Origin of the sequence: Serratia bockelmannii (genome assembly GCF_008011855.1) — a bacterium.
In the GTDB taxonomy this organism is placed as follows: Bacteria; Pseudomonadota; Gammaproteobacteria; order Enterobacterales; family Enterobacteriaceae; genus Serratia; species Serratia bockelmannii.
The window spans coordinates 1-461373 of sequence record NZ_VOUX01000002.1 but is presented as its reverse complement, the minus strand read 5'-3'; the positions used below and the strand labels follow the sequence as shown (position 1 = coordinate 461373).

Here is a 461373-nt window from a genome sequence, read left to right as displayed (position 1 = left end):
CAGGATCTGCCGCCGGCGGTGCTGACGCTGGACGGCAAAGGCAACGTTGAGCAGTTCAAGCTGGAGCGCCTGCGGCTGGCGGCGCTGCAGGGCAATACCGATCTCACTGCGCTGGTGGACTGGAGCAAGGCCATCAGCTGGAACTCGCAATTGACGCTGAGCGGCATCAATACCGCCAAGCAGTGGCCGGAATGGCCGGCGAAGCTGGATGGCAAGATCACCACGCGCGGCAGCCTGCACGGCGGCAGCTGGCAGCTGCAGGTGCCGGTGCTGCAGCTGGACGGCAACGTGAAGCAGAACAAGGTCACGGCGCGCGGTACGCTGAGCGGCAACGCCGCCGGGCAGTGGAAAATCCCCGGCATCGATCTGACGCTGGGGCGCAACCAGCTGAACGTCAAAGGGCAGCTGGATGAGAAAAGCTGGAACCTGGACGCCAACATCGACGCGCCGCGTCTGGACGGCGCGCTGCCGGGCCTGGGCGGCACCGCCAAAGGGCTGTTGAAACTGCGCGGCAATCTGCAGGCGCCGCAACTGCTGGCGGATTTGACCGCCTCCGGCTTGCAGTGGCAGGCGCTGCGTATCAACCGCGTGAAAATAGACGGCGACGTGCGCTCCACGGATCAGATCCAGGGGCAGTTGGCGGTACGCGTCGAGCAGCTGAAGCAGGACGCGCTGGAAGTCAGCCTGCTGACCCTCGACGCCAAAGGCAGCGAGAAGCAGCATCAGCTGCAGTTGAAGATCGACGGCAAACCGGTCTCCGGCCAGCTGGCGCTGCAGGGCAGCTTCGATCGTCAGCAGCAGCGCTGGCGCGGCAATTTGAACAATACCCGCTTCGATACGCCGGTAGGGGAGTGGCGCCTGACGCGCGCCATCGCGCTGGATTACCTGAACACCGCGCAGAAAATCAGCATCGGGCCGCACTGTTGGCAGAACCCGAACGCCGAGCTGTGCGTGCCGAAGACCATTGAAGCCGGCCAGAGCGGCCAGGCTAGCGTGGTGCTCAATCGGTTCGACCTGGCGATGATCAAGCCGTTTCTCGGCCCGGAAACCGCCCTGAGCGGCGTGTTCACCGGCCGGGCCGACGTCAGCTGGAAACCAGGCGGCGCGCTGCCGGAGGCGAAAGTCACGCTGGCCGGCAACGGCGTCAAGGTGGTACAGCAGGTGCAGGGCAACGCGCTGCCTATCGCTTTCGATACGCTGACCCTCAACGCCGGCCTGAACAACGGCCGCGCGCAGGCCGACTGGCGGATCAAACTGACCAACAACGGCCAGTTTGACGGCAATATCCAGGTGGTGGATCCGCAGGTGCGGCGCACCATCAGCGGCAACGTCAATATCACCAACATCTCGCTGGCGCTGATCAACCCGGCGCTGATGAAGGGCGAAAGTGCAGCGGGCATGCTGAATGCCAACCTGCGTCTGGGCGGCAGCGCGCAGAAGCCGCTGGTGTTCGGGCGTCTGGCGTTGGATCGGGCGAAGGTGCAGGGGCACTGGATGCCGTTCGATATGACCGACGCGCGGCTGGCGGTGAATTTCAACGGCATGACCTCGACGCTGGAGGGGCTGCTCAGCACCACCCGCGGCCAGCTGAATCTGGCGGGCGATGCAGACTGGCGTGACATCAACGCCTGGCGTGCGCGCATTGCCGCCAAGGGCGACAAGCTGCGGGTGACGGTGCCGCCGATGATCCGCATCGACGTGTCGCCGGATCTGGTGTTCGAAGCCACGCCGCAGCTGTTCTCGCTCAACGGCAAGGTCGATATCCCTTGGGCGCGCATTACGGTGCAGGAGCTGCCGGAAAGCGCGGTGGGCGTCTCTTCCGACGAGGTGATGCTGGACGATCAGCTGAAGCCGATTCAGCCGAAGACCGCTTCGATCCCGATCAACAGCAACCTGATGATCCACGTCGGCAATGACGTGCGGCTGGACGCCTTCGGCCTGAAAGCCCGCTTGAAGGGCGATTTGAAAGTGGTACAGGACAAGAAAGGGCTGGGCCTCAACGGCCAGATTGACATCCCTTCCGGTCGCTTCCATGCTTATGGTCAGGATTTGATCGTGCGTAAAGGGCAGCTGATGTTCTCCGGCCCGCCGGATCAGCCGCTGCTCAATATTGAAGCGATCCGCAACCCGGAATCCACCGAGGACGACGTGACTGCCGGCGTGCGCGTGACCGGCCTGGCGGATGCACCGAAGCTGGAAGTGTTCTCCGATCCGGCCAAATCGCAACAGGAAGCCTTGTCTTATCTGCTGCGCGGCCAGGGCTTGAGCAGCTCCGGCGCCGACGGCAACGCCATGACGTCGATGTTAATCGGCATGGGGGTTGCACAAAGTGGTCAACTTGTGGGTAAAATCGGCGAGGCATTCGGCGTGAGTAATTTGGCTCTGGACACTCAAGGGGTTGGCGACAATTCCCAGGTTGTCGTGAGCGGCTATGTCCTCCCAGGCTTACAAGTAAAATATGGGGTGGGCATTTTCGACTCGCTGGCCACGCTGACGTTGCGTTATCGCCTGATGCCTAAGTTGTATCTTGAAGCGGTGTCTGGTCTCGACCAGGCATTAGATTTGCTCTATCAGTTTGAGTTTTAGCGATGCGAATAATTGTCTACGGCAGTTTACGGCGCAAACAGGGAAACAGCCATTGGATGACCAACGCCCAATGGCTCGGCGAGCACGAGCTCGAAGGCTATCAGATTTATAATCTGGGCCATTACCCGGCGGCGATCCCTGGAGAGGGCACGATACATTGCGAGGTGTATCGTATTAACTCATCGATTCTGGCAGAGCTGGACGAACTGAAAAGCAACACCAAGGACTATAAGCGCGAGCTGATTCAGACGCCTTATGGGAGTGCGTGGATCTACCTGTACAAACACAGCGTGGACGGTTACCCGCGGATTACCAGCGGTGACTGGCTGAAGCGTCTCGAAGAACAGTAAGAAAAAAAACACCGCTCAATGAGCGGTGTTTTTTCATCGGACGGCGGCTGGAATTACTTCTTGGCAGCGCGTTCGAAGGAGGCGATGATTTCCGCTTTAGCCGCGGCAGCGTCTGCCCAGCCTTCCACTTTCACCCATTTGCCTTTTTCCAGATCTTTGTAGTGCTCGAAGAAGTGAGCGATCTGGGCTTTCAGCAGTTCCGGCAGGTCGTTCACGTCTTTCACGTGATCGTACTCTTTGGTCAGCTTGCTGTGTGGTACCGCAACCAGCTTGGCGTCTTCACCGGCTTCGTCGGTCATCTTCAGTACGCCAACCGGACGGCAGCGGATCACGGAGCCCGGCTGCAGCGGGTATGGGGTTGGGACCAGCACGTCAACCGGGTCACCGTCCAGAGACAGGGTGTGGTTGATGTAGCCGTAGTTGCACGGGTAGAACATCGCGGTGGACATGAAACGGTCAACGAACAGCGCGCCGGTTTCTTTGTCGATTTCGTATTTGATTGGATCGGCGTTGGCCGGGATTTCGATTACTACGTAGATGTCTTCCGGCAGGTCTTTGCCAGCAGGGACCAGATTCAAGCTCATGTCGGTTTCCTTTAATCATCAAACCAGAAATGGAGTGGCGGCTATTATAGCGGACTCTTTTGCGATTTCCTGCCCTTTTCATCGTCGAAAACCCAGTGTGCCGGCGCAGGGATAATTTCCAGATTAATCCCGCCGCGGCATGAAGTTTTGCCTTCGCCTGCCGATAACTTCAACAAACAATAATGAGCTAGCAAAGCTGGCTCCGCGTTTTGCCACCCCTACTACGTCTGATCTCACAATTTCTGAAGCCGGGAAGAACTCATGCTAAAAAAGATTACGGTGAAGGCTGGGCTGATCGCCCTGCTGAGCCTGATGACCATGTTGCTGATCATGGTCAGCGTTATTGGCGTCAACGCGATTAACGAAGGATCGCGATCGATCCATACCTTGAATCAGATCCTCGGTGAAGAGCTGGGCTCGCTGGCCAACAGCTCCAACCTGACGCTGCGCGCCCGAACCGCCGCTTCGTTGGCGGTGCGCCAACGGGAGATCGGCCAGATCGATGTGTCCGACGCCACCGTGGGCCGCATCTACGGTTACCTCGATCAGTCAAACAAGGAAATGGCGCGCTTTGTCGGCGTCGGCACCGTGACCGATCGCGGCCGCGAACTCTCCAATCGTCTGCAAAACAGCTATCGCGCCTACCTCGAGCAGGGCGTGAAGCCGATGGCTGCCGCCATCAAGGCCGGCAAAATCGATGAGTATTACCATATTCAGGAGACCCGCATCTCTGCGCTGAGCATCGCGTTTGAAAAGGATCTCAGCGATTTCCGCAGCTTTGCCATGAAGCTCGGCGAAAAGCAGGTGTATGACGCGGAAAACAACGCCAGCACCAAGATCTCGTTGATCGTGGTGGCGGGCCTGCTCAGCGTGCTGCTGGCGGTGCTGGCCTGGTTCGCGCTGCGCGTGATCATTTTGCGCCCGTTGGGCGAGTCCATCGCGCAGTTGGAACACATCGCCGGCGGCGATCTGACCCATGAGATCCGCGGTGAGGGTGATACCGAGATGGGCCGCTTGGTGCGGGCGATGCAGCGTATGCAGCAGGCGTTGGCCAGTTCGGTCAGCAAAGTGCGCGATGCCAGCAGCCAGATCGACACCGGTTCACGCGAACTGGCGGCCGGTAACCTGCATCTGGCGCAGCGTACCGAAGAGTCGGCCGCTTCGCTGGAAGAGACCGCCGCCAGCATGGAACAGCTGACTTCGACGGTGAAAATGAACGCCGAGAACTGCGAGCAGGCCAACCAACTGGCGCTGAGCGTGTCCGATATCGCCAACCAGGGCAGTGACGTGGTCAGCCAGGTGATGAGCAAGATGCAGGCGATCACCGACAGTTCGCGCCGCATCGCCGACATCATCAGCGTGATGGACGGCATCGCCTTCCAGACCAATATCCTGGCGCTGAACGCGGCGGTGGAAGCGGCGCGTGCCGGCGAGCAAGGCCGCGGTTTCGCGGTGGTGGCCGGTGAAGTGCGCAGTCTGGCGCAGCGTAGCGCCCAGTCGGCGAAAGAGATTAAAGGGCTGATTGAAGCGTCGCAGAACCGGGTGCAGGAAGGCGAACAGATGGTGGAGTCGGCCGCGCAGACCATGAGCGGCATCACCGGTGAAGTGGGCCGGGTGACGGCGTTGATGCGTGAGATCTCGGCGGCGACGCGCGAACAAAGCAGCGGTATCGAACAGGTAAACCTGGCGGTGGCGCAGATGGATCAGGTGGCGCAGCAGAATGCGGCGCTGGTGGAAGAGTCTGCGGCGGCAACGCGCTCGCTGGAAGATCAGGCTCAGCTGCTGGCGCAGAGCATGGCGGCGTTCAAGCTGTAAGGCGATAAGGGTTCGGCGCGGTGCCGAACCCTTGCCAGAAACGCGTTACTCGTCCGGGTTTTCGGCGATGAAGCGTTCTGCGTCTTCTACCATCGACTTGGTGCCGACGAAGAATGGCGCGCGCTGGTGCAGTTTCACCGGCGTGATGTCCAGAATGCGGTTTTTGCCGTCGCTGGCTTTACCGCCGGCCTGTTCGGCCAGAAACGCCATCGGGTTGCATTCGTACAGCAGGCGCAGCTTGCCTTGCGGATGGCTGGCGGTGCTTGGGTAGATGTAGATGCCGCCTTTCAGCAGGTTGCGGTGGAAGTCCGCCACCAGAGAACCGATGTAGCGCGAGGTGTAAGGGCGCTGCGTCGCTTCATCCTGCTCTTGGCAGTACTTGATGTATTTCTTCACGCCGAGAGGGAACTTGATGTAGTTGCCTTCGTTGATGGAATACATGTTGCCGCTCGCCGGGAAGCGTACTTTCTCGTGGGAGAGGCAGAACACGCCCAGAGACGGGTCGTAAGTAAAGGCGTGGACACCGTAACCAGTGGTGTACACCAGCATGGTGGACGAACCGTAAACCACGTAACCCGCTGCGACCTGGGCGCTGCCCGGCTGCAGGAAGTCTTCTTCGGTCACCGGTGTGCCGACCGGCGTGATGCGACGGTAGATAGAGAAAATCGTACCGACCGAGACGTTGACATCGATGTTGGACGAACCGTCCAACGGATCCATCAATACGACATACTTGGCATTTTCAGCACGCTCGCCGTCGAATATCACGATTTCATCTTCTTCTTCGGAAGCGATACCCGCAACTTCACCACGCGCTTTCAACGCCGCTTTCAGTTTTTCGTTCGCGTACAGGTCCAGTTTCATCTGAACTTCGCCCTGTACGTTGGACACCCCGCTGGTCCCCAGAATATCAACCAGGCCAGCCTTGTTGATGTCGCGGTGGATGATTTTGGCGCCCAGTTTAATGGCAGAAAGTAACGCGGTCAGCTCGCCGGTGGCGTGCGAGAAGTCGTGCTGTTTCTCGACGATAAATTCGCCTAACGTTTTCATGACACAATCCCTGAATCTACGGATGGATAGCGGCCTGTTAACAAACCGCCAACGTTTTCGCGAGCAGTGTAGCCCAAAGATGCGCGCCATTCATAGGCAAATCCATTTCTTCTGGACGATTCTGAGCGTTAGAATATGCCGACATTCGATGCACTCACATGAGAAACCTATGCGCATTCACATTCTTGGGATCTGTGGCACCTTTATGGGCGGGCTGGCGATGCTGGCGCGTTCACTGGGGCATGACGTCACCGGTTCGGACGCCAACGTCTATCCGCCGATGAGCACGCTGCTGGAGAACCAGGGGATCGATCTTATTCAGGGTTATGATCCAGCCCAGTTGGATCCGGCGCCGGATCTGGTGATCATCGGCAACGCCATGACGCGCGGCAACCCGTGCGTGGAGGCGGTGCTGGAGCGTGGCATCCCTTACGTTTCCGGCCCGCAGTGGCTGCACGACGCCGTGTTGCGCGATCGCTGGGTACTGGCGGTCGCCGGTACCCACGGCAAAACCACCACCGCCGGCATGGCGACCTGGATCCTCGAGGCCTGCGGTTACCAGCCCGGCTTCGTGATCGGCGGCGTGCCCGGCAACTTCGACGTATCGGCGCGCCTCGGCGGCAGCCCGTTCTTCGTGATTGAGGCCGACGAGTATGACTGCGCGTTCTTCGACAAGCGCTCCAAGTTCGTGCACTACAGCCCGCGCACGCTGATCATGAACAACCTGGAGTTCGACCACGCCGATATTTTCGACGATCTGAAAGCCATCCAGAAACAGTTCCACCACTTGGTGCGCCTGGTGCCGGGCAAAGGCAAGATCATCCTGCCGGACAACGACAGCCACCTGAAGCAGGTGATGGCGATGGGCTGCTGGAGCGAACAGGAGCTGGTGGGCGAAGAGGGGACCTGGCGTGCGCAGAAGCTGACGCCGGACGCCAGTCATTACGCGGTGTTCCTCGACGGCGAGCAGGTTGGCGAAGTGAACTGGGCGCTGGTGGGCGAGCACAACATGCATAACGGCCTGATGGCCATCGCCGCGACTCGCCACGTTGGCGTGCAGCCGGCGGACGCCTGCCGCGCGTTGGGCGATTTCATCAACGCCCGCCGCCGCCTGGAGCTGCGTGGCGAAGCCAACGGCGTCACGGTTTACGACGACTTCGCGCACCACCCGACCGCGATCCTGGCCACCCTGGCCGCGTTGCGCGGCAAGGTCGGCGGCACGGCGCGCATTCTGGCGGTGCTGGAACCGCGATCCAACACCATGAAAATGGGCATCAGCAAAAACGATCTGGCGCCTTCGCTCGGCCGCGCCGACGAAGTGTTCCTGTTCCAGCCGCATCACATTCCATGGCAGGTAGCGGAAGTGGCTGATGCCTGTGTGCAGCCGGCGCACTGGAGCGCGGATCTCGACACGCTGGTGGACATGGTGGTGAAAACCGCACAGCCGGGCGACCACATTCTGGTGATGAGCAACGGCGGTTTTGGCGGCATTCACGATCGCCTGCTGGACGCGCTGGCGAAAAAGCAGGAACCGAAGGTGACCTACTGATTGTTCAGTAGCATAAGCCACTCTAAGGGCCGCATTTGCGGCCTTTTTTACGCCCATAAAAAAGCCCTCGCGAGCGAGGGCAACGGGGTTCGTCGGATAGGACGACGAGAGGGTCTCTGGGAAATCGGCGTTTGCGTCAGAACTCGGCAGTGGCAGTGACGAGGGTAATCAGCTCTGCAAAGCCGTTCCCAGAGTTGTTATTTGTAAATCTCGGCGGTGGCGTGGTAGTTGCCTTCGTTACGCGCTTCGATCACGCGGTAGGCGGTCGCGCCTTTAGCGTCGGCTTTCTCCGACAGCGCCTGGCGAATGTCGGTCGGTGCGCCGTCGATACCGCTGACGGTAATGGTGCCGATAGATTGCAGATTGGCGGTCTGATCGTTAGTCACCAACTGGGCGGCAGATGCGCCGAAGGAGATGACGGACAGCAGACCGAGTGCAGCAAGAGTAGTTTTCATGTTCATGATAGCGATCCTTGGTCATAACAGCCTGGAAGGGCTTGGCAGCGATTTTTATTCTTGAAGGCCGTTATGACAGCGTTTGATTCCAGAGATGTATTGCCCGTTGCCGGGTAATGTCGTTACTTATTTGTAGATTTCAGCGGTCGCGTGGAAGTTGCCGTCGTTGCGCGCTTCGATCACGCGGTAAGCGGTCGCCCCTTTGGCGTCAGCTTTGTCAGACAGTGCCTGGCGAATGTCGGAAGGCGCAGCGGCGACGCCACTCACGGTGATCACACCGGCGGGTTGCAGTTGTGCGGCCTGGGTTGCATCAACAGATTGTGCTGCGAATGCACCAAATGAAAGCATGGACAGAACGCTCAGGGTTGCAACGGTAGCTTTAATTTTCATCATCTCACCTCATCGTATTCTTTTATCAGTTCCAACGAACTGTGATTCAGTTCACGAAAATGAGTATACAGCTAGTAACGCGAAAAATTAATAGTTCGCTAACAGTTGCTAGTGAAACTTTAACCTTATGATCCTTATTTTTTATAACTGCAAGGAATAAAAAACGCTCATAAAACGATCTTTTGATGTTAAATTTATGTAATTTCAATAAGGTAAGTGCTTTTAACCAAAAGTGCGGAAGATCACAGTGGGTACTGCTGGTTACATGGCGATGTCATGGAAATGTGTTGTTGCGGGATAAAAAAGCAGTGTTAAACGCGGTTAAAGGCCGGGGAGGTAACGCGAGGGTTAAAGAAGCGCTAACAAAATGCGGAAGGTAGCCGCACTTTGTTAGCGCCAGGTTTCACAGCTCTTGCTCAAACACGCCCAGGATCGCTTCATGCAGCTTCTGAGCGGTAAAGCCGCTGGACGGGGTGACGAAAATGGTATCGTCGCCGGCAATCGTGCCGAGGATGCCCTGGGATTTACCCAGTGAGTCGAGCAGGCGGGCGATCAGCTGCGCGGCGCCCGGGCTGGTATGGATCACCACGACGGCGTCGTTATGGTCGACGTCCAGCACCAGATTCTTCAACGGGCTGGTGGTGGTCGGCACGCCGAGTTCGGCAGGAAGGCAATACACCATTTCCATTTTGGCATTGCGCGTACGTACCGCGCCGAACTTGGTCAGCATGCGCGATACTTTGGATTGGTTAATGTTTTCGAAGCCTTCTTCTTGCAGCGCCAAAACGATCTCGCCTTGAGAACTGAATTTTTCTTCTTTCAATAACGCTTTGAACGTCTTGATCAGATCTTCCTGTTTTGCGGGATTACGCATTTTGCACCGTGGAATGTTGATAGTGGAAGTCATGATTATGCATATAGATGAATTTTTATGCAACAAAGGCCGCCCCAAAGAAAATAAAAAAGACCGGGCGGCGAGGAAAGGGCGGCATTTTAACAAAATCCGGCCGCGATGAATATGCCCTTTTGACGACGGAAAATCGGCCTACGGTGGTAAATAAAATGTTATTAAAATGATGTTGTTCTGATGTTGCGTAAGGGTGTAATGTAACGGCCGGTTAACTTGCTCGTGAATAACCTCGCACTATTTTTGATTAGTGTGCGCTATGCCCTTCATGCGCAAGCGATTTAATCTAAAATGGGCGCGACAGCGGCCGTTTTATTACACCTGCAGGCAAGAATTGGCTAATTTATTGTTTTAAAAGGTGTAATGACTCAAGGTCCGTAACCAACACATTCACGGCGCTTTATATATTTAAGATAATAAAGGAGTATAGGATGAAAGTTGCAGTTCTCGGTGCTGCTGGCGGTATCGGCCAGGCCCTCGCCCTTCTACTCAAAACCCAGCTTCCTTCAGGTTCTGAACTCTCTCTCTACGACATTGCCCCCGTTACCCCAGGCGTTGCCGTCGACTTAAGCCACATCCCAACCGCAGTTAAAATTAAAGGCTTCAGCGGCGAAGACGCGACCCCGGCTCTGCACGGTGCGGACGTGGTGCTGATTTCCGCCGGCGTGGCCCGTAAGCCAGGCATGGATCGCTCTGATCTGTTCAACGTTAACGCCGGCATCGTGCGTAACCTGATTGAGCAAGTGGCGAAAACCTGCCCGAAAGCCTGCATCGGCATCATCACCAACCCGGTTAACACCACGGTCGCCATCGCGGCGGAAGTGCTGAAAAAAGCCGGCGTTTACGACAAGAACAAACTGTTCGGCGTGACTTCGCTGGATATCATCCGTTCCAACACCTTCGTGGCCGAGCTGAAAGGCAAGCAGCCGGAAGAGCTGAACGTGCCGGTTATCGGCGGCCACTCTGGCGTGACCATTCTGCCTCTGCTGTCGCAGATCCCTGGTGTGAGCTTCACCGATCAGGAAGTGGCGGATCTGACCAAACGCATTCAGAACGCCGGTACCGAAGTGGTAGAAGCCAAAGCCGGCGGCGGGTCTGCAACGCTGTCCATGGGCCAGGCGGCCGCACGTTTCGGTCTGTCTCTGGTGCGTGCGCTGCAGGGCGAAAAAGGCGTTGTGGAATGCGCTTACGTTGAAGGCGACGGCAAATACGCTCGCTTCTTCGCGCAGCCGCTGGTGCTGGGCAAGAACGGCGTTGAAGAGCGTAAAGATATCGGCACCCTGAGCGCCTTCGAGCAGAAAGCGCTGAACGAGATGCTGGACGTGCTGCACAAAGATATCGAACTGGGCGAGAAGTTCATCAATAACTGATCGATACCGAGAGTCAGCCGATAAACGCCGCCGGACGCTGTTCCGGCGGTTTTTTTTTGTTCCGCGTTCACGACTTGATGCGTGCTTTGCGATCCAGCAGGCAATCGCTGTGCGGATCGTAATAACGGCTTGGCCAGATCTCCGATGGGTGAATGCCTATCGCTTCGGCGATCAGCCATTCCCCCTTCGGCCACGGGCGCGACAGCGCATTGGCCAGCGTCGATGAGCTCAATCCGGCCTTGCGCGATACCGCCGCCAGCGTGGTGCCCTGCTTGCGTAGCGCCGCGATGATATCTGCCGGGTGCCAATCTGGGTTCCTTGAATTCATGTTTACATTCCTTTTCTGATTAGCCAAAGTTGCGTTAGTGGTATAACTAACGAGTCAAAGTTAAGCGTTTGAACAACGTGAAACGTTTATTCGGAAACCAGAATACCATTAAATTTCCTAAAAAATACCCAGGTAATTTCCAAAAATGACGTTACCCACTATTGCCCAGAGATGATGGCCATGAAAAACGAGTGGTTTGCCGCCAAGGAACTGACAGGCATCGCAGGATTACCCTCCTCACCACAGGGAATCAATTTGATGGCCCGGCGCGAAGGCTGGATCAGCCGCAGGCGTAAAGGCGTGCAGGGAAAAGCGTTGGAATACCATATCGATAGCCTGCCTTCAGGTGTGCGTAACCTGCTGGTGCTGAAGGAAGACGGGGCGGCCTATGACGTAGAACGCCAGGATCCGTTGGCGGTCTGGATCGAGTATTACTACCATTTGACGGAGAGCGAGCGCGAGAAAATGGTGGCTTTCCTGATGCGGGAAGGGATTGGCGGCCTGCTGGCGCGTATCGACGAAGAGAGCAATACCTAAGCAGGCCCGCGTACGCGGGCCTGATGAGTGTATTGCGAAATCACGATTTCTTAAAAATCGCGTTGCACCGCTAAATGGGCCAGGCCTTCCAGCGCCGTGCGGTGCTCCGATGCCGGCAACACCTGCAGCGCGGCGATCGCCTTGTCGGCCTCTTCCTCGGCGCGTTGGCGGGTGTATTCCAGCGAACCGCATTGCTGCATCGCCTGCAGTACCGGCTCCAACAAATGACGGCCGTTGCCTTGCTCAATTGCGCCACGGATCATGTCACGCTGGGCGTCGTCGCCGTTGTGCATCGCGTGCAGCAGCGGCAGGGTCGGCTTCCCTTCGTTCAGATCGTCGCCGGTGTTTTTGCCCAGGGTGCTGCCGTCGGCGCTGTAGTCGAGCAGATCGTCGATCAGCTGGAAAGCGGTGCCGAGGTAGCGGCCATAATCTTGCAGCGCCTTCTCTTGTTCGGCGCTGGCGCCGGACAGGATCGCCGACGATTGCGCCGCCGCCTCAAACAGACGGGCGGTTTTGCTGTAGATCACCCGCATATAGCTTTCTTCGCTGATGTCGGGATCGTGCACATTCATCAACTGCAGCACTTCGCCTTCGGCGATGACGTTGACCGCCTCCGACATCAGCGCCAGCACGCGCAGGGATTCCAGGCTGGTCATCATCTGGAAGGCGCGGGTATAGATAAAGTCGCCGACCAGCACGCTGGCGGCGTTGCCGAACGCCGCGTTGGCGGTGGCTTTGCCGCGGCGCATGTCCGATTCGTCGACGACGTCGTCATGCAGCAGCGTGGCGGTATGAATGAATTCGATCAGGGCGGCGACGGTGACGTGCTTGTTGCCTTCATAGCCCAACGCCCGCGCCGCCAGGACGGCGATCATCGGCCGGATGCGCTTACCGCCACCGCTGATAATGTAATAGCCAAGCTGATTGATGAGCGTGACATCGGAATTCAGCTGTTCGAGAATTGTTGCGTTCACGGCCGCCATATCTTGCGCGGTTAACTCGGTAATTTGCTCTAGGTTCATTGTGTTTTTTTCAGCTGTGTTTCTCTTCACCGCGTTGAGATCGCTGCTCACATCGGTACATGGCGGTAACTGTCCCTATGATTGTACTTGAAAAACGGTTCAGATAAACGCCACGAAAGAAACTGCGCTTTTTTTCTTCTTTTTTCTTGTTCTGGTCTTATTCTGCTCTTGTCATACGCTGCTTTTTTGCGTAGAATTCGCGCCCTATTGTGAATATTTATAGCGCGCTCTGAACTAACACAGTCGGGCACGCGGAAAGCGGAGTTTTATATGTACGCGGTTTTCCAAAGTGGTGGTAAACAACACCGAGTAAGCGAAGGTCAGACCGTTCGCTTGGAAAAGCTGGACATCGCAACTGGTGAAGCGGTTGAGTTTGACCAGATTCTGATGATCGCTAATGGCGAAGATATCAAAATCGGCGTTCCTTTCGTCGATGGCGGCAAGATCAAAGCTGAAGTTGTTGCTCACGGTCGTGGCGAGAAAATTAAAATTGTTAAGTTTCGTCGTCGTAAACACCACCGTAAGCAGCAGGGCCACCGTCAGTGGTTCACTGACGTTAAAATCACCGGCATCAGCGCTTAAGTTAGGAGAGCGGATTAATGGCACACAAAAAGGCTGGCGGCTCGACTCGTAACGGTCGCGATTCAGAAGCTAAACGTCTGGGCGTAAAACGCTTTGGCGGCGAAGCAGTACTGGCAGGCAGCATCATCGTTCGTCAGCGCGGCACCAAATTCCACGCTGGTACCAACGTGGGTTGCGGCAAAGACCACACTCTGTTTGCTTTGAAAGACGGTAAAGTCAAATTCGAAGTTAAAGGCCCGAGCAATCGTAAATTCATCAGCATCGAAGCTGAATAATTTTTCGAGCCTTACGAAATAGATGTAAGCCCCGCAATTCGTTGCGGGGCTTTTTACATTTATGGGTTGCCTGAGGGCAGGCCCGTCAGCGTTGGCGAAGGTGATATGGATACGAAGCAGCAGGTCGGCGTTGGCATTTCTCTGGCGTTAACCACGGCGGTTTGCTGGGGCGCGTTGCCGATCGCGATGAAAGAAGTGTTGGTCGTGATGGAGCCGTTTACCGTTGTCTGGTATCGCTTTACCATGGCCGCCATCGGTTTGGGCGTGATCCTCGCGGTACGCGGCAAGCTGCCGCGGCTGACGATGTTCCGCCAGCCGCGTTGGCTGCTGCTGTTGGCGATCGCGACGGCGGGGCTGCTAGGCAACTTTGTGTTCTTCAGCTCCTCGCTGCAATACCTGAGCCCGACGGCGTCGCAGGTGATTGGCCAGCTGTCGCCGGTGGGCATGATGTTCGCCAGCGTGCTGATTTTAAAAGAACGTATGCGCATCACCCAGGTTATTGGCGCCCTGATGCTGATTTGCGGACTGATGCTGTTTTTCAACGTCAGTTTGATAGAGATCTTCACCCGGCTGACGGACTACACGCTGGGCGTTATGCTGGGCGTGTGCGCGGCGATGGTTTGGGTGAGCTACGGCGTGGCGCAGAAGGTGTTGCTGCGCCGACTGGCTTCGCCGCAGATCCTGGTTATGTTGTACACTTTATGTGCGATAGCGTTGTTCCCTCTGGCCAAACCCGAGGTGATTTTCCAGCTGAGCGGCTGGCAATTGGCGTGTCTGCTATTTTGCGGCGCCAACACGCTGATCGGTTACGGCGCGTTGGCGGAAGCGATGGCGCGCTGGCAGGCGGCGCAGGTGAGCGCGTTGGTGACGCTGACCCCGCTGTTTACCCTGCTGTTTTCAGATTTATTGGCGCTGGCCTGGCCCCAGGCATTCGCTGCGCCGACGCTGAACATCGTCGGCTATGTGGGTGCGTTTGTGGTTGTGGCGGGCGCCATGTTTTCCGCAATTGGTCACCGGTGGTGGCCGCGACGGGCAGAACCCCCCCTGGTTGCTCCTTTGAAGCAGCCCGGTGAATGATTTACGGAGACGGTAAATGAAGTTTGTAGATGAAGCAGCGATTCTGGTCGTTGCAGGCGACGGCGGCAACGGGTGCGTCAGCTTCCGCCGCGAAAAATATATCCCGAACGGTGGGCCTGACGGCGGTGACGGCGGTGACGGCGGCGACGTTTACCTGCTGGCGGATGAGAACCTCAACACCCTGATCGACTACCGCTTTGAGAAGTCTTTCCGCGCCGAGCGCGGCCAGAATGGCCAGAGCCGCGACTGTACCGGCAAACGCGGTAAAGACGTCATCATCAAGGTGCCGGTCGGCACGCGCGTGAAGGATCAGGGCACCGGCGAGATCCTCGGCGACATGACGCGTCACGAGCAGAAGCTGATGGTCGCCAAAGGCGGCTGGCACGGTCTGGGCAACACCCGTTTCAAATCTTCGGTCAACCGCGCGCCGCGTCAGAAGACGCTGGGTACCGCGGGCGAAGCGCGTGACCTGTTGCTGGAGCTGTTGCTGCTGGCCGATGTGGGCATGCTGGGGCTGCCGAACGCCGGTAAATCGACCTTCATCCGCGCGGTGTCTGCTGCCAAACCTAAGGTGGCCGATTATCCGTTCACCACGCTGGTACCGAGCCTGGGCGTGGTGCGTATGGACCACGAGCAGAGCTTTGTGGTTGCCGACATTCCGGGGTTGATCGAGGGGGCCTCCGAAGGGGCGGGCCTGGGTATTCGCTTCCTGAAACACCTGGAGCGTTGCCGCGTGCTGCTGCACCTGGTGGACATCGCGCCGATCGACGAAACCGATCCGGTGGAAAACGCCAAAGTGATCATCAACGAGTTGAACCAATACAGCGAAAATCTGGCGCAGAAGCCGCGGTGGCTGGTGTTCAACAAAATTGATGTGATTGGTGAGGAAGAAGCCGCCGAACGCGCCAAAGCGATTGTGGAAGGCATGGGTTGGGAAGGGAAGTACTACATGATCTCCGCCGCCAACCGCGAAGGCGTCAACGCGCTGTGCTGGGACGTGATGAACTTCATCAACACTCAGCCGAAAGCGATGGCGATTGAAGAAAGCGCGCCGGAAAAAGTCGAATTCATGTGGGATGACTACCACCGCGAGCAAATCGCGGAGGTGGAAGCCGAAGCGGAAGATGACTGGGATGACGACTGGGACGAAGACGACGACGAAGGCGTCGAAATCATTTACCAGAAGTAATTCGGTGATAAAGGGCTCAGCAACGCTGGGCCCTTGTTATTTGAGCGCCTTTTCCGGCAACCAGCACTGGGCGTTCAGGCCGCGCGCATCGCGGCGGTTTTCCAGCGTCAATCGCCCCTGGTGCAGTTGCGCGATGCGGATCACGATATTCAGGCCCAGTCCGCTGCCGCCGTAGCGTTGATCCATGCGGCGAAACGCCTGCGTCAGCTCCCCAACCATCTCTTCCTTGATACCCGGGCCATCGTCGATGACCTGCAGCAGATAGCCGCTGTCTTGCGGCGTTAATCGCACCTGCATCGCGCCGCCTTCCGGGCCGTAACGGTGGGCATTTTCGACCAGGTTGCGCAGCAGCAACCGCAGCAGCACCGGATCGCCGTTCACCGCGGCGACGGCCGGCAATTGCCAATCCAGCGTCTGTCCGCGTTGGGCGGTCATTTCGTCGAGTTCTTCGCGCAGCGGTTGGATCACATCGGCCACCCAATCGAAATGCTGATAATGGCCGCTGGCGAAGTCTTGCCCGGCGCGCGACAGCATCAGCAACTGCTCGACGGTGTGCATCAGTTGATCGATGCGGGCGATCAGCGCCTGGCTGCCCTTGACGCCCTGTTTTTCCATCAGTTCCAGGTGCAGGCGGATGCCGGCCAGCGGCGTGCGCAGCTCGTGGGCGGCGTCGGCAGTGAACAGGCGTTCCTGTTGAATGGTGTTATCCAGCCGTGAGAACAGCTGATTGAGTGCATTGGTGACCGCTACCATTTCCTGGCTGTCGCTGGTGATTGGCAGCGGCGTCAGGTTATCGGCAGAGCGCTTTTCCAGCCGCTGCTGCAATTGGTTTAGCGGGCGGATGATCCAGCTGATGGCCCAAAACGACGCCAGCAGCGTGACGACCATCATGATCAGCGAAGGCGCCAGCAGCGACGCGATGGCCTCGGCGATCTCGGTATCGACGCGCTCGGTACGCACTTTGGCGGACAGGGTTTCATCCACCAGGAAACTGATCTGCTCCTGGCTTTCGTGCCACAGCCAGAAGGCGCTGATGAGTTGTGTGACCAGCAGGATCAGCGCTAGCATCAGCAGCAGGCGGCGGCGCATGCTGATCATGACGAGGGTTCCAGGCGATAGCCGATGCCGCGCACGGTGCGGATGCGATCCTTGCCCAGTTTGCGGCGCAGGTTGTGGATGTGCACCTCCAGCGTGTTGGAACCCAGGTCGTCCTGCCAGGTGTAGAGATCCTGCTGCAGGAGTTCACGATTGACCGTCTGCCCGGCACGCATGATAAGACGCGCCAGAATGGCAAACTCTTTCGGCGTAACCTCCACCGGCTGTTGCTGCAGGTAGACCTGCTGGCTGGAGAGGTTCAACTGCAGGTCATCCACCTGCATCAGATTGTCGCTGTGGCCCTGGTAGCGCCGCAGAAGGGCCCGCACGCGCGCCTGCAGCTCAACCAGCGCGAAGGGTTTGACCAGGTAGTCATCGGCGCCGGCATCCAGCCCGTCGACGCGATCTTCCAGGGCATCACGGGCGGTCAGGATCAGCACCGGCAGATCGATCTGCTGGCGGCGCCACTGCCGCAGCAGTGCGGCGCCGTCCATGTCCGGCAGACCGAGATCCAGGATCACCATGCTGTATTGGCTGGTGATGAGCAGGCTGTTGGCCTCCGCCGCCGTGGCGGCGCAGTCGCAGACGTAACCTTCGCCGGTCAGCGCCAGTGCCAGCCCCTGTTGCAACAGTTCATCATCCTCAACGACCAGCAGCTTCATGACGATCCTCAGTTGTTTTGGTAAATGTCCCGATACAGGCGGCTTTCGAAGCGCACCAGCGGCGCGCGGCGCTGTTTCTGATCTTCTGGCGGCACGGCGTAGCCGGAGAGATACTGCACGAAGGCCATGCGCTGGCCGCTGGCGGTCGTGATGAAGCCCGCCAGGTTGTAGACGCCCTGCAGTGCACCGGTCTTGGCCGACACTTTGCCGTCGACGCCGGCTTCGTGCAGGCCGCCGCGGTAGCGCAGGGTGCCATCATAGCCGGACAGCGGCAGCATCGAGATGAAGTTCAGCTCGTTGTCGTGCTGAGCGATGTACTGCAGCGCCTGCATCATAGTCGCCGGCGCCAGCAGGTTGTGGCGCGACAGGCCGGAACCGTCGGCGATAATGGTATTGCCCAGATCGATGCCGGCCTTCTGGCGCAGCACCTGCCGCACTGCATCGGAGCCCGCTCGCCAGGTGCCCGGTACGCCGAAGCGCTCGTGGCCGATGGTGCGGAAGACGGTATCGGCGATCATGTTGTCCGATTTCTTCAGCATGATCTTCAACAGATCGTGCAGCGGCGCCGACTGAGTTTGCGCGATCACCGTGCCGGTGATGCCGGGACGCGTCTGGCGTTTCAAGTGCCCGTCGATCTGGATACCGGCCTGGGTCAGTTCGTCTTTCAGGATTGCGCCCGCATAGCTGGCGCCGTCCTGGATGGCGAAGGCCAGCGGCAGCGGTTCGCTGCGTTGCGTCAGGCAGCCGGTCAGGGTAAAGCGGTTCAGTTCGCCCGGCACCACGTCCAGCTCGCAGTACTGCGCGTCTGCTGAGCCGCGCGCCAGGGTGCGCACCTGGCTAAACATATTGACTGGATAATAGGAGGCGACGCGGATAAACGCCATGTCGCCCGGATTCGGCGCGCTGTACAGCGAGACCGAGAAACAGTTGCGATCGACGATGGCGGCGGCCGGCGGCGCGCTGAAGCACTGCGTCAGATCGTTCCACGGCCAGCCGGGCGCCTTGTCATGGCTGGCGAAGACCGAGGTATCGACCAGCACGTCGCCGCTGATTTGGCGCACGCCCTGTTTCTTCAGGACGGCCACCATATTGCGCAGGCTCTGGCGCTTGAAGGTCGGATCGCCGCTGAAGCGGGCGATCAGGTTGCCGCGCAGCACGCCATCGCGGATATCGCCCTGGCTCTCCAGCGTGGTGGTGAAACGGTAATCGGGCCCGAGTTGCAGCAAGGCCGCCAGCGCGGTCAGCACTTTTTGGGTACTGGCCGGCAGCGCCATCTGCTGAGAGTGATAATCGATCGTCGGCGCGCCGGCACCGATTTTCTGAACGACCAGGGCAAGGTTGGCCCCATCAGGCAGATATTGTGTGTACTCTTCAACCGGGGCCGCATTCGCATTCAGAACAAATGCGCAAGCCAATGCACTGACAATTCGTGAAAAACGCATAATCTCGGGATAACAGCTGGATAACGTGCCGTCATACTACGGTGCAATCAGGGAAAAAGTAAACGATGACCCTCAAGGAACTCTAGGCTAAAATGCGTATCAAAATGCAAAACCAATCTTGGCTTGGGCCTCGTTCCGAGTCAGGTTTCTTTTGTTTGTCGCCTGGAGGCGGGTGGCGGTATGCCAACCGTGTTTTCATACGAATACGTCAGGATGACGGTTATTTGAACAGGAAAGATTTAGAGGTATTTATACGATGAACCAAATTCCGATGACCTTGTTTGGCGCTGAAAAACTGCGCGAAGAGCTCGAATATCTGAAAAGCGTGCGCCGCCCGAAAATCATTGCGGATATCGCTGACGCCCGTGAGCACGGCGATTTGAAAGAGAATGCCGAGTACCATGCCGCCCGTGAACAGCAGGGTTTCTGCGAAGGCCGCATTCAGGAGATCGAAGCCAAGCTGTCCAATGCTCAGGTGATCGATATCACCAAGATGCCGAACACCGGCCGGGTGATCTTCGGCGCCACCGTATCGGTGATGAATCTGGACAGTGAAGAAGAAGTGACTTACCGCATCGTTGGCGACGATGAGGCCGATTTCAAGAAAAATCTGATTTCGGTAAACTCGCCGATGGCGCGCGGCCTGATCGGCAAAGAGCAAGACGACGTGGTGGTGATCAAAACCCCCGGCGGCGACGTGGAATACGAGATCCTGAAGGTCGAGTATCTCTGATCGAGGCCGTTGGTCATTAATGCGCCAACGTTTTGTAAAGATAGGAAAAAGGCCGCAAGCGGCCTTTTATCTTCGTCAGGCGCATGGCACCTTTTCGTTAACCTGATGGTTATTAACGCGGTAGACTGATCTTGCGCTCTTTCGACGGGCGGTAAAGAATAAGCGTACTGCCGATAACTTGCACATTGCAGGCGCCCGTTTCACGCACGATAGCGTCGGCGATCAGGGTTTTGGTTTCGCGATCTTCAGCGGCGATTTTTACCTTGATCAGCTCATGATGCTCCAGAGCCTGTTCAATTTCAGCCAGCACCCCTTCGGTAAGACCGTTATTGCCCAGCATTACCACCGGTTTTAACGGATGCGCCAGGCCTTTCAGGTGCTGTTTTTGTTTATTATTCAGATTCATTGTCTTTTTTGCTTAAGTTGGGATTGAAAACGGTACATTCTACCGCCATCTCATGTATATCACCAAATCGGTCTTCACCGGTGTGAGTCTACGTGAGCAGCGACCCTGACATAAGACTCTTTTTATGATAGTTGGAAAACGAGATGGCTAATAAAAAGCGTTCGGCTAGCTCCAGTCGCTGGTTACAAGAACACTTTAGCGATAAATATGTGCAGCAGGCGCAGAAAAAGGGACTGCGTTCCCGTGCCTGGTTTAAACTTGATGAAATACAGCAGAGCGACAAACTGTTCAAACCGGGAATGACCGTGGTTGATCTGGGCGCCGCACCGGGCGGCTGGTCGCAGTATGTGGTCACCCAAATCGGCGGTACCGGGCGCATCATCGCCTGTGATATTTTGCCAATGGATCCTATCGTTGGCGTCGATTTCCTTCAGGGCGATTTTCGTGATGAACTGGTGCTGAAGGCGCTGTTGGAACGAGTAGGCGAGAGTAAGGTTCAGGTGGTCATGTCCGATATGGCCCCGAATATGAGTGGCACCCCGGCGGTCGATATTCCAAGGTCGATGTATCTGGTGGAGTTGGCGCTGGATATGTGTCGTGATGTCCTCGCACCAGGCGGAAGTTTCCTGGTGAAGGTGTTCCAGGGAGATGGCTTTGACGAGTACCTACGGGAAATTCGCTCCCTGTTTACGAAGGTTAAGATTCGTAAGCCAGACGCTTCCCGCGCCCGTTCGCGCGAAGTGTACATTGTAGCGACAGGGCGCAAACTGTAGTACCCTAACGCTGTTTGTTAACACAGTTGTAAGATGAGGTTAATCCCTTGAGTGACATGGCGAAAAACCTAATTCTCTGGTTAGTCATCGCGGTAGTGTTGATGTCTGTATTCCAGAGCTTTGGGCCCAGCGAGTCGAATGGCCGTAGGGTGGATTACTCTACCTTCATGTCCGAACTGACCCAGGACCAGGTTCGCGAAGCGCGAATCAACGGACGTGAAATTAACGTTACCAAGAAAGACAGTAACAAATACACGACCTACATCCCTGTCAACGATCCTAAGTTGCTGGATACGTTGTTAACGAAGAATGTGAAAGTTGTCGGCGAGCCGCCTGAAGAGCCGAGCCTGCTGGCTTCTATCTTTATCTCTTGGTTCCCGATGCTGTTGCTGATCGGGGTCTGGATCTTCTTTATGCGGCAAATGCAGGGCGGCGGCGGCAAGGGCGCGATGTCCTTCGGCAAGAGCAAGGCCCGCATGCTGACGGAAGACCAGATCAAGACCACTTTCGCCGATGTCGCCGGTTGTGACGAAGCGAAAGAAGAGGTGAGCGAACTGGTGGAATACCTGCGCGAACCGAGCCGTTTCCAGAAGCTGGGCGGCAAGATCCCGAAAGGCGTGCTGATGGTTGGCCCGCCGGGGACCGGTAAAACGCTGTTGGCGAAAGCGATCGCCGGCGAAGCGAAGGTACCGTTCTTCACCATTTCCGGTTCCGACTTCGTCGAAATGTTCGTCGGCGTGGGTGCATCCCGCGTGCGCGACATGTTCGAACAAGCGAAGAAAGCCGCGCCGTGCATCATCTTCATCGATGAAATCGACGCCGTCGGTCGCCAGCGTGGCGCCGGCCTGGGTGGCGGTCACGATGAGCGCGAGCAGACCCTGAACCAGATGCTGGTTGAGATGGACGGTTTTGAAGGCAACGAGGGCATCATCGTCATCGCGGCCACCAACCGTCCGGACGTGCTTGACCCTGCGCTGCTGCGCCCGGGCCGCTTCGACCGTCAGGTCGTGGTCGGGCTGCCGGATGTGCGTGGCCGTGAGCAGATCCTGAAGGTGCACATGCGCCGCGTGCCGTTGGCTGCCGACATCGACGCCTCCGTCATTGCGCGCGGTACGCCGGGCTTCTCCGGTGCCGACCTGGCCAACCTGGTCAACGAAGCGGCGCTGTTCGCCGCCCGCGGCAACAAGCGCGTGGTGTCGATGGTGGAGTTTGAAAAAGCCAAAGACAAGATCATGATGGGTGCGGAACGTCGCTCCATGGTGATGACCGAAGCGCAGAAAGAGTCGACCGCGTATCACGAAGCGGGCCACGCCATCATTGGCCGCCTGGTTCCTGAACACGATCCGGTACACAAGGTCACCATCATTCCTCGTGGTCGGGCGCTCGGTGTGACCTTCTTCCTGCCGGAAGGGGATGCGATCAGCGCCAGCCGTCAGAAGCTGGAGAGCCAAATCTCCACCCTGTACGGCGGTCGTCTGGCGGAAGAGATCATCTACGGGCCGGAAAAAGTCTCTACCGGTGCGTCGAACGACATTAAAGTGGCGACCTCCATTGCCCGCAACATGGTGACCCAATGGGGCTTCTCCGAGAAGCTGGGGCCGCTGTTGTATGCGGAAGAAGAGGGTGAAGTGTTCCTGGGCCGTTCCGTGGCCAAGGCGAAGCACATGTCGGATGAAACCGCGCGTATCATCGACCAGGAAGTGAAGTCGCTGATCGAACGTAACTACACGCGTGCTCGTTCGCTGTTGATGGAAAATATGGACATCCTGCATTCGATGAAGGATGCGCTGATGAAGTATGAAACTATCGATGCGCCGCAGATCGACGATCTGATGAACCGCAAAGACGTGCGTCCGCCGGCGGGCTGGGACGATGCGAACAAAGGCAACAGCTCCGACAACGGTGGCACTCCGAAAGCCCCGACGCCGGTAGATGAGCCGCGCACCCCAACGCCGGGCAACACCATGTCCGAACAGCTCGACAAGTAACAGCGGCTGTGTAATAACATCAAACCCCGGTACGCCGGGGTTTTTTTTTGCCCGGCGGGCAGTGAACCAGGCAACAGTAAGGTGGACCAACCATGCAGTTAACCGTGCGCGACATGACGCTCAACCTCTCCTATCCGCAGGTGATGGGTATCCTCAATGTGACGCCAGATTCGTTTTCCGACGGCGGCCGTCACAACACCCTGAACCAGGCGCTGCTCCACGCGCATGCGCTGATTTCGGCCGGTGCCACGATGATCGATATCGGCGGCGAATCGACAAGGCCGGGGGCAGCTGAGGTGAGTGAAGAGGAAGAATTGGAACGGGTCGTGCCGGTGGTGGAAGCGCTGGCGCAGCGCTTCGAAGTCTTTATCTCGGTCGATACCTCGAAAGCGGGCGTGATCCGCGAATCGGCGCATGCAGGCGCACATCTGATTAACGACATTCGTTCGCTGCAGGAGCCGGGTGCCCTGGCGGCGGCGGCGGAAAGCGGTCTGCCGGTCTGTCTGATGCATATGCAAGGGCAGCCGCGCACCATGCAGCAGGCGCCGCATTACGATGACCTGATTACCGATGTTCAGGCGTTTTTCGAGCATCATATTCAGCGCTGTAACGAGGCGGGGATAACAAATCAGAAATTGCTGCTCGACCCAGGCTTCGGTTTCGGTAAAAATTTGGCGCACAACTATCAGCTTCTGGCACGGTTGTCGGAGTTTCATCGTTTCGGTTTGCCGCTATTGGTCGGCATGTCGCGTAAATCGATGATTGGGCAACTGCTGAACGTGCCGCCGGATCAACGGGTTATCGGCAGCGTGGCCTGCGCGGTGATCGCGGCGATGCAGGGTGCGCAGATTGTCAGAGTGCATGACGTTAAAGAAACCGTCGAGGCGATGCGTGTCGTCGAGGCAACACTTTCAGCTAAGGGACAGTAGAGACATGAGCGAGCGCAAATATTTTGGCACCGACGGCATCCGTGGCAAGGTCGGGGACAGCCCCATCACGCCGGACTTCGTGCTGAAGCTGGGCTGGGCGGCCGGTAAAGTGCTGGCGCGTCACGGTTCCCGCAAGATCATCATCGGTAAGGATACGCGCATCTCCGGCTATATGCTGGAGTCCGCTCTGGAAGCCGGTCTGGCGGCCGCTGGATTGTCCGCCTCCTTCACCGGGCCGATGCCCACGCCGGCGGTGGCCTACCTGACGCGTACCTTCCGTGCCGAAGCAGGCATTGTCATTTCCGCGTCGCATAACCCGTTCTATGACAACGGTATCAAGTTCTTCTCAATCGACGGCGCCAAACTGCCGGACAACGTCGAAGAGGCAATTGAAGCCGAGATGGAAAAACCGCTGACCTGCGTGGAGTCCGCCGAGCTGGGTAAAGCCAGCCGTATCATCGACGCCGCCGGCCGTTACATCGAATTCTGCAAAGGTACCTTCCCGAGCGAGCTGAGCCTGAAGGGGCTGAAAATCGTGGTCGACTGCGCCAACGGGGCGACTTACCACATTGCGCCGAGCGTGCTGCGCGAACTGGGCGCCACGGTGATCGCCATCGGTGTTGAGCCGGACGGTATGAATATCAACGAAAAATGCGGTGCTACCGACGTGCGTCAGCTGCAAGAGCGCGTGCTGCAGGAAAAAGCGCACGTTGGCCTGGCGTTTGACGGCGACGGCGACCGCGTGATGATGGTGGATCACCTCGGCAACAAGGTGGATGGCGATCAGATCCTGTACATCATCGCCCGCGAAGGCCTGCGTCAGGGGCAGCTGCGCGGCGGCGCGGTCGGTACCCTGATGAGTAATATGGGGCTGGAGCTGGCGCTGAAACAGCTGGGTATTCCGTTCGCTCGCGCCAAAGTGGGCGACCGTTACGTGCTGGAGAAACTGCAGGAACTGGGCTGGCGCATCGGTGCGGAAAACTCCGGCCATGTGATCCTGCTGGACAAAACCACCACCGGCGACGGCATCGTGGCCGGGCTGCAGGTGCTGACTGCCATGGTGCGCAACCACATGAGCCTGCATGACCTGTGCAGCGGCATGAAGCTGCTGCCGCAGATCCTGGTCAACGTCCGCTTCGCCGGCGAGCATAATCCGCTGGAGTCTGAAGCGGTGCGTAAGGTCACCGAGCAGGTGGAAACCGAGCTGGCCGGCCGTGGCCGGGTGCTGCTGCGTAAATCGGGCACCGAGCCGCTGATCCGCGTGATGGTGGAAGGCGAGGACGAGCAGCAGGTGACCGCGCTGGCGCATCGCATCGCCGATGCGGTGAAATCCGCAGGTTAAAACAGACAGTTAGCCATCGGGCTTGGCATCGCTGAGCCCGAATAGATGATTGTTGGCGTTTTTTTCCGCAAACGCGCCGGCGGCAGCAAATTGCCCTTGCGCGGGTTGGCGGCTTTGGTTAGTATTCACACCCGCTTCAGTAGGCAGTTTGTAAAAACGCCTGCTTGATGAGTGTGAAGCATTTGGCATGCGGTGAGGCCGCAAGGATACGGGTACTACTATGTACGAAGCTCTTCTAGTAATTTTCCTGCTGATCTCAATCGGGCTGGTTGCTCTGATTATGCTACAGCAAGGTAAAGGCGCTGATATGGGAGCCTCTTTCGGAGCAGGTGCATCAGGCACATTGTTCGGTTCGAGTGGTTCCGGTAACTTTATGACCCGCATGACTGCTGTGCTGGCGACGCTGTTCTTCGTCATCAGCCTGATTCTGGGCAACCTCAGCAGCAACCAAAGCAAGAAAGGCAGTGAGTGGGAAAACCTGGGTCAGCCAGTGAAAACTGAGCAGACGACCGCGCCGGCAGCACCAGCTAAGCCGAGCAGCGACATCCCGCAGTAAGCCGCAAAAAGTTTGTAAACGGTGGTTGTGAACTCGAAGGAACAACGGCCGTTAGCAGTAAGAATCAGTACCGAGGTGGTGGAATTGGTAGACACGCTACCTTGAGGTGGTAGTGCCCTAACGGGCTTGTGGGTTCGAGTCCCATCCTCGGTACCAAATCCCAGAGATAACTTGCAATTTTGCGATTATCGGCGTAGTATTTGCCACGTTTTCGGACGCGGGGTGGAGCAGCCTGGTAGCTCGTCGGGCTCATAACCCGAAGGTCGTCGGTTCAAATCCGGCCCCCGCAACCACTTTCCTTTAAGTGTTTATTTTCAAATACACTTTTCGATTGAAATCCGCTTTTCTCGATCAACATTTGAAAATGACACTTGCTCGAAAGTTGTACCGAGGCCGCCTAGCGGCAAACAGGGTCCAGTTGCATAAAGCCCCGATTTTTCGGGGTTTTTTGTTATTTGGCAACAGAATCACTGGGCTATTTAGCCCTTTTTTTATGTCTTGGGGGTGGGCTTGTCCACATTAGAGCAACAGTTAACAGAGATGCTTTCGGCACCCGTAGAAGCGTTGGGCTTTGAGCTTGTAGGCATCGAATTCATTCGTGCGCGCCAATCGACGCTCCGCATCTATATTGATAGTGATAACGGCATCAATGTTGATGATTGCGCTGATGTCAGCCACCAGGTCAGCGCTGTATTGGACGTCGAAGATCCAATCACGGTCGCTTACAACTTGGAAGTCTCCTCTCCTGGCCTTGATCGCCCGATGTTCACCGCAGAACACTATACGCGTTACCTCGGTGAAGAAGTCAGCCTGGTCCTGCGCATGGCGGTACAGAACCGTCGCAAGTGGCAGGGTATTATCAAGTCTGTCGAAGGCGAGATGATCACGGTTACTGTGGAAGGGAAAGATGAAGTGTTCGCGCTGAGCAACATCCAGAAAGCGAACCTGGTACCCCACTTTTAAAGTTTGGAAGAGGCAACTAGGATGAACAAAGAGATTCTGGCTGTTGTTGAAGCAGTTTCCAATGAAAAATCCCTTCCGCGCGAGAAGATTTTCGAAGCGCTGGAAACTGCATTAGCCACCGCAACCAAGAAAAAATACGAGCAGGAAATCGACGTGCGCGTCAGCATTGACCGTAGAACCGGCGATTTCGACACCTTCCGCCGTTGGGTCGCCGTAGACGAAGTGACTCAGCCGACGCGTGAAATCACGCTGGAAGCCGCTCAGTTTGAAGATCCGAGCATCGAGCTCGGCGGCTACGTCGAAGATCAGATCGAATCCGTGACCTTCGACCGCATCACCACCCAAACCGCCAAGCAGGTTATCGTGCAGAAAGTACGTGAAGCCGAGCGTGCGATGGTGGTCGACGCTTTCCGTGAACACGAAGGTGAGATCGTCACCGGCGTGGTGAAGAAAGTGAACCGTGACAGCATCGCGCTGGATCTGGGCAACAACGCCGAAGCGGTCATTGGCCGTGAAGACATGCTGCCGCGCGAAAACTTCCGTCCGGGCGACCGCATTCGCGGCGTATTGTATGCCGTACGTCCCGAAGCTCGCGGCGCGCAGCTGTTCGTCAGCCGTTCCAGCTCGGAAATGCTGAAAGAACTGTTCCGCATCGAAGTGCCGGAAATCGGCGAAGAAGTGATCGAAATTAAAGCGGCAGCCCGCGATCCAGGCTCTCGCGCGAAAATTGCAGTGAAAACCAACGACAAGCGCATCGACCCGGTCGGCGCCTGCGTAGGTATGCGCGGTGCGCGCGTTCAGGCCGTGTCGAGCGAGCTCGGCGGCGAACGCATCGACATCATCCTGTGGGATGATAACCCCGCGCAATTCGTCATCAACGCCATGGCGCCGGCCGACGTCGCGTCGATCGTGGTAGACGAAGATAACTGCACCATGGATATCGCCGTTGAAGCCAGCAACCTGGCACAGGCGATCGGCCGTAACGGCCAAAACGTGCGTTTGGCTTCCCAGCTGCTGAAACAACACCGCGGCGACGATCGTTGGGAACTGAACGTGATGACGGCGGACGATCTGCAGGCCAAGCACCAGGCCGAGGCTCATGCCGCTATTGATACCTTCACCAAGTATCTTGATATCGACGAAGATTTCGCCACCGTACTGGTTGAAGAAGGCTTCTCCACGCTGGAAGAGCTGGCCTACGTGCCGATCAAAGAGCTGTTGGAAATCGACGGTCTGGATGAAGATACGGTTGAAGCATTGCGCGAACGCGCCAAAGCTGCATTGACCACGCTGGCCCTGGCACAAGAAGAAAGCCTGGGCGACAACAAACCGGCCGACGATTTGCTCAACCTGCCGGGTCTTGAGCGCAGCATGGCCTTTAAACTGGCCGCGCGTGGGGTTTGTACGCTGGAAGATCTTGCCGAGCAGGGTGTTGACGATCTGGCTGATATTGAAGGGCTTAGCGATGAGCAAGCCGGTGAGCTGATCATGGCTGCACGCAATATCTGTTGGTTTGGCGACAACGCGTAATAACTGTAGCAGGAAGGAACAGCATGACGACAGATGTAACCGTAAAATCGCTGGCAGCAGAGATTCAGACTCCGGTTGATCGCCTGGTACAGCAGTTTGCTGATGCAGGGATCAACAAGTCCGAGTCGGACTCTGTTACCCAGCAAGAAAAAGAAACATTGCTGGCGCACCTGAACCGTGAACACGGCAGCGCGCCAGGTAAACTCACTTTGCAGCGCAAAACGCGCAGCACCTTGAATATCCCGAGCACCGGCGGTAAAAGTAAATCGGTGCAAATTGAGGTCCGCAAGAAACGCACTTATGTAAATCGCGATACGCAGGAAGCCCAGTTGGCTGAAGCGGCAGAGCAGGCACAGCGTGAAGCGGAAGAGCAGGCACGGCGCGAAGCGGAAGAGCTCGCAAAACGCGAAGCGGAAGCGAAGCGCGCAGCCGAAGAGCAAGCCAAACGTGAGGCCGCGGAGATTGCTAAGCGTAATTCAGCGGAAAAAGAAAAAGTGACCAATCAACATACCGACGAAATGACCAAGCCAGCTCAGGCGGAAAAAGCACGCCGTGAAGCCGAAGCCGCTGAACTGAAACGTAAAGCGGAAGAGGAAGTGCGCCGCAAGGTTGAAGAGGAAGCCAAGCGCGTGGCGGAAGAAGCCCGTCGCATGGCCGAAGAGAACGGCGAGAAGTGGGCCCAGGCCGACGCGGCAAGCGCTGCGGTTGAAAGTGCCGACTATCACGTGACCACCTCTCAGCATGCGCGTGCCGCAGAAGACGAAAACGACGCCAAAGTTGAAGGCGATCGTCGTAGCCGCACCCGCGGCGGCAAAGCGACCAAGCAGAAGAAAGGCAACAAGCTGTCCGAATCCAAAGCGGATCGCGAAGAAGCGCGTGCCGTTACCCGTGGCGGTAAAGGCAAACGCAAGCCTAGCGCTCTGCAGCAGGGCTTCAACAAGCCGGCGCAGGTGGTTAACCGTGACGTGGTGATCGGTGAAACCATCACCGTGGCCGAGCTGGCCAACAAGATGGCGGTAAAAGGTTCTCAGGTCATCAAAGTGATGATGAAGCTGGGCGCTATGGCCACCATCAACCAGGTTATCGACCAGGAAACCGCACAGCTGGTTGCCGAAGAGATGGGCCACAAAGTTATTCTGCGTCGTGAAAACGAGCTGGAAGAAGCGCTGATGAGCGACCGTGATACGGGCGCTGCGGCTGAGCCGCGCGCGCCGGTCGTGACCATCATGGGCCACGTTGACCACGGTAAAACCTCTCTGCTGGACTACATCCGCTCCACCAAAGTGGCGGCGGGCGAAGCCGGCGGCATTACCCAGCACATCGGTGCCTACCACGTAGAAACCGAGAACGGCATGATCACCTTCCTGGATACCCCGGGCCACGCCGCGTTTACCTCGATGCGTGCTCGTGGTGCTCAGGCGACTGACATCGTGGTTCTGGTGGTGGCGGCCGACGACGGCGTGATGCCACAGACCATCGAAGCTATCCAGCACGCGAAAGCGGCGCAGGTGCCGTTGGTGGTTGCGGTGAACAAAATCGACAAGCCGGAAGCCGATCCGGACCGCGTTAAGCAGGAACTGTCTCAGTACGGCGTTATGCCGGAAGAGTGGGGCGGCGAAGCGCAGTTCGTTCACGTGTCCGCGAAAGCCGGTACCGGTATCGACGAGCTGCTGCAGGCTATCCTGCTGCAGGCCGAAGTTCTGGAACTGAAAGCGGTACGCAGCGGCATGGCGAGCGGCGTAGTGATCGAGTCCTTCCTGGATAAAGGCCGTGGCCCAGTGGCTACCGTACTGGTTCAGGAAGGTACGCTGAACAAGGGCGACATCGTCCTGTGCGGCTTCGAATACGGCCGTGTGCGTGCGATGCGTGACGAGCTGGGCCGTGAAGTGACCTCTGCCGGTCCGTCTATCCCTGTGGAAATCCTGGGTCTGTCCAGCGTGCCTGCAGCGGGTGACGAAGCGACCGTGGTGCGCGACGAGAAGAAAGCGCGTGAAGTGGCGCTGTATCGTCAGGGCAAGTTCCGCGAAGTCAAACTGGCGCGTCAGCAGAAGTCCAAGCTGGAAAACATGTTCGCCAACATGACCGACGGCGAAGTGTCCGAGCTGAACATCGTACTGAAGTCCGATGTGCAGGGTTCTTGCGAAGCGATCAGCGACTCGCTGCTGAAACTCTCTACCGACGAAGTGAAGGTGAAGATTGTCGGCTCCGGCGTAGGTGGGATCACCGAAACCGACGCGACGCTGGCTGCGGCTTCCAACGCCATCATCCTGGGCTTCAACGTGCGTGCCGACGCTTCTGCGCGCCGCGTGATCGAAGCGGAAAGCCTGGATCTGCGTTACTACTCCGTGATCTATAACCTGATCGACGAAGTGAAGCAGGCGATGAGCGGTATGCTGGCGCCGGAATACAAGCAGCAGATCATCGGCCTGGCCGAAGTGCGCGACGTGTTCAAATCGCCTAAGTTCGGCGCTATCGCCGGCTGTATGGTTACCGAAGGGACCATCAAGCGTCACAACCCAATCCGCGTACTGCGCGACAACGTGGTTATCTATGAAGGCGAGCTGGAATCCCTGCGCCGCTTCAAAGATGACGTTAACGAAGTCCGTAACGGCATGGAATGTGGTATCGGCGTTAAGAACTATAACGACGTGCGCGTCGGCGACATGATCGAAGTGTTCGAAATCATTGAGATCCAACGCACCATCGCTTAACGATTGCACATCTGCTTATATCTGTTTACGGGGGGCCTTTGTGCCCCCCGATTTGTCTGGAGAATCCAAAATGGCAAAAGAATTCAGCCGCGGTCAACGCGTGGCGCAAGAGATGCAGAAAGAGATTGCGATCATTCTGCAGCGTGAAGTTAAAGATCCGCGCGTCGGCATGGCGACCGTTTCCGGCGTGGAAGTGTCCCGCGACCTGGCGTATGCCAAGGTTTACGTCACCTTCCTGAACGTATTGACCGAGAACCACGATCCGGATCTGGTCACCAACGGCATCAAAGCGTTGCAGGACGCTTCCGGCTATATCCGTACCCTGCTGGGCAAAGCGATGCGCCTGCGCGTGGTGCCGGAGCTGACATTCGCTTACGACAACTCCCTGGTGGAAGGCATGCGCATGTCCAACCTGGTGACCAACGTGGTGAAGAACGACGCCGAGCGCCGTTCCGCCTCAGGCGATGACAAGGAGGATTAATGAGTCGCCCTCGTCGCCGCGGCCGTGACATCCACGGCGTGCTGTTGCTGGACAAGCCGCAGGGGTTGTCGTCCAACGATGCGCTGCAAAAAGTAAAACGTCTGTACAACGCCAACCGAGCGGGCCATACCGGCGCGCTCGATCCGTTGGCGACCGGCATGCTGCCTATTTGCCTGGGCGAAGCGACCAAGTTTTCGCAATACCTGCTCGATTCCGACAAGCGCTATCGGGTGATCGCCAAGCTGGGGCAGCGTACCGATACCTCCGACGCCGACGGCCAGATCGTGCAGGAGCGCCCGGTGAATTTCACCCAGGCGCAGCTCGACGCGGCGCTGGACACCTTCCGCGGCGACATCCAGCAGGTGCCGTCGATGTATTCGGCGTTGAAATACCAGGGCAAGAAACTCTACGAGTATGCGCGCCAGGGGATTGAAGTGCCGCGCGAAGCGCGCAGCATCACGGTGTACGAGCTGCAGTTTATCCGCTGGGAAGGGGATGAGCTGGAGCTGGAGATCCACTGCTCGAAAGGCACCTACATCCGCACCATCACCGACGATCTCGGCGAGCTGCTGGGCTGCGGCGCGCACGTGATCTATCTGCGCCGCCTGCAGGTGGCGACTTATCCGATTGCGCGCATGGTGACGCTGGAACAGCTGAACGCCTTGCTGGCTCAGGCGCAGGAACAAGCGATCGCGCCCGGCGAGCTGCTCGATCCGCTGCTGATGCCGATGGACAGCCCGGTTGAGAACTATCCGGAAGTGAATTTGCTGCCGGTGGTCGCGGGTTACGTCAAGCAGGGGCAACCGGTGCAAGTGGCCGGCGCGCCGGCTTCCGGCCTGGTGCGTATCACCGAGGGTGAAGAGCGAAAATTCATCGGCGTTGGCGACATCGCCGAAGATGGTCGCGTGGCGCCGCGCCGCCTGGTGGTCGAGCATTTCGACTGACGGCGGGGCACTGCGTCGCCTTGCGATCGCACTGCGCTAAGAGTAGAATGGCGCAGCTTATGCATTGGGTTGCTGAATTAGAGATCGGCGCCTGTTTTTATTATCTATAATCTGGAGTATTACAATGTCTCTAAGTGTTGAAGCTAAAGCTCAAATCGTAGCTGATTTCGGTCGTGGTACTAACGACAGCGGTTCTACCGAAGTTCAGGTTGCCCTGCTGACTGCGCAGATCAACCATCTGCAAGGCCACTTCTCCGAGCACAAAAAAGATCACCACAGCCGTCGTGGTCTGCTGCGTATGGTTTCTCAGCGTCGTAAGCTGCTGGACTACCTGAAGCGTAAAGATGTAGCACGTTACACCAGCCTGATCGAGCGTCTGGGTCTGCGTCGCTAATCTAGCAAGTTTCAGTGGAAAGGGGCCTATTTTGGCCCCTTTCTTCTAGGAAGCATAAGCAAATCAGGTTAATGTATTACTGATGTTTCCAAACAGGTTCTTCCGTTACAGAGGTTCGCGCGGCTAATGAGAGGCTTTATCTCCTGCCTGAGATAAGGATTGTCATTAGTCGCGAGGATGTAGTGAGAAGGCAAATCGAGTCACAGGCGTGTCGAGTCGTCAATGCGATTGCGCGCCGCTAATCAAGGATATAATTTTGCTGACACCGATCATTCGCAAATTCCAGTATGGCCAGCATACCGTCACCATCGAAACCGGTATGATGGCTCGTCAGGCCACCGCCGCCGTTATGGTGAGCATGGATGACACCGCCGTATTCGTTACCGTCGTTGGCCAGAAAAAAGCCAAGCCGGGCCAGAGCTTCTTCCCGCTGACCGTTAACTACCAAGAGCGTACTTACGCCGCCGGCCGCATCCCGGGCAGCTTCTTCCGTCGCGAAGGCCGTCCGAGCGAAGGCGAGACCCTGACTTCCCGTCTGATCGACCGTCCGATCCGTCCACTGTTCCCGGACAGCTTCCTGAACGAAGTTCAGGTGATCGCGACCGTGGTTTCCGTTAACCCGCAGGTGAACCCGGACATCGTCGCGATGATCGGCGCCTCTGCCGCCCTGAGCCTGTCCGGTATTCCGTTCAACGGCCCAATCGGCGCAGCGCGCGTAGGTTACATCAACGATCAGTATGTGCTGAACCCGACAACTGACGAGCTGAAAGAAAGCCGTCTGGATCTGGTGGTTGCCGGTACTGCAGGCGCGGTGCTGATGGTTGAATCCGAAGCGGAAGTGCTGAGCGAAGATCAGATGCTGGGCGCCGTGGTGTTCGGCCACGACCAGCAGCAAGTGGTTATCGAAAACATCAACTCCCTGGTTGCCGAAGCCGGCAAGCCGAAGTGGGATTGGCAGGCCCCTGCGGTCAACGAAGCGCTGCACGCGCGCGTGGCTGAACTGGCCGAAGCTCGCCTGGGCGACGCTTACCACATCACCGAAAAACAAGAGCGTTACGCTCAGGTTGACGCGATCAAAGACAGCGTGGTTGAAACCCTGCTGGCGCAGGACGAAACGCTGGACGCCGGCGAAATCCAGGACATCCTGGGCAACGTCGAGAAGAACGTGGTGCGTAGCCGCGTACTGCGTGGCGAGCCGCGTATCGACGGCCGTGAAAAAGACATGATCCGTGGCCTGGACGTGCGCACCGGCGTACTGCCGCGCACCCACGGTTCCGCGCTGTTCACCCGTGGCGAAACTCAGGCGCTGGTTACCGCGACCCTGGGTACCGCGCGCGACGCACAGAACCTGGACGAGCTGATGGGCGAGAAGACCGACAGCTTCCTGTTCCACTACAACTTCCCTCCGTACTCCGTAGGCGAAACCGGCATGGTCGGTTCTCCTAAGCGTCGTGAAATCGGTCACGGTCGCCTGGCGAAACGCGGCGTATTGGCTATGATGCCTAAACCGGAAGATTTCCCGTACACGGTTCGCGTCGTGTCTGAAATCACCGAATCCAACGGTTCTTCTTCCATGGCTTCCGTGTGCGGCGCATCTCTGGCGCTGATGGACGCCGGTGTGCCAATCAAGGCTGCCGTTGCGGGTATCGCGATGGGCCTGGTGAAAGAAGCCGATAACTTTGTGGTTCTGTCCGACATTCTGGGTGACGAAGATCACCTGGGCGACATGGACTTCAAAGTGGCCGGTAGCCGCGACGGTATCACTGCGCTGCAGATGGACATCAAAATCGAAGGCATCACCCGCGAGATCATGCAGGTGGCTCTGAACCAGGCCAAGGGCGCGCGTCTGCACATCCTGGGCGTGATGGAACAGGCTATCAGCTCCCCACGCGGCGATATCTCCGAATTCGCACCGCGTATTCATACTATCCGCATCAACCCGGATAAAATCAAAGACGTGATCGGTAAGGGCGGTTCCGTTATCCGCGCACTGACCGAAGAGACTGGCACTACCATCGAAATTGAAGATGATGGTACAGTTAAAATCGCTGCGACCGACGGTGAGAAGGCGAAATTCGCTATCCGTCGTATCGAAGAGATCACGGCAGAGATCGAAGTGGGCCGTATCTACCAGGGTAAAGTGACCCGTATCGTTGATTTCGGCGCATTCGTCGCTATCGGCGGTGGTAAAGAAGGTCTGGTGCACATTTCTCAGATCGCCGACAAGCGCGTTGAGAAAGTGACCGACTATCTGCAGATGGGTCAGGAAGTGCCGGTTAAGGTACTGGAAGTTGACCGTCAGGGCCGCGTGCGTCTGAGCATCAAAGAAGCGATGGCGCCGGAAGCAGGTTCACCTGCGCCTGAAGCAGAATAACTGTATAGATAGTTTTACAGCTCCCCGCCATGGGGTTGGGAGCTGTTCGTATCGCGCGGGTAGGATACCCGCGTTTTAGCAAACGGAGGACAGGACGTTCATCCAATGTTTGTCTTCGGGAGTGGGAAATGAAGCCTTTCTTGCGCTGGTGTTACGTTGCGACAGCACTCATGCTGGCAGGATGCAGCAACCATGATTGGCGTAAAGACGAAGTTTTGGCAATCCCGTTGCAGCCTACGTTGCAGCAGGAAGTGATCCTGGCGCGCATGGAACAAATTCTTGCCAGCCGGGCACTGACGGATGACGAACGCGCACAGCTTTTATATGAGCGCGGTGTGCTGTATGATAGCCTCGGGTTACGTGCATTAGCGCGCAATGATTTCTCGCAGGCGCTGGCGATACGTCCCGACATGCCGGAAGTTTTCAACTACCTGGGCATTTACTTAACGCAGGCAGGCAATTTTGATGCTGCCTATGAAGCGTTTGATTCTGTACTAGAGCTTGATCCAACTTACAATTACGCGCGTTTAAACCGGGGCATCGCACTGTATTATGGCGGCCGCTTCCCGTTGGCGCAGGATGATCTGCAGGCGTTTTATCAAGACGACCCAAACGATCCCTTCCGTTCGTTATGGCTGTATCTGGTGGAGCGAGAAATCGATCCCAAGAAGGCCGAAGTAGCGCTTCAGCAGCGCTATGACAAATCGGACAGAGGGCAATGGGGATGGAATATTGTCGAATTCTACCTGGGCAAGATCAGCGAAAAAACGCTGATGGAACGCCTCAAGGCAGATGCAACGGATAACACTTCGCTCGCTGAGCATCTCAGTGAAACTGACTTCTATTTGGGTAAACACTACCTGAGTCTGGGGGACAAGGACACCGCTTCGGCGCTGTTCAAACTGACGGTGTCTAACAACGTTCACAACTTCGTTGAGCACCGCTATGCATTGTTGGAATTGGCGCTTTTGGGCCAAGAGCAAGACGACCTATCGGAATCGGACCAGCAATAGCTGACGAACACCTATCAGCCTGATGAACATTGGTTTTTAACCAAAGTTATCGCCTTAACGGGCGAGGGCTTTTTTGTTCGTTTTATAATCTAATTTGAGCCGGTTCACACTTTTCAATGAAAATGACTGAAAATTTTCTCGACGAGTTATGTAGACTGGCTGCCATTATTAATGAGGCACGTGTACATGACGACTGAGTTTGAAACCTCTTTTGCTGATCTGGGGCTGTCTGCTCCAATCATTTCCGCCCTGAACGATCTGGGCTATGAAAAACCATCTCCGATCCAGGCTGAGTGTATTCCTCACCTGTTGAACGGCCGCGACGTGCTGGGCATGGCACAGACCGGTAGTGGTAAAACTGCAGCGTTCTCGCTGCCGCTGCTGCACAACCTGCAGGCAGACCTGAAAGCACCTCAGATCCTGGTGCTGGCACCGACCCGCGAACTGGCGGTTCAGGTTGCCGAAGCGATGACCGATTTCTCCAAACACATGAACGGCGTCAACGTGGTAGCCCTGTACGGCGGCCAGCGTTACGACGTACAGCTGCGCGCTCTGCGCCAGGGCCCGCAAATCGTTGTGGGTACCCCAGGTCGTCTACTGGACCACCTGAAGCGCGGCACCCTGAACCTCTCTAACCTGAGCGGTCTGGTGCTGGATGAAGCCGACGAAATGCTGCGCATGGGCTTTATCGAAGACGTAGAAACCATCATGGCTGAGATCCCGGCTGAACATCAGACCGCGCTGTTCTCCGCCACCATGCCGGAAGCGATCCGTCGCATTACCCGCCGCTTCATGAAAGAGCCGCAGGAAGTGCGCATCCAGTCCAGCGTGACTACCCGTCCGGACATCAGCCAGAGCTACTGGTCGGTCTACGGCATGCGTAAAAACGAAGCGCTGGTACGTTTCCTGGAAGCCGAAGACTTTGACGCGGCGATCATCTTCGTTCGTACCAAGAACGCGACCCTGGAAGTGGCCGAAGCGCTGGAGCGCAGCGGTTACAGCAGCGCCGCGCTGAACGGCGACATGAACCAGGCGCTGCGTGAGCAGACCCTGGAGCGCCTGAAAGACGGTCGTCTGGATATCCTGATCGCGACCGACGTTGCGGCCCGCGGCCTGGACGTTGAGCGCATCAGCCTGGTTGTCAACTATGACATCCCGATGGACTCCGAGTCCTACGTTCACCGTATCGGCCGTACCGGCCGTGCGGGTCGCGCCGGCCGTGCGCTGCTGTTCGTGGAAAACCGCGAACGCCGCCTGCTGCGCAACATCGAACGCACCATGAAGCTGACCATCCCTGAAGTGGAGCTGCCAAACGCAGAACTGCTGGGCGAGCGTCGTCTGGCCAAGTTCGCCGCGAAAGTTCAGCAGCAGCTGGAAAGCAGCGATCTGGATCTGTACCGCGCACTGCTGACCAAACTGCAGCCGGAAGAAGAGCTGGATATGGAAACCCTGGCCGCAGCGCTGCTGAAAATGGCTCAGGGCGAACGTCCGCTGATCCTGCCGCCGGATCCGGTCTTCAAACCGCGCCAGCGCCGTGAGTTCAACGACCGTGACGATCGCCGCGGTGATCGTGGCGACCGTCGCGATAGCCGTGACGGCGACCGTCCGCGTCGTGAACGTCGTGACGTTGGCGAAATGCAGCTGTACCGCATCGAAGTGGGCCGTGACGATGGCGTTGAAGTCCGTCATATCGTTGGTGCTATCGCTAACGAAGGCGACATCAGCAGCCGTTACATCGGTAACATCAAGCTGTTCGCTTCCCACTCCACCATCGAGCTGCCAAAAGGCATGCCGGGCGAGATCCTGAATCACTTCACTCGCACTCGCATCCTGAACAAGCCGATGAACATGCAGCTGTTGGGTGATGCACAGCCGTTCGAACGTCGCGAGCGTCGTGACGGTGGCAACGGTGGCGAGCGTCGTGGCAACGGTAACGGCCGTCCGTTCAACGGCGAACGTCGCGAAGGCGGCCCACGTCGTTCCTTCGGTGAACGTCGCGAAGGCGGTAACGGCGGCGAGCGTCGTGGCGGTAACTACAACCGTGACGGCAAGCCGGCGCCACGCCGTGATGACAGCGCACCGGCAGCACCACGTCGTCGTTTCGGCGACGCGTAATCGCTGATTCACCGTTCGCGGTGAAGCACTCTGAAAAACCAGCCTGCGGGCTGGTTTTTTTATGCCTGAAAATTGCCGTCAAACGCCCCTGAATGGCGTATCATTCATAAGGTTTTTTCTTATGGATGATATGCACGGGAGATGCCATGAGTTGGCAGCAGTTCAAATCTCAATACCTGGTGCGCTTTTGGGCGCCGCTGCCGGCGGTGATCGCTGCCGGGATCCTTTCTACCTACTACTTCGGCATGACCGGCACCTTCTGGGCGGTGACCGGGGAATTCACCCGCTGGGGCGGCCATGTGCTGCAGTGGTTCGGCCTGCACCCCGAGCAGTGGGGCTATTTCAAGGTTATCGGCCTGCAGGGCACGCCGCTGGAACGCATCGACGGGCGCATGATCATCGGCATGTTCGCCGGCTGCATCGCCGCCGCGCTGTGGGCCAACAACATCAAGCTGCGCCAGCCGCAGCACCGCATTCGCATCGTGCAGGCGCTGCTGGGCGGCATCATCGCCGGTTTCGGCGCGCGCCTGGCGATGGGCTGTAACCTGGCAGCGTTTTTCACCGGCATCCCGCAGTTCTCGCTGCATGCCTGGTTCTTCGCGCTGGCGACCGCCGCCGGCTCCTACTTCGGCGCCAAATTCACGCTGTTGCCGATGTTCCGCATCCCGGTCAAATTGCAAAAGGTGAAGTCCGCCGCGCCGTTGACGCAGAAGCCTGAGCAGGCGCGCCGCCGCTTCCGGCTGGGCATGGCGGTCTTCGGCCTAGCGGTGGCCTGGTCGTTGTGGACGCTGTTCGATGCGCCGAAGCTCGGTATCGCCATGCTGTTCGGTATCGGCTTCGGTTTGCTGATCGAACGCGCGCAGATCTGCTTCACCTCGGCGTTCCGCGATCTGTGGATCACCGGCCGCACTCACATGGCGAAAGCCATCATCATCGGCATGGCGGTGAGCGCCATCGGCATCTTCAGCTACGTGCAGCTCGGCGTGGCGCCGAAGATCATGTGGGCCGGCCCGAATGCGGTGCTGGGCGGCTTGCTGTTCGGCTTCGGCATCGTGCTGGCTGGCGGTTGCGAAACCGGCTGGATGTACCGCGCGGTGGAAGGGCAGGTGCACTACTGGTGGGTGGGGCTGGGCAACATCATCGGCGCTACGCTGCTGGCCTATTACTGGGACGATCTGGCGCCGGCGCTGGCGACCGACTACGACAAGATCAACCTGCTCGACACCTTCGGCCCGATCGGCGGCCTGCTGGTGACTTACCTGCTGCTGGCGCTGGCCTTCGCCGCCATGCTGTGGTGGGAGAAACGCTTTTTCCGCGCCCGGCCTGAGGCGCAGGTGGTGAATTTGAGGAGCATGCCATGAAAGCGACGACGATAGTGCCGGACTACCGGCTGGACATGCTGGGCGAGCCTTGCCCGTACCCGGCGGTGGCGACGCTGGAGGCGATGCCGCAGTTGAAACCGGGGGAGATCCTGGAGGTGATCAGCGATTGCCCGCAGTCGATCAACAACATCCCGCTTGATGCGCGCAACCACGGCTACAAGGTGCTGGATATCCAGCAGGACGGGCCGACCATCCGCTACCTGATCCAGCGTTAACGCCGAGGCGGTGGGGTTCCCCACCGCCTTTTCGCTTTTTATCCCTTCACGATGTCGCCCTTCACGCCGGCAACAATCTTGAACGAACGCAGCCGCGCCTGGTGATCGAAAATCTGGCCGTTGACCATGATCTCGTCGGCATCGGTTTCACGCAGCAGCGTTTGCAGCCCGTGGCGCACCGTTTTTTCATCGCCGACGATCGACATCCGCAGCGCCTGTTCGACGCCGTATTGTTCACCGGCGGTCCACAGCGCGTGGATGTTATCCACTGGCGGCGGCAGCGGACCGGGCGAACCGCGGCGCAGATTGATGAATTGCTGCTGCATCGAGCTGAACAGGAAGCGCGCATCGCGGTCGCTGTCGGCGGCGATCACGTTGACGCACACCATGGCGTGCGGCTGCGCCAGCTGTTTGGACGGTTTGAAGTTCTCGCGGTACAGCTGCAGCGCCTGGAACAGCATATCCGGGGCGAAGTGCGAAGCGAAGGCGAACGGCAGGCCGAGCTGCGCCGCCAGCTGCGCGCTATAGAGGCTGGAACCGAGCAGCCAGAGCGGCACATGCAGCCCCTGGCCCGGCACCGCCTGCACCGGCTGGCCGGGCTGCGCGTCGCAGAAATAGTTTTGCAGTTCCTGCACGTCGCGCGGGAAGGTATCCACGTCGCCGGACAGGTGGCGGCGCAGCGCCATCATGGTGCGCTGGTCGGTGCCGGGCGCGCGGCCCAACCCCAGGTCGATGCGCCCCGGGTAGAGCGACTCCAGCGTGCCGAACTGCTCGGCGATCACCAGCGGCGCATGGTTCGGCAGCATCACGCCGCCGGAGCCGAGGCGAATGCTCTGGGTGCCGGCGGCCAGATAGCCCAGCAGCACCGAGGTGGCGGCGCTGCCGATGCCGGTCATGTTGTGGTGCTCGGCCAGCCAGTAGCGCTGGTAGCCCCAGCGTTCGGCGTGCTGCGCTAAGTCCAGCGAACAGTGGAAAGCGTCGCGCGCTTTGGCCCCTTGCGGGATTGGCGATAAATCCAGTACCGACAGCGGTACCGCAGTGTGTTCAGTCATGACATCGTCCATCAGAGAGTGGATCGCTTAAAGGGCGATTGCAGGAGTCTGCATACCAAAAAGCCGAAAAAAGATGCTTTTTAGTGTTAAAAGCATAATCCAATTTATAGTTATAAAAGAGGAGATATGTGCTTGTGATATCCTCATGAGAGCAATGGTGTTTTTTGGAGCAATTTGAGACATGGAAATGATGATCCCCGCCCGCCGCTTACCGTTCCGGGAGCTGACATAATGAAAAAAAAGACGCTGTTTACCCTGTTGCTGATGTTGGCGGCGATCGCATTGGCGATCCTGTTCCGCGCGCACAATCAGGATCTGTTGCTGCAGGGTGAAGTGGATGCCCCCGAAGTGATCGTCGCATCCAAGGCGAAAGGCCGGGTCGTTGAACGCCTGATCGAACGCGGCGACGACGTGAAAAGCGGCCAACTGATCATTCAACTCGATAGCCCCGAACTGATGGCGCAGCTGCGTTCCGCACAGGCGACGCGCGACGAGGCCAAGGCGCAGCTTGAGCTGTCGCTGCACGGCACCCGTGAAGAGAGCATCCGCAACCTGCGCGCCAACCTGGCGCAGGCCGAGGCGCAGTACCGCAATGCGCAAAACGACTACAACCGGAACCTGAGCGTGGCCGGCAAGGGCTATATCTCGAAGTCCGAGCTGGACGCTTCGCGCCGGTCGCGCGACACCGCCTTCCAACAGGTGCAGGCCGCCAAGGCCAATCTGGATGAAGGCATTAACGGCGACCGCGTCGAGCAGCGGCAGCAATATGCGGCGGCGCTGCGGGCGGCGGAAGAGAATCTGCTGCAGATCCAGGCGCAGAGCGACGATCTGCAGGTGAAAGCGCCGGTGGACGGCGAAGTGGGGCCGATCCCGGCCGAAGTGGGCGAATTGCTGAACGCCGGCAGCCCGCTGGTGACGTTGATCCGGGTGCCGGACGCCTACTTCGTGTTTAACCTGCGTGAAGACATCCTGGCCCACGTGCGCAAAGGCGACAAGGTCACGCTGCGGGTGCCGGCGCTGAAGGACAAAATGATCGACACCGAGGTGCGCTACATCGCGCCGCTGGGGGATTACGCCACCAAACGCGCCACCCGCGCCACTGGCGACTTCGACCTGAAAACCTTCGAAGTGCGCCTGTATCCGTCACAGCCGGTGGACGGCCTGCGTCCGGGGATGAGCACCTTATGGCAATGGAAAGAGTAAGGGCCGGCTGGCGCTGCTTCAGTCACGCGTTCGACAAAGAGTGTCGCGTCGCCTTTCGCAGCCCGGTGGTGCACTGGCTGAGCTGGATCTTTCCGCTGATCCTGTTTGTGCTGATCAGCAGCAACTTCTCCGAAGGCACGCTGCTCGATCTGCCGGTCTCGGTGGTGGACAGCGATCACAGCCCGCTGTCCAAATCGCTGACGCGGCGGCTGGACGCCGGCTCGCACGCCCACGTCGAGGCATATGGCGGCGGGCTGCCGGAGTCGCTGAGCCGCCTGCGCAGCGCGCAGGATTACGCGTTGCTGTATATCCCGCCGGACTTTGAGGCCAACGCGCTGTCGGGCAAACAGCCTAGCGTAGTGATGTACTACAATGCGTTGTTCTACGGTGCCGGGCTGTACTCCACCCAGGACTTTGGCGGCCTGATGAACGAAATCAACGCCAGCACCCGCAGCATCATCGCCACCGAGATGGGTAAAACGCTGCCGCCGTTGGCGGACGTGACGCTCTCCTACGGCAGCCTGTTCAACGCCAGCGGCAGCTATATCTATTACCAGCAGTTCGCCGCCACCATCCACCTGCTGCAGCTGTTCGCGGTGACCTGCATGATCTACGTGCTGGCGCGCAGCAAGTCGCTGCTGCAGGCCAAGCCGTTCAGCCTGGCGCTGCTCGGCAAGCTGGCACCGTACACGCTGTGTTTCACCACCCTGCTGATGGTGGAGATCGCGGCGCTGGTGGGTATCTTTGACGCCCGCGTCAGCGGCAATCCGCTGTTTATGCTGATGATCGGCCTGTTCTACGTGATGGCGGCGCAGAGCATCGGCCTGCTGCTGTACACCTTTACCGGCAGCACCATCACCGCCTACAGCCTGATTGGTATTTTGGTCAGTATCGCGATGACCTTCTCCGGCATGGCGGTGCCTGAGCTGTCGATGCCGCTGCCGGCGCGCATCATTTCCAACATCGAACCGCTGACCCACGCGCTGTACGCGATGTTCGACGTGTTCCTGCGGCAGGTGCACGCCAGCGCCATCTTCAGCGTGTGCGCGCTGCTGGCGGTCTATCCGCTGGTGGCCGCGCTGCTGGTGCGCAATCGCCTACCGGCGCGGCTGGCAAAAGAGGGGAACGCCGGATGAAGCTCTATTGGCAAACCTTCGTTAAGGTGTTGCTCGGCATGCTGGAGCGGCCGGTGTGGCTGATGCTGATCCTGTCGCTGTGCATCATGAGCCTGGTGTACGCCAACCGCACGGTGTGGGATCTGCCGGTGGGGGTGGTCGATCAGGACCACAGCACCGCCAGCCGCCAGCTGATCCGCCAACTGGACGCCACCTCCAAGATAGCGATTGAAACCTACGACAGCCTGGAACAGGCACAGCGCGATCTCAGCTGGCGCAAGCTGTTTGCGGTGATCATCATGCCGGTGGATCTGGAGAAGAAGATCCTCAGCGGGCAGAACATCGTGGTGCCGGTGTACGGCGACGCCACCAACCGTCTGGCCAACGGCCAGATCCAACAGGACGTGGTGGCGGCCTATCAGCAGCTGCTGACGGAGTACAACAACGGGCTGCTGCTGCGCAGCGGTTTCAGCGAACGGCAGGCGCAGATACTGCTGACGCCGATACTGGGGCAAACGCTGGACGTGTTTAACCCCGGCATCAGCTTCGCGGCGATCATCTTTCCCGGCCTGTTGGTGATGCTGTTGCAGCACTCGCTGCTGATCGCCTGTATCCGCGTCAATATCGCCATGAAGAGCATGCCCGGCGGCAAAGCGCCGCTGGCGGCGCACCTCGGCGGGCTGACGGCGCTGCTGCCGATCTGGCTGTTCCTGTCGATCGTGCTGTTCGTGCTGTGGCCGTGGGTCTTGGGCTATCGGCAGACGGCGAACATCGCCGAACTGCTGCTGCTGACCTTCCCGTTCCTGCTGGCGGTATTGGGGCTGGGCAAGCTGGTGACCGAGTGCCTGCGCAGCGTCGAGATGATCTACCTGACGCTGGCGTTCATCACGACGCCGGTCTTCTACCTGTCCGGCACTATCTGGCCGCTGCAGTCGATGCCGGCCTGGGTGCGCGCCATCTCGTACAGCATTCCCTCCACCTGGGGCACCAAGGCGATCGCCGGCGTCAACCAGATGGGGCTGTCGCTGAATGAAGTGTGGGGCGACGTGGTGATGATGCTGATACTCGGCGTGGTCTACACCCTGCTGGGCTTCGGCGTGGCCTTCTTGCGCAACAGCGTGGCGCTGCGCGGGATGTTCAGGAAACGGCGGGCGAGTTGATTGAAAACTCCCCTCGGTGAGGAGGGGAGCGAGGATCACCCCACCAACTCCAACCCCGCCACGCGGCGCCAGTAGCCGTTGCAGTCGACGTGGTTGGTCAAGGCCAGCGGCTGCTCGCCGCGCTCGTTGGCGCGGAAGGCGTCGATCTGTGCCAGCGTCTCGGCGCCCTGCGGCGACAGTCGCACGATGTCCACCAGCCCCTGCATGCTTGGCAGCTCGTTGCCGAGGTTGTAGCAGTAACCGCTCATGGTCTGGATGCCGTTGAGTACGAACACCTGCTGCTGTTCCTGGGAGCGCATCATGCGACCCTGCGGATACTTGATGCAGCAGGTTTCGCACTCGTCCTTGCCGCGGTTTTCCGAGCGGGCGGTGAAGCAGCGCGCCGAATAGGCCAGCGGCAGATGGCCGTAGCTCAGCACCTCCACCTCGAAGTCGTGGCGGAAGCCCAGCTCGTCGCACTGCGTCAGCAGATTGGCCAGCCAATCGCGTGACAGCTCGACCGGCATGCACCAGCGCATCATGCCCTGGCGGCGCAGCAGGCGCAGAGTATAGGCGTTGTAGCAGTTCAGCGCATGGCCGGCGACGAACGGCAGACCGCGTTCCGCCGCCATGTTCACTGCGCCCAGATCGTTAGCTTCAAACAGGAACTCGCCGTTCTCCACATAGCGTTTCAGCTCATTCAGTTCGGACGGCGCCTGCAGCAGCGCCAGCGTGGAGATCACCACCTGCTTGCCGCTGCGGGCGATGTCGCGCGCCAGCGCCAGCCAATCGCCGACCTTCATCTCGCGCCGCTTGGTGCAAACGCTCTCGCCGAGATAAATGATGTCGGCGTTACTCTCCGCCGCCTGCTGATAGAACGCCGCGATGTCGTTTTTCGGCCAGTAGTAGAGTACCGGCCCCAGTGCGTATTTCATGTTTCCTCCGGCTACTGCCATTTGCGGTGATAGGCGCCCAGCGTGGTCTGGGTGCCCTCGGACATCGCGCCCAGCGTCTCCATCCAGGCGGCGTCGGCGCGGTAGGCGGCCGGATCGGCCTGGCAACGGTCGATCGCCTGGCGCCAGACGCGCGCCACCTGGCTGACGTAAGCCGGGCTGCGCTGGCGGCCTTCGATCTTCACCGAGGCAATGTTGGCGGCCAGCAGCTCCGGCAGCAGCTCCAGCGTATTGAGGCTGGTGGGCTCTTCCAGCGCGTGGTAGCGCACGTCGTCCACCAGATAGCGGCCCTTGCACAGCGTCGGGTAACCGGCGTTTTCATGGTCCTGGTAGCGGTCGATCAGCACGTCGTTCAGGCGCGACTCCATGCCCTGCGGGGTTTGCTGCCAGCGCACGAAACGCGCCGGCGAACAGGCGCCGACGGTGTTCGGCGACTCGCCGGTCAGGTAGGAAGAGAGATAGCAGCGCCCCTCGGCCATGATGCACAGGCTGCCGAAGGCGAACACTTCCAGCGGCACCGGGCTGGTGCGTGCCAGCTGTTTCACCTGATGCATCGACAGCACGCGCGGCAGCACCACCCGGCCGACCTCGAAGTTGCGCTGGTAAAAACGGATCGCTTCCTCGTTGGTGGCGGAAGCCTGCACCGAAACGTGGCGTTCCAACTGCGGATAGCGTTGGGCGGCGTATTCCAGCATCGCCAGATCCGCCAGAATCAGGGCGTCGGCGCCCAGTTGGGCCGCCATATCCACCGCGCGCTGCCAGCGGGCATAGCCGTCGGGATGGGCGAAGGTGTTGATGGCGATATGCAGTTTGCGGCCGTGGCGATGCACATAATCGACCGCTTCCTGCAGCTTTTTCTCGGTGAAGTTAAGGCCGGCGAAGTGGCGCGCGTTGGTATCGTCTTTCAGACCGATGTAAACGGCATCGGCGCCGTTATCCACCGCGGCCTTCAGGGCCGGCAGGTTGCCGGCGGGACAAAGCAGCTCCATAGATTTATCCTGGCTTAGCCGTGCGCCCGGCCGGGCGCACGCTGTCTTTAAAGGTTGCCGGCGGCGGTGTTCCGCCGGCAAATGCGAATCGGGGAGGTCATTTTAGGCAATGGGGCACACACAGGTTTTGATTTGAGGCAGCTTATGGCGTATTGATAAACATGGCGGTGAAATGCACTATTTGTTGATATAGACCGCTGAAGCCGCGCGTCAGTGTGGCAAAATAGCGGTAGTCCGTATTGAAAGGAGTGGATGACCGTGTTGGAACAACTACGAGCACGCCTTGTGCGCCAGGGGCCGTCGCTGCTGCGCATCCCGCTGAAATTCACGCCGTTCGCTCTGCAGCGTCAGCTGCTGCAACAGGTGCTGAGCTGGCAGTTCCGCCAGGCATTGGCGGATGGGGATCTGGAGTTTCTCGAATCGCGTTGGCTGAAGATCGAAGTTCGCGATCTGGCGCTACAATGGTTTATGACGGTAGAAAACGACAAACTGGTGGTCAGCCAGCACGCCGAAGCGGACGTCAGCTTCAGCGGCGATGCCAACGATCTGATCCTGATCGCGGCGCGCAAGCAAGATCCGGATACGCTGTTCTTTCAGCGTCGGCTGCAGATTGAAGGGGATACCGAATTGGGCCTGTATGTGAAAAATTTGATGGACGCCATCGAGCTGGAAAGCATGCCTGCGCCGCTGCGCATGGGGCTGTTGCAGTTGGCTGATTTTGTCGAAAAAGGGTTGCAGGAGGGCACGGCGTCGGCTTCCCGTGTGGCGGTATCATGCTGATCCGCGTAGAGATCCCGGTAGACGCGGCGGGCATCGACACCTTGCTGCGCCGCGCCTTTGGCCGCGACGACGAAGCCGATCTGGTGCAGCAGCTGCGCGAAGACGGCCTGCTGACGCTGGGCGTGGTCGCCACTGACGACGAAGGCGGGGTAGTGGGTTACGCCGCGTTCAGCCCGGTAGACGTGGCCGGCGAAGACCGCCAATGGGTGGCGCTGGCGCCGCTGGCGGTAGACGAAAGCCTGCGCCGCCAGGGGCTGGCTGAAAAGCTGGTGTACGAAGGCCTGGATTCGCTGAACGAATTCAGCTACGCCGCGGTGGTGGTGCTGGGCGATCCGGCCTACTACGGCCGCTTCGGCTTTAAACCGGCCGCCACCTATGGCCTGAACTGCCGCTGGCCGGACACGGAAAGCGCGTTCCAGGTGTATCCGCTGGCGGAAGACGCCCTGAATGGCGTCAGCGGCGAAGTGGCTTTTTCGGCGCCGTTTAATCGCTTTTAACGACCGGCAATAGATACGCCAACGACAGCGGCGGGTGATTCACCAGCCGCTCTTTTTGTATTTTGCTCAGCTGTTTGACGCGGTATTCCAGCTTCAGCGCCGTTGAGCGATCCCCCACCTGGCAGTGAAACGCCAATGTCAGTTCCCCTTTACCGCGCAGCGCCTTGGCGCCTTTGCCGGCTTGGTGCTGTGCCAGGCGGCGCGCCACGTCGGTAGTGATGCCGGTATACAGCATGCCGCTCGGTAAACGCAGCATATAGAGGTGCCAGGGAGTGGGGGTAGTGTCGGTCATCGTACGCCGTTTCGGTGGCCAGGGTCGGCGTATGATGGCATGTTCGCCATCACAATCCCATCCCCGGCCGCCGGAGCCTTACCGCTTTACCCCTTTTTTCCCGCCAGCTCGAAGCGCGGCGAGACGATGCCGTACAGCGTCCAGCCGAGGAAGGTGGCGATGGCGCCCCACATCATCGCTTCTTCACCGGAGCTGTAGAGCGCATAGAAGCTGTACAGCGCGCCGATGCCGGCGATGATATTGGCGATGCGCGCCTTGTTGTCCGGCACCTTCGCCACTTTCTGAATAATGACCAGCGCCGCCATCGACAGGATGTAAGGGATGATGTTGGTCACCACCGCCAGGTTCACCAGCACGTTGAACTGCTTGTTCAGCGACGGGCTGATGGTCATCAGCGACAAACCGCTCTGGATGACGACGATGGTCAGCATGCCTTTAACCGGCGCGTCGGCCTTGCTCAGCTTGGAGAAAATTTTCGGGAAGAAGCCGCTGTCGGCGGAGGATTTGAACACCTGAGCGATGGTGAACTGCCAGCCGAGCAGCGAGCCGACGCAGGACATGACCATCAACGCCATGATGATCTTGCCGACCGTCGGGTTGAACATGTGGGAGAACGCCAGCCCGAACGGGGCGGTGGAGTTGGCCAGATCCATGTTCGGCACGATGCCGGCGATCACGTTGGTCGAAATGATATAGATCACCGCCGCGCTGAGGGTGCCGCCCAGTACGGCGATCGGCACGTTGCGCTCCGGGTTTTCCACCACGTCGGTGTTGGCGCAGGCGGATTCCAGCCCCAGGAACGCCCACAGGGTCATTGAGATCGAGGCGCCGATGGCTTCGAAGGTCGGCACCTGATGTGGGTTCCAGGCGGCGACGTAGGCGCTGCCGCTGAACCAGTACCAGCCGATGACCGAGATGCCCACCACCGGAATGATCACGCCCCAGACGGTGATGCCGCTAATTTTGCCGGTGATACGCGCGCCACCGAAGTTGGCGACGGTCGCCAGCCACAGCACGCCGATGGTGGCGATACAGATCCCGAGCGGGCTGAGCGTGGTGTCGAACAGCTCGGTGCCGTAGCCGACGGCGGAAATGGCGATGGCGATGTTGGCGATCAGCAGCGAAACGCCGTAGGTGTAGTTCGCCATGAAGTTGCCGGATTTACCGAAGGCGTATTCGGCGTAGCCGCCCATGCCGCCGGATTTACGGCTGAACATGCCGCATTTGGCGAAGGCGTAGGCCAGCGCCATCGAGCCGACAGCGGTCACCAGCCAGGAAACGATCGAAATCGTGCCCACTTCGGCCAGCTTGGTCGGCAGCATAATTATGCCGGAACCCATCATATTCACGGCGGTCAGGATCGTTAATTGCACGACCCCCATTTTATTATTGGACTTACTCATGATCATTTTCTCTTTTAGGATGCGATCCGGGCGGCGGGAATCATCGCCGCCCCGTAAGGTGATTAATTTTTCATGACGTAGCCGTAAGCACGGTTCCAGCCGTCCTCATCCTGTTGGATATAAACGCCCTGTAATTCCGGCGCGAATCCTGGCAATAAATTGATGCCTTCTTCCAGTGCCAGGAAATAACGCTGCGCGGCGCCGCCCCAAATTTCACCGGGCACCACGCACAGCACGCCTGGTGGGTAAGGCAGGGCGCCTTCGGCGGCGATGCGGCCCTCGGCCTTGGCCAGCGACACCAATTCCACATTGCCGCGCACGAACTCGGTATTGGCATCCTGCGGATTCATTACCACGCGCGGGAAATAACTTTTGCGGAACATCTCTTTTTGCAGTTCTTTAACGTCATAGCTGACGTAAAGATCGTGCATTTCCTGGCACAGCTGGCGGATGGTGTAGTTTTTGTAGCGCTGCTGGTGGTTTTTATAGACCGCAGGCAGCACCTCGCTGAGCAGGGAGTTTTGCTCGATGTGCTTCTCGAAGCGGGCGATCAGGGCCACCAGGTGCTGCATCTTGGCGATGTCTTCCGCCGGCGTCAGCAGGAACAGGATCGAGTTGAGATCGCATTTTTCCGGCACGATGCCGTTTTCGCGCAGGTAGTTGGCCAGAATGGTCGCCGGGATGCCGAACTCGCTGTAGCTGCCGGTGGCGGTATCGATACCCGGCGTGGTGAGCAGCAGCTTGCACGGATCGACGAAGTACTGCGACTCGGCATAGCCCTCAAAGGCGTGCCACTTCTCGCCGGGCACGAAGTTGAAGAAGCGCAGATCGTTGGCCATCGCCGCGGTGTCATAGGCCTGCCACGGCTTGCCGTCGATCTGATCCGGCACGAACGGTTTGATCATCGTGCAGGTGTCCAGCAGCATTTTGCGCGCTTCGATGCCCACGCGCACACATTCTTGCCACAGGCGCTGGCCGCTCTTGCCCTCGTGCATCTTGGCGTTGACGTCCAGCGCGGCGAACAGCGGATAGAACGGGCTGGTGGAGGCGTGCAGCATAAAGGCGTTGTTGAAGCGCTTGTGGTTGCAGTAGCGGCTCTGCCCCTTGATATGCTTGTCTTTTTTGTGGATCTGCGAGGTTTGCGAGAAGCCGGCCTGCTGTTTGTGCACCGACTGGGTGACGATGATGCCGGGATCGTTCTCGTTCAGCTCCAGCAGCAGCGGCGAGCAGTCTTTCATCATCGGAATGAACTGCTCATAGCCCACCCAGGCGGAGTCGAACAGGATGTAATCGCACAGGTGGCCAATCTTGTCGACCACCTGGCGGGCGTTGTAGATGGTGCCGTCGTAGGTGCCGAGCTGGATGATCGCCAGGCGGAACGGGCGGGCTTCGTTGGCGCGTTCCGGCGCCACTTCGCGGATCTGTTGGCGCAGGTAGCGTTCGTCGAAGCAGTGCGCGTCGATGCCGCCGATAAAGCCGAACGGGTTGCGGGCAGTTTCCAGATACACCGGCGTGGCGCCGGCCTGGATCAACGCGCCGTGGTGGTTGGATTTATGGTTGTTGCGGTCAAACAGCACCAGATCGCCGCGCGTCAGCAGGGCATTGGTCGCCACCTTGTTCGAGGCCGAGGTGCCGTTGAGCACGAAGTAGGTCTTGTCGGCGTTGAACACCTTGGCGGCGTGCTGCTGCGCCGCGCAAGGCGCGCCTTCGTGGATCAACAGATCGCCCAGTTTGACGTCGGCGTTGCACATGTCGGAGCGGAAAAGCGTTTCGCCGTAGAAGTCGAAGAACTGGCGGCCCGCCGGATGTTTGCGGAAGAACTCGCCGCCCTGGTGGCCGGGGCAGGCGAAGGTGGCGTTGCCCATTTCTACGTATTGCGTCAGCGTGTTGAAGAACGGCGGCAGCAGCTCGCTTTCATACTTGGCGGCGGCGGCCTCCAGCTGTTTGCCGTAGAACTGGGTATTCTTGCCGCACAGCTCAAACACACCGTGCAGCGCCGGCAAGACGGCGTTATCCAGCTCTTCTTCGCAGCAGACGGCGACGAACAGCGGAATGTTCAGGCCGTGTTCTTCGATGCGCGCCACCATGCCTTGCGTGACGTCGTCTACCGACAGCACAATGGCGGCGACGTCATTGAAATCGCTGTGGTGCACATCGACGATGTCGCGTTCGGTTTCAAAGCAGCCGAGGGTTTGGGTGTTGGCGGCAATTTTTAATTTTTTCATTTTTCTCATTCTTCAGGCAAAGGCATTCCGCCGGCAAATAATTCCATTTGCCGTTAACGCCTTCACGAAAATAAATGTGTGCGAGAACCCAGTGATGCCGAAAGGCATTAACTGTGTTCGCTGTTTTATTTAGCTTGGATGCGCTTGGCCGAAATTAAAAATGAATTGCGTGTCCTTCCCGGTTAGCGAGAAAGAGATATTATCACCGGCGTGCGGAGAATAAATAAAACGCAATGACACTCTTATCAACGGCGTAAGAGCGAGGGGGAGGGTTATCTGTAGTTGAAGAATGCGAAACTAAAGCAGCTGCGATGAGCCATCATCATAATATGGGTTGTGCGCCTGATGTGCGCCATTTTTCGGTTATTGTTTTCCATTTTCTAATCCACCTTGCTGAGTGAAAAGATGGCGCTATTTTAACGCAAGGTGGGCTAAAAATCGTGATTAAAGTCACATAAATGCCGGTGTTTATAAATAACTATTCACCTGTTATGCAATGAATTGCATAAGTATCATCCGGGTCCAGAGGTTGGCATGTAAATGAATTGCTAATGCTCGCGGCCCTTAAGCGCTTAATTTCAATGGCGCTCGGAAAGGAATAAAAAAAGCGGTCAAATAACCGGCTACATGACGATCAAATAAATCCGCCTTGTGTTTTTTATGTTATCAATCTGCTTTATGCAAAAATAAATAAAAATTCATTATTGTTGTGTTTATATTCATGTGTGATTTTTGATGATTATCGTTATTTGTGACTCGCCTCAACAACGCAGGGTAAGATGAAGTGAGTGAACCGGGAGGCGAGTAACCTTGAATACCTCAGAACAACGGCAACAGATTGCGGATTTCATCGGCAAGCAACATGTCTTAACGCTGTGCGCTGGCGACGGCCTCGACATGTGGTGCGCCAACTGTTTTTACGTGTTCGACGCCGCGACGATGGCGCTGTGGCTGATGACCGAACCGCACACCCGCCACGGCGGGCTGATGCTGAACAACGGCCGGGTGGTCGGCACCATCGCGCCGAAACCGAAAAGCATCGCGCTGATCCGCGGCGTGCAATACCGCGCCGAGGCGGTGCTGCTGAGCGGTGAAGAAGCCGAGGCGGCGCGCGCGCGTTACTGCAAGCGCTTCCCGATCGCCAGGGCGATGAAGGCCTCGGTATGGCGGCTGGATCTGCACGAGGTGAAGATGACCGACAACACCCTCGGCTTCGGCAAGAAGCTGCACTGGGCGCGGTCTATACTTTAAGTCGACCTATTGATTACAACGGGAGATTGCATGGCGCGAGCACTGTTAGTCGGCGCAACCGGGCTGGTGGGGCGCGAGTTGCTGCAGCTGTTGCAAAGCGATCCGCAGATAACGGCCATCGTGGCGCCGACGCGTGCGCCGCTGCCGCCGCACGGCAAGCTGACCAACCCGGTCGGCGATGCGCTGTTCGAGCTGCTGAGCGGCCTGCAGCAGCCGGTCGATCTGGTGTTCTGCTGCCTGGGCACCACCCGCCAGGCGGCGGGCAGCGCCGATGCCTTCCGCTACGTCGATTACCAACTGGTGGTGGAGAGCGCGCTGACCGGCCGCCGGTTGGGGGCACAGCACTGTCTGGTGGTGAGTGCGTTGGGCGCCAACGCGGATTCCACCTTCCTGTATAACCGCACCAAAGGCGAAATGGAGCAAGCGCTGCGCGAACAGCGCTGGCCGCGCCTGACGCTGGTGCGGCCTTCCATGCTGGTAGGGGAGCGCCCTGCGCCGCGCCTGATGGAGCGCCTCACGCTGCCGCTGTTCAGGCTGCTGCCCGGCAAATGGCGCGCCGTCTCCGCCAAAGACGTGGCGCAAACGCTGCTGCAGCAGGCGTTCACGCCGGGCGAAGGGGTCAGGGTGCTGGAGTCGGATCGGCTGCACTGCTACCGAGGCTGACGCTGAGGTGATCGAACGCCAGCTCCAGCCCGGCGGGCAGTTCGTTGTCCAGCAGCCACAGATCGAGATGATGGCTGATGTGCGTCAGCAGCGTGCGTTTGGGCTGCAGCAACCGCTGCGTCTCCTGCGCGCGGGTCAGATCGTTGTGGTTGCGCGGCGCCTGCGGCTGAGGCGGCAGGCTGCAATCGAGCACCAGCAGATCCAGCGCCACGTTTTGCAGATAGTCGGCGGTAGCCGGCGGCAGGCCGACGGTGTCGGTCAGGTAGGCCAGCGCAGCGCCCGCCGCCTGGATCAGATAACCGTGGGTCAGTTTGGAGTGTTGCAGCGGCAGCGGGGTGATGCGCATGCCGCCCAACTCGACGGTGGCAAAGGGCACCAGCGGCGGCTGAAACGCCAGAATGCCGGGGTGTTTGAACAGGTCGTCGCAGCCCTGTTCATCCGGCGGGCCATACACCGGAATGGAATTTCCGCACCCCCAACGCAAAGGAAATAACCCCTGAACGTGATCCATGTGGTAATGTGTCAGTAAAAAACGTTGAATTTGCCCCGCCGAAAATCGCCGCTCCAAAGCCGGCAATCCCGCATCCAATAAGGTCGTTTCTCCCTGATAGTTAAGCATGGCGCTGCACGCTCGCCGCCGAAATGCCGGCTCGCGCCGCGCCCGTTGGCAGATCGGGCAGTCGCAGCCGAACACCGGCACCTGCTGCGCGCCGCCGGTGCCGAGAAAGGTCAGTTGCATCGCTCCCCTCCGTTAAAGGTACTTCTGCGCAAAGCGGTTGATGTCGCGAAAATCCGCCAGCCGCGCCTGCAGCGTGGCGTGATCCCAGTGCCACCACTGGCTGCGTTCGATACGCTCGATCAGCGCATCGTCAAAGCGCATGCCGATCTTTTTGGCCGCCACGCCGGCGACGATGCTGTAGGGCTCCACGTCCTTGGTGACCACCGCCGCGCTGCCGATCACCGCGCCGTTGCCGACGCTGACGCCCGGCATCAGAATGGCGTTATGGCCGATCCACACATCGTGGCCGACGGTAACGTGGTGCTCGCGCCGCCAGTCGAAGAACGCCGCGTCGTCTTCCCCCAGCCCGTATTCGGAAGCGCGGTAGGTGAAGTGATGCTGCGCGATGCGCTGGTAGGTCGGGTGGTTGCCGGGATTGATGCGCGCATAGGAGGCGATGGAGACGAACTTGCCGATGGTGGCGTAAAAAATCTGGTTGTGCCCGGCGGTGTAGGAGTAGTCCCCCATATCCACCTCTTCCAGGATCGCATCGTCGGCCAGGTGTACATACTGGCCAAGCCGGGTGCGGTTAAGGGTCACGTTGTCGCCGATTTTCGGCTGGGCAAAGTCGTTCATGGCGTCGCATCCTGAGCTTGTCGGGTAGGGGGGGGGCAGCAGCGCCAGCAGCGCCGCGAGGGTGTCGTCGAGTGGGCCGTCGTTGTGCAGCACCCGGCAGCCGGCGGGCAGACTCTGCTGATATTCCGCCGCCCGCGCCAGCCGCTGCTCGATCTGTTCGGCGCTTTCTCGTCCGCGATCCTGCAGGCGCCGGCGCAGGATCGCGGCGTTGACCTGCAGGCACACCGGCAGCAGCTGTGCACCATAGCGCTGCTGCGCCTGCGGCAGGTGGGCACGTGAACCGTTGACCGCCACGTCGATCCCCTGCAGCAGCCAAAGATCCACTTCGATCCCGAACGCGTAGTGCTGTTGGTGGGCCTGCCAGTCGAGCGCGAACAGCCCCTTGGCGCGGCGGCGCAGAAATTCCGGTTCGCTCAGCGCGATATGATTCTCGCAGCCGGCGTCCGCCGGCCGGGTGATGTAACGGTGCGCCACCAGCGGCGCGTGGTCGGCGTCGGCCCGCAGCGCGGCCAGCAGGCTGTCCTTGCCTGCGCCGGAAGGCCCCATCAGGTAGATGAGCCGCGCCATCAGAACACCTGCCTGCCCTGGCGCCACACGTTCTGCACGTAAACGTGCTCGCCGTGCGGCCGCGCCAGCACCAGATCCGCCCGCAATCCTTCGGCGAGGGTGCCGCGATCCTGCAGATCCAGCGCCCGCGCCGGGTTGCGGGTGATCATGCGCACCGCCTGGGGCAGATCGTAGGCGTTGCGTTCGTCCGCCGCGAGGCGAAACGCCGCATCCAGCAGGCTGGCCGGGTAATAATCGGAAGAGAGAATGTCCAACACCCCCAGCGCCGCCAGGTGGTGCGCCGCCACGTTGCCGGAGTGGGAACCGCCGCGCACGATGTTCGGCGCGCCCATCAGCACCTGCAGGCCCTGCTGGTGCGAGGCGCGGGCGGCCGCCTCGGTGGTGGGGAACTCGGCAATGGCGCTGCCCAGCGCGCAGGATTCGGCCACGTGCGCGGCGGTGGCGTCGTCATGGCTGGCCAGCGAGATGCGGCGCGCGCGACAGTGGGCGGCGATCGCCTCGCGGTTCGGCGCGGCCCAGCGGGCGGACAGGGCGACCTGCTGCTCCTCGTACTCGCTCATCTGCTGGTCGTTGAGGTGGTATTTGCCCTGATAATATTCGCGGTATTTTTCGCGCGAGGCGAACTGGCGCTGGCCCGGCGAATGGTCCATCAGCGACACCAGCGACACGCCCGGCTTGTCCATCAGCTGTTCGAACAGCGGCAGGGTGCTCTCGTGCGGCAGCTCGCAGCGCAGATGCAGCCGGTGCTCGGCGCGGTTCACCCCGGCGCGCTGGCTGTGGATCACCGCGTCGATCATCTTCTGCAGGTTTTCCAGCCGGTGGCCGCCGTCGCGCACGTCGCCGATCGCCACCGCGTCCAGCACCGTGGTGATGCCGTTGGCCACCATCAGCGCATCGTGGCTGCTCATCGCCGAATGGGCCGGCCAGTCGACGTTCGGGCGCGGGGTGAAGAACTTGTCCAGGTTGTCGGTATGCAGCTCGATCAGCCCCGGCAGCAGCCAGCCGCCGTCGCCGTCCAGCGCCTGCGGCAGCCGGCTCGGGCCGTCGGCGAAGCTGCGGATCACGCCGTCCTGCATCTCCAGCGAGCCTTGCACCACCTGGTCATCCAGCACCAGCTTAACGTTATTGACGATCATCAGAGGGCCTCCAGCGCCTGCGGCGCCTGCATGTCATAAAGCCGGTCGGCGACCTGTTGGCGAACGCCTTCATCGTGGAAAATGCCGACGATCGCCGCGCCGCGCGCCTTGGCGCGTTCGATAAGCTGCACCACCGCCGCGCTGTTGCGGCTGTCGAGCGAGGCGGTCGGTTCGTCCAGCAACAGAATGGGGTAATCGACGATAAAGCCGCGCGCGATGTTCACCCGCTGCTGCTCGCCGCCGGAGAAGGTGGACGGCGCCAGCGGCCACAGGCGCTGCGGCACGTTGAGCGTTGCGAGCAGCGCTTCGGCGCGGTCGCGGCACTCGGCGCGCTCGACGCCCTGTTCCAGCAGCGGCTGCATCACCACCTCCAGCGCGCTGATGCGTGGGATCACCCGCAGGAACTGGCTGACCCAGCCCAGCGTATGGCGGCGCACCGCCAGAATCTGGCGCGCATCGGCGCTGACCATGTCCAGCCAGTCGCCCTGGTGGTGGATCCAGATATGGCCGCTGTCCGGCAGGTAGTTGGCGTACAGCGAGCGCAGCAGGGTGGATTTGCCGCTGCCGGAGTGGCCATGCAGCACCACGCATTCGCCGCCGTGGACCGTCAGGTTGGCGTCGTGCAGCACCGGTAGGCGGGTGCCGTACTGCTGATGCAGCACAAAGGTTTTACTGAGATGTTCAACTCGGATTTGCATAGTCATCTGTTATCGCCTTGGGTTACGACAGCACCGAAGAAACCAGCAGCTGGGTGTAAGGATGGTGCGGATCGTCGAGCACCCGATCGGTCAGGCCGCTCTCCACCACTTCGCCCTGTTTCATCACCAGCAGGCGGTGGGCCAGCAGCCGCGCCACGCCGAGATCGTGGGTGACGATCACCGCCGCCAGCTGCATTTCCACCACCAGATTGCGCAGCAGATCGAGCAGGCGCGCCTGCACCGATACGTCCAGCCCGCCGGTCGGCTCGTCCATAAACACCAGCTTGGGGTGGGTGACCAGATTGCGGGCGATCTGCAGCCGCTGCTGCATGCCGCCGGAGAAGGTGGTCGGCAGATCGTCGAGGCGCGACAGCGGGATTTCGACGTCTTCCAGCCATTGGCCAGCCTGGCGGCGAATGTCGCCATAGTGGCGCTGGCCGATGGCCATCAGCCGCTCGCCGATGTTGCCGCCGGCGGAGACCTGCGGCCGCAGCCCGTCGAGCGGGTGCTGGTGCACCACGCCCCAGTCGGTGCGCAGCAGGCGGCGGCGATCGCTCTCCGCCATGGCGTACAGATCCTGTTCCCGGTCCGCCTGCGGGCGGTAAAGGATCTGCCCGCGCTGCGGCGCCAGCCGCGCGGAGATCGACTTCAGCAGCGTGGTTTTGCCGGAGCCGGATTCGCCGACGATGCCCAGCACTTCACCGGGGTAGATGTCGAACGACACGTCGCTGAAGCCCTTGCCGGGGGCGTACAGGTGGGTGAGCCGGTTCACCGACAGCAGCGGGGTGGTGCTCAAAGGGGTGGAAGTCATCAGTGCTGCGCCTCTTGCGAAGATTGCGCCAGCTGCTGCCGGCAGTAGTCGGTGTCCGAACAGACGAACATGCGGTTGCCTTGATCGTCGAGCACCACCTCGTCCAGGTAGCTGTGGCGCGAGCCGCACAGCGCGCAGGGTTCGTCCCACTGCTGCACGCTGAACGGATGGTCGTCGAAGTCCAGGCTTTCCACCTTGGTGAACGGCGGCAGGGCGTAGATGCGTTTCTCGCGCCCGGCGCCGAACAGCTGCAGCGCCGGCATCATGTGCATTTTCGGGTTGTCGAATTTCGGGATCGGCGACGGATCCATCACGTAGCGATCGTTGACCTTCACCGGGTAGGCGTAGGTGGTGGCGATATGGCCGTAGCGCGCGATGTCTTCATACAGCTTCACCTGCATCACGCCGTACTCCTCCAGCGCGTGCATCTTGCGGGTCTCGGTTTCGCGCGGTTCGATAAAGCGCAGCGGCTCCGGGATCGGCACCTGATAGATCAGGATCTGGTCTTCGCGCAGCGCGGTTTCCGGAATGCGGTGACGGGTTTGGATCAGCGTGGCCTCCGGCGTGCGTTCGGTGGTTTCCACCCCGGCGACGCGCTGGAAGAAGCGGCGGATCGACACCGCGTTGGTGGTGTCGTCGGCGCCCTGGTCGATCACCTTCAGCACGTCGGCGCGGCCGATAACGCTGGCGGTGAGCTGGATGCCGCCGGTGCCCCAGCCGTAGGGCATCGGCATCTCGCGGCCGCCGAACGGCACCTGATAGCCGGGGATCGCCACCGCTTTGAGGATGGCGCGGCGGATCATGCGCTTGGTCTGTTCGTCCAGATAACCGAGGTTATAGCCGGTCAATACTTCACTCATCGCGGGCCTCCTGACGCTCGCTGTATTCCTGCCGCAGCCGCTTGAGCAGTTCCAATTCGGCCTGGAAGTCGACGTAGTGCGGCAGCTTGAGATGGGAGACGAAGCCGGCGGCCTCGACGTTGTCGGCGTGGGCCAGCACGAACTCTTCGTCCTGCGCCGGGCCGGCGACGCCTTCGCCGTAGTCGGGGCTTTGCAATGCGCGATCCACCAACGCCATTGCCATCGCCTTGCGTTCGGCGCGGCCGAACACCAGCCCGTAGCCGCGGGTGAAGTGCGGCGGATGGTCCTTTGGATCGACGAAGCCGTTGACCATTTCGCACTCGGTCAGCAGGATTTCGCCGATATCGATGGCGAAACCGAGCTCTTCAGGCACGATCTCCACCGAAACGTGGCCGGTGCGGATCTCGCCGGCGAACGGGTGGTTGCGGCCGTAGCCGCGCTGGGTGGCGTAGCCGAGCGCCAGCAGAAAACCTTCGTCGCCGCGCACCAGCTGCTGCAGGCGCGCCGAGCGCGAGCATGGGTAGACCGGCGGGTTGCGGGTGATGTCGTCCGGCGCGCTGCCGTCGTCCTGTTCCTCCCGCGCCAGCTGCTGGCGACACAATAGATCGAACACGTGGCTGCAGTTGTCCGGCAGCGGTTCGTCGGCCTGCGGCGCGCGCGGCGCCTCGCTTTCCGCCAGCAGCGCGAAGTCCAGCAGCCGGTGGGTGTAGTCGTAGGTCGGCCCCAGCACCTGCCCGCCGGGCAAGTCCTTGTAAACCGCCGAGATGCGCCGCTCCAGCCGCATGTTTTCGCTGGCCAGCGGCTCGCTGACCGCCAGGCGCGGCAGGGTGGTGCGGTAGGCGCGCAGCAGGAAGATCGCCTCCACCAAATCGCCGCTGGCCTGTTTGATGGCCAGCGCCGCCAGCTCGCGATCGTAGATGCCGCCTTCGGTCATCACCCGATCCACCGCCAGCCCCAGCTGCTGTTCGATGTGTTCCGCGCCGATCGCCGGCAGCGCGTCGTCGCCGCGCCGCAGCTGTTCCTGCAGCTGATGGGCGGCCTCAATGGCTTTTTCGCCCCCTTTTACCGCTACGTACATCAGCACACCTCCACGCGGGTGGTCCGCGGGATCGCCAGCAGGCGATCGCCGCAGGTCAGCAAAATATCCAGCCCCAGCGGGAAGCGCTGCGGGCGGTTGACCAGATAATCCAACAGCGCCGGCGGCAGACGCGGCGCAATCAGGCGTTGGCTCTCGATGCCTGGGCCGGTCAGGCGCAGCGCGGCGCCGTTCTCCAGCTCAGCAAGCTGCACCACCACCGTGGCGCCGCATTCCGGCGAGATTTCCGTGCCGTGCGGCAACGCCTGCAGATCGGCGGCCTGCAGCTGCTCATCGAACAGGGCAAAACAGACCTCCTGCGCCGTGGCGGCCAGCGGCGCACCGCTGTGAAAACGAATGTTTGTTAGCACTTGCTCACTTTTGAGCGCAGCGCACAGCTGCAGAGGCGTTTCCTGATCGGCCAACGTCAGCAGCGCGGCGGTGCTGGCGGCGTTCAGCGGCGCCCAGGCCGGGCTGGCCGGCAGCGTCACCCGGTGGCCCGGTTCACTCAAGGCTTTAAGAATCAAACGGAAAGCGTGCTGCGATTGGTCTATCGGTTGTTCAAAACCGGTCAATAAACTCATGGCTTAATCCCCTCGCACCAGCGTAAAGAAGTCCACCCGGCTGGCGGCGATCGCCCGGGCGCGCAGCTGGCGCTGCTCGTGCTGCAGCGCGGCCAGCGGTGCGATCAGCTGTTGTTGCAGGCGTTCGCCGTGTTCCGGCTGTTGCAGCAGCGCATCGGCCAGCGCGCACAGCTCGGCGTGCGCCTTGTCGCGTCCGGCGATATAGCTGTAGCCATAGCCGCCGTTGTCCAGCTGCACCACCGCGCGGGTGACCGTCATGTCCCCCAGCACGAAGCGGCGGCCGGTGGCGCCCATGCGCCCCTGCAGCTGGGCCAGGCCGATCTCCGGCGCGCGGATGCTGCGGTAACCCGGGCTGAGGTTCAGCGCCTGCCAGTGGCTGCGCAGCTGCTCGGGCCGGCTGTGCGCCAGCACCGACATCCAGCGTTGTCTCGACTCTAAGGCTTGCATTCAGTGCTCCATCGTCAGTTCAATCATGTCGGCACGGGCCAGGCTGACGGAGTATTCCGCCACGTCTTCGCCGCCGCTGCGGACGTTAAGGGTGCGCACGCACAGCAGCGGCGCGTGGGTGGCGATCTCCAGCAGCCGGCTCTCTTTGGCCTGCGCGCGGCGCGCGCTGATGCGCGTCTGGCGGCGGGTCAGCGGCTGCTGGAGGTGCTGTTCGATAAACTGGTGCAGCGAACCGCTGTGGAACTGCTGCAGCGCCGGCCACCAGTCCAGATCGGGCAGATAATGGTCGATCACGCTCATCGGCACGCCGTTGACCCGGCGCAGGGTGCGCAGATGGATCACCATTTCGCCTTCTTCACGCGAGAGTGCGCTGGCAACATGCCCATTGCACGGGCGCAAGACAGCGAGTAAGCGCTCACTGGTGGGATGGCTGCCCTGCTCGAACAGGTTCTGGCTGAAGCGGGTATTGGCGTGCAGCGGGTAGTCGTAAGGCCGCATCAGCACCAGAATGCCAACGCCGTGGCGACGCTGCAGCCAGCCGCGTTCCACCAGCTGATCCACCGCGCGGCGCAGGGTGTGGCGATTGACCTGATAACGCTCGGCCAGCTGCTGTTCCGAAGGCAGGTAGTCGCCGCAGCGGTATTGCGTGCGCAGCTCCTGTTCCAGCTGTGCGGCGATCTGCTGATAGCGCGTGGGGTAAGTGGTCGGATGTCTAGATAACTCCATCATAATAAAAACCTCGTCATACCGATGGCTGTGCGATGAAGGCGGAAGCGGTGCGTTTCATCGTGCGTCTACCCTGTGGTTTTCAAGTTGGCATCATGGTGCCGGGCGCAGATGACAATCGCGTTACGCGTCGGTGGCGAACAGATGAACTATTTAGGACAGCCCGGGCGTGCACGGGCGGCGACGGCGCGCTATGCTGGCGCCTCTGTTGACTGACTCTGGCCGCTACCATGCCGCAACCTCTGAACGCCCCTGAACCCGCCCCACGCGCCTGGCCGCTGTGGAAACCGATCCTGTTTCTGCTGGTGGTGGCCATCGGCCTCTACTACGTCAAATGGCAGCCTTACTACGGCAAGGCGTTCGTGGCGGCGGACAGCCACTCGATCGGCAAGTCGATCCTGGCCGACGGCGCCGCGAGCCCCTGGCTGGCGGCCTGGCAGTACGCGCTGGTCTACTTCACCGCAGTATGGAAGGCGGCGCTGCTCGGGGTGCTGCTAGGTTCGCTGGTGCAGGTGCTGATCCCGCGCGACTGGCTGGCGCGCACGCTCGGCCACCGGCGTTTTTCCGGCACCGTGCTGGGGGCGCTGATCGCGCTGCCGGGCATGATGTGCACCTGCTGCGCCGCGCCGGTTGCCGCCGGCATGCGCCGCCAGTCGGTGTCCAGCGGCGCCGCGCTGGCCTTTTGGCTCGCCAACCCGGTATTGAACCCGGCGACGCTGGTGTTCATGGGGTTTGTGCTCGGTTGGCCGTTCGCCGCCATCCGCCTGGTGGCGGGCGTGGTGATGGTGCTGGGCATCGCCTGGCTGGTGCAGCGCATGACCGCCAACGATCCGCTGCCCGCCGCGCCGCAGCCTTTGGTGCTGACGGCGCAGAGCGAGGAACAGCCGTTCCTCGCCCGCTGGGGCAAAGCGCTGTGGGCGCTGTTTTGGTCGACCATCCCGATCTACGTGCTGGCGGTGCTGGCGCTGGGCGCGGCGCGGGTCTGGCTGTTCCCGCACGCCGACGGCGCCGTCGACAATAGCCTGCTGTGGATCATCGGCCTGGCGATCGTCGGCTGCCTGTTCGTTATCCCCACCGCGGCGGAAATCCCGATCGTACAGACCATGATGCTGGCGGGCATGGGCGCAGGCCCGGCGCTGGCGCTGCTGATGACCCTACCGGCGGTCAGCCTGCCTTCGCTGTTGATGCTCAACAAGGCCTTCTCCGCCCGGGCTCTGTGCCTGACGGCGGCGCTGGTGGCGCTGTGCGGCGTACTGACCGGCGTGGTGGGGATGGGGTTGGTGTAACTTACCGTTGCTGATGAGTGGTTCGATGCTGTCTCAAGGGAGGAGATGGCGCCTTTGAACGTTTAAGCACCGGCACAGCGATTTATCTAAGCCATTCGGAGGCAGGAAAACGAATGGCTTTATTCAAAGCGAAGCTCCGGGGGCGCTATCGACGAGGGTGTTGAGCTGCGCTAGCTCACAGCTGGACTTACAGTGTCTAGGGGCGCTGTTGGTCGGCTTTGAGCGAGGAACGGAAGTTCGTTTTCAGGTAACATAATCCCTATGCAAGAGGATTTCTAAAAGAGAATGGGGCGTCTAAGCGGGATACTTACAACGATTCTTGCCGTATTCACAGTAAGGACTCTGTTTGGCGTATTTTTATTCAAATAGCAAACACCAATGAAAGGCATTTTCATGAACAATATTCCCTCTATGCCGCAGTTAGGGATTTATGTATCAAAAATAGATCCCACCCTTCGCATCACTGTAACCGACGTTGATATTGTTGATGACTCTCCTGATGATGAATTGTTTTATCTAGTCCGTTGGATCGAGGGAGAAGATGAAAGTGATATGTCTGCGATGGAATTTGAGCTAGACCCAGTAGAGTGGCAGGCTTTCGTTGAGTCTGAGCAATTAGTGTTTGAGCGCGATCCATACATGGATTCAGCCCCCGAAAATTCAAACGTTGCGAAAATTCGGGATTTACTCATGAAGACTAAACAGAATGATCGTTCGTAAGCACCCATTAGAAAAGTGGCTTAGCGAGTGTTACCTATTTAGGGCAAACGGCAAACGAATTTGCAAGCAATTTGCCACCATAGGTGAAGCACTTTCACATGAACGCTGTATAATGAATAGCGCGTCCGACCTGCAGTCTAATACCCTCCTTCTACGGAGTTTGTGCTTTATGAACCTCAATCTTAACTCAGGAGTAAGATAGTGGACACTTTGTCTATTAGATAGTTTCCTCATGAGTGATGAAGTTAATCCGCATTACTTTGAACCAGCCAAGATTGTGAATCTGATTAAAAGATTGTAGCTTCGTTCAAACCCCGCCCTTGCGGGGTATTTGCATCATGCGTCAATAACAGCTATTTGATCTGCGTCCCGTTGATCCGCGCAATATCCTATTAGATAATGCCGCTTTTGGCACGGAGCGGATACGCTTGTGACAGAGGGACTGCTCAGAGTGATCAACAGGTATTGCTAACTGCATTCTGTGTGGAACAACGAGAAGCAGGTCAGACCATTATCGACTACTAAGATCCAAGGAGAGCTTGTGCAATTCAGTGACATAATAAAAATGGTGCAAGACATTTGGTCATTTTCCTGGCCCCCTTTGGTAATTTGTGGCCTTGCATATTTTATGGCTCGTTTCTTTCACCCTGCCGGTACCACCAGTTCGTTACAGAAAATTTTATCAGGAATGAAAAAATACGGAGATAAGCTTGAAAGTACTCGCACGATCCTTGAACCATATGGCCTAACGAAGTTAGTGCCTACTATTTCAATTATTATGCTCGTTAGTGGCATGTTTCTTCTAAACGGGCCGATTACTAGCCTTGTCAGCAACATTCCTCCATATGTTTCTTATAACCCCGCTTTACTTGCCACTAAGGCAATGTCAGAAGCTCAGCAACTCGCGCTAATTCGAAAGTACCCAATGGCACAAAGTGTTGTCGAGGCATACTACCTCGCGCTCAGAAGTGCTGAATTGGAATCGAAAATAAAACCAGACTACGAAGGATTAAGTCTATGGAACCAAGCGCAAGACCTTCTCAAGTTCGCACTGGTTTTTGCCACTATCATGCTTATCGTTAGTCTCAAGGCGAAGCTTCCCCTTGGTAAACAAATTACAAAATATTTATTGGTTTTAGTTGTGCTTATGTTCCTATGGACAATTTCCTTAGCTGGTCTTCTCTTTCAACAAGAACGAGTCATTAATGAGGAATCAGATATGGTGGTTATTCCTTTAATAAAGGATGCAAGTCCCTTACTTACATTGCCTATTACAGAAAAAGAAATGGATGAATTAAACCAAGTATCTCATGAGATGAGCCAGAATTGGTGGCAGGTCTATGTTATAGATGAGTATCGCTGGGAGTGGGTGAAAAAGACATTCTATCCTAATAGTGAACCTAAATGGCATTGACCTGCTCCCCGCTGATCCACACAAATTTTATTAGCTACTTCCGCTTCTGGCACTAAGTGGCTAGGCATGAAGGTCTTCTATGAGCGAGGATGGAAGTTGCCTCTGATTATCAATAGCCAAGATCCAGAGTATTAAATTAACAAAATGGTCACAAAAACAACAACTACTTAGTTGCTGATTAAATCGGGTAGAGGTATAACATAACAAGTATGATCTCTAATAACTTTCTAAAATTTTTGGAGTGACATGAAAACAACCCTTCCCTTTTGGTCAGTTGATGCATTTTTGTACTGGGTCACGCCTCGCAGATATACAGCTGAATGGTCTTCAGAGCTCATGTCACGCGTTTCTGGTTTTTTAGATGCATACATAATGTTTGACACTGTCATTATTCCAGAAAGATATAAAGAGGAAGGTATATTAAAAAAACTTGATCCCAACCAATCTATATTTGAATATGTTAAATCAAATGATCTCATAAACTCCGATGATCTGTGCAATGGACTGACAATAGATTTATCACTTAATATTCCTGACATAAACTCTTTAAAAAAAGATGATTACTTATGGTTTTCTCAACATACTGGATATTGCAGTCCAGAAGATTTTGATGAAATGGTAAGTGAAAATTTCATGTCATTTTCATTGTTAAGGCTGTGGCAGTTGTCTTTAATTAATGAAATTACTGAACTTACAGAGTGTTGTGCGATCCTCCCATTGTCACTTCGTGACATAGATCTATTTCAAAGAAAAGAACTACCTTTTCACTTAAATAAAATTAACGAACTGAATGTCCATTATCAATCGATGATAAAAACTGTGTCAGTAGCTGTCGGTGAACAGTTTAATGATTACCTAGAAAATATTCCGCCATTTCTATCATTAGTCATCGATCAATCATTAAGCCAAGAACATTCAATCGAGGTCATTGCCAAAATTAGAGAGGATTATAAGGAATTACGATCTAGCGGATCGTTATACAGCTCAGAGATAATTCTCAGCAAGGGACTTAGGAATAAGAAGGAAATAATTGACGAGTGGAATGAATCATGGGATAAATTGCTTAAGAGTAGTTTTAAAAAACCTTCTTTGTTCAAACGAAAGCTTTCTTTAGGTGATATTTCAAAGGCTGTAGTCACGCCACAAAAAGCAGGACTTTCAAGTATAATCCAGCTTTTTCTAGAGCATATTGAAGAATACTCTTCCTATAAACGGTTTAGGATATACTGTGATTTATATACTGAACTGGATAGCATTACGTTTTCAAAAAATAAATTAGAAAAAACATTCTCTGTCAACCTAAAAAACAAGTTATCAATCTAATTTGTTAATCCTAGCGTTTTTGGAGAATCAGCTACGACTAACTTACAGCTAGTTATCAGCCGATAGCCCTTCAACTTTTAATATTGTTTAAAATAATTGTTTAATGTATCTATCGAAACTACTATCTAAGGACAATTATACCCCCTGCATATGGCACTTTAAATTTATTTAGGGCATATGGTTACTGATTGCAAATATCGAGCCCTAAGTTAATTTAAGGCAAAATCAGCTTGGATTTTTTCTAAAATTAAAGTTCATATAAAGCCTAAAAAAGCGGACTTTTATCATATAGAAAAACATCACCAATGTCCGCTCCTGGCACAAAGCCGCCTATCAGATCAGGTTTAGTTCTGTGCCGTAGCCGTAGCCGTAGCCGTAGCCGCAGCTGTGCCAGGCCTACTTTGGATTAACACGTGTCGAGACACGTATACCGCTAGCTCAGCGCAACCTATGCACCACCTGGTTGCTACTGCCGCGCCAAATCAGCGCCGGGTCTTTCAAATCCTGCACGAACTTGCCGTCGATCAGCACGTTGATTCTGTCTACTACCTGCATTTGCTGCGCGTCCAGCTCCGCCAGCCGGTAGCCGGTCCACAGCCAGATATCCTTGCCGGAGCACTCGGCGCGCACCCGTTTCACCAACTGCAGGATGCTCGGCACGTTGGCCGGGTGCAGCGGATCGCCGCCGGAGAGCGACAGCCCCTGGCGCGGCACGCGCGCATCGTTCAGATCGGCGATGATGCGGTCTTCCAACGCCGGGGTAAACGGCTGGCCGGAGTTGAGCCGCCAGGTGCTTTTGTTGTAGCAGCCGGGGCACTGGTGCACGCAGCCGGCGACAAACAGCGTGCAGCGGGTGCCGGGGCCGTTGACGACGTCGATTGGATAGTACTGGTGATAATTCATGTGAGGCCTGCCCATCAGGCTATTTTACTGGCCATTTTGCCTCCGGGCAGTGCTGCCAATCCTCACGTACTGCGTGTACGCTGCGGTTGGTGCGCGCTGGCCGAAGGCAAACCGGCTGCGACAATCACGCCTGATGAACAGGCTTCTGCCTAGGCTGCACGGCGCTTTTCAGCCGAGCTGCCCATTACCGAGGTGTTTCACCCGGCGTTTCACCTCCTCCTGCTTGCCGGCGTTGAACGGCCGGGCATCGGGGCTGCCGAGATAGCCGCACACCCGGCGGGTGACCGAGACCTTGGCCGAGTCGTGGTTGCCGCATTTCGGGCAGGTGAAGCCTTTGCTGGTGCAAGAGAATTCACCGGTGAAGCCGCATTCGTAGCACTCGTCGATCGGCGTGTTGGTGCCGTAGTAAGGCACCCGGCTGTAGCTGTAGTCCCACACGTCTTCCAGCGCCTTCAGGTTGTGCTGCAGGTTCGGATATTCGCCGTAGCAGATGAAGCCGCCGCTGGCCAACGGCGGGTAGGGCGCTTCGAAGTCCAGCTTGTCGTACGGATTGACCTTCTTCTCCACGTCGAGGTGGAAGCTGTTGGTGTAATAGCCCTTGTCGGTGACGCCCGGCACCACGCCGAAATCGGCGGTGTCCAGTCGGCAGAAGCGATCGCACAGGTTCTCGCTCGGCGTGCTGTAGAGGCTGAAGCCGTAGCCGGTCTCGTCTTTCCAGGCGTCGACGGCGGCGCGCAGCCGCGTGACGATCGCCACCGCTTTGGCGCGCAGCGCCTCGTCGTCATACACGTGGTTTTCGCCGCCGAACAGCGCGTTGATGGTCTCGTGCAGGCCGATGTAGCCCAGCGAGATTGAGGCGCGGCCATTCTTGAAGATATCGGCGATATTGTCGTCGGCCTTGAGCCGCACGCCGCAGGCGCCTTCCATGTACAAGATTGGTGCCACCCGCGCCTTGATGCCTTCCAGCCGGGCGATGCGCGTCATCAGGGCCTTTTTCGCCAGCTGCAGGCGCTGTTCCAGCAGCGCCCAGAAGCGCGACTCATCGCCCATCGCCTCCAGCGCGATGCGCGGCAGGTTGAGGCTGATGACGCCGATGTTGTTGCGGCCGTCGTGCACCAGTTCGCCGTCCTGCTCGTAGGTGCCGAGGAAGCTGCGGCAGCCCATCGGCGTTTTGAACGAGCCGGTGACCTTCACCACCTGATCGTAGTTGAGGATGTCCGGGTACATGCGCTTGCTGGCGCACTCCAGCGCCAGCTGCTTGATGTCGTAGTTCGGGTCACCGTACTGGTGGTTGAGGCCGTCGCGGATGGCGAACACCAGCTTGGGGAACACGGCGGTCTTGCGGTTCTTGCCCAGCCCGGCGATGCGGTTTTTCAATATCGAGCGCTGGATCAGGCGCGACTCCCAACTGGTGCCAAGGCCGAAGCCGAAGGTGACGAACGGCGTCTGGCCGTTGGCGGTGTGCAGGGTGTTGACCTCGTACTCCAGCGACTGGAAGGCGTCGTAACACTCTTTCTCGGTGCGCGCCATGGCATAGCCTTTGGCATCCGGGATCTGCCACGCTTCCGCCACCTGCAGGTGTTTGCGGAAGCTCTCGTCGACGAACGGCGCCAGAATTTCATCGATGCGGTTGATGGTGGTGCCGCCATAAATATGGCTGGCGACCTGGGCGATGATCTGCGCGGTCACGGCGGTGGCGGTGGAGATCGACTTCGGCGGCTCAATCTCGGCGTTGCCCATCTTGAAGCCGTTGGTCAGCATGCCTTTCAGATCGATCAGCATGCAGTTGAACATCGGGAAGAACGGCGAGTAGTCGAGATCGTGGTAGTGAATTTCGCCGCGTTCATGGGCCAGCACCACGTCGCGCGGCAGGATGTGCTGCTTGGCGTAGTGTTTGGCGACGATGCCCGCCAACAGGTCGCGCTGGGTGGGGATCACCTTGCTGTCCTTGTTGGCGTTCTCGTTCAGCAGCGCGCGGTTGCTCTGCTCGACCAGGCCGCGAATTTCCTGGTTCAGGCGGCCGCGCAGCTCGCGCGCCACGTCGCGATCGTGGCGGTATTCGATATAGGCGCGCGCCAGCTGTTTGTACTCGCCGGCCATCAGCTGGTTTTCCACCGCCTGCTGGATCTCGTGGATATCGACGCGCGGCTGCAGCTCCATGCGCTGAGCGACCACGCGGGCGACGGTAGCGCAGTAGTCGGCGTCGACCACGCCCACCGCCAGCGCGGCGCGCTCGATGGCCTGCGCGATGCGCGCTTCGTCAAAAGGTACCTGGCAACCGTCCCGCTTAATCACTACTGGTTTCACGTTGTACTCCTTGTTCCCCGAGGGAGCGTTCATACCCGCCTGGCATGGCGAGCAACCGTCAAATTTCGCTTATCCACAGGGCAAAGCCGCAGCGCGCAAGGGCTGTGGCGGCGTGTGGATGATTTTGTGGATAACTACTATATATAGGTGTTCGCAATTCTTAATGCACTATATATAGATATTGGCGCGATTCTTTTGATGTAGAACAAGGAAAACGGAAGAGCGTGTGCAAGCTGAACAGACGTCAATCGCCGGTTGGCCGATCGCGGAAATGTTCCAGCAGAAAATCGACCCAGACGCGCACCCGCGGCGGCAGATCCGCCGAAGCGTAATAGAGCCACAGCTGCACCGGGCGCGGCCAGCATTCCGCCAGCACCGGCCGCAGCGTGCCCTGCACGAAGTGTTTCTCGACGTACCAGTGCGCCAGGTTGACGATGCCCAGCCCGGCCAGCGCCGCATCCAGCAACATCTCCGGGCGGCTGACCACCAGCCGGCCGTTCAGATCCAGCGCCAGCGTTTCGCCCTGATGGCGCAGCTGCCATTTGACGTGGCGGCCGTTGGCCGGGTTGCGGTGCAGCAGGCAGTCGTGCCGCAGCAGATCGTGCGGCGTTTGCGGTTCACCGCGCCGCGCCAGATAGTCCGGCGATGCCGCCAGCACCATGTGCATCGGGTAGAGCGGGCGGGCCACCAGCCGGCTGTCGGGATCGACCCGGCTGCCGATGCCGACGTCGAAACCTTCGCCCACCAGATTCACTACCCGCGCATCAAGCGACAGATCGAGATCGATCTGCGGGTAGCGCGCCAGAAATTGCGGGATCAACGGCATCAGCATCTGGCGGCCGAAGCCGGGGATCATCGTGACGCGCACCACCCCGGCAGGCGTCTGCCGTTCGCCGCCGGCGCTTTCCAGCGTCGCCGCCAATGCCTGCCACAGCGGCGCCACCTGCGCCAGCAGCGCTTTGCCCTCGTCGGTCAGCAGCACGTTGTGGGTGTTGCGCTGAAACAGTCGCAGCGCCAGCTTCTCTTCCAGCGCGCGGATGTTTTTGCTGACCGCCGCCGGCGTCACGCCCAGCTGGCGGCCGGCGGCGGAGAAATTTTGCGCCTGCGCGGCGGCGAGGAAGGCCGGCAACAGGCGATGCACGTCAAAGGGTAGTGACATAGTGGTTGATACTTTCGGTTGAAATTGAAGTGACCTCTAACAGCCTACACCCGAAGCGGCGGAAATGGAAAAATGCCCCCATCTTCTTATGACCGAGGAATCGTTATGTCACGCATTTTAGTGTTAACCGCTCACCGCACCCCTGACGAGTCACGCATTAACCAGGCGCTGATCGAGGCCGTACGCACACTGCCTAACGTGACCGTACATGAGCTGATCCGCGCGTACCCGGATTACCGCATCGACGTGGCGCGCGAACAGGAGTTGCTGCAGAGCCATGATGCGGTAGTGATGCTGTTCCCGTTTTACTGGTATAGCTCGCCGGCGATCCTCAGCGAATGGCAGGATGCGGTATTAACCTACGGTTTCGCCTACGGCAGCGAAGGCACCCAACTGCACGGCAAGCCGCTGCAGCTGGTGGTGAGCACCGGCGGTAACGCGCAGGCTTATACGGCGGAAGGGTACAACCGTTATCCGGTGCAGGATCTGCTGCTGCCGTTCCACGCCATGGCCAACCTGACCGGCATGGATTATCTGCCGCCGCATCTGGTGCAGGGCGTGTTCGACATGAGCGATGAACGCCTGGCGCAAGAGGCCGCCGGGGTGGTGGCGCTGATGGGGACATTGTAGGGCGCAGCGCTCGCCGCGCCCTGCGGGGTTAGTCTTCGAGCAGCCACCACACCGCTTCGAACGGCCGCAGCGTCAGCGCCTGCGGCTGGTCTGCCGAATCGGCGTAGTTGCTCATCAGCGGGCGCCACTGCGCGGAGGCTTCCACGCCCTCCGCCGCCCAGGCCAGCGGTTCGCGGCTCAGGTTGGCCGTCACCAGCAGACGCTGGCCGTTCCAGCTGCGCTGATAGCACCACAGCGCCGGGTGTTCCGGCGCCAGATCCTGATAGTCACCGTGGGTCAGCAGCGGATACTGCTTGCGCAGGGTGATCAGCTGGCGGTAGGCATAAAACACCGAGTCGAGATCGGCCAGCGCCGCGTCGGCGTTGATCTGCGGGTAGTTCTCGGCGCAGCCGATCCATGGCGTGCCGGTGGTGAAACCGGCGTGCGGCGCGGCGCTCCACTGCATCGGCGTGCGGCCGTTGTCGCGCGATTTGTCCGCCAGGATCGCCAGCAGTTCGGCATCGCTGCGGCCCTGGGCGCTCAGTTCGGCGTACATGTTCAGGCTTTCCACGTCGCGATACTGCTCGATGGCGCGGAAGCCGGGGTTGGTCATGCCGATCTCTTCACCCTGGTAGATATAAGGCGTGCCCTGCATGCCGTGCAGCACCATCGCCAGCATTTTGGCAGCCGGTACCCGCAGTGCGCCTTCATCGCCGAAGCGCGACACAATGCGCGGCTGATCGTGGTTGCACCAGAACAGCGCGTTCCAGGCGCGGTTATGCATTCCTTGCTGCCAGTGGCGGAAGATCTGCTTCAGTTCCACGTAATCCGGCGTCGCCCGCGTCCATTTTTCGCCGCCGGCGTAGTCCACCTTCAGGTGGTGGAAGTTGAAGGTCATCGACAGCTCTTCGCCGCTCTGCGCCGCGTATTGCTGGCAATGCTCGAGCGTGGTGGAGGACATCTCGCCCACCGTCATCAGGCCGCGCGGCTGAAACACCTCGCGGCTCATCTCCTGCAGGAATTCGTGAATGCGCGGGCCGTCGGTGTAGAAGCGGCGGCCGTCGCCCTGGCTGTCGGACGGGAAGTCCTGCTGTTTGGACACCAGGTTGATCACGTCGAGGCGCAGGCCGTCGACGCCTTTATCCGCCCAGAACTGACACACTTTCTTCAGCTCTTCGCGCACCGGCGGGTGTTCCCAGTTGAGATCCGCCTGCTCGGCGGCGAACAGATGCAGGTAGTACTGGCCGCTGTCGGCGTGCCACTGCCAGGCGTTGCCGCCGAACTTGGAACGCCAGTTGTTCGGCGGCGTATCGCCTTCGCCGTCGCGCCAGACGTAGAATTGACGATACGGGCTGTGGCGATCCTGCGCGGCCTTGAACCACGGGTGCTCGGTCGAGGTGTGGTTGAACACCATGTCCATCACGATGCGGATGCCGCGCCGGTGGGCGGCGGCGACCAACTGCTCGAAGTCCGCCATCGTGCCGTAAGCCGGATCGATGGCGCAGTAGTCCGCCACGTCATAGCCGTTGTCCACCTGCGGCGATACGTAGACCGGCGTCAGCCAGATGGCGTCGACGCCCAGCTCCTGCAGATAGTCCAGTCGCCGCGTCACGCCGGCCAAATCGCCGTAGCCGTTGCCGGTGCTGTCCTGAAAACTCTTTGGATAAATTTGGTAGATGACGCCGTTCTGCCACCAGAGGGTTGGGTTGCTCATAGTTCAATACCTTTGAATCGTGACAACGGGCCCGCGTGAGCAGGCCCCTACATTCATCTTGCGTCAATCAAACCGGCAGCTCGCCGCGGGCGGCCTTGCGTTTGTAGACCATGATGGTCAGCACCAGCGGGATGACGATCGCCACCAGAATCGCCAGCGAGTAAATCAGCCAGAACTGCGGCTTGATAGACAGAATGCCCGGCAGGCCGCCGACGCCGATGCCGTTGGCCATCACGCCGTCCAGCCCGCAGATAAGGCCGGCGATCGCGGAGCCGATCATCGCGCACAGCATTGGGAAGCGGTATTTGAGGTTGATGCCGTACATCGCCGGTTCGGTCACGCCGAGGTAGGCGGAGATCGCCGCCGGCACCGAGATTTCACGCTCGTTGGCCTTGCGGCTGATGATGATGATGCCGAGCACCGCCGAGGCCTGCGCGATGTTGGACAGCGCAATCAGCGGCCACACCGGGGTGCCGCCCATGCTCTGGATCATCTGCATGTCGATAGCCAGCGTGGTCTGGTGCACGCCGGTGATCACCAGCGGCGCATACAGGAAGCCGAACAGCGCGGCGCCCACCGGCGCGAAGCTGCCGGTCATCACCGCTTTCACCGCCCAGGCGACGCCGTCGCCGATCATGCGGCCGAATGGCCCGATCAGCGCGTGTGCCAGGAACACCGCCAGCAGCAGCGAGACCACCGGCACCACCACCAGATAGAGATAGTCGGGAACGATCTTTTTCAGCCGGGTTTCGATCCAGCCCAGCGCCATGCCCGCCAGGATCGACGGGATCACCTGCGCCTGATAGCCCACTTTCTGGATCACGAACCAGCCGAAGTTCCACACTTCCGGCGTTTGCTGGCCGAGCAGGTAGGAGTTCATCAGCTGCGGAGACACCAGGGTGACGCCCAGCACGATGCCGAGCACCGGCGTGCCGCCCATCTTTTTCACCGTCGACCAGCAGATGGCCACCGGCAGGAACATGAAGATCGCTTCACCGAGCAGCCACAGGAAGTCGTAAACGGTTTTCCACGCCGGGTGCATCTGCGCCAGCGTTTGGCCGTCGGACATCGGGATGTCGCCGATCACGTTGCGGAAGCCGAGGATCAGACCGCCGCTGATCAGCGCCGGCAGCAGTGGGAAGAAGATCTCGGCGAAGTGGGAGATGGTGCGCTCAGTCCAGGTCATGTTCTGGCGCGCGGCCACCTTGGCCTGCTCCTTGTCGGCCTCGTTGACGCCGGTGCTGGCGATCAGCGCCTGATAGTAGTCGCCGACGTCGGTGCCGATCACCACCTGGAACTGCCCGGCGTTGGTGAAGCAACCCTTGACCATCGGTAGCGCTTCGATCTCTTTCGGTTTCGCCTTGTTGGGATCGTTGAGGACGAAACGCAGCCGGGTAATGCAATGGCTGACGGTGGCGATGTTCTCGCGGCCGCCGACCAAAACAATCAGGCGATCAATATCCTGCTGTTTTACTTTGCTCATTATGGGATACCTGCAGAGGTGTTGACTGAGTAATGATCAAAGCTTAGCCACTCGGCTTTTTGAATGAAATGGGAACGTTCCCGGATTGGGGCGAGGATCACAAAATGACAAAAAATGGTCAACTTCTAATCAGGTCGTCAGGAAAGTTTGCTGGGCACCACCAGGCGGCGGATCCCCTGTTCGCCACTGAGCTGTGCCAACAGCTGCTGCGCCGCCAGCAGGCCGGCGCTGCCGTAGCCGAACTCCACCGACAGGGTGTCGGGGAACAGGAAGCTGAGCAGCGGGGTGTTACCGATGGCGCATACCTGGATGGCGCGCGTCGGCTGCTGTTGCAGGTATTTGATCGCCCCCAGGGCGATGCTGTCGGAGGCGCAAACCAGCGCGCTGGTGTGCGCGTCAATCACTTCGGCGGCGTGCTGGAAACCGCTCTGGTAGCTCAGCTCGCCCAGCGTGGCGCGCGGCGTGAGCGTGAGGCGTTCACAGGCGTCGAGATAGGCCTGGTAGCGGCGCTGGCCGGTGGTGGCGTCGCTGAGCTGCACCCCCAGATAGCCGATATGCCGATGCCCTTGCCGATACAGGCGATCCATCAGCAGGTTCACCGCGCCGGCGTCGTCGTAGCAGACGGACGAGAAGCCGTCGTATTCGCGCACCATCACCACCATTTTTTCCTGCCACGGCTTGAGCATCGCCGCGGTCAGGCCGGTGAAGCCAAACAGGATCACGCCGTCGACGTTGCGCTGATGCAGCACGTGCAGATGCTCCTGCACCAGGCGAGTTTCGAACTGGCTCTCCATCACGATCGGATCGAAGCCCTGCTGGTACAGCAACGGCAGCATGGTGCGCACCGCCTGGTTTTCCGACGGCGAATCGAGACGGGAAACGATAATGCCCACCACTTTGTCGCTCTGGCCGCGCATGGCGCGTGCCGACTTGGAGGGGGTAAACCCTTGCTGACGGATCACCGCTTCCACCCGTTCACGGGTTTGCGGGCTCACGCTGCCTTCATTGTTCAACACGCGTGAGACGGTGGATTTACCTACGCCGCTCAGGCGTGCGATGTCCTTGATGGTCAGCCGGTTTTGCATGGTTTACTTTTCGTTGAAGTGGACAGGCGTAACATAACGGCCTGTAAAACAATGCCCGTCAGCATAGCTCATTTTCCGACGCGGATCTTGATGCAAAACGGGATTGTGACATTGCGATGAACGGCCGCTCCTGCCGCTCTGTTTTTCCCTTTACCGGAGGTTATTCCCCATATGGACCCCGACCCGACTGCTTTAGACACTCACTCGGTTCTCCGGTAAAACCTCTCCGCCTGGCGCTGCTGTTTTACCGGTGAAGTACATCACGGTAACCGGTAGCGCGCGCTTCGTCGTTCGCTCCTGCTGCTGAAAAAAAGAATAAGGATCTGCGTTGGCAGAGGCTTTTTGGCGCACCCGCCATCCGCCCGGCCGATGACGATCCCCGTTTACCCGCTGCCGTGAGGCACCGGGCGACGAGGTGCGAACCATGAAACTGAAAAAACTCCCCCGTCAGCTGCTGGGCCTGTTCGCCCGCGGCCTCCCGCGCCGTTTGGTGCGCCGCGACAGCCTGCTGGACAGCGTCGGCGGCGCTGCGCGCGACATGCCGGCCGGCCTGGCGCAGCAGCGGCTGGAATGCGCCGCCGCAGAAACGATGCAGCTGTTTGAGCGTTTCCACAGCCACCCGGAAGGCATCACCGCCCATGAGGCGGAACAGGTGCGCCAGCGCTGCGGCGAGAACGTCATCGACGATCAACAGAAAGAGGCCTGGTGGCAACACCTCTGGCACTGCTACCGCAACCCGTTCAACCTGCTGCTGACCGCGCTCGGCATGATCTCTTACGCTACCGAGGATCTCACCGGCGCGTTGGTGATCGCGCTGATGGTGCTGATCTCCACGCTGCTGAACTTCATCCAGGAGGCGCGCTCCAACCGGGCGGCCGACGCGCTGAAGGCGATGGTGAGCAACACCGCCACGGTGATCCGCAGCGATGCGCTCACCGGCAAGAGTGAGCATGTGGAGCTGCCGATCGCGCAGCTGGTGCCGGGCGACATCATCAAGCTGGCGGCCGGCGACATGATCCCGGCGGATCTGCGCGTGCTGTCGGCCAAGGATCTGTTCATCAGCCAGGCGGCGCTGACCGGTGAATCGCTGCCGGTGGAAAAATCCGCGGCGCCGCAGGCGTTGGCGGCCGATCCGCTCGACTGCCAGAACCTGTGCTTCATGGGCACCAACGTAGTCAGCGGCACCGCGCTGGCGATGGTGATTGGCACCGGCGGCGGCACCTATTTCGGCCAGTTGGCGCAGCGCGTCACCAGCCAGGATGAGCAGCCGAACGCCTTCCAGAGCGGTATCAGCAAGGTCAGCTGGCTGCTGATCCGCTTTATGCTGGTGATGACGCCGATCGTGCTGCTGATCAACGGCTACACCAAGGGCGACTGGTGGGAGGCGGCGCTGTTCGCGCTGTCGGTGGCGGTCGGGCTGACGCCGGAAATGCTGCCGATGATCGTCACGTCGACGCTGGCCAAAGGGGCGGTGAAGCTGTCGCGCCAGAAGGTGATCGTCAAACGCCTGGACGCCATCCAGAACTTCGGCGCGATGGACATTCTGTGCACCGACAAGACCGGCACCCTGACCCAGGACAAGATCGTACTGGAGCGCCACACCGATGTGTTCGGTGCCAGCAGCGAGCGGGTGCTGCGCTACGCCTGGTTGAACAGCTTCTACCAGACCGGGCTGAAAAACCTGCTCGACGTGGCGGTGCTGAGCTGCGCGGAGCAAAATCAGCAGCCGCAGGCGCTGCAAAACTACCGCAAGGTGGATGAGATCCCGTTCGATTTCGTGCGCCGCCGCATGTCGGTGGTGGTGGCCAAAGACAACGAGTATCACGAGCTGGTGTGCAAGGGCGCGCTGGAAGAGATGCTGGCGATTTGCAGCCACGTGCGCCACGAAGACGAGGTGATCCCGCTGAGCGAGGCGCTGCTGGCGAGGATCCGCCGCATCACCGACGATCTCAACCAGCAGGGGCTGCGGGTGGTGGCGGTGGCCAACAAGATCCTGCCGGCGCAAACCCATGAATACGGCGTGGCGGACGAGTCGGATCTGATCCTCGAAGGCTACGTCGCCTTCCTCGATCCGCCGAAGGAAAGCACCGCGCCGGCGCTGGCGGCGCTGAAACAGAACGGCGTCACGGTGAAGATCCTCACCGGCGACAACGAACTGGTGGCCGCCAAAGTGTGCCGTGACGTCGGGCTCGAGGCCGATCATCTGCTGCGCGGCGGCGAGATCGAGCAGATGGACGACGAGCAGCTGGCGCAGGCGGCGGCGCGCACCACGGTGTTCGCCAAGCTGACGCCGCTGCACAAGGAGCGCATCGTCAAACTGCTGCGCCGCCAGGGGCACGTGGTGGGCTTTATGGGCGACGGCATCAACGACGCGCCGGCGCTGCGCGCGGCAGATATCGGCATCTCCGTCGATTCGGCGGTGGATATCGCCAAGGAAGCGGCGGACATCATCCTGCTGGAAAAAAGCCTGATGGTGCTGGAGCAGGGGGTGATCGAAGGGCGCCGCACCTTCGCCAACATGCTGAAATACATCAAGATGACCGCCAGCTCCAACTTCGGCAACGTGTTCAGCGTGCTGATCGCCAGCGCCTTCCTGCCGTTCCTGCCGATGCTGCCGCTGCATCTGTTGATTCAGAACCTGATGTATGACATCTCGCAGATCGCCATCCCGTTCGATAACGTCGACGACGATCAGATCACCCAGCCGCAGCGCTGGAACTCCGCTGATTTGGGGCGGTTTATGGTGTTCTTTGGGCCGATCAGTTCGATCTTCGACGTGCTGACCTTCAGCCTGATGTGGTGGGTATTCAAGGCCAACACGCCGGAAATGCAGACGCTGTTCCAGTCCGGCTGGTTCGTGGAAGGGCTGCTGTCGCAAACGCTGATCGTGCACATGATCCGCACGCGCAAAATTCCGTTTATCCAGAGCCGCCCGTCCTGGCCGCTGTGCATCATGACGCTGGCGGTGATCGCCACCGGCATCGGCCTGGTATTCTCGCCGCTGGCCGGCTTCCTGCAGCTGCAGGCGCTGCCGCTCGGTTACTTCCCGTGGCTGGTGCTGATCCTCGCCGGTTACATGGTGCTGACCCAGTGTGTGAAAGGCTGGTTCGTGCGCCGCTACGGCTGGCAATAACCCGCTCGCCCCCTCCGGCCGGGAGGGGGCAACTGTGATCCCGTCCGCTTTTTCACCGCAACGGTTGGACATCTGTTCTGTGCTGAGTCTTTATCTACAGCGTTGGCTGTTTTTATTGATTTTTTTCCTCTGAGGAATTTCCGATGCACAGACCTTTCCGTTATACGCTACTGGCTTCATCGTTATGGTTTTCTTGCGGCGCACTGGCGCAGCCGGCGGGTGATTTGCCGCTGATGCCCTGGCCGCAGCAGGTGGAAGTGACGCAACCGGCGGGCAAGCTGGTGCTGGATCACCGCTTGTCCCTGACGCTGCAGGGTGACGACTTGGGCGACGCGCTGCCGCGCTGGCGCCAGCGCATCGAGTTGCAGACCGGCTGGACGCTGGCGCTGAGGGAAGAAGCAAACGGCGCGGCGATCAAGGTGGTGATCAAGGACCGGGTGGCGGCGCAGCCGCTGCCGGGCAGCGACGAGAGTTACCGGCTGGCGGTCACGCCGCAGGGTGCCACGCTGACCGCCAACACCCGCTTCGGCGCGCTGCGCGGCATGGAAACCCTGCTGCAGCTGCTGCAGACCGACGGGCAAAACACCTTCCTGCCGCTGGTGGATATCCGCGACGTGCCGCGTTTTCCGTGGCGCGGTGTGCTGCTGGATTCGGCGCGCCATTTTCTGCCGCTGCCGGACATTTTGCGCCAGCTCGACGGCATGGCGGCGGCCAAGCTCAACGTATTCCACTGGCACCTGACCGACGATCAGGGCTGGCGCTTTGCCTCCGAGCATTACCCCAAACTGCAACAGCAGGCCAGCGACGGCCTGTTTTACACCCGTGAGCAAATGCGGCAGGTGGTGGCTTACGCCACGGCGCGCGGCATTCGCGTGGTGCCGGAGATCGACATGCCGGGGCACGCCTCCAGCATCGCGGTGGCCTATCCCGATCTGATGAGTGCGCCGGGGCCGTATCGCATGGAGCGCGAGTGGGGCGTGCATAAGCCGACGCTCGATCCAACCCGCGACGAGGTGTATCAGTTTGTCGATGCGATCGTCGGCGAGCTGGCGGCGATCTTCCCCGATCCTTATCTGCACATCGGCGGCGACGAAGTGGACGCCAGCCAGTGGCGGGCGTCGCCGTCGATTCAGGCGTTTATGCAGCAGAACGGGCTGGCGGATACCCATGCGCTGCAGGCCTACTTCAACCAGAAGCTGGAAAAGATCCTCGAGAAGCATCAGCGGCAGATGGTCGGTTGGGACGAGATCTACCATCCGTCGCTGCCGCGCTCGATCGTCATTCAATCCTGGCAGGGGCAAGACTCGCTGGGCGCCAGCGCGCAGGACGGCTATCAGGGCATCCTCTCCACCGGTTTCTACCTCGATCAGCCGCAAAGCACCGCCTATCACTACCGCAATGAAATTCTGCCGCAGCCGCTGGGGGTTGAGACGGCGGTGCAACCCGGCGAGCAGGCGCAAAGCTGGCGTTTCAGCATGCCGCGTCTGAAGGGTAGCGCGGTGGAGGGCAGCTTCACGCTGATCGAGGGCAAGCAGGGCTGGCGCGGCTTTATCGATTTCAACGGCAAGTCGCGCCGCGCGGTGCACGACATCGTCTGGCGCACGCCGCAGCAGGTGACGTTCCGCGTCGATACCTGGATGGGCGACACGCGGCCGGTGGTCACGCTGCAACAGGACAAGCTCAGCGGCTATACGCTGGTCGGCAACGTGCGTTACCCCACCAGCGGCGACAAGCTGGCGGCGGCGCCGGCGGGCAAGATGCCGGTGGTGCCGGACGAGAAAGGGCAGGCCAATATTCTCGGCGGTGAAGCGGCGCTGTGGGCGGAAAACGTGCGCGCGCCGCTGATCGATCTCAAGCTGTGGCCGCGCGCCTTCGCGGTGGCGGAGCGGCTGTGGTCGGCGCAGGACGTTACCGACGAAAGCAACATGTACCGGCGGCTGGCGGCGATCGACGCCTGGTCGGTGGTGTCGGTCGGCCTGCAGCAGCATGCGGAAACGGCGCGCGAATTCACCCGGCTGAGCAACAGCGTGCAGATCGCGCCGCTGCAGATCCTGGCCGAGGCGGTGGAACCGGCGCAGTATTACACCCGGCAGCACCTGAAGTTCCAGGCCGGCAACTATCATCAGTTCGAACCGCTGAACCGCTTTGCCGATGCGCTGCCGCCGGAGAGCGGCGCGGTGCGTGACATGCATGCCCAGGTTGCGGCTTTGCTGAAGGATAAGCGCGATAAGGCGGCGGCGCAGGCGCTGCGCGAACGGTTGCAGCGCTGGCAGGCGAACGGCGCGGCGTTGCAGACGGCGATCGCGGGCAACCGCACGCTGCGGGAGCTGGCGCCGGTGGCGCAGGACGTCGATGCCCTGGCCGCATTGGGGTTAACGCTGCTGGAGCGGTATCAGCAGGACAAACCGCTGAGCCGAACCGAGGCAGAACAAGCGCAGCGCCGGCTGGATGCGGCGGCGCAGACGCGTGACGAAGTGGTGATTGCCGCGGTATACCCGCTGGAGGCGCTGCTGCGGGGGATGCAAATGGCGCCGTAAGGAGAGGTGGCGAAGAAACTGCGGGGCGTATTCCATATCTCGACATTGCGATGTGGTTGAAAGAGCAGAAACGACGGGCTGGTTGTAAAATCCAGCCCGATTTGTTCATTCAATACGGTTTACGCATTCAAGGGATTGATAATGCCGCATGTTTTTAATGTCCGATTGATTGGAGAAGGCGCACTGGCTGCAGCCAATGACCTCTTTGCTGAGGCCGGGTATGGCGTCCGGGTGCAAATGATGAATGCTGAAGATTTTGAGTGGTGCGTTGCGTTGGCTCGCCAACAACCCGAAGAGCGCCGTATTCCCTGGGCGTTGAATGGCGCCGCGTTGGGCGATCCTGACGGCTTTATGTTTAGCTTTAAGATACAGGGCATCGATGACCGGCCGGCAGGCGCCTGTCTCTGCCGGTTTTGTCCGGCTGCAGGCGAGCATCTGGCGATGTTAAATATTGAGATGCTGCAGAATTTTCGTATTAGAGACTCGAGCCTTGATGGAAATACGCTACGTTTTGCACTCTATGTCGCCGTGCTCTTTATGGTGGATACGGCATGCGCAGGTTTGCGCTTAATATCGCCGATTAATACGGAGTTGGCTGATTATTATATAAATCATCATCATTTTGTCGACCTCACCGGGGGGCTCAAACAGATACTTTATCGAGACGCTGAGGCGCTTTTCCTGTGGTTCCAGGAAGGTTTTTCGCCGCCGGCCTCATAATTGAAGGTGGGTGAAATTTGCGCAATAATGGCGAAATGCCGGTAGGGTCACAGGAGGTTCGCATGGTGATAAAGTCAACAAAACGTCAGGTAACAAAACCTGCCTCTTATGAGCTGAAGGTGTATAAATTCGGCATGGAAGGTGTAGATGCAGTGAACACCTATACATCTGAACAGATTGACCGCATAACGCCTCGCGGCAAACCGATTACGGCTTCGCGAGAAGAGGTTATCGCCGTTTTAAAACAGTCGGTTAAACAGGTTAACGCTTTATCCTCTCCGGCTGCTGAAACTCTGGGCTGTGTCCGTCGGCGCCCTGCATTCAAGTAATGTAAAAACGGCCAGTCTGCACTGGCCGTGATTCGCATGCGTGTCGATTAACGACGCACGGCGATGGCTTCGATTTCGATCTTCACGTCTTTCGGCAGACGCGCCACTTCCACGCAGGAGCGGGCCGGGAACGGCGCGCTGTGCTCGGTGAAGAAGGCTTCGTACGCGGCGTTGACGGTGGCGAAGTCGTTCAGGTCTTTCACGAATACGGTGGTTTTCACGATGTCGGCAACGATCAGGCCGGCGGCTTCGACGATCGCTTTAACGTTTTCCAGCGACTGGCGCGCTTGTGCGGCGACGTCGTCGGCGACGGCGCCGGTTTTCGGATCGACCGGGATCTGGCCGGAAGTGATGATCATGCTGCCCAGATCAACGCCCTGCACGTAAGGACCAATGGCTGCCGGGGCGAGTTCAGTGCTGATATTACGTGACATGTTTTCTCCTGATAGACCCGTTGTCTTTCACGCCGCCGCGCGGTCGGCCGCAGCGTAAAATTCGGTGGGTAGCAACGTGGGTAGAGTAATTTTCAGAGGACCCATTATAGGGCGTCACCGGGAGAATGACAGCGCCATCTCCCGGCGCCCATGCCGGGCTTAGTCCGCCTGCAGCACCACCTGATGCTCGAACTCTTTTTCGCAGTAGCGGCATTTCAGGTGCACTTCGCCGCCGCGCGATTTGACGCTGAAGCTCGACGCCACCGGCTCGCTGCGGCTGATGCAGTTGCCGTTCGGGCAGGTCAGCACGCCGTCGATGTGGTCCGGCAGGCTGAGGGTCAGCTTGCGTACCACTTCATAGTTGTCGATGCGGTTTACCGTGGCCTTCGGCGCGTACATCGCCAGCTGGTTGGCCTGCTGCTCGGTCAGGAAGGTGTTCTCGATCTTGATCAGATCCTTGCGGCCCAGCTCGTTGGAGGGCAGGTTCAGGCCGATGGTGATGCGCTGGTCGGTGGCGGTCAGCTTGAACAGCGTCAGCAGTTTGAAACCGATCTGCGCCGGAATGTGGTCGATCACCGTGCCGCATTTGATCGCTTCGACCTGCAGTTTGTTGTCGTGAGTCATGGCGGTTCCCCCTTAAAGATCCAAATCTGCGTTGAGCACCAGCGCCAGCAGCGCCTGGCGGGCGAAGATGCCGTTGCCCGCCTGCTGGAAGTAGTAAGCGTACGGCGTTTTATCCACGTCGGTGGCGATCTCGTCGATGCGCGGCAGCGGGTGCAGCACCTTGAGGTTGGCGCGCGCGCCGGCCAGATCCGCAGCGCGCAGGACGAACTGCGCCTTCACGTTGGCGTACTCGGACGGATCGAGGCGCTCTTTCTGCACCCGGGTCATGTAGAGAATATCCAGCTCCGGCACCACTTCTTCAATGCTGCTGTGCAGGCTGTACTCGATGCCTTTCTCTTCCAGCATTTTCAGGATGTAGGCCGGCATCGCCAGCGCGTCCGGGGCGATGAAGTAGAAGCGGTTGCCTTCGAACTTGGCCAGCGCCTGGGTGAGCGAGTGTACGGTGCGGCCGTACTTCAGGTCGCCGACCATGGCGATGCTGAGGTTGCTCAGGCGGCCCTGGGTTTCCTGGATGGTGAACAGATCCAGCAGGGTCTGGGTCGGGTGCTGGTTGGCGCCGTCGCCGGCGTTGAGCACCGGCACGTTACCGGAGAATTCCGAGGCCATGCGCGCTGCGCCTTCCTGCGGATGGCGCATCACGATGGCGTCCACATAGGTGCTGATCACCGAGATGGTGTCGGCCAGGGTTTCGCCTTTCTTGCCGAGCGAGGTGTTGCTGCCGTCGGCGAAACCGACCACCGAGGCGCCGAGGCGGTGCATCGAGGTTTCGAACGACAGGCGGGTACGGGTCGAGGCTTCAAAGAAGCAGCTGGCGATCACCTTGTGTTTCAACAGCTCCGGCTGCGGGTTGGCTTTCAGACCGGCGGCGGTGCGCAGCACCAGCTCCAGATCCTCGCGGCTGAGATCGTTAATAGAGATGATGTGTTTGTGATACAGCGGGTTGGCCATTTTTCACTCCTCCTCGACGCGTGCCCGTGGCGCGGGACTTTTTAAGGCAAAAAAAAGCCCCTCAATGAGGGGCTTGAAAAGATCGGTTTAGCAACAGGAGAAACAACGGCAGCTGGCCGCCGATAGGCAGTCGGTTTTGTCGATTGCGGCTAACAAAACAAACGTCGTTTTTCATGCTTTCTCCTGGCAAATTGTGGCGCATTATACTCGCGCTTTTCGCCACTGCAAGCGTTAAAACGCCGTTTTTTGCCGCCCCGCAATCGATTGGCCGGCGATGGCCGCCCGCCGGCTATTTGCTGACGCGATCGTAGTAGACCATGTCGGCGTTCAACCCCTGTTGATAGCCTTTGACGTTGTCGCGCAGCACCACTTCGGTTTTAGCCTGATCGATAAACACGTACGGCGAACTGCGCTGCAGCTCCTGCTGCATGGCGGTGTACAGCGCGCGGCGCTTGGCTGGATCGGCTTCGGCCAGCGCCGCCAGCGTCTGCTTATTCAACTGCGGGATCTGCCAGCCGTTCAGCCCGGCCACCGTGCTGCTGTTGCCGTCGTTGTAGGCGAAGGCGCTGGCGTTGGAGTGGGCGTCGAAGTAATCCGGGATCCACAGCCGGATCGCCGCCTGATGCTGCCTGGCGCGCACGCGTGAGTAAACCTGGCTGCCCGCGGCCGGCAGCAGTTCGATCTTCACACCGGCGGCGGCGAAGCTGCCCTGCAGCGCCTGCGCGATGGTGATGAACGGCGGTTTGTTCTCTACGTCCAGCGTAAAGGCGGCGTGGGTGATGCCCGCCTTGGCCAGGATGGCTTTCGCCTTAGCCGGATCGTAGCTGAATGGGTTGGTCTCCAGCGCGCCCGGCAGCCCGACCGGCAGGAAGCTCTGGTGCACGAAGTATTGGCCCTTCAGCAGATCCTTCGTGATGCCCTGATAATCCACCAGATAGCGCGCCGCTTCCCAGAAGGCCGGGTTGTTCAGCAGCGGATTGGCGCCGTTGCCGGTGTTGAACACCAGGTAGTTTTGCTCGGCGGACGGGATCTCCAGCACCTTGACGCCCGGCTGGTTCTTCAGCGTGTCGGTCTGATCGGCGCCGAGTTCGCGGGCGATATCAGCGTCGCCCTGCTGGATCAGCAGGCGGCGGGTGGCCGGATCCGGTACGTTTTTAATGATGATGTTTTTCAGCTGCGGCTTGTCGCCCGGCGAGGTGGGGTTGGCGTCCAGCACGATCGCCTGATGCGGCTGATAGACGCGCATCTTGAACGGGCCGCTGCCGGCGGAGTGCATTTTCAGCCAGGCGTTGCCGAAGTCGCCGTCTTTGACGTTGGCCAGCGCCGCCTTGCTGTCGACGATCGAGGCGATCGGCGTCGAGAGGATATTCAGCGCCACCGCCGGGCTGACGTCCGCCGTCCAGCGCATCTGCACGGTATGGTCGTCGATCTTCTTCAGCTGCGCGTCGATGTTGTCCGGCTGCCAGCCGAGCACGTTGAGGATGAACGCCGGCGACTTGTTCATTTTCACCGCGCGGCTGTAAGAGAAGATCACGTCGTCAGCGGTCAGCGGATTGCCGGAGGCAAACGCCGCCTGCGGCCGCAGTTTCACCGTCAGCGTTTTAGCTGCCGCATCGCCCTGCCAGCTTTCCGCCAGCACCGGCGCCACCTTAGCCGGATCGTCGCGATCCGCCTGCACCAGACGCTGATACAGGCTGGGCACTGTCTGGATGCTGGAGAGTTCGTTGGCTTCCGCCGGATCGAGGCTGACGATGTCATCCAGCGATTGCACCACCACCAGCGTATTCGGCGGCGTGGCGGCTAACGTGGCGGTGGGCAGGGCGGCGAGCAGGAACAGCGGCAAGAGTTTGGCTTTCATCGGTGTGTATCCCCTGAAGGCGCCGCAAGGCGGCGCTGAGAACGGTTTGTTATCGTTGGTTTTTACGGCGCGGGCGCCGTCGGCCTGTCACGGTAGAACCTTTGCCGGCGGCGGGCAAAGGTTAATCCGCTATTTGATATTCCAGGAATATATTAGCCTCCCTGGCCGGGGGTGCCAGGGCGGAGGGGGAACAATCAGAGGGTTTCGCTCAGCGTGGCGACCAGCACCGCCTTGATGGTATGCAGCCGGTTTTCCGCCTGATCGAACACCACGCTGTGCGCCGATTCGAACACCTCGTCGGTCACTTCCATGCCGCCGTGCAGGTCGTACTGCTGCGCCATCTGCTTGCCGAGCGTGGTTTGGTCGTCGTGGAAAGCCGGCAGGCAGTGCAGGAACTTCACGTTCGGGTTGCCGGTCAGCTTCAGCATCGCCATGTTGACCTGATACGGCCGCAGCAGCGCGATACGCTCTTGCCAGGTTTCTTTCGGTTCGCCCATCGACACCCAGACGTCAGTGTAGAGGAAGTCGGCGTCTTGTACCCCTTCGGCGATGTCTTCGCTCAGGGTGAGTTTCGCGCCGGTTTGCTGCGCCAGCGCCTGGCATTCGGCCACCAGTTCCGGCTGCGGCCAGCAGGCCTTCGGCGCCACCAGCCGCAGATCCATGCCCGCCAGCGCGGCGGCTTCCAGCAGCGTGTTGCCCATGTTGTTGCGTGCGTCGCCGACGTACGCCAGCTTCACCTCGCTCAGCGCCTTGCCCGGCAGGTGTTCCTGCACGGTGAGCAGATCCGCCAGCAATTGGGTAGGGTGGAACTCGTCGGTCAGGCCGTTCCACACCGGCACGCCGGCGTGCTGCGCCAGGGTTTCCACCAGCGCCTGGCCGTAGCCGCGATACTGAATACCGTCGTACAGGCGGCCCAGCACCCGGGCGGTGTCTTTCATCGACTCTTTATGGCCGATCTGGCTGCCGCTTGGGCCGAGATAGGTCACCTGCGCGCCCTGATCGAATGCGGCAACTTCGAAAGAGCATCGCGTGCGGGTCGAGTCTTTTTCGAAGATGAGCGCAATGTTTTTGCCCTGCAGCCGGCGCTGTTCCTGCCCCTGCTTCTTGGCCTGTTTCAGATCGGCCGAAAGCCGCAGCAGCGCCTGCAGCTCGGCGGGGGTGAAATCCATTAACCTCAGAAAGTGACGTTGGTAGAACGCATTGCCGGTGCTCATAGTCCGATTCCCTGATTGCTTAATTGAATTAAAATTCACTTTATATGTATGAATATTCAATTTCAACCCCGGCGAGGAAATCTTTCACGTTTATCGTGGAAGCAATGTCGGCGGTGTGTGAAAATAGAAGGAATGAAGGCCATTTGACTTGAGGATATAGGCATGGCAAACCGCGAATTGCTGGAAGAACAACGTGAAGAGACCCGCCTGATCATCGAAGAACTGCTGGAAGACGGCAGCGATCCGGACGCGCTCTACACCATCGAGCACCATCTGTCCGCCGAGAAATTTGAGGTTCTGGAGCAGGCCGCCGTTGAAGCCTTCAAGCTGGGCTACGAAGTGACCGACGCCGAAGAGCTGGAAGTGGAAGACGGTTCGATGGTGATGTGCTGCGACGTGATCAGCGAAGTCGGCCTGAACGCCGAGCTGATCGACGCCCAGGTCGAACAGCTGGTGGCGCTGGCGGAGCGCTGCGGCGTCAACTACGACGGCTGGGGCACCTACTTCGAAGATCCGAACGGTGAAGACGGTGAGGATGACGAAGACGGCGACTACATCGACGAAGACGACGACGGTAAACGCCACTGATTCCTTTCCGATTAATGCCTGTGGGCCGGCTCTCGCCGGCCCCTGATATCCCCGTCGTCTTTCAAGTTACAGCGTTGTTGGCTGCACTCTCTCACCCCAGTCACTTACCTGAGTAAGCTCTTGGGGATGAGTGAGCTGGCCGCCTAGCTGCAACTTGAAATACATAGGGCAATTAAGCCGATGACATACCAATCCCTGTTAGCCCCGATTTTAAGCTTCCTGCACTGTGAAACTCCCGACGCCTGGATAGACGCCGCGCGCCGTCCGGAAAACCTGCAGCTGTTGCTGACCGACCACCTGGTGTGCGAGCTGAAAGCCGCGCAGACCGGCATGTGGCTGATCCGCCGCTACGTGGCGGACAAAGAGAGCGGCGACGCGCTGTTGGCGCTGCTGCGGCCCTACGAGGCGTTTCTGCACGAGGCGCAGGGCGCGCCGGACACGCTGTTCCGCCAGGGCCAGTTCACCCGCAAGATCCTGCCGAAAAACGGCTCGGCCTACGGCCAGGATCTGGCGGATCGCATGGTGCTGTTGATCAAGGAAGAGTTGCACCACTTCTCGCAGGTGCTGGAGATCATGCAGGCACGCGGGATCCCGTATCGCAAGATCACCGCCAGCCGCTACGCCAAGGGGATGATCCGCGAGATCCGCACCCACGATCCGGCGACGCTGATCGACAAACTGATCTGCGGTGCCTACATCGAAGCGCGATCCTGTGAACGCTTCGCCAAACTGGCGCCGCACCTGGACGACGAGCTGAACCGCTTTTACGTCTCGCTGCTGCGATCCGAAGCGCGCCACTATCAGGACTACCTGACGCTGGCCGAGCAGATCGCCGGCGGCGACATCAGCGAACGGGTGGCGCATTTCGGCCGCCTCGAAGCTGAGCTGATCCTGTCGCCGGACAGCGAGCTGCGCTTCCACAGCGGCGTGCCCGCCGCCGCATGACGTTGAGGGGCGCCCCTACTGCGGCGCGCCCAGCAACAGATCCACCGCCTTTTCCGCCAGCATGATGGTCGGCGCATTGGTGTTGCCGCTGGTGAGCTGCGGCATCACCGAGCAGTCGATCACCCGCAGCTGTTCAAAACCGTGCACCCTCAGCTGTGGATCGGTCACTGCGTCCTGCGGCGACGGCCCCATGCGGCAGCTGCCCACCGGGTGATACACCGTCTTGCAGAAGTTGCGCACGAACTCTTCCAGCTGCGCCTCGTCGCGTGTCCACTCCGGCTGCGGCATCAGCAGATCTTTGATCAGAGGCTTCAGCGCCGCGGTTTGCAGGAAGCCCAGGCCGAACTTCACCGCGCGCACGCTGCCGGCCAGATCGTCCGGGTGGCCGAGGTAGTTGGCGTGCAGCTTGACCGGATCGCGCGGGTTGCTGCTGCGCAGCTGCACTTCGCCGCGCGCCTTCGGCTGCAGGTAGCCGACCTTGAGCGTGAAGCCGTGAATGTTCGGCAGCGGCTCGCCGGGCACGTCGTCCCAGCTGTCCAGCAGCGGCAGGAAGTGGATCTGCACGTCCGGCCGGCCGTCGCCCTGGCTGTCGGTGAAGGCGGCGCCTTCCAGCACGTTGGATGAGAGCACGCCGCTGCGAAACGCCAGCCACTGCGCGCCGTGGCTCAGCGCCTGCAGGCCGCGATCGGCGCCGAACAGGCTGATCGGCTCGCGGGTGCTGACGTTGATCGACATGTGCAGGTGGTCGTGGAAGTTTTTGCCCACCGGCAGATCCGCCCGCACCTCGATACCCAGCTGCTGCAGGTGGTCGCGCGGGCCGATGCCGGACAGCATCAGCAGCTTCGGCGAACCGACCGCGCCGGCGCTGACGATCACCTCTTTGGTGGCGCGCGCGGTGACTTCGGCGCCGCCGTTCTGACTGTAGACCACGCCGGTGGCGACGTTGCCCTCAAAGGTCAGCCTATGCGCCAGGGCGTTCAGTTTCACCACCAGCCGCCGTTCGTCGCGCACCGCCTTCAGGTAGGTGCGGGCGGTGCTGGCGCGTTCGCCGTTGTGGGTGGTGGTTTGGTAGAAACCGACGCCGTGCTGGCTGTCGCCGTTGAAGTCGTTGCGATAGGGCAGGTTCAGTTCCTGGCCGGCGCGGATAAACGCCATGCTGAGCGGGTGGCGATAGCGGTTTTCGCTGACCGGCAGCAGCCCGTCGGCGCCGTGGTAGTCGTCCGACAGGCTTTCGTTGGCCTCGGCGCGTTTGAAGTAGGGCAGCACCTCGCGGTAGCTCCAGCCGGTGCAGCCATAGCGTTCGGCCCAGTCGTCGTAGTCCTGCGGCTGGCCGCGCAGGTAGATCATGCCGTTGACCGAACTGCTGCCGCCCAGCACCTTGCCCTGCGCGATCTGCATGCGGCGGTTATTGGCGTGCGGTTCCGGTTCCGTCTCGTAGGGCCAGCTCTTTTTGGCGATGATCTTGGCCACACCGGCCGGCATCTTGATGAACAGGTTATTGTCGTCGCCGCCGGCTTCCAGCAGCAGCACCCGCGCCTGGGTGCGGCGGATCAGCTGCGCCGCCAGCACGCAGCCGGCGGAACCGGCGCCGACGATGATGTAATCAAAGGTATTTTCCGACATGACAGCTCTCCGTGCGCGATTGGGATACTGGCAGAGTAACGCGGGGGAAAAAGCGGTCAATTTGCGATCGTTAATTTATTAACGAACTTCACATTAAATTTACATCATGGTTTTTAACGTCAGTTTATCTGCTTGAAAAACGGCGTTATAGCGAGTTTTACTGATTGATTGCGATATTAATAAAAAGGCGCAGCAAGCTGCGCCATGATAGAGAGGCGGGGGACGATTACAGCGTTTTCAGCATGGTGACTTCGCAATCGACGTGGCCGGTGGCGCCCATCGCGTGGTCGATGTGTTCGAAGCCCAGGTGTTCGTACAGCGCAACGGCCTGCGTCAGGCTGGCGGTGGTCTCGAGGTAACAACAGCGGAAGCCGTGCTGGCGGGCGAAATCCAGCGCCTGCAGCGCCAGGCGTTTCGCCAATCCTTTGCCGCGCAACACCGGCAGGAAATACATCTTCTGCAATTCGCAAATATCGTCTGCGCCGCCCTGCAGCGGCGCGATGCCGCCGCCGCCGGCGACCTGGCCGTCCACCTCGATCACCCAGTAAGCGCTGCGCGGCAGGCTGTAGAGCTGATACAGGGCGTCCAGATTGGGATCGGAGACGGTATAGCCTTTATCCGCCGTCAGGCCGTGCTCGGCGGAGACTTCGCGAATGACGTGAGCAATGGCGGGATTGTCTTCCGCCGTGATGGGGCGCACCAGCAGGCGCGCCGGGGTTGCTGTTGTCATGTTTACACTCGCCATTGAAAGAGACCACGTTCGTTTTTCGTTTTTATCGCAGCACGAAACGCGCCGGGGATTATTTCCCGGCGGCGTCCCTGCAGCAGTAATATCTTGTAATAACATCTAACCCGGCCCGGATGCAACGGCGATAAAAAAACAGCGGGGAAGACCCCGCTGTTTTTCAGGCGTTGGCGTGAGCCGGTGGATTACAGTGCGGCGATGGTCGCCTGCTGTTCCTGCAGTTTCACTTTGCCTTCTTTGCAGGCCGCCAGACGATCGCGTTCTTTGGCGACCACCGCCTCCGGCGCGCGTGCCACGAAGCCTTCGTTCGCCAGCTTGCCTTCGATCGAAGCGATTTCCGCATCCAGCTTGCCCATCTCTTTGGCCAGACGCGCGATCTCGGCGTCCTTGTCGATGAAACCGGCCATCGGGATCAGCAGCTCGGCGCCGTCCACCAGCTTGGTGACGGAGACCGGGCCTTTCTCACCGGCCGGCAGCAGCGCGATGGATTCCAGGCGCGCCAGACGGGCGATAAAGCTTTGGTTCTCCTGCACGCGGCGCTGGGCGTCGGCGCTGCAGTTGCGCAGCAGCACGTCGAGCGCTTTGCTTGGCGCGATGTTCATCTCGGCGCGGATGTTGCGCACGGCGATGATGGTTTGCTTGATCCACTCCAGATCGTTCAGCGCCTGCTCGTCTTCCAGCGCGGCGTCGTAGGCCGGGAACGGCTGCAGCATGATGGTGTCTGCGGTCGTGCCGGTCAGCGGCTTCACGCGCTGCCAGATGGTTTCGGTGATGAACGGAATGATCGGGTGCGCCAGGCGCAGCAGCGCTTCCAGTACGGTGATCAGCGTGTGGCGGGTGCCGCGCTGTTCCGCTTCGCTGCCGTTGCTCACCACCGGCTTGGTCAGCTCCAGATACCAGTCGCAGAACTGGTTCCAGGTGAATTCGTACAGGATGTTGGCCGCCAGATCGAAGCGGTAGGTATCCAGCGCTTCGCGGTAGGCTTTCACCGTGCGGTTGAATTCGGCCAGGATCCAGCGATCCGCCAGCGACAGCACTTTCTCGCCGCCGTTGAAGCCGCAGTCGTGCGCTTCGGTGTTCATCAGCACGAAGCGGCTGGCGTTCCACAGCTTGTTACAGAAGTTGCGGTAGCCTTCCAGGCGCTTCATGTCCCAGTTGATGTCGCGGCCGGTCGAGGCCAGCGCCGCCAGGGTGAAGCGCAGGGCGTCGGTGCCGTGCGGCTCGATGCCGTTCGGGAACTGCTTCTCGGTGCGCTTGCGGATCTTCTCTGCCAGCTGCGGCTGCATCATGTTGCCAGTGCGTTTTTCCAGCAGATCTTCCAGCGAGATGCCGTCGACCATGTCCAGCGGATCGATCACGTTGCCTTTCGACTTGGACATCTTCTGGCCTTCGTCGTCGCGGATAAGGCCAGTCATGTAGACGGTCTTGAACGGCACCTGCGGCTTGCCGTTTTCATCCTTGATGAAGTGCATGGTCAGCATAATCATGCGCGCGATCCAGAAGAAGATGATGTCGAAGCCGCTGACCATCACGCTGGTCGGGTGGAAGGTTTTCAGCGCGTCGGTCTGCTCCGGCCAGCCCAGGGTAGAGAAGGTCCACAGGCCGGACGAGAACCAGGTGTCCAGCACGTCTTCGTCCTGGGTCAGCACCACGTCGGCGCCCAGGTTGTTCTCGCTGCGCACTTCTTCTTCGCTGCGGCCCACGTAGACTTTGCCGTTCACGTCATACCAGGCCGGGATGCGGTGGCCCCACCACAGCTGACGTGAGATGCACCAGTCCTGAATGTCGCGCATCCAGCTGAAGTACATGTTTTCATACTGCTTCGGCACGAACTCGATTTGGCCCTGTTCGACCGCTTCCACCGCCACTTTGGCCAGCGGCGCGGTGCGCACGTACCATTGGTCGGTCAGCATCGGCTCGATCACCACGCCGCCGCGGTCGCCGTAAGGCACCGTCAGGTCGTGCGGTTTAACCTCGTCCAGCAGGCCCAGATTTTCGAAGGCGGCAACCACCGCTTTACGCGCCGCGAAGCGCTCCAGGCCGCGGAACTCGGCCGGGATCTCGTTGCAGTAGTCGGTGCAGACTTCGCCCAGGGTGTTGAACACTTCCGCTTCCTGGCGGATGTCGCCGTCGAAGGTCAGAATGTTGATCATCGGCAGGCCGTGGCGTTTGCCGACTTCGTAGTCGTTGAAATCGTGCGCCGGGGTGATCTTCACGCAGCCGGTGCCTTTTTCCATATCGGCGTGTTCGTCGCCGACGATGCGGATGCGGCGGCCGACCAGCGGCAGAATGATCTCTTTGCCGATCAGGTCTTTATAGCGCGGATCTTCCGGGTTGACCGCCACGCCGGTATCGCCCAGCACGGTTTCCGGACGGGTGGTGGCGACCACCAGGTAGTCTTTGCCCTCGGCGGTTTTCGCGCCGTCGGCCAGCGGGTAGCGCAGGTGCCACATGGAGCCTTTGGATTCGCGGTTTTCCACTTCCAGATCGGAGATGGCGGTGCGCAGTTTCGGATCCCAGTTCACCAGGCGCTTGCCGCGGTAGATCAGGTCTTCTTTGTGCAGACGGACAAACACTTCGCGCACCGCGTTCGACAGGCCTTCGTCCATGGTGAAGCGCTCGCGCTCCCAGTCCACGGAGTTGCCCAGACGGCGCATCTGGCGGGTGATGGTGCCGCCGGATTCCGCCTTCCACTGCCAGATTTTGTCGATGAACGCGTCACGGCCGTAGTCGTGGCGGGTTTTGCCTTCTTCCGCGGCGATCTTGCGCTCCACCACCATCTGGGTGGCGATGCCGGCGTGGTCGGTGCCCGCCTGCCACAGGGTGTTTTTACCCTGCATGCGCTGATAGCGAATCATGGTGTCCATGATGGTCTGCTGGAACGCGTGGCCCATGTGCAGGCTGCCGGTGACGTTCGGCGGCGGGATCATGATGCAGAAGCTTTCCTGGCTGGTGTCGCCGTTCGGCTTGAAGTAACCCTGATTCTCCCAGTGATCGTACAGCTTCTGTTCGATCTGTTTTGGGTCGTATGCGGTGTCGAGCTGACTGTTTGTCTTTTCCATTCTTTATCGTATTCAGTGAGTTGGCGGCGTAGCCGTGGTCAAATGGAAGCCGACGCTGCGATAGGCCTTGTAACGGTCGCGCGCCAACTGTTTCAGAGTGTCTTCGTAAGGAACGAAGTCTACCACTTCATGGAAAGCGGTAGCAAAATCGGCAAACTGCGGCAGCAGGGCGATCAGCAGATCGCGCGGGGCATTGCCGCGCTTGCCGGGCCAGCACAGTTCCACCGGCGCGCCGTAGTGCGGCCCTTCGCCGGCCAGGTTGTGCGGCACAAATTCATGCGGCTCGCGCTGCCACAGCGCTTCGTCCAGCCGCTGGGCCTGCTCCTGGCTCTCGCAGGCGATCAGCACCCGTTTGCCGGAACGGAAACCGCTGGCGGCAACGGCGCAGGCCACGGCCTCATGGGCGCTGAGCGCACCAGACGGTTCCGCGTTGTCGAGCAAATAAAACGTCGCCTGTTTCATTAAGGATCCACCGCTGCCGATAAAAAAATGTAGGGGCACAGCATGCTGTGCCCCTTGGGATTATACCTGAATTACCGCTCAGATTTAATCGTCGCCGTTCAGGCCTGCACGGTTCAATAGGAACTGCGACAGCAGCGCCACCGGGCGGCCGGTCGCGCCCTTGGCTTTACCGGAGCGCCAGGCGGTGCCGGCGATATCCAGGTGCGCCCAGGTGTACTTGCGGGTGAAGCGCGACAGGAAGCAGGCGGCGGTGATGGCGCCACCAGGGCGGCCACCGATGTTCGCCATGTCGGCGAAGTTGGAGTCCAACTGCTCGTAGTACTCGTCGGCCATCGGCAGGCGCCAGGCGCGGTCGCCTGCCTGCTCGGAAGCGCCCAGCAGCTCGTGCGCCAGCGGGTTGTGGTTCGACATCAGGCCGGTGATGTGGTGGCCCAAGGCGATCACGCAGGCGCCGGTCAGGGTGGCGATGTCGATCACCAGCTCCGGTTCGAAGCGCTCGACGTAGGTCAGGGTGTCGCACAGCACCAGGCGGCCTTCGGCGTCGGTGTTGAGCACCTCGACGGTCTGGCCGGACATGGTGGTCAGCACGTCGCCCGGACGATACGCCCGGCCGCCCGGCATGTTTTCACAGCCGGCCAGCACGCCGATCACGTTCAGCGGCAGGTTCAGCTCCGCCACCACGCGCATCACGCCGTACACGGTCGCCGCGCCGCACATGTCGTATTTCATCTCGTCCATGCCGTCGGCCGGTTTGATCGAGATGCCGCCGGAGTCGAAGGTCAGCCCTTTGCCTACCAGCACGATCGGCTTAGCGTCCGGATTTGGGTTGCCCTTATATTCCATCACCGACATCAATGATTCGTTCTGCGAACCGGCGCCGACCGCCAGATAGGCGTTCATGCCCAGCTCTTTCATCTGCTGTTCGCCGATGACGCGGGTGGTGATGTTGGTGCTGAAGGCGTCCGCCAACTGACGGGCCTGCGAGGCCAGGTAGCCGGCGTTACAGATGTTCGGCGGCATGTTGCCGAGATCTTTGGCCGCCTTGATGCCGGAAGCCACCGCCAGGCCGTGCTGGATAGCGCGCTCGCCGCTGGTGAGCTCACGGCGGGTCGGCACGTTGAACACCATTTTGCGCAGCGGACGACGCGGCTCCACCTTGTTGCTTTTCAGCTGATCGAAGGTGTAGAGCGTCTCTTTGGCGGTTTCCACCGCCTGACGCACTTTCCAGTAGGTGTTGCGGCCTTTCACGTGCAGTTCGGTCAGGAAGCAGACCGCTTCCATCGAGCCGGTGTCGTTGAGGGTATTGATGGTTTTCTGGATCACCTGCTTGTATTGGCGCTCATCGAGCTCGCGCTCTTTGCCGCAGCCGATCAGCAGGATGCGCTCGGAGAGAATGTTGGGCACATGGTGCAGTAGCAGCGTCTGCCCGACCTTGCCTTCCAGTTCGCCACGGCGCAGCAATGCGCTGATATAACCATCACTGATTTTGTCGAGTTGTTCTGCGATAGGGGACAGGCGGCGCGGTTCGAAAACGCCGACTACAATACAGGCACTGCGCTGTTTTTCCGGGCTACCGCTTTTTACACTGAACTCCATGCACTCTCCTGAATCTTAAAGACAAAGGCGGACGCTACGGCTAGAATAACCGACTCCGTAACGATCTCCTGCCATTTGAGTTAACGGATTATGTTAACCTGAACGGCATAAATTGCTCTGTTTTGGCGACTATAAGCAAGTTCCTATAGGACACCCAAACGGCTTGATGTTGTAATACTATTTTAGCTGTGAAGGTTGCCATATGATGAGAATAAATGGCGGATTAACGATGAAATTATCGATTTTCCTGCAAAAAGACAAGTTTTCACAGGCGTAATAAGCGTGATCATCATAAGATATCTGGTACGGGAAACGCTCAAGAGCCAAATCGCCATCCTGTTCATCCTGCTTCTGATCTTCTTTTGTCAGAATTTGGTCAGGGTGTTGGGCGACGCGGTGGACGGCAATATCCCGACAAACTTAGTACTCTCTCTGCTCGCGTTGGGCGTGCCGAAAATGGCGCAGCTCATCCTGCCTTTGAGCCTGTTTCTCGGCTTGCTGATGACGCTTGGGCGGTTGTATACCGAGAGCGAAATCACCGTTATGCACGCCTGCGGGCTGGGTAAACGCACCCTGATTATCGCCGCCATGATCCTGGCGCTGCTCACCTCTGCGATCGCGGCGGTGAACGTGTTTTGGGCCGGCCCCTGGGCCTCGCGCTATCAGGACGTGGTGGTGAACGAAGCCAAGGCCAACCCGAGCATCGCCGGGCTGGCGGAAGGGCAGTTCAAACCCTCGCAGGACGGCAACGCAGTGCTGTTTATCGGCAACGTGAAGGGCAGCACCTTCAACGACGTGTTCCTGGCGCAGCTGCGACCAAACGGCAACCAACGCCCGTCGGTGGTGGTGGCCGAGCACGGCAACATCGTGCAGCAGAAAGACGGCTCGCAGGTGGTGACGCTCGACAAGGGTACCCGCTTTGAAGGCACCGCGCTGCTGCGCGACTTCCGCATTACCGACTTCACCGACTACAAGGCGGTGATTGGCCACCGCACCGTGGCGGCGGATAACACCGAATCCGAACAGATGTCGATGCAGACGCTGTGGGAGTCCGACGATCCGGACGCGCGCGCCGAGCTGCACTGGCGCCTGACGCTGGTGGTCTCGGTGGCGCTGATGGCGCTGCTGGTGGTGCCGCTCAGCGTGGTGAACCCGCGCCAGGGCCGCGTGCTGAGCATGCTACCGGCCATCCTGCTGTATCTGATCTTCTTCCTGCTGCAGACCTCGCTGCGCTCCAACGCCGGCAAGGGCAAGCTGGATCCGATGCTGTGGCTGTGGCTGGTTAACGGCGTTTACTTCGCGATCGCGCTGGCGCTGAACCTATGGGATACCGTGCCGATGCGTAAGCTGCGCGCACGCCTGAGAGGAGCGGCCTGATGTTTGGCGTATTAGACCGGTATATCGGTAAAACGATTTTCAACACCATCATCATGACGCTGTTCATGCTGGTGTCGCTGTCCGGCATCATCAAGTTCGTCGATCAGCTGCGCAAGGTCGGCCAGGGCGAGTACACCGCGCTGAGCGCCGGCATGTACACCCTGCTGAGCGTGCCGAAAGACATCGAGATCTTCTTCCCGATGGCGGCGCTGCTTGGCGCGCTGCTCGGCCTGGGCCAACTGGCGACGCGCAGCGAACTGGTGGTGATGCAGGCTTCCGGCTTTACCCGCCTGCAGATCGCCGGCTCGGTGATGAAAACCGCCATTCCGCTGGTGCTGCTGACCATGGCGATCGGCGAGTGGGTAGCGCCGCAGGGCGAGCAGATGGCGCGCAACTACCGCGCCCAGCAGATGTACGGCGGCTCGCTGCTCTCCACCAAGAGCGGGCTGTGGGCGAAGGACGGCAACGACTTCATCTACATCGAGCGCGTCTCCGGCGATAAAGAACTCTCCGGCGTGAACATCTACCACTTCAACGATCAGCGTCGCCTGGAAACGGTGCGCTATGCCGCTACCGCCAGCTTCGAGAACGGCCTGTGGCAGCTTTCGCAGGTGGACACCTCGGATCTGACCAACCCGAAACAGGTGACCGGCACCCAGACGCTGACCGGCGAATGGAAAACTAACCTAACCCCGGACAAGCTGGGCGTGGTGGCGCTGGATCCGGATTCGCTCTCCATCAGCGGGCTGCACAACTACGTGAAGTACCTGAAGCAGAGCGGCCAGGAATCCAACCGTTACCAGCTCAACATGTGGAGCAAAATCTTCTCGCCGCTGTCGGTGGCGGTAATGATGCTGATGGCGCTGTCGTTCATCTTCGGCCCACTGCGCAGCGTGCCGATGGGTATCCGCGTGGTGACCGGCATCAGCTTCGGCTTCCTGTTCTACGTGCTGGACCAGATCTTCGGCCCGCTGAGCATGGTCTACAGCATGCCGCCGGTGCTGGGCGCGCTGCTGCCGAGCATGCTATTCCTGCTGATCAGCGTATATATGCTGCTCAAACGCAAGTAGCGGGGCGATCGGTAGTGAAGAAAGGCGTGGCCGTGGGGCCGCGCCTTTTTTGTTGGGAGGATTAGCTAACGCTCAGCAGCGCGATGCCGGCATCCTGATAGGCCTGCGCGTCTTCCGGCAGGCGATCCAGCACCAGGGTATCGATCTGTGCAGGGGAGGCGAACTGCGCCAGCGAGGTGTTGCTCAGCTTGGAGTGATCGCACACTACGATCACTTGATTGGCATGCTCCACCATCGCGCGCTTGGTTTCGGCCAGCATGATGTCGGCCACACAGGCGCCCTGTTTCAGCGACAATGCGTTGGCGCCCATAAACGCCTTGTCGATGTTCAGCGTATCCAGCAGCGAACGGCCGTTGATGGCGACCGCGCAGTGATAACCCTTTTTGACGATGCCGCCCAGCAGGATGATCTGGATCGATTCGACGTCTTCCAGACTCTTGGCGATCATGAAATCGTTGGTGACCACGGTCAGGTTGCGGCGCTGGCGCAGATGGCGGGCGATCTGCAGGGTGGTGGTGCCAGTATCCAATACGATGATGTCGCCGTCTTCCACCAGGCCGGCGGCCAATTGACCGATTTGCTCCTTGGCGCTGAGGTTCACCTCTTCACGCTGATCGGAGCCGACCTCGAAGCTGGCACGGGTGCGCAGAATGGCGCCGCCGTGGGTGCGTGTCAGCATACCGGCGTCTTCAAGAATGCGCAGATCGGTGCGGATGGTGGCGCCGGAGACGTTAAAGCGCGAGCTCATTTCCCCCACGGAGAGCTTGCGCTTCTCCTTGAGAATGGCGAGGAGTTTTTCCTGGCGCTCTTCTGCGAACATGCTCACTCATTCACTCCTGACAGGCACAATGGACGTGCGGCTAATATACCCCGCGTATCGGCGGCAGGCAAAGCGCTTGCCGGCCGCCGCTGGCAATATTCCACCGGGCATTATCCGTGCGAGATGTGAAGGTTACGGCGCGTCGATCCTTTTTGGTATAGTCTACCCAGCAGCGTATTGGGTAGCGGGGCAGGCAGTTAATGGAATATGAAGAGAATATCAGTCACATTATCAGCAAGCATCTGGAAGCGGCATTAGGCGATTTCGGCGAGCTTATCTGGGCCTACGTGGTGTTATCCAAGAAAGATATGTCATGTATCTTTGGCGTCACCAATTATCCCGGTGAATGGGTAAAGCAATATAAAGAGCAAGGGCTACAATATACCGATCCGGTAGTCATTACGGCGCTCAATCGCCTGACGCCTTTTGCCTGGGATGAAAATCTGATGGCCGGTGCCGGCTTCCGCTTTTCTGAGTTGTTCGAGCAAGCACGCGAATTCGGCGTAGCCGACGGCTATACCTTCGTGTTGCATGATTTTAATAATAATCTGGTGACCCTTTCCTTTACCCTCGCTGCCGAGCGCAAGGCGGAAACCATGCAGATGCTGAATCAGCATAAAGGCGATATTTCGTTGCTGCTGGCATCGACCCATGAGATGTATTTGACGCTGACTTCACTGTCCGAAAAAAACACCGCGCGCCAGGAAAAAAACGCCCGTTTTACCGAGAGAGAAAACGAGATCCTCTATTGGGCCAGCGTAGGGAAAACCTACCAGGAAATGGGTATGATCCTAGGGATCAAAACCTGCACCATCAAGTTTCATATGGGGAACATTGTCAAAAAGCTGGGGGTGGCGAATGCCCGGCATGCAATCCGTTTAGGGATGGAACTTCAGCTGATTAAACCGGTGGGGTGATTAGAATGCAGGTTCGTCGCTCAACGGCCAGGCGTTTAGCATGTGCTCGTCTTGCGTATTCAACTTTTTGAATATTTTGTTTTTTAATGCCTCCTGGCTCTGACGATCAACGTGGCCCAACAGCAAATGAACGGGCTCGTTCTTTTCCGATATGCCTGTCTTCAGCAGCGTGACGTTCCAGCCGGAGCTTTTGATGATATGCAACATCGGATGGCTGGAGACGGCCAGTATGCCGTCATAGCCGTGTTGCCGCGCATAGTTGATCAGCGATAAGAACAGCGCCAGAGTCACAGGGAACCGGCGACCCAGCAGTGACTGGGTTCTTTCTTTATCGACGAAAAAGCGTGTGGATTCGATGAAATTCCCTTCTGGAATGACGATGTCATGAAAGAAAGAGGAAAATGCGCTGTTCAGCATATTCTTGTGTTTCATATCAATCATCCTGGTACCACAAACTATCATGTTGTCCTTTACGCCAAATATATAGTTTGTCTTATCATTATCAAACTCATCCAGCTCCTTGCCGTCTGAACAGTTCACGGCCCATTGCAGCCTGTCTTTAAAGACATTTTTCCTTAAAACATAAAGTTCTGCTGATTTTTCGGTGCTCATTGATGCGTAGTTGGTGCTGTAAATATTAAACATAATGTTACCTTTGAATAAATTAAGAGAAATAACTTTATCCAGTAACATCAGCGAAGTTTCACTACGAGCATGCCGGTGCGTGAGAATGATAAGGCTTTTTAAGCGATCGGCGCTAACCTTATTATGCCGTGCCGCGAGGCAGTTTCAGGGCAATGGCACAGTGAACACAGCAGGCCGGCGAAATTGAACGGCCTGGCCGATTAAAGACAGGAGAGGATTCCAGAATTGCTATCATGGGCTGCCCGGCTTGTCTGCCATGGCGAAATATTAACTGGTGATTTTATAATGAATGGTGTCTTAATTATTTTAATAGTGAATTGGTGATATTTTCCTACTGAAGATTTGCCTATAAGGCATGACTTCGTCGTCCCGCAGAGGAATAAGCGTGAAAATGGCGGCCAGTGTGATTTTTACAGTATGTCCTCGGACCTGTACTCCTGCGTGACCAAGTCCGCTCTTAAAAAATATCTGATAGAGATCACATTATTGTAATGACAGGAACGGTGCTATTTCGTGATGGTTCTGCGGGTATGTTGGGCTGCTGGGTGAAATGAGCAATGTGTGGTGGTCTTGATAGAACGCCGTGGCGGCTGAGATACAGAGCGAAAAATAGTGCTAGCACCCGATTTCCGCTATGTGAAATAATAACCCAACTGAACTGATGAAGGTCTAGTAGGGTACTATACTTTAGTCTAACTAGCTTCTAACTCCCTAAGGCGATACACTTTTCTAGTCAATTTTTGATGAAAAAAACATAAAAAAAACCTGACCTCGTAGGGTCAGGCTGCCAAGATCGGCCAACACCAGGGAAAATTTTCTTACACCATCTTAAAGCTATCAACTCAGCAGAGGCAAGTGTTCTCTGCTGGTTTTTAGCTTTGGGTTGCTGTTTTGTTACGTATGCACGCTATTTTCTGTTGGTTCTAGATAAAATCCCATATCAAGAAATAACATCTCTCCCCTGACAACCCCGTTCCCATTGACTTATTCCAGTTATGACTGCCGTAGATGAAAAAATAGTGTTGTCGAAATGTTGTGCAAACATATTTTTTATTGGCTGAATTATTGTGATGCAATTATTTTCAGCATTGTTATCCCGGTTCGGGATTATTTGGCATCGTTTACATAGATCGGGGGAGTAACAAGCATAACCCGACAAGCGGCGAGCCAAGGTTATAAAGACGCGTGAGCTGACAAAAAAGCGAATGAGGCCCGATGGCTTATAACAGCCATCGGGCCTTGTGCTATGTGGGAAGAAACATTACAACGGTTGGCTGAACTCCACCCGCTCACCGTCCGGCCCGGCGATCATCAGATAGCGCACGCCGTTGGCGCCGCTGGGCTGCAGCGTCGGCCCTTCAATCACCGGATAGCCCAGATCCGCCAGCCAGCGTTGCGTGGCCGCCAGATCGGTGACCCGCAAAGCGATGTGGTCGATACCATAGGCGCTGGCGGGGCGAGTCAGCCCTTCGGCGGGTAGCTGGTATAACTCCAGCGTTAACTCACCCAACTGCAAAAACTGTACGGTGACGGGGCCGCTGAGCGCCAGCGTTTGCCGGGGTTCGAAACCGAGTGAACGATAGAAGCCGGCGGCTCGTTCGATATCGGCGCAGCGCAAACCGACGTGCATCAGCCCGTTAATTCGGTGTGCCATATCAAATCCCCTTGCGCGCGCAGTAGAAGCCATAGAAGGCGACGTAGGCGAAGCAGATCAGCGGCACCGCGAAGGCGATCTGCATATCGCCGCCGTTGAGATCGGAGATGATGCCCATGATTAACGGCACCACCGCACCGCCGATGATCGACATCACTACGATCGAACCGGCCACCTGAGTTTCTTCGCCCAGCCCTTTGATCGTCAGGCCAAAGTTGGTTGGCCAGCACAGCGCCATGCAGAAGTTGACGCCCATGATCGCCACCACCGCCAGCAGGCTTTGGATGTTGACGGCCAACAGCAACAGCAGCACGCATACCGAGCAGAACACGCCGAGCAACCGCGCCGGGCTGAACTTTTTCATCAGCGCGGTGGTGACCACCTTGCCGGCCGAGTAACAGACCAGCGTGGCCAGCAGCCAGTAGGTGGCCGAATGCTCGGTTGCCCCCTGTTCAATCATCTGCACAAAACGAATGGTGAAACTCCACAGCCCTACCTGCGCGCCGACATACAGGAACTGCGACAGCACCCCCAACCGGAAGCGCGGCAGCGCCAGCAGGATCTTCAGCGATTGCATCAGCGGCTTGCCCGCTCCCTGGTGCGAGCGCTGGGTTTTGCAGGCGGGGAATTTCACCGCCACGAAGATCAGCGCCAGCACGATCAGCACGCTGCCGATGATCAGATAAGGTGTGACCACCTGTGACACCATCTGGGTGCGTGCCGCTTCGGCCGCCGCCGGTGGCATCTGCAGCAGCTCGGCGTGGCTGGGATCGTTTTTGCCGAACACCAGTTGCTGGCCGATCAATACGCCAAAAATGATCCCCTGCGAGTTGAAGATCTGCGAAAAGTTGATGCGCTGGGTGGAGGTTTCCAGCGGCCCCAGCAGGCTGGAGTAAGTATTGGCGGAGGTTTCCAGGAACGACAGCCCGGTGGCGATCACCCCCAGGCAGGCCAGGAAGGCGCCGTAGGTCATGATCTGCGCTGCCGGGATAAACAGGAAACAGCCGAGCGCGTACAGGCACAGGCCGATCACGATCGCCACCTTGTACGAGTAGCGTTTGATCACCGCTGCGGCGGGCAGCGCCATCACGAAGTAGCCGAGGAAGAAGATCGACTGCACCAGTGCGGTTTGGGTATCCGACAGATCGAAGCCTTTTTTGAACTGGGCGATCAGAATATCGTTCAGGTTGCCGGCCATGCCCCACAGGGCGAACAGGCAGCAGACCAGCATCAGCTGCAGCCAGGGCGTGGCGGGCAGATAGGCGCTGCGGTCGATGCTTTCGGCCGCGGCGTGTTGCGCCACGTCGCCCTTGTTAATCAGAGAGTCGCTCATTGCGGTGTTCCTTCATCCGGAGAAAAAGAGAACGAGCTAATAACGTCAAGCTGCTCGTAGAGGGGCTGCGCTTGGCGGTAGAGCTGTTCGAACAGCTCGAAGCAGCGCAGGTAGTGCTCGTGCTGGCGCGGATCGGGAGTAAATTCGCGCTCGATGCTGACAGTGCGGCTCACCCCTTGGGCGAAACTGCTGAATAGCCCGACGCCGACCCCGGCGACGATCGCGCAGCCGGTGGTGCCGTTCTCCTGATTGCGCGTCTGCAGCAGCGGCAGGTTATAGACCGAGGCTTTGATCTGCAGCCACAGCGGGCTGCGCGCGCCGCCGCCGGAGGCGATCATTGCCTCCGGCTCCTGTGCGTGGCGCCTGAGCTGCTGCAGATTACGCAGGGAGGCCAGCGCTACGCCTTCCAGCACCGCGCGGTAGAGATGCGGCTGCCCATGCTTGCGCTGCAGGCCGAAGAACTGCGCGCGCGAGTTGGTGTGTTCCGCCAGCCGCTCGCCGGTCAGGTAGGGCAGGAACAGCAGCCCCTCGGCACCCGGCGGCACCTCGGCCGCCATATCGAGCATCTGTTGGTGGCTGAGTTGGCCGGCGCTTAGCGCCGAACGCGCCCAGCGCATGGCGTCGCCACCGGCATCGAGCAGGGTAAAGCCGCCCCAGGCCGAGTTGGCCAGGTGCAGGTTGTTGACGCTGGCAGAGAGCAGCGGGTGTTCCGAGACCACGGTGAGCAGCGTGGAGGTGCCGGTGCTGTCGGAGGCGATGCCAGCCTGATAGACGCCGGAACCGAGCAGGGTAGCGGCCATATCCGCCGAGCCCGCTACTACCGGCACGCCCGGCGGCAGACCGGTAACGCTTGCCGCTGCGGGCGTAATGTGGCCAATCACCTCGCTGGAGAGGTGGATGGCGGGCAGCTGATCGGCGCGCAGCCCGAACTGCCGTAGCGCCTCTGGCGACCACTGCAGCGTGGCGCTGTCCATCAGGTAATAGCAGGAGGCTTCACTGTAGTCGGTGGCGCGTACGCCGCAGAGCCGGAAATTGACGTAATCCTTAGGCATCAACACCGTGGCGATGCGCTCCCACTGCGATGGGTGATGCTCACGCAGCCAGGCCAGCTTGAACGCCGGCCAGGCGGCGGTGGGGGGATTGTTCAACAGTTCCAGCCAGGGCTGCGGCTGTTGTTGGTGGCTAAAGCGCGCCACTTGCGGCTGTGCGCGTTTGTCGTTCCACAGCATGGCGCGATGGACGACCAGCTTGCCGTCGGCATCGAGCAAGACCGTGCCGTGCATTTGCCCGCAGGCGCCGACGGCGGCGATACGCGGCCAGTATTCGGCGTAGCGCGCGTACAGCTCCTGCGTACACTGGCAGACACTCTGCCACCACAGCGAAGGCGGTTGTTCCGACCAACCGGCCTGCGGCGTGATCTGCTCGTACTCGCGCTGCGCGAAGCCAAGGATTTCCCCGGTGTTGGTGACCAGCCCGGCGCGGGTGCTGCCGGTGCCAATATCAAGGGTAAGAAGTAAATCTTTCATTGTTATCACTCCCGTGGCGGATGGCGCGGGCCACCCGCAGAAGCGTGCGCTGGGATCGCGCAGGATTTAGTTATCGTTCAGTTCTGGGAACAGACCTGGATCCTGTTCGAGCTGCTCCAGCACGCGCTGGGTGGCCGCCGCGCTCATGCCAAAGCGGCGTACGCCCAGCCGATACAACGCGCGCACCGTGTCCAAATCGCGAATGCCGCCGGCCCCTTTGATCTGGATGCGGCCACGCAACTGATCGGCGATGATCGCCACTTTCTCTACCGTGGCGCCGGTCGGTGCCCAGCCGGTGGAGGTTTTCACCCAGACCATGCCGACTTCGACGGCGATATCGCACACCCGACGGATCTGCTGCTCGTTCAGATAGTGCGTCTCCAGAATGACTTTGGCCGGCACCGGTGCGGCGGCCTCGACTACTCGGCGCAGATCTTCACGCACGTAGCCGTAATCCCCCGACAGCACCTTACCTATGTTCACCACCATATCGACCTCGCGCGCGCCCTCGGCGATCAGCTGGCGCACCTCCTGCACCTTGAGATCGGTGGTCTGCCCACCGCCGGGAAAGCCGACCGGCCCGCCAATCATCACGTCCGCCTGGCCGTGCTCCGGCAGCAGGGTACTGAGGAAACGCGTCCAGCACGGCAGCACGTGCACCGAGATGATGCGATAGCGGCTGGCCAGCGCGGCGCAGTGGCGCACGTCTTCCTCGGTATTGGTGGCCTGCACCGCGCTCAGATCGATCAACCTGGCCATGCGTCTGGTTGTTTCATTCATTGCGTTTATCCTTCTTTTATTTTCATTTGATTTTATTTTTTCACCTTATTCTCTTTCATATGGCTTTAAAATCATCATTTGGTGAAATTGTGATCGGTTCTGCGATTTTGTTATGGGGGGCATGAAAGTGCGGGAGGAAGATGCGGCAAATGCCGCAATAAGAGGGTAAACGGGGATTGTGATGCTTTTTTCAACATTTAACTCATTGAATGCCTGATAACTCTTGCGCGCCGATCGCGGGAAGGTATAATGCACCCGTTTTCCGCATACTACTTCAGTGCCGAAGTGGCGAAATCGGTAGACGCAGTTGATTCAAAATCAACCGTAGAGATACGTGCCGGTTCGAGTCCGGCCTTCGGCACCATCGGAAAATTAATAGACGTCAACGGACGTCTTTTTTTGTGTCTGAAATCCAGTATCCGCAAGGCTTTCCTCGCTTTTTCACTCAACCTAAGTCAACCTGATTCAATCTACATCAACTTACTGATGCGGGTACAACTGCGGGTATATCCCGGTTCGATAATGTTTGTACCCACACAGAACCCTTGAAAGGATACTCATCATGGCTCTGAGTGATGTGAAGGTTCGTTCGGCTAAGCCTGAAGCAAAAGCCTATAAGCTGACTGACGGTGAAGGCATGGTTTTGCTGGTTCACCCTAACGGCTCCAAATATTGGCGGTTGCGTTATCGCTTTGGCGGTAAAGAGAAAATGCTAGCGCTGGGAAAATACCCTGAGGTTTCGCTGGCGGATGCTAGGGCACGACGTGATGAAGCCCGTAAGCTGTTAGCTAATGGCGTCGATCCCAGTGAAAACAAGAAAGCCGTTAAGGTAGAGCAGGAGCAAGAGGCGATAACGTTTGAAGTGGTTGCCAGAGACTGGCATGCCAGCAACCAGAAATGGTCGGCATCGCACAGTGCTCGTGTATTAAAAAGCCTGGAAGATAATCTCTTCGCTGCTATCGGTAAGCGGAACATTGCTGAGTTGAAGACACGGGATTTGCTTGTACCCATCAAAGCGGTGGAGTCATCCGGGCGTCTCGAAGTTGCGGCTCGTTTGCAACAGAGAACTACCGCGATTATGCGCTTTGCTGTGCAGAGTGGGTTAATCGACTACAATCCTGCGCAAGAGATTGCCGGTGCGGTTGCTACGGCGAAAAGACAGCATCGTGCGGCTTTGGAGCTTAATCGTATTCCTGAATTACTTCATCGCATTGATCACTATTCCGGAAGACCATTAACCCGACTTGCTGTCGAACTTACCTTGTTAGTCTTTATCCGCTCAAGCGAGCTGCGCTTTGCCCGCTGGTCAGAAGTGGATTTTGAAACGGCCATGTGGACGATTCCGGGAGAGCGTGAGCCGCTGGAAGGTGTTAAACATTCTCAGCGAGGTTCGAAGATGCGGACACCTCACCTTGTTCCTTTGTCGCAGCAGGCGTTAGTCATTTTGGAAAAGATCAAAAGTATGAGTGGAAACCGTGAGCTGATCTTCATTGGTGATCACGATCCGCGTAAACCCATGAGTGAGAACACGGTGAACAAGGCTCTGAGAGTGATGGGCTATGACACAAAAACGGAAGTCTGTGGGCATGGTTTCAGGACCATGGCTTGTAGTTCACTGATAGAATCGGGGTTGTGGTCGAGGGATGCAGTAGAGCGGCAAATGAGCCATCAGGAGCGTAACTCTGTTCGGGCTGCATATATCCATAAGGCGGAGCATCTTGGGGAGCGGAGGTTAATGCTGCAGTGGTGGGCGGATTATCTGGATGCGAATCGAGAGAAGGGGGTTAGTCCATTTGATTTTGGAAAACTAACGACTGGTTAAAATTGTCATAAATGAGCAGGCTGTAAGAGAGGCCTGCTTGTGAGCCCTGATTAGGCTAGGAAGGTGCGTTGAAGACCATGCTCAAGATTTAATGATAAATGGATAACTGCTTCAGTTCATTGCAATGGTGCACAGGGATAACCAGTCTGTAAGCGTGGCGATAATATTGCTGAATATGGATAAGGCATCTTTCTGAAGCGGCTGGTTAACCAGAAAACTTTCCACTCGTTCTATTTTTAGCCTGAGTTCCGCCGAACATGTAACGTCGGATGCTGGTTAGTTAAAGAGAAAGCCCCGTTCACTATCCCGGTAGTAGCATTCTGCAGTGCACTCGGTCGGTATTTATGAAATGCCATAAGAATATCGAAGAAAAATTTTTGGCATACTTGGTGGGCAGACACAGGGGGGCTCATGGAGTTGGTTGCACAACCAGTTGGTCACTAAAGTCTATGCCTGTCTTTTTCACCCCAATTTTGTGGGGATTTCTCAGGCTGTAACGGTTTATACGGTGTTAAAACCTATCGATTTAATTGCGATAGCGCCAAGTTATCTACCATCTCATTAGCTCTATGAGATGTGAACTTAATATTTTATATTACCTTAATGAAAATTTATATTGATGGTATGACATTCTGAAAACTTGCATCATAAAGCTAGCAGTTGCGTTAAAGTATCTCAGCGAAAATACTTTAATGTTTAACTTAATGCAGTGATCATATGGGGAATTGAAATGGTGAAGGAACATTGCGGCGTAAAATCACTTATCTGTGTAATAGATAAAGAAAACATCGATATGGATTATGTTGAGGGTGAAAGCTGTATTCGCCTTACCGGTTTTGTTAGAGAAGCGATTCATGAAGATACGGAAGATATTGAGACATTTACTGTCGATATTCAACGGGACATGTTCTTTAACTTAAAGTCCCGCAAAGGCAATTCCTACATACCCTATCATATCAAAAAGTTTTATCGTGGTGAATGCTATATACTTTTAAAATTCCATGAGGTTAGGCGCTCTCAGTCTTATTATTACCGTACTTATGTTTTACCAGAAGAAAACACTGCTATGGAACAGTCTCCGATTTATTTTGAGATAGATACTCTAGCATTTGTGCATCAATACAATAATATTATCCATAATAATCAGACTATCTTTAATTTTCTTTTTCGATGCCCATCTCTGCCCGCTGGTAATTATGAGTTCAGCTTGTTGGGTAATGTAACTTTGCATTCCTATCATGTAGGGCAGGGGATGTGTTCTCTGTTGCACAATGATAGCGAAGGTTTTTTACTCGACTGCGGTGCTGGTACGCCAATCAAGCGGCTGGGATATGCCTCCTTAACTTCCAATAAATTAATTGCTGACTTAAATGGATTAAAAAAGGTTTCAATGATTCTTTCGCATTTTGATAGCGACCATCATAGGTTGCTATCCTGGGACAGCAATATTTTGGCTAAAATTGATAATCTCTATGTCCCAGCAAATATGCCTGCGGAGCTTGTTAAAGATGTAAATATCTATCCTATCGTTAAACCCTGCATCTCAATTACCATTTATTTCAATAACGGTAAGCTGCAAGCCTATCGCACCGAACCGACGTGTACGGAAAAAACAAAAAATAATCATGCGCTGATTTCTGTTATTGATTCGAATAAAGAAACAGTATTGCTGCCCGCAGATTATGTCTATTCTAAAATAGTTACGGATAAAAATTTGGATATTGCAAGATTATATTGTAAATAATATAGTTATGTAATTGTGCCACATCATGGTGATGAAGCCAGTAGTATTGGTGTTTTTAAATCAAGAAATGTATTTGCCAAAGCATTTTTTTCTGCAGGGAATCACGCGACTTATCGTCATCCTCGGAAAGCTTCGCTGGATGCACATTCTGCCGCCAAATATGAAATCATCGCTGATAATGAATATGCACAAATTGATTATTCAGTTACGCTCAATTTGTAGCTAGTGAGCGATGTTTGAGAACATTGGGCGAAATATTCATATCCCGTAGCCGACAGAGGATATATTAAAGGTTTTCGCTTATTAAATGATGATTATAATTCTGTAAGCATAGTCAAGATGGCTGAGAGGTTCATCGGGCTGGAGTTAGTTAAAATTAGCGAGGAATGCAAAAAAATATTTTTTGCTAACGCCAGGTAAGATATCAGCCGAAGCAACATAATTCTTTTGGGCTGATATCGCAGATTTAGTCCTTTTTAAGCATGAGAATTTTCGTTTCTGATGGCACAAAGCTGCCTGGAATGAACATATCATTAACATTCGATTACACAATTTTAATTACAGACAGCTACAGTTTCATAGGGTAAGGTATCGGCAGACTCAACTTCCTACAAATAAACTTGACACCCCATTTGAGCTTCGCTCCTCTTTTAAGGAGGAGCGTGAAAGTTGAAGGACGTACAATCTTAACTGGATTGATAATTAGTTCAATTCATGCACAATTTCCTGCGACCAACTGTTTTCCATGAGCATGCGGAATGAAATACCACCAGATGCCGCTTCCAAAGTAAGTTCTCCCGTATCCACCGCCGTTTTGACGTGTTCGGTCAACAATTCAAATAAGCGACGTTTGTATTCAGTGTCATCATTCCCTTTCAAATGCTCGCCCTTAGTCTCCAGTACTGAGAAACGGTAATTGCCTGAACTAGGCTCTTCGACACACACCAATAAGTCAGGGTAAACTTTCTGCTTCTGCCAACCCTGAAGACTATATTCGCGTTGATTTACCGCGATACGATGCCACCAATACACTGATTCTTGTTTATCCAAATACCAGGCGGTTTCTCGCTCTAGGCTATTAAGTCCATTTTGGTACACTTTCTCAAACAAGCTTCTTTCTAGCTCTGAGCCGTCTTTGCGACGAAGCACTTGCTCATGCTCCGTGATATTTACTTCTAAGGTTTGCGCCAGTTCCCAATTCAGTTTGTCATTGTCGGATGCGAGTAATCGAAGAGAAATATCTCCCTTTTCCAACTTGGCCCTGAAGACTTGTTCCGACAATTGAACAACCTGTTGTTTAATATCACGCTTCATTTCCTTGAGCAATTCAAGGCGATTGGTGAACAACGACTCTTCACTGACGCCATTATCACGCAAGATGTCTAAAGTGTGCGTTAATATCCGCATTGCTTGCCACGGATTGGGGATGACATCAGTAAGCTGTCGAACCATATAGGAAATATCCAATCCCACACTGGCATCAAACACTATATTTTCTTGCACTGGGTCAGCTAAATCCAATTCACCTTGGTTATCTTTTGACATTTTGTAGTCGATGCGAGCAATGGTACGTTGTAACTTGTCATTGACTAACTGAAAATTATCGGCATTCAGGTATAACAAAGACTCCCAATCTATGTCACCTAAAACGTCTCTTTCGTAATCAAATAATCTGTAGCCGTCTTCACAACGATTATCTCGATGTAAAACTCTCGGCAAAAATACTTTAGGTAAAGAGCGAAAACGCTCTCTAAGCAATAAAGTTTCTTTGGTCACTGCTGTGGCAGGCTTATTAGCTTCAGAGGCTTTGACCTGATTTGCAACATCTCCCATACCTTCTTCTTCTAAACCTTCCTTAACACCGGCAACGGCATTCATTACGTCTTGATCAAAGGTATAGACATAACATTCATCTAAGCTTGGTTTTTGCGTTAAACGCGCATGCGGCTGGCGCAGTACCCGACCAATCATTTGCGTAATCGCAGTTCTCGCAGTCATCTTAGATAACACTGTCAACACATAAGCGAAGGGACAATCCCAGCCTTCACGCAATGCATCTTTCGTAATGATGTACTTCACAGGGCACATATCACTGAGCAAATCATCATCGCCTAGTTCGTCCTTGTCTGACGTTTTCAGGCGGATTTCATTTTCATTTACGCCCAACTTATCCATCAGATACTCACGCGCATCTTCAGCATGAACAAAAGCCGAATCACGCTGATCTTTACCTGTGCGCTCTACACGGATCAGCATGATAGGGCGAATATAACGACCTGTTTCGTTCTGAAACTGCTGAGCATCGCGATCAAGTTCACTCAGCTTAGAGTGTGCGAGCAATAAAGTGTGCTTCCACTCACTTTTATCTTCATTGATTAAGTTGATTGGCAACTTAATCATTTGCTCATCTTTCAGGGCTTGCCCCGATACGTTGACCAATACATTCGAATGGTGTTTGCCGTTTGCGTTAGGGGTAGCAGATAGTTCAAGAATAAACTTCGGATTAAAGCCGCAAAGTGTATCTCTAGCCGTGTCGCTGTATGCCTTATGACCTTCGTCAATGATAATTACTGGACGGACTAACCGTAATACATTGCCTAAACTCTGCTTCACCGATACAGATCCTGGCGCGATGCCTTCCTGCCAGCCATAATCAGAGAGGTCGTTACAGTCTAAATTGCGAATTTGAGTCAGTAATGCTTCATTAGCCGTCGTATCATCCTCAATAGGGAAAAAGGTGGTGAATCGACCGCTATCACGAAACATACGGAGTGTTTCTTTAGATTGGCGTGCACTGGATTGCAGCATTAACAGCATTACACAAAGATTTTCGTCAATGTCTCGCTTTGTAAACGCATCGTTCTTTTCGAGCATTTTGACTCGTCCACCAGAAGCACGTTCTAGCATTTGCCGATAAGGATGCTCACGATTGGCTAATTGCTTCCATGTTTGCTTGTATATGGCGTCCGACGGCACCACCCAAAGCACCATGCCCGTTTGCTGTGTAAATAAGTCAGTTTGCAGTCGTTCAATCGCCGCCACACCTAATAAAGTTTTACCACCACCAGTCGGTACTTTAAGGCATACATTAGGGATAGGCTGTTCTAAACCATCGAACCTTGATACATATGGCGCAGGCACAAAATGACCACTTTTATCTTTAAGTAAATCAATTCGGCGTTCCTGTACTAGCTGTTCCCAGGCGTCTTTGGCGTAGTCGTTTATGCGTGCGTCTTTACCCTTCATTTTTTGAAAGGCAACAAAATCTTCCGCTTCTTCTTTACTTTCTGACAGAGTTTTCAGGTAGTAATCAAGCTTGTCCAGAACACCATTTTGATAGTCTTTTAACTCCATGTTATGCCCCCATAATCCGATGGATGGCGTATGGTAACTGACAAAACTCTATACGTTTTTCAGTTAAGTCTTTTTGGCTCATAAACTTAGCGACAGCAAAAGCGATAGTGCGTTTTTTAGTCGTGTTATTTTTTTCGATAATCTCAACCTTGTCAGCGTTAAGTGCAGCTTCATTAGAGCGCAGCCATTCACTTTCAGGACGGTAGAATAAGTGAATACGGAAGAGATCTGTTTCACCGATAAAACCATCAGCAGAGGCTTTCGCAACAGTTTCTAAGGATTGTCCTGTGGCAGTATAAAATACATAACGTGCCAATGCGTCAAATGATGGCATTTTTTCGCCAGTCAATAGAGTTTCAATTTGAATGGGCTCGCCCAAGGTACAATAGGTAAAGCTTCCACCAATACCTGGGGCAAATTCATCGATTTTTCGCTCACCGGTAACAGTTAGAACGCCATCTTTCAGATCTTTTTTTATCTTATCGAATTCTTTATTATGCTTCGCTTCAACTTTAGCGATTTTTTCAAGTAACTCGGTATGTTTTTTCTCAAATATTGACCAAGTGATTTTTTCAGTAAGCAGTTCTTTTTTTTGCTTACCTTTAAAAGAATAACCTTTTATGACTCCGCGAACACGAGCTGCTGTAGTGCGATCACAATAATCCTCACACTCGATTAGAATAAACTTGCGATTTCCGCCATCAATTCTATTCATCTCTAGAACCGCATGAGCTGTAGTCCCTGAACCCGCAAAAGAATCTAAAATTACAGCTTCTTTATCTGTTGCTATTTCCAATACCCTCTGAATCAACTGATATGGCTTTGGTGTAAGAAAATCTGTTTCAACATCACCAAATATATCGAGCAAAGTTTTCTTCGCGTCTTGATTACCCTTCACATCTTTATATGTCCACCAGCTGCGAGCTATTACTCCCTTATCTTCATTTGGGTCGTAATAAGCCTTCTTCGTCGGCATTGCATCACCTTTTTTACCGAAATAAATTTCGCCAGCGTCCATCTGCCGTATAAATTCATGTTCAGGCAAAGCCCAATGCCTACCTTTAGCTGGTTTAACTACTCTCCCTGATGGTAATGTAACTTCATAGCGATATTTTTCTCGACGTTCGCTATCTTCCGTACGTACATCCAACGGATATGTTCTCCAGGGCCCATTAGGGTCATTATCTGGATTCTTATAGCGACCGATCTGCTCTTCATTTTTAGCAAGATAATTCCAACCATGATCGACAAACTGCGATGTTTTTGAATAAACTAAAACATAATCATGATCCGTACTGATAACCCTACCATTACTTTTAGGTGTATAGGTTTTTTCCCATGCACAACAAGCAACGAAGTTGTCTTCACCAAATATCTCATCAAAAAGCAAGCGGGCTCTGTGGATCTCATTATCATCCAGAGTCATCCAAATACTGCCTTCATCAGCCAACAACTCTTTCAAAAGAGCCAACCTAGGCCACATCATGCATAACCACTTGTCATGACGCTCTAGATCCTCTTTATCAACAGGATTTGCTGATTTTTTAAGCCACTCTTGCATGAGCGGTGAGCGTACATTGTCGTTATAGCACCAGCCTTCATTACCCGTGTTGTAAGGCGGATCGATAAAGATACAGTCCACCTTACCTGCATGGGTTGGCAGCAAAGCTTTAAGGGCTTCTAGATTATCACCGTGGATGATCAGGTTGTCATCGAGTGAAGGTGAGCTGCCTTCTAGTGGTAAAGATTTATCCGTTTCTACTTTTAACTCGCGAAAAGGTACGCTCAGATGATGGGAATAAACAAACTGCTTACCTTTAAAATCCAAAGTTGGCATACATATTCCTTAACTTACTAATTCTAATGATTAAATTCTGTTAGTTAGCTTGGTTGGTTTTGTTAGGTTACATCCTATCATAAAGGGATAGTCTTATCGGTAACTCTCCGACCAACTAACCTTATGGCTACAAAAGGAGGCGGATACCTTCAGTGGATCACACCTTTGGTGGTTCAAGAGAGATAAGCCACTGTGCCATATCCGTTAAAGACTCATCGCCACTATGTTTCAGGCCGAACAGTAAATCTTCCTGGCGCGGCTGGCCAAAGACAATACGGTAGAGTGCAAGTTCTCGCTTGAGCCGCTTAAACTTAATGCTTTCTTTGCTGTACGGCAGTATGGGAACCCTGCGTTCGACGCGAGAGGTCCCTTCTTCAAAAATCCAGTAGGGAATCAGATCCGACTGTCCAGCTTTGCGCTGGCTTGCCGCAAGCGCGAAGAGCTGTGCCCATGGATCTGCACTTTCTGCCAGTGAATACAGTGCACTCAAACCATAATGCTCGGCAATATTCTTCCTTACCGCATGGCCCTTATAACGGTGTACTCGTCCTTCACGCTGTTCTAGATCGACCGGGTTTGACGGTAGATTCCAGTGCATCACCGCATGACACCAGGTGTGAAAATCGAGCCCCTCTTGCCCGATTGAGGTGGAAGCCAATACAAAGGGGTGGAAGGGGGAGTTAAACGCATCTTTTACCGATTCAGCATGTGCGACGGCTTGATCCGTGTCGTCTCTCAACTGACCGTAGCGTAAAGCAAAGCGACAACGTGTATATAAATCGCTCCAGGTATAATTGCCCTTGTTCGTTTTGAACTCTTCAACATTCAATTGTGTGGTACGCAGTGAAACCACAGCTTGAATACGGGACGCAATAGCCGCCAGTTGCTCCCCGGCTGGCTCATGCTGTAACCCCATCGACTCCAGCAGCGTATGGACATACTCATCCAGCATGGCCTGAATGTTGCCATCAATGCCATAACGCAGTGTTAGCCGCCAGTAAGTATCATCCCCGGTGCCGCGCAGAAGCGAAATGCTCTCTGCCAGGTTGTAGAGCGAACGAAATCCAGAGGCTATCTTCGCTGCGGCAGACAACATCTCTGCCGAATCGATTCTCAGTCCTGTGCCGATACGGCTGAGCGCCCGGAGGGCACATGTGCCGGGGCTGGCAAGCGCGAAGTCACAGAGAACCTCTGTCAGATCGTCAGGGCGTGGGCCGAGAGGGATGTCACCATTTGCCATCCCGGCAAACTGATCGATATGTTCCTGGAAGTTCTCAGCCGGTTCATCCTGGGATGGCCCGGTGTACCAGTAATGTTCACCCTGCCACCAGTCTGGCGTTGCGGTACGGGCATCCAACAACGCTGGGGCTGCCCAGTACCAGCGTTCGTCCGCACGGGGCCCCGGCCCGCCATTGCCCAGTGTCTCAAGCAGCGCTTCACATTTCGCTGTTGCAATCGCTCTTACGGCCTTCACGCTCAGCGGCTCGCCGGCGTTTTGGCGGGCAATTTCAAGTGGATCGATATGACGTGCGAGCGTCGGTGACGGTAGCATCCAGGCAATAACGGGCATGCCGGTGAGGCGACCATCTTTTGATGATTTCGCAAAATTGAGCAGGGGTTTTACTTTTTTCTTGAACTGGCTGTGCAGAATTTGGGGATCGGAACCAATCATGCGTCGTTCGGCTTCATAAGAGCAGACAGTGGCAATTGCATTGGGTACTGCACTCCAGGCGGAAAAGACCAGCGTTTTGGTCAGGCTGCCTTTGTTGGCATATACCCCGTCTGGTGTCACGTAAGGCAGTGATGGCGGCATCCACAAAAGCTGCCACATGCCTTTATCCAGCGTGTCTTCAAACAGCATCCGCATACGGGGATTTGCGGCATCTAACGGTTGGTAGCGTTCCAGCTTTGCCTTCGTCAGCAACTGAGGTTTTGCTGATTTAACGAGTTTACGCAACGCATCAGAAGGGGATTTCAGTGCCTTATCCATAAGGGTTCGTAATTCGTAATGTTTCAGGAAATTGAAAAGATAAGGTATCGATTTCCAGTATTCGAGGATATCGCGAGCTTGTACTTCCATGGCTACGCCATCAACGGCTGCCGCGTGATAAAGGTCGGCTGGCGTAATCATTGCCGGTTGCGAGACTTCTTTCGTCATCGCATCCAACTTTTGAGTCATCGTTACCCGTTCGGTACGGCACATTACCTGTAATAAAGCCTGCTCCAGTGCTTTTTTTGTCTCCGCTGCGTTTTCTGAAGCGTGCAATGCGGTACGGTGATGGAGCAAGTGCCGCTGAATATCTTTGATTTGACTGTCATCGTTGTACAAAAACTGCAATGTACGGATAAAGTCGGCGTAGTGGTTATCTTCTTCGCTTTCCTGATCGAGGGTGAACATTTTATACGGGGTCGCTGAGAGCAAGAGCACGCGCACGTCGGGCTGCTCAAAGAGCGCTTTGGCCAGCAGTGCGGCTTCATCGTCACCATCGAGTAAGGCTTTAAATCGCTGAAATTCATCAAGGATAACCAGATCGGGTTCCAGCGCAGATAAGCACACGGAAGCCAGTTTGCTTCTGAGTTTGCCGATCAGGGCGTAACGCAGTTCAGAATCGTGTGTTTCGCCGTCCTCGTCATTATCGGCAAAACATTCACAACCTTCTTTGAGTTGAGCGTACAGTTCGGTATCGTCCAGAACCTGGCGGCGAAAATCTTTTGCCAGTTCCCTGTCAATGTCGTCGACAGAAAGCTGGTCAACCGCGGAACACCAGCCTGGCCGATTTGCTGTTGCCTGAAGCAGGTTAAGCATACCCATGCGTAAACGTTCACGACGCTCGCCTTTAGCCAGCGGTAAATCGTACAAAATGCGATACAGGATCGCGCGCTCTTCTTTATGGCCGCCACGACTGCGGGTATGATCGAGGGCGGTATTCGGCGTTAGACTGATAAAATTGATTCTGTTTTTGCGCAGAGACCGTACCTGTTTTGGCAGGAGTGTCAGGCGGGTTGAGTGCGAAAATTGCGTCTCATTGCTGACATTCAGGCGCTTGATATTCTGCGCAGCGATAGCCGCATTTGAACAGATATAAATGATGTCGATACGGTCAACTTTATCCTGTAAATGCTCGATGGCTTTGGCGATGATGCCGCGGGCAACCATCGTTTTTCCCAGACCAACTTCATCGGCGACCAGAAAGCGATTTTGCTGTTTATCACCGTAAAATTGCTGAAAAACATAATTTACGGTGCGTTGCTGAAAATCTTTCAATCCCGTGAGCGGGGCGATAATACTGGGGTGCTTATCGGCCATTTCGTCCTCCCATGGCTGATTCAAATACGGCCCACAAAGCAAGAAAATCTTGCGGAATCATGTCGCTTTGTCCTTTGCGCATATTGCCAATCAGCGCGGCGATATCTTTTAAGCGTTCAGGCTCACGGCTATAGATACGCGTCAGCTCTTCCAGCACGGCAAATTCTTCGCCACTGGCAAGCCTTGTAAAGAAATGGCCATCGCCAAAGGCGTTTTCGGCAAAGAAGGATTGCTGTCCCGCCTCGCCTATCAACATCAACAGATAACGCAGAAAATCCTGTTTCTGCATGCTGCTTTGTAAAATCATTGCGTGGCGATCGGGGGGTAAGGTATCAATCGGCAGATTGAGGACAAATCTGACCGATACATCCGGGTGCGATGTTTTAAGGGAAAACGCTGTCAGCCCGGTAATGGCTGGGACTGAAAACTCACCGAGTGCTCTTTTATTCCCATCGGCCGGGTCCAGCAGGCTACAGCCAAGTCCGTCTGATACCGTCACGGGCCACGCAGTTACCTGCACGATACCCGGTAGCTCAGGAATTTCACCGACAAGCCACAATGCCCAGCTTTGGTCGTTTCCACCGGGGTGACAGTGAAGAGTCAATTCGGCGTCGGCGAGCAACTCACGTGCCTGTTCAACGTGGGACTCGGCTTCTACACGCAGGACATCGGGTTCAAACGGCTGGGCAGGGTCGAAATCTTGCAGATAGCTTTCCATTCCATCGCTGCTCAGAAGGTCATCAATGGTGCCTATGTGCTTTTTCTTACCCTTGAGCGAAACTAAAATTTCGCAGTTCGTTTTCCCCAGTAGTGCTGCGTTGGTGGCATTTGCTGAACCCAGAACCAGCTCGCTGTCCTGGCCATTTTCAAACAGATACGCTTTGGCATGCAGGCCGGAAGCGATGATGTCGTCAGGGGTATTCTCGTCGGATGCTTGCTCTTCTGCGGCATCGTCAAGGTGAAGCTGACGTGTGAAAAGGCCGCGCGTCTCTTCACTCAAGGCAAGCAGAGTGTCCGGGCGTGAAATCAGCGCATCGGCTTGCTGGCAATGCTTCACGATGTGTTGCAGTGCCTCGTCGGTGCAAAATGGTGAGATAACCACCGCGCGTTCCGATTCGGGTGGCTGCCAGTCGTATCCTTCGCCAGGCAGGAAAAACGCGACCTCATCAAAGCCAGCGGGACATTCCCATTCCACATACAACAGTTCATCTGCAAAGCGCTGCGCCTGCGCTCGGCGATGTTTCGCCATTTTTCCCGTCGCCCGTTTGGGCAGTGTGGAGAATAAATGCACCAGCGCTTTATTGGCACTTTGCTTACGTTTTACGGGGTAGCCGTCCAGTTGCAAAGAGAGGTCCCAGGATGAATCGGTAGTTAAATTTCGACTCAGTACGACCAGCCGGTACATCACTTCGTCTGTTTCAGGATTGATAAAACGGATCGCCCAGGTTTTGGGGTGAAAGACTCCGCGGCCTTTGGCTGTTGATTCAGCAATCATCTCCTCAAGCAGGCCGAATAAGGGGTTGGGCTTGAGCTTTATGGGGATTTGAATACGCCCTTTTTGGACGTACACCGTGATCCGTTCGGAATAACGACGAATGGCTTCAAAAATGGACAGCGGATCCTGAGCACGATTGCTGTCAGTCGCTGTGAACGCCAAATAGACAGGCGCCTGCAGTAAAAATACCGGGTCGAGTGAAAAGCTGGTGGCGATGGCTTCATCAAACACCATGCCGGGTGGAGAGGTCAGTGCCGAAGTATATAAGCTGCGATTGTTGGGGTTTAACATTCTTCTCTCCTGAGACCTTGCGCCAGATCGTTAAGCACTATCTGGACGTTATGCCAGCGATAAACCAGCCGCAAGGTTCCGGCATATCCACTCCATTGCTCCAGTGCACGTCTGTTTTTAAAGCGTGAACGCGGGCCTTTAAGCGCTATTTCGCGGGCACGGATAAGTGCACAGGCTTCTTTACTGGTGAGTAATGTCCCAGAGGATTGTCGGATAAGGGTAATCCACTGTCCCACAAAGCGGCGGGTCTTGAGACTAATGCTATAGTCCGGCCCGGCGGTGAGTTCCCACATGCGCTCGAGCGACCAGGTCGAGATGTCCTTGCGGGGGAGTGAGGTAAACCAAGCGACGAAGCTGTCATGGTGTTGAGACAGAAGGTCGTTATCTGCTCGTTCTTTGGCAAGTAAATAGTTATAAAGCAGGGCTGCGCCGTGCATCGCATAAGAAAAAAGCCGCGCGTGAGTCAACAGTTCCTTGAGATCGTCCGGGAATTTCGCGTAATCCGGATGTTCCCATGGTGAACTCACATCTGCTGGTTCGCTATGCAGCGTCAGCCAAGCCAACAGACTGCCTTTGCAGGACAATTGAATACGGTCGCGAAGAAAGCTGGCTTCCTGGCGTGTTAGTGCAAACGTTGCATCATCAGGAAAATTGGGCGGTGGCGCAGGCAGGCTGGAGTGCCAGCTCTGGGCTGGTTTGTACAAGCTGGTGTCGCCCATATCACCACGATTTTCTTCTTTATATTTCTGCTCACTGATTTCAGTGCGTGAGCGATAAAGTTCATCAACACGTCGATGATATTCTTCCTGCGACCACAGGATCTCGCGAATACCCCAGCGCCGCAGCCCAGACCAGTAAACGGAGCTGGGCAGGCGTTTAAGCTTTTCGCGTGAGTTTTTACCAAATGTACCGGCCGAATCTTCTTCGAGCCGGGAGAGGGGAATAATTAAGGCGCGTTCGTCCCGGTCGGCCTGGGAACCAAAGTTTGCAGCGGATATGCGTTTATTTTCGAGACGCTGATAGATCCATGGAACAAAAAGCATGTAGCGTAAACGGGTTTGAATGGTGCTGGTTCCTGGAAATAGTTGTTCAGCAAAACTATCTCTGATAGTGCCGATACCCAGCTCATCTCGGCTCTCTTTTTGTTGAAAGAGCGCAAGAATATTTAACGTTTTGGCCTGTGCGTTTGCATCGTGATCAAGCCAACCTAACGCGGATGCCATACCTATTTCCTTGGTTTAATTTATGATCTGCTGCTTGCTTTTGCATACATTTTTCATAGCTCGTTAATCGCCAGTTTTAGACTGATAGAAGTACCTCTTAAAGAGCCAATATTTTACCGCTCTACCGCCACCGATTTCTGAAGAGGTAGAGCGGCATTCAAATCAGACTGATGGGGCTACCGGCGCGGGCAGCGTTAAATGTGCAAGTTGTGACTGGATAAGGGTCAGTTTTTGCTGGCTCTCACGAATAGCGTGGCTTTTCCCCATCATTTCAGTGATGACCAGTTCCATGTTTTGAATCTGCGGCGCAAAAAAGGCGAACATTTTTTCATCTGAGATCAGCACGTCATAGATATCTTTAAACGGCTCTTTAATGATTTTCACCAGCGAGGCTTTTACTTCTTCCAGTTCCCGCTCCCGCTCATGTGCTTTATAGGCATCCCATAGATCGGAGCCAATCGTAAACGCTGCGCCCGCTGGGCCTGCCCATTTGGCAATACCTCCGGCCAGTTTGGTGGCCTGCCAAGGTTTAAATTTATAGACATATCCCGTGAGTTTGCCAATCGTATCGCGTGCAGCAAAAATAGTCGTTTTCAGCGTCGCCGGGCTAATTTTCGACACGCCCTGAAAGGCCCCGCCAAGGGAGCGAAAAGCACCTTCGCTCAGGCCGCTTAAAAAGCTTTCACTGGAGTTTAGCTGACGAGTGATGTCATCAGATAAGCGTTGTGTGACCGCTGTCGACTGATCGAAAAAACGATCGACAGACAGCTTAATGCGCAGGTGAAGTTTAAAGCCAACCCCCTCTTGCGTATATCCCAGTTCATCGTCCATAAACGGGCGGATATCTTCCAGGCTGAGTGGACGCAGCTGACTCATCAGCTGTTTTTCCATCTGGTTCAGCTCTTCAAATAGTTCACCAGCCAGCCTTTTAACCTCTGTACGACTCTGCGTTATATCGTTACGAAAGCGACGCGTATCCTCTTCATTTTTCTCAACAAAGGTATTTAGTTCGTTGAGCTGTAAGCTCGCCTGTGTAACGCGCTTACTAACAATATCCTTCACAACGTCCATGCCGGTTTTCGCCAAAAGTACTTCAGGTACATTGGCTTTCAGAATCTCGGCAGCGGTGTTTTTAAGATCGTTAATGCGCGAGCGGCTTTCGTAATGTTCAGGTTTGCCGAACCAGAATGGCAGACCGCGACCGTTTGGATTTGAGGCTATGCATACGATCTTCAACCGTTCGCATTCTGCCGCGTTGAGATTAGCGGCGCGCTGCAATTTGCTTTTCAAATTCTCTTTTTTTATGACCGCCTGCTCGTCAAACAACACTTGGTTCGTTAGGTTAGCTACTTCATCCATTTTATTAATCACAAAGATGGTTGAAGACAGCTTATTCAGGTCGCGCAAAACCCATTTTACGATGTCGTTGTGGCTTTCTTTAAGCGGATTGGTGGCATCAACCACGTAAAAAATCAGATGCGCTTCAGAAATATAGCGTTTGGTCAGGTCTTCATATATCACTTGTTTACCGTCGATCTCGCGCTCCTTATCACCAAATAGCCCCGGCGTATCGACAATCTCACATTGGCCTGGCAAGCCCTCTGGTTTGTAAATACTCAACCGATCGGAGGACTCATCCATGGAGATATTCATATCTTCCATGATTTTGCCCATCCAGGCGGCGATAACGCTGGTCTTGCCGTCGGAAAACGCGCCAAGCAACGCAATGCGCAGTACATCAGATTCAACGGCGGTAATAGCGGAAGCTATTTTTTGTAGGTCATCACCAATGTCTATCTCCATTTCACCCAGCGTCTCTAACATGCTGCGCAATTGTAATAGCGAATCAATGGCTGCCTGCTTCTCTATACTGAACTGTTTGAATTGTTCCATAAGGCATCGTCTCAAGTTGATTTTTTAATCGTGTTATTCGGATAATTTGCGTTTCAAAAATTGTAATTGGCTGCTGCAAGGCACTCTGCATATCATTTATTTTTTTCAACAGGCCGCTTTGGAGTTCTTTATCTATGGCTGCAACCAGTTTCTGGGCCTCTGCGGGCACGCCGTCCAGGGCTTTCTCCCTCGCCCCCTCCAGCTTGTCACGCACTTTTCTCTGTGCTTTGCGAATTTTTGACGATTTGCTGGTAAAAAAGCCGATCACCGTCATGACCACGCCCACAAGCGCCCCAGCTATGGCACCAATTGCTGTTCCAATCACCGGGAATGCGCTGCCGATAGTGCCACCTGTCATCGCATAGCTGCCAATTTTGAAAACCATAGAGCCAAAATCGCCCAAACCAAGGTCGTAGCCCAGTACCATATCACTACCAAAATTGATGCCGCCGCTACGCTCAAAACTAACGCGTTGTTGAAATTCCACATGCTTGATATCTTCCAGCAGGCGCTCCACCGCCTGAAGCATCTGTTGCTGTAGTACCTCCACGGCTTGTTCTGTATCCTTCAGCATTTCTTCCTCAACGCTGATGCGTCGTTTTTTAAACTCGCGCTGAATCCGTTGAGATATCGTGTCGCTATCGCCGAAATCGTCTTCGACAATAGCGTCACTGGCATCCGCCAGCTCGTTAAAAAAGGTATTCCAGCGGTTGCGGCGGTTATTCACAATACGGCGTTCAAACTCCGCAACTGCATTCCTGAATGCAACCCGACATTTTTCAAACTCCGGCTCCGTCTTTTTCAGAAAGCGTCGATGGCTGGTTAACTGCTCCTCCAGCACCTGTAAATATTGCCCCAACGTCTCACGGACTTTGCCTTTATTGCTTTCGACAATATCTTCACGGAAGGTAGCAACTTTATTTCTGATGGTCTGTGCAACCGCGTCAATCTGGCTAAATGTCCGCATTTCCTGACGGCTAGGGAACACGTCCAGAAACTCCTGTTGGGATACTACCAGGTTATGCTCCCGGGAAGGGTGAATGCTCGTACTTTGCGTACTGTCGTCATACGCCAGCGCCGAAAATGCAAGCAACCCCTGAACACAATGGCCCTTCTGTAGCACTACCGCCCCTAAGACTGGAGCCAGCGCTTCAACGGTCTGGCGTAGTGCGTCGCCAGCACCGCCCTGCTGAGCGAGCTCCAGACGATCCTCTTCGAACTCATAGGCTTCGGAAAAACCACGAACGTTGACCAGCGGATAAACCTGCGTGCCATATTCTAGATATGACTTAATTTTCTCTGCAGTCGCAGTTTCGGGTTTCTTGTTGGTCCCGTTGACGTAAACCACCATATGTGCTTGCGCAATGGCTTCTTTCACAAGATGAACGTAGCGGGTCTCATTACCTTCAATCCCCGGTACGTCAATCAGTTGAAAGTCTTTATCGTCGATATGTAACGTGTAATGGGTATTTCCTTTGGTAAAATCTGACTCGCCAGTACCAATAATTAAGCCATCGACGCGCTTTGCCGTATTTTTTAACTTTTCCGTCCGGATAACTGACTGGATAAGACACGACAAACTTTGATCCAGTAATTTCTGAATGTTGAGCGCCGATTTACGTTCGCTGAGGCTGACATCAGCCAGCCGTTCAGGGTTTTTCTCTGCAAGATAAAGTGCATCACTCATCCCTAATGCCCCGTCAGGAGATTAATTAGCAGAACTGCTCCAGCACCAACTACCACCCCCACAAAGGCAGTGACAAGCAGGGTGATACGCGACTTAGTACTGGTTCGCTGTTGCAAAATTTGTAGACGCGACTGACTTTCATTTTGTTCCAGCAACTGATGTGCTTTATTCGCCTCTTCTTCCATTTTTAATCGTAAGGCACTTTCATTGGTAATGATTTGCTGCAAGCGGATGGCGGAAAAACTCATAGCACTAATTTTATCGACAACATCGCTGTAAATCCGCCCTAAATCATCGCGTAATTGCGTCAAGTGCTCGCGCAGTTCTTGCTCGGCTTTTTGTAGATCGTTTTGATTATTTTGCAGCAATTGTCGGCGGGAGGTTTCATCAAACACTATCCGCAGAGATTCGATAATAGTACTTTTGCCCGCGTTGGTTTCGCCAAAAAACGCGAGCGTAAATTTGTCCCACTCGGCATGTTCCTGCAGATAGGATAACTTCTGGTTGAAAGTATTCTGCAGAATCTGCAGTTGCGCCGTCATCGCATTAAGCTGCTTTTTAGCAGCTTCGTTCTCGACGTGAAGTCCTGCAATATCAGCTAATGTTTGCTCAATGTTACGTCCCACGTCGGCATAAAGCCGGTTGAAGTCCTCAGAGGTATTCATTTTTAAATCTCATTAGTGTTCTGTCTTCGCCGGTTTGCTTAGCCACGTAGTCTCCCCGGCAGGCTTACGTGATGTTACTTAACTTGGAGGCAATCTTACCGTTGAAGCAAAAGTAAAACCATTTCGACGGAAAGTTAACATGCCAGTGCCTGGCTCAGTCCACACGCTGTTGAAGGCAACTTTTAACCGATAGCTGCCTCTTTCAACTCCAACTTCACCATCAGCTTCTTGTTCACCTCTTTCCCATCCACCCCGCTATGAATCCGCCGATGGCAAGTTGGGCAGATGGCGCCCACCCACTGCGGGTGATCGGGACCTTCGTCGGCTAAGCGTTTAGTGTGATGGGGTTCAAGGTAGGGCTCGCCGTTCCTTTTCTTGAATGGTGCCGGCTGGTCGCAGGCTTCACAGATGCCATTGGCGCGCCGCAGCACGTATTTTTTTACGTCTTCGCTGCGTTTGAACCAGGATTTTTTGCTGTCGCTCTGTTGGCGCTGGCCCGATTGTTTTGAGGACTGCAGTGCCTTCTTGCGTAACTGTTCGAGCGTTTCTGTCTGCGTATCGGCTTCATCGGTGTCTGCATCTTCTTCAACCGCGTGCAGTGATGAGACTTTGAACAGGTTAAAGGTAATGCCTTGGCGCATGTTATTTTCTAAGTCTAAGCACTGAATATGATCCCAAGAATCACACTCGAACATGCCAAGATAGCGAACGCCTTTTTCTTTCTTGTTGTCTTCGAACAGGAAGATGTCTTTGCCATCTTTTTTATGGTCGCGGATGGATTTATTACCTCGAATAAATTCCATATCGCCTTTTTGGCCTTCCCCCGTATAAGAGAAGCTGCCTTCGGCTGTCCATCCATCTTTATAGCCGTAGGTTTCGCCGCTTTCTCCGGTGAAGATAAAGATCACCGGAAATTCCCGTGGGGTCCAGATACCGCCTTGCAGCTGCCCGCCGTAGAGCTCGATAAGTGCTTTGCGTGTGTACAGTTTGCCCTCGGTTAAATAGTCAAAAGGATGTGGCGTTTCGACGATCTCAAAACCGAGATCTTTGAGAAATTGGATGTCTTTTTCCGTTCCGCTATCGGCGTTGATTCCCTTTAACGGATAGCCATGCTGCTCACTGTATGCTCTAGCGGCAATGCCGCGGATGTCGTACTTCTCGCCATTATAATGAAGGGTGTGTTTTTTAAATCGCTTAATTTTATGTTGTTTTAAGAATTCATCTCGGCCAAGTTTCTTATATTCTTCGATGGCTTTTAAAACGAATTCTTTTGAGGATAACGCCTCTATTGCAGTTGCCAAAACCACTCCCTCACATTGCCGAGTAGACTCTGAGCAATGTGCTTGCTGACGAGAGCAGTATGCATCAATACCCAGCAGTTAACTCATCGATTTACCGAATGTGTTAACTATGCCAGGTAGGGGAGGAAATGCCTACCTTGATGAATGTTTTTGTTGTGATATGTCAGTCAGATCTATTGGAAATCGTGGGTGGGAAGGGCGATGAGTATCGCCCTGATTGTCGCTTACGTTAGCCGCAGGTTTCCATCTCCCGCAGTGCACGCCCATAAAGGTTACACAACACAGGAACCAGATGCGCTGTAGCGTTGAGACAACGATTCAACTGTTCCCAGTCTTCGGCATCCAACTGCGGGGTCTTTTGCAGTAAATGGCCGAACAGCATCAGGCCGTGGCACAGACCTTCCGCCTGTTCGGCAGAGAGGGCAGCCAGGTCTAAAAGTTCAGAGGGGTTAAAAGCGCTGAGATCGAGGTGGTCAAACAGTTGGCGGTAGAGGGAAAGGGTGCTTGCAACGGATTCTGTAGTGGGAGTCTTTGTCATGGGTGCATCTCCGTATGTCATTAGCTAATGACTATCACCAGAGACGCTAAACTCGGGTGGTAGCCCAGACGGGGTTAGCGTCTCCGGGACATACGAACCGGCGCTTCTTGCGAAGCCCCCGCCTGAGTCACCATTATTTGGAGTGAACTAAAGCTGCTGCATTATTACATAATACAGCGGTAGTATGTCAGATTCGGAACGCTAACTCCGGCTGCGGATTTTGCCGCAGCGGAAAAACTATAACGTTATCAGTAAAAGGAAGAAATAAGCTGTATGGAATTACAGTTTATTTACTTTTAGGATTGGAATGTACCTCGCAATTCGGCATATCATCTTTGCGTTGAATTATCAGCAATCCATTCATGGATAATATTTCCTCATTAAGATTTATAAATATTTGAATATGATGAAAGCTAATTTCTTACTTATCGCTTTCGGTGCAGCATTACTGAGCGCCTGCACTGGCGATCGTCTCGATCAGCGCTATGCGCCGGATATCCCTATCACCGTCCATGCTAAAGCGAATGGTGACATCTGCATTTCTCCGTCACCAAAGGAAAACGAGAGGCAAGATACGCTCTATCTCACTGGTGATACTGATGAGAAATTGATTGAGGTGGGGAATCAGGATCTGAAAAAGGGTATTTGCGTTACGCAGAACGATTACCCGTTTCAGGAAAATCATACCTATAGCATGAGGCTAAATTTTGTGCCGATTGAGAAGCGCAGAAACCTGCAGGATATTTCCGGCAGGGCCTTTATTGCTCACTTCAAAGTGAAAAAGCTCAACGGCGCTTACGAAATTGAAAATATCACGCAGGGCAGCAGATAACGCAGAGACAAAATGAAACGGATCTTCCCCCTCACTTTCCCCTTCCTGCTCGCCGGCTGCCCGTCGATAGGCGATCGTATCCCCGTAGACTACCCTGCAACTGCCGGCCTGCGTGAGGGCAAAGTATGCATCACCGTTCAGTCGCAGGGAGACGAAAAACTCGCGGGCATCTCGATCTACCGATTGGATGAGGCGCAGAGCCGCACGTTCAAATTCTTCGATCCGCTGCGGGATGTCGCCCCCAATCAGTGCGTCCCTGATGAGGGCTACGTATTTACGCCGGGGCAGCAATACCATTTCTCCGCGAAGCTGGTCTCCCTCAACAAACAGCAGGCGGGCGAGTTTCCCTCTGCGCGTGAATTCGTCGCCGAATTTGCTGTGCGGCAGGAAGGCAATCAACTTAGGTTGGAAGTCCTCCGTCCCCCACGCTAATCTCACCACCAGCGCCCAACCCTCCTAGCCTCCGACCCAAACCTACCCCAAATCCCCCCCGTTGCTGGCAATCACTTTCTTATACCACCAGAACGATTTCTTGCGGGTGCGGGCGAGGGTGCCGTTGCCCTGGTCGTCGCGGTCGACGTAGACAAAGCCGTAGCGTTTGCTCATTTCGCCGGTCGAGGCGGCCACCAGGTCGATGCAGCCCCAGGTGGTGTAACCCAGCACCGGCACGCCGTCGGCGATGGCGTCGCCCATGGCGCGGATGTGTTCGCGCAGGTAGCTGATGCGGTAGTCGTCCTCAATTTCGCCTGCTGCATTGAACTCATCGTGCGCGCCCAGGCCGTTTTCCACCAGGAACAGCGGCTTTTGGTAGCGGTCGTACATCATGTTCATGGTGATGCGCAGCCCCAGCGGATCGATGCCCCAGCCCCAGTCGCTGCGCGGCAGGTGCGGGTTCGCCAGCGATTTCACCACGTTGGCGGCGCTGCTGTTGTTGTCGTTCATGTCGGCGGAGGCGCAGCGCGAGGCGTAGTAGCTGAAGGAGACGAAGTCGACGGTGTGTTTCAGGATGTCGGCGTCTTCCGGCGCCATCGCGATGCTCACGCCTTTCTCGCGAAAGACGCGGGCGGCGTAGGAGGGGTAAGCGCCGCGCGCCTGCACGTCGATAAAGAACAGATTCTCGCGGTCTTTCTCCAGCGCGGCCCACACGTCTTCCGGCTTGCTGGACCACGGGTAGAAGTTGCCGCCGGCCAGCATGCAGCCCACCTGGTTGGCGGGGTTCACTTCGTGGGCGATGCGCGTCGCCAGCGCGCTGGCCACCAGTTCGTGGTGCGCGGCCTGGTATTTCACCTGTTCGGGGTTCTCGTCCGCTTCAAACACCAGCCCCGCGCCGGAGAACGGGCTGTGCAGCAGGATGTTGATCTCGTTGAAGGTCAGCCAGTATTTCACCAGTCCGTCGAAGGCTTCGAAGCAGGTGCGGGCGTAGTGGGTGAAGAACTCCACCATCTTGCGGCTGCGCCAGGAGCCGTATTCGGTCACCAGGTGCATCGGCACGTCGAAGTGGCACAGGGTCACCAGTGGCTCGATGCCGTATTGGCGGCACTCTTCGAACAGGCTGCGGTAGAAGGCGATGCCCTCGGGGTTGGGCGTCAGCTCGTCGCCGTTGGGGTAAATCCGGCTCCAGGCGATGGAGGTGCGGAACACGGTAAAGCCCATCTCCGCCATCAGCGCGATGTCGTCGCGGTAGCGATGGTAGAAATCGATGGCGTCGTGGCTGGGGTAAAACTCGTCGTCGCGCAGGCTAAAGCGCTTCTCCAGCCCGAGTTTGACCGCCATGCGGTGCGAGCCGTGCGGGATCATATCGACGGTGGTCAGCCCTTTGCCGCCCTCGCGATAGCCGCCTTCCGCCTGGTTGGCGGCTAAAGCGCCGCCCCATAAAAATCCTTTAGGGAATGTTGAATTGGACATGCAATCCTCTGGTGTCTCAATGCGTTGCGCTGGCGGCGTTCGCCGCCGGTGCGGTTTGGCCGGGCGCGGCGGCGTTTTCCGGCAGATCCTCGAAGCCCAGCATCAGCGTGAGCGCGAACGACAGCACCACCGAGAGCGCCATCACCGCCACCACCCACACGATGCTCATCGGGTTGGCCGGATCGAAAAACTGCACGCTGGTGAACAGCCCGGGCGAGGCCATCGAATGGCTGGCCAACCCGCCGATGCCGGCGACCGCGCCGCAGACGAAGCCGCTGATCAGGCTGGCGACCAGCGGCCGCTTCAGGCGCACCGCCACGCCGTACAGTGCAGGTTCGGAAATCCCCGCCACGATGGCGGAGGCCGCGGCGGCCAGCGCGGTCTGGCGCAGCTCGCGGTTCTTGGTTTTCAGCGCCACCGCCAGCGAAGCGCCGCCTAGCGACAGGTTGGCGCCGATCTCCGAAGGCATCACCATGCCTTCTTTGCCGGTCTCGGCGATGGTCTGGATGATGGTTGGGGTAAACACCCGGTGCATGCCGGTGATCACCAGCAGCGGCCAAATCGCCCCCATGATGGCCACGGAGAGCCAGCCCAGGTAGCCGTGCACGGTGTAGACCAGCGCAGAGATGCCGCTGCCGATCCAGATGCCGAGCGGGCCGATAAGCAGAATGGCGATCGGCGCGGCGATCAGCACGATCAGCATCGGCTTGAGGAAGTTCTTGGTCACCGCCGGGGTGATGCGATCCACCCCACGTTCGATGTGCGACAGGATCCAGGTCATCACCAGCGCCGGGATCACCGTGTAGGTGTATTTCACCGCCGTCACCGGGATGAAGGCGAATTCCACCGCCTGGCCCTGCGCCGCCTTGGCCATCAGATCGATAAAGTTGGGATGCACCAGCACCCCGGCGATGGCGATCGCCAATGACATGTTGGTTTTGAACTTCAGCGCCGCCGAGGCGGCGACCATCACCGGCAGGAAGAAGAACGCGCCGTCGCCGATCACGTTGAGGATGACGAGGGTCGAGGAGCCTTTCTCGAATACCCCGGCCATGTCCAGGATCATCGCCAGCAGCTTCACCATCGAGCCGCCGATGATGGCGGGGATCAGGGGCGACATGGTGCCCACCAGCGCGTCGAGAATGCCGGCGCCGATGCCCTTGAGGGTAAGCTTGCGTTTCACCGGGGCGGCGGGGGCCGCCGCGCCCGGCATGCCGAGCGCCAGCACCGCCTGATAGGCCTTGGCCACCTCGTTGCCGATGATCACCTGGCACTGCTCGCCGCTGTGCACCACGCCCAGCACGCCGTCGATGGCCTTCAGCGCCGGCGTGTCGATCCGCGCTTTGTCTTTCACCACGAATCTCAGGCGGGTCATGCAGTGGGTCACGGCCTCGATATTGCCCGTGCCGCCCAGGGCGGCCATGATGGCGTGCGAGATCTCTGCGTAGTTCTTCGGCATGGCGTGTCGTCTCTCAGATAGCAATTCGGATAGCCCAAAGGCGAATATTTACTGCCTGGGCGATCCGTCGTTCCATCCGTATGAAACGCCCGTAAGAAACCGGTTTCACAAAATCATGTATTGGTGTTTTGTTGTTGGCAAGAACTATGATTTTTGGCGTTTCGTTTTCGTGATCTGGATCGTCAGAGGTAAGCGCATACCGATGTGCAGGGGCGTGAAAACGTTCCAAACGCCGGGCGTCTTGGGTAGACTGCGCTGAACCCATGGATTTTGGCGGCGCACAGATGGCAACGATACTCGAGGTGGCGAAAAAGGCCGGCGTTTCAAAGGCGACGGTGTCGCGCGTTTTGTCCGGTAGCGGCTATGTCAGCGAGGAGAAGCGCGCGTTGGTGGATAAAGCCATTGCGGAAACCGGCTATCGGCCCAACCTGCTGGCGCGCAGCCTGGCGACCAACACCACCCAAACCCTCGGTCTGGTGGTCACCAACACTCTCTACAGCGGCAACTATTTCAGCGAACTGATGGCGCAGTCGGCGCGCATCATGGAGGCGAACGGCCGCCAACTGATCCTGGCGGACGGCAAGCACACCGCCGAAGAGGAGCGGGCCGCCATTCAGTTTTTGCTGGATCTGCGCTGCGACGGGGTGATTATCTATCCGCGTTTTCTGTCGATCGCGGAAATGGACGAGATCGTCTCCCAACACCGCCAGCCGATTCTGGTGATCAACCGGCGGCTGCGGCTGAACGACAGCTACTGCATCTTCAGCGATCAGCACGCCGCCGGCGCGGCGGCGGTGGCGCACCTGATCGCGCGCGGCCATCGCGACATCGCTTTTATCACCGGCTCGCTCGATTCCCCCACCGGGCTGGAGCGGCTTTCCGGCTACAAGTCCGCGCTGGCGCAGCAGGGCATTGCGGTTAACGAGGCGTTGATCGTCGAAGGAAAATGGCACGCGCAAAGCGGCGTGGCGGCGGTCGATGCGCTGCTGGCCGGCGGGCAGCCGTTCAGCGCCATCGTCGCCGGCAACGACGAGATGGCCATCGGCGCGATGAAGCGGCTGGCGGAGCGCGGCGTGGCGGTGCCGGAGGCGGTATCGGTCATCGGCTTTGACGACATCCCGCTGGCGCCCTATACCGTGCCATCGCTGTCGAGCATGAAGATGCCGGTCACCGAGATGATCCAGGAGACCATCAACCGCCTGCTGTCGATGCTGGACGGCGGCGAGCTGAGCAAGCGCCCCAGTTTCCCGGCCAGCCTGATCGAGCGCGAGTCGGTGGCGGCGGGGCCGTATTGGGTTGGTAACTGATCTGCCGATTTTTCATCCATCGCCTCAATAGACAAACCCGTCGGCCGGCCTTATATTGCTAATGAGAATCACTATCAAAAACCTCGCCGACGTCGGCGTCATCACTCACAGGCAGGGCGAACATGTCTACGTCCCCTCAACGGTTACTGCAGGAATATCATCAGCAAGCGCAGGACTATGCGCTGTCGGACATGCTGCGCGCGCGGCGCGGCGTGTTGGCCGCCGACGTCGATATCGAGCTGGATGAACCCCACCGCGCGGGCCTGAAGATCGTGGTGATCCGCCGCGGGCGTCTGCGCTGTGAAAGCGGAGCGGGGCCGCAGGTGGAGCTGAACGGCCCTTCGCTGTTGCTGGCCGCCGGGCGGGACGACTTCGTGTTGAACAACCTGTTCCAGGCCGGCGAACCGCTCGATTACACCCTGCTGCAGTTCTCCGCCGCCTGGCTGGAACAGAACGATGTCCGCCTGCCGCCCGGCCTCGATGGGCGGCGGCATGCGCAGTTGGTGCCGCTGGCGGCGCCGGCAGCGCTGATTGGCCAGGCCCGGCAGCTGTTCGCCTGCCCGTTGCACGAGTCTCAGCGCGGGCTGTGGTTCAGCGCCAAGGCCAACGAACTGGCGGCGCATTGCCTGCATCAATGCTGGAACCGCAGCGCCGCCGCGCCGTCTGTTGGCGTGCGCCTGGCTGCGCGGGACGTGGCGCGCCTGCAGCTGGCGCGTGAAATCCTGTTGGCGGAGATGGAGCAGCCGCCGAGCCTGGATCGACTGGCGCAACGCGCCGGGTTGAATACCCGCAAACTCACGCAAGGGTTCCGCCAGCTGTTTGGCGCCAGCGTGTTCGGCCTGCTGCAGGAGCACCGGCTGCAAACCGCCTGGCGCTTGCTGAGCGAGCAGGATCTGCACGTTTCCACCGTCGCCTGGCAGGTGGGTTATACGCCGGCGCACTTCTCCGTCGCTTTCCGCAAGCGTTTTGGCGTCATGCCCTGCGACGTCAAAAAGCGTTAGCCACGCAATCGAAAGAAAAAGTCCCGCCGACGAAAGCCTTTGCGGATGAAGGCGCCCGCCGCTTGTGGCTACAGTAGGCGCCTTTGCCGTGGAGGATCTCATGCTGAGTGACCTGCGGGCGCTGACGCGTCCTTTCCGCATCATGTTGTATTCCGCGCTGGCGCTGCAGGCGCTGGCCGGCGTCAGCTCGCTGTTTCCCTGGCTGGCGATCGCCCGGCTGGTGGACGCCTCACCGGCGGCCTATCCCTTTTGGCTCGGCGTCGCCGCCGGTGGCCTGGCGCTGTGGCTGTTCGCCCAAACGCTGGCGCTGCATCTGACTCATCTGCTTGACGCGCGTTTGTGCCACCGGCTGCGCAGCCAATTGGCCGCCAAGCTGGCACGCCTGCCGCTGAACTGGTTTGTGCGACAGGGCGAGAGCGGCGCCGCCCGGGCGCTGTCGCAGGACATTCAGGCGCTGCATCAGCTGGTGGCCCATGCGCCGTCGGAACTGGTGCAGCTGGCCGTCGTGCCCGGCTGCGCGCTGGCGCTGCTGGCGGCGGTGCAGTGGCCGCTGCTGCTGTTCGCGCTGATACCTTTGCTGGCGGCCGCGCTGCTGTTTCGCGTCATCCGTTCGCCGCGCCTGCGGCCGGCGTTTGAACAACGCGATCGGGCGTTTCGGCAGTTGAACGACGATTATCGGCAGCTGGCGGCGCATCCGCTGTTGGCGCGCCAGTTTCCCGGTGCGGGCATCGAAGCGCGCGCCCGGCAGAGCCTGCGGGACTTTCTCGCCGCCTTTCACCGCTGGCTGCGGCGTATCGGCGCGCTCGGCGCCGTGACCCAATTGCTGCTCAGCGCCGCGCTGTCGGCCGGCTGGCTGTTGCTCGGCGCCCGCTGGCTGGCGCCCGATCTCACGCTGGCGGAGCTGGCGCTGTTCGTGTTGCTGTTGCGCAGCGTGTCGCAACCGGTGATGGCGATGGGGCACGGCGGCGATGCATTGCGCGCGGCGACGCTGGCCGCCGGCCGCATTCGGGCGCTGCTGGCGCATCCCGAAATACGCTGGGGAGAGCGCTCGGCGATCGCTTCGGCGCCGCAGGGGGCGGCGCTGCGGCTGAGCGATCTCGGTTGCCGACAGGACGAACGCTGGTTGTTGCAGGGCGTCAATCTGGCCGTCGAACCGGGGGAATGGCTGGCGATTGTCGGGGCGTCGGGCAGCGGTAAAAGCACGCTGCTGCGGTTGATCGCTCGTTATAGCGAGCCGGATAGCGGAACGGTATCGCTCAACGGCGTGCCCGCCGACGCGTTTTCGGCGCAGGCATTCAATCAGATGGTGGCCGTGGTGCCGCAGGAGCATGCGCCGCCGGCGATGTCGCTGCGCGACAACCTGACGCTGTTCGCCGCCGGGGCGGAGGCGGCGCAGCTGCGGCGCGTGCTGGCCGCGCTGGGGCTGGCGGCGCGTTTGCAGGAGCGGTTGGATGAGGCGCCGTCGCTTTCCGGCGGGGAGGCGCAGCGTCTCGCCATTGCCCGGGCGTTGCTGGCGCGGCGGCCGCTGCTGTTGGCCGACGAACCGACTTCGGCGCAGGATCGGCAGAGTCGCGAACGCATCCTGACGGCGCTGGCGCAGCTGCCCGCCACTCGGCTGGTGGCAACGCACGACGCGGAACTGTGCCGCCGCGCCGATCGGGTGGCGGTGCTGGCGGAGGGGCGGTTGCTGGCGGTCGGCACGCCCGCCGCGCTGGCGCAACATCCGGCGCTGCTGGCGGCGTTGGCCGAGCGCCGGGAGGTGGACGATGAAGCGTGAGCTGGCGCAGGCGCTAGCCCCGGCGCTGCTGTTGATGGCGTTGGCCGCGGCGCTGGAGGGCGTCTGCGCCTTGCTGCTGGCGGCGGCGGTGGCGAGCTGGCGGCAAAATCCCGGCCATTGGTTAGGGTTGCTGGCGCTGGCCACGCCCCTCGCGCTGGCGGTGCAGTATGCGGCGGCCACCCGCGGTTTCTTCGCCGGCGGCGCGGTGATGAACGCGTTGCTGCGGGCGCTGTTCCGCCGTCTGCCGCGCGCGCTGTCGCCGCAGGAGCAGGCGCCGGGCCTGTTGACCGGGGCGATCGGCCAGGCGATGTCGGCGCCGGCGCACCTGCTGGCGCCGCTGGTTGGCGCGATCGTCACGCCGTTGACGCTGGTCGCCGGGCTGGCCTGGCAGAGCCTGGGAATGGCGCTGGCGTTGCTGGCGGCCGGCGTGCTGCTGGCGCTGGTGTTGCGCGGTTCGGCGGTCCGGCTGCACCGGCGAGAGCGGGAGCTGGGGGAGGCCAACCAGAATATCGAAGGGGCGCTGATGCAGTTTGCCCGTCATCAGGCATTGCTGCGCTTCGGCTACGGGCAGGCCGCCGCCGCCGAAGCGCTGACGCAGCGGTTGGATAGCCATCATCGAGCGTATGCCGCGCTGCTGCGCCAAAGCCTGCCGTATCATCTGCTGTTCAGCGCCGGGTTGCAGCTGACGCTGTTGGCGGCATTGTGGTTCGGCGCCCATGAGGTGTTGGCGCAGCGCCTGAACGCCGCCCAATGGCTGGCGCTGATGATTGTTCTGGCCCGCTCGTTGGAGCCGCTGCTTCAGCTTTCTCACCTCGATCAGGCGCTGCGTCAGTTGAAGAACGGCTGGGGCCAACTGCGCCAGACGCTGGCGGCGCCCGCGCTGCCGTTGCCGGAGCGGGACGGCCCGGCGCCGCAGGACGACGGCATCGCGCTTGAGGCGCTGAGCCTGGCGGCGGCGCACGGCGGTTGGCGGTTGCGGGAGATAGGCGGAGCTTGTGCCGCCGGAGAGATGTTGGCGATCGTCGGCCCTTCGGGCGCCGGCAAAAGCAGCCTGCTGAGCCTGATGGCGCGCACGCAGGATCCGACGGCGGGGCGGGTGTTCTACGGCGGCCGTGACGTGCGCGCGCTGTCGGCGCGGCAATTGGCGAGCGGGCGCGGCGTGATGTGGCAAGACAATCGCCTGCTGCGCGGCAGCGTGCGCTGGAATCTGACCCAGGGGCGAACGGATATCGGCGATGAGCGTCTGCTGGCGCTGTTGGCGGCGCTGGATCTGCCGCCCGACGTGCTGGAAGAAGAGGTCGGCAGCGACGGCGATCGTTTCTCCGGCGGGCAGAAGCAGCGGCTGTGCCTGGCGCGCACGCTGCTGCAGGGGGCTCCCCGGCTGCTGTTGGATGAACCGGGCGCCAGTCTGGATCGGCGCAACGCCGAGCGCGTGGCGGCCCTGCTGGCCGGCTGGCCCGGCACGCGGGTTGTCGTCACCCACGATCCCGCGTTGGCCTGTCGGGCGGATCGGGTATGGGTGCTGGAAGGCGGGCGGCTGACGGCGGCGGGCAGCCCGGATGCGCTGCGCGAGGCGGGGGGGTGGTTCGCCCGTTTCTGCCAGGCGAAAATGACCGGCGATCGATAGAGAAACTCCGGCAATCGAAAAAGTCGCGGCGGCCGTTTTGTTAGATTGATAACGATTATCATTTAACAATAACAACCAGGGAAAAACATGCGACTCATTCATCTCTCACCAGTGGCGGCCGCGACGCGCCGCGGCGCGTTGCTGTGCGCGCTGTGCGGCACCGGGGCGCTGGCGCAGGATGCGCCGGCCAAAACGGACGTAAAAGAAGATACCCTCACCGTGACCGCCGGCGCGGCGGCGCGGGATGACTATGTGGCTCCCGGCGTCACCACGCTGGGGAAAATCCCGCTGAAACCGCGTGAAGTGGCCCAGTCGGTCAGCGTGATCGATCGCCAGCAGATGGACCAACAGAACCTCACTTCGCTGGACGCGGTGATGACGCGCGCCACCGGCGTCACCAGCGCCCCCTTCGTGTTGCTGACCACCGCGTGGTATGCGCGCGGCTTCAAGATCGATTCGTTCGAACTGGATGGCGTGCCGACGCTGCTGGGCAATACCGCCAGCTCGCCGCAGGACATGGCGGTGTACGAGCGGGTGGAGATCCTGCGCGGCTCCAACGGCCTGCTGCACGGGCTCGGCAACCCGGCGGCCACGGTCAACATGGTGCGCAAGCACGGGCTGGCGCAAAACCGCGCGCAGTTTACCGCCAGCGCCGGCAGCTGGAACCAGTATCGCGGCGAAGCGGACGTGGGCGGCCCGCTGAACGCCTCGGGCAGCGTACGCGGCCGGGCGGTGATGGCATGGGAAGACCGCGATTATTTCTATCGCGTCTCGGATCAGAAAACCCGTTTGCTGTACGCCACCGTCGATGCCGATCTGACGCCGGACACGTTGCTGCGCGTCGGCGCGCAGTACCAGACCATCGATTCCGTCACCAACATGGCCGGGGTGCCGATGGGGAAAGACGGCAGCGATCTGCACCTGCCGCGCAGCACCTATCTGGACGTGGACTGGGATCGCTTCAAATGGGACACCACGCGACTGTTCGCCGCCGTGGAGCAGCGGCTGAACGACGCCTGGCAGCTCAAGCTGAGCAGCGATTATCTGTATGCCAAGTCGCGGCTGCTGTATGCCGGTGCCTGGGGCAACGTCGATCCGGCCACCGGCGACGGCGCGGCGCTGATGGGGGGCGCCTATCGTTTCCGCAATCAGCAGTTGGGGCTGGATGCCAGCCTGAACGGCAAGATCGACGCCTGGGGACGACAGCACGAGCTGATCGTCGGCGCCAGCTACACCCATGCCGAAGAGGAGCAGTTCACTGCGCAGTTAGATCCGGCGTTTCAGGTGCCGGTTAACGTCTATCGCTGGGATCCGCACGGCGTGCCGAAGCCGGCGATCGGCGCCTACGGTTCGCCGGGATCGACCAAAACCATTCAGCGCGGGGTGTACGGCATGGGCCGCATCAAACTGGCGGAACCGCTGACGCTGGTGGCCGGCGCGCGTGAGAGCTGGTGGCAGCTGCGTTCACCCAGCGACAGCCTGGAGGAGAACGCGCGCCTGACGCCCTACGGCGGCCTGATCTGGGACTTCGCCGAAGACTGGTCGTGGTATGCCAGCTACGCCACGGTGTTCCAGCCGCAGACCGGCAAAACCTGGAGCGGGCAGATGCTGAAGCCGGTTGAAGGCCGCACGCTGGAAAGCGGGGTGAAGGCGTCGCTGATGCACGGCGCGCTCAACCTCTCGGCGGCGGCGTTCCGCATCGATCTGGAGAACAATCCGCAGGTGGACCCCGATCATCCGGGCGGCGGTTTCGATACCTGGTACATCAGCGGCGGCAAGGCGCGCAGCGAAGGCTTCGAACTGGAAGGGCGCGGCTATCTCACGCCCTGGTGGGACGTCACGCTCGGCTACACCTATACCGACACGCGCTACACCCGCGACGTCAGCAACCAGGGGCGCGCCTACAACAGCCTGACGCCGCGTCATATGCTGCGGCTGTGGAGCGATTACGATCTGCCGTGGGATCAGCGCAAGTGGAGCATCGGCGGCGGCATCCAGGCGCAGAGCGCGTTCAGCAGCGCCAACGGCGCGACGACGCTGCGTCAGGGCGGCTATGCGCTGGTCAACGCCCGGCTGGGGTATCGCATCGACGAGACCTGGTCGGCGGCGCTCAACGTCAACAACCTGTTCGATCGCCGTTACTACGCCGGGCTGTTCTCGCCGCAGTGGAACAACCGTTACGGTGAACCGCGCAACCTGATGTTCACCGTCAAGGCCGAGTTCTGATGAGCCCGCGCGTATGGGCGGCGTGCCTCGGCAGCGCCATGGGGGGCGTTACTCTGGCGCTGCTGTTGGCGCGCGGCTACCCCTCGGCCGACCCGCTCGATCGGCTTTACGGCGCGCTGTTTCTGGCGTTGTTCGGCGGCATCGCGTTGCTGACATATAGCCTGCTGGCGCCGGACTGGCGTCGCACGCTGCTGCGCGCCTGGCTGTGGTGGCCGCTGCCGCTGGCGCTGTTGGAGGCGTGGCGATGAACGCCGTCGCGCGACGGGCGTTGGCGGCGCTGCATCGGGGCTGCGGCGCGCTGTTCGGCTGCGCGCTGTTCGTGATCCTGTTCACCGGCTGCTGGAGCCTGGCCGGCGACAGCTTCACGCTGTGGTGGAACGGCGTGACGATGAGCGGCGAGCAACGGCCGTTGGCGCAGCTGCTGGACGACGCGAAAGCCTACGGTGAAGACGGCGCGGCGCCTTACGTCATACTGCCGAGCGCGCGTTATCCGGTGATTCGCTTTTGCCGCGCCCCGGACGACTGCGCCCTTGCGCTGAGCGCCGTCAGCGGGCGGCCGATCAGCCTGACGGCGCCGACCACGCTGTTGGTGACGCTGCACAAGAACCTGTTTCTCGGCTTTCCCGGTCGGGTGTTTCTCAGCCTGTTCGGCATTGCGTTCACTGTGTTGCTGATCAGCGGGATCGCGCTGCATGGCCGACGGCTGCGCCAGCTGTTGCAGCTGCGGCGGCGTCAGGGGCTGCGGGTGCTGCTGTTCGATCTGCACAATCTGTTGGGGCTTTGGTGCTATCCGTGGCTGGTGATGTTCGCTTTGACCGGCGCGCTGTCCGGCCTTGGCGCGCTCGGTACGGTGCTGCTGGCCGACCGCGTCAGCCCCGGTGCGCCGCAGCGGGTGATGGCGCAGTTGATGGGCGGCGCGCAGCCCGCGCCGCCGATGCCTGACGCCGGGCGTACTCCCGCGCAGACGCTGGCGGCGCTGCGGCGCCAGGCGCCGGAATTTACGCCGCAAACCCTGCAGCGCGCGCCGGATGGCGCACTGCTGGCGGTGGGAGGCGTCATCCGCGGCATTCCCAGCAGCGCGCTGTTCGAGCAATTTCGTTTCGGCAGCGGAGAGCAGCCGGCGCTGATGCGGCGCAGCGCCGCTCGTCAGGGGCCATGGACGCGCGCGTTCATCGCCGTGCAGCCGTTGCACTATGGCCAATACGCCTGGTTGCCGCGGGCGGCGGCGGCGGTGAGCGCATTGCATTTTCTGGCCGGGTTCGGCGCGGCGACGCTGGCGCTGAGCGGGCTGGGATTGTGGTGCCTGCGGCAGCCGCAGCGCCGTGCCGCGCGCTTTATCACCGGCGTCTGCTGCGGTCTGACGGTGGCGGGAAGTTTGCTGTTGGCCGCCCGGCCGCTGGCGGCGTTCCCTGCCGCATGGCTGTTTTGGGGAATGTGGGGCACGGTGGCGCTGTCGGCGTGGCGGGTTTGGCCGGGGTGGCTCTTGTTCGGCAGCGGAATGGTCGGCGGCACGGCGCTGCTGGCGGCGGCGCTCGGCCATATGCTCAGCGCCGGCCCCGGCCTGTACTGGCTGGACAGCGCTTTATTGTTGGTCAGCGCGGCCCTGTTCGCCGCCGGCGCCTTGTTATGGCAATCGCGCGGCGCCTGGCCGCGCCAATCGGAGTAAAATATGCGACAACTATTGCAACATCGGCATCTGGTGCTGACCCTGGGGCTGCTCTATTTCAGCCAGGGCATCCCGATCGGCATCGCCATGGATGCGTTGCCGACCCTGCTGCGCCATGACGGCGCCAGCCTGCAGGCGCTGGCGTTTTTGCCGCTGGTGGGGCTGCCCTGGGTGGTGAAGTTTCTTTGGGCGCCGCTGGTGGACAATCACTGGTCGCCGCGCTTCGGACGCCGCCGCAGTTGGATTATTCCGCTGCAGTGCGTAGTGACGCTGTGCCTGATCCTGCTCAGCGCGGTCGGCATTTCCGCAGCGGCGGCCGGGCTGTGCGTCGCGCTGCTGGTCGTCGCGTCGCTGGCCAGCGCTACGCAGGATATCGCCACCGACGGCATGGCGGCGGAACACGTCAGCGGTGAGTTGCTGTCGCGCGTCAATGCCATTCAAATCGCCGGGGTGATGAGCGGCTTCTTCGTCGGCGGGGCGGGCATGATGATGCTGAGCGCCAGAGTCGGCGTGCAGGGTGCGCTGCTGGCGATGGCGATCTTCCCTGCCGCCAGCCTGCTGGCGATTGGCCGCTTCCGGCAACACGCCGATCTGCCGCCCGAACGCGCCGCTTCGCGTCCGGCCAGCCTGCTGCGCACGCTGCGCCGTCGCGGTGCGGCGCGGTTGCTGACGCTCACGCTGCTGTCGGCGGTGACCGCGGTATCCGGCTTCGGGTTGGCCAAGCTGTTTTTAACCGATCACGGTTGGACGCCGGCGCAGATCGGCCAGATAGGCATGGCCGGCGGCATGGTGACGCTGGTGCTCGGGTGCGGCGGCGGCGCCTGGCTGGTGAGCCGGCTCGGGGTGTGGAAGGCGTTCGCGGTTGGCCTGGGTTGCGCGCTGGGTGCCGCGTTATGCTGGCTGGCGATGGCCAACTGGGGCCTGCAACCCGGCGGCGTGATCGCCGCGGTGATGGGAGGCGCGCTGGCTTCCGGCGTGACCTCGGTCGCCATCATGACTGCCGGCATGCAGTTCGCCGCGCAGGGCGATCAGGCGGGCACCGACATGACCATGGTGCAAAGCTCGCGCGATATCGGGGAAATGGTCAGCAATATGCTGATGGTGGGGATGACCGCCAGCTTGGGCTACCGTTTTTCCTTCGCGTTGGCTGCCGCGCTGGCTGTATTGCTGTTGGGGATCTCTATGTATAATTATCGACGCCATGCGGCGATGAACTGACTTAATGCATTGCAGATGTTAAAAATTAATATGACTTGCTTGTGTTAAATTTCATCAATTAACACGCGCCACGTAATCCCTCTTGGTTCGGGGGCTACGTCGGGGTCACAAATTTTTCCGGAATTGATCGCCTTACCTGTCCCAGATAAGCACAGCCTAGTTGCCGAAGTGCGGATCGGTGTGATGATGAGTGAATCGATCTGCCGAACCCATTGGACGCTCAATCGTCGCGCCGCCTATAGTGGCAGTGCCCCGAATACATGCAGCAACACCAGGGCATCCTATAGGCTGTTGAACGGCCAATATCATAACGACAAGCTCCCCAAACCGGCTCAGGCCGGTTTTTTTGTACCTGCGGTTCAGGCTGTTCACCCTGTAGGTGAACAGGGGGTGTACACCGAGAAGGTAGCTATACATCAATCAATTCATTGAAATAAAAGGATAAATTTAAATGGTGTATAGGGTGAACAGTTTTTCTATAAATCTTTTTTTTGTGGCTGTGAGTCCAAGAAATAAAAGCTGCGATCAGAAAATAGCGACAGTAAATTATGCGTAACAATAATTTTTGGTTTGGGTTCGTGACACGGAACCTAACCGAGCTCTTTGTATGGTTGAATTTTATGCTGTTGTCAGAGCAATAGTATAATCTTCCAGCGTTTCACGAAATTTATACTGGGGGCACAAAAGGGGGCATAATCTTGATTTGTTTTTAATAATATTATATTTTTCAGTAACTTGATTGGTGATTTGAGTCCGGCCTTCGCACCATTAAGTACCGCGCGAACAAGAAGCCACCGAAAGGTGGTTTTTTTGTGCCTGGAATTTGGTTGCGAACAGTCCCCTGCCTTTGTTCCTTGCTAACTCATAAGTAGAGTTGTGTGTTTTGGGGTCATTCATATATCGCGATACGCCTTGGCTCAGTGCCATTGAGACTGATTTGACCGAGATTTGCTGATGCGACTGGCATGATTGCTGCCCAGTGAGAGGGCTCATAATCGATCTGATGAAATAGCTTATCTAGCGCATCAGTTGGCAAATTCGTGTAGAGATGCATCATTCATGTGATATTGATATTCATTCTCAATAAAGTGTATCAGTGATATGATAAGCACTTCCAAAATAAAGCCAGGGATGCTTTGATTAAATGTCTATTAAACCTCTATTTTTTATGTCCTTTCTTGCTTTGTCAGCCTGCAGTACGAATAAAGTCGTGGATACTTTTTCGGGAACACCGGGTACAGCAGGAATGGCATATTGTGTACGAGACTTGTGGGAGAATGATGCCATTGCCAATAATTATCCCAGCGGTCCAATCCGTATACTAGAAAATCGTAGTGGCACTGGCAGTTACTATGTTTTTGATGAGAAAGGGGAGGAGATGGTACAGGCCAAAGGTACGATTGGCTTGTGGTTTGGAGACAAGCCAGAAAAAATTGAAGTTAATTTCGTTATTCCCCAGGATAAGTCGATGACCGTTAGGGCAACACGCAGGCTAGAACTGAGCAAACAGTGTGCGGTTATCCCAACCAAGGTGCGAGAGGACAAATACTTACCGTCGGTGATTTGCACAGATAAGACCGCTTGCAACTTCAGGCGCGATATTTAAAAACACGCTGAATGTGTGATTACGTCAGTGAAGATGAGAGCGGTAGCTCATCATCTGGCAGCGTTAGTACAGTGCGAACAAGAAGCCACCGGTAGGTGGTTTTTTGTGTTAGGGATTTGCCCTGTATGGCTCATTTCAATTATCAGCCACGGGGTGATGCGCTTTTCACTTTAGTAAAAACCAGATCGTCCTGATGCTTTCATAACGCATATATAATTGACATTAAATGAAAAAATTGCATTTCATTGAACTCTTTCAGAACAAGGAGTTCCAGGATGGAGCCACAACAGAAAGAGATCACGCGGGCGTTAACGCCGGGCGAAGTCAACCTGGCGCGTTCAGCGTTTGGTAACACTATTTTCTATCTGAGCGTGGTGGTGCTACCTGTTTTTGGGCTGCAGAATCAGTACACGGCGATGAGCTCGCACGGGGAGTTGGGCCGTATATAAAAAATTATGCGAGCTAGGATCCTGAAGTGCAGCATCTTTTTATTCATGAGGGAAGTGCCAGTAAGAGAGCTTACGCTTTCTTGTTTTATTTTTTCTTTCCCCATGGAAGGTAATATAAATAGGTTAAATCGTCTAATTTGAAATTGATATAATCACCAACATTGCTTTTAACGGGCGGTAACTCGCTAAAAATAAATAAATATAGAGGTCTTGGTGGCGTGGCCATCGCAAGCTCATCCAGCTTCTCTCGTGAGGTTCTACGGTATTCGGAGCTATCAACAAGGCGAGAAGGGATAAAAAATGTTGGTTTATATTTTATCATTCCTGCTTTCATCTCATTATCGAAACGGACCAAGTAGTAGTCATCTTTACGGTTAATCCACGCTTTACCATAGTAAATTCGTGGCTCATCGATATATGTGCTTAAGTCTTTTCTGTCATTAATACTGATGAAGAAATCCCTTAAGTGGAGCTTACCTTCAGCTGTATTTAGGAAGAAATTCTCTTTTGCAATAAACGAATTAACCAAACCAGAAAGTCGTTTTCTGGAGTGACGACGTTGGTTATTATCTTCTTGCTCCTCACCCGCTATTTTTCGTTGACGCTTTGTTATGTCTTCTTCATCCCCTGAAGAGGGAATATCACGAATAAAACGCATATTTAGTGGAGACAAGTCAATGTCAACAATATCATCTCGTATAAAAGGAAGGGCTTCAGGGTCTTCTCTGACTGATTTTACTCGTCGTAGGTCTTCGTCCGTTTCGGCTTCAAGTTGGCAACCAGGGCTATGCTCGGAAACAAACTTAAAATAAGGATCGCGTTTGCGCAGTCGTTTTGGTCTGTCCAGGTTGGCACATGTGACTTGAGCTAAGCAATTTTTTTCAGGGCATTTAAATAGATGCTTTGATGCTACGATCTTTTCAGCGAATAATTTGTCAGCCTCTTCTGCTGTAATATCTTTTCCTAATTCAATGCTATAAGCCCGTTCGATTCTCATGCATTATCCTAATTTGAAGGTTGATTATACTTTGTTCTCTCTTCGCATCGCATGCTTGTAGATGTTTATCACTGTATAAACATGATTCGTCTTGATTTAGTTTCACAAAGTTGCAATTTTATGTCTCTACAAAGGTATTCCAAAATCCAGTCGATAAAGGTAAAGTGAGATTTCTTTGTTGAAGTTATATAACACATTGTTTTTTCTAACCTGAATGTTGTGAATAGAACCAGTATATTAGATGTTGAAAGATATTCCGATACTGGTTAGTTGAACATGTCGCATTTCGGAGCATATATGGCTATGGTTGGGCTAACTTGGGATCAGACTCTACGTTTTCGCTTGCTTGAGATCGTGTTGCAATGGGAGGGGCGGTTGACGACTAACCACCTTTGTACTGCTTTTAATATAGGCCGCCAACAGGCATCACGAGATATCAATTGGTATATAAATAATTATGCGCTGAACGGCGTAGAGTATGATTCTAAGCTAAAGGGATTCAGGCCGACCGCGCAATTTGTACCAAAGTTCAGTGAAGGGAAAGTTGATGAATACCTGATGCTGCTGCATCAGGAAAAACAGCAGACGAATGAATGCTTTGATAAGGGAGCTACTCTGCCATTAATGGATCTTCGATATGGTCATATCGAAATCTTGAGCGTCCCAACTCGTCATGTTAACCCAATAATGGTACGCGGATTGGTGCAGGCGGCGCGTTATCAATTGAGAGTGGATGTTGATTATGTTTCCCTCAACTCTGGGGAGCAAAGTGGCCGCAACATTGTTCCGCACACATTGGTTTATGATGGGATTCGTTGGCATGTTCGAGCTTATTGTGAGAAAAAAGGGAATTATTTGGACTTCGTCATGAGCCGTTTTCGCGGTATTCCTGAGTTGCTTGATGCCTCGGACAGAGGGCGGGATAAAGATAGTGAATGGAACACTTTTGTGACAGCCATTGTCGTACCGAATCCAGAGCTGAATGCTGCTCAACGCGCGATTATTGCCAGTGATTATGCGATGAGAGATGGGCATTTGTTGATTACTCAGCGGATGCCTTTGCTTCATTATGCTTTGGAGCGTTTGCAGGTAAATTTCACCGGGGAACATAGGGAAAATCCGTTGTTACATCCGTTGGTACTAAAAAATCGCCATGATTTGGTCTTGCAGGGGTGCTATTTCAAACTTACTGGCAGAGATTTTTCCATGGAGGAATAGATTTCCTTTAAGACCCAATGCGGTTGATATTTTGAATACCCTCAGAGTTTTTGCTGAATAATCAACCGCATTGTAACTGCCTATTACTATTTCACGGCTAATAATGTTGGTTGTTATCTTTATCGGTTTCTCTAATATTTAATCTGAAAAATATTTCATCTCTTAAAATATTTAATAAATCAATGGATTTGGATATATTCACATGGTTTACTTTTTATGTGGATATCCGTATGCCGTTTACCGTAATCGCAGAAATGGATGAGTCAAAGTGGGATGATAAGACCGGTGAGGAGTATCACTTCCCTAAGCGTTACACCGCTATGCTTACTCCTGGTACTCGAGTGGTTTACTACAAAGGTAAGTTGAGAGATAAGCTCTACCGAGATGAACGAATGACGGATGAACCGCATTACTTTGCGGTAGCTACTATTGCCTATGTTTATTCCGATCCAAATGCGCAGAATGGGGAATTATACGCGATAGTCGAGGATTTTCAGCCTTTCACTAAACCGCTGTTGGCAAAGACCGCCACAGGTTATTTCGAGGTGATCCCGGCAAGTCGCCAATCGAACTATTGGCGTGATGGCGTGCGGCCAATCACTAAGGACATTTATCAGGCAATTGTGGCACAGGCGGTACTTGGCCCGGTGATTGAGTCTGTGATTGAAGAAGAGGATTACAACCAAAGTCTAGAATCTGCGGACACTCCTCAAGAAGGGGCAAAGATTGGTTATTTCACCACCAAATATGAGCGTAATCCCAAGTTAAGACGTGCAGCCCTGAAGTTACACGGTTCAACTTGCTGTGCTTGTGGTTTCAACTTTGAGGCCTTTTACGGGGACTATGCTGAAGGGTTTATCCATATCCACCACGTGGTGCCGGTCTCGGAATTTGGCGGAAAGAAAACAGTAGATCCTCAAACCGATCTGGTGCCCGTTTGCGCTAACTGCCATAGCATCATTCATCGTAAAAAAGATAAAACGCTTTCTATTGATGAGCTTAGAGAAATGATTGAGCGGCAGAAAGTATAGCGCTAATCTTTCAGTTCAAAAAAGAAGACGGTAGTTATGCAGTCTTCTTCACTGCAAGAAATACCCTATTTGCGTGAGTTATATGATGAGGTTTTACTTGGAAATTGAACTAGCCATTCTTAAATAGCGCCTTCTCGACCATCTCAGACACTACAACGCTTGAACACACCTCCTCGATAAAGCAAAAATCCCCAGCGCGCTGCCCAATGCCAGGGCGCTGGCGGCTGCCGTGGATAGCGCGAACTCGCGCGTGTAGGGCAGCAGCAGGCCAACCGCAGAGAGGCTGCCCAACAGCAGGCTAAAGAACAGCGCTTTTTTACGATAGGGCGCCTTTAGGTTGAGATAGGCGGCGACGGCGCAGACGATAAGGGGGCCGACCAACAGCGGCAGAATGATGAGCGCCCCGGCGAGGAGATTGGATAGCCCAACGTCCTCTACGCCGGCGTAAGAGACAATAAGAAACATGATGCCGATGGCTAACACCGTGCTCAGTTTGATGACGATATAGGCGCTCGCGCACAGGTTAAGCGCCTTTAATCCTACTATCATCACGTTGTTTGCCATCGTTCATCCTTGAGTTTGCTGGATATGGGCCGTGTTGGCCTGGGGAATGGTTTATCTTACCCCAACCCCCCAATCCTTCCCCGAATCTCCTCCTCCGGCAGGTCCACGCCGATAAACACCAGCGTACTCTTGCGCTCTTCCTCAGGCAGCCATTCCCGATCCCAGTCGGCGTTGTACAGCCGCTGCACGCCCTGGAACAGCAGGCGGCGCGGCTCGCCTTCGATAGACAAAATGCCTTTGTAACGCAGCAGGTTGTCGGCGTATTCCAGCAGCAGGCCTTCCATCACTTCGGAGATTTGCATCAGCGGCAGCGGGCGCTCCAGCGTCACTACGATCGAGCGGATGTCGCTCTGCGGCTGCGGGATGCGGCGGAACAGCGGGGCGGCTGGCGTCAGGTTCAGCTTGTCGTTCAGCGTGAAGCCTTCGATGTCGAACAGCACGCTCAGATCGATGTCGCCGTGCGTCACCTTGTACACCGGCGCGCGGGCGTTCATCCGCTGCAGCCGCTGGATCAGCGCCTCGCAGTCCGGCGCCACGTCGGTTTTGGTCAGCAGGAGGCGGTCGGCGTAGCCCACCTGCGCCTGGGCGATGCTGAACTGGCTCAGCTGTTGGTCGGCGTGCGCCGCGTCCACCAGGGTGATGATGCCGTCCAGCAGGAAGCGCTCGCACAGGATCTCGTGCGAGAAAAAGGTCTGGGTAATCGGGCCGGGATCGGCCATGCCGGTGCATTCGATGATCAGCCGATCGAACGCCAGCTGGCCGCTGTCGACGCCGTCCAGCAGATCCAGCAGCGCGTCCGCCAGCTCGTTGGATTTGCTGCAGCAGATGCAGCCGTTGCTCAGGGTGGTGATGCGGCTGGCGCGATCGCCGATCAGCGCGTCGTCGATCGGCACTTCGCCGAACTCGTTCTCGATGACCGCGATTTTATAGCCGTGTTCGGCGTTCAGGATGTGGCGCAGCAGGGTGGTTTTGCCGGCGCCCAAAAAGCCGGTCAGGATGGTGACTGCAATGGGTTTCATACGGGTCCTTGTGACTGCGGGTTAACAGCAGCGCATGCCGCCTTTGCCGTCGCCGCCGTAGCGCGCTTGCTGGCGCTCGCGGAAAAATTCTTTATAGGTCATCACCGGCTTGTCCGGGTGGTTGTCTTTCATGTGCTGGACGTAGGTATCGTAGTCAGGCACGCCCACCAACATGCGCGCCGCCTGCCCAAGATATTTCCCCGCCTGGCCGAGATTTCCGAACATAAGCCTTCTCCAACTTTACCCTGCATCACTACAGCGCTTGCTTAAGCCTGATATTAGGGGAAGCCGGGGGATGGGGTTCCCGCAGGGATGCCCCACCTCCGGGTCGCCCCGGGTATCTCGATTGCATCGCGCCGCACGCCTGGCATCTTGCGATACGTAGGCCGTGCGGCTTTGGGTACTACTTAACGTTTATTATGCAGGGTATCCGTTAAATCACATCAATGCTGGGTCGAAACTTTGACCTCCCCCTCAGTTACGCCGTCGGTGGGCGCGGCCTGCGGCACCGGCACGTAAGGCGTTTCCTGGTCGGTGCGTTTCGGGTTTTTGTGCGCCGCCATCGCGGTTTTCACCCCGTAGAAGATGATGCTGTACACCACCAGCAGGAACAGAATGCTCAGCCCGGCGTTGGTGTAGTTGTTTATCACGATGTGGTTCATGTTGGCGATCTGCTGGGCGCTCAGCTCGGCGCCGCCCTCGGCTATTTTGCGTTTGTACTCGCCGGCCAGGAAGAAGAAGCCTTCCAGCTGCGGGTTGTCGCTGAACAGCTTCAGGCCCAGCGCATAGGTGGTGCAGATCAGCAGCCACACCGCCGGCAGCACGGTCACCCAGATGTATTGGGTGCGCTTCATCTTAATTAGCACCACGGTGCCCAGCACCAGCGCCACGGCGGCCAGCATCTGGTTGGAGATGCCGAACAGCGGCCACAGGCTCTTCACGCCGCCGAGCGGATCCACCACGCCCTGATACAGCAGGTAGCCCCACAGCCCGACGCAGCCGGCGGTGCCGACGATGCCGGCCACCAGCGAGTCGGTTTTCTTCAGGAACGGCACGAAGTTGCCCAGCAGATCCTGCAGCATAAAGCGGCCGGAGCGGGTGCCGGCGTCCAGCGCGGTCAGGATGAACAGCGCCTCGAACAGAATGCCGAAGTGGTACCAGAAGCCCATGTTGGCGCCCGGAATGATCTGGTGGAACACGTGGGCGATGCCCACCGCCAGCGTTGGCGCGCCGCCGGCGCGGTTCAGCACCGAAGGTTCGCCGATGTCGGTGGCGGTCTGCAGGATCTGTTCCGGGCTGATGACGAAGCCCCAGGAGCTGACCGCCGCCGCCGCATGCACGGTCACGTCCTTCAGCGAGGCCATGATCATCGGCGCGTCTTCGGTGCCCAGGCGGTGCAGATCCGGCATGGTGATGCCCAGCGCCGCCGGCGGGGTATTCATGGCGAAGTACAGGCCCGGCTCGATGATGGAAGCCGCCACTAGCGCCATGATGGCGACGAAGGACTCCATCAGCATCGCGCCGTAGCCGATAAAGCGCGCGTCGGTCTCATTGGCCAGCAGCTTCGGCGTGGTGCCGGAGGCGATCAGCGCGTGGAAGCCGGAGACCGCGCCGCAGGCGATGGTGATGAACAGGAACGGGAACAGGGTGCCTTTCCACACCGGGCCGGTGCCGTCGACGAACTGGGTCACCGCCGGCATTTTCAGCTCAGGGTTGAGGATCACGATGCCGATCGCCAGCCCGACGATCACGCCGATTTTCAGGAAGGTCGCCAGGTAGTCGCGCGGCGCCAGGATCAGCCATACCGGCAGCAGAGCGGAGACGAAGGCGTAGCCGATCAGCGTGAAGGTGATGGTGGTGTCTTTAAAGGTCAGCGCCGGGCCCCAGTACGGGTCGTGCGCCACTACGCCGCCGAACCAGATGGCGGCCACCAGCAGCACGATGCCGATGATTGACACTTCACCCACGCGGCCGGGGCGCAGGTAGCGCATGTAGATGCCCATAAACAGCGCGATCGGCACGGTGGAGCAGACGGTGAACACGCCCCACGGGCTTTCCGCCAGCGCTTTCACCACGATCAGCGCCAGCACCGCCAGGATGATGATCATGATCAGGAAGCAGCCGAACAGCGCGATGGTGCCCGGTATCGGCCCCATCTCTTTTTTGATGATCTCACCGAGCGAGGCACCGTTGCGGCGCGAGGAGATGAACAGCACCATAAAGTCCTGCACCGCCCCCGCCAGCACCACGCCGCCCAGCAGCCACAGCGTGCCGGGCAGGTAGCCGACCTGCGCGGCCAGCACCGGCCCCACCAGCGGCCCGGCGCCGGCGATGGCGGCGAAGTGGTGGCCGAACAGCACGTTCTTGTTGGTCGGCACATAGTTCAGGCCGTCGTTGTTGACCACCGCCGGGGTGGCGCGGCCGGCGTCCAGCTTCATCACCTTAGTGGCGATGTACAGGCTGTAGTAGCGGTAGGCCACCAGATACACCGCCACCGAAGCGACGACGATCCACAGCGCGCTGATGTGTTCGCCGCGGCGCAGCGCCACCACGCCGAGGCAGGCTGCGCCGAGTATCCCCAGCAGCATCCACGGAATGTGCTTTAAAATCCCCTCTCGTTTCATGAGGTATCCTTAATTCCAGTCTGCAAAATATGAATGAACTCATCCGCTTGTAAGAGATGTCAGAGTGGCGCGGTGAGCCGTAGCGTCTTTCCCGAGGTAAGGCGGGTTTAGGAACAGCTCATCATCGCCGGGGGTAAGGGGGGAAGACAGGCGTATTTCGGTCAGCGGTCAGATCCGCCGGGTGAACGGTTGGATTGGCGGGGTAAGCGGTTTGTTGCATAACCAACAGCCGCCCGTCAGCCGCTGTTGCCAATGCAGCACCCGCCCGAACTCGCTGGCTTTAAACGCCCGGTTTTTCAGCCAGATGCCTTAATGCGGCGGTTGGCACACATCCTGCTATCGGTTTTATAACCAAAACAATGTTTTCAATATTTGTAAGTCAATAATGGTTATATGCGCGCCGCATAACGGCGCCGACGGTCAGAGGGAGAGAAGCATGTCAGCAGCAAACCACTCGCAGCAGCCGATTCAGTTCGCCTACTGGGTGCCGAACGTTTCCGGCGGCCTGGTGATCAGCAATATCCCGCAGCGCACCGGTTGGGACATCGGTTATAACCGCAAGCTGGCGCAGATCGCCGAGCGCGCCGGTTTCGACTACGCGCTTACCCAGATCCGCTTCACCGCCGGTTACGGCGCGGAAAACCAGCACGAATCGGTGTCGTTCTCACAGGCCCTGTTGGACGCCACCGAGAAACTGAAAGTGATCGCCGCGCTGCTGCCGGGGCCGTGGAACCCCACGCTGGCGGCCAAACAGATCGCCACCATCAGCCATCTTTCCAACGCGCGCATTGCGGTGAACATTGTCAGCGGCTGGTTCCGCGGCGAGTTCAAGGCCATCGGCGAGCCGTGGCTGGATCATGAGGAGCGCTACCTGCGTTCGGAAGAGTTTATCCGCTGCCTGCGCGGCATCTGGACTGAACCCAGCTTCACCTTCGCCGGCGATTTCTACCGTTTCCGCGACTACTCGCTGAAGCCGAAGCCGCTGGCGCCGTTGCCGGAAATTTTCCAGGGCGGCAGCTCACGCGCGGCGCGCGACATGGCGGCGCGGGTCTCGGACTGGTATTTCACCAATGGCAACAGCGTGGAGGGCATTCGCCGGCAGGTGGAGGACATCCAGAGCAAGGCGCAGGCCAATCACCATCGGGTGAAGGTGGGGGTGAACGGTTTCGTCATCGCCCGCGAGAGCGAACAGGCGGCGCAGGCGGTGCTGCAGGAGATCATCGATCACGCCAACCCGGAGGCGGTGCAGGGCTTCGGGCACGAGGTGAAAAACGCCGGGGCGGCCTCGCCCGAGGGCGAGGGCAACTGGGCCAAGTCCACCTTCGAAGATTTGGTGCAGTATAACGACGGGTTTAAAACCAACCTCATCGGCACGCCGCAGCAGATCGCCGAGCGCATCATCGCGTTGAAAGACGCCGGGGTGGATCTGCTGTTGCTGGCATTTCTGCACTTCCAGGAAGAGGTGGAGTACTTCGGACGCGAAGTGATCCCGCTGGTGCGCGAACTGGAGCGCCAGCGGGCAGCGGCCTGAGCGTTCAACCCGTTTGCAGAGTTTGTAGCAGGTGGATAAAGGCGGCGCTGAGCGGCGGCGTGGCCGGCTCATGGCGGGTAAAGACGTAAAAGCGCGCGCTGATGTCGATCTCGTGCGTCGGGATTTTCTGCAGGTGCAGCTGCGGGGCGTAGTGCGCGACCACCCGATCGCTCAGCAGCGCGATATAGCCCTGCTGCCTGACCAGGCACCAGGTCGCCAGAAAGGAGTCGGTCTCGACGATCTGGCCGTGCGGCGTGTAACGCTCGGCGATCTCGCGGATGGCGGCATGCCCCACCGAGCAGGAGCGCGGCACCACCCATTTGGCTTCGGCCGGCGGCTGCCCGGCGCCGGTCAGGTCGCCCCCTTGATAGAGCGAGAAGCGCTCGCTCTTCAGCGCCTGCATGGCCAGATCGGCGCCGCCCGCCGCGCCGTTCAGGCTGCTGACCGCCAAATCCAGCTCACAGTTTCTCAGCCGGGCGAGCAGGCCTTCCGGGCCGTCTTCCACCACCGTCACCCGGGTATGCGGGTAGCGGCGGTTGAAGCCTTCGAGCACCTGGGGCAGGTAGCACAGCAGCGGATCGACGCTCATCCCCACCCGCAGGCGCTTCTCGCCGCCGGCGCTCATGCCGCGCAGCTCGTCAAACGCGCTGAGCAACTGATTGGTGGCGGCGTCTATCCGCCGGTAAAATAGCTCGCCGACCGCCGTCAGGCGCACGCCGCGGTTGCTGCGCTCCAGCAGCCGCGCGCCGATGGACATTTCCAGCTCTTTGAGCACCCGGCTTAGCGTCGGTTGCGAGACGGCCAGTTTTTTCGCGGCATCGTGCAAACTTCCGCAGTGAACGATGTCTTTGAACATCGTCAGATGAGCCAGTTTTGGCATGGTTTTCATGGTGGATCTCCCTGGAAGTGAACGGCATTAGCCGGAGCCGGCGATGCGGCTGTAATAGGCCTGTTTCATCATGCTGTCGTTCAGCAGTTTATTGATGGTCTGGTCGAGCACCGGCGTGGTGACGGAGGCCGGCATCAGCGTGGCGGTGATCTCCACGTCGTCGTCGCCAAAGGGTTCGATATCCAGATGCGAGATAAAGCAGTTTTCTCCTTGCAGCACCTGTTTGAATTTGGCCAGCGCTTCACGCTGTTCATGCTCGAAGGCAATGACGCAAATCTGGTAGGTGGATTCGCCGTTAACGTCATTGAAGGGCTGTTTGTTGACCATATTGACCAGAGGGCGCAGCAGGGTGTTGGCGGCGAGCACGAACAGCGTGGCGGCTAGCGCATCGCCGTACAGGCCGCAGCCGGCGCAGGCGCCGACCGCCGCGGAGCCCCAGAGCGTGGCGGCGGTGTTCAGGCCGCGGATGTTCATCCCTTCTTTCATGATGGCCCCGGCGCCGAGAAAGCCGACGCCGGAGACCACGTAGGAGATGACGCGCACCGCGCCGCCGCTGCCGTCGATGGTCATGGCCAGGTGGACGAAGATCGCCGCGCTGGTGGCCACCAGCGTATTGGTGCGCAGCCCGGCGGTGCGCTGGCGGAATTGTCTTTCGTAGCCGATGGCGGCGCCCAGGACGGACGCGGTCAGCAGCGTCAGCAGTGTATGAATGAAATGCATGATAATAACTCGATGTATTATCCGCTTATCATGAGCCACCCGTGGTGGGGTGACTCTTGATAAACAGGTAGTTAAGTTGGCGGGATCCGTCCCGCCAGGCCAGGGCGGCGCTCAGTGCGCGGCGGCGATCTGCCGGCTGAGCGTCTCGCTGATTTTGTCCGTCAGCGGCTGCATCCCCTCGCGGGTGCGCGTCTCGCGGCGCTGCGCGATGTGATAGCAGCCGTCGAGGGTGCCGGCGCCCAGCAGGAGGATGCGATCAGACATCATCACCGCTTCCTCTACGCTGTGGGTCACCAGCACGATGGAGCGGGTTTTGATCTGGCGCGTGCTCCAGATGCGCAGCAGATCGCTGCGCAGGTGTTCGCCGGTATAGACGTCCAGTGCGGAAAAGGGCTCGTCCAGCAACAGCAGCATCGGTTCTACCGCCAGCGCGCGCGCAAAGCCGACCCGTTGGCGCATGCCGCCGGAAAGCTCGCGCGGGTAGGCGTCGCGGTAGGGCGCGAGACCGACCAGATCGAGCATTTTCAGCGTCTGGGTTTCGACCACCTGCGGCGGCAGATCCTGCGCCTGCAGCCCGAAGGCGATATTTTGATAGACGTTCAGCCACGGGAAAATGGCGAAGGTCTGGAACACCATGTTGATCTGCGGATTCGGCCCCGAGACTTTTTTATCCCCCAGCATCACGGTGCCCAGATCCGGCGCGATCAGGCCGGAAAGTATGCGCAGCAGGGTGGATTTGCCCGAGCCGGACTGCCCCAAAATGCTGACGACCTCGTTATCGTAGAGGCGCAGGTTGATTTCATTCAGCACCAGGCGTTTTTTTTTACCGGTAGGCTGAACGCTTTTGCTGACGTTATTAACCGTCAGCAACGTGGTTTTTTTTACCATCATGATGTTTCTCCACTCAATTAAAAATATGAGCATGGGAAAATGGCCGATAGTTATCGCCGCGCAGGGGTAAAATAAATGCGAGCGCAAATAAGCCTGAGCGTTATCGGACTGTTAATAAGCGTATGCTGGAAGGATTAGCCTGTCAGGCGCGCCGGAGCGGCGTACGCGGAGGCCATGCGCTGAAGGGGTAAAGCGAAGGGATGTGGTAACTGACGCATATCCTGACACTTTCAGGATGCAATGGGATGACTATTGCTCCTGTGACCTCAGCGATTCCAACAATAAAATAAACAACCAACTGTCGCCGTCCATATCATTTCCCCGTTATTTTTCGTGTGGCCATAATACGCGTGATATTGCCTGTGATTCAATGTGGTTAGGCGGAATTATCGCGGCAAAATGTAATTTAATATGAATGCGGTAAAGTTTTTCTTTATTTATTAAACGGGGTGTCAACGAAAATCATGAGAATGAATATAGGCGCTATTTTATGGAAATATAAACCTGAATTAAACGAGAGAATAAGGGGCGGGCGGAAAGTCACAGAATAAACCGGCCGGAGAGCGTCCTCCGGCCGGGATGGGGATCAGAACTGATACATGATGCCGGTTTCGACGATGTCGTCGGCGCCGGCGCCGACGGCGTTCTGCCGTTGCAGCAGGTTGAGCTTGTACTCCACGTAGGTCGACATATTGGCGTTGAAGCTGTAGTTCAGCGCCAGATCCAGGTATTTGACCAGATCGGCGTCGCCGATGCCGGGCAGGTTACGGCCGCGCGTTTGCAGGTAGGCTACCGAGGGCGTGACGCCGGAATCGAAGTGATACTGCGCGACCGCCTCGACGGCGTCCGCGCGGGGGGCGAAGCCGGCGTAGCGATCGCCGTCGACGTAGGTCATGTTCTCGGTGCGCGCGTAGCTGGCCGCCAGGTAGAGGTTGTCCAGATCGTATTTCAGCCCCAGGGTCCAGGCCCGGGCGCGATCGCCGTCAGCCAGGCCGAAGCGCTGTTGCGCCAGCGTGCGCGCAGAGTTGGCGTAGGCGCCGCCAACGTTGAGCCCCACGCCGGTGTCGTAGGTGGCGGAAAAGGCGTAGCCATCGCCGTTTTGCGTCTGAATATCCTTCGCCCGCAGAGCGTCGTCCCCCCGATTCTTCCCCTGATATTGCAGGCCGAGATCCAGGCCGTCGACCAGGCCGCCCAGGCTGCGGTTGTGGTAGGTCAGCAGGCCGTTGGCGCGGCCGGTCATAAAGTTGTCGGCCGCTTCGTAGCTGTCGTTGCCGAATTCAGGCAGCACGTCCGTCCAGCCGGCCACGTCATACAGCAGGCCGTAGTTGCGGCCGTAGTCCAGGCTGCCCCAGCGGCCGAACGTCAGCCCGGCGAAGCCCAGCCGGGTATAGCTGTCGCCCGGCCCGGCGCTTTCCGCCTGATCGAGCCCCGCCTGATATTCCCATTGACCATACCCTGTCAGCCCGTCGGCGATCTGCGTCTCGCCTTTGAAACCGAAACGGGTGTAGGAGCGATCGCCGTTATTGTCGGCATCGCTGCTGAAGTAATGCACCCCGTTCAGTTGGCCGTACAGATCCAGTTTATTGCCGTCTTTATTGACGATTTCTGCCCCGGCGGCGGCCGCCGGCATCAGGATGACCAGCGCCATCAGTAAGCTTTTATGTTTCATTTCACTACCCTGAGTTAACGAAAATGCGGCCTTATCCGGCCGGTTGCGCCCGCGCGATTTTTTTGTACAGGCAGCTGCGGATCCGATCGGTGAGGTGCCGCAGGCTGTCCCGGTTGCGCGCCGCGCGGGGAATATTGATGCTGAATTCGTCATCGATCCGTTTGCTGGTCGCGTCCAGGATCAGCACCCGATCGGACATCAGCACCGCCTCTTCGACGTCGTGGGTCACCATCACCATGGCGCGCGTGCGCAGCCGGTTGTCTCCCCACAGCGCCAGCAGATCGCTGCGTAGTTTTTGCGCGGTAAAGATATCGAGGGCGGAGAAGGGCTCGTCCAGCAGCAAGACATCGGGCTCTACCGCCAACGCCCGGGCGAAGCCCACGCGCTGGCGCATGCCGCCCGAGAGCTCGCGCGGCCAGGCGTGCTCATAGCCGCTCAGCCCCACCAGGCGCAGCAGCGCCCCCAGCCGCTCGGCGATCGTCTGCGGCGGCAGCCGTTGCGCCAGCAGCCCGAAGGCGATGTTGTCGTACACCGTTAGCCAGGGATAGAGCGCGTAGGACTGAAACACCATGCCGGCGTTCGCGCTCGGGCCATTGATCGGTTTGCCCGCCAGGGTGAGCGTGCCGCTGTCCGGCGGGATCAGCCCGGCCAGCATGCGCAGCAGCGTGGACTTACCCGAACCGGATTGCCCCAGAATGGTGACGAACTCGCCGGCGTGCACGGTCAGCGACACGTCGCGCAGCACGGGGGTGGGGCGCTTGTTTTCGCCGATAAACGTCTTGTTCAGCCGGCGGGCGCTGATAATTACCTCTTGAGTCAGCATGTGGTTCCCCCTTGATCAGTCATATTTGAATTTGGTTTCCGCGATGCGATACAGCGGTTGCCAGACGAAGATGATGCACAGCGCCACCAGCGCGCACATGGCGGCGCAGCCCAGCGCAGACTCCGGGTTCTTGCCGGCGTCGGTGACGACGGAAATGAACGCGCCCAGCCCGGTGGCGCTGAGGGTGGTGCTGCCCCACTGGATCACCTCGGCGGCGATGGCGCTGTTCCAGGCGCCGCCGGCGGCGGAGATGATGCCCGTCACGATGTAGGGGAAGATCGCCGGCAGCATGTAGTAGCGCCACCAGCGGAAACGGCGCAGGCCGAAGGTTTCGCTGACCTCGGTGATCTGCGTCGGAATGGCGGAAACGCCGGCGATCACGTTGAACAACACGTACCACTGGGTGCCCAGCATGATCATCGGAATGGCCCACCAGCCGAGATCCTGGTGATAAATGGCGATGAAGGCGGCGATCAGCGGGTAGAAAATGTTGGGCGGAATGGCCGCCAGGATCTGGATGATCGGCTGGAAGATCTTCACCAGGCGCGGATTCAGGCCGATCCACACCCCCAGCGGCGTGAAGATCGCCACGCTAAGTAGCATGGCCGCGGCCACGCGCGCGGTGGTGAGCAGCATCCACTCCGGCAGCATGGCGAAGTACTGTTTGGGGAAGTATTCCCACAGCCGGTAACCGAACCAGACGCAGGCCAGCACCACGCCGAGATACCACAGGCTGCGCCACAGCCAATTGCCTTTGGCGGCGAGGCGAAACAGGCGGTGCAGGCCGAGGGCGTACCACAGCCGCGGCAGCTTGAACAGCCACAGGTCAGCCAGCGCGCGCAGCGTGCGGCCGAGCGCCGCGCCGACGTGCGAGAAGGCCAGGCTGTTGTAAAACCACGGATTGCCGAGTGGGCGATTGGCGGTGACGTCTTCGTATTTGAAGCGGGCGGTGTAACGCACCAGCGGGCGGAAAACCAGCTGATCGAGCAGCACGATGTTGGCGGCCAGCGCGACGATCGCATACAGGATCGCCGGCACGTTCTGCTGCGCTAGCGCTTCGGCGATATAGGAGCCGACGCCGGGCAGTTCGACCGAGCGATCGCCGACCGGAATGGCCTCGGAGGCCACCAGGGCGAACCAGGCGGCGGATTGCGACACCATGGCGTTCCACAGCAGGCCCGGCACCGAATAGATGAATTCCAGCCGCCAGAAGCGTTGCCACGGGTTGTAATTGAAGCTGCGGGCGGCTTCATCCAGCTCCTTGGGCACGATGCGCAGCGTCTGATACAGCGTCAGCATCATGTTCCAGGCCTGGCCGGTAAACACCGCGAAGATGGCGGTGCACTCCAGCCCCATCACGCTGTGCGGGTAGAGGTTGAGAAAGTACACGGTCGTGAAGGTCAGGAACCCCACCAGCGGCACCGACTCCATAAAGTTGACGAAGGGCAAGATCACCCGGCGCAGCGGCGCATAGCGCGCGGCCAGCACGGCGAACACCACAGAAAACAGCAGCGACCAGGCCATGCCGAGGAGAAAACGCATGCTGGTTCTGAGCGAATAATAAAGCAGGTTCCAGGCATCGAGACTAATGGCAGAGACGTTTTGTTCATTGAAGTCGCCGTGCATGTCGCCCCACGCGCGAATAAAAAAGGCAATGAAGAAAACGCCGATGGCGATAACGATAAAGTCATTTAAATAAGACTTTCTGAAAATAGATGTACCCCGGTTATTTTGCATAACGCAATACCTTATTTTTCCCATAAGAAATCCGTCGCCGCTCGGGTAATAGGCCCGGCGACACCAGATAAATACCGCTGTAGCGGTTGAGACAGACGTTGTTTTCGCAGCGGGGCGATGGGCGGGCAGGCAGAGCGGGAAAGGCCGTCAGAAGGGGAGCGGTTGCCGCATTCCGTATCTTTCAGAATGCAACGTGGATGGCATTACTGAAAGGTGCCCAATAGCATTAGCATAAAACTAAAACTTTCATCGCCCATAGGGCCCTCCTCGGTTTAAATATGGCACGGAGAGGGTAATGTGTTTTGCTGATAAAAAGCAATTGGCGGCGTAGGGTTTTTACGGTTGATATGTAACAGGATGAATATTTATTTTTTAATCGCTATATTCAGAAAATGAAATAACCTATTTTGATGGCGGTAAATACGGTGAAAATAAATCACGGCGAAATAAAACGGCGCGCCCGAAGGGGGCGCACCGCCGTAAATTAATAAACCTGCCTGCCGTTGATGCCGGCGGGGAAAATGCCGGTGGCGAACAGATGCCCGTTGGCCTGGATCTGATCGTCGGGCAGCATCTCCAGCGGGAATTCGCCCGCCAGGCAGCTGAGAAAGGCGTTGCGATCGTCGGTGGTGGTAAAACCGATCAAATCGTAGAACAGCAGCGACGCGATCAACTGGCGATGTTCCGGGATGCGCCGCAGCAGCGCCGCCGACGGAAACGGCAGGTGGAAGAAGAACGCGCAGGCGTTCAGCAGCCCCTGTTCCTTCAGCGCCTGCGCGCAGGGCAGCAGCTGGTAGTCGTCGATGCAGACGATGTCGCCCGGACACAGGTGCTCGCAGGCGATATCGGCAAACCGGCGGTTCAGCTGCCGGTAGGCGCGGTAGTTTTCCGGCGTGAAGTGCGCTTTCTCCGGCTGGTTGTGGAACACCGGCCACAGGCCGTCGTGGTAGTAGCCCTGATAGTGGCGGCGGAACTCTTCGATCGACAACGGGAAGGTCACCTGATCATAACCGGCACGTTGGCGGCAACTGATCGGGCGCTGCGCGAAATTCTGCACGTCGCCGTTCCAGCCGAGCCACAGCCCCGGTTCGGCGTCGGCCGCCAGCGTCTGGCCGGCGCAGGCCAGATCCTTGCCGTCGCACTGCTTGTTGGAAATCAGCACCAAACGAGACATGAGGGTCTCCTTATCAGTGAAGGGCACGCAGGGCGTGCGCCGAACCATCGGCGCGCCAGGGCGCTTGCAGAGCGGGCAGCGTGACGCGCAGGCCGCGCAAAGCCGGGTGCGCCAGGCAGCAGCGCGTCAGCCAGCTTCCCAGCCCGACGCCGCGGTACTCGGCGCTGACGAACAGTTCGCTCACCGAGGCGAAGGTGGCGTAGTCGGTCACCATGCGGGCGAAACCGAGTAGGTGGCGCTTGCGGTATAGCCCGAAGCACAGGCCGTGGTGTACCAGGCGCTCCGCCGCCGCCCGATCCTGCAGGCTGAGGAAACGCTGGATCGCGTCGATATCCAACAACTGCCGATCGGTGCTGATATGAAAAACGCCTTTGCGCCAGCAGAGCAGCGGCTGCACGGACGCCCGTTGCGGTTGCATGTTCATGATTATCCTTAGGTTAACGAATCGGAGGTCGGTTACAGCATCCAGCCGAGTTCGGCGGCGGTGACCTGTTCCTCGAAGCGGCGCAGCTCGGCGCTTTTGCAGGTGTGCCACAGGGTACAGAACGCCGGGCCGAGCAGCTCACGCAGCGGATCGCTGTGGCGGAACAGTGCCAGCGCCTCCTGCTGGCCGAGCGGCAAGGGCGCGGCGTTATCGCTCTCGCAGCCGTTGACGGCGGGCGGCAGCGGCAGCGGGTGTTCCAGCCCGTGCAACAGGCCGCCGAGCATCACCGCCAGCGCCAGATAAGGGTTGGCGTCGGCGCCGGCCAGGCGGTATTCGATACGCTGGTTGGCGCTGTCGGCGCAGGGCAGGCGCAGCGCCACCGTGCGGTTGTTGTGGCCCCAGGAGGCGCGCTGCGGCACGTGCATGCCGGGGCGGAAGCGGCGAAACGCGTTGATGTTGGGCGCCAGGATCGCCATCGATGCCGGCATCAGCGCCAGCATGCCCGCCATCGCCTGCTGCATGTTATCGCTCAGTTCGCCCGGCGCGCCGGTCAGCAGGTTCTCGCCGTGCTCGTCCTGCAAGCTGATATGGAAATGTAGCCCGCTGCCGGCGGCGTGGGCGCAGGGCTTGGCCATAAAGCAGGCGTGCTGGTGATGCTGCTCGGCAATCTGCCGCGTCAGGCGTTTCAGCGCCATGATCTGGTCGCAGGCTTCCAGCACGCGCCGGCTGTGATGCAGATTCAGCTCGTATTGGCCGGAAGCGGCTTCGGCCACCACGCCGGTCAGCGGCAGGCTCTGCAGCCGCGCGTGCCGTTCGATGTCGCTCAGCAGCGCATGGTGGCGCTCGGGCGCATCCACCGCGAAGCTCTGCGTCGGGCAGGCTTCCGCCTCGGCGGGGTGCTGCGGATCCTGCAGGTAGAACTCCAGTTCGGCCGCCACCACCGGGAAGCAGTTGCGCTCGTGCAGGCGCTTCAGCACCCGTTGCAGCACCACGCGCGGCTCCAGCTCGCAGGCGTCGCCGTCGGCGTTTTGCATCGTCAGCAGCAGCTGGGCGTGGCGTTCGGGATCGCGCGCGCAGGGGCGCAGCGTGCCAGGCACCGGCAGGCATAGCCGATCCGGCTCGCCCGCCCGTTGCCCCAGCCCGCTTTCTTCAATCACCCGGCCGTGCAGATCCAGGGCGTAGATCGACAGCGGGAAGTAGCAGCCTTTTTCCAGCCCAAAGGCTTCGGCGATCGGCAGGCGCTTGCCGCGCAGCTGGCCGTTCAGATCGTGCAGATAAATATCCAACTGTTCGGTATCCGGATAGCGCTGCAGGTAGTGTTCCAGCTCTTTGCGGAAGGTGCGCGTCGGCGATGCGGGCAGCTCCGCCAGCAGAGGATTGAAGCCGATGATATTAGAATGCATGGCGCGCTCCAGAACGAAGACCGGTCACGGCCAGAGGCAGGGATAAACGCATGAGACAACTCTCTTGTGAGGCCATAGCGGCGATGTGAAAAGGGTATCTGCGGCGGCAAAAACTGTCTGTAAAAACGCCGTAACGTTAACGGGGCGCGGAATAAAAATGCCGTAAAGAGCGCGGCGGGCTGGCCGGGTCGGCACGGTCTATACTGGCGAGATGGGCCGTAGAAGGAGAGATAACGATGAAGAGAATAGGGCTGCTTATCGCCGCGCTGGCCGCGTTCCACGCCACCGCGTCTTCCCCACAGGCGTGGGCCGAGAGCGAGCGGGCGATGCGCGCCGCCTGCCTGAAAGCCAGCGGGCTAAAAAACGCCAGGGTGGAAGGGGCGATCGTTCACTACGGTGATGACGTCGGCTATTCGGCGCTGTTTATCGGTGGGCGCTACCCGCAGCCGTTTATGAAAAACCAGCCGGGCAGGGAGCTGTGCTTATATCAGCGCGCCACGCAGAAGGCGGCGGTGCAGGCGGTGGAGGGGGAATAAATAATCCCAGTCTCCTTACTGTAGCTGTATTTCTCCCTTGGGATTAATTATTAAGTTGAATTCTTTCATGTATTTACGCCTTTCCGTGTCGTTATTCATCGAGATGCCGAGCAAGACTGAGTATTCTCCCGCTGCCCAGTTTACTTGCGGATAGGTGACGCATTGCCCTGGTTTCAGGTCAGGCAACGGAGTGATTTCTGGTGAGGTCCAGACGATATGCCATTGCTGTTGTTCCTGTCGTGAGACGATCACTCCCCGGTTTTGCAGTTTGTCGCCGCTGCGAACGCTGTTGATAGGCACGGCAAAGCAAGGTTGATTGTCTTTGAGCGAGACATCCAACGGATGGTACCAGGGCTGAGTGGATTGACAGCCGTTCAGTAGCAGTACGCACAGTAAAGAGAGATAAGGTCTTGTCATAGCAAGGTGTTCCGGTTCTTTGGATTGTGCAGGAAAGCTCGCAATACCCATTCATAACGTTTTTTGATGTCTGGCCCAATAATGCCGCTGTAGTTGGTGGCTACGTGGAAGCGATGGGCGGCACGCTGCGCCTGGACGTTGAGCTGCCGGGCGGCAAGCACGTCGGGTTTACGGTTTAAGCGCAGGCTGCCCGCCACTCCCCGCCATTTCCCGTTCGATCACCGTCGCCAGCGCCTGCGCGGCGGAAGAGAGTTGGTGCTGCGCCAGGCGGATCAGGCCCACGCGCCGTTCGATGATCGGGCCGATCAGAGGCACGCAGACCGCCCCCAGCTCATCCATCTGTTTCTCGCACAGCGCCGGCACCGCGCTGGCACCGAGGCCGTTGGCCACCATGCGCCCGACCGTCACCAGCTGGTGGCTCTCAAACGCCACCTCCAGCGTTCGCCCGCTGCGGGCCAGTTCCTGCTCCAGCAGCAGCCGCACCGCCGATGGCCGCTGCAGGGTGATGAAATCCAGCGTCAGCAGTTCCTTCCAGCTCACCTGCGCCTTGCGCGCCAGCGCCGAATCCTTCGGCACCACCGCCAGAAAGCGATCGCGGCACAGCGGGGTGAAGTGCAGGGTGTCGCTCGGCTCCGGCTCGAAGGCGATGCCCATCTCTACCCGCCCTTCGCGGATCATTTCAAACACCTGTTCGTTGATGACGTCATGCACCGCCACATTGATGCCGGCATAGCGATCGCGAAACGCCTTGAGGATCGGCGGCAGCGGGTTGCCGGCGAACGACGGCATGGCGGCGATCGCCACCTTGCCCATCTGCAGGGTGAAGCGCTGACGCATCGCCTCTTCCGCGTTGTCCCAATCCGCCAGCAGCTGGCGCGCCATCGGGAAGAAGGTTTCCCCCTCCGGCGTCAGCGTCACCCGGCGGGTGGTGCGCAGCAGCAGCGGCCCGCCCAGCGCGTCTTCCAGCCCACGGATCGCCAGGCTGAGCGCCGGCTGAGAAATATTCAGCCGCTCGCTGGCCTGGGCGAAATTCAGAGTGTGAGCTACCGCTAAAAACGCACGTAACTGTTTGATGCTCATTTTCATTTTGGTTTGCGTTAACTCTTTGTTAATTGTCGGTTAACGAGTGATTAATAAAAATTCTAAATGAATGCGGCATAAAAACAAAATTAACAAATCATTTTTGTGACCTGAAGATGCCCTCACGCAAGGCAGGGCATTTCGCCCTGCGCCGCAACATGCAGGGGCAACGATATGGCAGGGCTCGACAAACGCGTCGGCAGCTACCAGGAAGCGCTGGCAGGCCTGACGGACAACATGACGGTGCTGGCGGGCGGCTTTGGCCTGTGCGGCATCCCGGAGAATCTGATCGAAGAGATCCGCCGGCGCGGCGTGCGCGGGTTGACGGTGGTTTCCAACAACTGCGGCGTCGACGGGTTCGGCCTCGGGCGGCTGCTGGAAACCCATCAGATCCGCAAGGTGGTGGGATCTTACGTCGGTGAAAACGCGCTGTTCGAGCAGCAGGCGCTCAGCGGCGAGCTGGAGGTGGATCTCACGCCGCAGGGCACGCTGGCGGAGAAGATCCGCGCCGGCGGCGCCGGTATCCCGGCGTTCTTCACCGCCACCGGTTACGGCACGCCGATCGCCGAAGGCAAAGAGGTACGCGAGTTCAACGGCCGCCCCTACATCATGGAAACCGCTATCACCGGCGATTTCGCCATCGTGAAAGGCTGGAAGGCCGATCACTTCGGCAACGTCATCTACCGCCACACCGCGCAGAACTTCAATCCGCTGATGGCGACCGCCGGGCGCATCACGGTGGTGGAAGTGGAAGAGATCGTGGCGCCGGGCGAGCTGGATCCGGCGGCGATCCACACCCCCGGCATTTACGTCGATCGGCTGATCCAGGGCACCTTCGAGAAGCGTATCGAACAACGCACCCTGCGGGCATAAGGAGAATTCGCATGCTTACCCGTGAACAAATGGCGCAGCGCGTGGCGCAAGAGCTGAGGGACGGTTACTACGTCAACCTGGGCATCGGCATTCCGACGCTGGTGGCCAACTACGTGCCGGCGGGCATGGACGTGATGCTGCAGTCGGAAAACGGCCTGCTGGGGATGGGCGAGTTCCCGACCGAGCAGCAGCTGGACGCCGACATGATCAACGCCGGCAAGCAGACGGTCACCGCACGCCTCGGCGCGTCGATCTTCGATTCGTCGCAGTCGTTCGCCATGATCCGCGGCGGCCACGTCGATCTGACCGTGCTGGGGGCGTTTGAAGTGGACGTCGAGGGCAACATCGCCTCGTGGATGATCCCCGGCAAGATGGTCAAGGGCATGGGCGGCGCGATGGATCTGGTGGCGGGGGCGGAGAACATCATCGTGGTGATGACCCACGCCTCGAAGGGCGGCGAGTCCAAGCTGCTGCCGCGCTGCACGCTGCCGCTGACCGGGGCCAACTGCATCCGCAAAGTATTGACCGATCTGGCCTATCTGGAAATAGAAGACGGCGCCTTCGTGCTGCGCGAACGCGCGCCCGGCGTCAGCGTGGCGGAGATTGTCGCCAAAACCGCCGGCCGGCTGATCGTGCCGGAGCATGTGCCTGAAATGCGTTTCTGAAACGGGAGGTGAATGTGCAACAACGTGAAGTGGTGATCGTGGGGGCGACGCGCACGCCGGTCGGCAGTTTTCACGGCGCGCTGGCGCCGCTGACGGCGGTGGAACTGGGCACGGCGGCGGTGCAGGGGCTGCTGGCGCAAAGCGGCGTGCCGCCGCAGCAGATCGATGAAGTGATCCTCGGCCAGGTACTGACCGCCGGCTGCGGGCAGAATCCGGCGCGCCAGACCGCGCTGAACGCCGGGCTGCCCGTGACGACCCCGGCGCTGACCATCAACAAGGTGTGCGGCTCCGGTTTGAAGGCGGTGCATCTGGCGGTGCAGGCGATCCGCAGCGGTGACGCCGACGCGGTGATCGCCGGCGGCCAGGAAAGCATGAGCCAGTCGCCTTACCTGATGGCCGGCGCGCGCGCCGGCCTGCGCCTCGGTCACGCGCAGATGGTGGACAGCGTGATCCACGATGGCCTGTGGGACGCGTTCAACGACTACCACATGGGCATCACCGCCGAGAACCTGGCGGAGAAATACGCCATCAGCCGCGCCGAGCAGGACAGCTTTGCGCTGCGCTCGCAGCAGAAGGCGCAGGCGGCGCAGCAGGCCGGGCGTTTTGCGCAGGAGATTACGCTGGTGACGGTGCCGCAGCCGAAGGGCGAGGCGCTGCGGGTCGAGCACGACGAACAGCCGCGCGACACCAGCCTGGAGGCGCTGGCGCGGTTGCGCCCGGCGTTTCGCAAAGAGGGCACGGTGACCGCCGGCAACGCCTCGTCGCTCAACGACGGCGCCGCCGTGGTGTTGCTGATGAGCGCGGAAAAAGCCGCCGCGCTGCGCTTGCCGGTACTGGCGCGCATCGCCGGTTACGCGTCGTCGGGGGTCGATCCGGCGATCATGGGCATCGGCCCGGCGCCGGCCGCGCGCCGCTGCCTGGAGAAAGCCGGCTGGCGGCTGGAGGACGTCGATCTGATCGAGGCTAACGAAGCCTTCGCCGCGCAGGCGCTGGCGGTGGGCAAAGAACTGGGCTGGGAGGCGGAGCGGGTCAACGTCAACGGCGGAGCGATCGCGTTGGGGCATCCGATCGGCGCCTCCGGCTGCCGCATTTTGGTGTCGCTGCTGTTCGAAATGCAGCGCCGCGAGGTGAACAAGGGGCTGGCGATGCTGTGCATCGGCGGCGGGCAGGGCGTGGCGCTGGCGGTAGAGCGCCCGTAAACAACCGAGGAGGGCACCATGCAGTCATCTGACTATGCGGTACTGGGCGCCGGGCTGATGGGGGGGGGTATCGCCACCCACTTTATCCGCCACGGCCATGAGGTGCTGCTGTATGACCCGGATCCGCAGCGCCTGGCGGAAGCGCCGGCGGTAGCGAGCGGCATTCTGGCCGAGCTGAGCGACGTCGGGCAGTTTGATCGCGGTGAGCGCGACGCGGCGCTGGCGCGCCTGCGCGTGACCGGCGATCTGAATGGCGTGGCGCGCGCCCGGCTGCTTATCGAGGCGATCCCGGAACGGCTCGAGCTGAAGCACGCGCTGTATGAGCAACTGGAGGGGCTGATCGCCGACGACGCGGTGATTGCCAGCAACACCAGCGGCCTGCCGCCGGACGAGCTGGCGGCGCGCATGACCCATCCGCAGCGGCTGCTGATCGCCCACTTCTGGCACCCGCCGCACCTGATCCCGCTGGTGGAGATCGTGCCCGGCCGCGCCACCGATCCGCGCCATCTGGCGGCGGTGCAGGCGCTGCTCGGCGGGATGGCGCTGGAGGCGGTGCTGCTGGAACGCGCCGCGCCGGGGTTTGTCGGCAACCGGCTGCAGTTTGCGGTGCTGCGCGAGGCGCTGCACATCGTCCACAGCGGCATCGCCAGCGCCGAGGTGGTGGATCAGGTGATGCGCGCCTCGCTGGGGCGGCGCTACGCCATGGTCGGCCCGCTGGAGGCCGCCGACATGACCGGGCTGGCGACGGTGGCGGACATCGCCCGCCACCTGTTCCCGGAACTGGCGACCGGCGACGAGATGATGGCGCTGGTGGAACAGCGGCTGCGGCGCGGCGATACCGGCCAGCGCAGCGGCCGGGGATTTTATCTTTGGGATGAAGCCCGCAAGGAACGCATTCAACGGCGACGGGCGCATCAGCTGCGCTTTGCGCTGAAACCGTAATTTCGCACGCCGTACCTGACAATAACAACGATAGCGAGGTGCCTGATGAGCGTTTTGATTGCCCTGGCAGCACTGGGATTACTGATGCTGGCCGCCTACCGCGGCTACAGCGTGATTTTGTTCGCCCCGATCGCCGCGCTGGGCGCGGTGCTGTTGACCGATCCCGGCGCGGTGGCGCCGACTTTCACCGGGCTGTTTATGGAGAAGATGGTCGGCTTCGTGAAGCTCTACTTCCCTGTGTTCTTGCTGGGGGCGGTGTTCGGCAAGCTGATCGAGCTGTCCGGCTTTTCCCGTTCGATTGTCGCGGCGGCGATCCGTATTCTCGGCCGACGCCACGCCATTCCGGTGATCGTGCTGGTGTGCGCGCTGTTGACCTACGGCGGGGTGTCGCTGTTCGTGGTGGCGTTCGCGGTCTATCCGTTCGCCGCCGAGCTGTTCCGCCAGAGCGGCATCCCCAAGCGGCTGATCCCGGCCACCGTAGCGCTCGGCGCCTTCTCCTTCACCATGGACGCCTTGCCCGGTACGCCGCAGATCCAAAACATCATCCCGACCAGTTTCTTCGGCACCAATGCCTGGGCTGCGCCCTGGCTGGGGCTGATCGGCTCGCTGTTCATCATCGCGGTCGGTTTGCTGTATCTTGAACGCCAGCGGCGCAAGGCGCAGCTGAAGGGGGAGGGTTACGGTACCGATCTGCTGAACGAGCCGGAAACCCCGGACGACATCAACCTGCCGAACCCGCTGATCGCCATCCTGCCGCTGATTTTGGTCGGGGTATTCAACCTTGGCTTCACCCATTGGATCCCGCAGTGGTACGGCGCCAGCCATGAGCTGACGCTGCCGGGGCTGGCCAAGCCGATCACCACCGATGTGGCGAAGATCACCGCCATCTGGGCGGTGGAAGCGGCGCTGGTGTCGGGTATTCTGCTGGTGGTGGTGTTCGGCTTTCGCAATATTCGCGGCCGGCTGGCGGAAGGCAGCAAGACGGCGGTCGGCGGCGCAATTCTGGCGGCGATGAACACCGCCTCCGAATACGGCTTCGGCGCGGTGATCGCCGCGTTGCCGGGCTTTTTGGTGCTGTCGCAGGCGCTGTCGGCAATCCCCAACCCGCTGCTGAACGAAGCGATCAGCGTCACCCTGCTGGCCGGTATCACCGGTTCGGCCTCCGGCGGCATGAGCATCGCGCTGGCGGCGATGTCCGACAGCTTTATCGCCGCCGCCCATGCGGCACACATTCCGCTGGAGGTGCTGCACCGGGTGGCCTCGATGGCCAGCGGCGGCATGGACACCTTGCCGCACAACGGCGCGGTGATCACCCTGCTGGCGATCACCGGCCTCAGCCACCGGCAGGCCTATGGCGGCATCTTCGCCATCACCCTGATCAAGAGCGCCGCGGTGCTGTTCGTGATCGGCGTGTTCTACCTGACCGGCATTGTTTAAAGGAGCGATACCATGAGTGTACAAGGCAAAACCGCGCTGGTGACCGGCTCGACCAGCGGCATCGGCCTCGGGATAGCATCCGTGTTGGCCGCCGCCGGCGCACGCGTGATCCTCAACGGCTTCGGTGACGTGGAGCAGGCGCAAGCGCAGGTCGCGCAGCTGGGCGCCGTGCCGGGGTATCACGGCGCCGATCTCGGCGATGCGGGCCAGATAGCGGACATGATGCACTATGCCGAACGCGAGTTCGGCGGCGTGGACATTCTGGTGAACAACGCCGGCATTCAGCACGTGGCGCCGTTGGATCAGTTCCCGGTGGAGAAATGGAACGCCATCCTCGCCATCAACCTGTCGGCGGTGTTCCATACCTGCCGATTGGCGCTGCCGGGGATGCGCGAGCGCAACTGGGGGCGCATCATCAACGTGGCGTCGGTGCACGGGCTGGTGGCGTCGAAAGACAAGTCGGCCTATGTGGCGGCCAAGCACGGCGTGGTGGGGCTGACCAAGACGCTGGCGCTGGAGACCGCGCGCACGCCCGTCACCTGCAACGCCATCTGCCCCGGCTGGGTGCTGACGCCGCTGGTGCAGCAGCAGATCGACAAACGTATCGCCGCCGGGACCGATCCGCAGCAGGCGCGCGATGAGCTGTTGGCGGAGAAGCAGCCTTCGCAAGCGTTCGTCACGCCTGAGCAGCTCGGCGAGCTGGCGCTGTTCCTGTGCAGCGACGCGGCGGCGCAGGTGCGCGGCGCCGCCTGGAACATGGACGGCGGCTGGCTGGCGCAGTAGTGAATTCTCTCTCCCGGAGCGCGCAACGCGCTCCGTCGTTATTTCCCGCCTTTAGTTAATTCCCCTGCGTGACGGTTTACCTGCGGCAATAATATTTATTTGTTATTTGCTATCTTTATTCCCGGATAATCACGCCGGGTTATTTTGGATAAAAGATGCGGATTGGTTTATTTCGTGCTGCGGTTATTACATTGTTTTTCTTCGCGTTACAGATGAACACGTTTATGCTGAAAATAAAACCAACCTGGAATAATGGCAGATTATGACGTGAATTTTTATATCTTGCGTGCGCTGTTTACATCGGGTAATTATTTCCGCGTGGCTTAAGACCACCGTGTTTATAACAATAATTTTTTCGGGCAGGGGTAATAATGAGAAAAAATACAACGCCAATATTCATTGGCGGCGTCTTGCTGTCGGCGTTATCCGCCGGCGCACAGGCCGAGATCACCATTCTGGATAAAAACCCGCAGAGTAATGTGTTGCTGGCGCCGCTCAGTTTAAAGGTGGGCGGCAGCATTCGCCCCGAGTGGATCTTCAATAACGGCCCGGAGCCGGGCTATGACAAAAACGGCCACGACGGCGGCACGCGTTTTCGCTTCAGCGGCGACTATGCGCTGACGCAGGACACCTCGATCATCGGCTATTACGAGTGGGGCGTGGATCTTGCGCACGCGCTCAGCTGGGACGGGCACTATAACGAAGACGGCAAGCGCGACTATCAGCGCCAGCTGTACGCCGGTTTCAAGGACGATCGTTACGGCACCCTGACCTACGGCCACCAATACGGCATCTATTATTCCGTGGTCGGCATCAAAAGCGACGTCTGGGATAACGATGGCCATGCGGGCGGCACCGGCATCGGCATTTCCGGCGACTACGACGGCGGCAATAAACCGAAAAACAGCATCAAGTACACCAATGATTTCGGGCCGGTGACGCTGTACGCCAACTATTTATTGCCGGAAGACGATCTGCACACTGCGGATAACCTGATTTACCGCCGCAAGGGCGGAGGTGGGTTGGGCTTCGATTACAAGGTGACGAAAGACTTCACCTTCAGCGCGGCCTACAGTTATACCGACGCGAAGATCAAAGACAATCTGTACAGCGAAAAGGATTATCACCAGCAGCTGTCCGGCACCGCGTTGACCTGGCAGCCAAACAACTGGTATATCGTCGGCACCGCCAGCTATTACAAAGATTATGTGCCGAGCACCCGCCAGCGCACGCTGTCGCACTTCTTCGCCGGTGACGGCTACGGGCTGGAAGGCTTTGTCGGTTACACCTTCAATATCGACAAGCCGTTCCTCAAATCCGTCCAGCCTTACGTGGCGGCGGACTCGCTGCGGCTGAAGGGGGACGAGGCGTATCACGCCAACCACGTCTATCTCGGCGCGGGCACCACCATCGGTTACGGCCTGTCGGTGTATGTGGAGCGCACGCTGGCCAACAGCAGCGACAACGAGCCGGATTCCACCTGGATTACGGTGTTCTACGACTTCTGATTTTCACCTGCTCCAAGCCGGCGCCTGCGCCGGCTTTTTCACATGCTGATCGCCCCGCCCAGGGTCTCTCCAGAGGCGTTGCGCTCCGCCAGGTAGCGCGCCGGCGGTTTGCCTACCGCCTTTCTGAACATGGTGACGAAGCCGCTGGCGCTCTCGTAGCCCAGATCCAGCGCCACCGTCTGTACGCTCTCGCCCTGCGTCAGGCGCTGCAGCGCCAGCATCACGTGCAGCTGGCGCCGCCAGTGGCCGAAGCTCATGCCCATCTGCTGTTGCAAGGTGCGGCTGAGGGAGCGCTCGCTCATGCCGATGCGCTGTGCCCACTGCCCGAGGGTGGATTTGTCCGCCGGGCTGCTCAGCATGCCCTCGGTCAACTGCCGGATGCGCGCGTCGTCGGACACCGGCAGGTGCAGATTCTCGATCGGCGCGGCCGCCAGCTGATCCAGCAGTACCGCCGTCAGACGCCCTTCGGCGCCCTGTTCGTCGTAGAGCGGTTCGAAGGTGCTGGCCTGCAGCAGCAGCTCGCGCAGCAGCGGCGAGACCGACAGCGTGCAGCAGTTTTGCGGCAGATCGGCGGCGGCATGTTGATCGACGAACAGGCAGTAGGCCTCGGTGGAGCCGGCGCCCTGGGCGTTGTGCAACACGTTGCCCGGCATCCACAGCGCACACTGCGGCGGCACCAGCCACAGCCCATTCTCCACCTCGCAGCGGATCATGCCGCGTACCGTGTAGATCAGCTGCGCCTTCTGGTGGCGGTGCGGCTCGACTTCCCAATCCTGCTCAAGGGTCGAACCTTGCAGGGCAAACAGCGGGCGCGGCACCTGATCGATATCCAGACAGTGGCGGGGAATTTGTACTTTCATGAGAATAATTCTCAATTTGGCGGAATTGAAAAGTATTATGTCCTGATTGCGCAATGTGGTCTAGCGCCGGTGCCGATAAAGTAAGCGCCAGTCCTAAACCCTTTCGCGAGGAAACTGATTATGTCATTGGATACCACTGATTTTCCGCTGGTGTGGATGCGCCGAAACGGGCGCGATACCCAGGCCGAGCTGGCTGAATTCAGCGCGCTGTTGGCGCGCGCCGAACCCTTTGTCCTGCTGACCGACCGCAGCGTCGGCGATGAAGGTGAAGAGCACGATCGCGATGCCCGCACCCTGGTGGCGCTGTGGAAACGCGATAACCGCGAGGCGCTGAAGCTGTGGGTGAAAGGCATGATCATGCTGGAGCCTGACGACGCCAAACGCGCGGCGGCGGAAGAATTCGCCGAATACGGCGCCAAGTTCTGGGGCTATCCGGTGCTGGTGGCCACCGATGAGGCCGCAGGCCGGGTATTGGCGCAGACGTTATTGCTAAAATAAGGGGAATACCATGCACCAGCAACAGGTGATTGAACAGCTGCTGGCCTGGATCGAGCAGAGCCTGGATCAGCCGCTGACGCTGGACGACATTGCCGCCAAGTCCGGCTACTCCAAGTGGCATTTACAGCGGATATTCAAGCAGCATACCGGCCATATTCTCGGTACTTACGCGCGCCGCAGAAGGCTGACCGCCGCCGCGCGCGAACTGCGCCTGACCGGCACCAGCGTGGCCTGCATCGCCGATACTTACCAGTTCGATTCACAGCAGACCTTCACCCGCTGCTTCCGCAAGCAATTCGGTTTGCCGCCGGCCAGCTATCGCCGCAGCCAAGATTGGTCGAGCTATGGCCTGCAGCCGCCGCTGCGGCTGACCGAAGCGCCGTTGCCGCAGGCCGACATCGTGACGCTGCCCGCCATGCAGCTGGTGGGCAACACCCAGCGCCGCAGCTTCACGCTAGGGCAGTTGGCGGACTCCAAGTGCGAGCTGCGCCGCCATGCCTGGCGGCAACTGCTGCGGCCGCAGGCGCTGCCGGAGGTGGTGTACGGCCTCACCAGCCTGGAGGTCGACAGGCAACGCCGGGGCTGCCCGCGTATGGCGTATACCGCCGCTTTGCCGGACGAAGGGGCGATGGGGGAGCGGGTGACTATCGAACAGGGGGAGTATGCCCGTTTCACCTATCAGGGGCAGGCGGAAGGGTTACAAAACTTTATTGTCCGATTGTATGACACTGCCATGCCGCAGATGAACGCCATCCGCCGGCCGGGGCAGGATATCGAGCGTTTCTACCCGGCGCAGGAGGGCTGTTGCCCGCTCGGCGGCGCGGCGATCCGCTGTGAATATCTGATCCCCATTCGGCGGGGGGAAGCGTTGGCCGCCGCCAGTTAGGCGGCGGTTCTCGCAAAAAATCGCCTTCGTGGCGCGTCAGGTTACAAAAAATTGCGATATTACATCGGTAATGGTTCACACTTTGATTGATGTGCACATATAATGCGCATCCGGTCAAACCCCCCTGGCTTTTCAGGCCGCAGCGCCGTTGGCTGTCGGCTGAAATTCAACGGGGTAAAGTGGCCGTAGAAACCGATATCCCTAATCGCCAGTGGCCTTGACCAACACGAAGATGAAAATGAGCATTCGCGCGTTATTAACCCTGTTTACGGCACTGGTTGCTTTCAGCCAGGCTGCCTTCGCCGTCGTTTACCCGTTGCCGCCAAAAGACAGCCGTTTGGTGGGCGAGAATATCCAAATCACCGTACCGGAAGACAGCAAACTGCCGCTGGAGAGCTTCGCCGCCCAGTATCAGATGGGGCTGAGCAACATGCTGGAGGCCAACCCGGGCGTGGATCCGTTCCTGCCGAAGGCCGGCAGCACCCTGACCATCCCGCAACAGCTGATCCTGCCGGACGCGCCGCGTGAAGGCATCATCATCAACAGCGCCGAAATGCGTCTGTACTACTACCCGAAAGGTTCCAACACCGTGGTGGTGCTGCCGATCGGTATCGGCCAGTTGGGTAAAGACACCCCGCTGAACTGGACCACCACCGTGCAGCGCAAGAAAGACGGCCCGACCTGGACACCGACCGCCAAAATGCGCGCCGAATACGCGGCTGACGGCGAAATCCTGCCTGCGGTGTTCCCGGCCGGCCCGGACAACCCGATGGGGCTGTATGCGCTGTATGTTGGCCGCCTGTATGCCATCCACGGCACCAACGCCAACTTCGGCATCGGCCTGCGCGTGAGCCACGGCTGCGTGCGTCTGCGCGCCGACGACATCAAGTACCTGTTCGAAAACGTGCCGGTAGGCACCCGCGTGCAGTTCATCAACGAACCGATGAAGGCCACCGTCGAACCGGACGGCTCGCGCTACGTGGAAGTGCACAACCCGCTGTCGGCCAACGAAGAGCAGCTGCAATCCAAGGATCCGGTGCCGCTGACCATTTCCGCACCGGTCGGCAAAGTGCTGATGGACGCCGGTGTTAACCAGAGTGAAGTGGACGCGGCGATCAAAGCCCGTTCCGGTATGCCGGTGAAAGTGAACTGATTGCCTTCCGGCCTCAGTGACAAATGCCAAGAAGACGCCTGCGGGCGTCTTTTTTTATGCAGTTTTGATAGGGACTCAATTGAGCGTAGGCGCAGTTTGTAGAACGCTCTACGCTTGCTCTAAACGCCATCATGGAACTTCATGGCTATATAATAGATGAAGTAGGCCAGAACAAACCCAATGCAAGAAAAAATCGCATAAACAATATGATATGAAGAGTCGGAGAGCAGCGTGAAATAGGCGATGCATAGCAAGGTCATGGTGATGACGGCATAGCTAATCCCTATGATGACTCTTGATATGAGCACTGAAAAAACCTTCATTTCGACACCTTTTCAAAAAATAGCTCGGTAATGCGGTCAAACTCGCCTCTGTTTTTTCGCCAAATCTCTATCGCTTGTTCAAATGGCTTTGTTTTGGGTTCTACCAGAAAATATAAGAGATCCAAATTTCCCGCACGCCTTAAGTTATCGTAAATTTCAGGGTTTCGCTGTCGTAACTGGCGTGAGGTATGGATTGCTCTTGAGTTCATAGCTCCGAGGGTCAGCAGTGACGTTAGGGCATAACCTGTTGCGAGGCGAATAACCACCCGTTCGGAAAGCACCGCCCCTAAGTTAACCATCAGAACCTGATTGCTCACAAACCTACCTGCAATTTTCCCGGATCCTTTTTCAACCCATCTTTTGACTTTATCTACATCGACTTTTTTCAGATATTCGTCAACGACAAGTTTAACGATTTTGGTCAGTGAGTGTTGGTTAGCAAGTCCAGCTTTAATGAGGCGAAGCATTCTTTCTGTGTCATATCGATTTATAGAGCGGTTATCTGTATTGATAAAATCATATGCCAGGTATCCTATATCGACGGGAAAGGAGATAGCCCCTTCGATAAAACCGCCAAAGAAATTACTTTTTGAATTTACAGCGTTCGCCATCTCTTGGGCGATTTCCTTCGCACCTTTTGCCATGACTCACTTCCCTTTTGCTTATCGTCCGGTGACAGTCTACTCAACAGAACTGCCTTTCTCTATACGGAAACTACTTATTCGATTTGCTGAATTGTATCGTAATCGTAGGGGGCGTTGGATTGCAGCCCCAGGAGATCAAAGCGTTGCGCGAGCAGCTATGTTTAAGCCAACCGGTTTTTGCCCGTTATCTGAATACCAGGGTGTCGACCATACAGAAATGGGAGACGGGGGTGAAGCGGCCGGGCGGCGTGTCGCTTAAGCTGCTTTCGATCGTACACAAGCACGGGCTTGAGGTCTTGTTGTAGTGACCGTTTGGGCTGTCACTATTCTCACATTATCCTCTCTGGCCTTGGCTCTCTGAAATGCCCGCATTGCAATTATTCCAATAAAAACTATCGCTAATTAATAAGTTATATCTTCTCCCTTATCGCCTGCCATTGAAAAAATTCTCGCAAAAAAACCACGCTGTGAAAATAAGATCACACAAGCGTAACAAAAGGTAAACATACCCCTCCTATATTGGCTGCTTCGCTTTTGGGAGGGAGTGTCATGCGTAACTGGAACGAACCGAAAAAGAACAAAGCGCACATCGAACTGATCCCGATGATCGACGTGATGATGTTTTTATTGGTGTTTTTCGTCTTGATTAGCCTGAACGTTATTCCGGCGCTCGGGCTGAAAACGCAGCTGCCGTCCGCCGGCAGTGCGCAGCAGCTGAAACCGCAGAAGAAAGCGATTATCACGCTGGGGGCCGACGAACAGCTGCAGCTGGATGGCCAGCCGATCGCGCTCGGCGCGTTGGTCAACACGCTGAAGCAACAGCAGCAGGCCAACCAGACTACCACCATCATCGTCAACAGCGACAAGGGCGTGTCGGTCGAGCGGCTGGTGGCGGTCATGGACAACCTGCGCCAGGGCGGTTTCTTCTCCGTCTCCATCGCGACACGGAAGCTGTGACATGTATCTGCTCTATCGCTCACGTCATCTTTTCAGCTGGTTGCCGGCGCTGATTGTCGCCGGTTGCCTGCTGTTCGCCAGCCAGCAGGCGGCGCTGAAGATCCAGCCGCGCTACGACGAAACCGCCATCGAACTGGCGCTGGTGGAGCCTGAACCGGCGCCTGAACCTCAACCGGAAACGCCGCCGGAACCCCAGCCCGAACCGCCGCCGCCCGAGCCGGAGCCGATCCCCGAACCGGTGGTGCCGGCGCCGGAACCGATCGTGGAAGCCAAGCCGGTGCCGAAACCGCAGCCGAAGCCCAAACCCAAACCGGTGAAAGAGAAAGCCAAACCGGTAGAGAAACCTAAACCGACGCCGGCGCCCGCCGCGCCGCGCGCGCTGGTCAGCAAACCGGCGGCGCAGCCCGCACCGGCCGCCCCCGCGGCGCCGAAGGTGAACGCTCAGGCGATTGAAAACGGCTATCTGCTGGCCTTGCGCCGCGAGCTGGAACAGCGCAAGCGCTACCCAAGCGGGCGTCAGGCCTCGCTCGAGCGCCCGCAGGGCAACGTCGAAGTGTGGCTGGAGGTCGATCGCAGCGGGCGGGTGCTCTCTTCCGGCATCGCCAACAAAGCCGCCAGCATGCTGCTGAACCGCGCGGCGATGGGCAGCTTGCAAAGCATCAGTTCAGTAAAGCCGTTCCCGAGCGAGGCATTCGCCGGGCAAACAACCAAAAGATTTACCGCGACGTTCAATTATCAGGCGCCTTAGCGCAAGGTTAATCGTTTGATTTTTATGGGATGCACACAATGAAATCGTTTAATCGTTCTGGGATCTATCTGGCGGTGATGTCGGCGATGCTGCCGGGCGCCGCGCTGGCGGCCGACGCCACCGATGTCGGCACCATCAGCGTCAAGGGGCAGTCGCTCGGCGGCGGCATGATGGTGCAGGATGACAGCGCCAAGGCGCGTTCTACCGTCACCAAAGAGGCGATGGATAAAATGCCGTCGGCGGCCAACGCCATCGACAAGCTGAAATACACGCCGGGCCTGAACGTCAACAGCAACGACGCCAGCGGCCTGAGCGGCGTGGACTACACCATGCGCGGCATGAACTCGGATCAGATCGGCCTGTCGATGGACGGCATTCCGATCAACGACTCCGGCAACTACGCGGTATACCCGAACCTGCTCGGCGATGCGGAAAACCTGGAGGAGGTGTTCGTCACCCAAGGGTCTTCCGAAGCGGACGGCCCGCACATCGGCTCCAGCGGCGGCAACATCGGCCTGGTGACGCGCCGCCCGGCGAAAGACTTCGGCGGTTTCGTCAAGCAAACGCTGGGCAGCAACAGCCTGAGCAAAACCTTTGCCCGCCTGGAGACCGGCGAGTACAACGGCTTCAGCAACTGGCTCTCCTATTCGCACACCGAAGCGAAGAAGTGGCGCGGCGAGGGGCGACTGTATTCCGACAAGTTCGAGATGAACTCGCTGTACGAAGACGGCAACGGCAACAGCAGCAACCTGGTGATGAAGTACAACCGCCAGAACAACACCAACTACAACACTCTGAGCAAGGCGCAGTTCCAAAACGACGGCCGTGACACCGACTACGTCACCACACCGGAGTACAACAGCAAAGGGCAGTTGAACAAGTACTACAAGATTGAACGCAACCCGTTCGAAACCTTCACGCTGTCGTTCACCCAGAAGCTGCAGCTGCGCGATAACCTGTCGCTGACTCTGCAACCGTATTACTACTGGGGCAACGGCGGCAGCTTCAACGGCCAGACGGCCTCGGTGCTGTCCAGCACGTCGGACAAGGCCGGGCAGTATGACCTCAGCAACCTGCAGTCCAACACCTATTACCGCCCGTCGTGGACCCAAACCTGGCGGCCGGGCATCACCACCAAGCTGAAGTGGGACATCAACGATCAGCACAGCCTGGACATCGGTTACTGGTACGAGCGCGCGCGCCAGCTGCAGACCCAACCGTTCATCAGCATCAAAGATGATGGCAATCCGGCGCAAATCTCGGGCAAACCGGGCGGATCCGATCAGGTGAAGGACGCCAACGGCAATACGGTGCAGGGGCGCAACCAGTACACCATCACCCCGGCGCAGAAGGTGTGGCTGCAGGACACCTGGTTCGCCACGCCGGACTGGACCTTCGTCGGCGGCCTGGCCTATCAGTACGTGGAGCGCAAAGGGGACAACCGCGGCAGCCTGTACAACGTGCCGGAGAAGCGCAAAGCCACCTATCATGAATTCCTGCCGAACTTCAGCGCGAGCTATAAGGTGAACCAGGAAAACCAGGTGTTCTACAACCTGACGCGCAACATGCGCACGCCGCCGAACTACGTGCTGTACAACGTCGGCGACTCGCTCAGCACCAAGCCGGAGCTCAGCTGGAACCACGAGCTGGGCTGGCGTTTCCAGCAGGAAGACATGCTGCTGAGCGCCACGCTGTTCTACATGCGCTACAGCGATCGCCAGATCTCCACCACCAACTCGGCCGGCGACTACGAGATGATGAACATCGGCAACGTGGAGAACAAAGGGCTGGAGCTGGAGTGGAGCGGCCAGCTGCCGCATAACTTCAACTACTACACCTCTTATACCTACACAGAGTCGAAGCAGAAGAGCGACATTGTCAGCAACGGCGGGCTGCCGCTGCCGACCTCCGGCAAAGAGGTGCCGAACGTGCCGAAAAACCTGCTGAACATGACGCTGGGTTATGACGACGGGCTGTATTACGGCAGCGTCAGCGGCAAGTACGTCAGTTCGTTCTACGGCGATCTGACCAACGACGAGAAGATCGGCGGCCGCACGGTGTTCGATCTGGCGGCGGGTGTGCATCTGCCGGTGGACAAGAAAATCGTCAAGAGCGCCGCGCTGCGCTTTGGCATCAGCAACCTGTTTGACAAGGAATACCTGACCTCGGTGCGCACCACCACCTTCAACGCGGCGCCTTACGGCGGCGTGAAGGCCAGCACGCCGTATTACAACGTCGGCGAAGAACGCACCTTCAGCGTTTCGCTGGAAGCCACCTTTTAACTGAATATCCCGCCGCCTGCCGGGCGGCGGGAAAGAGGAGCCCTGTATGGACGCCAATCTGTTGCACGACATTATTTTCTACGTGATGTACGCCGCGCTGGCGATCGCGCTGGTGATCATCATCGAGCGCACGCTGTACTTCGCCTATACCCAGCGCCAGGCGCGCCGGCTGGAGCAGGCGCTGACGCCGGACGTGCGCCGCGCCGCCGATCTGCCGGACGAGCTGACCCAGCGTAACAGCCTGCCGATGGCGGTGATCGCGCCGGTATTGGCGCAGAAGCACCGCGCCGGCGACCGCGAGGCGATCGGCGATCTGATCGACGCCCAGTACCTGCTGAGCAAGCCGCCGATGGCGCGCGGCCTGTGGCTGCTGGAAACCGTGGTCACCGCTGCGCCGCTGCTGGGGCTGCTGGGCACGGTGATGGGGATCATCGAAACCTTCAAGGCGCTGGCCGCCTCGGGAGTGTCCGAGCCGAGCCTGGTGTCGGCCGGGATGGGCACCGCGCTGTATGCCACGGGGCTGGGCATCGCCATCGCGCTGCTGTGCCTGGTCGCCAACAACTTCCTGCAGAGCCGCATGGAGCGCATCAACGAGCTGCTGAAAGTATTGCTGATCCGCGCCGGTCAGCCGGCCAGCCGCCCGGAGAACGGCAGCGGCGAACAATGGGTTGACAGCGGAGCGCCGCGCTATGCCTAATGGCCATCCAGTACGGCGGCCGCTCGGCCGCCTTTATACGGCATTGTGGGGCGGTTGTTTGTTGATGTTGAGCCAGAGCGCTGCGGCGCGTTTTGCTATTCCCGGCTATGAGCTGGTGTACACCGCGCCGGTGGAAACCGCGCTGCAGGCCGACGACCTGCGCAACACCGCCGAGGTGTGGCGCGAGATGTTCGACGCGGCGAAAACCCGCATCGACCTGGGGCAGTTTTACGTGGCGAATCAGGACGGTTCGCTGCTGGACGGCGTGCTGCAGCACCTGAAGGCGGCCGGCGAGCGCGGGGTGAAAATCCGCTTTTTGGTGGAAGAGAAGGGCATTCGCATTTCTACCGCCGAAACGCTGGAACAGCTGAAGGCAATCCCCCATCTGGAGCTGCGCATCATTCCTTACCAGAAGCTGAGCGGCGGCATTCTGCACGCCAAATACCTGCTGGTGGACGGCGAACAGGCGTTCGTCGGCAGCCAGAACTTCGACTGGCGCGCGCTGGAGCATATTCACGAAACCGGGCTGCGCATCAGCGACGCCAAAGTGGTGGGACAAATTCAGGCGATCTTCGAACAGGACTGGCAGGCGCAGGCGCTGTTGGCGCAGGATAAACCGGTGCCGGCGTTGCCCGATGCGCCGACGATGGCGCAGCCGCAGGGCAACTATCTGGTGGCCAGCCCGCGCGCCTACAACCCGGCAGGGGTGATTGACTCGCAGGCCGAGCTGCCGCGCTTGCTGGCCGGCGCCAAACGGCGGGTGCGGGTGCAGGTGATGGACTACGCGCCACTGTCGTTTGGCCCGGAGCGCAGTCGCCCCTTCTACGCGGTCATCGACAACGCGCTGCGCAGCGCGGCGGCGCGCGGCGTGCAGATCGAGCTAATGGTGGCCAACTGGAACACCAAAAAGCCGGATATCGCCTGGCTGAAGAGCCTGGCGCTGGTGCCGAACGTGCAGATCAAGGTGGTGACCATTCCGCCGGCCAGCAGCGGCTTCATTCCGTTTGCCCGCGTGATCCACAGCAAGCTGATGACCATCGACGATGAGATTGCCTGGGTGGGCACTAGCAACTGGACCGGCGGCTATCTGGACAACTCGCGCAATCTGGAGCTGGTGATGCACAGCGCGGCGATGAGCGGGCGGTTGGACCAGCTATACCAACAGCTGTGGAACAGCGTCTACGCCGAACCGTTGCGGCTGGATTACGACTACCCGACGCCTAAACCGGGCGGCGAATCCTGACGGTCAGGGCGCGTTAACCCGCGCCCCGCGTTGTTTATCGCCGCCAGCCGGCCTTCTCCAGCGCCGTCACCAGCTGTTCGGCGCTTAACCCTTCCGCCCGATGGCCGTTGCCGCTGACGGTATTGGCCGCCAGCAGCGCATTGACGATCGCCTCTTCCACCGCTTCCGCCGCCGCGGCGAACAGCGCCGAAATGTAGTCGTTGTTCACCATGCGCAGCGGTGTGGTGAAATCGCCTTTATTGGCGTAGTCGGCGGGCGGCAGGCCGTCGTTGCCGGTGGCGAAGGCGATAAAGATATCGCCGCTCGAATCCTCGGTGCCGCCGCCGGTGCGGGCGATGCCGATGCTGGCGCGCTGCGCCAGCCGTGCGCACTGGTGCGGCAGCAGCGGCGCGTCGGTCGCCAGCGCCACCACGATGGAGCCCATGCCGGGATGCGGCAACTGCGGCGTGAACGGCGAGGGGAGATGCCCCAGATGCCGGCCCACCGGGTAACCGCCGACCAGCAGCGACTCGCGCTTGCCGTGGTTGGCCTGTACGATGGCGCCCACCGTCCAGCCGCCTTGATCGGCAGGCAAGCGGCGCGAGGCGGTGCCGCTGCCGCCTTTGAATTCATGGCAGATCATGCCGCTGCCGCCGCCGACCGCGCCTTCCTGCGGCAAGCCGCCCTGGGCCGCCTGCTGTGCCTGGCGCACGTGCTCGGCCTTGACGTGAAAGCCGTTGATGTCGTTGAGCAGGCCATCGAAGGTTTCCATCACCACCGGCATATTCCAGTACACCGCATTGTCGCTCGCGGGCAGCGCTTCACGCTCCAGCGCGATCAGCGCATCGCGCACCACGCCCACGCTGTGGGTATTGGTGAAGGCGATCGGGCTGGTCAGCAGGCCCGCTTCGCGCACCCATTCCAGGCCGGTGGCGTCGCCGTTGCCGTTCAGCACGTGCACGCCGGCGAAGCAGGGCGCGTGGCGGGCGGAGCCGGGGCGCGGTTCGATCACCGTCACGCCGGTGCGCACGCTGCGCCCGTCCGCCAAGTCGGCATGAATGCTGGCATGGCCGACGCGCACGCCGGGCACGTCGGTGATGGCGTTCAGCGGGCCGGGCGTGCCCTGGCCGATGATGATGCCCAGATCCTGAGCGCGCTGCGTCATGGTTATTCTCCTTCTATTGAGGGGGCGGCGAGGGGCGCCGTCTGGCGGCCGCGCAGATGGTTCAGCGCCAGCCCGAAGCCGATGATGCCGGCAATGATAATAAAGTCTTTCAGGCTGCTGGCGATCAAAATTGTCCACAGTACGTACAGGCAGCACAGCAGCGCGACCACCACCGGCAGCGGCCACAGCGGCATCAGGTACGGATGGTGGAAGTGGCGGCGACGGCGACTGATCAGCGCCGCCACCGCCATGATGATGTACACCAGCAGCAGCAGGATCACGGTGAACGAGGTCAGCGATTCGAGATCGGAGCAAAACGCCAGCAGCGCCGACGGCACGCCGAACAGCAGGGTGGCGATCCAGGGGGTGCCGAAGCGCGGATGGATGATTTTCAGCGCCCGGTTGAACGCCGGCAGCCAGAAGCCGTCACGTCCGCTGGCGAACATCATGCGGCTGAACTGCGCCACGATGGCGATGATGGCGTTGAATACCGACAGATAGATTGCGCCGCTCACCACCCGCGCCAGCGTCGGGCCGCCGAGTTGGGTGACCACGTAGCCGACCGGATCGGCCTGTTTGGCCATCTCCGTCAGCGACGGCGAGCCGATCAGCAGGGCGGTGAACGGCACCAGTTCCACCAGCACCACGATGACCAGCGTCAGCATGATTGCGATCGCCATCGGCCTGCCCTGTTCGCGCATGTCTTCCGCCATGTACACCGCCGCGCCGTAGCCGTTGTAGGAGAACAGCGCGACCCCGACCATGGCGACGATCAGCGGCAGCGATACCGGCGCCAGGCTGCCCTGCGCGTCCAGCATCACCGGCGCGGTGAGGATCTCCGTACTCTGATGCGGGTGGCTGAAGCCGAGCCAGGCGATCAGCGCCAGCACCGCCACTTCCACCACCAGGAAGGCGCCGGTCAGCAGGGCGTTGGCTTTGATGTTGAAAATGGCGCAGATACCGCCGACCAGCACGGTGAGCATGCCGGCGGTCGAGGCGTCGAATTGGGTGCCCAGCGCGGTGTTCAGGTAAGGCACTGCGCCGGTGGCCAGCACCGCCGGCACGAACAGCGAGGCGCTGAGGATAAACAGGTAGGTCTGCAACCCGCACAGGGTGCCGAACAGGCGCTTGATGATGCTGTATTCGCCGCCGGCGCTGGGGTGTGCGGCGCCGAGCTCGGCATAGCACAACGCGATGGCGGCGGCGACGCAGGCGGCGATCAGAAACGACAGAAAGGCGCCGCTGCCGGCGTTGGCGATCGCCAGCGGCGCGATAACGAAGATCGAACTGGCCGGCGTCACGCCGGATGCGGTGATCATCACTACGTCGAGGACGCTGAGATTGCCTTTGAAGGTGTGTTCAGGGGCGGACTCTTTCATGGGATAACGACTCCATTAACGTGTGAGTGAGTTATTGTTTTGCTGCACAGGCTGTACGCAGGAATCAAATGGAGCGCGCTAAATGCCGGGGAGCGTTGCTCCCCGGAAGTTTATTGTTCTTATGTGTTACCCCTGCCCCGACGGGAAGCTGAAGCTGGCGCGGCGGGCATCGCCGGAGGCCGGCCAGCGCTGGGTCACGGTCTTGCGTTTGGTGTAGAACCTGACGGCGTCCGGGCCGTAGGCGTGCAGATCGCCAAACAGCGAGCGCTTCCAGCCGCCGAACGAGTGGTAGGCCACCGGCACAGGCAGCGCCACGTTGATCCCCACCATGCCGACCTGAATGCGGCTGGAAAAGTGGCGCGCCGCTTCGCCGTCGCGGGTGAACAGGCAGGTGCCGTTGCCGTATTCGTGGGCGTCGATCAAGGCCATCGCCTCCGGCAGCGAGGCCGCGCGCACAACGCCGAGCACCGGGCCGAAGATCTCCTCCTGATAGATGCGCATGCCGGGCGTCACGTGATCGAACAGCGTCGGGCCGAGGAAATACCCCTGGCTGGGGCGGCCGTCGGCGCCGATCACGCTCAGCTCGCGGCCGTCCACCAGCAGCTCGGCGCCTTCGGCTACGCCCTGCTCGATATAGCCTTTCACCTTCTGATAATGCTGCTGGGTCACCAGCGGCCCCATGTCGTTGCGGTTGTCGCTGCCGGGGCCGACGCGCATGGCGGCCATCTGTTGCCGCAGCCCGGCGATCAGCGCGTCGGCGGTGTCGTCGCCCACCGCCACCACCAGCGGGATGGCCATGCAGCGCTGGCCGCACGAGCCGAACGCCGCGCCCATCAGCGCGCCGACCGCGCCGGGGATATCGGCGTCCGGCAGCACCACCGCGTGGTTTTTGGCGCCGCCCAGCGCCTGCACCCGTTTGTTCTGGCCGCAGCCGGTGTGATAGATGTGCTCCGCCACCGGCGTCGAACCGACGAAGCTGATCGCTTTGACGCGCCCGTCATGCAGCAGCGTCTCCACCGCTTCGCGGTCGCCGTTGACCACGTTGAGCACCCCCGGTGGCAGCCCGGCTTCCGCCGCCAGCCGCGCGATATACAGCGCGGCGGAAGGCACGCGCTCGGAAGGTTTCAGCACGAAGGTGTTGCCGCAGGCGACCGCCATTGGCCACATCCACAGCGGCACCATCGCCGGGAAGTTGAACGGGGTGATGCCCGCCACCACCCCCAGCGGCTGAAACTCGCTCCAGCTGTCGATGCCCGGGCCTGCCTCTTTGCTGTGTTCACCCTTCAGCAGTTCCGGCACATAGCTGGCGTATTCGATATTCTCAATGCCGCGCTGCAGTTCGCCCAGGGCGTCGCTGAGCACCTTGCCGTGCTCGGCGGTGATTAACTGGCAGATGGCGTCGGCGTGTTGCTCCAGCAGATCCTTGAGCTTCATCATGATGCGCGCGCGCTTCAGCGGAGGGGTATCGCGCCAGGCGGGATAAGCCTGTTCGGCGGCGGCGATGGCGCGCTCCACCGTGGCGCGGTCGGCCAACTGCACCTCCTGCGCCGATTGGCCGGTGGCCGGGTCGTAAACCGGCTGGCTGCGTTCGCCGCCGGCGGCGGGCTCGCCGTTGATCCAATGGGTGATGGTCATGGTTCTCTCCTTATTCGGTGGCGTTGAGGGCGTCGCCCACGGCGTTGATCAGCGCATCGATCTGCGCTTCGCTGCTGATGAACGGCGGCGCCAGCTGCAGGGTGTCGCCGCCGTAGCGCACGTAAAATCCGCTTTCCCAGCAGCGCATCGCCGCCTCGAAGGGACGCCGCGCCGGCTCGCCGGGCCGCGCCGCCAGCGTGATGCCGGCCGCCAGGCCGATATTGCGAATGTCGGCGACGTGTTTGGCTCCTTGCAGGCTGTGCACCGCGCGCTCGAAGTAGGGCGCCAGCGCCTGTACGCGCTCCACCATCTGTTCGCGCTGCAGGATGTCCAGCGTCGCCAGCGCGACCGCGCAGCTGACCGGATGGGCGGAGTAGGTGTAGCCGTGCGGGAATTCGAGCTGGTAGTCCGGCTCGCCGCCGTTCATGAAGGTGTGGTAAATCTCCGGCCGTACCACCACCGCGCCCATCGGCTGCGCGCCGTTGGTCACCTGTTTGGCGATGTTCATGATGTCCGGCGTGACGCCGAACGCCTCGGCGCCGGTCATCGCGCCGCAGCGGCCGAAGGCGGTGATCACTTCGTCGAAGATCAGCAGGATGTCATGCTGGGTACAGATTTCGCGCAGGCGCTGCAAGTAGCCGACCGGCGGCACGATCACCCCGGCGGAGCCGGAGAACGGTTCGACGATCACCGCGGCGATCGTCGAGGCGTCGCGCAGCGCGATGATGCGGTTGAGCTCTTCCGCCAGCTCCGCCCCCTGTTGCGGCATGCCGCGCGAAAAGGCGTTGCCGGCCAGCAGGGTGTGCGGCAGGTGGTCCGCCTCGGCGCCGGCGCCGAACGTCTTGCGGTTGCCGGCGATGCCGCCGACCGAGATGCCGCCGAAGTTAACGCCGTGATAGCCCTTTTCCCGGCCGATAAAGCAGGTTTTGCCCGCCTGGCCTTTGGCGCGCCAGTAAGCGCGCGCCATTTTCAGCGAGGTGTCCGCCGCTTCCGAGCCGGAGCCGGTGAAGAACACGTAATCCAGCCCCGCCGGCGTCAGCGTCTTGATTTTGTTGGCCAGCTCGAACGACAGCGGGTGGCCGAACTGAAACGCCGGCGAGTAATCCAGCGTCGCCAGCTGGCGCTGGGCGGCGTCGGTGATTTCCTGCCGGCCGTGCCCCAATCCGCAGCACCACAATCCGGACAGGCCGTCGAAAATCTTTCTGCCGTCGTGGCTGGTGTAATACGCCCCTGCGGCCTGAGTAATGATGCGCGGCTGCGCTTTAAAATTACGGTTGCCGGTAAAAGGCATCCAATGGGCCTCTAACCCTTCGGCATCGAGACGATTAAGCGAATAATTTTCAGCGGCCATGTTTTCCTCCGGGCAGGAAAATAAGTGCGATTAATTAAATAAAATGAGTTGTTAACGAATTGTTGTGCGAAATTGACTATGTACCGCTTGTTCTCTACTGTGAATAATCATATGTCGAAACTTACTTAAGGTTTTATGCAAGTAAAAAAGCGCGCGCTGTTAGGGCAATTGTCGGATATGGATCTGCGTTTGCTGCGGGTATTCAAGGCCGTGGTCGACTGCGGCGGCATGAGCGCCGCCGAACTGGAGCTGAATATCAGCCTGTCGACCATCAGCAAGCACATCAAGGATCTGGAGCAGCGGCTGGGTCTGACGCTGTGCCAGCGCGGGCGCGAGGGTTTTGCGGTTACCGACGAGGGGCTGTTGATCTATCAGGAAACGGTCAACCTGCTGGCGGCCACCGAGGCGTTCCGGCGCGGGGTGGACGAGGTGCACCAGCGCATGGGCGGGCAGCTGCACGTGGCGATATTCGACCATACGGTCAGCAATCCGCAGGCGCAGATCGGCCGGGCCATCGCGTTATTCAGCGAGCGCGCGCCGGAGGTTTCTTTGCAAATGTACGTGGAGCCGATTAATACCATTGAACGCGGCGTCATTGACGGGCAATTTCAGGTTGGCGTTATTCCCATGCACCGCAGCGCGGAAAGTTTATCTTATCATCCGTTATTCAGTGAGAGGATGTTCTTATATTGCGGCGCGCAGCATGAATTATTTTCCGGCCCCCATGAAACATTAAATTGGGATCTGCTGCACAATTATGCCTTCGCCGGATTAGGCTATCATTCGCCGAATATGGAACTGAGCCTGCAGCAACATTTGCATCGCAAGGCGACGGGGTTTGCGCAGGAGTCGATCGCCACGCTGATCCTGTCCGGCAAATACGTCGGCTTTTTGCCTGATCACTACGCGGCGTTTTTCGTGGCGCAGAATATGATGCGGGCGATCAAACCGGCGCTGTTCCGCTATCACTGCGAATACTCCAGCGTGCTGCGCCGCTCGCCGGTGCCGCAGCGGGTGGTGAAGCTGTTCCATGAGTGCCTGCTGGCGGCCCACGGAACAGCGTGACGCTTACTGCTCTTTCTTCTTGCCGAAGATCCTGATCAGCGCGCCGACCAGGATGCCGACCGCGATGCCGGCGAAGATCCAGCCGATGATGCCCATTTTCTTAACTCCTGCTAGTGCGTTGATCTGATTATATAATCATTCGACGCGAAACGCCTCTTCGATCATCCGTTGCCGCTGCGCCGGCGCATAGTCGATCCAGGAATTCTTGCTGTTGGATTTCTCCAGCGCCACCGCCAATTCCTGGCCGGAAATCGGCAAATCGTCCTGCCAGAACGGCGCAATGGCGTGGCGGGTGATGAAATCGGTCAGGTAGCTCTCCGGGCTGCCCTGCCAGTGCGGGTACAGGCGCGCGGCCAGCTCGGCCATCAGCGCGCGTTGCTGCGGCTGTTCGCTGGTTTCCAGCAGGGCGAGGAACGGCAGCAGCAGGCGGCCACAGACTTGGCCGTGGTGGTAGTCGCGCAGCGCGCCGATCTCGCCGGCGATGCCGTGAATGACCCCCAGCCCGGCGGCGCTCAGCGTCAGCCCGCCGAGGTAGGAAGCCTGCATGATCGCCTCGCGCGCCGCATCGCTGCGGTTGAGCGCCGGCCAGGCGGCGAGGAAGTGGCGTATGCCGTTCAGCGACATGTCGCGCGTCATGGCGCCGGCGGTTTTCGACAGATAGGCCTCGAACAGGTGGGTGAAGGCGTCGATAGCGCAGTAGGCCAACACTTTGTCCGGTGCGCCCGCCAGCAGCTGCGGATCGAGAATGGCGGTGTGCGGCACGAAGTTATTGTGGCGCAGCGAGGCCTTCACTTTGCTGACCTGGGTATCGGTGATCACCGCGTTCTGCGTCACCTCGCTGCCGGTGCCGGCGGTGGTGGGAATGGCGATCAGCGGCAGGGTGGCGCCGCTGATTTTGCTGTCGCCCACCTTTTCCATATAGCGCAGCGTTGGCAGCGGGTGCTCCACCAGCGCGGAGAACGCTTTGGCGGCGTCCAGCACGCTGCCGCCGCCGATGGCCACTACGCGCTGCACCTGTCCGCGCCAGCGCGCCACCCAGGCGTCTATTTCCTGCGGCGACGCCTCGTGGCTGACGATCTCAGTGCCGATAAGCAGCGGCGTCAGCGATTCGCGCAGGCCGGCGTACACCGGGCCGTTGAGAAAAGATCGGCAGCTGAACAGCAGCGTCGGCTGCGGATCGGCAAGCAGCAGCGGCGGCAGTTGCTGGATGCTGCCGTGGCCGAACCAGGTCTGGCGGTTGGCGATGATGTGGCTGACGGACATGAGGTCTCCTTGACGACGTTGCAGAGCGCGATGCCACAGCATAAGCCAGCGGGCGCGGAGCGGCCACCGCTTTCCCCGCCGCGGCAACCTGTGAGTTGTTTAACATGTAAACGATCGCGCTCTTGCATTTCGGCGTTTTGGGTGCTTTTTTTAACAGTACCGGCCTTCATGCGGCCAACACCATCCGAAATCGGTAGATTGTTAATGTATTAATAATGGCGAGGCGGGTATGGAAATTCAGGTTGAACGCTTGTCTGCGGTGATCGATGCGGTGGCCAGCCCACGCTTTTATCCCAGCCTGTTGAGCTGGCTGGAGGGATTTTTCGCCTTCGACAACGCCATCGTCTATGCCTTCGAACGCGGCCGGCCGCCGCGCTGCCTGATTAAAACCGAGCGGGAAAACAGCGATGCGGTCAACCAGATCTACCAACAGGGCGCCTACCTGCAGGATCCGTTTTACCGCGCGCTGAGCGACGGCGGCGAAGGCGAGGTGCTCACGCTGCGCCAGCTGGCGCCCTGCGGGTTTTATCACAGCGATTATTACCGTAATTTTTATCGCAAGACCGGCTGGCACGACGAGGCCGGCGTGCTGCTGCAGCTGACGCCGGAGCGCGGGCTGGGGGTGTTCTTCGGCTCGGCGCGCCGCACGGTGACGGTACGCTATCCGCAGCGGGCGGATCTGCGCAGTGCGCTGACGCTGGTGAAAAGCGTGGCGCGGCTGCACGGTGAGGTGGTGGCGGCGCCGGCCGAGGCCGCGACGGTGAACAACGACGGCGGGCAGGCGCGTTATCTGCTGACGCCGCGCGAGCGCGAGATCGTCGATCTGATCCTCGCCGGCTGCGGTTCGCAGCAGATTGCCGACCGGCTGTTCATCAGCCTCGGCACGGTAAAAAATCACCGCAAGAACATCTACGGCAAGCTGAACATCGGCTCGCAGGCCGAGTTGTTTAGCCTGCTGCTGACCGCCCCGCAGCGGCGCAGCGCGTGAATGTTAATTTTTTGTAGCGAATGTCCCTAAGGGGACATAGCGAACGATCCCACTGCTCCCGATAATCCGATGTCATGGCATAGGCAATCGGGAGTGCGGCAGTGAACAACGAAATCGAGTCCTTAACCTACTACGCGGCGACCAAAAAATACGATCTGCGCTTCCCGACGCTGGAAGAGGATCTGGACGTCGACGTGGTGATCATCGGCGGCGGCTTCTCCGGCATCAACACCGCGCTGGAGCTGGCGGAGAAGGGCATCACCAACATCGCCATTCTCGAAGGCCGCTATCTGGGTTACGGCGGCACCGGGCGCAACGGCGGCCAGGTGATGGCCGGCATCGGCCACGATCTGGAGAAGATCAAGCGCCACGTTGGCCCGGCCGGGCTGGAAACCATCTTCAAAATCAGTAACCTCGGCGCCGGCATTATCCGCGAGCGCATCAAGAAATATGACATCGACGCCGACTTCTGCTTCGGCTACGGCTATCTCGGCAGCAACGCGCGCCAGGAGAAGACCCTGCGCGGCTGGCTGAAGGAGTTCAAGGCGGTAGCGCCGCAGGAGGAGATTGAGCTCTACACCGGGGCGGAGGTGAAGCAGGTGGTGGGCTCAGACGCCTACACCTGCGCGCTGAAGCACATGGGCGGCGGCCACGTACATTCGCTCAACCTGCTGCTGGGCGAGGCCAAGGCGCTGAGCGGCTACGGGGTGAAAATCTTTGAGAACAGCAGCGTGCTCAACGTGGAGTATGGCCCGCGCATCACGGTGCGTACCGCCATGGGCTCTGTGCGCGCCAACAAGATGCTGTGGGCCTGCAACGGCTTTCTCAACGGCATGGAGCCGCAGATCTACCGCAAGACCATCAATACCTACGCCTTCCAGCTGGCCACCGAGCCGCTGTCTGACGATCTGATCCGTCAGATCAGCCCGATCCGCGGCGCCTACAGCGACATCCGCCCGGTGATCGATTATTACCGGGTGACCAACGAGAACCGGCTGCTGTTCGGCAGCGCCACCCGCCTGATCGAATATTTCCCATCGGATCTCAAGGCCTGGAACCGCAACCTGATGCTGAAGGTGTTCCCGTACCTGAAAGACGTGAAGATCGATCTGGCCTGGGGCGGCCCGCTGTGCTGTAGCGCCAACCTGTTCCCGCAGATCGGCACGCTGCCGGATCGCGACAACGTGTTTTACGTGCAGGGCTACTCCGGCTTCGGCGTGACGCCGAGCCACATCGTGTGCAAGGTGCTGGCGGAGGGCATGAGCGAAGGATCCGATCGGTACGATCTGATGAGCTCGATCCCGCACGTCAACATCTTCGGCAAGGACAAGCTGCGGCGGGTGATGACCACCGCCGGTAAGGTTTGGCACCAGACATCCGGCTACTGGAAAGGCCGCCGTTAACCCTCAGAGGAGAATCTCATGAAACCGTTATTGCTTAAACAACCGCTGCCAGAACTGCTGGAGATCGGCAGCGTCAGCAACCTGGGCGCCACGGTGATCGCCGGCACGCCAAACGTCGGCGTGGCCAGCATCTTCGGCGAACCGACCGACAACCTGAACTGCGGCGTGTTCAGCTGCACCCGCGGCAGCTTCGTGATGGAGTATCCGTTCGCCGAGCACGCTACGGTGTGGGAAGGCAGCGCGACCCTGACCAACGAACGCACCGGCGAATCGGTGCAGTATCAGGCCGGCGATTCCTGGTTCGTCGAGAAAGGCACCCCGGTGCGCTGGGACATCACCTCGGATCGCTTCGTCAAACACTACCTCGCCATCGTCGAAGGCTGACGCCGTCATGCCCCCCTCAGCAGGCTGAATGCCGAGGGGGAGCGCCTTAGCCTAACGCCCGCGTAATAAAATCAGTCACCCGCTTGAGGATCTGATCCTTATTGGTTTCGTTAAAGCTCTCGTGCCGCCCGCCCGCATTGATCATCCGTTCGAAATCGTCGCCGCGCAGACGATCGAGCGCGGTTTGCGTTTCGCTCATCAGCACCAGCCGATCGTCGTCGCCATGGATCCACAGCGTGGGCAGCGCGCCGAAGCCCGGCCCGGCGTTGATGGCGGCGAGGATCCGCTGCATGGCGCGTAGGGTGGGACGCTTGAACGGCCCGTGCCACACCAGCGGATCTTCCTGATACGCCGCGCCAACCGCCGGATCGCGCGCCAGGGTCGCGGTATCCAGCGGCGCGTCGGGGATCGTCGGCAGTTCAGCCAGATCGGAAATCGCCGTTCTGTCGCCGAGCAGCGGGCCGGACAGCACCAGCGCGCGTACCTCCTCGCCATGGCGCTGCACGTAGCGGGTGGCGATCATGCCGCCCATCGAGTGGCCGATCACCACCAGCGGCAAGGTGGGGTATTGCTGCCGGAAATGGCTGACCACGCGCTGCACGTCGTCGACCACGGCGTCATAATCTTCGATCAGCACGCGCTCGCCCTGCGACAGGCCGTGGCCGAGATGGTCGGGGCCGAACACCCGCGCGCCCTGCGCCTGCAGCGTGCGCGCCACGTATTGATAGCGGCCGAGGTGCTCGCCGTAGCCGTGCACCAGCAGCGCCAGATAGTGCGGCTTGTCGTTTCCCCAGTCGTGCACGGCGATGTCGCCGTGACGGCCTTTGATAAAGCTGACGGTTTGTTCGGACATGTTATTGTTCTCATGGTGGTAGGGTTGCCTTTCAGCGTAGCGGCTGGCGGCGAGGTTGTCAGGGGCGCCGGGTGCGGCGCCCGCAGAGAGGGGATTACAGGCCGAACTGGCGCGCCAGCTCGTCGAGCGCTTCGCGCTGGAAGCGGTTGAAGACGTCGCGCGGCTGCTGCTGTTGGATGAACGTCAGCAGCGGATCCTGCACTTCAGTGCGCACGCCGCTTAGCTGTTCCATCACCGCCAGCCCGCAGAACGGCACGTAGGATTCGGCGTAGCCGCCTTCATGCACCATCACCAGTTTGCCGCCGCATAGCCGGTCGGCGGCCTCCTGCACCAGCGCGGTCATGGCGCGGAAGCTGTCGCTGTGCAGCTGCATGCGCGCCAGCGGATCGAGGGCGTTGGCGTCGTAACCGCAGGCGACGATGATCAGCTCCGGCTCGAATTTTTCCAGTACCGGGATGATGATGCGCCGCATGGCGTGCAGGTAGCCGTCGTCGCCGGCGCCGGCCAGCATCGGCACGTTAACGTTGCAGCCCGCCCCGTCGCCTTCGCCGCGATCCTGCTCGCCGGAATAGCCCGCCGGGAAGCAGCCGTCCTGATGCAGCGACAGCGTCAGCACGTCGCCGCGCTGCCAATAGATGTGCTGGGTGCCGTTGCCGTGGTGCACGTCCCAGTCGAGCACCGCGACTTTGCCGAGGCCGTAGCGGGCCTTGGCGCGCTCGATGGCGATGGGAATATTGGCCAGGAAGCAGAAGCCCATCGATTGATCCGGCAGGCAGTGGTGGCCCGGCGGGCGCGACAGCGCATAGGCATTATCCAGCTCGCCCTGCAGCACCGCCTCCACCGCCGCGCAGGCCAGCCCGGCGGAGAGTTTGGCGATTTCATAGCTGCCTGGCCCCAGCGGCGCTTCCTCCCCCAGCAGGCCGCCGCCGCTGTCGCTCACCTGTTTGAAGCGCTGCAGGTAGTGGGCGGGGTGGATGCGCAGCAGGTCTTCTTCCGTCGCCGGTTCGGCGCTCAGCAGGGTGAGCTGGCGCGACAGGCCGGATACGTCCATCAGGTTCTTCATACGCCGTTTGGTTTCCGGCGATTCGGCATGGCCGGCGCCCGAGGGCGGTTGCACCCAGCCGCCGACCGGCAGGGTGGTGGCGTGCAGGCCGGTGCTGTGCCAGAAACAGCGTTCATCAAACAAGAAACCGGTTGTTCTTTTCACCTTTCTCCTCCTGTTATACGGCGCGGTGCGCGCGGTGAAGCCAGCGAAATCAACAGCAGCGACAGCAGCGCGCAGCCCAGCGCGCCGAACAGCAAGGCGTTGAAACCGCCGGAAGATTCGATCAGAGAGCCGGCCAGCGTCGGGCCGATGGCCATGCCGCCGCCGATCACCAGGTTGATGCCGTTCATCAGCTTGCCGTCGTTATCCAGCCCGGCGACCCGCGCCAGAATGAACGGCAGCACGAAGGTCCAGGTGAATTTGAACAGCAGGGCGGCCAGGGCGAAGCGCAGGAGCAGGGGCTGGCCCGTCAGCAGCGCCACGCTGGCCAGCAGCAGGGCGTACCCCAGCACGATCAGGCGTCCGCCGCCGAAGCGCGCGCCGATCAGCGCCGCGGCCCCCGCGCCGACGATGCCGAGCAAGGTGGCGACGGCCAGCACCTGGCCGCTGTGGGCCGGCGACAGCCCGGCGCCGGCGGCGATGCCGCCGATAAAGGTCCAGAGCGCGCTCAGGCTGATGTAAAAGGTCAGCACCGCCAGCACGGCGCACAGCTTGCGCGCCAGCGAGGCGGCGGGGCCGCTGCGGGCGGTGCGGGCGGCGGTGAAACCGTTGGGGAACGCCGGGATGAGCGGCAGGCAGCACAGCATGATGGCGGCCAAAATCAGGTAGACCGCCATCAGGCCGAAGTGCGCAAACAGCGGTGGCAGCACCAGCAGCCCGACCGCGCCCAGCACCAGCTGGCCGAGCACCCAGAAGGCATAGACGCGGCTGGGATTGGCGGTGCCGGCAGCGCAGGTGATGCACAGGATCATCAGGGTGCCGCCCGCCAGCGAGGCGATAAAGCGCAGCGGTAGCAGCAAGGTAAAATCTTGCACCAGCGCCGAAGCCAGGTTGCCGGCGATAAACACCAGCGCCGACAGCGTAGCGACCCGCCGCCAGTTGATGCGCCCGATCCACCACCACGCCGGCAGCGTGGCCAGGCTCATGGCGCCGAGTTCGGTGGAGAACAGGTGGCCGATCTGCGCCGGGCCGAGCTGCCACTGAGTAGCGAGCTGGGCGGCCACGGCGGGGGCGGTCATCAGAATGCCCGGCGCGATGGCGGCGAAGACGATAATGGCGGTCAACAGCCGCGGCGGGCAGGGGAGCGCCGCGCCGACGGCGGGCGCGGAAACCGAATCACTGGACATAAACCTTTTCCCCAAGCGTTGAGTGACGATGAAATATCCCGCCCGGCCCGATTGCGGGCAGGGGGAGGCCGCGCCATAAATGGCGAATACGTTTTGGCGTTATTTTCCGGCCGTCGGCAGCGGCGGCCGTTATCGGGCGTTAACCGTGGGCGAGAAAGCCGCCGGCGACCAGTTCGGTGCGGTTCACCACGTCGGTTTTGGCGAAAATATTGCGCATATGGGTTTTCACCGTGGACAGCGAAATGCCCAGCTTCAGGGCGATGCGCTTATTGCTGGCGCCTTCGCGAACCAGGTTGACGATCTCTTGCTCTTTGGCGGTCAACAGCTGCGCCTCGCCGTCGGGCAGCAGATCGCGCGTCGCCAGCTCGATCAGCGGCAGCACCGCGCGCAGGCGGCCGCGCTCCACGTCAGTAAACGGCGTATCGCGGATCAGCGATACCCCGGCGACGATGCGCTTGCGCTGGCGGATGAAGATCTCCGTCATGTCGCGCATGTCGTTCGGCAGCATAAAGTCGTGGTAATAGCGGCGGTTGCCGGCGATCGCCGCCGGGCTCATGCCGACCATGGTGATGTCCTGGCGATGGAAATTGGCCGGCTGCAGCGGGTCTATCTGCTGGAAGTGGTTCAGGTACTGCTGATGCGTTTTATCGGGCATGCCGTGCAGGATGTAGTGATCCGGCCGCAGGTCGCGATCGACCAGATAAAACACCCCGGCGGACACCGGGATCAGGTGCGTAATGGTCGCCAAACAACTGTTGATAAAGGCATCGGATGCGGTGCTGTGCATGATTCGTATTCCTCCCTTTATCGTTCAACTGGAGAATGTTGGCGGTCAATATATGAACGATACAAGCATAGTCGTAGCAATTTGGCAACACAATAAAAACATATTAACAACGTGAGGCCGATTGCAATAAAACACATAAATAACAAGATGACACTGCGTTTATCAGGGCTTTTTAGGGCGGATTTTTCGCGATTTTCATTAATAGGTTAATGAAATAGTTCGCCGCTTTTCCCGCTGAATTTACAGCGCTTTTGAATGCTTGCCTGGGCGAGGCCCTCGCCGCTCTGCGCGTGCTACAACCGGCGCGACCGTCGCCGTCCCTCGTTCTTAAGAACGATAGCCAGGCTTTTCCACCGCTTCCTACACTGCGAATTGAAGATAGCGCCAGGCGGCGCCAAACGTATAAGACGAAAAAATGATGACCTTTCTCGGGCTGAGGCGTCGGGTTGTTCAGTCCGCATGACCATACGGGGAACGAACGATGCAGAAAAAAACGTTGGCGGTGGCGTTGAGCGGTGCCTTATCGGGCCTGGCACAGGGGGCGGACGCCGATCGCCCTAATGTGCTGATCATTCTGGTGGACGACATGGGCTACTCCGACATCAGCCCGTTCGGCGGCGAGATACCGACCCCCAACCTGCAGGCGCTGGCCGAACGGGGCGTGCGCATGAGCCAGTACTACACCTCGCCGATGTCGGCGCCGGCGCGGTCGATGTTGATGACCGGCAACACCAACCAGCAGGCCGGCATGGGCGGCATGTGGTGGTATGAGAGCACCGCGGCGCAGCCGGGCTATGAAATGCGGCTGACCGACCGCGTGACCACATTGCCGGAGCGCTTTCGCGATGCGGGGTACGCCACCATGATGGCGGGCAAATGGCACCTGGGCTATGTCGACGGCGCCAAACCGACCGATCGCGGCTTCGAGCGCGCCTTCGCCTTCATGGGCGGCGGCACCAGCCATTTCGACGATGCGAAACCGCTGGGCACCGTGGAGGCGTTCCACACCTTCTACACCCTGAACGGCAAACGCGTGTCGTTGCCCAAAGATTTCTACTCCAGCAAGGCCTATGCCGATCAGCTGGAACAGTGGATCCGCGATACACCGCAGAATCAGCCCGTCTTCGCCTATCTGGCGTTCACCGCGCCGCACGATCCATTGCAGGCGCCGGATGACTGGATCGCTAAATTCGACGGCAAATACGACGCCGGCTATCAGCAGGCCTATCAGCAGCGCATTCAGCGCCTGAAGGCGCTGGGGTTGATTTCCGATCGCACGCCGATGCCGACGCTGGCGTTGGATAAGGCCTGGAACGCGCTGACGCCCGAGCAGCAAAAATATGAAGCCAAGACCATGCAGGTATACGCGGCGATGATTGCCTATATGGACGATCAGGTCGGCGCGGTGCTGAACACCCTGAAGCAGACCGGCCGCGACCAAAATACGGTGATCGTGTTCGCCACCGACAACGGCGCTAACCCGGCCAGCGGCTTCTACTACGGCTCGAAGCCGGAGTATTGGCGGCAGTTCGACAACAGTTACGCCAACCTCGGCCGCAAGGGATCGTTCATCTCTTACGGGCCGCACTGGGCCAACGTCAGCAATGCGCCGTACGCCAACTACCACAAAACCACCAGCGCACAGGGCGGCATCAATACCGATTTCATCATCTCCGCGCCGCGGCTGAAGGGGCGCGGCGGCATCGACCGCACGCCGATGGCGGTGTATGACATCGCCCCGACGTTGTATGACTATGCCGGCATCGACGCCAACAAACCGCTGAAGGCCAAACCGACGCTGCCGATGGTCGGCGTTAGCTTCAAGCGCTATTTCAGCGGCGAGGCCGACGGTGTGCCGCGCGCGACCTACGGCGTGGAGTTGCATAACCAGGCCGCCTATGTAGACGGCATCTGGAAGCTGCGGCGGTTGGTGAAGGCCGGGCCGACGGCGCAGATGGCACCGTGGGGGCTGTTCAACCTGCATGACGATCCGCTGGAAACGCGCGATCTGGCCGCCGCCAACCCGGAACGGGTCAAACGGCTGAGCGAAGCGTATCGCCGCTTTGCGCAGCAGAGCATGATTATTGAAGCTAAAGGCGCAGCGATCGACTACCTCGGCGTTGACGCCAGCACCGGTGACTACATCGGCCTGGATCCGCAGACCCACAAACCGTTGCCGCAGGCGGCACCATGAACCTGGCCCAGCTGCGTGCGCAGCAGATCCCGGTGGAGAGCGAACCGCGCGCGGCGGCGCCTTTTCATTTGCTGGTGAAGCCGATCGGCGCCGGCTGCAACCTGGGTTGCCGCTACTGCTACTATCCGCAGCGCCAGGAAGAACGGACGCGCAAGATGGACGACGACCTGCTGGCGGAATTTATCCGCAGCTACATCGCCGCCCAGCCGCGTTACAGCCGCGAGATCAACTTCGTCTGGCAGGGCGGTGAGCCGCTGCTGGCGGGGATCGGTTTTTACAAGCGGGCGCTGGCGTTGCAGCGCCGCTATGCGCCGCCGGGCGTGCGGATCAGCAACAGCCTGCAGACCAACGGCACTCTGCTGAACGACGCCTGGTGCCGGCTGTTCCGGCAACATCACTTTATCCTCGGCGTCAGCCTGGACGGCGATCGCGAGGTGCAGGACGCCCACCGGCCGGACAAGCGCGGCGGCGCCAGCTATGACGCCGCGCTGCGCGGCATTGCGTTGTTGCAGCGCCATCAGATCGACTTCAACCTGCTGATGGTGGTGCACGACGGCGTCGCGGATCGCGCCGAGGCGATCTACGATCATGCGGTGGCGATCGGTGCGCGTTATCTGCAGTTTCAGCCGCTGATGCTGGAAGGGGATGCGCCCACCGCCGGTTACGGACTGAGCGCCGCCAACTGGGGGCGCTTTATGCTGGCGGTATATCGCCGCTGGCGCAGCCGCGGGCACGTTGGCCAGGTCTTCGTGATGAACATCGAACAGGTCTACGCGCAGTATTTCACCCACGTCAGCCCCAGCTGCGTGCACGCCGAACGCTGCGGCGGCAATCTGGTGATGGAGCCGGACGGGCGGCTTTACGCCTGCGATCATCTGATCAATGCGCAGCATCTGCTCGGCCATGCCGATCGCCACACGCCGCTCGCCACCCTGGCGGCAAGGGCGGCGGAGATGCCGTTCGGTAAAAACAAGAGCCTGCGCCGCGAGTGCCAACGCTGCAGCGTGAAAAGCGTCTGCCAGGGCGGGTGCCCGGCGCATGTGGGCGAAGATCGCTATAACCGGCTGTGTGCCGGTTATTATGCCTTCTTTTCCGCGCTGCTGGCGCCGCTGCGCGCCTACCCGCGCAGCCCGCAAGGGGCGATGCAATGGCGCGCCGCCGTGAGCGCCGCCGCAGGTTGAAACCGTCTCGTCCTTAAGGACGATAGTCAGCATTTTCCTTTCCTCTCTATAGTGAGATTACCGCCGCTGGCGGTGAAAAACCTGCAAGCACCTGCATGCATCAGGCCAAAACTATAAGAGGAAATAACCATGAACCTGTCGTCGCGGTTGCACGCCCACCTGGCTAGAGGCAAGGTCGGCTTTCCCACCACCCTGGCCAGTTCGGTCGGGGTGATCATGGCCAGCCCGGTGATCCTGACGGTCACCAGCGGCTTCGGCATCGGCGGCGACACCTTCGCGCTGGCGATGCTGATCGCCTTCATCATGATGCAGGCGCAGCTCACCACCTTCTCCGAAGCGGCGTCGCTGCTGCCGACCTCCGGTTCGGTTTACGACTACATCTCCTGCGGCATGGGGCGCTTTTTCGCCATCACCGGCGCGCTGTCGGCCTACCTGATCGTGCATATCTTCGCCGGCACCGCCGAGACCATTCTTTCCGGCATCATGGCGCTGGTGAACTTCGAGCACCTCAACACCCTGATGGAAAGCCACAATGCCTCCTGGATGGTCGGCGTCGGGCTGGTTGTCGTGTTCGGCCTGCTCAACGCGTTTGGTATCGAGGCCTTCGGCAAGGCGGAGATCGTGCTGACCTTCGCCATGTGGAGCACGCTGGTGATTTTCGGCATCGTCGGGCTGCTGTCGCCGCATGCGGTGCCGCTTGAGGGCTGGTTCGGCAGCACGCTGAGCCTGAACGATCCGTTCGCGGTGTTCAGCCTGATCGGCATGGCGATGTTCATGTTCGTCGGCTGTGAGCTGGTGACACCGATGGCGCCGGAGATCAAACGCTGCGATCGGGTGATCCCGCGCGCGATGGCGCTCGGGCTGTGCGGCGTGGCGGTGTGCATGGCGCTATATGGCGCGGCACTCAGCCATCAGGTGGAAAACGTGGTGATCGACGCCGCCAGCGGCACGCGCCTGCTGGAAACGCCGATGGCCATCCCGGCGTTCGCCGGCCAGGTGATGGGCCAGTTCGGCAAATACTGGCTGGGCGTCGGCCTGCTGTTGGCGGGCGCGGCGACCATCAACACGCTGATGGCGGCGGTGCCGCGCATTCTGTACGGCATGGCGCTGGACGGCGCGCTGCCGCGCATGTTCGCTTATCTGCACCCGCGCTTTAAAACGCCGGTGGTCGGCATTTTGGTGGCGGTCCTGATCCCCTGCGTACACGCCTTCGCCATTCAGGGCAACCTCGACAGGATCATTCCGCTGGTGCTGGCGGCGGTGTGCGCCTGGGGCGTGGCCTACCTGCTGGTGACCTGCTCGGTGGTGATCCTGCGCGTGCGCCGCCCCGACCTGCCGCGTGCCTATAAATCGCCGTGGTTCCCGCTGCCGCAAATCGTTTCCAGCGTCGGCATCGTGCTGGCCATCGTCTACATCACGCCGCCGGGGATGAACCCGAGCGATATCTACATTCCCTTCGGCTGGATGATCGGCCTGACCGCCGCCTATGCGCTGTTCTGGACGCTGTGCGTGCAGAAAGTGAACCCGTTCAAGCCGGTGCCGGTCGAGCAGGTGCTGGAGAACGCATTTGCCAAGGGTGAAAACGAGGAGGCGCAGTTTGATCGGCTTACTTCCCTCACTTAATCGCGCCTGGCGGCGCGCGCCGTCGGGCTATCGGCCGGGCGCCGCGCTGGATCGTCTGGCGCGCAATCTGGAACCCTACGCGTGCGAACGCCTGGCGCCGGGCCTGCTGCGGCTGACGCTGCCGCAGGGGCCGCAGATCGAGATCGGCGAACAGGTGCAGGGGCTGTTTATGGCGCATATCGTCAGCCACCGTTTTCGGTTGCAGGGCGCATGCGCAGCGCAGCCTCCGCTGACGCTGGACGTGGTGACCGGCGGCTGGCTGCGGCGGCGCGGGGTGCGCTATCTGTTGCGCCAACGCCATGCAGCCGCGCAGCGAGTGCTGGAAGGGCTGCAGCGCTACCCGCAGATCGGCGAGACGCTGGCGCAGCTGGATTTTCGCCGCGTGCGGCTGACGGTGAACGACGGGCGCTGGCAGGTGGATATCGAGCATTTTGCCGCGTCGGAGGTGGTCAGCCGTTTGCCGGCCGGCCGCCGCTATCTGCGGCTGGATGCCGAACAGCGGCGGCTGCTGTTGAGCAGCCTGCTGATGATCGGCCAACTGATGGAGAAGCTGAATCATGAATAGAGTGGTTGTGATTACCGGCGGCGGCACCGGCGTCGGCGCCGCCTGCGCCCGTCTGCTGGCGGCGCAGGGCGATCGGGTGTTCATCATCGGCCGCCGCCCGGAACCGCTGGCGGCGCTGGCGCAAGAGATCGGCGCGCAGGCGCTGGTGGGCGATGCCGCCAGCGGCGAGAGCTGGAACCACACGCTGCTGCCGGCGATTCTGGGCGACGCCGGGCGCATCGACTGCCTGATCGGCAGCGCCGGCGGCATGGGCTTCAAGCGCATCACCGAGATGACCGACGCGCAGTGGCAAGGGGCGATGGACAGCAACCTCAACAGCGCTTTCGCCAGTGCGCGCGCCTGCCTGCCGGAGCTGATTAAAAGCGGCGGCAACCTGCTGTTCGTGGCCTCGATCGCTTCGCTGGCCGCCGGGCCGGAGGTCTGCGGCTACGTTACCGCCAAACATGCGCTGATCGGGCTGATGCGCTCCATCGCCCGCGACTATGGCCCGCTGGGCGTGCGTGCCAACGCGGTGTGCCCCGGCTGGGTGACCACGCCGATGGCGGACGAAGAGATGCAGCTGCTGATGGACGCCCATCAGATTTCGCTGGAGCAGGCTTACCAGATGGTCTGCCGCGACGTGCCGCTGCGCCGGCCGGCCAGCGCCGAGGAGATCGCCCGCGTCTGCCGTTTCCTCTGTTCCAGCGAGGCTTCAATCATTACCGGCGCGGCGCTGGTGGCCGACGGCGGCTCCACCATCGTCGATGTTCCGACATTGGCTTTCACTTCCCTGTAAGGAGCATTTCCATGAGTTCAGAAGCGGTATTCATTCAGGTTGGCGCGCTGGCGGAAGGCTTTGCGCCGCACAGTAATACGCTGGAACGCCAGCACGGCCTGGCGGGCACCACGCTGACGCTGCGCTTTCGCGACGGCGCGACGCAGCGCTGCCGGTTCACCGACGAGCAGACGCTGGAGTGGGGAGAGCGGCGCGGCGTCGCCTATCGCGCGACCAGCATTCGTCCCGGCGTGCTGTTCATCGATTTTCTCGACCCCGCCCGCGCCAACGCCAGCATTACGCTGGTGTGCGACCGCAATCAGGGCAACTTCACCGCGGTGTACGGCCAACTGCCGGACGAAGCGCAGGCTCGGCTCGACGCCTTCAGCCGGGTGGAACAGGGGCTGCCGCTGACCCCGGTCGAGGCCGAATTCCGCTTCGGCACGCTGGACGACGCCGACGTGGCGCCGCCGGGTTTTACCGATGAGCTGATCGGCATGCGCAATATGTACACCTACAGCCCGACCGAGCGGTACGAGCATATCTACCTGAACGACAACTTCTACGCCTGGCAGTGCCTGGACGGGGTGGAGAAAGGGCTGGCGGACGTCGATCGCTGCCACTACGTGAAGGTGGCGGAGCAGCTTTATCTGTTCGTCTGGCGCGAGAAGATCATCCCGACGCTGGGCGTGGTGATGATCGATCTGCAGGGCATGCGCACCGACGGTAAGATCCTCGGTTATCAGGGCAGCGATTTCAGCGCGCTGAGCAACTTTGCGGTCGGCGCCCACGCGCAGGTGCTGAACACCACGCACCACCCGCGAGGATAGGCCGATGAGCGCAACCTATGCGGCCAATGCCTTCGCGGGGCAGGTGGTGCTGGTGACCGGCGGCGCTCAGGGCATTGGGCTGGCGATCGTCAGCGCCTTTGCTCGGCTGGGCGCCGAGGTGACGATCGCGGACGTGCAGCTGCCGCAGGCGCAGGCTGCGGCGCAAACGCTGCGGGACGAAGGGCTGAGCGTACAGGCGCTGGCCTGCGATCTGGCCGAGCCGGGGCAGATTGCCGAGGGAGTGGCGGCGGTGGGTGAGCGCCGTCAACGGTTGGACGTGGTGATCCACAACGCCGCCTATTTTCCGCTGACGCCGTTTACCGCCATCGACGCGGCCTTGTTGCAACGCACGCTGAGCGTCAATCTGATGGCGCCGTTCTTTCTGGCGCAGGCGGCGCTGCCGTGGATGCGCCGTCGGGGCGGGGGCTGCATTCTGGTGACCTCGTCGGTGACCGGCCCGCGGGTGGCCTACCCGGGGCTGGCGCACTATGCGGCCTCCAAGGCCGGGGTGAACGGATTTATTCGCGCGGCGGCGCTGGAGTTGGCGGCGGAGAACATTCGCGTCAACGGCGTGGAGCCGGGGATGATCCGCACGCCGGCGATGGCCAACCTGGGCGACGCGCAGGTGAATCAGGCGATCGCCGCCTCGGTGCCGCTCGGGCGGCTGGGGGAACCGGAAGACATCGCCGCGGCGATGGTGTTTCTCGCCTCGCCGGCGGCGGCCTACATCACCGGCCAGACGCTGGTGGTGGACGGCGGCGCGCTGTTGCCGGAAACGAATTCTCTGCTGACTTGACGCTGCAGCGTTGTTGGCTGCAACGCCAATTAATTTGAGAATTCCGATGGGTTAAATCACTGCTTGGCGGGATGCGCGGTGACGTTGGCAGGCAGGCTGTCTCCCAGGGTGATCAGCTCGTCCAGCAGCGTCATCAGCTGATCCATTTTTTGCCGCGAGAAAGCGGCTTCAATCTCGGCGTAGCCCTGTTCCACCTGGTGGCGCGCCACTTCATACAGATCCTGACCCTGCTGGGTCAGCGACACGTACAGCTTGCGCTGATCGTTGACCGGCTTGAGGCGGAAGATCAGCTTATCACGCTCCATGCGCGACAGAATACCGGTCAGGCTGGGGCGCAGGATGCAGGTTTCCGCCGCCAGTTCGTGGAATTCGATCGAGCGGCTGTTGGCCAGCACGCGGATGATGCGCCACTGCTGCTCGGTCAGGTTGTGGCTTTTCAGGATCGGGCGAAAGAACCCCATGGCGGTTTCGCGCGCCTGCAGCAGGGCGATGGTTAACGATTCATGCATAAGTTTGGCCTTAGCTATCAAGGTGTTCGTTGTCACGGCGCTTACCGCAGGGCTATTACCCCGCAGGCCCGATTTTGTTAATAACTTAATAGTAGCCAAAGTTACCCGCAGGGATAAAGCAAAAATGCGCGGCGCAGCGAAAAATGGCGAGAAAAATGATTAATACGCTGAATAATCACGCTAATGTTCGTTGTTTGTGAATATTTTGTTATCACGATCACAAATCACTCCAAGCGCGTTGCGTAAAAGCTGCACAGCGTATAAAAGTAATCATTAATATGTTAATGAATGCCGGTTGTCATGTTTTGCCATTGGAGGAGTTCGCATGAAAGGCACCGTATTTTCCGTTGCGCTGAACCACCGTAGCCAACTGGACGCTTGGGATCAGGCGTTTCACCAGCCACCGTATCAAACCCCGCCCAAAACCCCGGTGTGGTTTATCAAACCGCGCAACACCCACCTCGCCAACGGCGGGGCGATCCCGTTTCCGGCCGGTGAAACCGTGCAAAGCGGCGGCACGCTGGCGGTGATCATCGGCGACACCGCGCGCAAGGTGCCGGCGGCGCAGGTGGGCCGTTATCTGGCCGGTTACGCGCTGGCCAACGACGTCAGCCTGCCGGAAAGCAGCTTTTACCGCCCGGCGATCAAGGCCAAATGCCGCGACGGGTTCTGCCCGCTGGGGGAGATAGGCCAGCTGGCGACTGCCGATCGGCTGGAGATCGTCACCGAGATCAACGGCGTGGAGCGGGATCGCTGGTCCACCGCCGATCTGGTGCGCTCGGTGCCGGAGCTGATCGCCGCCATCAGCGACTTCATCACTCTGCAGCCGGGCGATGCGGTGCTGATCGGCACCCCGCACCAGCGGGTGGAGATCAAACCGGGGGATGAGGTGACGGTGCGCGCCGCCGGCCTGCCCACTCTGACCAACCGCGTCACCCAGGCAGGAGCCGCATCATGAAACATGCTCGTATTCGCCATCATGGCCAGGTCTTCAACGTGCAGGTGGATGACCAGCTGCGCGTCACGCTGCCGAACGGCGAGGTGCTGCAGGAGCGCGAAGTGGAATGGCTGCCGCCGGCGCAGGGCACGGTGTTCGCCCTGGGGCTGAACTATGCCGACCACGCCAGCGAGCTGGAATTCAAGGCGCCGGAAGAACCGCTGGTGTTCCTCAAGGCGCCAAACACCCTGACCGGGCACCGTCAGGTGTCGGTACGCCCGGCCGGCGTGGAGTACATGCATTACGAAGCCGAGCTGGTGGCGGTGATCGGCAAGACCGCGCGCAACGTCAGCCGTGAGCACGCCATGGAGTACGTGGCGGGTTACACCCTGTGTAACGACTACGCCATCCGCGATTACCTGGAGAACTACTACCGGCCAAATCTGCGGGTGAAGAGCCGCGACACCCTGACGCCGATCGGGCCGTACATCGTCGATCGCGACGACGTCGCCGATCCGCACCGGCTGGCGCTCAGCACCTATGTCAACGGTGAGCTGCGTCAGCGCGGCAGCACCGCCGACATGATTTTCGACATTCCGTTCCTGATCGCCTACCTGAGCGAATTCATGACGCTGCAGCCGGGCGACATGATCGCCACCGGCACGCCGAAAGGGCTGGCCGACGTGCAGCCGGGCGATGAAGTGGTGGTGGAGATCGAAGGCATCGGCCGTTTGGTTAACCACATTATCAGTGAAAAAGATTACGAGGAAAGCCTGAGATGAAAACCATCAACCACTGGATTAACGGCAAGAACGTCGCCAGCAAAGAGTATTTCACCACCACCAACCCGGCGAACGGCGAGGTGCTGGCGGAAGTGGCCTCCGGCGGTCAGTTGGAGATAGACCAGGCGGTGGCCGCGGCGAAAGAGGCATTCCCCAAGTGGGCGAATACGCCGATGAAAGAGCGCGCGCGCCTGATGCGCCGTTTGGGTGAACTGATCGACCAGAACGTGCCGCAGATCGCCGAACTGGAAACCGCCGACACCGGCCTGCCGATCCACCAGACCAAAAACGTGCTGATCCCGCGCGCTTCGCACAACTTCGAGTTCTTCGCCGAGGTGTGCCAGCAGATGAACGGCAAGACCTACCCGGTGGACGACAAGATGCTCAACTACACGCTGGTGCAGCCGGTAGGGGTATGCGCGCTGGTATCGCCGTGGAACGTGCCGTTCATGACCGCCACCTGGAAAACCGCGCCTTGCCTGGCGCTGGGCAACACCGCGGTGCTGAAAATGTCCGAACTGTCGCCGCTGACCGCCGACCGCCTGGGCGAGCTGGCGCTGGAGGCCGGCATCCCGGCCGGGGTGCTGAATGTGGTGCAGGGCTACGGCGCCACCGCCGGTGACGCATTGGTGCGCCATAAAGACGTGCGTGCGGTCTCCTTCACCGGCGGCACTGCCACCGGCCGCCGCATCATCGAAAGCGCTGGGTTGAAGAAATTCTCCATGGAGCTGGGCGGCAAGTCGCCGGTGCTGATATTTGAAGACGCCGACATCGAGCGGGCGCTCGACGCCGCGCTGTTCACCATCTTCTCGATCAACGGTGAACGCTGCACCGCCGGTTCGCGCATCTTCATTCAGGAGAGCATCTACCCGGAATTCGTCAAACGCTTTGCCGAGCGTGCCAACCGCCTGCGCGTGGGCGACCCGCAAGATCCCAACACCCAGGTAGGGGCGCTGATCAGCCCGCAGCACTGGGAAAAAGTCTCCGGCTATATCCGCCTCGGGGTGGAAGAAGGGGCAACCCTGCTGGCCGGCGGCCCGGACAAACCGGCCGGTTTGAGCCACGGCAACTTCCTGCGCCCGACGGTGCTGGCGGATGTCGATAACCGGATGCGCGTGGCGCAGGAGGAGATTTTCGGGCCGGTGGCCTGCCTGCTGCCGTTCAAGTCGGAAGAAGACGGCCTGCGCATGGCCAACGACGTGGAGTACGGCCTGGCGTCGTACATCTGGACGCAGGATGTGAGCAAGGTTCTGCGCCTGGCCCGCGGCATCGAAGCCGGCATGGTTTTCGTCAACACCCAAAACGTACGCGATCTGCGCCAACCGTTCGGCGGCGTGAAAGCCTCCGGCACCGGCCGCGAAGGCGGCGAATACAGCTTCGAAGTGTTCGCCGAAATGAAGAACGTGTGCATTTCCATGGGCGACCACCCGATCCCGAAATGGGGCGTTTGAGCCTCAGGCCACAATAATAACGAAAGAGATGAGAACAATGACGATAAAACTTACCACTGATGCTGTCCCTGCTCCCGACGTCGTGCGCTGTGCCTACATGGAAATTCAGGTCACGAACCTTAAAGCCGCACGCGAATTTTACGTCGATATCCTCGGCCTGGTCGTGACCGCCGAAGAGGATAAAACCCTCTATCTGCGTTCGATGGAGGAGTTTATTCACCATAACCTGGTGCTGCGCGAAGGCCCGGTCGCCGCCGTGGCGGCGTTTGCTTTCCGCGTGCGCACGCCGGAAGACGTCGACCGCGCCGAAGCGTATTTCAAGGCGCTTGGCTGCCGCACCGAGCGTCGGGTGAACGGGTTCGCCAAAGGCATCGGCGATGCGGTGCGGGTAGAGGATCCGCTCGGTTTCCCATACGAGTTTTTCTACGACGTGCAGCACGTCGAGCGCCTGGCCTGGCGCTACGATCTGTATACGCCGGGCGCGCTGGTGCGCCTCGACCACTTTAACCAAATCACCCCTGACGTGCCGCGCGCCGTGGAATACATCCAGGGGCTGGGCTTCCGCGTGACGGAAGACATCCGCGATGAAGACGGCGTGGTTTACGCCGCCTGGATGCGCCGCAAGGCGACGGTACACGATACCGCGATGACCGGCGGCGCCGGGCCGCGCATGCATCACATCGCCTTCGCCACCCATGAAAAGCACAATATTTTGGCCATCTGCGACAAGCTCGGCGCGCTGCGCAAATCCGATTTGATCGAACGCGGCCCTGGCCGCCACGGCGTCTCCAACGCGTTCTATCTCTACCTGCGCGATCCCGATGGCCACCGGGTGGAAATCTACACGCAGGATTACTACACCGGCGATCCGGACAACCCGACCGTGACCTGGGACGTGCATGACAACCAGCGCCGCGACTGGTGGGGCAATCCGGTGGTGCCGAGCTGGTATACCGAAGGATCGCTGGTGCTGGATCTCGATGGGCAGCCGCAGCCGGTCATCGAGCGCAGTGCGCCCAGCGAAATGGCCGTCACCATCGGCGCAGACGGTTTTTCCTATACCCGCGAGGGCGATACGGAAAAAGGTTTCAAACTTGGCAATACGCTGTAAATGCCGCTGCGCGGGCCGCGCCCGCGCCTATGCGCCGTCTGGAGAACGTTATGCCCCATTTTTACGCTGAATGTACCGACAACATCCGCCGCGAGGCGGATTTGCCCACCCTGTTCGCCAAGGTCAACGAGGCGCTGGCGGCGACCGGCATCTTTCCGCTGGCCGGCGTGCGCAGCCGCGCCATCTGGCTCGACACCTGGCAGATGGCCGACGGCAAGCAGGACTACGCCTTCGTGCACATGACGCTGAAGATCGGCCACGGCCGCAGTCTGGAAAGCCGGCAGCAGGTGGGCGAGATGCTGTTTGCGCTGATCAAGGAACACTTTGCCGCGCTGATGGCGCAGCGTTACCTGGCGCTCTCTTTCACCATGGAAGAGCTGGATCCGGTGCTGAATTACAAACAGAACAATGTCCACGCGCTGTTCAACAAGGCGTGAATAAGGGGTCGTACATGCTGGATAAAGAGCAGATTAACCGCGCCGTGCAGCGCCTGCATCAGGCGGAAAAGAGTCGTGAGCAGATCCGCGCGCTGTCGCTCGATCATCCCGAGATCACCATTGAAGACGCCTACGCCATTCAGCGGCAGTGGGTGGAGCTGAAGATCGCCGAGGGGCGCACGCTCAAAGGCCACAAGATCGGCCTGACCTCGCGCGCCATGCAGGTGAGCTCGCAGATCACCGAGCCGGACTATGGCGCGCTGCTGGACGACATGTTCTTCAACGACGGCAGCGACATTCCGATCGATCGCTTTATCGTGCCGCGGGTGGAGGTGGAGCTGGCTTTCGTGTTGGCCAAGCCGCTGCGCGGGCCGAACTGCACGCTGTTCGACGTCTACAACGCCACCGACTACGTCATTCCGGCGCTGGAGATCATCGATGCGCGCAGCCACAACGTCGATCCCGAGACGCAGCGGCCGCGCAAGGTGTTCGACACCATTTCCGACAACGCCGCCAATGCCGGGGTGGTGATGGGCGGGCGGCCGATCAAACCGGATGCGCTGGATCTGCGCTGGATCTCTGCGCTGCTGTACCGCAACGGCGTGATTGAAGAGTCCGGCGTGGCGGCGGCGGTGCTCAATCATCCGGCCAACGGTGTGGCCTGGCTGGCCAACAAGCTGGCGCCGTATGAGGTGGAGCTGGAAGCGGGGCAGGTGATCCTCGGCGGTTCCTTCACCCGGCCGGTGCCGGCGCGGCGCGGCGATACTTTCCACGTCGATTACGGCCCGATGGGCTGCATCAGCTGCCGCTTCGTCTAATAAGCCGGCTCGGCGAACCGGGCCGCAATAATCGGGCGGGGGCCACGCGTCGCGCCCGCTTGTCAGGGAGAATGCGATGTTAACCAACCACTTCAAGCGAGCGCTGCAGGAAAAACGCCCGCAGATCGGGCTGTGGCTCGGGCTGTGCAGCAGCTACAGCGCCGAGCTGCTGGCCGGCGCCGGTTTCGACTGGCTGCTGATCGACGGCGAACATGCGCCCAACAACGTGCAAACGGTGCTGGGGCAGCTGCAGGCGGTCGCGCCTTACCCGAGCCAGCCGGTGGTGCGCCCGCCGTGGAACGACGCGGTGATCATCAAGCAACTGCTGGACGTCGGCGCGCAAACCTTATTGATCCCGATGATTCAGAATGCCGAACAGGCGCGCGACGCGGTGCGCGCCACGCGCTATCCGCCGCACGGCGTGCGCGGCGTCGGCAGCGCCCTGGCGCGCGCCTCACGCTGGAACCGGGTGCCCGATTACCTGCAGCAGGCCGATGAGCAGATGTGCGTGCTGGTGCAAATTGAAACCCGCGAAGCGGTGAAAAACCTCGACGCCATTTTGCAGGTGGAAGGGGTGGACGGCGTGTTTATCGGCCCGGCGGATCTCAGCGCCGACATGGGCTTTGCCGGTAATCCGCAGCACCCGGAGGTGCAGCGCACCATCGACGACGCCATCGCGCGTATCCGCGCCGCCGGCAAGGCGCCGGGCATTTTGATGGCCAACAAGGTACTGGCGCAGCGCTATCTGGAGGCCGGCGCGCTGTTCGTTGCGGTGGGGGTGGATACCACCCTGCTGGCGCGGGCGGCGGAAGCCCTGGCGGACGAGTTCAAACAGGGCGGGGCGCAAGCGCCTTCATCGGGAGTCTACTGAACCATGAACCACGTCGATTCGCTGCCGCCGGCCAACCCGGCGCAGCAACATAAAGCGTTAACCGCCGCCGAGCAATCGGTGATTAAAAAGTTGTTTCGGCGCCTGATCATTTTCCTGTTCGTGTTGTTTGTTTTCTCTTTCCTCGATCGTATCAACATCGGCTTCGCCGGGCTGACGATGGGTAAAGATCTCGGCCTCAGCTCGACCATGTTCGGGCTGGCGGCGACGTTGTTCTATGTCACCTACGTGATCTTTGGCATACCGAGCAACATGATGCTGAGCCGGGTCGGTGCGCGGCGCTGGATCGCCACCATCATGGTGCTGTGGGGCATCGCCTCCACCTGCACCATGTTCGCTACCGGGCCGACCAGTCTGTACGTGCTGCGCATGATTGTCGGCATCACCGAGGCCGGCTTCCTGCCGGGCATTCTGGTGTACCTCACCTACTGGTTCCCGGCGTTTTACCGCGCCCGCGCCAACGCGCTGTTCATGATCGCCATGCCGGTGACCATGGCGATCGGCTCGCTGGTCTCCGGCTATATCCTGGCGCTGGACGGGGTGATGAACCTGAAGGGCTGGCAGTGGCTGTTCCTGCTGGAAGGCATACCATCGGTGCTGCTGGGCGTGGTGGTGTGGTTCTATCTCGACGACACCCCGGCCAAGGCCAAGTGGCTGACCGACGAGGAAAAAGCCAGCCTGCAGGCGATGATGGAGGCCGACAAGCTGCAGCTGGTGCAGCCCAACGGGCCGAGCAGCCACCGCGCGCTGCAGCAGCGCAGCCTGTGGCGTGAGATCTGCACGCCGATTGTGCTGATGTACACGCTGGCCTATTTCTGCCTGACCAACACCCTGAGCGCGATCAACATCTGGACGCCGCAGATCCTGCAGAGCTTCAACCAGGGCAGCAGCAACGTGACGATCGGCATTCTGGCGGCGATCCCGCAGATCTGCACCATCGCCGGCATGGTGTGGTGGAGCAAACGATCCGACAGGCTGCAGGAGCGCAAGCATCACACCGCGCTGCCGTACCTGTTCGCCGCCGCCGGCTGGCTATTGGCGTCCGCCACCGATCACAGCCTGATCCAGCTGCTCGGGATCGTGATGGCGTCGGTCGGCTCCTTTACCGCCATGGCGATCTTCTGGACCACGCCAGATCAGTCGATCAGCCTGGAAGCGCGGGCGGTGGGGATCGCGGTGATCAACGCCACCGGCAACATCGGATCGGCGCTCAGCCCGCTGCTGATCGGCTGGTTCAAGGATCTGACCGGCAGCTTCAACTCCGGGCTGTATTTCGTTTCGGCGCTGTTGATCGTCGGCGCCGTGCTGGTGTGGCGCATTCCGATGAAGGATTCGCGCCCGAGAGCGACGCCTTGATGCGCAAGTGGGCATGATTGCAGGAGGTCATGAGGTGCGGAAAAGTACCGGCTTTATCGCCAACATCGATATTTGCAAAGAGTATGACGCGCGCTACGCCGCCGACGAGGTGCACTACGAAACCTTCGCCGGGCTGGCGGCATTCTTCGGCCGCGACATGCAGGTGCACTGGCACGACTGCTTCTTCCAGGTGCATTTCCTGGAGACCGGCAAGATAGAGCTGCAGCTCGACGATCAGCACTATTCGGTGCAGGCGCCGCTGTTCATCCTCACGCCGCCGTCGGTGCCGCATGCGTTCTTCACCGAACCGGACAGCGACGGCCACGTGCTGACGGTGCGCCAGGAGCTGATTTGGCCGCTGCTGGAGCGCCTGTACCCCGGCAGCAACCTGGCGCTGGACATGCCGGGCATCTGCCTGTCGCTGGCCGATGCGCCGCAGGAGCTGACGGCGCTCAGCCACTACTGGGCGCTGATCCGCCGCGAGTTCGCGCAGAACCTGGCCGGGCGCGAACAGACGCTGGCGCTGTTGGCGCAGGCGGTGTTCACGCTGCTGCTGCGCAACACCGCGCTGGAAGACAGCGCCAACAGCGGCGTGCGCGGCGAACTGCAGCTGTTTCAACGCTTCAACAAAATGGTGGACGAGCGTTTTCGCGAGCATCTGCCGGTGCCGGAGTATGCGCAGGCGTTGGGGGTGACTGAATCGCGGCTCAACGACCTGTGTCGGCGCTTCGCCAACCGGCCGCCCAAACGGCTGATCTTCGATCGGCTGCTGCGCGAGGCCAAGCGCATGCTGCTGTTCAGCGCCTGTACGGTGCATGAAACCGCCTACAGCCTCGGCTTCAAGGATCCGGCCTATTTCGCCCGTTTTTTCAATCGGCTGGAAGGCTGTTCCCCCTCGACCTACCGCGCGGCGCAACACGCCCTTTCGTAACCGCGATCACAGTTTGCCGCGAAAGCGGCAAACTGACCTGAAAAGTACCGGCGATTGCCGCAAAAGTCTCTTCTCGAAACCGGCTTTGGCAGCTTCAATTAAGCAACCAAAAGAAAACATTATTTTAACAAATGGCCGACTCCACGGCCTGAAAAATGCCGATGACGAGGAAGACCCGATGAAACCAGAAGACTTTCGTGCCGACAGCAAACGCCCGTTCACCGGCGCCGAATACCTGAAAAGTTTGCAGGATAGCCGCGAAATCTACATTTACGGCGAACGCGTAAAAGACGTCACCACCCACCCGGCGTTCCGCAACGCGGCGGCGTCGGTCGGCCAGCTGTACGACGCGCTGCACGATCCGGCCAGCCAGGATCGCCTGTGCTGGAACACCGACACCGGCAACGGCGGCTATACCCACAAGTTCTTCCGCTACGCCCGCAGCCCGGAAGAGATGCGCCAGCAGCGTGACGCCATCGCCGACTGGTCACGCCAAAGCTACGGCTGGATGGGGCGCACGCCGGATTATAAGGCGGCCTTCGGCTGCGCGCTGGGCGCTTATCCGGAGTTCTACGGCCAGTTCGCCGATAACGCGCGCCACTGGTACAAACGCATTCAGGAAACCGGGCTCTATTTCAACCACGCCATCGTCAACCCGCCGATCGATCGTCATAAGCCGGTCAATGAGGTGAAGGACGTCTACATTCAGGTGGAGAAAGAAACTGACGCCGGCATCGTGGTCAGCGGCGCCAAAGTGGTGGCTACCAACTCGGCGTTGACCCACTACAACTTCATCGGCTTCGGTTCGGCGCAGGTGATGGGCGATAACCCGGACTTCGCGCTGATGTTCGTGGCGCCGATGGACGCCGAAGGAGTGAAGCTGATTTCGCGCGCCTCCTACGAGCTGGTGGCCGGCGCCACCGGATCGCCGTTTGACTATCCGCTCACCAGCCGCTTCGACGAGAACGACGCGATCCTGATCATGGATCATGTGCTGATCCCGTGGGAAAACGTGCTGATCTACCGCGATTTCGACCGCTGCCGCCGCTGGAGCACCCAGGGCGGTTTCGCCCGGCTGTTCCCGCTGCAGGCCTGCGTGCGCCTGGCGGTGAAGATGGATTTCATCACCGCGCTGTTGCAAAAGAGCCTCTCGTGCACCGGCGTGCTGGAGTTCCGCGGCGTGCAGGCCGATCTGGGCGAAGTGGTGGCCTGGCGCAACCTGTTCTGGTCGCTGAGCGACGCGATGTGCGCCGAAGCCACGCAATGGGAAAACGGCGCCTACCTGCCGGATTCCGCCGCGCTGCAAACCTACCGCGTGATGGCGCCGATGGCCTACACCAAGGTGAAACACATCATCGAGAAGAACGTCACCAGCGGCCTGATCTACCTGCCGTCCAGCGTGCGCGACATGAACAACCCGGAGATCGACAAGTACCTGGCGCGCTACGTGCGCGGATCGGACGGCATGGATCACGTCGAGCGCATCAAGATCCTCAAGCTGATGTGGGACGCGATCGGCAGTGAGTTCGGCGGGCGCCACGAGCTGTATGAGATCAACTACGCCGGCAGCCAGGATGAGATCCGCCTGCAGTGCCTGCGCCATGCGCAGGGATCCGGCAATATGGATCGCATGATGCAGATGGTCGACAAGTGCCTGGCCGATTACGATCAGCACGGTTGGAAGGTGCCGCACCTGCGGAACAATGACGATATTAATCAGTTGGATAATCTGCTGAAGTAATTCAGGAGGAGGTTGTATGTCTCAGGAAAATGAACAGCGCCTGCGCTTTCGCGACGCCATGGCCAGCCTGTCGGCGGCGGTGAATATCGTCACCACCGACGGCCCGGCGGGGCGCTGCGGCATCACCGCCACGGCGGTGTGCTCGGTAACCGATACGCCGCCGACGCTGCTGGTGTGCATCAACCGCAACAGCGCGATGAACCCGGTGTTTCAGGAAAACCGCAGGCTGTGCGTCAACGTGCTCAACCACGAGCAGGAGCTGATGGCGCGCCACTTCGCCGGCATGACCGGCGTCAGCATGGAAGATCGTTTCCGGCTGGAAGAGTGGCAGCTCGGCGCACTGGGGCAGCCGGTGCTGCGCAATACCCTGGCCAGCCTGGAAGGGGAAATCGAGCAGATCCAGAGCATCGGTACCCACCAGATGTACCTGGTGCAGATCAAGCAGATCGCGTTGAGCGAAGCCGGCAACGGCCTGATCTACTTCAAGCGCAACTTCCATCCGGTGATCCATCAGATGGCGGTGCTGGCCTGAGACGTGGGGGCGCAGCCAGCTGCGCCCCACATATCAACTCTTGTTGGCTGCCAGATCGCTCACCAGGCGGTTGACCGGATCGCTCATGTTGGTGAACTTGCTCAGCTCCGAGCGGGTCACCACCACGAACACCCCGACATTTTTCGCCGGGATCATCGCCATGTAGGTGATGAACCCGCCGCCGCCGCCGGTCTTCTGAATGATGCCCGGCAGCCCGTCCTTCGGCGCCATATACACCCAGCCCAATCCTAATGCATCCGCTTGCCCCGGCACGTCCATGCCCTTCAGCGACACCAGATCGTGGCGCTGGAAGTACATGGTTTGTTCGCTGGCGGCGGTGGCTTTGCGCGGGCCGCTGGCGCTGGAGGAGAGGAACTGCTGCATCCAGCGCTGCATGTCGCGCGGGGTGGAGTAGACGCCGCCGCTGCCGGCTGCGGCGGTGGTGTCGCGGCAGGCGCTCGGGCCGGCCGCCGCCACCATCAGGCGCGAACATTGTTCAGGGCTCGGCGTCAGCGTGGTGTCGACCATGCCGAGCGGCGCGGTGATTTTCTCTTTCAGCAGCGCGTTGTAAGGCTTGCCCGCGGCGCGCGACAGCGCGTCGGCCAGCAGATCGTACGCCAGGTTGGAATACGCGGCGTGCACGCCCGGCGGCGTCGTGATGTTGGCATGCGCCAGCCACTGCCAGCGCTGGGCCTTGGTCGGCCAGGTGAACACCGGCGTTTTCGGCGGCTTCTTGCCCGGCTGCTCGCGCGGCAGCGCGCTGGTGTGAGTGGCCAGGTTCAATAAGGTGATCGGCTGGCCGGCGTTGTAAGCCGGCACATAGGCGCCTTTGGGGGCGTACTTGCGCAGCGGATCGGTCAGTTTGACCTGGCCTGCCGCCGCCATTTTTACCATCACTTCACTGGTCATCAGCTTGGTGATCGACGCGATGCGGATCAGCGAATCCGGGCGCGGGCGCAGGTTGTTGCCGGGCTTGGTGTCGCCGAAGCTGCGGTTAACCACCTGATTGCCGTCGATCACCACCAGCGCCATGCCGGTGGCGCCGCTGTTGTAGAAAATATGTTCGGCATACTGGTCGACGATTTGCGAAGCCAGCTGCGGGGGCGCGGCCTGCACGGCCAGCGGCGCGGTGCACAGGCCCAGCGCCAGCAATAAAGCGGAGACAGAGTTCTTCAACGGTCGTTATCCATTTAACAATGCAGCGGGGAAAGGGCTTATTCGTCGCCCAGTGTAATGCCCCCAGACCCCGGCTGCATGTAGAAAAAAGAGCGGTGGCGATAAAATTTTTTCACCGCCGGCGGCCTACTGCGCGCGGGCGAAAATGGCGATCACTTCGTCCAGGTGCGCCTTCATCGCCTTGCGGGCGCCGCGCACGTCGCGCGCTTCGATCGCCGCCAGGATCGCCCGGTGTTCCAGCTCGGAGCGGTGCGGCATGTCGTCCGGCGTATAGTGGCGCTGCAGCACGCGGAACATGCTGCCGTAACGGTGGCCGAGCAGGTGGCCGATGATGAACGCATAGGCCGGGTTGCCGCTGGCCTGGGCGATGCGGATGTGGAACAGCCGATCGCCGGGGTGGGTGGCGGAACCGGCGCGGTTATCGCGGCAGTTCTGTTCATAGGCGGCGCGGATACCCGCCAGCTCTTCGTCGGTGGCGTGGCGCGCGGCCAGCGCGGCGGTCTCCGGTTCGATCAGCAGGCGGGTTTGCAGCAGAGAAAACGGCGGCAACTCGGCGTTGAAATCCAGCTCGATGTTCAGCTCGTCGTCGATCTCCGCCCACTGGTTGCGGCCGGCCTGGGCCATCACCGGCTCCTGCGACGGCGCCAGCGGCGTTGGCGAGCGCACGATCACCCCGTTGCCGACCTTGACGTCTACCAGGCCGATCACTTCCAGCGCGATCAGCGCCTCGCGCACCGACGCGCGGCTGACCTGCAATTGCTGGGCGAGATCGCGCTCCGAGGGCAGACGGCTGCCCGGCGGAAATTCGTTATTTTCGATAAGACGTTTGAGTTGGTCAGCTATCTGTCTGTAAATTCTTGGGTTTTCCAGTCGGGTAATCGGCATTTTTGACCTTTGACGATTCGGCGTTCAGTGATTTGGCGCACAATTATGCGATAAGGCGCTTGAGTAATCGTTATTCAAGTGTAAAAAAATGGTTAATTGAAATGCGGTTTCAAGGCTGTTTTTATTAACTTCTTCCCCCAACGATAACGCGTAAAGCGTCTTTTGTCATGTTAGAGGCCTGACCTTTAACCGCCTTTAGTGGCCTGACCATTAGACCTTTAGGCCGAGGAGTCAAGATGGATTTAACCGGGAAACGCGTACTGATCACCGCCGCCGGGCAAGGGATCGGATTCACCACCGCCAGGCTGTTCGCCGCCGCCGGCGCTGAAGTGATCGCCAGCGACATCAACCTCGAGCGCCTGCAGGGCTCCGCCGGGATCCGCGCGCTGACGCTGAACGTCACCGATCCGGCCGCCATCGCGGCGGCGGCGGAAGCGATCGGCCCGATCGACGTGCTGTTCAACTGCGCTGGCGTGGTGCACAGCGGATCGATCCTCGACTGCAGCGAAGATCAGTGGGCGTTCGCGCTCGATCTCAACGTCACCGCGATGTTCCGCATGATCCGCGCCTTCCTGCCGGGCATGTTGGCGCGCGGCAAAGGCTCGATCATCAACATGTCTTCGGTGGCCTCGAGCGTGAAAGGGGTGCCGAACCGCTTCGCCTACAGCGCCAGCAAGGCGGCGGTGATCGGCCTAACGCGCTCGGTGGCGGCGGATTACGTCACCCAGGGCATCCGCTGCAACGCCATTTGCCCCGGCACGGTGGAATCGCCGTCGCTGCGCCAGCGCATCGCCGAGCAGGCGCGCGAACAGGGGCGCAGCGAGCAAGAGGTGTATCAGGCGTTCGTCGCCCGTCAGCCGATCGGGCGCATCGGCACCACCGAGGAAATCGCCCAATTGGCGCTGTATCTGGCCTCCGACGCCAGTTCGTACACCACCGGCACAGTGCAGATCATCGACGGCGGCTGGAGCAACTGAGCCGCCATTTTTGAGAGAGGAAGGCATGAAACTTTTACGTTACGGGCAACCTGGGCAAGAGCGCCCCGGCATGTTGGATGCGCAGGGCCGCCTGCGCGATCTGTCGCAGCATATTGCCGACGTGGGGGGCGCCGCGTTATTGCCGGCGTCGCTCGCCAAACTGCGTGCGCTGGACAGCGCCGCATTGCCGCTGGTCGAGGGGCAGCCGCGTCTCGGCGCCTGCGTCGGCGGCATCGGCAAGTTCATCTGCATCGGCCTGAATTACGCCGATCACGCGGCGGAGACCGGTGCGGCCATTCCTGAGGAACCGGTGGTGTTCAACAAATGGACCAGCGCGGTGGTCGGCCCCTACGACCGGGTGGAGATCCCGCGCGGCTCGCAGAAAACCGACTGGGAAGTGGAGCTGGGCGTGGTGATCGGCCTGGGCGGGCGCTACATCAGCGAAGCGGACGCGATGCGCCACGTCGCCGGTTATTGCGTGATCAACGACGTCTCAGAACGCGAGTATCAAATTGAGCGCGGCGGCACTTGGGACAAGGGCAAAGGCTGCGACACCTTTGGGCCGATCGGCCCCTGGCTGGTGACCGCCGACGAAATCGCCGATCCACACAGCCTGAACCTGTGGCTGGAGGTGGACGGCAAGCGCTATCAGGACGGCAACACCAGCACCATGATCTTCCGCATTCCACAGATCGTCAGTTACCTCAGCCGCTTTATGAGCCTGCAGCCGGGCGACGTGATCTCCACCGGCACGCCGCCGGGCGTCGGCATGGGGCAGAAACCGCAGCCCATCTACCTGCGGGCGGGCCAGACGATGCGTCTGGGCATTGAAGGGCTGGGCGAACAGCGCCAGCAAACCGTACAGGCTTAACCGGGAGCGCCGCCATGACCACCATTACCGCACTGCGGGTTGAAGACATTCGTTTCCCCACGTCGCTGGGGCTGGACGGATCCGACGCCATGAATCCGGATCCCGACTATTCCGCCGCCTACGTGATCCTGGAGACCGATCGCGCGGATCTCAGCGGCCACGGACTGACGTTCACCATCGGCCGCGGCAACGAGATCTGCTGCGCGGCGATCCGCGCGCTGGAGCATCAGATCGTCGGTGAGCGGCTGGAGACGATCGCCGCCGATATGGGCGCCTTCTGGCGGCGCTTCACCAGCGATAGCCAGCTGCGCTGGATCGGGCCGGACAAAGGTGCCATTCACCTGGCGACCGGCGCGGTGGTCAACGCGGTGTGGGATCTGTGGGCCAAATCGGTCGGCAAGCCGGTGTGGCGGCTGGTGGCGGAGATGACGCCGGAGGAACTGGTGCGCTGCATCGACTTCCGTTACATCACCGACTGCATCACGCCGCAGGAGGCGCTGGCGCTGCTGAAACAGCGGGCCGAGGGCAAAGAGCGGCGCCTGGAGCGGCTGCTGCAGGAGGGGTATCCCTGTTACACCACCTCCGCCGGCTGGCTGGGCTACCCGGACGACAAGCTGCGCCGCCTGTGCCAGGAAGCGGTCGACGCCGGTTTCTCCTACCTGAAGCTGAAGGTCGGGCGCGATCTGGAAGACGACATCCGCCGGGTGCGCATCGCCCGCGAGGTGATCGGCCCGGATCGCCGGCTGATGATCGACGCCAACCAGGTGTGGGAAGTGGACGAAGCCATTCCGTGGGTGAAGCATCTGGCGTTCGCCAAACCCTGGTTTATCGAAGAGCCGACCAGCCCGGACGACGTGGAAGGGCATCGCCGCATCCGCGAAGGGGTGGCGCCGGTCAAGGTGGCCACCGGTGAGATGTGTCAGAACCGCATCATGTTCAAGCAGTTCATCATGCGTGGCGCGGTAGACGTGGTGCAGATCGACGCCTGCCGTCTCGGCGGCGTCAACGAAGTGCTGGCGGTGATGCTGATGGCGGCCAAATACCAGCTGCCGGTCTGCCCGCACGCTGGTGGCGTCGGGCTGTGCGAGTACGTGCAGCACCTGTCGATGATCGACTACCTGTGCATCGCCGGCACCCACGAAGGCCGGGTGATCGAGTACGTCGATCATTTGCATGAACACTTTGTCGATCCCTGCGTGATCAACGGCGCGGCCTACATGCCGCCGAGCCGTCCCGGCTATTCGATCGAGATGCATCCGTCGTCGATCGAGCAGTATCGGTTCCGCGGGTGAGGCGGGAGGATCGCATGCCGCGCATCGACGCGCATCAGCACTACTGGCGCTATCACCCACGGCACTACCCGTGGATCGACGAGCGGATGCGCGTGCTGCGGCAGGATTTCGATCCGCCCCGGCTGCGGCCGCTGTTGCAGGAACACGGTTTCGACGGCGCGCTGGCGGTGCAGGCGCGCCCCAGCGAGGACGAGACGCTGGCCCTGCTGGCGCTGGCTGAGCAGAGCGAAGGCATATGCGGCGTAGTGGGCTGGCTGGACATCGCCGCGCCGCAGCTGGCGCAGCGTCTGGAGGCCTTGCGGCCTTACAGCGCGCTGCGCGGGGTGCGTCATCAGGTGCAGGACGAAGCAGATCCGGCGGCCTGGCTGGCGCGGCCCGAGGTGGAACGCGGCATGCAAACGCTGCAGCGCGCCGGGTATGTGTACGAGATCCTGGTGACGCACCGGCATCTGGCGGCAGCGGCGGCGTTCGCCGCCCGCCATGACGAACACTGGCTGGTGCTGGATCACCTCGGCAAGCCGGACATCGCGCGCGGCGCGCGGCACTGGGCGCAGCAAATCCGGCCGCTGGCGGCGCTGCCGCACGTGGTCTGCAAGCTATCGGGGCTGATCACCGAGGCGCCGGGCGGCCGGTGGCGGGCGGAAGAACTGCTGCCGTTCTTCGACGCCGCGCTGGAGGCGTTCGGCCCGGAGCGGCTGATGTTCGGCTCCGACTGGCCGGTGTGCCTGCTGGCCGGCGACTACCGCCAGGTGGTGCAACTGTGCGAACGGGCGCTGTCGACGCTGGGGGCCGCCGAGCAGGCGGCGATTTGGGGCGGCACCGCCTGGCGAATTTACGGTTTAACGGAGTCTGGTTATGGATCTGTATCTGCAAGATAAGGTGGTGCTGGTCACCGGCGGCGGTGCCGGCATCGGCGCGGCGATTGCTCATGTGCTGGCCGAGGAGGGGGCGAGCCCGGTGCTGGTCACCAACGCCGCGCCGGAGGCGGCGCTGCTGGCCGATTTGCAGCGGCTGCAGCCGCGCACCGAGGTGATCCTCACCGAATTGTGCGACGAGGCGGCCTGCCGCCGGGCGGTCAGCCAGACGCTGGCGACCTTCGGCCGCATCGACGGACTGGTGAACAACGCCGGGGTCAATGACGGCGTCGGGCTGGAGGCGGGGCGTGAAGCGTTCGTCGGCTCGCTGGAGAAGAACTTGGTGCACTACTACCTGATGGCGCACCTGTGCCAGGCGGCGCTGCAGGAGAGCCGGGGCGCCATCGTCAACATCGCCTCCAAGACCGCGCTCAGCGGGCAGGGGGGCACCAGCGGCTACACCGCCGCCAAGGGCGCAGTGCTGGCGCTGACGCGCGAATGGGCGGTATCGCTGCGCCATGACGGGGTGCGGGTGAACGCGGTGGTGCCGGCGGAGGTGATCACCCCGCAGTACCAGCGCTGGCTCAACACCTTCGCCGAGCCGCAGCGGCAGATGGAGAAAATCACCGCGCGCATTCCGCTCGGGCAGCGCATGACCACGCCGCAGGAGATCGCCGATACCGTGGCGTTTTTGCTGTCGTCGCGGTCATCGCATACCACCGGGCAGTGGCTATCGGTGGACGGCGGCTACCTGCATCTCGATCGGGCGCTGACGTGAGCGGCGCGGCGGCAGGGCGGCGCCGTTTCTGCCAGGCGCTCGATCTGATTGACTCACCGGCGCTGATTGCGGAGTACCAGCAGCATCATCAGCGCATCTGGCCGGGCATCGCCGCGCATTTGCGCGAGCACGGCATTCTGGACATGGAAATTTACCGGTTGGGCACCCGGCTGTTCATGATCGTGGAGGTCAGCGCCGATTTCGACGCCGCGCGTTTTGACGCCGCCAGCCTGAACAACCCCGAAGTACAGCGATGGGAAGCGCTGATGTGGCACTACCAGGCCGCCACCCCCTGGACGCCGCAGGGCGAAAAATGGGTGGAAATGGCGCGGATTTTCTCTCTGCAACAGCAATAACGCCAACATCATCATCGCCAGACGATACGAGGGTATCACCATGCTTGCTGAAAAAAGTGCGGCCTCCGCGCAGCCGGGCGTCCCCGTGACCGCCAATCTGCGCTGGGCCTTTATCCTGGTCACCAGCCTGTTCTTCATGTGGGGGCTGTCCTATGGCCTGCTGGACGTATTAAACAAACATTTTCAGGAGACGTTGCACGTCACCAAGGCGCAGTCGGGGCTGCTGCAGGCGGCCTATTTCGGCGCCTATTTCCTGGTGGCGCTGCCCGCCGGGTACTTTATGGATCGCAAGGGCTATAAGGCGGGCATTCTGGTCGGGCTGTGCCTGTATGCGCTGGGGGCGCTGCTGTTCGTGCCGGCGGCGTCGGCCAACAGCTTCGGCGTATTCCTGTTCGCGCTGTTCGTTATCGCCAGCGGCCTGGGCTGCCTGGAAACGGCGGCCAACCCGTACGCCACGGTGCTGGGCGATGCGCAGGGTGCCGAACGGCGGCTCAACCTGGCCCAGTCGTTCAACGGCCTCGGGCAGTTTATCGGCCCGCTGATCGGCGGCACGCTGTTCTTCTCCGCCAGCCAGTCCGCCGGCGACGGCGATCAGAGCGCGGTGAAGATGACCTATGTGGCGATCGCCGTGCTGGTGCTGCTGATCGCGCTGTTGTTCAGCCGCACCCGGCTGCCGGCGATCCGCGAGGAGGAAAAACCGGTGCATGGCGTGATAGCGCAGGGATTGTGGCAGCATCCGCATTTCGTCGGCGGGGTTATCACACAGTTCTTCTACGTGGCGGCGCAGGTGGGCGTCGGGGCGTTTTTCATCAACTATGCCACCGAGCACTGGCGCGAGGTGTCTAACCAGAGCGCCTCTTACCTGCTGTCGATCGCCATGATCTGCTTTATGGTCGGGCGCTTCTTCAGCACTTGGCTGATGGGGCGAGTCAAACCGGCGACGCTGCTGGCGGCCTATGCGCTGATCAACATCGCGCTGTGCGGCGTGGTGATGCTGAGCGTCGATGGCGTGTCGGTGGTGGCGCTGATCGCGGTGTTCTTCTTTATGTCGATCATGTTCCCGACCATTTTCGCCCTGGGGGTGAAAAACCTGGGTAAACACACCAAGCGCGCCAGCTCCTTTATGATCATGGCGATCGTCGGCGGCGCCATCATGCCGTACTTTATGGGGGCGCTGGCCGACCGTTACAGTACCGCGCTCTCTTATCTGCTGCCGCTGCTGTGTTTCGCGGTGGTGCTGGTTTACGGCCTGCGGCAGCGCCGCGCCTGATTCAACCCGGCGGCGAATCGGCCTTCGCCGCCGTTGTCAGCGCCTGCGGGCGGGTTCGCATCAGGATCGCCAACGCCAGCAGCAGCACCATGCCGGACAGCACGCCGTTTATCGTCAAGCCTCCGGCATCCACCACCAGTCCGCCCGCCAGTGAACCGCAGGAAATCGCCAGATTAAACAGCGCGATATACAGCGAAGAGGCGACCTCGACCGCGTCGGGGGCCGCCTTGAGCATCCATGCCATCAGTGAAACGGAAACGCCGCCGTAGGCGATGCCCCACAGCAGGAGGAAGGCACTGCCGTTCAGCGGCGCGTGGCCCAGCAGCGGCAGCAGCAGGACGGCGAGCGCCAGCCCGAGGGCGATCAGCGCCAGGGTGCGGTGCAGCCGTTTGGCGGCGGCCTGGCCGGCGATGAAATTCCCGGCGATACCGGCGACGCCGTAGGCGAACAGCAGCGGCCCCACCCAGCGGCTCTCGATGCCGGCGACCGTCTGCAGCAGCGGGCGGACAAAGGTGTAAGCCATAAAGTGGCCGGCGACCAGCAGAAACGTCAGCAGCAGCCCGGTCAACAGTCGGCGATTCGCGCGCTGCGCGGTGAACGACCGCCAGCTTATCGCCTGCGTGACCGGCAGCGGCGGCAGCACGCACACCAGTAGGAGCAGGGTCAGCGCCGCCAGGACGGCGACCGCCAGAAACGCCATGCGCCAGCCCAGCGCTTCGCCGAGGAACACTCCGAGCGGCACGCCGAACACCGAGGCCGCCGCTACGCCGCCGAAGATGACGGACAGCGCCAACCCAACGGAGGCCGGCGGCACCAGGCGTTCTGCCAACCCGCCGGCGATGGCCCAGATACCGCCGATGCAAAAGCCCAGCAGGATGCGTGCGGCGAGCAGCAGCGCCATGGAGGTGGCGGAGGCGGCCAGCAGGTTGGCGGCGATCAGCAAAAGCAGAAAGCCCACCAACAGGCTGCGGCGGTCCGTGCGCCGGGCGCCCAGCACCATCAGCGGGGCGAACAGCGCGGCGAACAGGGCCGGCAGGGAAATCAGCAATCCGGCGCGGCCGATCGTCGCGTTCAGGGTGCTGACGATCGGGGTCAGCAGCCCGACGGGCAGCATTTCTGCGGTAACGACGGTGAAGGTGGCCAGGCCGATGGCGAAGGTCGCCAGCCAGGGTTTTGCGCCGCCGACGGCATGTAAGGCACTCATAATGACTCTCCCAACAGATGAAGAACCTCAGTGTATCCGCGCCAAAATGACTGATAAACTGGCCTGAATGCGCAACATTGGGGACAAATCGTGGCTAATTTACCGTCTATGCCGTTAGATAACCTGACTGACCTGCTGGTGTTCATCCGCGTCGCCGACGCCTGCAGCTTCACGCTGGCGGCCGAGAGGCTGGGCATCTCCCGATCGGCGGCGGGCAAATGCGTGAACCGATTGGAGGAGCGATTGGCGACCCGGCTGCTGCAGCGCACCACGCGCAGCGTCAGCCTGACCGAAGACGGCGCGGTGTTTTACGAGTATGCGCAGCGCATCCTGTCGCAGGCCGAAGAGGCGGAAACGGCGCTCAATACGCGGCGGCAAACCCCGCGCGGGCGGCTGCGGTTGGATCTGCCGGTCTCGCTGGGGCGGTTGCATATCCTGCCGATTTTACGGGAGTTTTTGGCACAGTGGCCGGAGGTGGACGCCGACGTCAGCTTCTCCGATGAGTACAGCGATCTGGTGCGCGACGGCATCGACGTAGCTATCCGGGTCGGCGGCAGCGACGACAGCCGGCTGGTGCGGCGAGTGCTCGCGCCGCATCGCCTAATCACCTGCGCGGCGCCGGACTATCTGGCGCGCTACGGCACGCCTGCGAAACCGGAGGCGTTGGGCGATCACGAGACGCTGGTCTTCAGCCATCAGGGGCTGCCGGCGCCCTGGCGCTATTTGGTCAACGGCCAACTGCACGAACAGCCGGTGCGCGGCCGGATGCGTTTCAACAACGTCGAGGCCTTGCGGGATGCGGCCGTCGCCGGGGCCGGCCTGTGCCAAGTGGGGGCGTTTCTGGTCGGCGAGCAGATTGCGGCCGGCACGCTGGTGCCGGTGCTGGAGCGCTATTGTCGCCCGGGGCCGCCGATCTGCGCCGTCTATCCCAGCCGGCGCCATCTCTCCCCCAAGGTGAAACTGTTTCTGACGGCGATCGAACGGCGCTGGCAGGGCAAGGCGATTTGGGAAACCGCTTAGCGCGGGCGATTCACGCCGCTTTCAAGGCCAGCGTTCGCTGCATTAAGCGGTAGCCGCCGGCCGCCACCAGCAGTACGACCAGGCCGGCCGTGAGCGTGACGCCAAAGCCGGCCGTTATCCCCGCAGCGTCGATCGCCAGGCCCGCCAATGCGGCGCCGAGTGCCACGCCTATCCCCAGGCCGGTGACCATCCAGGTCAATCCTTCCGTCAGCCGGGAGGGCGGCACGATGTTTTCAACCAGCCCCATGGCAACGATCATGGTCGGCGCAAAAAACAATCCGGCGACAAACATCGACGCCGCCAGCGTTAAGACATTGTGCACCCACAGCAGCGGCAAGGTGGTGAAAGCGGTGGCGAACGCCGCGTATAAGAACAGACGAGGCAAGGGGACGGGGATCTTCATTGCGCCGAAAATCAGCCCGGCCAGGCAGGAGCCGAACGCGTAAACCGACAGTACGATGCTGGCGGCGGCCGGCTGCCCTTGCTGCTCGGCGAAGGCCACGCTGATGACGTCCACGGTGCCGACGATGGTGCCGAGGGCGATCAGCGCCAGCACCAGGATCTGCATCGACGGCATGGTCAGGATGGCGCGCTGCCGCTGGTTATTGTGGGCGTAAACCGGGGGCTGGGTGCTTTTTTGCGCGGCGAATGCCGCAACGCCCGCTACCAGAAGCAGCGCGGCCACCAGAGGGCCGGCCTCTGGGAAGAGTGAAACGCTAAGCCCCACGGCGATCGGTGGGCCGACGATAAAGGCCACCTCGTCCAATACGGACTCGAATGAAAATGCCGTGTGCAGCTGTGGCGTGCCGCGATAAATTTCGCTCCAGCGGGCCCTGACCATCGCGGAGATGCTGGGCATGCCGCCCGCGAGCGCGGCGAAGACAAACAGAGTCCAGTCCGGTGCCCGATAGTGGGTGCAGAACAACAGCAGCAGCAGGGCGATCGCGCTGATCCCGGTGGCATACGGCAACACGCGGCTTTGGCCGTGACGATCCGCCGCGCGCGCGATTTGCGGCGCAAGCAGCGCCATGGAAAAGGCGAACGTCGCTGCCACCGCGCCCGCCAACCAATAGGACCCGCGTACCTGCGAGAGCATGGTGATGATGCCGATACCGGTCATCGAGACCGGCAGGCGCGCGATTAGCCCGGCAGAGGAAAACGCCTTGCTGCCCGGGGCGTTGAACAGTTTGAAATAAGGATTTGCCATGGAAAGGGCTCCGGAATGTTGGCGGCTCGGTATTCGCTCAATGTCCATCATTGACATACGCCACGTATGTTACGTTAATTGACATACATGGCGTATGTCAATTATAACGTCATCAATAATGAGGCGGAGTGGACCCATGGCACGTAAAGCGCGCACCGAAATGATTGAAGAAACCCGACAAAAGCTGGTGGCGGCGGCCCGCCGGCAGTTTGGCAGCGTGGGGTATGCCGAGACGGTGATGGATGATCTCACCGCCCAGGCCGGCCTGACGCGCGGCGCGCTCTATCACCATTTTGGCGATAAAAAGGGGTTGTTCCTGGCGGTGGTGCAGGCGATAGACGCGGAGATGGATGCGCATCTGGCTGACATAACCGCGAGTACTGCGGATGACTGGGAGGCGTTTGCGGCGCGTTGCCGCGGTTATCTGATCATGATGACGGAGCCGCAAGCGCAACGCATTCTGTTGCGTGATTCACCTTCGGTGCTGGGAGCTGAATATCTGCGGGCCAGCAAGCTGGCGTGCATCAGCTGGATGACGGGCGCATTGCAGGCCTTGATGGCGCAGCGGCGCATCGCCGTCGCCGAGCCGGAATCGCTGGCGCATTTAATCAACGGCGGACTGATGGATGCCGCGCTGTGGGTCGCCCATCATCCGGAAAAAGACGTGGGGCTGGAACAAGCCTTGGTCAGTTTGAACCTGTTGCTGAACGGGCTGCGTTCCACCGCCGTATAGCCGTATAAGTGTTGATGTCAGCCGCCGCGCCGTTACGGCGGCGGCTTAAGGGTGAACGGCGGCGGGCTCGACGTTTTGCGCCAGCTGAATATTGTTGCGGCCGCTGTGCTTCGCCAGATAGAGCGCGGCGTCGGCTGCGCCTATCGCCGATTCGATGTCCAGTTTTTCCAGCGCGGAGATGCCGGCGCTGAGCGTCAGCGTGCCGCTGTGCTGCGGACTGGCGCCGTGCGGGATGTTCAGCTCCGCCACCCGCTGGCGCACCCGTTCGGCCAGTTGCGCCGCGTAGCCTTCGTGCACGTTGGTCAGCAGCACCAAAAACTCTTCCCCGCCGTAACGCACCACGATGTCGCGCGAACGCACCGCATCGCGAATGGCGACCGCTACCTGCACCAGCGCCCGGTCGCCCATGGCGTGGCCGTAGCTGTCGTTGTAGACCTTGAAGTGGTCGATATCCAGCAGCAGCACGTAGTGGCGGCCGGTTTGCGGTTCCAGCAGCATAGTGATCTTATTTTCCAGGCCACGCCGGTTATAAAGGCCGGTCAGGGGATCGAGCATGCTCAAATTATTGAATTTGTCCCGCTCGTTATACAGGTTGGCCACCAGCGCGTGGGTAAAGATTTCACTGCGTTTCAACATCAGGTGATGAATGGAGAAAGCGATAATAGGTAATAGCGTGGTGAATAATATCCGCAGGGTATTATGCATGCCGTCTAAAGCCAGGATCACCATTGCGGAAGGCACGGCGTGTAAACAAAAGGCGGTAAAGTTATCCGTCAGAGAAATAGCGCTGATAAAAAAGATGCTGAACAAACTAATTAATAAAAAATCTTGGTTATTCGGCAAGCAATATTGACTTTTAACGTAAATATGTGCGGCCCACAGCAGGCCAAGCACGCTGGAGAACAGGTTGAGTTTGCACAAATATTTACGTGGCGTTTGCAGAGAAAATAGCGCTGCTACCAGACAAAATAGCGGTATACATAATAAAGGTAGGGTAAATGCGGGCGTATCCCTAAAAGGGAACAATAATGTAAATACGGAAGAGGCGGCATTCATTATCAGAAAAAGAAATAATGCCAGGCGCTGCTTGCTGTTCAGTAATTCCTGATAAGAACGGGCGTTCATACGGAGGTCACTCTTTGCAAAGTCGTTCTGTCGAATAATTAAGGTTGAGAAGCATTCCCTTGGCGCGAATATCCACTTGAATTGCATGGTTGAGGATTGTGATTATTATCATGCAAACAGGACTAGGAATTTTCTTATGTCAAATTATCATTTTTTCCTGCTGGTGTCATCTGAGTTTGGTCAGCGCAGTGAAAATGATGCGGCGGCCAAAAAAGTGTTATATGATATTGGTTATCATTATCACTTGAGGAGGGTTGTCATGCTCACTGCCATGATTGCCGCGTGCGGACTGTGGGGCGTCAGTTGGTGCCTCGGCGATCGCCTGGCCAGCGCCTGGGGCGTTTTGCTGCCTTGTGCGTTGATGCCGCTGTTGGCCCTGATCAACCTGGATATGCTGCAGTTGCGCACCCTGATCGTGATAGCGATGTTGGCCACGCTGGTGATGCTGTTCAACAGCCGGCTGCGCCACTATCTGCTGCTGCCTTCCTGTATGGCGCTGGCGGGCGGCCTGGCGGCTGTCAGCCTAAACTTCAGCTTCGCGTAAACGCTGGAAACGGTAAAACCACGCTTAAGCGTGTTGTTCATCAATGCGTTGGTATTTTTTCGGGGAGACTACCGGAGAGAACATCAATTGGTGCGAAGAGAGGGACTTGAACCCTCACGTCCGTAAGGACACTAACACCTGAAGCTAGCGCGTCTACCAATTCCGCCACCTTCGCACAGTCGATGTTGTTGCTTTGATTTATATTACGTCGCCAGCGTGGTGCGAAGAGAGGGACTTGAACCCTCACGTCCGTAAGAACACTAACACCTGAAGCTAGCGCGTCTACCAATTCCGCCACCTTCGCATCGATGCTGAGTGCAATATAAATCATGTGGTTATTTGGTGCGAAGAGAGGGACTTGAACCCTCACGTCCGTAAGGACACTAACACCTGAAGCTAGCGCGTCTACCAATTCCGCCACCTTCGCGTACCAGAAACATTACCGGAGTAACGTTACCACGGAGGCGAATTCTAGAGATTTTGGCGGGCACGTCAACAGTTATTTCCCCGCTTTGCGGGCGTTTGCTGGAAAAACAGCCATATCGCCGCTTTTCTGCTGGTCAAACAGCCAAATCAGCCAATCAATCAACACCCTGACCCGTGGCGCCAGGAAACGGCCAGGCGGATACATGATGTAAATCGGCATCGGCGGGGGCGGCGTTTCCGTCAATACTTCCACCAGTTCGCCCTGTTCCAGCCAGGGGGCAAGCGAATAGCGCGCCGCCTGTATCAATCCCATACCGGCTCGCGCGCCGGCGATATAGGCGTCGGCGCCGCTGACGCTCAGCCGGGCGGGGAGTTCGCGTAGTTCCAGCTTGCCGCCGCGGCAGAACTCTAGCGGGTAATCGCGGTTGCTGGCCAGCGAAAAATATCCCACCGCGCGGTGCGGCGCCAGGCTATCGATGTCGAGCGGCGTGCCGCAGGCCTGCAGGTAAGCGGGGGAAGCGCAGGTGATCTGTGGCAACTGGGCGATGCGCCGCGCCACCAGGCTGTCGTCTTCGGTTTCCCAGGCGCGCAGCACGCAGTCAACGCCTTCGCGCAACAGATCGACGTGGGTGTCGTTGGCACCCAGCGCCAGGGTGATGTCGGGATAACGCTGGTAAAAGTCGTCCAACGCCGGAATGACGATCTGGCGCGCCAGCGAATGGGGCATATCGATGCGCACCTTGCCGGACGGCTGCAGCTTATGGTGACTGAACAGCGTGTCCGCCTCCTCCAGTGCCCCCAGCAACTGCACGCAGCGTTGATAGTAGAGGCTGCCTTCGCTGGTCACCTGTACCTGGCGGGTGGTGCGGATCAGCAGGCGAACGCCCAGCCGCTGCTCCAGCCGTTTTAACGCGTTGCTGACCGTGGCGCGCGGCAGCTGCAGGCGTTCGGCCGCCCGGCTGAAGCTGCCCAGTTCGACGATGCGGGTAAAAATGCGCATGGCTTGAACCTGATCCATGTCCACTCCGGATTGTTGGTGATTTTTGAACAGTGATGTGCAATCTGCATTATTTATCTTTGTAGTGTAAACAACCAGACTTTGCTGCGTTATCCATTCACCGCATGAGGGCAGCACAATGCAACAACGTAAACTGGGTTCCCACGGTCCCGTCGTCTCCGCCCTGGGGCTGGGATGCATGGGCATGAGCGACTTCTACTCCACCGGCGCCGATCGGCAAGAAGCCATCGCCACGCTGCACCGGGCGCTGGAGCTGGGCGTCACGCTGCTCGACACCGCCGACATGTATGGCCCGCACACCAACGAAGCGCTGGTGGGGGAAGCGATCAAAGGCAAACGGCAACAGGTGTTCCTGGCCACCAAGTTCGGCATCCTGCGCGATCCGGCGGATCCTTCGGCGCGCGGCGTCAGCAGCCGCCCCGAGTATATCCGGCGCTCCGTCGAGGGCAGCCTGCGGCGCTTGGGCGTGGAGGAGATCGATCTTTATTATCAGCACCGGGTCGATCCGCAAGTGCCGATCGAAGACGTCGTCGGCACGATGGCGGATCTGATCCGCGAAGGCAAGATCCGCCACATCGGCCTGAGTGAGGCGTCGGTGGCCACGCTGGAGCGGGCGCACAAGGTACATCCGATCACGGCGCTGCAGACCGAGTATTCACTGTGGACGCGCGACGCCGAGCAGGGCGTGCTGGCGGCCTGTGAGCGCCTGGGCATCGGCTTTGTGCCTTACAGCCCGTTAGGGCGCGGTTTCCTCACCGGCGCTATCCGGCGGCCGGAGGATCTGGCCGAGGACGATTTCCGCCGAGGCAACCCGCGTTTCCAGGGGGAAAACTTCGCCCGCAACCTGGCGCTGGTGGAGAAGGTGGGCGAGCTGGCGGCGCAGAAAGGCGTCAAACCTTCGCAGCTGGCGCTGGCCTGGGTGTTGGCGCAGGGCGAGCACATCGTGCCGATCCCCGGCACCAAACGCCGTCGCTACCTGGAAGAGAACGTCGCGGCGGCGGAGATAACGCTGAGCGCGGCTGAACTGGCGGCGATCGACGCGGTGTTCCCACTGAGTGCGGCGGCCGGCGAACGCTACGGCGCCGAGTCGATGACCTATATCAACGGCTAAAAAAAAGCGCGGCCTCAGGCCGCGCTCTGTCGTTTTCCGCCAACGGCGAATTATTTCTTCTTCGGCGCGCGCGGCGGGCGGCCGACGGTGGCCTGATACACCTTGAAGCGGCCGTTCTGCGCCAGCACTTCATGGCTGCCGAAGGTGGCGTCCAGAATGTCCGGGTACGGCAGGAAGGCGTTGGCGACGATGCGCAGCCTGCCGCCGATCGGCAGGTGCTTCACCGCGCCGCGGATCAGGGTTTCAGCAGCGGTCAGGCTGGTCTGCAGCCCGTCGTGGAACGGCGGGTTGGAGATGATCATGTCGAAACGGCCGGTGATGTCGGAGTAAACGTTGCTGACGATCACTTCGCCTTCGATGCCGTTGGCGGCCAGCGTTGCGCGGCTGGATTCCACCGCGGCGGCGTTGACGTCGCTGAGGGTCAGTTTCACCTTCGGCGACAGCTTGGACATTACCGAGGCCATGACGCCGGCGCCGCAGCCGATGTCCAGCACCTTGCCTTTCATGTGTTTTTCCAGCGTCGACAGCAGCAGCGAGCTGCCGACGTCCAGACCGTCGCGGCTGAACACGCCCGGCAGCGTTTTCACTTCCAGATCGTGCAGCTGATAGCTGTCCCACCAGTCGTTCAGGTCGAACTCGGTCTGCGCGTCCAGGCGGCCATGATACAGGCCGCAGCGGCGCGCACTGTCGATTTTCACCAGCGTGACGTGGCCTTCCAGCGTTGGCTCGGCGCTGCGCACGCCGCTGCGGTTTTCACCGACCACGAACACGTCCGCGCCCACCGGCAGCAGCGCCAGGAGGTTGCACAGCTGGAATTGCGCTTCCTGCTTGCTCTTCGGCCAGTAGTAAACCAGCGTGTCGCAGTCGGCGACGAAAGCGGGATCGACGGTCAAACCGAACTGCACGTTATCGCCCATCGTCCGGTTCAGTAACTGCCAGTGATGGTATTGCTGAGTGTGGACGCGCACGTCCGCGGCCTCGAATTGGGCCGGCAGGCTGTCCTGCAGGTCGCCGGCAAACAGCACGCGGCGTTCGATAAATTCATCACTGTGGCGCAGCATGACTTCACTGGCGGGGGTTAATGCAGACATCAGATATTGGCTCCTGGAAATGAGACCGGGGATTATAGAGCTTTGTGGCGATATGTTCGACGGGTTTGTTGGCGCGGGCTGCGCGGGTTTGTTAGCATAGCGCGGCGCATGGCAGGCATGGCGCACCACAACGGGTAGGAATCGGCATGGCATCAAAACGCGACTGGCTGTTACAACAACTGGGTATTACGCAGTGGACATTGCGCCGCCCGAGCGTGTTGCAGGGCGAAGTGGCGGTCAGTCTGCCGCCCGAGGCTCGCCTGCTGGTGGTGGCGCAGACGCTGCCCGCACCCGACGATCCGCTGTTTTGCGACGTGCTGCACAGCCTGGGGCTGACGCCGGCGCAAACTTACAGCCTGACGCCGGAACAGGCGGCGATGCTGCCTGAAGAGACCGCATGCAACAGTTGGCGGCTGGGCGTGGCGGAACCGCTCGCGGTCGCCGGCGCGCAGCTACACAGCCCGGCGCTGGCCGAGCTTTCCCAAGACGCGGGGGCCAAACGCGCCCTCTGGCAGCAGATTTGTCATCATGAACACGATTTCTACCCTGACGGCGGCCGATCTGGCCACGGCCTTCACCATTGAGCAAGCCAGCCACGCTTTTCCCTGGACGGAAACCACCTTCGCCAGCAATCAGGGCGATCGCTACCTTAACCTGAAGCTGAGCGCCGACGGGGCGATGGCGGGGTTCGCCATCACGCAGATCGTGCTGGACGAAGCCACGCTGTTCAACATCGCCATCCATCCGCAGTATCAGCGCCGGGGCTTTGGCCGCCTGCTGCTCAACGCGGTGATCGAACAGCTGGAGAGCCGCGGCGTGGTTACGCTGTGGCTGGAGGTGCGTGCTTCCAACCAGGCGGCGATCGCGCTGTATGAAGATCTCGGTTTCAACGAGGTCACCGTGCGCCGCAATTATTACCCGAGCGCCCACGGCCGCGAAGACGCGATCGTGATGGCGCTGCCGCTGGGGTAATCTAAAACATCCTGTTTATTGTTTGCATTCCCTTTTACAACTAAAAAGTTGTTTCTTCATTAATTTACATCAAAAAAGTTGTTTTTCACTGTCTCGACAACTAGTTTGTTGTTTATTGCTGGTGAGACAATCAATGCGTTGTTTGGAGGCGCGGATGAGAAAACTATCCGAAATATCAGCGTTGCTGAAAGAAAAACGCAGTGAGTTGGGTTGGAGTCAAAAAGACTTTTTAATGAAGATTGGCATGACCCAACAGCAATATCAGCGTATTGAAGCGGGGAGCGATCTGCGGGTAAGCACGTTGCTACGAATATTGGCGGCGATGAATTTGGAATATGTCATCGTGCCAAAAAAGTCTGCCCGTGATGTGGAGTGCCTGCTGCAACAGGAAGTGAGTAGCGCACCGGAAGTCGGTAAGCCGCAGGATTTTGAAAAAAAACTGAAAGATCTCGAGGACTAGCTGATGAAAGGGCTGCGACAGGTTGAATCGGTACAGGCATTAGCCTTGATATTGCATGGCGTGCGTGTTGGCGTGCTGGCGCATTACAGCGGCGGCAGAAACATCCTGACGTTTGATCCACACTACCTCGCTTTGCCGGAGCGTGTTCGTCCTTTGTTTACGCTCAGGCAGAAGGCGCACGCGGGGTATCTTGAGCAAGTTTTACAGTCATCGCAGCGTCTGCCGCCCGTTTTGTCCAACTTGTTACCCGAAGGCGCACTGCGCGCTTGGGTGGCACAGTCGTTGAAAGCCCATGTGAATGAGGAGTTTCCTTTAATTGCCTGGGCCGGTGGAAACTTGCCGGGAGCGCTTGAAGCACGGCCGTTGGCTGCCAGTGACATACCCGCCTGGGCGTTAAGGTCGCGCGGCGAGTTGGAAGCCGTGCAAATTGATGTTGGGATGGAGGCGCAAAAGTTTTCTCTGGCAGGGGTACAAATGAAATTTTCCTCTGTGCGCAAAGAGGGCCGCTTCAACATTTCTTCTCAGGTGGGCGCTGATAGCTGGATCATTAAAACGCCTTCAACGGTTCATCGTCATCTCCCTGAAAATGAATATACGGCAATGCGTTTGGCGCAAGCCATCGGCGTGGATATTCCTGATATTGAGCTGGTTGAACTGACACGACTTGAACACTTGCCTGATATTCGCTTGGCGGATGAACCCTATGCTTATGCCACCCGTCGTTTTGACCGCAGCGAAAGCGGGCGAGTGCATGCAGAAGATTTTGCCCAGATATTCGAGATTTACGCGCACGATAAATACCGCGGCAAAAATTACGATCAAATAGCGGCTTATCTCTATGAGTATGGCAGTGAATCTTTAGCGGATGTGCAGCAAATGGCGCGCCGTCTGTTGGCGAATATTTTGCTCGCCAATGGCGATGCGCACGTAAAAAATTGGTCCATGTTCTATCCAAACCAGACTGATATTCGGCTTTCTCCCGCTTATGACATCGTCACTACGTTGGCTTATATTCCTGGTGAGTCTGAGGCTGCGCTCAATATGGCGAAGGAAAAGCGCTGGGATAGGATCTCAATGCAAACCTTCGAACGCTGGGCTGAGCGGGTCGATATTCCCTGGTCTGCGATACGGGTGCACCTGGTGGATGCCATCGACAAGGCGCGAAATTTGTGGCCGGCCTTATTGGAAGAGCTGCCGATGGCGGACGATCACAAATCGGTATTGCGCCGGCATTGGGCCGCTTTGTCTCCCGATTTCCGCCTGCGTTAGCGGGAAATCGGATCCATTGATTGTCACCGGTTGGCAAATCGGCGAAAATGCCCGGCTGTTATCTTTTATTCACCGCTTTGCCCGGCGCCGCGATCGGCGCGTTCTGATGATGTCGCAGGGCGGACTAACCGTAGAACCTGAAAACCATGTCTCCTAGTGAATTTGCCCGCGAAGTCTCCAAAAGAAGAACTTTCGCCATCATCTCGCACCCCGATGCCGGTAAAACCACCATTACCGAAAAAGTGCTGCTGTTCGGACAGGCGATCCAGACCGCCGGTACGGTAAAAGGCCGCGGCTCCAGCCAGCACGCCAAATCCGACTGGATGGAAATGGAAAAGCAGCGTGGGATCTCGATCACCACCTCGGTGATGCAGTTCCCGTATCGCGACAGCCTGGTCAACCTGCTGGATACCCCGGGGCACGAAGACTTCTCCGAAGATACGTATCGCACCCTGACCGCCGTGGACTGCTGTCTGATGGTGATCGACGCCGCCAAGGGCGTTGAGGATCGCACCCGCAAGCTGATGGAAGTCACCCGTCTGCGCGACACGCCGATCCTGACCTTCATGAACAAGTTGGACCGCGACATCCGCGATCCGATGGAAGTGATGGACGAAGTCGAGCGCGAACTGAAAATCGCCTGTTCGCCTATCACCTGGCCGATCGGCTGCGGCAAGCTGTTCAAAGGCGTTTACCACCTGTACAAGGATGAAACCTACCTGTACCAGACCGGTAAAGGCCACACCATTCAGGAAGTGCGCATCGTCAAAGGCCTGAACAACCCGGAACTGGATATCGCCGTGGGCGAAGATCTGGCGGCGCAGCTGCGCGATGAGTTGGAACTGGTGCAGGGCGCTTCCCACGAGTTCGATCAGGAGGCCTTCCTGAGCGGCGAGCTGACGCCGGTGTTCTTCGGTACCGCACTCGGCAACTTCGGCGTGGATCATATGCTGGACGGCCTGGTGGCCTGGGCGCCGGCGCCGATGCCGCGTAAAACCGACACCCGTGAAGTAACGGCGGCGGAAGAGAAATTCACCGGTTTCGTGTTCAAGATCCAGGCCAACATGGATCCGAAGCACCGCGACCGCGTGGCCTTTATGCGCGTGGTGTCCGGCCGTTACGAGAAAGGCATGAAGCTGCGCCAGGTGCGCACCGGCAAAGACGTGGTGATCTCCGACGCGCTGACCTTTATGGCCGGTGACCGTTCGCACGTGGAAGAAGCCTACCCGGGCGACATCATCGGTCTGCACAACCACGGTACCATTCAGATCGGCGATACCTTCACCCAGGGCGAAGACATGAAGTTCACCGGCATCCCGAACTTCGCGCCGGAACTGTTCCGCCGCATTCGCCTGCGCGATCCGCTGAAGCAGAAACAGCTGTTGAAGGGGTTGGTGCAGCTGTCCGAAGAGGGCGCGGTGCAGGTGTTCCGCCCGATCGCCAACAACGATCTGATCGTCGGTGCGGTCGGCGTGCTGCAGTTCGACGTGGTCGTGGCGCGTTTGAAGAGCGAGTACAACGTGGAAGCGCTGTATGAGTCGGTCAACGTGTCGACGGCACGCTGGGTCGAGTGCGACGACGTGAAGAAGTTCGAAGAGTTCAAGCGCAAGAACGAGATCAACCTGGCGCTGGACGGTGGGGACAACCTGTCCTACATCGCGCCGACCATGGTGAACCTCAACCTGACGCAGGAACGCTATCCTGACGTGACCTTCCGCAAAACCCGCGAACACTGATAACTCTGCAGGGCGCCCGGTGCGCCCTGCCAGCTCCCCGTATTCTCACTCCGCTAATTAATAAAACTTCCTCATATTTTATCCTGCGAATCGACATCGCCAAGGCGAGACGCGATTGGCCTGCGTTTTCCGCCGCATGGTCTATCTTTAACGAGATGTCCGCACATTGCTTGAGAGTAAATCACTGCAATACGCTGATTGTTTGGTGAGTTATTCTGATGTGTTGCCGATAGGAGACAGTCTGTTTCCTTAAATATCAATGAGATGACTATTTTACCGTTTCGTGTCACTTAGTCTGTCGTCAATAGGCGACAGTTTTTTGATTAAAAATCCGGCTCAACGCTTCTTTTGCTTGATTTTAAAGGTGTTTATTGAGTTGGCACGGCTGTTGCAATATTCCTATCGTGAACGCTTAATCGTATAGCGATGATGAAGTATTTACCGAGAGGCCGCGTGAAGGTGGCTGAAGGGTTCCGGCACTCTGGCGCTGCGGGCCCCCAACAAAAGGAAGAGATCGATGAAAAAGACCAAATTTGCACACTCGCTGATGGCTGTTGTTTTGGGTTCTGCTTTGGTGAGCGGCACTGCGCTAGCCGAAGACAGTCTGCTCAACAAGGCGTCTAACGCCGCGGACAGTGCCGGTGCCAAAATCGATAGCTCCATGAAAAAAGTTGACGGTTACATGGATGACAGCGCGATAACGGCTAAAGTTAAAAGTGCGTTGGTGGACGATAAGACCATCAAAAGCACTGACATTTCGGTGAAAACCGAAAAAGGGACCGTGATCCTGAGCGGGTTTGTCGGCAGCCAGGCGCAGGCGGAGCATGCAGTTGCGGTTGCCGGCAAGGTGGAAGGCGTCAAAACCGTTAGCGACAAGCTGCACGTGAAAGATGAAGCCAATCAATCGATCAAATCGTATGCCGGCGACACCGCCACCACCAGTGAGCTGAAAGCCAAGCTGCTGGCCGATGACATCGTGCCGTCGCGCAATGTGAAAGTGGAAACCACCGATGGCGTGGTGCAGCTTTCCGGTGAAGTGAAAACGCAGGCGCAGTCTGAGCGTGCCGAAAGCATCGCCAAGGCTATCGATGGCGTGAAAAGCGTGAAAAACGACCTGGTGGTTAAGCAGTAATCCCGCCAGGCGCCCGTAACAAGTAACAACAAGCCGCATCTGTCGGGCCGTCAAGGCGGCCCGACGTGTACCACCAAAAAAAGAAACTGATTTGCCGTCGATGTCCCGTTGTCGGGGCGGTAGACGGCAGCGAATTTTTTCACAATGGTAAGGAGAAGCTTATGTTTCGTTGGGGCATTATCTTTTTAGTTATCGCGCTTATCGCTGCGGCACTGGGGTTCGGTTCGCTGGCGGGCACCGCCGCCTGGGCGGCTAAAATCGTGTTCGTCGTCGGCATCATCCTGTTCCTGGTCAGCCTGTTCACCGGCCGCCGGCGCCCTTAGCCGGCCGGCATTTTCCCGTAAACTGTAACAAAGCTTAACTCCTTTTCTCACGTCGGGGAGGGCCGGACATGAACAGCGACATCATCGTCGGGCGCTGGAAACAGCTGAAAGGCCAGGTATGGCAGGCGTGGGCCGAATGGTCCGGCAGCGATTGCGCCTGGCTGGCCGGCAGCAACGATTTCCTCGCCGGCGTACTGCAAGAGGATTACGGAAGAGAGCGAGACGCGGTATCCTCGGAGAAAACGTCTCACTGAGGATGCCAAGTTGGGATACAGAATACCCATCACGCTCGGCAATATAGAACCGCTGGCGTCTAAACCCTTTCGGCCAGGCAAAATGGCGCTGGTCTGCGAAGGCGGCGGCCAGCGCGGCATTTTCACCGCCGGCGTGCTGGACGAGTTTCAGCGCGCGGGCTTTAACCCTTTCGATCTGCTGATCGGCACATCGGCCGGCGCTCAGAATCTGTCTGCCTATATCTGCGGGCAGATGGGCTACGCGCGCCGGGTGATCACCCGTTACACCACTTCGGCACAGTTCTTCAATCCGCTGCGCTTCGTGCGTGGCGGGCATCTGATCGATCTCGATTGGCTGGTTGATACGGCGGCGGCGCAGATGCCGCTGGCGATGGACGTGGCGGAACAGCATTTTACCGACGGGCGCGAATTCTTACTGTGCGCCTGCCGCAGCGACGATTTCGAGCCGACCTATCTGCCTGCGCAGCGCGAACGCTGGCTGCCGGCCATCAAGGCATCCAGCGCCATTCCCGGCTTCTATCGCCAGGGCGTGGAGCTGGACGGCGTCAGCTATCAGGACGGCGGCATCAGTGATGCGATCCCGGTGGAAGAGGCCTATCGCCGCGGCGCCGACACTATCGTGGTGATCCGCACCGTGCCTTCGCAGATGTACTACACCCCGCAGTGGATGAAGCGCATGGAGCATTGGCTGAGCGACAGCAGCCTGCAGCAGATGGTGCGCATCCTGCAGCATCACGAGCAAAGCTATCACCGCATCCAGCGCTTTATCGAAAAGCCGCCGGGCAAGCTGCGCATCTTCGAGATCTTCCCGCCGAAGCCGCTGGCCAGCAATGCGCTGGGCAGCCGATTGGGAGCGCTCAATCAGGATTATCACCTGGGGCGCCGCTGTGGCCGCTACTTTCTGGCCACCGTCGGCCAGTGGATGGCACAGCCGGAGCCCGACGGCATCAAGGTGCGAAAAGCGTTGTCGCGCCGCCTGATCCAGCCGGAGAACGTCAGAATGCCTTCGCCGATCGTGACCGACATCGCCATGCCCACCGAGCGGGCGGCGCAGCCGGAGGCGGCAGTAGCGGCGCCGAAAATCATCCTGCCGGGCGATCTGCCGCCGGGTGAAGGGGGGGCGCTGTGAGTTACGCCTTTACCGATACCCACTGCCATTTCGATTTCCCGCCCTTTACCGGGCATGAAGTCGAGAGCCTGGCGCGGGCGGCAAGCGCCGGCGTGCAGCGCATCATCGTCCCGACGGTCACTGCCGATCGCTTCGCGCGGGTGTTGCGGCTGGCGCAGGAGCATGCGCCGCTGTTCGCCGCGCTGGGTCTGCACCCGCTATATATCGCGCAGCATCATGAGCCGCAGCTGGAACAGCTGGCGATGCTGTTGGCCGAACGGCCGCACAAGCTGGTGGCGGTGGGGGAGATCGGGCTCGATCTGTATATGGACAACCCACAGTTCGAGCGGCAGCAAAGCCTGCTGCTGGCCCAGTTGAAGCTGGCGAAACAGTATGACCTTCCGGTGATCCTGCATTCGCGCCGCACCCACGATCAGTTGGCCGCCGCGCTGCGGCGCATGCAGCTGCCGCGTCGCGGTGTGGTGCACGGCTTTGCTGGTAGCCTGTCGCAGGCGCAGGCGTTTATTCGCCTCGGCTATTACATCGGCGTGGGCGGCACCATCACTTATGAGCGGGCGCAGAAAACGCGTGCCGTGATGGCGCAGCTGCCGCTAGAGGCGCTGCTGCTGGAGACCGATGCGCCGGACATGCCGCTGGCCGGCTATCAAGGGCAACCGAATCGCCCCGAACGCGCCGCCGAGGTGTTTCAGACGCTGTGTGAACTGCGGCCGGAGTCGGCCGACGAGATCGCCGCCCACCTGCAACGCAATACCCAAACGCTGTTCGCCATGCCAAATTGAAGTCAACATAACGTGACTTGTATCACGTTATAAGATTTTCATTTGCGTCTCGTTGTATACATTTGTGACATAAATCGGTGCGAGGGTGACCTCGCTCAGTATAATCCCCCCCCGAAACACTCCAATAGCAGACCTCTCTTCATGAGCAGGGATGTACTTTATTTTTTGCAACAGGGAAACTTTGCATGCAACTCATCATGAGTCTGGTCGGCATGGCGGTGCTGATCGCCATTGCGGTGCTGCTCTCCAGCAACCGCCGGGCCATCAAATTGCGCACCGTCGTGTGGGCGTTCATCATTCAGATCGGCATCGGCGCGCTGGTGCTCTACGTGCCGCTGGGCCGCAGCATCCTCGGCAGTATGTCTAACGGCGTGGCAAACGTTATCGCCTACGGCAATCAGGGCATTTCGTTCATCTTCGGCGGGCTGGTGTCCGACAAGATGTTCGAAGTGTTCGGCGGCGGCGGCTTCGTGTTCGCGCTGCGCGTTCTACCGGTGATCGTGTTCTTCTCCTCGCTGATTGCGGTGCTGTACTACCTCGGCATCATGCAGTTGGTGATCCGTGTGCTGGGCGGCGGCCTGCACAAGCTGCTGGGCACCTCGCGCACCGAATCGCTGTCGGCGACCGCCAACATTTTCGTCGGCCAGACCGAAGCGCCGCTGGTGGTGCGCCCGTATATCGCCACCATGAGCCAGTCAGAACTGTTCGCCGTGATGTGCGGCGGCCTGGCCTCGGTGGCCGGTTCGGTGTTGGCGGGGTACGCGCAGATGGGCGTACCGTTGGAATACCTGATCGCCGCGTCCTTCATGGCCGCGCCGGGCGGGCTGCTGTTCGCCAAGCTGATGGTGCCGGAAACCGAGCAGACCCACGATAAAGACGATGCGATGAAGCTGATCGCCGAAGAAGAGCGTCCGGCCAACGTGATCGACGCGGCGGCTTCCGGCGCGGCCTCCGGCATGCAGCTGGCGCTGAACGTCGGTGCGATGCTGCTGGCGTTTATCGCGCTGATCGCCTTGCTCAACGGCATTCTCGGCGGCATCGGCGGCTGGTTCGATTACCCGCAGCTGTCGCTCGAACTGATCCTCGGTTGGGTGTTCTCACCGATCGCCTTCCTGATCGGCGTGCCGTGGAGTGAAGCGATGACCGCCGGTTCGTTTATCGGCCAGAAGATCATCGTCAACGAGTTTGTCGCCTACATGAACTTCGGCGCCTATCTGCGCCCGGACGATGTGGTGGCGGCAGAAGGCCTGCAGGTGCTGTCAACGCACACCAAGGCGATCATCTCCTTTGCGCTGTGCGGCTTTGCCAACCTCTCCTCGGTGGCGATCCTGCTGGGCGGTTTGGGCAGCATGGCGCCCAACCGTCGCCATGACATCGCGCGCTTCGGTCTGAAAGCCGTGGCGGCGGGCACGCTGTCCAACCTGATGAGCGCCACCATCGCCGGTTTCTTCCTGGCGCTGTAAGCCTTCACGGAGCCCGCGACGGCGCGACCGATCGCGGGACTCCGCCTATACTCTAAGCAACGTGGGTGTTTGTCGCACCCGCGATCTTCAGCCGCTTCTTTAGCGAATTTGTGAACGATATCGCGTTATTTTGTGATGTTCTTCACATATAATTCCGGTCTGTTACAGTGCTATTTCATATAGTGTGACGATGAACGCGAATCGCCCTCGGCATTCGTGTTCAAATAGCTATTACTGGCCGGCCGCAAGGCGGGTGGCCATGTGCGGTGAGAAGGATCTCAGTTGCCGCCGCGGGAACGCCGTTCCCCTGCGCTATCTTCATGGAACCAAGTCCGCTCGCCAACACCCAGGTACTCAGTTGGAGAGTTTTATGACCGAATTAACCGCAGCAGCGCAACGTGCGCTGAACTTGATGGATTTAACCACGCTGAATGATGATGACACCGACGAGAAAGTGATCGCCCTCTGTCGTCAGGCCAACAGCCCGGCCGGCCACACGGCGGCCATCTGCATCTACCCGCGTTTTATCCCGGTGGCGCGTAAGGCGCTGCGCGAGCAAGGCACGCCGGACATCCGTATCGCCACCGTGACCAACTTCCCGCATGGCAACGACGATATCGACATCGCGCTGGCGGAAACCCGCGCGGCCATCGCCTATGGCGCGGATGAAGTGGACGTGGTGTTCCCTTACCGCGCGCTGATCGCCGGCAACGAACAGGTCGGCTTCGAGCTGGTGAAACAGTGCAAGCAGGCATGCCAGGCGGCCAACGTGCTGCTGAAAGTGATCGTCGAAACCGGTGAGCTGAAGCAGGCCGATCTGATCCGCAAAGCGTCCGAGATCGCCATCAAGGCCGGGGCGGACTTTATCAAGACCTCCACCGGCAAGGTGCCGGTCAACGCCACCCTGGAGAGCGCCGAGCTGATGATGTCGGTGATCCGCGATATGGGCGTGGCGAAGACCGTGGGCTTCAAGCCGGCCGGCGGCGTGCGCACCGCGGAAGACGCGCTGCATTATCTGCAACTTGCCGATCGTATTCTGGGCGAGGGGTGGGCCGACGCGCGGCATTTCCGCTTTGGCGCTTCCAGCCTGCTGGCCAGCTTGCTGACCGCGCTGGGCCACCAGACCCAGACCGCCGGCGGCGGTTACTGATCGATTTCGTTGGCGGGCGCCTGGCGCGCCCGTCTGCACCGACTCTCGGCGACACAGGGGGATGCCTTGTTCCTGGCTCAAGAAATTATTCGTAAGAAACGCGACGGCCAGCCGTTAAGCGAAGCGGAAATCCGCTTCTTCATCAACGGCATTCGCGACAACGTGGTGTCGGAAGGGCAGATCGCCGCGCTGGCGATGACCATTTATTTCCATGACATGAGCATGCCGGAGCGCGTGGCGCTCACCATGGCGATGCGCGATTCCGGCACCGTGCTGGACTGGAAGAGCCTGGCGCTGAACGGCCCTATCGTCGACAAGCATTCGACCGGCGGCGTGGGCGACGTGACCTCGCTGATGCTCGGCCCGATGGTGGCGGCCTGCGGCGGCTATGTGCCGATGATCTCCGGCCGCGGCCTGGGGCATACCGGCGGCACGCTGGACAAGCTGGAAGCCATTCCGGGCTTCAATATTTTCCCGGACGATAACGCCTTCCGCAAAATTATTCAGGACGTCGGCGTGGCGATCATCGGCCAGACCAGCTCGCTGGCGCCGGCGGACAAACGTTTCTACGCCACCCGCGATATCACCGCCACCGTGGATTCGATCCCGCTGATCACCGCCTCCATTCTGGCCAAGAAGCTGGCGGAAGGGCTGGATGCGCTGGTGATGGACGTGAAGGTGGGCTCGGGCGCCTTTATGCCGACCTATGCCCTGTCGCAAGATTTGGCGCAGGCGATCGTCGGCGTGGCCAACGGCGCGGGCTGCAAGACCACCGCGCTGCTGACCGACATGAACCAGGTGCTGGCTTCCAGCGCCGGCAACGCGGTGGAAGTGCGCGAAGCGGTGCGCTTCCTGACCGGCGAATACCGCAACCCGCGCCTGCTGGAAGTGACGCTGGCGCTGTGCGTGGAGATGCTGCTGTCCGGCGGCCTGGCGCAAGACGAGGCCGATGCGCGCGCCAAACTGCAGGCGGTGCTGGACAACGGCAAAGCGGCTGAGGTGTTTGGCCGCATGGTGGCAGCGCAGCAAGGGCCGATAGACTTCGTCGAACGTTATGATAGCTATCTGCCGGCGGCAACGCTGAGCAAGCCGGTGTATGCTGAAAAGCCGGGCATCATCAGCGCCATGGATACCCGTGCGCTGGGTATGGCGGTGGTGTCGCTGGGCGGCGGCCGTCGCCGGGCAAGCGACGCCATCGACTACAGCGTTGGCCTGACCGAGGTGGCGCGCCTGGGCGATAAGGTGGATACCCAGCAACCGCTGGCGATGATCCACGCCAACGATGAAGAGAGCTGGCAGCTGGCGGCCGATGCGGTGCGCAGCGCAATGACGCTGAGCGACAAGGCGCCGGAAGCGACGCCGGTGGTGTATAAGCGCATCACGGAATAACCCAAGAATCAGGAACGACCGCGGCTTTTTCGCGGCCGTCCAAAGCGTGAGAACACGCAGGAGAGCACAGATGAAACGTACATTTATTATGGTATTGGACTCCTTCGGTATCGGTGCCAGCGAAGACGCCGAACGTTTTGGCGATCGGGGTTCTGACACCCTGGGCCATATTGCCGAAGTTTGCGCGCGTGGTGAGGCCAACGTGGGCCGCCAGGGCCCTCTGACGCTGCCTAACCTGAGCCGTCTGGGCCTTGGCAAAGCGGCGGAAGAGTCCACCGGCAACTTCCCGCAGGGGCTGGATCGCAACGCCGATATCATCGGTGCTTACGCTTACGCCAGCGAACTCTCTTCCGGTAAAGACACGCCGTCGGGCCACTGGGAAATCGCCGGCGTGCCGGTGCTGTTCGACTGGGGTTACTTCAAGGACGAGCACAACAGCTTCCCGCAGGCGCTGCTGGACAAACTGGTCGAACGCGCCAAGCTGCCGGGCTACCTGGGCAACTGCCACTCATCCGGCACCGTGATCCTCGATCAGCTGGGCGAAGAGCACATGAAAACCGGCAAGCCGATTTTCTACACCTCCGCTGACTCGGTGTTCCAGATCGCCTGCCATGAAGAAACCTTCGGCCTGGATCGTCTGTATGAGCTGTGCGAAATTGCGCGTGAAGAGCTGACCGAAGGCGGTTACAACATCGGTCGCGTGATCGCGCGTCCGTTCGTCGGCGATAAGCCGGGCCACTTCCAGCGCACCGGCAACCGTCACGATCTGGCGGTAGAGCCGCCGGCGCCGACCGTGCTGAAAAAGCTGGTGGACGAGAAGGGCGGCGAAGTGGTGTCGATCGGTAAAATCGCCGACATCTACGCCAACGTTGGCATCACCAAGAAGGTGAAGGCGACCGGCATCGATGCGCTGTTTGACGCGACCCTGATTGAAATGGAAAAGGCCGGCGATAACACCATTGTGTTCACCAACTTCGTGGACTTCGACTCCTCTTACGGCCACCGCCGCGACGTGGCGGGCTACGCCGCCGCGCTGGAGCTGTTCGACCGCCGCCTGCCGGAGCTGCTGAAGCTGGTGAAAGACGAAGACATCATCATCTTCACCGCCGACCACGGCTGCGACCCAACCTGGCCGGGCACCGACCACACCCGCGAGCACATCCCGGTGCTGGTTTACGGCCCGAAAGTGAAACCGGGCTCGCTGGGCCACCGCGAGACCTTCGCCGACATCGGCCAGACCGTCGCCAATTACTTTGGCCTGTCGCCGATGGATTACGGTAAGACCCTGTTCTAAGCTCTGTCTTTCAAGCCGTAGCGTTGTTAGCTTCACGCGTGAACCCCAGTCGCTTACTCAAGTAAGCGACTGGGGATTCACCCGCTAGCTGCCTGGCTGCAACTCGACATTCAAGGCTTAGATGTTTGACGTTTTTATTAAATAAGATTTCTAAAGGAAGAAAATTATGGCTACGCCGCACATTAATGCTGAGATGGGTGATTTCGCTGACGTAGTACTGATGCCGGGCGACCCGCTGCGCGCAAAATACATCGCCGAAACCTTCCTGGAAGGCGCGGTGGAAGTGAACAACGTGCGCGGCATGTTGGGCTTCACCGGCACCTACAAAGGCCGCCGCATCTCCGTGATGGGCCACGGTATGGGCATCCCGTCCTGCTCCATCTATGCGCGCGAGCTGATTGCCGAATTCGGCGTGAAGAAGATCATTCGCGTCGGTTCCTGCGGCGCGGTGCGTGACGATATCAAACTGCGCGACGTGGTGATCGGCATGGGCGCGTGCACCGACTCCAAGGTGAACCGTCTGCGCTTCAAGGACAACGACTACGCGGCGATCGCCGACTTCGACATGGTGCGCAACGCGGTCGACGCGGCGGCGGCGCAGGGCATCCCGGCGCGCGTGGGCAACATCTTCTCCGCCGATCTGTTCTACACCCCGGATCCGGACATGTTCCAGGTGATGAAGAAGTACGGCATCCTGGGCGTGGAAATGGAAGCGGCCGGCATCTACGGCGTGGCGGCGGAGCTGTACGAAGAGTTCGGCTGCAAGGCGCTGACCATCTGCACCGTGTCCGACCACATCCTGCGTCACGAAGCGACCACGGCGGCGGAACGCCAGACCACCTTTAACGAAATGATCGTTATCGCGCTGGAATCCGTGCTGCTGGGCGACAAAGCGTAATACCCCGGCGGGCGTCATCATGGCGCCCGCCCGTCAATCTATTCATTCCGCTTGGCCAGTTTTGGCTAACGCTTTACCTTTCTGCCGTTTAACGCTATTACTTCCTCTATCAATCTATTCACCAATCTATTCATCTGATGATCACCGTTGAACAAGTTTTGCGCCATGGGCCGGCTACGGCTCGTCAACTGACAGAAGCGTTAGGCATCAGCCAGCCGACGCTATCGCGCCGTATCCGCGAACTGGCGGGCGCGGTATTGATCCTTGGTAAAGGTAAGGCGACGCGCTATGTATTGCGGCGCGGGATCGGCGGTGAGAGGCAGTTTCCGATGTATCGGGTTGATGAACGGGGTAAGGCGCACCTGTTTGCCACGCTTTGCCCGCTGTATCCTGCCGATAACTGTGCGGTGTGCGATGAGCGCAGCGGAGAGTGGCAGCTCTATGATGGTATGCCATGGTATTTGAACGACCTGCGGCCGATTGGCTTTCTCGGGCGAGCCTGGGGAAAAGCAGCGGCGCGCGAGTTGAATTTGCCGGAGGATGTGCGGCGATGGGATGAAGGCCAACGCTTGTTGGCGCTCTGCCGTTATGGCGAAGACATGACCGGCGATCTGCTGCCTGGTGCCGATAGCTATCAGCGCTGGTTAATGCGGGATACTGCCCTCGCCATCACGGTGGAAGATAAAGCCGAGCGTTACGCCGCATTGTCTGTCCAGGCGCTGGCCGGGGAACTGGTGGGCTCTTCCGCCGGTGGCGAGCAGCCCAAATTTGCCGCCTATGCTGAGCTGGCGTCTGGGCGCCGCGCGCATGTTTTGGTGAAGTTCAGCCTGGCGCCGACGCATGTCATTGCACAGCGCTGGAGCGATTTGCTGATCGCCGAGTCGCTGGCGTTGCAGACGGTCGCCGCTGCGGGATTGCCTGCCGCATCGGCGCAAATCCTGTTCGGTGCCGACCGGCAATGCTTTTTAGAGATTGAGCGCTTTGATCGCATCGCTGAAGAAGGGCGGGTAGCGATGGTGTCGCTGGAGGCGTTGGATGCCGAGTTCAGCGGCAGCGGCCATGCCAACTGGGTCGTGGCCGCCGAGAGGCTATTACAGCAAGGGGTGATCAATCACTCTGCCTACCAACGGATTGCCCTGTATTGGGCCTTTGGCCGGTTGATCGCCAATAGCGATATGCACCAAGGCAACCTGTCGTTCTTGCGGATAACCCAGCGGCCGGTCATGTTGGCGCCTTTGTATGATATGTTGCCGATGGCTTTTGCCCCGGCAAGCAGCGGTAATCTGCGCCACGACGCGGTGGAGATCCGTTTGAGCAACGAGGTGAGCGGCGCCGTCTGGCGGCAAGCGGAGCGATTGGCTCTCGAGTTCTGGCGGCAAACGGCGCAACATGACGACATCAGCGAGGCGTTCCGGGCGATTGCCGAGCAAATGTTGGTGCAACTGCAGAAGCTGCACCAGCGCATTCAACGCCTGGCCTGAGTTATTCCTTCTTCGGCGCTTCCTGCTTTGTCTCCGGCGCATCCTCTTCGTCGTCTTCCACCGTATTGCCTTCTGCCAACGGCGTGTTGGCGGTCAACAGGTACGGCGACTGCTGCCAGCGGCTGCGGCGGTGTTGCAGCAGGGTGCGCGCCAGAATGATGCCGATCGCCAGCGCCAGCAGGATCATCAGGCGCAGCAGGTTGGTGGTGTTGTCCACCTGCTTGGATTCGGTCGCCAGCACGTGGGTGTCGAGGGTGATGCGGATAAAGCCGATCGGGCCGTCTTTGCCCTGAATGGATTCGACCAACTGGTGGTTGAAATAGCTGCCGGCGCGCTTGCCGTCGAGCGACAGGCGATCGCGTATACTTATCTGTTCCCCGGCGTGGGAGACCAGCGTGCCATCCTGTTGATACACGCTGACGTCGAGAATGCGGCTGTGATCGGTGAGCTGCTTGAGGATGGCGTCGATGCGCGGGGTGTTGCCGTCGTCGTCCAGCAGCGGCGCCAGGCTGTAGGCGACCTGTTTGGTCAGCGTCTGCGCCAGCTCTTCCACCTGCTCGGATCGCGCCATTTGGTGACTCAGGCTAAAATAAGAGGCGCCCTGCATCAGCAGCACCAGCAAAGCCAGGCAAATCAGGATAATAGCGGTGCGGTGCAGGCGAAATTTCAGTTTAGCGCGAGCCATGCAGGTTCCTTGGGCATCGGGGACACTTTATGTTGCCAGAACCGCTGGCGATAGGATAGCTTGATGCGTCGTTTTATCATGCAGCGTTTTTGTCCATTCAGGAGTCAATGATGTCAAACAGTCTGACCTATTGCGATCTTCCGGCGGAGATCTCTCAATGGCCGGGTCTTCCCCTTTCGCTCAGCGGCGACGAAGTGATGCCGCTGGACTACCGGGCGGGCAATACCGGGTGGCTGTTATATGGCAGGAAGCTGGACAAGGCGCGCATTACGCAATTCCAACGCAAGCTGGGCGCGGCGATGGTGATCGTCACCGCCTGGGGCGTGGACGACTATCAGGTGGTGCGCCTGGCTGGCACGTTGACGCCGCGCGCCAAGCTGCTGGCGGCGGAGAGCGGGCTGGACGTGGCGCCGCTCGGCAAGATCCCGCACCTGCGCACGCCGGGGCTGCTGGTGATGGACATGGATTCGACGGCGATCGAGATCGAGTGCATCGATGAGATCGCCAAGCTGGCGGGCGTCGGCGAGCAGGTGGCGGAAGTCACCGAACGCGCGATGCGCGGCGAACTGGATTTTACCGCCAGCCTGCGCCAGCGCGTCGGCACGCTGAAAGGGGCTGACGCCAATATCCTCAAGCAGGTGCGCGACGAACTGCCGTTGATGCCGGGGCTGACCAGCCTGGTGGGCAAGCTGCAGGCGATGGGCTGGCATGTGGCGATCGCCTCCGGCGGTTTCACCTACTACGCCGAATACCTGCGCAACCGGCTGCGGCTGGTGGCGGCGGCGGCCAACGAGCTGGAGATCCGCGACGGCAAGCTGACCGGCGAAGTGCTGGGGCCGGTGGTGGACGCACAGTTCAAAGCCGATACGCTGCTACGGCTGGCGGAGAAGCTGGAGATCCCGCTGGCGCAAACCGTGGCCATCGGCGACGGCGCCAACGATTTGAAAATGATGCAGGCGGCGGGGTTGGGCATCGCCTACCACGCCAAGCCGAAAGTGTATGAAAAAGCGCAGGTGGCGATCCGGCATGCGGATCTGATGGGCGTGCTGTGTATTCTCACCGGCAGCCTGAAACACGAAGTGCGATAACGAAAGATTGAGGTAAGACGTGGCAAAAGCGGCAAAACGGGCATTTGTGTGCAATGAGTGCGGGGCGGACTATCCGCGTTGGCAGGGGCAGTGCAGCGCCTGCCATGCCTGGAACACCATCACGGAAGTGCGTTTGGCCGCGTCGCCCGCAGCGGCGCGCAACGATCGCCTCAGCGGCTATGCCGGCGACGCCGGCGTCAGCAAGGTGCAGAAGCTGTCGGAAATCAGCCTGGAGGCACTGCCTCGCTTCACCACCGGCTTTCTCGAGTTCGACCGCGTGCTGGGCGGCGGCGTGGTGCCCGGCAGCGCCATTCTGATCGGCGGCAACCCCGGCGCCGGCAAAAGTACCCTGTTGCTGCAGGTGTTGTGCAAACTGTCCGAACAGATGAAAACCCTGTACGTCACCGGCGAGGAATCGCTGCAGCAGGTGGCGATGCGTGCTCACCGTCTGGGGCTGCCGACCGGCGGCCTGAACATGCTGTCGGAAACCAGCATCGAGCAGATCTGCCTGATCGCTGAGCAGGAGCAGCCGAAGCTGATGGTGATCGACTCGATTCAGGTGATGCACATGGCGGACATTCAGTCTTCGCCGGGCAGCGTGGCGCAGGTGCGGGAAACCGCCGCCTATCTGACGCGCTTCGCCAAGACGCGCGGCGTGGCGATCGTGATGGTCGGGCACGTCACCAAAGATGGCTCGCTGGCCGGGCCAAAAGTGCTGGAACACTGCATTGACTGTTCGGTGCTGCTGGACGGCGACGCCGATTCCCGCTTCCGTACCCTGCGCAGCCACAAGAACCGCTTCGGCGCGGTCAACGAGCTGGGCGTGTTCGCCATGACCGAACAGGGGCTGCGCGAAGTCAGCAACCCTTCGGCGATCTTCCTTAGCCGCGGCGATGAAGTCACTTCCGGCAGCTCGGTGATGGTGGTGTGGGAAGGCACCCGGCCGCTGCTGGTGGAGATCCAGGCGCTGGTGGATCACTCGATGATGTCCAACCCGCGCCGCGTGGCGGTGGGCCTGGAGCAGAACCGGTTGGCGATCCTGCTGGCGGTGCTGCACCGGCACGGCGGGCTGCAGATGTCGGATCAGGACGTGTTCGTCAACGTGGTCGGCGGGGTGAAGGTCAGCGAGACCAGCGCCGATCTGGCGCTGCTGATGTCGCTGGTCTCGAGCCTGCGCGATCGGCCGCTGCCGAACGATCTGGTGGTGTTCGGCGAAGTGGGGCTGGCGGGGGAGATCCGCCCGGTGCCGAGCGGCCAGGAGCGCATCTCCGAAGCGGCCAAGCACGGCTTCAAGCGCGCCATCGTGCCGCACGGCAATATGCCGAAGAAGCCGCCGGCCAACATGCAGGTGTTCGGGGTCAAGAAGCTGGCGGACGCGCTGGACGTGCTGGAAGAGTTTTATTAATGTCGCTGACGGCGAGCAAGATATGCTATTTTGTTTAGCATATTAAACGGAGGTGGCCATGCCGCAATTTGATTACCTGAAGACGTCCATCAAGCAAAAGGGTTGTACTCTGCAGCAGGTGGCGGATGCCAGCGGCATGACCAAGGGCTATCTGAGCCAGCTGTTGAACGACAAAATCAAAAGCCCGAGCGCGCAAAAGCTCGAGGCGCTGCACCGTTTTCTCGGGCTGGAGTTCCCGCGCAAAGAGGTTAAAGTCGGCGTAGTGTTTGGTAAATTTTACCCGCTGCACACCGGCCACATCTATCTGATCCAGCGCGCCTGCAGCCAGGTGGACGAGTTGCACGTTATTTTGTGCCACGACGAACCGCGCGACCGCGAGCTGTTCGAGAACAGTTCGATGTCGCAACAGCCGACGGTCAGCGATCGCCTGCGCTGGCTGCTGCAGACCTTCAAGTACCAGAAAAACATCCATATCCACTCGTTCGACGAGCAGGGTATCGAACCCTATCCGCACGGCTGGAACGTGTGGAGCGACGGCATGAAGGCCTTTATGGAACAGAAGGGCATCGTGCCGAGCTTTATCTATTCCAGCGAAGCGCAGGATGCGCCGCGCTACCGCGAGCATCTGGGCATCGAAACCATTTTGGTCGATCCCGAACGGTCGTTCATGAACATCAGCGGCAATCAGATCCGTCAGGATCCGTTCCGCTATTGGGATTACATCCCGACCGAGGTGAAGCCGTTCTTTGTGCGCACCGTGGCGATCCTCGGCGGTGAGTCGAGCGGCAAGTCGACGCTGGTCAACAAGCTGGCCAACATCTTCAACACCACCAGCGCCTGGGAATATGGCCGCGATTACGTATTTTCGCACCTGGGCGGCGACGAGATGGCGCTGCAGTACTCCGACTACGACAAAATTGCCCTCGGGCAGGCGCAATACGTGGACTTCGCAGTCAAATATGCCAACAAGGTGGCGTTTATCGATACCGATTTCGTGACTACGCAGGCGTTTTGCAAAAAGTACGAAGGGCGTGAACACCCCTTCGTGCAGGCGCTGATCGACGAATACCGTTTCGATCTGGTGATCCTGCTGGAAAACAACACGCCGTGGGTGGCGGACGGGCTGCGCAGCCTCGGCAGCAGCGCCGATCGCCTGGCGTTCCAGCGCCTGCTGGAGGAGATGCTGCGCGCCAACAACATCGAGTACGTGCACGTTGAGTCCAGCGATTACGAAGAGCGCTTCCTGCGCTGCGTCGAGCTGGTGCAACAACTGCTGGCGGCGGACGCCGGCCGGCTGGCGAATGCGCCCGCCCATCGCCACGCCGCAGGCTGAGGGAAATTAGCGTAATGTGCGATCGCGGCGGCAGAAACGGCCGCCCGGGCGCACATTTAACGGCTTGTTTAAACATGGTTCATTCGACAGCGACTAAGTTAAGATTTTCTTTACAATAACGCTCAGAAGAAGTCATGTCTTATCGCTTACTCGCTCTCTGGTTGGTCTGCTATGCCGCAGCCTGGACGCTGCTGACCGTTCATCTCGATCCTACCCTGCCTTACGACGCCGTTGAGGCGCTCAACTGGGGCCTCAACGGCGAGTGGGGCTCACCGAAAAATCCTTGGTTGGTCGGTGCGGCGATGCAGCCGGCGATCGGGCTCTCGTGGCTGCCGCTGAACGTTTACTGGTACGGCGGCCACTTCATCGCCATCGCCATCGGCATGTTGGGCGTCTGGCTATTGGCGCGCCGCCTGAGCGGCAGCACCTCGCTGGCCTGGATGGCGCTGCTGACGCTCAACCTGTCCGGCATCATCAATTTCGACATCATTCCCTACAACGACAACTACCTGTTGGTGATGCTGTGGCCGTGGATGGCGCTGTTCTTCCACCTGGCGATCTCGCGTTCGGCCAACTGGTGGCCGGCCTTCGCATTGGCCGCCGGGCTGGCGATGATGGCGAAGTACTCGACCTTCGCCTTCGTCTATTTCGCGGCGCTGTCGACGCTGTTCGTACCGCAGATCCGCCGCTGCTACCGCCAGCCGCAGTTCTATCTAGCGGTGGCGATCTGGTTAGCGCTGGTGCTGCCGAACGTGTTCTGGTTGTGGAACCACGACTTTGCCGCCTTTAAGTGGGTGGATTCGCAGATCAAGATGCAGCTCAATCTCGACATGCTGCAGTCGCTGCTGCTGGTGTTTTATCCGTCGCTGGTGCTGTGGGGGATCCTGCGGCGCAGCGGAGCGGTGCTGGCCTGGCCATCAGCCTTGCCGATGCGGGTGTTGCTGTGGGTCTACCTGTTGCCGCTCGGCATCATTACCTTCTGGTTCTCTTTCAACGTCGGCGGCCGGCTGACCGAATGGCTGCAGCCGTTCTTCATGCTGGCGCCCGCGCTGCTGGTCGGTTGCGTGCGTCAGCCGCCGGTGCGTTCGCTGCGCGCGGCGACCCTCGGGCTGATGTGCGCAGCGCTGGCGGTCTATCTGGGGTATGCCGCGGTGATGCTGGGCAACGTGCGCAACGCCGGCCAGAAGATGGTGGGTATCAAGGCGTTCAGCGCCGGGGTGGAGCGGCTGTGGCAGGAGCGGTATGGCGTCGACCTACGCTACGTCGGCGGCGAATACCTGTCGCAGTGGATGACGGTGTACGCCGGTTCCCGGCCGCAGACCATTACGCGCTGGTCCAATCATACGCGGCCGAATATCTACAACGTCAACATCAGCTATCCGCAGATTGCGCAGCACGGCGTCGCCCTGTTCGGGCGGTTGGGTGAAGACTGCGCGCATAGCGATTTCGGCGGGGAGCTGGCCCACTGGCCGAAACTGCGCCTCGACTGGCAGCAGACGCTGACCTTCCGCGCCGATCCGCAGGCCGATGAGCAAACGCTGTGCGTAGGTTTCGTTCGTCCGCAATAACGGCGGCGCAGAACGCCGCCGCGATGCGAACTTAGTAAGCGATAACCAGCTTGCCTTGCATGTGGCCGCCGAGTAGCTGTTGATGTGCGGCGGTCAGCGTGTCTACCGACAGCCCGTGCAGGGTTTCGCTCAGCGTGGTGCTCAGCTTGCCCTCGTCCAGCAGCTGCGCCACTTGCTGCAGGATCTTGCCCTGTTGCGCGATGTCCGGGGTGGTGAACATGCTGCGGGTGAACATGAACTCCCAGTGCAGCGCGGCGCTTTTCAGCTTCAGCGCGTTTTGATCCAACGGCTGCGCGTTCTCGACGATGGTGCAGATATGGCCGAGCGGCGCGACAAGCTCGGCCATCGCCGGCCAGTGGCCGTCGGTGTCGTTCAGACACAGGATGTAATCCACCTGCTCGATGCCCTGCTGCGCCAGGTTGTCCTTCAGATCGCGGTAATCCACCACCAGATCGGCGCCGCGCTCACGGCACCAGGCGGCGGATTCCGGTCTTGATGCGGTAGCGATTACTTTCACCTTGCTGCGCAATGCGGCCAGCGGAATGGCCAGCGAGCCGACACCGCCGGCGCCGCCGATGATCAGCAGCGTCTTGTGCTCCGGCGCGTCCTGAATGTTCAGGTGTTCGAACAGCGCTTCCCAGGCGGTGAGGGCGGTGAGCGGCATGGCGGCGGACTCGGCCCAGTTCAGGCTGCGCGGTTTGTGCGCGGCGATGCGTGAGTCGATCAGCTGGTGGCTGCTGTTGCTGCCGGGCCGGGTGATGTCGCCGGCGTACCACACTTCATCGCCGGGCTTGAAGCCGCTGACGCTGCTGCCCACGCCCACCACGATGCCGCTGGCGTCCCAGCCAAGGACGCGTGGCTGCTGCAGGCCGCTTTTCTGCAGACCGGCGTGCACTTTGGTGTCCACCGGATTGACCGACGCCGCTTTCACTTCCACCAACAGATCGTACTGACCGGGTACCGGCATCTCCGGTGAGATTTCGATGAAACCGGCGGGGTTCTGCGGGTCTACGGCAATGGCTTTTATCGACATGATTGTACTCCTTTCAAATGATGCCTCCAGTGTAGACCCGCAGCAGTGGGGTGATAAGATGGACAATATCTAACGGAGTGTTCGTTTAAGGTGAACAATGGAATTCAAACAGCTGTAGGACATGGCGCTGTTCGCGCTGGTGGCGGAGTGCGGCAGTTTTACCGCCGCCGCGCAGCGCGTCGGGCTGCCGAAGTCCAGCGTCAGCCAGCGTATCAGCCAGCTCGAACAAACGCTGGGGCTGCGATTGCTCAATCGCACCACGCGCCAGCTGAACCTGACCTTCGCCGGTGAGCGTTATCTGGAGCATTGTCAGGCGATGATGTCCGCCGCCGAACGCGCCGATCTGGCGCTGCAGCGGCTGCGCGATAACCCGAGCGGCCGCCTGCGCATCTCGACGCCTGCCGGGCTAGGGGCAACCCTGGTGGCGCGGCTGGCGGCGGATTTTCAGCGCCAGTACCCGGACGTTTCGCTGGAGGTGTCGGTGTCCGACGCCATGGTGGATCTGGTGCAGGAAGGTTACGACGCCGCACTGCGTACCGGCAAGCCGCAGGATTCTTCACTGATCGGCCGCCGCCTCGGGTACGCGCCGCGCTATCTGTTGGCTGCGCCGTCCTATCTGGCGCAGCATCCGCCGATCGAACACCCGCAGCAACTGCAGCAGCATCGTTGCATCGCCCATCGGGCTTGGACGGCCTGGAACCTGCGCTGCGGCGACGATTATTACCGCTGGCAGCTGCCGCTGGCGCACACCACCGACAACCTGCTGTATGCACGCGAATGTGCCATTGCCGGTGCCGGCATCACGCTGCTGCCGGCGTTTCTCAGCCGCGAGGTGGTGGCGCAGAAGCTGTTGGTGGAGGTGTTGCCGGCGTGGCGTGCGGAAGGGAACGAGCTGTATCTGGTCTACCCGAGCCGCAAGCTGAATTCCCCGGCGCTGGCCTGTTTCATCGATGTGGTGCTGCAGCATCCGGCGTTCGACGACTACGCGCGCGAGCTGGCGCGGGAATGATGGCCGGGGCGCGCAGAGCCTTCTCTTCAGACGGAGGGCCGCGCCACCTGAACGATGCTCTTCCCTCTATTTTTGCCCGCCAGCAGGCCGACCAGCGCAGCGGGCAGCAGTTCGAAACCGGTGATCAGGTCTTCGATGACCGCAAGTTTTCCTTCAGCGATCCAGACCGTGAGCGCCGCCAGCGCCTGTTCTTGGCGGTGAAGGAAATCGGCCAACAGGAACCCACGCATCGTCAAGCTGTTGACGATCAACACACCGGGGATCCCGGCAGGTGCTGCCGGCGGAAAGGCCGTATCGTACTGCGATACCGCGCCGCAGCAAACGATGCGCCCCTGTTTTGCCATGTGCTGCAGACTGGTCGCCAAAATATTGCCGCCGACGTTGTCGAACAGCACATCGATGCCGTTGGGGCACGAGCGGCGCAGGGCGTCATGCAGATTTTCCGCTTTATAATCTATCGCCGCGTCGAACCCCAGCCTGTCCGTCAGCAGCGCCGTTTTGGCGCCGCCGCCGGCAATGCCCACCGTGCGGCAGCCGTGAAGCCGGGCGATTTGTCCGGCGAACATGCCTACCGCCCCCGCGGCGGCGGATACGACGACGGTTTCACCGGCCTTGGGGCGTCCGCATTCCAGCAGGCCGAAGTAAGCGGTGAGTCCAGGCACGCCGTAAACGCTGAGCAAGTGCGTATGCGGAACGATATCCGACTGCTTGAGCGCGCCTGCCGCCGGTACGACTGCGAAGGTTTGCCAGCCGGTTTCTGCCAGCACTAAATCTCCGGCGGCCAGCAGGGGAGAGCGCGACTCGACGACTTCGGCCAGCACGGTCGCAGCCATGACGTCTCCCGCCTGCAGTCCGGAACGATAGGTGACGCCCTGCATCCAGGCTCGGCTGGCCGCATCCAGAGGCACGTAAAGCGTGCGCAACAAAACCTCTTCAGGGCCGGGGATCGGCATGGGGGCCTCCCGAGTCTGAAAACAATCGACGGTCAGTTTTCCTTGCGGGAGTTTGACGAGGATGATTTGGCGATTCTGCATCGGTGGGCTCCTGATTAAATCTTGCCGAAGGCATCGACGCCGGTGAGTTGCGCCGAGAGTTTCCACAGGCGTTGGGCCTGTTCAGGATCGACGGCGTAGCTTTTTACGCCGCTGAAGGAAAAGCCGGTGTCATCGTTGCGCCGGGCGACATCGCAATCTTCGCAATACAGTCCGCCAAGGCCATTGAGTTGGGGCGATGTCGCCGCCCAGACCTGGGTTGCCGCTCCTTGTTGCGGGGTCTTCAGCATTTCCGGGTGGGCGGGTTTGCCGTTGGCGTCGATCCAGTCCAATGCGAGCATCTCTTCCTGCGAGAGATAGCGCTGTAGCGGCGTTGGGATCATGCCGGGATGCAGCGAGAAGGCGCGCACGCCGGCGTTTTTCCCCAGCTTGTCAAGCTGGAGGGCGAAGAGCGCGTTAGCGGTTTTCGATTGGCCATAGGCCAGCCACTTGTCATAGCCGCTGTGAAACTGAACGTCATTCCAGCGTATGGCGCTGGCATGGTGACCGGAAGAGGAGATGACGACAACGCGGGCGCCGCCCGCCAATGCCGGCCAGAGGTGGCTCACCAGTGCGTAATGCCCCAGGTGGTTGATCGCGAATTGTGCCTCCCAGCCTGGGCCGATACGGGTTTCAGGACAGGCCATAATGCCGGCACCGCAGATCAACATATCGAGGTGGACGCCGGTCGCCAGAAGTTGTTGCGTGAACTTTCTGATGTTGCTCAGGTCGGCCAAATCAAGCTCATAAATGTCGATGTTGCTGATACCGGCGATGGCCAGACGGGTACGGGCGATGACGGGATTGCGGGCGGCGACGATCACCTGTGCTCCCGCTTGCGTCAATGCGCGAGTCGTTTCCAATCCCAGGCCGGAATGACCGCCGGTTATCAGCGCCGTCATGCCGGCCAGTTGCCTATCTTTGAGCACGTCGGCGGCGGTGGTGGTGGCGTTAAAGCTGGTGTTGAGGGGCATTTGTCGGTTCATTGGGCGTTCCTCGCTGCGGTTGGCTGTGACACTGGGAGTGTAAGTCGGCTCTATCAGCGGCTGAATGCAACAAAAACCTAATTTCTGTCGCCATCGTCCTAAGGCCTTTGGCTGGAGCATCGCACGGGCTATGCTCTTGAAAGGGCCTTGGGGGGAGAGGGTATGGATCCTTTATCGGAAGTGCTGGCGCCACTGAACAGCCAGAATGCGTTTTTCGGCGGCCTGAAGGCCGGCGGCGACTGGGCCGTTCATTTTCCCGCTCCGCAAGGCGGGAAGTTCAACGCGGTGGTGCGCGGCGGCTGTTGGCTGGCGGCGGAAGGGCAGGCCGAGCCGCTGTGGCTGGCGGCCGGCGACTGTTTATTGCTGACTCGCAGCCTGCCGCTGACCGTTGGCAGCGACTTGTCACTGCCGGCGCTCGACGCCGACGCGCTCTATCTGCAGGCGAAAAACGGCATGGCGAGCTGCGGCGAGGGGGAAACGTGCCTGTTTATCGGTGGCCGCTTTAGCTTCGGCCAGGAAGTGGAACGGCTGTTTGGCAGCCTGCCCGCGCTGATGGTGATCCGCGGAGGCACGGAAGAGGCTGCCGTGCTGCAATGGGCGTTGCAACGGCTGGCGGATGAGCTGGTTAGGCCTTCGCCGGGCAGTACGTTGATGACGCATCATCTGGGGCAAATCATGTTGACCCAGGCACTGCGGATTTACCTGATGGGGGAGGAGAGTGCGGCGTCGGGTTGGCTGCCCGCCTTGTTCGATCCGCGCATCGGCGCCGCGATGCTGGCGGTGCACGCCGATCCCGCCCGGCGCTGGACGGTGGCGGCGTTGGCCGACGCGGCGAGCGTTTCCCGTTCGACGTTGGCGCTGCGCTTCAAGCAGAAGGCCGGCATGGCACCGCTTGAATACGTGTCGCGCTGGCGCATGTTGCTGGCGGCGCGGGCTTTGCGTACCGGCAGCGAACCGGTGTCCGTCATCGCGCAGCGTTTGGGATACGACTCAGACAGCGCGTTCAGCCACGCCTTTAAGCGCATGATGGCATGCTCGCCGCGCGACTATCGGCGGGCGCGGGCATAAAAAAAGGCGCCGCATGCGGCGCCTTTCGTATTACTTGGCGATCTTCTTGTACTTGATGCGGTGCGGCTCGAGCGCGTCGGCGCCCAGCGTACGCTTCTTGTACTCTTCGTACTCGGTGAAGTTGCCTTCGAAGAATTCCACCTTGCCCTCGTCCTGGTAGTCCAGGATGTGGGTGGCGATACGGTCGAGGAACCAACGGTCGTGCGAGATCACCATGGCGCAGCCAGGGAATTCCAGCAGGGCGTTTTCCAGTGCGCGCAAGGTTTCGATATCCAGGTCGTTGGTCGGTTCATCGAGCAGCAGCACGTTGCCGCCAACCTGCAGCAGCTTGGCCAGGTGCAGACGGCCACGCTCACCGCCGGACAGCTCGCCCACGCGTTTGCCCTGATCGACGCCCTTGAAGTTGAAGCGGCCGACATAGGCACGGCTCGGCATCTCGGTGTTGCCGATGCGCATGATGTCCTGCCCGCCGGAGACTTCTTCCCACACGGTTTTCGAACCGTCCATGCTGTCGCGGAACTGATCGACGGACGCCAGCTTGACGGTATCGCCCAACACGATGCTGCCGGAATCAGGCTGCTCCTGACCGGACATCATGCGGAACAGCGTGGATTTACCCGCGCCGTTCGGGCCGATGATGCCGACGATTGCCCCTTTCGGCACCGAGAACGACAGGTCATCGATCAGCAGGCGGTCGCCGTAGGACTTGCGCAGGTTGCTGACTTCGACCACTTTATCGCCCAGGCGTGCGCCAGGTGGGATGAACAGTTCGTTGGTTTCGTTACGTTTCTGGTATTCGGTGTTGTTCAGCTCTTCGAAGCGGGCCAAACGGGCCTTGCCTTTGGACTGACGGCCTTTGGCACCCTGACGCACCCACTCCAGCTCTTTCTCGATCGACTTGCGACGAGCGGCTTCGGCGGACGCTTCCTGCGCCAGACGCGCGTCTTTCTGCTCCAGCCAGGACGAGTAGTTGCCTTCCCACGGAATGCCTTCGCCGCGGTCGAGTTCGAGGATCCAGCCGGCCACGTTATCCAGGAAGTAACGGTCGTGGGTGATCGCCACCACGGTGCCTTCGAAGTCGTGCAGGAAGCGTTCCAGCCAGGCCACGGACTCGGCGTCCAGGTGGTTGGTCGGTTCGTCCAGCAGCAGCATGTCCGGTTTTTCCAGCAGCAGGCGGCACAGCGCGACGCGGCGGCGTTCACCCCCGGACAGGTGGGCGATTTTGGCGTCCCAGTCCGGCAGGCGCAGCGCATCGGCGGCGCGTTCCAGTTGAGCGTTGAGGTTGTGACCGTCGTGCGCCTGAATGATCTCTTCCAGGCGGCCCTGTTCGGCGGCCAGCTTGTCGAAGTCTGCGCCTTCTTCCGCGTATAGTGCGTACACTTCGTCCAGGCGTTTCAGCGCGCCGACCACTTCCGCCAGCGCTTCTTCCACCGATTCACGCACGGTGTGTTCGAGGTTAAGCTGCGGCTCCTGCGGCAGATAACCGATCTTGATGCCCGGCTGCGGGCGCGCTTCCCCTTCGATATCGGTATCGATGCCGGCCATGATGCGCAGCAGGGTGGACTTACCGGCGCCGTTCAGGCCCAGTACGCCGATTTTTGCCCCAGGGAAGAAGCTCAGGGAGATGTTTTTCAAAATATGACGCTTCGGCGGTACTACCTTGCCGACGCGGTGCATGGTATAGACGTATTGAGCCACGTTGCTCTAAGCCTCTCTATATCAGTATTTATAGGATGTCTGGCGGCATGAGTGTAGCCCGTTTCGATCTCGGATCCCAGACATCGCTCAGCGATCGCTAAGTATAACCGTTTATGCGCCGATAAAGGCGCATATTGGCGGCTTATGGCGTGACGACGATCGCGACGCGGCGGTTTTCCGCGCGGCCGCTGGAGGTGCGGTTATCGGCAACGGGGTCGCGTTTGCCCATGCCGCGAGTTTCGATATTGGCGCGCGGAATGCCGACGCTGGCCAGCAGATCGGCCACCGCATCGGCGCGGCGCAGGGATAGCTGGTCGTTGTAGCTGTCTTCACCGTAGTTGTCGGTATGGCCGTCCAGGCGGAACTTGGTGATGCCGACGCTCAGCAGCGCACGGCCCATCTTCTGCACCGTCTCGGTGCTTTCCGGGTTCAGCTTGCCGATATTGTTGCCGAACAGCACTTTATCCGACAGGCCGAACTCCCAGCCGTTATCGGTCAGTTTGAAGCCCTGCGATTGCAGCAGCGCAACCTGCTCGGGTGTCAGGCCCTGCGGTTTGCTCTGGCAGCCGGCGAGCGCCAGCAGGGTGACGAACGTTATCGCCAGCAGTGAAAAACGACCTTTAAACAGTTGCTGTATCATAGTCAAAATCCCTAGTTCAAGTGTTATAGCCGGGGCTCTTATTTATGTATAGCCAGCCGCCAGCCTCCGTTATAACGATGCTTTGCCTGATACATCGCATCGTCAGCTTCGTGCAAAAGACCCTGAGGCGTTGACGCGTGATCAGGGTACAGCGCAATACCGATACTCAGAGAGGTAATGACCGTCTCGTCGTTCGGCAAAATGACCGGTTGCGTCATGCAGTCGATGATGTTGTCAGCGATCTGCAAGACATCTTCCGTGCCGTGTACCGGCGCCAGCAGCACGGCGAATTCATCCCCTCCCAGGCGTGCGACCAGATCGGTTTCGCGCAGCTGCGCGCGAATGCGCCCGGCAATGGTGGTCAGCACCGCATCGCCTGCGGCGTGGCCGTAACTGTCGTTCACCTCCTTGAAACGATCGCCGTCGATAAACAGCACCGCCAATTTCGCCGGCGATTCGATATCGCCCAGCGCCCGGCTCAGTCGCCCTTCGAAGAAGGCGCGGTTCGGCAAACCGGTCAGGCTGTCGTGCGTTGCCCGGTGCGCCAGCGAGTCGTTCTCCTGCTTCAGATGGGCCTGCCAGGCCTCCAGCTCGTCGAGCAAGCCGTTGAAATCGTTGCTGAGCTCATGCAACTCGGCGATAGGCGCCGACGGCACCCGCAGGCCGAAGGTGCGATCGCGGCGCACCGCATGCGCCACATTGGCGATGTCGTCCAGCGAACTGACGATGCCGACCAGCATACGGCGCGACAACACCAGGGCGCACAGGGTGCTGAGCACCAGGCAGGCGATCATGCCGACCATGCCGCGCAACAGGAAACGCAGCAGGCTGCCGCCGTTACCGCTCAGCCAGACCTGACCGACCTGCTTGCCCTCGTGGGTGATAGGCAGAATGACCGGCTCGGGCAGCGCCCAGTGCGCGACGATCTGCTCAAGGCCATGCAGCGGCCCATCGGTGGGATGGCGCCAGTTGGCTAGCATCTTGCCGTTGTTGTCGAGGATCCGCACGTCCGATACCTCTTCGTTGGAGGCGATCAGCATCAGCGCCTCGCGCGCGGCAGTGCGATCTTCAAACACTACGGCGGCTTCGACTGTATAGCTGATGGAGCGCGCGATCAGGTGCAGGTTGTGATTGGCATAGGCGCGCAGCGCAAACAGCGCCACCAGCGTCAAAAAGATGCCGGCGGTGCCGACGGCGATCAGCGCCAGCCCAAGATGCACCCGCTGCAGCACTCGGCCCAGCGTCGGGCGCGCATTGCCAGAGCGGTTTCTACGCAACAGCCTCATAGCGGCGGCGCCTGTTTGCGTGCCAGCTGCAGCACGTTGGGGTGAACGCGCACGCCGCTGCGCGCCAGAGCGTCCAGGTTGACCTTGAAACTGGCCTGGTCCCCATCGATCTGCAGGCAAAAAGCGCTGCCGGCGGAGCATTCGCTATCGTTTTCGCTGATGCTGAGAATGGAGTTGCCGGAAATGCGCTGCATGAAATTTTGTCTCTGCGCGGCGGTGATGTTCCCTAAGTAGATGACATCGCAGCCGGTACTCAGCGTTGGGCTGTCGAACGGCACGCGCTCGGCTTTAATCGGGCGCGGCGCGCTCAGCAGGATCGGATCGAACAGCCCTTCGGCATACTGGGTGGGCGCGGTCACGCACAAGCGGATCGGATTGGGTTCACGCGACCAGCGGGCGTAGCTGATGATGCCTACCACCACGGTCGTCACGGCGTGCGTGCGCTTTTGATAGGGATCATCGGCGGCGTGCGCAGGCCCGGACAACGTCAGCAGCGTTAACAAAACGATCAGCAGCAGGCGACCGATATTCAGGCGTGCGGCATGGAAGCCCGGTACGGGGCTTTTTGCGCAACGCATCGCTATCGCGGTCTTACTCGCCATTTTCACCCGCCATTCCGGCCTGATCTACCGCCCGCAGGCCGTGGCCTGACAAGGAAAAATCCGGTCCGCTTGAAGGGACAATCGTTTTGCTGAAAGCTGTCAGTCGCACTGCCTAATGAACACTATCTAACCCATAATTGGCGCGGATTGTATTATAAGATGTCCTCGTTGGGCGCTTTATGTGCTGTTTTCTCGGAATTATCCTACTTATTTTTGATAGTATAAAAATGCCTACCCGGGTTTGCCACCGCTTTTCTGCAAAGTTGGCGCGTTTGGCCAGCTGTCAGGCGATTTGCGCAACGGCTGTACCCTCTATCAAATGAAATAATGTGATAGCTAATAATTAAAAGGTATTTTACTTCTCCAATAAACGCCGCTGCGGCTAATAAAAATCCGGTGGCCGTAAATATCCCGTCGGCCTGATTTGTCAGCCAAAGTAAACGTTTTTTACCTGACTCCGGTCATGGCGATACACTTCTTCTTCTACAGTATTGAATGGATAAGCGATTGCGCTGTCTATGGTAGATATCTGCGTCCGGGCCGTGTGCCCGGCTTTATTTTGTCCCGCGGCGCCGTGGCGCGGCGGTCACCGGGGAGCTGGGCGGCTCCTGCGGTATAACCAGTGAGGAAAGAGCGAGGATGGTCAAGGTGGACAAGCGACGGCTGTTGGCGATGGGGCTGTGCCTGACGGCGTTTTCAGGCGCGGCGCTGGCGGATTCTCTGGATGCGCAACGTCAGCGCTACCAGCAGATCAAACAGGCGTGGGACGGCAATCAGATGGACGTGGTGGCGCAGCTGATGCCGACACTGCGCGATTACCCGCTTTATCCTTACCTGGAATACCGCGAGCTGACTCAGGATCTGAGTCAGGCGGGGTTCTCCGAGGTGAACGACTTTATCAAACGCAACCCGACGCTGCCGCCGGCGAAATCACTGGCGCCGCGCTTCGTCAATGAGTTGGCGCGTCGCGAGGACTGGCGCACCCTGTTGGCCTTCAGCCCGCAGCCGCCCAAACCGGTGGCGGCGCGCTGCAACTATTACTACGCCAAATGGGCTACCGGCGACCAGCAGGCAGCCTGGAGCGGCGCCGATGAACTGTGGTTGAACGGCAAAACGTTGCCGAGCGCCTGCGATCGGCTGTTCAGCGTCTGGCGCGGCGCAGGCAAGCAAACGCCGCTGGATATTCTGGCGCGTATGAAGCTGGCGCTGAAAGAGGGCAACAGCTCGCTGGTCAGCAACCTTTACAGCCAACTGCCGGCCGACTATCAAACCATGGGCAACGCCCTGGTGCGCTTGCAAAACGATCCGACCACCGTGGAAGCCTTCGCCCGCAGCGTAGGGCCGACCGACTTTACCCGTGCCGCCACCGGCATCGCCTTTGAACGCCTGGCGCGGCAGGATGTGGAAAACGCGCGGGCGATGATCCCGACGCTCGCGCGGCTGCAGAAAATGAGCGACGACGAGCGGCTGGGGCTGGAAGAGTCGGTGGCCTGGCGCCTGATGGGCAGCGACGCTACCTATGAACAGGCGCAGTGGCGCGATCAGGTGATTCTGCGCAGCCGTTCGCCTTCGCTGCTGGAGCGCCGGGTGCGCATGGCGCTGGGTAACGGCGATCGGCAGGGCGTCGCGACCTGGCTGGCCCGTCTGCCGGAAGCGTCGCGCAACAAGGATGAGTGGCGCTACTGGCGCGCCAGTCAGCTGATGGACGAAGGCAAACGCGCCGAAGGCGAGGAGATGTTGCGCAACCTGATGACCGAACGCGGTTTCTATCCGATGGTGGCGGCGCAGAAGCTGAACGCCACTTATCCGGTGATGGTGGCGGTGGCGGCCAAGCCGCGCACGTCGCTGGTCGACGGGCCGGAGGTCGCCCGGGTACGCGAGCTGATGTACTGGAATATGGACAACCTGGCCCGCAGCGAATGGGGCTCCTACGTCGCCAGCCGCAGCCGGCCGGAACAAGAGGCACTGGCGCGCTACGCCTTTGAGCAAAAATGGGCCGATCTGAGCGTGCAGGCGACCATCGTCGGCAAGCTGTGGGATCATCTGGAGGAACGGTTCCCGGTCGCTTGGCCACAGGAGTTCCGCCGCGCCACCGATGACAAGGGGATCACCAGCAGCTATGCGATGGCGATCGCGCGCCAGGAGAGCGCCTGGAATCCGAAGGCGCAGTCGCCGGTCGGTGCCGCCGGCCTGATGCAGGTGATGCCGCGCACCGCGCAGCATACGGTGCAGATGTTCAATATTCCCGGCTATGTCGGCCCGAGCCAACTGTTCGATCCGCAGACCAATATCACCATCGGCACCAGCTATCTGGAGTCGGTCTATCAGCAGTTCGGCCGCAACCGCATTCTGTCGAGCGCCGCCTATAATGCCGGCCCGTCGCGGGTGAATACCTGGCTGGGCAACAGCGCGGGGCGGATCGATCCGGTGGCGTTCATCGAAAGCATTCCGTTCTCTGAAACCCGCGGCTACGTCAAGAACGTGCTGGCTTATGATGCGTTTTACCGTTATCTGACGCACCGGCCGGCCAAGGTGCTGACCGACGCCGAGTGGCAGAGACGTTATTGATTTTGACGGCCCTATGGTATGCTGCTGTACTAGTTAAATAGTATGGTGGCTGCCATGACGCAATTATCGTTAAACGACCCCGCTCTTTCAGAACAAGGCAATGAGGATTGGCTGCGCTTCGTCGCGCTGCTGCAGAATTCGTTTGCGCAAGAACTTCATCAACCGCTGTTGCAGCTGATGTTGACGCCGGACGAGCGCACCGCGCTGGGCACCCGGGTGCGGATCATTCAGGAATTGATGCGCGGCGAGATGAGCCAGCGCGAGCTGAAAAATGAACTGGGCGCGGGGATCGCCACCATCACCCGCGGTTCTAACAGCCTGAAAGCGGCTTCACCCGCGCTGAAACAGTGGCTTGAGCAGCAGTTGCTGCACGACGCGCCCTAGCAGACTCAGCGTTATTGCTGATAGATGGCGTTGTGGAACGGCACCAGCGCCAGCAGCAGCGCCTGGTGGTAAACGCTGGTGCGGCTCAGCCGGCCGTCGGTGAAGACGCCGATGGCGCCGCCCTGACGTTTCACCTCGGCGTTGCCGGTGATCGCCGCCATTTCGCTGCCCAATTCGCGACCGGCGCGAATACCTTGTAAGATGACTTCCGGCAGCATCAGGCTCGCCGAGCGGGATTCGCCACGGATGTGCGGGTTCTCGATGGTCATCCAGGCGAAGGTCATATTCTCTTCAATCCCGGCTTCCACGCCGACCCAAAAATCGGCCTCGGGCCTGACCTGGCGCGCTTCCATGACGCGTTGACGCGAACCGGTGCGGGTTTCGTGGTTGCCTATCGGCTGCAGCGAGACGCCGCTGGCGACGTCAACGGATTCAATGCGGTATTGGCCCGCGCCAAAGACGTCATCGAAGGCGAGTTGAATAGCCTTGATCTTTGCCGGGTTGGTAGTTGCAGCGACAACATGGTACATAACGGGTTTGATATCCTTCTGGCCGATACGCCGGGCAGCGGCAAAAGCGCCGCCGGGCCGGGGATAAACGCAAATTTCACGCAGTATAACGGAAAACAAAAATGTTACAGGTATACCTCGTTCGCCATGGCGAAACGGAATGGAACGCGGCTCGCCGCATCCAGGGTCAGTCCGACAGCCCGTTAACCGCCATGGGTGAACACCAGGCCCGTCTGGTCGCCAGGCGGGTCAGCAAAGAAGGCATTACGCACATCATTACCAGCGATCTGGGGCGCACGCGCCGCACCGCGCAAATCATCGCCGAAGCCTGTGGCTGCGAAGTGATTGGCGATCCGCGTTTGCGTGAGCTGCACATGGGGGTTCTGGAAGAACGCCTGATCGACAGTTTGACGCCGCAGGAAGAGCAGTGGCGCAAACAGATGGTCGATGGTACTCCTGACGGCCGTATCCCTCAAGGCGAATCCATGGAGGAGCTGGGCGAGCGCATGCGCGCCGCGCTGGAGAGCTGCCTGATGCTGCCTGAAGGCAGTAAACCGCTGCTCGTCAGCCATGGCATCGCGTTGGGGTGTTTGATCAGTACGGTGCTTGGGCTACCGGCCTATGCGGAACGCCGCCTGCGCTTGCGCAACTGCTCATTGTCGCGCGTCGATCACCAGCAGAGCCCGTGGCTGGCTTCCGGCTGGATCGTGGAAACGGCGGGCGATGTCACGCACCTGGACATGCCCGCGTTGGACGAACTGCAGCGTTAACGCCGAATCGGGATCAGGTAATCGCACTTGATCTCGATAGGCGCCTGATGCGGACGGCGCTCGCCTTTCGGGTAGAAACGCTCGATGTCGTGCCCTTTGCGGCGCGTCAGCTGGAGCGCCGGCAGGCAGGTGCCATACACCGTCAGGATGAAGTCTTGCAGCCCCTCGGTGGGCCCTTCGTAGCTGAACATCGCAAATTCGCCGCCCGGCAACACCAGTGGCTGGCCTTCCTGTACCTTGTCAGGCACCTGATCCGGCTCCAGCGCCGTGGTATACAGCACTTCCTGTTCGTCGTCCTTCTCCTGGCTTGGGCGCGAGTGGTGCAGCCCGTACAGCACCGGCGGCAGGGTTTCGACGTCACCGAGGAACTGACGCCAGAACTGCGAGCGCAGTTCAGTGCGCACGGTGGTGATCTGTTCCAGCGTACAGGAGTAGCTTTGGGTCAGGCCGACCAGGTGTTTGTCTGGCAGCGAGACGAATTCCGGCTGCGGCAGAGTGAAGGCCCCCAGACGGATCGGCGGACAGATGCCGAACGCATTCCAGTCCTCGGCGCGGCGGTACAGCGCCGGCGTTTGCGCAAACTGTTTTTTGAAGGCGCGGGTGAAGGTCTGCTGCGAGTCGAAACGATATTGCAGGGCGATATCCAAAATCGGCCGGCTGGTCAGACGCAGCGCGACGGCGGCTTTGGACAGTCTCCTTGCCCGGATGTAAGCACCGATGGCATTACCGGTAATATCTTTGAACATCCGTTGCAGATGCCATTTGGAGTAGCCGGCCTTGGCCGCCACGTTATCCAGCGACAAGGGTTGGTCCAAATGGCTTTCCAGCCAGCTAAGCAGATCACGAATGATACCGGCTTGATCCATAGATCTTCCTCGTAAAGCTTGGGGGTAGGAACCCGAACTGTTGATTCGTCACGCTGGTGCTGCGCTATCAGACCGATCCATGAGCCATTATGCGTTGCACTCTTTGCCTCTGCTGCGCATGCCGCGCCAGAGTTGGATTGGGGTACACCGTAGTGGGCGCAAAGAAATAACGACGCCGCATCATAGCAACTTTTTTACTCCGCGACTCTCAAAGATTTTTGTCACGCTCTGTGCTAAAACGGACGGTGCGGACCCGTATAAAACCGATTCCGTGAGCTTAGACATAAATAATGGCGATCGCCGAACCTATTTTTGCGGCAAGGTTATATCGGAGTTAAGTAAATGAAAAAAAGCTGGATATTTTTATTCGGTTTGGTTTGCGCAACCGTGGGAAGCGCACAGGCTGAGCAAGTGGGCTCCGTTGATACGGTGTTTAAATTGTTGGGGCCGGACCACAAAATCGTGGTCGAAGCGTTCGACGATCCGGATGTTAAAAATGTAACTTGTTATATCAGCCGCGCCAAAACCGGCGGCATCAAAGGCGGCCTGGGGCTGGCGGAAGACACCGCCGACGCGGCCATTTCCTGCCAGCAGGTCGGGCCTATAGAGCTGAGCGACAAGATCAAAAACGGCAAGGCGGAAGGCGATGTGGTGTTCCAGAAACGCACTTCGCTGGTGTTCAAGAAGCTGCAGGTGGTGCGCTTCTACGACGCCAAGCGCAATTCACTGATCTACCTGAGCTATTCCGACAAGGTGATCGATGGCTCGCCGAAAAATGCGCTGAGCGCGGTGCCGATCATGCCGTGGGCTGAGACGAAATAAAAAAACGGGGTTCAGCATGCTGAACCCCGTTTTCATGACGGCAGGCGGGAGTTACTCTTCCAGCTCGCCGCAGAAGCGGTAGCCTTCGCCGTGAATGGTGGCGATGATTTCCGGCGTGTCCGGCGTCGATTCGAAGTGTTTGCGAATGCGACGGATGGTGACGTCCACGGTGCGGTCATGTGGCTTCAGTTCGCGACCGGTCATCTTCTTCAGCAGTTCGCCGCGGGATTGGATCTTGCCCGGGTTTTCGCAGAAGTGCAGCATGGCGCGGAATTCACTGCGCGGCAGTTTGTACTGTTCGCCGGCCGGGCTGATCAGCGAGCGGCTGTTGATGTCCAGTTCCCACCCGTTGAACTTGTAGCTCTCGACCAGGCGGCGCTCTTCGCCCAGGCTGCCCAGATTCATGGTGCGCGACAGCAGGTTACGTGCGCGGATAGTCAGCTCACGCGGGTTGAACGGCTTGGTGATGTAATCGTCGGCGCCGATTTCCAGGCCGAGGATCTTATCCACTTCGTTATCGCGGCCGGTCAGGAACATCAAGGCGACGCTGGCCTGTTCACGCAGTTCGCGCGCCAACAGCAGGCCGTTTTTGCCTGGCAGGTTGATGTCCATGATGACCAGATTGATATCATTTTCAGACAGGATATTGTGCATCTCTGCACCATCATTGGCTTCATGAACAATGTAGCCTTCCGCCTCGAAAATGCTCTTCAGGGTGTTACGAGTGACTAACTCGTCTTCGACAATCAGAATGTGCGGGGTCTGCATATTTGCTACCTAAAATTGCCAACAAAATAGAAAATAGGAAGTACAGAAGTCTCTGTTTTCTTAGAGGAGGGCAGAGATAGCGCCACGTTCCCTCTCAGCAAATGACTAAAGTACGTAAACTCGTTCTTGATGCACTTTCCATCTCATGTCAACAAGATCGCTAGCCTGGTGGGGATGCTGTTCCCTACAACCCCTGGGGTGCCAAATCGGCGCATATCCTAACCCCATTAACAGCAATATAACAGCGCGTGCCGAATTCATCACCCAACAAAACTACGCTTTGTTGACATATATCAAATTCAATTGTAGCACGTTAACAGATTTGTGAAAAACACTTACAGAAATGCCAGTTTAAGTCACAGAACCTCAAATTCTGTGAACGATTCAGCATTATCGGGCCCGATAGGATACAATTATTCGCTTATTGATCATCGTCTTGTTTTAACTCATTGATAAATAAATACAGTAAAACATAAGCATGAATAATGACTATTACGGCGGATTTATTAGCTCAACGAGCCGTTTAATCTTGTTTGTTGCTATTAACGCGTTTATTGTTACGCAATTGTAAATATAAGCGGGCGCTGCGATACCGTCAAAAGCGCAGGCCCGCCTTCGGTGGAAGAGTGATGCAGCTTCATATTGTTTTAGTGGCTCCGGCGCGGCCGGAAAACGTCGGCGCGGCGGCGCGCGCGATGAAAACCATGGGCTTCGCTTCGTTGCGCATCGTCGACAGCGAGGCGCACCTGCAGCCGGCTGCATGCTGGGTGGCACACGGGGCCGGCGAGATCCTCGACGGCGTGCAAACGTTCGCCACGTTGGAACAGGCGCTGGCGGATGTAGACTTCACGGTCGCCACCACCGCCCGCAGCCGCGCGCGTTTTCACTACTACTGCACGCCGCCTGAGCTGCTGGAACAGCTGAGTGAGCGTAAGCAGTGGGTCGGCCAGGCCGCGCTGGTGTTCGGCCGTGAAGATTCCGGCCTGACCAACGAAGAGCTGGCGCTGGCAGATTTGCTGACCGGCGTGCCGATGCAGGCGGACTACCCGTCGCTTAACCTGGGCCAGGCGGTGATGGTGTACTGCTACCAGTTGGCGAGCCTGATGGGCGTCAGCACGCCGCAGGAAAAGGTGGCGTCGGAAGGGCAACTCAAAGCGCTGCGCCACCGCGCCGATGCCTTGTTGAACGCTTTGGATGTCGGCGATGACCAAAAATTGCGCGATTGGCTGCATCAGCGCCTCGGGGCGTTGCAACAGCGAGACACGGCGATGTTGCATACGCTGCTGCACGACATCGAAAAAAAACTCGCCAAGTGATAGCGGCTCCATCAGACGGTTACCCAGCGTGATCCACTAGTAAATCGGCTTTAAGTTGTTTTTTTGTTCTGTCGTTTTGCTTTTCACCTCCGATATCGCGCAATGTCGCCGCTGAACGGAAAATAAGCAAAAAAAAGAAATAGTTTGACTTGGGATAGCGATTGCTTTAACCAATAGAGGGGACAGAGTATTTCATGAGACAGACAGACAACATGCGCAACATCAGCCTGAAAACCACAATTATTACCACCACCGATACCACAGGTAACGGGGCGGGCTGACGCGCACAGGAAACACAGAAAAAAGCCCGCACCTAATCAGTGCGGGCTTTTTTTTCGGCTTAAATTCGGAGAGATGACACATGCGAGTGCTGAAATTTGGCGGAACCTCGGTAGCGAATGCGGAACGTTTTCTGCGCGTCGCCGACATCATGGAGAGTAACGCGCGTCAGGGACAGGTAGCCACGGTCTTGTCCGCCCCCGCAAAGATCACCAACCATCTGGTGGCGATGATCGACAAGACGGTGGCGGGTCAGGACATTCTGCCGAATATCAGCGACGCCGAGCGGATCTTTGCCGATCTGCTGAGCGGCCTGGCGCAGGCGCTGCCGGGCTTTGAATACGATCGCCTGAAAGGCGTGGTCGATCAGGAGTTCGCGCAACTCAAGCAGGTGCTGCACGGCGTCTCGCTGTTGGGGCAGTGCCCGGACAGCGTGAACGCGGCGATCATCTGCCGCGGCGAAAAACTCTCCATCGCCATCATGGAAGGGGTGTTCCGCGCCAAGGGCTATCCGGTCACGGTGATCAACCCGGTGGAGAAGCTGCTGGCGCAGGGCCACTACCTGGAGTCTACCGTGGACATCGCCGAGTCCACGCTGCGCATCGCCGCAGCGGCGATCCCGGCCGACCACATCGTGCTGATGGCCGGTTTCACCGCCGGTAACGACAAGGGCGAGCTGGTGGTGTTGGGCCGCAACGGCTCCGACTATTCCGCCGCGGTGCTGGCCGCCTGCCTGCGCGCCGACTGTTGCGAAATCTGGACCGACGTCGACGGCGTGTATACCTGCGATCCGCGCACCGTACCGGACGCCAGGCTGCTGAAATCGATGTCGTACCAGGAGGCGATGGAGCTCTCCTACTTCGGCGCCAAAGTGCTGCATCCTCGCACCATCACGCCGATTGCCCAGTTCCAAATCCCTTGCCTGATTAAAAACACCTCTAACCCGCAAGCCCCCGGCACGCTGATCGGTAAAGACAGCACCGATGACGCGATGCCGGTCAAAGGCATCACCAACCTGAACAACATGGCGATGATCAACGTCTCCGGCCCGGGCATGAAAGGCATGGTCGGCATGGCCGCACGGGTGTTCGCCGTGATGTCGCGCGCCGGCATTTCGGTGGTGCTGATCACCCAATCCTCTTCCGAATACAGCATCAGCTTCTGCGTGCCGCAGGGTGAACTGCAGCGCGCCCGCCGGGCGCTGGAAGAGGAGTTCTATCTGGAGTTGAAAGACGGTGTGCTGGATCCGCTGGACGTCATGGAACGCCTGGCGATCATCTCGGTGGTCGGTGACGGCATGCGCACCCTGCGTGGCATCTCCGCGCGCTTCTTCTCCGCGCTGGCGCGCGCCAACATCAATATCGTCGCTATCGCCCAGGGCTCTTCCGAGCGTTCAATTTCGGTGGTGGTCAGCAATGATTCCGCCACCACCGGCGTGCGCGTCAGCCACCAGATGCTGTTCAACACCGATCAGGTGATCGAAGTGTTCGTCATCGGCGTCGGCGGCGTCGGCGGGGCGCTGATCGAGCAAGTCTACCGCCAGCAGCCGTGGCTGAAGCAAAAACATATCGACCTGCGGGTGTGCGGCATCGCCAACTCGCGCGTGATGCTGACCAACGTGCACGGCATCGCGCTGGACAGCTGGCGCGACGAGCTGGCCGGCGCGCAGGAGCCGTTCAATCTCGGCCGCCTGATCCGGCTGGTGAAGGAGTATCACCTGCTGAACCCGGTGATCGTCGACTGTACCTCCAGCCAGGCGGTGGCCGATCAATACGTGGACTTCCTGGCGGACGGTTTCCACGTGGTGACGCCGAACAAAAAGGCCAACACCTCGTCGATGAACTATTATCAGCAACTGCGCGCGGCCGCTGCCGGTTCGCACCGCAAGTTTCTCTACGACACCAACGTTGGCGCCGGTCTGCCGGTGATTGAGAACCTGCAAAACCTGCTGAACGCCGGCGATGAGCTGGTGCGCTTCTCCGGCATTCTGTCCGGGTCGCTGTCCTTTATCTTCGGCAAGCTGGACGAAGGGATGTCGCTGTCGGCCGCGACCCTGCAGGCCAGGGCCAACGGCTACACCGAACCGGATCCGCGCGACGACCTGTCCGGTATGGACGTGGCGCGCAAGCTGCTGATCCTGGCGCGCGAGGCCGGTTACAAACTGGAACTGAGCGATATCGAGGTTGAGGCGGTGCTGCCGCCGTCCTTCGACGCGTCGGGCGATGTGGATCAGTTCCTGGCGCGGCTGCCGGAGCTGGATAAAGAATTCGCGCGCAACGTGGCCAACGCCGCCGAGCAAGGCAAGGTGCTGCGCTATGTCGGCCTGATCGACGAAGGGCGCTGCAAGGTGTGCATCGAGGCGGTGGACGGCAACGATCCGTTGTATAAAGTGAAGAACGGCGAGAACGCGCTGGCCTTCTACAGCCGCTATTATCAGCCGCTGCCGCTGGTGCTGCGCGGCTACGGCGCCGGTAACGATGTGACCGCAGCGGGCGTGTTTGCCGATCTGCTGCGCACACTGTCATGGAAGTTGGGAGTTTAATATGGTTAAGGTGTATGCACCGGCCTCGATCGGTAACGTCAGCGTCGGTTTCGATGTGCTGGGCGCGGCGGTTTCGCCGATCGACGGCACGCTGCTGGGCGACTGCGTCAGCGTCGAAGCCGCCGAAACGTTCAGTTTGCAGAATGCCGGGCGCTTCGTCAGCAAGCTGCCGGCCGAGCCGAAAGAGAACATCGTTTATCAATGCTGGGAGCGTTTCTGCCAGGAGATCGGCCGCGAAGTGCCGGTGGCGATGCGCTTGGAAAAGAACATGCCGATCGGATCGGGGCTGGGGTCCAGCGCCTGTTCGGTGGTGGCTGGGCTGATGGCGATGAACGAATTCTGCGATCGGCCGCTGGATAAAATGACGCTGCTCGGCCTGATGGGCGAGCTGGAAGGGCGCATTTCCGGCAGCGTGCATTACGACAACGTGGCGCCTTGCTATCTGGGCGGCCTGCAGCTGATGCTGGAAGAAGAAGGCATTATCAGCCAGGAGGTGCCGTGCTTTGACGATTGGCTGTGGGTTATGGCCTATCCGGGCATCAAAGTGTCCACCGCCGAAGCGCGCGCCATTTTACCCGCGCAATACCGTCGTCAGGATTGCATCAGCCACGGCCGCTACCTGGCCGGCTTTATTCACGCCTGCCATACCCGGCAGCCGCAGCTGGCCGCCAAATTGATGCAGGACGTGATCGCTGAACCGTACCGCACCCGGCTGTTGCCGGGCTTTGCCGAAGCGCGCAAGGCGGCGCAGGACATCGGCGCGCTGGCCTGCGGCATCTCCGGCTCCGGCCCGACGCTGTTCGCCGTCTGCAACGACGGCGCTACCGCGCAGCGCATGGCCGCCTGGCTGCAACAACACTATCTGCAAAACGACGAAGGTTTTGTTCATATTTGCCGTCTGGATACCGCAGGCGCTCGACTACTGGGATAACGCATGAAACTGTACAACCTTAAGGATCACAACGAGCAGGTCAGCTTCGCGCAGGCGATCAAACAAGGCCTGGGTAAGCAGCAGGGGCTGTTCTTCCCGCTGGAGTTGCCGGCGTTCGAACTGACCGAGATCGACCAGCTGCTGGAGCAGGATTTTGTCACCCGCAGCAGCCGCATTCTGTCGGCCTTTATCGGCGAAGAGGTGCCGGAAGCTGCGCTGAAGAAACGCGTACAGGCCGCCTTTGAGTTCCCGGCGCCGGTGGCGAAAGTGACGGAAGACGTCTCCTGCCTGGAGCTGTTCCACGGCCCGACGCTGGCGTTCAAAGACTTTGGCGGCCGCTTTATGGCGCAGATGCTGGCGGAAGTGGCCGGCGATCAGCCGGTGACCATTTTGACCGCCACCTCCGGCGACACCGGCGCCGCCGTGGCGCACGCCTTCTACGGCCTGAAAAACGTCCGGGTGGTGATCCTGTATCCGCAGGGCAAAATCAGCCCGCTGCAGGAAAAGCTGTTCTGCACCCTGGGCGGCAACATTCACACCGTGGCGATCGACGGCGACTTCGACGCCTGTCAGGCGCTGGTGAAGCAGGCGTTCGACGATCAGGAGTTGAAAGATGCGCTGCACCTGAACTCGGCCAACTCGATCAACATCAGCCGCTTGCTGGCGCAGATCTGCTACTACTTCGAAGCGGTGGCGCAGCTGCCGCAGGAAGCGCGCAATCAGCTGGTCATTTCGGTGCCGAGCGGCAACTTCGGCGATCTGACCGCCGGGCTGCTGGCCAAGTCGCTGGGTCTGCCGGTGAAGCGCTTCATCGCCGCCACCAACGCCAACGACACCGTGCCGCGCTTCCTGACCAGCGGCCAGTGGCAGCCGCACGCTACGGTCGCGACGCTGTCCAACGCCATGGACGTCAGCCAGCCAAACAACTGGCCGCGCGTGGAAGAGCTGTTCCGTCGTAAGGTCTGGCAGCTGAAAGAGCTGGGTCACGCGGCGGTCAGCGATGAGACCACCAAGGAAACGATGCGTGAACTGGCCGAGCTGGGCTATATCTCAGAACCACACGCGGCCATTGCCTATCGCGCGCTGCGTGACCAGCTGCAGGAAGGAGAGTTTGGCCTGTTCCTCGGTACCGCGCATCCGGCCAAGTTTAAAGAGAGCGTAGAAGCGATCCTCGGCCAGGAACTGCCGTTGCCGAAAGCGCTGGCGCTGCGGGCCGATCTGCCGCTGCTGTCGCACTCGCTGCCGGCCAATTTCGGCGAGCTGCGCAAGTTCCTGATGGGACTGCCGGCCTGAAGTTCGGCAGGCTAAAATGCGAAAAGCCGTCTTGCGACGGCTTTTTTTATGCCTGCTCCGGGCGTTTGAACACCAGTTCATTACCCTGCGAGGCGGCTTCGTCGAAGGCGTAGCCTTCCAGGTTGAAGTCCACCAACTGTTCGCTGCGCGTCAGGCGGTTCTTGATGATAAAGCGGCTCATCAACCCGCGCGCTTTCTTGGCGTAGAAACTGATGACCTTGTACTTGCCGTTCTTCTCGTCGAGGAACACCGGTTTGATCAGCGCGCCGTGCAGTTTGGCTGGCTTCACCGCCTTGAAATACTCGTCGGACGCCAGATTGACCACCACGTCATCGCCCTGCTGCTCCAGCGCTTCGTTGAGCTTTTTGGTGATCTGATCGCCCCAGAAGCTGTACAGGTCTTTGCCCTTCGGGTTTTCCAGCTTGATGCCCATCTCCAGCCGATACGGCATCATCAGATCGAGCGGGCGCAGTACGCCATACAGGCCGGACAGCATGCGCAGATGCTGCTGGGCGAAGTCGAAATCGGCTTCGCTGAAATCCTGCGCCTGCAGGCCGGTGTAAACGTCGCCTTTGAACGCCAGCAGCGCCTGACGGGCATTGTCCGGGGTAAATGTCGGCTGCCACTCGCTAAAGCGCGCGGCGTTCAGCCCAGCCAGCTTGTCGCTGATGCTCATCAGGCTGGCGATTTGCGCCGGCGTCAGCTCGCGGCAAATTTTGATCAGCTGTTTCGACTTGTCCAGCAGTTCGGGCTGCGTGAAGCGTTCTGTCGCCAGCGGGCTTTCGTAATCGAGCGTTTTTGCAGGGGAAATAATAACGAGCATGGCCAGATCCTGTTTATCCAAGTGCGGATACTGTAGCAAAAAGCGCGGGAAAAAGGGGCAATCGGTCCAATAGGCCGGGGCGCGTATCGCAGGCGCCCCGGAAAACTCAGCGCGGCGGCTTTTGGTCGTCCCACACGCCCGGCTCCAGCTGCGACTTCAGCTCCGGATAACGGGTGGCGTCGAAGGTTGGCAGCTTGCCCAGGCGGCGTTGGCGATGGTAGTCGTCGGCCAGTTTCAGCGCCACCCGCGACAGCAGCAGGATCGCCGTCAGGTTGGTGATCGCCATCAGGGCCATGGAGGTATCTGCCATTTTCCACACCAGCGGCAGCTCCGCCAGCGCGCCGAACATCACCATGCCCAGCGCCACGCAGCGGAAAATCAGCAGGCCGCCCGGGTGGTTGTGCTCGAGGAACACCAGGTTGCTCTCGGCATAGGCATAGTTGGCGATGATCGAGGTGAAGGCGAAGAAGAAGATGGCGATGGCGACGAACGGTGCCCCCCAACTGCCGACGGCGGTTGACAGCGCGCGCTGGGTCAGATCGATGCCGCTGATGCTGTCGGTCGGCTGATTGAGTATGCCGGAAGAGAGGATGATCGCCGCGGTGGCGCTGCAGATGACGATGGTATCGATAAACACCCCGAGCATTTGCACATAACCTTGCGAAGCCGGATGCGGCGGATAAGGCGAGGCGGACGCCGCCGCGTTGGGCGCCGAGCCCATGCCGGCTTCGTTGGAGAACAGGCCACGCTGCACGCCCTGAGTCATCGCCTGGGAAATACCGTAACCGACGGCGCCGGCCGCGGCTTCCTGCAGGCCGAAGGCGCTTTTGAAGATCAGCGCCAGGATCGCCGGCATGTGTTCGATGTTATGGCCAATCACCCAGAGAGCCAACAGCAGGTAGGCGCCGGCCATCAGCGGCACCACCAGTTCGGCCACTTTGGCGATGGAACGGATGCCGCCGAAGATCACCACGCCGCTCAGCAACACCAGGCCGATGCCGACGTGCAGCGGCTGCAAATGGAAGGCGACGGCGGAGGCCTGGGCGATGGAGTTGGCCTGCACGGCGTTGAATACCAGGCCGAACGCGATGATCAGGAAGATGGAGAACAGCACGCCCATCCAGCGCATGCCGAGACCTTTTTCCATGTAATAGGCCGGGCCACCGCGGTAGTTGCCGTTATCGTCTTTGGTTTTGTAGAGCTGAGCCAGCGAGCTTTCCACAAAGGAGGTGGCCATGCCGATAAACGCCACCACCCACATCCAGAAGATGGCGCCGGGGCCGCCGGCGGTGAGGGCAATGGCGACGCCGGTCAGGTTACCGGTGCCGACGCGCGCCGCCAGCGTGGTACAGAGCGCCTGAAAAGAGGAGATGCCGGCGCTGTCGCTTTTATTGCTGTTTTTCAACACCGAGAACATGTGGCTGAAGTGGCGAAGCTGGATAAAGCGGGTACGCAACGTGAAGTAGATGCCGGTGCCGAGCAACAGATAAATCAGCACTGACCCCCACAAAATGTTGTTTATAAAATTCATCAGGTCCGTCAAGGGATCCCTCCTCTTATCGAAATGTCATGCGCACCTGTCAGCATCCACCGCAGGTGAAAAACATTGGCCTATTTTTTACAAGAGCTTAGCTGGAATCGGTCCGGCGTCAGTCGATTAAGATTTTTCGCAGATTAGCGGACGAATTGCATCAATTTTTTCGAATTTAACATAATTTATTCGGGCGATAGCACGTTATTGCCTTTCCATCCGCTCGGTTATGGCGAAAGATATCGGCGTAAACGGTTGCTCGCCCAAGGATAAAACAGATGCTTGCGCGCCGCGGTTTTCCAGCCTTGCGCCGGGCTTGGCGCATGTTATTATCAGGGCAGGGCATGGTTGAACAATGCCAAAAGTTCATGCACAAACGATGAGATAATGCCAACATGACCGACAAATTAACTTCCCTGCGCCAGCTGACTACAGTGGTTGCAGATACGGGTGATATCGCGGCAATGAAGCTGTATCAACCGCAGGACGCCACAACCAACCCTTCGCTGATCCTCAATGCAGCCCAAATTCCTGAATACCGCAAACTGATTGACGAAGCCATCGCCTGGGCGCGCGGCCAGAGCAGCGATCGCGAGCAGCAGATCGCCGACGCCGCCGACAAGCTGGCAGTCAACATCGGTCTGGAGATCCTCAAACTGGTTCCGGGCCGCATCTCCACCGAGGTTGACGCGCGTCTGTCTTACGACACCGTTGCCAGCGTGGCCAAGGCCAAGCGCCTGATCAAGCTGTACAACGAAGCCGGCATCAGCAACGATCGCATTCTGATCAAACTGGCCTCGACCTGGCAGGGCATCCGCGCGGCGGAGCAGCTGGAGAAAGAAGGCATCAACTGTAACCTGACGCTGCTGTTCTCCTTCGCTCAGGCTCGCGCCTGTGCCGAAGCCGGCGTTTACCTGATCTCGCCGTTCGTTGGCCGTATCCTCGACTGGTACAAAGCCAACGGCGACAAGAAAGAGTTCGCCCCGCACGAAGATCCGGGCGTGATCTCCGTGACCGAAATTTACCAGTACTACAAACAGCACGGTTACAACACCGTGGTGATGGGCGCCAGCTTCCGTAACGTCGGCGAAATCATCGAACTGGCCGGCTGCGACCGCCTGACCATCGCGCCTGCGCTGCTGAAAGAGCTGGCGGAGAGCGAAGGCGCGCTGGAGCGCAAACTGTCTTACACCGGTGAAGTGAAGGCGCGTCCTGCCGCACTGACCGAACCTGAGTTCTACTGGCAGCACAACCAGGATCCGATGGCGGTTGAGAAACTGACCGACGGCATCCGCAAGTTCGCCGTAGACCAGGGTAAACTGGAAAAAATGATCGCCGACCTGCTGTAATTCCTGCAGATCGCGCAGTAAAAAGGTGGCTCAGGCCACCTTTTTTTATGCCCGACGCTCCCGCCGGCGGGGGAAGCCCTTATACTCTCGGCAATGACAACAGAACGGGAGACGAACCCGTTCGGACCCCATCAGGCTGTAGAGGTTACGCATGGATATTTTACGTATTGGTTTGGTTTCCGTTTCTGACCGCGCTTCCGGCGGCGTTTACCAGGATAAAGGCATTCCGGCGCTGGAGGAGTGGCTGGCCGGCGCGCTGGCGACGCCGTTCAAGCTGGAAACCCGGCTGATCCCCGATGAGCAGACGCAAATTGAACAAACGCTGTGTGAGCTGGTGGACGAAATGGGCTGCCATCTGGTGCTGACCACCGGCGGTACCGGGCCGGCGCGTCGCGACGTCACCCCCGACGCCACGCTGGCGATCGCCGATCGCGTGATGCCCGGCTTCGGCGAGCAAATGCGTCAGATCAGCCTACACTATGTGCCAACGGCAATTCTTTCTCGCCAGGTGGGAGCGATCCGCAAGCAGGCGCTGATCATCAACTTGCCCGGCCAACCGAAGTCGATCAAAGAAACGCTGGAAGGGGTAAAGGATGAGCAGGGCAATGCGGTGGTGCACGGCATCTTCGCCAGCGTGCCTTATTGCATTCAACTGCTCGACGGGCCTTACGTCGAAACGCACGCCGCGGTGGTAGCAGCATTTCGGCCAAAGAGCGCGCGTCGCGAGATAAACCTCTAAATTTCAGCGTTCTGCGAGATCGGCTTCAGCCCGTCTGGTGTGAAAATAATTTGCCGTTATAGTAAGGATTCTTTTACAGAAAGCCTGCGGCTTTTATTTTTACAGCCTTTACCGACGGTGCCCTATGCCTCACGACACTAATCGCCGGCTGAACCGGCAAGACTACAAAACGCTGACGTTGGCCGCGTTGGGCGGCGCGCTGGAGTTTTACGACTTCATCATCTTCGTGTTCTTCGCCGCCGTGGTCGGCGATCTGTTCTTCCCGGCGGACATGCCGGAGTGGCTGCGGCTGGTGCAAACCTTCGGCATCTTCGCCGCCGGCTATCTTGCCCGCCCGCTGGGCGGCATCGTGATGGCGCACTTCGGCGATCTGGTCGGCCGCAAAAAGATGTTTACCCTGAGCATTCTGCTGATGGCGTTGCCGACGCTGGCGATGGGTCTGCTGCCGACCTACGCCAGCATCGGCATCGCCGCGCCGCTGCTGCTGCTGTTGATGCGCGTGCTGCAAGGCGCGGCGATCGGCGGTGAGGTGCCGGGCGCCTGGGTCTTCGTCGCCGAACACGTGCCGCGCCGGCGCATCGGCTTCGCCTGCGGCACGCTGACCGCCGGGTTGACGGTAGGCATCTTGCTGGGTTCGGTGGTGGCGACGGTGATCAATACCACGCTTAGCCCGCAGAGCATCGCCGGCGGCGGCTGGCGTATTCCTTTCCTGTTGGGTGGCATGTTCGGCTTGGTGGCGATGTACCTGCGCCGCTGGCTGCAGGAAACGCCAATCTTTATCGAGATGCAGGCGCGTAAAGCGCTGGCCGAAGAGCTGCCGCTGAAATCGGTGGTGCTCAATCACAAACGGGAAGTGGCGGTGTCGATGCTGCTGACCTGGTTGCTCTCTGCGGGTATCGTGGTGGTGATCCTGATGACCCCAACCTATCTGCAAAAACAGTTCGCCATTGCGCCGGCTTTGACGCTGCAGGCCAACAGTATCGCCACCATCATGCTGATCGCCGGCTGCATTGTCGCCGGTTTGTCGGCCGATCGCTTCGGCGCCAGCAAAACGCTGGTGGTCGGCAGTGTGCTGCTGGCCGGCTGCAGCTGGCTGTTCTATCAAACGGTGGGCGTGCGCCCGGAAATGTTGTTCGCCTGCTATGCGCTGGTGGGCTTCAGCGTAGGCGTGGTGGGGGCCGTGCCGTATGTGATGGTGCGGGCCTTCCCGGCAGAAGTGCGGTTTACCGGCATCTCGTTCTCATATAACGTCTCGTACGCTATTTTTGGCGGTTTAACCCCTATTTTTGTGACGTTGATCATGAAATTGACCCCGTTAGCGCCCGCTTACTATGTGCTGGCGCTGTCGCTCATCGGGCTGCTGCTCGGCGTCTACCTGCATCGCGACCTGAACAGCGAAGCCGGCGAGCGGCGAGCCGGTTCCTACAGCTAAAAAAAAGCCCTGCACTGCAGGGCTTTTTCGTCAGGGAAGGGCGATTACGCCGTGACCGGCGATGCCGCGACGCGGGCCGGAGCCGGCTCGCCAATTGGCAGCACGGTGCGGCCGTATTGCTCGTTGAGCACTTCGGCCATCGCCAGGTAAATGGCGCTGGCACCGCAGATGATGCCCTCATAACCGGCGAAGGTCAGCAGCGCGTGGTTGCCGGTGATGTTGCCGACGGCCAGCAGGGCGAACAGCAGCGTCAGGCTGGCGAACACGAACTGCAGCACGCGGTTGGCGCCCAGGGTGCCAAAGAACATGAACAGGGTGAAGACGCCCCACAGCGCCAGGTAGATGCCCAGCACGTGCGCCTCGGTGGCTTCAGCCAGGCCCAAACGCGGCAGCAGCAGCAGGCCGACCAGGCTCAGCCAGAAGCTGCCGTAGGCGGTGAACGCAGTCATGCCGAAGGTGTTGCCCTTCTTGTACTCCAGCAGGCCGGCCAGGATCTGGGCCAGGCCACCGAAGAAAATCCCCATGCTGATGATGGCGGAGTTCAGTGGGAAAAAGCCCGCGTTGTGCAGGTTCAGCAAGACGGTGGTCATCCCGAAGCCCATCAGGCCGAGAGGGCCGGGATTCGCCAACTTGTTGGTGTGCATAAGTCCTCTGCGATAACAGAAAATTAACGGAAACAGCGAAGTAAAATCATAAATGGTCTGAATGGCCAAAAAATCGAAGTTTTCCACCAGAGCGCGCGCATCATAATGATCCCCGCAGCCGGAAACAATGATCTGAATGACGATAAAAAAAGAAATTTTTTTCGCCTTGCCCCTTGATGCCGGACGGGATGGCCCCATCTTATTTGCAACCGCAGCTGCTAACCGCGGGTCGCACTGAGATATCGGGCAGTTGAAAAGCAAAAAATCGCCCGCATATAGGTTAGCAACCTGACTGATTATGAATTTTTTAGTGGAGACGTTTAGATGGGCAAAATTATTGGTATCGACCTGGGTACTACCAACTCTTGCGTAGCAATTATGGATGGTGCCAAGGCACGCGTGCTGGAAAACGCCGAGGGCGACCGCACCACTCCTTCTATTATCGCATATACCCAGGACGGTGAAACTCTGGTTGGCCAGCCGGCTAAGCGTCAGGCAGTGACCAACCCTGAAAACACCCTGTTCGCCATCAAGCGCCTGATCGGTCGCCGCTTCCAGGATGAAGAAGCGCAGCGCGACAAAGCGATCATGCCGTACAAAATCGTCGAAGCCGACAACGGCGACGCCTGGCTGGAAGTGAAAGGCCAGAAAATGGCTCCGCCGCAGATCTCTGCGGAAGTGCTGAAAAAAATGAAGAAAACGGCGGAAGATTACCTGGGCGAACCGGTAACTGAAGCGGTTATCACCGTACCGGCTTACTTCAACGACGCCCAGCGTCAGGCGACCAAAGACGCCGGCCGCATCGCGGGTCTGGAAGTCAAACGCATCATCAACGAACCGACCGCTGCGGCCCTGGCCTACGGCCTGGACAAAGAAGTCGGCAACCGCACCATCGCGGTTTATGACCTGGGCGGCGGTACTTTCGATATCTCTATCATCGAAATCGACGACGTTGACGGCGAAAAAACCTTTGAAGTGCTGGCGACCAACGGTGACACCCACCTGGGTGGCGAAGACTTCGACAGCCGTCTGATCAACTACCTGGTGGAAGAGTTCAAGAAAGATCAGGGTATCGATCTGCGCAACGATCCGCTGGCGATGCAGCGCCTGAAAGAAGCCGCTGAGAAAGCGAAGATTGAACTGTCTTCCGCTCAGCAGACCGACGTTAACCTGCCGTACATCACTGCAGACGCGACCGGTCCAAAACACATGAACATCAAAGTGACTCGCGCCAAACTCGAGTCTCTGGTTGAAGATCTGGTTGCGCGTTCTATCGAGCCGCTGAAAGTGGCGCTGAAAGACGCAGGCCTGTCGGTTTCCGACATCCAGGACGTGATCCTGGTGGGCGGCCAGACCCGTATGCCAATGGTGCAGAAGAAAGTCGCAGACTTCTTCGGCAAAGAACCGCGTAAAGACGTGAACCCGGACGAAGCGGTTGCCGTAGGCGCTGCGGTACAGGGCGGCGTGTTGGCCGGTGATGTGAAGGACGTTCTGCTGCTGGACGTGACCCCGCTGTCGCTGGGTATCGAAACCATGGGCAGCGTGATGACGCCGCTGATCACCAAAAACACCACGATCCCGACCAAGCACAGCCAGGTGTTCTCTACTGCGGAAGACAACCAGTCTGCAGTAACCATCCACGTGCTGCAGGGTGAGCGTAAGCGCGCCAGCGATAACAAATCTCTGGGCCAGTTCAACCTGGACGGCATCCAGGCGGCACCGCGCGGCATGGCGCAGATCGAAGTGACCTTCGATATCGATGCCGACGGCATCCTGCACGTGTCTGCCAAAGACAAGAACACCGGTCGTGAGCAGAAGATCACCATCAAGGCATCTTCTGGCCTGAACGAAGACGAAATCCAGAAAATGGTGCGCGATGCCGAGCTGAACGCTGAAGCTGACCGCAAGTTCGAAGAGCTGGTACAGACGCGTAACCAGGCGGATCACCTGATCCACGGTACTCGCAAGCAGCTGGAAGAAGCGGGTGACAAACTGCCGGCGGAAGATAAAACGGCGATCGAAGCGGCGCTGAAAGATCTGGAAGCGGCGGTGAAAGGCGAAGATAAAGCCGAGATCGAAGCGAAGACTCAGGCGCTGGTGCAGGTTTCCGGCAAGCTGCTGGAAATGGCTCAGGCGCAGCAGGCTCAGCAGGGTGCTGACGCCGGCGCGGACAACGCGGCGCAGAAAGACGACGACGTGGTTGACGCTGAGTTCGAAGAAGTTAAAGACAAAAAATAATCGCCCTTAAGCGGGCACGGGGCGGCCGAGATGCCGCTACCGGAAACCAGCACGGGCGTCGAGGCAACTCTGCGCCCGTGCACGCATGTTAAGGGTAAGCGAAAGAATGGCGAAGAAAGACTATTACGAGATTCTCGGCGTCAGCAAGACGGCGGATGAACGTGAGATCAAAAAGGCGTATAAACGCCTGGCGATGAAATACCATCCTGACCGCAACCAGGAACAAGACGCCGAAACCAAGTTTAAAGAAGTTAAAGAAGCTTACGAAGTCCTGACCGACGACCAGAAACGCGCGGCCTACGACCAGTATGGCCACGCGGCCTTTGAACAGGGCGGCATGGGCGGCGGCGGCTTTGGCGGCGGTGCCGACTTCAGCGATATCTTTGGCGACGTGTTTGGCGATATCTTCGGCGGAGGCCGCCGTCAGCGCGCCAGCCGCGGTTCTGATCTGCGCTATAACATGGAGCTGACCCTCGAGGAAGCGGTACGTGGCGTCACCAAAGAGATCCGCATCCCGACGCTGGAAGAGTGCGACGTCTGCCACGGCAGCGGCGCCAAGCCGGGCAGTTCACCGGTCACCTGCCCAACCTGTCACGGTCAAGGCCAGGTGCAAATGCGTCAGGGCTTCTTCACCGTGCAGCAGGCGTGTCCACACTGCCATGGCCGCGGCCAGATCATCAAAGATCCGTGCAACAAGTGCCACGGTCACGGCCGGGTTGAGAAATCCAAAACGCTGTCGGTGAAAATTCCGGCCGGCGTCGATACTGGCGACCGCATCCGCCTGGCGGGTGAAGGCGAAGCCGGCGAGCACGGCGCACCGGCGGGCGATCTGTACGTTCAGGTGCAGGTGAAGGCGCACCCGATCTTCGAACGTGAAGGCAACAACCTGTACTGTGAAGTGCCGATCAACTTCGCCATGGCGGCGCTGGGCGGCGAGATTGAAGTGCCGACGCTGGATGGCCGGGTGAAACTGAAGGTGCCTTCGGAGACCCAAACCGGCAAGCTGTTCCGCATGCGCGGCAAGGGTGTGAAATCGGTGCGTGGGGGCAGCCAGGGCGACCTGCTGTGCCGCGTAGTGGTGGAAACACCGGTCAATCTGAACGACAAGCAGAAGCAACTGTTGCGTGAGCTGGAAGAGAGCCTGGGCGGCCCATCCGGCGACAAGAACAGCCCGCGCTCGAAGAGCTTCTTCGACGGGGTGAAAAAGTTCTTTGACGATCTGACTCGCTAACCTTCTGTTTCTGTTGGTTTATGTTAGAACCCCGGGCATTTGCCCGGGGTTTTTATTTGCGTGCTACAACGCTCATTCCCTAAGAATAATGTGATTTACTCGTGCTTTTGATCGGTTTTTTCGAGTTATTTAGCATTTATAAACTTATTTTTTCGAACTAAAACGCCCTCTATACTCACTTCATGACTGTGGTTCGCAGGGCGCTACGTCCTGCACAGATTTGGAGAGACGTACTGTGACCAACATCATTCGTCAATTTTTACGTCAGGAAGCCGCGGGCGGCATCATTCTGATCGCGGCGGCGATCGTCGCCCTGATCATGGCCAACAGCCCGGCGCAGGGGATCTATCAGGCATTCCTTAACCTGCCGGTGATGGTGAAAATTGCTTCGCTGGAGATCGCCAAGCCGCTGCTGCTGTGGATCAACGACGGCCTGATGGCCATCTTCTTCCTGGTGGTGGGGCTCGAGGTCAAGCGCGAGCTGATGCAAGGCTCGCTGTCCGGGCGTGACAAGGCGGTATTTCCGGCGATCGCCGCACTGGGCGGCATGCTGGCGCCGGCGCTGATTTACCTGCTTTTCAACGGCGCGGATGAAGTCACTCGCCAGGGTTGGGCGATCCCGGCCGCGACCGATATCGCCTTCGCGCTGGGCGTAATGGCGCTGCTGGGCAACCGCGTGCCGACTAGCCTGAAAGTATTCCTGCTGGCGTTGGCGATCATCGATGACCTGGGCGTGATTATCATCATCGCGCTGTTCTACACCCACGAAGTGTCGATGGTGGCGCTGGGCGTGGCAGCGGCGGCGACGGTGCTGCTGGCGGTGATGAACTGGCGTGGCGTGGGAAAAACCTCGCTGTATATGATGGTTGGCCTGGTGTTGTGGGTGGCGATCCTCAAGTCCGGGGTGCACGCGACGTTGGCCGGGGTGATCGTCGGCTTTATGATCCCGCTGAACGTCAAGAAGGGGCCATCGCCATCGGAAACGCTGGAGCATGAGCTGCACCCGTGGGTCGCGTTTATGATCCTGCCGCTGTTCGCTTTCGCTAACGCCGGGGTCTCTTTGCAGGGCGTATCGCTGGAAGGATTGACGTCGCTGCTGCCGGTCGGGATTGCGGCTGGCTTGTTTATCGGTAAGCCGCTGGGGATTTTCCTCTTCAGCCTGCTGGCGGTAAAAATGGGCATCGCCCGTTTGCCTGAAGGCATCGGCTTCAAACAGGTATTTGCCGTTTCGGTGCTTTGCGGTATTGGTTTCACCATGTCGATTTTTATCGCCTCGCTGGCGTTCGGCGAGGCGGATATGGCGCTCAGCACCTATTCCCGTCTGGGGATCCTGTTGGGCTCGACGGCTGCGGCGGTGGTAGGGTATGGATTGCTGCGTCTGGCGTTGCCGCGCGTACGTTAATCCTGAATGTGCCCGGTAAGGGCACATAATAAAATGGCTGGTCGGAGCTGTACGGTATAAAATATGTGCAGCTTCGGCCGTTCTTCGTTGGGACTAATGGGGCTATACGTTGTCTGAAGCAGGGAAAGGAAGTTTGTCGCTCGTCACGGCACACCGTTTGCCGCTGCGAAACGTTGTTAAGGAGAGCCGCTCGTGAGGATGTCGCATATCAACTTTAATCACCTTTACTATTTCTGGCAGGTCTGCAAGGCCGGTTCCGTGGTCGGCGCCGCTGAAGCGTTGTTTCTGACGCCGCAGACCATCACCGGCCAGATCAAGGCGCTAGAAGAGCGGTTGGACGGCAAGCTGTTCAAACGCCAGGGGCGCGGGTTGGTGCCTTCGGAGCTGGGGCAGTTGGTGTTCCGCTATGCTGACAAGATGTTTATGCTCAGCCAGGAAATGCTGGATATCGTCAACTATCGCAAAGAGTCGAATCTGCTGTTCGACGTCGGCGTGGCGGACGCGCTGTCGAAGCGCCTGGTCAGCCAGGTGTTGGAAACGGCGGTGGTGGTGGACAACGAACAGATCCACCTGCGTTGTTTTGAATCGACGCACGAGATGCTGCTGGAGCAGCTCAGCCAGCACAAGCTGGATATGATCCTGTCGGATTGCCCGGTGGACTCCAGCCAGCAGGAAGGGCTGTTCTCGCTGAAGCTGGGCGAGTGCGGCATCAGCTTCTTCTGTCGCCAGCCGGCGCCGGAGTTGCCGTTCCCGGCCTGCCTGGAGCAGCGCAAGTTGCTGATCCCCGGCCGCCGTTCGATGCTGGGGCGCAAACTGCTCAACTGGTTCAATACGCAGGGCATCCAGGTGGAGATTCTGGGCGAGTTCGACGATGCGGCGCTGATGAAGGCTTTCGGCATGTACCACAACGCGATCTTCGTGGCGCCGACGCTGTATGCGCAGGATACCTACAACGATGATAACGTGGTGGAGATTGGACGTATAGACAGCGTGCAGGAGGAGTATTACATCATCTTCGCCGAGCGCATGATCCAGCATCCGGCGGTGCAGCGCGTGTGCAACAAAGACTTCTCGGCGCTGTTTTCCTGCTAGCGGTTCACTGAACGCAGGGCGTAAAAAAACCGGCCTGAGCCGGTTTTTTTATCAAGCAGATAACGAAATGCTTACTGCATTGCGTTGATGCGTGCAGTCAGGTTTGACTTATGACGCGCTGCTTTGTTTTTGTGGATCAGGCCTTTAGCTGCCTGACGGTCCACCAGTGGCTGCATTACCAGGAATGCATTTTGTGCTGCTTCTTTGTCGCCAGCTGCGATAGCTGCGTCTACCTTCTTGATGAAGGTACGCACCATTGAGCGACGGCTTGCGTTATGCTTGCGGCGTTTCTCAGACTGTACGGCGCGTTTCTTAGCTGATTTGATATTAGCCAAGGTCCAACTCCCAAATATATTCTATTGAGGACAATTCAAAGGCCGAGGAATATGCCCTTTTAGCCTTCGTTTGTCAATGGATTTGTGCAAATAAGCGCCGTTTGTACAGGCGGCACTCGCTACGTTGTGATGGCGCAGGATTTTACCAGCTTCGCTCTTGGGAATACAGTGTTTCGCGAGAAAATTCGCCAATGATTTGCCGCGGCGGGCGCAAGCCGTTGGCCGCGGTCGAGAATCGGCCCGGCGGCGCGGGATAAGCTGCGGTGAAGCCGTTTCACGCGCAGATTATCTCCGGTATGGTATGTCTATTACATAAAGGCACCAATCGCGGGTTAACCTTACCGGCTGTACAAGGTATAATCCGCCGATTTCCACTGTTTTGAGCCAGCTATGGAGCTAATTCGCGGCATTCACAATATCCGGGCGCGCCACCATGGTTGCGTGCTCACCATCGGCAACTTTGACGGCGTACACCGCGGTCATCAGGCGCTGCTGGAGCAGTTGAAGCAACAAGGGCAACGCCTCGGGCTGCCGGTGATGGTCATGATCTTTGAGCCGCAGCCGCTGGAGATGTTCGCCGCAGACAAGGCGCCGGCCCGTTTGACGCGCCTGCGCGACAAGGCCAACTATCTGGCGCAGGCGGGCGTTGATTACCTGCTGTGCGTCAAGTTCGATCCGCGTTTTGCCGCCAACACCGCGCAGGCGTTCGTCGCCGAGCTGCTGGTGGAAAAACTGGGCGTCAAATTCCTGATGGTGGGGGATGATTTTCGCTTTGGCGCCGGGCGTCAGGGCGATTTTCCGCTATTGCAGCAGGCCGGAAAAGAGTATGGCTTCGACGTGGTCAGCACCCCGACCTTCCGCGAAGGCGAGCGGCGCATCAGCAGCACCGCGATCCGCACCGCGCTGAGCGAGGACGATCTGCCGCTGGCAGAGACCCTGCTGGGCCACCCGTACAGCATCTCCGGGCGCGTGGTGCACGGCGATGAGCTGGGCCGCACCATCGGCTTCCCGACCGCCAACCTGCCGCTCAAGCGCCTGGTGGCGCCGGTGAAAGGGGTGTATGCGGTGGAGGTGTACGGCCTGGGGCCGCAGCCGCTGCCGGGCGTGGCCAACATCGGCACGCGTCCGACCGTCGCCGGCGTGCGCCAGCAGCTGGAAGTGCATCTGCTGGATGTCACAATGGATCTTTACGGGCGCCATATTGAGGTGGTGCTCCGCGCAAAATTGCGCAATGAACAACGGTTTGCTTCGCTCGATGCCCTGAAGCAGCAAATCGCCAATGATGTGGTGACGGCCCGGAAGTTCTTCGGGCTACAGACACCGGTTTAATCTCTATAGCCGAAAACGGAACCGAGAATCTAATGAGTGACTACAAGAATACCCTGAACTTGCCGGAAACAGGGTTCCCGATGCGCGGCGATCTCGCCAAGCGCGAACCTGGCATGCTGCAACGTTGGTATGAACAGGATCTGTACGGGATTATTCGTACTGCCAAAAAGGGCAAAAAAACCTTCATTTTGCATGACGGCCCTCCGTATGCGAACGGCAGCATTCACATTGGTCACTCGGTTAACAAGATTCTCAAAGACATTATCATCAAGTCGAAAGGGATGGCCGGCTTCGACTCGCCTTATGTGCCGGGTTGGGATTGCCACGGCCTGCCGATCGAACTGAAGGTGGAACAGCTGTACGGCAAACCGGGCGAGAAGCTGACGGCGGCCGAGTTCCGCCAGAAGTGCCGCGAGTACGCGGCCGAGCAGGTTGAAGGTCAGAAGAAGGACTTCATCCGCCTGGGCGTGCTGGGCGACTGGGATCGTCCCTACCTGACCATGGATTTCAAAACCGAAGCCAACATTATCCGCGCGCTGGGCAAGATCATCAGCAACGGCCACCTGCTGAAAGGCGCCAAGCCGGTTCACTGGTGCACCGACTGCGGCTCATCGCTGGCGGAAGCGGAAGTGGAGTACTACGACAAGACTTCGCCGTCGATCGACGTGACCTTCCATGCGGCCGACGCGGCTGCCGTGGCGGCCAAGTTTGGCGTGAGCCACTTCAACGGCGCCATCTCGCTGGTTATCTGGACCACCACCCCGTGGACCCTGCCAGCCAACCGCGCGATCTCGCTGCATCCGGACTTCACCTATCAACTGGTGCAGGTTGACGGCCAGTGCCTGATCCTGGCGGCCGAACTGGTGGAAAGCGTGATGAAACGCGCCGGCATCACCGAGTGGACGGTGCTGGGCAGCTGCAAAGGCGCCGATCTGGAGCTGTTGCGCTTCAAACACCCGTTCATGGACTTCGACGTGCCGGCGATCCTCGGCGAGCACGTGACGCTGGACGCCGGTACCGGTGCGGTGCACACCGCGCCAGGCCACGGCCCGGACGACTTCGTGATCGGCCAGAAATACGGCCTGGAAGTGGCCAACCCGGTAGGGCCGAACGGCTGCTACCTGACTGACACCTACCCGCTGCTGGACGGCAAGTTCGTCTTCAAGGCCAACGATCTGATCGTCGATCTGCTGCGTGACAAAGGCGCGCTGCTGCACGTCGAGAAGTTCTTGCACAGCTATCCGTGCTGCTGGCGCCACAAGACGCCAATCATCTTCCGCGCCACGCCGCAATGGTTCATCAGCATGGATCAGAAAGGCCTGCGTCAGCAGTCGCTGGAAGAGATCAAGGGCGTGCAGTGGATCCCGGATTGGGGCCAGGCGCGCATCGAAATGATGGTGGCCAACCGCCCGGACTGGTGCATCTCGCGTCAGCGCACCTGGGGCGTACCGATGTCGCTGTTCGTGCACAAAGAGACCGAGCAGCTGCACCCGCGCACCGTTGAGCTGATGGAAGAAGTGGCCAAGCGCGTCGAGCAAGACGGCATTCAGGCCTGGTGGGATCTGGACGCGGCCGACATCCTCGGCGCGGAAGCCGCCGACTACGTGAAAGTGCCGGATACGCTGGACGTCTGGTTCGATTCCGGTTCTACCCACGCCTCTGTTGTCGATGTGCGCCCTGAATTCAACGGCCACGGCGCCGACATGTATCTGGAAGGCTCCGACCAACACCGCGGCTGGTTCATGTCATCGCTGATGATCTCCACCGCGATGAAGGGCAAGGCGCCTTACAAGGAAGTGCTGACTCACGGCTTCACCGTCGACGGCCAGGGCCGCAAGATGTCCAAGTCGATCGGCAACACCGTCAGCCCGCAGGATGTGATGAACAAGCTCGGCGGCGACATTCTGCGTCTGTGGGTGGCGTCGACCGATTACACCGGCGAGATCGCGGTATCCGACGAGATCCTCAAGCGTTCCGCCGACTCTTACCGCCGCATCCGCAACACCGCGCGCTTCCTGCTGGCCAACCTGAACGGGTTCGAGCCGAGCACCGACTGCGTGGCGCCTGAAGACATGGTGGTGCTGGATCGCTGGGCGGTCGGCCGCGCGCTGGCGGCGCAGCAGGATATCGAGCAGGCTTATGCCAACTACGATTTCCACGAAGTGGTGCAGCGCCTGATGCAGTTCTGTTCGGTCGAGATGGGCTCCTTCTACCTGGATATCATCAAGGATCGTCAGTACACCGCCAAGAGCGACAGCGTCGCCCGCCGCAGCTGCCAGACCGCGCTGTATCACATCGTGGAAGCGCTGGTGCGCTGGATGGCGCCGATCATGTCGTTCACCGCAGACGAGATCTGGGGCTTCATGCCGGGCAAACGCGCGCAGTACGTGTTCACCGAAGAGTGGTACGACGGCCTGTTCGGGTTGGCGGAAGGCGAGCCGATGAACGACGCTTTCTGGGCTGAGCTGCTGAAAGTGCGCGGCGAAGTGAACAAGGTGCTGGAGCAGGCGCGTGCCGACAAACGCCTCGGCGGTTCGCTGGAAGCGGCGGTGACGCTGTATGCCGACAGCGAGCTAGCGGCTCGCCTGAACAGCCTGCAGGATGAGCTGCGCTTCGTGCTGCTGACCTCTGCGGCAAGCGTTGCGCCATTGGCGGATGCGCCGGCCGACGCGCAGGCCTCCGAGCTGCTGAAAGGGCTGAAGATCGCCTTCAGCACGGCGCCAGGTGAGAAGTGCCCGCGCTGCTGGCATTACACCACCGATATCGGTCTGGTGGCGGAGCACGCAGACATCTGCGGCCGCTGTGTGAGCAACGTCGCCGGTGACGGCGAGAAGCGTAACTTTGCCTGAGAACTCGCGCCTGATGAGTAAACCAATTTGTTCGACCGGCCTGCGTTGGCTGTGGGTTGTAGTGGCGGTGCTGGCGCTGGATTTCGGCAGCAAGCAGTGGATCCTCGCTAACTTTACGCTGGGCCAGTCCCAGCCGTTGATCCCGTCGTTCAACCTGTTTTACGCGCGCAACTACGGCGCTGCGTTCAGCTTCCTGGCCGATCACGGCGGTTGGCAGCGCTGGTTCTTCGCCGGCATCGCCATCGCCATCGTCGCGGTGCTGCTGGTGATGATGTACCGCAGCGCGGCGCAGCAGAAGCTGAACAACATCGCCTACGCCTTCATCATCGGCGGGGCGTTGGGCAACCTGTTCGATCGCCTGTGGCACGGTTTTGTGGTCGATTTCATCGACTTCTACGTCGGTGACTGGCACTACCCGACCTTCAATCTGGCGGACAGCTTTATCTGCGTGGGTGCGGCGATGATCGTGCTGGAAGGTTTCCTGTCGCCGGCGAACAAAGGCGCAAAGAGTAAAGGTGAGTAACATGACGGCTCAGATTATCAGTGACAGCGCGGTGCTGGTTCACTTTACGCTGAAACTGGAAGACGGTTCGACCGCCGAATCTACCCGCAGCAGCGGCAAACCGGCGCTGTTCCGTCTGGGTGACGGCAGCCTGTCGGCGCCGCTGGAAGCGCAGCTGCTCGGCCTGCGAGCGGGCGACAAGTGTGCCTTTACCCTGCAGCCGGAAGCGGCGTTCGGCGCGGAGAACCCGGATCTGGTCCAGTTCTTCTCGCGCCGCGACTTCGCGGAAACCGGCGTGCCGGACGTGGGTACCATTATGCTGTTTACCGCCATCGACGGCAGCGAAATGCCGGGCGTGGTGCGCGCGGTGGCGGAGGATTCAATCACCGTCGATTTCAACCATCCGCTGGCGGGCCATCCGGTGACCTTCGACATTGAAGTGCTGGAGATCGATCCGCAGCAGGAGGAGACGCATGCAAATATTGCTGGCTAACCCGCGTGGCTTCTGCGCCGGGGTTGATCGTGCGATCAGCATCGTGGAACGTGCGCTGGAGCTGTATGGCGCGCCGATCTACGTACGGCATGAAGTGGTGCACAACCGCTACGTGGTTGACAGCCTGCGTGAGCGGGGCGCCGTGTTTATCGAAGAGATCGCCGAAGTGCCGGACGGTTCTATCCTGATCTTCTCGGCGCACGGCGTGTCTCAGGCGGTACGCGCCGAAGCCAAGGCGCGCGATCTGACCATGTTGTTCGACGCCACTTGCCCATTGGTGACCAAGGTGCATATGGAAGTGGCGCGCGCCAGCCGCCGCGGCACCGAAGCGATTCTGATTGGCCATGCCGGTCATCCGGAGGTGGAAGGCACCATGGGCCAGTACAGCAACCCGAAGGGCGGCATGTACCTGGTCGAATCGCCGGAAGACGTGTGGAAGCTGCAGGTGAAAGACGAAAGCAATCTGTGCTTCATGACGCAGACCACGCTGTCGGTTGATGATACCTCGGACGTGATTGACGCGCTGCGTCAGCGCTTCCCGAGCATTATCGGTCCGCGTAAGGATGACATTTGCTACGCCACCACCAACCGTCAGGAAGCGGTGCGTAACCTGGCCGGCGATGCGGATGTGGTGCTGGTGGTGGGGTCAAAGAACTCTTCCAACTCTAACCGTCTGGCTGAACTGGCGCAGCGCGTGGGCAAACCGGCTTATCTGATCGATTCGGCGGCGGATATTCAGGAGAGCTGGCTGAGCGAAGCGCGCAATATCGGCGTTACCGCCGGCGCCTCGGCACCGGACGTGCTGGTGCAGGAGGTGATCTCTCGCCTGAAAGCGCTGGGCGGCCTGGACGTGCATGAAATCAGCGGGCGTGAAGAGAACATCGTGTTTGAAGTGCCTAAAGAGCTGCGGGTGGACGTTCGTCAGATTGACTGACATGCGCCGGCGGATGACAGCGGGGAGCTTAGGCTTCCCGTTTTTTTTGGAATCGTGCCGCGTTAAAAATAACATGCCATGCATATTCAAATTTTCTGCTAACTAAAGTCAAATTTATTCTGAGTATTTGAAATAACGGCGGTGTATTTAATTATAAAGGCTGGCGAAAAGTCATTAATCAGAATATCATTAGGCTGCAATCTAAATGAGGCCCGGTGTTGGCAAAGTGATTACAATAATTACAATAATGGATGTTGCAGATGTTTCTTATTTTATTCCTGTCGAATATGTTCTACGGCCGTTAATCCCTTCTCCTGCAAATAGAGTTTCATATGTTCCAGCAACCGTCTGACTTTTAATGGCTGGATCTCCCTGCGCGGCATAATGGCATAGCAATTAATTTCCGGTAACCGCCAATCGGGCAATATTTCAATCAGCTCACCGCTGCGCAATTCACGTTCAACGTTGGCGAAGAAATTGCGAATGATCCCCTTGCCGGTCAGCGCCAACTCCTTCATCGCCATACCGCTGTTGGTGAACAAACGCCCCGTCATACGCATGCGGTGTTCGCCGCCGTCGCGATGGATAAGACGGACAAACTGCGGGTTGCCGAGCGGTGTAAAGGTGACCCAGTGGTGATGGCTCAGCGCCTGCGGTGAATCCGGCACGCCGTGGTGTGCCAGGTAGGCCGGTGAGGCGCATAACACTTCACGGCAGCGCGCCAGCCGCGTGGAAACGTAGCTGGAGTCGGCCAGCACGCCGCCACGTATCGCCAGATCGATGCGTTGCGTGATGAGGTCTATCTTCTCATCGTGGATTTCCAGTCGCAGCGTAAGCTGCGGGTGTTCATCGAGGAAGCTTTGCAGCGCCGGCACCAGATAGTGGGTGGCGAATTCAGTGGAGGTGGCGACACGCAGTTCGCCGACCAGCTCGCCACGCAGCGCGGCGATCCGTTGTTGGCCACGTTCGGCTGCGTGGATCATCAGCAGGCAATCTTCATAAAAACACAATCCTGCTTCGGTCAGACTCAATGAACGCGTCGATCGCAACAGTAATTGAATGCCCAGATGTTCCTCCAGCTGGCGAATATGTTGGCTGACGGCGGAGGTCGTCATGCCCAATTCTTTTGCCGCCATGCTGAATGCGCCGCAATCGACCACTTTTGAGAAAATGGCCATGCGTTTTAAAATATTGCTCATAGTTTGTTAAGCACAACTTAACCAAGATTGTGAATTATACGGGCTAATAATATAGCACCATCTCTTCTATATTGCCTGAAGCATATAAACGCCGGGCTGATTATTATTTTGCAGAGATTTTTTCTCTTTTTGATAAATCTTATTGCGCTTATCAATAATACACCCGCGCCACATCGCAACAGGAGCTCATTGTGGACAGCGCTCAGAAAGAAGAAATATCGTTAAAGATCCTACGTGAATTATTGCAATACCGCCGCCGTTTCCCCGGCGACGACACCTCGATCGCCGAAGAAGAACGGCGGGTCACTCAGGTGCAATTGCCGCGCATTCGGGCATTCATCGAAAACGAGCAACGTATCGAATTCGTGCTGCCGGCCTTCCCGACCAAGTCGCCCAACACCAACAAGGTGATCGGTGCGGTGCCGGACATGGCGGAGCGGCTGTCGCTGATCTTCCTCAACTCGCTGTGCCAGCGCATTCAGCTCTATTACCCGCCGGGGGCGCATATCGTTATCTGCTCCGACGGTCACGTGTTCGGCGATCTGATCCGCGTCAGCGACGACGCGATCAACCACTATCAGCGCGAGATTGAAAGCCTGCTGCATGAAGTGGGCGCGACATACCTGAGCGTGTTCAACCTCGGCGATGTCAAAGGCCTGGCGGAGCATACCGATGATTATGATCTGCTGCGCCGATTGTTGGTGGAGGGCTATGCCGAATCGGAAGAGGCGATCAAACAGCAACTGATGCAGGACGAACAGGGCCTCTTGCTGTACCGCGCCATCACGCGTTTCCTGTATGAAGACAGCCAACTGCCGGGCTACAGCGGTTCCAACGCCGCGCTGCAGAAAGACGCCAAACAGCGCGCTTGCGGCGTGATCCAGCGCAGCTGGGCCTGGGGCAATCTGCTGGCGCAGCACTTCCCGGCGGCGATCCGTCTGTCGATTCACCCGCAGCCGGTCGACAGTCTGAAAATGGGTATCCACATGATGCCGACCAAAGACGACTGGCTGACGCCGTGGCACGGCGTGGCAGCCAACGTGAACGGCCAGTTCGTGCTGATGAAACGTAAAGACGCGCAGAGCCTGGACGGCGAGCTGGTAGAGATCCGCGGCACGCCGAGCCATTACCTGATCGAACAACCGCAGATGGCCTGAGGCCGCTGCATGCTTTTGCGCCCGAAATCCTGACGGGCGCGTTTTTGACGGCACGTTGCCGTGTGAGCAGCACATTCGATGCAAGGAGAATACTGATGAACAACCAACCGCTTAATTGCCATATCCAACCGAATACCCCGTTCGGCGCGATCCTGACGCCGCAGCATCCGGGGCAAAAGATCGGCGAGCTACCGGTGGCGGCGCTGCGAGCGCTGGCGCAGGAGCACCACTTGCTGGTGCTGCGCGGATTCGACTCCGGTTTCAGCGATGGGGAGGTTCTGACGCGCTACGCCGAGCAGTGGGGCGAGATCATGATGTGGCCGTTCGGCGCGGTGCTGGACGTGAAGGAACATCCTGACGCCAAGGATCATATTTTCGACAGCAGCTACGTCCCGCTGCATTGGGATGGCATGTATAAGCCGACCATCCCCGAGTTCCAGCTGTTCCACTGCGTGGCGGCGCCGTCGCAGGACGAAGGCGGGTGCACTACCTTCGTCGATACCACGCGGCTGCTGGCCAATGCGGACGAAGCGTTGCTGGATCAGTGGCTGTCGGTGTCGATCACCTACCGCATCAAGCAGGTGGTGCATTACGGCGGAGAAGTCTGTTCGCCGTTGGTGGTGCAGCACCCGAACGGCAGGGGCTTGATCATGCGCTACAATGAACCGCCGACGGAGGGGAAAAAATTCCTCAACCAGCATGCGCTGGAATATCACGGCGTGCCGGAACAACAGCAGGAACAGTTCCATCACACTCTGCAGCAGCACCTGTACGATCCGCGTCACTATTATGCCCATCAGTGGCAACAGGGCGACGTGGTGGTGGCGGACAATTTCTCGCTGCTGCACGGCCGTGAGGGCTTTACTGCCCGTTCCGCGCGTCATTTGCAGCGCGTGCATATTCAGAGCAACCCGGTGTGCGCCAATCTGGCGCTGAAGCCTGCCAACGCAGAAGCGTAAAGGAGCATTATGGCAAGGATACTGATGGCGGCGGTCGCCACTCCGGGGCACGTCTACCCGATGTTGGCCATCGCTCGCCACCTGGTTGCCCAAGGGCATCAGGTGCGGGTGATGACCGGCGCGCTGTTCCGCGAACGCGCCGAAGCGGCTGGGGCGAGCTTCGTGCCGTTCGACGCGCAGGTGGATTTCGACTATCGCCACCTGGAGGAGCATTTCCCCGAGCGCGCCGCGCTGCCGCCGGGCAATGCGCAGATGGCGCTGGCGCTGAAAGATTTCTTCGCCGCGCCGATCCCACTGTTGGATCGTCAGCTGCGTGCGGCCATCGCCGCCGAAAAGACCGATCTGCTGATGGTGGAGAACTGCTTCTACGGCGTGCTGCCGCTGCTGCAGTCCGCCGAACGGCCGCCGGTCTTCGGGATCGGCGTCACGCCGCTGTCGTATTCTTCGCGCGACGCCATTTTCTATGGCCCGCGCATCCCGCCGGCGCTGCTGCCGCGGGCGCTGACCCGCGAGCAATTGGTGGATGAAGCGACGCGGGTGTTGCTTGATGAGGTGCAGCAAAGCTTTGATGCCGCGCTGGTGCAAGCGGGCGGGCGGCCGCTGAATCGCCCGTTTACCGATGCGCTGATCGGCGGCTGCGAGCGTTTCCTGCAGTTGGCCACCACGGCGCTGGAATATGAGCGCGACGACCTGCCGAGCGGTGTGCGCTTCGTCGGGCCGCTGCGCAGCGGTGGTCAACCGGCCGCGGAAGAGGCGCTGTGGGAGGAGGACGATCGTCGGCCGCTGGTGATCGTGTCTCAGGGCACGCTGGCCAATGTCGATCTGCATCAGCTGATCGTGCCGACGCTGCAGGCGCTGGCGCATCTGCCGGTGCGGGTGTTGGCCACCACCGGCGGGCGAGCGACCGAAGGGCTGATGGACGCGTTGCCGGACAACGCCCGAGTGCGGGCGTTCATCTCCTTCGAACACTGGTTATCGCAGGCGGCGCTGCTGATCACCAACGGCGGTTACGGCTCGATCAACTATGCGCTGGACAGCGGCGTGCCGCTGATTGTCGCCGGCACCGGCGAGGACAAGCTGGAGGCGGCCGCGCGCGTGGTGGCCGCCGGCTGCGGCATCAGTCTGCACACCAGCACGCCGAGCGCAGAACAGATCCTGGCGGCGGCGTCGCGTATTCTGCAGCAGCCGATCTATCGGCAACGCGCAGCGCTGGTGCGTGAGGACTATGCCCGCCACGATGCGCTCACGGCGATCGCCAACGAAGTGGCCGCCATTACCGCCTGACCTCGCAGTGTTCCTTTCCCCAGGCGCCGTTTTCGGCGCCTTTTTTCTGCATTTTCTTGCCATGGAAACTGCATGATTATGTACAATCGTCGCAGGCCGCCAAATCGGTTGAATGTTAATCTCACGACAGCGCCGCTGATGAAAGCGGGGGAATATCATAATTTTCTAATTATGAAATGAATCCTCTGGCGACGCTGAAGTGGGACGGTTACCCTGAATCGATAGCCTAATGGGATAGGCGTCAAAACAAGAAGAGAGCAAGCATGAGTGATTCACAAATCCGCATTGCGATTGCGGGCGCCGGCGGCCGGATGGGCCGTCAGTTGATCCAGGCGGTGCAGCAGGCGGAAGGCGTGGTGTTGGGAGCGGCGCTGTCGCGCCCGGGTTCAAGCCTGATCGGCGTCGACGCCGGCGAGCTGGCGGGCATCGGCGCGCTGGGCGTCAAGGTGAGCGACAGTCTGGATAACGTGGCGAGCGAGTTCGACATTCTGATCGACTTCACCCGCCCTGAAAGCACCCTGGGCTACCTGGAATTTTGCGTGGCGCACCATAAGGCGATGGTGATTGGTACCACCGGCTTTGATGACGCCGGCAAGCAGGCGATCCGCGATGCGGCGCAGCATATCGGCATCGTGTTCGCCGCCAACTTCAGCGTCGGCGTCAACCTGGTGTTGAAACTGCTGGAGAAGGCCGCACAGGTGATGGGCGACTATACCGATATCGAAATCGTCGAGGCGCACCACCGCCACAAAGTGGATGCGCCGTCGGGCACGGCATTGGCCATGGGCGAAGCGATCGCCGGCGCGCTGGGGCGCGACCTGAAAAGCTGCGCGGTCTATGCGCGCGAAGGGCATACCGGCGAACGCGATCCGAAAAGCATCGGCTTTGCCACCATCCGCGCCGGCGACATCGTCGGCGAGCACACCGCGATGTTCGCCGACATCGGTGAACGGGTGGAAATCACCCATAAGGCCTCCAGCCGTATGACTTTTGCCAGCGGCGCGGTGCGCGCGGCTTCCTGGTTGCATAACCGGGATAAAGGCCTATTTGATATGCGCGATGTGCTAAGTTTGGACCAGATATAACTAAATTGAATACCATCGTGATGTGGTTGTGTTGATCATAATGCTATGATAATAGGGCAATAATTTTATTGTCCTTTTTTTTAACATGATAAATATTATGTTTTGTTTACTTTGTCATTGAAGTGGTTGTTTTTGTGTGTTTATCCTGCTGATTACCTCCGTTTTTTCCGCTTACAGCTTTTTTAGCGTCTTTTTCGTCCCATTCTGGCCGCGTTTTCCGTCATTCTTCCCCGCAACCGTTTCCTAGCCCCGGTTTTCTGTGTTTTTATCGCCGCTCACGCCGCATGAGCGCCGAGAACTGCAAAAATAAAACAAAAAATGGCAGTTTGGGTAGACAAGCCAGGCACTCATCATTAAAATGCGCCCAATTTGCCAAAAATTGGCCTCGCGGACGGTTTTTGCATTGATTTAGATCGCGATATCTGAATTAATATGCAAATATTGTGATTGATTATTCCTCGGAGGATGTTTTGATAAAGTCAGCGCTATTGGTTCTGGAAGACGGAACCCAATTCCACGGTCGGGCCATCGGGGCAGAGGGAACGGCAGTGGGGGAAGTGGTCTTCAATACGTCGATGACCGGTTATCAAGAAATCCTCACTGATCCTTCCTATTCCCGCCAGATCGTTACTCTTACTTATCCTCATATCGGCAATGTCGGCACCAATGCTTCCGACGAAGAATCCTCCGCAGTACACGCCCAAGGCCTCGTCATTCGTGACCTCCCGCTGATCGCCAGCAACTACCGCAGTGAAGAAAGCCTGTCCGACTACCTCAAGCGTCACAACATCGTGGCGATCGCCGATATCGATACCCGTAAATTGACCCGCCTGCTGCGCGAAAAAGGCGCCCAGAACGGCTGCATCATCGCCGCCGACTCGCCGGACGCCGCGCTGGCCCTGGCCAAGGCGCAAGGCTTCCCGGGGTTGAAGGGCATGGATTTGGCGAAAGAGGTCACCACTCAAGAGGCCTACAGCTGGCAGCAAGGCAGCTGGACGCTTGAAGGCGATCTGCCGGAAGCCAAAACCGCCGCGGAACTGCCGTTCCACGTGGTGGCTTACGACTACGGCGCCAAGCGCAACATCTTGCGCATGCTGGTGGATCGCGGCTGTCGCCTGACCGTGGTGCCGGCGCAGACCCCAGCCGACGAAGTGCTGAAAATGAATCCGGACGGCATCTTCCTGTCCAACGGCCCGGGCGACCCGGAGCCGTGCGACTACGCCATCGCCGCCATCAAACAGTTCCTGGAAACCGACATTCCGGTGTTCGGCATCTGCCTGGGCCACCAGCTGCTGGCGCTGGCCAGCGGGGCGAAAACCATGAAGATGAAGCTCGGCCACCACGGCGGCAACCACCCGGTGAAGGATCTGGACAACAACACCGTGATGATCACCGCGCAGAACCACGGCTTTGCGGTAGATGAAAACAACCTGCCGGCGAACCTGCGCGTGACGCACAAATCGCTGTTCGACCACACGGTGCAGGGCATTCACCGCACCGACAAGGCGGCGTTCAGCTTCCAGGGGCACCCGGAAGCCAGCCCAGGCCCGCACGACGCCGCGCCGCTGTTCGATCACTTTATCGAACTGATTGAGACTTACCGTTCTAACGCCAAATAATCAGGAGCAGTAAAAAATGCCAAAACGTACAGACATAAAAAGCATCCTGATCCTCGGCGCGGGTCCGATCGTTATCGGCCAGGCGTGTGAGTTCGACTACTCGGGCGCCCAGGCGTGTAAAGCGCTGCGCGAAGAGGGCTACCGCGTCATTCTGGTCAACTCCAACCCGGCGACCATCATGACCGACCCGGAGATGGCCGACGCGACCTACATTGAGCCGATCCACTGGGAAGTGGTGCGCAAGATCATCGAAAAAGAGCGCCCGGATGCGGTGCTGCCGACCATGGGCGGCCAGACGGCGCTGAACTGCGCGCTGGAACTGGAGCGTCAGGGCGTGCTGGCCGAGTTCGGCGTCACCATGATCGGCGCGACCGCCGATGCCATCGACAAGGCCGAAGACCGCCGCCGTTTCGACGTGGCGATGAAGAAAATCGGTTTGGATACCGCGCGTTCCGGCATCGCGCACACCATGGAAGAAGCGCTGGCGGTAGCCGCTGACGTCGGCTTCCCGTGCATCATCCGCCCTTCCTTTACCATGGGCGGCACCGGCGGCGGCATCGCCTACAACCGCGAAGAGTTCGAAGAGATCTGCGAACGCGGTCTGGACCTGTCGCCGACCAACGAGCTGCTGATCGACGAATCGCTGATCGGTTGGAAAGAGTACGAGATGGAAGTGGTGCGTGATAAGAACGACAACTGCATCATCGTTTGCTCCATCGAAAACTTCGACGCCATGGGCATCCACACCGGCGACTCGATCACCGTTGCGCCGGCCCAGACCCTGACCGACAAGGAATACCAAATCATGCGCAACGCCTCGATGGCGGTGCTGCGTGAGATCGGCGTTGAAACCGGCGGTTCCAACGTGCAGTTCTCGGTTAACCCGAAAACCGGCCGCCTGATCGTCATCGAGATGAACCCGCGCGTGTCGCGCTCTTCGGCGCTGGCGTCGAAAGCCACCGGCTTCCCGATCGCTAAGATCGCCGCCAAACTGGCAGTGGGCTATACCCTCGATGAGCTGATGAACGACATCACCGGCGGCCGCACTCCGGCGTCGTTCGAGCCGTCCATCGACTACGTCGTGACCAAGATCCCGCGCTTCAACTTCGAGAAGTTCGCCGGCGCCAACGATCGCCTGACTACCCAGATGAAGTCGGTCGGCGAAGTGATGGCCATCGGCCGCACCCAGCAGGAGTCGCTGCAGAAAGCGCTGCGCGGTCTGGAAGTGGGCGCCACCGGCTTCGATCCGAAAGTGAGCCTGGACGATCCGGAAGCGCTGACCAAAATCCGCCGCGAGCTGAAAGACGCCGGTTCCGACCGCATCTGGTACATCGCCGACGCCTTCCGGGCCGGTCTGTCGGTCGACGGCGTCTTCAACCTGACCAACGTCGATCGCTGGTTCCTGGTGCAGATTGAAGAGCTGGTGCGCCTGGAAGAGCAGGTAGCCGAAGCGGGCATCAATGGCCTGGACAAAGACTTCCTGCGCACGTTGAAGCGCAAGGGCTTCGCCGATGCGCGTCTGGCCAAGCTAGCCGGTGTCGCCGAGAGCGAAATTCGCAAGCTGCGTCACAGCCACGGTCTGCATCCGGTGTACAAGCGCGTGGATACCTGCGCGGCGGAATTCGCCACCGACACCGCCTACATGTACTCCACCTATGAAGAAGAGTGCGAGTCCAACCCGACCAACGACCGGCCGAAAGTGATGGTGTTGGGCGGCGGGCCGAACCGTATCGGCCAAGGCATCGAGTTTGACTACTGCTGCGTGCACGCCTCTCTGGCGCTGCGCGAAGACGGTTACGAGACCATCATGGTCAACTGTAACCCGGAAACCGTCTCCACCGACTACGACACCTCGGACCGCCTGTACTTTGAGCCGGTGACCCTGGAAGACGTGCTGGAAATCGTGCGCATCGAGAAACCAAAAGGCGTTATCGTACAGTACGGCGGCCAGACCCCGCTGAAGCTGGCGCGTGAGCTGGAAGCCGCAGGCGTGCCGATCATCGGTACCAGCCCGGACGCCATCGACCGTGCCGAAGACCGCGAACGCTTCCAGCAGGCGGTCAACCGCCTGGGCCTGAAGCAGCCGGCCAACGCCACCGTTACCGCCATCGAGCAGGCGGTAGAGAAGGCGGCGGGCATCGGCTATCCGCTGGTAGTGCGTCCTTCCTACGTGCTGGGCGGCCGGGCGATGGAAATCGTCTATGACGAAACCGACCTGCGCCGTTATTTCCAGACCGCGGTCAGCGTGTCCAACGATGCGCCGGTGTTGCTGGACCGCTTCCTGGACGACGCGGTGGAAGTGGACGTCGATGCTATCTGCGACGGCGAGCGCGTGCTGATTGGCGGCATCATGGAGCACATCGAGCAGGCGGGCGTGCACTCCGGCGACTCCGCGTGCTCACTGCCGGCGTACACCCTGAGCCAGGAAATTCAGGACGTGATGCGTCGCCAGGTGGAAAAACTGGCGTTCGAGCTGCAGGTGCGCGGTCTGATGAACGTGCAGTTCGCGGTGAAAGACAACGAAGTCTACCTGATTGAAGTCAACCCGCGCGCCGCGCGTACCGTGCCGTTCGTGTCCAAAGCGACCGGCGTGCCGCTGGCCAAAGTGGCCGCGCGCGTGATGGCGGGCAAAACGCTGGTTGAGCAGGGCGTGACCGAAGAAATTATCCCGCCGTACTACTCGGTGAAAGAAGTGGTGCTGCCGTTCAACAAATTCCCGGGCGTCGACCCGATTCTGGGGCCGGAAATGCGCTCTACCGGGGAAGTGATGGGCGTAGGCCGCACCTTCGCGGAAGCCTTCTCCAAAGCGATGCTGGGCAGCAACTCGGGCATGAAGAAGCAGGGCCGCGCGCTGCTGTCGGTGCGCGAAGGCGATAAAGCCCGCGTGGTCGATTTGGCCGCCAGCCTGCTGAAGCAGGGCTTCGAGTTGGATGCCACCCACGGCACCGCGGTGGTGCTGGGCGAAGCGGGCATCAACCCGCGTCTGGTCAACAAGGTGCACGAAGGGCGTCCGCACATTCAAGACCGTATCAAGAACGGCGAGTACACCTACATCGTCAACACCACGGCAGGCCGCCAGGCGATTGAGGACTCCAAGCTGATTCGCCGCAGCGCCCTGCAGTACAAGGTGCACTACGACACCACGCTGAACGGCGGCTTTGCCACCGCGATGGCGCTGAAAGCGGATCCGACCGAGCAGGTGACTTCGGTGCAGGAAATGCACGCGCGTATCGGCAAGTAACCGCGCGAGAACGTTATGCCAGGGCGCTGCAGATGCAGCGCCTTTTTTTATTCAGCGAATTTGTCGGCTGGTGTTAAAAATTTCCGCTATCAATCAGTGGGCAAACTGTCACTCTGTGTGATTGGTATATGCTTGGTGTATTGGCAAGAAACGAAGGAACGACGATAACAATGATTCTGATAATTTATGCTCACCCGTATCCCCGGCATTCGCATGCCAATCAGCGCCTGCTGCAGGCGGTGAGGGATCTCCCCGAGGTAGAGGTGCGCTCGCTGTATGAGCTGTACCCCGATTTCAATATCGATATCAACGCCGAGCAACAGGCGCTGGAGCGCGCCGACCTGGTGGTGCTGCAGCATCCGATGCAGTGGTACAGCTTCCCGCCGCTGTTGAAGCTGTGGATCGACAAAGTGCTGGAGCACGGCTGGGCCTACGGCCACGACGGCAATGCGCTGGTGGGTAAAGACTGCCTGTGGGCAGTGACCAGCGGCGGCGACGAGCACCACTTCGAGCTGGGCGACTTTCCTAACTTCGCTACGCTGGCGCAGCCGCTGCAGGCTACGGCGATCTATTGCGGCATGAACTGGCAACCTTATTTCGCCGTGCACAACACCTTTACCTGCAACGAGCCGGCGCTGCTCGCCGCCGGCGAAGCCTACCGCCAGCGGTTGGTTGACTACCTGATGGAACATGCCGAAGCGGAAACCCGGGAGGCCAGCCATGGATAACCATCACATGATGATCGAGGGACTGATCTACCTCGGCTCCGCGGCGCTGTTCGTGCCGATCGCGGTGCGACTGGGGCTGGGCTCGGTGCTTGGCTACCTGATCGCCGGCTGTATTATCGGCCCCTGGGGGCTGAAGCTGGTGTCGGATGCCGAGTCGATCCTGACCTTCGCCGAGATCGGCGTGGTGCTGATGTTGTTTATCATCGGCCTGGAGCTGGATCCCAAGCGGCTGTGGACGCTGCGCGCCTCGGTGTTCGGCGGCGGCAGCATCCAAATGGTGGGCTGTGGCCTGGCGCTGAGCGCCTTCTGTTACTTCCTCGGCCTCAACTGGAAGGTGGCGCTGCTGATCGGCTTGACGCTGGCGCTTTCATCTACCGCCATCGCCATGCAGGCGATGAGCGAACGTAATTTGACGCCGTCGCCAATCGGCCGCAGCGCGTTTGCGGTGCTGCTGTTCCAGGATATCGCGGCGATCCCGCTGGTGGCGATGATCCCGCTGCTCGCCAGCAGCGGCGCCACCACCACGCTGGGCGCTTTCGTACTGTCGGCGGCCAAGGTGGTGGGCGCGTTGACGATGGTGGTGCTGCTCGGCCGCTACGTCACCCGCCCGCTGCTGCACTTCGTCGCCCGTTCGGGCATGCGCGAGGTGTTCAGCGCCGTGGCGCTGTTCCTGGTGTTCGGTTTTGGCATCCTGCTGGAGATGGCCGGACTGTCGATGGCGATGGGGGCGTTCCTCGCCGGGGTACTGCTGGCGAGCTCGGAATACCGTCACGCACTGGAGAGCGATATTCAGCCGTTCAAGGGGTTGCTGCTGGGGCTGTTCTTTATCGGCGTTGGCATGTCGATTGACTTCGGCACCCTGTTCCATCACCCGCTGCTGATCGCCTCGCTGCTGCTGGGCTTTATGTTGATCAAGGCGGCGCTGCTGTGGCTGATTGGGCCGCTGCTCGGGGTGCCGAAGCGCCAGCGCGGCCTGTTCGCCATTCTGCTGGGCCAGGGCAGTGAGTTTGCCTTTGTGATTTTCAGCGCCGCGCAGCTGGCCGGCGTATTGCCGGTCGAATGGGCCAAATCGCTGACGCTGGCGGTAGCGCTGTCGATGGCGGCCACGCCGCTGTTGTTGGTGATCGCCGCGCAGCTGGAAAAAAATGCGCCGAAAGAGGAGCGCCCGGCTGACGTCATCGACGACGAGAATGCCAGCGTGATCATTGCCGGCTTCGGCCGTTTCGGCCAGATCGCCGGCCGTTTGCTGTTGGCCAACGGCGTGCACACCGTGGTACTGGATCACGATCCGGACCATATTGAAACGCTGCGCAAATTCGACACCAAGGTGTTTTACGGCGACGCCACGCGGGCCGATCTGCTGGAGGCCGCCGGCGCCGCTCACGCCAAGGTGCTGATCAACGCCATCGACGATGTGGAAGACAGCCTGGCGTTAACCGAGCTGGCCAGGCAGCACTTCCCGCATCTGAAGGTGGTGGCGCGGGCGCGCGACGTCGATCACTGGTATCAGCTGCGGCAGCTGGGGGTGGAAAAACCGGAGCGCGAAACTTTCGAAAGCTCGCTGCGCATCGGCCGTGAAACGCTGGAACTGCTGGGGCTGGACGCCTATGAGGCGCGCGAGAAGGCGGACACGTTCCGCCGCTATAACCTGAAGATGCTGGAAGACACGCTGGAGAATTATCAGGATACTGAATTCCGTATCGCCAGCCTGCAGCGAGCCAAGGAGATGCTCAGTGCGGCCATCGAGCAGGATCAGAATCGGCTGTCGCGGGTGCAGCAGACCGGCTGGCGCGGCAGTATCGACGGCAAGGCGCCGGAAGATGAGGTGGTGGAAGCCAAAGGATAACAGCAGGGGCGCCGTAATGGCGCCCCGTTTATTTGCTTAGCTCAACGCGACCTTGATCCCTAAGGCGATCAGCATGCCGCCCAGCAATTTGTCGACGACCTTCTGCGTCTTTTCCAGCCCGCGGCGCACCGGCCCGCTTTGGATCAGGAACACCAGCAGCGGCCACCAGATGACCGACAGGCCGAGAATAATCCCCGCGTACCACAGCTTGTCGCCCAGGCCGGAATCGATCTGCAGCACCTGGGTAAATACCGCCAGGAAGAACAGGGTGGCTTTCGGGTTCAGCAGGTTGCACAGGTAGCCTTGCGCAAAGGCGCTCTTCAGGCTGACCTGCTGCTGCGGCAGATTGCTGACGTTCATTTTGCCGCCGCCGCGCGACAGCAGCGCCTGGATGCCGATCCACACCAGATAGACCGCCCCGGCGTATTTCAGCAGGTTAAACAGCCACGGCGTGGTGGTGATCACCACCGCCAGCCCGGCGACGCAGTAGGACATGTGGGTGGCGACACCGCAGATCACGCCGAATGCGGTCATCATGGCGGCTAGCCGAGGATAGCGGGCGGCGTTTTTGATCACCAGGAAAAAATCCGGGCCGGGGGAGAGCATGCCGAGGGCGGCAATGCCGGCGACGAACAGCGAAGTTTCAAGCATGGGAGCGTCTCGCGCAAAAGACAGAGTTCTGGCGATAATAACGCCGCTTCCTCTGATGCGCATCAACCCAATGAGGTATTGTTAGGCTCTATGATAATAATTCATCTACCGCCAGCGACGGAGCACCATGCAGCAGACTACCGCCACAGAGAGGCCGGAGCCGCACCGGCAACAGCGTGAAATTACCCGCTTGTGCATTCAATGCGCGCTGCTGCTGTTGCAGCACGGCGCCGAGAGCACGGTGGTGGAACAGCTGTCGACCCGCCTGGGGTTGGCGCTGGGGATGGACAGCGTGGAAAGTTCAATCTCCGCCAATGCGGTGGTGTTGACCACCCTCAGCCACGGCGCCTGCCTGACCACCACCCGCAAGAATGTCGATCGCGGCATCAATATGCAGGTGGTGACCGAAGTGCAGCATATCGTGATCCTCGCCGAGCATCGCCTGGCGGATGCGCACGACGTGGCGCGTCGCTTTGAAAGGATCCGGCCGCTGCGCTACCCGCGCTGGCTGGTGGTGCTGATGGTGGGCCTGTCCTGTGGATGTTTCAGCATGCTCAACGGCGGCGGCGGCGACGCCTTTTTGGTGACCTTTATCGCCAGCGGCGCGGCGATGCTGGTGCGCCAGATCCTCACCGCCCGCCAGATGAATCCGCTGATCAATTTTTGCCTGACGGCGTTTGTCGCTACGTCGATATCTGGGCTGCTGCTGCGCCTACCGGCGTTTAAAGAGACCTCGAGCGTGGCGATGGCCGCCAGCGTGCTGTTGCTGGTGCCGGGCTTCCCGCTGATCAACGCAGTGGCCGATATGTTTAAGGGGCACGTCAACACCGGGCTGGCGCGCTGGGCGATGGCCAGCCTGCTGACGCTGGCCACCTGCATCGGGGTGGTGATGGCGATGTCGCTGTGGGATCTGCGGGGGTGGTCATGACTCTGCTGTGGGCATTGTTGCAGGAGATGCTGTTGGCGGCGGTACCGGCGCTGGGCTTCGCCATGGTGTTCAACGTACCGCTGCGCGCGCTGCGCTATTGCGCGTTGCTCGGGGCAATCGGGCGCGGCTCGCGCATGTTGATGATGCACGCTGGCATGAATATCGAGTGGGCGTCACTGCTGGCGGCGATCCTGATCGGTATCATCGGCATCTACTGGTCGCGCTGGCTGTTGGCGCATCCGAAGGTGTTCACCGTGGCGGCGGTGATCCCGATGTTCCCCGGCATTTCCGCCTATACCGCGATGATAACTGTGGTAGAGATCTCGCATCTTGGCTACAGCGAAGCCTTGATGGAGACCATGATCACCAACTTCCTCAAGGCCAGTTTCATCGTCGGCGCGTTGTCGATCGGCCTGTCGTTACCGGGCCTGTGGCTGTATCGCAAACGCCCCGGCGTGTGAAATTTCCCGGCGGGCGATCGTTGGTTATTAGATATGCTGATAAGAGCTATCTTATATATTCATCTTGCTTGATTAGCCTATCGACGGCACTCAGGCCTTTACGTATAGTGTCACCAATTTTGCTGCCTACACAGGGTTAAACAATGATTATCAGCCTGATCGCTGCCTTGGCGGCGGATCGCGTTATTGGCATGGAAAACGCCATGCCGTGGCACCTGCCGGCGGACCTGGCGTGGTTTAAACGCAACACGTTGAATAAGCCGGTTATTATGGGCCGCAAGACCTTCGAGTCCATCGGCCGCCCGCTGCCGGGCCGCCACAATATCGTTTTGAGCAGCCGCCCAGGTAATGCCGCCGGGGTGACCTGGGTGACCTCGCTGGATGAGGCGCTGGCCGCCGCGGGTGAGGTGGAAGAAGTGATGGTGATCGGCGGTGGGCGCATCTATACCCAGCTGCTGCCGCGCGCCGATCGCCTGTACCTGACGCACATCGACGCCGAAGTCGGCGGCGATACTCACTTCCCGGATTACGAGCCGGACGAGTGGGAAACCACGTTCAGCGAATTCCACGACGCCGACGAGCTGAATTCGCACAGCTACTGCTTCGAAATCCTGCAGCGCCGCTGATTTCAGCGCGTTAGCCAGCTATCCCCGGGGGCGCAAGCAATTGCGCCCCCGGTCTTTTTGCGCCGGTCATTCGTAACCTTTCCGTCACATTACCTGATTAGTATGAAGCCCAACTCCGAGCGCCACGGCAACTCTGGTGAATCTTGACCGCGGCGCCATAACTAAAAAGGTAACCACGTTATGACCAAGCAAATTGAGCAATTAGACGCCGACCGCCTGATCGATCCCACTCGCCGCAAGCTGCTGCTCGGCAGCGCCGGCGCCGTCGGCCTGGCCGGTTTTCTCGGCGGCGGCATCTGGTCGGTCTCCGCCGAGGCGTTAGCCGAGGATCTGCCGCCGAACACGCTGCTGGGTTTCCGGGGCATCGCCGCGTCTACCGCCGATGAAGTGACGATAGCGACAGGCTACCGCGCCGAGGTGCTGATCTCCTGGGGCGAGCCGCTGGTGGACGGCGCGCCGGCCTTCGATCCGCAGGGCAACAACAGCGCCGCCGATCAGGAAAAACAGTTTGGCGACAACAACGATGGCATGAGCTTCTTCCCTATCGATGACAATCACGGCGTGATGGCCATCAATAACGAATACGTTAACGAGCAGTACCTGTTCGCCCACGGCGGCGCCAAGGCCACCAGCCTGGAAGAGGTGCGCAAATCGCAGGCGGCGCACGGCGTCTCCATTGTCGCGGTCAAGCGGGTCGGCGACGGCCAGCGCTGGGCGGTGGAGCGCCCGTCGCGCTATAACCGCCGCATCACCGCCAACAGCGAGATGCAATTCAGCGGCCCGGCCGCCGGACATCCGCTGTTGCAGACCGCCGCCGATCCGAGCGGCCGCAAGGTGCTGGGCACGTTCGGCAATTGCGCCAACGGCAAGACGCCGTGGGGCACCTACCTGACCTGCGAGGAAAACTTCGACACCTATTTCGGCACCCGTCAGGCCGATTATCGAACCACGCCGGAACAGAAGCGCTACACGCTGAAGGTCAACGAACCGGAGCGCAACTGGCCGGACTATGACGAGCGCTTCGATGTGGCGAAGAATCCCAACGAATTCAACCGCCACGGCTGGATCGTCGAGATCGATCCGTTGAATCCGACCTCGACGCCCATCAAGCACACCGCGCTCGGCCGCTTCAAACATGAAAACGCGGCGGTGACCGTGGCCAAAGACGGCCGTCTGGTGGTGTATATGGGCGACGACGAGCGCGGTGAACATATCTATAAGTACGTTTCCAAAGGCGTGGTCGACGCCGCCAATCCGGCCAACAATCGCACGCTGCTGGACGAGGGAACGCTGTACGTGGCGCAGTTCGACGGCGACGAAGCCGGCACGCCGCTGAAGGGCAAAGGGCGCTGGATTGCGCTCGAGTTCGGCAAGAACGGCCTGACGCCGGAGAACGGCTTCCGCGACGAGGCCGAAGTGCTGATCTTCGCCCGCAAGGCGGCGCAGCAGGTCGGCGCCACCAAGATGGATCGCCCTGAGTGGATCGCGGTCAACCCGCATGACGGGCGCGCGTACTGCACGCTGACCAACAACAGCAAGCGCGGCGAGGAAGGGATGCCGTTGAACGCCGCCAACCCGCGACCGAACAATATCTACGGCCAAATCATTCGCTGGGACGAGGGCGGCGACGCCACCGCCGACGTCTTCGCCTGGGACATCTATGCGTTGTGCGGCAACCCGATCGCCCACCCCGAAGGCGTCAACCGCGGCACGCCGAATATCACGGCGGAAAATACCTTCAACAGCCCGGACGGGCTGGGCTTCGATCGCGCCGGCCGCCTGTGGATCCTCACCGACGGCAAGTACAGCAACAAGGGCGATTACGTCGGGCAGGGCAACAACCAGATGCTGGTGGGCGATCCGGTCAGCGGCGAGATCCGCCGTTTCATGGTGGGGCCAAAGTCCTGCGAACTGACCGGCCTCACCTTCACCCCGGACTACAAGACGATGTTCGTCAACGTACAGCATCCGGGAGAAGAGGGCGATTCGCACTTCCCGAACAACAGCCCGCGCCCGCGTTCATCGGTGTTGATGATCACGCGTGAAGATGGCGGAGTGATTGGAGCGTAAGGCGGCAATCAATACAGAACAAAGGCGGCCACCGGGCCGCCTTTATCGTTTCAGGATGCGGCTAATCTGCCGGCGTGGTCAGGCGCTTCGCCGCGATTGGCGGGTTGCGTGAAGTAACGGCGGTCTTCCCAGCGCAGCATCGTCAGATCGCCGCCCCAGCAGCAGCCGGTATCCAGCCCGATCACGCCCTCCGGCGTACCCTTGCCTTCCAGCGAGGCCCAGTGGCCGAAGATGATGGTGTATTCCGGATCCACCAGGCGCGGCAGCTCGAACCACGGTTTCAGCGGCGCCGGCGCGCTGCCCGGCGCATCTTTGCAGATCATGTCGAGCTGGCCGTTGGGGAAGCAGTAGCGCATGCGCGTCAGCGCATTGGTGCTGAAACGAAGGCGCGCCAGGCCGCTCAGCTCCGGCGCCCAGTTGTTCGGCATGTCGCCGTACATGGCGTCGAGGAACAGCGGATAGCTGTCGCTGCTCAATACCGCCTCCACTTCGCGTGCGCACATTTTCGCGGTGTCGATGTCCCACTGCGGGGTGATGCCGGCGTGGGCCATCACCAGCTTTTGCTCATCATCCACCTGCAGCACCGGTTGGCGGCGCAGCCAATTGATCAGCTCGTCGGCGTCCGGCGCTTCCAGCAGCGGCGTGATGCGATCTTTGGGTTTGTTGCGGCTAATGCCGGCGTAAACCGCCAGCAGGTGCAGATCGTGGTTGCCCAGCACCATGCGCACCGCCGGGCCGAGCGAGCGCACATAGCGCAGCACGTCCAGCGAGGCGGGGCCGCGCGCCACCAGATCGCCGGTCAGCCACAGTTGATCGCGCTCGGGATCGAAAGCAGCCTGAGCCAGCAGCGACTTCAGTTCATCGAAACAGCCGTGAACGTCGCCGATAAGGTATGTCGACATAGTTAATGGATCAGCGTTGGAATGGCTAAGCGGAACACGGGAATAGCGGTGCGGAACGGCTGACCCTGATGGTCCACCATTTCGTAATGGCCTTCCATGGTGCCCAGCGGCGTTTCCAGAATGGCGCCGCTGGTGTACTGAAACTCGCCACCGGGCGGAATGACGGGCTGTTCGCCGATCACGCCTTCGCCCTGGACTTCGGTCTGACGGCCGTTGCTGTTGGTGATCAGCCAGTAACGGCCCAACAGTTGCACGTCGGTCCGCCCCAGATTGCGGATGGTGATGGTATAGGCGAAGACGTAACGCTCTTCTTCAGGGATCGACTGTGATTCCACATAGATGCTCTGAACCTGAATACACACGCGGGGCGAATCAATCATGACAACAACTCCTTATTGCTGCGGCGCCGGATTGGCTGACAGCCAGTTCGCCAGCTTGCAGTACTGCGCCACAGAAATATTTTCTGCTCTGAGCGAAGGATCGACGCCCAGCTCCGTCAGCTGCTCCGGCGTGAACAGGTCGCCCAGGCTATTGCGGATGGTTTTCCGCCGCTGGTTGAATGCCTGCGTGGTGATGCGGCTCAGCATGCGCACGTCGCCCACCGGGTTCGGCAGCTCGGTGTGCGGCACCAGACGCACCACGGCGGAATCGACCTTCGGCGGCGGCGCGAACGCGGTCGGCGGCACTTCCAGCACCGGAATGACGTTGCAGTAGTACTGCGCCATCACGGTCAAACGCCCGTAGGCCTTGCTGTTCGGGCCGGCCACCAGACGGTTGACCACCTCTTTTTGCAACATAAAGTGCATGTCGCGGATTGCCTGAGTATAGCTGAAAAGGTGGAACATCAGCGGCGTCGAAATATTGTACGGCAGGTTACCAAATACGCGCAGCGGTTGGCCAGCTTCCTCGGCCAGTTCGGCGAAATTCACCGTCATGGCGTCCTGCTGGTGGATGGTCAGCTTGTCTTTCAGCCGCGGGTGGTTCTCCAGCCGGGTGGCCAGATCGCGGTCCAGTTCGATCACCGTCATGCGGTCCATGCGCGCGCCGACCGGCTCGGTCAAGGCGCCGAGGCCGGGGCCGATCTCGACCACCGCTTCGCCCGGCTGCGGGTGAATGGCGGAGACAATGCTATCGATGACAAACTGATCGGTTAAAAAGTTTTGTCCAAAGCGTTTGCGGGCAAAGTGCCCTTGGTGGACTCTGTTATTCATTACAATTAATTATCATTTTAATGGCGAGATTCAGGGCCGTTTGGAAACTGCCGACATCGGCGGTGCCGGTGCCGGCCAGTTCCAGAGCGGTACCGTGGTCGACCGAGGTGCGTATGAAAGGCAAACCGAGGGTGATATTCACCGCGCGGCCGAACCCTTGGTATTTTAGCACCGGCAGCCCCTGATCGTGATACATCGCCAGCACCGCATCGGCATCTTGCAGATATTTGGGCTGGAACAGGGTGTCCGCCGGCAGCGGGCCGACAAGATGGATGCCGTCAGCGCGCAGCGCGTCGAGCGCCGGGATGATGGTGTCTATCTCTTCGCGCCCCATATGGCCGCCTTCCCCGGCGTGGGGATTCAGACCGCAGACGTAAATGTGCGGCTGGGCGATGCCAAATTTGGTTTTCAGATCGTGGTCGAGGATGCGAATGACTTCGAATAGGCTCTGCTGCGTGATGGCGCCCGGCACCGCCAGCAGCGGCAGATGGGTGGTCGCCAGCGCCACGCGCAGCTCTTCGGTCGCGAGCATCATCACCACGCGATCGCAGCGGCTGCGATCGGCAAAGAATTCGGTATGGCCGATAAACGGCACGCCGGCGTCGTTGATCACGCCCTTGTTCACCGGGCCGGTGATCAGCGCCGCGAACTCGCCGTTCAGGCAGCCGTCGCAGGCGCGCGCCAGGGTTTCCACCACGTAGGCGCTGTTGCCGACGTTCAACTCACCGGCGGTCACCGGGTGAGCGAGCGGGACCGGCAGCACGGTCAGCGTGCCGGCGCGTTGCGCTTCGGCCGGTTGCTGCGGCTGGTAGTCGCGCAGCGTCAGCGGCAGGCCCATACGCTTGGCGCGTTCAAGCAGCAGGGCCGGATCGGCGCACACCACCAGCTCAACAGGCCAATCCTGTTGCGCCAGCGCGGCTACCAAATCCGGCCCCACCCCGGCGGGTTCGCCGGGGGTAATGACGACGCGTTTATTGCTGTGCATCGCTGCCATCGAGGATCTTCACGTAAGCCTGGGCGCGCTGTTCCTGCATCCAGGTCTGCGCTTCTTCAGCGAACTTACGGTTGAACAGCATACGGTAAGCACGGTCTTTTTGCGCAGCGTCGGTCTTATCCACCTGACGGGTATCCAGCAGCTGGATCAGGTGCCAACCGAAGGAGGAGTGGACCGGCGCGCTGATTTCACCCTTGCTCAGCTTTAGCAACGCATCGCGGAAGGCCGGATCGTAGATGTCCGGGGAAGCCCAGCCCAGATCGCCGCCCTGCATCGCAGAACCCGGATCTTGCGACAGCTGTTTGGCTTCGTCGGCAAACTTGGCGCGGCCGCTCTTGATCGCTTCCGCCACGGATTGCAGTTTGGCGCGAGCCTGGTCGTCGGTCAGCACCACTGAAGGTTTCAGCAGGATGTGACGGGCGTGCACTTCGGTGACCGACACCGACTGGCTGGCGCCGCGAATGTCGTTCACTTTCAGGATGTGGAAGCCGACGCCGGAACGGATTGGGCCGACGACGTCGCCTTTCTTGGCGCTCACCAGACGTTCCGCGAACAGGGTCGGGATTTCTTGCAGTTTGCCCCAGCCCATGTTGCCACCTTTCAGCGCCTGAGAGTCGGCGGAGTAGGTGATCGCCAGCTTGCCGAAGTCGGCGCCGCTGTTGATCTCACCCACCAGACGTTTGGCCAGCTCTTCGGCTTTGTCGACCTGCTGCTGCGACGGGTTTTCCGGCAGCGGGATCAGGATGTGGCTGATGTTCATTTCGGTGTCGCTGCCGTTCTGTGCGCCCACCTGTTTGGCCAGTGCGTCCACTTCCTGTGGCAGGATGGTGACGCGGCGGCGCACTTCGTTGTTACGCACTTCGGAGATCAGCATCTCTTTGCGGATCTGCGCGCGGTAGGTGTTGTAGTTCAACCCTTCGTACGACAGGCGGCTGCGCAGCTGATCGACGCTCATCTTGTTTTGCGCGGCGATGTTGGCGATCGCCTTGTCCAGATCGGCATCGGACACGGTGATGCCCATTTTCTTGGCCATCTGCAGCTGGATGTTATCCATGATCAGGCGTTCGATGATCTGATGGCGCAGCGTCTTGTCGTCCGGCAGTTGCTGGCCGGCCTGCTGGGCGTTGAGCTTGACTGACTGCAACAGACCGTTGACGTCGCTTTCGAGTACCACGCCGTTATCCACGACGGCGGCGACTTTATCCACTTCTTGGGGTGCTGCGAACGCGGCATTGGCGCAAACCACCAATCCGAGAATAAGCGTTCTCCAGTTCTTCATACATTTCCCATTATGTAATCCGCAAATGCGGGTGAAAGTTCTCGTTTTCAAAGTGTTGCAAAGCGTCAGAATGCGCGCTGATACGGCAGGATGCCGGAGCGCAGCATTTCTGCGGAGCCGAGACTATGATCGCTGCTCAGGCCGCGCAGTTCGACGTTGAACGAAACTCTGTTGTCGTAAACGCTGGTATTGTTGCTGTTGTTCCAGTCGGTGATCTTGCGCTCATAGCCCAGCGTCACCGCCCAGCAGCAGGTGTTGTACTTCAGCCCCACCAACTGATCGGCGGATTGTTTGGCGCGGGTGTCGTAGTAGTACGCCCCGACCACCGCCCAACGATCGGCGATCGGCCAACTGCCGGTGATGCCCACCTGCGAGATGCCGTCCTGGAAGGCCGGAACCGTTTTGGTGTTCAACGCCGTCTGGATATATTCCGGCGTGGCGTAACGGTAGTTCAACTGCACCACGCGCTCGGCGTCCTGGCGGTATTCCACCACGCCGTTGCCCAGCGAGACGCTGTTCAGGCGGGTGTCGTACTGCAGGCCGCCGCGCAGGCCCCAACGATCGTCGATTTTCCAATAGGTATCGCCGGCCCAGGCTACGCTGCCGGTATCATCGTTGTTGTCGTAACCGGTCATCTGGTCACCGGTACGCGAACGGCTGAAGTAGTAGATTTGACCCACGGAAGCGTTAAAACGTTCAACCAGGGCGTCATCATAAATGCGGGTGGTCAAACCGGTAGAGACGCGGTTCTGCGAAGCGATGCGATCCAGGCCGCTGTAGGTGCGATCGCGGAACAGGCCGGAGTAGTCGGTCTGCAGCAGCGTGGTGTCGTAGGTGTAGATGTTGCTCTGGTCGCGGTACGGCACATACAGGTACTGCACGCGCGGCTCCAGCGTCTGGGTAGCGCCCTCGGCCCAGATCATCGGCCTCTCGAACACCAGCTTGCCGTCGACTTTGAACTGCGGCAGTACGCGGTTGACCGAATCATCGAGCTCCGGCGCGGCAGCGTTTTTGCGGCTCTGGTAGTTGGCAGCGAAACCGTCAGGAATATCCTGCTGGTAGTGGGTCGCCATCACCTTGGCTTCGGTGTTCAGGCTGGCCCAGCCGTTAGTGAGCGGCAGACTCAGCGTCGGCTCCATGTGCAGACGGGTGGCGTCAGGGCTATATGGGTTGACGCTGGTGAACTTGGCCGCCTGGCCGTAAATATGGAAGTCGAACGGGCCGATGTCGTTCTTGTAGTAGTTCAGGTCCAGCTGCGGCTGAACTTTATACGAGTCCGACTGTGAACGATCGGTGTCGTCGTAGATCTGGAACTGCTTGGAGCTCAGCGTGGCGTTCCAGTTTTCGTTGGCGTAGCCGAGGCTGAATTTCTGCGTGGCGTAGCCGTCGGTGGTGGAACCGTATTTGGAGTCCAGATCGGTGAAGTATTTGGAATCGCTGACCTTGGTGTAGTCGACGTTGAAGCGCCATACCTGATCCATGACGCCGTTATGGTTCCAGTAGAACAGCCAGCGTTTGTTGTCGTCATGATCTTTGCCGTATTCCTTGTCGTCCGGCAGCCAGTCGAACTCCATCAGGCCGAGGCCCGGCTGCACCAGATAACGAAACTCGGTCTGCCACTGCAGGCCGCGCTTGGACATATAGTGCGGCGTGATGGTGGCGTCGTAGTTCGGCGCGATGTTCCAATAGTACGGCAACATGAACTCGAAGCCATTGTTGCTGCCGTACTTGGCGTTCGGGATCAGGAAGCCGGAACGGCGCTTGTCGCCGACCGGCAATTGCAGGTACGGGCTGTAGAACACCGGCACGCCGCCGATGCGGAAGCGGGCGTTCCAGATTTCCGCCACCTGCTCTTCGCGATCGTGGATCACTTCGGAACCGACCACGCTCCAGCTGTCGTCGCCCGGCAGGCAGGAGGTAAAGGTGCCGTTTTCCAGGATGGTGTAACGGTTGGCGCCGCGCATTTTCATCTTGTCGGCGTCGCCGCGACCCTGACGGCCTACCATCTGGTAGTCGCCTTCATAGACGTCGGTATCTTTGGTATTCAGGTTCGACCAGGCCTTCGGGCCTTTCAGTTTGATCTGATTGTCGCTGTAGTGCACGTCGCCGGTAGCGGTGACGGTGCGCACCGGATCCGTCTGGCCGGGGTTTTCCGTCTGGTTCAGCTCAACTTCTTTGGCGGTCAGGGTGCTGTTACCCTGCTCGATATGCACGTTGCCGCTGAACAGGGCGCTTTTCGGGTAGTCGGCGCGCGAGTCATCGGCATTGATGGTCACCGGCTGGCTGTTCGGATCGCCGCTGACCAAAGGCTTGTCGTAAACGGGAACGCCAAGCATGCATTGCTCGGCCAGATCAGCCAGCGCATGCTGACTGTAGAGTGCCGTCCAAATCATCGTGGCCAGCAGTGTTGGGAAACTTTTTTTCATACGCGGTTTTGGTGTTCCGTCATCAGAGGCGTCGTGTCCGGCAAACGGTCAGAGACTATATTACTCATCTGCGTTGCGCTAGTGCTAAATCCAGCCGTTTACTTGCGTCGTCGTTAGGCGCAAAGATAAATGACAGGTATGATAATCCAAATTCTAGGAAAAATCGCCTGCGCCCTTTCCTGAAACGGAGGAGAGCGGGCGGCTTTCGGCATGATAATTGAGGAGTATATGCAGTATTGGGGAAAACTGCTCGGCGTCATCGTCGCCATCTGGTCTGGCGCGGGATTCTGGGGTGTAGTTCTGGGGCTGATTATCGGTCATATGATCGATACGGCGCGCAGCAACAAGCGCAGTCGGGGCTTTTTCACCGACCAGCAAACGCGGCAAACGCTGTTTTTCCGCACCACTTTTCAGGTGATGGGCCACCTGACCAAATCCAAAGGACGCGTCACCGAGGCGGATATTCAGATCGCCAGCCTGTTTATGGATCGCCTTCAGCTGCACGGCGAAGCGCGCACCGCGGCGCAGCAGGCGTTCCGCGAGGGCAAACAGAGCCAGTTCCCGCTGCGTGAGACGCTGCAGCAGTTCCGCAGTATCTGTTTCGGCCGCTTCGATCTGATTCGGATGTTTCTGGAAATTCAGATACAGGCGGCGTTCGCCGACGGCTCGCTGCACCCGAACGAACGTCAGGTGCTGTATGTCATCGCCGAAGAGCTGGGCATTTCGCGCGCGCAGTTCGATCAGTTCCTCAGCATGATGGAGGGCGGGCGTCAGTTCGGCGGCGGTCAGCAGGGCGGGTATTCGCAGGGCGGCTATCAGCAGGCTCAGCGCGGCCCGACGCTCGACGATGCGTGCAAGGTGCTTGGCGTGCGCAGCAGCGACGATGCCGCCACCATCAAACGCGCCTACCGCAAGCTGATGAGCGAACACCATCCGGATAAGCTGGTGGCGAAAGGCTTGCCGCCGGAGATGATGGAAATGGCCAAGCAGAAAGCGCAGGAGATCCAGGCGGCGTACGACCTGATCAAACGCGAGAAAGGTTTTAAATAACGATACCCGTCATACTTCGAGCTGCAGGTGTGTTGGCTGCCCGCGCTTACACCGGTCACGTACTTTTTGTACGCTCCCGGGGCTGCGCTTAGTTGCAGCCTTCCTGCAACTCGAATTATTTAGGGTATCTCAGGGTGATGAGCTCAGAAATCCGGCTCGGCGCGAAAGTGCATCGGCGTCTGGAAGGCGGGGTGGGTGATGCGCAACTCCTGCGCGTGCAGCTGCAGCCGCGGCGCCATCGCTTTGGCTTCCGGCGGGGCGTAGAAACCGTCGCCGAGGATCGGGTGTCCCAGCGCCAGCATGTGCACCCGCAGCTGGTGCGAGCGGCCGGTGATCGGCGTCAGCTTCACGCGGGTGCTGCCGTCGGCGTCGCGCGACAGCACCCGATATTCCGTCTGCGCCGCTTTGCCGGTGTCAAAACACACTTTTTGCAGCGGCCGGTTCGGCCAGTCGCAGATCAGCGGCAAATCCACTAACCCTTCATCATGCGCCATATGTCCCCAAACGCGGGCGATATAGGATTTCTTCGGTTCGCGTTCGCGAAATTGACGCTTTAGCTCACGCTCGGCGGCCTTGTTGAGCGCCACCACGATCACCCCGCTCGTGGCCATATCCAGCCGGTGCACCGATTCGGCGGCCGGATGATCGGCCTGAATGCGAGTCATCAGGCTGTCTTTGTTTTCCGGGGCGCGGCCGGGTACCGACAGCAAGCCGCTGGGCTTGTTGACCACCATGATGTGTTCATCCTGATACAGGATGTGCAGCGGGTCCTGCGGGGGATTGTAGGGTTCCATCTTGGCTCCGCGAAAAGGGCCGAACGGGGAGACGGTGGTCTCCCCGCATCGCGCCGGTTACTGGTGGGTGACCACCACCAGACGAATGGCGTCCAGGCGCCAGCCGGCTTCATTGAGGTTAGCCAACACCTGACGGCGGTTGAACTCCAGCGTTTCGACTTCGTCGTCGCGGATGTTCGGGTTGACCGCCTTCAGCGCTTCCAGACGCGCCAGCTCGGCGCTCAGCTTGTCGTCCGCCTCTTGCTTCGCCTGTTCGATAAGCGTGCGTGCCTGCGCTTCCACCAGGCTTTCCGCCTGCTGTAGCATGGCGTGCACATCTTGCTGCACGGCGTTGACCAGCTTGCTGGAGGTGTGGCGGTTGACCGCGTTCAACTGGCGGTTGAAGCTTTCGAACTCGACCTGCGCCGCCAGGTTGGTGCCCTTGCGGTCCATCAGCATGCGGATCGGCGTCGGCGGCAGGAAGCGGGTCAGCTGCAGGTGCTTCGGCGCCTGGGCTTCCACCACGTACACCAGTTCAACCAGCAGAGTGCCAACCGGTAACGCTTTGTTTTTCAACAGGGACACCGCGCAGCTGCCGGTATCACCGGAGAGGATCAGATCCAGGCCGTTGCGGATGATCGGGTGTTCCCAGCTGACGAACTGCGCATCTTCGCGCGACAGCGCCTGATCGCGGTCGAAGGTGACGGTGCAGCCGTCCTGCGGCAGGCCAGGGAAGTCCGGCACCAGCATATGATCGGACGGTGTCAGCACGATCAGGCTGTCGCTGCGGTCTTCCTGATTGATGCCGACGATGTCGAACAGGTTGAGCGCGAAGCCCACCAGGTTGACGTCGTTATCCTGCTCGGCGATGGCGGCGGCCAGCGCCTGGGCCTTGTCGCCGCCGTTGGAGTGCATCTCCAGCAGCCGGTCGCGGCCCTGTTCCAGCTGCGTTTTCAACTGATCGTGCTGCTGGCGGCAGGCGTGGATGAATTCGTCGAAGCCTTCCTGCTCGGTCGGCGCGGCCAGATAGCCGATCAACTGCTCGTAGCAGCTGTCGTAGATGGTGCGGCCGGTCGGGCAGGTGTGTTCGAAGGCATCCAGGCCCTCGTGGAACCAACGGCCCAGCACTGCCTGCGCGGTGTGCTCCAGGTAAGGCACCATGATTTGGATATCGTGCATCTGACCGATACGATCCAGACGGCCGATACGCTGCTCCAGCAGATCCGGGTTGAACGGCAGATCGAACATCACCAGTTGGCTGGCGAACTGGAAGTTGCGGCCTTCGGAGCCGATCTCGGAACACAGCAGCACCTGCGCGCCTTCCTCTTCGGAGGCGAAGTAGGCGGCGGCGCGGTCGCGCTCGATGATCGACAGCCCTTCGTGGAACACCGCGGCGCGGATCGCTTCACGTTCGCGCAGCACCTGCTCCAGCTGCAGCGCGGTGTCGGCTTTGGCGCAGATCACCAGCACTTTTTCGTTACGGTTGGCCAGCAGGTAATCCAGCAACCATTCGACGCGCGGGTCGAAGTTCCACCAGGTGGCGTTTTCGCCTTCGAATTCCTGGTAGATCTGCTCCGGATACAGCATGTCGCGCGCGCGCGCTTCGACGGACTTCTTGGCACCCATGATGCCGGAGACTTTGATCGCGGTCTGATACTGGGTCGGCAATGGCAGCTTGATCTGGTGCAGGTTGCGGTGCGGGAAGCCCTTCACGCCGTTACGGGTGTTGCGGAACAGCACGCGGCTGGTGCCGTGGCGATCCATCAGCATGGAAACAAGCTCCTGGCGCGCCTGCTCGGCGTTGTCGCCTTCGCTGTTGGCCGCTTTGAGCAGCGGTTCGATGTCCTGCTCGTCGATCAGCTCGCCCAGCAGGTTCAGCTTGTCGTCGGCCAGGCGTTCACCGCTCAGCAGCAGGGTGACGGCGTCGGCCACCGGGCGATATTTTTGCTGTTCGGCGACGAACTCGCCGTAGTCGTGGAAACGGTTCGGATCGAGCAGGCGCAGGCGCGCAAAGTGGCTCTGTTGGCCAAGCTGCTCCGGGGTGGCGGTCAGCAGCAGCACGCCGGGGATATGCTCGGCCAGCTGTTCGATCACCTGATATTCGCGGCTCGGCGCTTCTTCACTCCAGGCCAGGTGGTGCGCTTCATCGACCACCAACAGATCCCACTGGGCGTCCGCCAGCTCTTCCAGGCGCTGCTTGTTGCGGCGCACGAAGTCCAGCGAGCAGATCACCAGCTGTTCGGTTTCGAACGGGTTGCTGCTGTCGAGCTTGGCTTCGGCGTAGCGGCTGTCGTCGAACAGCGAGAAGTAGAGGTTGAAGCGGCGCATCATCTCCACCAGCCACTGGTGCTGCAGCGTTTCCGGCACCACGATCAGCACGCGCTCGGCGCGGCCCGCCAGCAGTTGCTGGTGGATGATCATGCCGGCTTCGATGGTTTTGCCGAGGCCGACTTCGTCCGCCAGCAGAACGCGCGGCGCATGGCGCTGGCCGACTTCATGAGCGATGTGCAGCTGGTGCGGGATCAGGCTGGCGCGCATGCCGCGCAGGCCGGCGAACGGCAGGCGATACTGCTCGCTCTGGTATTTGCGGGCGCGAAAACGCAGCGCGAAACGATCCATGCGGTCGATTTGGCCGGCGAACAGGCGATCCTGCGGCTTGCTGAAGGTCAGTTTGCTGTCCAGCAGCACTTCGCGCATCGCCACGCCGCTTTCCTGGGTGTCCAGGCGGGTGCCGATATAGGTCAACAGACCGTTTTCCTCTTTCACCTCTTCCACCTGCAGCTGCCATCCCTCGTGGCTGCTGACGGTATCGCCCGGGTTGAACATCACGCGGGTGATCGGCGAATCATTTCTGGCATAGAGGCGGTTTTCACCGGTGGCGGGGAAAAGCAGGGTAACCATGCGCGCGTCCAGCGCCACGACGGTGCCCAGTCCTAATTCGCTTTCCGTGTCGCTGATCCAGCGTTGACCAAGAGTAAAAGGCATATATTGTCGGCTCGATTCTTTGTAAGTAAGTCTTGTTACCGGGCGGGAAGGGCCGCGGCACCTGTACTGAACATCGGTTAATCCCGGTTTGTTTTAAATTTGACGGGCAATAGCCGTTCACGCCATGCAGACGTCGCGAGACGGCAGGGCTAAGCGTGGTTCAGTTTTGGGAAGGGCGCTATGGTAATGGAAGGCGGCGCGTTCGTCACCTGCAAAACCGGATGATTTTTCTTAACCTGGCGCAATCTCAAAACAGCCCCATCTGCCCGGTGACCAGCGTAGTGAAATCGTCGTGCAAGAAAGGGAGTATAGCGTCTGCCACCGGTTGCAGCTGGCGTTCGAGGTAATGCTGATAGTCGATGGGCGAATGACGGGTTTCCAGCGGTTCCGGCCCGGCGACGGTCATCACGTAGCTGATCCAGCCGCCGTTTTGATACTGCAGCGGCCGCCCCTGGCTGCGGTTGTAGTCGTCGGCGATGCGCGCGGCGCGGGCGTGCGGCGGCACGTTGCGCTGATAGTCCTCGAGCTTTCTGCGCAGCCGTTTGCGGTACACCAATTGATCGTCGAAGTCGCCGTTCAGGGTTTTGCCGACGTAGTCGCGCACATAGTCCTGGTAGGGCTGTTGTTTGAAGATGCGCTGATAGAGCTGCTGCTGGAACTGCTGCGCCAGCGGCGTCCAGTCGGTGCGCACCGTTTCCAGGCCTTTGTACACCATTTCTTCCTGGCCGTCGGCACGCGCGATCAGGCCGGCGTAGCGTTTCTTGCTGCCCTGCTCGGCGCCGCGAATGGTCGGCATCAGGAAGCGGGAATAGTGGGTTTCGAACTCCAGCTCCAGCGCGTTCTTCAGCCCGAACTGCTGCTGCAGATGCTGCTGCCACCAGGCGTTGACCCGTTGCACCAGCGCCCGGCCGATCTGCGCCGCCTGTTGCTCGTCATGCGGCTGTTTCAGCCAGACGAAGGTGGAGTCGGTGTCGCCGTAGATCACCTGATAGCCTTCGGCTTCGATCAGCTCGCGGGTTTGGCGCATGATCTCGTGGCCGCGCAGGGTGATCGACGACGCCAGCCGCGGATCGAAGAAGCGGCAGCCGCTCGATCCCAGCACGCCGTACAGCGCGTTCATGATGATCTTCAACGCCTGCGACAGGGGCTTGTTATGTTGGCGCTTGGCGGCCTCGCGCCCCTGCCAGATCTGTTCGACGATCGCCGGCAGGCAGTGTTTGTTGCGCGAGAAGCGGGCGTTGCGAAAGCCGGGCACCGAATCGGCGTCGCTGGGGTGGCGCATGCCTTCCACCAATCCGACCGGATCGATCAGGAAGGTGCGGATGATCGACGGGTACAGGCTTTTATAGTCCAGTACCAGCACCGAATCGTACAGGCCGGGCTGGGAGTCCATCACAAAGCCGCCGGGGCTGTGCTCCTCCGGCTGTTCGCCGAGGTTGGGGGCAACAAAGCCCAGGCGATGCATGCGCGGCATATAGAGGTGGCTGAAGGCCGCCACCGATCCGCCGCTGCGATCGGCCGCCAACCCGGTGACGGTGGCGCGCTCCAGCAGGAAGTTGAGCAGATCGGCCTTGGCGAAGATGCGCGTCACCAGCTCGCAGTCCTTCAGGTTGTAGCGGGCCAGCGCCGGCTTGTCTTCGGCGAAGCGTCGGTCGATCTCCGCCATGCGCTGATAAGGGTTGTCGATAGCCTTGCCTTCGCCCAGCAGTTCCTGCGAAACGTATTCCAGGCTGAAGGAGGGAAAATTCCAGGTGGCGGATTTCAGCGCCTCGATGCCGTCGATGATCAGGCGGCCGGCGGCGGCGGCGAAAAAGTGATTCTGCTTGAAGCCATGCTCGCGCCATTCCAGCAGGTTGCCGCCGCGCCCTAGCCGCAGCGGGATTTGGTAGCGCTCGGCGTGCTTTTGCAGCACCCGCAGATCGAACTGCACCAGGTTCCAGCCGATGATGGCGTCGGGATCGTGACGCTCCAGCCACGCGTTTAGCCGTTCCAGCAGTTGAGGGCGGCTGGCGCAGTATTCCAGATCGAAATCCAGCGGCTCATCGCCGCCGTTGGCCGGCCCCAGCATGTAGACCTGCCGCTGGCCACAGCCTTCCAGCGCGATGGAGTAAAGCTCGCCGTGGGCGGTGGTTTCGATATCCAGCGACACCAGCCTGAGCGTCGGGCGGTAGTCCGGTGCCGGCTTCATCTGGCCGCTGAGCAACGGCCCATCGCCGTTGCCCTGGCCGTTGAACCACACCGGCGCGGTAATGAAGCGTTCCATCAGGTAGCGCTCGGGCGGGCGAATGTCGGCCTCGTAGACCGCAACGCCGCCTTCCCGCAGCAGCTTTTCCAGCTTGATGAGCTGACGGTGCTGGCGGCAGTACAGCCCCAGCATCGGGCGGTGATGAAAATCCGTCAGTGCCAGCGGTTTCAGTTCCACCTGCCGCTCTTCACGCAGCAGCAGTTCCGCGCGCTGCCTTTGTTCGGCGGGGATAAACGCCACCGAGGTCTGCGGCGGCAAGCGCAGTTGGCGCGGGCCTGCGTCGGTCGCCAGCCAAAATTCGACCTCGGTGCCGGCGGGCGTGTCGCGCCAGTGGCGAGTGAGCAGGAACCCCTGTTGCAGTGCTGTCATAACCCCTTCGTTTTCCACCGGGCGGCGTGCGCGACGTTCAGCGTGATGTCGGTTTTGGCGCTAATATAGATATATTATAGTATGGGTTTTTATACAGTGATTGTCCATCGCCGCGCGCGTTGCCAAATACGCATACAATTCATCGATTGACTCGCCAGCGGCGGCGCTGGAAAATCCTCCGCCCCGTTTGGCCCGAATAATCCGCAGAGGTGTAATGGAAGCCTATTTACAAGATTTGATCACCCAGTCACTGGCTTTCACCCTGATGGTCGTTCTGCTGGTCGCTTTTCTCGAGTCGCTAGCGCTGGTGGGGCTGCTGCTGCCCGGCACGGTGATGATGGCCAGCATCGGTGCGCTGATCGGCAGCGGCAAGGTGGATTTTTACTACGCCTGGGCTGCGGGCATCGTCGGCTGCCTGCTCGGCGACTGGATCTCCTATTTCGTCGGCCGCGCTTTTAAGGGGCCCTTGCACCGCTGGTCGTTCCTGAAAAAGAACAAAGCATTGCTCGACAAAACCGAACATGCCTTGCACCAGCACAGCATGGCGACCATTCTGATCGGCCGCTTCGTTGGCCCGACGCGCCCGCTGGTGCCGATGGTGGCCGGCATGCTCGATTTGCCGCCGTACAAGTTCGCGTTGCCGAACATCATTGGTTGCCTGACCTGGCCGCCGGTCTATTTCTTCCCCGGCATCCTGGCGGGCGTGGCGATCGACATTCCCGCCGGCGCCAACAGCGCGATGTTCAAGTGGTTGCTGCTCGCTGCGGCGCTTACCCTCTGGCTGGCGGTGTGGCTGAGCTGGCGCTGGTGGCGTGAGGGCAAGCGCAACGCCGATCGGCTGAGCCGTTGGCTGACGCCGCTGCGGCTGCGCGTGGTGTGCGGATTGAGTTGGCTGGCGGCGTTGGCGGTCGGCTATCTGCTGAGCCAACAGCCGCTGATGCCGGTGTACCGGCACCTGCTGTGGAAAGTGCTGGCCGGGCAATGATTGCGGGGGCGTAAGCCCCCTTCGTATCACTGGAAGAAGGCTTCCAGCTGTTCAAATACCCGCACGTCTTCGCTGTGGCGCTTCACCTGCAGCACGTCTTCCAGCTTTTCTACCTGGCTTATCATTTGCTCCAGCCGCTGATCGTCGGCGACCAATAGCCAAATGCGGCTCTGCTGGCCGTCCTTCAGCGGCAGACACAGAATGCCTTCGACGTTGAACGCGCGGCGGGCGAACAACCCACAAACGTGCGACATGACGCCGGGATGGTTGCGCACGGCCAGCTCCAGGATCACCTGGGGTTTATCTTGTGGTTGCAGCATGGCTTATTCTCCAATCATGTCGATGTTGGCGGCGCCCGGCGGCACCATCGGGAATACTTTTTCGTTGATATCGATCAGCGCGTGGATCAGGCAAGGGCCTGGGCGCTGGATCGCCTCGGCCAGCGCCGCCTGCGGATCTTCCGCAGCATTCAGATCGCAGGTATCCAGCCCGAATCCGGCGGCGATTTTCAGAAAGTCGGTACGCTTCGGATAGGCGGCGGCGAAGATGCGCTGTTGGTAGAACAGGGTTTGCTGCTGGTGCACCAGCCCCAATGCCTGGTTGTTCATCAAAATGATTTTCACGTCCAAATCGTGCTCGACCGCGGTGGCCATTTCCTGAATGTTCATCATCAGGCTGCCGTCGCCGGAGAAGCACAGTACTTTGCGCTCGGGCTCTGCCAACGCCGCGCCGATCGCCGCCGGCAGACCGAAGCCCATGGTGCCCAGGCCGCCCGACGTCAGCCACTGGCGCGGCCGGCTCAGCGGATAGGCCTGCGCAACCCACATCTGATGCTGGCCCACGTCGGTGGTGATGATGGCGCTGTCGTCCACGCAGCGCGCGGCGGCCAGCACCAGGCCGTAATGGCTCAGCGGATCGTCGGCGTTCGGCATGTTGAACGGGAATTCGCGTTTCAGGTCGTTGACGGTGTTCAGCCATGCGCTGCGTGGCTGCGTGTCGATCTGCGGCAGCAGCTGTTCCAGCACCTGGCCGACGTCGGCATGGATTGCCACGTTGGCCTGTTTGACCTTACCCAGCTCGGCGCGGTCGATATCCACGTGAATGATGGCGGCGTTAGGGCAGAACTGCTCGGTTTTGCCGATTGCCCGATCGTCGAAGCGTGCGCCCAGCACGATCAGCAGATCGGCCTCCTGCAGAATGAAGTTGGTGCTGCGCGCCGCGTGCATGCCCAGCATGCCCAGCGACAGCGGGTGTTCCACCGGCATCGCGCCCAGCGCCATCAGCGTCATGGTGGTAGGCAGACCGGCGCGCTCGGCCAGTTCCACCGCCTGGCGGTGAGCGTCGGCGCAGATGATGCCGCCGCCCAGGTAGAGGATCGGGCGTTTCGCCTGATTGATCATCGTGGCGGCCTGAGAAACCTGCGCCGGATCGAAGCTCGGAGCGGCGTCCGGCACGGCGATCGGCGGCAGTTCTTCCAGGGTAATGGTGGCGGTTTGCACGTCTTTCGGCACATCGATCCAGACCGGGCCGGGGCGGCCGGACTCGGCGATGCGGAAGGCGTCGCCAATCACCTGCGGCAGTTCGCGGATATCGCGCACCAGATGGTTGTGCTTGGTGATCGGGATGGAAATGCCGTACGTATCGACTTCCTGGAAGGCGTCAGTGCCGATCATCGAGGAGGGCACCTGACCGGTGATGCACACCAGCGGAATGGAGTCGAGCTTGGCGTCGGCGATAGCGGTGACCAGGTTGGTGGCGCCCGGCCCGCTGGAGGCGATGCACACCGCCGCCTTGCCGTTGGCGCGCGCCATGCCTTGCGCCATAAAGCCCGCGCCCTGTTCGTGGCGCGCCAGCACGTGGTGAATGCGGGTGCTTTGGCTCAGCGCGTCATACAGCGGCAGCGCCGCACCGCCGGGGATGCCGGCGACGGTGGTGATGCCCTGACGCTCCAGCAAATGAACGATCAATTGTGCGCCGGTGAAGCGGGTACTCGGTTGAGGCGTGCCCGAAGTTGCCATGTTCCTGTCCTTTCTCAAGGCCGGTGAGCTTTGCTGGGCAGGGTGCTAAAACAAGAAACCCCGCCCGGTTTGCGCCGGCGGGGTTTGGGAATCGATGCGTTGATTCGGACCCTACGGCGCATTGCCGACGACCACCACCACACGCACGACGACCACCGCGGCTGGTAGCGCGGTAACTAGTAGGGTCGAAGTCAGCGAGGATGCGATCACAGGGAACCTTATCATCAGTAAAAAAAGTCAGGTTTTTATAAAAACACAGGCGCAAAATTCGCACAACAGGTTTATTGGCGCAGCATAAAAAACGCGCGTCAGATCACGCTTTACCCGAAATGCCCAGCACGCGCGCTTCCGGTGCGCTGCCGTCCAGCAGGGCCTGCGTCGGGCCGTCGTAGTAGATGCGGCCGTCGACCACCAGCAGCGTGCGCGGTGCGATGCGTGCGGCGTCGTCGAGATTGTGCGACACCATCAGCAGCGTCAGATTACGCTGTTCGCACACCGTCTGCAGCAGCTGCAACATCTCGTTGCGCAGCGCCGGATCGAGCGCCGAGAAGGGCTCGTCGAGCAGCAGGATCGGCCGTTGGCGAATCAAACAGCGCGCCAGCGCGGCGCGCTGACGCTGGCCGCCGGAAAGCTGCGACGGCAGGCGCTCCAGGTGCTCCTCCAGGCCGACCTGACGGGCGATATGCGCCCGCTGTTGGCGCTGTTGTTCAGTCAGGCGCAGGCCGGGATCCAATCCCAGCCCGATGTTCTGCGCCACCGTCAGGTGCGCGAACAGGTTGTTCTCCTGAAACAGCATCGACACCGGCCGTTTGGCCGGCGGCGTGGCGGTATGATCTTCGCCGTTCAGCAGCAGCCGGCCGCTGGCCGCCGGCAGAAAACCGGCGATCAGGCTCAGCAGGGTGCTTTTACCGGCGCCGCTGGGGCCGAGCACCGCGACGCGCTCGCCCGGCTGGATGCGCAGATCAAAGCGCATCGGCAGGTGTTCATACAGGTAGGTCAGTTTTTCAAGCGTCAGCATGGCGCCCCGGTAAGCGTTCGATCAGGGTAAACAGCAGGAAGCACAGCAGCAGCAGCAGCAGCGCGGTCACCGCCCCGTCGTTGCTGCGGTAGGCGCCAATCTGCTGATACAGGTAAAAAGGCAGGGTACGGAAATGCTCATTGCCAAACAAGGCGACCACGCCGAAATCGCCGATCGACAGCACGCAGGCGAAGGCCAGCGCCTGCGCCAGCGGGCGGCGCAGCGCGCGCAGTTCGATCAGCCGCAGCCGCTGCCAACCGCGGATATCCAGCGACAGGCACAGCGGGTTGTAACGTTCGGCGAGGTCGCGCATCGGGTTCTCCAACACCTTCAGCGCATAGGGCACCGCCATCAGCGCATTGGTGAGGATCACCAGCGCATAGGGCGACTGCGGCAGCCCGATCGTATCGCTCAGCAGCAGGAAGAAGCCAGTGGCCAGCACGATGCCCGGCATCGCCAGGATCACCATGCCGCTCAGCTCCAGCGCCTGGCCGCCGCGCAGTTGCTGTCGCAGCTTCAGCTCGCGGCTGCTCCACAGCAGCATCATCGTGAGCGCCACGCACAATAGCCCGGCGCCGAGGGCGATGCGCAGCGACGTGAACAGCGCCTGCCACAGCACCGGCTGGCGCAGCACGCTGACGACGGCCTGATTGGCGCCGTCGGCAATCACCGCCAGCAGGGGCGGCAGCAGCAGCAGCAGCGCGGCGGCGATCAGCAGAAAATCGCTGATGCGCCGCCACCGGCTGTCTTCCGGGTTGCGCCAGCGCTGGGCGTGGGTATGGCCCACCGGCAGCACCTGGCTCAGGCGCTGGCTGATCAACACCAGCCCCAGACAACAGCTTAACTGGATCAGCGCCAGCATGGCGGCGCGGCCCAGATCGTAGTCGTAACTCAGCGCCTGGTAGATCGCCAGTTCGATGGTGGTGGCCTGCGGTCCGCCGCCCAGCGACAGCACGGTGGCGAAGCTGGCGAAACACAGCATGAAGATCAACGCGCCGCTCGGCAGGATCTGGCGGCGCAGCGCCGGCCATTCGACGAAGCGGAACTGCTGCCAGCCGCTCATACCCAGTTGGGCGGCCAGTTGGCGCTGCTCCACCGGAATGTTCTCCAGCGCCTGCAGCAACAGGCGGGCGGCCAGTGGCAGGTTAAAGAACAGGTGCGCCAGCAGAATGCCCTGCAGCCCGTAGGGCGAGAAGCCATATTCGACGCCCAGCCAGCCGCACAGCGTCGCCAGCCAGCCCTGGCGCCCATAGACGCTGAGCAGGCCGAACACCGCCACCAGCACCGGCAGCACCAGCGTCATGGCGCACAGCCGCAGCAACAGCTGCCGGCCGGGGAAACGGCGGCGATAGAGCGCGCGCGCCAGCAGAACGGCGGGCAGCACCGAAATCAGCGCTGACAGCAGCGCCTGCCAGAAGGTGAAGCGCACCACGTGCCACAGGTAGCTGTCCTGCCACAGGCCGCGCCAGTCGCTGTCCGGCGCATGGTGCCACAGCGAGCCCATCGCCAGTGCGGCGACCAGCAGGATCACGCCGGCGGCCAGCAGCCCCGGCCAGAGCCAGCGGGGGATCAGCGGCTGACGGCGGTTTGCCATGCCCGGATCCAACCGCCGCGTTGTGTGGCCACCTCTTCGGCGCTGTATTGCAGCGCGGTCTGCGGCACGTTCATCTGCTCAAAACCGACGGGCAGCGGGGTGTTGATCACCGGGTACATCCAGTTGCCGGTCGGGATGGTGTTCTGGAACGCCGGCGTCACCATGAACTGCATGAAGCGCTCCGCCAGTTCAGGCTGTTTGGCGGCCTTCAGCTTGCCCGCCACTTCCACCTGCAGGTAGTGGCCTTCGCTGAACGTGGCGGCGGCGTAGAGGTCTTTTTTCTCAGCGATCAGGTGGTAGGCGGGAGAGGTGGTGTAGCTGAGCACCAGATCGCCTTCGCCTTTCAGGAACAGGCCATAGGCCTCGCTCCAACCTTTGGTGACGGTGACGGTCTTCTTCGCCAACTGCTGCCAGGCGGCCGGCGCCTTGTCGCCATACACTTTTTGCATCCACAGCAGCAGGCCGAGGCCCGGCGTGCTGGTGCGCGGATCTTCGTAAATCACCTTCCAGTCGCGATCGCTGCTGATCAGCTCCTGCAGGCTTTTCGGTGGATTCTTCAGTTTTTCTTTGTTGTAGACGAAGGCGAAGTACCCGTAGTCGTAAGGCACGAAGGTCGTATCCTGCCAGCCGCCCGGCACCGTCAGTTTGGCGGTGTCGACGCCGCTCGGCGCGAACAGGCCGGTTTGCTGCGCCGCCTGCAACAGGTTGTTGTCCAGCCCCAGCACCACGTCGGCGGCGCTGTTCTTGCCTTCCATGCGCAGGCGGTTGAGCAGTGAGACGCCGTCTTCCAGCGCCACGAACTTCAGCTCACAGTCGCACTCGGCTTCGAAGGCTTTTTTTACCGCCGGGCCAGGGCCCCAGTCGGCGGCAAAGGAATCGTAGGTGTAAACCGTCAGCGTCGGCTTGGCGAACACCGGCGCGGCGCATAGCAGCAATAAGCAGGGCAGATATTTTTTGACCACGTTGCACTCCTGAAAAATAAGGGGGCAAGGGTATCTGAGGGGGCGAGGCGGCGTCGCCGGTTCGCTGGGCTCAAATCCCTCCGCCGGTATTGACCGGATCAGGTTCGACGGGTGTGCTCTCAGCGGAAAATCGGGCTTATGCACACGGCCCGACTCACCGCACCCCGTTGAGACGGCGCTATTGTAAAGATTAACCGACCCGGGCGAAAGGCGCTTATGCCTCCGGCGGGGCAAACCAGGCTGACTTGAAGTCGAACCAGCCGAGGGTGTTCATTCGCACGCCGCGCATGCTGCGCTGGCCGTGCAGCTGCAGCCAGTGGTGGAACAGCGGATGTAGCTGGTGGTTGCTGACTAGCCGCTGGCAAAACTCCGCCAGCGGCAAGCGGTTGGCGCGCCATAACTCCGCGTCCTGCGCCAGATCCTCGTTCATGCAGTGCTGCATCAGCGGCAGTTCGTACAGCGTGGCGAACAGCGAAAACTCCAGCGGCAGATAGAAGTTGGCGCTGCCGAGCCACAGATCGCTGCGCGCGTCGCCCTGGTGCCAGGTGGCGTAATCCACGCTTTGTACGATCAGGCGGATGCCGTGCTGCGCCAGCAGCGGTTCGATCGCCTGGCGAATGGCGTGAAACTCCGAATGCTCATTGAAGTGGGTCATCGTCAGTTCAGTCAGCCCCGCCGGTTTGGGTTGCTGCGCCAGCGTGCGGTTGTGGTGCCAGCGCGGCAGCAGGCCGTATGCCGGCGACCAATAGCGCTGGTAGAGCGGCCCGGCGTGGCTCAGCAATGAAATGGGGTTGATCAATTCGCACAGCCAGCTGCGAATGGCGGGGTCGGCGGCCAGCGGGGAACGCTGATCGAACAGCAAGAAATAACAGCCCTCTTCCAGTCGGCTTTCCAGTTCGTTTTTGCCGGTTTCATCGCCCTGCAGCTGCACGCCGGAGTGCACCAGCTCTTCGGAGAACTCCGGCAGCACCCAGATGTTCACCTCGTCGATCAGCGCCCGGTAGCCGAAATAGTCGTCGAAGGCGTGGATCTTCATCTGGCTGGGAAGATTGCGCACCACGCGGTAGGGGCCGGTGCCGACCGGATGGCGGGCGAAGTCCGGCAGTTCGCGCCATTCGCGCGGCAGGATCATGGCCTGCACGCTGCCCAGCAGCCAGGGTAGCCAGTGGTCGGGGCTGCGCAGATGCACGTCGATAACGAACGGCGTCGGCGAGGTGACGCTTTCGATATGTGAGAACAGCGGTTGCGAGGTGAGACGCGAGAGGGAAGTGATGACGTCTGCCATCTCCAGCTCACGGCCGTGATGAAAATGGATCGCCGGGCGCAGGTAAAACCGCCAGTGCAAGGGCGTCAGCGCCTGCCAATGGTGGGACAGATCGGACTCCAGTTCCCCGTTTTCCTCATTTATGCGCGTCAGGCCGTTGAAGATCTGGCGCGCCAAATGGGTTTCCGAACGCCGCAGCGCCGAGCCGGGCAGCAGGTTGTACAACTGCCGGTAGTAGAGCACCCGCAGGATGTGTTTACCCTGGCGGAAGCTACGCCCCAGCTGCGACAGCAGCATTTGGCGCACCACGTTTTTGTCGCCCACCAGCTGCACCAACTGATCGATGCGATCCTGTTCCAACAGCTCCTCGGCCCGCTGTTGCTGCAGCGCCAGGCCGGTGTAGTGGAAGGTTAACCGTGAACGCTTGCCGCGCCCCGACTCCGCCTGCCAGGTGAGCCAGCCTTCCCGCTGCATGGCGCTCAGCAGGGAGCGCACGTGGCGCCGCGAGCAGCTGAGCACCTCCGCCAGATCCTGCAGGGTGGTGTCGGTGGTTTCACCGTGGCAGCGCTGCCACAGGCGGATGAACTGTTGCTGCAATCTGGACGTGGACATAAAAGAGGAACGCTCCCGCCTCAACTCGTCAATTTTTCTTTCCCTATATTACGCCGATAATTTTCATCAATGAAAGGGGAGGGCGTAATCATGAAAGCTTTCTTATCCAAACAGTTCTATCAGCGCTATTTCAGCGCGGTGCGCCGTCAACGCGCCGACTGGCTGAGCGTGGTGCCCGAACAGGCGCGGCTGGCGATGCTGGCACACCTGACGCAATGGGACATCAAAGAGATGACCGATAAGCAATATCGCGAGCACCTGTAGGGGCTGCGGCAACAAGTTTCTGAGTAATGGTGCTGTTTCACCAGCCAGTGGGGCAACCCACTGGTTTTTTTATGCATGGACATGGCGATGCGCTTGCATTTTTCTTGCCGTGGCCTAAGGTTCTTTCTTCTGCTTTGAGGTCAGGGAAGACGATATGCAACGCCTGAGCCGGTTGTCACTGCGCATTAACCCCATCTTTGCCGCATTCCTACTGATCGCTTTTCTCTCCGGCATCGCCGGCGCATTGCTGACGCCGACGCTCAGCCTGTTTCTGACCACCGAAGTTAAGGTGCGGCCGCTGTGGGTCGGGCTGTTTTATACCGCCAACGCGGTGGCCGGCATCGTCGTCAGCTTCCTGCTGGCCAAACGTTCCGACACCCGCGGCGATCGCCGCAGGCTGATCCTGCTGTGCTGCCTGATGGCGGTCGGTAACTGCCTGTTGTTCGCCTTTAACCGCGACTACCTGACGCTGATCACCGCCGGGGTGCTGATGTCCGCCGTTGCCAACACCGCCATGCCGCAGATCTTCGCGCTGGCGCGGGAATATGCCGATAGCGAGGCGCGTGAAGTGGTGATGTTCAGCTCGGTGATGCGCGCCCAGCTTTCGCTGGCGTGGGTGATCGGCCCGCCGCTGTCGTTTGCGTTGGCGCTGAACTACGGATTCACCGTGATGTTCCTGATCGCCGCCGCCACCTTCGCGGTTTGCGTGCTGCTGGTGGGGTTTATGCTGCCTTCGGTGCCGCGCGCGGCGGAAAATGAGGGGCTGCAGGGTGGGGTGTCTGCGCCGATCGCGCCCGCCAGTGCCTGGCGCAATCGCGACGTACGGCTGCTGTTCATCGCCTCAATGCTGATGTGGACCTGCAACACCTTGTATATCATCGATATGCCGCTGTATATCACCGCCGATCTCGGCCTGCCGGAAGGGTTGGCCGGGGTGTTGATGGGCACCGCCGCCGGGCTGGAGATCCCGGCGATGCTGCTGGCCGGTTACTACGTCAAACGTTTCGGCAAGCGCAACATGATGCTGCTGGCGGTGGTGGCAGGCGTGCTGTTTTACCTCGGGCTGACGGTACTGGAGAGCAAGCCGGCCCTGATCGCGCTGCAGCTGCTCAACGCGGTGTTTATCGGTATCGTCGCCGGTATCGGCATGCTCTATTTTCAGGATTTGATGCCGGGCCGACCGGGCGCCGCTACCACGCTGTTCACCAACAGTATCTCGACCGGGGTGATCCTGGCCGGGGTGCTGCAGGGCGCACTGGTGGAGAACCTCGGTCATGGCTCGGTGTATTGGATGGCGGCGCTGTTGGCGCTGGCGGCGCTCGGGATGAGCGCCAAAGTGCGTGAAGTGTGAGGTTAAACGACGGCATTCTTGATGCAAGTCATTGAGAAGGCTGAAGCGGACGCCCAAGCTGGAGGCATATGGAGCGCGATCGTTGCGCCCACGCCCGTCTCGCTATTGAGATGCCGCCTTGTTGTTTAGAACAGTGGGAACGTTATGGATAAACTCACACCGCTCAAACCGCTTCCTTCCTTGTGCGCCCTGGCCGCCACGCTGATTATCTGGTTCCTCATTCCCGTACCGGAGGGCGTTGCGCCCAACGCCTGGCAGCTGCTGGCGCTGTTTATCGGCACCATCATCGCCATTATCGGCAAAGCGATGCCGATTGGCGCGGTCTCAGTGATCGCCATCGCCCTGGTGGCGGTGACCGGCGTCACCAATCCCGGCAAGCCGGGCGCCGCGCTGGACGATGCACTCAGCGGTTTTTCCAACCAACTGATCTGGCTGATCGGCTTTTCGATCATGATCTCCCTCAGCCTGAACAAAACCGGGCTGGGCGCGCGCATCGGCTACTATTTTATTTCGCTGTTCGGCAAAAAAACGCTGGGCATCGCCTATGCGCTGACGCTGGCGGAAACCACGCTGGCGCCGGTGACGCCGAGCAACACCGCGCGCGGCGGCGGCATCATTCACCCGATCATGAAATCGATCGCCGACAGTTTCGGTTCAAAACCGGAGCTCAATACCTCCGGCAAGATCGGCCGCTACCTGTCGCTGGTGAACTACAACATCAACCCGGTCACCTCGGCGATGTTTATCACCGCCACTGCGCCTAACCCGTTGATCGTCAGCCTGATCGCCAAAGGCACCCATGGCAGCTTCGAGCTGTCCTGGTCGATGTGGGCGATTGCCGCCCTGGTCCCGGGGCTGTGTTCGCTGCTCGTGATGCCGCTGGTCATCTACCTGTTGTATCCGCCGGAGGTGAAAAGCACCCCGGACGCGCCGCGCTTCGCGCGCGAAAAACTGCAGGCGTTGGGGCCGGTGACGCTGCCGGAAAAAATTACCCTCGGGGTGTTCGCGCTGTTGCTGATACTGTGGGCCGGCATTCCGGCGATGATCTTCGGCCCGGCGCTGGCGGTCAATCCCACCACCGCGGCGCTGATCGGCCTGGCGGTGCTGCTGGCCACCGGCGTGCTGAGCTGGGAGGATGTGCTGAAGCATAAAGGGGCCTGGGACACCGTGGTGTGGTTCTCGGCGCTGGTGATGATGGCCAGTTTCCTCGGCAAGCTGGGGCTGATCGGCTGGCTGTCGCAGACCGTGGGCAACGGCATTGACCATATGGGCATGAGCTGGGTGGGCGGTACGATCTTGCTGACTCTCATCTACTTGTATTCGCACTATTTCTTCGCCAGCACCACCGCACACGTGACGGCGATGTTCGCCGCCTTCTTCGCAGCCGGCATCGCGCTTGGCGCGCCACCGGCGCTGCTGGGCCTGATCCTGGCGTTTTCTTCTTCGCTGATGATGTCGCTGACGCATTACGGCACCGGCACCGCGCCGATCATCTTTGGCTCCGGCTATGTGACGCTGGGAGAATGGTGGAAAGCGGGATGGGTGATGAGTGTGGTTAACCTGCTGATCTGGATGCTGATCGGCGGGGCGTGGTGGAAGCTGCTGGGCTACTGGTGAGGAAAAAATTCACCCGCCGGGCGGCGGGTGAAGGGGATTAATTCAGAAACGCCGGCTGCTGCGCTTCGTAGCGGGAGATGTCCACTTCGTGCTGCAGCGTCAGGCCGATGCTGTCCAGCCCGTTGATCATGCAGTGGCGGCGGAAGCTGTCGATTTCGAACGGATAGCTTTTGCCGCCGGCGTTGACCGTCTGGTTCTCCAGATCCACCACGAACTCCGTCCCTTCGTTGGCGTCTACCAGTTTGAACAGCTCATCCACCTGCTGCTCGCTCAGCGTTACCGGCAACAGCTGGTTGTTAAATGAGTTGCCGTAGAAGATATCGGCGAAGCTCGGCGCGATCACCACTTTGAACCCGTAGTCGGTCAGCGCCCAAGGGGCGTGTTCGCGCGAGGAGCCGCAGCCGAAGTTCTCCCGCGCCAACAGGATGCTGGCGCCTTTATAGCGCGGTTTGTTCAGCACGAACGCCGGGTTCGGTTGCTGGCCGGCATCGTCGAGGAAGCGCCAGTCGTTGAACAGATGCTGGCCGAAACCGGTGCGGGTGACCTTCTGTAAGAACTGCTTGGGAATAATGGCGTCGGTGTCGACGTTGGCCGCATCCAAAGGCACCACTAAGCCGGTATGTTGAGTAAATTTAGCCACGTTAGCCCCTTAGTGAATATCACGGATGTCGGCGAAGTGACCGGCGACGGCGGCCGCGGCGGCCATCGCCGGGCTGACCAGGTGGGTGCGCCCACCGCGGCCCTGACGCCCTTCAAAATTACGGTTGCTGGTGGATGCGCAGCGCTCGCCCGGATTCAGACGGTCGTTATTCATCGCCAGACACATTGAGCAACCCGGCAAACGCCATTCGAAACCGGCTTCGATAAAGATTTTGTCCAACCCTTCGGCTTCCGCCTGGGCCTTCACCGGGCCGGATCCCGGCACCACGATGGCCTGCACGCCGCTGGCGACCTTGCGCCCTTTGGCGATCGCCGCCGCCGCGCGCAGATCTTCGATGCGGGAGTTGGTGCAGGAGCCGATGAACACTTTGTCGATCGGCACGTCGGTCAATTTGATGCCCGGCTTCAAATCCATGTAGGCCAGCGCTTTCTCGGCGGAGGCGCGCTCGACCGGATCGTTGAACGATTCCGGCGCCGGGATCGCCTGATTGACGGCGATCACCTGGCCGGGATTGGTGCCCCAGGTGACCTGCGGCGCGATTTCTTCGGCGCGCAGCGTCACCACGGTATCGAACTGGGCGTCGGCGTCGGACTTCAACGTGCGCCAGTAAGCGACCGCCTGCTCCCAGTTTTCGCCGGTTGGCGCGAACTGGCGCCCCTTCAGGTAGGCGAAGGTGGTGTCGTCCGGCGCCACTAAGCCGGCTTTGGCGCCCATTTCGATCGCCATGTTGCACAGGGTCATGCGGCCTTCCATGCTCAACGCTTCGATCGCCTTGCCGCAGAACTCCACCACGTGGCCGGTGCCGCCGGCGCTGCCGGTTTTGCCGATCACCGCCAGCACGATGTCTTTGGCGGTGATGCCCTCGGCGGCGTCGCCGGTAACCTCAATCTTCATGGTTTTGGCCCGGCCCTGCTTCAGGGTTTGGGTCGCCAGCACGTGTTCCACTTCGGAGGTGCCGATGCCGAACGCCAGCGAGCCGAAAGCGCCGTGGGTGGCGGTGTGCGAGTCGCCGCAGACGATGGTCATGCCCGGCAGCGTCATGCCTTGCTCAGGCCCGATCACGTGCACGATGCCCTGGAAGGGGTGATTCAGGTCATACAACGAAACACCGAATTCCGCGCAGTTCTTGATCAACTCCTGCATCTGGATACGTGCCATCTCGCCGCTGGCGTTGATGTCTTTGGTCTGGGTCGACACGTTGTGATCCATGGTGGCGAAGGTTTTGCCGGGCTGGCGTACCTTGCGGCCCATGGCGCGCAGGCCGTCGAACGCCTGCGGCGAGGTGACTTCGTGCACCAGGTGACGGTCGATATACAGCAACGGCGTTTCGTTCGGCGCTTCGTATACCACGTGGGCGTCGTACAGCTTCTGATATAAGGTCTTGGCCATGTTATGCCCCCTGAGCTACAAAGCGAGCGATGATGTCGCCCATTTCATCGGTGCTGACGGCTTTGCCGTCACCGGCCAGATCGGCGGTACGGTAGCCCTGTTCCAACGCCTGGTTGATGGCGCGCTCCACGGCGTCGGCCGCTTCATCGGCGCCCAGGCTGTAACGCAGCAGCAGGGTGGCGGACAGGATCTGCGCAATTGGGTTGGCGATGCCTTTGCCTGCAATATCCGGCGCGGAACCGCCCGCCGGTTCGTACAGGCCGAAGCCTTGCTCGTTCAGGCTGGCGGATGGCAACATGCCCATCGAGCCGGTGATCATCGCGCATTCGTCGGACAGGATGTCGCCGAACAGGTTGGAGCACAGCAGCACGTCGAATTGGGACGGATCCTTGATCAGCTGCATGGTGGCGTTGTCGATATACATGTGCGACAGCGACACGTCCGGGTAATCCTTGGCAACCTGATTGACCACTTCACGCCACAGGATGGAGCTTTGCAGTACGTTGGCCTTGTCGATCGACGTCACCTTGTGGCGGCGCTTGCGGGCGGATTCGAAGGCGATGCGTGCGATGCGTTCAATCTCGAAACGGTGATACACCTCGGTATCGAAAGCGCGCTCCTGCATGCCCTGGCCTTCGCGGCCCTTCGGTTGGCCAAAGTAGATGCCACCGGTCAGTTCGCGCACGCACAGAATGTCGAAGCCGCGGGCGGCGATGTCGGCGCGCAGCGGGCAGAATGCCTCCAGCCCTTGATACAGGCGGGCCGGGCGCAGGTTGCTGAACAGTTTGAAGTGCTTGCGCAGCGGCAACAGCGCGCCGCGTTCCGGCTGCTCGGCCGGCGGCAGGTGTTCCCATTTCGGGCCGCCCACCGAGCCGAACAGGATGGCGTCGGCCTGCTCGCAGCCGGCGACGGTCGCCGCCGGCAACGGGCTGCCGTGGCGATCGATGGCGATGCCGCCGACGTCGTACTCGGCGGTGGTGATGCGAATATCAAAGCGTTGACGCACTGCGTCCAATACTTTGCGCGCCTGAGCCATTACTTCCGGGCCGATGCCGTCTCCGGGCAAGACGGCAATGTGATAAGTCTTCGTCATGTTCACACCGTTTCCTGATTATTTTGATGTTTGTTTTGCTGCAGGCGCTGCTTTTCTTTTTCTACCTGCTGTGAGCGCCAAATATTGTTCAACACGTGCACCATTGCCTTGGCAGAGGATTCGACGATGTCGGTCGCCAGGCCTACGCCGTGGAAGCGGCGGCCGTTGTAAGAGACGACGATATCCACCTGGCCCAGCGCGTCGCGGCCATGGCCCTTGGCGGTCAACTGGTACTTCACCAGCTCGATCGGGTAATCGGTGATGCGATTGATCGCCTGATAGACCGCATCGACCGGGCCGTTGCCGGTGGCGGCTTCGGCTTTCTCTTCGCCGCCGCAGATCAGTTTCACCGAGGCGGTGGCCATGATGCTGCTGCCGGACTGCACGCTGAAGTAGCCCAGGCTGAAGTGCTCCGGCTCTTCCTGCTGTTTATTGATGAAGGCCAGCGCCTCCAGGTCATAGTCGAACACCTGGCCTTTTTTGTCGGCCAACTTCAGGAAGGCGGCATACAGGGTATCCAGGTTGTAGTCCTGCTCCTGGTAGCCCATCTCTTCCATGCGGTGTTTCACCGCCGCGCGGCCGGAGCGGGAGGTCAGGTTCAACTGCACGTCCTTCAGGCCGATCGACTGCGGGGTCATGATTTCGTAGTTTTCGCGGTTCTTCAGCACGCCGTCCTGGTGAATGCCGGAGGAGTGGGCGAAGGCGTTGGAGCCGACGATCGCCTTGTTGGCCGGAATCGGCATGTTGCACAGCTGGCTGACGATCTGGCTGGTGCGGAAGATTTCCTGATGATTGATGTTAGTGTGCACGTTCATGATGTCCTGGCGCACTTTAATCGCCATGATCACCTCTTCCAGTGAACAGTTGCCGGCGCGCTCACCGATGCCGTTCAGGGTGCCTTCCACCTGACGGGCGCCGGCCTGGACCGCGGCAATGGAGTTGCCGACCGCCATGCCCAAATCGTCGTGGCAGTGTACGGAAATGATGGCTTTGTCGATGTTCGGCACGCGGTCATACAAGGTGGTGATGATGCCGCCGAACTGGTTCGGCGTGGTGTAGCCGACGGTGTCCGGAATATTGATGGTGGTGGCGCCGGCGTTGATGGCGGCTTCGACCACGCGGCACAGATTGTCGATCGGCGTGCGGCCGGCGTCTTCACAGGAGAACTCTACGTCGTCGGTGTAGTTGCGGGCGCGTTTGACAGAGCGCACCGCCATCTCCAACACTTCGTCGAACGAGCGCTTCAGCTTAGATTCGATATGCAGGGTGGAGGTGGCCAGGAACACGTGGATGCGGAACGCTTCGGCGACGCGCAGCGCTTCGGCAGCCACGTCGATGTCTTTGTCCACGCAGCGGGCCAGGCCGCAGACGCGACTGTTCTTGATCTGGCGCGCGATGGTTTGCACCGATTCGAAGTCGCCCGGCGAAGAGACCGGGAAGCCGACTTCCATCACGTCAACGCCCATTCTTTCCAGCGCCAGCGCAATCTGAATCTTCTCTTTTACGCTCAGGCTGGCCTGCAATGCCTGTTCGCCGTCACGCAGCGTGGTATCGAAAATAATGACTTGTTGGCTCATCGGTGCATTCCTTATCGTGTTGATTTCACGCTAAGCGGGCAAAAAAAAACCCGCGCAGTAGCGCGGGTTTCTTATGGGTGATCGGCTGAGTCAGCTCCGAACTTCATCCACAGGCATACCGCGCAAACAAGATGCGTTGAGTAGTAGGCCTAGTAGACGGTGGGTACGGATCATAAGGGTTCAGCTTCTCTTAAATTGGGTGTCTGCCTAATTTGATACGTGATTGGCCTGGCGATGTCAACACCTGATTGAATGCGGGGACAATGCACCGGCTAAGTGGCCAAACAGAGGAACATTCGGTAAAAATGCGGTGCTCTAGAGAAAAAGTGGGGCGCAGTTTGCGCGTTGCTTAGCATAAACGAATCGAATAGAGACTGCGCTAATTGCTTCTGGATTTTGTTGGGTTAAGATTTGTGATGAAAATTAAGAGAGATTAATCACGGGAGGCAACAAAATAACATTTTTAATTCAAATGATTGAAATTGGATTCATATGATTAATTGATTGTTTTAGTCATAATATAACAAAATAATGCGATTTTACACAAAGTGAGCGGTGTTTTTAGATGGTTTGATTGCTTATGATGTGTTTTTATAGTTTGTCTCATACAGTGCGGTTACGTTGTTTAATTGTATTAATCATTGTTAATACCTAATTGTTGGTACCACCCAGGTAGCATTCTTCCTGCTGACGGGATAAGTGACTGACATGCATTCCATATACGACTTATATCGTGTCGATAACACGAGGTTTTTTATCGGCTCATGACGGTAATAGCAGGATTTGTCGTGCAAAGATAAGACAATGCGGCGTTTCATTGTTTTTCGAGCATAAGGATTAGATTATCTACACAGGATTTAGTGGAGTGAAATATGGCTGAATATGATTCAGAAATCGCCATGGTCAAAGAGCCGGCGGACATCCATTTGCGCAGCGTCGATCTTAATTTGCTGACGGTGTTTGACGCCGTGATGCAAATGCAAAATATTACGCGAGCCGCTAATTCGTTGGGGATGTCGCAGCCGGCGGTGAGTAACGCGGTGGCGCGCCTGAAGGTGATGTTCAACGATGAACTGTTCGTGCGCTGCGGGCGCGGGATCCAGCCCACTATGCGCGCCAGGCAGCTGTTCGGGCCGGTGCGGCAAGCGCTGCAGCTGGTACAAAATGAGTTGCCAGGATCTGAGTTTGAGCCGCTGACCAGCACGCGAGCGTTCTCCTTGTCGCTGTGCAGCCCGCTCGATTTACGTCTGGGCGCTGGAATAATCAATCACGTCAAACAGATCGCGCCGCAGCTTAACCTGCAAATAAAGTCATACATTAACAATAATATCGAACATCAATTGCGTTATCAGGACGTCGAGTTTGTCATCGGCTACAGCCGTTTCGAGTCGGCGGAGTTTCGCAGCCTGGCAATGTTCGACGACGAATTAGTGCTGGCGGTCGCGCAGGCGCACCCGCGAATAGGGGAGGAGGTGACGCCGGAGAAAATGTTGGCCGAACAGCACGCGGCAGTTTCTCTGGAAAGTTTTGGTTCTTTCAGTAAACCTTTTTATTTAGAGGAACCGATGCTGCGCACCGTGACACAACAGTGCACGGATCTCTACAGCGTGTTGAATATGGTGTCGCAAACGGACATGGTGGCGATTGCGCCCGCCTGGCTGGTGCGGCAACAGACGGAAGCGTTGAAAATAAAGTCGGTTCCTTTATGTGGCAACGATAATAAAGCCACTTGCTATCTCTCCTGGCATGAATCCTCCGAGCGGGATAAAGGCCACCAGTGGATGAAATCCGTTCTGATTGAGGCCGGTAACCCAAAGTAACGCGATAAAAAATGGGGTCATACAAAAATAATATTCAACTGAGCGTTTTTTTCTCATGATAAAAGCTAAGAACTATCTGGGTTTTTATTAAGATGTTTCTTGGTTTTGCGGCGATAAAATAACTTATTTTCAGGGTGGGTTGGTTCGTTTACCAAAAATAATTAATATAAATTAATATTCTGATTTTTACTTTTCGGCTGGTATTTTAAACTAATTCGATGCGGCGGCCCGGATGGGCCGCGTTTTATTGCTGCCACCCAACCTTTTCCTTCCCGTTCTGTCCAACCCATGAAAGCACGAAAGCCGGCCTGAGTTTTGGCTCACACTTCTACGCTGAAATCACTTTTCCCTCTGCCTGAGAGTAGGTAGACTGCGCGGAAAAAAGTAAACACGTGTAAGCTGAGATGAGGGCCGCAAGGCGTCGTTCAGGCTTAACTGTATGATTCATTTCAGGCTTAGAGCACTATGATCACTAATCTGCTGCAATACCATTTGATCCATCGTATACAGCATCAAATCACCCATCGAGCCAATCGCACAGCTTTTCGCCAATGGTCGCCCAACGGCGAGTTTCAACTGACCTGGGGAGAGGCTGCCACCCGCATCGATCGCATTGCCGCCGGGCTGTTGGCCCTTGGGGCCGAAGTGCAAGAGCGCATAGGTATATTCGCCAATAACGGCATAGCCTGGTCGTTGGCCGATCTCGCTATCCTGCATCTGCGCGGCGTCAGCGTGCCGCTGTATTCCACCAATACGCCGGCGCAGGCGGCATTTGTCATCAACGACGCCGACATCCGTATACTGTTCGTCGGCGAGCAGGCGCAGCTTGACGCCGCCATCGCGCTGCGCGGCGTTTGCCCACAGCTGCGCCATATTATCGTGTTTGACGAGGATGCCGATCTGCGCGGCTGCGAGATCGCACAGCATCTGAGCGCCTTCGAGCGTGCCGCCGATCCGGCGGCTTTTATCGTTCAACGTCGGCAGCGCATTGAAGAGTGCGACCTTCAGGATCTCTTCACCCTGATCTATACCTCGGGCACCACCGGTGAGCCTAAGGGGGTGATGCTGGACTACCGCAATCTGGCGGCGCAGCTCTACCTGCATGATGAAAGGCTGACGGTCGGCGAAGAAGATGTGTCGCTCAGTTTCCTGCCGCTGTCGCACGTGTTCGAGCGTGCCTGGAGCTTCTTTGTGATGCATTCCGGCGCGCAGAACGTCTTCCTGCCGAACACCGACTGGGTGCGGGAAGCGATGGGGCAGGTCCGCCCGACGCTGATGTGCGCGGTACCGCGTTTCTACGAGAAGATTTTCAGCGCGGTGCATGAAAAAGTGGCGCGCGCCCCTTGGCTGCGCCGCGCGCTGTTCCACTGGGCGATCGTCTGCGGGGAGCGCAAGTTCCTTCAAGAGCGGGCCGGCAAACCGTTGGGCAAACTGTTCGAACTCTCTCATCGCTGGGCCGACAAGCTGGTATTGAGCAAGTTGCGCGGTATCCTCGGCGGCCGGGTGCGCTTTCTGCCGGCGGCGGGAGCCAAGCTGGATGACAATGTGATCCTGTTCTTCCAGGCGATGGGCGTCAACATCAAGTACGGCTACGGCATGACCGAAACCTGTGCGACCGTCTCCTGTTGGGAAGAGGGGCATTTCCGTTTCGGCTCCATCGGCAAACCGCTGCCGGAGGTCGAGGTGCGCATCGGTGAAGAAAATGAAATCCAGGTGCGAGGGCCGATCGTGATGCGCGGCTATTTCAACAAGCCATTGGAAACCGCCGCGACCTTTACCGCAGACGGCTGGCTGAAAACCGGCGATGCCGGGGCGATCGATGAAGAGGGCAATCTGTTCATCACCGAGCGCCTGAAGGATTTGATGAAAACCTCCGGCGGCAAATACATCGCGCCGCAGATGCTGGAAGGTACGCTGGCGCAGGACCGTTTTATCGAACAGGTGGCGATCATCGCCGATGCGCGCAAGTTCGTTTCCGCGCTGATCGTGCCGTGCTTTGAGTCGCTGGAAGAGTACGCGAAGTCAGTCAACCTGAAGTACCAAGATCGTCTGGAACTGCTGCGCAACGGTGAAATTCTCGAGATGTTCGAAAAGCGTCTGCGCGAGATGCAAAAGGAGCTGGCGCGCTTCGAACAGGTGAAGAAGTTCACTCTGCTGCCGGCGGCCTTTTCCATGGAGCTGGGAGAGCTGACGCCAACGCTGAAGCTGCGCCGCAAAGTGATCCTGCAGCGCTATCAGCGTGAAATCGACTCAATGTACCAGGAACAGGCTTGACGCCGCCGCCGGATCGCGCGTCCGGCGAAAAAAACGGCATATACCTCGCCTGATTTAGTTCTGTAATTTTCCCTCTGTTCGAAACAATGCCTAGCCTGACGCCTCTGGGGCTAGCGCATTGTTTTTATAAAGCCGCGATCTCCAGCCGCTTGGCAATAACCCCGCCGCTGTTAAGCCATTTTGCCGTTTGCCTGCCCCATCTTCTGACGTTATGTTAATTCGATAGCGACAACCCATAAAAATTTAGGGGCATTGCCCCGCAGCAGGCGCTACGTTCCGGCGCCAGAGAAGAATAAGCAAGCCTGGAGGCAAACCCATGGAGATGTTGTCAGGAGCCGAGATGGTCGTCCGATCGTTGATCGATCAGGGCGTTAAGCATGTATTCGGCTATCCCGGCGGGGCGGTGCTCGATATCTACGACGCCCTGCATACGGTCGGAGGGATCGATCATATTCTGGTGCGCCACGAGCAAGGTGCGGTGCACATGGCCGACGGTTACGCGCGCGCCACCGGTGAAGTGGGCGTGGTGTTGGTGACCTCAGGCCCCGGCGCCACCAACGCCATTACCGGTATCGCTACCGCTTATATGGACTCGATCCCGATGGTGGTGCTGTCGGGGCAGGTGCCCAGCTCGCTGATCGGCTACGACGCCTTCCAGGAGTGCGATATGGTGGGGATTTCGCGCCCGGTGGTGAAGCACAGCTTCCTGGTAAAACGCACCGAAGACATCCCGGCGGTGTTGAAGAAGGCGTTCTACCTGGCTTCCAGCGGCCGCCCCGGCCCGGTAGTGATCGATCTGCCGAAAGACATTGTCGGCCCGGCGGTGCGGATGCCTTATGCCTACCCGCAGGACGTGAGCATGCGTTCTTATAACCCGACGGTGCAGGGCCACCGCGGGCAGATCAAACGCGCGTTACAAACCATTCTGGCGGCCAAAAAGCCGGTGATGTACGTCGGCGGCGGCGCGATCAACGCCGGTTGTGAAGCTGAATTACTGTCGTTGGCGGAGCAGCTGAACCTGCCGGTAACCAGCAGCCTGATGGGATTGGGCGCTTTCCCCGGCACCCATCGTCAGAGCGTCGGTATGCTCGGCATGCACGGAACCTATGAAGCCAACAAAACCATGCACCATGCCGACGTGATCTTCGCCGTAGGCGTGCGCTTCGACGATCGCACCACCAACAATCTGGCTAAATACTGCCCGGACGCCACCGTGCTGCACATTGATATCGATCCGACTTCGATCTCCAAAACGGTGGACGCCGATATTCCGATCGTCGGTGATGCCAAGCAGGTGTTGGTTCAAATGCTGGAGTTGCTGGCGCAGGATGAGAAAGCGCAGGATCACGATGCGCTGCGCGACTGGTGGCAGTCTATCGAGCAGTGGCGTGCCCGCGACTGCCTGGGTTACGACAAGCACAGCGGCACCATCAAGCCGCAGGCGGTGATCGAAACCCTGCACCGCCTGACCAAAGGCGACGCCTACGTCACCTCGGACGTGGGCCAGCACCAGATGTTCGCCGCGCTCTATTATCCGTTCGACAAACCGCGCCGCTGGATCAACTCCGGCGGCCTCGGCACCATGGGCTTCGGCCTGCCGGCGGCATTGGGCGTCAAGCTGGCGCTGCCGGAAGAAACCGTGGTGTGCGTGACCGGCGACGGCAGCATTCAGATGAATATTCAGGAGCTGTCCACTGCGCTGCAATATAACCTGCCGGTGGTGGTGGTGAACCTCAATAACCGTTATCTGGGCATGGTGAAGCAGTGGCAGGACATGATTTATTCCGGCCGCCATTCGCAGTCTTACATGGATTCGCTGCCGGACTTCGTCAAGCTGGCCGAGGCTTACGGCCATGTCGGCATCGCCATCCGCACGCCGGATGAGCTGGAAAGCAAGCTGGCGCAGGCGCTGGCGGAAAAAGAGCGGCTGGTGTTCGTCGACGTGACCGTCGACGAAACCGAACATGTTTACCCGATGCAGATCCGCGGCGGAAGCATGGACGAAATGTGGCTTAGCAAAACGGAGAGGACCTGATCATGCGCCGTATTTTATCTGTCTTGCTGGAAAACGAATCCGGCGCCTTGTCGCGCGTGGTCGGGCTGTTCTCCCAGCGCGGTTATAACATTGAAAGCCTGACGGTGGCGCCGACCGACGATCCGACGCTGTCGCGCATGACTATCCAGACCGTCGGCGACGAGAAAGTGCTGGAGCAGATTGAGAAACAGCTGCACAAGCTGGTGGACGTGCTGCGCGTCAGCGAGCTGGTGCAAGGCGCTCACGTCGAGCGCGAGATCATGCTGGTGAAGCTGCAGGCCAGCGGTTATGGCCGTGAAGAGGTGAAACGCTGCGCCGACATTTTCCGCGGCCAGATCGTCGATGTGACGGCGACGCTGTACACGGTACAGCTGGCCGGCACCAGCGACAAGCTCGACGCCTTCCTGAGCGCGGTGCGTGAAGTGGCGGAGATTGTGGAAGTGGCGCGTTCCGGCGTGGTCGGCGTGTCGCGCGGCGACAAAATCATGCGCTGAGCGCGGTTTAGTGGCGAATAATCGGGGCGCGGCATGGCTGCGCCCTTTGTTTTTCGGCATTTTTTTGCCCGATTGCTGGCACCTTTCGGCAAAAGCGGTTGCTAGGTAGTGTTTTCTGCTGTTAGATCGCAGAGGCTGGATTGAATAACCGCACGGGATATCATGGTTAATCCGAGCACAGCCTTCACTTCTATTTTCAGCGTCATTAAGGGGTTAATGTGAAACTGGATGAAATCGCGCGTCTCGCGGGCGTTTCGCGCACGACGGCCAGTTATGTCATCAACGGCAAGGCGAAGCAGTATCGTGTCAGCGATAAAACCGTCGAGAAAGTGATGGCCGTGGTCAGGGAGCATAACTACCACCCGAATGCCGTCGCGGCAGGGCTGCGCGCTGGGCGCACCCGTTCTATCGGTCTGGTGATCCCGGATCTGGAAAATACCAGCTATACCCGTATCGCCAACTACCTGGAGCGTCAGGCGCGCCAGCGTGGTTATCAATTGCTGATCGCCTGCTCCGAAGATCAGCCGGACAACGAAATGCGCTGTATCGAGCACTTGCTGCAGCGTCAGGTGGACGCCATCATCGTTTCCACCGCCTTGCCGCCGGAGCACCCCTTCTATCAACGCTGGGCCAACGATCCGCTGCCGATCATCGCACTGGACCGCGCGTTGGATCGCGAGCATTTCATCAGCGTCGTCGGGGCCGACGAGGAAGATGCCTTTGCGCTGGCGCAGGAGCTGCGCACCTTCCCGGCGGAGTCGGTACTGTACCTGGGCGCCTTGCCGGAGCTTTCGGTCAGCTTCCTGCGTGAGCAGGGCTTCCGTCAGGCCTGGCAAGAGGATCCTCGCCATGTCGATTATCTGTACGCCAACAGCTATGAGCGTGAGGCCGCCGGCGCGCTGTTTGCCGAATGGCTGAAAACGCACCCGATGCCGCAGGCGCTGTTCACCACGTCGTTCTCTTTATTGCAGGGCGTGATGGACGTGACGCTGAAGCAACGCGGCCGTTTGCCGACCGATCTGGCGATTGCCACCTTCGGCGACCATGAGCTGTTGGATTTTCTGGAGTGCCCGGTGCTCGCGGTAGCGCAGCGCCATCGCGACGTGGCCGAACGCGTGCTGGAGCTGGTGTTGGCCAGCCTGGACGAACCGCGTAAACCCAAACCGGGACTGACGCGGATACGCCGTAATCTGTTCCGCCGCGGTAGCCTGAGCCGCAAATAGGCCGCTCTACAGGAGCCCGCGTTGTCGGGCTCCTGGTTTAGACGTAACCCGCGACCCGAAACAGCCGTCGGCAATATTCCAGGAAATAGCCATACACTACGCCCATCGCCATGGAGACCAGCGCATTGCTGGTCACCGCCGCCAGCATTTGTTGGCCGTCGGCGCCCACGCTCCACAGAATGGCGGCATAAACCGGCGACTGGAAACTGACGTAAGCCAGCAGATCGGCGAGGTTGCGCAGTAGGAATTGGCCGCGTGGGCAGCGGCGTGCCGTGCGGATAAACAGATCGCGATAGCGGCCGTAAGGCCAGGCGATCAGGATGTTGACCGGGATCGACAGCAGGCGCGAAGAGAGGGATTGCTGGAAGCTCATGCCGGAGATCAACACTTCTATCGCCATGCCGGCGATAAAGCAGTACACCACCAGTGCGAACGTATCGGCAGCGGCGCTACGCCAGTGAGGGGCGGGCGAAAGCATGCACTCTCTCCTTTTTGGTTAATGTTCTGTTAAATTATTTATTCGTAGTTGTTAGTTCTGGTTTTTTGCGCTTCATATAGTGTACTAATCTGTATTGTGTTTTTTAACTGGATTTAAATTTTTATTTTTAACATTTGTTCGGTTTTTGTCCCGCAGAACAGGGGCACAGGATGGGACAGGGAGATTAAAATCGGTGAATTTAAATAAATTCATTAAAAACATGCAGTTGCGATTTTTGGTGTTTGAAGAGGTTTTTTTCCGGCAAAAATTGTGGAAATAAAGGTGTAAGAAAATGAAACCATAATTGTAAACAGGTATTTTGGGAATAATCTTACCAAATTGATTTAAATCGAAATTACTTCTGCTCGTAATATCCGAGCCATTTATTTTTATCGTGCTCTCATCATGGCGGGACAAATTGAAGTAAAATAGCGCGCAGTTTCACGGTGAATAACGATTGAGCGTTATTAACTCAAGGGGTTATGGCCTTATTCTTCGGTCGATTCGCCAGGCGCTGAGCCTTGGCGGGCGCGGGGCGGCAGCGGTTACAGCCCTGAGATTGCCGAGCTGAAAAATGAGACATGGCTTGCAGAAGGAAGTAATGAGTTAATTAATCGCCAGTTCGTCAGGTTTTTAATCAGATTCTTTCCGCTTAGAAAATTCTCTCCGTTTATCATGGTGTTAATTTTTAATCGTCGAATAATCAGAGTTTCTTTCGCGAGTCAGCTCCCAAAATGACCAGAGAAATATTGCCAAAGCGCTGGCGCTCTGGCTTGACAAGGTTTTCATACCCTCCGTAAACTCCATTGTGTGGGAATTTGTGGGGTAAAGTGGTGAAAACGGTCACTAAGGGGTAGCTCAGGAATGTTCCGTGGAGCGACGATGGTCAACCTCGACAGCAAAGGGCGGCTCGCCGTACCTACCCGATATCGGGAATTGCTCAACGAGGAATCGCAAGGCCAAATGGTCTGTACCATTGACCTCCATCAGCCCTGCCTGCTGCTTTATCCTTTGCCCGAATGGGAAATTATTGAACAAAAATTATCACGTCTGTCGAGCATGAATCCCGCCGAGCGCCGCGTTCAGCGCCTGCTGCTGGGGCATGCCAGTGAGTGTCAGATGGATAGTGCCGGTCGTTTGCTGCTCGCCAATACGCTGCGGCAACACGCCGGGCTCACAAAAGAAGTGATGCTGGTCGGTCAGTTCAACAAGTTTGAACTGTGGGATGAACAGACCTGGTATCAACAAGTCAAGGATGATATTGACGCTGAACAGTCGACTCAGGAACCGTTGTCTGAGCGGCTACAGGACTTGTCGCTATAAGCATGTTGGAAAACTATAAACACACCACCGTCCTGCTGGACGAAGCCGTCAACGGCCTCAACATCCGCAGCAACGGCATATATATCGACGGTACTTTTGGTCGCGGTGGCCATTCTCGTCTGATTCTGTCCCAACTGGGGCCGGAAGGGCGCTTGCTGGCGATTGACCGTGACCCTCAGGCGATTGCAGCCGCCAAATCTATTGAAGATCCTCGTTTTACCATCGTACACGGCCCATTCTCCGAGTTGTCGCACTATGTGCGGGAGCGCGAGCTGGCCGGCAAGATCGACGGCGTTCTGCTCGATCTGGGCGTTTCCTCGCCGCAGCTTGACGATGCGGAGCGCGGATTCTCCTTTATGCGCGATGGTCCGCTGGACATGCGCATGGATCCGTCCACCGGCCTGTCTGCCGCGGAATGGCTGATGAAGGCCGAGGCGGACGACATCGCCTGGGTGCTGAAAACCTTTGGCGAAGAGCGTTTCGCCAAACGTATCGCGCGCGCCATCGTGGAAAGAAACCGCGTGGAGCCGATGACGCGCACCAAAGAGTTGGCGGATCTGATTGCCGATGCCAGCCCGTTCCGTGAAAAGCACAAACATCCGGCGACGCGCAGCTTCCAGGCGATTCGTATCTATATCAACAGCGAGCTGGAAGAGATCGAGCGTGCGCTCGACGGCGCGCTGGAAGTGCTGGCCCCACAGGGCCGTTTGTCGATCATTAGCTTCCACTCGCTGGAAGACCGCATCGTCAAACGCTTTATGCGTCACCATAGCCGCGGCGCTCAGGTGCCGGCGGGCATTCCGTTGACCGAAGAGCAACTGCGCAGCATGGGCGGGCGAACGCTGAAAGCGCTGGGCAAAATGATGCCGTCGGAAGCGGAAGTGGCGGACAACCCGCGTGCGCGCAGCTCGGTGCTGCGTATTGCTGAGAGGATGCCCGCGTGATCGGCAACGAACGTCACGGTTTGGTCGGGGTCATTGGCGGCGACCTGCTGCGCAACGCCAAGATCCCCATGATTTTACTGATTGCGTCACTGGTCTCCGCGATTTTCGTGGTGACCACCGCGCACCGCACCCGCCTGCTGACCGCCGAGCGCGAACAGCTGGTTCTGGAGCGCGATGCGCTGGATATCGAGTGGCGCAACCTGATTTTAGAAGAGAACGCCCTCGGCGATCACAGCCGGGTTGAACGTATCGCGACAGAAAAACTGCAGATGCAACACGTTGATCCATCGCAGGAAAATATCATCGTTAAACAATGAATGGTTTAACCGGAATAATGACACGGAGTAGAAAGGAAACGCATGAAAGCAGCGCGCCCCGGTAAGATGAGACGCCAGGAAGATCAGGCCAGCTTTGTCAGCTGGCGTTTTGCGTTGCTGTGCGGCTGCATTTTGCTGGCGATGGTCGGCCTGATGCTGCGCGTCGCGTACCTGCAGGTCATCAACCCCGATCGTCTGGTGAAAGAAGGCGACATGCGTTCGCTGCGCGTGCAGGAAGTGCCGACTGCGCGCGGCATGATCAGCGATCGCGCCGGCCGTCCGTTGGCGGTCAGCGTGCCGGTCAATGCGGTGTGGGCGGATCCGAAAGAGCTGAACGAGCGCGGCGGCATCACGCTGGACAGCCGTTGGAAAGCGCTTTCCGATGCGCTGAACATCCCGCTGGACCAGCTTTCCAACCGCATCAACGCCAACCCGAAAGGGCGTTTCGTTTATCTGGCTCGCCAGGTGAACCCGGCGATCGGCGACTACATCCACAAGCTCAAGCTGCCGGGGATCTACCTGCGGCAGGAGTCGCGCCGGTACTACCCGGCGGGGCAGGTGACGTCGCACATCATCGGCGTGACCAACATCGACGGGCAAGGCATTGAAGGCGTCGAGAAGAGCTTCGACCGCTGGCTGACCGGGCAACCGGGCGAGAGAACGGTGCGTAAGGACCGCTTCGGCCGGGTGATCGAAGATATCTCCTCCGTCGACAGCCAGGCTGCGCACAACCTGGTGCTGAGCGTCGATGAGCGCCTGCAGGCGCTGGTGTATCGCGAGCTGAACAACGCCGTGGCGTTCAACAAGGCCGAATCGGGCACTGCGGTGCTGATCGACGTGAACACCGGCGAAGTGCTGGCGATGGCCAACAGCCCGTCTTACAACCCGAACAACATGGCCGGTACGCCGAAAGAGACCATGCGTAACCGTGCTATCACCGATATTTTTGAACCCGGTTCAACCGTGAAGCCGATGGTGGTGATGACCGCGCTGCAAAACGGCGTGGTGAGAGAAAACAGCGTGCTGAACACCATCCCGTACCGCATTCAGGGCCACGAGATCAAAGACGTGGCGCGGTACTCGGAGCTGTCATTGACCGGGATCTTGCAGAAGTCGAGTAACGTCGGTGTTTCAAAGCTGGCGTTAGCGATGCCGTCCTCAGCGTTAGTAGATACTTACTCTCGTTTTGGGCTGGGAAAAGCGACCAATTTGGGGCTGGTCGGAGAAAGCAGTGGCATATACCCAAAAAAACAACGGTGGTCTGACATAGAGAGGGCCACCTTCTCTTTCGGCTACGGGCTGATGGTAACTCCGTTACAGTTGGCGCGAGTCTATGCAACGATCGGCAGCCTGGGCGTGTATCGCCCATTGTCGATCACCAAGGTTGACCCTCCGGTCGCCGGCGAACGCGTTTTCCCAGAACCTCTGGTGCGCACCGTGGTGCACATGATGGAAAGCGTGGCCTTGCCGGGCGGCGGCGGCGTGAAAGCCGCCATCAAGGGATACCGTATCGCCATCAAAACCGGTACCGCGAAAAAAGTGGGCCCGGACGGCAAATACGTCAACCGATACATCGCTTATACCGCCGGCGTCGCGCCGGCAAGTAACCCCCGTTTTGCCCTGGTGGTCGTCATCAACGACCCGCAGGGTGGGAAATACTATGGTGGTGCAATCTCCGCGCCGGTGTTCGGTGCCATCATGGGCGGCGTATTACGCACCATGAACGTCGAGCCTGACGCGTTGCCTACCGGTGACAAAAGCGAATTAGTGATTAACAAGAAAGAGGGTTCAGGTGGCAGATCGTAATTTGCGCGACTTACTCGCCCCGTGGGTGCCGACGGCACCCGGGCGCGCGCTGCGGGAAATGACATTAGACAGCCGTGTGGCGGCTGCCGGGGATCTGTTTATCGCCGTTGTCGGCCATCAAACGGATGGACGCCGCTATATTCCGCAGGCCATTGCGCAGGGCGTCGCCGCCGTGATCGCCGAAGCTGACGGTCAGGCCGAAGACGGCGCCATCGTTGAGATGCACGGCGTGCCGGTGATCTACCTGAGCCAACTGAACCAGCGCCTTTCCGCGCTGGCAGGGCGTTTTTACCATCAGCCGGGCGAGCGTCTGCGCCTGGTCGGCGTGACCGGCACCAACGGCAAAACCACCACCACGCAGCTGCTGGCGCAGTGGAGCCAACTGCTGGGCGAAACCAGCGCGGTGATGGGCACCGTCGGCAACGGCCTGCTGGGCCAGGTGTGTCCGACGGAGAATACCACCGGTTCTGCGGTGGATGTTCAACACGTATTAAACGACTTGGCGGAACAGGGCGCGACCTTCGCCGCGATGGAAGTCTCATCCCACGGTCTGGTGCAACACCGGGTGGCGGCGCTGCCGTTCGCTGCGGCGGTTTTCACCAACCTGAGCCGCGATCACCTGGATTACCACGGTGACATGGTCAATTACGAAGCGGCCAAATGGTCGCTGTTCGCCGCCCATAGCGTAGGGCAGGCAATCATCAACGCCGACGATGAAGTCGGTCAGCGCTGGCTCGGCAAGCTGCCGGATGCGATAGCGGTGACGATGCAGGACAACCTGCAGCCGGGCTGCCACGGCCGCTGGTTGAAAACCACGGCGGTCGATTATCACGACAACGGCGCCACGGTTCGTTTCAGCTCCAGCTGGGGCGACGGCGAGATCGAAAGCCGCCTGATGGGCGCGTTCAACGTCAGCAACCTGCTGTTGGCCTTGGCCACGCTGCTGTCGCTGGGCTACCCGCTGGAGGCGCTGGTGGAAACCGGCAGCCGTCTGCAGCCGGTCTGCGGCCGCATGGAAGTGTTTAACGCGCCGGGCAAACCGACGGTGGTGGTGGATTACGCCCACACGCCGGATGCGCTGGAGAAAGCGCTGGAAGCCGCGCGCCTGCACTGCCAGGGGCAGCTGTGGTGCGTCTTCGGCTGCGGCGGCGATCGCGACAAGGGCAAGCGTCCGCTGATGGGCGGCATCGCCGAGCAGTTCGCCGATCGCGTGGTGATCACCGATGACAACCCGCGTACCGAAGAGCCGCGCGCAATTATCAACGACATCCTGACCGGATTGCTGGACGCCGGGCAGGCGCTGGTGATCCACGGCCGCGCCGAAGCGGTAACCAGCGCCATCATGCAAGCGCAGGCGCAGGATGTGGTGTTGGTGGCGGGCAAGGGCCATGAAGATTATCAGCTGGTGGGCAACCGCCGCCTGGATTACTCCGACCGCACGACGGTCGCCCGACTGCTGGGGGTGCTGGCATGATCCCTGTCTCTCTTCAGACACTGGCTGAGGTATTGAGCGCTGAACCGATCGGCGCCGATTGCCAAATTGTCGAGGTGACGACAGACACCCGCAAGGTGACCGCCGGTTGCCTGTTTGTGGCGCTGAAAGGTGAGCGTTTCGACGCTCACGACTTCGCGGCGGATGCCGTAGCCGCAGGCGCCGGGGCGTTGCTGGTCAGTAAGCGCTTATTGGTGGACGTGCCGCAGCTGGTGGTGGAAGACACCCGTTTGGCGCTGGGGCAGCTTGGCGCCTGGGTGCGTCAGCAGGTGCCGGCGCGCGTGGTGGCGCTGACCGGCTCCTCGGGCAAGACATCGGTGAAAGAAATGACCGCCGCCATTCTGCGTGAATGCGGCGAAGTGCTGTATACCGCCGGTAACTTCAATAACGACATCGGCGTGCCGCTGACGCTGTTGCGTCTGGAGCCGCAGCATGATTTTGCCGTGATAGAGCTGGGCGCTAACCACATTGGCGAAATCGCTTACACCACCGCATTGACGCGTCCGCAGACCGCTTTGGTGAATAACCTGGCGGCGGCGCACCTGGAAGGCTTCGGCTCGCTGGCCGGCGTCGCTCAGGCGAAAGGTGAAATCTTTACCGGCCTGCCGGCCGACGGCGTGGCGATCATCAACGCCGATAACAACGATTGGCCGCACTGGCAGAGCATACTGGTCGGCAAAACCGTCTGGCGCTTCTCGCCGCAGGCCGCCGAAGGTGTGGACTTCTTCGCGGACAACGTGCGAGTGAATGGCGCAGGTACGCAGTTCACGCTGCACAGCCCGTTCGGCACCGCCGAGATCGCACTGCCGCTGCCGGGGCGCCACAACGTGGCCAACGCGCTGGCGGCCACGGCGCTGGCGATGTCGGTGGGCGCGACGCTCGAAGCGGTGCGTCAGGGGTTGAAACAATTGCAGGCGGTGCCGGGGCGCTTGTTCCCGGTGGCGCTGGCCGAAGGCAAGCTGCTGCTGGACGACAGCTATAACGCCAACGTCGGGTCGATGACCGCGGCGGCGCAGGTGCTGGCGGAAATGCCGGGCTACCGCGTGATGGTGGTCGGCGATATGGCCGAGCTGGGCGCAGAAGCGGAAGAGTGCCACCGTCAGGTGGGTGAAGCCGCCCGCCTGGCCGGGGTCGATAAAGTGATCAGCGTCGGCGGGTTGAGCCGCGTGCTGAGCGAAGCGTCCGGCAACGGCGAACATTATCAGGACAAGACAGCAGTGATCGCGCGCGTGGCGGAATTACTGTCGGAACATGCGGTCATCACCGTGTTAATCAAAGGTTCACGTAGTGCCGCAATGGAGCAGGTAGTACGCGCGTTACAGGAGAAAGCACCATGTTAGTTTGGCTGGCCGAACATTTGGTCAAGTATTACTCAGGCTTCAACGTCTTTTCTTATCTGACGTTCCGAGCCATTGTCAGCCTGCTGACCGCGCTGTTCCTGTCACTGTGGATGGGCCCGCGGGTGATCAAGCGCCTGCAAGAAATGTCCTTCGGTCAGGTGGTGCGCAACGACGGCCCCGAGTCGCACTTCAGCAAGCGCGGCACGCCGACCATGGGCGGCATCATGATCCTGACCTCCATCACCATTTCGGTGCTGATGTGGGCCTACCCGTCCAACCCATATGTCTGGTGCGTGCTGTTTGTGCTGGTGGGTTACGGCATCGTCGGCTTCGTTGACGACTACCGCAAGGTGGTGCGTAAGGACACCAAAGGGCTGATCGCCCGCTGGAAGTATTTCTGGCAATCGGTGATTGCGCTGATTGTCGCATTCGCCATGTACGCCGTAGGAAAAGACACGCCAGCCACCGAGCTGGTTGTGCCGTTCTTTAAGGACGTGATGCCGCAGCTGGGCCTGCTGTACATCCTGCTGGCCTATTTCGTCATCGTCGGCACCAGCAACGCGGTCAACCTGACCGACGGCCTGGACGGCCTGGCGATCATGCCGACGGTATTCGTGGCGGCCGGCTTCGCGCTGGTGGCCTGGGCGACCGGTAATATGAACTTCGCCAACTACCTGCACATTCCGTATCTGCGTCATGCCGGTGAGTTGGTGATCGTCTGCACCGCCATCGTCGGCGCCGGCCTCGGGTTCCTGTGGTTCAATACCTACCCGGCTCAGGTGTTTATGGGCGACGTCGGTTCGCTGGCGCTGGGCGGCGCGCTGGGCACCATCGCGGTGCTGCTGCGCCAGGAGTTCTTGCTGGTGATCATGGGCGGCGTGTTCGTGGTAGAGACGCTGTCGGTGATCCTGCAGGTGGGATCGTTCAAGCTGCGCGGACAACGCATTTTCCGCATGGCGCCGATTCACCACCACTATGAATTGAAAGGCTGGCCGGAACCGCGCGTGATCGTGCGCTTCTGGATCATTTCGCTGATGCTGGTGCTGATTGGCCTGGCAACGCTGAAGGTGCGTTAATCATGGCAGACTATCAGGGTAGAAAAGTCGTCATCATCGGGTTGGGCCTCACCGGCCTGTCCTGTGTCGATTTCTTCATGGCGCGCGGCGTGACGCCGCGCGTGATGGATACCCGTATCGCGCCGCCAGGGTTGGACAAACTGCCTGAAAGCGTGGAGCGCCATCTGGGCGATCTGAATCAAGACTGGCTGCTGGCGGCGGATCTGATCGTTGCCAGCCCGGGCGTCGCGCTGGCGACCCCGGCATTGAGCGCCGCGGCTGACGCCGGCGTCGAAATCGTCGGCGACGTCGAACTGTTCTGCCGCGAGGCGCAGGCGCCGATCGTGGCGATTACCGGCTCCAACGGCAAGAGCACCGTCACCACCCTGGTGGGCGAGATGGCGAAAGCCGCCGGTTGGGCGGTGGGCGTGGGCGGCAATATCGGCCTGCCGGCGCTGAGCCTGTTGCGCCAGGAATGTCAGCTTTACGTGCTGGAGCTGTCCAGCTTCCAGTTGGAAACGACGTATAGCCTGCGGGCGGCGGCGGCGACCATCCTGAACGTGACCGAAGATCATATGGATCGCTATCCGTTCGGTCTGCAGCAGTATCGCGGTGCCAAGCTGCGCGTGTATGAAAACGCCGCGGTGTGCGTGGTGAACGCGGACGACGCGCTGACCATGCCGGTGCGCGGCGCCGACGAACGCTGTGTCAGCTTCGGCGCGGACGTAGGCGACTATCACTTGAACCGCCAGCAGGGGGAAACCTGGCTGCGGGTGCGCGGTGAGAAGGTGCTGAATACGCGCGAAATGAAGCTGACCGGCCGCCACAATTACACCAACGCCCTGGCGGCGCTGGCGTTGGCGGATGCGGTCAATATCCCGCGTGCGTCCAGCCTGAAGGCGCTGACCACCTTCACCGGCCTGGCACACCGCTTCCAGCTGGCCTGGGAGCACAACGGCGTGCGTTGGATCAACGATTCCAAAGCCACCAACGTCGGCAGCACCGAAGCGGCGCTGAACGGCCTGCAGGTGGACGGCACGCTGCATCTGCTGCTGGGCGGCGACGGCAAGTCCGCCGATTTCTCGCCGCTGGCGCGCTATCTGCAGGGCGACAACGTGCGTCTGTATTGTTTTGGCCGTGACGGCGCTCAGCTGGCACAGCTGCGGCCGGAAGTGGCGACGTTGACCGAGACCATGGAGCAGGCGATGCGCACCATCGCCGGCCGCGTAATGCCCGGCGATATGGTGCTGTTGTCGCCGGCCTGCGCCAGCCTCGATCAGTTCCGTAATTTTGAAGTACGCGGCGATGAGTTCGCCCGCCTGGCGCAGGAGCTTGGCGGATGAAACTACGCTTGCCGAACTTCGGGCTGACAGAACGGCTGAAAGACTGGGTGACCGGCGCGCGCGACAACGACGCGGTCAACATGGTGCTGTACGATCGCACCCTGCTGTGGTTGACCTTCGGCTTGGCGATCATCGGCTTCGTGATGGTGACCTCGGCCTCGATGCCGATCGGCCAACGCCTGGCGGACGATCCGTTCCTGTTCGCCAAACGTGACGCGCTGTACCTCGGCCTGGCGTTCGGCCTGTCGCTGGTGACGCTGCGCATCCCGATGGAAATTTGGCAGCGCTACAGCAACGTGATGCTGCTGATGTCGATCGTGATGCTGCTGATCGTCCTGGTGGTGGGGAGCTCGGTAAACGGGGCCTCGCGTTGGATCGCACTCGGCCCGTTGCGTATTCAGCCCGCGGAGCTGTCCAAGCTGTCGCTGTTCTGCTACCTGGCGAGCTATCTGGTGCGCAAGGTGGAAGAGGTGCGCAGCAACTTCTGGGGCTTCTGCAAGCCGATGGGCGTGATGGTGGTGCTGGCGGTGCTGCTGCTGGCGCAGCCGGACCTCGGTACCGTGGTGGTGCTGTTCATCACCACGCTAGCAATGCTGTTCCTGGCCGGTGCGAAAATGTGGCAGTTCCTGGCGATCATCGGCTCCGGCGTGTTCGCCGTGGTGCTGCTGATCATCGCGGAACCGTACCGTATGCGCCGCGTGACGTCGTTCTGGAACCCGTGGGCCGACCCGTTCGGCAGCGGCTACCAGCTGACCCAGTCGCTGATGGCGTTCGGCCGCGGCGAGTTCTGGGGGCAGGGGCTCGGCAACTCGGTGCAGAAACTGGAGTATTTGCCAGAGGCACACACCGACTTCATCTTCTCCATTTTGGGGGAAGAACTGGGCTATATCGGTGTGGTTTTAGCCCTGTTAATGGTATTCTTCGTCGCTTTTCGCGCGATGTCCATCGGGCGCCGCGCGCTGGAGATCGACCAACGCTTCTCCGGCTTCCTGGCCTGCGCGATCGGCGTGTGGTTCAGCTTCCAGGCGCTGGTTAACGTCGGCGCCGCCGCGGGCATGCTGCCGACCAAAGGTCTGACGCTGCCGCTGATCAGTTACGGCGGTTCGAGCTTGCTGATTATGTCGACGGCGATCGTGCTGTTGCTGCGAATTGATTATGAAACGCGCCTGACCAAGGCTCAGGCGTTTGTGAAGAGGTAAGGGATGAGCGGGAAACCTAAGCGTTTAATGGTGATGGCAGGCGGTACCGGCGGGCACGTGTTCCCGGGGCTGGCGGTCGCGCATCATCTGATGGCGCAGGGCTGGCAGGTGCGCTGGCTCGGAACCGCAGACCGAATGGAAGCCGATCTGGTGCCGAAGCACGGGATCGAGATCGATTTTATCCGCATCTCCGGCCTGCGCGGCAAGGGCCTGAAGGCTCAATTGACCGCACCGCTGCGGATCTGGCAGGCGGTGCGTCAGGCAAAAGCCATTATGCGCAGCTATCAGCCGGATGTGGTGCTGGGAATGGGCGGTTACGTCTCCGGTCCCGGCGGCCTGGCAGCCTGGCAGTGCGGCATCCCGGTGGTGCTGCACGAGCAGAACGGCATCGCCGGTTTGACCAACCGCTGGCTGGCGCGCATCGCCGCCAAAGTGATGCAGGCCTTCCCCGGCGCGTTCCCGAACGCCGAGGTGGTGGGCAACCCGGTGCGTACCGACGTGTTGGCGCTGCCACTGCCGGCAGAGCGGTTGCAAGGGCGCGAAGGCCCGATCCGCGTGCTGGTGATTGGCGGAAGTCAGGGCGCCCGCGTGCTGAATCAGACAGTTCCTGAAGTCGCGGCGCGTTTGGGCGATAGAATTACGCTCTGGCATCAGGTTGGCAAGGGCGCGCTGGAAACGGTGCTGCGCGACTACGAAAGGGTAGGGCAGACGCAGCACAAAGTGACCGAGTTCATCGACGACATGGCCGCCGCCTATGCCTGGGCCGACGTGGTGGTCTGCCGCTCCGGCGCGTTGACCGTCAGTGAAATCGCGGCGGCAGGGCTGCCGGCGATCTTCGTGCCGTTTATGCACAAGGATCGTCAGCAGTACTGGAACGCGCGTCCGCTGGAAGAAGCCGGCGCGGCGAAGATTATCGAACAGCCGCAGTTTAACGCCGATGTGGTGGCCGAACTGCTGGCGAGTTGGGATCGCAAGACGCTGCTGGCCATGGCCGAGAAAGCGCGTGCGGTCGCCATTCCGGATGCCACCGAGCGCGTGGCGGCGGAGCTGGTGCGGCTCGCCAAGTAACGAGTGCAGGGGTTCGGCGCGCCGAACCTGAATAAAAGCAATGTGATGTAGGGCCGGGGTACCGGATCCGGATTAGAGAGAGTGATGAATACACAACAACTGGCGAAACTACGTACTATCGTGCCCGAGATGCGTCGCGTCCGGCACATTCACTTTGTCGGCATCGGTGGTGCCGGCATGGGTGGTATCGCCGAAGTGTTGGCAAACGAAGGGTATCAGATCAGCGGCTCCGACCTGGCGCCGAATCCGGTCACCCAACAGTTAAGCGCGCTCGGGGCGACGATTTATTTCAATCACCGTCCGGAAAACGTGCTGGATGCGAGCGTGGTGGTGGTGTCTACCGCCATCTCCGCCGACAACCCGGAGATCGTCGCCGCTCGTGAAGCGCGCATCCCGGTGATCCGCCGCGCTGAAATGCTGGCGGAGCTGATGCGTTTTCGCCACGGTATCGCTATCGCCGGCACGCACGGCAAAACCACCACCACGGCGATGGTCTCGAGCATTTACGCCGAAGCCCGCCTGGACCCGACCTTCGTCAATGGCGGGCTGGTGAAGGCGGCGGGGACCCACGCACGACTGGGGTCCAGCCGTTATCTGATCGCGGAAGCGGATGAGAGCGATGCGTCGTTCCTGCATCTGCAGCCGATGGTGGCCGTGGTCACCAACATCGAAGCCGACCACATGGACACCTACCAGGGCGACTTCGAGAACCTGAAGCAGACGTTTATCAATTTCTTGCACAACCTGCCGTTCTACGGCCGCGCGGTAATGTGCATCGACGATCCGGTGGTGCGTGAGCTGCTGCCGCGCGTGGGTCGCCACATCACCACCTACGGCTTCAGTGAAGATGCCGACGTGCGCATCGAAGACTACCGGCAGATTGGGCCGCAGGGGCACTTTACCCTGAGCCGTCAGGACAAACCGTTGCTGACGGTGACGCTGAACGCGCCGGGCCGCCACAATGCGTTGAACGCAGCGGCGGCGGTGGCGGTAGCGACCGAAGAAGGCATCGACGACGAAGATATCCTGCGCGCGCTGGCGGGCTTCCAGGGCACTGGGCGCCGCTTCGATTTCCTCGGCGAGTTTCCGCTGGAGCCGGTCAACGGCAAAGCGGGCAGCGCGATGCTGGTGGACGATTATGGCCACCATCCGACCGAAGTGGACGCCACGCTGAAAGCGGCGCGCGCCGGCTGGCCGGACAAGCGTCTGGTGATGATCTTCCAGCCGCACCGCTACACGCGTACTCGCGATCTGTACGACGATTTCGCCAACGTGCTGTCGCAGGTGGATGTGCTGCTGATGCTTGACGTGTACGCCGCCGGTGAAGCGCCGATCCCGGGCGCGGACAGCCGCTCGCTGTGCCGCACCATCCGCAGCCGCGGCAAGCTGGATCCGATCCTGGTTTCCGATGCCGATACCGTGCCGGAAACGCTGGCGCAGCTGCTGCAGGATGAAGACTTGGTGCTGGTGCAAGGCGCCGGCAACGTGGGCAAAATCGCCCGTAAACTGGCCGAGCTGAAGCTGCAGCCGCCGAAGAAAGAGGAGGAGCACCATGGCTGATAAAGTTGCAGTTCTGCTGGGCGGCACCTCCGCTGAACGTGACGTTTCTCTGCAGTCCGGCGCCGCGGTGCTGGCCGGGTTGCGCGAAGCCGGCATCGATGCGCACGGCGTCGATACCCGCGATTTCCCGGTGACCCAGCTGAAAGATCAAGGGTTCACCAAAGTGTTTATCGCGCTGCACGGCCGCGGCGGCGAGGACGGCACCCTGCAGGGGCTGCTGGAGTTCCTCGAGCTGCCTTATACCGGCAGCGGCGTGATGGCCTCGGCGCTGACCATGGACAAATGGCGCACCAAGATGGTGTGGCAGTCGATGGGCTTGCCGGTGGCGCCTTACGTGGCGCTGAATCGCCAGCTGTATCTCGGCGCCGAAAAAGCGGCGCTGCTGGCGCGCGTGGCGGATCTCGGCCTGCCGCTGATCGTCAAGCCGAGCCGTGAAGGCTCCAGCGTCGGCATGAGCAAGGTCACCGAGAGCGCTGCGTTGGAAGCCGCGCTGGAAGAAGCCTTCCGCCATGACGACGATGTGCTGGTGGAGAAGTGGCTGAGCGGCCCGGAATACACGGTGGCAATGCTGGGCGACCAGGTGCTGCCGTCTATCCGTATCCAGCCGGCCGGCGTGTTTTACGACTACCAGGCCAAGTACATTTCGGACGATACGCAGTACTTCTGCCCGAGCGGTTTGAGCGCCGAGCAGGAAGCCGAGATGGCGGCATTGGCGCTGCGCGCCTACCGCGGTCTGGACTGCAGCGGCTGGGGCCGCGTCGACGTGATGCAAGACAGCGATGGCAGCTTCTATCTGCTTGAGGTGAACACCTCTCCGGGCATGACCAGTCATAGCCTGGTGCCGATGGCGGCGCGCCAGTTTGGATTAAGCTTCTCGCAGCTAGTGGCGAGAATTTTGGAGTTGGCCGACTGATATGTCGCAAGCTGCCCTAAATGCGCGCGATCGCGAGGTGGATAACGGCCCGCGCCGCAGCAATGGAACCCAGTTGGCGGGAATGATTTTCCTGCTGATGGTGTTGGGAACGGTCGTGTGGAGCGGTTGGGCGGTGCTTGGCTGGATGAAAGACGCCAGTCGCCTGCCGCTCTCAAGGCTGGTGGTGACCGGCGAACGCCACTACACCACCAACGATGATATTCGTCAGGCGATCCTGGCGCTGGGCGCCCCCGGCACCTTTATGACGCAGGATGTGGACGTCATCCAGCAGCAGATCGAACGTCTGCCGTGGATCAAGCAGGCCAGCGTGCGCAAACAATGGCCGGATGAGCTGAAGATCCATCTGGTGGAGTACGTCCCGGTGGCGCGCTGGAACGATTTGCACATGGTGGACGCCGAGGGCAAAGCGTTCAGCGTGCCGGCGGAGCGGGCGGGCAAGCAGAAGTTGCCGCTGCTCTACGGGCCGGAAGGAAGCGAACAGGATGTGCTGGAGGGCTATCGGGCGATGAGCGCCACGTTGGCGGCCAGCAAGTATACGCTGAAAATGGCGGCGATGACCGCGCGCCATTCCTGGCAGCTGGCGCTGGACAACGATGTTCGGCTTGAGCTGGGGCGCGATGACCGCAACGGGCGTTTGCAGCGGTTTATTGAGCTTTACCCGGTATTGCAGCAGCAGGGCCAGGCGGAGAGCAAGCGTGTCAGCTATGTCGATCTGCGCTACGAGTCCGGCGCTTCGGTAGGGTGGGCTCCGGTGTTGGTCGATCCGCAGGCGCTTGGCGGTCAGCAAAACAGTAATCAGCAACAGAATCAGGCACAGGCAAAACAACAATGATCAAGTCGACGGACAGAAAACTGGTAGTTGGACTGGAGATCGGTACTGCAAAAGTCTCCGCGTTGGTAGGGGAAGTTCTGCCCGATGGCATGGTCAACATTATCGGGGTGGGCAGCTGCCCGTCTCGCGGCATGGATAAGGGCGGCGTAAACGACCTGGAGTCGGTGGTGAAGTGCGTACAGCGCGCCATCGATCAGGCCGAGCTGATGGCGGACTGCCAGATCTCGTCGGTGTACCTGGCGCTGTCGGGCAAGCACATCAGCTGCCAGAACGAAATCGGCATGGTGCCGATCTCGGAAGAGGAAGTGACGCAGGACGACGTGGAGAACGTGGTGCACACCGCCAAATCGGTGCGCGTGCGCGACGAACACCGCATCCTGCACGTGATTCCTCAGGAATACGCCATCGATTATCAGGAAGGCATCAAAAACCCGGTTGGGCTGTCCGGCGTGCGCATGCAGGCCAAGGTGCATCTGATTACCTGCCATAACGATATGGCGAAGAACATCGTCAAGGCCGTGGAACGTTGCGGCCTGAAAGTTGACCAACTTATTTTCGCCGGTCTGGCCGCGAGCTACGCGGTGCTGACCGAAGATGAACGCGAACTCGGCGTTTGCGTGGTGGATATCGGCGGCGGCACCATGGATATGGCGGTGTACACCGGCGGTGCGCTGCGCCACACCAAAGTGATCCCTTACGCCGGGAACGTGGTCACCAGCGATATCGCTTACGCCTTCGGCACGCCGCCGACCGACGCGGAAGCGATTAAAGTTCGACACGGTTGTGCGCTTGGGTCGATTGTTAGCAAGGATGAGAATGTAGAGGTGCCTAGCGTCGGGGGACGTCCTCCGCGCAGTCTGCAAAGACAGACGCTGGCTGAAGTCATTGAGCCACGCTACACCGAACTGTTGAATCTGGTTAACGATGAAATTTTGCAATTGCAGGAGCAACTGCGTCAGCAAGGGGTGAAGCATCATCTGGCGGCAGGTATCGTGCTGACCGGTGGCGCCGCCCAGATTGATGGCCTGGCAGCCTGTGCGCAACGGGTGTTCCACACCCAGGTACGCATCGGCCAACCCTTGAACATCACGGGTCTGACGGATTATGCGCAGGAGCCTTACTACTCGACGGCGGTAGGTCTGCTGCACTATGGAAAAGAGTCTCACCTGAGCGGTGAGACAGAGGTAGAAAAACGCGCCTCGGTGGGCAATTGGTTTAAACGCATCAATAGCTGGCTGAGAAAAGAGTTTTAATGTTTCAACAAAGAGATCATGCTGAGTAATCTTTTTATGATCTCGCAGCGACAGGCACAAAACGGAGAGAAACTATGTTTGAACCAATGGAACTAACCAATGACGCGGTGATTAAAGTCATCGGCGTCGGCGGCGGCGGTGGCAACGCCGTTGAACACATGGTGCGCGAGCGCATCGAAGGTGTTGAATTCTTCGCTGTGAACACGGACGCCCAGGCGCTCCGCAAAACGGCGGTTGGCCAAACCATCCAGATTGGTAGCGGTATTACCAAAGGTCTGGGTGCGGGCGCGAACCCTGAAGTGGGTCGCAATTCAGCGGAAGAAGACCGCGAAGCCCTGCGCGCAGCGCTGGACGGCGCAGACATGGTCTTCATCGCAGCCGGCATGGGCGGCGGTACCGGTACCGGTGCAGCGCCAGTGGTGGCTGAAGTGGCTAAAGATTTGGGTATTCTGACCGTGGCCGTGGTGACCAAGCCTTTCAACTTCGAAGGCAAGAAGCGCATGGCATTCGCGGAGCAGGGTATCGCTGAGCTGTCCAAACACGTGGACTCGCTGATCACTATCCCGAACGACAAGCTGTTGAAAGTTCTGGGTCGCGGCATTTCCCTGCTGGACGCGTTCGGCGCGGCCAACGACGTGCTGAAAGGCGCGGTGCAGGGTATCGCCGAGCTGATCACCCGTCCGGGCCTGATGAACGTCGACTTCGCCGACGTGCGCACCGTGATGTCCGAAATGGGCTACGCGATGATGGGTTCCGGCGTGGCTTGCGGTGAAGACCGCGCCGAAGAAGCGGCCGAAATGGCGATCTCCAGCCCACTGCTGGAAGACATCGACCTGTCCGGCGCGCGCGGCGTGTTGGTCAACATTACCGCTGGCTTCGACCTGCGTCTGGATGAGTTCGAAACCGTGGGTAACACCATCCGCGCGTTCGCTTCCGACAACGCTACCGTGGTTATCGGTACCTCGCTGGATCCAGAAATGAACGACGAACTGCGCGTAACCGTGGTTGCAACCGGTATCGGTATGGACAAGCGTCCTGAAATCACCCTGGTGACCAATAAGCAGGCCAGCCAGCCGGTGATGGATCACCGTTATCAGCAGCACGGCATGTCGCCTCTGCCGCAGGAAGTGAAACCTGCCGCGAAGGTGGTCAACGACCAAGCTGCGCAGCCGAATAAAGAGCCCGACTATCTTGATATTCCAGCCTTCCTGCGTAAGCAGGCAGACTAAGAATATCCTGAGAATTTGGAATCTCCGCTCTTTGTGCTAAACTGTCCCGCCAGCCATGCTGTATGCTTGGCTGGTAGGATGGATAACATTGCGAGATAAAACGATGATCAAACAAAGGACATTAAAACGTATTGTTCAGGCGACTGGCGTCGGTTTGCATACCGGCAAGAAAGTCACGCTGACAATGCGCCCAGCGCCGGCTAATACCGGGGTCATCTATCGTCGCACTGACTTGAATCCACCGGTTGATTTTCCGGCTGATGCAAAATCCGTGCGTGATACCATGCTCTGTACTTGCCTTGTGAATGAGCATGACGTGCGTATTTCGACCGTTGAGCACCTCAACGCCGCGCTGGCTGGGCTGGGCATCGACAACATCGTCATTGAAGTCGACGCCGCTGAAATCCCAATCATGGACGGCAGCGCCAGTCCGTTCGTGTTCTTGCTGCTGGATGCCGGCATCGAAGAACTGAACTCGGCGAAGAAATTCCTGCGTCTGAAAGAGACTGTGCGTGTTGAAGATGGCGATAAATGGGCCGAGCTGTCCCCGCATAACGGGTTCCGCTTGGACTTCACCATCGATTTCAACCACCCGGCTATCGACGCCAGCTCTCAGCGCTATCGCCTTGATTTCTCGGCTGAGTCGTTCGTGCGTCAAATCAGCCGCGCGCGCACCTTCGGGTTTATGCGTGACATCGAATACCTGCAGTCCCGTGGCCTGGCCTTGGGCGGCAGTTTCGATTGCGCCATCGTGGTAGACGACTACCGCGTGCTTAACGAAGACGGTCTGCGTTTCGAAGACGAATTCGTACGTCACAAAATGCTGGACGCCATCGGCGACCTGTTCATGTGCGGCCACAACATCATTGGCGCGTTCACCGCGTTCAAGTCTGGCCACGCGCTGAACAACAAACTGCTGCAGGCCGTGTTGGCCAAGCAGGAAGCGTGGGAATACGTGACCTTCCAGGACGAAGCCGAAATGCCATTGGCATTCAAGGCGCCGTCTACCGTATTGGCGTAAGGTCTGAATTCCTCGCCTGCGAATAACGGCAGGCGCATCCCCTGAGAGCCTGAGAATTCAGGCTCGCGATGGTGTGATGCCGGCTGTCGGGTGTTTTGCAGTTCGTGTCGCTGATTACTTATCACGACTGGTTGTGTTGGTACCCTCTCCGGCCAATGCAGCCAGCCGTTCCAATATTTTGCGCAGCTTCTCCGGGCTACGGCTTGCCAATCCTCTCAGTTCCTCCGCACTTTCCAGACTCAAATGCCGCATTGGCACGGGTTTTTCAGGCGCTTTTTCGGCGTTTTGCACCTGGTTGCTGCCTTTCGCCATCAAGGCCGGATTAATCCTGATGTCGATCGACGACAATGATGGTAGAATTTGCGCTCGTAGTGCAGACAGCAAAGCGGGTTGTTCGTAGCGCAAGCGCATCATCCAACTGGCATTTGCCGTTTCGAGCACTAAAATACCCTGTCGGAAATTCGCGACGCGGCACCAGGGATGCAGGGGAGCGGGCAACAGGCCCTTCACTGCACGGTTAAGCTTGAGCAGCGCCACCGCGCGTTGCTGGACGTTTTGCAGCGTCCCTTTGCTGCCGGCAGACGCGTCGTCGAACAGGACATCTAATAATTGTGGACGGCTATCGCGCATAATGGGCTCCGGCGGATTATAAACTCGTGATCGGTATTCTAAATCGTTGGCGACAATTTGGCAGACGTTATTTCTGGCCCCATCTCCTGTTAGGGATGGTTGCGGCCACGCTTGGCGCACCTTCCAATTTGTCCGGCGCCCCCGATCAGGCCGCACTGCCGAGCACATCGTCCAGCCTTAACCGGCAAAATTCGGCCAACGGCACCTTCAACAGCCTGGCCCTGCTGCAGGACGCACATCGCCGTCCTACCTTCAGCGTAGATTATTGGCAGCAACATGCGCTGCGCACCGTCATTCGTCACCTCTCTTTCGCGCTGGCGCCGCAGGCGGTTTATGCGCGGGTGCAGGAGAGCGAAGCCGAAGCGGAACCCCCTTTGCAAGTGGCGCAACTGGCGCTGCTTTCTACTCTCAACGCGCTGCTGACGCACGAGCCGAAGCCGCCGACCATCATTCGTCACACCCACCTTGAGGTGTTGCCAACGCTGGCACGGCATCAGACCGGCCTGTGGGTGGCGCAGGTGCAAGGCATTCGTGCCGGGCCCGCCGCACTCGTCTGACTTCGCCCTTCGGGCACAAAAACCATAAATAATAGCAAGTTGACTGCCGTGCTCGGCCGTCATGACAGAGATATCAAACATCATGTTAGTGAAATTATTAACCAAAGTTTTTGGCAGCCGTAACGATCGTACCCTGCGCCGCATGCGCAAAGTGGTTGAGCAGATCAACCGCATGGAACCGGACATGGAAAAACTGTCCGATGACGAGCTGAAAGCGAAAACCAACGAGTTCCGCGCGCGCCTGGAGAAAGGCGAGTCGTTGGACAGCCTGATCCCGGAAGCCTTCGCCGTGGTGCGTGAGGCGAGCAAGCGCGTGTTCGGCATGCGTCACTTCGACGTGCAGCTGCTGGGCGGCATGGTGCTGAACGATCGCTGCATCGCCGAGATGCGCACCGGTGAAGGTAAAACCCTGACCGCGACGCTGCCGGCTTATCTGAACGCCCTGAGCGGCCGCGGCGTGCACGTCGTGACCGTCAACGACTATCTGGCGCAGCGTGACGCCGAAAACAACCGTCCGTTGTTCGAGTTCCTCGGCCTGAGCATCGGTATCAACCTGCCGGGCATGCCGGCGCCGGCCAAGCGTGAAGCTTACGCCGCCGACATCACCTACGGCACCAACAACGAATACGGCTTCGACTACCTGCGCGACAACATGGCGTTCAGCCCAGAAGAGCGCGTGCAGCGCAAACTGCACTATGCGCTGGTGGATGAGGTGGACTCCATCCTGATCGATGAAGCGCGTACGCCGCTGATCATCTCCGGCCCGGCAGAAGACAGCTCCGAGATGTACATCAAGGTCAACAAGCTGATCCCTAAACTGATCCGCCAGGAAAAAGAAGACTCCGACACCTTCAAGGGTGAAGGGCACTTCTCGGTGGATGAGAAGGCGCGTCAGGTCCACCTGACCGAACGCGGCCTGATCCTGATCGAAGAGATGCTGGTGGAAGCTGGCATAATGGATGAAGGCGAATCGCTGTACTCGCCGACCAACATCATGCTGATGCACCACGTTACCGCCGCGCTGCGAGCCCACGTGCTGTTCACCCGCGACGTGGACTACATCGTGAAAGACGGCGAAGTGATCATCGTCGATGAGCACACCGGCCGTACCATGCAGGGCCGCCGCTGGTCCGACGGTTTGCACCAGGCGGTGGAAGCCAAAGAAGGCGTGGAGATCCAGAACGAGAACCAGACGCTGGCTTCGATCACCTTCCAGAACTACTTCCGTCTGTACGAGAAGCTGGCCGGGATGACCGGTACCGCCGATACCGAAGCCTTCGAATTCAGCTCGATCTACAAACTGGACACGATCGTGGTGCCAACCAACCGTCCGATGATCCGTAAGGATATGCCGGATCTGGTGTACATGACCGAGAAAGAGAAGATCGGTGCCATCATCGAAGACATCCGCGAGCGTACCGCCAAAGGCCAGCCGGTGCTGGTGGGTACCATCTCAATCGAGAAATCCGAAGTGGTTTCCCATGAGCTGACCAAAGCGGGTATCGAGCACAAGGTGCTGAACGCCAAATTCCACGCCATGGAGGCGGACATCGTCGCCCAGGCGGGTCAGAGCGGTGCGGTGACCATCGCCACCAACATGGCGGGCCGTGGTACCGATATCGTGCTGGGCGGCAGCTGGCAGGCCGAAGTGGCGCTGCTGGAAGAACCGACCGAAGAGCAAATTGAAGCCATCAAAGCCGCCTGGAAAGTGCGCCACGATGCGGTGCTGGCGGCGGGCGGCCTGCATATCATCGGCACCGAGCGCCATGAATCGCGCCGTATCGATAACCAGCTGCGCGGCCGTTCCGGTCGTCAGGGCGACGCCGGTTCATCCCGCTTCTACCTGTCGATGGAAGATGCCCTGATGCGTATCTTCGCCTCGGATCGCGTGTCTGGCATGATGCGTAAACTGGGTATGAAAGAAGGCGAGGCGATTGAGCACCCGTGGGTGACCAAGGCGATTGCCAACGCTCAGCGCAAGGTGGAGAGCCGTAACTTCGATATCCGTAAGCAACTGCTGGAATACGACGATGTCGCCAACGATCAGCGCCGCGCTATCTACAGCCAGCGTAACGAATTGCTGGACGTGTCCGACGTGAGCGAAACCATCGCCAGCATCCGCGAGGACGTGTTCAAGAGCACCATCGACAACTACATCACGCCGCAGTCGCTGGAAGAAGAGTGGGACATTCAGGGGCTGGAAGAGCGCCTGAAGAACGACTTCGATCTGGAGATGCCAATTGCCCAGTGGCTGGACAAAGAGCCGGAGCTGCACGAAGAGACGCTGCGCGAACGTATTCTGGAGAACGCCAAAGAGCAGTACCTGCGTAAGGAAGACGTGGTCGGCAGCGAAATGATGCGCAACTTCGAGAAGGGCGTGATGCTGCAGACGCTGGATTCCCTGTGGAAAGAGCACCTGGCGGCGATGGACTACCTGCGTCAGGGCATCCACCTGCGCGGCTATGCGCAGAAGGATCCGAAGCAGGAGTACAAGCGCGAATCCTTCAACATGTTCGCCACCATGCTGGAATCGCTGAAATATGAAGTGATCAGTGTGCTGAGCAAGGTACAGGTGCGGATGCCGGAAGAAGTGGAAGCGCTGGAACAGCAGCGTCGTGAAGAGGCTGAGCGCCTGGCGCAGCAGCAACAGCTGAGCCACCACGACGAGAACGCGCTGGTGACCGAAGATCCGAACGCGCCGGCGACCGCCGAGCGCAAAGTGGGCCGCAACGATCCTTGCCCATGCGGTTCCGGCAAGAAATACAAGCAGTGCCACGGCCGCCTGCAGTAATGCCGGCTGCGGTTAACCGATAACACCCAGGGGTTCAGCTTGCTGAGCCCCTGTTTTTTGGCACCCATCAGGAGGGTGAGATGAAACATCTGAATATCGCCGTGGGCATCATCCGCAATGCTCAACGGGAGATCTTTATTACCCGCCGCGCCGCTGACACGCACATGGCCGGATTTTGGGAGTTTCCCGGCGGCAAGATCGAACCGGGTGAGACGCCGGAACAGGCCCTGAGCCGCGAGTTGCGTGAAGAGACCGGTATCGAAGCCGAGCGGGCCGAACTGTTGGAGGTGGTGGAACATCGTTTCAGCGATCGCATCGTGACACTGAATTTTTATCTGGTGGAGCGTTGGGCGGGCGAGCCGTTTGGCCGTGAGGGGCAGCCGATGCGCTGGGTAAAACAGGCCGATCTGCGTGAAGACGAGTTCCCGGAAGCCAACGTCGGCATTATTCAACTGCTGGTAGCGCAGGCGAACGCCGCGCAATAACAAGATTGGCCTGGCGTCCGCCAGGCCTTCAACCGGCGACTAGCGATCGTCGAGTTCGCTCCAGTCTTCGCTTTCCGACAGATCGCTGTTGCTCGGAATGCGCTTCTCTTCATCGGCCCACTCGCCAAGATCAATCAGCTGGCAGCGCTTGCTGCAAAACGGCCGGAACGGGCTGACTTCACCCCAAACCACGCCGGTGCCACAGGTTGGGCATTTCACTACGGTCGTCATAACGGTTCCTTACGCCTTCTGTCAGTGCTGAGAAGGCTTGCTTTCATGAGTTCAACAACAGGCCAATTCGAACGTCAGGCGTTCAGGCACCACGCCATTTTCGCTGTCCAGCGGCAGGAAACGAATGGCATAACGCGTCTTGTGGCCAGAAATCTGCGGATAAAGCTGCGGCGCCAGATGGAGGCGCAGGCGTAGCAGATCCGCCCCTTCGGCGTTGTCCTGGAAAAAGCCGTTCAGGCTGATTTGATTGCGAAACGGCCCCGACTGACGGATCAGATCCAGCACCATGATCAGCGCCTGGTTCAGCGGATCCAACGATTGCAGCCAGGCGGCGACGTCGGCGTCGCGATCCTGCTGCGGCGCGTGCATCCACATGTGCAGGGTTGGCAGATCGAAGCTGCAGCAGCCGCCGGGAATGTTCAGCCGCTGGCGCACCAGGCCGATCAGCCGGTCTTCACGCAGCGCCTGACCGAGGCGCGGCGCCGCCATCAGCGCCGATGAGCGCGACTTCAACTGGCCGCGCAGCTGATCGATCAGCGCCATATCCACGCCCGGCACATCGGCCCAGGCCAACAGTTTTTGCTGCTGGCGCTCCAGCTCTTTGAGCAGTTCGGTGCGCACTTCGCCGCGCTCCAGCACGTCCAGCAGGTCGGAGACGGTGCGAAAGAAGGTAAGGGCGATGGCGGTTTCGCTCAGGGCGCGCTGGCCGTGCAGCTGTTGCAGTAAAAACTCGATGCGCAGCCAGGTGCGCATTTTTTCGTTAAGCGGGTGTTCAAAGAGAACGGTTGGGGAAACATCACTCATGCAGTTTAATCCTGTTGGGGCGCTGTTGCCGCCAGTTCAAGGTAGCGACGATGCAGTGCGGCGACCTGTGGCTCTATCCCCTGAGCGGCGCCGCTGTTGTCAATAATGTCATCCGCCACGGCGAGGCGCTGCTGGCGCGTGGCCTGGGCGGCGAGAATGCTCTGCGCTTGCTCGCGGCTGACGCCGTCGCGCGCGATGGTGCGAGCCAACTGGGTCTCAGCGTCGACATCGATCACGAGCACCCGATCGGCGCGATCCTGCAGGCGGTTTTCCACCAGCAGCGGCACCACCCACAGTGCGTACGGGCTGGCAGCCTGCGCCAGTTGGCGTTGGGTCTCGCGGTGTATCAGCGGATGCAGTAGTTGGTTCAGCCAGGTTTTGTCATCGGGGTGGCTGAAGATGCGCTGACGTAGCGCAGCGCGGTTCAACGCACCGTCCGGCAGCAACATTTCATTACCAAATCGCTCGGCGATCGCGGCCAGAGCAGGGGTGCCCGGCTCAACGACCTGACGGGCGATCACGTCGGCATCGACAATGGCTGCGCCGTGGCGCGCAAAGGCGTTCGCAACGGTCGTTTTGCCGCTGCCTATGCCCCCGGTCAACGCAACAATGTAGGCCATGGTGTTAGGTGCATCCGATGTTCATAAAAAAATAATAGACGAATCATAAAGCGATCGCGCAGAAGTGCAAGTCGGCAGGCGGCGCTTGCGCCTCGGCCCCGTTCGGGCGGCGAGAAAAAGCGCAGCGGCACGGCAGAAATGAGCGGGCAATCACACTGCGATTATGCAGGTAAATTTGTCGGATTGTAGCGTAAATAAAGGCGAATTCGCAGTCTTGTTCGGCGATTATTAGCGCGTATTATAACGTCACTGGAACTGGCATTAATCTCGCCGTCATCTTTCCGCGCCACGGGAAAGCCGTCGGGCAGAGGTTCGAATATCCTCCTTGCGATCCGTCGCCATTAACCAGGAAATCATAAGTCATGCGTATTGAAGAAGATTTGAAGTTAGGCTTTAAAGACGTGTTGATCCGCCCTAAGCGTTCCACGCTGAAAAGCCGTTCCGAGGTTGAACTGGAACGTCAGTTTACCTTCAAGCATTCAGGTTGCAGCTGGTCCGGCGTGCCGATTATCGCCGCCAACATGGACACGGTGGGCACCTTCCGCATGGCCGAGGCCCTGGCTTCTTTCGACGTTCTCACCGCCGTACACAAACATTACAGCGTCGAGCAATGGGCTGACTTCGTGCAGCGCATGCCGGAATCGGTGCTGCGCCACGTGATGGTGTCCACCGGCACCTCCGAAGCCGACTTCGCCAAAATGCAGCAGATCCTGGCCCTGTCTCCGGCGCTGAAATTCATCTGTATCGACGTGGCCAACGGCTACTCTGAACACTTCGTCGCCTTCCTGCAGAAAGCGCGCGAAGCCTGCCCGAATCACGTGATCTGCGCCGGTAACGTAGTGACCGGCGAGATGGTGGAAGAGCTGATTCTCTCCGGCGCCGACATCGTTAAGGTCGGCATCGGCCCGGGCTCAGTTTGTACCACCCGCGTGAAAACCGGCGTGGGCTACCCGCAGCTGTCGGCGGTGATCGAATGCGCCGATGCGGCCCATGGGCTGGGCGGCCAAATTGTCAGCGACGGCGGCTGCTCGGTGCCGGGCGATGTCGCCAAAGCCTTCGGTGGCGGCGCGGACTTCGTGATGCTGGGTGGCATGCTGGCCGGCCACGACGAGTGCGAAGGCACCGTGGTGGAAGAGAACGGCGAGAAGTTCATGCTGTTCTACGGCATGAGCTCCGAGTCAGCGATGAAGCGCCATGTCGGCGGCGTAGCGGAGTATCGCGCGGCCGAAGGGAAAACCGTCAAGCTGCCGCTGAGGGGCGAGGTGGAGTTTACCGTGCGCGATATCCTCGGCGGCCTGCGTTCCGCCTGCACCTACGTCGGCGCCGAGCGTTTGAAAGAGCTGACCAAGCGCACCACCTTTATCCGCGTGGCAGAGCAGGAAAACCGCGTCTTCGGCAGCAAATAAGCCGCACCTTGCATTCGGGCGCAGCACACCGCGGCGCCCGCTATCCTTTTCCCTTTATCCCAACACGCTGCCCAGTTGAAAGATAGGCAGGTACATGGCGATCACCAAAGCGCCGACAATCCCGCCCACCACCAGCATCAGCAGCGGCTCCAGCGTTTGCGCCAGCGTATCGGCCAGCTCGTGCGTCTGCCGTTCATACCACTGCGCCAATTTATCCAGCAAGGCGTCCAGCGAACCGGACTCTTCGCCCACCCGCACCAACTGCCGGCACAGCGGCGGAAACAGCGGTTGCAGGCCCATGGCATGATGAAAGGCTTCTCCTTCGGCGATCTGCCGTCGCACCAGCTCCAGCGCCTGTCGGTACAGCAGATGGTCAGCCGCCAGCGCCGCCGCGCTCAAGCCTTCCACCAGCGTCAGCCCGGCGCGTTGGGTCATGGTCAGGATGCGAAATGTTTGGCTCAGCGCGCCGCCGCTCACCAGCCGGGCGATCAGCGGCAGGCGAAGCAAGAGTGCCTGTTCACGTCTGCGCCACGGCGGGCGCGGATGCAGCCAGCGGCAGTAGCCGAACAGCGATGCGCCGAGCAGCAGCGCCAAATAGGGGCCAACGGCGATCAGCAGCGCGGACAACTTCAATAGCCCTTGGGTAAACCAGGGCAGTGGCGCATCGAACGATTGATAAACCTTGGCGAATTCTGGCAGCACCATCACCAGCATCAGCACGCTGACCAGCAGCGCCACCGCACAGATGAAGAGGGGATACCGCAGCGCCTTGGTCACCTTGCGGCGCAGCAGCAGCTGGGCTTCTTGCTGTTGTGCCAGCTGCAGGCAGCAGCGATCGAGGTTACCGGTCAGTTCGCCGATGGCGATCAGCTGGCGGTAGATCAGGGGAAAAATCCCCGGTTGTTCGGCGAGGGTTTCGGAAAGCGGTTGCCCTTCGCGCACCTGGTCGGCCAGCTGGCGCAGCAGGCAGCGCCAGGCTGCCGAAGGATGCTCTGCTGCCAGCAACTGCAGCGCATCGACCAGCGGCAACCCCGCCTGAAGCAGAGTGGCGAGCTGGCGGGTGAAGTGGATTAAGGGTTCTCCACGCCATTGGCCGGGCGTAACGCGTTTGCCGTGCCCGATTCGGCACGGTTGCAGGCCTTGTTCGATCAGCAACCGGCTCACCTGCCGTTTTTCTTCGCTCATCAGTTCGCCGCGGCGTAAGGCGCCCTGAGCGTCGAAAGCCTGCCACAGAAACAGGCGGCGTGCTTTCATGACGTGGTTGCGCCGAGCTGGACGACGTCGATCACGCGATACAGTTCTTCCAGCGAGGTCGTGCCTTCGGCGGCCAGAGTCAGCCCGGCCTGCAGCAGCGAAAGCTGCCCCTGTTCGCGGGCGATATCCGCCAGCAGGCTAGGAGCAGCGTTCGCCAGCAGCGCCGCCTGTATTTCCGGCGTAATGGCCAACAGCTCATACACGCCGATGCGCCCATAGTAACCGCCGAAGCAGTGCTCGCAGCCGTCGGCGCGCCAGGCGGTCAGCGGTTCTGGCCAGATCGCGGTGGGAAAATGCGTCGGCTGGCTTTGCGGGTAGCGGCAGTGGCGACACAGCCTGCGCACCAACCGCTGCGCGACGATCAGCTTCAGGCAGCCGGCGAGCAGGTAACCGGGGATCCCCATGTGCATCAGCCGCGTCAGGGTTTCGCCAGTGGAGTTGGTATGCAGCGTTGACAGCACCAGGTGGCCAGTTTGCGCGGCCTTGACCGCGATCTCGGCGGTTTCCGCATCGCGGATCTCGCCGATCATGATGACGTCCGGATCCTGACGCAGCAGGGCGCGCAGCACCCGGGCGAAGCTCAGCTCGGTTTTGGCGTTGATCTGGGTCTGATTAATGCCGAACAGCGGGATCTCGACCGGATCCTCGACGCTGCATAGGTTGCTTTGCGCATCGTTCAACTGGCGCAGACCGCTGTACAGCGTCACCGTCTTGCCGCTGCCGGTCGGGCCGGTCACCAGGATTAACCCTTGCGGGCAGGCCAGCGCCGTCGAGTAGCGCGCCAGATCCGCCCGGCTCATGCCCAGTTTATCCAGCGGCAGCTCCTGCTGCTCACCCTGCTGGACGCGCAGCACCACCTTTTCGCCGTGCAGCGTCGGCAGGGTGGCGATACGCATGGCATAGCGCGCGCTGTCCAGCGTCAGGCTGAGCTGCCCGTCCTGAGGCTGACGGCGCTCGGCGATATCCAACTGGCCGAGGATCTTCAGCCGGGCGATGAGGCGCGCGGTCAGCTGCGGCGGCGGTGAGGCGAGGGTTTGCAGCACGCCGTCGATGCGCAGACGAATGCGAAAATGCTGCCGAAAGGGCTCGAAGTGGATGTCCGAGGCGCGGCGCTGAATGGCCAGGCGCAGCGTCTGGTTGATGAACTGTACCACCGGCGCATCGCCGTCGTCGGGGTAGGCGATATCGGTTGTGTCCTCTTCGGCTGCCAGCGGTGCCGAGAGCGGCTCGTGGTGCTGATTCAGCGCCAGCTCCAACCTGGCCGCCGGCCATTGTTCCAGATGGATGCGTTTGCCGGTGGCGAAACGCAGCGCCACCAGCAGCCCCTGCGGCGCTTCTTCGCTGAGCGCGACCGTCAGGGTGGTCGGGTCTTCGCTCAGCGCCAGCGCCTGATAGCGCCGACACAGGGTGTGAACCTCTTCGCTGATTTGCGCGTTCATCGCTGCTACTCCGCTGCGTCGTCGAAGCGGAAGACTTCCCGGCACACCTCAACCAGCGTCGCGTTTTCGCTGCTGCACAGCCGGGTCCAGTGGGTCAGCCCATCGGCGTTCGATTTGGGGGTTAACGCCACCGCCAGCCCCTGCAGCGTTTGGGCGCCGGTCAGCGTGATGACGCCTTTAACGACTTTCACCTCGCTGACGTAACGCGACGCGCCGCCGGTGGGAATGCCTTTGCTGCCAGCGTCACAGCCGGCGGGCGCGCCTTCATCCAGCACGCACAGTTCGACCGCCAGTTTATACGGCGCCATGGTTTGCAGCATGTCGGTCATCGCCGCTTTCTGGATGTAGCGCTGGTAGGCGGGAATGCCGATGGCGCTGAGGATGGCGATGATGGCGATCACCACCATCAGTTCGATCAGGCTAAAGCCGCGTTGCGTTTCCATGCGTTGTTTCCTCCATAAGGGTGTGGAAAACAACGGTAGCGGTTTGCGCGGGGGAACGGCGAGCGGGTTTTACGCGTTTCTCGGCGTGCTTCCATCAGTAATGATGCCGTTTGCAGCGGAGGGAAAAACGGTGCGAGGGGCTTCGCAAATCTGCGGTAACGCCCCCGGCGGCGGCCGGGGGCGAGGGGATCATTTGAAGCGCATCGACAGATCGAGCGCGGTCACATGTTTGGTCAGCGCGCCGACCGAAATGTAATCCACGCCGGTCTCGGCGAAGGTGCGCAGCGTCTCGCTGGTGACGTTGCCGGATACCTCCAACTGGGCGCGGCCCTGGGTTTGGGCGACCGCCTGACGCATCATCTCGACGCTGAAGTTGTCCAGCATGATGATGTCGGCGCCGGCGTCCAGCGCCTGCTGCAGTTCATCAAGCGATTCGACTTCCACTTCCACCGGCACGTCGGCGTGCAGCCAGAAGGCTTTTTCCACCGCGTTTTTGATCGAGCCGGAGGCGATGATGTGGTTTTCCTTGATCAGGAAGGCATCGGACAGCCCCAGCCGGTGGTTGCTGCCGCCCCCGCACAGTACGGCATATTTCAACGCGGTGCGCAGGCCGGGCAAGGTCTTGCGGGTATCGAGCAGGCGAGTCTGGGTGCCTTCCAGCAGAGCCACATAGCGGCTGACCTCGGTCGCCACGCCGGAGAGCATCTGCACGAAGTTCAGCGCGGTGCGCTCGCCGGTCAACAGCACCCGCGCAGGGCCGCGCAGCCGGCAAAGCGGTTGGTTCGGTATCAGACGGTCGCCGTCTGCCACCAGCCACTCCACCTGCACCTGGTTGCCCAACTGAATAAAGACTTCGTTCAGCCAGCGGCAGCCACAGAACACGCCGGCTTCGCGGGTAATGACGGTGGCTTCGGCCTGCTTGTCCGCCGGTAACAATTGCGCGGTAATATCGCGCCCGGCGTCAACTTCACCTCCCAGGTCTTCGCGCAGCGCCTGGGCGACGGAATAGGGAATATCACTTTCAATACGTTCAAGAAGCTCGGTACGGCGACGGTCGGCACTGTAGCGGCGTGTCGGCATGGAAAACTCCGAAATGGACGGTTAGATCGTAGGGGAACATGCTACTCTGTTGCAGGAATAAGTACCACCGCAGAGAGGTGTCTGATGCAGTTGGAAAATGGCTGGATTGTCGGGGTGACGCGAGTGGTTTCGCCGCACTGCGATCGTCGCCCGGATGACGAGCCGCCCTCGCTGCTGGTCATCCATAACATCAGCCTGCCGCCCGGCGAATTCGGTGGCCCCTATATCGACCAGCTGTTCACCGGCACGCTCGATCCCGCGCAGCACCCTTATTTCGCCGAGATCCATCAGCTGCGAGTGTCTGCGCACTGCCTGATCCGCCGCGATGGGGAGATCGTGCAGTATGTGCCCTTCGACCAGCGCGCGTGGCACGCGGGCGTTTCTCTGTATCAGGGGCGCGAACGGTGCAACGATTTCTCCATCGGCATCGAGCTGGAAGGCACCGACCAGTTAGCCTACACCGAGGCGCAATATCGCACGCTGCAGGCGGTCACCGCGCTGCTGGCCGAACATTATCCGCCGTTGGCGGCGCATATCGCCGGGCATTGCGATATCGCCCCCGGCCGCAAAACCGATCCCGGGCCGGCGTTCGATTGGGATCGCTATCTGGCATCTCTGGAACAACGCGGCGCGCCTGCCGACGCTATGCTTGAGACAAGAAAAAGGGAGAGGAATCGCTAATGACGCTGTTTACGCTGTTGCTGGTTTTGGCCTGGGAGCGCCTGTTCAAGCTGGGGGAACACTGGCAGCTGGATCATCGCCTCGAAGTGGTATTTCAGCGGCTGCATCGGGTTTCGCTGGCGCAGACGCTGGCGATGACCGCCGCCTGGATGGTTGTCGTCTGGGGCGTTCTGTGGTTGTCGCACGGGTTATTCTTTGGCGTGGTGACGCTGCTGCTGTGGATCGTCATCGATCTGCTATGCGTCGGCGCCGGCATCAAGCGCAAACACTACCGCGCCTACCTGAAAGCGGCGCGACAGGGCGATACCCACGCCAGCGACCAGATGGCGGAAGAGCTGGCGTTGATCCACGGCTTGCCGGTGGACTGCAGTGAGGAGCTGCGCCTGCGCGAGCTGCAAAACGCGCTGCTGTGGATCAACTTCCGCTATTACCTGGCGCCGCTGTTCTGGTTCGTGGTCTTTGGGCCGTACGGGCCGATCGCGCTGGCGGGATATGCCTTCCTGCGCGCCTATCAAACCTGGCTGGCGCGCCACAATACGCCGCTGGAGCGTTCGCAGTCGGGCATCGATCATCTGCTGAACTGGTTGGACTGGATCCCGGTGCGTTTGGCCGGGGTGGCCTATGCGCTGTTTGGCCACGGCGAGCGGGCGCTGCCGGCTTGGTTCGCCTCGCTGGGGGATCGGCATTCGTCGTCGTATCAGGTGTTGACGCGGCTGGCGCAGTTCTCGCTGGCGCGCGATCCGCATATGGATCCGGTGCAAACGCCGCGCGCGGCGGTGACGCTGGCGCGCAAGGTGACGATGATCATCGTGGTGGTGGTGGCGCTGTTGACCATTTACGGCACGCTGCTTTAAGCCGCAGCGAAAAACAAAACGGGCGCCGAGGCGCCCATTTTTTTGGCCATCCGGCCGGGATTACAGCTTGGCGAAGCAGCGACGCGCGGCGTCGATGGTGCGCTGGATGTCTTCCTTGCTGTGCGCCACGGACATGAAGCCCGCTTCGAAGGCGGACGGTGCCAGATACACCCCTTCTTCCAACATCAGGTGGAAGAAGCGCTTGAAGCGTTCCACGTCGCACTGCATCACGTCCTGGTAGCAGGTGACCGCCGGCGCGTCGGTGAAGAACAGGCCGAACATGCCGCCGACGTTGTTGACCACCAACGGGATATTCTCTTCCTGCGCCGCATGCAGCAGGCCTGCGGCCAGCATCTCGGTCAGTTCGGTCAGCGTCTGGTGCACGCCAACCTGCGACACTTCGGTCAGGCAAGCGTAGCCCGCCGCCATGGCGATCGGGTTGCCGGACAGGGTGCCCGCCTGGTAGACCGGACCGGTCGGCGCCAGCGCCTCCATCACGTCGCGACGGCCGCCGAAGGCGCCCACCGGCATACCCCCGCCGATGATTTTGCCGAGGCAGGTCAGATCCGGCTCAACGCCGTAATAGGACTGCGCGCCGGCCAGCGCGACGCGGAAGCCGGTCATCACTTCGTCGATGATCAAGAGCGCGCCGTACTTGTCGCACAGGGCGCGCAGGCCCGGCAGGAATTCCGGCAGCGGCGGCACGCAGTTCATGTTGCCGGCGACCGGCTCGACGATGATACAGGCGATCTCTGACGGGTACTGTTCGAAGGCGGCGCGCACCGAATCCAGATCGTTATAGGTGCAGGTCAGAGTGTGTTTGGCGAAGTCGGCCGGCACGCCCGGTGAGTTCGGCTGGCCGAGGGTCAGCGCGCCGGAGCCGGCTTTCACCAGCAGGCAGTCGGCGTGGCCGTGGTAGCAGCCTTCGAACTTGATGATTTTATCGCGGTTGGTGTAGCCGCGCGCCAGGCGGATGGCGCTCATGGTGGCTTCGGTGCCCGAGTTCACCATGCGCACCATATCCATCGTCGGCACCAGCTCGGTGACCAGCTGCGCCATTTTGACTTCCATCTCGGTCGGCGCGCCGAAGCTCAGGCCGCGCTGCGCCGCTTCGATCACCGCGTCGCGGATCGCCGGGTGGTTATGCCCCAGCACCATCGGCCCCCAGGAACCGACATAGTCGATATAGGCCTTGCCGTCGGCATCGAACAGGTAAGCCCCGTCTGCCCGCTCGATAAACAGCGGCACACCGCCTACGCCGGTGAATGCACGCACCGGAGAGTTCACCCCGCCGGGGATCAACTGTTGCGCCTGGGCGTACAGACTTTCGGACTTGCTGTGTAGGCTCATAAATCGGCTCCTGGATTCTCTTTTGAATGATTTGACCGCGCTATTCTAGAGGAGAGCGCCGCGTTATGAAACGATCACAGTCAGATACCATTAACGGCAGCGCCCGCCGCCGGGTTGGGGTAGAATTATCGCCCTGCCTATTTGTATTACAAATTACCTAACGAATCACTCGCGATGACGGAATCACATTCACAGCCAGTCGGGACGTTGAGCCCGCGTCTTAGCCGCAGCGATGCGGTGCGTCAGTTTATTCGCCGTGATAAAACCCCGGTGGCGATCCTGGTGATGGCCGCGCTGGTGGGGGCGCTGGCCGGTTTGCTCGGCGTGGCTTTCGATAAGGCGGTGGAGTGGGTGCAGCAGCAGCGGCTAGCTTCGTTGGCGCAGGTCGCCGACTCCTGGCTCCTGGTGTGGCCGCTGGCGTTTATCCTGTCCGCCGCGCTGGCGGCGCTGGGCTATTACCTGGTGCGGCGCTTTGCGCCTGAGGCGGGCGGCTCGGGCATTCCGGAGATCGAAGGCGCGCTGGAGGAGCTGCGGCCGGTGCGCTGGTGGCGCGTGATACCGGTGAAATTCATCGGCGGCATGGGCACGCTGGGGGCGGGTATGGTGCTGGGGCGCGAAGGGCCCACGGTGCAAATGGGCGGCAACGTCGGGCGCATGGTATTGGACGTGCTGCGCATTCGCGGCGCCGAGGCGCGTCATTCGCTGCTGGCGACCGGGGCCGCCGCCGGGCTGTCCGCCGCGTTCAACGCGCCGCTGGCCGGCATTCTGTTTATCATCGAAGAGATGCGGCCGCAGTTTCGCTACAACCTGATCTCGATTAAAGCGGTGTTTATCGGCGTTATCATGTCGAGCGTGGTGTACCAGCTGTTTAACGGCCAGGGCTCGGTGATCGCGGTCGACAAACTTTCTTCGGCGCCCATCAACACCCTGTGGCTCTATCTGGTGCTGGGGGCGATATTCGGCGCGGTGGGCGTGGGGTTCAACGCGCTGATCTTCCGCACCCAAGACATGTTCGCGCGCCTGCACGGCGGCAGAATGCGCAATATCTTGTTGATGGGTGGGTTGCTCGGCGGCGTGTGTGGCATTCTGGGGTTGATTCAGCCAGAGGCGGCGGGCGGCGGCTTTGGGCTGATCCCGATCGCCGCGGCGGGCAATTACAGCGTCGGCATGTTGATGTTTATCTTCATTACCCGCATCTTCACCACGCTGCTGTGCTTCGGTTCCGGCGCGCCGGGTGGCATCTTTGCGCCGATGCTGGCGCTGGGCACGCTGTTCGGCACCGCCTTCGGGCTGGCGGGGGCGCATCTGTTCCCGCAATACGGCATCGAAGCGGGCACCTTCGCCATCGCCGGTATGGGGGCGCTGTTCGCCGCCACGGTGCGGGCCCCGTTGACCGGTATCGTGCTGGTGCTGGAAATGACCGACAACTACCAGCTGATTTTACCGATGATCATCACCTGCCTCGGCGCCACGGTAGTGGCGCAGCTGCTCGGCGGCAAGCCGCTGTATTCATCGATCTTGGCTCGCACCCTGCAAAGGCAGGAGGCGCAGCTGGCACGGGAAGCGGCGGAGAAAACAGGTAAAGAAAATACAACAAATGCGGTGAATACTTGAACGCAACACTCAGGTATCGGATAATCGTTAATATTAATCAGGCAGCCATAGTCGCGATCTGATGCTGAACAATGTTGGGAGTAAAGAGTATGAGTGATCAAACGGCACTGCCCCTGCAATTTACCGAGGCAGCAGCAAACAAGGTTAAGTTCCTGATTGCTGACGAAGAAAACCCGAACCTGAAGTTGCGGGTTTACATTACCGGCGGCGGCTGCAGCGGATTCCAGTACGGCTTCACTTTTGACGACAAGGTCAACGATGGCGACATGACCATCGAGAAGCAGGGCGTGGCGCTGGTGGTCGATCCGATGAGCCTGCAGTATCTGGTCGGCGGTTCGGTGGACTACACCGAAGGGCTGGAAGGGTCGCGCTTCGTGGTGACCAACCCGAATGCCAAAACCACCTGCGGTTGCGGTTCGTCGTTTAGCATCTGAGTTTGCCTGTCAGAACATCAACCCGCTCGCCTTAGGCCGGCGGGTTTTTTTTATACCTACCATTACCATTCCACGAGGATCACTTCCGCACCGTTCTGCTGCGTCGGTGGGTTGCGGATGATCTTCGGCTGCGCCGTCGCGTGGCTGCATTCGGCCTGGGGGACGGCGGCTTCGAGGCGCACGGCGCATTGCGGTTCAATGGTCAGGGTAACGCCGATCTGGCCGCTGACGGCATCGGCATACGCGGCGCCACTCAGCAGGGCGCCACAGCAGGCAAGCAGAATTTTTTTCATCATTGCGGGAATAGTCATCCGTAAGCCATCTTGTGATGACTTATCGGCAAAAAGTTAAAAAGTTTTAACAGCGTGGGGAAGGGATTAACCTGCGAATAACAGAATTTTACATCGTCACTACGCTATTTTTCGGACGAAAATAATAACACTGGACCCGTTTTTAGTCTAATAAATCACCCGGTGTGGCGTTGCCAAGCGTCGCCCCGCAGGGCGACGGCTCAGCGTTCGAGAATAAAGGCGGGCAGCTTGAGGTGCCAGCGGATGGCCGCCAGCCGAATGGCCAGCGTGATGATCATGCCCAGCATCATGGCCTGTTGCAGCGGCATGTGGAAGGTGTAAAACGCCGTAGCGTGCACGATGCCGCCGATGATGCAGGCGGTGGCGTAAATTTCGGTGCGCAGGATCATCGGGATCTCGCGCGCCAGCACGTCGCGGATAATGCCGCCGCCGACGCCGGTGATCACTCCCATGCAGATCGCCACCAGCGGGCCGGTGCCGGCCGCGAAAGCCTTGTTGACGCCGATGCCGACGAACACCGCCAGCCCGACGGCGTCGAGCACCGGCAGCACCCATTTCGGCAGGCGGCGCGGCTGGCGCACCAGCAGCAGCGTCAAGACGCAGGTGATCATCGCTACCACCAGATCGGTGGGATCCTTGACCCAGAACACCGGGCCGTTGGCCAGCGCCATGTCGCGGATGGTGCCGCCGCCGACCGCGGTGACCACACCCAATACCAGCACGCCGAACGGATCCATGCGCAGCTTGCCGGCTAATAGTACGCCGGAGACGGCGAACACCGCCGTGCCGAGAATATCCAACCAGAACACCAGCATCAGCGGATCTCCGCCAGCTGGCGGCACAGCTGCTGCGCCGCCAACAGCAGGCGCGGCCCGCCGCGATTGAACCAGTCTTCGTTCAGCGCGATCACCGGCACCTGCAGCTGCGGCGCCCAGAAGGCTTTCACATTGGCGGCCTCTTTCGCGCCGCCGGTGATGACGATGGCCTGGGGTTGACGCGCCAGCACCTGCTCGCGGCTGATCTGCGGCCAAGGGGTGCGGCTATCGGCGAAGACGTTCTGCCCGCCGCACAGCGCCAGCACCTGGCTTTGCAATGTGGCGCCGGAGCTGGTGAACAGCGGCTGGGTGCCGAACTGCAGCAGCACGCGCCGTGGTGAGTTAGCGGCGTATTGTTGCTTGAGAGCGGCGAACTGGCGGCGAAGGTCGTCTGCCGCCTGATGCGCCTGATCCGGGTGCGGGCTGTATTGCGCCAGCTTATCCAGCAAGCCAGCGATCCCCCCGAGGTTGTCGGCGTCCGCATAGAAGATCGGGATGCCGAACGCGGCGAGCTGATCCAGCACGCGCTGCGGATTGCCGCCGCGCCAGGCGAGGATCAGGTCCGGCTTGAGCGCCAGCACCCGCTCCAGGTTGATGCCCTGCCAGGAGGCCACCTGCTCCAGCTTGGCGGCCTGCGGCGGGTAATCGGAATAGGCGCTCGCCGCCACCAGTACCTCGCCCATGCCGGCGGCATAGGCGAGCTCGGTGGCGTTGGGCGCCAGGCTGATCACCCGCTGAGCGGCGCCGGCTGGCATGGCCAACCAGAGCGCCAACAGACAGAGCATCGAGGTGAAGCGCAGCCTCACATCAACCGCGCTTGGCCAGGGTTTGCAGCATGGCATTGACCATCAGCGTAGACTGCTTGGCCGCTACCACCAGGAACTCGTCAAAGCTCATGTGCGACTCGCTGTCGGCGACGTCGGAAATGGCGCGCACCACCACGAACGGCGTGCCGAACAGATGGCAGACGTGGGCGATCGCCGCGGCTTCCATTTCCACGGCGGCGACGCGCGGGAAAGTGGCGCGGATGCGCGCCAGCGGCTCGGCGCCGTTGATGAAGGCGTCACCGCTGCAGATCAGGCCGCGCACCGCGTGCAGATCCAGCTGTTTGATGCAGCTTTCCGCCAGCGCGATCAGCGCGTCGTCGGCGACGAACGCCGCCGGGCAGCCGGCCATCTGGCCCGGCTCGTAGCCGAAGGCGGTGACGTCGGCGTCGTGGTAGCGCACTTCTTCCGACACCACGATATCGCCCACGCGCAGGGTGCTGGCCAGGCCGCCGGCGGAACCGGTGTTGATCACCAGATCCGGGCTGCAGTGTTCCAGTAGCAGGGTGGTGCCCATGGCCGCAGAGACTTTGCCGATGCCGGATTTCAGCAAGGCCACGTCAACGCCGCCGATCTGGCCGGTGTAGATTTCGCAGCCCGCGCGCTGGATGGTTTGACGGTTTTCGATTTGATCGCGCAGCAGGGTGACTTCCTGCTCCATTGCGCCGATGATGCCTACTTTCATAAATAACACTCGCTGATTGGCCGTGAGAATTGCGGCATAGTCTATCATGGCTGTGTATCAGAGATAATGCGTTGCATCCGCTGCCGGGAATTGTTATCACGGGGGCAGGGCGCAACGGCGGAGAAACAGATGTCCGGGATCGACTTCAAGCAAAAAATCAGCTTCCAACGGCCTTTCAGCAAACCGATCGAGGCCGAGGAAGAGTACGACATCGTGCGGCAGTTCGAGAGCGATCGCGGGCGCATCGTCAACTCGGCCGCCATTCGCCGTCTGCAGCAAAAAACCCAGGTGTTTCCGCTGGAACGCAACGCGGCGGTGCGCAGCCGCCTGACGCACTCGATGGAGGTGCAGCAGGTTGGGCGCCACATCGCCAAAGAGATCCTCAATCGCTTCAAACAGGCGGGGAGAATTGATGAGCTCGGCTTGACCCGGCTGCTCGATCCGTTTGAAAGCATCGTGGAAATGGCCTGCCTGATGCACGACATCGGTAATCCGCCGTTCGGACACTTCGGCGAGTCGGCGATCAACGACTGGTTCGCCCAGCGGCTCGATCCCGCCAGCTGCGGCAGCGAGCCGGGCAGCCACGATCGCTGCCAGGTGGCGACGCTGCGCCTGCATGAAGGGGAGAGCGATCTGAACCGGCTGCGCAGCCGGATCCGTCAGGATCTCAGCCACTTCGAGGGCAACGCCCAGGCGATCCGCATGGTGTACAGCCTGCTCAAGCTCAACCTGACCTACGCGCAGGTCGGCTGCATTTTGAAATACACCCGCCCGGCCTACTGGGCGAGCGACATCCCTGCCAGCCACAGTTACCTGATGAAAAAGCCCGGCTACTATCTGGCGGAAGAGGCCTTCGTCGATCGGTTGCGGCGCGAGCTGCACATGGGCGAGTTCGATCGTTTCCCGCTGACCTATATTATGGAGGCCGCCGACGATATCTCGTACTGTGTGGCCGATCTGGAAGACGCGGTGGAGAAGAGCATTTTCACCGTCGAGCAGCTGTATCAGCACCTGATTCAGGAGTGGGGCGAGGTGGTGCCGGGCGATCTGTTCGACAAGACCGTCGCCAGCGCGTTTCGCAAGATCGATCGCGGCGGCGCGCGGCGCAGCGCGGAAGATCAGTTCTTCATGTATCTGCGGGTGTTTACCGTGGCGCGGCTGGTGCCGCATGCGGCGCAGCGCTTTATCGACAATCTGGACGCGGTCTATCAGGGCAGTTTCAATCAGGCGCTGCTGGAGGATTCCAGCCCGGCCTATCGGCTACTGAAGATATTTAAAAATGTGGCGTTCAAGCACGTGTTCAACCACCCTGAGGTCGAGCAGCTCGAGCTGCAAGGCTATCGGGTGATCAGCGGCCTGCTGGACATTTACAGCCCGCTGTTGGCGATGTCGCTGGCGGACTTCAGCCAGCTGGTGCGCGAGGACAGCCATCGCGCTTATCCGATTGAAACACGCCTGTTCCACAAGCTGTCCACCAAGCATCGGCTAGCGTATGCGGAGGCGGTAGAAGGGCTGCAGCATTTATCGCCGGAGCAGCAAGGCATTCGGGAATATTATTTCCGCGCGCGTTTATTGCAGGACTATATCAGCGGAATGACCGACCTGTACGCCTATGATGAATATCGTCGATTGATGGCGGCGGAATAATTGAGCTGAAGAATAATTGCCAGCAATTCCAACCGGTTGGCTGTCTCGAGTTTTGTAAAGACGGACAATATTTGTTTACTATTGCCAATCATCTGTGCCGGAACTTCGGGCTATTAATTAACTCTGAATAAGCACGCAAGACGGCCATTCTTTTTGAACGACTTTATAAGAGACACACAGATGAAAAAAACCGCATTAGTTCTGAGCGCACTGGCATTCAGTATCGGTATGGCGATGGGCCCGGCGACGGCCAGCGCCGCTGAAACCGCCTCTTCCAGCACCCAACAGCTGCCGAGCCTGGCACCGATGCTGGAGAAGGTGATGCCTTCCGTCGTGAGCATTAACGTTGAGGGCAGCACCACGGTCAATACGCCGCGCATGCCGCAGCAGTTCCAACAGTTCTTCGGTGAGGATTCGCCGTTCTGCCAGGACGGTTCGCCGTTCCAGGGCTCGCCGATGTGTCAGGGCGGTGAACAGCCAGGGCCGGATGGCCAGCCGCAGGGCACGCAGCAGAAATTCCAGGCGCTGGGCGCCGGGGTGGTCATCGATGCCACCAAGGGCTATGTGGTGACCAATAACCACGTGGTGGACAACGCCAACAAGATCCAGGTGCAGCTGAGCGACGGACGCCGCTTCGACGCCAAAGTGATCGGCAAGGATCCGCGTTCCGATATCGCGTTGATCCAGCTGAAAGACTTCAAGAACCTGACGGCGATCAAGATGGCGGACTCCGATCAGCTGCGCGTCGGCGATTACACCGTGGCGATCGGCAACCCGTACGGGTTGGGTGAAACCGCCACCTCGGGCATCGTGTCCGCCCTGGGGCGCAGCGGCCTGAACATCGAAAACTACGAAAACTTTATCCAGACCGATGCGGCGATCAACCGCGGTAACTCCGGCGGCGCGCTGGTTAACCTGAACGGCGAGCTGATCGGCATCAACACCGCGATCCTGGCGCCGGACGGCGGCAATATCGGTATCGGCTTCGCTATTCCGAGCAACATGGTGAAAAACCTGACGGCGCAAATGGTCGAGTATGGCCAGGTGAAACGCGGCGAGCTGGGTATCATGGGCACCGAGCTGAACTCTGAGCTGGCCAAGGCGATGAAGGTCGATGCGCAGCGCGGGGCCTTCGTCAGCCAGGTAATGCCGAAATCTTCCGCCGCGAAGGCGGGCATCAAGGCCGGCGACGTGATCGTCACCATGAACGGCAAGGCCATCTCCAGCTTCGCCTCGTTCCGGGCGGAGATCGGCACGCTGCCGGTCGGCAGCAAGATGTCGCTGGGCATTATTCGCGACGGCAAGCCGATAACGATTGACGTCACGCTGGAGCAAAGCGCACAGACCCAGGTGGCCTCGGGCAATATCTACACCGGCATTGAAGGCGCCGAGCTGAGCAATACCCAGGTCGGCAACGTGAAAGGCGTCAAGGTCGACAGCGTGAAAGCCGGCAGCGCCGCCGCGCGCATCGGCCTGAAAAAGGGCGACGTGATCCTGGGCGTGAACCAACAGCCGATCCAGAACCTGGGCGAGCTGCGTAAAATCCTCGACAGCAAACCGTCGGTGCTGGCGTTGAATATTCAGCGTGGCGATAGCCAACTGTACCTGCTGGCGCAGTGATAAACGTCAGGCGCTAAAAGTAACAAAGGCACGCTACGGCGTGCCTTTTTGCATTATGGCCTGAGGATTCAGGCCGGTTGCGCCAGATGCGCGCGCGCCGCGTGGATCACCAGTTCAATCTCATCCAACAGCTCCAGCCACTCCGGCTCCAGTTCGTCGTTGGTGATGCCCTGGCGCAGCTGCCGCTCGAGGTAGAAACACAGCTGCTTGAGGCGCGGCACGCCGCTGTAGCTGCAGCTGCCGTGCAGCTTATGGACCAGGTCGAGGATCTCGTCGTCGTGTTGCCCCTCGAGCAGCGCCTGCACCCGTTCGCGCACCTGCGGCAGGAAATCGAGCAGCATTTGCAGCAGATCGCGCGCCAGATCCGGTTTATTGGCCGCCTGGCGCAGCGCCAGCGGCCAGTCGAGCGACAGCGGGGCATCGTCGGCGACGGCGCTTTCCACGTCGCCGCTGTGGTAGCGCGACAGCACGCGGGTCAGCATTTTCTCGTCGATCGGCTTGGCCAGGTAGTCGTCCATCCCGGCCTGCAGCAGATGCTCGCGTTCGCCGCTGGCGGCATGGGCAGTGACGGCGACGATCGGCGTAGAGTTGTGGTGCGGCAGTTGGCGGATCAGTTCGCTGGCGTGAATGCCGTCCATCTTCGGCATTTGAATGTCCATCAGGATCAGATCCAGCACGTTGTTGCGCGCCAGCGCCAGCGCTTCCTCACCGCTCTCGCACAGCAGCGTTTTTTCCACCTGTTCGCCCAGCAGCGTGCCGATCAGCTTCAGGTTGGCCGGGTTGTCGTCGACCGCCATCACCGTCAGCGGCAGACGTTTGCGCTCAGGCGGGGCGGCGAGCCGATCGGGCGTTTCCATTCTCAGCAGCGGGAACAGACGCGTGCTGGTGATAGGCTTGATCAGGCAGCCAAGCGCACCTTGTTGCTTGAGCAGTTCGGCGTCGATCTGCGCCTGGCACGGCAGCGCCAGAATCACCCGATCGGCCAGCTTCAGCGAGGCCAACAATTTGTCCTGATGTTGCGCCATGTTGTCGCGGAACGGGATCGGCACGCCGGCCAGCAGGAAATCGTAATGGCCTGACGGCAGCTGGCCCAGCGTCGGCGAGTGGGTGATCACCAGCTGCGTGACGCTGAGCATGTTGAGCGTTGCCTGCGCCGCCGTCGGGTTGGACTCGATATAGGCCAGCGTTTTGCCGTTAAGATCCGGCAGGCTTGGCGCCAGCGACAGCATGCCCTCGTTCAGATCCAGCGTGATGTGGAACCAGAAGGTCGAGCCGCGATTCAGCTGGCTGTGGAAGCAGATGTCGCCGCCCATCTCCTTCACCAGCTTTTGCGTGATCACCAACCCTAGCCCGGTGCCGCCGTGGCGGCGGGAGATGCTGGCGTCTGCCTGACGGAATGCCTGGAACAGCTGCGACTGCTGGCGTTCGGAGATGCCGATGCCGGTGTCGTGGATCTGCACTTCCACTTCCACCCGGCGATCCAGCTGTTTGCGCAGCTCGACGCGGATATCGATATTGCCGGTTTCGGTGAACTTGATGGCGTTCCCCAGCAGGTTGGTGATGATTTGCTGCAGGCGCAGCGAGTCGCCGATCACCTGCTCCGGCACGTCGTTGTGCACATCCAGCGTCAGCTCCAGCCCTTTGTCGTGGGCGCTGGGGGCCAGCAGCACCACCACTTCGTCCAGCGTTTCGCGCAGGGCGAACGGAATATGCTCCAGCACCAGCTTGCCGGCCTCCAGCTTGGAGAAGTCCAGCACGTCATTGATGATGGTCAGCAGGTTGTTGGCCGAGCGTTCGATGGTCTGCAAATAATCGGTTTGGGTTGCGCTCAGATCGGTTTTCAGCATCTGGCGGGTAAAACCGATCACGCCGTTGAGCGGGGTACGCAGCTCGTGCGACATGTTGGCCAGGAATTCGGACTTGATGCGCGCCGCCTCCTGCGCGCGTTTTTTCGCCAAATCCAGCTCGACGTTCTGGATCTCCATCTGCTCCAGCGTTTCACGCAGGTCGGACGTGGCCTGATCGATGTTCTGCTGCATCTCTTCGTGATAGGCGGTGAGCGACATCGCCATCGAGTTGATGCCGTTCTTCAGCATGTGCAGCTCGCCGAGCATGTAGCCCTCCACGCGGCTGTCGAGCTGGCCGCGGCGAATGCGATCGACGGTGTTCACCATGTTGCGGATCGGGCCGGTCACGTCGCGCATCAGGCGGTAAGCGAACAGGATGGCGATGCACATGCACAGCAGCAGCAGCAGGGTGGAGACGAACACCTCTTTATACTGCTGCAGCCGCACCGACTGCAGATCCAGCTCGATCGCCACATAGCCCAGGTTGTTGTCGGGGTGGCTGCCGCCGTCGGCGGTTTCATCCGGATACTGATTTTCCGACAGGATCGGCGTGCGCAGGATCAGCGAATCGCCGCGCCGGGTGAGCATCAGTTCGGTGGGCAACGGCACGCCTTTCGGCAGCTGCAGCTGGGCGAAGTTGTGGTGATAATTGGAGGTGACGAACAAATTGTTCTGCGCATCGAACACGGTGATCGAACGCACGATGTCCGAATGGCGGCGGTGCAACAGGCTGACCAACTGCCTGACCGATTCGCGGCTGCGGAACGTCATGCCGTACTCGCTGGCCACCGCCAGCGGCTCGATGATGCTGGCGCCGGCGTCGACCAATTGCTCCTGCAGCTCGTTATAGCGGTGCACCACGAAGAAGGTGCTGAGCAGCAAACCAATCAGCAAGGTCGGGGCCAGAATCAGGATCATCATGCGCGCACGCAGGCTGTATTTGGTCATGGGATTCCAATGTGGGAGAATTGACAGCTGACACTAGCTTAATGAACCAGCACACAATCGACAAATATGGCGCAATTCTACTCTCCCAAACGCCGCGTGACGACCCGGCAGAGCTCACAAATCTTCACCGTGACGGTGAGCGATCTCGATCCTTTCGGCCAGGGCGTGGCGCGCCACGACGGCAAAGCGGTGTTCGTGCCGGGCGTATTGCCGGGCGAGCAGGCGGAAATCCAGCTGACCGAAGACAAGCGCCAGTTCGCCAAAGGCAAGCTCAAGCGCCTGCTGAGCCGCAGCCCGCAGCGGGTGGCACCGCGCTGCCCGCATTTCGGCGTGTGCGGCGGCTGCCAGCAGCAGCATGCGGATGAGGCACTGCAGCAGCAGAGCAAGGCGGCGGCGCTGGTGCGCATGATCGCCCGCGAAACCGGGGTGACCCCGCAGCAGGAACCGGTGATCGCCGGCCCGGAATACGGTTATCGCCGCCGCGCCCGCCTGAGCCTGGCGTGGCAGCCGAAGTTGCAGCGCCTGATGATGGGGTTTCGACAGGCGGCCTCCAGCGAGCTGGTAGCGGTGGAGCACTGCCCGGTGCTGCGCCCGGAGCTGGAACAGCTGCTGGCGCCGGTGCGCGCCTGCCTGAGCGGGCTGCAGGCGGTGCGGCGGCTGGGGCATGTGGAGCTGGTGCTGGCGGATAACGGCCCGCTGCTGGTGCTGCGCCATCTCGATGCCCTGAAAGAGGCGGATCGCCAGGCGCTGTTGGCGTTTGGCGAGCGGGAAAACGTCGCTGTTTATCTGGCGCCGGACAGCGACCGCGTGGAAAAACTGTGCGGTGAAACGCCGTATTATCAGGTTGACGGGCTACGCTTAGACTTCAGTCCGCGCGACTTTATTCAGGTCAATGACGCCGTAAACCAACAAATGGTGGCGCAGGCCCTTGAATGGCTCGACATTCAACCCAATGATCGGGTGCTGGACCTGTTCTGCGGCATGGGGAATTTCACCCTGCCGCTGGCGCGCCGCGCCGCTGCGGTGGTGGGCATCGAAGGTGTTGCCACGCTGGTAGCGAATGGGCAATATAATGCACATAAGAATAAGCTGAATAATGCGTCGTTCTTCCATGAGAATCTGGAGGACGACGTTGAGCGGCAACCTTGGGCAGCACAAGGGTTTGATAAGGTGATGCTGGATCCCGCCCGCGCCGGTGCGGCCGGGGTGATGTCACACATTGTAAAACTGGCGCCGGCGCGGGTGGTGTATGTTTCCTGTAACCCCACCACGCTGGCTCGCGACAGCAAAGTGCTGTTGAACGCCGGTTATCGTCTTGCGCGCGTGCGGATGTTGGATATGTTTCCGCACACGGGGCATCTTGAATCAATGGCGCTGTTTATCAACGAGCGCGCGCCAGAGGTCGCTGCAAAGTAGGGAGAAGTTATGGTTGCGGTAAGAAGTGCACATCTGAATACGGCGGGTGAGTTCGCTCTCGATGAGTGGATCGCCGGCTTGGGGCTACCCAACCCGCAGTCATGTGAGCGATTGGCCGCAACCTGGCGTTATTGTGAGCAGCAGACCCAAAACCATCCCGACGCCTCGCTGCTGCTGTGGCGCGGCCTGGAGATGGTGGAAATCCTCTCGACGCTGAGCATGGACAACGACAGTATGCGCGCCGCGCTGCTGTTCCCGCTGGTGGACGCCGGCATCGTGCAGGAAGAGACCCTGACCGAAGCGTTCGGCAATGGCATCGTCGCGCTGGTGCACGGCGTGCGCGACATGGACGCCATTCGTCAACTGAAAGCCACCCAAAACGACTCGATGGCCTCCGAACAGGTCGACAACGTGCGCCGCATGCTGTTGGCGATGGTGGAGGATTTCCGCTGCGTGGTCATCAAGCTGGCGGAACGTATCGCCCACCTGCGCGAGGTGAAAGACGCGCCGGAAGACGAACGTGTGCTGGCGGCGAAAGAGTGTTCCAACATCTACGCCCCGCTGGCTAACCGGCTCGGCATCGGCCAACTGAAGTGGGAGCTGGAAGATTTCTGCTTCCGCTACCTGCACCCGGAAGAATACAAGCGCATCGCCAAGCTGTTGCATGAGCGCCGCATCGATCGCGAACAGTTCATCGACGACTTCGTCGCCGGGCTGCGCGCCGAGATGGCCAAAGAAGGCATTCGGGTGGAGATTTACGGCCGGCCGAAACACATCTACAGCATCTGGCGCAAGATGCAGAAAAAGCACCTGGCGTTTGACGAACTGTTCGACGTGCGCGCGGTGCGCATCGTGGCGGAGCGTCTACAGGATTGCTACGCGGCGTTGGGCATCGTGCATACCCACTTCCGCCACCTGCCGGACGAGTTCGACGACTACGTCGCCAACCCGAAACCCAACGGCTACCAGTCGATCCACACCGTGGTGCTGGGGCCGCGCGGCAAAACCGTCGAGATTCAGATCCGCACCCGGCAAATGCATGAAGACGCCGAGCTGGGCGTGGCCGCACACTGGAAGTACAAAGAGGGCGCGGGCGTGACCGTGCGCTCCGGCTACGAAGAGCGCATCGCCTGGCTGCGTAAGCTCATCGCCTGGCAGGAAGAGATGGCGGACTCCGGCGAAATGCTCGACGAAGTGCGCAGCCAGGTGTTCGACGATCGGGTCTATGTCTTTACCCCGAAAGGCGACGTGGTGGATCTGCCGGCCGGCTCCACGCCGCTCGATTTCGCTTACCACATTCACAGCGACGTCGGTCACCGCTGCATCGGCGCCAAGATCGGCGGCCGCATCGTGCCGTTTACCTATCAGCTGAAGATGGGCGATCAGATTGAGATCATCACCCAGAAACAGCCAAACCCGAGCCGCGACTGGCTGAACCCGAACCTGGGCTACGTGACCACCAGCCGCGGGCGCTCGAAGATCCACAACTGGTTCCGCAAGCAGGATCGCGACAAGAACATTCTCGCCGGCCGCCAGATGCTGGACAACGAACTGGAGCATCTCGGCATCAGCCTGAAAGAGGCTGAGAAGCTGTTGATCCCGCGCTACAACATGAACTCGCTGGACGAGGTGTTGGCGGCGATCGGCGGCGGGGACATTCGCCTGAACCAGATGGTGAATTACCTGCAGGGCAAGTTCAACAAGCCGAGCGCCGAAGAGCAGGATCGCGAGGCGCTGCGCCAGCTGGTGCAGCAGAAAGCGCCGCCGCCGACCCGCAACAAGGATAACGGCCGCGTGGTGGTGGAGGGCGTGGGCAACCTGATGCACCACATCGCCCGCTGCTGCCAGCCGATCCCGGGCGACGACATCGTCGGTTTTATTACCCAGGGGCGCGGTATTTCGATCCACCGTGCGGACTGCGATCAGCTGGTCGATCTGCAATCGCATGCGCCGGAGCGCATCGTCGATGCGGTGTGGGGCGAAAGCTACTCCAGCGGTTATTCGCTGGTGGTGCGCGTGATGGCCAACGATCGCAGCGGGCTGCTGCGCGATATCACCACCATTCTGGCCAACGAAAAGGTCAACGTGCTGGGCGTCGCCAGCCGCAGCGATACCAAGAAGCAGTTGGCCACTATCGACATGGATATCGAAATCTACAACCAGCAGGTGTTGAGCCGGGTGCTGGCGAAGCTGAACCAACTGCCGGACGTGATAGACGCCAAGCGTTTGCACGGCAACTAAGCCCATATCGCCTTTCGGGCCGTATCGATAGCGGATGCGGCCCGAAATCCATGAATTCTGCGGGCGCTCCCCTGCGCCCCCATTCTTTCTCAGAGATTTTTTATGACCCAATCCACTCCGCTGCAGCGTCTGCTGAACATCATGAAAACGCTGCGCGACCCGCAGCTCGGCTGCTCGTGGGACCGCAAGCAAACCTTCGCCACCATTGCGCCTTATACGTTGGAAGAGACCTACGAAGTGCTGGACGCCATCGAACGGCAGGACTACGCCGATCTGCGCGACGAACTGGGCGACTTGCTGTTCCAGGTGGTGTTCTACGCCCAGATGGGGCAGGAACAGGGGCTGTTCGATTTTGATGAGGTGTGCACCGCCATCAGCGACAAGCTGGAGCGCCGTCATCCGCACATCTTCGGCGACGCCAAGGGCGGAGACAGCGAAGCCGTGGCGGCGCGCTGGGAGCAGCTCAAGGCCGGCGAGCGCGCCGAAAAAGCGCTGCACTCGGTGCTGGACGACATTCCGCAGGCGTTGCCGGCGTTGATGAAGGCGCAAAAGATCCAAAAACGCTGCGCCTCGGTCGGCTTCGACTGGAACACGCTGGGCCCGGTGCTGGACAAAGTGTATGAAGAGATCGACGAAGTGATGCACGAAGCCCGCCAGGCGGTGGTTGATGAGAGCAAGCTGGAAGAGGAGATCGGCGATCTGCTGTTCGCCACCGTGAACCTGTCGCGCCATTTGGGCCACAAGGCCGAGAACGCGCTGCAGGCGGCGAACCGCAAGTTCGAACGCCGCTTCCGGGAGGTGGAGGCGATCGTCCAGCAACGCGGGCTGCGGCTTGAAGACGCCACGCTGGAGCAGATGGAAGACGCCTGGCAGCAGGTGAAGCGCAAGGAAAGTTGAATCGCTGCAACGACAATGTTGATCGCAAACAAGGTTCACTCAGGCTGAAACGGTTAAGCTTACGGTCAGGTCACAGGCGCAGGGCTGCCGTCGGCAGCAAAAGGCCAACAAACTGAAATCTAAGGCGTTTTATCGCTCGATAGGGGCGGTAAAAAGAAATTTTCTCCGCTAACTCTTTGTATTTACTAGAGGGTTTAGGCGGCGCCGGCGGAGTAAACCCTGATGAACACGGGAGGGCGGCCGAGATGATGGACAGCAAAACGATCGTTTGTAGGTCAGGAGAGGTTCGGGTATACTACTTTCCCGTCCTGGTTCTTCCATCGTCTTTAAACCTAAACTCTCAGGTTCAGCATGACAACTAATTATATTTTTGTGACCGGCGGGGTCGTATCCTCTCTGGGTAAAGGCATTGCCGCAGCCTCTCTGGCGGCTATTCTTGAAGCCCGTGGCCTCAACGTTACCATCATGAAACTGGACCCGTACATCAACGTGGATCCGGGCACCATGAGCCCGATTCAGCATGGGGAAGTTTTCGTCACCGAAGACGGCGCAGAAACCGATCTGGATTTGGGTCACTACGAGCGCTTCATCCGCACCAAAATGTCGCGTCGCAACAACTTCACCACCGGCCGCATCTACTCCGACGTGCTGCGTAAAGAACGCCGCGGCGACTATCTGGGCGCGACCGTGCAGGTCATTCCGCACATCACCAACGCGATCAAAGAACGCATCATCGAAGGCGGCGAAGGCCACGATGTGGTGCTGGTGGAAATCGGCGGCACCGTCGGCGATATCGAATCGCTGCCGTTCCTCGAAGCCATCCGTCAGATGGCGGTGGAAGTGGGCCGCGAGCACACCCTGTACATGCACCTGACGCTGGTGCCTTACATGGCGGCGGCGGGCGAAGTGAAAACCAAGCCGACCCAGCATTCCGTAAAAGAGCTGCTTTCCATCGGTATTCAGCCTGATGTGCTGATTTGCCGTTCCGATCGCGCGGTTCCTGCTAACGAACGCGCGAAAATCGCGCTTTTCTGTAACGTGCCGGAAAAAGCGGTTATCTCTCTGAAAGACGTTGATTCTATTTATAAAATCCCAGGCCTATTGAAATCTCAGGGGCTGGACGATTATATTTGTAAACGATTCAGCTTGAACGCACCGGAAGCCAACCTGGCCGAATGGGAACAGGTGATCTACGAAGAAGCCAATCCGGGCGGCGAAGTGACCATCGGAATGGTCGGCAAATACGTTGAGCTGCCGGATGCCTACAAGTCGGTGATCGAAGCGCTGAAACACGGCGGGCTGAAAAACCGTTTGACCGTGAACATCAAGCTGATCGACTCGCAGGACGTAGAAACCCGCGGCGTGGAAGTGCTGAAAGGGCTGGATGCGATCCTGATCCCGGGCGGCTTCGGCTACCGCGGCGTGGAAGGCAAAGTGATGACCGCACGCTATGCGCGCGAGAACAACATTCCTTACCTGGGCATTTGCCTGGGCATGCAGGTGGCGTTGATGGAGTTCGCTCGCAACGTGGCCGGCATGGAAAACGCCAACTCCACCGAGTTTATGCCAGACTGTAAGTACCCGGTGGTGGCGTTGATCACCGAATGGCGCGACGAAGACGGCAACGTCGAAGTGCGCAGCGAAGAAAGCGATTTGGGCGGCACGATGCGCGTAGGTGGCCAACAGTGCAACCTGAGCGACAACAGCCTGGTGCGTCAGCTGTACGGCGAACCGACCATTGTCGAGCGTCATCGTCACCGTTACGAAGTTAACAACATGCTGTTGAAGCAGATCGAAGCCGCAGGGCTGCGTGTCGCCGGTCGTTCCGCCGACAACAAGCTGGTCGAGATCATTGAACTGCCGAATCACCCGTGGTTTGTAGCCTGTCAGTTCCACCCGGAATTTACGTCTACGCCGCGTGATGGGCATCCGCTGTTCGCCGGCTTCGTGAAAGCCGCAGGCGAGCATCAGAAGCGCCAGGTGAAATAAAATATTTGGTGGGCGGCGCGCGGTGAGAACCGCGCGCTGTTTGTCTGGAGTTTTAGTTTAACTTGTACTGAGGAAAACCTAATGTCCAAAATCGTTAAAGTCATCGGTCGTGAAATCATCGACTCCCGCGGTAACCCGACTGTTGAAGCCGAAGTTCATCTGGAAGGCGGTTTCGTCGGCTTGGCTGCTGCGCCGTCAGGTGCTTCTACCGGTTCCCGCGAAGCGCTGGAACTGCGTGACGGTGACAAGTCTCGTTTCCTGGGTAAAGGCGTACTGAAAGCCGTTGCTGCAGTAAACGGTCCGATTGCTCAGGCAGTACTGGGTAAAGATGCCAAAGACCAGGCGAACATCGACAAGATCATGATCGATCTGGACGGCACCGAAAACAAATCCAACTTCGGCGCCAACGCCATTCTGGCGGTTTCCCTGGCAGCAGCGAAAGCGGCCGCAGCCTCTAAAGGCATGCCGCTGTATGAGCACATCGCTGAACTGAACGGCACCCCAGGCAAATTCTCCATGCCACTGCCGATGATGAACATCATCAACGGCGGCGAGCACGCTGACAACAACGTCGACATTCAGGAATTCATGATTCAGCCGGTTGGCGCGAAGACCCTGAAAGAAGCGGTGCGCATCGGTTCTGAAGTGTTCCACCATCTGGCGAAAGTTCTGAAAGCCAAAGGCATGAACACCGCCGTGGGCGACGAAGGCGGCTACGCGCCAAACCTGGGTTCCAACGCCGAAGCGCTGGCCGTTATCGCTGAAGCGGTAAAAGCGGCGGGCTACGAGCTGGGCAAAGACGTTACTCTGGCGATGGACTGCGCGGCTTCCGAATTCTACAAAGACGGTAAATACGTGCTGGCCGGCGAAGGCAATAAAGCCTTCACTTCCGAAGAGTTCACTCACTTCCTGGAAGAGCTGACCAAACAGTACCCAATCGTGTCTATCGAAGACGGCTTGGATGAATCTGACTGGGCGGGCTTCGCTTACCAGACCAAAGTGCTGGGCGACAAAATTCAGCTGGTGGGCGACGACCTGTTCGTGACCAACACCAAGATCCTGAAAGAAGGCATCGAGAAAGGCATCGCTAACTCCATCCTGATCAAATTCAACCAGATCGGTTCTCTGACCGAAACGCTGGCTGCAATCAAGATGGCGAAAGACGCTGGTTACACCGCGGTGATCTCTCACCGTTCCGGTGAAACCGAAGACGCGACCATCGCCGACCTGGCGGTAGGGACTGCGGCTGGCCAGATCAAAACCGGCTCCATGAGCCGTTCTGACCGCGTTGCTAAATACAACCAACTGATCCGTATCGAAGAAGCGCTGGGTGACCGTGCGCCATTCAACGGCCTGAAAGAAGTTAAAGGCCAGTAAGTTCGACCGATTCGGTTGTTAAATAAAAACCCGCTGCGGCGGGTTTTTTTGTGGCTATAACCGATATATTAACCAGTAGTTATTTATTAAAAACGGTAGTTTTTAACGGGGTAAATTTATTCCGATATCTCTCTTTCCCGTTTTTATATTCCCATTTTATTTGCTTTATAACTATTCGTTACTAGACTGCCAATAAGGCAGTTTATTTCTCGCCGTTCTGCCGTAGAACTTCATCATCACCATACCTTAATACTGCCGGCTTGCTGGCCGGTTGAGCGGGGGCTTGATGCGACAGCGAATCATCATTATCGGCGGTGGAACCGGCGGCACCATCCTGGCCAATTTATTGGCCGCAAAATTACACCAAGAGATTATTAATAATAAAGTCGAGTTATTAATGATATCGGATTCGCCGCTGCATTATTACAAGCCGGCGTTTATGTATGTGGCGTTCAATGCTTTTTTCAAGCAAGAGCTCACGCGTTCACAGCGGAGTTTATTGCGGCCTGAAATACAGTTTATTGTTGATAAAGCGCAATCTTTCGATTTAAAACAGCGAAGTATAGCTACGCAAAGCGGTAAAATTTATTCCTATGACTTTCTGGTCTTTGCTACCGGCTGTGTCCCTTGGCCAGAACGAATCGAAGGATTGGCGCAGGCGGGCGATCATTTTTATCAGTATCAGGCCGCCAGGCGGCTGGCGCATAAGCTGGCGACGATCGAAAAAGGCCGAATTTTCATCACCGTGTCCTTCCCCGAAACGCCCAACGTGCCCCATCAGTGCGGCATTGCGCCGATCGAAACCACCTTGATGCTGGACGACTACCTACGGCGGCGCGGCGTGCGCAAGGCGGTAGAGATTGTGTACACCTACCCGACCATTTCCCAACTGCTGCGCAACTGCCTGTTTTTGCAGCGGCCGACCGGCGAAGCGCTGCCCGCCATTTTTGCCGCGCGCGACATTCGCCACCAGCGTGGGTTTACCCTCAGCCGAGTAGACGCCCAGCGTAACATCGCCTATTCCGCCGAAGGGGAAGAACAGCCGTTCGACATTCTGATGGCAACGCCGCCGATTCGCGCAGTCGAGGCGGTGCGCAATACCGGGTTGAGCGAGAGTCAAAACGGCGAAGGCTGGCTGCCAACCGATCATCAAACGCTGCAGGTCTACGGCCAGCAGGGCGTATATGTGATCGGCGATACCGTGGATTTGCCGGTCAGCAAGGCCGGCGGCTCTTGCCATAATCAGGCGCCGGTCATTGCCGACAACATCGTGGCGGAAATGCGGCTGGGCCAGCCCGTGAGCCATTACGATGGCAAGGTGCAGGCGGTCGCGCAAATGGGGCTGAATGCCGGCATGCCGCTGGTCTACGACTACCGGCATGACGTACTGCCGACGCCCGCCACCAAGGTAGGCGGCATGCTGCGTAATGGGTTTAACCGCGGCCTTTACTGGGCCACGGTAAGGGGGCTGATATGACGGAAAGCACGGTGCATGCGGCGGACCTGCAATCATTGGCGGCGTTGCTCGAGAAATTGCAGCCGCTGCTGGCGGGCGGGCGGTTGGATAACGTGGTCGATCTGTTGTCGCTGTTGTCGGACGTGGTGGATATCGCCGACAACGCGCTGGTGGAGAAACTGGCCGGCGTGTTTGAAGGGCTGGTTACGGTCGGTTGGGAGGGGGGGACTGCGTTGCAGATGGCGCACAGCGAGCTGCAATTGAATCCTCCGCCGGCCAGTTTTCGCGCGCTGTACGCCTTGCTGAAGCAGCCGGATACCCTGCTGGGGTTGACGCTGCTGCTGCGTACTTTACAAATCATCGGCCAGCGCACGCGAGACAGCGCATTGCCGCCGGCCCTTTCGGATGAATCAACGAATTAAGCTTCACCCACTCAGGTAAGGAGTTGTGTTATGTCCGCTACAGCAGTTGGCCACGACTTTGCCACCCGGGCTATTCATTACGGCTACGATCCGCAGCGGTATCAGGGGGCACTGTCTCCGCCGGTGTTTATGAGCTCTACGTTTGCTTTTCCCACCGCGGAATACGGCGGTGCCTGCTTTGCCGGCACCGAGCCGGGGTACTTTTATTCGCGCATCGCCAATCCGACGTTAACCCTGCTCGAGCAACGCATCGCCAACCTGGAGGAGGGGGAGGCGGCGGTGGCGTTCGCTTCCGGTATGGGGGCGATCACCGCGTGTTGCTGGACGCTGCTCAGACCGGGCGATGAGCTGATTGTCGATGAAACCGTCTATGGCTGTACCTTCAGCTACTTTCATCATGGCTTGGCACGCTTCGGCGTCAAGATAACCCACGTTGACCTGACCCGGCCGGAGCGGCTAGCGTCGGCCATGGGTCCGCATACCCGACTGGTGTATTGCGAAACCCCGGCCAATCCCAATATGCGCTTGGTCGATATCGCCGCCGTAGCGGAGATCGCCCATCGGCATCAGGCGCTGCTGCTGGTGGACAATACCTACTGCACGCCCTATCTACAGCGGCCCTTGGCGTTAGGTGCCGATATCGTGGTGCACTCGGCGACCAAGTACCTCGGCGGGCACGGCGATCTCTTGGCCGGGATAGCGGTGACGCGTCAGGCGTTGGCCGAGGCGATCCGTCTGGAGGGGTTAAAGGACATGAACGGGGCGGTACTGTCGGCGCAGGATGCCGCGCTGGTGCTGCGTGGGATGAAAACCTTGCCGCTGCGCATGGAACGTCATTGCGATAACGCGCAGCGCCTGGCAGAGATGTTGGCGGAGCATCCGGCGGTCGAGCGGGTGTATTACCCCGGCCTGGCGAACTTCCCGCAGCATGCGTTGGCGCAGCGGCAAATGGCGCGCCCCGGCGGCATGCTGGCGTTTGAACTGCGGGGCGGCATGCGTGCAGGCATTCGCTTCCTCAATGCGCTGCAGCTCATTTTGCGCGCGGTCAGCCTGGGCGATTGCGAAAGCCTGGCGCAACACCCGGCCAGCATGACGCACTCGGCCTACACGCCGGAAGAGCGGAAACGGCACCACATCAGCGAGGGGCTGGTGCGGCTGTCCGCCGGGCTGGAGGCGTTTGACGATCTGCAGGCCGATATCCTGCAGGCGCTGGCGCAAGCGCAATAAAAAAACCCGCCGCAGCGGGTTTTATCAACAGCGGGCGTTACATCTGTTGCGTCGCCGCGGTCACCGGCGAGCCGCCGCCTTTTTTGCGCACCCACAGCCAGTAAGCCACGGTGAGTAAAGCGATCCACACCAGCCCGACGTACAGCGCGATGCGGCTCTCTTCGAAGTAGCCGAGCAGGCCGATGACGAACGCCATAAAGGCGGTCGCCAATGCCGGCGCCACCGGCCACCACGGCACCGGGAAGCTCAACTGACGAGTTTCTTCCGGCGACAGCGTGCGGCGCATGACGATCTGCGACAGCAGGATCATCAGCCACACCCAGACGGTGGCGAAGGTGGCGATCGAGGCGATGATCATGAAGACCTTCTCCGGGATCAGGTAGTTGAGCACCACCGCCAGCAGCAGGGCGACTGACATCACCAGCACCGTCATCCACGGCACGCCGCTGGCGGTCAGTTTGGTGAAGCTGCGCGGCGCCTGGCCGTCCTGCGCCATGCCGTACATCATGCGGCCGGCGCCGAAGATGTCGCTGTTGATGGCCGAAATGGCCGCGGTGATCACCACCACGTTCAGCACGTTGGCGGCGGAACTGATGCCAAGGTTGCTGAAAATCTCGACGAACGGGCTGCCGTTCTGGCCGATACTGTTCCACGGATAGATCGCCATCAGCACCGTCAGCGTCAGCACGTAAAACAGCAGGATGCGCACCGGTACGGCGTTGATCGCCTTCGGCAGCACTTTGGCGGGGTCTTTCGCCTCGCTGGCGGTAATGCCGATGATCTCGATGCCGCCGAAGGCGAACATCACCACTGCCAATGACGCGACCACACCGCCGAAGCCGTTAGGCATAAAGCCGCCGTGTTGCCACAGGTTGCTGATACCGGTGGCGTGCTGGGTTTGCCCGAAACCGAACAGCATCACCGCCGCACCGCCGACGATCATCGCCACGATGGCGGCGACTTTGACCAGCGACAGCCAGAACTCCAGCTCGCCGAAGACCTTGACGCTGCACAGGTTGAGCGCGCCGATAAACAGGATGATGCTGAGCACCCAAACCCACTGAGCGACGTCCGGGAACCACAGCCCCATATAGATGCCGAAGGCGGTGACGTCCGCCAGGGCGACGATCACCATTTCGAAGGTGTAGGTCCAACCGGTGAGGAACCCGGCCAGCGGGCCGAGATAGTGGCTGGCGTAGTGGCCGAACGAGCCGGAAACCGGCTGGTGCACCGCCATTTCACCCAGCGCGCGCATCACCATGAACACCGCCGCGCCGCCCACCAGGTAGGCCAGCAGCACGGCCGGGCCGGCCAGCTGGATGGCGCCGGCGGAGCCGTAGAACAGGCCGGTGCCGATCGCCGAGCCGAGGGCCATGAAACGGATATGCCGCGCGTTTAGTCCGCGTCTGAGTTGTGTCGTTTCGTTACGCATGTTGCTTCCCGTTAAGTGTTTGCCGAACAGGCACGCGCTGCCCGCGCCGGGTGGAACGCACCCGGCGGGGCAGAACAAACTGCGTGATTCAGTGTGTGATGATTATGCCTGGCTAGGCAGCAGCGCCGCAGGCAGCAGCGATGTCAGGTGACCGGCCGCCAAGAGTTGGCTGGCGGCTTCAATGTCGGGGGCGAAGAAACGATCCTTGTCGTAGAAACTGACATGCTCGCGCAGCAGACGGCGCGCCTGCTCCAGACCTTCCGAGGTCTTCAGGCCGTTGCGGAAATCCAGGCCTTGGCAGGCGGCCAGCCATTCGACCGCCAGAATGCCGCGCACGTTGTCCGCCATGCTCCACAGGCGGCGACCGGCGGCCGGCGCCATGGAGACGTGGTCTTCCTGGTTGGCGGAGGTCGGGATGCTGTCGACGCTTGACGGATGCGCCAGCGCTTTGTTTTCGCTGGCCAGCGCCGCGGCGGTGACCTGGGCGATCATGAAGCCGGAGTTCACGCCGCCGTTTTCCACCAGGAACGGCGGCAGTTGCGACATGTGTTTGTCCATCATCAGCGAGATGCGGCGTTCGGACAGCGAACCGATTTCGGCAAACGCCAGCGCCAGGTTATCGGCGGCCATCGCTACCGGTTCGGCGTGGAAGTTGCCGCCGGACAGCACGTCGCCCTGTTCGGCGAACACCAGCGGGTTATCGGAGACGGCGTTGGCTTCGATTTCCAGCACCTCGGCGGCCTGGCGGATCTGCGTCAGGCAGGCGCCCATCACCTGTGGCTGGCAGCGCAGGGAGTAAGGATCCTGCACTTTTTCACAGTTGCGGTGCGAGTCGGAGACTTCGCTGCGCGCGCCGAGCAGGTGGCGATAGGCGAGGGCGGCGTCGATCTGGCCGCGCTGGCCGCGCACCTCGTGGATACGCGCATCGAACGGGCTGCGAGAGCCCAGCGCCGCTTCCACCGTCAGACTGCCCGCCACGGTCGCAGCGGCGAACAGATCTTCGGCATCGAACAGGCCGCGCAGCGCGAAGGCGGCGGAGACTTGGGTGCCGTTCAGCAGCGCCAGGCCCTCTTTCGCCGCCAGCGTCAGCGGTTTCAGGCCGGCTTTGGCCAGCGCTTCGGTCGCCGGCAGCCATTGGCCCTGATGGCGCGCCTGGCCTTCGCCCAGCAGCACCAGGCTCATGTGCGCCAGTGGCGCCAGGTCGCCGGAGGCGCCGACGGAGCCTTTCAGCGGAATATGCGGATAAACTTCGGCGTTGACCAGCGCGATCAGCGCCTGAATGACTTCCAGACGAATGCCGGAGAAGCCGCGCGACAGGCTGTTGATCTTCAGCACCATGATCAGGCGCACCAGGTTGTCGTCGGTCGGCTCGCCCACGCCGGCGGCGTGTGACAGTACGATCGAACGCTGCAGGTTTTCCAGATCGTCGCGGGCGATGCGCGTCGAAGCCAGCAGGCCAAACCCGGTGTTGATGCCGTAAGTGGTGCGGTTTTCTTCAACGATGCGTTCCACGCAGGCCACGCTCTGTTGGATAGGGCCGTAGGCGTTGTCGTCCAGCGTCAGCGTCACCGGGTGTTGATAGACGTCGCGTAGCTGGGCCAGCGTCAGTTTGCCTGGGCGAATAGTCAGCGCTTTCATGCTTTTTCTCCTTGGGTCGCGGCAACCATCGGCAGGTTCAGGCCTTGCTCGCGGGCGCAGTCGATAGCGATATCGTAACCGGCGTCGGCGTGACGCATGACCCCGGTAGCCGGGTCATTGTGCAAGACGCGGGCGATGCGCTCGGCGGCCTCGTCGGTGCCGTCGCAGACGATCACCATGCCGGAGTGTTGGGAGAAGCCCATGCCGACGCCGCCGCCGTGGTGCAGGGAAACCCAGGTGGCGCCGCTGGCGGTGTTCAGCAGGGCGTTCAGCAACGGCCAGTCGGAAACCGCATCGGAACCGTCTTTCATCGCTTCGGTTTCACGGTTCGGGCTGGAAACGGAGCCGGAATCCAGGTGGTCGCGGCCGATGACGATCGGGGCGGACAGTTCGCCGCGGCGCACCATCTCGTTGAACGCCAGGCCCAGCTTGGCGCGCTGGCCGAGGCCAACCCAGCAGATGCGCGCCGGCAGGCCCTGGAAGCTGATGCGCTCGCGCGCCATGTCCAGCCAGCGGTGCAGGTGTTCGTCATCCGGGATCAGCTCTTTCACCATGGCGTCGGTTTTGTAGATGTCCTGCGGATCGCCGGACAGCGCCGCCCAGCGGAACGGCCCGATACCGCGGCAGAACAGCGGACGGATGTAGGCCGGCACGAAGCCCGGGAAGTCGAAGGCGTTGTCGACGCCGGTTTCTTTCGCCATCTGGCGAATGTTGTTGCCGTAGTCGAAGGTTGGCACGCCCATCTGCTGGAACGCCAGCATGGCTTTGACGTGATCGGCCATCGACTGCTTGGCGGCGGCGACCACTTTGGCCGGCTCGGTTTGCGCGCGCTGGCGATACTCTTCCCAGCTCCAGCCCTTCGGCAGGTAGCCGTTCAGCGGATCGTGGGCGCTGGTCTGGTCGGTGACCATGTCCGGGCGCACGCCGCGGCGCACCAGCTCAGGCAGGATTTCCGCCGCGTTGCCGCACAGAGCGATGGAGATGGCTTTGCCTTCTGAGGTGTATTTCTTGATGCGGGCCAGCGCGTCGTCCAGATCTTTGGCCTGCTCATCGACGTAGCGGGTTTTCAGACGGAAATCGATGCGGCTCTGCTGACATTCGATGTTCAGCGAGCAGGCGCCCGCCAGCGTCGCGGCCAGCGGCTGCGCGCCGCCCATGCCGCCCAGACCGGCGGTCAGCACCCAGCGCCCCTGCAGGCTGCCGTCGTAGTGCTGGCGGCCCGCTTCAACGAAGGTTTCATAGGTGCCCTGAACGATGCCCTGGCTGCCGATGTAGATCCAGCTGCCGGCAGTCATCTGGCCGTACATCGCCAGGCCTTTGGCGTCCAGTTCGTTGAAGTGTTCCCAGGTTGCCCAGTGCGGCACCAGGTTGGAGTTGGCGATCAGCACGCGCGGCGCGTTGCTGTGGGTTTTGAATACGCCGACCGGTTTGCCGGACTGCACCAGCAGGGTTTCGTCTTCTTCCAGCGTTTTCAGGGTTTCGACGATCTTGTCGTAGCAATCCCAGTCGCGCGCGGCGCGGCCGATGCCGCCGTACACCACCAGCTCGTGTGGGTTCTCCGCAACTTCAGGATCGAGGTTGTTCATCAGCATGCGTAACGGCGCTTCGGTCAGCCAGCTTTTTGCGTTTAATTGTGTGCCGCGTGGCGCGCGTACATCGACATTGCGAACTTTGTTATTTGTAGTCACAGCAGTTTCCTCAAACAGTATCGGTGCAGATTCCATGCCGCGGTGGGGATGAGTACCACGGCATAACAATGCGTAGGGCTTATTAACATATACTTGTATGTACAAGCATATGCAACACTGACCAGTTGCCGCTGAAAAGTGGCATAAGAAAAAGTTATTTTCTTTTTATATCAGGTTGATATGCGAGTTTTTATCGCCGGTCCCAGGTACGGAAAGCCGGAGAAAAGTGAGCTGTTCGGCAAAAATGAATTAAAATTGACTCATTTTTGGGCGGCTAGTCACAATATTTTTACAGTCTGATTACAGTTGACGGCGCAGGATAAAAAAGCCCTATCACCGCAGGAAGAAAGCCCGCCGTGGGCGGGCTTGCAAGGGTCAGGCGGCCGGCTGCAGCGTCGGTTTGCGGCTCATCTTGCACACCGTGGCGATGGCGGCGATCAGCGCCGGCACGCACAGGAACATCAGGATGCTCTGCACTTCCCACTGCATCGCCAGCAGTTGGGCGCCCATCATGGTGCCGGCGACGCCGCCGAAGCGGCCGATGCCCTGCATCCAGGCGATGCCGGTGGCGCGGCTGTGGGTCGGGTAGAAGGTCGCCGCCAGCGTTTGCAGCCCGGACTGCGCGCCGTTCATGGTGACGCCCATCAGGAAGATGAAGGCGCCCAGCAGCACGATCTGTTTATCTTCGGTGGCCATCGCCACGATCAGCAGGGCGGTGACGACAAAGCCGCTCGAGACCACTTTATGCGCATTCCAGCGATCCATCAGCCAGCCGGCCACCAGGATGCCCAGCGTGCCGCCGAAGGTGAACAGCGAGGTGAGCATCGCCGATTGTTCCAACTGGTAACCCAATCCCTGCATCAGGATCGGCATCCAGCTCAGCAACACGTAGTAGATCACCAACCCCATAAAGTAGGTCAGCCACAGCATCAGCGTGCCGAGCAGATAGGGGCGGCTGAACAGCAGGCCGACGCTGGTTTTGGTCTGCGCCAGCTTCTCTTCGTACAGGTAAAAACGCGTCACGCCGTCGAGGCTCCGGTTGACGAAACGCTGCGCGATGCGTTTGATCTTCGCCGCATCCTGGCCGCGGTTAACCATATATTTAACCGACTCTGGCAGCAGCAGGATCAGCAGAACCGTCAATACCAGCGGCGCGATGGCGCCGAGCAGCAGCACACTGTGCCAGCCGTAGCTCGGGATCAGCCACGATGAAATGGCGCCGCCGCCGGCTGCGCCCAGCGGAAAGCCGCAGTACATGGTGTTGATCGCCAGCGAACGGCAGCGCTGCGGCGCGTATTCGGAGATCAAGGTAATGGCGTTGGGCATCGCCGCCCCCAGCCCGAGGCCGGTGAGGAAGCGCCACAGCGTCAGGCTGTTGAGCGAACCGGCGTAGGCGGTGGCCAAACTCGACAGGCCGAAGAACAGGCAGGAAAACACCAGCACGCGCTTGCGGCCGATGCGGTCGGAGATCGGCCCGGCGATCAGCGCGCCGAGCGACAGCCCCAGCAGCGCGGCGCTCAGCACCGGCCCCAGATCCTGTTTGACGATGCCCCAGTCTTTGGCGACCGAGGGGGCGATATAGCCCATGGCGGCGGTATCGAAACCGTCGATGGCGAGGATCAGGAATCCGAGAATGATCAGGGTCCAGTGAAACAGCGAAAACTTGCTGTCGTCGATGGCCTGTTGAATGTTTAACTCGCTGGTGGAATGAGTCATGGCACCCTCTAAACGCAGATGTAGTCGTGATGGAACGTGGCCGAAACTGGCGCTCGGCTTGTGTTTGCTTGTATATACATCTGCGCGTCAGCGCTTTATGTCAAATATAATTATCTTATTTGTTAACTGCGTGTTGTTTTCTGTGGAGCAGGTTGCACCGCCGATGAAAGGCCAAAGACCGGTTAACAAATTAAATGAACGCCATTGGCGGTGAGATATGCTGATGGCGGCGCGGAGGATAAAATTTAATACAATTTTGGCCGTTTGGTCGCCGGGCCGGAATCTGCGATAATCGCTTTTTACTTTTCCAGATTGAGAAACCGATGCAGTACCCGATCAACGAGATGTTCCAAACCTTGCAGGGCGAAGGCTTTTTCACCGGCGTGCCGGCCATTTTCATCCGCCTGCAGGGCTGCCCGGTAGGGTGCAGTTGGTGCGATACCAAACATACCTGGGAAAAGGAAGCCCATCGGGAAGTCGACCTGCAACGGATCCTGGTCAAAACAGAAGAGAGCGACGCCTGGGGCAATGCCAGCGCCGAGCAGCTGTTGGCGGTGATGCGCCAACAAGGCTACACCGCGCGTCATGTGGTGATCACCGGCGGCGAACCCTGCATTTACGATCTGGCGCCGCTGACCGAGCTGTTCGAACAGCACGGCTACCGTTGCCAGATTGAGACCAGCGGCACCCACGAAATTCGCTGCTCCGCCAACACCTGGGTGACGGTTTCGCCCAAGGTGAATATGCGCGGCGGCATGAAGGTGCTGGATCAGGCACTGCGGCGCGCTGACGAGGTGAAGCATCCGGTGGCGCGCGAGCGCGACATCGAGGCGCTGGATGCGCTGCTGGCGACGTTGCAGGATGACAAGGCGCGGATTATCGCGCTGCAACCGATCAGCCAGAAAGAAGAGGCGACCCGCCTGTGCATCGAAACCTGCATTGCGCGCAATTGGCGGCTGTCGATGCAGACCCACAAATATCTGAATATCGCCTGAGTTTTTTATTGGCCGCAGGCCTTCGAACGGGACGGGAGTTACGGTGAAAATTGTATCGCGTGCATTCGAGGCGGTGACGGAAGCGGAATTGCGGTCGATTCGCTCGCTGTTGTCCGACGCTTTCCCCGAGATAACCGACGGATTTTATCGGCGGCAGGTGCCGGTTTGCCTGGTGACCGCCGCGGAAGGCGAGGCGATCGTCGGCCAATTGGCGGTGCATAAGCGGCCGGTGTTGATTGACGGTGAGACCGAGGTGATCGGCATCATCGGGCTGGTGGCCGTGGCACAAACGCATCGGCGCCGCGGCGTGGCCGCAAACATGCTGGTGAAGGCGCATGACTATTTGCGCAGTAAAGGGATCGCGTATTCCATACTGTTTGCGGTAAGCGAAAAGTACTATACCGGCGCCGGCTATCGGGCGATGGAAAACGAGACGGCGTTCATTGAGGATGGCGAGAGCAAAACGTTTGTCTATCGCGGGGGAATGGTGCTGAGCCTGTCGGAAAGGCCCTGGGTGGCGCGGCGCCTGGATCTGCAAGGCGAGGTAGTGTGAGGGTATCTGCACATACCCTCACGGCATCAACCTTTATATACGCATCCCGCCGTACAGGTCTCTTTCACCATCACCGCAGTCAGTTCCGGTAACTGAGGCTTGAGCTGCTGCCAAATCCAGGCGGCGAGCACTTCGCTGGTGGGATTTTCCAATCCTGGAATATCGTTCAGATAATGGTGATCCAGCCGCTCCCAGATCGGGGAAAACACAGCCTTGAGCTCGGCGAAATCCATCACCCAACCGGTGTGGGGATCCACGTCACCGGTCACTTCCAGACGCACCATAAACGAATGCCCATGCAGACGGCCGCATTTGTGGCCCTCCGGTACATGCGGCAAACGGTGTGCGGCTTCAAACTGAAAATCTTTAAACAGCGTGGTTGCCATTATTACGGCCTCATTGACTCAAAAACCGCCGCATAGTACCGGAAAGCGCGCCTGCTTGCCATTTATACCGTTATGGTCTACCGCCACGGCAAACGCACCCGGTTAACACTTTTTTTGTTTGGTGTCTGCGGCACCTATCGGCTGGGGTTATGAGTCGAAATGTTGAACGGTGAAAAAATGATGAAAAAAAGTGCTTTATTTTCATCTGGATAAAAAACTTTATTTAACGGTTTAAGCGTTATCCCTTACCAGAAAAACAGCTTAGTCATTTTGGTTATGATTTATTGCTATCCCTTATTTAATCGTTGCTATTCTGCTCGGTAACCTTACAAACTCTCCTGATCTTTTCCGCACACCCGACGCAGCGAAGAGACAGCGACTGGCACTGGCGCGCGCCTGGCAGGAAAGGCGCTAAGTATAGGAAATAAGTACAGCAATGACGACTCAGGCTCCTCCAACATCTTTGCTCCCGCTGACGCCGGAACAGCTGGCGCGCTTACAGGCGACGATCGGCGACTATTCGCCGACGCAGCTGGCGTGGCTGTCCGGTTATTTTTGGGGCATGGTCAATCAACAGCCCGGAGCCGTGGCCATTGCGCCTGCCGCCCCTGCGGCTGCGGCCGCCATCACCATCATTTCCGCTTCGCAGACCGGCAATGCGCGCCGCCTGGCGGAGCAGTTGCGCGACGATCTGTTGGCCGCCAATCTGAGCGCCACGTTGGTCAGCGCCGGCGACTACAAGTTCAAACAGATAGCGCAAGAGCGCCTGTTGGTGATCGTCGCCTCCACACAAGGGGAAGGCGAACCGGCGGAAGAAGCGGTGGCGCTGCATAAATTCCTGTTCTCGAAGAAGGCGCCGAAGCTCAATGACACCGCGTTTGCGGTGTTCGGGTTAGGCGACACCTCTTATGAGAATTTCTGCCAGTCAGGTAAAGATTTCGACGGCAAGCTGGCCGAGCTGGGTGCCGAGCGCCTGGTGGAGCGCGTAGATGCCGACGTGGAGTACCAGGAGCTGGCCGCCGCCTGGCGCAAACAGGTGGTGTCGGTGCTGAAGGCGCGCGCGCCGGCGGAAAGCGCTGCGCCGGGCGTGTTGGCCAGCGGCGCGGTTGACCTGATCGACAGCAGTCCGTACAGCAAGGAACAACCGCTCACCGCCCAACTGGCGGTCAAGCAGAAAATTACCGGCCGCGCGTCGGATAAAGACGTGCGCCATATCGAGATCGATCTGGGCGATTCCGGCCTGCGCTATCAGCCGGGCGATGCGCTCGGCGTATGGTTCGACAACGATCCGGCGCTGGTGGACGAACTGGTGCAGCTGTTGTGGCTGAAAGGCGACGAGCCGGTCGAGGTGGAAGGGCAGACCCTGCCGCTGGCGCAGGCGCTGCGCAGCCATTTCGAACTGACGCAGAACACCACGCCGATCGTCGATAAATACGCCGCGCTGTCGCGCGACGAAACGCTGATCGGTCTGTTGGCGGATAAGGCTGCGCTACAGCAGTATGCGCACAACACGCCGATCGTCGACATGGTGCGCCAGGCGCCGGCGGATCTGAGCGCCGAACAGCTGGTCGGGCTGCTGCGTCCGCTGACGCCGCGCCTGTACTCCATCGCCTCTTCGCAGGCGGAGAACGAAAGCGAAGTGCACATCACCGTGGGCGTGGTGCGTTACGACATCGACGGGCGCGCCCGCAGCGGCGGCGCCTCCGGCTTCCTGGCGGATCGCCTGGACGAAGACGGTGACGTGCGTGTGTTTATCGAGCACAACGACAACTTCCGCCTGCCGGCCAATCCGGAAGCGCCGGTGATCATGATTGGCCCGGGCACCGGCATCGCGCCGTTCCGCGCCTTTATGCAGCAGCGCGACGCCGACGGCGCCGGCGGCAAGAACTGGCTGTTCTTCGGCAACCCGCACTTTACCGAAGATTTCCTGTACCAGGTCGAATGGCAGCGCTACGTGAAAGACGGCCTGCTGACCCGCATCGATCTGGCCTGGTCCCGTGACCAGCAACATAAAATATACGTACAAGACAAACTGCGCGAACAGGGCGCAGAAGTGTGGCGCTGGATTCAGGAAGGCGCGCACATTTACGTCTGCGGCGATGCCAATCGCATGGCGAAAGACGTGGAAAACACATTACTGGAACTGGTGGCCGAGCACGGTGGCATGGATACCGAGCAGGCGGATGAATTTTTAAGTGAGCTGCGCCTTGAGCGCCGTTATCAGCGAGATGTTTACTGATGAGTGATAAACACCCCGGGCCTTTGGTAGTCGAAGGCAAACTGGCCGATGCGGAGCGCATGAAGAAGGAAAGCAACTTCCTGCGTGGCACCATCGCCGAAGATTTGAACGACGGCCTGACCGGCGGCTTCAACGGCGACAACTTCCTGCTGATCCGTTTTCACGGCATGTACCAGCAGGATGACCGTGACATTCGTGCCGAACGCGCCGAGCAGAAGCTGGAGCCGCGCCACGCCATGATGCTGCGCTGCCGCCTGCCGGGCGGCGTCATCAGCCCACAGCAGTGGCTGGGCATCGACAAGTTCGCGCAGGAGAGCACGCTGTACGGCAGCATTCGCATCACCAACCGCCAGACGTTCCAGTTTCACGGCATCCTGAAAGGCAATGTCAAACCGGTGCACCAGCTGCTGAACCGCCTGGGGCTGGACGCGCTGGCGACCGCCAACGACGTGAACCGCAACGTGCTGTGCACCTCCAACCCGGTGGAGTCCGAGCTGCATCAGGAAGCCTACGAGTGGGCGAAGAAGATCTCCGAACACCTGCTGCCGCGCACCCGCGCCTACGCCGAGGTGTGGCTGGATCAGGAAAAGGTGGCCACCACCGACGAAGAACCGATTCTGGGGCCGACCTACCTGCCGCGCAAATTTAAAACCACGGTGGTGATCCCGCCACAGAACGACGTCGATCTGCACGCCAACGACATGAACTTTGTGGCGATCGCCGAAAACGGCAAGCTGGTAGGCTTCAACCTGCTGGTGGGCGGCGGGCTGTCCATCGAACACGGCAACAAGAAAACCTACGCGCGCCAGGCCAGCGAGTTCGGCTACATTCCGCTCGAACATACGCTGGCGGTAGCGGAAGCGGTGGTGACCACGCAGCGCGACTGGGGCAACCGCACCGATCGCAAGAACGCCAAGACCAAATACACGCTGGAGCGCGTCGGGGTAGATGTTTTCCGCGCCGAAGTGGAAAAGCGCGCCGGCATTACTTTCGCGCCGATCCGGCCGTATGAATTCACCGGCCGCGGCGATCGCATCGGTTGGGTGAAGGGCATCGACGATCAATGGCACCTGACGCTGTTTATCGAGAACGGCCGCCTGCTGGACTATCCGGGGCGCCCGCTGAAGACCGGCATGGCGGAGATCGCCAAGATCCATAAAGGTGACTTCCGTCTGACGGCGAACCAAAACGTGATCATCGCCGGCGTGCCGGAAAGCGAGAAGGCGAAGATCGAAGCCCTAGCGCGCGATCATGGCCTGATCGACGACGAGATCAGCGAGCAACGCAAGAATTCGATGGCCTGCGTGTCGTTCCCGACCTGTCCGCTGGCGATGGCGGAGGCCGAGCGCTTCCTGCCGCAGTTCGTCACCAAGGTGGAGGGGATCATGCATCGGCACGGGGTGGGCGACGAGCATATCGTGCTGCGCATTACCGGCTGCCCGAACGGCTGCGGCCGCGCGCTGCTGGCGGAGCTGGGGCTGGTGGGCAAGGCGGTCGGCCGTTATAACCTGCATTTGGGCGGCAACCGCGAAGGCACGCGCATTCCGCGCATGTACCGCGAGAACATCAACGAAGACGAGATCCTGAACGAGATCGACCTGTTGGTGGGGCGCTGGGCGGAGGAGCGCAACGGCGGCGAAGGCTTCGGCGACTTCACCGTGCGTGCGGGCATCGTCAAACCGGTGCTGGATCCGGCGCGAGATTTCTGGGAGTGAGGCCGGGCGGCCTCTGGGCAGAGGGGCCGCGCAGGTAATTTCAAGCATCAGGAGAGACAACATGGCTGAATTCGATCTGGCGGCGCTGAACGCGTTGCCCAAATCCGGGCAGGCGCTGGCATTGGCGGTAGTCAACGGCCAACTGGAGACCCTCAGCGCCGAACAGCGCGTTGCATGGGCGCTGGGGCATCTGCCCGGCGAGTTCGTACTCTCGTCCAGTTTCGGCATTCAGGCGGCGGTATGTCTGCACCTGGTGACGCGCATCCGGCCGGATATCCCGGTGATCCTGACCGACACCGGTTACCTGTTCCCGGAAACCTATCGCTTTATCGATCAACTGACCGACCAGCTGAAGCTGAATCTGCAGGTGTTCCGCGCCGAACAGTCTCCCGCCTGGCAAGAGGCGCGCTATGGCAATCTGTGGGAACAGGGCGTGGAAGGGATTGAAAAGTACAACCAGATCAACAAGGTTGAGCCGATGAACCGCGCGCTGGAGACGCTGGGGGCGCAGAGCTGGTTCGCCGGTCTGCGGCGCGAGCAGTCCGGTAGCCGCGCCAATCTGCCGGTGCTGGCGGTGCAGCGTGGGGTGTTCAAGATCCTGCCGATCATTGACTGGGACAACCGCAAGATTTACCAGTATCTGACCGAACACGGGCTGAGTTATCACCCGCTGTGGGAACAGGGCTACCTGTCGGTAGGCGATACCCACACCACCCAGAAATGGGAGCCGGGCATGAGTGAGGAAGAGACGCGTTTCTTCGGCCTGAAGCGCGAGTGCGGTCTGCACGAAGGCTAAAAGAGGCGAATCACCCGACAGGGCTCAGCAATGCTGGGCCCTGTTTTTTTGTAGGCTACTTTTTCTTTTGTGCTTTCGGCGGGTGCGCCTGCGCCAACTCTTTGATCAGCGGCAGCAGGATCTGCACGCTGTCGCGGCTGCGTTTGTCGATCCGCCCCGGCAGATAGCGATCCAGATACTGCAGGTTGTCGTATTGCGGGCGGTGCCAGGTGATGCCCTGCGGGAAGTGCGGGCTGACGGCGCGCTGCTGATAGCCGTCCTTCTCCCCCAACGACCAGTTGGTGGCCTCTACCGACAATACCGGGATGCCTGCGGCATCGAACACCTCTTGATCGGAGCAGCAGCCGGTGCCCTGCGGATGCTGTGCGCTGCCTGGATTGGTGGCGGCGGCGATGCCGTAGCGATGGGCGATATCCAGCGCGCGATCGCGGGAGCGCTTCGCCATCTGCGGCGGCGTGTTGCGCCCGGCGTTGAAGTACAGCCGATCGCCAGTGATCAGGCTGTCGAGATTGATCACCAGCACGGTGTTGCTTTTCTCTTCCGCACTCATTCGCTGCAGGTAGTTCTGCGCCCCCAGCGAACCGAGCTCTTCGGCGCTGGTGGCGACGAAGCGCAGGCCGTAGGCGGTGGGGATGTTCTTCAGGCGTTCCGCCAGTTCCAGCATTACGCCGATGCCGGAGGCGTTGTCGTCGACACCCTGCAGCGTCAAGCCACCGAGGTTGTTATCCAGATCCTCGTCGCTCCGCGGCGTATAGGTGTCGAAGTGGGCGACGACCACGATTTGTTTCGGGCTGTCGCCGTTGCGGGCGGCGATCACCGAGCTGGCGGTGACGTTGTTCCAGTTCTTCTTGCCATCTTTGCTGGTGTAGAGATAGCGCGTATTGACGCTGCGAATATCGCTTTGGTAACCCATCTTGCTGAATTGCTGCTTCAGGTAGTCGGCGGTGAGCAATTCGGCCGGGCTGCCCGCCATGCGGCCGGGGAAGTAAGTGGCGATGTGGCGGGTCTGTTCGGCGGCGAAACGGCCCATTGGCGCGTCTTTTACGGGCTGTGCGGCACACACGCTGAAGACGCCGCCGAGTGCGAGGGCCAGCAGGCTGGTCTTCAGGTAAAAACGGGAAAACATACCGAAAAATCCTTCTTTGCTATCGGCGCTGCCGATCATTTTTCTTCGGCACCCAGTATGAGACGCCGGGCGGCATTACACAATTTCCCTGTCTCTTAATTTTCGCGCCAACGCGCAAACTGCTGTCGTGAGTATCACCGTTTGCCTTCGGCGTTGCGGCCTATATTCCATAAAGGAACTAATCATTCCTTTTCGTCATTTCAGAGGCTAAATCTCAGCCCGTATAGTCACACTATCTTTCTGTTATATGAAAAGGCTGTTGTGGACTATCTACCAATATTCGCCGACCTGAAACAACGTCCGGTACTGGTCGTTGGCGGTGGTGACGTGGCGGCGCGCAAAGTCGATCTGCTTCAGCGCGCCGGGGCTGAAATACGGATAGTTGCGCAGTCGCTCTCACCGGAACTGGAACAACAACGTCAGCAAGGTCAGGTGCTCTGGCTGGGGAAAAGCTTTGATCCGCAGCAGCTGGACGACGTGTTTCTGGCGATCGCCGCCACGGACGACAATGCGCTGAACGCCGCGGTGTTCGCCGAGGCGGATAAACGCCGGGTGCTGGCCAACGTGGTGGACGATCAGCCGCGTTGTTCGTTCATCTTCCCGTCGATCATCGATCGCTCGCCGCTGGTGGTGGCCGTATCGTCCAGCGGCCAGGCGCCGGTGCTGGCGCGGTTGCTGCGCGAAAAGCTGGAGGCGTTGCTACCCGCCAGTTTGGGGCAGATGGCGCAGGTGGCGGGCCGCTGGCGCGGCCAGGTCAAACAGCGGCTGGCCTCGATTGGCGAGCGTCGCCGTTTCTGGGAGAAAACCTTTGGCGGTCGTTTCGCCACGCTGGTGGCCAACGGCCAGACGGCGCAGGCGGAACGGCAGCTGGAGCAGGATTTGCACCGCTTCGCCGCAGGCGATGAGGGCGCCCAGGGCGAGATAGCGTTGGTGGGCGCCGGGCCGGGCGACGTGGGGCTGTTGACCCTGCGCGGGCTGCAGGTGATGCAGCAGGCGGACGTGGTGCTGTATGACCATCTGGTCAGCGGCGAAATCCTCGATCTGGTGCGCCGTGACGCCGAACGCATCTGCGTGGGCAAGCGCGCCGGCGCGCACTCGGTGATCCAGGAGGAGACCAATCGGCTGCTGGTGGAACTGGCGCAGCAGGGCAAACGCGTGGTGCGCCTCAAGGGTGGCGATCCGTTCATCTTTGGCCGCGGCGGCGAAGAGCTGCAGGTGGCCGCCGCCGCCGGCATTCCTTTCCAGGTGGTGCCGGGCGTCACGGCCGCCGCGGGGGCGACCGCCTACGCCGGCATTCCGCTGACGCACCGCGACCACGCGCAGAGCGTGACCTTTATCACCGGCCACTGCCGCCCCGACGGCGATGGCCTGGACTGGGCCGATCTGGCTCGGGCGCGGCAGACGTTGGCTATCTACATGGGCACGATGAAGGCGGCGGACATTAGCCAGCGGCTGATCGCCCACGGTCGCGCTGCCGCGACGCCGGTGGCGGTGATCAGCCGCGGCACGCGCGCCGATCAGCAGGTGCAGATCGGCACGCTGGAACAACTGGAACACCTGGCCCAACAGGCGCCGCTGCCGGCGCTGTTGGTGATCGGCGAAGTGGTGGAACTGCACCATCAAATCGCCTGGTTCGGGCATCAATCGCAGACGGAAGGGGCAGCGCGCCCGGCCGTCGTGAATTTGGCATAGGCAAGGCTTTTAAGGACCTGTTATGGACGAAAAACGACTCACTCATTTGCGGCAATTGGAGGCGGAGAGTATCCATATCATCCGTGAAGTCGCCGCTGAATTCGCCAACCCGGTGATGCTGTATTCCATCGGCAAAGACTCTTCCGTGATGCTGCATCTGGCGCGCAAGGCGTTCTTCCCCGGCACGCTGCCGTTCCCGCTGCTGCACGTCGATACCGGCTGGAAATTCCGCGAAATGTACGAATTCCGCGATCGCACCGCGAAGGAGTACGGCTTCGAGCTGCTGGTGCATAAAAACCCGGAAGGGGTGGCGATGGGCATTAACCCGTTCGTGCACGGCAGCGCCAAGCATACCGACATCATGAAGACCGAGGGCCTGAAGCAGGCGCTGAACAAGTACGGTTTCGACGCCGCCTTCGGCGGTGCGCGGCGCGACGAGGAGAAATCGCGCGCCAAAGAGCGCATCTATTCGTTCCGCGATCGCTTCCACCGCTGGGATCCGAAAAACCAGCGGCCGGAGCTGTGGCACAACTACAACGGCCAGATCAACAAAGGGGAGAGCATCCGCGTCTTCCCGCTGTCGAACTGGACCGAGCTGGATATCTGGCAGTACATCTTCCTGGAAAAGATCGACATCGTGCCGCTGTACCTGGCGAAACCACGCCCGGTGGTGGAGCGCGACGGCATGCTGATGATGGTGGACGACGATCGCATCGATCTGCAGCCGGGCGAAGTGATCAGCCAGCGCATGGTGCGTTTCCGCACCCTGGGGTGCTGGCCGCTGACCGGCGCGGTGGACTCGCAGGCGCAAACCCTGCCGGAGATCATCGAAGAAATGCTGGTCTCCACCACCAGTGAACGCCAGGGGCGGATGATCGATCGCGATCAGTCCGGCTCGATGGAGCTGAAAAAGCGTCAAGGGTATTTCTAAGGAGCCGCCGGATGAACAACGCAATTGCACAACAAATCGCTGACCAGGGCGGCGTCGAGTCCTATCTGCACGCGCAGCAGCACAAGAGCCTGCTGCGCTTTCTGACCTGCGGCAGCGTCGACGACGGCAAAAGCACCCTGATCGGCCGCCTGCTGCACGATACCCGCCAGATCTACGAGGATCAGCTGTCGACGCTGCACAGCGACAGCAAACGCATCGGCACCCAGGGCGAGAAGCTCGATCTGGCGCTGCTGGTGGACGGCCTGCAGGCCGAGCGCGAACAAGGCATCACCATCGACGTGGCCTATCGCTACTTCTCGACCGAAAAACGCAAGTTTATCATCGCCGATACCCCGGGGCATGAGCAGTACACCCGCAACATGGCCACCGGTGCCTCTACCTGCGATCTAGCGATCCTGCTGATCGACGCTCGCAAAGGGGTGCTGGATCAGACTCGCCGCCACAGCTTTATCGCGACCCTGCTGGGCATTCGCCATCTGGTGGTCGCGGTGAACAAGATGGATCTGGTGGACTATCAGGAAACGGTGTTCGAGCAGTTCAAACAGGATTACCTGACCTTCGCCCAGCAGCTGCCAGGCGACCTGGACATCAAATTCGTGCCGCTGTCGGCGCTGGACGGCGACAACGTGGCGAGCGAAAGCGCCCATATGCCGTGGTACAGCGGCCCGACGCTGCTGGAAGTGCTGGAGAGCGTTGATGTGATCAGCGAGCGAGAAAACCAGCCGCTGCGCTTCCCGGTGCAGTACGTCAACCGCCCGAACCTCGATTTTCGCGGCTATGCCGGCACGCTGTCTGCCGGCGTGGTGCGGGTGGGGCAACGGGTCAAAGTGCTGCCTTCCGGTGTGGAGTCCAACGTGGCGCGCATCGTGACCTTCGACGGCGATCTGCAAGAAGCGGTGCCGGGCGAGGCGATTACGCTGGTGCTGAAGGATGAAGTGGACATCAGCCGGGGCGATCTGCTGGTCGACGCCGGCGAAAGTCTGCAGGCGGCGCAGAGCGCGCTGGTGGACGTAGTATGGATGGCCGAGCAGCCGTTGGTGCCGGGCCAGAGCTACGACATCAAGATCGCCGGTAAAAAGACCCGCGCACGCGTGGAGAGCATCCGTCATCAGGTGGAGATCAATACGCTGGCGCAGCATCCGGCCGACACGTTGCCGCTCAACGGCATCGGATTGGTGGAACTGACCTTCGACGAGCCGCTGATGCTGGACAGCTATCAGAGCAATCACGACACCGGCGGGCTGATCTTTATCGATCGCATGAGCAACGTCACGGTTGGCGCCGGTCTGGTGCGTGAAACGCTGCAGGCCGCATCGGCGGCGCGCGGCGAATTCAGCGCCTTCGAGCTGGAGCTGAATGCGCTGGTGCGCAAGCACTTCCCGCACTGGGGCGCGCGCGATCTGCTCGGTGGCCGATAAGGTGGCCGTTGAACTGAGGGCGACCGGGCCGGACGACGAGAACGTGGTTTGGCATCCGCACGCGGTGACGCGCGCGGATCGCGAAGCGCGCAACGGCCATCGCGGCGCGGTGCTGTGGTTTACCGGGCTGTCCGGCTCGGGCAAATCCACCGTCGCCGGCGCGCTGGAGCAGGCGCTGCATGGGCTCGGCGTCAGCACCTACCTGCTGGACGGCGATAACGTGCGCCATGGCCTGTGCCGCGATCTCGGCTTCTCCGACGAGGATCGGCGCGAGAACATTCGCCGGGTGGGGGAAGTGGCCAAGCTGATGGTGGACGCTGGGCTGGTGGTGCTGACCGCGTTCATTTCGCCGCACCGCGCCGAACGGCAGATGGTGCGCGAGATGCTCGGTGACGATCGCTTTATCGAGGTGTTTGTCGATACGCCGTTGGCGATCTGCGAGGCGCGCGATCCGAAGGGATTGTATAAGAAAGCGCGCGCCGGCGAGCTGCGCAATTTCACCGGTATCGACGCGGTTTACGAGGCGCCGCAGCAGCCGGAAATCCACCTTGATGGCCAACAATTGGTAACAAATTTGATTGCGCAATTGTTAGACGTGTTGCGTGGTCAGGCTATTATCAAACCCTGAATTCAAAAAAAGCGTGTGGCGTTTTTCGCCATGCGCTTTTTACTCTAAGCCGCCGCAGAGCGAGCCGAATAACCAGGGATCACTATGCAAAATGTCACGCCTATCTTGATCGACGCCAAGCAATCAAAACAGGAGAGAGAGGAGCCTTCTTATTCTTTCCTGGGCGGCGTCAGCGGCTTTGTTTTCTACTGGCTGGCGTTCGCGTTGCCGTTTCTGGTTTACGGTTCCAACACGCTGTTTTTCCTGCTTTATACTTGGCCATTCTTCCTGGCGCTGATGCCGCTGTCGGTGTTGATCGGCATCACCCTCAGCATGCTGCTGCGCGGTCGTCTGATCTTGACGCTGCTGTTGACCGGCACCATTGTGCTGTGCCTGTTTTGGCTGGTGTTCAGCTTCCTGACCGGGTGGTGAGGGAGCGGGCGCCGATGCCGGCGCCCGAAGGATTGCAAAGCGGTGCCGAAGGTTACAAAACTTTGCTTAGAAATGCCTGAGTGCGCGGATTAGTCGGATGGCTGAAGATCTGCTGCGGTGCGCCTTCCTCCTGAATGATCCCCTGATCGATAAACAGCACCCGGTCGGCCACCTCGCGGGCAAAGCCCATCTCATGCGTTACCACCACCATGGTCATGCCCTCGTGGGCCAGCGATTTCATCACTGCCAATACTTCGCCCACCAGCTCCGGATCGAGCGCGGAGGTCGGTTCGTCGAACAGCATGATCTTCGGCTCCATCGCCAGCGCGCGGGCGATCGCCACCCGCTGCTGCTGGCCGCCGGACAGGCTGTTGGGGTAGGCGTCAATCTTGTCGAGCAGGCCGACCTTGCGCAGCAGCTGTTCAGCTTGCGTAATGGCTTCGGCGCGAGGCAGTTTCTTCACGCTTACCGGTGCCATGATGATGTTTTCCAACACCGTCATGTGCGGGAACAGGTTGAAGCGCTGAAATACCATGCCCACGCTTTCACGCATTTTGTTCAGGTCGGTTTTCTGATCGTGGACGGCGAAGCCATTCACCTCGATCTCGCCGCCGGAGAGCGTTTCCAGCGCGTTGATGCAGCGCAGGAAGGTGCTCTTCCCTGAGCCGGAAGGGCCGATGACGCACACCACTTCGTTGGCGGCGATCTGACAGGAAATGCCGCGCAGCACGTGGCTCTCGCCGAACTGTTTTTGCAGGTTATGTACGCGAATCACTTTTACCGAACCTCTTTTCCATGTGTTGCACCAGCAGCGAGAGCAGGAAGGTGATGACCCAATAGACCAGCGAAATGGTCAGATAGGGCTCCCAGTAAGTGGCGTAGGCGCCGGAGACGGTACGGGCGGCATAGGCCAGATCCGCCAGGCCGATGGCGGAGGCCAGCGACGAATCCTTGACGATCGCGATGGCGTTGTTGCCCAGCGGCGGCAGCATGCGGCGGAAGGCCTGCGGTAAGATAACCTGTCGCATGGTCTTGCCGTAGCTCATGCCCAGCGAACGCGAAGCCTCCATCTGGCCGCGATCGATCGATTGGATCCCGGCGCGGAAGATCTCCGACACATAGGCGCCGGCGTTGAGCGTGATCGCCACCACGCAGGAAAGAAAGGCACCGTAGTCGGCGCGCAGAGCACGGGCGAAATCGACGCTCATCAGGCCGCTGGTGACCAACAGGCCGTCGCGCGGATTGATGAACAGCGGCACCAATGCAAAGTGCACCACCATGATCTGCACGAACAGCGGCGTGCCGCGAAAGGCGCTGATGTAGATGCGTACCGGCCACTGAACGCCGTAATGCAGGATGGGTTTCCAGATGCCGTGCGGCGCCTGCGCCAAGCGGCCCAGCCCGAGGATCAAGCCCCAGGTGGTGCCCAGCAGCACGCAGATAATGGTGCATTTGATGGTCATCCAGGCGCCTTCCATAAACAGCGGCGCGTATTCCTGGATGATCTCCCAGCGGAAGTTCAAGGGGTATTCCTTCTTGGTAGGCTGAAACGGTGGCGCGCCGACGCCCATGCGGGCGCCGGCGGCAGGGCATTATTCCGCCGGCAGCGTCGGTACGTTGCTGTCGAACCAGGTTTGGTAGATCTTGGCGTAGGTGCCGTCGGCGACGATTTTCTTCAGGCCGGCGTTGATTTTGTTGCGCAGCTCATCGTTGCCTTTGGCGACGGCGATGCCGAAATACTGGCGCTCAAACTTGGCGTCGGGCACCAACTTGAAGACTTTCTCAGGGTGGGTTTTGATATAGAACTTGGCCACGCCGACGTCGCCGACCGCCGCGCCGATGCCGTCTTCATACAGCTCCTGCAGCATCAGCGGGGTATTGTCGAAGCGCTTGATGGCGGTGCTGTTTTTACCCAGCACGTCGGACACCACGATGTCGCCGGTGCTGGAGTTCACCACGCCGACCTTCAGCGCCTTCAGCGCGGCGATGGAGTCCACCGTCGAGTCTTGCGGCACCACGATAGCCTGTTCGGCCGGGAAGTAAGGCGCCGAGAAATCAACCATTTGCTTGCGCTTGTCGGTGATGGTGATGCCGGAAATGATGATGTCGCGATCGCCGGAATTCAACGTGGCGAAGATCCCCTCCCACGGCGTATTGATCAGTTTGATTTGGAAGCCTTCGGCCTTGGCCACCGCTTTGATGATGTCGATGTCGAAACCTTCCAGCTGCTTTTGGCTGTTTTCAAACTCGAACGGCCGATAGGTGCCGCCGGAGCCGACGACGTAGGTCGTTTCAGCCGCTAACGCGGCGGTGGAGAAGGTGGCGGCTAGGCAGGCGCCGATCAGAACTAAACGTTTTAACATCGCGATCCCCGATAATGAATGGTTATATATTGGAATTATTTATGCACTATGAGTGCATAAAAATAAGCTCCAATGAATGAAAGTGCAACCACTGCATGATAATTATTCTTTCTATGGTGTTAAATATTCACTTTTGACGTTGCTTTGGCGTAAGAAATGGGTCAGCAAGCGGCGATGCAGTGGTTCTTGCTGCATAATGGGGAAAGGGCAGTGCGTGTCTCATCGGAAAATGCGCCGCGCGTGCCGGGCAAAAGGGGCTTTTTTTGCCGCTTTCACCACGGAATTAGGCGATAAAGTCGGGAATCCTTCATCCGTATTCTGAATTTGGCGTTGAAATGCCGCTCTCAGTGTGGAGTCCAACGAGAAGTTGTGGGATGATTGGTCGGTTTTTCAGGGGGCGGAGATGGGAAAACTTACGCTGCTATTGCTGGCATTGCTCGGTTGGTTACAGTATTCACTGTGGCTGGGCAAAAATGGTATTCACGATTACGTGCGAGTCAATGAAGACGTTGCGGTCCAACAGGGCAGTAACGCCAAGTTGAAAGCGCGTAACGATCAGCTGTTTGCCGAAATCGATGATTTGAACGGCGGTCAGGAAGCGATCGAAGAGCGAGCGCGTAATGAGCTGGGCATGATCAAGCCCGGTGAGACTTTCTATCGTCTGGTTCCTGACCAATCCAGACGCAACGCGGCGTCTTCCTCGCAAAATAACGCACAAAAATAACGCATGAATCACTCCGCAGGCACCTTTCCCTCGGTGATTGCCGTCCTGCCCGCTGCCGGTATCGGCAGCCGCATGCAGGCGGAATGCCCGAAGCAATATTTAACCATCGGCCGGCACAGCATCGTCGAACACGCTATCCATGCCCTGTTGCGCCACCCGCGCATTGAACGGGTGATCGTGGCGATTAGCCCGGAAGATCGCCAGTTCGAACGGCTGCCCATCGTCCAGGATCCGCGGGTGACCGTCACTGAGGGCGGCAAACAGCGCGCTGATTCGGTGATGGCCGGGCTGAAGCTCGCGGGCGATGCGGACTGGGTGCTGGTGCATGACGCTGCGCGCCCCTGCCTGCACGCCGACGATCTCGAGCGCCTGCTGGCGATCACCGCACACAGCAAGGTCGGCGGCATTCTTGCCGCGCCGGTGCGTGACACCATGAAACGCGCCGAACCTGGCCGCGACACCATCGCCCACACCGTCGAACGGCAGGATCTGTGGCATGCGCTGACGCCGCAGCTGTTTCCGCTGCCGCTGCTCAAGCAGTGCCTGCAGCGCGCGCTGGATGAAGGCGCTAACGTCACCGACGAAGCCTCGGCGCTGGAGCATTGCGGTTATCATCCGCAGCTGATCGCCGGCCGGGCGGACAACATTAAAGTAACGCGGCCGGAGGATTTGGCGCTGGCGGCGTTCTATTTGACTCAGTTAGACAATTAAGGAGCGCACCATGCGTATCGGTCACGGTTTTGACGTACATAAATTCGGCGGCGAAGGCCCGTTGGTGATCGGTGGCGTTCGCATCCCTTACGACAAAGGTTTGCTGGCCCATTCCGACGGCGACGTTGCGCTGCACGCCGCGACCGACGCCTTGCTGGGCGCTGCGGCGCTGGGTGATATCGGCAAGCTGTTCCCCGATACCGATCCGGCTTTCAAGGGCGTGGACAGCCGCGAGCTGCTGCGCGAAGCCTGGAAACGTATCCGCGCCAAAGGATACCGCCTCGGTAACCTCGATATCACGATTATCGCTCAGGCGCCGAAAATGGCGCCGCACATCCCGCAGATGCGCGTCTTCCTGGCGGAAGATCTGCAGTGCCATATGGATGACGTCAACGTGAAGGCCACGACCACCGAGCAGCTCGGCTTCACCGGGCGCGGCGAGGGCATCGCGTGCGAAGCGGTCGCCTTGCTGATTAAGGAATAACCGCATGGATATGGCGAATCTGACCTGGCTGCATGGCCGGCCGCAGAGCACCGGGGTGTTGAAAGCCAATCCGGAAGATTTCGTGGTGGTGGAAGACCTGGGCTTTGCGCCGGACGGCGAAGGCGAGCACGTGCTGGTGAACATCCGTAAAAACGGCTGCAATACCCAGTTCGTGGCCGACTATCTGGCGCGCTTCGCCGGTATTCACGCCCGTTCCGTCAGCTATGCCGGCTTGAAGGATCGCCACGCGGTGACCGAACAGTGGTTCTGCCTGCATATGCCGGGCAAGGACACGCCGGATTTCTCACAGTTTGCGCTGGAAGGCTGCGAGGTGCTCTCGTTCGCCCGCCACCTGCGCAAAATGCGCATCGGCAACCTGAAGGGCAACCACTTTACGCTGGTGCTGCGCCACATTTCCGATCGTCAGGACGTGGAAAACCGTCTGCAGGCTATCGCCGCGCAGGGCGTGCCAAACTATTTCGGCAGCCAGCGCTTCGGCCGCGGCGGCAACAATCTGGTGATGGCGCGTCGCTGGGCAAACGACGAAATCCGCGTCAAAGAGCGCAGCAAACGCAGCTTCTACCTTTCCGCCAGCCGCAGCGCGCTGTTCAATCTGATAGTCGGCCGGCGCCTGACCGACGGCCTGCAGCGCACCGTGCTGGAGGGGGACGCCCTGCAGTTGAGCGGCCGCGGCAGCTGGTTCGTCGCCAAGGCCGATGAGCTGGAGACGTTGCAGCAACGGCTGGATGCCGGCGAGTTGGTTGTCACCGCGGCGTTGCCGGGCGACGGTGAGCCAGGCACCGCCGGCAAAGCCTTGGCTTTTGAACAACAATGCTTGGCGGAACAACCGGAATTGCTTACGCTTTTAAAGCGCGAGCGTGTCGACCCCGCTCGTCGGGCCCTGCTGTTGCAGCCGCAAAATTTGCAGTGGAACTGGTGGGATGACGTTACCGTGGAACTGCGCTTCTGGCTGCCAGCAGGCAGCTTCGCCACCAGCGTAGTGCGTGAAATTATGCTTCCCGATGATGGTGATGCGGATATCAGTGCGTAACGGAGAATACCCGTTTGGGCTTTGACAATCCCCAAAAGCCCCGGCCGGCCAAGCCGGGGCTTTTGCATTTTTATGCCAGTGCATCCAACTGCGGTGCGGCCATACCACTCAGCTCGATCGACGGTGAATTGTAATGCATGTCCGCCACCGTTTGTTGCAGATCGCGGTTACCTAACGAGAAGACGATATCCTGACTGTCAAAGCCGTGGTTGCCATTGCTGTCGATGATGATATACAGCGCATTGCCCAGCTTTATGGCTCCGACTTCCGCCAGCGCATGTTCGCTGGCGCCGCCGGTGGCTTTACTAAGCGCGGCGCTGAATAGGGATTGTGCATCGGCACCGCCACCCAACGTGGAGAATAAGGTATTCAAATTGCTCGCATTACCGTAGTCGCCATAGGTAACCAACGATTTGCCGCCGGCCGCTGAGAACGTCCATTGCTGTGCGGCGTCGCCTGCATTGATCCGGTCGTTGCCCGCATTATAATCAGTGATTTTGACCTGGCTGGAAATGGAGCTTTGAGCGAAATTGATCGTGTCGCCATGCACACCCGAGCCATGTCCGGTGATGGTCGTGTTGCCGATCACGCTGAAACGGTCGTCTTGCGAAGCGCCTTCTACCACCAATTGCTTGCCGACCAGCGTATTGATAACTGTGCTGAACTGCCCGCTGTTTTGCAGGCTGGTCAGTGTGTTATAAAAGTCACCGCCGCCGGTCCCGCCGATTTCACTGTGAATGTCCACGCTGATTGGCGCGAGATTGCCGTAAGGGTTGCTCAACTCGCCCACGTAGATGTGGGCCAGCGAATCGGTAAAGCCCGCTTTGACATTGAGCTTCAGTACATAATTATTCGCACCACCCAGTGCGAAACCGTTGAGGCTGATATCCGTGATGTGATTGCTTCCGCCGGATAACGTTAATTCAGAATGGGTAAGGTTGGAGGTGATATTTAATATTTCCTTCACCAGACTATTCGTGTAATGACTGGTGACGGCGAAGGTACCGCCGTTGATTTTCTGGTTGCTGTAGGCGGGAGGCGTGTCGGTATAAGGATTGAACTCTTTGCCGATATCAATATTTAAATCGGTCGTGACATTGCTTCCCTGAGCTTTCGCCAGCTCGACATGTAATTTACTGGCAGCCGTTGCGTCATCAAATATACGAATGGTAGTGGGGATATATTGCCCGGCGGAGTAAGAGGCGTTAGCGTTAATTAAATGGACGTTATCAGCAAATCCGCTAAGGGCAAAAGTAAGCGGCGCACTGGGGAAGTAGGGAGATTGCTCGATGTTGCTGACATTAGCATAAGCGTTGTTGTTGATGATGGCCTTGCCGAAGATAACGCCAGCGTCAAAAGTGTGGGCTCCCTCGGTCGCTACGGGGTGCCCATCGAGGTATATGCTGCCGGTGCCGACATAGCCGGCGAGATCGATATGGCTAAATTGATCGAAGTTGCCGATGTTGCTGTTGATGACCGCGGATTTCGCGCCATTGGCGGCGGTCGAAATCAGGATATCTTTGGTGATGAAGTTGGCGGAAAGGATCGTCGTATTATTTGTGCCATATTCAGCGCTGCCATTGGCGCGAAAATTAGCGCTGACAATGTTTGGCCCACCGAGGGACGAGTTTCCTGCCCAACTTAGCATATTAAAACCGCTGCCTATCTTTATCTGTGCTTTGGAAATCGTTAAGTCTGATGTTGGAGAGATGATTACATTGGTATTGTTGATGTTGGTGAACGACAGTTTTTCTGTTTCCGGTGTCAGTTCAACCGGATAATCAGTCATTGATAAATGAGTCATAATGGTTTTCCCTTTGTGAATAATGGGGTTAAATATTTAAGGTACTGTGGCTTAGGAACCTGTAAAATATAGATGGAAAGCGACATGTATGCTGAGAAAGTGCTTTGTGTTTTATTTGGATTGGTTATTATTTAAATTGAATTTATTTCCATGGGCGTTTTTGTGCATGACTGGGCGTTCCGTATGCCGTGTTGGTGAGAACGGCGGCGCATGCTGTGCAGGCACGGTTTACCGCCGCTGTGCTGCGCTCGCCGTTTCTACGGTGAGTTCGGAGGGCGCTGACATGAGTTTGACGCGCTAGTAACACAATCAAGTTCGGTTATAATTCGGGACAAAGTGAACCAGGGTGATCCAATGAACCCGCAGCCGGACAATAACCGGATAACAAGAGTGCGGTTTTAAGTTTGCTTGTCATGACAACAAGGGGTTGAGTCTACAATGCGGATATTGCTGAGTAACGATGACGGCGTCAGCGCCCCGGGCATTCAGGTACTGGCGGCGGCGCTGCGGGAGTTCGCCGAGGTGCAGGTCGTGGCGCCGGATCGTAACCGCAGCGGTTCTTCCAACGCCCTGACGCTGGAGTCGCCGCTGCGCACGCAGACGCTGGCCAACGGCGATATCGCGGTGCTGCAGGGGACGCCGACCGACTGTGTTTACCTTGGCGTCAACGCATTGATGCGCCCGGCGCCGGATATCGTCGTCTCCGGCATTAACGCCGGACCGAATTTAGGCGATGACGTCATCTATTCCGGCACCGTCGCGGCGGCGATGGAGGGCCGACACCTGGGGCTGCCCGCGCTGGCGGTGTCTCTGAACGGCCACCAACACTACGCAACCGCAGCGGCCATTACCTGCCGCATCCTGCGTGCGCTGCAGCGTGAACCGTTACGCACCGGAAAAATCCTGAATATCAATGTGCCGGATTTGCCACTGGCGGAGGTCAAAGGCCTGCGCGTCACTCGCTGTGGTAGCCGCCATCCTGCCGATAAGGTCTTCTGCCAGCAGGATCCGCGTGGACAAAATCTCTACTGGATCGGGCCGCCTGGTGATAAATTTGATGTCGGGCCGGATACCGACTTTGCGGCGGTGGAACAAGGCTATGTGGCGATCACGCCGCTACAGGTGGATTTGACCGCCTACGCGGCGCAGGAAGTCGTGACAACATGGTTAACCAAGGCAGAGGTTAGCGGGGAATGGTGAACAAGCGTATGCAAACATTGCTGACGCAGCTGCGTCAGCAAGGGATCCGGGACGAAAAGCTGCTGAGAGCGATCGAGGCGGTGCCGCGCGAGCGTTTTGTCGACGAAGCGCTGGATCACAAAGCCTACGAAAACACTGCATTACCGATCGGCTCTGGCCAGACCATTTCTCAGCCTTATATGGTGGCGCGGATGACCGAGCTGCTGAATCTGAAGCCCACCTCAAGAGTGCTGGAGATCGGCACCGGTTCCGGTTATCAAACCGCCATCCTGGCGCATCTGGTGCAACACGTTTGTTCTGTCGAGCGCATCAAGGGGCTGCAGTGGCAGGCCAAGCGCCGCCTGAAGCAGCTCGATCTTCATAATGTTTCCACTCGCCACGGCGACGGCTGGCAGGGCTGGGCGTCGCGCGGCCCATTCGATGCGATCATCGTCACTGCCGCGCCGCCGGAGATCCCGCAGGCGCTGGTGGAGCAGCTGGACGACGGCGGCATTTTGGTGTTGCCGGTGGGCGAGCAGGCCCAAACCCTCAAACGCATTCAGCGTCATGGCAACGATTTCGTGGTCGATGCGGTAGAAGCGGTGCGCTTTGTGCCGTTGGTGAAAGGCGAATTGGCCTAGCGATTGTCTGATTTTTCGACCGTCTGCAAAATCTGTTGCACTTTCATCACGTGCGGATAAGGTTTTCTCGTTCCAATCAGGCTAATTTTCACTAGAATTGGCCTTTCTACGTAGTTGTCTTATGGTGCGGCGACGCCAATGTGGTTAGCATTGGCGCGCGTTTTGATGCTCCGGCGGGAGATGACCTGGCGTTCAGGGATCGGCCGGCGGCGCCTTTACATCGCAGAAACTGGGAAGTGGCAAAAGCTCGGCTACGATGTAAAGGGTATTTTGGATATATCACTGATATTGCTGTCATGGGGGAAGCATGAGCACGGGAAGCCCAATGATTACGTTACGCCGGGTAGCGGTGTGTACGATGGTAAGTTTGTGGTTGGCGGGTTGTACGAATACGGCCTCGACGTCGGCCCCTATCAGCAGTGTGGGCGGCGGCGCCGTTCCATCCGGCAATAATAATGGCGGAGTGCAGCAGGCCAGCCCAGAGGGCCGCATTGTCTATAATCGTAGTTATAACGCCATCCCAAAAGGGAGCTACAGCGGCGGTGAAACTTATACGGTCAAGCGCGGCGACACGCTGTTTTACATCGCCTGGATCACCGGCAATGATTTCCGCGACCTGGCTCAGCGCAACAATATTCCCGAGCCATACAGCCTGAATGTTGGTCAAACCATTCAGCTTGGTAATGGTTCTGCCAACGGCGGCGGCGGCATGTTGGCGACGACAGACGCGACCAAAGGCGGCGTTCCGAAGCCACCTTCCAGCGCCCAGATCCAGACGGCAACGGTTGATTCTCAATCAACTAACGCGTATTCTGAAAACTCGGGTAAACAGAATGTAGGTAAGATGTTACCTGCAGCAGGTGCCGCAGCGGTTGGGACCGCGACTGCGCCTGTTACCGCGCCGGAAGCCGCTCCTCCCGTGAGCAGCACCGTCAGCAACAGCGCTCCGGTCAGTACCTGGAGATGGCCGACTGACGGTAAGGTTATTGATAACTTTTCCTCATCAGAAGGTGGGAATAAAGGTGTCGATATCGCCGGTTCTCGTGGGCAGCCTATCTTCGCTACCGCCGATGGTCGCGTAGTGTATGCAGGCAACGCTTTACGGGGTTACGGTAATCTAATCATCATCAAACATAATGATGATTACCTGAGCGCCTACGCTCATAACGACACAATGCTGGTCCGGGAACAACAAGAAGTGAAGGCGGGTCAAAAAATAGCCACCATGGGTAGCACCGGTACCAGTTCAGTACGTTTGCATTTTGAAATTCGTTACAAGGGGAAATCCGTAAACCCGCTGCGTTATCTTCCGCAGCGATAGATTGGGCAGAATACGCTGAGATTCTGCTCGCGGTATCACGGGTAGGAGCAGCATATGAGCCAAAATACGCTGAAAGTTAACGAGTTACATGATGATGCGGATTTCGACGAGAATGGAGCTGAGGCCGAGTCGTTTGATGAAAAAGCGCTGGTAGAAGAAGAGACCAGCGAGAACGATTTAGCGGAAGAAGAGCTGTTGTCTCAAGGCGTTACGCAACGCGTATTGGATGCGACGCAGCTCTATCTGGGTGAGATCGGTTATTCACCTCTGCTGACCGCAGAGGAAGAAGTCTATTTTGCGCGGCGTGCTCTGCGCGGTGACGTGCCGTCCCGCCGTCGCATGATTGAAAGCAACCTGCGGCTGGTGGTGAAAATCGCCCGCCGCTACAGCAACCGTGGTCTGGCGCTGCTGGATCTGATCGAAGAGGGTAACCTCGGTTTGATTCGCGCAGTGGAAAAATTCGACCCGGAACGCGGTTTCCGCTTCTCCACTTATGCAACCTGGTGGATCCGTCAGACGATTGAACGGGCGATCATGAACCAAACCCGTACTATTCGTTTGCCTATCCATATCGTCAAAGAACTGAATGTCTATCTGCGCACCGCGCGTGAGCTTTCCCATAAACTGGATCATGAACCGAGCGCTGAAGAGATTGCCGAGCAACTCGACAAGCCGGTGGATGATGTCAGCCGCATGCTGCGCCTGAATGAGCGCATCACCTCGGTGGATACGCCGCTGGGCGGGGATTCGGAGAAAGCGCTGCTGGACATTCTGGCCGACGAGAAGGACAACGGGCCTGAAGACACCACGCAAGACGATGATATGAAACAAAGCATCGTCAAATGGTTGTTCGAACTGAACGCCAAACAGCGTGAAGTGTTGGCGCGTCGTTTCGGCCTGCTGGGCTATGAAGCGGCGACGCTGGAAGACGTAGGCCGGGAGATTGGCCTGACGCGCGAGCGCGTCCGTCAGATTCAGGTTGAAGGTCTGCGCCGTCTGCGTGAGATTCTGCAGATGCAGGGCCTGAGCATTGAGGCGCTGTTCCGCGAATAACGCCGGTTGTTGAACCGCATCAAATAAAAACGGTGAGCATTATGCTCACCGTTTTTTTATGCCTGCGTCTGGCGCCTGACTACACCATATTTTTCAGCCGGTAGATCCATTCCAGCGCCTGGCGCGGTGACAGGGAATCCGGATCCAGCGCTTCCAGGGCTTCAACCGCCGGCGAGGCCTCTTCCTGCAGCAGCGTCATCTGGGTGGCATCGACGCTGCCCGACGCGGTGTGGCTGGAGATAGACTCCAGCTCGCGCAGCTTCTGGCGGGCGCGCTTGATGACGTCGCGCGGCACGCCGGCAAGCGCGGCGACCGCCAGGCCATAGCTTTTGCTGGCAGCCCCGTCCTGTACGCTGTGCATAAAAGCGATGGTGTCGCCATGTTCGAGCGCGTCCAGATGCACGTTGACCACGCCCTCCATTTTCTCCGGTAGGGTCGTCAGTTCGAAGTAGTGGGTGGCGAACAGTGTCATCGCCTTGATGCGGTTAGCCAGGTTCTCGGCGCAGGCCCAGGCCAGCGACAGGCCGTCGTAGGTGGAGGTACCGCGGCCGATTTCATCCATCAACACCAGGCTGTGCTCGGTGGCGTTGTGCAGGATGTTGGCGGTTTCGGTCATCTCCACCATGAAGGTGGAGCGGCCGGAAGCCAGATCGTCCGCCGCGCCGACGCGGGTGAAGATGCGATCCACCGGGCCGATGGTGGCCTTGGTGGCCGGCACGTAACTGCCGATGTGCGCCATCAGCACGATCAGCGCCGTTTGTCGCATATAGGTGCTTTTACCGCCCATGTTTGGGCCGGTAATGATCAGCATGCGGCGCTGCGGCGACAGGGTGAGCGGGTTGGAGATAAACGGTTCGCTCAGCACCTGCTCCACCACCGGGTGGCGGCCTTCGGTAATGCGGATTCCCGGCTGCTCACTCATGGTCGGGCAAGCGTAGTTCAGGGTATCGGCGCGCTCGGCCAGGTTGGCCAGCACGTCCAGCTCGGCCAGTGCGGCGGCGCTCTGCTGCAGCTCCGCCAGGTGCGGCAGCAGCAGATCGAACAGTTCGTCGTACAGGCTTTTCTCGATCGCCAACGCCTTGCCCTTGGAGGTGAGCACTTTGTCTTCGTACTCTTTCAATTCCGGGATGATGTAGCGCTCGGCGTTTTTCAACGTCTGGCGGCGCACATAGTGGATCGGCACCAGATGGCTTTGGCCGCGGCTCACCTGAATGTAGTAGCCATGTACGCCGTTAAAACCGACCTTGAGCGTATCCAGCCCCAGCTTTTCACGCTCGCGGATCTCCAGCCGGTCGAGGTAGTCGCTGGCGCCATCGGCCAGTGCGCGCCACTCGTCCAGCTCGCTGTTGTAACCGGGGGCGATCACGCCGCCGTCGCGCACCAATACCGGCGGCGATTCAATCACCGCGCGCTCCAGCAGCTCGCGCAGCTCGTCAAACTGGCCCACCTGCGCCAGCAGCTGCTGCACGTGCGGGGTGTCCACGTCTTGCAGCAGCGCGCGGATGTCCGGCAATTGCTGGAAAGCATGACGCATGCGCGCCAGATCGCGCGGACGCGCGGTACGCAGCGCCAGGCGCGCCAAAATTCGCTCCTGATCGCCCACCTGACGCAGCGAAGGCTGCAGATCGGCGAACAGTTCCTGCAATGCGCCGATCGCCTGCTGGCGGGCGGTCAGCACCTTGATGTCTCGGGTCGGCATGTGCAGCCAGCGTTTCAGCATGCGGCTGCCCATCGGCGTGACTGTGCGATCGAGGATCGCCGCCAGCGTGTTGTCGCTGCCGCCGGACAGGCTCTGCGTCAGCTCCAGGTTGCGGCGGGTCGCGGCGTCCATGATGATGCCGTCCTGCTGGCGCTCCATAGTGATGCCGCGAATATGCGGCAGCGAAGTACGCTGGGTATCTTTGACGTATTGCAGCAGGCAGCCGGCGGCGCGCAGCGCCTGATGCGCCTGCTCGACGCCGAAACCGGTCAAGTCGCGGGTGCCGAACTGCAGGTTGAGCTGCTGGCGTGCGGTCTCCAGTTCGAATTCCCACAGCGGGCGGCGGCGCAGGCCGTGGCGCTGTTCGATCAGCGCCATTTGTTCGAAGGTTTCCGGGTAGAGCAGCTCGGCTGGATTGGTGCGCTGCAGCTCGGCAGCCATGGTTTCCAAATCCTGCGGCTCGGCGACGCGGAAGCGGCCGGAGCTGACGTCCAGCGTGGCATAACCGAAGCCGCGCGCATCCTGCCAGATCGCCGCCAGCAGGTTGTCCTGGCGTTCTTGCAGCAGCGCTTCGTCGGTGATGGTGCCGGGGGTGACGATACGCACCACTTTGCGCTCGACCGGCCCTTTGCTGGTGGCCGGATCGCCGATCTGCTCACAGATGGCGACGGACTCGCCAAGCTGCACCAGCTTGGCCAGGTAGTTCTCCACCGCGTGGTGCGGCACGCCGGCCATCGGGATCGGTTCACCCGCCGAGGCGCCGCGTTTGGTCAGCGAGATATCCAGCAGTTGGGAAGCGCGCTTGGCGTCATCGTAAAACAGCTCGTAGAAGTCGCCCATGCGGTAGAACAGCAGGATTTCAGGATGCTGGGCCTTGAGGCGCAGGTACTGCTGCATCATCGGCGTGTGCGAATCGAGTTTATCGGTGCTATTCATGCGATTATTTTTCCAATCCATTGAATGTAAAGGGAACTGTGATTTTCATTGTCGTCATTCGCTATCACATTGTTTCAGCAGGCGCCGCCCCCCTTTAGCGCTTGGCGAGCGGCGCAAATCAAATCATCAAAACGCCAAACGGCGCGCTCAAACCCGAGGTTTGCACAGACGCTTATACTAGCCTAGCGGGCAATCGGCTGTCACAGGTAAAAATGGGAAGCGCTGCGCAAGGCCGGTTTGTAACGCAGCGAGATTGTTGTTCGCCTGCGGGCAACAACGCAAGTGTCGCCGCCCGCAGTGGGGGGGCGACTTTATTGCGCGGCGGTGAGAGGCAGGGGCAGTTGATAGAGGCGGAAACTGTCGGGCACTTCGGTTTCATGGCCGGGCAGCAGACGGTGGCGGATGCGCGACTCGCTGACGAAGGCGCAGCCTTGTGGGGTGATAGTCAGGTTAACCGGCGACTCCATGCCTTCGCGCAAGACCTCAAGTTGGTGCATCCCTGCCGCCTTGGGTGACGGGATCCGCAGGATCCGCCCTTGGCCGCTCTGGATCCCGTTTTCCAGCACGATCAGCGCGCCGTCCGGCGCCAATCCCATCCCGTCCGGGTTTTCAATCAGGCGCGGCAGCTGCATTTCCGTCAGCTGCGGCTGCGGATCGTTATAGCTGAGGGTGTAGAGCTTACCGGTGCCGAAATTGGCGACAGCCATCAGCCGATCGTCGAGCAGCACGATCCCGGCGGCGCCCAGCCCGCTGGGGGCCGCCAATCGCGCATCCTGAAACAGCGTACTGAATGCCGCTTCGCCCGGCCGCAGGCGCAGGATGCCGCCGCCGCGGGTTTCCGTTACGTACACCGTGCCGTCTGCGCCGAGCACGATATCGTTGCCCATTTCCCCCGTCGGCAGTGCCAGGCTGCGGTTGAGGGTGCCATCCGCGACGTTCAGCGCATAGATGCGGTTGGCCCGCGTTTTGCTGCCGGAAAGGAAGTCCGGCGAATTGCCCCACAGCAACCCGCGCCGTTCGTCCAGCCGCAGCGCGTTTGAGGCGAACACCGTGTCAGCGCCAGGGAAAAAGGTTTCCCACGCTTTACCCGGCCGCTTGCGCAGCACGTTGCCGCTGGTGATCAGGCCGACATACAACGTGCCGTCCGTCGCGCGGGCGATGCCGTTGGGATAAAGCGCGCCGGGCGGCAGCGTCATGCTGCTTTCGGCGCAGTGGGTATTGGCGGCGGCCTGCGCCGGAGTGGTCAGGGGGAGTGCGGCGGCGAGGGTGAACAACGCTGCTCGCGCGGTAAGCGCATATGACATGTCTTCTCTCCTGGAATGACGGAAAAGGGGCTACCAGCGCTCGGGGCGGGCAGCCTGTGCCATTGGCGCCTCCAGCGCGGCGAGGTCTTCCGGCGATAGCCTGAGGGTGAGCGCTGCCAGCGCATCCTGCAGATGGTGCGGCTTGGACATGCCCACCAGCGGCGACGCCACGCCGGGTTTGGCCAGCAGCCAGGCCAGCGTGATCTGCGCCGGTGGAACGCCGCGCGTGGCCGCCACCTCCGCGACCGCCGCGACGGTGCGTTCCACTTCGTTTCTGCCGCCGTACCAACGGGGCGCCTGTTCGTCGGTGGCGGCGCGCAGCGTGCCGGCGTTGCCGGAACCGGCCAGCACGCCGCGGGCCAGCGGCGACCAGGGCGTCAGGCTGAGCCCCTCCTCCAGACACAGCGGGATCAGCTCCTCTTCGTCTTCACGCGTCACCAGGTTGTATTGGCTCTGCAGCGAAATAAACGGCGCCAGGCGGTGCTGACGTTGAAAGGCCAGCATTTTCATCAGGCGCCAGGCGTGCAGCGAGGAGGCGCCGAGATAGCGGATCTTGCCCGCCCGCACCAGGCCATCGAGGGTGTCGGCGGTTTCTTCGATCGGCGTTTCGGTGTCGAAGCGGTGCAGTACAAACAGATCGAGGTAATCCGTCCCCAACCGCTGCAAAGAGGCGTCGACGCTGTGCAGCAGGTGCTTGCGCGACAGCCCTCGGCTGTTCGGCTGCGCGTCCATCGGAAAGTAGGCCTTGGTGGCGATCACCACGTCTTCGCGGCGGGCGAACGCCTTCAGGGCGCGGCCGAGAATGCGCTCGCTTTCTCCGCCGGAGTAAATGTTGGCGGTATCGAAAAAATTGATGCCCGCTTCCAGCGCCTCGCGGATAAAGGGGCGCGCTTCATCTTCTTTCAGCACCCAGGGCCGCCAGGCCGGATCGCCGTAGGTCATGCAACCCAGGCAGAGGCGGGACACCTGCAGGCCGCTGTCGCCAAGCCGAACGTAGTTCATGGCATCGTCTCCTCAGCGCATGCCGGCGATGGTGTAACCGCCGTCCACCAGCAGGCTTTGGCCGGTGATGAAGCGGGCCTCGTTCGTCGCCAACCACAGCGCCACATCGCCGATGTCTTCCGATTCGCCCAAGCGGCCGGCGGGCGTATGGGCGATAAAGGGCGCGAACGCCGCGCTGTCGGCCACGCTGCCGCGCGCCATCGGCGTGTCGATGATGCCGGGGTTGATGTTGTTGACGCGGATGCCCTGGCCGCTGTATTCGAGCGCCACCGCGCGGATCATCGCATCGAGCGCGCCTTTGCTGGCGGAGTAGCTGGATGAGCCGGCCAGCGCGCCGTGGGTCAGCCAGGAGGAGGTGTTGATGATCACGCCGCCTGAATGCTGTGCCAGGAAGGTTTCAATCTCGTATTTCATCGCCAGCCAGACGCCTCTGAGGTTAATGGCGATCACGCGGTCAAAATCCTCGCTGCTCTGTTCGGTGATGGGGGCGAAGTTGCCGATGATGCCGGCGTTGTTGAAAGCGACGTCGAGCCGGCCGTAGTGGGCGGTCACTGCGGCGAGCAGCCTACGGATATCGTCTTCCAGGGAGACGTCGGCCACGATGGGCAGGGCGTCACCGCCGGCTAGCGCGATATCGCGCGCCGTGGCTTCGATCTCCGCCGCGCGCCGGCCGACTAGTGCGACTTTGGCGCCCTCGCGGGCATAGGCCAGCGCCGCAGCGCGGCCGATACCGGTACCGCCGCCGCTCACCAGTACGACTTTGTCTGCCAGACGGCGCGGCGTTTCATGGGTTGGAGCTGTAGCATTAATCATCGCATCGATACCTGGTAATGGGTTCGATCGCAATGCTATGTTGTTAGATGACGGATAACTATCCGCTAAAAATTCATCTCACTATTAGATAATTTATATCAATAGCATGAAGAAACCCGAACTGTCCGGCCTGGCGGCCTTCGTGGCTATCGCCAGTGAACGCAGCTTCCGCCGCGCCGCCGCCCGATTGGGCGTGACGCCGCCGACGCTGACCCACACCCTGCGCGAACTGGAGGCGCAGGTGGGCATTCGCCTGCTGAACCGCACCACCCGCAACGTCTCGCCGACGGAGGCCGGAGAGCATCTGCTGGCGCAGCTGGTGCCGGCTTTTACCGACATCGACGCCGCGCTCGAGAGCCTGAATGCGTTTCGCGAAGGGCCGCGCGGCCTGGTGCGCATCAACGCGCCGCGTTCTGCGATCGATCTCGCCATCGTGCCGCATCTGGGGCGGTTGGCCAGCGAATACCCCGGCATTACGCTGGAAGTGGTGGCGGACGAGGGGTTCGCCAATATCGTCGAGCAAGGTTTTGACGCCGGCATCCGGCTCGGTGAGGACCTGCATAACGATATGCGCGCGGTGCGCCTGACACCGGATCTGCGTTTTGCCATCGTCGCCACGCCGGACTATTTTCAGCGGCACGGCGAGCCGACGCATCCGCGGGATTTACTGCAGCACCGTTGCATCGGTTGGCGCAAAGCCTCTTCAGGCGAGCGCTACAAATGGGCTTTTCAGCAGGGGGAGCAGCGATTTTCTGTGGCGGTTAACAGCCCGTTGATACTCGATGACGGCAGGATGATGGTGCAGGCGGCGCTGGCGAACGTCGGCATCGCTTTTGCCATCGAGCAGGAGGTGGAAGAATACCTGGCGAGCGGGCGGTTGCGGCGGGTGCTGGCCGACTGGTGCGCGCCGTTTCCCGGTTTTTACCTCTATTACCCCAACCGCAGGAACCATTCCGTGGCGCTGGCCACGGTGATCGAGTTGCTGCGTCTGCCCATGTAATCCTCTTCGCCTGCTGCCGTCGCGTTCGGATGGCAGCAGCCGAATCAAGCTTGAACTATTTTTATTCCCTCGCCGTTTGTTCAGACGCAAATAACCTCTTAAATTCTCAGCGAGTTCATAACTTGCTGTTTATAATTGTTATTTGATTATTTATTAAGAATATTCTGAGTTTTTGGCGGTTATTTGAGAGCCCGGTCACACTATTTTTTTGTGCAAAATGTGAAGAGGGTCAATCCATCAGGTCAATGAGAGACGGTTCTGTCTCCTCTTGGCTTACCGATCCGTTTTTCATGCTCCGTATACTGTCTGTAACCAGGGCAACGTGACGGAAATTTTCATAAGGAATGTGCGTGAAGCAATCGTGATTGCATCTGGCATACAAATAACACCGGGTTTTTTTGATTATCTGAGGTGCTTGGTATGGAAAAGAAAAAAATCTATCTATTTTGTTCTGCCGGTATGTCCACTTCCCTGTTGGTATCAAAAATGAAGGCGCAGGCCGAAAAATATGAAGTGCCGGTGATCATCGCCGCCTATCCGGAAGCGCTGGCCGCGGAGAAAGGCGTTGAAGCGGATCTGATCCTGCTGGGGCCGCAGATCGCCTACACTCTGCCGGAAGTGCAGAAACAGCTGCCCAATAAACCTGTTGAAGTCATCGATCCGCTGTTGTACGGCAAGGTCGATGGGCTGGGCGTACTGAAGGCCGCGGTGGCCGCCATCAAGAAAGCCAATCAATAACAGGAGGCCGCCGTGAATACCCTCATTGCCTCGCTCGAGAAGGTTATCCTGCCTTTCGCCGTAAAAATCGGTAAGCAGCCCCATGTCAACGCCATCAAGAACGGCTTTATCCGCCTGATGCCGCTGACCTTGACCGGGGCGATGTTCGTGTTGATCAACAACGTGTTCCTGAGCTTCGGCGAGGGATCGTTTTTCTATTCATTGGGCGTAAGGGTGGACGCCTCCACCATCGAGACGCTGAATAGCCTGAAGAGCATTGGTGGCAGCGTTTATAACGGTACGCTAGGGATCATGTCCCTGATGACGCCGTTCTTTATCAGCATGGCGTTGGCCGAAGAGCGCAAGGTCGATCCACTGGCCTCGGCGCTGCTGGCGGTGGCGGCCTTCATGACCGTCACGCCGTTCAACGTCGGCGAGGCCTATGCGGTGGGCGCCAATTGGCTGGGCGGCGCCAACATCATTTCCGGTATGGTGATCGGGCTGGCGGTGGCTGAGATGTTTGCTTTCATCGTACGGCGCAACTGGGTGATCAGCTTGCCGGACAGCGTGCCGGCTTCGGTGTCGCGCTCTTTCTCGGCGCTGATCCCCGGTTTCATCATCCTCTCCATCATGGGGCTGGTGGCGTTCGCGCTGGCGCACTGGGGCACCAACTTCCACCAGATCATCATGGACGGCATTTCGGCGCCGCTGGCCAAGATGGGCAGCGTGGTGGGCTGGGTTTACGTGCTGTTCTCCTCGCTGCTGTGGTTCTTCGGGGTGCACGGCTCCATGGCGCTGGCGGCGCTGGACAGCGGCATCATGACGCCGTTCGCGCTGGAAAACGTGGAGCTGTACAACAAATACGGTTCGGTCGAAGCGGCGGTGGCCGCCGGCAAAGAGTTCCATATGTGGGCGAAACCGTTCGTCGACTCCTACATCTACCTTGGCGGCACCGGCTCGACGCTGGGCCTGATCATCGCCATCTTCATCGCCTCGCGCCGCGAGGATTACCGCCAGGTCGCCAAGTTGGCGACGCCATCCGGCATTTTCCAGATCAACGAACCGATTCTGTTCGGCCTGCCGGTGATCATGAACCCGGTGATGTTCATTCCGTTTATTCTGGTGCAGCCAGTGCTGACCATCATCACCTCACTGGCTTATTACTCCGGGCTGATCCCGCCGATCACCAACATCGCGCCCTGGACCATGCCAGTCGGCCTGGGGGCGTTCTTCAACACCAACGGCAGCATCATGGCCCTGTTGCTGAGCCTGTTCAACCTGGCGGTTGCCACCGTGATTTATCTGCCGTTCGTGGCGATCTCCAACAAGGCGCAGAGCCAGATCGACGCGGCGACGGAAAGCGAAGAAGACATCGCCAAGGCGCTGAAATTCTAACAGTGGAACGGGGCGGCGTGGCCGCCCCGCGAGGGACGCGAGTATGGAATATCAATTTGCCGACGGGTTCTGGTGGGGCAGCGCCACCTCCGCGCCGCAGTCTGAAGGGGCGGCCGCACGGGACGGCAAAAGCCGCAACATCTTCGACTATTGGTTCGAGATCGCGCCCGAGCGCTTTCACGATCGGGTGGGGCCGGCCGAGGCCTCGACCTTTTACGACCATTTCCGCACCGACATCGGGCTGCTCAAAACGTTGGGCCACAATACCTTTAGAACGTCGATCTCGTGGTCGCGGCTGATCCCGGACGGCGACGGCGAGGTGAACCCACAGGCGGTGGCTTTCTATAACGCGATGATCGAGGAGCTGCTGGCGCAGGGCATCACCCCGTTTATCAATCTCTACCACTTCGATATGCCGCTGTGCATGCAGCAGCGCGGCGGCTGGGAAAACCGGGCGGTGGTCGAAGCCTATGCGCGTTACGCCGACATTTGCTTCGGTCTGTTTGGCGATCGGGTCACCCACTGGTTCACCTTCAACGAGCCGATCGTGCCGGTGGAGGCCGGTTACCTGAATGACCTGCACTACCCTTGCGTAGTGGACTTCAAACGGGCGGTCACCGTGGCGTATCACAGCGTACTGGCGCATGCCATGGCGGTGCAGCGTTTCAGAGCGCGCGGGCTGCCGGGGAGCATCGGCATCATTCTGAATCTGAGCCCGACCTATCCGCGTTCCGATGCGTCGGAGGATCGGCAGGCTGCGCACGACGCCGATCTGCTGCTCAACCGCAGTTTCCTCGATCCGGTCGCCAAAGGGCGTTATCCGGCGGCGTTGCTGCAGCTGCTGGAGCGGCATGGGCTGATGCCCCACTGCGAGCCGCAGGATGCGCAGCTGATTGAAGACGGCGTGGTGGACATCCTCGGCGTCAACTATTACCAACCGCGCAGGGTGCAGGCGAAAGAGGGGCGCCGTGCCGAGGGGCCGATCGCATCGCCGGAGGATTTGTTCAGTTACTATGCAATGCCGGGCCGCAAAATCAATCCGCACCGCGGCTGGGAGATCTACGAAAAGGGGCTGTACGACATCCTGATGGATCTGAAAGAGAACTACGGCAATCTGCCTTGTTATATTTCCGAAAACGGCATGGGCGTTGAGGGCGAAGAGGCGTTTATCGGCGCCGATGGGCGGGTGGAAGACGACTACCGCATCGACTTTATTCGCGAGCACCTGAAATGGCTGCACCGCGCGCTGGCGGAAGGCTCGCAGTGCAAAGGCTATCATCTGTGGACCTTTATCGACTGCTGGTCCTGGCTGAACGCCTACAAGAATCGTTATGGGCTGGTGCGGCTGGATCGGGCGGATCAGCGCCGCACCATCAAGAAAAGCGGCTACTGGTTTGCCGAGGCGGCCAGACGCAACGGATTTGACTAACGGGAGGCCGGCGCCGTGTCCGACAACCGAATTTCGCTGAGTGCGAACGATGTGAAGCTGATTCGCGAGCAGGATTTCTTTAACTGCAAAGATTTTCACCTGTTTATCTACAACAAGGTGGAAAGCGCCACCGGGCTGCATCAGCACGACTATTACGAGTTCACCATCGTGCTGAGCGGCAAGTGCTACCAGGAGATCAACGGCAAGCGGGTGCTGCTGGAACGCGGGGATTTCGTCTTTATCCCTATCGGCTCCTACCACCAGAGCTTTTACGAGTTTGGCGCGACGAAAATCTTCAACGTGGCGGTCAGCAAGGCGTTTTTTGAAGAGCACTATTTGCAGCAGCTGCCGCGTTGCTTCATCGCCTCGCAGGCCTACAGCCTGAGAAGCGAGTTCTTGGCCTATATCGAATCGGTGGTGAGTTCGCCGCAGTTTCGCGAGGATGATTTCGCCGAGTTTCTCGAAACGCTGACTTTCTATGTGATCAGCCGCATTCGTCACTATAAAGAAGAAAACGACGGCGGCGATGATATCCCGCAGTGGCTGAAGAACACCCTGGCCGGCATGCATGACAAGGCGATGTTCGGCGAAAGGGCGTTGGCGAACATGGTGGCGCTGTCGGGGAAGACTCAGGAGTATCTGACCCGGGCGATGCGGCGTTACTACCATAAGACGCCGATGCAGGTGATCAATGAGATCCGCATCAATTTCGCCAAGACGCAGCTGGAGGTCACCAACTATTCGGTTTCCGATATCGCCTTTGATTCTGGCTATGGCGACGTCAGTCTGTTCATTAAAAACTTCAAGCGGCTCACCGACGTGACCCCAGGCAACTACCGAAAAAAGTGTTACGGCCCTCTTTAGGGCCGCTCCCGATCAGTATTAACGCCGATATGCCGATGAGCTTTAGGTCGCCGGCCGGTTAATCATTCGATTTTTACCTTCGAGAAGGGGAATGCCGCGCCGGTCGGTCGGCTTTTCCTTGCCGAAAATTCATCCTGCGGGAGCCATTATGGAAAAACTACTGATCGTGAATGCCGACGACTTCGGCCTGAGCAAAGGACAGAACTACGGCGTCGTCGAGGCGTATCAGCATGGCGTCGTTTCCTCCACCACGGCGATGGTGAACGGCGGCGGCGCCCAGCACGCGGCGGCGCTCAGCCGGCAATATCCGGGGTTGCCGATCGGGCTGCATTTCGTTTTGACCCATGGCAGGCCGCTGGGCGCCATGCCTTCGCTGGTCAATGAGCATGGCGAGCTGGGCAAATGGCTGTGGGGCCGCGCCGAGGCCGGCGAGCTGCAGCTGGACGAGATTCAGGAGGAGCTGCAGCGCCAGTTCACGCGGTTTGTGACGCTGTTCGGCAGGGCGCCAACGCATATCGACAGCCACCACCATGTGCATATGCAGCCGCAGATTTACCCGCTGGTGGAGGCGTTTGCACAGGCACAGGGTCTGCCGCTGCGCCTCGATCGCGAAGAGGCGAAACGGCGCGGTATTGCGTTGCAGACGCCCTACAGCACCGACGCGTTTGACGCGGGATTCTACGGTGAAACGATTTCCGAAGCCTTGTTCCTGCAGAGGTTGGCACGCGCCGACGCGCAGGGCGCCGAGTCATTGGAAATGATGTGCCACCCGGCGTTCCTCGATGCGACGATCCTGCAGAGCAAATACTGCCACCCGCGCCTCGTCGAGCTGGATGTGTTGACCGCGCCGACGCTGAAAGCGGCGATCGCCGAACGCGGTTTTATGCTGGGCTCCTTCCAGGATCTGTAGCACCACCGTTTACAGCATGGCGTGCGCCTTTTTCAGGCCGGTGTCCTCTTGCGGATCGGCTCCCTGAGGCAAGGGTTCCTCCTCCTGTTCTTCGGGCTGTGGCTCCTCGACATCGGGCGCCGCTTCCGGCGGCGGCATGGTGTCGTGAATGATCTGCTCATCGAAGGTCGGATTGAGCGCAGGCGACAGCGGTGAACTGGCGAGGCTGTCTGGCAGCGCAATGTGCGGCACCGGCGCGTCCTGTGCCAGCTGCGGTTCCTCCGCTTTCGCCGTACGGCCGAGGGCCGCCAGCAGTACGCCGCACAGAGCGAAGAAGGCGTACAGGATATTGCCGCCAAGCGGCTCGATCAGTGCGCCGACCGCCAACGGCCCGATGCTGGCGCCGACGCCGAACGCCATCAGCAGACAGGCGGCCAGCGAGACGCGGCGCTCCGGCTCGATCAGATCGTTGGCCAATGCCACCACCAGCGGATAGAGCGTAAACTGCAGCATGCTGACGACGAACCCCACCGCCAGCAGCAGCGGGAAATCGATGTGCGGCAGCAGTGCCAGCGGCAGCGCCGCCACGATCAGCAAAATGGCGTTGAAGCGCATCAGCAACGGGCGGTTATAGCGATCCGACAGCCAACTGAGCGGGAACTGCGCCACCAACCCGGCGAAGATAGCCAGCGCCATGAACAGGCCGGTTTGCTGAGTGGTTAAGGATTGCAGGCTGGCGTAGACCGGCGCCAGGCCGTAAAACGAGCCCACCACCATGCCGATCACCAACGTGGTGGCCAGCACCTTGGGAATGGCGCCGACAAAGTAACGCAGCTCCATCGGGGCCGGCGACATGTGGCGCGCATTGGTGCGGGTGGTGAGAGCGATCGGCACCAGACAGAGCGCGAAACACAGTGCGATCACCAGCAGCGTGGTGATGCCCAGATTGCTTTGCAGCATCAGCACGATCTGGCCCAGCGACATGCCGAGATAGGTCGCCGCCATATAGAAGCCGAACACCATGCCGCGCTGGTTGGATTCCGCCTGGTCGTTCAGCCAGCTTTCCAGCACCATATACTGGCACATCATGCACAGCCCGATCACCAGACGCAGCGCGACCCAGGCGGGAATGAACTCCGTCAGGCCGTGCCCCAGCACCGCGGCGGTGATGATGCCGGCGCAGGCCACGTAGGCGCGGATATGCCCGACGCGGGCGATGAGAAAGTGGCCGACCTTGCCGCCGATCACCAACCCGATGTAGTTGGCGGCGATGATAGCGCCGATCAACGCGCTGCTGACGTGGATGGAGGTCAGCCGCAGCGAGACGTAGGTGGTGAGCAGGCCCGAGCCCAACAGCAGCAGCAGGGTGGTGGTGTACAACGGCAAAAATACGCCCAACGTTTTTTTCACGCTATCATCCTAATCTCTTCTGGTGCGCCCTGAGGCCGCCGCCGCAGCGTGCCGCCTCCGTGATGTTCCTTGTGCTGGTGCGCCGCCGCTCGATGGGGCGCTTCTTTTGATACTAGCAGCTTGGCCGGGCGCTTAAAACCGCACCTCCTGCGAGGCGCTGCGCATTTCAACGTGTCAGCCGCTGCAGCGCCTTGATAAATGCTACTATCGGGCGCATATACCTGAATTCGCGAGGGAGGGATTATGAGTGAAAACCAACTGCGTCAGCTCAGCGTGCTGGCAGGGGAGAAACTGAAGGCTCAGGGCCGCTGGATCACCTGTGCGGAATCCTGCACCGGGGGGGGGATCGCCAAGGCCATTACCGATATCGCCGGCAGCTCCGCCTATTTCGATCGCGGTTTCGTCACCTACAGCAATGCGGCAAAGCATGACCTGCTGGGGGTGAACGAAGCGACGTTGGCGGCGCACGGCGCGGTCAGCGAAGAGGTGGTGCGCGAGATGGCGATAGGGGCGCTGCGTGCGGCGCAGGCCGATCTGGCGCTGTCGGTGAGCGGCATCGCCGGCCCGGACGGCGGCAGCGCGGAAAAGCCGGTCGGCACCGTGTGGTTCGGTTTCGCCGGCAGCGATGGCCGGGGGCTGTCGCGCAAGATGCAATTCGAGGGCGACCGCGATGCGGTGCGGCTGCAGGCGACGATTTTCGCGCTGCAAACCGCCATCGACGAATTTTTGTAAATTAGGCTTGATACTGTATGACCATACAGTATAATTAGTGACATTTCCTGCACAACATACATTCAGTGGCAGTGTGGGGTAACACCGGCATTGCGAAACGAAGGAGCAAAAATGGCTATTGATGAGAACAAGCAAAAGGCGTTAGCTGCGGCACTGGGCCAGATTGAGAAACAGTTCGGCAAAGGCTCCATCATGCGCCTGGGTGAAGACCGCTCCATGGACGTGGAAACGATCTCCACCGGCTCACTGTCACTCGATATCGCTCTGGGCGCCGGCGGCCTGCCGATGGGCCGCATCGTCGAAATCTATGGCCCGGAATCGTCCGGTAAAACTACCCTGACGCTGCAGGTGATCGCCGCTGCGCAGCGCGAAGGAAAAACCTGTGCGTTCATTGATGCTGAGCATGCGCTGGATCCTATCTATGCGAAAAAGCTGGGCGTTGATATCGACAACCTGCTGTGCTCCCAGCCGGACACCGGCGAGCAGGCGCTGGAAATCTGTGATGCGCTGACCCGCTCCGGCGCGGTTGACGTCATCATCGTCGACTCCGTGGCGGCGCTGACGCCGAAGGCGGAAATCGAGGGTGAAATCGGCGATTCGCACATGGGTCTGGCGGCGCGCATGATGAGCCAGGCGATGCGTAAGCTGGCCGGCAACCTGAAAAACGCCAATACCCTGCTGATCTTCATCAACCAGATCCGTATGAAGATCGGTGTGATGTTCGGCAACCCGGAAACCACCACCGGTGGTAACGCCCTGAAGTTCTACGCTTCGGTACGCCTGGATATCCGTCGTATCGGCGCCATCAAAGAGGGCGACGAAGTGGTGGGCAGCGAAACCCGCGTGAAAGTGGTGAAGAACAAAATCGCTGCGCCGTTCAAACAGGCTGAATTCCAAATCATGTACGGCGAAGGCATCAACAGCCGTGGTGAGCTGGTCGATCTGGGCGTGAAGCACAAGATGATCGAAAAAGCCGGCGCCTGGTACAGCTATAACGGCGAGAAGATCGGTCAGGGCAAGGCGAACGCCTGTAACTTCCTGAAAGAAAACCCGGCTATCGCCGCCGAGCTGGATAAGAAACTGCGCGACCTGCTGCTGCACAGCGGCGGTGAGCTGGTGGCTGCCTCCGGTGACGACTTCGAAGATGACGAAGCGGAAACCAGCGAGCAGTTTTAATCGCTGAAGATGTGCGCCGCCGTTTATGTGGCGCACATCCCCTGAATTCAGGCTCAAATGATGAATGACTTGCTAAGCCGCGCCATGCGCCTGCTGTCGCAACGCGATCATAGTGAAGCTGAACTGCGCCGCAAACTTGCGGCGCAGCCGTTTGTGGCGAAAGCCCGTTTTGGCGGCAAGGGGCCACATGCGTCGACATCACCGCCGGTGGCTGAAGAGCCGGTAGATCCTGCGCTGATCGAGCAGGTTATCGCCTACTGTTATCAGCATAATTGGCTGGACGATAAGCGTTTCGCCCACAGCTACATTGGCAGCCGCAGCCGCAAAGGTTACGGCGCGCAGCGCATCCGCAGCGAACTGATGCAAAAGGGCGTCGACAAAGCGCTGGTACAGGACGCGCTGGCGGAATGCGACATCGACTGGTGTGAACAGGCGAAACAGGTGGCGCAGCGAAAATTTGGCGATGCGTTGCCAACTGACTGGAAAGAGAAAGCCAAAGTGCAGCGTTATCTGCTCTATCGCGGCTTTTTCCAGGAAGAAATTCAGTCAATTTACCGTGATTTTGCGCAATGAGCGCACACGGGGTTTTACTTCCCTCTGAAGAAAATTTATCTTATCCCCACTTTTTGTTCGTGAGCTGGTTGTCATCGTCGGGATGACGCGCCACCGGCTCACGTGTCGTTATTCTAGCCTTTCCAGGAAAATTATGAGCAAGAGCACCGCTGAGATCCGTCAAGCGTTTCTCGATTTCTTTCATAGTAAGGGTCATCAGGTTGTAGCAAGCAGCTCCCTGGTGCCTAACAATGATCCGACATTGCTGTTTACCAATGCCGGCATGAACCAATTTAAGGATGTTTTCCTGGGGCTCGACAAACGCGCCTATTCCCGCGCCACTACCTCGCAGCGCTGCGTGCGCGCAGGCGGCAAGCATAACGACCTGGAAAACGTCGGGTATACCGCTCGTCACCACACCTTCTTTGAAATGCTGGGCAACTTCAGCTTCGGCGATTACTTCAAGCACGATGCGATCAGCTACGCGTGGGAACTGCTGACCGGTGAAAACTGGTTCAACCTGCCGAAAGAGCGACTGTGGGTCACTGTGTATGAAACCGATGACGAAGCATTCGACATCTGGCAGAAGCAAATCGGCGTACCGGCCGAGCGCATTATCCGCATCGGCGACAACAAGGGCGCGCCTTTCGCTTCCGATAACTTCTGGCAGATGGGCGATACCGGCCCATGCGGCCCGTGCACCGAGATTTTCTACGATCACGGCGATCACATTTGGGGTGGTCCTCCGGGCAGCCCGGAAGAAGACGGCGATCGCTACATCGAGATCTGGAACATCGTTTTCATGCAGTTCAACCGTCAGTCCGACGGCACCATGTTGCCGCTGCCGAAACCTTCGGTGGATACCGGTATGGGCCTGGAACGCATCGCGGCGGTGTTGCAGCATGTGAACTCCAACTATGAGATCGACCTGTTCCGCACCCTGATTGCCGCCGTGGCGAAAGTGACCGGTGCGACCGATCTGGACAATAAATCTCTGCGCGTTATCGCCGACCACATCCGTTCCTGCGCCTTCCTGGTGTCTGACGGCGTGATCCCGTCTAACGAAAACCGCGGCTACGTGCTGCGTCGCATCATTCGTCGTGCGATCCGCCATGGCAACATGCTGGGCGCGAAAGACACCTTCTTCTACAAGCTGGTGGCGCCGCTGATCGAAGTGATGGGCCCGGCGGCCGATGAACTGAAACGCCAGCAGTCGCTGGTGGAGCAGGTGCTGAAAACCGAAGAAGAGCAGTTTGCCCGTACGCTGGAGCGTGGTCTGGCGCTGCTGGATGAAGAGCTGGCCAAGCTGCAGGGCGATACCCTGGACGGCGAAACCGCTTTCCGTCTGTACGATACCTACGGCTTCCCGGTGGACCTGACCGCTGACGTCTGCCGCGAGCGCGGTCTGAAAGTCGACGAAGCGGGCTTTGAAGAGGCGATGGAAGCACAGCGCCGCCGCGCGCGCGAATCCAGCGGCTTCGGCGCCGACTACAACAGCCTGATCCGTGTGGACGGCAGAAGTCAGTTCAGCGGCTACGATCACGACGAGCAGCAGGCGATGGTCATTGCGCTGTTCCGCGACGGCCAGCCGGTCGATCAGATCAACGCTGGCGAAGAGGCGGTGGTGGTGCTGGACGAGACGCCGTTCTACGGTGAATCCGGCGGCCAGGTCGGCGATAAAGGCGTGCTGAAAGCCGCAGGCGCCGAGTTTGTGGTCAACGACACCCAGAAATACGGTCAGGCTATCGGCCATCAAGGCAAGCTGGCGCAAGGTTCGCTGAAGCTGAACGATCGCGTAGACGCGCAGATCGACACTGAACGCCGCAACAGCATCCGCCTGAACCACTCCGCGACCCACCTGCTGCACGCTGCGCTGCGCCAAACGTTGGGCGAGCACGTTGCGCAGAAAGGCTCTCTGGTTAACGACAAATACCTGCGCTTCGACTTCTCGCATTTCGAAGCGATGAAGCCGGAACAAATTCGCGCGGTGGAAGATCTGGTTAACCAGCAGGTGCGTCGTAACCTGCCGGTGCAGACCGAGCTGATGGCGTTGGAAGATGCCAAAGAGAAGGGTGCGATGGCGCTGTTCGGTGAGAAGTACGACGACAACGTTCGCGTGCTGACCATGGGCGACTTCTCCACCGAGCTGTGCGGCGGCACCCACGCCAGCCGCACCGGCGATATCGGCCTGTTCCGCATTCTGAGCGAGTCTGGCACCGCGGCGGGCATCCGCCGTATTGAAGCGGTAACCGGCGCTGGCGCTATCGCTACGCTGCATCAGCAAAGCGATTTGTTGCAAGACGTTGCGCAGTTGGTGAAGGGCGATAGCAACAACCTGACCGATAAAGTGCGCTCGGTGCTCGATCGCACCCGCGTGCTGGAAAAAGAACTGCAGCAACTGAAAGATCAGCAGGCGGCGCAGGAAAGCGCGTCGCTGTCCAGTCAGGCGAAAGTGGTTAACGGCGTGAAGCTGTTGGTCAGCCAGTTGGACAATGTCGAAGCCAAAATGCTGCGCACTATGGTGGATGACCTGAAAAATCAATTGGGTTCGGCCATTATCGTGTTGGCGACGACGGCTGATGACAAAGTCAGCCTGGTCGCGGGCGTGACCAAGGATCTGACTGACCGCGTGAAAGCCGGCGAGTTGATCGGCAACGTGGCGCAGCAGGTCGGCGGCAAGGGCGGTGGTCGCCCTGATATGGCGATGGCGGGGGGGACGGATATCAACGCCCTGTCAGCGGCGTTAAACAGCGTAGAAGCCTGGGTGGCCTCGAAGCTGTGAACATAAATAAATAGCACGCACAAACGCCATAATACTTTGTTGATTATGGCGTTTTCATACTGTGCTAACACAATTTAGTTACAATTGCGGGAACAAAGTTTTTCAGGTCGGCTAAACTTACCATTATCTGAGGTGGGACCAAGTCTGCTTACACTTATTGTGGATTGCGCGGCTTACGTTTTCACCACATATGATGGATAATGACGGGGAAACTGAGAGACCCGACTCTTTTAATCTTTCAAGGAGCAAAGAATGTTAATTCTGACTCGTCGAGTTGGTGAAACCCTCATGATTGGCGATGAGGTTACGGTCACTGTGCTAGGGGTAAAAGGCAACCAGGTGCGTATTGGTGTGAATGCCCCCAAAGAGGTTTCGGTTCACCGTGAAGAAATCTATCAGCGCATTCAGGCAGAGAAGTCTCAGCAGACGACTTACTGATTCCGAAGCAGCGTCTCGTTGCCAGACGAGACGCTACTGCATCGTTTTACCCACTTCTTTCGTTCTCCCCTCTCTTTTTCGTGATTATTTTCCCGGTGAGTTTCCTGCTTTGTTGCCACAGACGCTGCGGTTGCCTGTTGATAAAACGCCCTTTTTGCCGTGAAATCGCCCATGTTGGGTGTGAATTGTGCAAACGCGCATGAGTTGGGAAAAATTGTTTGACTTAAAAGTCGGAGAAAGTAATATGTGCGCCACGCAGTGCCGATGAGCTTCTCCAAAGCAAGTTAGGCACAATTCGAAAGAAGCGTATGGTGAGGTGGCCGAGAGGCTGAAGGCGCTCCCCTGCTAAGGGAGTATGCGGTCAAAAGCTGCATCCGGGGTTCGAATCCCCGCCTCACCGCCATTTGCATCCATAGCTCAGCTGGATAGAGTACTCGGCTACGAACCGAGCGGTCGGAGGTTCGAATCCTCCTGGATGCACCATATTTTCCTCATGTGTCGCGAAGCGAGAGTTTCAGACAGGTGACGAGCAAGAAAGTGCTCGAAGGAGGATAACATTGCTTAAGCAATGGCCCGTAGGGCGAGGCGCTAGCGCCGAGTAATCCTCCTGGATGCACCATATTTTGCAGTATGGTGGGGTAGTAACAACGTACCATACGGTATCAAAAAAGAATTCCTGTGCATCCATAGCTCAGCTGGATAGAGTACTCGGCTACGAACCGAGCGGTCGGAGGTTCGAATCCTCCTGGATGCACCATTCTTTCTGTCGTGTTTCGTTAGCGAAGCAGGCAAGCAGTAAAAAAATAGACATGCATCCATAGCTCAGCTGGATAGAGTACTCGGCTACGAACCGAGCGGTCGGAGGTTCGAATCCTCCTGGATGCACCAT

The 461373-nt window shown here is 59.7% G+C and carries 410 protein-coding genes, 10 tRNA genes, 2 pseudogenes, 1 riboswitch and 1 other annotated feature (1 of these 424 only partly in view); of the genes and pseudogenes, 252 read left to right on the top strand and 170 right to left on the bottom strand.

Annotated elements, in window-relative coordinates:
* A protein-coding gene (gene tamB / locus FOT55_RS04240) for an autotransporter assembly complex protein TamB (protein WP_089196441.1) crosses the window boundary here: on the top strand, nucleotides 1-2586 show its 3' portion. It extends 1233 nt beyond the left edge of the window; only the last 2586 of its 3819 coding nucleotides appear in the window; the start codon falls outside the window, past its left edge; the stop codon is at nucleotides 2584-2586.
* Nucleotides 2587-2588: 2 nt separating this feature from the next.
* Complete coding sequence (locus FOT55_RS04235) at nucleotides 2589-2936, top strand: gamma-glutamylcyclotransferase family protein (protein ID WP_025159589.1); 348 nt, start codon at nucleotides 2589-2591, stop codon at nucleotides 2934-2936.
* A 53-nt stretch (nucleotides 2937-2989) separates the two neighbouring features.
* Here FOT55_RS04235 and ppa read toward each other — a convergent pair whose 3' ends face one another.
* Complete coding sequence (ppa, locus tag FOT55_RS04230) at nucleotides 2990-3520, bottom strand: inorganic diphosphatase (RefSeq protein ID WP_004933594.1); 531 nt, start codon at nucleotides 3518-3520, stop codon at nucleotides 2990-2992.
* 261 nt (nucleotides 3521-3781) lie between these two features.
* Here ppa and FOT55_RS04225 point away from each other — a divergent pair, with 261 nt between their 5' ends.
* Nucleotides 3782-5335 carry a methyl-accepting chemotaxis protein gene (locus tag FOT55_RS04225; protein WP_147823153.1) on the top strand — a complete coding sequence of 518 codons (1554 nt, stop codon included), beginning with the start codon at nucleotides 3782-3784 and terminating at the stop codon, nucleotides 5333-5335.
* Nucleotides 5336-5380: 45 nt separating this feature from the next.
* On the opposite strand, the gene fbp is transcribed toward FOT55_RS04225, so the two are convergent.
* Entirely contained in the window at nucleotides 5381-6385 is a 1005-nt protein-coding gene (fbp, locus tag FOT55_RS04220) for a class 1 fructose-bisphosphatase (RefSeq protein WP_004933587.1), read from the bottom strand.
* A 169-nt stretch (nucleotides 6386-6554) separates the two neighbouring features.
* Here fbp and mpl point away from each other — a divergent pair, with 169 nt between their 5' ends.
* Nucleotides 6555-7934: a UDP-N-acetylmuramate:L-alanyl-gamma-D-glutamyl-meso-diaminopimelate ligase gene (gene mpl / locus FOT55_RS04215; RefSeq protein ID WP_033636810.1), complete on the top strand. Its 1380-nt coding sequence runs from the start codon at nucleotides 6555-6557 to the stop codon at nucleotides 7932-7934.
* Between the two features lie 197 nt (nucleotides 7935-8131).
* On the opposite strand, the gene yhcN (FOT55_RS04210) is transcribed toward mpl, so the two are convergent.
* The 3 genes from yhcN (FOT55_RS04210) to argR all read right to left on the bottom strand — a co-directional run bounded on the left by yhcN (FOT55_RS04210) (nucleotide 8132) and on the right by argR (nucleotide 9653).
* Nucleotides 8132-8395: a peroxide/acid stress response protein YhcN gene (gene yhcN / locus FOT55_RS04210; protein WP_025305042.1), complete on the bottom strand. Its 264-nt coding sequence runs from the start codon at nucleotides 8393-8395 to the stop codon at nucleotides 8132-8134.
* A gap of 120 nt (nucleotides 8396-8515) precedes the next feature.
* Nucleotides 8516-8779, bottom strand: coding sequence for a peroxide/acid stress response protein YhcN (gene yhcN / locus FOT55_RS04205; protein ID WP_025305043.1), 264 nt, complete (start codon nucleotides 8777-8779; stop codon nucleotides 8516-8518).
* A 403-nt stretch (nucleotides 8780-9182) separates the two neighbouring features.
* On the bottom strand, nucleotides 9183-9653 hold the full coding sequence (gene argR, locus FOT55_RS04200) for a transcriptional regulator ArgR (RefSeq protein WP_016929335.1): 471 nt from the start codon (nucleotides 9651-9653) through the stop codon (nucleotides 9183-9185).
* Between the two features lie 464 nt (nucleotides 9654-10117).
* Between argR and mdh the strand changes: the two genes are divergently transcribed.
* The gene (gene mdh, locus FOT55_RS04195) at nucleotides 10118-11056 is read left to right on the top strand and encodes a malate dehydrogenase (RefSeq protein WP_004933569.1); all 939 of its coding nucleotides are present in this window, start codon (nucleotides 10118-10120) and stop codon (nucleotides 11054-11056) included.
* Nucleotides 11057-11123: 67 nt separating this feature from the next.
* On the opposite strand, the gene FOT55_RS04190 is transcribed toward mdh, so the two are convergent.
* Entirely contained in the window at nucleotides 11124-11384 is a 261-nt protein-coding gene (locus tag FOT55_RS04190) for a helix-turn-helix domain-containing protein (protein WP_004933567.1), read from the bottom strand.
* Between the two features lie 180 nt (nucleotides 11385-11564).
* Here FOT55_RS04190 and FOT55_RS04185 point away from each other — a divergent pair, with 180 nt between their 5' ends.
* Nucleotides 11565-11921, top strand: a complete 357-nt coding sequence (locus FOT55_RS04185; RefSeq protein WP_025305044.1) for a DNA-binding protein — start codon at nucleotides 11565-11567, stop codon at nucleotides 11919-11921.
* Between the two features lie 50 nt (nucleotides 11922-11971).
* On the opposite strand, the gene ispB is transcribed toward FOT55_RS04185, so the two are convergent.
* Nucleotides 11972-12943: an octaprenyl diphosphate synthase gene (gene ispB / locus FOT55_RS04180; RefSeq protein ID WP_025305045.1), complete on the bottom strand. Its 972-nt coding sequence runs from the start codon at nucleotides 12941-12943 to the stop codon at nucleotides 11972-11974.
* A 270-nt stretch (nucleotides 12944-13213) separates the two neighbouring features.
* Here ispB and rplU point away from each other — a divergent pair, with 270 nt between their 5' ends.
* The 4 genes from rplU (at nucleotide 13214) to cgtA (ending at nucleotide 16066) form a co-directional block, all read left to right on the top strand.
* Entirely contained in the window at nucleotides 13214-13525 is a 312-nt protein-coding gene (rplU, locus tag FOT55_RS04175) for a 50S ribosomal protein L21 (RefSeq protein WP_004933561.1), read from the top strand.
* 17 nt (nucleotides 13526-13542) lie between these two features.
* Nucleotides 13543-13800: a 50S ribosomal protein L27 gene (gene rpmA, locus FOT55_RS04170; RefSeq protein WP_004933559.1), complete on the top strand. Its 258-nt coding sequence runs from the start codon at nucleotides 13543-13545 to the stop codon at nucleotides 13798-13800.
* Between the two features lie 105 nt (nucleotides 13801-13905).
* A complete protein-coding gene (locus tag FOT55_RS04165) occupies nucleotides 13906-14877 on the top strand; it encodes a DMT family transporter (protein WP_043139276.1) in 972 nt (323 codons plus the stop codon).
* A 16-nt stretch (nucleotides 14878-14893) separates the two neighbouring features.
* Nucleotides 14894-16066 (top strand): Obg family GTPase CgtA, encoded by a 1173-nt coding sequence (gene cgtA, locus FOT55_RS04160; RefSeq protein WP_025305047.1) that lies wholly within the window; start codon nucleotides 14894-14896, stop codon nucleotides 16064-16066.
* A 36-nt stretch (nucleotides 16067-16102) separates the two neighbouring features.
* On the opposite strand, the gene pmrB is transcribed toward cgtA, so the two are convergent.
* Genes pmrB through dacB form a run of 3 tightly spaced genes read right to left on the bottom strand, consistent with a single transcriptional unit; the run spans nucleotide 16103 to nucleotide 19265 of the window.
* Nucleotides 16103-17164 (bottom strand): two-component system sensor histidine kinase PmrB, encoded by a 1062-nt coding sequence (gene pmrB, locus FOT55_RS04155; RefSeq protein ID WP_147823152.1) that lies wholly within the window; start codon nucleotides 17162-17164, stop codon nucleotides 16103-16105.
* On the bottom strand, nucleotides 17161-17823 hold the full coding sequence (gene pmrA / locus FOT55_RS04150) for a two-component system response regulator PmrA (RefSeq protein ID WP_019453348.1): 663 nt from the start codon (nucleotides 17821-17823) through the stop codon (nucleotides 17161-17163). Before pmrA ends, pmrB begins: the two co-directional genes overlap by 4 nt.
* Nucleotides 17824-17831: 8 nt before the next feature.
* Nucleotides 17832-19265: a serine-type D-Ala-D-Ala carboxypeptidase gene (dacB, locus tag FOT55_RS04145; RefSeq protein ID WP_025305050.1), complete on the bottom strand. Its 1434-nt coding sequence runs from the start codon at nucleotides 19263-19265 to the stop codon at nucleotides 17832-17834.
* A gap of 256 nt (nucleotides 19266-19521) precedes the next feature.
* Here dacB and greA point away from each other — a divergent pair, with 256 nt between their 5' ends.
* Nucleotides 19522-19998, top strand: a complete 477-nt coding sequence (gene greA / locus FOT55_RS04140; protein ID WP_025305051.1) for a transcription elongation factor GreA — start codon at nucleotides 19522-19524, stop codon at nucleotides 19996-19998.
* Between the two features lie 112 nt (nucleotides 19999-20110).
* On the opposite strand, the gene yhbY is transcribed toward greA, so the two are convergent.
* Entirely contained in the window at nucleotides 20111-20404 is a 294-nt protein-coding gene (yhbY, locus tag FOT55_RS04135) for a ribosome assembly RNA-binding protein YhbY (RefSeq protein ID WP_004933536.1), read from the bottom strand.
* Nucleotides 20405-20547: 143 nt separating this feature from the next.
* Between yhbY and rlmE the strand changes: the two genes are divergently transcribed.
* The 19 genes from rlmE (at nucleotide 20548) to yedF (ending at nucleotide 40114) form a co-directional block, all read left to right on the top strand.
* Nucleotides 20548-21177 carry a 23S rRNA (uridine(2552)-2'-O)-methyltransferase RlmE gene (rlmE, locus tag FOT55_RS04130; protein ID WP_004933533.1) on the top strand — a complete coding sequence of 210 codons (630 nt, stop codon included), beginning with the start codon at nucleotides 20548-20550 and terminating at the stop codon, nucleotides 21175-21177.
* Between the two features lie 56 nt (nucleotides 21178-21233).
* The gene (gene ftsH, locus FOT55_RS04125; RefSeq protein ID WP_004933529.1) at nucleotides 21234-23165 is read left to right on the top strand and encodes an ATP-dependent zinc metalloprotease FtsH; all 1932 of its coding nucleotides are present in this window, start codon (nucleotides 21234-21236) and stop codon (nucleotides 23163-23165) included.
* A 92-nt stretch (nucleotides 23166-23257) separates the two neighbouring features.
* Nucleotides 23258-24094: a dihydropteroate synthase gene (gene folP, locus FOT55_RS04120; protein ID WP_025305052.1), complete on the top strand. Its 837-nt coding sequence runs from the start codon at nucleotides 23258-23260 to the stop codon at nucleotides 24092-24094.
* A 4-nt stretch (nucleotides 24095-24098) separates the two neighbouring features.
* Nucleotides 24099-25436, top strand: a complete 1338-nt coding sequence (gene glmM / locus FOT55_RS04115) for a phosphoglucosamine mutase (protein WP_025305053.1) — start codon at nucleotides 24099-24101, stop codon at nucleotides 25434-25436.
* A gap of 220 nt (nucleotides 25437-25656) precedes the next feature.
* Entirely contained in the window at nucleotides 25657-25992 is a 336-nt protein-coding gene (secG, locus tag FOT55_RS04110; RefSeq protein ID WP_004933519.1) for a preprotein translocase subunit SecG, read from the top strand.
* A 69-nt stretch (nucleotides 25993-26061) separates the two neighbouring features.
* Nucleotides 26062-26148 (top strand) — tRNA-Leu (locus FOT55_RS04105).
* Nucleotides 26149-26208: 60 nt separating this feature from the next.
* A tRNA-Met gene (locus FOT55_RS04100) sits at nucleotides 26209-26285 on the top strand.
* Between the two features lie 217 nt (nucleotides 26286-26502).
* A complete protein-coding gene (gene rimP / locus FOT55_RS04095; protein WP_004933515.1) occupies nucleotides 26503-26955 on the top strand; it encodes a ribosome maturation factor RimP in 453 nt (150 codons plus the stop codon).
* A 21-nt stretch (nucleotides 26956-26976) separates the two neighbouring features.
* On the top strand, nucleotides 26977-28485 hold the full coding sequence (gene nusA / locus FOT55_RS04090; RefSeq protein ID WP_019453340.1) for a transcription termination factor NusA: 1509 nt from the start codon (nucleotides 26977-26979) through the stop codon (nucleotides 28483-28485).
* Nucleotides 28486-28508: 23 nt separating this feature from the next.
* A complete protein-coding gene (gene infB / locus FOT55_RS04085) occupies nucleotides 28509-31196 on the top strand; it encodes a translation initiation factor IF-2 (RefSeq protein WP_004933511.1) in 2688 nt (895 codons plus the stop codon).
* 70 nt (nucleotides 31197-31266) lie between these two features.
* Nucleotides 31267-31677 (top strand): 30S ribosome-binding factor RbfA, encoded by a 411-nt coding sequence (rbfA, locus tag FOT55_RS04080; RefSeq protein WP_004933508.1) that lies wholly within the window; start codon nucleotides 31267-31269, stop codon nucleotides 31675-31677.
* Entirely contained in the window at nucleotides 31677-32621 is a 945-nt protein-coding gene (gene truB / locus FOT55_RS04075) for a tRNA pseudouridine(55) synthase TruB (RefSeq protein WP_039567792.1), read from the top strand. Before rbfA ends, truB begins: the two co-directional genes overlap by 1 nt.
* A gap of 124 nt (nucleotides 32622-32745) precedes the next feature.
* The gene (gene rpsO, locus FOT55_RS04070; protein WP_004933502.1) at nucleotides 32746-33015 is read left to right on the top strand and encodes a 30S ribosomal protein S15; all 270 of its coding nucleotides are present in this window, start codon (nucleotides 32746-32748) and stop codon (nucleotides 33013-33015) included.
* A 256-nt stretch (nucleotides 33016-33271) separates the two neighbouring features.
* Nucleotides 33272-35389, top strand: a complete 2118-nt coding sequence (gene pnp, locus FOT55_RS04065; RefSeq protein WP_025305055.1) for a polyribonucleotide nucleotidyltransferase — start codon at nucleotides 33272-33274, stop codon at nucleotides 35387-35389.
* 128 nt (nucleotides 35390-35517) lie between these two features.
* The gene (gene nlpI / locus FOT55_RS04060) at nucleotides 35518-36402 is read left to right on the top strand and encodes a lipoprotein NlpI (protein ID WP_025305056.1); all 885 of its coding nucleotides are present in this window, start codon (nucleotides 35518-35520) and stop codon (nucleotides 36400-36402) included.
* A 116-nt stretch (nucleotides 36403-36518) separates the two neighbouring features.
* A complete protein-coding gene (gene yrbN, locus FOT55_RS25710; protein WP_099032700.1) occupies nucleotides 36519-36599 on the top strand; it encodes a protein YrbN in 81 nt (26 codons plus the stop codon).
* Nucleotides 36589-38517 (top strand): DEAD/DEAH family ATP-dependent RNA helicase, encoded by a 1929-nt coding sequence (locus FOT55_RS04050; RefSeq protein ID WP_049208592.1) that lies wholly within the window; start codon nucleotides 36589-36591, stop codon nucleotides 38515-38517. Before yrbN ends, FOT55_RS04050 begins: the two co-directional genes overlap by 11 nt.
* 146 nt (nucleotides 38518-38663) lie before the next feature.
* Nucleotides 38664-39878: a selenium metabolism membrane protein YedE/FdhT gene (yedE, locus tag FOT55_RS04045; RefSeq protein ID WP_049208590.1), complete on the top strand. Its 1215-nt coding sequence runs from the start codon at nucleotides 38664-38666 to the stop codon at nucleotides 39876-39878.
* The gene (gene yedF, locus FOT55_RS04040) at nucleotides 39875-40114 is read left to right on the top strand and encodes a sulfurtransferase-like selenium metabolism protein YedF (RefSeq protein ID WP_033641662.1); all 240 of its coding nucleotides are present in this window, start codon (nucleotides 39875-39877) and stop codon (nucleotides 40112-40114) included. Before yedE ends, yedF begins: the two co-directional genes overlap by 4 nt.
* 38 nt (nucleotides 40115-40152) lie before the next feature.
* On the opposite strand, the gene FOT55_RS04035 is transcribed toward yedF, so the two are convergent.
* Nucleotides 40153-41166 carry a luciferase-like monooxygenase gene (locus tag FOT55_RS04035; RefSeq protein ID WP_060434461.1) on the bottom strand — a complete coding sequence of 338 codons (1014 nt, stop codon included), beginning with the start codon at nucleotides 41164-41166 and terminating at the stop codon, nucleotides 40153-40155.
* Between the two features lie 231 nt (nucleotides 41167-41397).
* Between FOT55_RS04035 and FOT55_RS04030 the strand changes: the two genes are divergently transcribed.
* From FOT55_RS04030 to FOT55_RS04020, 3 genes are read left to right on the top strand one after another with little or no spacing between them, the layout of a single operon-like run.
* Entirely contained in the window at nucleotides 41398-42369 is a 972-nt protein-coding gene (locus FOT55_RS04030) for an HlyD family secretion protein (protein WP_025305060.1), read from the top strand.
* Complete coding sequence (locus FOT55_RS04025; RefSeq protein WP_147823151.1) at nucleotides 42351-43505, top strand: ABC transporter permease; 1155 nt, start codon at nucleotides 42351-42353, stop codon at nucleotides 43503-43505. Before FOT55_RS04030 ends, FOT55_RS04025 begins: the two co-directional genes overlap by 19 nt.
* The gene (locus tag FOT55_RS04020; RefSeq protein WP_143779113.1) at nucleotides 43502-44644 is read left to right on the top strand and encodes an ABC transporter permease; all 1143 of its coding nucleotides are present in this window, start codon (nucleotides 43502-43504) and stop codon (nucleotides 44642-44644) included. Before FOT55_RS04025 ends, FOT55_RS04020 begins: the two co-directional genes overlap by 4 nt.
* A 35-nt stretch (nucleotides 44645-44679) precedes the next feature.
* Here FOT55_RS04020 and FOT55_RS04015 read toward each other — a convergent pair whose 3' ends face one another.
* Nucleotides 44680-45558: a U32 family peptidase gene (locus FOT55_RS04015; RefSeq protein ID WP_099817053.1), complete on the bottom strand. Its 879-nt coding sequence runs from the start codon at nucleotides 45556-45558 to the stop codon at nucleotides 44680-44682.
* Nucleotides 45559-45569: 11 nt separating this feature from the next.
* Complete coding sequence (ubiU, locus tag FOT55_RS04010) at nucleotides 45570-46565, bottom strand: ubiquinone anaerobic biosynthesis protein UbiU (RefSeq protein ID WP_015376422.1); 996 nt, start codon at nucleotides 46563-46565, stop codon at nucleotides 45570-45572.
* 258 nt (nucleotides 46566-46823) lie between these two features.
* Here ubiU and ubiT point away from each other — a divergent pair, with 258 nt between their 5' ends.
* Both ubiT and FOT55_RS04000 read left to right on the top strand, forming a co-directional pair.
* Entirely contained in the window at nucleotides 46824-47345 is a 522-nt protein-coding gene (gene ubiT / locus FOT55_RS04005) for a ubiquinone anaerobic biosynthesis accessory factor UbiT (protein WP_025305082.1), read from the top strand.
* Nucleotides 47339-47842: a GNAT family N-acetyltransferase gene (locus FOT55_RS04000; protein ID WP_043139248.1), complete on the top strand. Its 504-nt coding sequence runs from the start codon at nucleotides 47339-47341 to the stop codon at nucleotides 47840-47842. The genes ubiT and FOT55_RS04000 overlap by 7 nt, the downstream gene beginning before the upstream one ends.
* Here FOT55_RS04000 and FOT55_RS03995 read toward each other — a convergent pair.
* The 4 genes from FOT55_RS03995 to speFL all read right to left on the bottom strand — a co-directional run bounded on the left by FOT55_RS03995 (nucleotide 47829) and on the right by speFL (nucleotide 52139).
* Nucleotides 47829-48134 (bottom strand): GIY-YIG nuclease family protein, encoded by a 306-nt coding sequence (locus tag FOT55_RS03995; protein WP_025305084.1) that lies wholly within the window; start codon nucleotides 48132-48134, stop codon nucleotides 47829-47831. The genes FOT55_RS04000 and FOT55_RS03995 overlap by 14 nt on opposite strands.
* Before the next feature lie 86 nt (nucleotides 48135-48220).
* Nucleotides 48221-49537: a putrescine-ornithine antiporter gene (gene potE, locus FOT55_RS03990; protein WP_025305085.1), complete on the bottom strand. Its 1317-nt coding sequence runs from the start codon at nucleotides 49535-49537 to the stop codon at nucleotides 48221-48223.
* A 62-nt stretch (nucleotides 49538-49599) separates the two neighbouring features.
* Complete coding sequence (gene speF, locus FOT55_RS03985; RefSeq protein ID WP_060448244.1) at nucleotides 49600-51762, bottom strand: ornithine decarboxylase SpeF; 2163 nt, start codon at nucleotides 51760-51762, stop codon at nucleotides 49600-49602.
* 272 nt (nucleotides 51763-52034) lie between these two features.
* Entirely contained in the window at nucleotides 52035-52139 is a 105-nt protein-coding gene (gene speFL / locus FOT55_RS03980; protein WP_004933443.1) for a leader peptide SpeFL, read from the bottom strand.
* Between the two features lie 433 nt (nucleotides 52140-52572).
* On the opposite strand from speFL, the gene FOT55_RS03975 reads away from it, so the two are divergent.
* Nucleotides 52573-53013, top strand: a complete 441-nt coding sequence (locus FOT55_RS03975) for a YhbP family protein (RefSeq protein ID WP_025305087.1) — start codon at nucleotides 52573-52575, stop codon at nucleotides 53011-53013.
* Nucleotides 53014-53043: 30 nt separating this feature from the next.
* On the top strand, nucleotides 53044-53676 hold the full coding sequence (locus tag FOT55_RS03970; RefSeq protein WP_147823150.1) for an NAD(P)H-binding protein: 633 nt from the start codon (nucleotides 53044-53046) through the stop codon (nucleotides 53674-53676).
* Here the strand turns inward: FOT55_RS03970 and phnP are convergent.
* From phnP to phnF, 11 genes and pseudogenes are all read right to left on the bottom strand, one after another.
* A complete protein-coding gene (gene phnP, locus FOT55_RS03965) occupies nucleotides 53633-54415 on the bottom strand; it encodes a phosphonate metabolism protein PhnP (protein ID WP_147823149.1) in 783 nt (260 codons plus the stop codon). The genes FOT55_RS03970 and phnP overlap by 44 nt on opposite strands.
* A gap of 12 nt (nucleotides 54416-54427) precedes the next feature.
* The gene (locus tag FOT55_RS03960) at nucleotides 54428-55030 is read right to left on the bottom strand and encodes a DapH/DapD/GlmU-related protein (RefSeq protein WP_147823170.1); all 603 of its coding nucleotides are present in this window, start codon (nucleotides 55028-55030) and stop codon (nucleotides 54428-54430) included.
* A gap of 15 nt (nucleotides 55031-55045) precedes the next feature.
* Nucleotides 55046-55597, bottom strand: a pseudogene (gene phnN, locus FOT55_RS03955) (ribose 1,5-bisphosphokinase); the annotation flags it as partial.
* On the bottom strand, nucleotides 55597-56733 hold the full coding sequence (phnM, locus tag FOT55_RS03950) for an alpha-D-ribose 1-methylphosphonate 5-triphosphate diphosphatase (protein ID WP_015376433.1): 1137 nt from the start codon (nucleotides 56731-56733) through the stop codon (nucleotides 55597-55599). The gene phnM and the pseudogene phnN, both read right to left, overlap by 1 nt.
* Entirely contained in the window at nucleotides 56733-57437 is a 705-nt protein-coding gene (phnL, locus tag FOT55_RS03945) for a phosphonate C-P lyase system protein PhnL (RefSeq protein ID WP_142590982.1), read from the bottom strand. The genes phnM and phnL overlap by 1 nt, the downstream gene beginning before the upstream one ends.
* A gap of 16 nt (nucleotides 57438-57453) precedes the next feature.
* Nucleotides 57454-58242: a phosphonate C-P lyase system protein PhnK gene (gene phnK / locus FOT55_RS03940; protein ID WP_147823148.1), complete on the bottom strand. Its 789-nt coding sequence runs from the start codon at nucleotides 58240-58242 to the stop codon at nucleotides 57454-57456.
* On the bottom strand, nucleotides 58242-59102 hold the full coding sequence (locus FOT55_RS03935) for an alpha-D-ribose 1-methylphosphonate 5-phosphate C-P-lyase PhnJ (protein WP_019453317.1): 861 nt from the start codon (nucleotides 59100-59102) through the stop codon (nucleotides 58242-58244). Before FOT55_RS03935 ends, phnK begins: the two co-directional genes overlap by 1 nt.
* A complete protein-coding gene (locus FOT55_RS03930; RefSeq protein WP_147823147.1) occupies nucleotides 59095-60180 on the bottom strand; it encodes a carbon-phosphorus lyase complex subunit in 1086 nt (361 codons plus the stop codon). Before FOT55_RS03930 ends, FOT55_RS03935 begins: the two co-directional genes overlap by 8 nt.
* A complete protein-coding gene (gene phnH / locus FOT55_RS03925) occupies nucleotides 60180-60761 on the bottom strand; it encodes a phosphonate C-P lyase system protein PhnH (protein ID WP_147823146.1) in 582 nt (193 codons plus the stop codon). Before phnH ends, FOT55_RS03930 begins: the two co-directional genes overlap by 1 nt.
* A gap of 3 nt (nucleotides 60762-60764) precedes the next feature.
* A complete protein-coding gene (gene phnG, locus FOT55_RS03920) occupies nucleotides 60765-61208 on the bottom strand; it encodes a phosphonate C-P lyase system protein PhnG (protein ID WP_019453314.1) in 444 nt (147 codons plus the stop codon).
* The gene (gene phnF / locus FOT55_RS03915; RefSeq protein ID WP_015376439.1) at nucleotides 61209-61937 is read right to left on the bottom strand and encodes a phosphonate metabolism transcriptional regulator PhnF; all 729 of its coding nucleotides are present in this window, start codon (nucleotides 61935-61937) and stop codon (nucleotides 61209-61211) included.
* Between the two features lie 227 nt (nucleotides 61938-62164).
* Between phnF and FOT55_RS03910 the strand changes: the two genes are divergently transcribed.
* The 4 genes from FOT55_RS03910 to FOT55_RS03890 all read left to right on the top strand — a co-directional run bounded on the left by FOT55_RS03910 (nucleotide 62165) and on the right by FOT55_RS03890 (nucleotide 66677).
* Nucleotides 62165-63220 carry a permease gene (locus tag FOT55_RS03910; protein ID WP_147823145.1) on the top strand — a complete coding sequence of 352 codons (1056 nt, stop codon included), beginning with the start codon at nucleotides 62165-62167 and terminating at the stop codon, nucleotides 63218-63220.
* 393 nt (nucleotides 63221-63613) lie between these two features.
* Entirely contained in the window at nucleotides 63614-63940 is a 327-nt protein-coding gene (locus FOT55_RS03905) for a hypothetical protein (RefSeq protein ID WP_060434465.1), read from the top strand.
* Nucleotides 63941-64481: 541 nt separating this feature from the next.
* Nucleotides 64482-65354: a hypothetical protein gene (locus FOT55_RS03895; protein ID WP_060434024.1), complete on the top strand. Its 873-nt coding sequence runs from the start codon at nucleotides 64482-64484 to the stop codon at nucleotides 65352-65354.
* A gap of 246 nt (nucleotides 65355-65600) precedes the next feature.
* A complete protein-coding gene (locus FOT55_RS03890; RefSeq protein ID WP_147823144.1) occupies nucleotides 65601-66677 on the top strand; it encodes a hypothetical protein in 1077 nt (358 codons plus the stop codon).
* A gap of 438 nt (nucleotides 66678-67115) precedes the next feature.
* Here the strand turns inward: FOT55_RS03890 and nrdG are convergent, their stop codons facing one another.
* The 3 genes from nrdG to FOT55_RS03875 form a co-directional block, all read right to left on the bottom strand.
* Nucleotides 67116-67580, bottom strand: coding sequence for an anaerobic ribonucleoside-triphosphate reductase-activating protein (gene nrdG / locus FOT55_RS03885; RefSeq protein ID WP_147823143.1), 465 nt, complete (start codon nucleotides 67578-67580; stop codon nucleotides 67116-67118).
* A 168-nt stretch (nucleotides 67581-67748) separates the two neighbouring features.
* Nucleotides 67749-69887, bottom strand: a complete 2139-nt coding sequence (nrdD, locus tag FOT55_RS03880; protein WP_147823142.1) for an anaerobic ribonucleoside-triphosphate reductase — start codon at nucleotides 69885-69887, stop codon at nucleotides 67749-67751.
* A gap of 244 nt (nucleotides 69888-70131) precedes the next feature.
* Nucleotides 70132-71046: a LysR family transcriptional regulator gene (locus FOT55_RS03875; RefSeq protein ID WP_147823141.1), complete on the bottom strand. Its 915-nt coding sequence runs from the start codon at nucleotides 71044-71046 to the stop codon at nucleotides 70132-70134.
* Nucleotides 71047-71151: 105 nt separating this feature from the next.
* Between FOT55_RS03875 and FOT55_RS03870 the strand changes: the two genes are divergently transcribed.
* Nucleotides 71152-71676 carry an NAD(P)H-dependent oxidoreductase gene (locus FOT55_RS03870; RefSeq protein ID WP_147823140.1) on the top strand — a complete coding sequence of 175 codons (525 nt, stop codon included), beginning with the start codon at nucleotides 71152-71154 and terminating at the stop codon, nucleotides 71674-71676.
* 28 nt (nucleotides 71677-71704) lie between these two features.
* Here the strand turns inward: FOT55_RS03870 and treC are convergent, their stop codons facing one another.
* From treC to treR, 3 genes are all read right to left on the bottom strand, one after another.
* On the bottom strand, nucleotides 71705-73369 hold the full coding sequence (treC, locus tag FOT55_RS03865) for an alpha,alpha-phosphotrehalase (RefSeq protein ID WP_147823139.1): 1665 nt from the start codon (nucleotides 73367-73369) through the stop codon (nucleotides 71705-71707).
* Between the two features lie 67 nt (nucleotides 73370-73436).
* Nucleotides 73437-74852 (bottom strand): PTS trehalose transporter subunit IIBC, encoded by a 1416-nt coding sequence (treB, locus tag FOT55_RS03860; RefSeq protein ID WP_025305107.1) that lies wholly within the window; start codon nucleotides 74850-74852, stop codon nucleotides 73437-73439.
* A 137-nt stretch (nucleotides 74853-74989) separates the two neighbouring features.
* Nucleotides 74990-75937, bottom strand: coding sequence for a trehalose operon repressor TreR (gene treR, locus FOT55_RS03855; protein WP_049204473.1), 948 nt, complete (start codon nucleotides 75935-75937; stop codon nucleotides 74990-74992).
* 424 nt (nucleotides 75938-76361) lie between these two features.
* Here treR and mgtA point away from each other — a divergent pair, with 424 nt between their 5' ends.
* From mgtA to FOT55_RS03835, 4 genes are all read left to right on the top strand, one after another.
* Nucleotides 76362-79070: a magnesium-translocating P-type ATPase gene (gene mgtA / locus FOT55_RS03850; protein ID WP_147823138.1), complete on the top strand. Its 2709-nt coding sequence runs from the start codon at nucleotides 76362-76364 to the stop codon at nucleotides 79068-79070.
* Between the two features lie 143 nt (nucleotides 79071-79213).
* A complete protein-coding gene (locus tag FOT55_RS03845) occupies nucleotides 79214-81607 on the top strand; it encodes a beta-N-acetylhexosaminidase (RefSeq protein ID WP_147823137.1) in 2394 nt (797 codons plus the stop codon).
* 141 nt (nucleotides 81608-81748) lie between these two features.
* Nucleotides 81749-82327: a hypothetical protein gene (locus tag FOT55_RS03840; protein WP_147823136.1), complete on the top strand. Its 579-nt coding sequence runs from the start codon at nucleotides 81749-81751 to the stop codon at nucleotides 82325-82327.
* Between the two features lie 62 nt (nucleotides 82328-82389).
* Nucleotides 82390-82656, top strand: coding sequence for a hypothetical protein (locus FOT55_RS03835; RefSeq protein ID WP_147823135.1), 267 nt, complete (start codon nucleotides 82390-82392; stop codon nucleotides 82654-82656).
* A 47-nt stretch (nucleotides 82657-82703) separates the two neighbouring features.
* Here the strand turns inward: FOT55_RS03835 and ridA are convergent, their stop codons facing one another.
* The 5 genes from ridA to argF all read right to left on the bottom strand — a co-directional run bounded on the left by ridA (nucleotide 82704) and on the right by argF (nucleotide 87734).
* Nucleotides 82704-83090 carry a 2-iminobutanoate/2-iminopropanoate deaminase gene (ridA, locus tag FOT55_RS03830; protein WP_004933379.1) on the bottom strand — a complete coding sequence of 129 codons (387 nt, stop codon included), beginning with the start codon at nucleotides 83088-83090 and terminating at the stop codon, nucleotides 82704-82706.
* 159 nt (nucleotides 83091-83249) lie between these two features.
* Entirely contained in the window at nucleotides 83250-83714 is a 465-nt protein-coding gene (gene pyrI, locus FOT55_RS03825) for an aspartate carbamoyltransferase regulatory subunit (RefSeq protein ID WP_004933377.1), read from the bottom strand.
* Nucleotides 83715-83726: 12 nt separating this feature from the next.
* Nucleotides 83727-84662, bottom strand: a complete 936-nt coding sequence (gene pyrB / locus FOT55_RS03820; RefSeq protein WP_147823134.1) for an aspartate carbamoyltransferase — start codon at nucleotides 84660-84662, stop codon at nucleotides 83727-83729.
* 289 nt (nucleotides 84663-84951) lie between these two features.
* The gene (locus FOT55_RS03815; RefSeq protein WP_147823133.1) at nucleotides 84952-86520 is read right to left on the bottom strand and encodes an ABC transporter substrate-binding protein; all 1569 of its coding nucleotides are present in this window, start codon (nucleotides 86518-86520) and stop codon (nucleotides 84952-84954) included.
* A 194-nt stretch (nucleotides 86521-86714) separates the two neighbouring features.
* Nucleotides 86715-87734: an ornithine carbamoyltransferase gene (argF, locus tag FOT55_RS03810; protein WP_147823132.1), complete on the bottom strand. Its 1020-nt coding sequence runs from the start codon at nucleotides 87732-87734 to the stop codon at nucleotides 86715-86717.
* 162 nt (nucleotides 87735-87896) lie between these two features.
* On the opposite strand from argF, the gene rraB reads away from it, so the two are divergent.
* On the top strand, nucleotides 87897-88322 hold the full coding sequence (gene rraB, locus FOT55_RS03805) for a ribonuclease E inhibitor RraB (protein WP_025305115.1): 426 nt from the start codon (nucleotides 87897-87899) through the stop codon (nucleotides 88320-88322).
* Nucleotides 88323-88502: 180 nt separating this feature from the next.
* A complete protein-coding gene (miaE, locus tag FOT55_RS03800; RefSeq protein ID WP_015376459.1) occupies nucleotides 88503-89267 on the top strand; it encodes a tRNA isopentenyl-2-thiomethyl-A-37 hydroxylase MiaE in 765 nt (254 codons plus the stop codon).
* A 15-nt stretch (nucleotides 89268-89282) separates the two neighbouring features.
* Here the strand turns inward: miaE and FOT55_RS03795 are convergent, their stop codons facing one another.
* The 5 genes from FOT55_RS03795 to pepA all read right to left on the bottom strand — a co-directional run bounded on the left by FOT55_RS03795 (nucleotide 89283) and on the right by pepA (nucleotide 96755).
* A complete protein-coding gene (locus FOT55_RS03795; protein ID WP_147823131.1) occupies nucleotides 89283-90890 on the bottom strand; it encodes a GMC family oxidoreductase in 1608 nt (535 codons plus the stop codon).
* Nucleotides 90891-91116: 226 nt separating this feature from the next.
* Nucleotides 91117-91620, bottom strand: coding sequence for a GNAT family N-acetyltransferase (locus FOT55_RS03790; RefSeq protein WP_004933360.1), 504 nt, complete (start codon nucleotides 91618-91620; stop codon nucleotides 91117-91119).
* 200 nt (nucleotides 91621-91820) lie between these two features.
* Nucleotides 91821-94697 (bottom strand): valine--tRNA ligase, encoded by a 2877-nt coding sequence (locus tag FOT55_RS03785; protein ID WP_107226659.1) that lies wholly within the window; start codon nucleotides 94695-94697, stop codon nucleotides 91821-91823.
* A 12-nt stretch (nucleotides 94698-94709) separates the two neighbouring features.
* Entirely contained in the window at nucleotides 94710-95159 is a 450-nt protein-coding gene (locus FOT55_RS03780; RefSeq protein WP_025305119.1) for a DNA polymerase III subunit chi, read from the bottom strand.
* Between the two features lie 84 nt (nucleotides 95160-95243).
* Nucleotides 95244-96755 (bottom strand): leucyl aminopeptidase, encoded by a 1512-nt coding sequence (gene pepA, locus FOT55_RS03775; protein WP_004933352.1) that lies wholly within the window; start codon nucleotides 96753-96755, stop codon nucleotides 95244-95246.
* A gap of 282 nt (nucleotides 96756-97037) precedes the next feature.
* Here pepA and lptF point away from each other — a divergent pair, with 282 nt between their 5' ends.
* Together lptF and lptG are read left to right on the top strand one after the other, a co-directional pair.
* Complete coding sequence (gene lptF, locus FOT55_RS03770; protein WP_043139168.1) at nucleotides 97038-98132, top strand: LPS export ABC transporter permease LptF; 1095 nt, start codon at nucleotides 97038-97040, stop codon at nucleotides 98130-98132.
* A complete protein-coding gene (gene lptG, locus FOT55_RS03765; RefSeq protein ID WP_019453290.1) occupies nucleotides 98132-99202 on the top strand; it encodes an LPS export ABC transporter permease LptG in 1071 nt (356 codons plus the stop codon). The genes lptF and lptG overlap by 1 nt, the downstream gene beginning before the upstream one ends.
* Nucleotides 99203-99263: 61 nt before the next feature.
* Here lptG and FOT55_RS03760 read toward each other — a convergent pair whose 3' ends face one another.
* The gene (locus FOT55_RS03760; RefSeq protein WP_033636877.1) at nucleotides 99264-100022 is read right to left on the bottom strand and encodes a DeoR/GlpR family DNA-binding transcription regulator; all 759 of its coding nucleotides are present in this window, start codon (nucleotides 100020-100022) and stop codon (nucleotides 99264-99266) included.
* A gap of 200 nt (nucleotides 100023-100222) precedes the next feature.
* Here FOT55_RS03760 and FOT55_RS03755 point away from each other — a divergent pair, with 200 nt between their 5' ends.
* Nucleotides 100223-100939 (top strand): helix-turn-helix transcriptional regulator, encoded by a 717-nt coding sequence (locus FOT55_RS03755; RefSeq protein WP_033636878.1) that lies wholly within the window; start codon nucleotides 100223-100225, stop codon nucleotides 100937-100939.
* On the opposite strand, the gene FOT55_RS03750 is transcribed toward FOT55_RS03755, so the two are convergent.
* From FOT55_RS03750 to deoC (FOT55_RS03730), 5 genes are all read right to left on the bottom strand, one after another.
* The gene (locus FOT55_RS03750; protein WP_080352488.1) at nucleotides 100940-101632 is read right to left on the bottom strand and encodes an acyl-homoserine-lactone synthase; all 693 of its coding nucleotides are present in this window, start codon (nucleotides 101630-101632) and stop codon (nucleotides 100940-100942) included.
* A gap of 1213 nt (nucleotides 101633-102845) precedes the next feature.
* Nucleotides 102846-103238, bottom strand: coding sequence for a VOC family protein (locus FOT55_RS03745; RefSeq protein WP_049208826.1), 393 nt, complete (start codon nucleotides 103236-103238; stop codon nucleotides 102846-102848).
* A gap of 1 nt (nucleotide 103239) precedes the next feature.
* Nucleotides 103240-104571: an L-fucose:H+ symporter permease gene (gene fucP / locus FOT55_RS03740; RefSeq protein WP_147823130.1), complete on the bottom strand. Its 1332-nt coding sequence runs from the start codon at nucleotides 104569-104571 to the stop codon at nucleotides 103240-103242.
* Nucleotides 104568-106097, bottom strand: coding sequence for a xylulokinase (locus FOT55_RS03735; RefSeq protein ID WP_147823129.1), 1530 nt, complete (start codon nucleotides 106095-106097; stop codon nucleotides 104568-104570). Before FOT55_RS03735 ends, fucP (FOT55_RS03740) begins: the two co-directional genes overlap by 4 nt.
* Before the next feature lie 66 nt (nucleotides 106098-106163).
* Entirely contained in the window at nucleotides 106164-106877 is a 714-nt protein-coding gene (gene deoC, locus FOT55_RS03730) for a deoxyribose-phosphate aldolase (protein ID WP_406882652.1), read from the bottom strand.
* Nucleotides 106878-107156: 279 nt separating this feature from the next.
* On the opposite strand from deoC (FOT55_RS03730), the gene FOT55_RS03725 reads away from it, so the two are divergent.
* The 4 genes from FOT55_RS03725 to FOT55_RS03705 all read left to right on the top strand — a co-directional run bounded on the left by FOT55_RS03725 (nucleotide 107157) and on the right by FOT55_RS03705 (nucleotide 110665).
* Nucleotides 107157-107241, top strand: a tRNA-Leu gene (locus tag FOT55_RS03725).
* Between the two features lie 198 nt (nucleotides 107242-107439).
* Nucleotides 107440-108699, top strand: coding sequence for a tyrosine-type recombinase/integrase (locus tag FOT55_RS03715; RefSeq protein ID WP_147823127.1), 1260 nt, complete (start codon nucleotides 107440-107442; stop codon nucleotides 108697-108699).
* Nucleotides 108700-109429: 730 nt separating this feature from the next.
* Nucleotides 109430-110443 (top strand): ComEC/Rec2 family competence protein, encoded by a 1014-nt coding sequence (locus FOT55_RS03710; protein ID WP_147823126.1) that lies wholly within the window; start codon nucleotides 109430-109432, stop codon nucleotides 110441-110443.
* A gap of 15 nt (nucleotides 110444-110458) precedes the next feature.
* Nucleotides 110459-110665, top strand: coding sequence for a hypothetical protein (locus FOT55_RS03705; protein WP_147823125.1), 207 nt, complete (start codon nucleotides 110459-110461; stop codon nucleotides 110663-110665).
* Nucleotides 110666-111145: 480 nt separating this feature from the next.
* Here FOT55_RS03705 and FOT55_RS03700 read toward each other — a convergent pair whose 3' ends face one another.
* From FOT55_RS03700 to FOT55_RS03655, 10 genes are all read right to left on the bottom strand, one after another.
* Nucleotides 111146-113797: a DEAD/DEAH box helicase gene (locus FOT55_RS03700; RefSeq protein ID WP_111967139.1), complete on the bottom strand. Its 2652-nt coding sequence runs from the start codon at nucleotides 113795-113797 to the stop codon at nucleotides 111146-111148.
* 1 nt (nucleotide 113798) lies between these two features.
* Complete coding sequence (locus tag FOT55_RS03695; RefSeq protein WP_147823124.1) at nucleotides 113799-115634, bottom strand: site-specific DNA-methyltransferase; 1836 nt, start codon at nucleotides 115632-115634, stop codon at nucleotides 113799-113801.
* 157 nt (nucleotides 115635-115791) lie between these two features.
* Entirely contained in the window at nucleotides 115792-118941 is a 3150-nt protein-coding gene (locus tag FOT55_RS03690) for a DEAD/DEAH box helicase (RefSeq protein WP_147823123.1), read from the bottom strand.
* Nucleotides 118931-120727, bottom strand: a complete 1797-nt coding sequence (locus tag FOT55_RS03685) for a phospholipase D family protein (RefSeq protein WP_147823122.1) — start codon at nucleotides 120725-120727, stop codon at nucleotides 118931-118933. The genes FOT55_RS03690 and FOT55_RS03685 overlap by 11 nt, the downstream gene beginning before the upstream one ends.
* Complete coding sequence (locus FOT55_RS03680; RefSeq protein ID WP_147823121.1) at nucleotides 120721-121950, bottom strand: DUF6361 family protein; 1230 nt, start codon at nucleotides 121948-121950, stop codon at nucleotides 120721-120723. The genes FOT55_RS03685 and FOT55_RS03680 overlap by 7 nt, the downstream gene beginning before the upstream one ends.
* Nucleotides 121951-122112: 162 nt before the next feature.
* Nucleotides 122113-123843 (bottom strand): LeoA/HP0731 family dynamin-like GTPase, encoded by a 1731-nt coding sequence (locus tag FOT55_RS03675; protein WP_147823120.1) that lies wholly within the window; start codon nucleotides 123841-123843, stop codon nucleotides 122113-122115.
* The gene (locus FOT55_RS03670) at nucleotides 123797-125530 is read right to left on the bottom strand and encodes a YtxH domain-containing protein (protein WP_147823119.1); all 1734 of its coding nucleotides are present in this window, start codon (nucleotides 125528-125530) and stop codon (nucleotides 123797-123799) included. The genes FOT55_RS03675 and FOT55_RS03670 overlap by 47 nt, the downstream gene beginning before the upstream one ends.
* A gap of 2 nt (nucleotides 125531-125532) precedes the next feature.
* Nucleotides 125533-126195, bottom strand: coding sequence for a hypothetical protein (locus tag FOT55_RS03665; protein WP_238476088.1), 663 nt, complete (start codon nucleotides 126193-126195; stop codon nucleotides 125533-125535).
* Nucleotides 126196-126377: 182 nt separating this feature from the next.
* On the bottom strand, nucleotides 126378-127502 hold the full coding sequence (locus FOT55_RS03660) for an HNH endonuclease (protein WP_238476087.1): 1125 nt from the start codon (nucleotides 127500-127502) through the stop codon (nucleotides 126378-126380).
* 223 nt (nucleotides 127503-127725) lie between these two features.
* Nucleotides 127726-128034: a hypothetical protein gene (locus FOT55_RS03655; protein WP_147823117.1), complete on the bottom strand. Its 309-nt coding sequence runs from the start codon at nucleotides 128032-128034 to the stop codon at nucleotides 127726-127728.
* A gap of 406 nt (nucleotides 128035-128440) precedes the next feature.
* Here FOT55_RS03655 and FOT55_RS03650 point away from each other — a divergent pair, with 406 nt between their 5' ends.
* Both FOT55_RS03650 and FOT55_RS03645 read left to right on the top strand, forming a co-directional pair.
* Complete coding sequence (locus FOT55_RS03650) at nucleotides 128441-128866, top strand: putative T6SS immunity periplasmic lipoprotein (protein ID WP_147823168.1); 426 nt, start codon at nucleotides 128441-128443, stop codon at nucleotides 128864-128866.
* Nucleotides 128867-128878: 12 nt separating this feature from the next.
* On the top strand, nucleotides 128879-129298 hold the full coding sequence (locus tag FOT55_RS03645; RefSeq protein ID WP_147823116.1) for a putative T6SS immunity periplasmic lipoprotein: 420 nt from the start codon (nucleotides 128879-128881) through the stop codon (nucleotides 129296-129298).
* A gap of 42 nt (nucleotides 129299-129340) precedes the next feature.
* Here FOT55_RS03645 and FOT55_RS03640 read toward each other — a convergent pair whose 3' ends face one another.
* Entirely contained in the window at nucleotides 129341-130771 is a 1431-nt protein-coding gene (locus FOT55_RS03640) for a 6-phospho-beta-glucosidase (RefSeq protein ID WP_147823115.1), read from the bottom strand.
* Nucleotides 130772-130787: 16 nt separating this feature from the next.
* Nucleotides 130788-132230 (bottom strand): PTS cellobiose/arbutin/salicin transporter subunit IIBC, encoded by a 1443-nt coding sequence (gene ascF / locus FOT55_RS03635; RefSeq protein WP_147823114.1) that lies wholly within the window; start codon nucleotides 132228-132230, stop codon nucleotides 130788-130790.
* Between the two features lie 284 nt (nucleotides 132231-132514).
* On the opposite strand from ascF, the gene FOT55_RS03630 reads away from it, so the two are divergent.
* The 10 genes from FOT55_RS03630 to FOT55_RS25385 all read left to right on the top strand — a co-directional run bounded on the left by FOT55_RS03630 (nucleotide 132515) and on the right by FOT55_RS25385 (nucleotide 145107).
* The gene (locus tag FOT55_RS03630) at nucleotides 132515-133537 is read left to right on the top strand and encodes a LacI family DNA-binding transcriptional regulator (RefSeq protein WP_145956992.1); all 1023 of its coding nucleotides are present in this window, start codon (nucleotides 132515-132517) and stop codon (nucleotides 133535-133537) included.
* Nucleotides 133538-133659: 122 nt separating this feature from the next.
* Nucleotides 133660-134538: a helix-turn-helix transcriptional regulator gene (locus FOT55_RS03625; protein ID WP_147823113.1), complete on the top strand. Its 879-nt coding sequence runs from the start codon at nucleotides 133660-133662 to the stop codon at nucleotides 134536-134538.
* Nucleotides 134539-134638: 100 nt separating this feature from the next.
* Complete coding sequence (locus tag FOT55_RS03620; protein WP_147823112.1) at nucleotides 134639-136315, top strand: ATP-binding cassette domain-containing protein; 1677 nt, start codon at nucleotides 134639-134641, stop codon at nucleotides 136313-136315.
* Entirely contained in the window at nucleotides 136305-137942 is a 1638-nt protein-coding gene (locus tag FOT55_RS03615) for an ATP-binding cassette domain-containing protein (RefSeq protein WP_147823111.1), read from the top strand. Before FOT55_RS03620 ends, FOT55_RS03615 begins: the two co-directional genes overlap by 11 nt.
* A gap of 87 nt (nucleotides 137943-138029) precedes the next feature.
* Nucleotides 138030-140168 carry a TonB-dependent siderophore receptor gene (locus tag FOT55_RS03610; protein ID WP_187181929.1) on the top strand — a complete coding sequence of 713 codons (2139 nt, stop codon included), beginning with the start codon at nucleotides 138030-138032 and terminating at the stop codon, nucleotides 140166-140168.
* Nucleotides 140168-140416, top strand: coding sequence for a hypothetical protein (locus tag FOT55_RS03605; protein WP_049279053.1), 249 nt, complete (start codon nucleotides 140168-140170; stop codon nucleotides 140414-140416). Before FOT55_RS03610 ends, FOT55_RS03605 begins: the two co-directional genes overlap by 1 nt.
* Nucleotides 140413-141834, top strand: a complete 1422-nt coding sequence (locus FOT55_RS03600) for a PepSY-associated TM helix domain-containing protein (RefSeq protein WP_238476085.1) — start codon at nucleotides 140413-140415, stop codon at nucleotides 141832-141834. The genes FOT55_RS03605 and FOT55_RS03600 overlap by 4 nt, the downstream gene beginning before the upstream one ends.
* A gap of 3 nt (nucleotides 141835-141837) precedes the next feature.
* A complete protein-coding gene (locus FOT55_RS03595; RefSeq protein ID WP_147823109.1) occupies nucleotides 141838-143052 on the top strand; it encodes a RhtX/FptX family siderophore transporter in 1215 nt (404 codons plus the stop codon).
* A 1144-nt stretch (nucleotides 143053-144196) separates the two neighbouring features.
* Complete coding sequence (locus tag FOT55_RS03590; RefSeq protein WP_142590963.1) at nucleotides 144197-144658, top strand: hypothetical protein; 462 nt, start codon at nucleotides 144197-144199, stop codon at nucleotides 144656-144658.
* 275 nt (nucleotides 144659-144933) lie between these two features.
* Nucleotides 144934-145107 carry a hypothetical protein gene (locus FOT55_RS25385; protein ID WP_154618042.1) on the top strand — a complete coding sequence of 58 codons (174 nt, stop codon included), beginning with the start codon at nucleotides 144934-144936 and terminating at the stop codon, nucleotides 145105-145107.
* 85 nt (nucleotides 145108-145192) lie between these two features.
* Here the strand turns inward: FOT55_RS25385 and FOT55_RS03585 are convergent, their stop codons facing one another.
* On the bottom strand, nucleotides 145193-146104 hold the full coding sequence (locus FOT55_RS03585; protein ID WP_043136275.1) for a hypothetical protein: 912 nt from the start codon (nucleotides 146102-146104) through the stop codon (nucleotides 145193-145195).
* A gap of 297 nt (nucleotides 146105-146401) precedes the next feature.
* On the opposite strand from FOT55_RS03585, the gene FOT55_RS03580 reads away from it, so the two are divergent.
* Together FOT55_RS03580 and FOT55_RS03575 are read left to right on the top strand one after the other, a co-directional pair.
* Nucleotides 146402-147322 (top strand): WYL domain-containing protein, encoded by a 921-nt coding sequence (locus tag FOT55_RS03580; RefSeq protein WP_043136272.1) that lies wholly within the window; start codon nucleotides 146402-146404, stop codon nucleotides 147320-147322.
* A gap of 230 nt (nucleotides 147323-147552) precedes the next feature.
* Entirely contained in the window at nucleotides 147553-148353 is an 801-nt protein-coding gene (locus tag FOT55_RS03575) for an HNH endonuclease (protein ID WP_187181928.1), read from the top strand.
* Nucleotides 148354-148503: 150 nt separating this feature from the next.
* Here the strand turns inward: FOT55_RS03575 and FOT55_RS03570 are convergent, their stop codons facing one another.
* The 4 genes from FOT55_RS03570 to FOT55_RS03555 form a co-directional block, all read right to left on the bottom strand.
* The gene (locus tag FOT55_RS03570; RefSeq protein ID WP_060434080.1) at nucleotides 148504-148917 is read right to left on the bottom strand and encodes a hypothetical protein; all 414 of its coding nucleotides are present in this window, start codon (nucleotides 148915-148917) and stop codon (nucleotides 148504-148506) included.
* Between the two features lie 56 nt (nucleotides 148918-148973).
* Nucleotides 148974-149936 carry a GTPase gene (gene yjiA / locus FOT55_RS03565; RefSeq protein WP_147823108.1) on the bottom strand — a complete coding sequence of 321 codons (963 nt, stop codon included), beginning with the start codon at nucleotides 149934-149936 and terminating at the stop codon, nucleotides 148974-148976.
* A 21-nt stretch (nucleotides 149937-149957) separates the two neighbouring features.
* A complete protein-coding gene (locus FOT55_RS03560) occupies nucleotides 149958-150161 on the bottom strand; it encodes a YbdD/YjiX family protein (protein ID WP_004953088.1) in 204 nt (67 codons plus the stop codon).
* Nucleotides 150162-150379: 218 nt separating this feature from the next.
* Nucleotides 150380-152560, bottom strand: a complete 2181-nt coding sequence (locus FOT55_RS03555; RefSeq protein WP_147823107.1) for a carbon starvation CstA family protein — start codon at nucleotides 152558-152560, stop codon at nucleotides 150380-150382.
* Nucleotides 152561-152996: 436 nt separating this feature from the next.
* Here FOT55_RS03555 and sfnG point away from each other — a divergent pair, with 436 nt between their 5' ends.
* Complete coding sequence (gene sfnG, locus FOT55_RS03550) at nucleotides 152997-154091, top strand: dimethylsulfone monooxygenase SfnG (protein WP_025305137.1); 1095 nt, start codon at nucleotides 152997-152999, stop codon at nucleotides 154089-154091.
* Nucleotides 154092-154095: 4 nt separating this feature from the next.
* On the opposite strand, the gene FOT55_RS03545 is transcribed toward sfnG, so the two are convergent.
* The 9 genes from FOT55_RS03545 to FOT55_RS03505 form a co-directional block, all read right to left on the bottom strand.
* The gene (locus FOT55_RS03545) at nucleotides 154096-154980 is read right to left on the bottom strand and encodes a LysR family transcriptional regulator (protein ID WP_147823106.1); all 885 of its coding nucleotides are present in this window, start codon (nucleotides 154978-154980) and stop codon (nucleotides 154096-154098) included.
* A 27-nt stretch (nucleotides 154981-155007) separates the two neighbouring features.
* Entirely contained in the window at nucleotides 155008-155700 is a 693-nt protein-coding gene (locus tag FOT55_RS03540; protein ID WP_019453282.1) for an MgtC/SapB family protein, read from the bottom strand.
* A 111-nt stretch (nucleotides 155701-155811) separates the two neighbouring features.
* Entirely contained in the window at nucleotides 155812-156591 is a 780-nt protein-coding gene (locus FOT55_RS03535) for an ABC transporter ATP-binding protein (RefSeq protein WP_147823105.1), read from the bottom strand.
* A gap of 586 nt (nucleotides 156592-157177) precedes the next feature.
* Complete coding sequence (locus FOT55_RS03530; RefSeq protein ID WP_147823104.1) at nucleotides 157178-158260, bottom strand: porin; 1083 nt, start codon at nucleotides 158258-158260, stop codon at nucleotides 157178-157180.
* A 31-nt stretch (nucleotides 158261-158291) separates the two neighbouring features.
* Nucleotides 158292-159083: an ABC transporter ATP-binding protein gene (locus FOT55_RS03525; RefSeq protein ID WP_147823103.1), complete on the bottom strand. Its 792-nt coding sequence runs from the start codon at nucleotides 159081-159083 to the stop codon at nucleotides 158292-158294.
* A 15-nt stretch (nucleotides 159084-159098) separates the two neighbouring features.
* Nucleotides 159099-160820, bottom strand: a complete 1722-nt coding sequence (locus tag FOT55_RS03520; RefSeq protein ID WP_238476084.1) for an ABC transporter permease — start codon at nucleotides 160818-160820, stop codon at nucleotides 159099-159101.
* A 484-nt stretch (nucleotides 160821-161304) separates the two neighbouring features.
* A complete protein-coding gene (locus FOT55_RS03515; protein WP_049207774.1) occupies nucleotides 161305-161994 on the bottom strand; it encodes a trehalose-6-phosphate synthase in 690 nt (229 codons plus the stop codon).
* A gap of 13 nt (nucleotides 161995-162007) precedes the next feature.
* Nucleotides 162008-162418, bottom strand: a complete 411-nt coding sequence (locus tag FOT55_RS03510) for a GNAT family N-acetyltransferase (RefSeq protein ID WP_043136244.1) — start codon at nucleotides 162416-162418, stop codon at nucleotides 162008-162010.
* 32 nt (nucleotides 162419-162450) lie between these two features.
* Nucleotides 162451-163821: a glutamine synthetase family protein gene (locus tag FOT55_RS03505; RefSeq protein ID WP_147823102.1), complete on the bottom strand. Its 1371-nt coding sequence runs from the start codon at nucleotides 163819-163821 to the stop codon at nucleotides 162451-162453.
* A gap of 236 nt (nucleotides 163822-164057) precedes the next feature.
* Here FOT55_RS03505 and FOT55_RS03500 point away from each other — a divergent pair, with 236 nt between their 5' ends.
* Nucleotides 164058-164357 carry a hypothetical protein gene (locus tag FOT55_RS03500; RefSeq protein ID WP_049204564.1) on the top strand — a complete coding sequence of 100 codons (300 nt, stop codon included), beginning with the start codon at nucleotides 164058-164060 and terminating at the stop codon, nucleotides 164355-164357.
* A 15-nt stretch (nucleotides 164358-164372) separates the two neighbouring features.
* Here FOT55_RS03500 and FOT55_RS03495 read toward each other — a convergent pair whose 3' ends face one another.
* The 3 genes from FOT55_RS03495 to FOT55_RS03485 are packed head-to-tail and all read right to left on the bottom strand — an operon-like array spanning nucleotide 164373 to nucleotide 165860.
* Entirely contained in the window at nucleotides 164373-164774 is a 402-nt protein-coding gene (locus FOT55_RS03495; protein ID WP_147823101.1) for a putative T6SS immunity periplasmic lipoprotein, read from the bottom strand.
* Nucleotides 164771-164971 carry a hypothetical protein gene (locus tag FOT55_RS25755; RefSeq protein ID WP_425353637.1) on the bottom strand — a complete coding sequence of 67 codons (201 nt, stop codon included), beginning with the start codon at nucleotides 164969-164971 and terminating at the stop codon, nucleotides 164771-164773. The genes FOT55_RS03495 and FOT55_RS25755 overlap by 4 nt, the downstream gene beginning before the upstream one ends.
* Nucleotides 164943-165860, bottom strand: a complete 918-nt coding sequence (locus FOT55_RS03485) for a LysR family transcriptional regulator (protein WP_049272489.1) — start codon at nucleotides 165858-165860, stop codon at nucleotides 164943-164945. Before FOT55_RS03485 ends, FOT55_RS25755 begins: the two co-directional genes overlap by 29 nt.
* A 168-nt stretch (nucleotides 165861-166028) precedes the next feature.
* Between FOT55_RS03485 and FOT55_RS03480 the strand changes: the two genes are divergently transcribed.
* The 7 genes from FOT55_RS03480 (at nucleotide 166029) to FOT55_RS03450 (ending at nucleotide 173261) form a co-directional block, all read left to right on the top strand.
* Entirely contained in the window at nucleotides 166029-166727 is a 699-nt protein-coding gene (locus tag FOT55_RS03480) for a CoA transferase subunit A (RefSeq protein ID WP_004933280.1), read from the top strand.
* Between the two features lie 11 nt (nucleotides 166728-166738).
* The gene (locus FOT55_RS03475; protein WP_147823100.1) at nucleotides 166739-167392 is read left to right on the top strand and encodes a CoA transferase subunit B; all 654 of its coding nucleotides are present in this window, start codon (nucleotides 166739-166741) and stop codon (nucleotides 167390-167392) included.
* Nucleotides 167393-167406: 14 nt separating this feature from the next.
* Nucleotides 167407-168591 (top strand): acetyl-CoA C-acetyltransferase, encoded by a 1185-nt coding sequence (locus FOT55_RS03470; RefSeq protein WP_147823099.1) that lies wholly within the window; start codon nucleotides 167407-167409, stop codon nucleotides 168589-168591.
* Between the two features lie 18 nt (nucleotides 168592-168609).
* Nucleotides 168610-169533, top strand: coding sequence for a 3-hydroxyacyl-CoA dehydrogenase family protein (locus FOT55_RS03465; RefSeq protein WP_147823098.1), 924 nt, complete (start codon nucleotides 168610-168612; stop codon nucleotides 169531-169533).
* Nucleotides 169534-169575: 42 nt separating this feature from the next.
* On the top strand, nucleotides 169576-170970 hold the full coding sequence (locus tag FOT55_RS03460) for a GntP family permease (protein ID WP_197759250.1): 1395 nt from the start codon (nucleotides 169576-169578) through the stop codon (nucleotides 170968-170970).
* Between the two features lie 12 nt (nucleotides 170971-170982).
* Nucleotides 170983-171753 (top strand): 3-hydroxybutyrate dehydrogenase, encoded by a 771-nt coding sequence (locus tag FOT55_RS03455; protein ID WP_147823097.1) that lies wholly within the window; start codon nucleotides 170983-170985, stop codon nucleotides 171751-171753.
* 371 nt (nucleotides 171754-172124) lie between these two features.
* Nucleotides 172125-173261 carry a porin gene (locus FOT55_RS03450; RefSeq protein WP_049186600.1) on the top strand — a complete coding sequence of 379 codons (1137 nt, stop codon included), beginning with the start codon at nucleotides 172125-172127 and terminating at the stop codon, nucleotides 173259-173261.
* A gap of 38 nt (nucleotides 173262-173299) precedes the next feature.
* Here FOT55_RS03450 and FOT55_RS03445 read toward each other — a convergent pair whose 3' ends face one another.
* Entirely contained in the window at nucleotides 173300-174121 is an 822-nt protein-coding gene (locus FOT55_RS03445; RefSeq protein WP_147823096.1) for an AraC family transcriptional regulator, read from the bottom strand.
* Between the two features lie 120 nt (nucleotides 174122-174241).
* On the opposite strand from FOT55_RS03445, the gene FOT55_RS03440 reads away from it, so the two are divergent.
* The 3 genes from FOT55_RS03440 to FOT55_RS03430 all read left to right on the top strand — a co-directional run bounded on the left by FOT55_RS03440 (nucleotide 174242) and on the right by FOT55_RS03430 (nucleotide 176658).
* Complete coding sequence (locus FOT55_RS03440) at nucleotides 174242-174619, top strand: hypothetical protein (RefSeq protein ID WP_147823095.1); 378 nt, start codon at nucleotides 174242-174244, stop codon at nucleotides 174617-174619.
* Nucleotides 174620-174629: 10 nt separating this feature from the next.
* A complete protein-coding gene (locus tag FOT55_RS03435; RefSeq protein WP_043136214.1) occupies nucleotides 174630-175505 on the top strand; it encodes a helix-turn-helix domain-containing protein in 876 nt (291 codons plus the stop codon).
* A gap of 232 nt (nucleotides 175506-175737) precedes the next feature.
* Entirely contained in the window at nucleotides 175738-176658 is a 921-nt protein-coding gene (locus tag FOT55_RS03430; protein WP_025305160.1) for a L,D-transpeptidase family protein, read from the top strand.
* A gap of 319 nt (nucleotides 176659-176977) precedes the next feature.
* On the opposite strand, the gene FOT55_RS03425 is transcribed toward FOT55_RS03430, so the two are convergent.
* Nucleotides 176978-177625 (bottom strand): hypothetical protein, encoded by a 648-nt coding sequence (locus FOT55_RS03425; protein ID WP_038630178.1) that lies wholly within the window; start codon nucleotides 177623-177625, stop codon nucleotides 176978-176980.
* A gap of 119 nt (nucleotides 177626-177744) precedes the next feature.
* Here FOT55_RS03425 and FOT55_RS03420 point away from each other — a divergent pair.
* From FOT55_RS03420 to FOT55_RS03395, 6 genes and pseudogenes are all read left to right on the top strand, one after another.
* Nucleotides 177745-177930 (top strand): annotated as a pseudogene (locus FOT55_RS03420) (helix-turn-helix domain-containing protein); the annotation flags it as partial.
* A 244-nt stretch (nucleotides 177931-178174) separates the two neighbouring features.
* Complete coding sequence (locus tag FOT55_RS03415; protein ID WP_147823093.1) at nucleotides 178175-178582, top strand: ExbD/TolR family protein; 408 nt, start codon at nucleotides 178175-178177, stop codon at nucleotides 178580-178582.
* Nucleotide 178583: 1 nt separating this feature from the next.
* A complete protein-coding gene (locus FOT55_RS03410) occupies nucleotides 178584-179330 on the top strand; it encodes an energy transducer TonB family protein (protein WP_147823092.1) in 747 nt (248 codons plus the stop codon).
* Nucleotides 179331-179368: 38 nt separating this feature from the next.
* Nucleotides 179369-181612: a TonB-dependent receptor family protein gene (locus FOT55_RS03405; RefSeq protein WP_147823091.1), complete on the top strand. Its 2244-nt coding sequence runs from the start codon at nucleotides 179369-179371 to the stop codon at nucleotides 181610-181612.
* Nucleotides 181613-181658: 46 nt separating this feature from the next.
* The gene (locus tag FOT55_RS03400) at nucleotides 181659-182309 is read left to right on the top strand and encodes a MotA/TolQ/ExbB proton channel family protein (RefSeq protein ID WP_147823090.1); all 651 of its coding nucleotides are present in this window, start codon (nucleotides 181659-181661) and stop codon (nucleotides 182307-182309) included.
* Complete coding sequence (locus FOT55_RS03395; protein WP_147823089.1) at nucleotides 182302-183552, top strand: phospholipase D-like domain-containing protein; 1251 nt, start codon at nucleotides 182302-182304, stop codon at nucleotides 183550-183552. Before FOT55_RS03400 ends, FOT55_RS03395 begins: the two co-directional genes overlap by 8 nt.
* A gap of 34 nt (nucleotides 183553-183586) precedes the next feature.
* On the opposite strand, the gene FOT55_RS03390 is transcribed toward FOT55_RS03395, so the two are convergent.
* From FOT55_RS03390 to aptA, 4 genes are all read right to left on the bottom strand, one after another.
* The gene (locus FOT55_RS03390) at nucleotides 183587-184696 is read right to left on the bottom strand and encodes a DmpA family aminopeptidase (RefSeq protein WP_147823088.1); all 1110 of its coding nucleotides are present in this window, start codon (nucleotides 184694-184696) and stop codon (nucleotides 183587-183589) included.
* 2 nt (nucleotides 184697-184698) lie between these two features.
* On the bottom strand, nucleotides 184699-186075 hold the full coding sequence (locus FOT55_RS03385; RefSeq protein WP_025305170.1) for an APC family permease: 1377 nt from the start codon (nucleotides 186073-186075) through the stop codon (nucleotides 184699-184701).
* A 126-nt stretch (nucleotides 186076-186201) separates the two neighbouring features.
* The gene (locus FOT55_RS03380; protein WP_147823087.1) at nucleotides 186202-187710 is read right to left on the bottom strand and encodes a CoA-acylating methylmalonate-semialdehyde dehydrogenase; all 1509 of its coding nucleotides are present in this window, start codon (nucleotides 187708-187710) and stop codon (nucleotides 186202-186204) included.
* A gap of 10 nt (nucleotides 187711-187720) precedes the next feature.
* Nucleotides 187721-189061 carry an omega-aminotransferase AptA gene (gene aptA / locus FOT55_RS03375; RefSeq protein WP_147823086.1) on the bottom strand — a complete coding sequence of 447 codons (1341 nt, stop codon included), beginning with the start codon at nucleotides 189059-189061 and terminating at the stop codon, nucleotides 187721-187723.
* A 135-nt stretch (nucleotides 189062-189196) separates the two neighbouring features.
* On the opposite strand from aptA, the gene FOT55_RS03370 reads away from it, so the two are divergent.
* On the top strand, nucleotides 189197-190126 hold the full coding sequence (locus FOT55_RS03370; protein WP_049204598.1) for a LysR family transcriptional regulator: 930 nt from the start codon (nucleotides 189197-189199) through the stop codon (nucleotides 190124-190126).
* A 135-nt stretch (nucleotides 190127-190261) separates the two neighbouring features.
* Here FOT55_RS03370 and FOT55_RS03365 read toward each other — a convergent pair whose 3' ends face one another.
* On the bottom strand, nucleotides 190262-191389 hold the full coding sequence (locus FOT55_RS03365; protein ID WP_147823085.1) for an iron-containing alcohol dehydrogenase: 1128 nt from the start codon (nucleotides 191387-191389) through the stop codon (nucleotides 190262-190264).
* Nucleotides 191390-191618: 229 nt separating this feature from the next.
* Between FOT55_RS03365 and FOT55_RS03360 the strand changes: the two genes are divergently transcribed.
* The 3 genes from FOT55_RS03360 to FOT55_RS03350 all read left to right on the top strand — a co-directional run bounded on the left by FOT55_RS03360 (nucleotide 191619) and on the right by FOT55_RS03350 (nucleotide 194164).
* Nucleotides 191619-192377 carry a helix-turn-helix transcriptional regulator gene (locus FOT55_RS03360; RefSeq protein ID WP_147823084.1) on the top strand — a complete coding sequence of 253 codons (759 nt, stop codon included), beginning with the start codon at nucleotides 191619-191621 and terminating at the stop codon, nucleotides 192375-192377.
* Between the two features lie 101 nt (nucleotides 192378-192478).
* Nucleotides 192479-193780 carry an NAD(P)/FAD-dependent oxidoreductase gene (locus tag FOT55_RS03355; RefSeq protein ID WP_033636959.1) on the top strand — a complete coding sequence of 434 codons (1302 nt, stop codon included), beginning with the start codon at nucleotides 192479-192481 and terminating at the stop codon, nucleotides 193778-193780.
* An 18-nt stretch (nucleotides 193781-193798) separates the two neighbouring features.
* On the top strand, nucleotides 193799-194164 hold the full coding sequence (locus FOT55_RS03350; protein WP_015376517.1) for a cupin domain-containing protein: 366 nt from the start codon (nucleotides 193799-193801) through the stop codon (nucleotides 194162-194164).
* A 46-nt stretch (nucleotides 194165-194210) separates the two neighbouring features.
* Here FOT55_RS03350 and FOT55_RS03345 read toward each other — a convergent pair whose 3' ends face one another.
* From FOT55_RS03345 to FOT55_RS03330, 4 genes are all read right to left on the bottom strand, one after another.
* Complete coding sequence (locus tag FOT55_RS03345) at nucleotides 194211-195017, bottom strand: alpha/beta hydrolase (RefSeq protein WP_147823083.1); 807 nt, start codon at nucleotides 195015-195017, stop codon at nucleotides 194211-194213.
* 94 nt (nucleotides 195018-195111) lie between these two features.
* Nucleotides 195112-196224: a class II histone deacetylase gene (locus tag FOT55_RS03340; protein ID WP_147823082.1), complete on the bottom strand. Its 1113-nt coding sequence runs from the start codon at nucleotides 196222-196224 to the stop codon at nucleotides 195112-195114.
* On the bottom strand, nucleotides 196221-197408 hold the full coding sequence (locus FOT55_RS03335) for an MFS transporter (protein ID WP_147823081.1): 1188 nt from the start codon (nucleotides 197406-197408) through the stop codon (nucleotides 196221-196223). The genes FOT55_RS03340 and FOT55_RS03335 overlap by 4 nt, the downstream gene beginning before the upstream one ends.
* Before the next feature lie 139 nt (nucleotides 197409-197547).
* Complete coding sequence (locus FOT55_RS03330; RefSeq protein ID WP_043136164.1) at nucleotides 197548-198195, bottom strand: helix-turn-helix transcriptional regulator; 648 nt, start codon at nucleotides 198193-198195, stop codon at nucleotides 197548-197550.
* Between the two features lie 481 nt (nucleotides 198196-198676).
* Here FOT55_RS03330 and FOT55_RS03325 point away from each other — a divergent pair, with 481 nt between their 5' ends.
* From FOT55_RS03325 to FOT55_RS03295, 7 genes are all read left to right on the top strand, one after another.
* Nucleotides 198677-200389, top strand: coding sequence for an arylsulfatase (locus FOT55_RS03325; RefSeq protein WP_049204609.1), 1713 nt, complete (start codon nucleotides 198677-198679; stop codon nucleotides 200387-200389).
* Nucleotides 200386-201570 carry an anaerobic sulfatase maturase gene (locus tag FOT55_RS03320; RefSeq protein WP_049294796.1) on the top strand — a complete coding sequence of 395 codons (1185 nt, stop codon included), beginning with the start codon at nucleotides 200386-200388 and terminating at the stop codon, nucleotides 201568-201570. Before FOT55_RS03325 ends, FOT55_RS03320 begins: the two co-directional genes overlap by 4 nt.
* Nucleotides 201571-201699: 129 nt before the next feature.
* Nucleotides 201700-203193 carry an APC family permease gene (locus tag FOT55_RS03315; RefSeq protein WP_049207838.1) on the top strand — a complete coding sequence of 498 codons (1494 nt, stop codon included), beginning with the start codon at nucleotides 201700-201702 and terminating at the stop codon, nucleotides 203191-203193.
* A complete protein-coding gene (locus FOT55_RS03310) occupies nucleotides 203168-203758 on the top strand; it encodes a DUF3156 family protein (RefSeq protein WP_043136151.1) in 591 nt (196 codons plus the stop codon). The genes FOT55_RS03315 and FOT55_RS03310 overlap by 26 nt, the downstream gene beginning before the upstream one ends.
* Nucleotides 203751-204533, top strand: a complete 783-nt coding sequence (locus FOT55_RS03305) for an SDR family NAD(P)-dependent oxidoreductase (RefSeq protein ID WP_089196489.1) — start codon at nucleotides 203751-203753, stop codon at nucleotides 204531-204533. The genes FOT55_RS03310 and FOT55_RS03305 overlap by 8 nt, the downstream gene beginning before the upstream one ends.
* An 11-nt stretch (nucleotides 204534-204544) precedes the next feature.
* Nucleotides 204545-205342: a molybdenum cofactor biosynthesis F family protein gene (locus FOT55_RS03300; protein WP_147823080.1), complete on the top strand. Its 798-nt coding sequence runs from the start codon at nucleotides 204545-204547 to the stop codon at nucleotides 205340-205342.
* Nucleotides 205343-205346: 4 nt separating this feature from the next.
* The gene (locus FOT55_RS03295; RefSeq protein WP_033641763.1) at nucleotides 205347-206138 is read left to right on the top strand and encodes an SDR family oxidoreductase; all 792 of its coding nucleotides are present in this window, start codon (nucleotides 205347-205349) and stop codon (nucleotides 206136-206138) included.
* Between the two features lie 56 nt (nucleotides 206139-206194).
* Here the strand turns inward: FOT55_RS03295 and hpaR are convergent, their stop codons facing one another.
* On the bottom strand, nucleotides 206195-206647 hold the full coding sequence (gene hpaR, locus FOT55_RS03290) for a homoprotocatechuate degradation operon regulator HpaR (protein ID WP_004933183.1): 453 nt from the start codon (nucleotides 206645-206647) through the stop codon (nucleotides 206195-206197).
* 325 nt (nucleotides 206648-206972) lie between these two features.
* On the opposite strand from hpaR, the gene FOT55_RS03285 reads away from it, so the two are divergent.
* The 11 genes from FOT55_RS03285 to hpaC all read left to right on the top strand — a co-directional run bounded on the left by FOT55_RS03285 (nucleotide 206973) and on the right by hpaC (nucleotide 217632).
* Nucleotides 206973-207605 (top strand): fumarylacetoacetate hydrolase family protein, encoded by a 633-nt coding sequence (locus FOT55_RS03285; RefSeq protein ID WP_060434146.1) that lies wholly within the window; start codon nucleotides 206973-206975, stop codon nucleotides 207603-207605.
* The gene (locus FOT55_RS03280) at nucleotides 207602-208366 is read left to right on the top strand and encodes a fumarylacetoacetate hydrolase family protein (protein WP_049204621.1); all 765 of its coding nucleotides are present in this window, start codon (nucleotides 207602-207604) and stop codon (nucleotides 208364-208366) included. Before FOT55_RS03285 ends, FOT55_RS03280 begins: the two co-directional genes overlap by 4 nt.
* Nucleotides 208363-209817 carry a 5-carboxymethyl-2-hydroxymuconate semialdehyde dehydrogenase gene (hpaE, locus tag FOT55_RS03275; RefSeq protein ID WP_033636981.1) on the top strand — a complete coding sequence of 485 codons (1455 nt, stop codon included), beginning with the start codon at nucleotides 208363-208365 and terminating at the stop codon, nucleotides 209815-209817. Before FOT55_RS03280 ends, hpaE begins: the two co-directional genes overlap by 4 nt.
* Before the next feature lie 37 nt (nucleotides 209818-209854).
* Nucleotides 209855-210928, top strand: a complete 1074-nt coding sequence (gene hpaD, locus FOT55_RS03270; protein ID WP_147823079.1) for a 3,4-dihydroxyphenylacetate 2,3-dioxygenase — start codon at nucleotides 209855-209857, stop codon at nucleotides 210926-210928.
* Nucleotides 210929-210978: 50 nt separating this feature from the next.
* Nucleotides 210979-211365 (top strand): 5-carboxymethyl-2-hydroxymuconate Delta-isomerase, encoded by a 387-nt coding sequence (locus FOT55_RS03265; protein WP_004933172.1) that lies wholly within the window; start codon nucleotides 210979-210981, stop codon nucleotides 211363-211365.
* 14 nt (nucleotides 211366-211379) lie between these two features.
* The gene (gene hpaH / locus FOT55_RS03260; protein WP_043136119.1) at nucleotides 211380-212183 is read left to right on the top strand and encodes a 2-oxo-hept-4-ene-1,7-dioate hydratase; all 804 of its coding nucleotides are present in this window, start codon (nucleotides 211380-211382) and stop codon (nucleotides 212181-212183) included.
* Nucleotides 212184-212259: 76 nt separating this feature from the next.
* Entirely contained in the window at nucleotides 212260-213054 is a 795-nt protein-coding gene (gene hpaI / locus FOT55_RS03255; protein ID WP_099816600.1) for a 4-hydroxy-2-oxoheptanedioate aldolase, read from the top strand.
* A 3-nt stretch (nucleotides 213055-213057) separates the two neighbouring features.
* The gene (gene hpaX / locus FOT55_RS03250) at nucleotides 213058-214428 is read left to right on the top strand and encodes a 4-hydroxyphenylacetate permease (protein WP_087762954.1); all 1371 of its coding nucleotides are present in this window, start codon (nucleotides 213058-213060) and stop codon (nucleotides 214426-214428) included.
* Nucleotides 214429-214462: 34 nt separating this feature from the next.
* On the top strand, nucleotides 214463-215359 hold the full coding sequence (hpaA, locus tag FOT55_RS03245) for a 4-hydroxyphenylacetate catabolism regulatory protein HpaA (RefSeq protein WP_004933161.1): 897 nt from the start codon (nucleotides 214463-214465) through the stop codon (nucleotides 215357-215359).
* A 178-nt stretch (nucleotides 215360-215537) separates the two neighbouring features.
* On the top strand, nucleotides 215538-217100 hold the full coding sequence (hpaB, locus tag FOT55_RS03240) for a 4-hydroxyphenylacetate 3-monooxygenase, oxygenase component (RefSeq protein WP_043136111.1): 1563 nt from the start codon (nucleotides 215538-215540) through the stop codon (nucleotides 217098-217100).
* Nucleotides 217101-217116: 16 nt separating this feature from the next.
* Nucleotides 217117-217632 carry a 4-hydroxyphenylacetate 3-monooxygenase, reductase component gene (hpaC, locus tag FOT55_RS03235; RefSeq protein ID WP_025305188.1) on the top strand — a complete coding sequence of 172 codons (516 nt, stop codon included), beginning with the start codon at nucleotides 217117-217119 and terminating at the stop codon, nucleotides 217630-217632.
* Nucleotides 217633-217665: 33 nt separating this feature from the next.
* On the opposite strand, the gene ampH is transcribed toward hpaC, so the two are convergent.
* On the bottom strand, nucleotides 217666-218808 hold the full coding sequence (gene ampH / locus FOT55_RS03230) for a D-alanyl-D-alanine-carboxypeptidase/endopeptidase AmpH (RefSeq protein WP_147823078.1): 1143 nt from the start codon (nucleotides 218806-218808) through the stop codon (nucleotides 217666-217668).
* Nucleotides 218809-218934: 126 nt separating this feature from the next.
* Nucleotides 218935-219693: a FadR/GntR family transcriptional regulator gene (locus tag FOT55_RS03225; RefSeq protein ID WP_025305190.1), complete on the bottom strand. Its 759-nt coding sequence runs from the start codon at nucleotides 219691-219693 to the stop codon at nucleotides 218935-218937.
* A gap of 236 nt (nucleotides 219694-219929) precedes the next feature.
* Between FOT55_RS03225 and FOT55_RS03220 the strand changes: the two genes are divergently transcribed.
* From FOT55_RS03220 to fucP (FOT55_RS03190), 7 genes are read left to right on the top strand one after another with little or no spacing between them, the layout of a single operon-like run.
* Nucleotides 219930-220670: an SDR family oxidoreductase gene (locus tag FOT55_RS03220; RefSeq protein ID WP_043136107.1), complete on the top strand. Its 741-nt coding sequence runs from the start codon at nucleotides 219930-219932 to the stop codon at nucleotides 220668-220670.
* Between the two features lie 25 nt (nucleotides 220671-220695).
* Nucleotides 220696-221541 (top strand): fumarylacetoacetate hydrolase family protein, encoded by an 846-nt coding sequence (locus FOT55_RS03215; protein WP_147823077.1) that lies wholly within the window; start codon nucleotides 220696-220698, stop codon nucleotides 221539-221541.
* Nucleotides 221542-221555: 14 nt separating this feature from the next.
* Complete coding sequence (locus FOT55_RS03210) at nucleotides 221556-222833, top strand: L-fuconate dehydratase (protein WP_025305193.1); 1278 nt, start codon at nucleotides 221556-221558, stop codon at nucleotides 222831-222833.
* 14 nt (nucleotides 222834-222847) lie between these two features.
* Entirely contained in the window at nucleotides 222848-223711 is an 864-nt protein-coding gene (locus tag FOT55_RS03205; RefSeq protein WP_147823076.1) for an amidohydrolase family protein, read from the top strand.
* Nucleotides 223689-224465: an L-fucose dehydrogenase gene (locus tag FOT55_RS03200; RefSeq protein ID WP_147823075.1), complete on the top strand. Its 777-nt coding sequence runs from the start codon at nucleotides 223689-223691 to the stop codon at nucleotides 224463-224465. The genes FOT55_RS03205 and FOT55_RS03200 overlap by 23 nt, the downstream gene beginning before the upstream one ends.
* Nucleotides 224462-224821, top strand: coding sequence for an L-rhamnose mutarotase (locus tag FOT55_RS03195; RefSeq protein WP_015376547.1), 360 nt, complete (start codon nucleotides 224462-224464; stop codon nucleotides 224819-224821). Before FOT55_RS03200 ends, FOT55_RS03195 begins: the two co-directional genes overlap by 4 nt.
* A gap of 40 nt (nucleotides 224822-224861) precedes the next feature.
* Nucleotides 224862-226091, top strand: a complete 1230-nt coding sequence (fucP, locus tag FOT55_RS03190) for an L-fucose:H+ symporter permease (RefSeq protein ID WP_147823074.1) — start codon at nucleotides 224862-224864, stop codon at nucleotides 226089-226091.
* Nucleotide 226092: 1 nt separating this feature from the next.
* On the opposite strand, the gene FOT55_RS03185 is transcribed toward fucP (FOT55_RS03190), so the two are convergent.
* Nucleotides 226093-227295, bottom strand: coding sequence for an MFS transporter (locus FOT55_RS03185; RefSeq protein WP_147823073.1), 1203 nt, complete (start codon nucleotides 227293-227295; stop codon nucleotides 226093-226095).
* A gap of 108 nt (nucleotides 227296-227403) precedes the next feature.
* Here FOT55_RS03185 and FOT55_RS03180 point away from each other — a divergent pair, with 108 nt between their 5' ends.
* Complete coding sequence (locus FOT55_RS03180) at nucleotides 227404-228315, top strand: LysR family transcriptional regulator (RefSeq protein ID WP_060448188.1); 912 nt, start codon at nucleotides 227404-227406, stop codon at nucleotides 228313-228315.
* A 10-nt stretch (nucleotides 228316-228325) separates the two neighbouring features.
* Here FOT55_RS03180 and FOT55_RS03175 read toward each other — a convergent pair whose 3' ends face one another.
* On the bottom strand, nucleotides 228326-229522 hold the full coding sequence (locus FOT55_RS03175; protein WP_025305200.1) for an MFS transporter: 1197 nt from the start codon (nucleotides 229520-229522) through the stop codon (nucleotides 228326-228328).
* Between the two features lie 136 nt (nucleotides 229523-229658).
* Between FOT55_RS03175 and FOT55_RS03170 the strand changes: the two genes are divergently transcribed.
* On the top strand, nucleotides 229659-230255 hold the full coding sequence (locus FOT55_RS03170) for a TetR/AcrR family transcriptional regulator (protein WP_016929176.1): 597 nt from the start codon (nucleotides 229659-229661) through the stop codon (nucleotides 230253-230255).
* Between the two features lie 45 nt (nucleotides 230256-230300).
* Here FOT55_RS03170 and FOT55_RS03165 read toward each other — a convergent pair whose 3' ends face one another.
* Nucleotides 230301-231380, bottom strand: a complete 1080-nt coding sequence (locus FOT55_RS03165) for a GGDEF domain-containing protein (RefSeq protein ID WP_025305202.1) — start codon at nucleotides 231378-231380, stop codon at nucleotides 230301-230303.
* A 259-nt stretch (nucleotides 231381-231639) separates the two neighbouring features.
* Between FOT55_RS03165 and FOT55_RS03160 the strand changes: the two genes are divergently transcribed.
* Nucleotides 231640-231924, top strand: a complete 285-nt coding sequence (locus FOT55_RS03160; RefSeq protein WP_049204639.1) for a DUF1435 domain-containing protein — start codon at nucleotides 231640-231642, stop codon at nucleotides 231922-231924.
* Between the two features lie 88 nt (nucleotides 231925-232012).
* Here the strand turns inward: FOT55_RS03160 and FOT55_RS03155 are convergent.
* From FOT55_RS03155 to FOT55_RS03140, 4 genes are all read right to left on the bottom strand, one after another.
* Nucleotides 232013-232099 (bottom strand) — tRNA-Leu (locus FOT55_RS03155).
* 42 nt (nucleotides 232100-232141) lie between these two features.
* A tRNA-Leu gene (locus FOT55_RS03150) sits at nucleotides 232142-232228 on the bottom strand.
* A gap of 36 nt (nucleotides 232229-232264) precedes the next feature.
* Nucleotides 232265-232351: transfer RNA gene (locus FOT55_RS03145), tRNA-Leu, on the bottom strand.
* A gap of 72 nt (nucleotides 232352-232423) precedes the next feature.
* On the bottom strand, nucleotides 232424-233368 hold the full coding sequence (locus FOT55_RS03140; protein WP_147823072.1) for a LysR family transcriptional regulator: 945 nt from the start codon (nucleotides 233366-233368) through the stop codon (nucleotides 232424-232426).
* Nucleotides 233369-233486: 118 nt separating this feature from the next.
* Between FOT55_RS03140 and FOT55_RS03135 the strand changes: the two genes are divergently transcribed.
* Nucleotides 233487-234479 (top strand): aldo/keto reductase, encoded by a 993-nt coding sequence (locus tag FOT55_RS03135; RefSeq protein ID WP_025305204.1) that lies wholly within the window; start codon nucleotides 233487-233489, stop codon nucleotides 234477-234479.
* Between the two features lie 50 nt (nucleotides 234480-234529).
* Here FOT55_RS03135 and rsmC read toward each other — a convergent pair whose 3' ends face one another.
* A complete protein-coding gene (rsmC, locus tag FOT55_RS03130) occupies nucleotides 234530-235570 on the bottom strand; it encodes a 16S rRNA (guanine(1207)-N(2))-methyltransferase RsmC (protein WP_025305205.1) in 1041 nt (346 codons plus the stop codon).
* A gap of 146 nt (nucleotides 235571-235716) precedes the next feature.
* Here rsmC and FOT55_RS03125 point away from each other — a divergent pair, with 146 nt between their 5' ends.
* The 16 genes from FOT55_RS03125 (at nucleotide 235717) to yjjJ (ending at nucleotide 251299) form a co-directional block, all read left to right on the top strand.
* Nucleotides 235717-236154, top strand: a complete 438-nt coding sequence (locus FOT55_RS03125) for a DNA polymerase III subunit psi (protein WP_060434175.1) — start codon at nucleotides 235717-235719, stop codon at nucleotides 236152-236154.
* A complete protein-coding gene (gene rimI, locus FOT55_RS03120) occupies nucleotides 236099-236542 on the top strand; it encodes a ribosomal protein S18-alanine N-acetyltransferase (RefSeq protein ID WP_049294806.1) in 444 nt (147 codons plus the stop codon). The genes FOT55_RS03125 and rimI overlap by 56 nt, the downstream gene beginning before the upstream one ends.
* Nucleotides 236543-236696: 154 nt before the next feature.
* The gene (locus FOT55_RS03115; RefSeq protein WP_060434177.1) at nucleotides 236697-237002 is read left to right on the top strand and encodes a helix-turn-helix domain-containing protein; all 306 of its coding nucleotides are present in this window, start codon (nucleotides 236697-236699) and stop codon (nucleotides 237000-237002) included.
* A 3-nt stretch (nucleotides 237003-237005) separates the two neighbouring features.
* On the top strand, nucleotides 237006-238271 hold the full coding sequence (locus FOT55_RS03110; RefSeq protein WP_043136059.1) for a type II toxin-antitoxin system HipA family toxin: 1266 nt from the start codon (nucleotides 237006-237008) through the stop codon (nucleotides 238269-238271).
* A 146-nt stretch (nucleotides 238272-238417) separates the two neighbouring features.
* Entirely contained in the window at nucleotides 238418-240007 is a 1590-nt protein-coding gene (prfC, locus tag FOT55_RS03105; protein ID WP_025305208.1) for a peptide chain release factor 3, read from the top strand.
* Between the two features lie 517 nt (nucleotides 240008-240524).
* A complete protein-coding gene (gene osmY, locus FOT55_RS03100; RefSeq protein WP_025305209.1) occupies nucleotides 240525-241139 on the top strand; it encodes a molecular chaperone OsmY in 615 nt (204 codons plus the stop codon).
* Between the two features lie 161 nt (nucleotides 241140-241300).
* Nucleotides 241301-241462 carry a DUF1328 domain-containing protein gene (locus FOT55_RS03095; RefSeq protein WP_004857650.1) on the top strand — a complete coding sequence of 54 codons (162 nt, stop codon included), beginning with the start codon at nucleotides 241301-241303 and terminating at the stop codon, nucleotides 241460-241462.
* Between the two features lie 68 nt (nucleotides 241463-241530).
* On the top strand, nucleotides 241531-241716 hold the full coding sequence (locus tag FOT55_RS03090; RefSeq protein WP_025305210.1) for a CsbD family protein: 186 nt from the start codon (nucleotides 241531-241533) through the stop codon (nucleotides 241714-241716).
* Between the two features lie 10 nt (nucleotides 241717-241726).
* Nucleotides 241727-242845: a patatin-like phospholipase family protein gene (locus FOT55_RS03085; protein ID WP_025305211.1), complete on the top strand. Its 1119-nt coding sequence runs from the start codon at nucleotides 241727-241729 to the stop codon at nucleotides 242843-242845.
* On the top strand, nucleotides 242842-243624 hold the full coding sequence (locus FOT55_RS03080; protein ID WP_147823071.1) for a TatD family hydrolase: 783 nt from the start codon (nucleotides 242842-242844) through the stop codon (nucleotides 243622-243624). The genes FOT55_RS03085 and FOT55_RS03080 overlap by 4 nt, the downstream gene beginning before the upstream one ends.
* A 185-nt stretch (nucleotides 243625-243809) precedes the next feature.
* Nucleotides 243810-245087 carry a NupC/NupG family nucleoside CNT transporter gene (locus FOT55_RS03075; RefSeq protein WP_038630188.1) on the top strand — a complete coding sequence of 426 codons (1278 nt, stop codon included), beginning with the start codon at nucleotides 243810-243812 and terminating at the stop codon, nucleotides 245085-245087.
* Nucleotides 245088-245457: 370 nt separating this feature from the next.
* Nucleotides 245458-246237 carry a deoxyribose-phosphate aldolase gene (deoC, locus tag FOT55_RS03070; protein ID WP_025305214.1) on the top strand — a complete coding sequence of 260 codons (780 nt, stop codon included), beginning with the start codon at nucleotides 245458-245460 and terminating at the stop codon, nucleotides 246235-246237.
* A 66-nt stretch (nucleotides 246238-246303) separates the two neighbouring features.
* On the top strand, nucleotides 246304-247626 hold the full coding sequence (gene deoA / locus FOT55_RS03065; RefSeq protein WP_043136047.1) for a thymidine phosphorylase: 1323 nt from the start codon (nucleotides 246304-246306) through the stop codon (nucleotides 247624-247626).
* A gap of 70 nt (nucleotides 247627-247696) precedes the next feature.
* Nucleotides 247697-248920, top strand: coding sequence for a phosphopentomutase (deoB, locus tag FOT55_RS03060; RefSeq protein WP_043136044.1), 1224 nt, complete (start codon nucleotides 247697-247699; stop codon nucleotides 248918-248920).
* Between the two features lie 166 nt (nucleotides 248921-249086).
* Nucleotides 249087-249818, top strand: a complete 732-nt coding sequence (gene deoD, locus FOT55_RS03055; RefSeq protein WP_004933059.1) for a purine-nucleoside phosphorylase — start codon at nucleotides 249087-249089, stop codon at nucleotides 249816-249818.
* A 137-nt stretch (nucleotides 249819-249955) separates the two neighbouring features.
* Entirely contained in the window at nucleotides 249956-251299 is a 1344-nt protein-coding gene (yjjJ, locus tag FOT55_RS03050) for a type II toxin-antitoxin system HipA family toxin YjjJ (protein ID WP_141971061.1), read from the top strand.
* 1 nt (nucleotide 251300) lies between these two features.
* Here the strand turns inward: yjjJ and FOT55_RS03045 are convergent, their stop codons facing one another.
* A complete protein-coding gene (locus FOT55_RS03045) occupies nucleotides 251301-251984 on the bottom strand; it encodes a YtjB family periplasmic protein (RefSeq protein WP_025305217.1) in 684 nt (227 codons plus the stop codon).
* A 110-nt stretch (nucleotides 251985-252094) separates the two neighbouring features.
* Between FOT55_RS03045 and serB the strand changes: the two genes are divergently transcribed.
* The 4 genes from serB (at nucleotide 252095) to FOT55_RS03025 (ending at nucleotide 257378) form a co-directional block, all read left to right on the top strand.
* Nucleotides 252095-253072 carry a phosphoserine phosphatase gene (gene serB, locus FOT55_RS03040; protein WP_016929162.1) on the top strand — a complete coding sequence of 326 codons (978 nt, stop codon included), beginning with the start codon at nucleotides 252095-252097 and terminating at the stop codon, nucleotides 253070-253072.
* A gap of 19 nt (nucleotides 253073-253091) precedes the next feature.
* Complete coding sequence (gene radA / locus FOT55_RS03035; protein WP_025159617.1) at nucleotides 253092-254477, top strand: DNA repair protein RadA; 1386 nt, start codon at nucleotides 253092-253094, stop codon at nucleotides 254475-254477.
* A gap of 58 nt (nucleotides 254478-254535) precedes the next feature.
* Nucleotides 254536-255810, top strand: a complete 1275-nt coding sequence (gene nadR, locus FOT55_RS03030; protein ID WP_025305219.1) for a multifunctional transcriptional regulator/nicotinamide-nucleotide adenylyltransferase/ribosylnicotinamide kinase NadR — start codon at nucleotides 254536-254538, stop codon at nucleotides 255808-255810.
* Nucleotides 255811-255944: 134 nt separating this feature from the next.
* Nucleotides 255945-257378, top strand: a complete 1434-nt coding sequence (locus tag FOT55_RS03025) for a glycosyltransferase family 39 protein (protein WP_025305220.1) — start codon at nucleotides 255945-255947, stop codon at nucleotides 257376-257378.
* 31 nt (nucleotides 257379-257409) lie between these two features.
* Here the strand turns inward: FOT55_RS03025 and FOT55_RS03020 are convergent, their stop codons facing one another.
* Nucleotides 257410-258411, bottom strand: coding sequence for a zinc-binding alcohol dehydrogenase family protein (locus FOT55_RS03020; protein ID WP_089181656.1), 1002 nt, complete (start codon nucleotides 258409-258411; stop codon nucleotides 257410-257412).
* Nucleotides 258412-258532: 121 nt separating this feature from the next.
* On the opposite strand from FOT55_RS03020, the gene FOT55_RS03015 reads away from it, so the two are divergent.
* Entirely contained in the window at nucleotides 258533-259420 is an 888-nt protein-coding gene (locus tag FOT55_RS03015) for a LysR family transcriptional regulator (protein WP_147823070.1), read from the top strand.
* A 26-nt stretch (nucleotides 259421-259446) separates the two neighbouring features.
* Here the strand turns inward: FOT55_RS03015 and FOT55_RS03010 are convergent, their stop codons facing one another.
* Together FOT55_RS03010 and FOT55_RS03005 are read right to left on the bottom strand one after the other, a co-directional pair.
* The gene (locus FOT55_RS03010; protein ID WP_147823069.1) at nucleotides 259447-260454 is read right to left on the bottom strand and encodes an NADP-dependent oxidoreductase; all 1008 of its coding nucleotides are present in this window, start codon (nucleotides 260452-260454) and stop codon (nucleotides 259447-259449) included.
* A 14-nt stretch (nucleotides 260455-260468) separates the two neighbouring features.
* The gene (locus tag FOT55_RS03005) at nucleotides 260469-261437 is read right to left on the bottom strand and encodes an SDR family NAD(P)-dependent oxidoreductase (protein WP_089181657.1); all 969 of its coding nucleotides are present in this window, start codon (nucleotides 261435-261437) and stop codon (nucleotides 260469-260471) included.
* A gap of 162 nt (nucleotides 261438-261599) precedes the next feature.
* Here FOT55_RS03005 and FOT55_RS03000 point away from each other — a divergent pair, with 162 nt between their 5' ends.
* Nucleotides 261600-262505 (top strand): AraC family transcriptional regulator, encoded by a 906-nt coding sequence (locus FOT55_RS03000; protein WP_089181658.1) that lies wholly within the window; start codon nucleotides 261600-261602, stop codon nucleotides 262503-262505.
* A 30-nt stretch (nucleotides 262506-262535) separates the two neighbouring features.
* On the opposite strand, the gene ettA is transcribed toward FOT55_RS03000, so the two are convergent.
* From ettA to FOT55_RS02980, 4 genes are all read right to left on the bottom strand, one after another.
* Nucleotides 262536-264203: an energy-dependent translational throttle protein EttA gene (gene ettA, locus FOT55_RS02995; protein WP_025159620.1), complete on the bottom strand. Its 1668-nt coding sequence runs from the start codon at nucleotides 264201-264203 to the stop codon at nucleotides 262536-262538.
* A 142-nt stretch (nucleotides 264204-264345) separates the two neighbouring features.
* Complete coding sequence (locus FOT55_RS02990) at nucleotides 264346-264843, bottom strand: OmpA family protein (protein WP_147823068.1); 498 nt, start codon at nucleotides 264841-264843, stop codon at nucleotides 264346-264348.
* A 38-nt stretch (nucleotides 264844-264881) separates the two neighbouring features.
* Nucleotides 264882-266129, bottom strand: a complete 1248-nt coding sequence (locus FOT55_RS02985; RefSeq protein ID WP_025305223.1) for a diguanylate cyclase domain-containing protein — start codon at nucleotides 266127-266129, stop codon at nucleotides 264882-264884.
* On the bottom strand, nucleotides 266126-266737 hold the full coding sequence (locus tag FOT55_RS02980; RefSeq protein ID WP_406882615.1) for a YfiR family protein: 612 nt from the start codon (nucleotides 266735-266737) through the stop codon (nucleotides 266126-266128). The genes FOT55_RS02985 and FOT55_RS02980 overlap by 4 nt, the downstream gene beginning before the upstream one ends.
* Before the next feature lie 633 nt (nucleotides 266738-267370).
* On the opposite strand from FOT55_RS02980, the gene sltY reads away from it, so the two are divergent.
* Entirely contained in the window at nucleotides 267371-269299 is a 1929-nt protein-coding gene (gene sltY, locus FOT55_RS02975) for a murein transglycosylase (protein ID WP_038630194.1), read from the top strand.
* 54 nt (nucleotides 269300-269353) lie between these two features.
* Nucleotides 269354-269683, top strand: a complete 330-nt coding sequence (gene trpR, locus FOT55_RS02970; protein WP_016929152.1) for a trp operon repressor — start codon at nucleotides 269354-269356, stop codon at nucleotides 269681-269683.
* An 11-nt stretch (nucleotides 269684-269694) separates the two neighbouring features.
* On the opposite strand, the gene yjjX is transcribed toward trpR, so the two are convergent.
* Nucleotides 269695-270213, bottom strand: a complete 519-nt coding sequence (gene yjjX, locus FOT55_RS02965; protein WP_004933015.1) for an inosine/xanthosine triphosphatase — start codon at nucleotides 270211-270213, stop codon at nucleotides 269695-269697.
* A gap of 101 nt (nucleotides 270214-270314) precedes the next feature.
* Between yjjX and gpmB the strand changes: the two genes are divergently transcribed.
* A complete protein-coding gene (gene gpmB, locus FOT55_RS02960) occupies nucleotides 270315-270962 on the top strand; it encodes a 2,3-diphosphoglycerate-dependent phosphoglycerate mutase GpmB (protein WP_025305227.1) in 648 nt (215 codons plus the stop codon).
* Here gpmB and robA read toward each other — a convergent pair.
* Nucleotides 270959-271828 carry an MDR efflux pump AcrAB transcriptional activator RobA gene (gene robA / locus FOT55_RS02955; RefSeq protein ID WP_033641224.1) on the bottom strand — a complete coding sequence of 290 codons (870 nt, stop codon included), beginning with the start codon at nucleotides 271826-271828 and terminating at the stop codon, nucleotides 270959-270961. The two genes, gpmB and robA, sit on opposite strands and share 4 nt — an antisense overlap.
* A 342-nt stretch (nucleotides 271829-272170) precedes the next feature.
* Here robA and creA point away from each other — a divergent pair, with 342 nt between their 5' ends.
* Nucleotides 272171-272650: a protein CreA gene (gene creA, locus FOT55_RS02950; RefSeq protein ID WP_004933005.1), complete on the top strand. Its 480-nt coding sequence runs from the start codon at nucleotides 272171-272173 to the stop codon at nucleotides 272648-272650.
* 51 nt (nucleotides 272651-272701) lie between these two features.
* On the opposite strand, the gene arcA is transcribed toward creA, so the two are convergent.
* Nucleotides 272702-273418 carry a two-component system response regulator ArcA gene (gene arcA / locus FOT55_RS02945; protein WP_025305229.1) on the bottom strand — a complete coding sequence of 239 codons (717 nt, stop codon included), beginning with the start codon at nucleotides 273416-273418 and terminating at the stop codon, nucleotides 272702-272704.
* Between the two features lie 629 nt (nucleotides 273419-274047).
* On the opposite strand from arcA, the gene FOT55_RS02940 reads away from it, so the two are divergent.
* The 5 genes from FOT55_RS02940 to thrC all read left to right on the top strand — a co-directional run bounded on the left by FOT55_RS02940 (nucleotide 274048) and on the right by thrC (nucleotide 279779).
* Nucleotides 274048-274734, top strand: coding sequence for a tRNA/rRNA methyltransferase (locus tag FOT55_RS02940; RefSeq protein WP_147823066.1), 687 nt, complete (start codon nucleotides 274048-274050; stop codon nucleotides 274732-274734).
* A 194-nt stretch (nucleotides 274735-274928) separates the two neighbouring features.
* Nucleotides 274929-275015, top strand: a complete 87-nt coding sequence (thrL, locus tag FOT55_RS02935; RefSeq protein WP_071525951.1) for a thr operon leader peptide — start codon at nucleotides 274929-274931, stop codon at nucleotides 275013-275015.
* Nucleotides 274954-275071 (top strand) — a sequence feature (Thr leader region). It overlaps the preceding gene by 62 nt.
* A gap of 24 nt (nucleotides 275072-275095) precedes the next feature.
* Complete coding sequence (thrA, locus tag FOT55_RS02930) at nucleotides 275096-277555, top strand: bifunctional aspartate kinase/homoserine dehydrogenase I (RefSeq protein ID WP_049205431.1); 2460 nt, start codon at nucleotides 275096-275098, stop codon at nucleotides 277553-277555.
* Nucleotide 277556: 1 nt separating this feature from the next.
* Nucleotides 277557-278486, top strand: a complete 930-nt coding sequence (gene thrB / locus FOT55_RS02925; RefSeq protein WP_049205430.1) for a homoserine kinase — start codon at nucleotides 277557-277559, stop codon at nucleotides 278484-278486.
* A gap of 3 nt (nucleotides 278487-278489) precedes the next feature.
* Nucleotides 278490-279779 carry a threonine synthase gene (gene thrC / locus FOT55_RS02920; RefSeq protein WP_147823065.1) on the top strand — a complete coding sequence of 430 codons (1290 nt, stop codon included), beginning with the start codon at nucleotides 278490-278492 and terminating at the stop codon, nucleotides 279777-279779.
* Between the two features lie 46 nt (nucleotides 279780-279825).
* Here the strand turns inward: thrC and yaaA are convergent, their stop codons facing one another.
* Together yaaA and FOT55_RS02910 are read right to left on the bottom strand one after the other, a co-directional pair.
* Entirely contained in the window at nucleotides 279826-280602 is a 777-nt protein-coding gene (yaaA, locus tag FOT55_RS02915) for a peroxide stress protein YaaA (protein ID WP_060448178.1), read from the bottom strand.
* A 106-nt stretch (nucleotides 280603-280708) separates the two neighbouring features.
* Nucleotides 280709-282145 (bottom strand): alanine/glycine:cation symporter family protein, encoded by a 1437-nt coding sequence (locus tag FOT55_RS02910; protein ID WP_147823064.1) that lies wholly within the window; start codon nucleotides 282143-282145, stop codon nucleotides 280709-280711.
* Between the two features lie 383 nt (nucleotides 282146-282528).
* Here FOT55_RS02910 and tal point away from each other — a divergent pair, with 383 nt between their 5' ends.
* The 3 genes from tal (at nucleotide 282529) to FOT55_RS02895 (ending at nucleotide 285653) form a co-directional block, all read left to right on the top strand.
* Nucleotides 282529-283482, top strand: a complete 954-nt coding sequence (tal, locus tag FOT55_RS02905) for a transaldolase (RefSeq protein WP_004932982.1) — start codon at nucleotides 282529-282531, stop codon at nucleotides 283480-283482.
* A gap of 151 nt (nucleotides 283483-283633) precedes the next feature.
* The gene (gene mog, locus FOT55_RS02900) at nucleotides 283634-284221 is read left to right on the top strand and encodes a molybdopterin adenylyltransferase (RefSeq protein ID WP_015376607.1); all 588 of its coding nucleotides are present in this window, start codon (nucleotides 283634-283636) and stop codon (nucleotides 284219-284221) included.
* A gap of 124 nt (nucleotides 284222-284345) precedes the next feature.
* Entirely contained in the window at nucleotides 284346-285653 is a 1308-nt protein-coding gene (locus FOT55_RS02895; RefSeq protein ID WP_147823063.1) for an MFS transporter, read from the top strand.
* Nucleotides 285654-285697: 44 nt separating this feature from the next.
* Here FOT55_RS02895 and satP read toward each other — a convergent pair whose 3' ends face one another.
* Nucleotides 285698-286297 (bottom strand): acetate uptake transporter, encoded by a 600-nt coding sequence (gene satP / locus FOT55_RS02890; protein WP_033652984.1) that lies wholly within the window; start codon nucleotides 286295-286297, stop codon nucleotides 285698-285700.
* Between the two features lie 324 nt (nucleotides 286298-286621).
* Between satP and dnaK the strand changes: the two genes are divergently transcribed.
* The 4 genes from dnaK (at nucleotide 286622) to nhaR (ending at nucleotide 292260) form a co-directional block, all read left to right on the top strand.
* Complete coding sequence (dnaK, locus tag FOT55_RS02885; RefSeq protein WP_004932972.1) at nucleotides 286622-288535, top strand: molecular chaperone DnaK; 1914 nt, start codon at nucleotides 286622-286624, stop codon at nucleotides 288533-288535.
* Between the two features lie 106 nt (nucleotides 288536-288641).
* On the top strand, nucleotides 288642-289766 hold the full coding sequence (gene dnaJ / locus FOT55_RS02880) for a molecular chaperone DnaJ (RefSeq protein ID WP_004932969.1): 1125 nt from the start codon (nucleotides 288642-288644) through the stop codon (nucleotides 289764-289766).
* A 235-nt stretch (nucleotides 289767-290001) separates the two neighbouring features.
* Entirely contained in the window at nucleotides 290002-291168 is a 1167-nt protein-coding gene (gene nhaA, locus FOT55_RS02875; protein WP_025301521.1) for a Na+/H+ antiporter NhaA, read from the top strand.
* Between the two features lie 192 nt (nucleotides 291169-291360).
* Nucleotides 291361-292260: a transcriptional activator NhaR gene (nhaR, locus tag FOT55_RS02870; protein ID WP_004932962.1), complete on the top strand. Its 900-nt coding sequence runs from the start codon at nucleotides 291361-291363 to the stop codon at nucleotides 292258-292260.
* A 71-nt stretch (nucleotides 292261-292331) separates the two neighbouring features.
* Here nhaR and rpsT read toward each other — a convergent pair whose 3' ends face one another.
* Nucleotides 292332-292595, bottom strand: coding sequence for a 30S ribosomal protein S20 (gene rpsT, locus FOT55_RS02865; RefSeq protein WP_004932960.1), 264 nt, complete (start codon nucleotides 292593-292595; stop codon nucleotides 292332-292334).
* A 390-nt stretch (nucleotides 292596-292985) separates the two neighbouring features.
* On the opposite strand from rpsT, the gene ribF reads away from it, so the two are divergent.
* Genes ribF through ispH form a run of 5 tightly spaced genes read left to right on the top strand, consistent with a single transcriptional unit; the run spans nucleotide 292986 to nucleotide 298702 of the window.
* Nucleotides 292986-293924 carry a bifunctional riboflavin kinase/FAD synthetase gene (ribF, locus tag FOT55_RS02855; protein WP_025301522.1) on the top strand — a complete coding sequence of 313 codons (939 nt, stop codon included), beginning with the start codon at nucleotides 292986-292988 and terminating at the stop codon, nucleotides 293922-293924.
* Nucleotides 293925-293956: 32 nt separating this feature from the next.
* On the top strand, nucleotides 293957-296773 hold the full coding sequence (gene ileS / locus FOT55_RS02850) for an isoleucine--tRNA ligase (RefSeq protein ID WP_147823062.1): 2817 nt from the start codon (nucleotides 293957-293959) through the stop codon (nucleotides 296771-296773).
* A gap of 13 nt (nucleotides 296774-296786) precedes the next feature.
* Nucleotides 296787-297296, top strand: coding sequence for a signal peptidase II (gene lspA, locus FOT55_RS02845; protein ID WP_025301524.1), 510 nt, complete (start codon nucleotides 296787-296789; stop codon nucleotides 297294-297296).
* A gap of 1 nt (nucleotide 297297) precedes the next feature.
* A complete protein-coding gene (gene fkpB / locus FOT55_RS02840) occupies nucleotides 297298-297768 on the top strand; it encodes an FKBP-type peptidyl-prolyl cis-trans isomerase (protein ID WP_038628869.1) in 471 nt (156 codons plus the stop codon).
* Complete coding sequence (gene ispH, locus FOT55_RS02835; RefSeq protein WP_025301526.1) at nucleotides 297749-298702, top strand: 4-hydroxy-3-methylbut-2-enyl diphosphate reductase; 954 nt, start codon at nucleotides 297749-297751, stop codon at nucleotides 298700-298702. The genes fkpB and ispH overlap by 20 nt, the downstream gene beginning before the upstream one ends.
* 272 nt (nucleotides 298703-298974) lie before the next feature.
* Here ispH and FOT55_RS02830 read toward each other — a convergent pair whose 3' ends face one another.
* Entirely contained in the window at nucleotides 298975-299880 is a 906-nt protein-coding gene (locus FOT55_RS02830; RefSeq protein WP_225735560.1) for a LysR family transcriptional regulator, read from the bottom strand.
* Between the two features lie 212 nt (nucleotides 299881-300092).
* On the opposite strand from FOT55_RS02830, the gene pvcA reads away from it, so the two are divergent.
* The 8 genes from pvcA to kefC all read left to right on the top strand — a co-directional run bounded on the left by pvcA (nucleotide 300093) and on the right by kefC (nucleotide 311820).
* Nucleotides 300093-301058, top strand: a complete 966-nt coding sequence (pvcA, locus tag FOT55_RS02825) for an L-tyrosine isonitrile synthase (protein ID WP_025301528.1) — start codon at nucleotides 300093-300095, stop codon at nucleotides 301056-301058.
* A 95-nt stretch (nucleotides 301059-301153) separates the two neighbouring features.
* Nucleotides 301154-302017 carry a TauD/TfdA dioxygenase family protein gene (locus tag FOT55_RS02820; RefSeq protein WP_049207249.1) on the top strand — a complete coding sequence of 288 codons (864 nt, stop codon included), beginning with the start codon at nucleotides 301154-301156 and terminating at the stop codon, nucleotides 302015-302017.
* 24 nt (nucleotides 302018-302041) lie between these two features.
* Complete coding sequence (locus FOT55_RS02815) at nucleotides 302042-303301, top strand: glycosyltransferase (protein ID WP_147823164.1); 1260 nt, start codon at nucleotides 302042-302044, stop codon at nucleotides 303299-303301.
* A gap of 263 nt (nucleotides 303302-303564) precedes the next feature.
* Nucleotides 303565-304386 (top strand): 4-hydroxy-tetrahydrodipicolinate reductase, encoded by an 822-nt coding sequence (gene dapB / locus FOT55_RS02810; protein ID WP_025301531.1) that lies wholly within the window; start codon nucleotides 303565-303567, stop codon nucleotides 304384-304386.
* Between the two features lie 470 nt (nucleotides 304387-304856).
* On the top strand, nucleotides 304857-306005 hold the full coding sequence (carA, locus tag FOT55_RS02805) for a glutamine-hydrolyzing carbamoyl-phosphate synthase small subunit (RefSeq protein WP_147823061.1): 1149 nt from the start codon (nucleotides 304857-304859) through the stop codon (nucleotides 306003-306005).
* A gap of 16 nt (nucleotides 306006-306021) precedes the next feature.
* Complete coding sequence (gene carB / locus FOT55_RS02800; RefSeq protein ID WP_025301533.1) at nucleotides 306022-309246, top strand: carbamoyl-phosphate synthase large subunit; 3225 nt, start codon at nucleotides 306022-306024, stop codon at nucleotides 309244-309246.
* A 170-nt stretch (nucleotides 309247-309416) separates the two neighbouring features.
* Nucleotides 309417-309974, top strand: a complete 558-nt coding sequence (gene kefF / locus FOT55_RS02795; protein WP_025301534.1) for a glutathione-regulated potassium-efflux system oxidoreductase KefF — start codon at nucleotides 309417-309419, stop codon at nucleotides 309972-309974.
* Nucleotides 309967-311820: a glutathione-regulated potassium-efflux system protein KefC gene (gene kefC, locus FOT55_RS02790; protein WP_025301535.1), complete on the top strand. Its 1854-nt coding sequence runs from the start codon at nucleotides 309967-309969 to the stop codon at nucleotides 311818-311820. The genes kefF and kefC overlap by 8 nt, the downstream gene beginning before the upstream one ends.
* A gap of 36 nt (nucleotides 311821-311856) precedes the next feature.
* Here kefC and FOT55_RS02785 read toward each other — a convergent pair whose 3' ends face one another.
* On the bottom strand, nucleotides 311857-312471 hold the full coding sequence (locus tag FOT55_RS02785) for a LysE family translocator (protein WP_025301536.1): 615 nt from the start codon (nucleotides 312469-312471) through the stop codon (nucleotides 311857-311859).
* Between the two features lie 127 nt (nucleotides 312472-312598).
* Between FOT55_RS02785 and FOT55_RS02780 the strand changes: the two genes are divergently transcribed.
* The 4 genes from FOT55_RS02780 (at nucleotide 312599) to FOT55_RS02765 (ending at nucleotide 316556) form a co-directional block, all read left to right on the top strand.
* A complete protein-coding gene (locus FOT55_RS02780) occupies nucleotides 312599-313399 on the top strand; it encodes a threonine/serine exporter family protein (protein ID WP_025301537.1) in 801 nt (266 codons plus the stop codon).
* Nucleotides 313396-313860, top strand: coding sequence for a threonine/serine exporter (locus FOT55_RS02775; protein WP_187181927.1), 465 nt, complete (start codon nucleotides 313396-313398; stop codon nucleotides 313858-313860). Before FOT55_RS02780 ends, FOT55_RS02775 begins: the two co-directional genes overlap by 4 nt.
* A gap of 143 nt (nucleotides 313861-314003) precedes the next feature.
* The gene (gene folA, locus FOT55_RS02770) at nucleotides 314004-314486 is read left to right on the top strand and encodes a type 3 dihydrofolate reductase (RefSeq protein ID WP_025301539.1); all 483 of its coding nucleotides are present in this window, start codon (nucleotides 314004-314006) and stop codon (nucleotides 314484-314486) included.
* A 180-nt stretch (nucleotides 314487-314666) separates the two neighbouring features.
* On the top strand, nucleotides 314667-316556 hold the full coding sequence (locus tag FOT55_RS02765; RefSeq protein WP_147823059.1) for a PhoX family protein: 1890 nt from the start codon (nucleotides 314667-314669) through the stop codon (nucleotides 316554-316556).
* Nucleotides 316557-316606: 50 nt separating this feature from the next.
* Here the strand turns inward: FOT55_RS02765 and apaH are convergent, their stop codons facing one another.
* From apaH to lptD, 6 genes are all read right to left on the bottom strand, one after another.
* On the bottom strand, nucleotides 316607-317458 hold the full coding sequence (gene apaH, locus FOT55_RS02760) for a bis(5'-nucleosyl)-tetraphosphatase (symmetrical) ApaH (RefSeq protein ID WP_043135986.1): 852 nt from the start codon (nucleotides 317456-317458) through the stop codon (nucleotides 316607-316609).
* A 2-nt stretch (nucleotides 317459-317460) separates the two neighbouring features.
* Entirely contained in the window at nucleotides 317461-317838 is a 378-nt protein-coding gene (gene apaG, locus FOT55_RS02755) for a Co2+/Mg2+ efflux protein ApaG (protein ID WP_016929119.1), read from the bottom strand.
* 12 nt (nucleotides 317839-317850) lie between these two features.
* On the bottom strand, nucleotides 317851-318669 hold the full coding sequence (gene rsmA / locus FOT55_RS02750; protein WP_025301542.1) for a 16S rRNA (adenine(1518)-N(6)/adenine(1519)-N(6))-dimethyltransferase RsmA: 819 nt from the start codon (nucleotides 318667-318669) through the stop codon (nucleotides 317851-317853).
* Nucleotides 318662-319654: a 4-hydroxythreonine-4-phosphate dehydrogenase PdxA gene (pdxA, locus tag FOT55_RS02745; RefSeq protein WP_049205446.1), complete on the bottom strand. Its 993-nt coding sequence runs from the start codon at nucleotides 319652-319654 to the stop codon at nucleotides 318662-318664. Before pdxA ends, rsmA begins: the two co-directional genes overlap by 8 nt.
* Entirely contained in the window at nucleotides 319641-320942 is a 1302-nt protein-coding gene (gene surA, locus FOT55_RS02740) for a peptidylprolyl isomerase SurA (RefSeq protein ID WP_025301544.1), read from the bottom strand. Before surA ends, pdxA begins: the two co-directional genes overlap by 14 nt.
* 65 nt (nucleotides 320943-321007) lie before the next feature.
* Complete coding sequence (gene lptD / locus FOT55_RS02735) at nucleotides 321008-323368, bottom strand: LPS assembly protein LptD (protein ID WP_025301545.1); 2361 nt, start codon at nucleotides 323366-323368, stop codon at nucleotides 321008-321010.
* A 228-nt stretch (nucleotides 323369-323596) separates the two neighbouring features.
* Here lptD and djlA point away from each other — a divergent pair, with 228 nt between their 5' ends.
* A complete protein-coding gene (djlA, locus tag FOT55_RS02730; protein WP_025301546.1) occupies nucleotides 323597-324418 on the top strand; it encodes a co-chaperone DjlA in 822 nt (273 codons plus the stop codon).
* Nucleotides 324419-324561: 143 nt separating this feature from the next.
* Here the strand turns inward: djlA and rluA are convergent, their stop codons facing one another.
* The 3 genes from rluA to FOT55_RS02715 all read right to left on the bottom strand — a co-directional run bounded on the left by rluA (nucleotide 324562) and on the right by FOT55_RS02715 (nucleotide 330790).
* A complete protein-coding gene (gene rluA, locus FOT55_RS02725) occupies nucleotides 324562-325212 on the bottom strand; it encodes a bifunctional tRNA pseudouridine(32) synthase/23S rRNA pseudouridine(746) synthase RluA (protein ID WP_043135978.1) in 651 nt (216 codons plus the stop codon).
* Nucleotides 325213-325269: 57 nt separating this feature from the next.
* A complete protein-coding gene (rapA, locus tag FOT55_RS02720) occupies nucleotides 325270-328176 on the bottom strand; it encodes an RNA polymerase-associated protein RapA (RefSeq protein WP_147823058.1) in 2907 nt (968 codons plus the stop codon).
* A gap of 247 nt (nucleotides 328177-328423) precedes the next feature.
* Nucleotides 328424-330790, bottom strand: a complete 2367-nt coding sequence (locus tag FOT55_RS02715) for a DNA polymerase II (RefSeq protein ID WP_147823057.1) — start codon at nucleotides 330788-330790, stop codon at nucleotides 328424-328426.
* A gap of 214 nt (nucleotides 330791-331004) precedes the next feature.
* Here FOT55_RS02715 and FOT55_RS02710 point away from each other — a divergent pair, with 214 nt between their 5' ends.
* A complete protein-coding gene (locus FOT55_RS02710) occupies nucleotides 331005-331775 on the top strand; it encodes a DedA family protein (RefSeq protein WP_060448171.1) in 771 nt (256 codons plus the stop codon).
* Between the two features lie 26 nt (nucleotides 331776-331801).
* Here the strand turns inward: FOT55_RS02710 and ilvN (FOT55_RS02705) are convergent, their stop codons facing one another.
* The 7 genes from ilvN (FOT55_RS02705) to sgrR form a co-directional block, all read right to left on the bottom strand.
* Nucleotides 331802-332095, bottom strand: a complete 294-nt coding sequence (gene ilvN / locus FOT55_RS02705) for an acetolactate synthase small subunit (RefSeq protein WP_016929110.1) — start codon at nucleotides 332093-332095, stop codon at nucleotides 331802-331804.
* 3 nt (nucleotides 332096-332098) lie between these two features.
* A complete protein-coding gene (gene ilvB, locus FOT55_RS02700) occupies nucleotides 332099-333793 on the bottom strand; it encodes an acetolactate synthase large subunit (RefSeq protein ID WP_060434219.1) in 1695 nt (564 codons plus the stop codon).
* 111 nt (nucleotides 333794-333904) lie between these two features.
* On the bottom strand, nucleotides 333905-334018 hold the full coding sequence (ivbL, locus tag FOT55_RS02695) for an ilvB operon leader peptide IvbL (protein WP_154747116.1): 114 nt from the start codon (nucleotides 334016-334018) through the stop codon (nucleotides 333905-333907).
* 88 nt (nucleotides 334019-334106) lie between these two features.
* Nucleotides 334107-334811 carry a thiamine ABC transporter ATP-binding protein ThiQ gene (thiQ, locus tag FOT55_RS02690; RefSeq protein WP_025301552.1) on the bottom strand — a complete coding sequence of 235 codons (705 nt, stop codon included), beginning with the start codon at nucleotides 334809-334811 and terminating at the stop codon, nucleotides 334107-334109.
* Nucleotides 334798-336405, bottom strand: a complete 1608-nt coding sequence (gene thiP, locus FOT55_RS02685) for a thiamine/thiamine pyrophosphate ABC transporter permease ThiP (RefSeq protein WP_147823056.1) — start codon at nucleotides 336403-336405, stop codon at nucleotides 334798-334800. Before thiP ends, thiQ begins: the two co-directional genes overlap by 14 nt.
* Entirely contained in the window at nucleotides 336381-337367 is a 987-nt protein-coding gene (gene thiB / locus FOT55_RS02680) for a thiamine ABC transporter substrate binding subunit (protein WP_025301554.1), read from the bottom strand. The genes thiP and thiB overlap by 25 nt, the downstream gene beginning before the upstream one ends.
* A 57-nt stretch (nucleotides 337368-337424) precedes the next feature.
* Nucleotides 337425-337544, bottom strand: a riboswitch (TPP riboswitch).
* A gap of 37 nt (nucleotides 337545-337581) precedes the next feature.
* Nucleotides 337582-339243 (bottom strand): HTH-type transcriptional regulator SgrR, encoded by a 1662-nt coding sequence (gene sgrR, locus FOT55_RS02675; protein WP_043135953.1) that lies wholly within the window; start codon nucleotides 339241-339243, stop codon nucleotides 337582-337584.
* A gap of 90 nt (nucleotides 339244-339333) precedes the next feature.
* On the opposite strand from sgrR, the gene sgrT reads away from it, so the two are divergent.
* The 3 genes from sgrT to FOT55_RS02660 all read left to right on the top strand — a co-directional run bounded on the left by sgrT (nucleotide 339334) and on the right by FOT55_RS02660 (nucleotide 342475).
* Nucleotides 339334-339507 carry a glucose uptake inhibitor SgrT gene (gene sgrT, locus FOT55_RS02670; protein ID WP_071826098.1) on the top strand — a complete coding sequence of 58 codons (174 nt, stop codon included), beginning with the start codon at nucleotides 339334-339336 and terminating at the stop codon, nucleotides 339505-339507.
* Between the two features lie 154 nt (nucleotides 339508-339661).
* Entirely contained in the window at nucleotides 339662-340858 is a 1197-nt protein-coding gene (locus FOT55_RS02665) for a sugar efflux transporter (RefSeq protein ID WP_060434222.1), read from the top strand.
* Between the two features lie 144 nt (nucleotides 340859-341002).
* Entirely contained in the window at nucleotides 341003-342475 is a 1473-nt protein-coding gene (locus FOT55_RS02660) for a DASS family sodium-coupled anion symporter (RefSeq protein ID WP_025301557.1), read from the top strand.
* 37 nt (nucleotides 342476-342512) lie between these two features.
* Here the strand turns inward: FOT55_RS02660 and leuD are convergent, their stop codons facing one another.
* The 4 genes from leuD to leuA are packed head-to-tail and all read right to left on the bottom strand — an operon-like array spanning nucleotide 342513 to nucleotide 347195.
* Nucleotides 342513-343115: a 3-isopropylmalate dehydratase small subunit gene (gene leuD, locus FOT55_RS02655; protein WP_043135950.1), complete on the bottom strand. Its 603-nt coding sequence runs from the start codon at nucleotides 343113-343115 to the stop codon at nucleotides 342513-342515.
* A 9-nt stretch (nucleotides 343116-343124) separates the two neighbouring features.
* A complete protein-coding gene (leuC, locus tag FOT55_RS02650; protein ID WP_025301558.1) occupies nucleotides 343125-344525 on the bottom strand; it encodes a 3-isopropylmalate dehydratase large subunit in 1401 nt (466 codons plus the stop codon).
* A 1-nt stretch (nucleotide 344526) separates the two neighbouring features.
* Nucleotides 344527-345618 (bottom strand): 3-isopropylmalate dehydrogenase, encoded by a 1092-nt coding sequence (gene leuB, locus FOT55_RS02645; protein ID WP_025159635.1) that lies wholly within the window; start codon nucleotides 345616-345618, stop codon nucleotides 344527-344529.
* Between the two features lie 2 nt (nucleotides 345619-345620).
* Nucleotides 345621-347195: a 2-isopropylmalate synthase gene (gene leuA / locus FOT55_RS02640; RefSeq protein WP_004932820.1), complete on the bottom strand. Its 1575-nt coding sequence runs from the start codon at nucleotides 347193-347195 to the stop codon at nucleotides 345621-345623.
* Between the two features lie 872 nt (nucleotides 347196-348067).
* Here leuA and leuO point away from each other — a divergent pair.
* From leuO to cra, 5 genes are all read left to right on the top strand, one after another.
* Nucleotides 348068-349015 carry a transcriptional regulator LeuO gene (gene leuO / locus FOT55_RS02630; protein ID WP_025301560.1) on the top strand — a complete coding sequence of 316 codons (948 nt, stop codon included), beginning with the start codon at nucleotides 348068-348070 and terminating at the stop codon, nucleotides 349013-349015.
* Nucleotides 349016-349480: 465 nt separating this feature from the next.
* Nucleotides 349481-351289 carry an AMP-dependent synthetase/ligase gene (locus tag FOT55_RS02625; RefSeq protein WP_060434223.1) on the top strand — a complete coding sequence of 603 codons (1809 nt, stop codon included), beginning with the start codon at nucleotides 349481-349483 and terminating at the stop codon, nucleotides 351287-351289.
* Between the two features lie 316 nt (nucleotides 351290-351605).
* A complete protein-coding gene (ilvI, locus tag FOT55_RS02620; RefSeq protein WP_043135936.1) occupies nucleotides 351606-353324 on the top strand; it encodes an acetolactate synthase 3 large subunit in 1719 nt (572 codons plus the stop codon).
* Nucleotides 353325-353326: 2 nt separating this feature from the next.
* Nucleotides 353327-353818, top strand: a complete 492-nt coding sequence (ilvN, locus tag FOT55_RS02615; RefSeq protein WP_004932806.1) for an acetolactate synthase small subunit — start codon at nucleotides 353327-353329, stop codon at nucleotides 353816-353818.
* Between the two features lie 218 nt (nucleotides 353819-354036).
* Nucleotides 354037-355041 carry a catabolite repressor/activator gene (gene cra / locus FOT55_RS02610; protein ID WP_025301563.1) on the top strand — a complete coding sequence of 335 codons (1005 nt, stop codon included), beginning with the start codon at nucleotides 354037-354039 and terminating at the stop codon, nucleotides 355039-355041.
* A 37-nt stretch (nucleotides 355042-355078) separates the two neighbouring features.
* Here cra and FOT55_RS02605 read toward each other — a convergent pair whose 3' ends face one another.
* A complete protein-coding gene (locus tag FOT55_RS02605) occupies nucleotides 355079-355519 on the bottom strand; it encodes an L-alanine exporter AlaE (protein WP_025301564.1) in 441 nt (146 codons plus the stop codon).
* 864 nt (nucleotides 355520-356383) lie between these two features.
* Here FOT55_RS02605 and mraZ point away from each other — a divergent pair.
* The 16 genes from mraZ (at nucleotide 356384) to lpxC (ending at nucleotide 374235) form a co-directional block, all read left to right on the top strand.
* The gene (gene mraZ / locus FOT55_RS02600) at nucleotides 356384-356842 is read left to right on the top strand and encodes a division/cell wall cluster transcriptional repressor MraZ (protein WP_025159638.1); all 459 of its coding nucleotides are present in this window, start codon (nucleotides 356384-356386) and stop codon (nucleotides 356840-356842) included.
* Between the two features lie 2 nt (nucleotides 356843-356844).
* Nucleotides 356845-357786 (top strand): 16S rRNA (cytosine(1402)-N(4))-methyltransferase RsmH, encoded by a 942-nt coding sequence (rsmH, locus tag FOT55_RS02595; RefSeq protein ID WP_060434227.1) that lies wholly within the window; start codon nucleotides 356845-356847, stop codon nucleotides 357784-357786.
* A complete protein-coding gene (ftsL, locus tag FOT55_RS02590; RefSeq protein ID WP_033651674.1) occupies nucleotides 357783-358103 on the top strand; it encodes a cell division protein FtsL in 321 nt (106 codons plus the stop codon). The genes rsmH and ftsL overlap by 4 nt, the downstream gene beginning before the upstream one ends.
* A gap of 42 nt (nucleotides 358104-358145) precedes the next feature.
* Complete coding sequence (locus FOT55_RS02585) at nucleotides 358146-359909, top strand: peptidoglycan glycosyltransferase FtsI (protein ID WP_019455066.1); 1764 nt, start codon at nucleotides 358146-358148, stop codon at nucleotides 359907-359909.
* Nucleotides 359896-361383, top strand: coding sequence for a UDP-N-acetylmuramoyl-L-alanyl-D-glutamate--2,6-diaminopimelate ligase (gene murE / locus FOT55_RS02580; protein ID WP_147823055.1), 1488 nt, complete (start codon nucleotides 359896-359898; stop codon nucleotides 361381-361383). Before FOT55_RS02585 ends, murE begins: the two co-directional genes overlap by 14 nt.
* Nucleotides 361380-362741 carry a UDP-N-acetylmuramoyl-tripeptide--D-alanyl-D-alanine ligase gene (murF, locus tag FOT55_RS02575; protein WP_043135927.1) on the top strand — a complete coding sequence of 454 codons (1362 nt, stop codon included), beginning with the start codon at nucleotides 361380-361382 and terminating at the stop codon, nucleotides 362739-362741. Before murE ends, murF begins: the two co-directional genes overlap by 4 nt.
* Nucleotides 362735-363817, top strand: a complete 1083-nt coding sequence (gene mraY, locus FOT55_RS02570) for a phospho-N-acetylmuramoyl-pentapeptide-transferase (RefSeq protein WP_004932782.1) — start codon at nucleotides 362735-362737, stop codon at nucleotides 363815-363817. The genes murF and mraY overlap by 7 nt, the downstream gene beginning before the upstream one ends.
* Before the next feature lie 2 nt (nucleotides 363818-363819).
* Nucleotides 363820-365139, top strand: coding sequence for a UDP-N-acetylmuramoyl-L-alanine--D-glutamate ligase (murD, locus tag FOT55_RS02565; protein WP_049204793.1), 1320 nt, complete (start codon nucleotides 363820-363822; stop codon nucleotides 365137-365139).
* Nucleotides 365136-366338 carry a cell division protein FtsW gene (ftsW, locus tag FOT55_RS02560; RefSeq protein ID WP_025301570.1) on the top strand — a complete coding sequence of 401 codons (1203 nt, stop codon included), beginning with the start codon at nucleotides 365136-365138 and terminating at the stop codon, nucleotides 366336-366338. The genes murD and ftsW overlap by 4 nt, the downstream gene beginning before the upstream one ends.
* A gap of 3 nt (nucleotides 366339-366341) precedes the next feature.
* Nucleotides 366342-367406, top strand: a complete 1065-nt coding sequence (gene murG / locus FOT55_RS02555; protein ID WP_004932773.1) for an undecaprenyldiphospho-muramoylpentapeptide beta-N-acetylglucosaminyltransferase — start codon at nucleotides 366342-366344, stop codon at nucleotides 367404-367406.
* A gap of 84 nt (nucleotides 367407-367490) precedes the next feature.
* The gene (gene murC / locus FOT55_RS02550) at nucleotides 367491-368966 is read left to right on the top strand and encodes a UDP-N-acetylmuramate--L-alanine ligase (protein ID WP_025301571.1); all 1476 of its coding nucleotides are present in this window, start codon (nucleotides 367491-367493) and stop codon (nucleotides 368964-368966) included.
* Complete coding sequence (locus FOT55_RS02545) at nucleotides 368959-369879, top strand: D-alanine--D-alanine ligase (RefSeq protein ID WP_127146503.1); 921 nt, start codon at nucleotides 368959-368961, stop codon at nucleotides 369877-369879. Before murC ends, FOT55_RS02545 begins: the two co-directional genes overlap by 8 nt.
* Nucleotide 369880: 1 nt before the next feature.
* Entirely contained in the window at nucleotides 369881-370732 is an 852-nt protein-coding gene (ftsQ, locus tag FOT55_RS02540) for a cell division protein FtsQ (protein ID WP_004932761.1), read from the top strand.
* Nucleotides 370729-371985, top strand: coding sequence for a cell division protein FtsA (gene ftsA / locus FOT55_RS02535; RefSeq protein ID WP_004932758.1), 1257 nt, complete (start codon nucleotides 370729-370731; stop codon nucleotides 371983-371985). Before ftsQ ends, ftsA begins: the two co-directional genes overlap by 4 nt.
* 74 nt (nucleotides 371986-372059) lie before the next feature.
* A complete protein-coding gene (gene ftsZ / locus FOT55_RS02530) occupies nucleotides 372060-373214 on the top strand; it encodes a cell division protein FtsZ (protein ID WP_004932757.1) in 1155 nt (384 codons plus the stop codon).
* 103 nt (nucleotides 373215-373317) lie between these two features.
* Complete coding sequence (gene lpxC / locus FOT55_RS02525) at nucleotides 373318-374235, top strand: UDP-3-O-acyl-N-acetylglucosamine deacetylase (RefSeq protein WP_004932754.1); 918 nt, start codon at nucleotides 373318-373320, stop codon at nucleotides 374233-374235.
* A 114-nt stretch (nucleotides 374236-374349) separates the two neighbouring features.
* Here lpxC and FOT55_RS02520 read toward each other — a convergent pair whose 3' ends face one another.
* Entirely contained in the window at nucleotides 374350-374865 is a 516-nt protein-coding gene (locus tag FOT55_RS02520; protein WP_025301574.1) for a DUF721 domain-containing protein, read from the bottom strand.
* 26 nt (nucleotides 374866-374891) lie between these two features.
* On the opposite strand from FOT55_RS02520, the gene secM reads away from it, so the two are divergent.
* The 3 genes from secM (at nucleotide 374892) to mutT (ending at nucleotide 378698) form a co-directional block, all read left to right on the top strand.
* On the top strand, nucleotides 374892-375422 hold the full coding sequence (gene secM / locus FOT55_RS02515; protein ID WP_049204789.1) for a secA translation cis-regulator SecM: 531 nt from the start codon (nucleotides 374892-374894) through the stop codon (nucleotides 375420-375422).
* A gap of 82 nt (nucleotides 375423-375504) precedes the next feature.
* A complete protein-coding gene (gene secA / locus FOT55_RS02510; protein WP_025301576.1) occupies nucleotides 375505-378213 on the top strand; it encodes a preprotein translocase subunit SecA in 2709 nt (902 codons plus the stop codon).
* Between the two features lie 80 nt (nucleotides 378214-378293).
* The gene (gene mutT / locus FOT55_RS02505; protein WP_025301577.1) at nucleotides 378294-378698 is read left to right on the top strand and encodes an 8-oxo-dGTP diphosphatase MutT; all 405 of its coding nucleotides are present in this window, start codon (nucleotides 378294-378296) and stop codon (nucleotides 378696-378698) included.
* 39 nt (nucleotides 378699-378737) lie between these two features.
* Here the strand turns inward: mutT and yacG are convergent, their stop codons facing one another.
* The 3 genes from yacG to coaE are packed head-to-tail and all read right to left on the bottom strand — an operon-like array spanning nucleotide 378738 to nucleotide 380353.
* Complete coding sequence (yacG, locus tag FOT55_RS02500; protein WP_025301578.1) at nucleotides 378738-378929, bottom strand: DNA gyrase inhibitor YacG; 192 nt, start codon at nucleotides 378927-378929, stop codon at nucleotides 378738-378740.
* A 51-nt stretch (nucleotides 378930-378980) separates the two neighbouring features.
* Nucleotides 378981-379733: a cell division protein ZapD gene (gene zapD, locus FOT55_RS02495; RefSeq protein WP_025301579.1), complete on the bottom strand. Its 753-nt coding sequence runs from the start codon at nucleotides 379731-379733 to the stop codon at nucleotides 378981-378983.
* A 5-nt stretch (nucleotides 379734-379738) separates the two neighbouring features.
* Nucleotides 379739-380353: a dephospho-CoA kinase gene (coaE, locus tag FOT55_RS02490; RefSeq protein WP_043135914.1), complete on the bottom strand. Its 615-nt coding sequence runs from the start codon at nucleotides 380351-380353 to the stop codon at nucleotides 379739-379741.
* A gap of 362 nt (nucleotides 380354-380715) precedes the next feature.
* On the opposite strand from coaE, the gene FOT55_RS02485 reads away from it, so the two are divergent.
* A complete protein-coding gene (locus FOT55_RS02485; RefSeq protein WP_015376656.1) occupies nucleotides 380716-381759 on the top strand; it encodes a GMP reductase in 1044 nt (347 codons plus the stop codon).
* A gap of 54 nt (nucleotides 381760-381813) precedes the next feature.
* On the opposite strand, the gene hofC is transcribed toward FOT55_RS02485, so the two are convergent.
* The 4 genes from hofC to nadC all read right to left on the bottom strand — a co-directional run bounded on the left by hofC (nucleotide 381814) and on the right by nadC (nucleotide 385975).
* Nucleotides 381814-383013, bottom strand: a complete 1200-nt coding sequence (gene hofC / locus FOT55_RS02480) for a protein transport protein HofC (protein WP_060434239.1) — start codon at nucleotides 383011-383013, stop codon at nucleotides 381814-381816.
* Entirely contained in the window at nucleotides 383010-384452 is a 1443-nt protein-coding gene (gene gspE / locus FOT55_RS02475; RefSeq protein WP_147823054.1) for a type II secretion system protein GspE, read from the bottom strand. The genes hofC and gspE overlap by 4 nt, the downstream gene beginning before the upstream one ends.
* A gap of 5 nt (nucleotides 384453-384457) precedes the next feature.
* Nucleotides 384458-384895 carry a prepilin peptidase-dependent pilin gene (ppdD, locus tag FOT55_RS02470; RefSeq protein ID WP_099816579.1) on the bottom strand — a complete coding sequence of 146 codons (438 nt, stop codon included), beginning with the start codon at nucleotides 384893-384895 and terminating at the stop codon, nucleotides 384458-384460.
* A gap of 189 nt (nucleotides 384896-385084) precedes the next feature.
* Complete coding sequence (gene nadC, locus FOT55_RS02465; RefSeq protein ID WP_147823053.1) at nucleotides 385085-385975, bottom strand: carboxylating nicotinate-nucleotide diphosphorylase; 891 nt, start codon at nucleotides 385973-385975, stop codon at nucleotides 385085-385087.
* A gap of 84 nt (nucleotides 385976-386059) precedes the next feature.
* On the opposite strand from nadC, the gene ampD reads away from it, so the two are divergent.
* Together ampD and ampE are read left to right on the top strand one after the other, a co-directional pair.
* Nucleotides 386060-386656: a 1,6-anhydro-N-acetylmuramyl-L-alanine amidase AmpD gene (ampD, locus tag FOT55_RS02460; protein ID WP_025301585.1), complete on the top strand. Its 597-nt coding sequence runs from the start codon at nucleotides 386060-386062 to the stop codon at nucleotides 386654-386656.
* Complete coding sequence (gene ampE / locus FOT55_RS02455) at nucleotides 386656-387510, top strand: beta-lactamase regulator AmpE (RefSeq protein ID WP_025301586.1); 855 nt, start codon at nucleotides 386656-386658, stop codon at nucleotides 387508-387510. Before ampD ends, ampE begins: the two co-directional genes overlap by 1 nt.
* Before the next feature lie 60 nt (nucleotides 387511-387570).
* Here ampE and hemL read toward each other — a convergent pair whose 3' ends face one another.
* A complete protein-coding gene (hemL, locus tag FOT55_RS02450; RefSeq protein ID WP_025301587.1) occupies nucleotides 387571-388860 on the bottom strand; it encodes a glutamate-1-semialdehyde 2,1-aminomutase in 1290 nt (429 codons plus the stop codon).
* A gap of 174 nt (nucleotides 388861-389034) precedes the next feature.
* Between hemL and clcA the strand changes: the two genes are divergently transcribed.
* Nucleotides 389035-390474, top strand: coding sequence for a H(+)/Cl(-) exchange transporter ClcA (gene clcA, locus FOT55_RS02445; protein ID WP_147823052.1), 1440 nt, complete (start codon nucleotides 389035-389037; stop codon nucleotides 390472-390474).
* A gap of 89 nt (nucleotides 390475-390563) precedes the next feature.
* Complete coding sequence (gene erpA, locus FOT55_RS02440) at nucleotides 390564-390908, top strand: iron-sulfur cluster insertion protein ErpA (protein ID WP_004932708.1); 345 nt, start codon at nucleotides 390564-390566, stop codon at nucleotides 390906-390908.
* 62 nt (nucleotides 390909-390970) lie between these two features.
* On the opposite strand, the gene FOT55_RS02435 is transcribed toward erpA, so the two are convergent.
* From FOT55_RS02435 to mtnN, 4 genes are all read right to left on the bottom strand, one after another.
* Nucleotides 390971-391219: a hypothetical protein gene (locus tag FOT55_RS02435; protein WP_065424607.1), complete on the bottom strand. Its 249-nt coding sequence runs from the start codon at nucleotides 391217-391219 to the stop codon at nucleotides 390971-390973.
* Between the two features lie 200 nt (nucleotides 391220-391419).
* Nucleotides 391420-392034, bottom strand: a complete 615-nt coding sequence (locus FOT55_RS02430) for a TRIC cation channel family protein (RefSeq protein WP_038873529.1) — start codon at nucleotides 392032-392034, stop codon at nucleotides 391420-391422.
* The gene (btuF, locus tag FOT55_RS02425) at nucleotides 392034-392819 is read right to left on the bottom strand and encodes a vitamin B12 ABC transporter substrate-binding protein BtuF (RefSeq protein WP_147823163.1); all 786 of its coding nucleotides are present in this window, start codon (nucleotides 392817-392819) and stop codon (nucleotides 392034-392036) included. Before btuF ends, FOT55_RS02430 begins: the two co-directional genes overlap by 1 nt.
* Before the next feature lie 22 nt (nucleotides 392820-392841).
* Nucleotides 392842-393543, bottom strand: coding sequence for a 5'-methylthioadenosine/S-adenosylhomocysteine nucleosidase (gene mtnN / locus FOT55_RS02420; protein WP_049200308.1), 702 nt, complete (start codon nucleotides 393541-393543; stop codon nucleotides 392842-392844).
* A 129-nt stretch (nucleotides 393544-393672) separates the two neighbouring features.
* On the opposite strand from mtnN, the gene dgt reads away from it, so the two are divergent.
* Together dgt and degP are read left to right on the top strand one after the other, a co-directional pair.
* Complete coding sequence (dgt, locus tag FOT55_RS02415; protein ID WP_060448158.1) at nucleotides 393673-395190, top strand: dGTPase; 1518 nt, start codon at nucleotides 393673-393675, stop codon at nucleotides 395188-395190.
* 180 nt (nucleotides 395191-395370) lie between these two features.
* Nucleotides 395371-396810, top strand: a complete 1440-nt coding sequence (gene degP, locus FOT55_RS02410; protein ID WP_147823051.1) for a serine endoprotease DegP — start codon at nucleotides 395371-395373, stop codon at nucleotides 396808-396810.
* 68 nt (nucleotides 396811-396878) lie between these two features.
* Here degP and barA read toward each other — a convergent pair whose 3' ends face one another.
* Complete coding sequence (barA, locus tag FOT55_RS02405) at nucleotides 396879-399605, bottom strand: two-component sensor histidine kinase BarA (RefSeq protein ID WP_049204768.1); 2727 nt, start codon at nucleotides 399603-399605, stop codon at nucleotides 396879-396881.
* 66 nt (nucleotides 399606-399671) lie between these two features.
* Here barA and rlmD point away from each other — a divergent pair, with 66 nt between their 5' ends.
* The 8 genes from rlmD to FOT55_RS02365 all read left to right on the top strand — a co-directional run bounded on the left by rlmD (nucleotide 399672) and on the right by FOT55_RS02365 (nucleotide 410630).
* Nucleotides 399672-401021, top strand: a complete 1350-nt coding sequence (gene rlmD, locus FOT55_RS02400; RefSeq protein ID WP_025301596.1) for a 23S rRNA (uracil(1939)-C(5))-methyltransferase RlmD — start codon at nucleotides 399672-399674, stop codon at nucleotides 401019-401021.
* A 9-nt stretch (nucleotides 401022-401030) separates the two neighbouring features.
* A complete protein-coding gene (gene relA / locus FOT55_RS02395; RefSeq protein WP_025301597.1) occupies nucleotides 401031-403262 on the top strand; it encodes a GTP diphosphokinase in 2232 nt (743 codons plus the stop codon).
* Between the two features lie 102 nt (nucleotides 403263-403364).
* Nucleotides 403365-404159 (top strand): nucleoside triphosphate pyrophosphohydrolase, encoded by a 795-nt coding sequence (mazG, locus tag FOT55_RS02390; protein WP_025301598.1) that lies wholly within the window; start codon nucleotides 403365-403367, stop codon nucleotides 404157-404159.
* 351 nt (nucleotides 404160-404510) lie between these two features.
* Nucleotides 404511-406148 (top strand): glutamine hydrolyzing CTP synthase, encoded by a 1638-nt coding sequence (gene pyrG, locus FOT55_RS02385; RefSeq protein ID WP_004932674.1) that lies wholly within the window; start codon nucleotides 404511-404513, stop codon nucleotides 406146-406148.
* 81 nt (nucleotides 406149-406229) lie between these two features.
* Complete coding sequence (gene eno / locus FOT55_RS02380; protein ID WP_025301599.1) at nucleotides 406230-407525, top strand: phosphopyruvate hydratase; 1296 nt, start codon at nucleotides 406230-406232, stop codon at nucleotides 407523-407525.
* 286 nt (nucleotides 407526-407811) lie between these two features.
* Nucleotides 407812-409002 (top strand): NAD(P)/FAD-dependent oxidoreductase, encoded by a 1191-nt coding sequence (locus FOT55_RS02375; protein WP_025301600.1) that lies wholly within the window; start codon nucleotides 407812-407814, stop codon nucleotides 409000-409002.
* Nucleotides 408999-409403 carry a hypothetical protein gene (locus FOT55_RS02370; RefSeq protein ID WP_080271238.1) on the top strand — a complete coding sequence of 135 codons (405 nt, stop codon included), beginning with the start codon at nucleotides 408999-409001 and terminating at the stop codon, nucleotides 409401-409403. The genes FOT55_RS02375 and FOT55_RS02370 overlap by 4 nt, the downstream gene beginning before the upstream one ends.
* 30 nt (nucleotides 409404-409433) lie before the next feature.
* Complete coding sequence (locus tag FOT55_RS02365; protein WP_025301602.1) at nucleotides 409434-410630, top strand: methionine gamma-lyase; 1197 nt, start codon at nucleotides 409434-409436, stop codon at nucleotides 410628-410630.
* 37 nt (nucleotides 410631-410667) lie between these two features.
* Here the strand turns inward: FOT55_RS02365 and FOT55_RS02360 are convergent, their stop codons facing one another.
* The 4 genes from FOT55_RS02360 to FOT55_RS02345 all read right to left on the bottom strand — a co-directional run bounded on the left by FOT55_RS02360 (nucleotide 410668) and on the right by FOT55_RS02345 (nucleotide 417104).
* Nucleotides 410668-412062: an amino acid permease gene (locus FOT55_RS02360; RefSeq protein ID WP_025301603.1), complete on the bottom strand. Its 1395-nt coding sequence runs from the start codon at nucleotides 412060-412062 to the stop codon at nucleotides 410668-410670.
* Nucleotides 412063-412164: 102 nt separating this feature from the next.
* A complete protein-coding gene (hutH, locus tag FOT55_RS02355; RefSeq protein WP_025301604.1) occupies nucleotides 412165-413700 on the bottom strand; it encodes a histidine ammonia-lyase in 1536 nt (511 codons plus the stop codon).
* The gene (gene hutU, locus FOT55_RS02350) at nucleotides 413697-415388 is read right to left on the bottom strand and encodes a urocanate hydratase (protein ID WP_025159649.1); all 1692 of its coding nucleotides are present in this window, start codon (nucleotides 415386-415388) and stop codon (nucleotides 413697-413699) included. The genes hutH and hutU overlap by 4 nt, the downstream gene beginning before the upstream one ends.
* A gap of 375 nt (nucleotides 415389-415763) precedes the next feature.
* A complete protein-coding gene (locus FOT55_RS02345) occupies nucleotides 415764-417104 on the bottom strand; it encodes an MFS transporter (RefSeq protein WP_049207202.1) in 1341 nt (446 codons plus the stop codon).
* Nucleotides 417105-417427: 323 nt separating this feature from the next.
* Between FOT55_RS02345 and queE the strand changes: the two genes are divergently transcribed.
* Together queE and FOT55_RS02335 are read left to right on the top strand one after the other, a co-directional pair.
* Nucleotides 417428-418099 carry a 7-carboxy-7-deazaguanine synthase QueE gene (gene queE / locus FOT55_RS02340; protein ID WP_004932641.1) on the top strand — a complete coding sequence of 224 codons (672 nt, stop codon included), beginning with the start codon at nucleotides 417428-417430 and terminating at the stop codon, nucleotides 418097-418099.
* A 43-nt stretch (nucleotides 418100-418142) separates the two neighbouring features.
* Nucleotides 418143-418652: a GNAT family N-acetyltransferase gene (locus FOT55_RS02335; RefSeq protein WP_053085969.1), complete on the top strand. Its 510-nt coding sequence runs from the start codon at nucleotides 418143-418145 to the stop codon at nucleotides 418650-418652.
* Between the two features lie 26 nt (nucleotides 418653-418678).
* On the opposite strand, the gene queD is transcribed toward FOT55_RS02335, so the two are convergent.
* On the bottom strand, nucleotides 418679-419038 hold the full coding sequence (gene queD, locus FOT55_RS02330; RefSeq protein ID WP_025301608.1) for a 6-carboxytetrahydropterin synthase QueD: 360 nt from the start codon (nucleotides 419036-419038) through the stop codon (nucleotides 418679-418681).
* 436 nt (nucleotides 419039-419474) lie between these two features.
* Between queD and cysJ the strand changes: the two genes are divergently transcribed.
* The 3 genes from cysJ to FOT55_RS02315 all read left to right on the top strand — a co-directional run bounded on the left by cysJ (nucleotide 419475) and on the right by FOT55_RS02315 (nucleotide 423788).
* On the top strand, nucleotides 419475-421277 hold the full coding sequence (gene cysJ, locus FOT55_RS02325) for an NADPH-dependent assimilatory sulfite reductase flavoprotein subunit (protein ID WP_147823050.1): 1803 nt from the start codon (nucleotides 419475-419477) through the stop codon (nucleotides 421275-421277).
* Nucleotides 421277-422992 (top strand): assimilatory sulfite reductase (NADPH) hemoprotein subunit, encoded by a 1716-nt coding sequence (cysI, locus tag FOT55_RS02320; protein ID WP_043135856.1) that lies wholly within the window; start codon nucleotides 421277-421279, stop codon nucleotides 422990-422992. The genes cysJ and cysI overlap by 1 nt, the downstream gene beginning before the upstream one ends.
* Before the next feature lie 61 nt (nucleotides 422993-423053).
* Nucleotides 423054-423788, top strand: a complete 735-nt coding sequence (locus tag FOT55_RS02315; RefSeq protein ID WP_147823049.1) for a phosphoadenylyl-sulfate reductase — start codon at nucleotides 423054-423056, stop codon at nucleotides 423786-423788.
* Nucleotides 423789-423843: 55 nt separating this feature from the next.
* Here the strand turns inward: FOT55_RS02315 and FOT55_RS02310 are convergent, their stop codons facing one another.
* Nucleotides 423844-424914 (bottom strand): aminopeptidase, encoded by a 1071-nt coding sequence (locus FOT55_RS02310; RefSeq protein WP_147823048.1) that lies wholly within the window; start codon nucleotides 424912-424914, stop codon nucleotides 423844-423846.
* Between the two features lie 261 nt (nucleotides 424915-425175).
* On the opposite strand from FOT55_RS02310, the gene cysG reads away from it, so the two are divergent.
* The 5 genes from cysG to FOT55_RS02285 all read left to right on the top strand — a co-directional run bounded on the left by cysG (nucleotide 425176) and on the right by FOT55_RS02285 (nucleotide 430015).
* The gene (gene cysG, locus FOT55_RS02305) at nucleotides 425176-426606 is read left to right on the top strand and encodes a siroheme synthase CysG (RefSeq protein WP_043135853.1); all 1431 of its coding nucleotides are present in this window, start codon (nucleotides 425176-425178) and stop codon (nucleotides 426604-426606) included.
* A 22-nt stretch (nucleotides 426607-426628) separates the two neighbouring features.
* Nucleotides 426629-427537, top strand: coding sequence for a sulfate adenylyltransferase subunit CysD (cysD, locus tag FOT55_RS02300; protein WP_004932620.1), 909 nt, complete (start codon nucleotides 426629-426631; stop codon nucleotides 427535-427537).
* Nucleotides 427538-427548: 11 nt separating this feature from the next.
* On the top strand, nucleotides 427549-428976 hold the full coding sequence (cysN, locus tag FOT55_RS02295; RefSeq protein WP_147823047.1) for a sulfate adenylyltransferase subunit CysN: 1428 nt from the start codon (nucleotides 427549-427551) through the stop codon (nucleotides 428974-428976).
* Nucleotides 428915-429604: an adenylyl-sulfate kinase gene (gene cysC, locus FOT55_RS02290; protein ID WP_080271240.1), complete on the top strand. Its 690-nt coding sequence runs from the start codon at nucleotides 428915-428917 to the stop codon at nucleotides 429602-429604. The genes cysN and cysC overlap by 62 nt, the downstream gene beginning before the upstream one ends.
* A gap of 84 nt (nucleotides 429605-429688) precedes the next feature.
* The gene (locus FOT55_RS02285; protein ID WP_025301616.1) at nucleotides 429689-430015 is read left to right on the top strand and encodes a DUF3561 family protein; all 327 of its coding nucleotides are present in this window, start codon (nucleotides 429689-429691) and stop codon (nucleotides 430013-430015) included.
* A gap of 52 nt (nucleotides 430016-430067) precedes the next feature.
* Here FOT55_RS02285 and FOT55_RS02280 read toward each other — a convergent pair whose 3' ends face one another.
* The 3 genes from FOT55_RS02280 to FOT55_RS02270 are packed head-to-tail and all read right to left on the bottom strand — an operon-like array spanning nucleotide 430068 to nucleotide 432378.
* Entirely contained in the window at nucleotides 430068-430790 is a 723-nt protein-coding gene (locus FOT55_RS02280) for an amino acid ABC transporter ATP-binding protein (protein ID WP_043135839.1), read from the bottom strand.
* Nucleotides 430774-431586: an amino acid ABC transporter permease gene (locus tag FOT55_RS02275; RefSeq protein ID WP_060434258.1), complete on the bottom strand. Its 813-nt coding sequence runs from the start codon at nucleotides 431584-431586 to the stop codon at nucleotides 430774-430776. Before FOT55_RS02275 ends, FOT55_RS02280 begins: the two co-directional genes overlap by 17 nt.
* Before the next feature lie 21 nt (nucleotides 431587-431607).
* Nucleotides 431608-432378 carry a basic amino acid ABC transporter substrate-binding protein gene (locus tag FOT55_RS02270; RefSeq protein WP_147823046.1) on the bottom strand — a complete coding sequence of 257 codons (771 nt, stop codon included), beginning with the start codon at nucleotides 432376-432378 and terminating at the stop codon, nucleotides 431608-431610.
* Nucleotides 432379-432781: 403 nt separating this feature from the next.
* On the opposite strand from FOT55_RS02270, the gene ftsB reads away from it, so the two are divergent.
* The 4 genes from ftsB to truD are packed head-to-tail and all read left to right on the top strand — an operon-like array spanning nucleotide 432782 to nucleotide 435348.
* Entirely contained in the window at nucleotides 432782-433102 is a 321-nt protein-coding gene (gene ftsB / locus FOT55_RS02265; protein ID WP_021505314.1) for a cell division protein FtsB, read from the top strand.
* Nucleotides 433103-433105: 3 nt separating this feature from the next.
* The gene (gene ispD, locus FOT55_RS02260; protein WP_147823045.1) at nucleotides 433106-433813 is read left to right on the top strand and encodes a 2-C-methyl-D-erythritol 4-phosphate cytidylyltransferase; all 708 of its coding nucleotides are present in this window, start codon (nucleotides 433106-433108) and stop codon (nucleotides 433811-433813) included.
* A 10-nt stretch (nucleotides 433814-433823) separates the two neighbouring features.
* Nucleotides 433824-434297, top strand: a complete 474-nt coding sequence (gene ispF, locus FOT55_RS02255; protein ID WP_060430901.1) for a 2-C-methyl-D-erythritol 2,4-cyclodiphosphate synthase — start codon at nucleotides 433824-433826, stop codon at nucleotides 434295-434297.
* Between the two features lie 4 nt (nucleotides 434298-434301).
* Nucleotides 434302-435348 (top strand): tRNA pseudouridine(13) synthase TruD, encoded by a 1047-nt coding sequence (truD, locus tag FOT55_RS02250; RefSeq protein ID WP_147823044.1) that lies wholly within the window; start codon nucleotides 434302-434304, stop codon nucleotides 435346-435348.
* A 70-nt stretch (nucleotides 435349-435418) separates the two neighbouring features.
* On the opposite strand, the gene FOT55_RS02245 is transcribed toward truD, so the two are convergent.
* Nucleotides 435419-437152 (bottom strand): hypothetical protein, encoded by a 1734-nt coding sequence (locus FOT55_RS02245; RefSeq protein ID WP_147823043.1) that lies wholly within the window; start codon nucleotides 437150-437152, stop codon nucleotides 435419-435421.
* A gap of 438 nt (nucleotides 437153-437590) precedes the next feature.
* Between FOT55_RS02245 and surE the strand changes: the two genes are divergently transcribed.
* The 4 genes from surE to rpoS all read left to right on the top strand — a co-directional run bounded on the left by surE (nucleotide 437591) and on the right by rpoS (nucleotide 441346).
* Entirely contained in the window at nucleotides 437591-438352 is a 762-nt protein-coding gene (gene surE / locus FOT55_RS02240; RefSeq protein ID WP_060434262.1) for a 5'/3'-nucleotidase SurE, read from the top strand.
* A complete protein-coding gene (locus FOT55_RS02235; RefSeq protein ID WP_004932585.1) occupies nucleotides 438346-438972 on the top strand; it encodes a protein-L-isoaspartate(D-aspartate) O-methyltransferase in 627 nt (208 codons plus the stop codon). Before surE ends, FOT55_RS02235 begins: the two co-directional genes overlap by 7 nt.
* A gap of 325 nt (nucleotides 438973-439297) precedes the next feature.
* Complete coding sequence (gene nlpD, locus FOT55_RS02230; RefSeq protein ID WP_025301622.1) at nucleotides 439298-440293, top strand: murein hydrolase activator NlpD; 996 nt, start codon at nucleotides 439298-439300, stop codon at nucleotides 440291-440293.
* Nucleotides 440294-440347: 54 nt separating this feature from the next.
* A complete protein-coding gene (gene rpoS, locus FOT55_RS02225; protein ID WP_004932578.1) occupies nucleotides 440348-441346 on the top strand; it encodes an RNA polymerase sigma factor RpoS in 999 nt (332 codons plus the stop codon).
* A gap of 79 nt (nucleotides 441347-441425) precedes the next feature.
* Here rpoS and mutS read toward each other — a convergent pair whose 3' ends face one another.
* The 4 genes from mutS to FOT55_RS02205 all read right to left on the bottom strand — a co-directional run bounded on the left by mutS (nucleotide 441426) and on the right by FOT55_RS02205 (nucleotide 447100).
* Nucleotides 441426-443981: a DNA mismatch repair protein MutS gene (gene mutS / locus FOT55_RS02220; RefSeq protein WP_060434473.1), complete on the bottom strand. Its 2556-nt coding sequence runs from the start codon at nucleotides 443979-443981 to the stop codon at nucleotides 441426-441428.
* Nucleotides 443982-444292: 311 nt separating this feature from the next.
* Nucleotides 444293-445285, bottom strand: a complete 993-nt coding sequence (locus FOT55_RS02215; protein WP_238476083.1) for a Vgb family protein — start codon at nucleotides 445283-445285, stop codon at nucleotides 444293-444295.
* Nucleotides 445286-445315: 30 nt separating this feature from the next.
* Nucleotides 445316-446287, bottom strand: a complete 972-nt coding sequence (locus FOT55_RS02210; RefSeq protein WP_147823042.1) for an aldo/keto reductase — start codon at nucleotides 446285-446287, stop codon at nucleotides 445316-445318.
* A gap of 12 nt (nucleotides 446288-446299) precedes the next feature.
* Nucleotides 446300-447100 carry an SDR family NAD(P)-dependent oxidoreductase gene (locus FOT55_RS02205; RefSeq protein ID WP_187181926.1) on the bottom strand — a complete coding sequence of 267 codons (801 nt, stop codon included), beginning with the start codon at nucleotides 447098-447100 and terminating at the stop codon, nucleotides 446300-446302.
* Between the two features lie 106 nt (nucleotides 447101-447206).
* Between FOT55_RS02205 and FOT55_RS02200 the strand changes: the two genes are divergently transcribed.
* From FOT55_RS02200 to chbG, 6 genes are all read left to right on the top strand, one after another.
* Nucleotides 447207-448100 (top strand): LysR family transcriptional regulator, encoded by an 894-nt coding sequence (locus FOT55_RS02200; RefSeq protein ID WP_043135815.1) that lies wholly within the window; start codon nucleotides 447207-447209, stop codon nucleotides 448098-448100.
* Between the two features lie 420 nt (nucleotides 448101-448520).
* Nucleotides 448521-448838 carry a PTS sugar transporter subunit IIB gene (locus FOT55_RS02195; RefSeq protein WP_004932561.1) on the top strand — a complete coding sequence of 106 codons (318 nt, stop codon included), beginning with the start codon at nucleotides 448521-448523 and terminating at the stop codon, nucleotides 448836-448838.
* 12 nt (nucleotides 448839-448850) lie between these two features.
* Nucleotides 448851-450212 (top strand): PTS N,N'-diacetylchitobiose transporter subunit IIC, encoded by a 1362-nt coding sequence (chbC, locus tag FOT55_RS02190; protein ID WP_147823041.1) that lies wholly within the window; start codon nucleotides 448851-448853, stop codon nucleotides 450210-450212.
* A gap of 43 nt (nucleotides 450213-450255) precedes the next feature.
* Nucleotides 450256-451641, top strand: coding sequence for a glycoside hydrolase family 1 protein (locus FOT55_RS02185; RefSeq protein ID WP_147823040.1), 1386 nt, complete (start codon nucleotides 450256-450258; stop codon nucleotides 451639-451641).
* Nucleotides 451642-451656: 15 nt separating this feature from the next.
* Nucleotides 451657-452505 carry a transcriptional regulator ChbR gene (gene chbR / locus FOT55_RS02180; protein WP_147823039.1) on the top strand — a complete coding sequence of 283 codons (849 nt, stop codon included), beginning with the start codon at nucleotides 451657-451659 and terminating at the stop codon, nucleotides 452503-452505.
* Between the two features lie 148 nt (nucleotides 452506-452653).
* On the top strand, nucleotides 452654-453415 hold the full coding sequence (gene chbG, locus FOT55_RS02175; RefSeq protein ID WP_049294841.1) for a chitin disaccharide deacetylase: 762 nt from the start codon (nucleotides 452654-452656) through the stop codon (nucleotides 453413-453415).
* A gap of 9 nt (nucleotides 453416-453424) precedes the next feature.
* On the opposite strand, the gene FOT55_RS02170 is transcribed toward chbG, so the two are convergent.
* Complete coding sequence (locus FOT55_RS02170) at nucleotides 453425-454804, bottom strand: MFS transporter (RefSeq protein ID WP_043135805.1); 1380 nt, start codon at nucleotides 454802-454804, stop codon at nucleotides 453425-453427.
* Nucleotides 454805-455047: 243 nt separating this feature from the next.
* Between FOT55_RS02170 and pncC the strand changes: the two genes are divergently transcribed.
* The 3 genes from pncC to recX all read left to right on the top strand — a co-directional run bounded on the left by pncC (nucleotide 455048) and on the right by recX (nucleotide 457285).
* Nucleotides 455048-455536 carry a nicotinamide-nucleotide amidase gene (pncC, locus tag FOT55_RS02165; protein ID WP_025301633.1) on the top strand — a complete coding sequence of 163 codons (489 nt, stop codon included), beginning with the start codon at nucleotides 455048-455050 and terminating at the stop codon, nucleotides 455534-455536.
* 111 nt (nucleotides 455537-455647) lie between these two features.
* Nucleotides 455648-456712, top strand: coding sequence for a recombinase RecA (gene recA, locus FOT55_RS02160; protein WP_004932541.1), 1065 nt, complete (start codon nucleotides 455648-455650; stop codon nucleotides 456710-456712).
* 60 nt (nucleotides 456713-456772) lie between these two features.
* Nucleotides 456773-457285 (top strand): recombination regulator RecX, encoded by a 513-nt coding sequence (gene recX, locus FOT55_RS02155; RefSeq protein WP_025301634.1) that lies wholly within the window; start codon nucleotides 456773-456775, stop codon nucleotides 457283-457285.
* Between the two features lie 40 nt (nucleotides 457286-457325).
* Here recX and FOT55_RS25380 read toward each other — a convergent pair whose 3' ends face one another.
* Complete coding sequence (locus tag FOT55_RS25380; protein WP_162180460.1) at nucleotides 457326-457469, bottom strand: hypothetical protein; 144 nt, start codon at nucleotides 457467-457469, stop codon at nucleotides 457326-457328.
* Between FOT55_RS25380 and alaS the strand changes: the two genes are divergently transcribed.
* The 6 genes from alaS to FOT55_RS02125 all read left to right on the top strand — a co-directional run bounded on the left by alaS (nucleotide 457419) and on the right by FOT55_RS02125 (nucleotide 461372).
* Entirely contained in the window at nucleotides 457419-460046 is a 2628-nt protein-coding gene (alaS, locus tag FOT55_RS02150; protein WP_147823038.1) for an alanine--tRNA ligase, read from the top strand. The genes FOT55_RS25380 and alaS overlap by 51 nt on opposite strands.
* Nucleotides 460047-460298: 252 nt before the next feature.
* Nucleotides 460299-460484: a carbon storage regulator CsrA gene (csrA, locus tag FOT55_RS02145; RefSeq protein WP_004091602.1), complete on the top strand. Its 186-nt coding sequence runs from the start codon at nucleotides 460299-460301 to the stop codon at nucleotides 460482-460484.
* A gap of 310 nt (nucleotides 460485-460794) precedes the next feature.
* Nucleotides 460795-460887, top strand: a tRNA-Ser gene (locus FOT55_RS02140).
* A gap of 3 nt (nucleotides 460888-460890) precedes the next feature.
* Nucleotides 460891-460967 (top strand) — tRNA-Arg (locus tag FOT55_RS02135).
* Nucleotides 460968-461164: 197 nt separating this feature from the next.
* Nucleotides 461165-461241, top strand: a tRNA-Arg gene (locus FOT55_RS02130).
* A gap of 54 nt (nucleotides 461242-461295) precedes the next feature.
* Nucleotides 461296-461372 (top strand) — tRNA-Arg (locus FOT55_RS02125).
* Nucleotide 461373: the final 1 nt, after the last annotated feature.

Coding starts and splice junctions, on each gene's coding strand:
- FOT55_RS03010 (WP_147823069.1), bottom strand. CDS start 260,454: ATGCAGAATCGCCAAATCATCCTCGTCAAACTCCCGCAAGGAAAACTG.
- FOT55_RS03465 (WP_147823098.1), top strand. CDS start 168,610: ATGCAGTCATCTGACTATGCGGTACTGGGCGCCGGGCTGATGGGGGGG.
- ilvB (WP_060434219.1), bottom strand. CDS start 333,793: ATGGCAACTTCGGGCACGCCTCAACCGAGTACCCGCTTCACCGGCGCA.
- FOT55_RS02435 (WP_065424607.1), bottom strand. CDS start 391,219: ATGACTATTCCCGCAATGATGAAAAAAATTCTGCTTGCCTGCTGTGGC.
- pmrA (WP_019453348.1), bottom strand. CDS start 17,823: ATGAAGCTGCTGGTCGTTGAGGATGATGAACTGTTGCAACAGGGGCTG.
- fbp (WP_004933587.1), bottom strand. CDS start 6,385: ATGAAAACGTTAGGCGAATTTATCGTCGAGAAACAGCACGACTTCTCG.
- chbG (WP_049294841.1), top strand. CDS start 452,654: ATGGAAAAACTACTGATCGTGAATGCCGACGACTTCGGCCTGAGCAAA.
- FOT55_RS03415 (WP_147823093.1), top strand. CDS start 178,175: ATGCGTAACTGGAACGAACCGAAAAAGAACAAAGCGCACATCGAACTG.
- dapB (WP_025301531.1), top strand. CDS start 303,565: ATGAGTGATTCACAAATCCGCATTGCGATTGCGGGCGCCGGCGGCCGG.
- ispH (WP_025301526.1), top strand. CDS start 297,749: ATGCAAATATTGCTGGCTAACCCGCGTGGCTTCTGCGCCGGGGTTGAT.
- FOT55_RS02665 (WP_060434222.1), top strand. CDS start 339,662: ATGCAACGCCTGAGCCGGTTGTCACTGCGCATTAACCCCATCTTTGCC.
- FOT55_RS03480 (WP_004933280.1), top strand. CDS start 166,029: ATGGCAGGGCTCGACAAACGCGTCGGCAGCTACCAGGAAGCGCTGGCA.
- FOT55_RS03485 (WP_049272489.1), bottom strand. CDS start 165,860: ATGAAAATGAGCATCAAACAGTTACGTGCGTTTTTAGCGGTAGCTCAC.
- lpxC (WP_004932754.1), top strand. CDS start 373,318: ATGATCAAACAAAGGACATTAAAACGTATTGTTCAGGCGACTGGCGTC.
- murC (WP_025301571.1), top strand. CDS start 367,491: ATGAATACACAACAACTGGCGAAACTACGTACTATCGTGCCCGAGATG.
- sltY (WP_038630194.1), top strand. CDS start 267,371: ATGGTCAAGGTGGACAAGCGACGGCTGTTGGCGATGGGGCTGTGCCTG.
- thiP (WP_147823056.1), bottom strand. CDS start 336,405: ATGGCAAACCGCCGTCAGCCGCTGATCCCCCGCTGGCTCTGGCCGGGG.
- FOT55_RS02715 (WP_147823057.1), bottom strand. CDS start 330,790: ATGACAGCACTGCAACAGGGGTTCCTGCTCACTCGCCACTGGCGCGAC.
- cysJ (WP_147823050.1), top strand. CDS start 419,475: ATGACGACTCAGGCTCCTCCAACATCTTTGCTCCCGCTGACGCCGGAA.
- clcA (WP_147823052.1), top strand. CDS start 389,035: ATGACGGAATCACATTCACAGCCAGTCGGGACGTTGAGCCCGCGTCTT.
- alaS (WP_147823038.1), top strand. CDS start 457,419: ATGAGCAAGAGCACCGCTGAGATCCGTCAAGCGTTTCTCGATTTCTTT.
- deoB (WP_043136044.1), top strand. CDS start 247,697: ATGAAACGTACATTTATTATGGTATTGGACTCCTTCGGTATCGGTGCC.
- queD (WP_025301608.1), bottom strand. CDS start 419,038: ATGGCAACCACGCTGTTTAAAGATTTTCAGTTTGAAGCCGCACACCGT.
- nlpD (WP_025301622.1), top strand. CDS start 439,298: ATGATTACGTTACGCCGGGTAGCGGTGTGTACGATGGTAAGTTTGTGG.
- dacB (WP_025305050.1), bottom strand. CDS start 19,265: ATGCGTTTTTCACGAATTGTCAGTGCATTGGCTTGCGCATTTGTTCTG.
- FOT55_RS03165 (WP_025305202.1), bottom strand. CDS start 231,380: ATGAACGCCCGTTCTTATCAGGAATTACTGAACAGCAAGCAGCGCCTG.
- FOT55_RS03450 (WP_049186600.1), top strand. CDS start 172,125: ATGAGAAAAAATACAACGCCAATATTCATTGGCGGCGTCTTGCTGTCG.
- FOT55_RS03495 (WP_147823101.1), bottom strand. CDS start 164,774: ATGACAAGACCTTATCTCTCTTTACTGTGCGTACTGCTACTGAACGGC.
- FOT55_RS04165 (WP_043139276.1), top strand. CDS start 13,906: ATGGATACGAAGCAGCAGGTCGGCGTTGGCATTTCTCTGGCGTTAACC.
- FOT55_RS03320 (WP_049294796.1), top strand. CDS start 200,386: ATGAACCTGGCCCAGCTGCGTGCGCAGCAGATCCCGGTGGAGAGCGAA.
- FOT55_RS03535 (WP_147823105.1), bottom strand. CDS start 156,591: ATGATGGTAAAAAAAACCACGTTGCTGACGGTTAATAACGTCAGCAAA.
- mtnN (WP_049200308.1), bottom strand. CDS start 393,543: ATGAAAGTAGGCATCATCGGCGCAATGGAGCAGGAAGTCACCCTGCTG.
- recA (WP_004932541.1), top strand. CDS start 455,648: ATGGCTATTGATGAGAACAAGCAAAAGGCGTTAGCTGCGGCACTGGGC.
- satP (WP_033652984.1), bottom strand. CDS start 286,297: ATGCACACCAACAAGTTGGCGAATCCCGGCCCTCTCGGCCTGATGGGC.
- FOT55_RS03935 (WP_019453317.1), bottom strand. CDS start 59,102: ATGAGTGAAGTATTGACCGGCTATAACCTCGGTTATCTGGACGAACAG.
- FOT55_RS03125 (WP_060434175.1), top strand. CDS start 235,717: ATGGCATCAAAACGCGACTGGCTGTTACAACAACTGGGTATTACGCAG.
- FOT55_RS02345 (WP_049207202.1), bottom strand. CDS start 417,104: ATGACTCATTCCACCAGCGAGTTAAACATTCAACAGGCCATCGACGAC.
- FOT55_RS03845 (WP_147823137.1), top strand. CDS start 79,214: ATGCACAGACCTTTCCGTTATACGCTACTGGCTTCATCGTTATGGTTT.
- gspE (WP_147823054.1), bottom strand. CDS start 384,452: ATGAACGCGCAAATCAGCGAAGAGGTTCACACCCTGTGTCGGCGCTAT.
- FOT55_RS03560 (WP_004953088.1), bottom strand. CDS start 150,161: ATGTTCGGAAATCTCGGCCAGGCGGGGAAATATCTTGGGCAGGCGGCG.
- trpR (WP_016929152.1), top strand. CDS start 269,354: ATGACGCAATTATCGTTAAACGACCCCGCTCTTTCAGAACAAGGCAAT.
- FOT55_RS03365 (WP_147823085.1), bottom strand. CDS start 191,389: ATGTCCGTCAGCCACATCATCGCCAACCGCCAGACCTGGTTCGGCCAC.
- rraB (WP_025305115.1), top strand. CDS start 87,897: ATGGCAAACCGCGAATTGCTGGAAGAACAACGTGAAGAGACCCGCCTG.
- murD (WP_049204793.1), top strand. CDS start 363,820: ATGGCAGACTATCAGGGTAGAAAAGTCGTCATCATCGGGTTGGGCCTC.
- FOT55_RS03300 (WP_147823080.1), top strand. CDS start 204,545: ATGAGTTCAGAAGCGGTATTCATTCAGGTTGGCGCGCTGGCGGAAGGC.
- FOT55_RS03475 (WP_147823100.1), top strand. CDS start 166,739: ATGCTTACCCGTGAACAAATGGCGCAGCGCGTGGCGCAAGAGCTGAGG.
- FOT55_RS03625 (WP_147823113.1), top strand. CDS start 133,660: ATGTCTACGTCCCCTCAACGGTTACTGCAGGAATATCATCAGCAAGCG.
- prfC (WP_025305208.1), top strand. CDS start 238,418: ATGTCTCCTAGTGAATTTGCCCGCGAAGTCTCCAAAAGAAGAACTTTC.
- coaE (WP_043135914.1), bottom strand. CDS start 380,353: ATGGCCTACATTGTTGCGTTGACCGGGGGCATAGGCAGCGGCAAAACG.
- hpaB (WP_043136111.1), top strand. CDS start 215,538: ATGAAACCAGAAGACTTTCGTGCCGACAGCAAACGCCCGTTCACCGGC.
- FOT55_RS03790 (WP_004933360.1), bottom strand. CDS start 91,620: ATGACAACAGCAACCCCGGCGCGCCTGCTGGTGCGCCCCATCACGGCG.
- FOT55_RS03525 (WP_147823103.1), bottom strand. CDS start 159,083: ATGCTGACTCAAGAGGTAATTATCAGCGCCCGCCGGCTGAACAAGACG.
- apaG (WP_016929119.1), bottom strand. CDS start 317,838: ATGATTGATTCGCCCCGCGTGTGTATTCAGGTTCAGAGCATCTATGTG.
- cysI (WP_043135856.1), top strand. CDS start 421,277: ATGAGTGATAAACACCCCGGGCCTTTGGTAGTCGAAGGCAAACTGGCC.
- FOT55_RS02270 (WP_147823046.1), bottom strand. CDS start 432,378: ATGTTAAAACGTTTAGTTCTGATCGGCGCCTGCCTAGCCGCCACCTTC.
- treB (WP_025305107.1), bottom strand. CDS start 74,852: ATGAGCAAAGTAAAACAGCAGGATATTGATCGCCTGATTGTTTTGGTC.
- thrB (WP_049205430.1), top strand. CDS start 277,557: ATGGTTAAGGTGTATGCACCGGCCTCGATCGGTAACGTCAGCGTCGGT.
- yjjJ (WP_141971061.1), top strand. CDS start 249,956: ATGATCACCGTTGAACAAGTTTTGCGCCATGGGCCGGCTACGGCTCGT.
- ftsB (WP_021505314.1), top strand. CDS start 432,782: ATGGGAAAACTTACGCTGCTATTGCTGGCATTGCTCGGTTGGTTACAG.
- FOT55_RS03505 (WP_147823102.1), bottom strand. CDS start 163,821: ATGCATTCTAATATCATCGGCTTCAATCCTCTGCTGGCGGAGCTGCCC.
- FOT55_RS03890 (WP_147823144.1), top strand. CDS start 65,601: ATGAAAACAACCCTTCCCTTTTGGTCAGTTGATGCATTTTTGTACTGG.
- FOT55_RS03315 (WP_049207838.1), top strand. CDS start 201,700: ATGAACCTGTCGTCGCGGTTGCACGCCCACCTGGCTAGAGGCAAGGTC.
- FOT55_RS03815 (WP_147823133.1), bottom strand. CDS start 86,520: ATGAAAGCCAAACTCTTGCCGCTGTTCCTGCTCGCCGCCCTGCCCACC.
- lspA (WP_025301524.1), top strand. CDS start 296,787: ATGAGTAAACCAATTTGTTCGACCGGCCTGCGTTGGCTGTGGGTTGTA.
- FOT55_RS03325 (WP_049204609.1), top strand. CDS start 198,677: ATGCAGAAAAAAACGTTGGCGGTGGCGTTGAGCGGTGCCTTATCGGGC.
- ftsW (WP_025301570.1), top strand. CDS start 365,136: ATGAAACTACGCTTGCCGAACTTCGGGCTGACAGAACGGCTGAAAGAC.
- leuB (WP_025159635.1), bottom strand. CDS start 345,618: ATGACGAAGACTTATCACATTGCCGTCTTGCCCGGAGACGGCATCGGC.
- aptA (WP_147823086.1), bottom strand. CDS start 189,061: ATGGCCGCTGAAAATTATTCGCTTAATCGTCTCGATGCCGAAGGGTTA.
- hpaI (WP_099816600.1), top strand. CDS start 212,260: ATGTTAACCAACCACTTCAAGCGAGCGCTGCAGGAAAAACGCCCGCAG.
- FOT55_RS02360 (WP_025301603.1), bottom strand. CDS start 412,062: ATGCGTAACGAAACGACACAACTCAGACGCGGACTAAACGCGCGGCAT.
- kefC (WP_025301535.1), top strand. CDS start 309,967: ATGGATAACCATCACATGATGATCGAGGGACTGATCTACCTCGGCTCC.
- rsmH (WP_060434227.1), top strand. CDS start 356,845: ATGTTGGAAAACTATAAACACACCACCGTCCTGCTGGACGAAGCCGTC.
- FOT55_RS02210 (WP_147823042.1), bottom strand. CDS start 446,287: ATGAACTACGTTCGGCTTGGCGACAGCGGCCTGCAGGTGTCCCGCCTC.
- FOT55_RS03015 (WP_147823070.1), top strand. CDS start 258,533: ATGGCGCTGTTCGCGCTGGTGGCGGAGTGCGGCAGTTTTACCGCCGCC.
- cysC (WP_080271240.1), top strand. CDS start 428,915: ATGCGCTGGTGCGCAAGCACTTCCCGCACTGGGGCGCGCGCGATCTGC.
- sfnG (WP_025305137.1), top strand. CDS start 152,997: ATGTCAGCAGCAAACCACTCGCAGCAGCCGATTCAGTTCGCCTACTGG.
- FOT55_RS02195 (WP_004932561.1), top strand. CDS start 448,521: ATGGAAAAGAAAAAAATCTATCTATTTTGTTCTGCCGGTATGTCCACT.
- FOT55_RS04225 (WP_147823153.1), top strand. CDS start 3,782: ATGCTAAAAAAGATTACGGTGAAGGCTGGGCTGATCGCCCTGCTGAGC.
- FOT55_RS04185 (WP_025305044.1), top strand. CDS start 11,565: ATGAAAAACGAGTGGTTTGCCGCCAAGGAACTGACAGGCATCGCAGGA.
- dnaK (WP_004932972.1), top strand. CDS start 286,622: ATGGGCAAAATTATTGGTATCGACCTGGGTACTACCAACTCTTGCGTA.
- FOT55_RS03280 (WP_049204621.1), top strand. CDS start 207,602: ATGAAACATGCTCGTATTCGCCATCATGGCCAGGTCTTCAACGTGCAG.
- zapD (WP_025301579.1), bottom strand. CDS start 379,733: ATGAGTGATGTTTCCCCAACCGTTCTCTTTGAACACCCGCTTAACGAA.
- FOT55_RS03665 (WP_238476088.1), bottom strand. CDS start 126,195: ATGAATACCTCTGAGGACTTCAACCGGCTTTATGCCGACGTGGGACGT.
- sgrT (WP_071826098.1), top strand. CDS start 339,334: ATGAAAGCTTTCTTATCCAAACAGTTCTATCAGCGCTATTTCAGCGCG.
- FOT55_RS03405 (WP_147823091.1), top strand. CDS start 179,369: ATGAAATCGTTTAATCGTTCTGGGATCTATCTGGCGGTGATGTCGGCG.
- FOT55_RS03380 (WP_147823087.1), bottom strand. CDS start 187,710: ATGACCATCACCCATTGGATCAACGGCGAGCCCGCCGCCGGCGGCGAA.
- FOT55_RS04035 (WP_060434461.1), bottom strand. CDS start 41,166: ATGACTGAACACACTGCGGTACCGCTGTCGGTACTGGATTTATCGCCA.
- FOT55_RS03205 (WP_147823076.1), top strand. CDS start 222,848: ATGCCGCGCATCGACGCGCATCAGCACTACTGGCGCTATCACCCACGG.
- FOT55_RS03215 (WP_147823077.1), top strand. CDS start 220,696: ATGAAACTTTTACGTTACGGGCAACCTGGGCAAGAGCGCCCCGGCATG.
- yhcN (WP_025305042.1), bottom strand. CDS start 8,395: ATGAACATGAAAACTACTCTTGCTGCACTCGGTCTGCTGTCCGTCATC.
- FOT55_RS03580 (WP_043136272.1), top strand. CDS start 146,402: ATGGCTATGGTTGGGCTAACTTGGGATCAGACTCTACGTTTTCGCTTG.
- phnG (WP_019453314.1), bottom strand. CDS start 61,208: ATGCAAGCCTTAGAGTCGAGACAACGCTGGATGTCGGTGCTGGCGCAC.
- phnK (WP_147823148.1), bottom strand. CDS start 58,242: ATGACTTCCACCCCTTTGAGCACCACCCCGCTGCTGTCGGTGAACCGG.
- FOT55_RS03305 (WP_089196489.1), top strand. CDS start 203,751: ATGAATAGAGTGGTTGTGATTACCGGCGGCGGCACCGGCGTCGGCGCC.
- FOT55_RS02625 (WP_060434223.1), top strand. CDS start 349,481: ATGATCACTAATCTGCTGCAATACCATTTGATCCATCGTATACAGCAT.
- apaH (WP_043135986.1), bottom strand. CDS start 317,458: ATGTCGACATACCTTATCGGCGACGTTCACGGCTGTTTCGATGAACTG.
- secA (WP_025301576.1), top strand. CDS start 375,505: ATGTTAGTGAAATTATTAACCAAAGTTTTTGGCAGCCGTAACGATCGT.
- FOT55_RS03575 (WP_187181928.1), top strand. CDS start 147,553: ATGCCGTTTACCGTAATCGCAGAAATGGATGAGTCAAAGTGGGATGAT.
- FOT55_RS03995 (WP_025305084.1), bottom strand. CDS start 48,134: ATGACCGACACTACCCCCACTCCCTGGCACCTCTATATGCTGCGTTTA.
- FOT55_RS04190 (WP_004933567.1), bottom strand. CDS start 11,384: ATGAATTCAAGGAACCCAGATTGGCACCCGGCAGATATCATCGCGGCG.
- FOT55_RS03045 (WP_025305217.1), bottom strand. CDS start 251,984: ATGGCTCGCGCTAAACTGAAATTTCGCCTGCACCGCACCGCTATTATC.
- FOT55_RS03905 (WP_060434465.1), top strand. CDS start 63,614: ATGAACAATATTCCCTCTATGCCGCAGTTAGGGATTTATGTATCAAAA.
- FOT55_RS03615 (WP_147823111.1), top strand. CDS start 136,305: ATGAAGCGTGAGCTGGCGCAGGCGCTAGCCCCGGCGCTGCTGTTGATG.
- degP (WP_147823051.1), top strand. CDS start 395,371: ATGAAAAAAACCGCATTAGTTCTGAGCGCACTGGCATTCAGTATCGGT.
- FOT55_RS03385 (WP_025305170.1), bottom strand. CDS start 186,075: ATGAAAGAGTCCGCCCCTGAACACACCTTCAAAGGCAATCTCAGCGTC.
- FOT55_RS03655 (WP_147823117.1), bottom strand. CDS start 128,034: ATGACAAAGACTCCCACTACAGAATCCGTTGCAAGCACCCTTTCCCTC.
- cysN (WP_147823047.1), top strand. CDS start 427,549: ATGAACAACGCAATTGCACAACAAATCGCTGACCAGGGCGGCGTCGAG.
- pmrB (WP_147823152.1), bottom strand. CDS start 17,164: ATGATCAGCATGCGCCGCCGCCTGCTGCTGATGCTAGCGCTGATCCTG.
- FOT55_RS03000 (WP_089181658.1), top strand. CDS start 261,600: ATGGATCCTTTATCGGAAGTGCTGGCGCCACTGAACAGCCAGAATGCG.
- FOT55_RS02200 (WP_043135815.1), top strand. CDS start 447,207: ATGAAGAAACCCGAACTGTCCGGCCTGGCGGCCTTCGTGGCTATCGCC.
- FOT55_RS03330 (WP_043136164.1), bottom strand. CDS start 198,195: ATGCACAGCACCGCATCCGATGCCTTTATCAACAGTTGTTTGGCGACC.
- phnP (WP_147823149.1), bottom strand. CDS start 54,415: ATGCAACTGACCTTTCTCGGCACCGGCGGCGCGCAGCAGGTGCCGGTG.
- FOT55_RS03695 (WP_147823124.1), bottom strand. CDS start 115,634: ATGCCAACTTTGGATTTTAAAGGTAAGCAGTTTGTTTATTCCCATCAT.
- FOT55_RS03410 (WP_147823092.1), top strand. CDS start 178,584: ATGTATCTGCTCTATCGCTCACGTCATCTTTTCAGCTGGTTGCCGGCG.
- hpaD (WP_147823079.1), top strand. CDS start 209,855: ATGACGATAAAACTTACCACTGATGCTGTCCCTGCTCCCGACGTCGTG.
- FOT55_RS02585 (WP_019455066.1), top strand. CDS start 358,146: ATGAAAGCAGCGCGCCCCGGTAAGATGAGACGCCAGGAAGATCAGGCC.
- ppa (WP_004933594.1), bottom strand. CDS start 3,520: ATGAGCTTGAATCTGGTCCCTGCTGGCAAAGACCTGCCGGAAGACATC.
- ubiU (WP_015376422.1), bottom strand. CDS start 46,565: ATGGAGCTGCTTTGTCCCGCCGGCAACCTGCCGGCCCTGAAGGCCGCG.
- FOT55_RS03650 (WP_147823168.1), top strand. CDS start 128,441: ATGAAAGCTAATTTCTTACTTATCGCTTTCGGTGCAGCATTACTGAGC.
- FOT55_RS03545 (WP_147823106.1), bottom strand. CDS start 154,980: ATGAAAACCATGCCAAAACTGGCTCATCTGACGATGTTCAAAGACATC.
- greA (WP_025305051.1), top strand. CDS start 19,522: ATGAACCAAATTCCGATGACCTTGTTTGGCGCTGAAAAACTGCGCGAA.
- phnH (WP_147823146.1), bottom strand. CDS start 60,761: ATGAGTTTATTGACCGGTTTTGAACAACCGATAGACCAATCGCAGCAC.
- cysD (WP_004932620.1), top strand. CDS start 426,629: ATGGACGAAAAACGACTCACTCATTTGCGGCAATTGGAGGCGGAGAGT.
- csrA (WP_004091602.1), top strand. CDS start 460,299: ATGTTAATTCTGACTCGTCGAGTTGGTGAAACCCTCATGATTGGCGAT.
- FOT55_RS02820 (WP_049207249.1), top strand. CDS start 301,154: ATGAACAACCAACCGCTTAATTGCCATATCCAACCGAATACCCCGTTC.
- FOT55_RS03170 (WP_016929176.1), top strand. CDS start 229,659: ATGGCACGTAAAGCGCGCACCGAAATGATTGAAGAAACCCGACAAAAG.
- FOT55_RS02315 (WP_147823049.1), top strand. CDS start 423,054: ATGGCTGAATTCGATCTGGCGGCGCTGAACGCGTTGCCCAAATCCGGG.
- FOT55_RS02205 (WP_187181926.1), bottom strand. CDS start 447,100: ATGATTAATGCTACAGCTCCAACCCATGAAACGCCGCGCCGTCTGGCA.
- thrA (WP_049205431.1), top strand. CDS start 275,096: ATGCGAGTGCTGAAATTTGGCGGAACCTCGGTAGCGAATGCGGAACGT.
- mutT (WP_025301577.1), top strand. CDS start 378,294: ATGAAACATCTGAATATCGCCGTGGGCATCATCCGCAATGCTCAACGG.
- hpaE (WP_033636981.1), top strand. CDS start 208,363: ATGAAAACCATCAACCACTGGATTAACGGCAAGAACGTCGCCAGCAAA.
- FOT55_RS03530 (WP_147823104.1), bottom strand. CDS start 158,260: ATGAAACATAAAAGCTTACTGATGGCGCTGGTCATCCTGATGCCGGCG.
- FOT55_RS03335 (WP_147823081.1), bottom strand. CDS start 197,408: ATGTCCAGTGATTCGGTTTCCGCGCCCGCCGTCGGCGCGGCGCTCCCC.
- ascF (WP_147823114.1), bottom strand. CDS start 132,230: ATGCCGAAGAACTACGCAGAGATCTCGCACGCCATCATGGCCGCCCTG.
- FOT55_RS04000 (WP_043139248.1), top strand. CDS start 47,339: ATGCTGATCCGCGTAGAGATCCCGGTAGACGCGGCGGGCATCGACACC.
- hpaR (WP_004933183.1), bottom strand. CDS start 206,647: ATGCATGAATCGTTAACCATCGCCCTGCTGCAGGCGCGCGAAACCGCC.
- nadC (WP_147823053.1), bottom strand. CDS start 385,975: ATGCCGACACGCCGCTACAGTGCCGACCGTCGCCGTACCGAGCTTCTT.
- rlmE (WP_004933533.1), top strand. CDS start 20,548: ATGGCTAATAAAAAGCGTTCGGCTAGCTCCAGTCGCTGGTTACAAGAA.
- FOT55_RS03370 (WP_049204598.1), top strand. CDS start 189,197: ATGCAAGTAAAAAAGCGCGCGCTGTTAGGGCAATTGTCGGATATGGAT.
- FOT55_RS03455 (WP_147823097.1), top strand. CDS start 170,983: ATGAGTGTACAAGGCAAAACCGCGCTGGTGACCGGCTCGACCAGCGGC.
- truD (WP_147823044.1), top strand. CDS start 434,302: ATGGATATGGCGAATCTGACCTGGCTGCATGGCCGGCCGCAGAGCACC.
- FOT55_RS03110 (WP_043136059.1), top strand. CDS start 237,006: ATGAAAGGGCTGCGACAGGTTGAATCGGTACAGGCATTAGCCTTGATA.
- FOT55_RS02775 (WP_187181927.1), top strand. CDS start 313,396: ATGACTCTGCTGTGGGCATTGTTGCAGGAGATGCTGTTGGCGGCGGTA.
- FOT55_RS02545 (WP_127146503.1), top strand. CDS start 368,959: ATGGCTGATAAAGTTGCAGTTCTGCTGGGCGGCACCTCCGCTGAACGT.
- barA (WP_049204768.1), bottom strand. CDS start 399,605: ATGACCAAATACAGCCTGCGTGCGCGCATGATGATCCTGATTCTGGCC.
- FOT55_RS02780 (WP_025301537.1), top strand. CDS start 312,599: ATGCAGCAGACTACCGCCACAGAGAGGCCGGAGCCGCACCGGCAACAG.
- speF (WP_060448244.1), bottom strand. CDS start 51,762: ATGAAAAAATTAAAAATTGCCGCCAACACCCAAACCCTCGGCTGCTTT.
- FOT55_RS03265 (WP_004933172.1), top strand. CDS start 210,979: ATGCCCCATTTTTACGCTGAATGTACCGACAACATCCGCCGCGAGGCG.
- deoC (WP_025305214.1), top strand. CDS start 245,458: ATGACCGAATTAACCGCAGCAGCGCAACGTGCGCTGAACTTGATGGAT.
- ftsZ (WP_004932757.1), top strand. CDS start 372,060: ATGTTTGAACCAATGGAACTAACCAATGACGCGGTGATTAAAGTCATC.
- cgtA (WP_025305047.1), top strand. CDS start 14,894: ATGAAGTTTGTAGATGAAGCAGCGATTCTGGTCGTTGCAGGCGACGGC.
- FOT55_RS03595 (WP_147823109.1), top strand. CDS start 141,838: ATGCGACAACTATTGCAACATCGGCATCTGGTGCTGACCCTGGGGCTG.
- folA (WP_025301539.1), top strand. CDS start 314,004: ATGATTATCAGCCTGATCGCTGCCTTGGCGGCGGATCGCGTTATTGGC.
- yjiA (WP_147823108.1), bottom strand. CDS start 149,936: ATGAAACCCATTGCAGTCACCATCCTGACCGGCTTTTTGGGCGCCGGC.
- ivbL (WP_154747116.1), bottom strand. CDS start 334,018: ATGATAAGGTTCCCTGTGATCGCATCCTCGCTGACTTCGACCCTACTA.
- FOT55_RS04030 (WP_025305060.1), top strand. CDS start 41,398: ATGAAAAAAAAGACGCTGTTTACCCTGTTGCTGATGTTGGCGGCGATC.
- argF (WP_147823132.1), bottom strand. CDS start 87,734: ATGAGCACCGGCAATGCGTTCTACCAACGTCACTTTCTGAGGTTAATG.
- FOT55_RS03160 (WP_049204639.1), top strand. CDS start 231,640: ATGCTCACTGCCATGATTGCCGCGTGCGGACTGTGGGGCGTCAGTTGG.
- folP (WP_025305052.1), top strand. CDS start 23,258: ATGCAGTTAACCGTGCGCGACATGACGCTCAACCTCTCCTATCCGCAG.
- FOT55_RS03600 (WP_238476085.1), top strand. CDS start 140,413: ATGAACGCCGTCGCGCGACGGGCGTTGGCGGCGCTGCATCGGGGCTGC.
- osmY (WP_025305209.1), top strand. CDS start 240,525: ATGAAAAAGACCAAATTTGCACACTCGCTGATGGCTGTTGTTTTGGGT.
- hpaX (WP_087762954.1), top strand. CDS start 213,058: ATGAACCACGTCGATTCGCTGCCGCCGGCCAACCCGGCGCAGCAACAT.
- FOT55_RS03425 (WP_038630178.1), bottom strand. CDS start 177,625: ATGGCAAAAGGTGCGAAGGAAATCGCCCAAGAGATGGCGAACGCTGTA.
- FOT55_RS03095 (WP_004857650.1), top strand. CDS start 241,301: ATGTTTCGTTGGGGCATTATCTTTTTAGTTATCGCGCTTATCGCTGCG.
- FOT55_RS02895 (WP_147823063.1), top strand. CDS start 284,346: ATGCCTCACGACACTAATCGCCGGCTGAACCGGCAAGACTACAAAACG.
- recX (WP_025301634.1), top strand. CDS start 456,773: ATGAATGACTTGCTAAGCCGCGCCATGCGCCTGCTGTCGCAACGCGAT.
- pyrG (WP_004932674.1), top strand. CDS start 404,511: ATGACAACTAATTATATTTTTGTGACCGGCGGGGTCGTATCCTCTCTG.
- robA (WP_033641224.1), bottom strand. CDS start 271,828: ATGGATCAAGCCGGTATCATTCGTGATCTGCTTAGCTGGCTGGAAAGC.
- FOT55_RS02520 (WP_025301574.1), bottom strand. CDS start 374,865: ATGCGCGATAGCCGTCCACAATTATTAGATGTCCTGTTCGACGACGCG.
- FOT55_RS02485 (WP_015376656.1), top strand. CDS start 380,716: ATGCGTATTGAAGAAGATTTGAAGTTAGGCTTTAAAGACGTGTTGATC.
- yhbY (WP_004933536.1), bottom strand. CDS start 20,404: ATGAATCTGAATAATAAACAAAAACAGCACCTGAAAGGCCTGGCGCAT.
- ilvN (WP_004932806.1), top strand. CDS start 353,327: ATGCGCCGTATTTTATCTGTCTTGCTGGAAAACGAATCCGGCGCCTTG.
- FOT55_RS03285 (WP_060434146.1), top strand. CDS start 206,973: ATGAAAGGCACCGTATTTTCCGTTGCGCTGAACCACCGTAGCCAACTG.
- FOT55_RS03115 (WP_060434177.1), top strand. CDS start 236,697: ATGAGAAAACTATCCGAAATATCAGCGTTGCTGAAAGAAAAACGCAGT.
- FOT55_RS03005 (WP_089181657.1), bottom strand. CDS start 261,437: ATGAACCGACAAATGCCCCTCAACACCAGCTTTAACGCCACCACCACC.
- ilvI (WP_043135936.1), top strand. CDS start 351,606: ATGGAGATGTTGTCAGGAGCCGAGATGGTCGTCCGATCGTTGATCGAT.
- erpA (WP_004932708.1), top strand. CDS start 390,564: ATGAGTGATCAAACGGCACTGCCCCTGCAATTTACCGAGGCAGCAGCA.
- FOT55_RS03210 (WP_025305193.1), top strand. CDS start 221,556: ATGACCACCATTACCGCACTGCGGGTTGAAGACATTCGTTTCCCCACG.
- FOT55_RS03680 (WP_147823121.1), bottom strand. CDS start 121,950: ATGGCATCCGCGTTAGGTTGGCTTGATCACGATGCAAACGCACAGGCC.
- hutH (WP_025301604.1), bottom strand. CDS start 413,700: ATGAAAGCGCTGACTATTCGCCCAGGCAAACTGACGCTGGCCCAGCTA.
- FOT55_RS03220 (WP_043136107.1), top strand. CDS start 219,930: ATGGATTTAACCGGGAAACGCGTACTGATCACCGCCGCCGGGCAAGGG.
- ampE (WP_025301586.1), top strand. CDS start 386,656: ATGACGCTGTTTACGCTGTTGCTGGTTTTGGCCTGGGAGCGCCTGTTC.
- yacG (WP_025301578.1), bottom strand. CDS start 378,929: ATGACGACCGTAGTGAAATGCCCAACCTGTGGCACCGGCGTGGTTTGG.
- leuA (WP_004932820.1), bottom strand. CDS start 347,195: ATGAGCCAACAAGTCATTATTTTCGATACCACGCTGCGTGACGGCGAA.
- FOT55_RS03610 (WP_187181929.1), top strand. CDS start 138,030: ATGCGACTCATTCATCTCTCACCAGTGGCGGCCGCGACGCGCCGCGGC.
- phnF (WP_015376439.1), bottom strand. CDS start 61,937: ATGATGGAGTTATCTAGACATCCGACCACTTACCCCACGCGCTATCAG.
- ispF (WP_060430901.1), top strand. CDS start 433,824: ATGCGTATCGGTCACGGTTTTGACGTACATAAATTCGGCGGCGAAGGC.
- FOT55_RS02710 (WP_060448171.1), top strand. CDS start 331,005: ATGGAAGCCTATTTACAAGATTTGATCACCCAGTCACTGGCTTTCACC.
- phnL (WP_142590982.1), bottom strand. CDS start 57,437: ATGACTATGCAAATCCGAGTTGAACATCTCAGTAAAACCTTTGTGCTG.
- hpaC (WP_025305188.1), top strand. CDS start 217,117: ATGTCTCAGGAAAATGAACAGCGCCTGCGCTTTCGCGACGCCATGGCC.
- FOT55_RS02245 (WP_147823043.1), bottom strand. CDS start 437,152: ATGACTCATTTATCAATGACTGATTATCCGGTTGAACTGACACCGGAA.
- creA (WP_004933005.1), top strand. CDS start 272,171: ATGAAAAAAAGCTGGATATTTTTATTCGGTTTGGTTTGCGCAACCGTG.
- FOT55_RS03970 (WP_147823150.1), top strand. CDS start 53,044: ATGGCGCGAGCACTGTTAGTCGGCGCAACCGGGCTGGTGGGGCGCGAG.
- FOT55_RS02830 (WP_225735560.1), bottom strand. CDS start 299,880: ATGGCCATTTTCTCAAAAGTGGTCGATTGCGGCGCATTCAGCATGGCG.
- mraZ (WP_025159638.1), top strand. CDS start 356,384: ATGTTCCGTGGAGCGACGATGGTCAACCTCGACAGCAAAGGGCGGCTC.
- yedF (WP_033641662.1), top strand. CDS start 39,875: ATGAAAGCGACGACGATAGTGCCGGACTACCGGCTGGACATGCTGGGC.
- FOT55_RS02365 (WP_025301602.1), top strand. CDS start 409,434: ATGTCCGCTACAGCAGTTGGCCACGACTTTGCCACCCGGGCTATTCAT.
- FOT55_RS03685 (WP_147823122.1), bottom strand. CDS start 120,727: ATGTTAAACCCCAACAATCGCAGCTTATATACTTCGGCACTGACCTCT.
- FOT55_RS03590 (WP_142590963.1), top strand. CDS start 144,197: ATGTCTATTAAACCTCTATTTTTTATGTCCTTTCTTGCTTTGTCAGCC.
- FOT55_RS03200 (WP_147823075.1), top strand. CDS start 223,689: ATGGATCTGTATCTGCAAGATAAGGTGGTGCTGGTCACCGGCGGCGGT.
- FOT55_RS03715 (WP_147823127.1), top strand. CDS start 107,440: ATGGCTCTGAGTGATGTGAAGGTTCGTTCGGCTAAGCCTGAAGCAAAA.
- serB (WP_016929162.1), top strand. CDS start 252,095: ATGTCAAACAGTCTGACCTATTGCGATCTTCCGGCGGAGATCTCTCAA.
- FOT55_RS02215 (WP_238476083.1), bottom strand. CDS start 445,285: ATGTCATATGCGCTTACCGCGCGAGCAGCGTTGTTCACCCTCGCCGCC.
- FOT55_RS03700 (WP_111967139.1), bottom strand. CDS start 113,797: ATGGAGTTAAAAGACTATCAAAATGGTGTTCTGGACAAGCTTGATTAC.
- surA (WP_025301544.1), bottom strand. CDS start 320,942: ATGAAGAACTGGAGAACGCTTATTCTCGGATTGGTGGTTTGCGCCAAT.
- nrdG (WP_147823143.1), bottom strand. CDS start 67,580: ATGAATTATCACCAGTACTATCCAATCGACGTCGTCAACGGCCCCGGC.
- FOT55_RS03520 (WP_238476084.1), bottom strand. CDS start 160,820: ATGCAAAATAACCGGGGTACATCTATTTTCAGAAAGTCTTATTTAAAT.
- thrL (WP_071525951.1), top strand. CDS start 274,929: ATGAGACAGACAGACAACATGCGCAACATCAGCCTGAAAACCACAATT.
- sgrR (WP_043135953.1), bottom strand. CDS start 339,243: ATGTCCACGTCCAGATTGCAGCAACAGTTCATCCGCCTGTGGCAGCGC.
- FOT55_RS02605 (WP_025301564.1), bottom strand. CDS start 355,519: ATGCTTTCGCCCGCCCCTCACTGGCGTAGCGCCGCTGCCGATACGTTC.
- FOT55_RS03555 (WP_147823107.1), bottom strand. CDS start 152,560: ATGAAACGAGAGGGGATTTTAAAGCACATTCCGTGGATGCTGCTGGGG.
- FOT55_RS03025 (WP_025305220.1), top strand. CDS start 255,945: ATGTCTTATCGCTTACTCGCTCTCTGGTTGGTCTGCTATGCCGCAGCC.
- FOT55_RS03710 (WP_147823126.1), top strand. CDS start 109,430: ATGGTGAAGGAACATTGCGGCGTAAAATCACTTATCTGTGTAATAGAT.
- nadR (WP_025305219.1), top strand. CDS start 254,536: ATGCCGCAATTTGATTACCTGAAGACGTCCATCAAGCAAAAGGGTTGT.
- mog (WP_015376607.1), top strand. CDS start 283,634: ATGGATATTTTACGTATTGGTTTGGTTTCCGTTTCTGACCGCGCTTCC.
- FOT55_RS02275 (WP_060434258.1), bottom strand. CDS start 431,586: ATGGGCGTCGGCGCGCCACCGTTTCAGCCTACCAAGAAGGAATACCCC.
- leuC (WP_025301558.1), bottom strand. CDS start 344,525: ATGGCCAAGACCTTATATCAGAAGCTGTACGACGCCCACGTGGTATAC.
- FOT55_RS02430 (WP_038873529.1), bottom strand. CDS start 392,034: ATGCTGGTGTTCTGGTTGGATATTCTCGGCACGGCGGTGTTCGCCGTC.
- FOT55_RS03295 (WP_033641763.1), top strand. CDS start 205,347: ATGAGCGCAACCTATGCGGCCAATGCCTTCGCGGGGCAGGTGGTGCTG.
- FOT55_RS03175 (WP_025305200.1), bottom strand. CDS start 229,522: ATGGCAAATCCTTATTTCAAACTGTTCAACGCCCCGGGCAGCAAGGCG.
- thiQ (WP_025301552.1), bottom strand. CDS start 334,811: ATGCTGACGCTTGAAAAACTGACCTACCTGTATGAACACCTGCCGATG.
- FOT55_RS03645 (WP_147823116.1), top strand. CDS start 128,879: ATGAAACGGATCTTCCCCCTCACTTTCCCCTTCCTGCTCGCCGGCTGC.
- dnaJ (WP_004932969.1), top strand. CDS start 288,642: ATGGCGAAGAAAGACTATTACGAGATTCTCGGCGTCAGCAAGACGGCG.
- FOT55_RS03430 (WP_025305160.1), top strand. CDS start 175,738: ATGAAAATGAGCATTCGCGCGTTATTAACCCTGTTTACGGCACTGGTT.
- FOT55_RS03140 (WP_147823072.1), bottom strand. CDS start 233,368: ATGGATCAGGTTCAAGCCATGCGCATTTTTACCCGCATCGTCGAACTG.
- relA (WP_025301597.1), top strand. CDS start 401,031: ATGGTTGCGGTAAGAAGTGCACATCTGAATACGGCGGGTGAGTTCGCT.
- ftsH (WP_004933529.1), top strand. CDS start 21,234: ATGGCGAAAAACCTAATTCTCTGGTTAGTCATCGCGGTAGTGTTGATG.
- FOT55_RS02940 (WP_147823066.1), top strand. CDS start 274,048: ATGCAGCTTCATATTGTTTTAGTGGCTCCGGCGCGGCCGGAAAACGTC.
- deoC (WP_406882652.1), bottom strand. CDS start 106,877: ATGAATGAAACAACCAGACGCATGGCCAGGTTGATCGATCTGAGCGCG.
- ppdD (WP_099816579.1), bottom strand. CDS start 384,895: ATGGAAACGCAACGCGGCTTTAGCCTGATCGAACTGATGGTGGTGATC.
- ispD (WP_147823045.1), top strand. CDS start 433,106: ATGAATCACTCCGCAGGCACCTTTCCCTCGGTGATTGCCGTCCTGCCC.
- FOT55_RS03910 (WP_147823145.1), top strand. CDS start 62,165: ATGCCGCAACCTCTGAACGCCCCTGAACCCGCCCCACGCGCCTGGCCG.
- leuO (WP_025301560.1), top strand. CDS start 348,068: ATGGCTGAATATGATTCAGAAATCGCCATGGTCAAAGAGCCGGCGGAC.
- rpsO (WP_004933502.1), top strand. CDS start 32,746: ATGTCTCTAAGTGTTGAAGCTAAAGCTCAAATCGTAGCTGATTTCGGT.
- ispB (WP_025305045.1), bottom strand. CDS start 12,943: ATGAACCTAGAGCAAATTACCGAGTTAACCGCGCAAGATATGGCGGCC.
- speFL (WP_004933443.1), bottom strand. CDS start 52,139: ATGGAAAACAATAACCGAAAAATGGCGCACATCAGGCGCACAACCCAT.
- FOT55_RS04020 (WP_143779113.1), top strand. CDS start 43,502: ATGAAGCTCTATTGGCAAACCTTCGTTAAGGTGTTGCTCGGCATGCTG.
- rpoS (WP_004932578.1), top strand. CDS start 440,348: ATGAGCCAAAATACGCTGAAAGTTAACGAGTTACATGATGATGCGGAT.
- hofC (WP_060434239.1), bottom strand. CDS start 383,013: ATGAAAGCACGCCGCCTGTTTCTGTGGCAGGCTTTCGACGCTCAGGGC.
- rlmD (WP_025301596.1), top strand. CDS start 399,672: ATGGCGCAATTCTACTCTCCCAAACGCCGCGTGACGACCCGGCAGAGC.
- yhcN (WP_025305043.1), bottom strand. CDS start 8,779: ATGAAAATTAAAGCTACCGTTGCAACCCTGAGCGTTCTGTCCATGCTT.
- gpmB (WP_025305227.1), top strand. CDS start 270,315: ATGTTACAGGTATACCTCGTTCGCCATGGCGAAACGGAATGGAACGCG.
- FOT55_RS04015 (WP_099817053.1), bottom strand. CDS start 45,558: ATGAAATACGCACTGGGGCCGGTACTCTACTACTGGCCGAAAAACGAC.
- pdxA (WP_049205446.1), bottom strand. CDS start 319,654: ATGCACAGCAATAAACGCGTCGTCATTACCCCCGGCGAACCCGCCGGG.
- yrbN (WP_099032700.1), top strand. CDS start 36,519: ATGAAAATGACTGAAAATTTTCTCGACGAGTTATGTAGACTGGCTGCC.
- FOT55_RS03515 (WP_049207774.1), bottom strand. CDS start 161,994: ATGTCTCGTTTGGTGCTGATTTCCAACAAGCAGTGCGACGGCAAGGAT.
- FOT55_RS03755 (WP_033636878.1), top strand. CDS start 100,223: ATGGAATATGAAGAGAATATCAGTCACATTATCAGCAAGCATCTGGAA.
- FOT55_RS03930 (WP_147823147.1), bottom strand. CDS start 60,180: ATGTACGTAGCGGTAAAAGGGGGCGAAAAAGCCATTGAGGCCGCCCAT.
- ridA (WP_004933379.1), bottom strand. CDS start 83,090: ATGTCACGTAATATCAGCACTGAACTCGCCCCGGCAGCCATTGGTCCT.
- FOT55_RS03400 (WP_147823090.1), top strand. CDS start 181,659: ATGGACGCCAATCTGTTGCACGACATTATTTTCTACGTGATGTACGCC.
- FOT55_RS02285 (WP_025301616.1), top strand. CDS start 429,689: ATGCAAAATGTCACGCCTATCTTGATCGACGCCAAGCAATCAAAACAG.
- FOT55_RS03960 (WP_147823170.1), bottom strand. CDS start 55,030: ATGAACGACTTTGCCCAGCCGAAAATCGGCGACAACGTGACCCTTAAC.
- FOT55_RS04025 (WP_147823151.1), top strand. CDS start 42,351: ATGGCAATGGAAAGAGTAAGGGCCGGCTGGCGCTGCTTCAGTCACGCG.
- murF (WP_043135927.1), top strand. CDS start 361,380: ATGATCCCTGTCTCTCTTCAGACACTGGCTGAGGTATTGAGCGCTGAA.
- FOT55_RS03075 (WP_038630188.1), top strand. CDS start 243,810: ATGCAACTCATCATGAGTCTGGTCGGCATGGCGGTGCTGATCGCCATT.
- miaE (WP_015376459.1), top strand. CDS start 88,503: ATGACATACCAATCCCTGTTAGCCCCGATTTTAAGCTTCCTGCACTGT.
- FOT55_RS03020 (WP_089181656.1), bottom strand. CDS start 258,411: ATGTCGATAAAAGCCATTGCCGTAGACCCGCAGAACCCCGCCGGTTTC.
- carB (WP_025301533.1), top strand. CDS start 306,022: ATGCCAAAACGTACAGACATAAAAAGCATCCTGATCCTCGGCGCGGGT.
- mutS (WP_060434473.1), bottom strand. CDS start 443,981: ATGAATAGCACCGATAAACTCGATTCGCACACGCCGATGATGCAGCAG.
- FOT55_RS02310 (WP_147823048.1), bottom strand. CDS start 424,914: ATGTTTTCCCGTTTTTACCTGAAGACCAGCCTGCTGGCCCTCGCACTC.
- deoD (WP_004933059.1), top strand. CDS start 249,087: ATGGCTACGCCGCACATTAATGCTGAGATGGGTGATTTCGCTGACGTA.
- eno (WP_025301599.1), top strand. CDS start 406,230: ATGTCCAAAATCGTTAAAGTCATCGGTCGTGAAATCATCGACTCCCGC.
- FOT55_RS02235 (WP_004932585.1), top strand. CDS start 438,346: ATGGTGAACAAGCGTATGCAAACATTGCTGACGCAGCTGCGTCAGCAA.
- FOT55_RS03540 (WP_019453282.1), bottom strand. CDS start 155,700: ATGCATTTCATTCATACACTGCTGACGCTGCTGACCGCGTCCGTCCTG.
- FOT55_RS03735 (WP_147823129.1), bottom strand. CDS start 106,097: ATGAAAGATTTACTTCTTACCCTTGATATTGGCACCGGCAGCACCCGC.
- FOT55_RS03180 (WP_060448188.1), top strand. CDS start 227,404: ATGCCGTTAGATAACCTGACTGACCTGCTGGTGTTCATCCGCGTCGCC.
- FOT55_RS02660 (WP_025301557.1), top strand. CDS start 341,003: ATGGATAAACTCACACCGCTCAAACCGCTTCCTTCCTTGTGCGCCCTG.
- FOT55_RS03440 (WP_147823095.1), top strand. CDS start 174,242: ATGTCATTGGATACCACTGATTTTCCGCTGGTGTGGATGCGCCGAAAC.
- arcA (WP_025305229.1), bottom strand. CDS start 273,418: ATGCAGACCCCGCACATTCTGATTGTCGAAGACGAGTTAGTCACTCGT.
- mpl (WP_033636810.1), top strand. CDS start 6,555: ATGCGCATTCACATTCTTGGGATCTGTGGCACCTTTATGGGCGGGCTG.
- fkpB (WP_038628869.1), top strand. CDS start 297,298: ATGACGGCTCAGATTATCAGTGACAGCGCGGTGCTGGTTCACTTTACG.
- FOT55_RS03630 (WP_145956992.1), top strand. CDS start 132,515: ATGGCAACGATACTCGAGGTGGCGAAAAAGGCCGGCGTTTCAAAGGCG.
- pyrB (WP_147823134.1), bottom strand. CDS start 84,662: ATGGCCAACCCGCTGTATCACAAACACATCATCTCTATTAACGATCTC.
- FOT55_RS03345 (WP_147823083.1), bottom strand. CDS start 195,017: ATGTCCGAACAAACCGTCAGCTTTATCAAAGGCCGTCACGGCGACATC.
- kefF (WP_025301534.1), top strand. CDS start 309,417: ATGATTCTGATAATTTATGCTCACCCGTATCCCCGGCATTCGCATGCC.
- FOT55_RS03840 (WP_147823136.1), top strand. CDS start 81,749: ATGCCGCATGTTTTTAATGTCCGATTGATTGGAGAAGGCGCACTGGCT.
- rimI (WP_049294806.1), top strand. CDS start 236,099: ATGAACACGATTTCTACCCTGACGGCGGCCGATCTGGCCACGGCCTTC.
- dgt (WP_060448158.1), top strand. CDS start 393,673: ATGTCCGGGATCGACTTCAAGCAAAAAATCAGCTTCCAACGGCCTTTC.
- fucP (WP_147823130.1), bottom strand. CDS start 104,571: ATGAGCGACTCTCTGATTAACAAGGGCGACGTGGCGCAACACGCCGCG.
- yedE (WP_049208590.1), top strand. CDS start 38,664: ATGAGTTGGCAGCAGTTCAAATCTCAATACCTGGTGCGCTTTTGGGCG.
- ileS (WP_147823062.1), top strand. CDS start 293,957: ATGAGTGACTACAAGAATACCCTGAACTTGCCGGAAACAGGGTTCCCG.
- FOT55_RS03675 (WP_147823120.1), bottom strand. CDS start 123,843: ATGGAACAATTCAAACAGTTCAGTATAGAGAAGCAGGCAGCCATTGAT.
- FOT55_RS03350 (WP_015376517.1), top strand. CDS start 193,799: ATGAAACCGTTATTGCTTAAACAACCGCTGCCAGAACTGCTGGAGATC.
- thrC (WP_147823065.1), top strand. CDS start 278,490: ATGAAACTGTACAACCTTAAGGATCACAACGAGCAGGTCAGCTTCGCG.
- FOT55_RS03780 (WP_025305119.1), bottom strand. CDS start 95,159: ATGAAACAGGCGACGTTTTATTTGCTCGACAACGCGGAACCGTCTGGT.
- argR (WP_016929335.1), bottom strand. CDS start 9,653: ATGCGTAATCCCGCAAAACAGGAAGATCTGATCAAGACGTTCAAAGCG.
- FOT55_RS25385 (WP_154618042.1), top strand. CDS start 144,934: ATGGAGCCACAACAGAAAGAGATCACGCGGGCGTTAACGCCGGGCGAA.
- FOT55_RS03785 (WP_107226659.1), bottom strand. CDS start 94,697: ATGGAAAAGACAAACAGTCAGCTCGACACCGCATACGACCCAAAACAG.
- mazG (WP_025301598.1), top strand. CDS start 403,365: ATGACCCAATCCACTCCGCTGCAGCGTCTGCTGAACATCATGAAAACG.
- FOT55_RS03585 (WP_043136275.1), bottom strand. CDS start 146,104: ATGAGAATCGAACGGGCTTATAGCATTGAATTAGGAAAAGATATTACA.
- ribF (WP_025301522.1), top strand. CDS start 292,986: ATGGAGCTAATTCGCGGCATTCACAATATCCGGGCGCGCCACCATGGT.
- infB (WP_004933511.1), top strand. CDS start 28,509: ATGACGACAGATGTAACCGTAAAATCGCTGGCAGCAGAGATTCAGACT.
- ftsA (WP_004932758.1), top strand. CDS start 370,729: ATGATCAAGTCGACGGACAGAAAACTGGTAGTTGGACTGGAGATCGGT.
- glmM (WP_025305053.1), top strand. CDS start 24,099: ATGAGCGAGCGCAAATATTTTGGCACCGACGGCATCCGTGGCAAGGTC.
- truB (WP_039567792.1), top strand. CDS start 31,677: ATGAGTCGCCCTCGTCGCCGCGGCCGTGACATCCACGGCGTGCTGTTG.
- FOT55_RS03690 (WP_147823123.1), bottom strand. CDS start 118,941: ATGGCCGATAAGCACCCCAGTATTATCGCCCCGCTCACGGGATTGAAA.
- FOT55_RS04050 (WP_049208592.1), top strand. CDS start 36,589: ATGACGACTGAGTTTGAAACCTCTTTTGCTGATCTGGGGCTGTCTGCT.
- FOT55_RS03185 (WP_147823073.1), bottom strand. CDS start 227,295: ATGAGTGCCTTACATGCCGTCGGCGGCGCAAAACCCTGGCTGGCGACC.
- rbfA (WP_004933508.1), top strand. CDS start 31,267: ATGGCAAAAGAATTCAGCCGCGGTCAACGCGTGGCGCAAGAGATGCAG.
- FOT55_RS03445 (WP_147823096.1), bottom strand. CDS start 174,121: ATGAAAGTACAAATTCCCCGCCACTGTCTGGATATCGATCAGGTGCCG.
- rapA (WP_147823058.1), bottom strand. CDS start 328,176: ATGCCTTTTACTCTTGGTCAACGCTGGATCAGCGACACGGAAAGCGAA.
- rluA (WP_043135978.1), bottom strand. CDS start 325,212: ATGGAACCCTACAATCCCCCGCAGGACCCGCTGCACATCCTGTATCAG.
- potE (WP_025305085.1), bottom strand. CDS start 49,537: ATGAGTAAGTCCAATAATAAAATGGGGGTCGTGCAATTAACGATCCTG.
- FOT55_RS03605 (WP_049279053.1), top strand. CDS start 140,168: ATGAGCCCGCGCGTATGGGCGGCGTGCCTCGGCAGCGCCATGGGGGGC.
- treR (WP_049204473.1), bottom strand. CDS start 75,937: ATGCAAAACCGGCTGACCATCAAGGACATCGCACGCCTGAGCGGCGTA.
- FOT55_RS25380 (WP_162180460.1), bottom strand. CDS start 457,469: ATGAAAGAAATCGAGAAACGCTTGACGGATCTCAGCGGTGCTCTTGCT.
- rsmC (WP_025305205.1), bottom strand. CDS start 235,570: ATGTCTGCATTAACCCCCGCCAGTGAAGTCATGCTGCGCCACAGTGAT.
- FOT55_RS02985 (WP_025305223.1), bottom strand. CDS start 266,129: ATGAGGCTGTTGCGTAGAAACCGCTCTGGCAATGCGCGCCCGACGCTG.
- mraY (WP_004932782.1), top strand. CDS start 362,735: ATGTTAGTTTGGCTGGCCGAACATTTGGTCAAGTATTACTCAGGCTTC.
- FOT55_RS02375 (WP_025301600.1), top strand. CDS start 407,812: ATGCGACAGCGAATCATCATTATCGGCGGTGGAACCGGCGGCACCATC.
- FOT55_RS03135 (WP_025305204.1), top strand. CDS start 233,487: ATGCAACAACGTAAACTGGGTTCCCACGGTCCCGTCGTCTCCGCCCTG.
- yjjX (WP_004933015.1), bottom strand. CDS start 270,213: ATGTACCATGTTGTCGCTGCAACTACCAACCCGGCAAAGATCAAGGCT.
- FOT55_RS04235 (WP_025159589.1), top strand. CDS start 2,589: ATGCGAATAATTGTCTACGGCAGTTTACGGCGCAAACAGGGAAACAGC.
- FOT55_RS03510 (WP_043136244.1), bottom strand. CDS start 162,418: ATGAACATGCAACCGCAACGGGCGTCCGTGCAGCCGCTGCTCTGCTGG.
- FOT55_RS03570 (WP_060434080.1), bottom strand. CDS start 148,917: ATGGCAAACAACGTGATGATAGTAGGATTAAAGGCGCTTAACCTGTGC.
- queE (WP_004932641.1), top strand. CDS start 417,428: ATGCAGTACCCGATCAACGAGATGTTCCAAACCTTGCAGGGCGAAGGC.
- rplU (WP_004933561.1), top strand. CDS start 13,214: ATGTACGCGGTTTTCCAAAGTGGTGGTAAACAACACCGAGTAAGCGAA.
- FOT55_RS02815 (WP_147823164.1), top strand. CDS start 302,042: ATGGCGGCGGTCGCCACTCCGGGGCACGTCTACCCGATGTTGGCCATC.
- ampD (WP_025301585.1), top strand. CDS start 386,060: ATGCAGTTGGAAAATGGCTGGATTGTCGGGGTGACGCGAGTGGTTTCG.
- FOT55_RS03835 (WP_147823135.1), top strand. CDS start 82,390: ATGGTGATAAAGTCAACAAAACGTCAGGTAACAAAACCTGCCTCTTAT.
- FOT55_RS02765 (WP_147823059.1), top strand. CDS start 314,667: ATGACCAAGCAAATTGAGCAATTAGACGCCGACCGCCTGATCGATCCC.
- murG (WP_004932773.1), top strand. CDS start 366,342: ATGAGCGGGAAACCTAAGCGTTTAATGGTGATGGCAGGCGGTACCGGC.
- FOT55_RS03640 (WP_147823115.1), bottom strand. CDS start 130,771: ATGTCCAATTCAACATTCCCTAAAGGATTTTTATGGGGCGGCGCTTTA.
- FOT55_RS03620 (WP_147823112.1), top strand. CDS start 134,639: ATGCTGAGTGACCTGCGGGCGCTGACGCGTCCTTTCCGCATCATGTTG.
- hemL (WP_025301587.1), bottom strand. CDS start 388,860: ATGAGCCTACACAGCAAGTCCGAAAGTCTGTACGCCCAGGCGCAACAG.
- FOT55_RS02785 (WP_025301536.1), bottom strand. CDS start 312,471: ATGCTTGAAACTTCGCTGTTCGTCGCCGGCATTGCCGCCCTCGGCATG.
- hpaH (WP_043136119.1), top strand. CDS start 211,380: ATGCTGGATAAAGAGCAGATTAACCGCGCCGTGCAGCGCCTGCATCAG.
- FOT55_RS03395 (WP_147823089.1), top strand. CDS start 182,302: ATGCCTAATGGCCATCCAGTACGGCGGCCGCTCGGCCGCCTTTATACG.
- lptD (WP_025301545.1), bottom strand. CDS start 323,368: ATGAAAAAAAGTTTCCCAACACTGCTGGCCACGATGATTTGGACGGCA.
- mdh (WP_004933569.1), top strand. CDS start 10,118: ATGAAAGTTGCAGTTCTCGGTGCTGCTGGCGGTATCGGCCAGGCCCTC.
- pncC (WP_025301633.1), top strand. CDS start 455,048: ATGAGTGAAAACCAACTGCGTCAGCTCAGCGTGCTGGCAGGGGAGAAA.
- FOT55_RS03390 (WP_147823088.1), bottom strand. CDS start 184,696: ATGACGCAGCGCGCTCAGGATCTGGGCATCATCATCGGCCAGGGCACG.
- phnM (WP_015376433.1), bottom strand. CDS start 56,733: ATGATCGTCAATAACGTTAAGCTGGTGCTGGATGACCAGGTGGTGCAA.
- FOT55_RS03795 (WP_147823131.1), bottom strand. CDS start 90,890: ATGTCGGAAAATACCTTTGATTACATCATCGTCGGCGCCGGTTCCGCC.
- FOT55_RS02185 (WP_147823040.1), top strand. CDS start 450,256: ATGGAATATCAATTTGCCGACGGGTTCTGGTGGGGCAGCGCCACCTCC.
- nlpI (WP_025305056.1), top strand. CDS start 35,518: ATGAAGCCTTTCTTGCGCTGGTGTTACGTTGCGACAGCACTCATGCTG.
- pepA (WP_004933352.1), bottom strand. CDS start 96,755: ATGGAGTTCAGTGTAAAAAGCGGTAGCCCGGAAAAACAGCGCAGTGCC.
- treC (WP_147823139.1), bottom strand. CDS start 73,369: ATGAGCAACCCAACCCTCTGGTGGCAGAACGGCGTCATCTACCAAATT.
- pyrI (WP_004933377.1), bottom strand. CDS start 83,714: ATGACTCACGACAACAAACTGCAGGTCGAAGCGATCAAATGCGGCACG.
- tal (WP_004932982.1), top strand. CDS start 282,529: ATGACCGACAAATTAACTTCCCTGCGCCAGCTGACTACAGTGGTTGCA.
- FOT55_RS02990 (WP_147823068.1), bottom strand. CDS start 264,843: ATGATACAGCAACTGTTTAAAGGTCGTTTTTCACTGCTGGCGATAACG.
- FOT55_RS03875 (WP_147823141.1), bottom strand. CDS start 71,046: ATGTCACTACCCTTTGACGTGCATCGCCTGTTGCCGGCCTTCCTCGCC.
- ftsQ (WP_004932761.1), top strand. CDS start 369,881: ATGTCGCAAGCTGCCCTAAATGCGCGCGATCGCGAGGTGGATAACGGC.
- FOT55_RS03870 (WP_147823140.1), top strand. CDS start 71,152: ATGTCACGCATTTTAGTGTTAACCGCTCACCGCACCCCTGACGAGTCA.
- btuF (WP_147823163.1), bottom strand. CDS start 392,819: ATGCTCTGTCTGTTGGCGCTCTGGTTGGCCATGCCAGCCGGCGCCGCT.
- FOT55_RS03435 (WP_043136214.1), top strand. CDS start 174,630: ATGCACCAGCAACAGGTGATTGAACAGCTGCTGGCCTGGATCGAGCAG.
- lptG (WP_019453290.1), top strand. CDS start 98,132: ATGTTTGGCGTATTAGACCGGTATATCGGTAAAACGATTTTCAACACC.
- FOT55_RS03760 (WP_033636877.1), bottom strand. CDS start 100,022: ATGTTCGCAGAAGAGCGCCAGGAAAAACTCCTCGCCATTCTCAAGGAG.
- secG (WP_004933519.1), top strand. CDS start 25,657: ATGTACGAAGCTCTTCTAGTAATTTTCCTGCTGATCTCAATCGGGCTG.
- yaaA (WP_060448178.1), bottom strand. CDS start 280,602: ATGCTCGTTATTATTTCCCCTGCAAAAACGCTCGATTACGAAAGCCCG.
- FOT55_RS03500 (WP_049204564.1), top strand. CDS start 164,058: ATGAAGAGAATAGGGCTGCTTATCGCCGCGCTGGCCGCGTTCCACGCC.
- FOT55_RS02370 (WP_080271238.1), top strand. CDS start 408,999: ATGACGGAAAGCACGGTGCATGCGGCGGACCTGCAATCATTGGCGGCG.
- FOT55_RS03360 (WP_147823084.1), top strand. CDS start 191,619: ATGGAAATTCAGGTTGAACGCTTGTCTGCGGTGATCGATGCGGTGGCC.
- ilvN (WP_016929110.1), bottom strand. CDS start 332,095: ATGCTGCAACCACAAGATAAACCCCAGGTGATCCTGGAGCTGGCCGTG.
- mgtA (WP_147823138.1), top strand. CDS start 76,362: ATGAAACTGAAAAAACTCCCCCGTCAGCTGCTGGGCCTGTTCGCCCGC.
- FOT55_RS03745 (WP_049208826.1), bottom strand. CDS start 103,238: ATGGCACACCGAATTAACGGGCTGATGCACGTCGGTTTGCGCTGCGCC.
- FOT55_RS03670 (WP_147823119.1), bottom strand. CDS start 125,530: ATGAGTGATGCACTTTATCTTGCAGAGAAAAACCCTGAACGGCTGGCT.
- FOT55_RS03750 (WP_080352488.1), bottom strand. CDS start 101,632: ATGTTACTGGATAAAGTTATTTCTCTTAATTTATTCAAAGGTAACATT.
- rsmA (WP_025301542.1), bottom strand. CDS start 318,669: ATGAATAACAGAGTCCACCAAGGGCACTTTGCCCGCAAACGCTTTGGA.
- rpmA (WP_004933559.1), top strand. CDS start 13,543: ATGGCACACAAAAAGGCTGGCGGCTCGACTCGTAACGGTCGCGATTCA.
- fucP (WP_147823074.1), top strand. CDS start 224,862: ATGCTTGCTGAAAAAAGTGCGGCCTCCGCGCAGCCGGGCGTCCCCGTG.
- nusA (WP_019453340.1), top strand. CDS start 26,977: ATGAACAAAGAGATTCTGGCTGTTGTTGAAGCAGTTTCCAATGAAAAA.
- djlA (WP_025301546.1), top strand. CDS start 323,597: ATGCAGTATTGGGGAAAACTGCTCGGCGTCATCGTCGCCATCTGGTCT.
- FOT55_RS03090 (WP_025305210.1), top strand. CDS start 241,531: ATGAACAGCGACATCATCGTCGGGCGCTGGAAACAGCTGAAAGGCCAG.
- FOT55_RS03225 (WP_025305190.1), bottom strand. CDS start 219,693: ATGCCGATTACCCGACTGGAAAACCCAAGAATTTACAGACAGATAGCT.
- surE (WP_060434262.1), top strand. CDS start 437,591: ATGCGGATATTGCTGAGTAACGATGACGGCGTCAGCGCCCCGGGCATT.